Raw genomic sequence first — 460,337 nt, 5'->3', positions numbered from 1 at the left:
CGACGCGGCATAGCCTCAGCTGCGTGATGATCGCCGAGAAAGACGGCCAGATGCAGCGTGATTACTGGTATGACGTCAACCGCCAGGGCGAGCTGCTCATGGACGCGCGTCTGATCGGCCAGAAAGCCGCGGAACGTGCCGCCAGCCGTCTTGGCGCGCGTCCAGTGCCCACCTGTGAGGTGCCCGTGCTGTTTTCCGCCGAATTGGCAGGCGGGCTGTTCGGCAGCTTCCTGGGAGCGATTTCCGGGGGCAATCTGTACCGCAAATCCTCCTTCCTGGAAGGCGCCATCGGGCAGCGCCTGTTCCCTGAGTGGATGACCATCGACGAGCGTCCGCATCTGCTGCGAGCCATGGGCAGTGCGGCGTTCGACGGTGATGGCCTGGCGACCTACGCCAAGCCGTTCGTCGAGAATGGCGATCTTGTGTCCTATGTATTGAGTACCTACTCGGGTCGCAAACTCGGCCTGCCCAGCACGGCCAACGCAGGTGGCGTGCACAACCTGTTCGTGTCCCACGGCACGGAAGACCAGGCGGCGTTGATTCGCCGCATGGGTCGAGGCTTGTTGGTCACCGAACTGATGGGCAGCGGCCTGAACATGGTCACCGGTGATTATTCACGCGGCGCAGCGGGTTTCTGGGTCGAAAACGGCGAGATTCAGTTCCCGGTCCAAGAGGTGACGATCGCAGGCAACATGCGCGATATGTTCAAGCAGATCGTCGCCGTCGGCAGCGACCTTGAGCTGCGCAGTAACATCCGCACCGGCTCGGTGCTGATCGAACGGATGACCGTCGCAGGGAGCTGATCGCGCGTCCCGCGGCGTTGCCTCAAAAGGCCCGCACCGATTTCGGTGCGGGCCTTTTTCGTTTTTTTGCGTAGCAAGCGCCTTCTTTCCCGGCAGTGAGGGCCCTCTGCAATCGCACCGAGGCGTCCTTGCAAACGAGATTAAATCTCATCACGTCTTGTAATGAGATAAATACTCAATTAATAATAAAAATCATTTGCTAATTGGGCGTGCGCCATGACCGCTGTTCTGCACGAGTCGCCGTACCTTGAAAACTGGCGTGCGTTAAGCCTGCGGATTCGCTGCGGGCTGGACCCGGACGAGCCCCGACTCATCGAACATTATCTGGCGGAGGGCCGGTATCTGGCGCGCTTCACCGCCACGCCGCCGATGCTGATTGCGCAAAGCACCTTCAGCCTGTTGATCGACACCGCGCGTGATACCGCGTTGCCTTGGCACTGGCGGTGTTTGTGCCTAGATCAGACCTGGCGCCCGCTCCGTGATTTGCAGGCACTTGCGCATTCAGACAGGCAACGCCAACACGTCCACGCGCTTGCCCGCCAGTTGGCGACCTGTGTGCTGCAGCCTTCGATTTCTTTCGCTGAACTGATGCAAGGATCCTCCGATGAGTAATACCCGTATCGAACGCGACAGCATGGGCCAGTTGGAGGTCCCTGCCGAGGCCCTGTACGGCGCCCAGACCCAGCGTGCGGTCAACAACTTCCCGATCAGCTCACTGCGCATGCCTCGCCAGTTCGTGCGCGCCTTGTTGCTGGCCAAGGCCGCCGCCGCGCAAGCCAACCTCGAACTGAAGCAGCTCAGTGAAGGCCAGAGCAGGGCGATCGTCACCGCCTGCCAGGAGCTGCTGGCGGGTGATTACATGGCGCACTTCCCCGTGGACGTGTTCCAGACCGGCTCCGGCACCAGCACCAACATGAACGCCAACGAAGTCATTGCCACGCTCGCGACGCGACACTTGGGCGAAACGGTGAACGCCAACGACCACGTCAATTGCGGTCAAAGCAGCAACGACATCATTCCGACCACCATCCACGTCAGCGCAGCGTTGACCCTTCACGAGCAACTGCTGCCTGCATTGGCGCACCTGATTCAGGTCATCGAGAAGAAGGCCGAGCAGGTTCATCCTTTCGTGAAGACTGGCCGCACGCACCTCATGGATGCCATGCCGGTGCGGTTGAGCCAGGTGCTCAACGGCTGGGCGCAGCAGATCAAGGCCAATGTCGAGCACATCGAAAACCTGCTCCCAAGCTTGCAGGCGTTGGCTCAGGGTGGGACGGCGGTAGGCACCGGCATCAATGCCCACCCACACTTCGCATCGCGCTTCGCCGCCCGCCTGAGCCAGTTGAGCCACGTCGGCTTCGTGCCAGGCAAGGACCTGTTCGCGCTGATCGGTTCGCAGGACACGGCAGTCGCCGTTTCCGGGCAATTGAAAGCCACCGCCGTATCGCTGATGAAAATCGCCAACGACCTGCGCTGGATGAACTCAGGCCCCCTGGCGGGCCTGGGCGAGATCGAGCTGGAAGGCCTGCAGCCGGGTTCTTCGATCATGCCGGGCAAGGTCAACCCGGTGATTCCCGAGGCCACTGCGATGGTCGCAGCGCAAGTCATCGGCAACGACGCGGCCATTACCGTCGCCGGTCAGTCCGGTAACTTCGAGCTGAACGTGATGTTGCCGATCATTGCCCACAACTTGCTGGAAAGCATTGAGTTGCTGGCCAGCTCCAGTCGTCTGCTGGCGGACAAAGCCATCGCCACGTTCACGGTCAACGAAGCCAGGCTCAAGGAGGCCTTGTCACGCAATCCGATCCTGGTTACCGCGTTGAACCCCATCATTGGCTATTTGAAGGCCGCCGAAATCGCCAAGACCGCCTACAAAGAAGGGCGCCCGATCATCGATGTGGCGCTGGAGCACACCGATCTGGACCGCTCCCAGCTTGAGACCCTGTTGAACCCGGAAAAACTCACGGCCGGCGGCATCTGATCGCCTGCCTGTCATTACGTCGCTCGTCCAGGAGACGCGCCATGGAGCATTGGAAAAGCACCATTCTCAAAGGCAACAGCTGCTTCAACTGTGGCGATCTGGTGGACGCCCGCGAACTCTATCTGCAAGCCCTCGCCTTGGCGCAGGTGCTGCTGGAGCGCTGGAAAAACCCGGACGAAGCAGTGGCGGCCTTCGTGATTTCCCACCACAACCTGGCGGACCTGCACCTGAGCCTGAAACAGCCGGAAGAAAGCGCCGAGTACCTGTGCGCGGCGCATCAGCGGCTGTTGCGAGTGATTCAAGACCCACGCATCGCGCCGGGGCTGCGTCAGGCGGCCTTTCGCCACAGCCATAAAACCTACAGCGAACTGCTGACCTTCATCACCGATCACGGTGAATACCCACGGACCCGCCGTCTGCTCAATAGCAGCGGCGAGCACGCACGCACTGCGCTCGAGCGCAACGCCGCTGCCGCCGGAACCCTGTCATTTGGAGTGCATTGATATGCCCTACACCTTGCCTGCCTTGCCCTACGCCTACGACGCCCTAGAACCGCACATCGATGCGCAGACCATGGAAATCCACTACACCAAACATCACCAGACCTACATCAACAACCTCAACGCCGCGGTCGAGGGAACGGAGTACGCGAACTGGCCGATCGAAAAGCTGGTGGCCAGCGTCGCCCAACTGCCGGAAAAGCTGCGTCCGGCGGTGATCAATCAAGGCGGTGGTCACGCGAACCATTCGCTGTTCTGGGACGTCATGAGCCCGAACGGCGGTGGCCTGCCAAACGGCACGCTGGCCAAGGCCATCGAGAGCGATTTGGGCGGCATCGACGCGTTCAAGGAGGCGTTTACCAAAGCGGCGCTGACCCGCTTCGGCAGTGGCTGGGCCTGGTTGAGTGTCACGCCTGAAAAAACACTGGTGGTCGAAAGCAGTGGCAACCAGGACAGCCCGCTGATGAATGGCCATACGCCTATCCTCGGTCTGGACGTCTGGGAGCACGCCTACTACCTGCGCTATCAGAACCGCCGTCCTGAATACATCGCGGCGTTTTACAACGTAGTGAATTGGGACGAAGTGGCCCGGCGCTACTCGGCTGCCATTTCCTGATGCTCTGACGAGACAGACGACTTATGCCTTCCGATTTACTCACCCTAAGCAGCGCACGCCTGCTCCGGCTGGCCGTCGGTTCGATCCTGCTCTTGGCGGGGATCGGGCTGCTGATCAATCAAGGGCTCACCTGGTTGAGCCTTGAGCCCCGACTGCTGAGGGCGTTGGAAGGTGGCGCGCTGTGCGCGCTGGGAACTGCATTGGGGGCCGTGCCGGTGCTGGTGATCCGTGGCATGCCGGTGGCGGTGTCCGACGCTTTGCTGGGGTTTGGCGCCGGAATCATGCTCGCCGCCACCGCCTTTTCTCTGATCGTGCCAGGCCTTGGCGCGGCGCGGGACCTTGGGTTCTCGGCCTGGGGTGCGGGGGCGTTGGTCAGTGCGGGGATTCTGGCCGGGGCGGTGGGACTGTTTGTCGTCGACACCCTCGTGTCATCCGGGCCGCAGTTGTCGGAGCCTGCTACCACACCGAGCATCCCGTCGAATATCTGGCTGTTCGTCATCGCGATCATCGCCCACAACATCCCCGAAGGCATGGCGGTGGGCGTGTCTGCGGGGGGAGCCCTTGCTCATGCCGACAGTCTGGCGATGGGCATTGCGCTGCAGGATGTACCCGAAGGACTGGTCATTGCGCTCGTGCTCGCGGCGGCGGGCATGTCGCGTCTGAGTGCATTTCTCATCGGCGCGGCATCGGGGTTGGTCGAGCCGGTGTTCGCGGTGCTCTGCGCCTGGTTGGTGGAAATCGCTGCGGTGCTGTTGCCCGCAGGCCTGGCATTGGCAGCCGGTGCGATGCTGTTGGTGGTCACTCACGAAATTATTCCGGAATCCCGCCGAAACGGGCACGACAAGGTCGCCAGCTTCGGGTTGTTGATCGGGTTCTGTCTGATGATGGTGATGGACACGGCGTTGGCGTAGGCACGCCACAACCTCTGTAGGAGCGCGCTTGCCCGCGATGAACGATAACGCGGTATTGCAGACGCAGCGCGTATTGTTCATCGCGGGCAAGCGCGCTCCTACAGGGGTGTGTCTGGATCGGGAAAAACCCTTATAATCGCGCGCCTATTTTCCCTCAGATGCGAGATCCGCCGTGAGCTTACCGCCGTGCCCCCAATGCAATTCCGAATACACCTACGAAGACGGCACTCAGCTCGTATGCCCGGAATGCGCCCATGAGTGGTCCGCCGATGGCGCGACAGAGGCGGACGATGACGTGAAAATCATCAAGGATGCGGTGGGCAATACGCTGCAGGATGGCGACACCGTCACTGTGATCAAGGACCTCAAAGTCAAAGGTTCATCGCTGGTGGTCAAGGTCGGGACCAAGGTCAAGAACATCCGCTTGGTGGATGGCGATCACGACATCGACTGCAAGATCGACGGTATCGGCGCGATGAAGCTCAAGTCCGAGTTCGTCAAGAAAGGTTGAACACGATCATTGCCCGCGCTCTGCGTGGGCATGCCTGCTAGCAGACTCTGCGTCGTCTTCTCCCCGCCGGGCCACTCAACACGGCAAGTTCATCCCGAAGGTGTTCTCGCCGTCCTCGCTGCGGACGAACACCGTCCCGCCGTGCATCAACGCAATCGCCTTCACAATCGCCAGCCCCAGCCCATGGTTACCGCCGCTGTTGGTGCGCGACGCATCGACCCGGTAAAAACGTTCGAACAGTTTTGGCAGGTGCTCGGCAGCGATGGGCGCGCCGGGGTTGGTCACCCCGATGCTGACGTGATTGCCCGTATCCTGAATGTCCACCTGGATGACCTGCCCAGGCGAGGTGTGCTGCACCGCGTTGTGCAGCAGATTGATCATGGCCCGTCGCAGGTGAGCTTTTTCGATGGGCGCCCGCGCATCGCCGTTGACCTGAACGTGCACCTGGGCGTCCTCCAAGATGAAATCCAGATAGTCCAGTGTGGTCGCCACTTCTTCGGCCAGCGACGCTTCAGTGAGCTCGGTGGCCTTGCTGCCCTGATCGGCGCTGGCGAGAAACAGCATGTCGTTGATGATCGAACGCAACCGCTCAAGCTCCTCCAGGTTCGATTGCAGCACTTCGAAGTAGTGTTCTGCGGATCGACCGCGTGTCAATGCGACCTGGGTCTGCCCGATGAGGTTGGTCAATGGCGAGCGCAGCTCATGGGCGACGTCCGCGTTGAACGACTCCAGCCGCGAGTAAGCCTGCTCCACGCGCTCCAGCGTCGAGTTGAATGAGGTGACGAACTGGTCCAGCTCAGGCGGCAAGGAGGAGAGTTGCAGGCGCCCTGACAGGCGAGGCGGTGTGAGTTTGCGCGCTTCAAGGGACAAGTCCAGCAAAGGCTTCAGCCCGATGCGTGCCACCCAGTAGCCCAGTGCGGAGGCCAGCACGATGCCGGTCGCCGCGAGGCTGATCAGGGCAACCAGCAGCGAATGCTGAGTCTGCCAGAAGGTCTCGGTGTCGATGGCGGTGAGGAAGCGCAGGGGAGGGCGTTGGTCTTTGGCCGGAAATTCGCTGACCAGCACTTTGAACGGGTAGGCGTGTTCGGTGAGGTTCAGGTCACGCATGCCTAGCGGGCCGCGCGCGAAGGCACGCACCTGCGCGTCAGGATGGCCGAATTCGAAGCCCGGGTCATCGCTGACCACCCAGAACCGCAGGCGTTTGTCTTCTTCACTGAGCAAGCGGAGCTTGGCAGTGAGCTTGATCCAATGCTCAGGCGTGCCGTACCGCTGCACTTGCGACTCCAGTACGCTGTAACGCGCATCGACTTCCGCTTCCGGCAACAGGCCAAGGCTTCTGTCCACTTGCAGGTACAAGGCCCAGCCGATCAACAGGAACACCAGCAGGGCCACCAGCGCGAACATGCCGCTCAGGCGCCAGGCGATGGAGTTACTCGCCACGACGGCTCTCCAGGACGTAACCCATGCCACGGATGGTGTGCAGCAGCTTCTGTTCGAACGGACCATCGAGTTTGGCCCGCAGCCGTTTGATCGCCACTTCGACGACATTCGCATCGCTGTCGAAATTGATATCCCAGACCATCTCGGCAATCGAGGTTTTCGAGAGGATTTCCCCGTGGCGGCGAGCCAGCACGCTCAGCAGCGAGAATTCCTTGGCGGTCAGGTCCAGCCGGCTGCCGGCACGGGTAGCCTTGCGGCTGATCAGGTCGATCCACAAATCCGCGATGCTGATCTGCACCGGTTCATGGCCGCCGCTGCGGCGAGTCAGCGCTTGCAGGCGAGCCACCAATTCCAGAAACGAGAACGGCTTGCCGAGGTAATCGTCAGCGCCCTCGCGCAGACCGCGAATACGGTCATCGACGTTTTCCCGGGCGGTGAGCATGATCACCGGCGTCTGTTTGCGCGCGCGCAGCGCCCGTAGAACGCCGTAACCGTCCAGCCCCGGAAGCATGACGTCGAGAATGACCACCGCGTAGTCGCTCTCCAGCGACATGTGCAAGCCTTCGATGCCATCCCGGGCAACGTCCGTGGTGTAGCCCTGCTCGGTCAGCCCCCGGTGCAGATAGTCAGCGGTTTTCTCTTCGTCTTCGATAATCAGGACACGCATGGGTGCATTCTCAAGTCGTTGGTGCTCACGATTCTGCTGCTGACCTTCGAGCCACGGGCACGCTTGTCGTTTTCTGGGGCGCCGAGGGCGGGGTCGATGTCGGCATCGGCTGCCGACGGTGGAAGAGCCGTTCCAGTTGCAGGTAAATGACAGGGGTGGTGAACAGCGTCAGCGCCTGGCTGACCAACAGTCCGCCCACGACGGCGATTCCCAGTGGCTGACGCAATTCGGCCCCCACGCCATAGCCGAGCATCAGCGGCAAGGCGCCGAGCAGGGCGGCCAGGGTGGTCATGATGATAGGGCGAAAACGCGTTATGCACGCTTCGTAGATCGCCGCCTCGGGTGACAACCCCCGATGCCGCTGCCCCTCCAGCGCAAAGTCGACCAGCAGAATGCCGTTCTTCTTGACGATGCCAATCAGCAGCACGATGCCGATCAGGCCCATGATCGAGAAATCCTGGCCCATCAGCCACAGCAACAGCAGCGCGCCGATGCCCGCCGAGGGTAGCGTCGAGATGATCGTCAGGGGATGCACGAAGCTCTCATAAAGCACCCCCAGGATGATGTACACCGCAACCAGCGCCGCCAGAATCAGCCAAGGCTGGTTGGCCAGGGAGCTTTGGAACGCCTGGGCGGCGCCCTGAAAATTGCCGATGATCGACGCAGGCATGCCGATGTCGTTCTTGGCCTGATCCAGCAACTGCACCGCCTCCCCCAGCGCGACGCCTGCAGACAGGTTGAAGGACAGGTTGGCGGCCGGAAACATCCCGTCGTGGCTGATCGACAGTGGCCCCATCTTTGGCGCGCCGACCTTGGCCAGCGCGGACAGCGGGACCATTTCGTTGGTCAGCGGTGAGCGCAGGTAGAAATAATTCAGGCTTTCGGCTCTGCCGCGTTGGGAGGGGTTCAGTTCGAGTATCACTTTGTATTGGTTGATGTCGGTCTGGTATTCGTTGATCTGCCGTTGGCCAAAAGCGTCGTACAGGGCCTGATCCACGTCGGCGGTGGTCAGGCCAAAGCGCGCGGCGGCATTTCGGTCAATGTCCAGATGGGTCACGCTGCCGCCCAGTTGCAAATCGTTGGACAGGTCGCGAAAGGCCGGAATCGACCTGAGTTTTTCAGTGAGCTTCTGCGTCCATTCATTGAGCAGGGCGCCGTTGTTGCTTTTGAGCACGTATTGATACTGCGCGCGGCTGGGGCCTGAGCTGAGGTTGATGTCCTGCCCGGCCCGCAGGTACAGCACGATGCCCGGGATTTTCGCCAGCTTGGGGCGAATCCGGTCGATAAACTGGCTCGCGGAGACATCGCGCTCGCCACGGTCTTTCAACGCAATCCACACCCGGCCGTTGGCGATGGTCTGGTTGCTGCCGCTGACACCCACGGAGTGTGAAAACGCCTTGACGGCAGGGTCTTCGCCGATGATTTTCGCCAGTTGTTTGTGCTTGGCCACCATGTCCGGGTAGGAGATGTCAGCCGCGGCCTCACTGGTCCCCAACACCATGCCGGTGTCCTGTACAGGGAAGAAGCCTTTGGGAATCAGCACGTAGCCCACCACCGCCAGCACCAGCGTCAGGCCAAAGATGCCCATCATCAATCGTTGATGGGCCAAGGCATAGCGCACCCCCTTGGCGTATCGCGCCAGCAGCTTCTCGCCAAAGCCGGGATTGGCATGGGCATCATGATGAGGGGCGCGCATGAACAGCGCGGCCAGGGTCGGTGCAAGCGTCAGCGAAACCATCACGGAGATCAGAATGGTCGAGGTCGCCGTCAGCGCAAACTCTTTGAAGAGCCGCCCGACCACACCTCCCATGAACAGCAGTGGAATGAACGCCGCAATGAGCGAGAAGCTGATCGACACCACGGTGAAACCGATTTCGCCCGCGCCTTTGATGGCCGCATCGCGCTTGTTCTCGCCGGCCTCCAGGTGACGGTGGATGTTCTCGACGACCACAATGGCGTCGTCCACGACGAAGCCCACGGCGACCACGATGGCCACCAGTGTCAGGTTATTGAGGCTGAATCCGAGCACATACATCAGCGCGAAGCTGGCCACCAGCGACACGCCCAGTACGGCCGTAACGATCAGCGTCGCAGAGACCTGCCGCAGGAACAGGGCCATGACCGCGATCACCAGCGCAATGGCGATCAACAGGGTCATTTCCACTTCATGCAGCGAGGCGCGAATGGTCTTGGTCCGGTCGCTGAGCACCGTCACGTCCACGGAGGCGGGAAGCATTTCCTGTAGCCGTGGCAGCTCTCCGAGCACACGGTCCACGGTTTCGACGATGTTGGCGCCGGGCTGGCGGAAAATGACGATGTTCACGCCTTGTTGCTGCCCTGACCAAGCATTGACGTAGGCGTTTTCAGAGCCGTCGACGACCCTCGCTACATCTCGCAAGTGAATCGGCGCGCCATCCTTGTAGGCGACGATCAACTGATCGTAATCCTTTGCCTGGAACAGTTGATCGTTGGAGGCCAGGGTCGAGACGCTGTCCTTGCCGTATAACGCCCCTTTGGCCAGGTTCAGGCTGGTTTGCTGCAGCGCGCCACGCAGGTCAGCGAGGGTCAACCCGAGGGAGGCAAGCTTGTCCGGTGCGGCCTGAACGCGAATGGCCGGACGTCGCTGACCGGTGATCGCGACCTGACCGACGCCGTTGATCTGGCTCAACTGGCGGGCCAGCAAGGATTCGGTCACATCGCTCAATTCCGTGCTGGGCATCAGGTTGGAGCTGACGCTGAGGATCAACACCGGGCTGTCGGCCGGATTGACCTTGCGCCAAGTGGGCGCGGTGGGCAGATCCGCCGGCAGACGACCTGACGCGGTGTTGATCGCGGCCTGGACTTCCTGCGCAGCGGTGTCGATGCTTTTGTTCAGAACGAACTGCAGCGTCAGGTTGGTGGAGCCCAACGCACTGCTGGACGTCATTTGGGTCATGCCGGGAATGGCGCTGAACTGCACCTCCAACGGCGTGGCGACCGAGGAGGCCATGGTTTCCGGGCTGGCCCCGGGCAGCGTGGCTGAGACCTGGATAGTGGGGAATTCCGCTTCAGGCAGTGGCGCCACCGGCAGACGTGGAAATGCAATGCAGCCCAGAAGGACCAACGCAAAGGTCAGCAAAACAGTCGCGACAGGATGATTCACGCACCAGGCAGAAACCGAAGCATGGCCTTTCATTTCGCCGCTCCGCCCGCATCGGCTAGCGTGGCCGACGGTTCAGCCTTGACCACCTCAATGTGGGCGCCATCCTTGAGTCGCGATTGACCATCGCTGACCAGGACGTCATTGACGTTGACGCCGCTGATCAACACCAGATCGCTGTTCTGGTACAGCACCTTGACCGGCACCACCTCGACTTTATCGCCCGTGACCCTGAACACGTAATGTTGATCGATACCCCGTTGCACCACTTGGGGCGGAACCTTGAGGGCAGCGCGATCGATGGCCGTTTGAATGCGTACGCTGACCAACTGACCAGGCCACAGTTTTTCGGTCGTGTTGTCGAAAAGCGCCTTGGCGCGAATGGTGCCGGTGGTCGCGGCCACCTGATTGTCGATCAGGCTCAATGTGCCGCCGCCCAGCAGCGTGCCCGTGGTCCCGTCACCCATGTAGGCGTTGACCTTCGCCGGAGCAGGCGCTGCCAGCAGTTCATGCAGGGTGGGGAGCATGTCCTGCGGCAGGGAAAATTCGACGGAAATGGGGTCGATCTGGGTCACCGAGAACAGGCCGTTGGCGTCCGTAACCCGAAGAAAATTGCCTTCATCGACATTGCGAATGCCGACACGGCCTGTCACTGGCGAGCGAATCTGTGTATAGGACAATTGCACTTGCGCAGCGTTGATCGACGCCTGATTGCCTTGCACCGTCGCTTTGAGCTGGTTGACCAACGCCTGTTGTTGATCGAACTGCTGCTTGGAAATGCTGTTGTCCTGCGTCAGCAACTTGTAGCGCTTGAGGTCGATTTCCGCCACGTTCAACTGGGCCTGGCTCTGGCTCAACTGAGCGTTGGCCTGTCCGAGGGCGGCACGGATCGAGCGATCATCGATGGTGGCAAGCAGATCCCCGGCTTTGACCCGTTGACCTTCCTTGACCATCAGCCGGGTCAGAATGCCGTCCACCTGCGTACGAACGACCACATTTTGCAAGGACAGCACCGAACCAATCCCCGTGGCGTAACGCGGCACGTCTTCGCGCACGACATTGACGACTTGCACCGGGACCGCCGTGGGGGCGGTGATTCGCTTCGGCGCGGGGCGAGTGAAGGTCCATAGCCCCACCGCCAACCCGCCAACGAGGACGGCCACGGCCATCACAGTTTTTTTCTTTTTGTGCATACAGGGATAACGCCAGCGAAAAGATGGGGTGCGGATAATCGAGCCCTCCCTTTATACCCCTAGCACCCGGTCAGCAAAATGACTGCTGCCTGTCAATATTGTCAGGTGGAGATGGGCGGAGGATGGAGTGGCATAAAGAAAAGCGGCAAGGGAGCGATAGCCTGAACGAGAGCGCGAAAATTCCTACCTCGAATGTGCGCGTTTTCTGATCGGTCGTCCTCCTCGGCTCTACATCACTGATTAATGCGAGCCTTCACTTCGGAGTGTGGCGATGAACAGTCAAAAAGCCCTGTCGATGTTTTTCTCGCTGGCGGTTGCCGGTGCTTTTGCTCAGGCGGTATCAGCAGCACCGCCCTCGCAATATGCCTTGGCATTCCACGGTGGGCTCGTGAACGCAGGATGCGATGCGAGGTTACAAACGGCCGACAGCGGACAGGAGCAATCGAAGTCGATGCACGTCAACCTGCGCCTGAGCCTCGCGCTGGCTGCCCATGACGATGCCTGCGAAGGTCACTGGGTGCCGGTCTCCGCCGCTTATATGGAACAGGCCTCCTCTCGCACCGGACAGCGCAACGCAGTCGTGACGCTCACTTACCACTGACCTTTTACCGCACACCTATCAATCAACATAAGCCGCCTCGGGACCTCTGGTCCGGGCGGCTTTTCTGTGCGTTCGCCTGGTGATCGGCATTCATCCTTGCAACGCGTCGCAGAAGACCGCGCAGCACTTTCTTCGTTGGATCTTGATAAGGGCGCAATTTACACGGGCTGCAGCGATGCTCTGATAAATCCTACGGAAATATCCTTCGTTTTTCACTGTCGTTTCTGCCCGTTCGAGGTAGACAGCCTGACATCCTGACGCTAGCGCCGTCCTTATAGTTCTCGTCGTCCTTAAGGGCACACACGAACTGACACAAGGAATGTCGTTAACATGAAAAATATTTCTCTTTCTCTGGCTGTCATGGCTGCAATGGGGCTGGGTATGGCAGGGACTGCCACCGCGGCAAACAACGGCAAGCTGATCATGACCGGCACGCTGACCAACATCACCTGTGACGTGAGCGCGGGCGTCGGCGCAAGCCAGGGCTCGAATGCGGGTGAGATCAACGTCGACATGGGGAACGTGTCGTTCGCTGACATCGGCACCTACGCCCAGGCCAAGCTGGATACTGCTTCGCCCATTCAGTTGCTGGTCAACTGCTCCGGCGGAGCCTCGGCTTACAACTCTGTCGACATGCGTTTCATTGCCCGTCAAGGCAGCGGCCTGGACAACAACGATCAGAAACTGCTGCGTACCACCGGCGCGGCTGACGGTGTGGGCATCGGCCTGCTCAATGCTTCGAACCGCCTGATGGACCTGAGCGGCACCGAAACCATCGAAACCGACCTGGTCAAGAACGGCGACACGGCAACCGCTGAAATCAATCTTGGCGCGGTGTACGTGCTCAATGGCACAACCACCAACCCTGGCAACGCAGATGGGTTCTTGCCTTTCGTGATGGATTACAAGTGATGTCCCCGGCGAGATGAGCCCCGGCTCTTCTCGCCACCTACCTGTGCGGAATCCTTTCCATGTTTTCTACGATAATGCGTAAGTTGGGCCGCTGGTTGTGCTCCGGTCTGGCCATGACGCTGGCTGTCCAGGTTCAGGCGGGCATCGTACTGAACGCCACGCGTGTGATTTATGACGGCGCTCAAAAAGAGGTCAGCCTGCAAGTGCATAACACCGGTGCTTCGGAGGTGCTGGCGCAGTCATGGATCGATACCGGCGGCGAAGACACCGCATCGTCAGCGCCTCCGTTCGCCGTCACACCCGCCCTCGCTCGCTTGCCGGGCGATGCTCGGCAACTGATCAGAATCATGTATTCGGGCCAAGGGCTGCCGACCGATCGCGAGTCGGTGCTCTGGCTCAGCGTTCAGGAAATCCCCCAGGCGGGCCGTGAGAACGAGTTGCAGATTGCCATCCGCCAACGCATCAAATTGTTCTATCGGCCACAGGGTTTGACGGGGGATCCGCTGGACGCTGCACAGGCGCTTGAATGGCGAATTCGCGACGGCCAGTTGGAAGTGGTCAACCCCACTCGCTACCACGTATCGATGATCAAGCTTGAAGGGCGACGCAGCACAAAGGTCGTGCTGGAGGAGGACAGCAGGATGCTGGCCCCCGGTGAGCGTCGCCAGATGCCTTTGCAAAAGCCCGGAGGTGGGCCGCTTGAACTGGCCTTCATCAGCATCAACGACTTCGGCGCGCAGGAGCGGTATCACGCCACGGTAGCGTCAGACCGTCCCGCACAGGCTATCAAGACCGATCCTTCAACCTGACAAGGCTCAGGGCTTTTTCGTTGACCCACTTTTTCAAGCCGGACCTGTGTCCGGCTTCGCTTCGCACGCCTGCAAGAAGGGACTCGGCAGTGCATCGAACTCAGAACACGAGTGAACACAGCTAATGGAACGGCGACACAAGCGCAGCAAGGAAAGCCAGATAAAAGTCACCCGTGGCGTTGATCCACGCGGGACCAAGCGGCAGTCAAGGACATCTGGAATTCAGCCATGGTCATTCTGGATCGCAGTGAGCACGGCATGCATGACGTTGCCGGAAGCGATGGCGATGACAGACGGGACCGGCGTCAGTGCACCGCCAGTGAAGTTCAACACTGCCTTCATTCAGGGCACCGATCAACCGGCAGACCTCGACACGTTCCTACAAGCCAACAGCGTGCTTCCCGGTACGTATCGGGTGGATATTTTCGTCAATCGCGTGCTCAGTGGCCGACGCGACATCACGTTTGTCGCCAACCCTCGTAACGGGACCATCGAGGCCTGTCTGACGCTGGACATGCTGGGGCAATTCGGCATGAACGTCGCCGATATCAAGGGCGTGCCTGGGTCGTCCGACCGATGTTTCGATCTGGTGGCAAACGTCGAGTTCGCTCGCGTGGAGTACGAGCCCAACCGCTTGCGGCTCAATATCAGCATTCCCCAAACCATGATGCAGCGCAGTGTTCGGGGATACATCGCGCCGGAGTTGTGGGACGAGGGCGTGTCGGCAGGTTTCGTGAGTTACGCGTTCAGCGCAGCACGGCGTGAGCGGCAGCATCGGACACAGGATCAGTATTACCTGGGGCTGCGCAATGGGCTGAATCTCGGCGCCTGGCGGCTGCGCAATGAGTCGTCCGTCGTCTACGGCGACAATCAACCCTATCGGTTTCGGAGTAACCGGACCTTTCTCCAACGAGACATCACCTCCCTCAAGAGCCAACTGACGCTTGGGGAAACCTTCACCGATTCGCAAGTCTTCGACAGCGTTCGTTTCGTCGGGGCCATGCTCTCGACCGACGACAGCATGCTACCGGACAACGAACGGATCTATGCCCCGGTCATTCGCGGCATCGCAGAAACCAACGCAACCGTCGAGGTACGACAAAACGGCTTCATGCTGTTCAGTGGCAACGTTTCACCGGGGCCTTTCGAGATCTCGGACATCTACCCCAGCGGCTCGAATGGCGACCTGGAAGTCACTGTGGTCGAAGCCGACGGCCGCAGACGCGTGTTTACACAGGCCTATGCTTCCTTGCCGATCATGGTTCCCAAACATGCGCTGCGTTACAGCCTCGCCGCAGGCCAATACGACGGCTATGAGCAGGGTGAAGATTCGCCCGCACTGGCCAGCATGACCCTGATTTACGGGTTGACCGACCGGGTGACGGTGGCCGGTGGCGCGCAACTCACGCAGGGCTATCAGGCGGCTAACGTCGGTGCCGGCATCAACACCGGCGTGGGGGCTGTCTCGCTGGACTTGACCCAATCAAGCAGCCAACAGCAGGGGCAGACAGACAATGGCCAGAGCCTGCGACTGCGCTATGCCAACACGCTGGCGGCGACGCATACCACGCTGGCGGTTGCCGGCTACCGCTACTCCACCGACACCTACCGAACCCTCGACGAGCACCTCGAAGAACAGCAGCGGCTGACGTTTTCAGGTGCCGGACGCGCGAAAGACCGCTTGGAAATCAATCTGACCCAGACGCTGCCCGAGCAGTTTGCGTCGTTAAGCATTACCGGTTCCGAACAGCGTTACTGGGGTGACGCCGGCAAGACCCGACAACTTTACCTGTCGTGGAACGCGGCCTGGCGCCGCCTCAGCTACAGCCTGTCGCTGGAACGCAACCAGACGTTCGAGCGCGATGGTCAGCGTCAGAGCGACAACCGGATCGCACTGACCTTGAGCCTTCCACTCGGCGACGACGCGGGCAGCTCACGGGCTTTCTTCAACGCGGTTCGCGACCGGCGCGGCGATTACGATCTGCAGGCAGGCCTGAATGGACAAGTGCTCGGTGATCGCAACACGTTCTACTCGCTTCAGGCCGGGCGGGCCAGCGGTTCGAGTACGTCGATGTTCGGCAGGTTGAACACCGCGACGTCATACGGCCGGTTCGACGCCGGTTACGGTCAAGGGAGCGATTTCCGTGCGTTGAGCTTGGGCGCGTCGGGCTCGGTCGTTGTACACGGCGGCGGAGTGAATGTGGGTCAGCCCTTGGGCGAAACCTTCGCCCTGGTGCACGTGGAGAACGTCGACGGCGCCCGTTTGAGCAATCACAGCAATGTTGAAACCTCCTCCAACGGCTATGCCGTGGTTCCCTACGCTCAGCCCTACCGCGCCAACTGGATCAGCCTCGACACCCGCCAGCTTGGGGCTGACATCGAGCTGGAGAACGCCGTATTTCAGGTGGTTCCGCGTCGGGGAGCCATACCGGTGGCCAGTTTCAAAACCCAGATCGGGCGAAGGGTGCAGTTCGAATTGCTGCGCCCGGATGGCAGCCGTCTGCCGTTGGGAACATCGGTCGAGGATGAATCGGGTAACGTGCTGGCAGCCGTAGACCCGACGAGTCGCGCCTTGGTGTTGAGCGAGAAGGATGCGGGTGAGCTGGTGCTCAAAGGCGATGATTTCGCGTGCCGTGCTCGCTACCAGTTGCCTGAGCGCGATCCGCAGCGCGCTTACGATCGGCTGAAGGTCATTTGCCAATGAAACCACTCAAATCACTTGTCGTGATCGGTCTGGTCGTTGCGCTGCTCAGCCAACACGCCCGAGCAGTTGTTTCTTTGAGCGGAACGCGACTGGTATTCGATGGCCGCTTTCATGAGGCAACGCTCGACATCAGCAATCCCGGCGCTGCCGAGGTGCTCGTTCAAGCCTGGCTGGAAAACCCACAGGCCGCCACCGAGGAACGGGGAGGCGCAGTGGCGGATCTGCCGTTTGCGGTCACGCCACCCCTCACACGACTGGCAGCGCAGGGCAAGCAAACGTTGCGCGTTCTGTACGAGGGGGTGGGGCTTGCGCGGGATCGCGAAACCCTCTTGCACCTGTACGTTCTGGAAGTGCCGCGGCGCAGTGCCGCCAGGCAACAGTTGAACCTGGCCGTGCGGCAGCGGATCAACCTCTTCTATCGTCCCCAGGGGCTTGCCGGCGATCCGGCGCTGGCCACTCAAGCGCTTATCTGGCAGCGAATGCCGGATGATCCGTCGCTGCTGCGCATTTCCAACCCGACCCCCTTTTATGTCGCGTTGAACAAGATCGACATCGACGGCGCTCGGATGCACGACGACGTCATGCTCGATCCTTTTTCCAGTCACGCCCTGCGCGTCCCGCCCGCGTTCGCCCAGCGGGCGCTTCCCACGCTGACCTTCAAAGCGCTGACCGATTACGGCGGTCAGCGTGATTTCTGCGCGCAACCCCAGGACAGCGCGCCTTTCCACGCCCGGCCGCAGAGCTCGGGCCCTCGTTCTTCCATAGGGACATGCTGATCATGAAGACCTCCTCATCTGTCTATTGGCGTTCAACGTTGCTCGTCGCGATCCTGCTGCCCTCCGCCGGGATGGCCATGACGTGCAAGACCCAGGGCAGTGGCGAAACGCTCATTCGCGCGGACCTCAGCAGCAGCGTCGCCATCCCCGCGAGCCTGCCGGACGCCAGCGTGGTCTGGCGCTCGGAGCGCCTGAACCTGCAGGTCGAGTGCGCGCGGGACCGACCGGGTGCTGCCGAACCTGTCGCGATTTATCTGAACCCCGAGAACCGTCAGATCGGGCAGGGCATTCGAGCGGGACTGACCTTTGGCGGTGTCGACCATGTGCAAAGCGGGGGGCAGATTCCCACTCAGCAGATTCTGCCCGCATGCAATGAGTCAGGCGCCCGGCTCGCAATGTGCCCCAAAGTAACCTTTTCATTGCCCTTTTCGGTGTTCATCGAGAAGTACGGCCCCACTCCACCTTCAGGCGTGGCCAGTGATCTGCTCGATTACCGGTTCTTCCAGCTCGATAGCGCGACGGGCATGAATCCAGATCCTGACAACAACCTCAATTACGTCATCAACAACCTGAACGGATTGCGCTTCGTGGCTTGCAACGCCGAGCTGCGCGTGATGCCGGAAACGGTCGAGTTCGGCGACGTGCCCATCAAGAATGTAAGGGTGGGCGAGGTGGCGACCTTCCAACGGTTTGCGCTGGCCACCAGCCGCGTCTGCGATTCGCCGTTCAGCCTCAATGCGCGCTTTACCCCTGTCTCCGGAGTGCTGTCGGGGGACGTGCTGGTGCCTGTCAACAACCGCAGCGTTGGCATCCGGCTGACGAACGCGCGTAACAATCTCCCGGTGCGCTACCACGAGCCCTTTCATGTGACCGACCTGCAAGGCGAGAACTACTCCGCGACCGCCGATTTCAACGCCGAGTTGGTTTGGCAGACCGACGCGCCGATCCCCGGGCCATTTTCCGCAGAGGTCCTGGTGGACCTGTTCTACAAATAAGCGATGGGCCCACGGCTTATCCGTCCTTGCGGAAGCTGTCGCGATATTGCGTTGGCGTGACCCCCAATCGTTGGGTGAAAATCAGGCGCATTCGGGCTGCGCTGCCGAATCCGCAGTCATACGCCACGGCTTTTATGGCGCGCTCGCTGCCCTCCAGCAGGCGCCTTGCCGCATCGATTCGCGCTCGCTGAACGAACTCGGCGGGCGTCACTTTCGCGTCTCGCGCAAACACGCGAGCGAAGCTGCGCGGGCTCATCGAAACGACGTCGGCGAGCCGCTCCACCGAAAACGGCTCGCTGATGTGCTCCAGCACATAGCGCTGAATCTTCGCAACCGGGGAGTCGTCCTCTGCGGACGTGTTGAGGAACGGGCTGAACTGGGATTGGCCCCCCTGACGCTGGGCCACCACCAGTAGCCGTTTGGCGACGGCCAGCGCGATGGCCGGGCCATGGTCTTCGGCTACGAGAGAAAGGGCCATGTCGATGCCCGCGGTCACCCCGGCGGAAGTCATCAATGTTCCATCGCGCACGTAAATCCGGTCAGGCTCGACCCTTGCTTTCGGAAACATCTCCGCCAGTTCCAGAGCGTGGCTCCAGTGAGTGGTGGCCTTCTTGTCATCGAGCAGCCCAGCGTGGCCGAGAATGAAGGCGCCGGTGCAAATCGACCCGTAGCGCCCCGCCTGCGGCGTGACCTTATGCAGCCAGTCGGTGATGAGCGGCATTTCGGGGTTCTCGGGCAACATCGGGCCGCCCGGAACCAGCACGACATCGAACACCGGCGGGGCGCTCTCAAGCGTATGCTCGGCGCCGAGCGGCATGCCATTGGAAGCGCGAATGGGGTAGGGCGCGGCACCGACGGTGGTGATCGTGTAGCCTTCGCCCCCGCTGACGAAGCGGTTGGCTTCGGCAAATACATCCAGCGGGCCGGCAACATCCAGAGCCTGGACGTCAGGGAAGAGCACGATCGCCACGCTTTTCATCAGTGAGCCTCAGACACCCTGCAAAAGGATGAAGATATAGCTCATTTCTTCGGTGGTGTGGTGACGTTATCCCACTCGGTGATCAGCGCTTTCTGATGCTTGCGGTCGTACAGGCACAGCTCGGTGCCGGTCTTGTTCTTCATGAAAGCTTGCTTGTACTGGCCTTTGATCAACAGGGCGTTGTAGCCCACGCTGTCATCGAACATTGCGGCTGCGCCAGCGGGTCTGGCGTTTTTCAAGGTACTGGCGGCCACGCAACTGTCGACCAGCTTTTTGTCGAACGCATTCCACGCTTCGGTGCTCGACGCGCTAGCCGGACCTGCGACGGTGGCTAGGGCGATCAGGGCCAAGGCGGTCAATTTCATGTGAAGCTCCCTCGATTTCGGCGTCACGGAACGTGACAGCGTTTTAGAGTGCTCGGGCAGGATCGAGTTCTCCACGCTGCACATAGCGCATGCCCACGCGCTCATACAAACGACGGGCCCCGATGTTGCTCTCCATGACGTTGAGATCGACGTGACCTTCTCCGCGTGCGGCAAAGGCGCCGAAGGCCAGATTCAGCAGTCGTTCGGCGATGCCTTGGCGCTGGCCACGGGGATGCACCACCAAATGGCGGATGAAGGCGCTGTTCCAGCATTGGCAAACCGCAATCGCGCCTTGGGTGTCCGCGATGACGAAACATAATTGCGGATCGAATTCCGGATCGCTTTCGAACGCGCACAGCCACGTTTCGAAATCGGACACCCGGCCGCCCCCGACGGCAGTGCCCTCTGCCAGCAGACGGTGCGCAGCGAGTGCACTGTTTCGGTCAAAGGGCATGCGCCGCAACGGCGGTTGCCAGAGCGGCACCGACACCGGCTCGCTGAGCGAACGACGCATCAGCCAATAGTGCCGCGTGGAGGCGTCACATGGGCCGGGTCTCAGCTCCCTTGGGCTTCCACGGTACGGGCTGCTTCGATCAGGCATCGCGTCAGTTCGGGGGAAGAAAATTTGGTCAGGACCGCGTTGGCGCCTGCCAGCCTGGCCTTTTCGGCGTTCATCGCGCTGTCCAGCGAGGTGTGCAAGAGCACGTACAGTTGTTGGAAATCAGGTGTCTCCCGCAACGTTCGAGTGAAAGCATAGCCATCCATCTCCGACATTTCGATGTCGGACACCACGACGTTGATCTGTTGTGCCGTGCCCTGCAAATCCAGGAGCTGGTCAATGGCTTCCCGCGCACTGCGGGCCGTGTGGCACTCGATGCCCAGCGTGCGCAGAGTCAGTACGGACTGCTGGAGCGCGACTTGACTGTCATCCACGACGAGAATCCGGGCTTTGGCCAACACTTCGCTCTCTTCCGGCGTCAGCTCTTCGGGCGTCGCCTCGATTTGCGTCGGGGCAATGCCATGAATGACCTTTTCGATATCCAGCACCTGCACCAGGGTCCCGTCGACCTGGGTCACCCCGGTGATGAAGGATTTGGTGCCCGAGGCGTAGGGCGGGGGTCGAATGTCGGTGGTCAGGCAGTGGACGATCTTGCTCACGGCCTGAACGTGCAGCCCCTGCTTGGAGCGACTGACGTCGGTGACGATCAGGCAGCCACTGTCTGGGTCGAGCAGTGGGCGCTCGCCGATCGCGCGACTGAGGTCGATGACCGACAACGAATTGCCACGCAGTGTCGCCACGCCTTTGACGTGCGGGTGCGATTCGGGCAACCGTGTCAGGGGAGGGCAGGGGATGATTTCGCTGACCTTGAGCAGGTTGATCGCCATCAGCTTCCCGCTGCGCAGCGTGAACAGCAGAAGCGAAAGTGAATCTGCGCGGACGTTCTTGGACATGTGAGCCTTCTGTCTTGCGGTGGTTGCCTACACCCAGTGGCGCAAACAACTGTCGATGACGGTGTATCGACCCGGCGCGGACAGGCTTTAGCGGTTTTCGCTACGGATGGGGATTGCGTCAGGTCAAAATGACTCTTGTCTGGTCATAAAGACAACGTTCAAGATCGAGTCAAAAAGACTATGAGCTTAATAACATACTGATTTATATAGATTTATTTCCTGGCACGTTTTCTGTAAAGCCTAGGGCAGTTATTAACGCATTGAGCTTGAGGAGTTCATCATGTTGACTGCTTCCGATCGTGCCATCGTGAAATCCACCGTCCCGTTGCTGGAGAGTGGGGGCGAGGCCCTGACCACCCATTTCTACAAGAAATTGCTGGGCCGCTATCCCCAAGTCCGCCCTTTGTTCAACCAGGCGCATCAGGCCAGTGGTGACCAGCCGCGCGCACTGGCCAACGGGGTGCTCATGTACGCAAGACACATCGACCAACTCGAACAGTTGGGTGATCTTGTGGTGAAGATCATCAACAAGCACGTCGCGCTGCAAATCCTTCCCGAGCATTACCCACTGGTCGGCGAGTGCCTCCTGGAGGCTATCCGCGACGTGCTCGGTGCAGAGATTGCCACCGATGAAGTCGTGGCGGCATGGGGCAAGGCATACGGGCAATTGGCAGAGATCCTGATCGCTGCCGAGGAGCAGATGTATGAACAGAAAGCCCGGGCGCCCGGAGGTTGGCGCGGCGGGCGTGAATTCACGGTCGTGGCGAAGATACGCGAGAGTGAAGAAATCACCTCGTTTTACTTCGCCCCTGCCGATGGGCAGCCGATTCTGGACTTCACAGCGGGTCAGTACATCGGGCTGCAGTTGACCGTGGACGGCCAGGAGGTGCGCCGCAATTATTCACTGTCCGCGCGAGCGAGGAACAATCAGTACCGTATCAGCGTGAAACGCGAACCGGGGGGCCGGGCCTCCAATTATCTGCATGACCGGGTCCACATTGCTGACAGCGTTCAACTGTTCGCACCTTCAGGTGAATTCACCCTGCGCGACAGCGACAAACCTCTGGTGCTGATCAGTGGCGGCGTAGGCATCACGCCGACGCTTGCCATGTTGGAGGCCGCGTTGGCAACCTCGCGCGCCATTCACTTCATTCACTGTGCTCGCAGCGGTGCGGTCCACGCGTTCCGCCAATGGGTGGACGACCTGGCCGGGAAACACCCTCAACTCAAGCGGTTCTATCTGTACCAAGAAGACGACGGTGTAAGCCCGGCCGCGGATGGTCTCGGCGTCCTCGACCAGACGCGCCTCGAACAATGGTTGCCAGAAGACCGCGATCTGGACGCCTACTTTCTCGGACCCAAAGGCTTCATGGCGGCGGTCAAGCGTCAATTGAAGGCAGCGGGTGTGCCAGACGCACAAGCCCGGTATGAATTCTTCGGCCCGGCCTCGGATTTGTAACCGTACTGGCCCTCAACGGTGGTGACGACGCACGTGAACCACCTCGCGTGCAGTCGCCCGGGCTCGCGTCATGCCGCACATTCTTCTTTCTATAAGGAAGGGTGCGGCGAACGGTCCCTGCGTCATAGCGTCGCATGCTTCTATATATAAGGAAGAAAACATGCAGAGCGCAGCGGGATTGTTGCGCATTTTGCTTAATGTTCCGGTAATGCCGATCGCTTAACCATCTGGCCGGTGTGAGACCGCGACGGTGGTAGAATCGTCGGCTTTCCGGGACGCACCGGGCACGCAACACAGATCGGCCGATCTGAATGGACACCATCTTCAAAGGGTATGTGAATGACTGAAGCGATGATTTACCTGCGGCGTGAAAAGCAGTTCCTGGTTTTGTTGGGCATCATCTGCCTGGCGCTGATCGGTGGGGCGTTGTACATGCAGGTCGTCTTGGGCGAGGCCCCGTGCCCGCTGTGTATCCTGCAGCGTTATGCGTTGTTGTTCATCGCGATCTTCGCGTTCATCGGTGCGGCGATGCCCGGGCGCCTGAGCCTGACCATCTGCGAGGTGCTGGTTACGCTCAGCGCGGTGGGCGGGATTGTTGCAGCAGGACGTCATGTCTGGATTCAAACGCACCCGACCGAAAGCTGCGGTATCGACGTCTTGCAGCCGATCGTGGACGGCTTGCCGCTGGCGAACCTGTTTCCCCTCGGTTTTCAGGTGGCTGGCTTTTGCGAGACGCCATATCCGCCAGTTTTCGGACTATCGCTTGCGCAATGGGCTCTGATCGCTTTTGTTCTGACGGTAATTCTGGTACCAGCAGGCATCATCCGAAACAGGGCGAAACCACGCTGATTACAAAGTGTTGCGTGAAAATGTGCCCCAATGACCTTAGGAAAATTGGGGCCATAGAGGCTTTTTCGAGTGCGGCATATGCGCGCATTCTTACAAATCCGGAAATTAATTGTTGCGCAGAAACTCATAGTCAATAAAACTTTACGCACCTACAATCGCCCCCACTTAACGCCCCCCCTCACGCGAAGGGCGGCGTAAATCGAGGTCGGAAAGCGTTTTTACGCCTTTGTAGACACCGTTTGGATGGCCTCTTGCGTCAAATTCTGAATGGCTGCGCCAAGGGATTTGGACCGCATTGGCGGTTGCCACCATTCGAATAAGAAATCACAGCAAAACCGGATTTGTTACGAGGCCACAAGCTTCTTGACAGGCCCCTGTTCAATCCAAGCATTTGCCAGCACCTGGCAGGGTGAAGTGTTGGCGGTCGAAACCCAACTGCGATGCGAAAGCTGCTTTTAGAGGTCGTGAGATGAGTAAAAAAAGGTACCCCAGGTTTTTTGGCTTCTTGGCCCTTTTCAGCATGCTCCTGCTCAGCGGGTGCGATTACACCCTGCTGGATCCCAAGGGCCACATCGGCATGCAGGAACGTGACCTGATCGTCACCGCCACTCTGCTGATGCTGCTGGTCGTGGTGCCGGTCATTTTCATGACCATCATCTTCGCCTGGAAATACCGTGCCACAAACAAGAGCGCGACCTACACGCCCGACTGGGCGCATTCGACCAAGATTGAACTGGTGGTCTGGCTGGTACCGCTGGCCATCATCATCGTGCTGGGCTATGTGACCTACAAGTCCACCCACGCGCTGGACCCTTATCGTCCTCTGGAATCGGACGTGAAGCCCCTGACCATCGAAGTGGTCTCGCTTGACTGGAAATGGCTGTTCATCTACCCGGAACAGGGTATCGCCACCGTCAACAAGATCGTCTTCCCGGCTCACACCCCGATCAATTTCCGCATCACTTCCGATTCGGTCATGAACTCGTTCTTCATTCCTGCACTGGGCGGCCAGATCTACGCAATGGCCGGCATGCAGACCAAACTGCACCTGATCGCCAATGAGAACGGCGAGTTCGACGGTATCTCCGCCAACTACAGCGGCGCAGGCTTCACCGGCATGAAGTTCAAGGCAACCGCAACCGATCAGGCTGGTTTCGACGCCTGGGTTGCCGATGTCAAGAACTCGCCGAAAAAACTGGCAACGGAAGAGTATGCCGCCCTGGCCAAGCCCAGCGAGCGTAACCCCGTTGAACTCTACTCCTCGGTCACTCCGAACCTGTTCCAGATCATCATCGACAAGTATGAAGGTATGAAGCCGGGCAAGATTGTCCACGAGAAGAAAGAAGTGGCCGGTATGGAAGGGATGGACATGGGTAAGAATTCAGCTGCGCAGGCAGAGGAGTAAACGATGTTTGGTAAATTAAGTCTGGACGCGATTCCGTTCCACGAACCGATAGTCATGATCACGCTTGCCATGATCGCTATCGGCGGTGCGGCGGTACTCGGTCTGATCACGTACTTCAAAAAGTGGACCTACCTGTGGACCGAGTGGCTGACGTCGGTCGACCACAAGAAAATCGGCGTGATGTACATCATCATCGCGATGGTCATGCTGCTGCGTGGTTTTGCCGACGCCATCATGATGCGTTCCCAACTGGCCCTGGCCACCGAAGGCTCCCCTGGCTATCTGCCGCCTGAGCACTATGACCAGATCTTCACCGCCCACGGTGTGATCATGATCATCTTCATGGCGATGCCGTTCTTCACGGGCCTGATGAACATCGTTCTGCCTCTGCAGATCGGCGCTCGCGACGTTGCCTTCCCGTTCCTGAACTCCCTGTCCCTGTACCTGCTGATCTCTGGTGTGGTGCTGGTGAACGTTTCCCTGGGCGTCGGCGAATTCGCTCGCACTGGGTGGGTTGCCTATCCACCGCTGTCTGAACTGGGCTACAGCCCGGGCGTGGGTGTGGACTACTACATCTGGGCGCTTCAGTTGTCCGGTCTGGGTACGACACTGACGGGCGTTAACTTCCTGGTTACCGTCCTGAAGATGCGCACCCCAGGCATGAAGCTGATGGACATGCCGATCTTCACCTGGACCTGCACCTGGGCCAACGTCCTGATCGTGGCTTCGTTCCCGATCCTGACCGGCACCCTGGCGTTCCTGACCCTCGACCGTTACCTGGACTTCCACATCTTCACGAACGAATTGGGCGGTAACCCAATGATGTACGTGAACCTGTTCTGGGCATGGGGTCACCCCGAGGTTTACATCCTGATTCTGCCGGCGTTCGGTGTCTTCTCCGAAGTCATCTCGACCTTCACCGGCAAGCGTCTGTTCGGCCATCACTCGATGATCTACGCATCGGGCGCGATTTCCGTACTGGGCTTCATGGTTTGGCTGCACCACTTCTTCACCATGGGTTCGGGCGCCAGCGTCAACGCCTTCTTCGGTCTGGCAACGATGCTGATTTCCATCCCGACGGGTGTGAAACTGTTCAACTGGCTGTTCACGATCTACCAGGGCCGTCTGCGCTTCACCGCGCCAGTCTGCTGGACCCTGGGCTTCATGATCACCTTCTCCATCGGTGGTATGACCGGCGTTCTGCTGGCGATTCCGGGTGCTGACTTCGTTCTGCACAACAGCCTGTTCGTGATCGCACACTTCCACAACGTGATCATCGGTGGTGCGGTATTCGGTTACATCGCGGGCTTCGCGTTCTGGTTCCCTAAAGCATTCGGCTTCAAGCTGAACGAGAAGTGGGGCAAGGCAGCGTTCTGGTTCTGGATCTCGGGCTTCTACGTGGCGTTCATGCCGCTGTACGCCTTGGGCTTCATGGGCATGACCCGTCGTCTGAACACCACTGACAACCCGGACTGGACCCCTTACCTGCACGTCGCTTTCTGGGGTGCTGCGCTGATCATGATCGGTATCGCCTGTCAGCTGATCCAGATCTACGTGAGTATCCGCGATCGCAAGCAGAACCTGGACGTCACCGGCGACCCATGGAATGGCCACACACTGGAATGGTCCACTTCCTCGCCACCGCCGTTCTACAACTTCGCAGAACTGCCGAAGGCTGAAGAAATCGACGCATTCTATGCCGCTAAGCGTGATGGTGAAGCGTACAAGGTTCCGGCCAAGTACTCCGACATTCACATGCCGAACAACACCGCGACTGGCCTGGTAATGGGCGCTCTGCTCACCGTCTTCGGCTTCGCGATGATCTGGCACATCTTCTGGCTGGCTGCCGCCAGTCTGATCGGCACCGTCGTTTACTTCGTCATCCACGCTGCACGCGACGATCAGGGCTACATGGTTCCTGCTTCCGAAGTGGCACGTATCGAAGGCGAGCAACACAAGATCCTGGCCTCGGTGCGTAACGCCCAGGCGAATTCTCCTGTCAACAAGCTGGAGCAGGCATAAACAATGTCGAACTTAGTATTTGATGGGGCGAAAGGTCACGATCACGATCATGACCACGCCCATGATCACCACGATGCCGGCGAGATGAAGATCTACGGCTTCTGGATCTACCTGATGACCGACTGCATCCTGTTTGCGTCGATCTTCGCCATCTATGCAGTGCTGGTTAACAACGTCGCCGGTGGTCCTTCGGGCCACGACATCTTCGAGCTGCCCTACGTGCTGGGCGAAACCGCCTGCCTGTTGCTCAGCTCGATCACCTACGGCTTCGCGATGCTCGCGATGCACAAAGGCAACAAAGCTGGCGTGCTGGGTTGGTTGTTCATCACCTTCCTGTTCGGTCTGGGCTTCATCGGCATGGAAGTCAACGAATTCCATCTGCTGATCGAAGAAGGCTACGGCCCTAACCGCAGCGGCTTCCTGTCGGCGTTCTTCACGCTGGTCGGTACCCACGGTGTGCACGTCACCAGCGGTCTGATCTGGATGGCGATCCTGATGTATCAGGTCAGCAAGAACGGCCTGACTTCGACCAACCAGACTCGCCTGAGCATGCTCAGTCTGTTCTGGCACTTCCTGGACGTGGTCTGGATCTGTGTGTTCACCGTTGTCTACCTGATGGGGACCATTTAAATGGCTAATTCGCATCACTCTCACGACGATGCCAGCCACGGCAGCTTCAAGTCGTACATGATCGGTTTCGTCCTGTCGATCATCCTGACCGCGATTCCTTTCGGTCTGGTGATGTTTCCGACACTGTCGAAAACCGCAACCTTGTGGATCGTCCTGATCTTCGCAATCGTGCAGGTCCTGGTTCACCTCGTGTATTTCCTGCACTTGGACCGTTCGATCGCGCAACGTAACAATGTGATCACCTTCGCGTTCGCCACGTTGGTCATCGTCCTGCTGGTTGGCCTGTCTGTCTGGATCATGTTCAGCATTCACACCGTCATGATGGCGAAGTGAGGAAAACCTGATGTCGCTGAAGCACTTTATCCAAATCACCAAACCGGGGATCATTTTCGGTAACGTGCTTTCGGTGGCGGGTGGCTTTTTTCTGGCGTCCAAGGGGCATGTCGACTTTGGCCTGTTCCTGGTTGCGATGATCGGCACGTCGCTGGTCGTCGCTTCCGGTTGTGTCTTCAACAACTGCATCGACCGCGATATCGATCTGAAGATGGAGCGCACTCGTAATCGTGTGCTGGTGCAGGGCCTGGTTTCGTTGAAACTGGCCCTGGCCTATGCCACGGTTCTGGGAGTCGTCGGTGTTGCCATGCTGTACTACAAGGCCAACCCATTGGCGGCGCTGTTTGCCGTGATCGGTTTCGTGATCTATGTGGGGTTCTACAGCCTCTATCTGAAGCGCAAATCGGTTCATGGCACATTGGTCGGCAGTCTGTCGGGTGCCATGCCGCCGGTGATCGGTTATGTCGCGGTGAGCAACAGCTTCGACCTCGCAGCGCTGACCTTGCTGGTCATGTTCAGCCTGTGGCAGATGCCGCACTCCTACGCCATCGCCATTTTCCGTTTCAACGACTACCTGGCGGCTTCGATTCCGGTTCTTCCGGTCAAACGTGGCATCCGGGTCGCCAAGCTGCACATTCTGGTCTACATCCTGGCTTTCCTGGTCGCAACCCTGATGCTGACGTTCTGCGGTGCCGCAGGCCTCAACTATCTGGCTGTCGCTGCTGCCATGGGCATGTACTGGCTGTATATGGCCTGGACCGGATACAAAGCCAAGGACGACACCGTCTGGGCACGCAAACTGTTCGTGTTTTCCATCTTCACCATCACGGCGCTGAGCGTGGCGATGTCGCTGGACTTTCAGGTCACCAAGGAACTGCTCGTCACCTACGCCGCTCCCTGATTGCCTGACACGAAAGAGCCAACCCCGTCGTTCGCAAGATCGACGGGTTTTTTTTATAGTGCGCGCAACCGTCCAACGTTCGTGAAAACATCGACGCGTTCACCTCAGCCGCGTGATTGGCACTTGCGTTGCCAATCATCCCATGACAAAACTCATCGCTTTGCCGCATCATGTGCCGGGTATGTACACGGATCGTAACGCAGAGTCGGCGATCCAGTCGTAGAGCGGCGCCACATAGACTTATGACCGACCCAATCAAGCAAGAAATCTGTCCATCAAGCGACTCGATGCCCCTCGTATCGATCATTGCCCCCTGCTACAACGCCGAGAAATATCTGGACGTTGCGATGGCGAGCATTTTCGCGCAGGACTATCCGAACTTCGAAGTCATCATCGTGGATGACGGGTCGACCGATAACAGCGTGGCGATGCTTGAGGCGTTGAGGGGCACATACGATTTCCAACTGTATTCCCAAGCCAACCAAGGGGTCAGTGCCGCGCTGAACCATGGTCTGAAGTACGCCCGTGGCCAGTACGTCTGCACACCTGATCTGGACGACATCATGTTGCCGTCCTCGGTCCGTCTACGTGCCGATTATCTGGACCGTCACCCTGAGGTCGGCTGCGTCGGCGCGTTGATCATCTACATGGACTCCGATGGCAACGACACCAAGACGCAACAGCTTTCGGCGATCAAGAAGCTGACCTTCGATGAAATTCTGGCGGGCGCGCTGGTGGTGGGCGCTCCCGTTTCGCTGTATCGGATGGATGCGCTTCGGGCAGTCGATTTCTATGACCCCGACATCCGGGTTCAAGACTTTCAGATGACGCTGAAGATTGCGAGCAAGGGGTATGAAGTCCACGTCCTGCCTGTCAGTGTCACCCGCTACCGTCGGCATCCCAACAACCTGTCCCGGCGTTACAAGGTGCTGCTCGATGCCGACATGCGCACCATCGAGCCTTATCGCTCGCATCCGGCCTACAAGCGGGGTTTGACGGCCATCATCAACAAGGCCTTGAAATACGCCGTCGTCAACGACAAAAAGTACGCCTGGACCTTGCTGCGCTCCATACCGTTACGCCAATTCAACAAAACCACATTTCGTCGTTTCAAGCGGCTGTTGCTGCATCGCCAGAGCGGTTGATCGAACCGCGCCGCGCCCGTTTTTCCGCTTCGGACCCCCGCATGAAATTTCTAGAGCTGCTCAAAACCCGTAAAACCCGCAAGCGCCTGCGCAGCCTGGACAAACTCGAACGCGCGCCGGAGAAAATCCGCCTGCGTTATCCTCATTACGAGGTGGGGACTGGTACGTACGGCATCCCGGAAGTCTTCGAATTCGGTGATGACACCGTTCTGCGGATCGGTTCCTACAGTTCGATCGCCGCCGGGGTGAAGATCCTGCTCGGAGGCGAACACCGTACCGACTGGCTGACGACATACCCCTTTCCCGCCATGATGAACGGCCTGGAAGACATCAAGGATTACGCGCCCAGCAAGGGCGATGTGGTGATCGGCAGTGATTGCTGGATTTGTGCGGGAGCCACGATTCTCTCTGGCGTGACCATCGGGCACGGGGCCATCGTTGCCGCAGGGGCGGTGGTGACGCGGGACGTTGCGCCTTTCTCGGTGGTCGGTGGTAACCCCTGCAAGTTCATTCGCTGGCGGTTCGACGAATCGGTTCGGGAACAGCTCCTGGAGGCCGCCTGGTGGAACTGGCCGATGGAAGAGGTCAAGAATGTGGCCCGCATGCTGTCGGGGTCGGACCTCGAAACGTTCCTGGATTACGTGCGCAAACGCAACGCCGTCTGAAGCGGGAACCGCTTAGGGCATCTCGGCGGCTTTTTCCTTGGTGGGGCCCAGTACTATCGCCAAATGGCGCAGGTCATCGATCTCCACGCTGTAGCTCTTGCCCGAGGGGCTTGCGACCAGGGTGCCCAAGGCAAAGACCGTGAAGAAGCGGACCTCATCGGCATGGCTCAGCAATTCGCTGATGTAACGGCTGGACCGGTACGCTTGCATTTGAGCGGGCGATACATACAGCGTGACCAGCTTGCCCTGCAGCCTGTCGAAGAATTTGAATTTGAACCCAGTGCCATAACGCTCCACCAGTCCGCCACCATACAACACCCGTTGTTCTTCGCCGGGTTGAGCGTATTTGATGTGACGGAAGTACGACCGTAGCGACACCTCTCCCTGTCCGGGGATGCGCAACGTCAACAGTGCAAACTCATCTTTAGTGAGTTGGGCCTGCGCCTGGCGAAAGCAGTCGACCAGTCTTTCCAGGTTGTTCGTGCGTGTTTCAGTCCGTTTGCCCTTGGCGCTTTGGTCGCTGGGGGTTGCAGGCGCAGCTCGCTCCGGCACTGCTTCGTCAGGCTTTACCGCGACGGGCTCCCGCTTCGGCGGTTCTCGCAGGGCCGGGTCGAACACGTCGATGTAGTCATCCAGCTTGCGCTTGGCTTTACCCAACGCCGTTTCCGGCTCGGCAGCCGGCGTTTGGCCGGAGAGATCCGTTTCGTCGACCCACTCGCAATCAGGGTCATGTGCGTAATGAGGGTTGGCGCGAAAATGGGCAGCAACGAACGTGGGGTGCTCCTGAGGTTTCACGTCATATCGCACGCCGGTGATTTTCACACCCTGGGCGCGACAGGCCTCACTCGAGCAGAGGAAGTTGAACCGCGTGCGCGGCAATTCCTGGGAGAAGTATTCCCGTCGAGCTGCAACGATCGACAGCTCTTGCTGTAGCTCGACACAGAACGCGCGCGTGATATTCCTGCTGGTCTTCATGGGGCGGCCGGGTCCACGGGCAGAGAGTCAGGGTGACATGATGCGCAATCGCCAGCGCGCTATACAACCCTGACCCCCGAAAACGATTCACCGCGGGTGAGAAGTGCCCCGCGCCCGGTTCGCTTGCGTGGAAAGCATTACTCGCCCGGCACCGCGAGCCATTCGCCGACGACTTTCTGATAAGCCCCGGTCGCCTTGGACAAGTGCAGCCATTGGTCGACATAGGCTTTCCAGCTCACATCGTCGCGAGGCAAAAGGTAGGCCTTCTCACCGTATTGCATGGCACGCGATGGATTGACCGCGCACAGGCCTGGCAGGCGCTTCTGCTGATACAAGGCTTCCGAAGCGTCGGTGATCATGACGTCGGCCTTCTTGTCCAGCAATTGCTGGAAGATGGTCTTGTTGTCATGAAAATCCAGCTTCGCAGCAGGCAGATGCGCCCGGGCGAAGGCTTCATTCGTCCCACCCTGTGGTTCGATCAGGCGCACGTCTGCCTGGTTGATCTGTTCAATGGTCTGGTACTTGGATTCGTCTTCGCAGCGCACCAAAGGAATCTTGCCGTCGACATCTAGCGTGTTGCTGAAGAAGGCCTTCTTCTGCCGCTCCAGCGTCACCGATATCCCACCCATTGCGATGTCACATTTACCCGCTGTGAAATCGGTCATCAGCGTCTTCCACGTGGTCGGTACCCACTGCAGTTTCACCCCCAGGCTCTGCGCCAGCGACTGCGCCATCTCGATGTCGATGCCTTCGTACTGTCCGTCCGCTGTATGAAAGGTATAAGGCTTGTAATCGCCGGTGGTACACACCGCCAGCTCGCCCCGCTGAAGGACAGTGTCCAGATGTGACGCTGACTCCGACGCCTGCGCGTGTGCGACGCCAGCCACAGCCACCAGTAACATGGAGGTGAAACATGCCTTCATTTTGGAAATCCCTGCCAGTCGATAAGCCAGGCTGTGGTTATAGAGCGATGCGCGCCTTAAGGGAAGCGTTGCCGCCCGACGCAAGGGCTCGCCGGGCGGTAGCGCCTATGGCTTTGGCGTCCCGCCGATGCGAGCCTTTGCGCGGTGATGTCGGTACAGCGCGACGCCCGCCGCGATCACGACGACGCCGAGAATGATGGGGAGTCGATAAGGCTTGAGATTGCCCAGCAGATGCTCGAGTGCTTGACCTGCCCAGTAGCCGGCCATGACGAACAGGGTGGCCCAGACGCCTGCGCCCAGCAGGTTGATCACCGCAAATCGAAACGGGGACAGCCGGCTCGCGCCAATGACCAAAGGGCCCACCAGCCGCATGCCGTAAAGGAAACGGACGGAAAAGATGGAAGCGGTGGGGTAGCGTTTGATCAGGTCGGATACGCGGTCGATGGCGGCCTGCTTTCGATGCAGACGTGGCAACAGGCGGGGGCCAAAGGAGCGCCCGATCCAGAACAGGATCTGATCGCCGATCATTCCCCCCAGTGTGGCGACGACAATGACGTCCACCAACCGCAATGACGTCTGGTGCGCCGCCAGGCCGCCGAGGATCAGGATCGTCTCGCCTTCCAGCAGGCAGCCAATGAAAATCGCCCAATAACCGTAATGGGCCAGCAGGGAAGTGATGTCGAGGTGTTCGAACATGAGCAGCAGGGATCTCGGGGTAGGGAGGGGCCGCGAGGTAACGCAGCAGGCATGCCGTTCGACCTGAACCGCGAATGAACAGTTCTATTCATTCGGAGGCGGTTGAAAGACCTAGTCGCGGTAAGCTGCCTCGAGCGCGGCGAGATCTTTTTCGATTACCTTCATCAACATTTCCCACTCGCCCTGAGTCCGCTTCAACGCTTCACCTTCACGCGAATAAAGAAAATCGATGATGTTAGCGGTCTCCTTGGTTTTGTTGGTCGGGCGAAAGGCATCCATGCTTAAGACTCGGGCCAGCATATCCAGCTCAGTGGCGTGATTGACCCACTGCCAGTCGTTCTTGATGACGACTTTGTCGATGAGAATGCACTGTTTCTTGAAGCTGCGCAGGCTTGCACCGAAGGGGCTGGTAGCCAGTAACGAGGTGATCCGCGCCCCTTCGCTGTTGGCTTTTTCTACGGCGTTCGGCCCAAAAAACCACTCGTTGAAACTCAGCTCGATCTCACGAAACGCCACGTTGGCGTCCCAGATAATCCCCAGGGCCTTGTTGTGGATGATTTCATTCTTCCACGCGCGATAGGCTTTGAATGCCAGGCCAACCAAGCCCATCGCCGCGAGCGCTTGGATAAGTGAGGCGCACGAATTGATGACGTCATAGGCCCGCGCCGACCCTGAAACACCGACGATGGAATAGGACTCGTAAAAGACAGACCCGGTCATCGCGGCGAGCGCGAAAAGGGCGCAATAGAAACCGAACGCGTAGGGATCTTTCATTGTTGTTTCTGTCCGATCAGCGAGGTTGAGCATGGGGTCCATTCGCTTTGGATCAGTCAGTATCAGGTTAGTAGATAACCGCGCGGTCACGCCGGGAAAGGGACGAAATACAAATCCGCTATTCGCCGAAAGACACGCCGCTAACCGTGCCCAATCCCTCTGCTCCATGTCTGAGCAGCAGCTTGAGACGAGGAAGTTATTCGGTGTTTCACTGCGGGAACACCTGCGAGTCGCTGAGGCATGTCATCAAATGGTCGTAGACCAATCGCACTCGCGGTGGTACGGGGCCTGACTGTGTACGGTAGATCATCAGATCAATGGCAGGCGGGGCGATCTCGGGCAAAACTTCCACCAGCGCTCCGCTACTCAAAGCGGGTTCGGCCAGATACGTCGGCATTTGGCCGATCGCCAGGCCCGCCAACATGAACTCCAGTTCGGTCTCCGGATCGTCGCAGGAAAAAGCGGGTGAGGGCGGCAGATAAGTCTGGCCCTGCGCAAAGAACCAAGGCCATGGCCGACCGTTGTTTCGGTCGATAAGGACTGAAAGTGGGCGTTGCTTCAAAGCTTCCAGGTCGGAAGGAGCCCCTCCGGATGCCAGTAGCGCGGGCGCTGCCACGATTTTCAGACGCACCGGGCAGACTGAGCGAGCGATGTACCGGCGATCCCGCACCGTGCCAATCCGGACGCCGATATCGATGCGCGACGCCACGGCGTCGGTCAATTCGTCGTCTAGGCTCAATTCAATTCGCAACGCCGGATGCGCTTGCATCAACGGCGCAAGGAATCTGACCAGGTACAGCTTGCCGATCGCGTGGGGCGCGGTGATGCCCACCCGTCCGCTGATGCTCTCTCGTGGCTCTCGGGTATGCGAAATGAATAGCCGGTCCAGTTGGCCGAGTGCTTCTTGGGCCTGCTGCGCCATTTGCGCACCGAAGGCAGTGAGCTGTGCCTGCCTCGTGCTCCGATGGAACAGCGGCTCGGCGAAGGTACGCTCCAGCGCCTGCACGGCCCGTGTCACTTTTTGGGGGGAGGTGCCGAGCCGGTTCGCTGCCTCACGAAAACTGGGTGCCTGCGCCGCCACAACGAATATCCGCAGCATTTCCATGCGATTGAGCATCGGTTGACCTTCTTTCAAAAAGAGTTCCAGAAAGTGGAATTCTGAAAGCCTAACTCTTCCATTTTCTGTTTCGGGGTTCCAGCGCAAACTGCTCTCAACCCCCTAACCCAAGAGTCAGCAGGAGATTGATCATGAACAGTGGCATCCAAGGTAAAGTCGTCATCATCACCGGCGCCAGCAGCGGCCTGGGCGAATCCACCGCGCGGCATTTGGCAAGGCTTGGCGCCAAGGTCGTACTGGCTGCGCGTCGTCAGGAACGCATGGACGTCATCGTCAGCGAAATCAGGGCAGAAGGCGGTCAGGCATCGGCCTACACCGTCGACGTCACCCGCCGCGAAGACCTCGAAGCGCTTGTTGCACATGCTGTCGAAGACTTCGGTATGGTCGACGTGATGGTCAATAACGCCGGTTACATGGCCATCGCGCCCATTACCGAACGGCGGGTCGATGAATGGGATCGGATGATCGACATCAACATCAAGGGCGTGCTCTACGGCATTGCTGCTGCGCTCCCCAAATTCGAAGCTCAGGGCTTCGGCCACTTCATCAACATTTCATCGGTGGCTGGTATCAAAGTCTTCAGCCCGGGCGGTTCGGTCTACAGCGGCACCAAGTTTGCCGTCCGCGCCATCTCCGATGGTCTGCGTCACGAGGTCGGCAGCAAGATCCGTACGACCACCATCGAGCCGGGTGCCGTAGAGTCCGAACTCAAACTGGGCAGCGGGCACCAGCCAAGCGCCGAAGTCGTGAACGAGTTCTACAAGATGGCCATACCGGCTGAGTCGGTCGCCCGGGCGATTGCCTTCGCCATTGAGCAACCGGCAGACGTAGACATCAATGAGATTGTGCTGCGGCCGACTGCGCAGGATTTCTGAAGGGGGGTAAAAACGGGTTGCGGTGATTAACTTCCAGCGCAACCCTGATATTCAATTTGGCGTATCTTGCCCATAAGACTTGGCGTTTTTATTTAGCAAGCGAACCGCCCAATCGGCGTTTCTCGATGGTGTTCGAGTTTCTTCTAGATACAGATCCTGCAGCTTGGTTGTAGGAGATATCGCGTCATGAGGTAGGAAGTGGATGAAATATCGATCTGCATTACCTTTCCGCTTGTTATAACACAGAGTCCCATTAGCTTCCTGCGGCTTCGTACCAGGCACCCCTTGAGCATCTCTATCCGGAGTCGCTGAAGTCCATAAGGAAGTTTTATGTCTATTCAGGAAGAATTCCGTGTTCTTCTCAGTTATGCCCAGATGGCAGCCATTCTGGAACATGAGTCATTATCCGAAACGGAGATAAGGCACAATCGTATATTCGGCAGTCTGCGACTTGTCGGCGGCATTATTGAGTTGGCCGGAGCGGGGCTTCTCTGCGGTGTACCTGAGCCTACACTTGTGACCAAAGCGGTTATTCAAAGCTAAAATTCTTACGAAAAAATAATAGGCTTACATTAAAGATGAGTTTTATGGAGGAGGTGGGGTGGGGTATCACTCGCACGGCTGCCGATAAGCCTATTGGGATGAAAAACATCGTCGTCGTGGTGGAGTTCAAGGAATTCAACCATATGCCAGCTTATATTGTGACGGCATTCCCTGCGCTCTGAGGCTTCCATGCGTGGATATATGCAGCTTATTGATTTTATGCAAGATCTGAGTGACGGAGTTCAAGAGTATTTACCTGAAAGTCAGCGTACTGCCATTCTGACCCTCGACGAAATCGTTGACAGCTGGGTGGAAACAAAATCGTGCATAGCTATCCGCTCACTGCAGAAAGACATAGTCTCATTTGTCAAGAAAGATGCGGCTGGCGACGGTTCGGTTTATGAAATTCTTTCCTGGTACGACTTGCTTTTTATCCCCGAGCGCTTTGGTTGCGAAGAGCCTGAGCTATTGCTGATCGTGTTGGCAATGATCAAAAAGCGAGTGTCTGAGCAGAATCGTTCTGTGGCAGGGGACATTTGGCGATGGGTAAAGCGAGAAGCTCTGACTTCGTGGAAGCGAGCCCCTTAGGCGATCGGGCTGCGTAAAGGGCTAGTGATTCATAGCCTAGTGATAGTCGTACAGGCTTCGCTGTCAGGCGTGCTGCAATCTAGGTAGTAGGACACTTCTATCTGCGCATCTCGACTTCGTTGCCTAGGTATCAATGCTGTGGAGGGCTGCGCCGCTGTGCTGACCGTGGCGATCCTTGTGGATTTCCATCCAAAAAAAAACCGGCTCAAACATGGCCGGTTTTTTCTCGCTTCAAGGCGCTTAGCCCCTTGAAGGTACTGCTGTTTGGTGCCCCGAGGGAGACTCGAACTCCCACTCCTTTCGAAAACGGATTTTGAATCCGCCGCGTCTACCAATTCCGCCATCAGGGCTTGTGGCGGCGGAGTATAGAGACGTGCCTACCGTTGGTCAATCATGTTTCATGGTCAATTTTCACTTTCTCCGCTAAACTTCCCGGCCCTGCTAGACGAACCCCATCATGCGTGTTGCCGACTTTACCTTCGATCTCCCTGATGCCCTGATCGCTCGCCACCCTCTGGCGGAGCGTCGTGGCAGCCGTTTGCTGACCCTCGACGGGCCGAGCGGCGCGCTTGCTCATCGCCAATTCATTGATTTGCTGGAGCATTTGCGCCCTGGCGATCTCATGGTTTTCAACGATACCCGGGTGATCCCGGCGCGGCTGTTCGGGCAGAAAGCCTCCGGCGGCAAGCTGGAAATTCTGGTGGAACGGGTGCTGGATCAGCACTCGGTCCTGGCCCATGTACGGTCGAGCAAATCGCCCAAGGCGGGCTCCTCGATCCTGATCGATGGCGGGGGGGAGGCCGAAATGGTCGCGCGCCATGATGCGCTGTTCGAGCTGCGCTTCGCCGAGCCGGTGTTGTCACTGCTCGAACGCGTCGGGCACATGCCGTTGCCGCCTTATATCGATCGTCCGGATGAGGACGCCGACCGTGAGCGTTATCAGACCGTGTATGCCCAGCGCGCTGGTGCGGTTGCGGCACCGACCGCAGGGCTGCATTTCGATGAGCCGTTGATGCAGGCGATTGCCGACAAGGGCGTCGAGACGGCGTTCGTCACGCTGCATGTTGGAGCGGGGACGTTTCAGCCGGTGCGCGTCGAGCGCATCGAGGATCACCACATGCACAACGAGTGGCTCGAAGTCACTCAGGAGGTGGTCGATGCCGTCGCCGCTTGCCGTGCCCGGGGCGGACGCGTCATCGCGGTGGGCACCACCAGCGTCCGCTCGCTGGAGAGCGCCGCGCGTGACGGCGTGCTCAAGCCATTCAGTGGCGACACCGACATCTTCATTTACCCCGGTCGGCCGTTCCATGTGGTCGATGCACTGGTCACCAATTTCCATTTGCCTGAATCCACGCTGCTGATGCTGGTTTCGGCTTTCGCCGGCTATCCGGAAACCATGGCGGCCTATAAGGCTGCAGTGGACAACGGGTACCGCTTCTTCAGTTACGGGGATGCCATGTTCATCACCCGCAATCCGGCGCCGACTGCACCTCAGGGATCAGACGCGGCCCCCGAGGATCAAGCATGAGTCGCACCTGTCGTATGTCGTTCGAGCTGCTGGCCACCGATGGTAAGGCTCGTCGTGGTCGATTGACCTTTCCCCGTGGCACGGTGGAAACCCCGGCGTTCATGCCGGTGGGCACCTATGGCACCGTCAAGGGCATGCTGCCGAGGGACATCGAAGCCATCGGCGCCGAGATCATTTTGGGTAACACCTTCCACCTCTGGCTGCGCCCGGGCACCGAGGTGATCAAGGCCCACGGCGACCTGCACGACTTCATGCAGTGGAAAGGCCCTATCCTGACCGACTCAGGCGGTTTTCAGGTGTTCAGCCTGGGGGCCATGCGCAAGATCAAGGAAGAGGGGGTGACGTTCGCGTCCCCGGTCGATGGCGCCAAGGTGTTCATGGGGCCCGAGGAGTCGATGCAGGTCCAGCGCGACTTGGGCTCTGACATCGTCATGATCTTCGACGAATGCACGCCTTACCCGGCGAGCGAGGACGTCGCGCGCACCTCCATGGAGCTTTCTCTGCGCTGGGCCAAACGGTCGAAGATCGCGCACGGCGACAACACGGCGGCGCTGTTCGGCATCGTTCAGGGCGGCATGCACGAAAGCCTGCGGATGCGCTCGCTGGAGGGCCTCAACGAGCTGGACTTCGACGGTCTTGCCATTGGCGGTCTGTCGGTCGGCGAACCCAAGCACGAGATGATCAAGGTGCTGGACTACCTGCCGGGGCACATGCCCGCTGACAAACCTCGTTACCTTATGGGGGTAGGCAAGCCCGAAGACCTCGTTGAAGGTGTGCGCCGCGGAGTCGACATGTTCGACTGCGTCATGCCCACGCGCAATGCTCGCAACGGTCATCTGTTCATCGACACCGGTGTGCTGAAGATCCGTAACGCGTTTCATCGCCACGATGATTCGCCACTGGACCCGACCTGTGATTGCTACACCTGCAAGAACTTCTCTCGCGCCTATCTGCACCACTTGGACAAGTGCGGCGAAATGCTGGGGAGCATGCTCAATACGATCCACAATTTGCGGCATTACCAGCGCCTTATGGCTGGTTTGCGCGAGGCTATTCAACAAGGTACATTGGCCGCCTTTGTCGACACGTTCTATGCCAAACGCGGGCTTCCTGTGCCGCCGCTGGACTGAAAGACAGCCGGTCTTACCGCTTCCTATTATTAAAATTATGCAACTGGAGTGTTAAATGAGCTTTTTCATTTCCAACGCCATGGCCGACGCGGCCGCCCCTGCGGCTGCAGGTCCGGCGGGCTCGGGCTTTGAATGGATTTTCCTGGTCGGTTTCCTGGTCATCTTCTATCTGATGATCTGGCGCCCTCAGGCCAAACGTGCCAAGGAACAGAAGAACCTGCTGAACAATCTGCAGAAAGGTGACGAGGTCGTTACTTCCGGCGGTATCGCGGGCAAGATCAACAAAGTGACCGACGACTTCGTCGTGATCGAAGTGTCGGACACCGTCGAGCTCAAAATCCAGAAGGGCGCGATCGCTGCCACCCTGCCCAAAGGCACTTTGAAGGCCATCTGATTCCCGTTTTTTACCCATCGTCGGGGCGCGCAAGGCGCCCCGCGTTTTAAGCAGGCGGCGTGATGTTGAACAAATACCCTCTGTGGAAATACATCCTGATCCTGGCAGTGCTGGCGGTCGGTTTTATTTATTCCGCACCCAATCTCTATCCTGACGACCCGGCCATTCAGGTCAGCGGCACCAGTACGGCGCTGCAGGTCACTCAGGCGGACCTGGATCGCGTAAGCAAGGCGCTTACCGATGCTGGCATCGCGGTCAAGGGCGCGTCTCTTGCCGAGAATGGCAAGGGCGGTTTGTTGCGTCTGACCAAGCAGGAAGACCAGCTCCCGGCCAAGGATGTCACGCGTAAGACACTGGGCGACGATTACGTCGTTGCACTGAACCTGGCACAGACCACGCCGCAGTGGCTGCATAGCATCGGCGCTCGTCCGATGAAGCTGGGTCTGGACCTGTCGGGCGGCGTGCACTTCCTGTTGGAAGTCGACATGGAGAAAGCGCTCAGTGCGCGTCTCAACGTTTATGAAGGTGAAGTCAAGAGCCTGCTGCGCAAGGAAAAATTGCGGTATCGCAGCCTGCCGCAGGACAACGGCGCCATTCAGTTGGGCTTCAGCGACACCGATTCCCGCGAGCAGGCACGTGCCCTGATTCGCAAGGATTACAGCGATTTCGACATCACCACCAGTGACCGTGGTGAAATGCCGATCCTGCGCCTGGCGATGACGCCGGCCAAGATCACCGAAATCCGTGAATATTCCATCAAGCAGAACCTGACCACCGTTCGCAACCGCGTCAACGAGCTGGGCGTCGCCGAGCCGCTGGTGCAGCGTCAGGGCGCCAACCGCATCGTGGTCGAGCTGCCGGGCGTGCAGGACACTGCCGAAGCCAAGCGTATTCTCGGCAAGACCGCCAACCTGGAGTTCCGCCTAGGCGCTGGCCCTGACGACACCAAGGCGACTACCGAGACGTTCGAATTTCGTGAAGGCGGTCGTCCGGCGGCGGCCGTCGAGCGTGGTTTGATCATCACCGGTGATCAGGTCACCGATGCTCAGGCCAGCTACGACGAGCATGGCCGTCCGCAAGTGAACATCAAGCTCGATGGTCACGGTGGTGATCTGATGAGTCGCGCCACCCGTTCGAACGTGGGGCGCAGCATGGCGGTGATCTTCATCGAGCAACGCCCGGTGACCACTTACGTCAAGCAGACGGTGGACGGCGTCGAGAAGGAAGTGCCGGTCCAGACCTTCAAGGAAGACAAGAAGATCATCAGCCTGGCGACCATCCAGTCGCCGCTGGGCAGTCAGTTCCGCATCACCGGGCTGAACGGCCAGGGTGAATCGTCCGAACTTGCGCTGTTGTTGCGTGCCGGTGGCCTGGCTGCGCCGATGTACTTTGCCGAAGAACGTACCATTGGCCCGAGCCTGGGTGCGGATAACATCACCAAGGGTATCGATGCATCCCTGTGGGGCATGCTGTTCGTGTCGCTGTTCATCATCGCCATTTACCGTTTCTTCGGTCTGATCGCGACCGTGGCACTGGCCTTCAACATGGTCATGCTGTTGGCCCTGATGTCGATCCTCGGTGCTACGCTGACCCTGCCGGGTATTGCGGGTATCGTGCTGACGATGGGCATGGCGGTCGATGCCAACGTGCTGATTTTCTCGCGGATCCGCGAGGAACTGGCCAACGGGATGAGCGTTCAACGGGCGATCCACGAAGGTTTCGATCGTGCTTACACCGCGATTCTCGATGCCAACCTGACCTCGCTGCTGGTCGGCGGCATTCTCTACGCCATGGGCACCGGCCCGGTCAAAGGCTTCGCCGTGACCATGTCCCTCGGTATCTTTACCTCGATGTTCACAGCCATCATGGTGACCCGCGCAATGGTCAACCTGATTTACGGCGGCCGTGACTTCAAGAAGCTGTGGATTTAAGGGGCTGCCATGAAACGTACGATCAACTTCATGGGCGTGCGCAACATTGCGTTCGCCCTCACCATGCTCCTCACCGTCCTGGCGTTGTTCAGTTGGTTCCACAAAGGACTTAACTTTGGCTTGGACTTCACCGGCGGTACGCTGATCGAACTCACCTACGAGCGGCCTGCCGATCTGGGCAAGGTGCGTGAAGAACTGGCGGGTGCGGGTTATCACGAGGCCGTGGTGCAAAGCTTTGGCGCGACGACTGATTTGCTGGTGCGCATGCCGGGTGAAGACCCGCAGTTGGGTGCCCAGGTTGCCGAAGCGCTGCGTAAAACCGGTGGCGACAACCCGGCCACGGTGAAGCGCGTTGAATTCGTCGGGCCACAAGTCGGTGAAGAACTCCGTGACCAGGGCGGCATCGGTATGCTCCTGGCGCTGGGCGGTGTCCTGATTTACGTGGCTTTTCGCTTCCAATGGAAGTTTGCGGTGGGCGCGATCATTTCCCTGATCCACGACGTGGTCGTGACGATGGGTATTCTCTCGTTCTTCCAGATCACGTTCGATCTGACCGTACTGGCAGCCGTGCTGGCGATCATCGGTTACTCGCTCAACGACACCATCGTGGTATTCGACCGGGTTCGTGAGAACTTCCGTCTGCTGCGCAAGGCGTCGCTGATCGAAAACATCAACATTTCGACGACGCAAACCCTGCTGCGGACCCTGGCGACTTCGATCTCGACCCTGCTGGCGATCATCGCGCTGTGGATCTTCGGCGGCGACAGCCTGCATGGCTTTTCGGTAGCGCTGTTCATCGGCGTGCTCGCGGGTACGTATTCGTCGATCTACATCGCCAACGTGGTGCTGATCTGGCTCAATCTGCGTTCCGAAGACCTTCTGCCACCAGTGGCGGCGGAGAAAGTTGACGACCGTCCATAAACATCTCTCCGGACCGGTCATCACGTAAAAAGGCGCGAGCATGAACTCGCGCCTTTTTTTGTGCTCCAAGGCTGGGAGTGGTGCGAGCAATCGCGCTGAATATGGTCAGGAGGTTCAACGTGAACAAGTCGTTGCTAGTCGGTGCGGTATTGGGTGCTGTCGGTGTGACTGCCGGTGGTGCTTTGGCCACCTACAGCCTCGTAAAGAACAACGGTCCTGAGTACGCCGAAGTACTCGCCGTCGAGCCTGTCAAAGAACAGATCAAAAACCCACGCCAAGTGTGCAAGGACGTTGCCGTGACTCACCGCGCACCGGTGAAGGATCAGCATCAGATCGTCGGCACTGTCGTCGGTGCCCTGGCCGGTGGCCTGCTGGGTAACCAGGTAGGTGGTGGCAACGGCAAGAAGATTGCCACCGTCGCCGGGGCGGTGGGTGGTGGTTACGCCGGTAACAAGGTTCAGGAAGGCATGCAGAACCGCGATACGTACACCACCACAGAAACCCGCTGCAATACGGTCAACGACATCAGCGACAAGGTCGTGGGCTATAACGTGAAATACAAGCTCAATGACAAGGTCGGTCAGGTTCGCATGGACCGCGATCCGGGCAATCAGATTCCCGTCAACAAGGACGGTCAGTTGGAGCTGAGCCAGGCAGGTCAGTGAGATTTAACAAAAGCACCCCTCTTGTAGGGGTGCTTTTTTATGTGCGTGATTCGCCTTTCCACACTCAGATCGCACCTGCTCCTTCAATATGTAGAAAGTATTGACTCGGTACTAACTATATATTTTTTATTTGCATCCCCGCCGCGTAAGCTTTTTTCAGGTGGCCGAGAAGGGCTGATTCCCTGTTCGGGCCACCTGAATAATTCCAATAAAAAGCTACACCATGCGGGAATAACAATGCACAAGAGCCCTGTATCTCTAGGCCTCACGTCCGCTGCTCTGGGACTGAGCCTGACCTTCCCCGGCTTTGCCGAAGCCGAGTTCTTCGAAGACAGCAAAGCTGATCTCGAATTTCGCAATTTCTACTTCAACAGCGATTACCGTCAGCCGGGCGCAAGCCAGTCCAAACGCGACGAGTGGGCCCAAGGGCTGATTCTCAACTATGAGTCCGGTTTCACCGAAGGCACAGTCGGCTTCGGCGTAGACGCCATCGGTCTGTTCGGTCTGAAACTGGACTCGGGCCCGGACCGACGCAACTCCGGCTTGCTTCCGGTGGGGGATGACAAAGCCCCGGACGACTATGGTCGCGCGGGTGTGACGGCCAAGGCTCGGATTTCGAAAAGCGTTCTGCGGGTCGGCACGCTGCTGCCGAGGCTACCGACCGTCCTGCCCAACGATGGCCGGCTCCTGCCGCAAACATTTCGCGGCGCACAGGTGACCTCCAAAGACATCACCGACATGACCCTAAATGTCGGTCGGCTGACCAGCAATACCGAGCGCAACGACAGCGGGCACGAGGACATCGAGGCGGAAGGCAAAGGTATCAAGGGCGGTCGCCCGAGTGACAAGTTCGATTTCGCCAGCGCCAGTTACAACTGGACCAAGGGGCTGACGACCTCCTACAACTACGGCGGTCTGGAGAATAACTACAAACAGCACATCGTCACGTTGCTGCACAGTTTTCCACTGGGCGAATCGCAGTCCATCAAGAGCGATCTGCGCTACGCCCGCTCGCTCAAGGACGGGAATACCAACATCGACAACACCGCAGTGGGTGCGCGTTTCACCTACAACGTGCGCGGGCACGGATTCGGCGTCGCCTACCAGAGAATGAGCGGTGAAACCGGCTTTCCGCACTTGGCCGGAACAGACTCCTTCCTCGTCAACTACGTGATGATCTCCCCAGATTTCGCCAACCCAGAAGAGCGCTCGTGGCAAGCCCGCTATGACTATGACTTCGCCGCCGTCGGCCTGCCCGGCTTGACCTTCATGACGCGCTATCTGCAAGGCGACAACTTCGCCCGTGGCAATAAGGAAGGCACGGAGTGGGAGCGCAACACCGACATCGCCTACGTGTTTCAGAGCGGAATGCTGAAGAACCTCGAGTTGAAGTGGCGCAACGGCACCTATCGCAGCAATGGCGGCAACAACATCGACCAGAACCGCGTCATCGTCAGCTATACGCTGCCGCTGTTCTAAGTCGCGCTGGACACTATTTCCAACAACGCTCAACCCTCGGCCACGACCGAACCGGAGCCTGAAATGCCTACAAGAAAAACGTTGATCCACCTGGCAGTCGCTTTTGCTCTCTTCAACAGCTATGGCGCTTATGCAGCCAATACCGCCGACCTGCCGTGCGCGACCACCGAGCAGTGCGCGGCTCAAGCCGCGAAGATAGGCGCCACCGTCGATAAGTCGAAAACCAGTGGCAGCAAGACGGACAGCCAGTTTTCCTGGTTGAACCGGATCAACAAGGCATCCATCGTGATGCTCACCGAAGAAGGGATCGTCAAACCCGAGATGGGTCAGAAGATCGCCACCGGTGTGCGCTATGCCATCGATCAGGCAGACCAGCCCAATGGGAAGCGCCCGAGCGATGTGCTGCAGCTTGAGCAGATCATGACTGACAAGATCGGGCCGGAGGCTTCGCTCATTCACTCCGGGCGCAGCCGTCAGGACATGCTCGCCACCTACCGCCTCGCGAAGTTGCGGTCTGACGTGCTGGCGTACAGCGACGCGCTGAACGCGACCCGCAAGCGGCTGCTGGAGCTTGCGGACAAAAACGTCGATACGCTGATCCCCGCTTACACCAATGGTGTGCAAGCGATGCCGATCACTTACGCGCATTATCTGCTGGCGTTCGAAGCGGCGTTCGATCGCGACGGCCAGCGTGTTCGTGAACTGTACCAGCGGCTAAACCTCAGCCCGATGGGTACCGCGGTGTTGGCTAACTCGGCCTATCCGCTGAATCGTGAGCGCATGGCAGAGCTGTTGGGCTTCGATGGGGTACGCGAAAACTCACTGGATTCCAGTCAGGTCTCGACATACGACATTCCGATCGAAGCGGCGAATATCGCGTCTTCCTCGGCCATTCGCATCGGTGCGTTGATAGGCGACATCCATACCCAATATCACCAGATTCGTCCGTGGCTGCTGCTGGACGAGGAAAAGACATACACCAGCAGTGCCATGCCTCAGAAGCGCAATCCCGGCTTGTTGATGCGGGCGCGAGAGTCGGCATCCGATGTCGTCGGGCTGGCTCAAGCCGTGACCTTGCGTGCGCACAATGTCACAACAGGCATGACCGACTATAAGTTCGCCTTCGATTCGCTGGGTGTCTTCGATTCGACCAAGGACATGTTCGGTGCCATGGACGCTGTGCTCGATGCCTTGCAGGTCAATCCACAACGTGCTCGCGAGGAGCTGGAGAACGAATGGACGACGTCGATGGAGCTGGCCGACACTCTGGAGCGCACTCAGAAGGTGCCGTTCCGCATTGGTCACAGCTTTGCCTCGTTGATTGTCGAGCAGGCGCGTGATCAGGGCCTGACGCCCAAGACATTCCCTTACGCTGACGCGCAGAAGCTTTTCACCAAGGCCGCCGACAAGTATCAATGGAAGGCGAATACCCTGCCGCTGGATGAGGCTACTTTCCGTGCCGCGCTCTCACCGGAAAACATGGTGAAAACCCGTAAGGGCACTGGCGGCCCGCAGCCAGAAGAGGTCAAGCGAATGCTGGCCGAAGCCCACAAGACGCTGGACTCGGATCAGGCATGGCTGCGCGAACGTCGCGAGAGGCTGACGCAGGCTGAGGGTAAGCTGGACCAGGCCTTCGAGAAGCTGCTGTCCTCCAAATAGTAATTGCTGCCTAACGCTGCGCGCGGTGGGCTTGCTGACGAAGGTGAAGGTGGATTCGATAGCGTGTTCTCGCATCGGCTGACGCATCCGAGGGCAAGCTCGCTCCGCGTAGCTTATGTGTCCGTGGCGGGGTGGGGCGGCTACGAGGGTGCCCTTGCGAGTGCTCCCCGCTCCGATGCCCGCTGCCAGCGAGTGATCGCCAGGCATGCCACACAGTTACCCAGCACGTTGATCAGCACGCGACATTTCATCAAGCGCTCGACACCGAGCAACAACCCCACGCTGTCCACTGGCACGATGTGCAACAGATTGAGCGTCGCAATCAGGGTGAAGAACGCCGACCCGGCCATGCTCGTAGAGCCCAATGACGTGACCAGTGAAATCAGCAGCAATGTCAGCAACTGCGCGCCTGTCAGCTCGATGCCTGCCATCTGGGCTAGAAACAGCACCGCGATAATCAGGTAGATATTCGAACCACTGAGGTTGAAGGTGTACCCCGTGGTCAACACCAGGCGCGTGAGTTGGCGGTCGCAGCCGAGGGTCTGCATTTTTTCGATGAGGCCCGGAAGGGCCGCGACCGACGAGCCGGTGAACGTCACCAACAGTAGCTGCTCCTTGATGTGCTTTACGAGTGACCACAACGGCAGCCCGCAAACCTGCGCGATGGGCGCCAGCACCAGCACGATGAACGCTGCACTGGCCAGATACATCACGACGATAAATTTGATCAAGGGCAGTGCCGCGGCTGGGCCGAATTTGCCGATGGTGAAGGCGATGGCGCCGAAGGCCGCCACGGGCGCGAATTTCAGAACCCCTCTCAGGCCCTTGAACAGCCAATCGACGGCTCGCTCCAACGCTTTGTGCAAGGGGCGGGAATAGCGATGGTGGCGGGCCCGTCCCAGGAGAAGGCCGGTCAGCAGGCCGGCCAGCATGATCTGCAGGATGGGATTCTGGGTCAGTGCGTGGACGAGGACTTTGCCTGCGGATGCCCAGGAAAACCCGGCGTCAGCAACGGGCGCGATAATCAGTGTCGCTGCAGAGGGCGTCGTCAAGGTGTCGGCGCCAGGTTGGGTCAGTTGGGCGACGAGACCGGCCAGCGCCAGTGCGATCACCGCCATGACTTGGAAATACAGCACCATCCTGCCCGCTACGCCTCGTTGCCCGGTGGGCAGCCCAGCGACTCCGGAGGCGATCAGCAGGAACATCATGACTGGCATGAGCCAGCCAATGACGCGGATAAAGCCGTCGCTCAGTGGCTTCATGCTCATTGCCAATTGCGGATCGAGCACACCCAACGATGCTCCACACAGGAGGGCGAGGAGCAGTTGCAACGTAGTGCTGGTGAAAACCCTGAGGCGCATGGGCGTTCCGGAGCTGGCGTATTTATTGTTATGAGCGCGCCTTGCAAGGCCGCTGAGGATTGGGCACGCTTGCCGAGCGTTGTCGCATCGACCGGGCAGCCATCATAAAACCTCGTTGCGGGATAGACCACCATGGAGCTTCGTCATCTGCGCTATTTCGTCATGGTGGCCGAAGAGCGTCATTTAACTCGCGCGGCTGCACGCCTGAACATGCAGCAACCGCCCCTGAGTCAGCAGATTCGCGCACTGGAAGAGGAACTGGGCTTCGATTTGTTCAAGCGCCATCCCAAAGGCGTTGACCTGACGGCCGGCGGCCACGTGTTTCTCCAAGAAGCGCAGGACATTCTGACGCGGGTCAAGGAAGGGGCTGACAAGGCTGCCCGGGCCGCCCATGGCATTGAAGGACAATTGACTGTTGGCTTCACCAGTTCCGCGGCCACACACCCTTTGATCCCGCGCATCGTTCGGGCGTATCGCGAGCGCTTTCCAGGGGTGGCCGTTTCGTTGAAAGAGGGCAGTGCGCAGCAGTTGACCGATGCGACGATCGACGGCAGTGTCGATGTTGGCATTCTCAGAGCTCCTGTCAGCCGTCACCAGCGCATCCAGTTTCACCGTCTGCTCAATGAAGAGATGTTTCTGACATTGCCCGTCGGGCATCGGCTACTGATGGGGTACAGCGGCGTGGGAGAGGCGCCTGCGATTTCCCTCAAGGACTTGGCCGATGAACAATTCATTCTGGTGCGGCGGCCCGGTGCCCCCGGCATGTACGCCAATCTCATCACGGCCTGTCAGAACGCGGGCTTCAACCCAAGCATCGCTTTCGAGGTCGAGCGGATGCTCACCAACGTCAGCCTCGTTGCGGCGGGTGCGGGTGTTTCGATTGTCCCGGCGTCGATGCGGGACGTGCACAAGGAAAGCGTCGTCTATTGCCCGATTGCCAATGCCAAGCCGCGGCTGCATGCGCCCATTACCTTGGTCTGCCGCAGCTTCAACCAGCTCCCGCCCCTGCAGAACTTCATCGGCCTGTCTCGCGAGTTGAGCGGCCGTTCGCGAGGTGCCCGGTAGAGCCTGTTCATTGCTGGGGGGGGGGCGCGATGAAGCCATGCGCGAGGCACAAAAAAACCGGCACGAGGCCGGTTTTCTGATGGTGGTGCAGTTCAGCGCTTCAGTGATGCGGGCACGAACGGAGCGATCGAGGTCAGCACGGCTTTGAAGCACTTGGTATTGCCTGCGACGATGTGGCCCTTTTCCAGGAAGTCATGGCCGCCATTGAAGTCGCTTACCAAGCCACCCGCTTCCTGGATCAGCAGCGCGCCGGCGGCCATGTCCCACTCCGAGAGTCCCGACTCCCAAAATGCGTCGAAGCGCCCGGCAGCCACGTAGGCCAGATCCAGGCTGGCTGCGCCCGCACGACGGATGCCGGCAGTCTGGCCAACCAGCGAGCGGAACATGTTCAGGTAGTTTTCCAGATTGTCCATCTGGTTGTCGCGGAAGGGGAAGCCGGTGCCCAGCAGGGCGCCTTCCAGGCTCTTGCGAGGGCTGACGCGCAGGCGACGGCCGTTCAACTGTGCGCCACGGCCGCGGGTTGCGGTGAATTCTTCCTGACGAACCGGATCCAGCACGACAGCGTGCTCCAGGCGGCCGCGGTATTTGCAGGCGATGCTGACGGCGAAGTGAGGGACACCGCGCACGAAGTTGGTGGTGCCATCCAGTGGATCGATGATCCAGAGGTAGTCGGCGCCTTCGCCCGTGCCTTCTTTCAGGCCGCTTTCTTCGCCGAGGATGCCGTGGGTCGGGTAAGCCTTGAGCAACGCATCGATGATGGTCTTCTCGGCTGCACGGTCGACCTCGGTGACGTAGTCTTTGGCGTCTTTTTCATCGACCTTGATGCTATCCAGGCGCTCGATGGAGCGGAAAATCAGTTCGCTGGCACTGCGGGCGGCGCGCAGCGCGATATTCAGCATGGGCTGCATGGATAAATCACCTAGGTCGTTAAAGAGAGCCGGGCATTCTAGGGGTTCTCGCCGATGATTTCCAGAGCGAGTGCGGTGTTGTCACTGCGTCCGGTCGCCTCATCGAAGGTGGATACGTGCGGCTCAAAGGTGTATGAAAAGGCGCTGGAGCAGCGCTTCGTGGCGTTGGCCTCGGTGCTTCTGTAACATTTCTCCCCCCTTATCACCTGCAAGTGAGACTTCAGCCGTGCTGCAAAACATTCGTGTGGTTCTGGTCGGTACCAGTCATCCGGGCAATATCGGAGGCGCGGCACGTGCCATGAAAAACATGGGGCTTTCGCGGCTGGTGCTGGTCGAGCCGGCACACTTTCCCCACGCCGATGCGGATGCCCGCGCCGCCGGCGCCAGCGACGTGCTGGAAGGTGCGCAGGTTGTCTCGACGCTCGAAGAGGCGCTGGTGGGCTGCACCTTGGTGATGGGCACCAGTGCGCGCGATCGCAAGATTCCCTGGCCGATGCTCGATCCGCGCGAAGCGGGTGTCATGTCGGTGGAACACGCTGCGCAAGGCGAAGAGATCGCGCTGGTGTTCGGCCGTGAATACGCAGGGCTGACCAACGAAGAGCTGCAGCGGTGTCATTACCACGTTCACATTCCCTCGGACCCGACGTTCAGCTCGCTGAATCTCGCGGCCGCGGTGCAGGTGCTCAGCTACGAGGTGCGCATGGCGTGGCTGGCGACCAAGGGGCAGGCCAACGAGGTCGAGCAGGCCGAGCCCAGGATCGAGCGCGTGACGATGGATGACATGGAAAAATTCTATGAGCATCTTGAGGCCACTCTGGTGAACATTGGCTTCCTCGACCCGGACAAGCCTCGGCATCTGATGGCCAGATTGCGTCGTTTGTACGGTCGCTCGGAAATTGACCGATCTGAAATGAGCATATTGCGTGGCATCCTCACCGAAACCCAGAAAGCGGCCAACGGTGAGCCCTACAAGCGGAAGGATCAGTGATGTTCGAGCGTTTGCGAGAAGACATTCAAAGCGTGTTTCACCGTGACCCGGCAGCCCGCAATGCGTTTGAGGTGCTGACGTGCTATCCCGGTATGCACGCCATCTGGCTGCATCGATTGTCCGGCTGGTTGTGGGGCAAAGAGCTCAAATGGCCTGCAAGGATGGTTTCGAATTTCGGACGCTGGTTGACCGGCATCGAGATCCACCCCGGTGCCAAGGTCGGTCGCCGTTTCTTCATCGATCACGGCATGGGGATCGTCATCGGCGAGACAGCCGAAATCGGCGATGACGTGACGCTGTATCAGGGCGTGACGCTGGGTGGAACGAGTTGGAATAAAGGCAAGCGCCATCCGACCCTTGAGTCCGGCGTGGTCGTAGGCGCCGGGGCGAAGGTGCTGGGCCCGTTCACTGTCGGTGCCGGGGCGAAGGTCGGCTCCAATGCCGTGGTAACCAAGCCGGTTCCAGCGGGCGCAACCGTTGTGGGTATTCCGGGGCGGATCATCGTCAAGGCTGATGAAAGCGATGCGCAGGCCAAGCGCAAGGCCCTGGCCGAGAAGATCGGCTTCGATGCCTATGGCGTCGGTGAAGACATGCCTGACCCGGTCGCCCGTGCCATCGGCCAACTGCTTGACCATCTTCAAGCGGTGGATGTGCGCATGGAAGACATGGGCAAGGCGCTGAAGAGTCTGGGCGGCGAATACCGAGAAAAGGAGCTGCCCGAACTTCATCAGGAAGTATTCGATTGCATCAAGGAGCGCAACCAGACCAAGGTCGGTCAAGGTATTTGACGCAAACGGTGCTGAAGGCGTCGTGGAAACGTACTATTCGACGGGTGGTTTTGCTATTATGCCGCCCGCTCTTTGTCGGTAATTCCGACTGCTGCGCTAGGTCTTATAGTTGACTTAAATACTCGGAAATAGCATACTCGCTCCCATTCCGAACCTCCGCGGTACACGTCATGCGACTGACTACAAAAGGCCGTTACGCTGTCACTGCCATGCTGGATCTGGCTTTGCACGCGCAGCATGGGCCGGTGTCTCTGGCCGATATTTCCGAGCGGCAAGGGATTTCCCTTTCCTACCTCGAGCAGCTGTTTGCCAAGCTGCGCCGCAGCAATCTGGTCTCCAGTGTGCGTGGGCCGGGCGGTGGCTATCAGCTGTCCCGAAACATGCAGGGCATTCAGGTCGCCCAGGTGATCGATGCAGTCAACGAATCGGTCGATGCCACGCGCTGCCAAGGGCTCGGTGATTGTCATGCTGGCGATACCTGTCTGACCCACCATCTGTGGTGCGACCTCAGCCAGCAGATTCACGAATTTTTAAGCGGTATCAGCCTGGCCGACCTCGTCACTCGCCGTGAAGTGCAGGAAGTCGCCCAGCGTCAGGATCTGCGTCGTTGCGGTAACAAGACGCACTTTCTGGACAAGATCGAAACATCCGCCGTTGAGTGAACGCAGATGAACGCGCGGCGTGCCTGCCCGATAGGAGATATTCAATGAGATTGCCGATTTACCTCGATTATTCCGCGACGACTCCGGTCGATCCGCGTGTTGCGCAGAAAATGAGCGATTGCCTCCTGGTCGATGGCAACTTCGGCAACCCGGCTTCGCGTTCTCACGTCTTCGGCTGGAAAGCGGAAGAGGCTGTCGAGAATGCCCGCCGTCAGGTGGCCGATCTGGTGCATGCCGATCCGCGTGAAATCGTCTGGACCTCCGGCGCCACTGAATCCGACAACCTGGCGATCAAGGGTGCCGCGCATTTCTATGCCACGAAAGGCAAGCACCTGATTACCAGCAAGATCGAACACAAAGCCGTACTCGACACCATGCGCCAGCTTGAGCGCGAAGGTTTCGAAGTGACTTATCTGGAGCCGACCGAGGACGGTTTGATCACGCCGTCGATGGTTGAGGCGGCTCTGCGTGACGACACCATTCTCGTCTCGATCATGCACGTCAATAACGAGATCGGTACGGTCAACGACATCGCTGCGATTGGCGAACTGACCCGTTCGCGTGGCGTGTTGTTCCATGTCGATGCGGCTCAGTCCACGGGTAAGGTCGACATTGACCTGTCGAAGCTGAAAGTCGACATGATGTCCTTTTCCGCCCACAAAACCTATGGTCCAAAAGGCATCGGCGCGCTGTATGTGAGCCGCAAGCCGCGTGTGCGCATCGAGGCGACCATGCACGGCGGCGGTCATGAGCGTGGCATGCGTTCCGGTACCCTCGCGACCCACCAGATTGTCGGCATGGGCGAAGCGTTCCGTATCGCCAAGGAAGACATGGTCGCTGAAAACGCCCGCATCAAGGCGCTCAGCGATCGCTTCTACCAACAGGTCGAGCATCTCGAGGAGCTGTACGTCAATGGCAGCCTGACCGCTCGCGTGCCGCACAACCTGAACCTGAGCTTCAACTACGTCGAAGGTGAGTCGCTGATCATGGCGCTCAAGGACCTCGCCGTGTCGTCCGGTTCCGCCTGCACGTCGGCTTCGCTGGAGCCGTCGTATGTACTGCGTGCCCTGGGTCGTAACGATGAACTGGCGCACAGCTCGATCCGCTTCACCTTCGGCCGCTTCACCACCGAGGAAGAGATCGACTACGCCGCCCAGAAGGTCTGCGAAGCCGTGACCAAACTGCGCGCTCTGTCGCCGTTGTGGGACATGTTCAAAGACGGCGTCGACATCTCGAAGATCGAGTGGGCAGCACACTAATTTGAAGTCGCCACACGATGCGGCGCTTTGAAAACCGGGTTTTTGAAGTGCCGTGAGAGCGGCAGTGAAGTTCTGATGAGGATTTGAACCATGGCTTACAGTGAAAAGGTCATCGACCACTACGAGAATCCGCGCAACGTCGGCAAGATGAATGCGGAAGACCCTGATGTGGGCACCGGCATGGTCGGCGCTCCGGCGTGCGGCGACGTGATGCGCTTGCAGATCAAGGTGAACGAGCAGGGCATTATCGAAGATGCCAAGTTCAAGACATACGGCTGCGGTTCGGCCATCGCGTCCAGCTCCCTGGCCACCGAGTGGATGAAGGGCAAGACGCTGGATGAGGCTGAGACCATCAAGAACACCCAACTGGCCGAAGAACTGGCACTGCCGCCGGTGAAAATCCACTGCTCGGTACTCGCTGAAGACGCCATCAAGGCGGCGGTTCGCGATTACAAGCAGAAGAAAGGTCTGCTCTGAGCAGCCTGTACCTCTGGCAACAGTAAGGAGTCACGATGGCTATCAGCATGACTGAAGCTGCCGCCAACCACGTCCGTCGTTCGCTCGAAGGGCGCGGCAAGGGTGATGGCATTCGTCTGGGCGTACGTACGACGGGTTGTTCCGGGTTGGCGTATGTACTGGAGTTCGTAGATGAACCTGCGAGCGAAGATACGGTGTTCGAGCAGCATGGCGTCAAGGTGATCATCGATCCCAAGAGCCTGGTTTACCTCGACGGCACCGAGCTCGATTTCGTCAAGGAAGGGTTGAACGAAGGCTTCAAGTTCAACAACCCCAACTCGCGCGGTGAGTGTGGCTGCGGCGAAAGCTTCAACGTCTGAGGCTTATCGTGGGTACTCCTTGTCATTTCGCGTTGTTCGATCTTCAGCCCGCTTTCCTGCTGGATCTTGACGTGCTGGCCGCCCGCTATCGCGAGCTTGCCCGTAGCGTGCACCCCGACCGTTTCGCTGACGCCTCCGAGCGTGAGCAGCGGGTTGCGCTGGAGCGCTCGGCAAGCTTGAACGAGGCCTATCAAACGCTCAAGAGCGCGCCCAAGCGTGCGCGGTACTTGCTCGCGCTCAAGGGCGAAGTGCCGCTTGAAGTCACTGTGCATGATCCCGATTTCCTGATGCAGCAGATGCAGTGGCGCGAAGAACTCGAAGATTTGCAGGACGAAGCGGATCTGGACGGCGTTGCAGCATTCAAGCGTCGGCTCAAGAAGGCTCAGGAAGAACTCAACGAAAGCTTCGCGGCCTGTTGGGACGATGCTGCACAGCGCGAGCAGGCCGAACGGCTGATGCGTCGCATGCAGTTCCTCGACAAGCTCTCCTACGAAGTGCGCCAGCTCGAAGAGCGCCTCGACGATTAACCCCGCGTCGCCTCTGGGCGGCGCGCCAGTGATATCAGAACAGCAATGGCTCTACTGCAGATCGCCGAACCCGGCCAAAGTCCCCAACCCCATCAGCGCCGTCTGGCTGTCGGGATCGATCTTGGCACCACCAACTCGCTGGTCGCTGCGCTGCGCAGCGGTATCAGCGAGCCCCTGCCGGACGCCAACGGTCAGGTCATCCTGCCTTCGGCCGTGCGCTACCACGCCGACCGCGTCGAGGTCGGGCAGGCTGCCAAAGAAGCGGCGGCCGCCGACCCGCTGAACACCATCATCTCGGTCAAGCGCCTGATGGGTCGCGGTGTCTCGGATGTGAAGCATCTGGGTGGGCAGTTGCCTTACCGTTTCATCGGCGGCGAGTCGCACATGCCGTTCATTGAGACGGTCCAGGGCGCGAAGAGCCCGGTCGAGGTCTCGGCTGACATTCTCAAGGTGCTCCGTCAGCGCGCCGAAGCCACATTGGGTGGCGACTTGGTGGGGGCAGTGATCACGGTGCCTGCCTACTTCGACGACGCTCAGCGCCAAGCCACCAAAGATGCCGCCAAGCTGGCTGGCCTGACGGTGCTGAGGCTGCTCAACGAGCCGACCGCGGCTGCCGTGGCCTACGGATTGGATCAGAACGCCGAAGGCATCGTCGCGATTTATGACCTGGGTGGCGGCACGTTCGACATTTCTATCTTGCGCCTGACCGGTGGCGTGTTCGAGGTCATGGCGACCGGGGGCGACAGCGCTTTGGGTGGTGACGACTTCGACCATGCCGTCGCCAGTTGGATCATCACCGAGGCCGGTCTTTCCGATGATCTCGATCCTGCAGCTCAGCGCAGCCTGATGCAGACCGCGTGCGCCGCTAAAGAGGCGCTGACCGATGCAGAGTCGGTCAGCGTCGCCTATGGCCCATGGTCGGGGATGCTGACTCGCGCTGCCTTCAATGCCCTGATCGAGCCGATGGTTTCGCGCAGCCTCAAGGCGTGTCGACGCGCAGTGCGCGATTGCGGCATCGAGCTGGAGGAAGTGCAGGCGGTCGTCATGGTCGGTGGCTCCACCCGTGTGCCGCGTGTCCGCGAAGCGGTGGGCGAACTGTTCGGCCGTCAGCCGCTGACGTCAATCGATCCCGATCAAGTGGTTGCCATCGGTGCGGCGATCCAGGCCGATACCCTGGCGGGCAACAAGCGTGACGGCGGGGAGTTGCTGTTGCTTGACGTCATTCCGCTGTCCTTGGGCCTTGAGACCATGGGCGGGCTGATGGAAAAGGTCATACCGCGCAACACGACGATCCCGGTCGCTCGGGCGCAGGAATTCACCACTTATAAAGATGGCCAATCGGCCATGATGATTCACGTCTTGCAGGGCGAGCGGGAGCTGATCAGCGACTGCCGTTCACTGGCGCGTTTCGATCTGCGCGGTATTCCCGCCATGGTGGCAGGGGCTGCGAAAATTCGTGTCACCTTCCAGGTCGATGCTGACGGTCTGCTGAGCGTTTCTGCTCGCGAGTTGGCCTCGGGCGTGGAATCGAGCATTCAAGTCAAGCCGTCCTATGGTCTGACCGACGGCGAAATTGCCCGGATGCTCAAGGATTCGTTCCAGCATGCCGGCGACGACAAGGTCGCCCGCGTGCTTCGTGAGCAGCAGGTCGATGCGCAACGCCTGATCGAAGCGGTCGAAGGTGCCTTGGAGGCGGACGGTGAGCGTCTGCTCGACGCCGAAGAGCGCATGGTCATCGACATGCAGGTCGACGAACTTCGTGAACTGATCAAGGGCACCGACGGAGTGGCCATCGAGCAGCAGACCAAGCGTCTGTCGCAGGTGACCGACGCGTTCGCGGCCCGTCGTCTTGACTCGACGGTGAAAGCCGCTCTGGCAGGGCGCAACCTGAATGAGATTGAGGAATAACTGATGCCGCAGGTCATTTTTCTGCCCCACCACGAGTTTTGCCCGGAGGGCTTGGTGGTTGAGGCCCAGCCGGGTATCTCGATCCTCGAACTGGCGCACGAGCACCATATCGAGATGGAGAGCGCCTGTGGCGGCGTGTGCGCCTGCACCACGTGTCACTGCATCATCCGCGAAGGCTTCAATTCGCTGGAAGAGGCCGACGAGTTGGAAGAGGACTACCTGGATCGCGCCTGGGGGCTTGAAGCCACGTCTCGCCTGGCTTGCCAAGCCAAAGTCGGCACCGAAGACCTGACGGTCGAGATCCCGAAATATTCGCTAAACCATGCAGCTGAAGCGCCGCACTGACCGAGGGATTGTCATGAGCTACGGTTGGAATGACGTACAACGCATCGCCGAGGAATTGGCTGAGGCCCATCCGGGCCTCGATCCTTACTCGGTCGGGTTCGTCAGGTTGCAACAGATGATTCAGCAACTCCCGGACTTCGACGACACCTCGGGTCGAGTCGGCGAGAAGGTTTTGGAGGCGGTGCAGACCCTTTGGGCCGCTGAAATAGACTGATCATCTCTGCACGTTAGGCAATACACCAGAACCCGCGTATAATTCGCGGGTTTAATTTTTCGCAACAATCACCGTTTCTGGAGTTTCACATGGCTGTTCAACGTACTTTCTCGATCATCAAGCCTGACGCAGTTGCAAAAAACGTCATCGGTGAGATCACCACTCGCTTTGAAAAAGCCGGTCTGCGCGTCGTCGCTTCCAAGCTGAAGCAACTGTCCAAGGCCGAGGCGGAAGGTTTCTACGCTGAGCACAAAGAGCGTGGCTTCTTCGGTGATCTGGTTGCATTCATGACCTCCGGCCCGGTTGTGGTTCAGGTTCTGGAAGGCGAAAACGCCATTGCCCGCAACCGCGAGCTGATGGGCGCTACCGATCCGAAGAAAGCAGACGCTGGCACCATTCGCGCTGATTTCGCCGAGTCCATCGACGCCAACGCCGTTCACGGTTCGGATTCCGAAGCCGCTGCTGCTCGCGAAATCGCTTACTTCTTCGCTGCTACCGAGGTAACCACTCGCTAAGCCGCCGCTGCGAGTGAGGGTGAATCCATGACTGAGACCACTGGCAAAATCAACCTGTTGGGGCTTACCCAGCCGGAAATGGAAAAATTCTTCGAGTCCATCGGGGAGAAGCGCTTCCGTGCCGGTCAGGTCATGAAGTGGATTCACCACTATGGCGTCGATAATTTCGAGGCCATGACGAACGTCGGCAAGGCGCTGCGTGAAAAGCTCGAGCGCCGTGCCGAAATTCGGGGCCCTGAAGTCGTCAGCGAGGACATCTCGGCCGACGGCACCCGCAAATGGGTCGTGCGCGTCGCGTCCGGCAGTTGCGTCGAAACCGTCTACATCCCACAGGGCAAACGGGGCACGTTGTGTGTTTCCTCCCAGGCGGGTTGCGCACTGGACTGCAGTTTCTGCTCCACTGGCAAGCAAGGCTTCAACAGCAACCTCACTGCCGCCGAAGTCATCGGCCAGGTGTGGATTGCCAATAAATCCTTCGGCAGTGTCCCGGCCACCATCGACCGTGCCATCACCAATGTGGTGATGATGGGGATGGGCGAGCCATTGCTGAACTTCGACAATGTCATTTCCGCCATGCGTCTGATGATGGACGACTTGGGCTATGGCATTTCCAAACGCCGTGTGACGCTGTCCACCTCCGGCGTGGTACCGATGATCGACGTGCTCGCGCAGCACATCGACGTCTCGCTGGCACTTTCGCTGCACGCGCCGAATGACGCGCTGCGCAACCAGTTGGTGCCGATCAACAAGAAGTACCCGTTGCAGATGCTCCTCGAATCCTGCCGCAACTACATGTCGGCACTGGGCGAGAAGCGTGTTCTGACCATCGAATACACCTTGCTCAAAGACGTCAACGACCGGCCTGAACATGCGGCCGAGATGATCGAGTTGCTCAAGGACACGCCTTGCAAGATCAACCTGATTCCTTTCAACCCGTTCCCGCATTCGGGTTACGAGCGTCCGAGCAACAACGCTATCCGACGTTTCCAGGACATGTTGCACCACGCCGGGTATAACGTCACCGTGCGCACCACACGCGGTGAGGACATCGACGCTGCCTGTGGTCAGTTGGTCGGGCAGGTAATGGACCGCACTCGTCGCAGCGAACGCTACATCGCTGTGCGTGAACTCAGTGCCGACGCTGACGGGGCTCAGGTTGCCGCGGCTCGCAACTGATTGCGAATTTGACTGAGAGGATCTCTATGTCCCTGCGCACTGCGCTGCTACTGTGTTTTGCCACATTGCTGATGGGTTGCGTATCCACTGGCAACGTCAATCCGCTCAGTACCAGCAAGGGACGTGAAGAAGCTCGGCAGGCCTACGTGCAGTTGGGCCTGGGATACCTGCAGCAGGGGCAGACCGAGAGAGCCAAGGCCCCGCTGAAGAAAGCGCTGGAGCTTGACAGCGCCGATGCCGACGCCAACGCCGCGCTGGCGCTGGTCTTCCAGGCCGAAGCCGAACCCCGGCTCGCTGATGAGTATTACCGCAAAGCGTTGTCTTCCCGCCCCAAGGATGCGCGGATCCTCAATAACTACGGCAGCTTTCTTTACGAGCAGAAGCGCTATCAGGAAGCCTACGAGCGCTTCGAGCAGGCTGCCGATGATAACCTTTACGCCGAGCGTGCCCGGGTGTTCGAGAACCTGGGCATGACATCGCTGATGCTGGGCAATCGCGAAGTGGCCCGTGAGCACTTCGATAAAGCCCTGAGGCTGGACCGTCAGCAACCGCGTGCCCTGCTGGAAATGGCTGAGTTGTCTTACGAAGACAGGCATTATGTGCCAGCGCGTGATTATTACGACCGTTTCAGCCAGTTGAGCGAACAGAATGCGCGCAGCCTGTTGCTGGGTACGCGACTGGCGAAGATTTACGACGATCGCAACAAGGCAGCCAGCTATGGCCTGCAACTCAAAAGACTCTATCCCGGTACGCCGGAATATCAGCAATACCTGTCGGAGCAATGATGAAAGCGGCGCATCCCGAAGTTGTAGCAGCCACTCGCACGAACCCCGGTGAAACGTTGCGTCAGGCTCGCGAGAGCAAGAACTGGTCGCTGCCCGATGTGGCGTTGAGGCTGAACCTCACCGTGACGTCCCTGGGTTACGTTGAGTCGGGCGATTTCGACAAGCTTCCGGGCCATACCTTTGCCCGGGGTTACATTCGTGCATACGCCAAACTGATGGGCCTGGATCAGACCGCTCTGGTGAGCCAGTTCGACCAGTACACCGGCACCGACGGCAAGGGCAGCAGCGTGCACGCCCTGGGTCGCATCGAAGAGCCTGTAAGGCTTTCTCACAACATCCTGCGTATCGTCAGCCTGCTGCTGCTGGTCGCGCTGATTGGCGGAGGCTTCGTCTGGTGGCGGGACCAATCGACCTTGCGCGGGAAGGAGCCCACCAGTCTCGGGATGGAGCACGTCGAGGTTGAAAGCGCCGACGGGACCACGCAGATTCACCCGCTGGATGAGCCTGAGGATCAGGCCGTTGCCGAAGGGCAGGGCAATGAAGCGCCGCCCTCGACCCCCGTCGAGCCCGCCGCGCCTTCCGCAGCGACCTCCAGTGCACCGACCGGCCAGGCACCTGTGACCACGGCGCCAAGTGCACCGACCCATTCATCCGCGACACCGGCCGCGCCTGCCGCCGTGCCTGCGCCAGCGAGCAATCCAGCTCCAACGCCTGCCGCGTCTGAGGCAGCGCCTGTGCCTGCCGGGTTCGGCCAGGTGAAGATTCAATTCACTGCCGACTGTTGGTTCCAGGTGACCGATGGCAATGGCAAGGTGCTTACGAGTGGGCTGAAACACTCGGGCGACAGTATCGATGTCAGCGGCAAGCCGCCCCTGGCGGTGCGACTGGGCGTCGCCCGCGCCGCCCAGGTCAGTTATAACGGCCAGCCGGTCGATGTCACACCGTTCACCTCGGGCCAGACGGCTCGCATGAAGCTGGGTCAATAACATGCACGGCGAATCTCCGATCAAACGTCGCGAATCCCGCAAAATCTGGGTCGGCTCGGTGCCCGTCGGCGGTGATGCGCCGATCGCGGTACAGAGCATGACCAACAGCGACACCAACGATGTCGCTGCCACGGTCGCGCAAATCAACCGCCTGGAAGCGGCAGGCGTGGACATTGTCCGCGTATCGGTTCCGGATATGGATGCCGCCGAGGCTTTTGGCCGTATCAAGCAGTTGGTCAAGGTGCCCCTGGTCGCCGATATCCACTTCGATTACAAAATCGCCCTGCGCGTCGCGGAGCTCGGTGTCGACTGCCTGCGTATCAACCCGGGCAACATCGGCCGTGAAGACCGTGTCCGCGCGGTCGTGGATGCTGCGCGTGACCGGGGTATCCCGATCCGCATCGGGGTCAATGCCGGTTCGCTGGAAAAGGATCTGCAGAAGAAGTACGGCGAACCGACGCCGGCCGCGTTGGTGGAGTCCGCTCTGCGCCACGTGGAGCACCTCGACCGGCTGGATTTCCAGGACTTCAAGGTCAGCGTCAAGGCCTCGGACGTGTTCATGGCGGTCGAGGCGTACCGCCTGTTGGCCAAACAGATCGTCCAGCCGCTGCATTTGGGCATCACCGAAGCGGGTGGTTTGCGTTCAGGCACAGTGAAATCGGCCGTCGGCCTAGGTATGCTGCTGGCCGAGGGCATCGGCGACACCATTCGCATCTCGCTGGCCGCCGATCCGGTAGAAGAAGTGAAGGTCGGCTACGACATCCTCAAGTCGCTGCACCTGCGCTCCCGTGGCATCAACTTCATCGCCTGCCCGAGCTGTTCGCGGCAGAACTTCGATGTGGTCAAGACCATGAACGAGCTGGAGGGGCGGCTGGAAGATTTGCTTGTGCCAATGGATGTGGCGGTGATCGGCTGCGTGGTCAACGGTCCCGGCGAAGCCAAGGAGGCGCACATCGGCCTCACCGGAGGCACGCCGAACCTGATTTACATTGATGGCAAACCGTCGCAAAAGCTGACCAATGACAACCTGGTGGACGAGCTGGAACGCTTGATCCGCGACAAGGCGGCCGAAAAGGCCCAAGCCGACGCAGCATTGATCGTTCGCGGCTAACCCGTTTTCCAAGGAATTTTTGTGAGCAAGTCCCTGCAAGCCATTCGTGGCATGAACGACATCCTGCCGGACCAGACGCCCCTGTGGCGCTACTTCGAAGGCACCGTATCGCGCCTGCTGGATAACTACGGCTATCGCCAGATTCGCATGCCGATCGTCGAGTTCACCGATCTGTTCAAGCGCTCCATCGGCGAAGTCACTGACATCGTCGAGAAGGAGATGTACACCTTCGCCGACCGCAACGGGGATTCGCTGACCCTGCGTCCGGAGGGCACCGCAGCCTGTGTGCGCGCCGTACTCGAGCATGGGATCATCGGCGGTGGGCAGGTGCAGAAGCTTTGGTACATCGGGCCGATGTTCCGTCACGAGCGCCCGCAGAAAGGCCGTTACCGTCAGTTTCACCAGATCGGCGTCGAAGTGTTCAACCTCGACGGTCCGGACATCGATGCGGAACTGATTGTCCTGACCTGGCGCCTGTGGGGGCTTTTGGGTATTCGCAATGCCGTCAAGCTGGAACTCAACAGCCTGGGCACCAGCGAAGCCCGTGGCCGTTATCGTGAGGCGCTGGTCGAGTACCTCTCGGCGCGTCACGATCAACTGGACGAAGACAGCCAACGCCGTCTGAAGACCAATCCATTGCGCGTGCTCGACACCAAGCACCCTGAAACTCAGGCGGTGCTGGTCGATGCGCCGAAGCTGGCGGACTACCTGGATGAAGAGTCCCGGGTTCACTTCGACGGCTTGAAGGCACGTCTGGACGCCGCAGGGATTCCTTATGTCATCAACCCGAAGCTGGTGCGCGGGCTGGATTACTACAGCAAAACCGTTTTTGAATGGGTTACCGATCAATTGGGCGCTCAGGGCACGGTCTGCGCTGGCGGTCGTTACGACGGCCTCGTCGAGCAAATGGGGGGCAAACCGACCAGTGGCGTCGGTTTTGCGATGGGTATCGAGCGGCTGGTTTTGCTTCTGGAGACGCTCGAGCAGGTGCCTGAGGAAATCGCCCGGATTCTCGACGTGTACGTCTGTGCGTTTGGCGAGGCGGCCGAACTGGCGGCGCTCGCGCTGACAGAGCGCTTGCGTGACCAGGCGCCGAACCTGCGTTTGCAGGTCAACGCCGGGGCTGGCAGCTTCAAGAGCCAGTTCAAGAAAGCCGACAAGAGCGGCGCTCTGTACGCGCTGATCCTTGGTGATGAAGAACTGGCGCGCAAAGAAGTGGGCGTCAAGCCGCTGCGTGGTCAGGGTGAACAACAGACCGTTGCCTGGGATGCTCTGTCCGAGCACCTGGCCGCCTGCATTCCGCAGGCTTGAGGCTGAATAACAAGCGTTTAAGCGAAAGCGGATAGGAGTATTGGGGTGTCGAGTACTGACGAAGAACAACTGGCGGCGGTTAAAGATTGGTGGCAGCGTAACGGCAAGCCGCTGGTGACCGGCGGTCTGCTCGCAGTGATCGTGGTGTTGGGTTGGCAAGCCTGGCATCGCTATCAGAACAACCAGGCACAAGGTGCCTCGGCGCTGTATCAACAATTGCTGGAAACCGCGCTGACGCCGAGCGGGCAGGCCGATGCCGGCCAGGTCGCTGACATCGCCGGCAAGCTGAAAAGCGAATTCGGTGGCACGGCTTACGCTCAGTACGGCAGCCTGTTCGTGGCCAAGGTCGCGGTCGATACCGGCAAACTGGACGATGCAGCCAATGAGCTGAAAGCGGTTGCCGACAAACCCGTCAATCCGACGCTCGGTGAAATCGCTCGTCAACGTCTGGCCCGTGTGCTGGCAGCGCAGAACAAGGCTGAAGACGCCTTGAAACTGCTGGATGGCCAGGTCGACAAGTCATTCGAGGCCAGCCGCGAAGAGCTGCGTGGCGATCTGCTGGTTCAACTGGGTCGTACCGATGATGCGTACGCTGCATACAAGAAAGCCAAGGCTGCGTTGTCCGAGCAATCGGCGGTTGGCGGCCTGCAAATGAAGCTCGACGATCTGGCGAAAGGGGATGCGTGACGTGATTCGTTGGAAACATGCAGCATTGCTGGCTCTGGCCGTTCTGGCCGCGGGTTGCAGCAGCAACAGCAAGAAGGAGTTGCCGCCAGCGGAACTGGTCGACTTCAAACAGGAAGTCAGCCTGCAGAAATTGTGGAGCCGCTCGGTGGGTGACGGCCAGGGCGACATCTACAACATTCTGGTCCCGGCGATCGACGGCGAAAACATCTATGCTGCCGATGCCACCGGGCTGGTCATGGCGATCAACCGCAGCAACGGTGACGTGGTCTGGAAGAAGGAACTCGAGCAGCCCGTTTCCGGTGCTGTTGGCGTCGGTTCCGGCCTGGTGATGCTCGGCACCCTGAGGGGTGAGGTCATCGTGCTCGACGAGGCCACCGGCGAGCAGAAGTGGAAGGCCAAGGCCACCAGCGAGGTACTTTCGGCCCCCGCCACCAATGGTGATGTGGTCGTTGCCCAGACCCAGGATGACCGAGTCATCGGTTACGACGCCGCCACTGGCAATCAGCGCTGGATCTACGAAAGCAGTCCTGCCGTCCTGACCCTCCGGGGCACCGGCGCACCGCTGGTCACCAGCCAATTGGCCGTGGCGGGTCTGTCCACAGGCAAAGTGGTGGCACTGGACACTACCAACGGTGTGCCGGTCTGGGAACAGCGCGTGGCGATCCCGCAAGGTCGCTCGGAGCTGGACCGTGTGGTCGACATCGACGGCGGCCTGCTGCTGTCGGGCAGCACCCTGTATGTCGCCACCTACCAGGGCCGAGTGGCGGGCTTGGACCTGCAGAGCGGTCGTGTGTTGTGGCAGCGTGATGCATCGAGCTACTCGGGCGTGGCCCAAGGGTTCGGCAGCGTGTACGTCTCCCTGGCCAACGGCACCGTAGAGGGTGTCGATGAGCGATCGTCCACCGCCTTGTGGAGCAACGACTCGCTGGCTCGCCGTCAACTGGGTTCGCCTGAAGTGTTCTCCAGCTACGTCGCGGTAGGCGACATGGAAGGCTATCTGCATCTGCTGAGCCAGGTCGACGGCCATTTCGTCGCCCGTGAAAAAATCGACAGCGATGGCCTGCGGGCTCGTCCGCTGGTCTCGGGCAACACGATCTACGTCTTCGGCAACAGCGGCAAGCTGGAAGCGCTGACGATCAAGTAGTGGCTGTCTATGCTTGAGGAGGCCGGCCGACGGCGTCCTCTCGCGGCCCCGAATGATGGGGCCTGTGGCACTTTCCGGTGCCGCTCCGAACTCCGGCCGCTGCCTTGCAGCGGCTTTTGTATTTTCTGAAATAACGAAGTGGAGAGCCGCATGGTTCCCGTAATCGCCCTGGTGGGTCGACCGAACGTCGGCAAGTCCACCTTGTTCAACCGCCTGACCCGGAGTCGCGACGCCATCGTCGGCGACCTGTCCGGTCTGACCCGCGATCGCCAGTACGGTGAGGCCAAGTGGCAAGGGCGTTCCTATATCGTGATCGACACCGGAGGTATTTCCGGCGACGAATACGGCATGGATGAAAAGATGGCGGAGCAGTCGCTGCTGGCCATCGAAGAAGCCGACGTGGTGCTGTTCCTCGTCGACGCCAAGGCGGGTTTCACCGCCGCCGACCAGATGATTGGCGAGCACCTGCGCAAGCGCAACAAGACCTCTTACGTCGTCGCCAACAAGGTCGACAACATCGACCCGGACATGGCGCGCGCCGAGTTCAGCCCACTGGGCATGGGTGACGCGATCCCGATTGCTGGCGCCCATGGTCGGGGTATCTCCCAAATGCTGGAAACGGCCTTGGGTGGCTTTCCGAAAGACGCTGACGAAGTCGAGGAAGGCGAGGAAGAAGAGGTTGCAGAGGGGGAGGAAGCCAAGCGCATTCCTGGCCCGAGCGAGAAAGACGGTATCAAGATCGCCATCATCGGCCGCCCCAACGTCGGCAAGTCGACGCTGGTCAACCGCATGCTGGGCGAAGAGCGCGTCATCGTCTATGACCAGCCCGGCACGACCCGCGACAGTATCTACATCCCGTTCGAGCGTAACGAGGAGAAGTACACGCTGATCGACACGGCGGGTGTGCGCAAGCGCGGCAAGATCCACGAGGAAGTCGAAAAGTTTTCGGTGGTGAAGACCTTGCAGGCCATCAAGGACGCCAATGTGGTGATCTTCGTGATGGATGCCCGTGAAGGCGTCGTGGACCACGACCTGAACCTGCTGGGCTTCGCGTTGGAGTCCGGGCGTGCCATTGTCATCGCGCTGAACAAGTGGGATGGCATGCAGCCGAGCGAGCGTGACTACGTGAAGACCGAGCTGGAGCGTCGTCTGTTTTTCGTCGACTTCGCTGACATTCACTTCATTTCGGCGTTGCACGGCACGGGCGTCGGCAACCTGTATCAGTCGGTCCAGGCATCGTTCAAATCCGCCGTGACCCGCTGGCCGACCAGCCGCCTGACCCAGATTCTCGAAGATGCCATCAGCGAGCACCAGCCGCCGATGGTCAATGGCCGCCGGATCAAGTTGCGTTACGCTCACTTGGGCGGGGCCAACCCACCGTTGATCGTGATCCACGGCAACCAGGTCGAGAAGGTGCCCAAGTCTTACGTGCGCTATCTGGAAAACACGTATCGCCGTGTGCTCAAGCTGGTCGGTACGCCGATCCGCATCGAGTTCAAGGGCGGTGAGAATCCGTATGAAGGCAACAAGAACACGCTGACCGATCGACAGGTCAACAAGAAGCGCCGCTTGATGTCGCACCATAAGAAAGCCGAGAAGAAGCGCAAGGACAAGCGCTGATCCTCACGGACTTATCTTTGAAAAAAGGCGCCCCAGGCGCCTTTTTTTGTATCGGTTCATTGGGCTATTCTGCCCCTTCCCCTGCCGTTGTGGAGCCGGGTGGAGAGCAGGAAGAACCCATGATCACCAGCAAATTGCCGAACGTTGGCACCACCATTTTCACCGTGATGTCCCAGCTTGCAACCGAAACAGGGGCGATCAACCTGTCCCAGGGTTTTCCTGATTTCGATGGGCCGGATGCGCTGCGCGAAGCCCTCTGCCGTCGCACCATGGAGGGCTACAACCAATACGCTCCCATGGCCGGTCTGCCTGCGTTGCGCGAGCAGGTCGCCGCGAAGATTGCGCGGGCCTATGGTCGGCAGGTGAATGTCGACAGCGAAATCACCATCACGCCTGGCGCCACGCACGCGATTTTCTGCGCGATTCAGACGGTGGTCAGGGCGGGCGATGAAGTCATCGTTTTCGACCCCAGCTACGACAGTTACGAGCCCTCTGTCGAACTGGCGGGCGGTCGTTGCGTGCATGTGCAATTGAAGGATGGCGAGTTCTCCATCGACTGGGAACAGCTCAGTGCCGCGTTGAGCCCCAAGACCCGCATGATCATCATCAACACCCCGCACAATCCCAGCGGTGCGCTGATAACCCGTGCCGAACTGGACCAGTTGGCCGCGCTAATTCGCGGTCGTGACATCTACTTGGTCAGCGATGAGGTGTATGAGCACCTGGTGTTCGACGGCGTGAAGCATGCCAGCGTGCTGGCCCATGAAGAACTCTACGAACGCGCCTTCGTCGTCAGTTCGTTCGGCAAGACCTATCACGTCACTGGCTCGAAGACCGGCTACCTCGTCGCCCCGCCGGCGCTCACCGCCGAGATGCGCAAAATCCACCAGTTCGTTGGCTTTTGTGGTGTCACGCCGCTGCAATGGGCCTTGGCGGATTTCATGGCCATGTCCCCCGAGCACGTTGAGGAACTGCCTGCGTTCTACCAAGCCAAGCGCGACTTTTTCTGCGACCGGCTTGAGCGTTCGCGTTTTACCTTCAAGCGCGCAGCGGGGACCTATTTCCAGTTGGTCGACTACTCGCAGATTCGCCCGGATCTGAACGATGTCGAAATGTCCCTGTGGATGACCCGCGAGCACGGCGTGGCGAGCATTCCGCCTTCAGTGTTCTATCAGAGCCCGCCCGAAGGCCAGCGTCTCATTCGCCTGTGCTTTCCCAAGCGAGAGGAGACGTTGCGTCTGGCAGCGGAAAAATTATGCGCGATCTGAGCCATTTGCCTGACCTGAACATCGCCTTGGTGCAGACCACCCTAACTTGGCACGATTGCGCGGCCAACCACGCGCATTTCGAAGAACTGCTGGCCCAGGCCGCCGGCGCCGATCTGGTGGTATTGCCCGAGATGTTCACCACGGGCTTCTCCATGGAGTCGCAACGGCTGGCGGAGCCTGAAAACGGAATCACTTCCCAATGGATACTGGGTCAGGCCAAGCGTCTCAACGCGGTGGTGACTGGCAGCGTGATCGTGCGCGCTGGCGATGGCAGTCACCGAAACCGACTGTTGTGGGCGCGGCCTGACGGCGAATTGCTTCACTACGACAAGCGACATCTGTTCCGCATGGCAGGAGAGCATGAGCACTACAGCCCAGGGGAGCGCCAGGTCGTGCTCGAGCTCAAGGGGTGGCGTGTTCGTCCGTTGATCTGCTACGACCTGCGCTTTCCGGTTTGGAGCCGCGATGCTCGCGATACCGATCTGCTCCTGTACACCGCCAATTGGCCCGGGGCCCGCCGTCAGTATTGGAACCGTTTGTTGCCCGCGCGGGCCATCGAAAACCTGTGTTATGTCGCGGCGGTCAATCGGGTCGGCGTCGATGGTAAAGGTCTGTCCTACACAGGCGACAGCCAGGTGCTGGATTTCCAAGGGGAGAGCCTGCTGAATGTCGGCGAAGCCGACGGTGTTTTTCAGGTCAGCCTCTGCGCGGAAAGCCTGGCAGCTTATCGGCAGAAATTCCCTGCCTACCTGGACGCCGATGCCTACGAGATACGGTGAAGGCTAGCAGCGGGATCAACGAGCTTCAGTTCTGTGTGTCCGTGCCGATACAGGGTGCACAGAACAGGAGTTGATCATGACCGCCATCAATACGAATTCGCTGAGTGCCTACCCCGCGGCATTCGCCACCCCCGTGAAAACCGATGCCTCCAGCACGAGCGACGCGACCTCAGCCAGCGTGAACCTGCGCGGCAATGTTTATCAGGCGCCGAAGGCGTCTTCCGACGGCGTGACGCAGGAGCAACTGATCAAGCAAATCCAGGAGCAGATCAAACAAACCCAGAAGATGCTCGAACAGCAACAGCAGCAATTGGCCGCAGTGCAGGCGAGCAAGGCGTCGGATCAGGAAAAGGCCGCGCAGGTCATGGCCATTCAGCAACAAATTGCTGCGACCAGTGCGCAATTGATGGCTCAGCAATCGGCGTTGCTGCAATTGATGAAGGGGTCGGTCAACACCACAGCCTGATAGGCTCCCTGCAGCAGCACAGACGCGCCGCTGCAGGGCAGGGTGTTACGCAGCCTTTGCGGTTTCCGATTGAATCAAACCGCGGTTCAGTGCGCTGAACAGGGCCTTGAAGCTGGCCGTTGTGATGTTCTCGTCGATCCCGACGCCGTGCACTGCGCGCTCACCGTTCACGCGCAATTCGATATAAGCAGCCGCCTTTGCCGTGGTGCCCGCGCCGATGGCGTGTTCGTTGTAGTCCATGATTTCCACCGGAACCGGCAGGCCGGCAACCAACGCTTCCAGAGCGCCGTTACCTTTGCCCCGCCAGTGCAGGTTACTCTCACCGTCACCCTTGCCGGTGACTTCGACTTCCACCGCACTGTGGCCGTTTTCTTCTTGCAGGCGATGACTGACCAGCGCGTAAGGCTTGTTGGCCTGCAGGTACTCGTTCTTGAACAGCGCGTAAATCTGCTGTGCGGTCATTTCCAGGCCCAGACGATCGGTTTCGCCCTGAACCACCTGACTGAACTCGATCTGCATGCGGCGCGGCAGGGAAATGCCGTATTCCTGTTCCAGCAGATAGGTAATGCCACCTTTGCCGGACTGGCTGTTAACGCGGATCACGGCCTCGTAGCTACGGCCAATGTCGGCTGGGTCGATCGGCAGATAAGGCACTTCCCACAGCGCGTCTTCTTTCTGCTGGGCAAAGCCCTTGCGGATGGCGTCCTGGTGGGAGCCCGAGAACGCCGTATGCACCAGGTCCCCGACGTACGGGTGACGAGGGTGGACCGGGATCTGGTTGCATTCTTCAACGACCTTGCGCACACCGTCGATGTCGGAGAAGTCCAGTTGCGGATCCAGGCCTTGGGTGTACATGTTGAGGGCCACGGTAACCAGGTCGACGTTGCCGGTGCGCTCGCCGTTGCCGAACAGGCAGCCTTCGACGCGGTCGGCTCCGGCCATCAGGCCCAACTCGGTGGCGGCAACGCCGGTGCCCCGGTCGTTGTGGGTATGCAGGCTGATGATGACGCTATCGCGACGTTTGATGTTGCGGCAGAACCACTCGATCTGGTCGGCGTAGATGTTTGGAGTCGCGACCTCGACCGTCGCAGGGAGGTTGAGGATGACTTTGTTCTCAGGGGTGGCGTTCCACACTTCCACGACGGCGTCACAGACTTCCTTGGCGAAGTCCAGCTCGGTGGCGCTGAAGGTTTCGGGCGAATACTCGAACTGCCACTGGGTTTGCGGCTGCTGCGCGGCGTATTTGACGAACAGCTTCGCAGCGTTGACCGCGATGGCCTTGATGCCTTCCTTGTCCTGATTGAACACGATACGGCGGAAGGCCGGCGAGGTTGCGTTGTACAGGTGAACGATGGCCTTTTTGGCGCCGCGCAGGGATTCGAACGTCCGCTCGATCAGGTCTTCACGGCCTTGAGTCAGCACCTGGATGGTGGTGTCGTCCGGAATGTGACCCTCTTCGATGAGGGTACGCACGAAGTCGAAATCGGTTTGCGATGCAGCGGGAAACGACGCTTCGATTTCCTTCACGCCGACCTGAACCAGGGTTTTCCAGAAGCGCAGTTTCTTGACCGAATCCATGGGCTCGATCAGCGATTGGTTACCGTCGCGCAGGTCGGAGCTGCACCAGATCGGCACTTCGGTAATGGTCTTGGAAGGCCAGGTACGGTCAGGCAGATCGATGGTGGGGAACGCACGGTACTTCTTCGAGGGATCTTTGAGCATGGTCATGTGAATAATCCTTGTTGTACGCAGGGCCGAAAGAAGGCGGCCAACCGAGTTGTTTCGCAATGGAGCAGCGAGGTCGAGGCACCGCGATTCAGCCTGGCAGTCGCGCACTGACGAGACTGAGGCAGCGATGTTGACGTAGCAAAATGAGGGTGTGGGACGTGTTCATGTGTCCAACCGTAACCAATGGGGTTAAAGGTGGCAAGCAGTTGGGGAAAATTGGTAGAACTATTCCAAAAAGAGCCTCGGGCGGTATTTTGTAGCGAATAAGCCGCGAAGCGTGATTATTTATTGTTGGGGTATGCGAGGCCGCCATTGGCCTCGGACGGAGCAGCCCATCGATGGCTTATGGGGGCTGCCCAAACCTGATGGCGAATCCCGGCGCTACGGCTGAAAGGCATTGATGAAGATTGCGGGGTCAACCCGCGCGTCGTTCAGGCTGACGTTCCAGTGCATGTGCGGCCCCGTGGCGCGTCCGGTCGAACCGACGCGGCCCACGATCCCCCCACGCGGCACTGAGTCGCCGACGTTCACATCGATTTTTGACATGTGGCAGAACATGCTGATGAAGCCTTGTCCATGATCGACGAACACCGTGTTGCCATTGAAGAAGTAATTGCCGATCAGAATCACCTTGCCCGCTGCCGGGGATTTGATGGGCGTACCTGCCGGGACCGCGAAGTCCAGGCCCGCGTGCGGGTTGCGTTCCTCGCCGTTGAAGAAACGACGCACGCCGAACCTGCTCGACAGCGGGCCGTCCACGGGCTTGTCCAGTAACAGGTTGCTGGGCGTCACCGGGCTGAACGTGCGGTAAGCGCGCGTTTGCACATCCAGTTCCCGCTCGATGCGTTTCAGGTCATCGGGGTTGGGGTTCACCTGCCGCTGGTTTTTCAGCGTGATGTGCTGTTCGGGGTATTTTTTGCTCCCCACCGCGAACGTGAGGTTACGCCCGCCGCTGGACACCTGCTGGGAGCTCCCCGGCTTTACGGTCAGAGGAATGCCGACAATCGCCAGCCACCGTGCTTCCGCATCCTTCACCACCAACACCGGCTTGCCCTGAAACGTGGCTTTCGGCGGTTGTGCAGAAGCGCCGAGGTCGACAACCGCCACGCCGCCCGGCACGGGCTTGTTCAACAAGCGCGACAGATAGCTGTCGGCATGGGCGGGAAGGGCCAGGCACAGCGCCAGTGCAGCGCCGGTCAACGCGCGTAAAAGACAAGGCAGCATCGATCAGTCCAATAGAGAGAGGGTGACGGGCGTCAGGTGGTTGTCTTCGACGCGCACCTGCAGTTCGCCTTCGGCCAGCTTCGCCGTGAGGCGTTGACCGGTATGTGTTTGTTGCGCCGTGCGGACCGCTTTGCCTTTTTCATCCAGCAGGATGCTGTAGCCGCGACCCAATGTAGCCAGAGGGCTGACCACATTGAGCGTCTGCACCTGACTCTGCAATTGCAGACGTCGCGTCTTGAGGTTTTCCCGGATCGCCCGAGGCAGACGCTCGGCTAGTACTTCCAAGCGCTGGCGCAGGAAGGCCAGGGTGCGGCCAGGATGCTGGGCGGCGAGACGGCTTTCCAGGTGACCGATCCGCGTCGAGCGCTTGTGCATCTGCGATTCGAAAGCACGGCGCAGGCGCATGTCCAGATCATCCAGCCGCTGTGCGCGTTGACGCAGCCGTTCGCCCGGATGGCGCAGGCGACGGGAAATGCCCTCAAGCCGCAACTGGTCTCGCATCAGCCGGTCGCGCATCCGCGTGATCAATCGACGCTGAAGGTTTTCCACGCGGCGATGCAGGTCACTGGAATCAGGGGCCAGCAATTCGGCTGCAGCCGAGGGTGTGGGGGCGCGTACATCGGCCACGAAATCACTGATGGAGACGTCGGTCTCATGACCTACGGCGCTGACGATCGGCGTCACGCACGCATCGATGGCGCGCGCGACGGCTTCTTCGTTGAAGCACCACAGGTCCTCCAGCGAACCGCCACCCCGAGCCAGGATCAACGCGTCGAAACCTCTCGCGTCCGCCGTCTTCAAGGCCCGGACGATCTGATTGATCGCTTCGCGGCCTTGTACGGCGGTTGGAATCAGTGTCAGTTCGACCTGCGGCGCACGTCGCTTGAACACGCTGATGATGTCGCGAATCACAGCGCCCGTGGGTGACGTGACGATACCGATGCGTTGCGGGTGCAGAGGCAGGGCGACCTTGCGTTCAGCGCTGAACAGGCCTTCGGCGCTGAGTTTTTCCTTGAGCGCGTCGAAAGCCAGCCGCAGTGCACCATCGCCTGCGGGCTCGACGGTATCGAGGATCAACTGGTAATCACCACGACCCTCGAACAGCGAAACTTTGCCCCGAACCTTGACCGCCAGACCGTCCTTCAGCGCCTGCCGCACGCGTGCGGCATTACTGCGGAACAAAGCGCAACGGACCTGCGCGCCGCTGTCCTTAAGCGTGAAATACACGTGGCCCGAAGCTGGGCGAGACAGGTTGGAAATCTCGCCCTCGACCCAAATGCTGGAAAACACATCTTCCAGCAAGACCCGGGCACGGCCGTTGAGCTGGCTGACAGTGAGGACTTCCCGGTCGAGGCCGAGTCTTGCAAAGGGATCTTTGATCATGGCGGGCATGATAAAGGGAATTGCCGCGTGGCTCATCACATTAATCGGCGTCATCCGGATGCTGTGTGTCGATGGGCCTGCGACCGACAGTTTCTCGATGAGCCAATGGGTACCCACGGCAGAAGTCGGTGGATGAAGTATGCTGTGCGCCGCCGATCATCCATGGAGGGTTCCATGCTCACCCCGTTCGCCGAACTATCGGGCGTTGTCGATCAGTTGGGGCTTACCCCCGTTGACTGGCTGCTCATCGAAGGCGGTGTGATCGCCGCTTATCTGGTCTTCGCGATTGCCGGTTTCGGCACCGCGCTGGTCGCCGGGCCTCTCCTGATTCACTTCATGCCCCTGTCGCGCATCATCCCGCTGTTGGTCATGCTGGATTTCTTGGCTGCTTTCAGTCATTTGCTGCCCTCGCGGCAGTCCATCGTGCGCGCTGAGCTGTTGCGGCTGGTGCCGTGCATGGCGATCGGTTGCACCCTGGGCGTGGTTTTTCTGCTGAATCTGAAATCCGACCTACTGCTTCTATTAATGGGGCTATTCCTGATTGGCTACTCGATCTACAGCCTCGCGATAAAGGTGCGTCCTACACAGTTGTCGGCAGGGTGGTCGATACCGATGGGGACCGTCGGTGGGCTGTTCGGCGCGCTGTTTGGCAGCGGCGGCTTTCTCTATGCGATTTACCTCAACAGCCGTCTGACCGATAAATCCCAGGCGAGGGCCACTCAGAACGCACTCATCAGTTGCAGCACCATCGTGCGGCTGAGCTTGTTCGCGGTCACTGGTGTCTATGCGCAACTGCCGTTGTTGGTCATGGCAGTCTGCCTGCTGCCGGCCATGCTGGTTGGGTCGTGGATCGGGCGTCGCCTGATGAAGCGCCTGTCCCGGGAAACGTTCGTGCGCTTGGTGACTTGGCTGGTGCTGATCAGTGGCATCACCCTCGTCGGTCGCTACGTCACCGGTTGAGGCCCATACTTGACTCGGTTGGCGACGGCATTAAGCTGCCGCCCCCGATCACGCGTCCACAGGCCACGGTATGAACACCCAAAGCATCATCGTCCCGCAGATATCCAGCTTTCCCGCCCACGAGGCGAAGGCGCAGGCGATCCTGCGTTGGCTGGTGAAGCTGGAGGTGGTCGAGGAGTCGCTGAGCACCTGTGGGCGCAGCTTCAATCGTATGGCCTATGGGATCGGACCTGGGGCGCGCCGGTTCGTGGAAAACCCCGATGCATTGCCTTACGGCAAAGCGGTGAACGGTCTGGAGATCGTCCTGAAGCGCTGCATCTACACGCCACAGCAAGGGTTCAAGGAAGAGGCCGGCTGTCCGGAATGCCGTCGTGAAATTGGCGAGGCGCTGTTCGACAGCCTCGAGGAATGGATGCCGGGCCATACCGACAATTTCACCTGCCCGGAATGCGGGTTTGAAGATGATATCAACGGCTTTCTGTTCCTTGACGCCTGCGGGTTTTCAAACCTCGGTTTCATCTTCAACGACTGGCTGGATGCCGGCTTCAAGGCCAGCTTTCTCGAGGCCTTCGCCGAGCGCCTGGATCGGCCGGTTTCAGTCGTCAAAGTCCGCCTTTAGGCCGTGTGGCGGTTCATAGGGTGTGTGCATCGCATTGATTATGAAATTGCCCGATCTTTACGTTGAGCAAGGGTGGGTGTCTCGGTATAATGGCGCGCTTCCATTTTCCCGCTCGGGAGCCCAGCGATGCTGCGTATCAGCCAAGAAGCCCTTACATTCGACGACATCCTCCTTGTGCCCGGTTATTCCGAGGTGCTTCCCAACGAAGTCAGTCTGAAAACCCGATTGACCCGTGGCATCGAACTGAACATCCCCCTCGTCTCCGCCGCTATGGACACCGTCACTGAAGCCCGTCTGGCCATCGCCATGGCTCAGGAAGGCGGCATCGGCATCATCCACAAGAACATGACCATCGAACAACAGGCCGCGGAAGTGCGCAAGGTCAAGAAGTTCGAAGCCGGTGTGGTCAAGGACCCGATTACCATCGAGGCCGACGCTACCGTTCGCGATCTGTTCGAGCTGACCCGTCTGCACAACATTTCCGGTGTCCCTGTCCTGCATGATGGTGAGCTGGTCGGCATCGTCACCTCCCGCGATGTGCGTTTTGAAAATCGCCTGGACATCCCGGTCCGCGAAGTGATGACGCCGAAAGAGCGCCTGGTGACCGTGCGCGAAGGCGCTGACAAGAACGAAGTGCGTGAGCTGCTGCACAAGCACCGTTTGGAAAAGGTCCTGATCGTAGACGGCAACTTCGCCCTCAAGGGCATGATGACCGTCAAAGACATCGAAAAGGCCAAGGCCTACCCACTGGCCAGCAAGGACGACCAGGGTCGCCTGCGTGTCGGTGCAGCGGTCGGGACCGGTAAGGACACGGGCGAGCGTGTCACTGCGCTGGTGGCTGCTGGCGTCGATGTGATCGTCGTCGACACCGCGCACGGTCACTCCAAAGGCGTGATCGATCGCGTTCGCTGGGTCAAGCAGAACTTCCCTGACGTTCAGGTCATCGGCGGCAACATCGCCACCGGCGAAGCGGCGCGCGCATTGGTCGAAGCCGGTGCTGACGGCGTGAAAGTCGGTATCGGGCCGGGCTCCATCTGCACCACCCGCATCGTCGCGGGTGTCGGCGTGCCGCAGATCAGCGCTGTCGCCAACGTGGCCGCAGCACTGGAAGGCACCGACGTTCCACTGATCGCCGACGGCGGCATCCGTTTCTCCGGCGACCTGTCCAAGGCCATCGTCGCGGGTGCCTACAGCGTGATGATGGGCTCCATGTTCGCCGGCACCGAAGAAGCGCCAGGTGAAATCGAGCTCTTCCAGGGGCGCTCCTACAAGGCCTACCGTGGCATGGGCTCGTTGGGTGCGATGTCCCAGGCGCAAGGTTCTTCGGACCGCTACTTCCAGGATTCGTCCGCGGGGGCCGAAAAGCTGGTGCCGGAAGGCATCGAAGGCCGCGTCGCGTACAAGGGCTCGCTGGCTGCCATCATTCATCAGCTGATGGGTGGCCTGCGTTCTTCCATGGGGTACACCGGCAGCGCCAACATTCAAGAGATGCGCACCAAGCCCGAATTCGTTCGCATCACCGGCGCAGGCATGGCCGAATCCCACGTTCATGACGTGCAGATCACCAAAGAAGCGCCGAACTATCGCGTAGGGTGATTGGAAATGCGCCCGGTGATTCGGGCGCGTTTCAAGAATTCTGTAGCGGGGCTGTTCATTACAGCCCCGTCTTGTTTCTGATTTTCGACGAGAATGACTCATGACCCTCGACATTCACGCCCACCGTATCCTCATCCTGGACTTCGGTTCTCAATACACCCAACTGATCGCCCGTCGCGTACGTGAGATCGGCGTGTACTGCGAACTGCACCCGTTCGACATGGACGACGAAGCGATTCGCGAATTCGCTCCCAAAGGCGTCATCCTCGCCGGTGGTCCCGAGTCCGTGCACGAAGCCGACAGCCCGCGCTGTCCGCAAGCGGTATTTGACCTGGGCGTGCCGGTCTTTGGCATTTGCTACGGCATGCAGACCATGGCTGAGCAACTGGGCGGTAAGGTCGAAGGTTCCGATCTGCGCGAGTTTGGTTACGCCCGTGTCGACGTCGTTGGCAAGAGCCGCCTGCTCGACGGTATCGAAGACCATGTCGATGCTGATGGCGTGCTCGGCCTGGACGTCTGGATGAGCCACGGTGACAAAGTCACCAAGCTGCCGTCCGAGTTCCACATTCTGGCCAGCACACCAAGCTGCCCGATCGCGGGCATGGCTGACGACGCTCGTGGTTACTACGGCGTGCAGTTCCACCCGGAAGTGACTCACACCAAGCAGGGCGGTCGCATCCTGTCGCGCTTCATCCTCGACATCTGTGGTTGCGAAGCGCTGTGGACCCCGTCGAAGATCGCTGAAGACGCCATCGCTCAAGTCCGCGCTCAAGTTGGTACTGACAACGTGCTGCTGGGTCTGTCCGGCGGTGTTGACTCCTCAGTGGTTGCGGCCCTGCTGCACAAAGCCATCGGCGATCAACTGACCTGTGTGTTCGTCGACAACGGCCTGCTGCGCCTGCACGAAGGCGAGCAAGTGATGGCTATGTTCGCCGAGAACATGGGCGTCAAAGTGATTCGCGCGAACGCCGAAGATCAGTTCCTCAACAATCTGGCTGGCGAGGCCGACCCAGAGAAGAAGCGCAAGATCATTGGTCGCACGTTCATCGACGTGTTCGACGCCGAATCGGCCAAACTGCACAACATCAAGTTCCTGGCTCAGGGCACGATCTACCCTGATGTGATCGAGTCCGCTGGCGCTAAAAGCGGCAAGGCACACGTCATCAAGTCGCACCACAACGTGGGCGGCCTGCCGGAAGAAATGAACCTGAAACTGGTCGAGCCGCTGCGCGAACTGTTCAAGGATGAAGTTCGTCGTCTGGGCCTGGAACTGGGCCTGCCGTACGACATGGTCTATCGCCACCCGTTCCCAGGCCCGGGCCTGGGCGTACGTATCCTTGGTGAAGTGAAGAAGGAATACGCCGACCTGCTGCGTCGAGCGGACCACATCTTCATCGAAGAACTGCGCAAAGCCGACTGGTACCACAAAGTCAGCCAGGCGTTCGTGGTGTTCCAGCCGGTGAAATCGGTAGGCGTGGTCGGTGACGGCCGTCGTTACGCCTGGGTCGTCGCTCTGCGTGCTGTGGAAACCATCGACTTCATGACCGCACGCTGGGCGCATCTGCCTTACGAACTGTTGGAGACCGTCAGCGGCCGGATCATCAACGAGATCGACGGCATCTCTCGTGTCACCTACGACGTGTCGAGCAAGCCACCGGCGACGATTGAGTGGGAATGATCCCACGTCCGGCACTGCCCGGCACGATCTAGCAAAAAATGCCCTCAAGCCCGCGTAATTGCGGGCTTTTGGCTTTTTGGGTCTGGCAAGATCAGGCAGGGTTTTGCATCGCCAAGCATGGTTTTTTTATGGCATGGTACGGGGTACCAACTGCATCCGATGCCATGCATGACGCTTGATACCATGTCCCTTGTTTCAGGATGGGCATGGTATCGGGATAGCCGAGAGGCCCGGTTTTACTGGGGTTAAGCCCCATTCTTCCGCGCTTTTCAGAGCATGGTATTTCTTTTCATGGAATAAATGGAAGCCATGCTTACTGATACCAAGCTTCGAAACCTCAAGCCGCAAGACAAGCTCTACAAGGTGATTGACCGCGATGGCTTGTACGTAGCGGTCACACCGGCCGGCTCAATCTCCTTCCGCTACAACTACTCCATCAATGGCCGGCAGGAGACCATCACCTTCGGTCGTTATGGCTTGGGCGGGATCACCCTGGCAGAGGCACGTGAGCGGCTAGGGGAGGCGAAGAAAATGATCGCCGCAGGTAAGTCGCCTGCTAAGGAGAAGGCGCGTGCGAAGGCTCGCACGAAGGGCGCTGAGACCTTTGATGATTGGGCTGAAAAATGGCTGCGCGGCTATCAGATGGCGGACTCGACACGAGATATGCGCCGGTCAGTCTACGAGCGCGAATTGAAGCCGAAGTTTGGCAATCAGAAGCTGGCTGAAATCACTCATGAGGATCTGCGGGCACTGACCGACGCGATAGTGGAGCGGGGTGCGCCTGCAACCGCTGTCCATTCGCGTGAGATCGTGCTGCAGGTCTTTCGTTGGGCCATTGAGCGTGGTCAGAAGCTTGAAAACCCTGCGGATCTAGTAAGGTCTGCCAGCATCGCTAAATTCGAGCCACGCGACCGGGCGTTGACGCCTGATGAAATCGCGCTGATGTATCAGTACATGGACAGGATTGGTACCGCGACTTCGGTTCGTGCGGCAGCCAAGCTCCTTCTGCTGACGATGGTGCGCAAAAGCGAGCTGACCAATGCGACGTGGAGTGAAATTAATTTCAGCGAGGCGCTATGGACGATCCCCAAAGAGCGGATGAAGCGCCGAAACCCTCATTTGGTGTTTCTGTCCCGGCAGGCATTGGATTTCTTCATTGCATTGAAGACCTTGGCTGGAGGTTCTGAGTACGTTCTGCCGTCGCGCTATGACTCTGATTTACCAATGAGTGCGGCCACGATCAACCAGGTACTGACGCTCACCTATCGCCTTGCCCAAAAGGAGGGGGTGCCGCTAGGTAAATTCGGCCCCCACGACCTGCGCCGTACGGCTAGCACGCTGTTGCATGAGGCGGGCTACAACTCCGACTGGATCGAGAAGTGCCTCGCGCACGAACAGAAAGGTGTGCGAGCCGTTTACAACAAGGCGGAGTACCGCGATCAGCGCCGTGCAATGTTGCAGGATTGGGCAGATATGATTGACGAGTGGGCGCTCAAGAAACCTCGGAAAAAAAATGAATAGCTTTCGTGGTCACCCCTCATATAGGCGAATCGCTTGAGGGAAAGTCGTCATGCACTTGGTCGGCAGGTTTCATCGATACTGGACGAACCACATGCATGGTTGAGGGCGGACAGTAATTTACGACTGATCGCTAGCTAGCGGTCAAAAGAATACCATGGACAGACTTTTTGGGGCTTCGTAACGTGGTGAAAGGTATGCGTTTCCTCTTCTTGCCGTTTGATATTCGCAATAAGAGCTTCTACCCCATGAAATGATGTCTCGGTGAGTCAGTGCCAAGATTTGCAAGATGGATGAGCTCACCTGTCATTAGGTCCAACATTATGAAGTAACAGCATTCGGCCAGGAGGAAAAGTCATAATTTTTGAGAGTTTTTGATTGGCGGGCGATGATTAGTTGAGCGATGAGCGATGATTGCGCTTTAATAAATTCTAAGCCTGCTGTCTACTTCTTAAAAACATCAAGCCCAAAATAATCAGCGAGAAAAATAGGGAAAGCACTTAGTACTGATAATGGATCTCGAAGTGATCCATTGTTTAGTTGTGCCTCTGCAATAGATGACTGATTGTTAACGATGTTCAGGTTGTTGTTCCCGGAAATTAACAAGTTGGCTTTTCTAAGATTGGCCTCTATTAGGAATCGCCATCCTTGTATATCAATTTTTTTCGCGTCTTGGTAAATGTGGTTTCCGCGCTGAGCAGAAAGTTTTTTATAGACTGCGCCCCGGCAGTCAGACAGGTGTATAACTCTTTCTAAGTATTCATCAATATCATTAATATCTCGGATCGCCTCAATCATGGGGTAACTTATAAATAGTTTTCCATGCTCCGTTTCATTATTGAAGCGTCGCAGCATATCAAGTAGAATTCTGCCCGAAAAATTCTGGTCATTTGGCTCGAGGTCAAAGAAAAGATAAATTTGCCCAACTTGATCGCGCCTTAGGTTTTTTAGGTCTTCGTCTTTGCCGGCAATTGGGTTCAGCTCTTTAATTAGTTCAAAAACATCTAGATCTTCATCGGCCGAAATTTGCGAATAGAGTTCGTAGAGATCATTCTGAAAAGTCACCAATAGCCTGCCTTCTTCATCGGGGAAAAAGGCTCGCTCTAGACTTTTAAAATAATTCCTTTCGGCTTTTTCTCCCTCGAAGACAAATACTGTACGCTCCATCAACTGGAAAGTCCCTTATAAATTTTTTCTAGATTATGAGCCTTACGAAGTTCTTTGTCTGTCAACGCGGTGAGTGGTGAGATCTTTTTGTCCAACACAAAGTAGCAGTCAGGCCGCAAAAGATCGTTACTCATAACTCCAGTGTTATGAGTGGTCATTATGGTTTGAGCTTGCGACGTAGTGATCTTTTCAACAATTGTTGAAGCTAACGCGTGATGATAAAAAGCATCAAATTCATCGATATATGCAAATTTCACTTCTCCTTTATTTAGGCGGAGCCACCAAAAATAAAATATTCCAAGAGATAGTGTTCCTGTGGAGGCTGCCGTGCCAAATTCTAGTTTTATTTCGCCAAAGTTAAAGTATATAGACTTATTGCCGCTGGCATTTGGGTTGATATCTACGACTAAAGAGCACTCTATACCGGCATCGTTAAGAAATCTCTCGAAATCCTCAATAGAGTTGCTTTCAATGATGCTTTGCGATAACTGCTTTACACCAATGTCCTTGCCAACATACTCTCCTTTATTGGTTGCATTTAATGATCTAAAGAAAACCATTCCCTCAATAAATTCAAGCAGTGCTAAGAAGGTTTTATTTATGGTTGTGTCATCCAGTATGGCGTTACTTTTCACATATTTAAGTAGAGAAATCCAGGAGTCACCTACATCATTCTTTAGAGTTTCTGCTCCGTTTAGTGCGATACTTGCTAGCGTTGATTTTCGGCGATCAACATAAAGGACGTTAATTTCATTTATAGTCAAGTGTTCATAGACGAGCTTGTCCCAAGCTTTCTTTCCGTATTTATATACAATCTCAGCATCGCCAATACGGAACTCAAAAATAAATTCAGCAATTTGAGCGCTTGAGCGTCCATTGAGATAGTTATTGTTCAGTGAAGGGAAGTAACTAGGAGAGTCAACCAAGTGCAAAACCGGGTCCACCATTGCGAGGCCAAGATTTGACTTGCCTCCACCATTAGGACCATAAATCATTGCATGTCTTACGATGCCTTTGCTAACTGCAATTTCATTAAATTCGTATTGCTGGCTAGTAAGATCAAAACACAGCCAATCTGTAAAGTTTCGGAAGTTTTTCACTGAAAATTTGCGTAGCATCGGGGTAACCCCTTCAGATTAATATAGTGAGCTTACCAGCTTTGGACGCAGCCGTAAAAAAGCTACGGCTCGAGAGATGTATCGATAGATTATGGCCACTCAGGGTGGAGAGAGCCCCGGTTTCGTCGGCAGCCTCCGTCAGTTGACTACCCCCCGCTCCGGTAGACATCCCGGTTTATCAGAAGGCGCCCCAAAAAAAGCGGCAGATTTACGAGACTGGCCGTTTGCTGTCAGTCGTGGGAGCTGTTTCGCCCCTAGCTATGCGAAAGACTCGTCGAATCCAAGCGTTTGGTCATGTGCATAACGACGCACGCAGGCACCTTCATGCTGATGGGAGTCGAAAGGTCTCAGGAATTGAGCGGAGAGCTTTGGATATTGCCTGGCGCTCGATCTGCAGCCTGCGCGCAATTTCTGACTGGTTGAAACCGAGTTTCTGGAGCACAGCTATCTGCTTTTTTCGGTCAGAAAACCGTGTGTCGACCATGAGGCGAGCGATATTTCTGAGCTCTGCCTCATCCGCCACCTGAACCGTCAGGCTGAGCATGTACTGAAAGAAGTACGAATCGACAAGCTCGTCACCTGATTTGGCTTGAGGCTTCGCTCGTATCGCGCATTGTCTGCTCAATCTCGCCAGTTCAAGGTCAAACTGCGCTACGGCCCTTTTTGCTTGCCTATACGCAGGATTCCAGCTGCCATCATGCGTCTTTGGACGATGCGTTGTGCAGTAAAGGTTGCTCAGGCGTAGATGCTCGTCGGGGTCGCGCTGACCCTCTCCAGTCACGAAGGATGCTAGCTCGGCTTGACTGCCACAGAACCTACAAAAGCCTTTCAAGCGCTGGTTGTTTAAGCCGCCTACATCTTCAGATGACGGTTTCTTGCGCTTACATGCCGTCACCAATTCGATCAGCGTCTCGAGCGTCGCAATAAAGCAGCGATCTTTCTTCGACTGTTGGTCGTGGGTCAAAACAAACGCACGTAGCAGTTGCTGCTGCAAGCGGATCATGGCGGGAAACCCTACCAGTTTCATGATCGCACTGAACGCCACGCCTGTACCGGCTCCAGGTATATGCCCTTGGTAGCGCGCAGAAATCTTCTTGGCGTACGCCGCAACGGCTGGGTCGATTAGCTCCTCTACCAGCCTTGCGATTGGATAGCGTTTCGAGGCCGTGGAGTAGGCGCTCCAGCGGTCACCGAACTGTTCTATGGCCTCCGAAACGGTGACGTCACACCCTTCCCAAATGGCTATGGTTGATTGTTTTTTCATGTCAACCATTTTAGCCAATCATTCCGTCGAAGCAATAGGCACCCAAAGGCACGATCAGGCACTCATTCGCAGTGACTGGTAGGGCCTAGCAATGCATACATCGAATAGAAAACTCATCGACAAAAAGACGCTCCTGACGATGATTCCGCTGTGTGAGCGCACGATCTATAACTTTGAAATGAAGGGGAAGTTCCCGCGCCGAATTGCGTTGAGTAGCCGCAAGGTTGTCTGGGATTTAGCTGAGGTTGAACAGTGGATAGATACATGCAAGGAGGCAGGCCCCGCGCGTAGGCCGGGAAAGGCGGTCTAAGCGGTGCGGGGTGCTATCCCGCAGCTTGCGCTGTTCAGTCCCGGGGACGAGGCGCAGATGTATCACGATAGTACTAGGAGCGGTTTTTTCTCACTGCTCGTCGATTCTCGTGGTGGAAAGCGGCAGTCCTCTCACCGCTTGGCTGACATGCCAAAAGTGCTTGGTGTGTTGGACAAAAACGTTGACACTTGGATTTCGCAGGCTGAGTTCATCCGGCCCAATCGGCGCGTCGTCAATCTGTTGCGGCTGGGCCTTCTGTTCGCTGACCTCGATACCTACCGCGTGCCCACCTTGGCTAGTCGAAAGCCCGACGAGCTGGCCGCCTCCGTGCTGTTCCTTTGCGCCGACGCGGGGTTGCCCGTGCCCTCGATACTGATCTACAGCGGCCGAGGCATACAAGCAAAATGGCTGCTTGAGGGTACGTTACCTCGGCAAGCCTTACCCCGCTGGAACGCCTGCCAACGTTACCTTGTAGATCGCCTTGCACACGTCGGTGCCGACCCCATGGCCAAGGACGCGAGCCGCGTGCTGCGCACCGTGGAGACGGTCAACAGCAAGAGTGGGGAAGTCTGTCGTGTGGTTCACGTCCAAAGCGGCAATGACGGCCAGCCGGTCCGCTACAACTTCGAGTATCTGGCCGAGACACTGCTGCCGGAGGCCCGCTGGACTATCGAGCAGCAACGGCAAGAACAGGCCGAGAGCCGCACCAAGAAAAAGCCTTTCCTTTTGGTGCCGGGAGGCAAAGCCGACAACCTGCGAGGATTCTCAGGCCGACAGCTTGCTTGGGATCGCCTCGAAGACCTGCGCAAGCTGGCCGAGCTGCGCGGCGGCGTCGGAGAGGGCAGCCGGATGCAGCACCTGTTCTGGCGGCTTAACTTCCTGCTGCTGTCCGGGGCGACCAACAGCAAGCAGATGTACCACGAAGCGGCAGCGCTGGCCCGCGAACTCGATCCGCAGTGGAACAGCCGTTCCAAGGAGCTGATGACGCTGTTCAGCAAGGCTAAAGCCTACGAGGCCGGGGAGAAAGTTACCTTTGGCGGTAAGGAGTTCGCTCCCCTTTATACGCCCAAGAACGACACCCTTATCAACCTGTTCAGGATCACCGTCGACGAACAGCAGCACCTCAAGACCATCATTGGTACGGGGATGGCACGAGAGCGCGACAGGAAGCGCCATGAAGCTAGAAGGCGTGCCAACGGTGTGCTGGACCGTGATACGTATGAAGGCAATTCCCTAAGTCGTAAGCGGCCTTGGGAAGGTCTTGGGATGAGTCGCGCCACTTGGTATCGCGCTGGTAAGCCACCAGTCGATGGAAATGTGTGAGACAAGTCCGTCCGTATTACTAATGGCAAAGCCTGTGCGCTTTTTGATTGGAGTGCCGTAAGTATCTGCTCTGTCGGGGTACATAGGACTGTCCTGTATCTGTGGTGTTGAGGTCCGACGGCAGTTTAGGGGATTGCAGCGTGTGTGATAGGGCGCGCTGAGACAAGTCCGTGCGTATTACTAGTATGGTGGTGAATCGCATTTGCTCGGAGCACGTTCACGTCGGGATGTCTGAAAAATGAAACCCCGCACTCAAGCGGGGTTTTGTGTGATCAGTGATTGTCGGAATCCTTACCTCTTTGGGCTTCCTGAGCAATTCGAATAGCTGCCAAAGCTTGCTGGTTCAACACAGCGCTATTTCTGCTGCCCAGCAGTGGTAGACGATTCAGGGCTTGTGCTCCGCAAAACATTCGATAGGAAGCCGACATAGCAAGTGGGCTTAAACGAAGCTGCAAAGCAGTCCAGTGGCGATCCAGGGTATCGAGCTGAGGCCCATAGCCTTTTTTGCGTAGCCACTGACCAAGCGCCCACATGCCGATTGCGGAGACCGATGCGAACACTGCGAATGCTGCGAACTTCAAAATTGCGATCATGGTTGTTTCTCCGGTTGGTCGTTGCTTGAGGCCATTCCTGGCACATTTAGCGATGTCAGTTGGCCGGGGGTGGAATTGCTTTCAGAGGCCGGACGGATAAGGTTGGACTCTGCTTCTGCAGCATCTCCGTTTTGGGGCGGAACGGTCATATTGGCCTCATCAGAAGCTGGTGATGAAGAGCCGGCACCAAGAGAAAAAGAGTGCGCGTTTTCCATACCCGGCACAGCTATTGAGGCCATCACTCCGAGTGCCTTCGCTCCGCCATTGGCTGCTTGGGAAAGTGCGCTGCTGGAGCTGACAACGCTCCCTTGATGTGTCGCTGGTTGGTGTTTGTCATTGGTGCCTTGGGTGTTTGTTCCAGCCTGATCGGTGGCCTGCTTAGCGCTGCTCGCTATTTGCTGTGGGGCCGCGCTCCCACCTACTCGAGCACCGGATGCCGCTGCTCCTTTGGCTGCTGCTTGTCCACCCGTGCTTGTACCGATGCTAGGGGTTGCGCTGCCGCTGGAGGCGGTCGCCGCAGGCGCACCGGCAAAGCTGGAGTTGATCGAGGTGGCCAGACCGCCGCCAGCCCCACTGGCACCGGCGGCAACGCCAGTCCCGGAAGTACCGAGAGCACCAGCTGCAGGAGCGGCAGCCCCAGCCGTGGCGATAGTGGCTGCAGCAGCTGCCGCCCCGGCAGCACTAGCCACTGCCATTCCACCAATGGCCGAGCCGCCGCCCATTGATGTGCCGCTAATCATGCCGCCGATTAGGTCAGGAATCGTCTTCGTCAGGTAGCAGCACACCAAGGCTAAACCGACCATTGTCATCAATGAGGCTTCGTCGTTGGTGTAGGCAGCTAACCATTCTTTGGCCGACTGTACGATCAGCCCGACGATCAAAGTCAAGACAAACAACTTCGCGCCGATTGCCACGGTGAACCGCATGGGCGCAATTGCGAGATCACGTGTCCATTGCGAGCCGCCAAAACCGTAGAACAGCACTGACGCGTTGATGATTACGTAGGCCTCTACGAGCGTCACAAACATAAACGCTGCGATAAAGGCGAAGCACGCCAAGACCAGTATCGCGCATACTGCGATCAGAACTCCTTTGCCCGGAGAGAACACTGAAATGCCTTTCACCATAGTGCGGCCGAAGTCCAGGGCTACCGCGAGCATATCGCCGGGTTCTAACGCTCGGCCAAGACCGCTCGCCGATGCGGCCGCGTCGCGGAAGCTGTCAACAATGGCTGTCGACCATTCCACGGAGTAGGTCATTACCGCCAGGAAGAAACCGATCACCATGATGAAGCGCAGCAGCTCTCCGACTATCTCGCCCAAATCAGCTTGTTTCATGACAAGAGGCATAAACGTCCAGATGAACTGGATGGTGGCGAGCAGCCAAAATAATCTTATCGCGCAGTCGTACAGCTTTCCTGACCACTGGTGAGACTGCTGCAAAACAAGATCTAGAAGGCCTTGAACCCAGGTGTCGGCATGGGACAGGTCTGTTGCAGCCACCGCATTTCCGGCCAAGAGCATGCTAGCTAGGGCAATAAACAACAGCAGGCGACGTTCCATAATCAGTACCCCTTAACGCCGCCGCGAGAGTTAGGACGTTCCTCAAAAGAGGCATCTGCGTCATGCTGCTTCCTCTGCTGCTCAAACGTCACAGCGCAGTCGGTATCGCCGTGAATGACCACAGTGGTAACTGAGCCCACCATTGCGGCCCCGGCACAAATGAGGGTCATGAACCATTTCGAGATAACCATCCTCAATACCCCTTCACGCCGCCGCGTTTACTTTCACGCGCTTCAAACTGCTGCTCGGTTGCTTCGCTAGCGGCTTTTCGGTCGCCTTGCTGAGCCATGTAATTACCCTGCATATTGATTTGCGTGGCCACCAGATCGCGAAGCTTTTGGAGCTGTTGCACGTTCTGCGAGGCTATTTCGTTGCCCGCCTGAATAGCTTGCATCCGCCCTACGGCGGTTTGCGAGCGTGCCATCATGCGATTGAGCAAGGCGTCTTCCGACTGGAAAGTGCTGGTGTTGAGGTTCGCCGCTTCCATTGCCGTTTTGGCGTTGTCGCGGCCTTGCTCCGACCATTCTTTATAACGATTCCGTATCGGAGCTTCTGCCGAGTTTGCCGCTTGTTGAAGGTAGGATTCGAAGCCTGGAAACGCAGCATTGAACTGTGCATCCATGTTCTCAATTTGACGGCCCAGCGCCTGCGAACGTTGATAAATATTAACCACGCTTCAAGGTCGGCAGCGATGCTCCCAAACATCGAGTTGGGTAGCCCAGTGCCTTGTGTGACCATGTTTTGGTACTGCTGTATCTGAGTTTGAAGTTGCTCTGCCGTATTTAGTGCTGTGTTGACCTGTTCGGCATACTCAAACATCTGTTGATAAAACGTCGAGCAGTTTGCGCAATAGATGGCGTAAGCAGGGGAGGGCGCAGTGTATATACCCACTCCGACGAATGTACTCGCCAGCGCGATAGTAAGCCTTACGTTTCGACCTGACTTTCGGGAAGCATAAATCAAGGGTTTTCTTGGTTCCAGCTCCATATCGAATTCCTCATCTGTGACGCTCGAGTTTTGATTATTCACTGATATGGAGAGGTTATAAATATGCGGATAGTTTTCTATCCGCCTTCACTCGCTTGGAAAGTCCCGAAAGTGTACCGAAATCAACAGAGGGGAGGCGCCCTTGGTCTGCGTTCTTAATTGCGGATGACAGTGTTTAATTAAGGCAATTTAGTGCAATTTAGCGAAATTAAACGCAACTCAAGGCAACTCAGGTATAAAAGCTAGAGTTTGAGAAGGTTTTTGGGGGTGTAATGCTGTAAGGAATCGAAAGTTGTCTTAAATTTATTTGAACTGCGCTTATTCGGACGGCAAGATGTGTGTTGTACGGGTACGGGCAAGCCCGTTCCCATACAACACCGCCCCTTATTCGCCTTCGGCTCAACGGAATCTTGCTCTGCGAGGCCCCGCCCCAGCCGCTGCCGCGTCTAAAGCTGAAACAGCAAAAGGAGCACCAGCCATGACAGATGACACCAAAAGAAAGGCCACGCCCCGCCGACGCGGGAAACCGATAGAGGTGTGGGTGACGGACGAAGAAAAGGTCGCGATTACTGAGCGAGCCGAAGAGGCGGGAATGTCCCGCTCGGGCTATCTGCGGGCTTTGGGTTTGAACACGCCCATTCGCTTAGTCGTCGACCTGAGGGCGGTAGCTGATCTCGGCAAGATCAATGGCGATTTAGGACGAGTTGCGGGCTTGTTGAAACTTTGGCTGTCGGAAAAAAATGGCCAGGGAGCAAGATCGGTCGAGATCGAGCGAATGATGTTTGAATTTCGTGAGTTGCAGGCGGGTATTCGGGAAAAAATGAGCGCCGTCGTTTTTGCTCGAAAAGCGTGACTCTGACGCCTGCACCCTCTGGATTGTGCAATCCAGTTCAGGGATGGCAGGTACTAGATTTGTGTCTCGACTTACCATCGTCCTAGGACTTTTCTTGCAGTCTCTCGCGAGCAGCTACTATCAGGATTGCACTGCGGGGCAATGATGCTAGCTTGGGTGTCACGAAGTGCTTACTCACGGGGCCGCCGCAGGGAGAATGGCGATGTTCGAAGAAACAGTCCGCGCATTAAAAAAGCTTGGCGAAGAAAGCTCTACCGTTGCGATCGCCGCAGACGACGACAACTACTTTGATCGTGAGTGTCCCGCCCCAGAATGCTTATCCCAGTTTAAGGTTCTGATGGCAGATTGGGAGGGCAAGGTTAGGGACGAAGAAGTGTTTTGTCCGTTTTGCGGTCATACCGCTGATGCTCAAAGTTGGTGGACGCAGGAGCAGCTGAATCATGCTCGGGACGTTGCTCTAGCGAAGGTTCAAGCGGCGTTAGGTGGAGCACTTTGCCTTGATGCGCAGAGATTTAACCAGAGACAGGCAAAGGGTGGATTCATATCGATAAGCATGAAGGTGGACAGCAGACCTCAGCATGTCCCGATCCCTTATGCCGCGGCAGCGCCCATGCGTCTCAAGATATCCTGTGGCGATTGTGGGTGTCGGTATGCCGTTGTTGGGGCGGCGTATTTCTGTCCGTCTTGCGGGGCAAATGCTGCGGAGCTTGTCTTCGACCTCACGGCCGAGGGTATTCGCCAGTCGCTTGAAGCAGTGGGCGCCATAAGAGCCGCAATTCCAGACGCAGACACTGCTGAAAACACATGTCGTATAATCGTTGAAAGCGCTTTGCAGAACGCGGTGACGGCATTTCAAAGGATTGCAGAAGCTCTTCACGAGCGTATAGCTCCGACAGTGAAGGTCCGGCGCAACGCATTTCAGAACCTTGCCGAGGGTTCAGCTCTTTGGGCTGCCGCAGTAGGGCATGGTTACGATAAGCATCTTACCGCCGTTGAGCTAAAACAGCTGACAACGGCCTTCCAGCAGCGTCATCTGCTCGCACATACACAAGGTGTCGTCGACGATGATTACATCCGGAAAACCGGTGACACACGGTATAAATCTGGGCAGCGTTTGGTGATTAGGCGCGAGGCTGTGGCAGAAACCGTTAGTCTGGTCGAGCAACTGACTCACGGCATTCGCCAAGACGCCAAGGATAAAGCATAAGCTAAATTAACCGGTGGTTTGGCCAATAGTGAACCTCTTTGAAATATGGTAGAGGGCTAATAACAAAAAAAACGGTAAAAATATTCCCGTTCCGCTATTGCAGTGCGCCTAATTTTTTAATTGGGACTTACCAAAAGGGAAAAGTTACTGCAAGCTAAGGGGCTTAAATAATAACTTAGGGTGGAAATATGGAAGGCGACGTACAAGGATTATTAACGCATGATGAAATGGTCGATTTTGCGCGATTGGGTGGGACTCCGAGTGATGGCTATATGCGTGTTGTTGAGATGCTAGATAATGTGGTTAGAGAGTGCATGTACGTATCTAGGAGCTATGGTGGAATACCATCTCCTAGCACAAAACACTACTACGCATCAGTGTTATTTACTGCCCTTGTTACCAAAGGGGTAACTCTGGCCCAGCTGATGCCTTTCACGCCATGGGTTGAGAAAAAAATTGAACATTGGGACTACGCCTCTACAGCTGGTTTAGTACGGACAATGTTGGAGCTGCGGATTGCATTTTATTACTTATGCAGCGATGAATGTGACGAGGCTGAGTGGGAATGTCGATGGAATATATTAAATCTTCATGACTGTGTTGCTCGAATTCGCATGTTTACCGCGATTGAAAACGATGAGGAGATAGGGAAGCTTTCGCAGACGGCAGAGGAGATACGAGATAGGCTCAGAGCGAATATTTTTTTTGATGCATTGCCAGATAGAAAGAAAAAAACTGCGCTGCATGGGCAGTCAGCCTATCTTTATCCGTTGGAAGACATAGCTGAAAAAGCTGGTGTTGAGAAAACTCAATTTAGGTGGCTTTACGTTCTTCTATCTTCGCATGTGCATGCTTTGCCGATGTCTTTCTTTCGCATCGGCGAAGAACGTGGGAGAGGATTACCTACTCCAGTAGAGGAGGGCTACACATCGATATGTCTTTCTCTGGCATCCACATTTCTTGTAAAAACGCGCGACGAGGTCCATGATTTATTCCAGGCGTTCAAAGCACAAGCAGATGAGATAATTGAGCGTGAGAGTCGAGAGGCTGAAGAAGCATTAGCTGATCTGGATAATAACGTGAAAATAGCGCTCTCTGAGGGTATGTTAGTTGGTGAAAAAAAGGTGTTGTACACCAGTGGCGTGATAACTATCGAGGTTACTCTGGTTCAGCAGGGTAAGTTAGAAGTAAGATACCGGGATGTACGGACAGGGGCTGTAGTACTTCAAAGCACTGAGTCGGAGAGTGGGACGTATCTTGAGCTGTACGACCTTTATTTCTGGACAGTTATAGTCAATGGGGAACATGTGACTAATGATCAAATGGCATTCTTGGAGGGAGACAATTTTGCGTTTAAGGCAGATGTTCAGTCTAGAACGCTCTATTTTAAGCACGGATGAGCATTTAGTAACCGTCCACAGTTATGTAGTTAGTAAAAGGTAATAATGATTTACATCAAGAAGCTGCGTTTGGCCAGTGCTACATCTGTGTCTAAATTCAGTTTGGTCGCGCAGCGTTCATCAACAGGGCTGCGAAATCCAGCTATCCTCGATCATCTGCAGTGTAATTCGTCCGCAGTGAAGGACGATAGCTTATGGTCTAGTGCAGTAGTTGCATTGTCCCGAGCGCCAGTTTAACCAGCGGCAGTCGCTCGGGACATCGATTGGCAATAATGTTTTTTAAATTAGTCCTACCTTTGCCAAAACTTCTTGAATAAAATTCTGGGCTATGTCAGTAGGGGAGATATCTTCGTCCCATTCCAAATTTCGGCTCACTGGGTTGTATCTTTTACGAAAGAATCCACGATCCACCACCAAAAGCTCTCTGAGGGTTATACGATCTTCAGATTCAAAATCTTCCAGCTTCTTGTAGCCTCCCGCGCTGTCTTGCATTGACAGGAGTATGGTGATGGCATTTTGTCCGAAATCCCGAATATCCTGTGCTGACCGGTAATGTGAAGCAAACCAAAAAATAAATCGCTGATCAATCTCGCCATATTTAAAGTTAAGCCCAAATAACCAAGTTCTAGAGGCTCTTCCTTTAGACTTTAAGTCCAAGTACTTTTCAAAGTCTAGGCTTCCATAGTCTTTGAAATTTACTCTCATGTCGGTAAGCTGTGAATTTAATTCTGAGCAAATGCTTTCAAATTCATGCTTTAAGGAGTCATAAGTCTTTTGGGTTATCAGAAATTTTCGGTGCTCTGTTTGCTTGACTTTTTCTGAAGCTGCCTTGGCGATTTTTTCAATCCAGATGGACTTTGATTGCTCATCTCTGATTATTGATAGGTATCTCTCTGAAGTTCTAAGGACGTTCTTGGCTATTATCTCAAGAAAGTCCTCTCCATTGCCAAGGTCTGCGCTTTCGAGTGCTTCGTAGTAGTTGCGCTCTCTATCCTCTGGCTGTACTGAAGCAGGGACGTAGTTGTTTTTTAATAATACATAATCTTGAACCAATCGTGCTACGCGGCCATTCCCATCTACGAAGGGATGAATTCTGGCGAAAGCCCAGTGAATCCAGGCCGCAATTTGTATCGGGTGCGCCTCGGCAGAGTTCTCCAACCTCACAATTGATTCGATTAAACTAGGTACGTCTAAGTGAGAGGGAGGGGAGACTTTAGCTCCTGAAATCGCAACGTCAACACTTCTAAAACATCCAGCATTCTTAGGGTCTATGTTGGTAAGTATTTTTTGATGTATTTCTTTTATTAGTTGTACTGATAGTGGGGATTTATTGTCGAGGCACTCTTGTAAGTATATGCAGGCATCGGCCAGGTTGATGACCTCTTGCTGATCTTTTCGCGACCCCGCTTCAATTATTCCCGTGCTTAGAACAACAATTGTCTCTCTTCGTGAAAGCTTGTTTCCTTCAATTACTGCTGATGAATGTACTCGATCATAAAGTATTTCTGATTGAAGCTTTTCCGTGATATGAGGCTGTAACGGTCGTTGAGAGTCGATTTCTTTAATGCTTTCGTCCACTTCCGCTAGGTAGTCAGCTGTTATCCCTCGAGGAAAAAAAAGCTCTACATTTGTGACTTGATCTTGGATTTCCATAGTGGTTCCTCTCCCTGGCATAGTTTGCTGGCATTACGCTACCAATCTTCCTTCTTTCGTGCTAGTGGTAATGGTCTGGTCTGTGCGGCTGATTTGGATAGCCTAATCGCAGGTCTACAGCTACGAGAAAGTGCAGCCAGCTGAGAAGGGAGACTGCATTTGGCCGGTCTCTGCCAGCTCCGGCTGGCGTTATCGGCCAGTAGTTTCTATTGGCCTGAGCAGCTTCTTCTGGAGGCTGAGGACATTTGCGATCTAGGAGCAACTGATGAAAGACCGTAATCACGATGAGGCAATGGCAGAGCTTTTCCTGGCCGATCCGCCTTATGCTGCGGACCTACTGGCCGAAGTGGTTCGTGATGGTCATATAGATGAGTTGGCGATACTGGAGCGGCAGCTATCGGCTGCCCTTGCCGAAGGAGGCTCATCCGACTCATCAAGTGAGGGTTGATCAGTATGGTATTTTTCATGGTGTTCGGATTTTTACTTTTTCTGTATTGCTTGTTCTGTAAAGTTTTTACTGGTCTGTTGATAATAGAGTGGGAATGATTTGAACGATAAGGGCGCCGAGAGGCGCCCTTATCGTTTTAGGATTCATTGCTTGGAGATAACCAGTCAGAAATTGAGTTGCCAGCATGAAAAACTTCTTCAGCCGCCTTGTGGATTTTTACAAAAAATTCGTGAACGGACGTTGTGCTCTTGATCAAACAAGGTCGAAATATTAACTAGGAATACATGCCGACCTCTTTTGAAATAATCTTTGATTAAAGATGTTTCTTGCCCCGGGGGCTATACATTCGAATCCTTCCGTATTTATGTGGTCTTTAATATATTTTTGATTTGTCTCTTAGGGGCAATGCATCGGGCAGGTTGCGTTAATTAATGTGGGTCTTGAATGTTTGGTCCAAGCCTGAAGGCGCCGGCTTTCTCATCGTCTGGCTAAATAAACTGTCCTTGTTCATATTTAATTGTGCCTGTTGCGAAGAAAAGCGAGTCTCTAGGGCGCTCAGTTGGTCGACAAGAAAAAACTCACCTTAGCTCGCATCGCCTGTCGATGAATAGCGGCGGGGCAGGCTTGTTGCAAGTGAGTTTTAAATGCTGATCTAACTAAGGTGTTTATTTGTCAAAGGCTATGGTTGTAATTTCCCCATTTCTAATATCTACAGAGTAGCTTACGCCATTCCAGTTTTCAGCAATGAGTAATCCATCTGGATTCAATAAGATATTTGTGTAGGGTTTGTCCTGTTGCGTGCCATGGAGGCTTGCTTGTATCTGCCAAAGAATTTCTCCGTTTGCCGTTATGCCGTAAACATTCCTGTTGAATATTACTCCGGCAGGTGGGTCCACTCGGACTATAACTAAGTTGTCTTTTTCGAGTGCTTCGCTCACAGGGTGAGGAGTTGTGATGCGGTTCTCGTTAATGAAGATTTGGCCCGCGATTATTTTAAAGTTATTTTTTTTCATTGTCCAAGCCTTACGGTGTTTGTGAATGCTGAGGTCGGAAGTCGTTGAAGGAGTTCATACTGAGTCGCGTTGCCTAAGCCTCCAAATACCGGGTTAACCACCCCCGTCCTTATTCTTGTGCCTGCTGGTACCGATACTTCTGACATATAAGTTGGCAATTCTGGAAGTGCAAATTTTGATTTTATTTGGGTTGGTGTAAGACCGGTGGTTGCTTCTCGTTTCATCATCCATGAACGGGCCATATTTGTTTCTCCATGTACGCGTACATACACGTCATCAACGGTATTGGTGAATTCAGTTACTCTGGTGCCCGGCTTGTAAGGGGGAGACCAACCTTCAGGGAAGGTCCCATTCACTTCATCTGCGGAACGATAAGTGATATCGGTTCTTCTTGCATATTTTTTTGTGGCGGTTTCTTTAAACTTTTGAGTTTCGTCGATCAAAGCCTGGTCAGCTTTTGCTAGCGGTGCCGGATCCTTCACCTTCAACTCAGGCTGAGCCAGAAGCTTCTGCTCATTCTTCGCCAACCAATCCGCATACTGCCTGTTGGAAATCTCCACCTGAAGTTTGGCGCTGCGCGTAGCGATGCTTTCCATGCTGTTCATCACCCCGGCCTTCATCTGGCCGCGAGCGAGGTAGGTGACTATGGCCGTCAACAGCAGCAACACCAATTGCTCCTGCCCACGCGCCAGTTGTCGTGCTGCGCGTTCGGTTCGCTCCTGGATCTGCGCTGAGGAGCCGCCGGTAGGATCAAGCCCTTCTGGCTTGACGCCGCCGGTGGCGCCACCATGGCCACACTTCGGGGGCACCTTCAGCAAAGCGTCAGCCGAATGAATACTGAATGTGTATCGCAGCAGCCATCGCTTAAGTTTCTCAAAACGCAGGTGTATCGTATTCGCCTTTCATAAAGCCTCTCATCCAGTGCTTTGAATTCCCCCCTGCTTTTTGAACAGGTAGCGTTTGCAATGTCTTTCACCCGTCGACAAATTCTCGGAGGTCTGGCCGGTCTTGCCGTTGTCGGGCTGGGCGCCGGAGGTGCCGCGCGCTATTGGCTGGGCCGCGCGGGGCCGGGAGAAGGGCACGACTATGAACTGATCGCTGCGCCGCTGGATGTCGAACTGGTGCCGGGCTTCAAGACCCCGGCCTGGGCGTTCGGTGCCTCGGCGCCGGGCACGGAATTGCGGGTGAGGCAGGGCGAATGGTTGCGGGTGCGATTCATCAACCGTTTGCCGGTGGAAACAACTATTCATTGGCATGGCATCCGGTTGCCGCTGGAGATGGATGGCGTGCCCTACGTGTCTCAGCTTCCGGTCAAGCCAGGTGAGTACTTCGACTACAGGTTCCGCGTGCCTGACGCAGGCAGTTATTGGTATCACCCGCACGTCAGCAGCAGTGAGGAGTTGGGGCGGGGGCTGGTGGGGCCGTTGATTGTCGAAGAGCGCGAGCCCACCGGATTTGCCCATGAGCGTACCGTCAGCCTGAAAAGCTGGCATGTGGATGAGCAGGGCGCCTTTACCGATTTCAGCGTTACCCGTGAGGCCGCTCGCGAGGGCACGGCCGGGCGGCTATCGACCATCAACGGAGTGCCTCAAGGTGTGGTGGAGTTGCCAGCGGGGCAGATCACTCGCGTGCGCATCCTCAACCTCGACAACACCGTCACTTACCGGCTGAACCTGCCGGATGCTGACGCGATGATCTATGCGCTGGACGGCAACCCGGTGAAGCCCCGCCCGTTGGGGAAGGATTACTGGCTCGGCCCAGGCATGCGCATCTGTCTGGCGATCAAAGCCCCGGCAGCAGGCGAAGAGGTGTCGCTGCGCAACGGTCCGGTGCGGTTGGGCACGTTTCGCTCGGTCGCCACTCACGATGCGCCAGGTGATTGGCCGCCCGAGCTGCCGGCCAATCCGGTGGCCGAACCGGATCTGGCCAACGCCGAGAAGCTGAACTTCAATTTCGAATGGGCGGGGGCGGTGTCAGTCAATGTTGATAATGGCAAGCCTCCGAGCCTGTGGCAGATCAATGGCCAAGCCTGGGATATCACCGACAAGACGTGCGCCGACCGGCCCATCGCTCGGCTCGAGAAGGGCAAGAGCTACATCTTCGAATTGAAGAACATGACTCAGTACCAGCACCCGATTCATCTGCACGGCATGAGCTTCAAGGTGATCGCGTCCAATCGCAAAGAAATCATCCCCTATTTCACCGATACGTACCTGTTAGGACGAAACGAGCGCGCGCGGGTTGCGCTGGTGGCGGATAATCCCGGGGTGTGGATGTTCCACTGCCATGTGGTCGATCACATGGAAACCGGCCTCATGGCCGCTATCGAGGTGTCTTAATGCGGCAGCCGCCAATCATCGATCGCAGCCGCGATCAGCATTTCATGCGCGAAGCCCTGGCACTCGCCGCTCAGGGAGCGATGCTGGGGGAAGTTCCGGTGGGCGCGGTGGTGGTGCACGATGGGGTGATCATCGGCCGGGGTTACAACTGCCCGATCAGCGGCAACGACCCAAGCGCCCACGCGGAAATGGTCGCTATTCGCGCGGCAGCGCAAGCCGTCAGCAACTACCGTCTGCCAGGCTGCACACTGTACGTGACCTTGGAGCCATGCAGCATGTGCGCGGGGTTGATCGTGCACTCGCGCGTCGGTCGTGTGGTGTTCGGCGCGACCGAGCCTAAAGCTGGCGTGGTGCAGAGCCAGGGGCAGTTTTTCACCCAGCCGTTTCTCAACCATCGCGTGCTGTACGAAGGCGGCGTGCTGGCGGAGGAGTGCGGCGCGGTCTTGAGTGAGTTTTTCAGGATGAGAAGGGCGAAGGGCTGATCAGGAACACGGATTGCGACAGGGCGGGTCATCCGCGAGCGCGTGCCTCGCGAAACGAGATTGGGCACAAGCCGTTAAAGAGGGGCCTTGTCTTCTGGCGGCTTGGTCTTGTCCACGCCCGGTACGTGCATGTTGCCTTCCACGATCTGACTGCCTTCCAGTTGGGGTTGAGTGACCCACGTCAGGATGTCGTAGTAACGACGGATGTTGGCGACGAAACTGACAGGCTCTCCGCCTCGCGCGTAGCCGTAGCGGGTTTTGCTGTACCACTTCTTTTGCGAAAGCCGTGGCAGCATCTTTTTCACATCCAGCCATTTGTTCGGGTTCAGGCCTTCATTTTCCGCCAGTTTGCGCGCGTCATCCAGGTGGCCGGTGCCAATGTTGTAGGACGCCAGCGCAAGCCAGGTGCGATCCGGCTCCTGGATCGTGTCGTCAAGTTGGTCCTTGACGTACGCAAAATACTTGGCGCCGCCCTGGATGCTTTGCTTGGCGTCCAGCCGGTTCGAGACGCCCATGGCCTGCGCCGTGCTCTGGGTCAGCATCATCAGGCCCCGCACCCCGGTCTTGGAGGTGACGCCCGGTTGCCAGAGTGACTCCTGATAACCGATGGCGGCCAGCAGGCGCCAGTCGACCTGTTCGGCCTTGGCCGCCGCCTGGAAGTGTTTCTCGTATTTGGGCAGGCGTTCCTGCAAGTGCTGGGCGAAGGTGTAGGCACCGACATAGCCGAGTACGTCCACGTGCCCGTAGTAGCGGTCCTTGAGCCGCTGCAGCATGCCGTTCTTCTGCATCTTGTCGAGGAAGCCATTGATCTCGTTCAACAGGCTGTTGTCATCGCCCAATGCCACGGCCCATCGCTGATCCCGGCCATCCCCGAGATCAAAGGCCACTCGCACGTTGGGGAAATACACCTGGTTCATCGCCAATTCGTTGGAATCCACCAGCGTGAGGTCAATCTGCCCTTCGTCGACCATGCGCAGCAGATCGACCACCTCGACCTGATCGGATTCCTCGTACTCGATGCCCGGGTACTTGAGCTTCAGCGCAGCCAGTTGTTCGGCATGGCTGCTGCCTTTGAGAACCAGGATCTTCTTGCCGACCAGATCGGCCGGGTCGGTCGGCCGTGATTGGCCGTTTCGGTAGATGACCTGCGGTGTGACTTCCAGGTAGGAATGAGAGAACCGCACCTGTTTGGCACGCTTTTCGGTGCTGACCAACCCGGCGGCCGCCAATACGGGCCCTCCCGGCTTGTTCATCTGGTCGAACAGGTCATCGAGGTTGTCGGCGGTTTCGATCTTCAGCTCCACGCCCAGATCGTCGGCGAAACGCTTGACCAGTTCGTACTCGAAACCGGTTTCACCGTTACGATCCTGAAAGTAGGTTGCGGGGCTGTTGCGAGTGACCACGCGCAGGACGCCATCCTCCTTGACTCGTTCCAGCGTGTTGGGTTTTTCAACACAGGCGCCGAGCAGCAGGAAGATTCCGGTTGCGATGAGCCACCTGGCGCAGCGTGGACGGAAATCCGATGGGGAAAACATCGGTGCAGTATACGCAAAGCGCGCTGACCGCCATATCTCGACAGAGCAGGTCGCGTCTGATAAAGCACACAGTTTTTTCTCCGCGTAGGGGTGGTAAACGCTCGCGCACCGATATTCGGGCGCGTCGCCGCCTTCGTTTCGGGTGCCCAAAGGCCACGTTTAGGCTAGAATGCACGGCCTCAAAGCACACCCCCTTCCCCGAGGCTGTCCCGACGATGTTGATCCTGCGTGGTGCTCCCGCCCTTTCCGCCTTCCGCCACAAGAAATTACTTGAGCAGCTGACCGACAAGGTTCCGGCTGTCAGTGGCCTGTACGCTGAATTCGCTCACTTCGCTGAAGTAACCGGCGCGCTGGATGAGGCAGAGCAACAAGTCCTCGACCGCCTGCTCAAGTACGGCCCGAGCGTGCCGGTTCAGGAGCCTCGTGGTCGTCTGTTCCTGGTGTTGCCGCGTTTCGGCACCATCTCGCCATGGTCGAGCAAGGCCACCGACATTGCGCGTAATTGCAGCCTGAGCAAGATCCAGCGCATCGAGCGTGGCATCGCCTTTTATGTCGAGGGCTCGTTCAGCGACGCTGACGCCCAGGTGATTTCGGACGCCCTGCATGACCGCATGACCCAGGTTGTGCTCTCTGCGCTGCAAGACGCATCCGGCCTGTTCAGCCATGCGCAGCCCAAGCCGTTGACGGCCGTCGACGTATTGGGTGGTGGGCGCGCCGCGCTGGAAAAAGCCAACGTCGATCTGGGCCTGGCCCTGGCTGAAGATGAAATCGATTATCTGGTCAATGCCTTCGTGGGGCTCAAGCGCAACCCTCACGATATCGAACTGATGATGTTCGCCCAGGCGAACTCCGAGCACTGCCGTCACAAGATTTTCAACGCCAGTTGGGACATCGACGGCCAGAGCCAGGAGAAAAGCCTCTTTGGCATGATCAAGAACACCTATCAGATGCACAACGAGGGTGTGCTGTCCGCTTACAAGGACAACGCCTCGGTCATCGTCGGCCACACCGCCGGCCGTTTCTTCCCGAATCCTGAAACCCGCCAGTACGGCGCGGTGCAGGAGCCGGTGCACATTCTGATGAAGGTCGAGACTCACAACCACCCGACCGCCATCGCACCGTTCCCAGGCGCGTCCACCGGCTCGGGGGGGGAAATCCGCGACGAAGGCGCGACCGGGCGTGGCGCCAAGCCCAAGGCGGGCCTGACCGGCTTCACCGTTTCCAACCTGAACATTCCGGGTTTCGAGCAGCCTTGGGAGAAGCCGTATGGCAAGCCCGAGCGCATCGTCACTCCGCTGGACATCATGATCGAGGGGCCGCTGGGCGGCGCCGCGTTCAACAACGAATTCGGTCGTCCGGCCCTGACAGGCTATTTCCGCACGTTCGAGCAGTCGATCAACACCCCGCGCGGCGAAGAAGTCCGTGGCTACCACAAGCCGATCATGTTGGCCGGTGGCATGGGCAACATCCGCGAAGAGCACGTGCAGAAAGGCGAGATCACCGTGGGCGCCAAACTGATCGTGCTGGGCGGTCCGGCGATGCTGATCGGACTGGGCGGCGGTGCCGCTTCCTCCATGGCCACCGGCACCAGCTCCGCGGACCTGGATTTTGCCTCGGTTCAGCGTGAAAACCCCGAGATGGAACGCCGCTGCCAGGAAGTCATCGATCGCTGCTGGCAGTTGGGTGACAAAAACCCGATCGCTTTCATTCATGACGTCGGCGCCGGTGGTATCTCCAACGCTTTCCCGGAACTGGTCAACGACGGCGGCCGTGGCGGTCGCTTCGAGCTGCGCAATGTGCCGAACGACGAACCGGGCATGGCGCCGCACGAGATCTGGAGCAACGAATCCCAGGAACGCTATGTGTTGGCCGTCAGCGCCGTTGATTTCGAGCGTTTCCAGGCGATCTGCGAACGCGAACGTTGCCCGTTCGCCGTTGTGGGTGAGGCGACCGAAGAACCGCATCTGACCGTTACTGACAGCCATTTCAACAACACCCCGGTGGACATGCCGCTTGAAGTGCTGCTGGGCAAACCGCCACGCATGCACCGCAGCGCCACCCGCGAAGCCGAGCTGGGCGATGATTTCGATCCGAACACGCTCGATCTCGAAGAAAGTGTGCAGCGCGTTCTGCGGCACCCGGCCGTGGCCAGCAAGAGCTTCCTGATCACCATCGGCGACCGCACCATCACCGGCCTCGTCAACCGCGACCAGATGGTCGGCCCATGGCAAGTGCCAGTGGCTGACGTGGCTGTGACCGCCACCAGCTTCGACGTGTACACCGGCGAGTCCATGGCGATGGGTGAGCGTACGCCGCTGGCGCTGCTGGATGCTCCGGCGTCCGGGCGCATGGCCATTGGTGAAACCATCACCAACATCGCCGCGTCGCGCATTGAAAAGCTTTCCGACATCAAATTGTCGGCCAACTGGATGTCTGCAGCCGGTCACCCAGGCGAAGACGCACGTCTGTACGACACCGTCAAAGCGGTCGGCATGGAACTGTGCCCTGAGCTGGGTATCACGATTCCGGTGGGCAAGGACTCCATGTCCATGAAAACTCGCTGGAGCGATGAAGGCACCGAAAAAACCGTCACGTCGCCGCTGTCGCTGATCGTCACCGGTTTCGCGCCGGTGAGTGACGTGCGCAAGACCCTGACCCCGCAATTGCGGATGGACAAGGGCGAGACGGACCTGATCCTCATCGACCTGGGCCGTGGCAAGAACCGCATGGGCGCGTCGATTCTGGCGCAGACCCACGGTCTGTTGGGCAAGGCGGCGCCGGACGTGGACAACGCCGAAGACCTGAAAGCCTTCTTCGCCGTGATTCAGGGCCTGAATGCCGACGGCCACCTGCTGGCGTACCACGACCGATCCGATGGCGGTCTGATGACCACCGTGCTGGAAATGGCGTTCGCCGGTCACTGCGGTTTGAGCCTGAAGCTCGAAACCCTGACCAGCAAGCGTGAAAAGGTCGCGGCCATTCTTTTCAACGAAGAGCTGGGTGCGGTGATTCAAGTGCGTCAGGACGCCACCCCGGTGGTCCTCGCACAATTCAGCGCAGCCGGTCTGGGCGAAGATTGTGTGGCAGTGGTCGGCAAGCCGATCAATAACAGCGAAGTGACCATCAGCCTGAACGGCGAAGCGTTGTTCAAAGGCGACCGTCGCCTGCTGCAACGCCAATGGGCGGAAACCAGCTACCAGATTCAGCGCCTGCGTGACAACGCCGACTGCGCCGACCAGGAATTCGACGCCCTGCTGGAGGAAGACAACCCCGGCCTGAACGTCAAACTTGGCTATGACGTCAACGACGACATCGCCGCGCCTTACATCAAGAAGGGTGTGCGCCCGCAGGTCGCCATCCTGCGTGAGCAAGGGGTCAACGGCCAGGTGGAAATGGCAGCGGCCTTCGACCGCGCCGGTTTTGCCTCGGTGGACGTGCACATGAGCGACATCCTCGCGGGCCGTGTCGACCTCGATGCATTCAAAGGGCTGGTGGCGTGTGGCGGTTTCTCTTACGGCGACGTGCTGGGGGCCGGTGAAGGTTGGGCTAAGTCCGCGTTGTTCAATGCCCGCGCGCGTGACGCGTTCCAAGGCTTCTTCCAGCGCAACGACAGCTTCGCGCTGGGTGTGTGCAACGGTTGCCAGATGATGTCCAACCTCAGCGAATTGATTCCGGGCAGCGAATTCTGGCCACATTTCGTGCGCAACCGCTCCGAGCAGTTCGAAGGTCGCGTGGCGATGGTTGAGATCCAGAAGTCGGCGTCGATTTTCCTGCAAGGCATGGCGGGCTCACGCATGCCGATCGCCATCGCCCACGGCGAAGGCCATGCGGAATTCAAATCGACTGAGGCCCTGCTTGAAACCGACGTATCGGGCACCGTGGCCATGCGTTTCGTCGATAACCACGGCAAGGTCACCGAAAGCTACCCGGCCAACCCGAACGGCTCGCCGCGCGGGATCACGGGTCTGACCACTCGCGACGGTCGCGTCACCATCATGATGCCGCACCCTGAGCGTGTGTTCCGCGCGGTGAACAACTCGTGGCGTCCGGACGAGTGGAGCGAAGACGGCGCGTGGATGCGCATGTTCCGTAATGCGCGCGTCTGGGTGAACTGATCAGGGATGTACAAGCTCGCGTTCTTCGTGCCACCGAGCCATGTTGAGCAGGTCAAGAGCGCGTTGTTCGCCGCCGGTGCGGGGCGAATCGGCGCGTATGACTGCTGTTCATGGCAGGTGCTTGGTCAAGGCCAGTTCCGCCCATTGGACGGCAGTCGACCGTTCATTGGGCAGGCTGGGCAGATCGAGACAGTCGAAGAGTGGAAGGTCGAGCTGGTCGTCGCCGATGATTTGATCCAGCAGGCGGTGGCGGCCCTGAAAAGCAGCCACCCCTATGAAACACCAGCTTACGAAGTGTGGAAGCTCGCGGATTTCTAGCGTACACCGCAAACCTCCTGTAGGAGCGCGCTTGCCCGCGACCTGGCGCGAAGCGGCAGCAAATCAGGCGCATTCGTTGTGCCAGATATACCGGGTTAGCTGGTTTTGCTGCCGCGTTGCGCCAGGTCGCGGGCAAGCGCGCTCCTACGGCACCTGGCGTCAATGAGGCTTCATCATCCCCCGCAATGCCTCGCTCAAGCCCTGAGCACCATTTCCTACCAACACATGCCACACGCCATCACCCAGGTTTCTCACCCCTTGAGCGCCCAGTGCGTCCAGTTGATGGACCGCTAGCGTTTGTCCTTCCTTTAATTGCACGCGCAGGCGCGTCAGTGCGACGCATTCGACATCCATCACCGCCTTGCTGCCCAGTGCGTTGAACCATTGCTCTGCTTGGCTGCGGTCGGTTGCCTGGCCCGGTGCAGGACCAATGGGCGGATTGATAACTGAAGCTTTCGGCGCATGCGGCAGAGCCTGACGCAGTTCATCCGCCAGCCCATCCGCCATTGGCCCCACCACCACCTGCAGGCTCCCTGCATTGCCGGGCCTTACCACAGCCATCGCGCCGAGGTTTTTCAACTCACTGTCCTGGGCCTTGCTGCGATCCACCAACTGCAGGCGCAAACGCGTGGTACAGGCGTCGATGCTCAAAAGATTGTCCGCACCGCCCAAGGCGTGGATATACGCGTCTGCGCGGTCGCTTTGCGTTACGTGGGATGAGGCACCCGCTGTCTGCTCGCGACCGGGCGTTTTCAGATTGAAGCGCTTGATGCATTGATCGAACACCCCGTAATACACCAGCGCGTAGATCAGGCCCAGCGGGAAGATCAGCCACCCGTTGGTGGATTTGCCCCAGCCCAGTGCCATGTCGATGGCACCGCCGGAAAAGGTGAAACCCAGGTGAATGTTCAGCAGGTTTGCCAGGGCCATCGAAAGGCCGGTCAGCAATGCGTGCACCACGTAGAGCATCGGCGCGAGGAACATGAAGGCGAACTCGATGGGCTCGGTGACGCCCGTCAGAGCGGAGGTCAGCGCCATTGACAGCAAGACGCCGCCGATCAGTTTGCGTTGCTCCGGCAGCGCATTGCGGTACATCGCCAGGCACGCCGCGGGCAGGCCGAACACCATCATCGGAAACATACCCGTCATGAATTGGCCCGCGTGGGGATCGCCTGCGAAGTATCGCGCCAGATCACCGGTGACCACGCGCCCGGTTTCGGGGTCGGTGAAAGTCCCGAAAACGAACCACACCAGGTTGTTCAGAATGTGGTGCAGCCCGGTGATGATCAGGATGCGGTTCATCACCCCAAAGAAAAACGCTCCGATGCTTCCGCTCTCCAGCATCAATTGCCCCAGTTCATTGATGCCTTGCTGAACCGGCGGCCAGATCAGCCCGAACAAAAGCCCCAGCGCGACTGCCGACAGACCGGTGACAATCGGCACGAAGCGCCGGCCACCAAAAAACGCCAGGTAATCGGGCAGGGCAATCTCCTTGAAACGGTTGTACAGCGCGCCACCGACCAGCCCGGCGATGATGCCGGCGAGCATACCCATGTCGATGTGCGGGTCGAGGACCTTGAGCGTCGCGGTCATCACCAGATAGCCAATCGCCCCGGCCAGACCCGCCGTGCCGTTATTGTCGCGGGCGAAGCCGACCGCGATGCCGATGGAGAAGATCAGCGCCAGATTGCTGAAAATGGCATTGCCCGCTGAATGAATGATTGCGATGTTCAGCAGGTCGGTGTCGCCCAGCCGCAGCAGCAGCCCGGCAATGGGCAGGATGGCGATGGGCAGCATCAACGCGCGTCCCAGTCGCTGTAACCCTTCGATGAAGTGTTGGTACACGGCGTCTCTCCTTCGGGCGTTTGTTCTTGTTGTCAGGCAATGACTGCCCGCGGCTGGACCTGGGTCTGAAAGGTGCGGCAAGCCTCACGCACATCCTCGGCGCTGCCGAGCGTCATCAGGTGCTGCGCCAGTGCTTCACACTGTCGGGTGTCCAGTTCGCGGACCTGCGCCTTGATTTCGGCGACGTGCAGCGGGCTGACCGACAGTTCGCGCACACCCAGCCCGATCAATGCCGCTGTGGCGAGCGGGTCGGAAGCCAGGGCGCCGCAGACGCCAACCCACCGTCCTTTGCCTTCGGCCGCGGAGCAGGTCATCCCGATCAGGCGCAGCAAGGCCGGATGCAATGCGTCGACGCGCGCCGCGAGTCCCGCATGATCGCGATCCATGGCCAGGGTGTATTGCGAAAGGTCGTTGGTGCCCAGGGACAAAAAGTCGGCGTGGGCAGCGAGTTGGTCCGCGAGCAATGCCGCGGACGGCACCTCGATCATCACGCCCACCTCGGGACGTTCGGTCACCCCTGCCTCATCTGCCAGCGCTTCGATGCGTGAACGTACCGCCAGCAATTCGCTGACTTCGCAGATCATGGGCAACAGGATTCGGCAACGAGCCAATGGCGTGACCCGCAGCAGGGCGCGCAGTTGTTCATCGAGCAATTCCGGACGCGCCTGTCCCAGGCGGATCCCGCGCAGGCCCAGCACCGGATTGGCTTCGGCCGGAAGGGGCAGATACGGCAGTTGTTTGTCGCCACCGATGTCGATGGTGCGGATGATGACCGGTTTGTCGTGCAGTGCATCCACGACCGACTGGTACGCTGATCGCTGCTCGTCTTCAGTCGGCGCTGTCCTGCGCTCGACGAACAGGAACTCCGTGCGCAGCAGGCCCACGCCGTCAGCGCCGTTGTGCTGCGCGCTTTGGGCATCGGCGAGCGACGCCACGTTGGCCGCTACCTCGATGCTGACGCCGTCGAGCGTCAACGCCGGCTGGTGGGCATGTTGCTGCTGGCGCTGGCGTTGTTCCAAACGTTGCAGGCGCTGTGCCTGGACCTCGCGTAAGCGGGCTTCGCTCGGCTGGTGTTCGAGGCGACCGCCGTCGGCATCCAGTACGGCTTCCTGGCCGGCCCTGACCTCAAGCACGCTCGCGCCCATGGCTACCACGCAGGGCAGGCCCTTGCCTCGCGCAAGAATGACGACGTGGGACGTCGCACCGCCCTCGGCCATGCAGACCCCGCCGATCCCCCGTCGCACCAGCATCAGCAGGTCCGATGGCGTCAGCTCACGGGTCACGACGATGGCGCCAGGCGGAATGTCCATGTCGCGCGTATCGCCAAGCAACGCGTGCAGGACACGCTGTCGCAAGTCTCTCAGGTCATTGGCGCGTTCGGCGAGCAACGGGTTGTCGAGCCTCTCCAGCGCGGTGCACTGCGTCAGCACGGCTTGGCTCCAGGCGTGCGCAGCGCTTTGCCGCCCATCGATGGCGTCGTGGGCCGCGTCGAGCAGTGCAGGGTCCTCGAGCATGGCCAAGTGCGTGGTGAAGATTGCACGCTGCTCAGGCGGGTCGCGGTCCAAGGACCCACTGATGTCGATCCGGACCTGCGCGAGTGCATCGGCGAGCCGCTGGCGTTGCTCCTCTGGACGATGGTCGGCGGTGTCTACGCCCAGCTCGATCGTATCGAGCAAGAACAGCGTGCCATTGGCCAGGCCAGGGGACGCGCAGACGCCCGTGATGACGCCCGGCTCGGCGGGCAGCCGGATGGGCGGCGCCATCGCAGTAGCAGGCGCGTGGGACTCGTCCTCCAATGAGGTGGCCGACAGCGCTTGCATCAATGCCTGTAAAGCGAACTGGCAGTCATCGCCCCGGCACACGACTTCCACTTCATCCTGTTCGGCAATCCCTAGCCCCATCAGCCCGGTGACACTGTCGGTGGACGCCTTGGCTCCGGCGAAATGCAATTCGCTCTGGCTGTTGAAGCGTCGCGCGGTCTCGCGCACCCGCGCAGCGGGCCGAGCATGGAGCCCGCCACGGTGCGTTACTCGAACTCGCCCTTGGGCCGATTTGGCCTGATGACGAGATTCCTCAGCATTTGGCGCCTCATGGGCCAAGGTCATGATGTCCATCAACGTTTCGCCGACGTTGATCGAGGTACCGTTCTTGATTGGCGCGATCTCGAATCGGTCGCCGTTGAGCAGGATCATCGGGCTGATCAGGCTGCGGCTCGCGCGGGCGACGCGGTCCAAATCGAAGCGCAGCAACGCCTGACCTTGCCGGACGCGTTGGCCGTCTTCGACCAGCGCCTGAAAACCCTCGCCGTTGAGCCCGACGGTGTCGATGCCCACATGCAGCAGCCATTCACTGCCGTTGTCGGCGCGCAGGTTGACCGCATGGCGCGTGCGGGCGACGTTGATCACCACACCGTCGAAAGGCGCGTGTAGCACGTCATCCAGCGGGTCGATGGCCAAGCCGTCGCCCATGCTGCCTTCCGCAAACACCGGGTCGGGAATGTGCGCGAGACTCACTACTGCCCCGCTGAAAGGGGCGCTGAACGTCATCTGTTTATTCTTATGCATGACATCGTCCTTGCTGGCGTCGATCGAGACGGCGCGGAATCAACGGGTTTTGGTGACTTTGCTCAAATGCCTTGGCTGGTCGGGGTTCAGGCCTCGGGCTTCTGCGAGCCCCGCGGCCATGACGTAGAAACTCTGGATGGCGAGAATCGGGTCGAGGGCGGGGTGATCCGCGCAGCTCAGTGTCAGGTTGCGACCTTCGACGCCTTCGGGCGCGGCCAGGATGACCTTGGCGCCGCGCTCGCGCATATCGGCGGCGAGCGTCAGCAGGCTGGCTTGCTCGGCGCCGCGTGGGGCGAAAATCAGCAGCGGGTACTGTTCATCCACCAGCGCCATAGGGCCGTGCCGAACCTCGGCGCTGCTGAACGCTTCGGCTTGAATGCCCGAGGTCTCCTTGAATTTGAGCGCGGCCTCCTGAGCGATGGCGAAACCGGTTCCGCGGCCGATGACCATCAGCTGCTGACACCCTCGCAGCGCGTCGATTGCCGATGACCAGTCCTGGCCGGCGGCGTCGTGCAGGCGTTCGGGCAAGCTCTCGCCAGCGTGAAGTAACGTGCGGTCCTGGGTCCAGTGGGCGACGAGCCGAGCGCTGGCGGCGAGGGTGGCGATGAAGCTTTTGGTCGCGGCCACGCTCAATTCAGGCCCTGCACACAGAGGCAACACATACTCACAGGCCTGCTCCAGTGGCGAGCCTTCGGCATTGACCATTGCGATGCTCAAAGCCCGGCGGGCGCGCAGCGTGCGCAGGCTGTCCACCAGATCGGGACTTTGACCGGACTGCGAGAAGCCAATGGCCGGTTGGTTGTCGACGTGCATGGGCGCGTCATGCAGGGTCACCACCGACATGGGCAGCGATGCAACCGGCACGCCTGTGAGCTGCATGGCCAGGTACGCGAAATAACTGGCGGCATGATCGGAACTGCCCCTCGCTACCGACAGAACGACACGCGGACTGGCCTGGCGCAGGCGCTCCGCCAGCGCGATCACGCGCGGTTCGAGCACCTCCAGTTGACGTCGGACGACGTCCGCGGAGGCAAGTGCCTCCTCAAGCATTTTCGAGTTCAAGGGTCTCTCCTTCGACCATGACGGCAGTGACGTTGAGATCGCGGCTCAGGTAGACGGCGTCGGCCCACGCGCCGGCCTCCAGGCGGCCGCGGTCCTGGATGCCCAGGTAATCGGCCGGAAATTGCGACAACCGCCGAGAGGCCTCTGCCAGAGGCAGGCCGATGTTCACCAGATTGCGCAGCGCCTGATCCATGGTCAGGGTGCTCCCCGCCAGCGTTCCGTCCGGGAGGCGCACCCCGCCCAGACACTTGGTGACGGTGTGGCTGCCCAGTTTGTATTCGCCATCCGGCATGCCCGTGGCGGCAGTCGAGTCGGTGACGCAATACAGGCAGGGAATCGACCGCAGGGCCACGCGGATGGCGCCGGGATGCACATGCAGCAGGTCCGGAATCAACTCGGCATAACGCGCGTGAGCCAGCGCCGCGCCGACGATACCGGGCTCGCGATGATGCAGCGGACTCATGGCGTTATAGAGGTGGGTAAAACTGGTCGCCCCCGCGTCGAGGGCGTTGACGCCTTCCTCGTAACTGCCCAGCGTGTGGCCGATCTGCAGCCGGACGCCGCTGGACGAGAGCGTCTTGATCAGGTCGACATGGCCGGAAATCTCCGGGGCGATCGTGATGACTTTGATCGGTGCCAGGCGCAGGTAATCCTCGACCTCGTCCAACAACGCGGCATGTGCATGGTTGGGTTGAGCACCGAGCTTTCCAGGGTTGATGTAGGGGCCTTCCAGATGCACCCCCAGCACGCGGGCGGTGCCCGGCGCCCGCTGCTGGCAGTATCCGCCCAGTTGTTCGAGGATCTGGCTGATTTCGGCGGCAGGGGCCGTCATGGTGGTCGCCAGCATCGACGTCGTGCCGAAACGCAGGTGGGTGCGCGCGATGGTGGCGAAACCTTCGACGCCTTGCATGATGTCTCGGCCACCTCCGCCGTGAACATGCAGGTCAATGAAGCCGGGCAGCAGGTAGGGCAGGCTGTTGTCCAGAGGATCGCAAGACTCGCCTTGAATGCCGGTCACCCGCCCGCCGCGATGCTGCAACTGGCCGCAGATCCAGCCGTCGGGGGTCAGGATGTTGAAATCGGGCATGTGTGCTCCGCCTGGTTTACCGACGCAGCTCAGCGACGAAATCGTAGTAGTCGTCGCGGCAATACGTGTCGGTGAGTTCAATGGGGGTGTTGTCGGCGAGGTAACCGATCCGAGTCATCAGCAGCATCGCGGTGCCGGTTTCGATGCCCACCAGCGCGGCCATCTCCGCTGAAGCGTTGATGGCACGGATGTGCTGCAGCGCGCGCACAACGGGGCGACCGATGGCATCCAGGTGCGCGTACAGCGAATCGCCGATGGCGTTGGGGTCCGGCAGCAACGTGGCGGGCAACGTGCTCAGCTCTACCGCCATGACGATGCCGTCGGCTTTGCGCAGGCGTTTGAGCCGGGCGACATTCTGCGTCGGCGACAGGCTGAGTCGGATCAGTTCCTCATGGGTCGGCAGCACGATGCCGCGCTCCAGCCACTGAGAGCTGGGATTGAAGCCTTTCGAACGGAGCATTTCGCTGAAGCTGGAGAGGCGGGAAAGTGGTTGCTCGAGGCGCGGCGTGATGAAGGTGCCTGACCCCTGGCTGCGACGCACTAGGCCCTGGGCCAGCAGAATTTCCAATGCTTTACGGGCGGTGACTCGGGAAATGTTCAGCGTCTCGCTCAGGCTGCGTTCCGACGGCAGCGCCTGTTCGGCTTTCCACTGTCCCGCGTGAATGGCCGCCTCCAGATTACGCGCCAACTGCAGGTAGAGCGGCGTGGGCTGGCTGTCGTCGGGGCGCAGGGCAAGGATCGATTGCATGTAAAACGGGCCCCACTTCAGAGGGAAAGTTTTTATGGAGATGCCATCGAAAGTAATACCACTTGAATACCACGTCAACCGGTGGGTAGGGGCAAAGCAGATCTTTTGGTCACAAAGTGGTGACGTTCGGGGGCGCTGCGCAATTCACCATGGCGCAAGGGGGAAGTCGAGGGGAGAAACCGATACGGTCGGCTGGAAACGGCGGGCTTATTGACTGTCGTTAAACGGCGGGCCCCTTCGCGTCGGGCTCAGGGTAGGGCGCGGGTGGCCTCGGCGCTGCGACAAGGCCGATCCTCTGGCAGGTGGCTCAGGGCCGTATCTCGATCATCGTGCCGTCCTTGACCAAGTCCCACACCTCTCGGATGTCGCTGTTCTTCATGGCAATGCAGCCATTGGTCCAGTCCAGGGTGTGGAAATACCACTCCGGGTATTCTTCGTTGATCGGCGTGCCATGGATCATGATCATGCTGCCGGGGTTGACGCCTTCGCGGCGGGCGCGGGCGGCATCGGAGATGTTCGGGTAGGAGATGTGCATCGACAGGTTGAAGGCATCGCTGGTCTTGCGCCAGTCCAGCCAGTAGAAACCTTCCGGGGTGCGTTGGTCGCCTTCCTGCAGCTTGGGGCCTTTGGGGGATTTACCCAGGGAAATGCGGTAAGTTTTCAGCGCCTCGCCCTTGCTCATCAGTTGCAGTTGATGAGCGGATTTGAGGACCAGCACTTTGTCGATGGTACGGTGCGCAATGTCCTGCGTGTCCACCACCTTGCCATCGACGAATTTCTGCTCGCTGCCCTTGGGCACGATGGTCTGAGTGAACGCGGCCTGGGAAAGCGGAACGAACGACAGGCACAGAGCGGCAAGCAACAAACGCATTTCAACGGTATCCCTGAAGCTCGCGCATCGACGAACGCGCGTCATCATCTGGTCATAGTGTTTTGAGAGGAGGGGTGACAGACAGGCAATCGGTTCGCACCGGGAATTCTTGATGCCGCCGGTCGTTGAAGAAGCATTCTAGGGTACGCCTGACCGTCTGGAAAGCCAGCTCGGACCACGGAATCTCCCCCTCGTCGAACAACCTGACCTCAAGGCTTTCTACCCCGGCTGCGTAGTCGGCGCTGACCATGTTGGCGCGGTAGAAGATGTGCACCTGGCTGATGTGCGGCACATCGATCATGGCATACAAATGCAGGTCTTCGAGCACCGCACAGGCCTCTTCGACAGTCTCGCGGCGGGCCGCCTGTTCGACGCTTTCGCCGTTTTCCATGAACCCGGCTGGCAACGTCCAGTAGCCCATTCTTGGCTCGATGGCGCGTCGGCACAGCAACACCTTGTTTTCCCAGACCGGCAAGACGCCGGCGACGATATTCGGATTCTGGTAATGAATGGTGTGGCAGTGATCGCATACGTAACGCGGGCGGCTGTCGCCCTCGGGGATGCGCTGGGTGACCTGTTCACCGCACTGGCTGCAGAATTTCATGATCGGATCGCGTTCCTGAAGTCAGCGGCTATCTTGGCGCGCCGCGCGGGTCGGGGGCAAGGCCCGAGTTCCGGTAGACGGGGAGGGGTTGGGCGTATCGCAGCTTTGGTGCATCATGCCGGACAGGCATTAGATCGAGAACTCCCATGCTGGACGAGCTACTTCGCCGTATCAAGGGTCATACGCCGGGCACGCTGGATAATGACGGACGTTTCCCCGAAGCGGCGGTCCTGGTACCCATCACCCGTAGCGATGAGCCTGAACTGGTGTTGACGCTGCGTGCCAGCGGCCTGTCGACCCACGGTGGCGAAGTTGCCTTTCCCGGCGGGCGGCGCGATCCCGAAGATCCTGATCTGGTGTTCACCGCGCTGCGTGAGGCCCAAGAAGAAATCGGCCTGGCGCCCGGCCTCGTTGAAATCGTCGGTCCTCTCAGCCCCCTCATCTCCAAGCACGGCATCAAGGTCACCCCCTTTGTGGGCGTGATTCCCGATTTCGTCGAATACACGCCCAACGATGGCGAAATTGCCGCCGTTTTCAGCGTCCCGCTGGCTTTCTTCCGGGAGGACGCCCGGGAGCACACCCACCGCATCGATTATCAGGGCCGCAGTTGGTACGTGCCGAGTTATCGGTTCGACGAATACAAGATATGGGGCCTGACGGCCATCATGATCGTCGAGCTCGTGAACGTGCTCTACGACAGCAATATTGATCTGCATCGGCCACCGCAGCGCTCGGCCATCCTGACGCTGAAGTCCTGACCGGCCTTGCCGCTTTACGAATGTCTGCCTGACCCACGGCCAGAGAGCCGAGCCATGAGGAAAACAAGATGAAATACCGTCTGGGCGATGCCCGCGTCGAAGCCCACCCGCAAAGCTGGATCGCTCCCACGGCCACACTGATCGGCAAGGTTCGCCTGCAGGCCAATGCCAGCGTCTGGTTTGGCGCTGTGCTGCGGGGCGACAACGAACTGATCGATATCGGCGAGAACAGCAATGTGCAGGATGGCACCGTGATGCATACCGACATGGGCTCGCCGCTGACGATCGGCAAGAACGTGACCATCGGCCACAACGTGATGCTTCATGGGTGTACCGTCGATGACAACACGCTCATCGGGATCAATTCCGTGATCCTCAATGGGGCGAAGATCGGAAAATACTGCATCATCGGCGCCAATTCGCTGATCGGCGAAGGCAAAGTCATCCCCGACGGTTCATTGGTGATGGGTTCCCCTGGGAAGGTCGTGCGCGAGCTCACCGACGCCCAGAAGAACATGCTCGAAGCCAGCGCGGCCCATTACGTTCACAATGCCCAGCGTTATGCACGCGACCTGGCGCCTCAGGAAGATTGATGTCCACCGAATCCGCAATTCACGAAAAACCCGTACGTTCCCCTTGTGTGAGCATCTGTGCCCTGGATGAGGGCGATCTGTGCGTCGGTTGCCAGCGCACTGGCGCAGAGATCGCGGGCTGGGGCCGCATGAGCAACGACGAGCGGCGCGCCGTCCTGGTGCTGTGCGAGGCCCGCGCACGGGCGGGCGGGATGTTGTTCACGGTGCCGGGTCGCTAAACGGGGCCTCTTTTGCTGGCGGCACACGTTGCGCTCGAAGCAACTCGATGACTCTGTCGTTGAAGGCCCGAAGAGAAAATGGCTTGATGAGCACGTGCATTCCCGTTTCCAGCCCATCTTTGTCCAACGCGGCGTTCTCTGCGTAGCCGGTCACGAACAGCACATCCAGCGTGGGCCGCCAGACGCGTGCAGCGTCAGCCAATTGCCGACCATTCATACCGCCCGGGAGGCCCACGTCCGACACTAGCAGGTCCACGGTCTGGCCGGATTGCAGGATCTCGAGCGCCGATGCCCCGGTGTCGGCCTCAAGTACTCGATAGCCTTGATCGATCAGAACTTCGGTCATCAAGGCGCGCACGGAGGGTTCATCGTCCACCACCAGTACCGTTTTTCCGCTGGCCGGCGCGGCGGCCGAGCGGCTCAGGGCTGGCGTTTTGGCGGCAGGCTTCTCAGTACCGATGTAGGCGGGCAGGTAAATGCAGACACGTGAGCCACGTCCGAGCGTCGACTCGATGCGCACACCGCCGCCGGACTGTCGCGCGAACCCATAGATCATCGACAGCCCCAGCCCTGTACCCATCCCCATGGGTTTGGTGGTGAAAAACGGTTCGAAGGCGCGCTTGGCCACTTCTTGGCTCATGCCGGTGCCGTTGTCGCTGACAGACAGCGCCACGTAACGCTCTTCGGGCAGCTCCAACTCCTGCGCGTCCGCGGCATCAAGGGTTTCGTTGCAGGTCTCGATCAACAGCTGGCCGCCGTCCGGCATGGCATCGCGCGCGTTCAGGCAGAGGTTGAGTAGTGCGTTTTCGAGTTGGTGGGCATCGACGCGCGTGGTCCAGAGGCCTCGCGTGGCAAGAACGTCCATAGCGATGGCAGGACCGACCGTGCGCCGTATCAGCTCGGCCATGCCCTCGACCAAGTGATCGACGTCTGTCACCTCGGGGTCAAGGGTTTGCCGACGGGAATAGGCCAGCAGTCGATGGGTCAACGCTGCGGCCCTGCGCGACCCTTCCAGCGCGGAGTCGATGTAACGGTCCAGCTGTTCGGTGCGGCCTCTGGCGACGCGGTTCTTCAACAACTCCAGGTTGCCGCTGACCCCTAGCAACAGGTTGTTGAAGTCATGAGCGAGGCCTCCGGTCAGTTGCCCGACCGCTTCCATTTTCTGTGATTGCCTCAATGCGTCTTCGGCCAGACGCAGCGCGTCGGCCTGCCGTTTCTCATGGGTGATATCGCGCGCGCTGCAGTACATCTTGCCGCCTTCCGGAACGGCGACCCACGACAGCCATCGGTAGGTGCCGTCCTTGTGCAGGCAACGGTTCTCCAGGTTCAGGACCGGATGATTGCCTTTCAGCGCTTCGAACGCGTTCTGGGTGTGCACGGTGTCATGGGGGTGGATCAAGTTGCCCAATGTCTTGCTCGACAATTCGTCGTCTGACCAGCCCAGGGTCGAGCGCCAGGCCGGGTTGGTGGTCTCGAATTGCAGTTCGGCGGTCATGACTGAAAGCAGATCGGGGCTGACCTGCCAGGTCAGGCCGCGCTCGTGTGAACGCTCGATCACCTGGCGCTCCAGATCGGCAATCAAATCCAGACGTCGCTGCTCGCTGGCACGCAATGCGCGCTGGTCCAGCACTCGCTTGGTGGTCTCCTTGGTTACGCACAACAGACCTGCAATTCGGTTGTGTTCGTCGATGACCGGAGAGAAGGAGAACGACCACCACGTACGCTCGATCTCTCCGTAGCGAGCCATGACCAGCGGCAAGTCTTCGCACTGATAAGGAATACCGCGCAACGCATCCTCGATATTGGACTCAACCTGATCCCAAACGTCCGACCACAGCTCTTTCATCCGAGCGCCCATGGCGTTTTTCAGCCGAGGACCTAGCACGGGCGCGTAGGCATCGTTATGGAAAAACAATAAGTCCGGCCCCCAGAGGACGTACATCGACTCGGGAGAGTTGAAGATCAGATTCAAATGAATCTTCAGGCCCGCTGGCCACTGATCCATGGGGCCGAGCGCAGTGGTCGTCCAGTCGATTCCGGAAAGGGTACGAGCGGCCGCACTGTCACCTGCGGGAAAACCGGGATATCGAGTCAACAGCGAAAGCTCCATTCAAATGGCCCAATACGAAGCCAGACCAGAAAGATCGTCACCCGTGCTATCCATTTGAGGGTGGAGGATCGAGCGGCTCAATTCGCCATTATTCGAATGAATAGCGAAAAAGACCGTATCAACCCGAAGCAACGTCAAAACGGTTGACCATGGCGCTGCCGAGGGGTTGCGTGATGACAGAGAAATAAGATCAGGCGCGGGGTGATGGCGGCTCATGGAAAGTGCCATCGAATGGCGCAGGGTGGCCGGCATTATCCGCTGGGGTTGGCAGCGCACATCACGAACCGAATCCGGATGAGTCCCACTCCCATGGCCACCCGCACCATGGGAACGGATTCATTCTCGACCGCTCGGCACGTTTCAGTGCTTGACCATCACATGCCGCACCGAGGTGTAGTCTTCCAACCCGTACAGGGACATGTCTTTCCCGTACCCAGACAGTTTCTGACCGCCGTGCGGCATTTCACTGACCAGCATGAAGTGCGTGTTGACCCAGGTGCAGCCGTATTGCAGGCGCGCACTCAGGCGGTGGGCGCGGCCGATGTCCTGGGTCCAGACAGAGGAAGCCAGGCCGTAATCCGAATCGTTTGCCCAGCCGAGGACTTGGGCTTCATCCTCGAACTGTGTGACTGAAACCACCGGCCCGAAGACTTCACGGCGAACGATTTCGTCATCCTGCTGGGCGTCGGCAATGACCGTTGGCTGGAAGAAGAAACCCTTGCCTTCAATGGCTTTGCCCCCTGTGATCAGTCGGATGTGGGATTGCGCGATCGCGCGCTCGACGAAGCCCGTGACGCGGTCGCGATGCTGGGCGGTGATCAGCGGCCCGAGTTCGGTCGTCGGGTCATCCTGTGGCCCCACCTTGATGGAGCTCACCGCCTCGCCCAGCTTTTTCACGAAGGCATCGTAGATCCCTTTCTGCGCATAGATACGGCAGGCTGCCGTGCAATCCTGGCCAGCGTTGTAGAACCCGAAGGTACGAATGCCTTCGACGGCCGCATCGATATCCGCATCGTCGAAAATGATCACCGGCGCTTTGCCACCCAGTTCCATGTGCAGGCGTTTGACGCTGTCGGCGGTACTGGAAATGATATGCGAGCCGGTGGCGATGGAGCCGGTCAACGAGACCATGCGTACTTTCGGGTGAGTCACCAGCGGATTGCCCACCGTCTGACCGCGGCCAAACACCAGGTTGAGTACGCCCGCAGGAAAGATGTCCTTGGCCAATTCGACCAGGCGCAACGCGGTCAGCGGGGTCTGCTCGGAAGGCTTGAGCACCACCGTATTACCGGCGGCCAGGGCCGGGGCGATTTTCCAGGCGACCATCATCAAGGGGTAGTTCCAGGGGGCGATCGACGCGATCACGCCCACCGGGTCGCGACGGATCATCGACGTATGCCCGGGCAGGTATTCACCCGCGGCCGAACCGCCCATGCAGCGGCTGGCACCGGCGAAAAAGCGGAACACGTCGGCGATGGCAGGCAGTTCATCGTTCAGCGCGGCGTGATAGGGCTTGCCGCAGTTGTCCGACTCCAGCTTTGCCAGTTCCTCTGCATGGGCGTCGATCGCATCGGCCAGCTTCAATAGCAGCAGCGAACGATCCTTGGGCGCTGTCTGCGACCAGCTTTCAAAAGCTGCATCGGCGGCGCGCACCGCCGTGTCGACCTGACCCTCGCTGGCTTCGTTGATCTCCACCAACACGCGGCCCAAGGCTGGGTTGAACACAGGCTGCGCGGGACCTTCGCCGGCGACCAGGTGGCCATTGATGAGCAGTTTGGTTTGCATGGCATTGTCCTCTCGTTAACGCCTTCGAATGTTCGTTGCGCCGCCCGGGCTGGCGTGGGGTCGTCCTGAGGCGAGCGAGTTGGCCCTTCACGGGGATTACTTCCCACCGCTCCCGGCCACGCTCTCACCGCCTCGGGTCAGGTAATACGCGCCGAGAATCGGCAACATCGTGACCATCATCACCAGCATGGCGACCACGTTGGTGACAGGCACGTCGCGAGGTCGGCTCAGTTGGTTGAGCAGCCAGATCGGCAACGTGCGTTCATGGCCTGCGGTGAAGGTGGTCACGATGATTTCGTCGAACGACAGTGCGAACGCGAGCATTCCGCCCGCCAGTAATGCGGAGCCCAGGTTCGGCAGGATGATGTAGCGGAAGGTCTGCCAACCGTCGGCACCCAGGTCCATCGATGCCTCGATGAGGCTGTGGGACGTGCGGCGCAGGCGGGCGATGACGTTGTTGTAGACGATCACCACACAGAACGTGGCATGGCCGACGATGATGCTGAACATGCCCGGCTCGATGCCCAGCCACCTGAATGCCGACAGCAGCGCCAGGCCGGTGATGATGCCGGGCAGGGCGATGGGCAGGATCAGCATCAGCGAAATGCTGTCCTTGCCGAAGAAAGCGCGCCGATACAGGGCTGCCGACGCCAGCGTGCCAAGGACCAGCGCGATCAACGTCGCCACGCAGGCGATCTGCAGCGACAGCTTGATCGCCTCCAGCACATCCGGCCGGGAAAACGCCACGCTGAACCATTTCAGGGTCAACCGTTGAGGCGGGAAGCTGAATGCCGCGTCTTCGGTGTTGAAGGCGTAGACGAAGATGATCAGGATCGGGAAATGCAAAAACACCAACCCCGCCCACGCCGCGATTTTCAAACCCCAGGAGGCTTGTTCTTTTTCCACGGGCCTAGAGCGCATCGAAAGCTCCCAGTCGCTTGACGATAGACAGGTAGATGGCGATGAGCACGATGGGCACCAATGTGAATGCGGCGGCCATCGGCAGATTGCCGATGGCGCCTTGCTGGGCGTAGACCATGCTGCCGATGAAGTAGCCCGGCGGGCCAATGAGCTGCGGCACGATGAAGTCGCCCAAGGTCAGGGAGAAGGTGAAGATCGAACCGGCGGCAATGCCCGGCACCGACAGGGGCAGGATCACCTGCGCGAAGGTTTGTCGCGGTGTGGCGCCCAGGTCGGCGGACGCCTGTAGCAGCGAAGGGGGCAGACGTTCCAGCGAGGCCTGGATCGGCAGAATCATGAACGGCAGCCAGATGTAAACGAACACCATGAAACGCCCCAGGTGCGAGGTCGACAGGGTGCTTCCACCGACGCCGGGAATTCCCAGAACCCATAGCAATACCGGCTCCAGCCCCAAGTGCTGGATGAACCATTGCGCGACACCGCCCTTGGCCAGCAGCAGCGTCCAGGCGTAGGCCTTGACGATGTAGCTGGCCCACATCGGCATCATCACCGCGATGTAAAAGAACGCCTTGGTCGTGCCCGTGGTGTAGCGCGCCATGTAATACGCGATGGGAAAGGCGACGATGGCACTGGCGACGGAGACCGCGACAGCCATCACGAGCGTCCGTTGGATCACGTCGAAATTGGCCGGGTTGAACAGCGCTGCGAAGTTGGCCAGGGTCAGGTCGGGCGTGACCGTCATGCTGAAGTCGTCGAAGGTGTAGAAACCTTGCCACAAAAGCCCCAGCAGCGAGCCGAGGTAAATGGCGCCGAACCACAGCAACGGGGGGATCAGCAACAGTGAGAGGTAGAGGTTCGGCCTTCGGTACAGCAGGTCGGAGAGCGACCTCAGAGGCGAGGGCCTCGGCGTCGGCGCACTGTGGATAAGTGTCTGATTCATGTCAGCAAGCCTCGATCACAGGATCGTGCAGCGCGACCATGGCGTCGCGAGCCCAGCGTGCCGTGATGCGTTGCCCGGTCTGGTGGTGCGCGCTGGCTTCCACCCATTGGGTGTTGGGCTGGCTGACGCTCAGGGTCTGACCGTTGTCGAGCTTCAGTTCGTACCGGGTGGCGCTGCCCTGGTACTGGATGTCATGCAGCAAACCGCTCACTTCGATTTCATGAGGGGCAGCCGGGCCATCCGCGAACCGGATGTGCTCGGGGCGAATCGAAAAGGCTGCGCAGTGGCCGCACAGTCGTTGCGCCAGTTCGCCTCGCAATACGTTGGAGGTGCCGACGAACTCGGCAACGAAGGCAGTGGCCGGCTTCCTGTACAGATTGCGCGGCGTGTCGACCTGCTCGATCCGACCCTTGTTGAACACCGCGACGCGGTCCGACATGGACAGCGCTTCGGTCTGGTCGTGGGTCACGAAAATAAAGGTGATGCCCAACTGGCGCTGGAGCTTTTTCAATTCGCTCTGCATCTGTTCGCGCAGTTTGAGATCAAGGGCGCCCAGGGGTTCGTCGAGCAGCAAGACGCGGGGGCGGTTGACCAGCGCGCGGGCCAGGGCCACCCGCTGGCGTTGCCCGCCGGACAATTGCACGGGCTTGCGGTCGCCATAGCCCGCCAGCGCGACCATGTCCAGCGCTTCATCGGCGCGAGCCAGGCGTTCACGCCTGGCAATACCTTTGACTTTCAGACCGTAGGCGACGTTGTCACGCACGTTCATGTGGGGGAACAGGGCGTAGTCCTGAAACACCGTATTGACGTCGCGTTGATACGGCGGCAGGCCCGCAGCCTCTTCGCCATGAATCCGGATCGAACCTGCACTGGGCTGTTCGAAGCCGGCGATCAGGCGCAGGCAAGTGGTCTTGCCCGAGCCCGATGGGCCGAGCATGGAAAAGAACTCGCCGTCCTCGATGTCGATGGAGACCCGGTCTACGGCCTTCACATCGCCGAACGAACGGGAAACTTGAGTGAACTGGACTGCAAGGGTCATGGTGAAACCTCAAATGGAAGCGAAGGCCTATTCAGCGTTTCGCCGGATGAAGCGCACAGGGGGGATGGGCGGAGAATCACGGCGGAGGAGGCTGTGCTCCAGATCGTTTCCACCCTCGGCGCGTCATCGCTTGCCAGCGCTTCGATCAACGCCGCGGTAGCACGCGCCGAGGGGTACGTTTTCACGCAAGCGATGGCAAGCCGGTGCAAGCATGGAAACGATCGGACAGCACCGGACTAAGGCCCACCCATGATTGCGATGTAATCCTGTGTCCATCGGCTGTACGGCACGTATTTGCCCCCCTCGGCCTGCGGGGTCTTCCAGAAGGCGATCTTGTCGAACAAGTCGAACCCATTGGTGGCGCAGCCTTCGGCGCCCAGCAATTCATTGCCTTTGCACGCCGCCGGTACGACGGGCAGCGAACCGAACCAGGCGGCGACGTCACCCTGGACTTTCGGTTGCAACGACCAGTCCATCCATTTGTACGCGCAGTTCGGATGCTTGGCCTGCGCATGCAACATGGTGGTATCCGCCCAGCCGGTGGCGCCTTCCTGCGGGATGGTCGAGGCGACCGGCTGTTTGTCCGCAACCAGGCCGTTGACCATGTAACCCCACGAACTGGATGCCACGACGCCTTCGTTTTTCACGTCACTCATTTGCACGGTCGCGTCATGCCAGTAGCGATGCACCAAGGCGTGTTGCGCGCGCAGCAGGTCGAGCACGGCTTTATACTGGGCTTCGGTGAGTTGGTAGGGGTCTTCGATTTTCAGCTCGGGTTTGGCGGTCTTCAGGTACAGCGCCGCGTCAGCAATGTAGATCGGGCCGTCGTAGGCTTGAACCCGACCTTTGTTCGGCTTGCCGTCCGGCAAGTCCTGGGGTTCGAACACCACGCTCCAGCTGACCGGCGGCGTCTTGAACACTTGCGTGTTGTACATCAGGACGTTCGGGCCCCACTGATAGGGTGTGCCGTAGGTTTGCTTGTTGACGGTGTACCAGGGGCCGTCCTTAAGGCGGGGATCGAGGGTTTTCCAATTGGGGATCAGATCGGTGTTGATCGGTTGCACGCGCTGGCCCGCCACCAGGCGCAAGGAAGCGTCACCCGATGCGGTAACCAGGTCATAGCCACCCTTGGTCATCAGGCTGACCATCTCGTCGGAGGTGGCAGCGGTCTTGACGTTCACTTTGCAGCCGGTCTCCTTTTCGAAGCCGGTGACCCAGTCATAGGCCTTGTCGCTCTCGCCTCGTTCGATATAGCCCGGCCACGCCACGATATCCAGCTGACCTTCGCCGTCGCCGACACTGGTCAGCGCTTCAGCGGCCTGCACTGTGCCGGTGGTGAACATGGCGGTGACTACGGCTCCCAACAAGACGTTTGTTTGCACTGACATACGGGTTCCCTCTTTGACTTATGGTTGGCAGGAAATCAGTGGCGGGGAGCGCCGTTGGAAGTCCCCAACCGCAGGCGCTCCTCGGTTTTCTTGTTATTGCTTTGAACTCAATCTCGACTGCACGCTGGTCGGGTGCTTAAAGCGCGTAACTGCTCCTGGCCATGATGTGCCGGACAACGCTGTAGTCCTGTAGCGAATCACTGGATAAATCCTTGCCGTACCCTGAGCGTTTCAGGCCGCCGTGGGGCATTTCGCTGGTCAGCATGAAATGGCTGTTGATCCAGGTGCAGCCGTACTGCAGGCGTGCCGCGACCTGCATGGCCTTGTCCAGGTTCTGCGTCCAGATCGACGACGCCAGGCCATATTCGGAATCGTTGGCCCAGTCCAGGGCTTGCGACAGCCCATCGAAGCGGGTCACGGTGACCACCGGCCCGAACACCTCGCGCTGGACGATCTCATCCCCCTGTTTGCAGCCTGCCAGCAAGGTGGGTTGGTAGAAGAACCCAGGCCCCGAATGCACGGCGGCGCCGGTGATGCGTTCGATATGAGGCTGGCTCAGCGCCCGCTCGACGAAGCTGGCCACTCGGTCACGCTGGCGCGTGCTGATCAAGGGCCCGATCTCATTGTCCGCGTCGCGTCTGCTCGCGAAACGCAGGCTGGCGACTGCCGAGCCCAATTCGGCGACCAGCTTGTCGTGTATCCCGGCCTCGGCGTAAATGCGACAGGCCGCGGTGCAATCCTGGCCTGCGTTGTAATAACCGTAGGTGCGGACACCTTCGACCACCGCCGCAATGTCCGCGTCATCGCAGACGATCACCGGCGCTTTGCCCCCCAGTTCAAGGTGGGTGCGTTTCAGGGTCTTGGCCGCCGCCTGCAGGATTTTCTGGCCGGTCACGATATCGCCGGTCAGTGACACCAGCCTGACTTTCGGGTGGCTCACCAAATGGCTCCCAACGCCTTCGCCGCCACCACAGACGATATTGATCACGCCCCTGGGCAGCCGCTCGGCCAACAGCGGGACCAGCGCAAGAATCGACAGCGGCGTATGTTCCGACGGCTTGAACACCAGCGTATTGCCCGCCGCGAGGGCCGGAGCGATCTTCCAGGCGGCCATCATGATCGGGTAATTCCAGGGCGCGATGGAGGCGACGACGCCGATCGGATCGCGCCGCACCATGCTGGTGTAGCCCGCCACGTATTCGCCCGCCAGTTGCCCGGTCTGACAGCGTACGGCACCGGCAAAAAAGCGGAACACGTCGACGGTGGCCGTCAGGTCGTCCTGCCGGGCGAGGTGCAGGGGCTTGCCACAGTTGAGCGCTTCCAACTGGGCGAGGTGATCGGCATTTTTTTCGATGGCATCGGCGATGCTGAGCAGGACGTTCGCGCGGAATTGCGGTGTGGTGCGCGACCAAGCGTCAAATGCGCGGTTGGCCGCGAGAATCGCGCTCTCGACCTGGTCGGTACTGGCTTCGGCGATTGCGGTCAGCACTTCGCCCGTGGCCGGATTGAGAATCGGTTCGACGATCCCCTCGCCGGCGACTTGTTCACCGTCGATCAGCAGTGCAGTCAAAAACCGATCATTCGCGCCGCCTGCCATTGTTCGAGCTTCCCTGTGGCGAAGTTGAACGAGTCAATGTTTGAAGCGGCTCCCTTGAAAGATGCCGATACACTTTGACGCCCCAAGCTCAGAGCCTAGTGTCCGCATCGGCGCTCGACAAATGCTTAATTCTGAAACCCCCGTTCGATTAAATCGAAGGCCTGCGCCCTGGATGAGGTTGTTCTCGCGCGACACTCAGGAACGGGTCGACCAGTGACGGGCGCGCCGTACCCCGCCGCCACGCCAGCCCTACGTCAAGTGTATGGGTCAGGTCGGCGATAGGGCGGGCTTCGATGATGTCCCCCTCCAGCGACCACGGACGGTATGTCATGTCCGGTTGGATCGAAACCCCAAGGCCTGCCGCGACCAGGCTTCGGACCGCCTCGGTGGAGGCTGTGCGCAGGCTGACTTTCGGTTGCAGGCCTATGCGCGACCAGATGCGCTGGGCATTGCTGCCCATCTCGTCGACGTTGAGTTGAATGAGCGGCTCGCATGCGATGTCGGCTAGGTTGATGTTGTCATGTTCCAACAGAGGATGCTGGGCCGGGAGCCATAGCCGGTAAGGCGAGTGCGTGAGCACTTCGGTCTGCAAGGCATGGCGATCCTCAAGGTTGGAGAGGATCAACACGCCAATGTCGATCTCACCGCTGACCAGCAGATGCTCGATGTAGGGGCGCTCGTCTTCCATCACGCGGAGGTCGACGTTGGGGTAGGCGCGCTGAAACCGCGTCAGCAGATCGGCGAGGTAATAGCCTGCCACCAGGCTGGTCACGCCGATCACCAACTGCCCGGCCACCTGTTCGGCGCCTTGTTGCAAGCTGCGCTTGGCGTTTTCCACCGTGGCCAGAATCAGGTGGGCCTGCCGCAGAAATTGGTGCCCCTGATGGGTGAGGGTCATGCCTTTGGCGTGGCGGCTGAACAAGGTAACGCCGATCTCTTCCTCCAGCTGCTGGATGGCCAGCGTCAGGGTGGATTGGGAGATGAACACCGCCTGCGCCGCTGCGGAAATCGAACCGGTTTCGGCCACTGCGATGAAGTGGCGGATTTGGCGTAACGTCATCATGGGAGCCGTTCCCGTCTTTTCGGAATTCAACGAGTGTATATCGTTTTTTTCGAATGGCCCGGCTCGCCCCTGCAACATCTGGAAGCACAGTCGGAAACGGCAACTGAGGACTTCGCCTTAACCTGCGTGTCGGACCGTTTAAGTGTTTTCAGGAGGTGCCCATGAATACCCGAGGTTTACTTGATCAGTTGCTGAAATCCGGCCAGGACCTGTTGCAAAACAAGGCGGGTCAATCCGGTCGTTCTCCTTCTCAAAGCCAGGGCACCCAGGGCGGCCTCGCCGATCTGCTCGGCAAGGCCGGTGGCGCCAATCTGGGAGGGCTTTTGTCCGGCGCGGGCGGTGGCGCGCTGGCAGCGGGGGCGATGGGGTTGCTGCTGGGCAACAAAAGTGCGCGCAAGATCGGTGGCAAAGTGCTGACCTACGGCGGCCTCACGGCGCTGGGTGTGCTGGCCTACAAGGCCTACGGGAATTGGCAGGCCAATCAGGCGAGCGCAGGGTCGGCTCAGCCTCAGACCGTCGACCGTGTGCCGCCCGCCCAAGTGGAACAGCACAGCGAGGCGATCCTGCGGGCATTGGTGGCGGCGGCCAAGGCGGACGGCCATGTCGATGACAATGAACGGCAATTGATCGAGGGTGAGTTCACGCGGCTGACGGGCGATGAGGAATTGCAGCACTGGCTCCACGCCGAGCTGCACAAGCCGCTGGACCCTGCCGAGGTCGCGCGGTCGGCTCACACACCTGAAATTGCCGCCGAGATGTACCTCGCCAGTGTGATGATGGTCGATGAAGAGCACTTCATGGAGCGGGCATACCTGGACGAACTGGCCAAACAGCTCAAACTTGCCCCCGACTTGAAAGCCGAGTTGGAGAATCAGGTCCGCCAAGCGCAGCCATAACTCGCCACGGCAGATCGAAGCAGACTCGGGAAGGGCAAGCCCGGCGGTGGCTTGCCGTCTCCCTGGGGCCGGATCTCGACCGCTGCCCGAGCCCGCAACTTCCTTTCCCTTGCCTCAAGTCCCCGTACCTCTTCGCGGCACCGTTGGACGTTAATGGGCGCCATGAGCCACATCGGCAACTTCCCTATCAGGTAATGCTTTGGTCGGCCGATAACGTGTCAGAAGTTTCCTTTATATGTGTGCGTTATTGCGTATGTCGTGTCGGAAACAGCCCAGTTAATTAGTAAGGCACTAGGCTATACTCCGCTCGCGTTGGGCCGTCTGTCGGTCCGCTTCTTGAACCCGGTCTTGCCGGTGTTGAACTCTTGAGGGCTGACTGTGAAGAACTGGACGTTGCGTCAACGTATTTTGGCGAGCTTCGCTGTAATCATCGCCATCATGTTGCTGATGGTGATTGTGGCTTTCAACCGCTTGCTGGTCATTGAAAGCAGCGGCGATGAAGTACGGCTCGACGCGCTACCGGGGGTTTATTACAGCAGCACGGTGCGCGGCGCCTGGGTTGAAAGCTACATCCGCACCCAACAGTTGCTCGCCGAAGGCGCGGGGCGTCCTCTGACCAACGCTGAGGAAGATCAGTACAAAGAGTACGATGACCGCCTGCAGAGCCAGATTGCCGCGTATCAGAAAAGTATTTTTGAAGAGAGCGATCGCAGTGAGTTCGCGCAGTTTCTGCAACTGCGTGAACGGTTCGGGCTGGTGCTCAACGGCATCCTGTCGGCCTATCAAGGTGACAACTTCGCGATGGCCCAGCGCATCTTTACCGAACAGCTGACCCCGATGTGGTTCGAGGGTCGCAAGGTGCTCAATGCGCTGGGTACCAAGAACAAAATCAATGCCGATCGCGCATCGGACAACATTCAGGCCGCGGTCTACAGCGCCAAGATCACCTTGGGCATCTCGCTGATCATCGCAGTGCTGGTCGCCGGTATCTGTGGCCTGCTGCTGATGCGCGCCATCCTGGCGCCCATGAATCGGATCGTCAGAATCCTCGACGTGATGCGGACCGGCGACCTGAGCAGCCGTCTGAACCTGGAGCGCAAGGACGAATTCGACGCGGTGCAGACCGGGTTCAACGACATGGTCACCGAGCTCGCAGCGCTGGTGTCCCAGGCGCAGCGCTCCTCGGTTCAGGTCACCACATCGGTGACCGAAATCGCCGCCACCTCCAAGCAGCAGCAGGCCACGGCCACTGAAACCGCGGCCACTACCACCGAAATCGGCGCCACGTCCCGCGAGATCGCCGCGACGTCTCGGGATCTGGTGCGCACCATGACGGAAGTGACCTCGGCTGCCGATCAGGCTTCGATCCTCGCCGGATCCGGTCAGCAGGGCCTGGCACGGATGGAGGAAACCATGCACTCGGTGATGGGGGCCGCGGACCTGGTCAACTCGAAGCTGGCCATCCTCAATGAGAAGGCGGGCAACATCAATCAGGTGGTGGTCACCATCGTCAAGGTCGCCGATCAGACCAACCTGCTGTCGCTGAACGCCGCCATCGAGGCCGAAAAAGCCGGTGAATACGGCCGCGGATTCGCCGTGGTCGCGACGGAGGTTCGGCGCCTGGCGGACCAGACGGCAGTCGCCACCTATGACATCGAACAGATGGTGCGAGAGATTCAGTCGGCGGTCTCGGCGGGCGTGATGGGCATGGACAAGTTTTCCGAAGAGGTACGTCGAGGGATGTTCGAAGTCACCCAGGTGGGCGAACAGCTCTCGCAGATCATCCATCAGGTGCAGGCGCTGGCGCCGCGCGTGTTGATGGTCAATGAAGGCATGCAGGCCCAGGCCACGGGTGCCGAACAGATCAATCAGGCGCTGGTGCAACTGGGCGATGCCAGCAGCCAGACCGTGGAGTCGCTGCGCCAGGCCAGCTTTGCCATCGACGAGTTGAGCCAGGTGGCAGTGGGCCTGCGCAGCGGCGTCTCGCGATTCAAGGTCTGAGCCGGTCCATGACGGAGCATTCAGCCAAGCGCGGCGCGCGGTCGTTGCCGTCGAACAAGCTGTTCCTGATGTTTCGCATCGGGAAGGAGCGCTACGCCCTGGAGGCCGCCGAGGTGGCTGAAGTCCTGCCGCGTTTGGCGCTCAAGCCGATTGCGCGCGCGCCCCATTGGGTCGCGGGTGTCTTCGCTCATCGAGGCGCGGTGGTGCCGGTGGTCGATCTCAGTGCGCTGACCTTCGGCGAAACGGCGCCGCAGCGAACCAGCACGCGTCTGGTGCTGGTGCACTACCGACTGGGGGGCGATCGTCCGGCGCAGCGCCTGGGGCTGATCCTCGAACAGGCGACGGACACCCTGCGGTGCGCGGTGGACGAATTCAAGGCATATGGCCTGGACAACCGTGAGGCCCCTTATCTGGGACCGGTGCGGGAAGACGAAACGGGGCTGCTGCAGTGGATTCGCGTACAGGACCTGCTCACCGACGAGGTGCGCGACCTGCTGTTTCCTGCCCGTCCCATGGACTTCGACACCCTTGATTCCCTCGGGGCCGCACCATGACATCGGACGCGCGCTTTTTCGCCTTCCTCAAGAGCCGCATCGGGCTGGACGTCGCCTCCGTCGGCGAGGCGATCATCGAGCGAGCGGTTCGTCAGCGATGCGCGCTCAACAAGGCCGAGAGCGCCGATGCCTATTGGCAGTTGCTGCACAGCAGCGCCGAAGAACAACAGGCATTGATCGAGGCGGTGATCGTGCCTGAGACTTGGTTTTTCCGTTACCCGGAATCCTTCGGCACGCTGGGCAAGCTGGCGGCAGCGAGGGTGGCGCAGTTGAACGGTGCCCGACCGCTGCGCATCCTCAGTCTTCCGTGCTCCACCGGCGAAGAGCCTTACTCGATTGCCATGGCCTTGTTCGATGCAGGCTTGCAGGCCACCCAGTTCAAAGTCGAAGCGGTGGACATCAGCCCCCTGTCACTGCAAAGGGCACGTCGCGCCGTGTACGGCAAAAATTCCTTCCGCGGGGATCAACTGGGGTTCCGTGAGCGCCATTTCACTCAGGTCGAAGACGGTTACCTGGTCAGCGAGAAGGTCCGTGAGCAGGTCGGCTTCCAGACCGGCAACCTTCTCGACCCCGCGTTGACAGTCGCGCAGTCCGCCTATGATTTCGTGTTCTGTCGCAACCTGCTGATTTACTTCGACCTGGACACCCAGCGACAGGGGTTCGAAGCATTGAAGCGCATGACCCGTGAAGATGGATTGCTCTTCATCGGGCCCGCCGAAGGCAGTCTATTGGGGCGAATGGGCATGGTGTCCATCGGCATCCCTCAGTCATTCGCGTTCCGGCATCGAACCGAGCCTGTGGCTGATCCGTTCGCGGTACCGCCGACTGCTGCGACGTTGCCGATCAGGCCTGTCGCAGCGCCGCAAGTCAGTAACAGACCGCCGCCGGCGCCGCGTCCAAACCCAGCGCCCAAATCCTTCGGCCCGGCGCCCGTGCGCAGCCCTGCGCCGGGGGCGCCTCCGCCAGCCGGGGAAGCGGCAACCCTGCTCGCCAGCATCAAGCAATTGGCCAACGAGGGTAAAACCGCGGAAGCCAGGCGGGCTTGCGAGCAGTATCTGAAAAGCCATGAGCCCGTGGCGCCGGTGTTTTATTGGTTGGGGCTGCTCAGTGAAGTCAGTGGCGATGGCGTCGGTGCACAAGGCTTCTACCGCAAGGCGCTGTACCTGGAACCGCAACACCCTGAAGCGCTGGCGCAACTGGCCGCGCTGTTGGCTGCGCAAGGCGATAGCGCAGGTGCCAGACGCCTGCAGGAGCGTGCCGCCCGCGGCGTGAACAAAGAAGGACGGAGTCGATGACCAGCGTACACAGTGAATTGATCAGCGACGCCGCGCAGGCCATCGATGACTGCTGGAACCGGATCGGCATCCATGGCGATCGCTCCTGCCCGCTGCTGGTCGATCACATTCATTGTCGCAACTGCTCGGTGTACTCCGCCGCCGCTACGCGCTTGCTGGATCGTTACACGCTGGCGCAGGAACATCGCGTTGTGGTTCAGAGCGATGAGCTGGACAACGACGTCAAGACGCGCTCACTGGTGGTCTTTCGTCTCGGCGAAGAGTGGCTCGGCCTCCCAACCCGGTGCCTGGTGGAAGTCTCGCCCGTGCAAGCCATCCATTCGCTTCCCCATCAACGGTCCCGGGCATTGCTGGGCGTTGCCAATGTGCGTGGTGCGTTGGTGGCTTGCCTGTCGTTCGTCGAACTGCTCGGGCTCGATGTTTCGTTTGCCCCGGTCAACACCGGGCGAGTCATGCCGCGCATGCTGATCGTCGCCGCGCAGGGCGGGCCGGTGGTGGTGCCGGTCGATGAAGTCGACGGCATCCATGCCATCGAAGCCCGTCTACTGGACGGCGCATCCGGCTCCGCGCAAAACGCCAACGCCCGTTTCACCAAGGGGGTGGTCCAGTGGAAAAACCGCAGCCTGCGCCTGTTGGATGAAGAACAGCTGTTGTCGGCAGTGAACCGGAGCCTCACATGACGCCTGATCAGATGCGCGACGCTTCACTTTTCGAGCTGTTCACCCTCGAAGCCGAAGCCCAGACCCAGGTGTTGAGCGCAGGTCTGCTCGCCCTCGAGCGCAATCCGACTCAGGCCGACCAGTTGGAAGCGTGCATGCGCGCCGCTCACTCGCTCAAGGGCGCCGCCCGGATTGTGGGCGTCGACGCGGGCGTCAGCGTCTCCCACGTCATGGAGGATTGTCTGGTCGAAGCCCAGACCGGCCGCTTGCATTTGAAGCCCGAACACATTGATGCGCTGTTGATGGGCACCGACATGCTCATGCGCATCGCGACGCCAGGCGAGAGCAAGGTCACGCAAGCCGATGTGGACGGCTACGTCGCGCTGCTGAATGACCTGATCAATCCGGGGGCGCGTCACGCCGTGCCATTGCCGACCGCTGAGCCGTCGATGGAGGATTTACTCCTGGCCAATGCCCAGGCGCTGGTGGAATCGGTGCAGTCCGCTCATGCGCCTTTGGTCCCTGAGCCCTCGGGCGAACCCGAGCCCCCCGTGACCGCTTCGCCCCCCGTCAATGAGCCGACGCTGCCCCATGCCCCTGACGAGATCAACGGCGACGCCGAAGTGTCTGTCAAGGTCGAGCGGCGGCGCGAGCGGCGGGTGACGGAGGGCGGCGAGCGCGTGTTGCGGGTCACCGCAGAGCGGTTGAACAACCTGTTGGACCTCTCGAGCAAGTCACTGGTCGAGACTCAGCGTCTGAAGCCGTACCTGACGGCGATGCAACGGGTCAAGCGTTCCCAGACGGGAGCGAGTCGGGCGCTGGACAACCTCGACGCGCTACTCGGTGCCAATGTCGACCCCGATGCCCAGAAGGCGCTGGAGGAAGCACGCCGCTTGTTGGGAGAAGCGCAGCAACTGTTGCTCCAGCAGACCTCGGACCTGGACGAGTTTGGCTGGCAGGCCGCTCAGCGGGCCCAACTGTTGTACGACACAGCACTGGCGTGTCGCATGCGCCCGTTTGCCGATGTGTTGGCTGGTCAGGTGCGCATGGTGCGAGACCTGGGCCGCTCGTTGGGCAAACAGGTGCGGCTGGAAATCGAAGGTGAGAAAACCCAGGTCGATCGCGATGTTCTGGAAAAGCTCGAAGCGCCACTGACTCACCTGCTGCGCAATGCCGTGGATCACGGCATCGAATTGCCCGAGCAACGTTTGGCCTGCGGCAAGCCCGCCGAAGGGCTGATTCAGCTCAAAGCCTCGCACCAGGCGGGGCTGCTGGTGGTGGAGCTGATCGACGATGGCGCGGGCATCGATCTGGAACGTCTGCGTCGCAGCATCGTTGCGCGCAAATTGTCGCCGGAGGAAACCGCAGCGCAATTGAGCGAAGAAGAGTTGCTCAGCTTCCTGTTCCTCCCAGGGTTCAGCATGCGAGACAAGGTCACTGAAGTGTCGGGGCGTGGTGTCGGTCTCGATGCCGTGCTGCACATGGTCCGGCAACTGCGCGGCGGTGTCGATTTGCATCAGCAGGCGGGGCAGGGCAGCCGGTTCCACTTGGAAGTCCCGCTGACACTGTCGGTGGTGCGCAGCCTGGTGGTTGAAGTCGGCGGTGAGGCCTACGCCTTCCCGCTGGCGCACATCGAGCGCATGCGCGATGTCGCGGCGGATGAAATCGTACAACTGGAAGGGCGACAGCACTTCTGGCACGAAGAGCGACACGTGGGCTTGGTCGCTGCGAGCCAATTGCTCAATCGTCCCGCCAGCCAGGACCACGCCGACCTCCTCAAAGTCGTGATCATCCGAGAACGCGACGTCGTGTATGGCGTGGCCGTGGAGCGTTTCATCGGCGAACGCACGCTGGTCGTGTTACCGCTGGACCCGCGGCTGGGCAAGGTACAGGACATTTCCGCCGGGGCGTTGCTGGACGATGGATCGGCGGTGTTGATCATCGACGTCGAAGACATGTTGCGCTCGGTCGAAAAGTTGCTCAGCACCGGGCGACTGGAGCGCATCGACCGGCGCAATCGCCAGGCCGATGCTCAATCGCGCAAGCGGGTGCTGGTGGTCGACGACTCGCTGACCGTCCGCGAGCTGGAGCGCAAGCTGTTGCTCAGCCGCGGGTACGAGGTGGCCGTGGCCGTGGACGGCATGGATGGCTGGAATGCCCTGCGTGCCGAAGATTTCGATTTGCTGATCACCGACATCGACATGCCGCGCATGGACGGCATCGAACTGGTGACCCTGTTGCGGCGCGACAGCCGGTTGCAGTCGTTGCCGGTCATGGTGGTGTCATACAAGGATCGTGAAGAGGATCGCCGTCGGGGCCTGGACGCCGGCGCCGACTATTATCTGGCCAAGGCCAGTTTTCATGACGACGCGTTGCTCGATGCCGTCGTTGAGCTGATAGGAGATGCGCAGGGATGAAGATCGCCATCGTCAACGATATGCCCATGGCAGTCGAGGCACTGCGGCGCGCGTTGGCATTCGAACCGTCGCATGAGGTGGTGTGGGTGGCAGGCAATGGCGCGGAGGCGGTGCAGCGCTGCGCCGAGTCGACGCCTGATTTGATATTGATGGATTTGATCATGCCGGTCATGGACGGTGTCGAAGCCACGCGGCGCATCATGGCCGCCACCCCCTGCGCCATCGTGATTGTGACTGTAGATCGGGAACAGAACGTCCACCGAGTATTCGAAGCCATGGGCCATGGTGCGCTCGACGTCGTCGACACCCCGGCCATCGGAGCGGGCAACCCAAAAGAAGCCGCCGCACCTTTGTTGCGCAAGATACTTAATATAGGCTGGCTTATCGGTCAACGGGACAGCCGGGTTCGTCCGGCACCCCCGCCCGTGCGCGAAGCGCCGCAGCGTCAGGCGCTGGTCGCCATTGGTTCTTCTGCTGGGGGGCCTGCGGCGCTTGAAGTGTTGCTCAAGGGACTGCCGAAGGATTTTCCGGGGGCCATCGTGCTGGTTCAGCATGTGGATCAGGTGTTTGCAGCCGGGATGGCACAATGGTTGAGCAGTTCTTCCGGACTCCCTGTACGATTGGCTTGCGATGGCGAGCCGCCTCAGGCTGGTGCCGTGCTGCTGGCAGGCACCAACCACCACATCCGGTTATTGAAAAACGGCACGTTGGCCTACACCGCCGAGCCGGTGAACGAAATTTACAGACCCTCGATCGACGTGTTCTTCGAGAGCGTAGCGACGTATTGGAATGGTGATTCAGTGGGCGTTCTGTTGACAGGCATGGGCCGGGATGGTGCCCAGGGACTCAAGCTGATGCGTCAGCGTGGATTCCTCACCATCGCCCAGGACCAGCAAAGCTGTGCGGTGTACGGCATGCCCAAAGCGGCTGCCGCGATTGACGCCGCCATGGAGATTCGCCCGCTGGACAGCATCGCGTCTCGGTTGAACGAGGCATTGACCCAATGAATTTCCAGGTGATTTCACAGCCGGACTGTGACCAGGAGCCCCTGAATGCATGACTTGCAACTGGACGAGTTGCACACCACGGACGAAAACGCGGCCATGGTGTTGCTGGTCGACGATCAGGCGATGATCGGCGAAGCCGTCCGGCGCGGCCTGGCGAATGAAGAAAACATCGATTTTCATTTTTGCGCCGACCCGCACCAGGCGATCGCCCAGGCGATCCAGATCAAGCCGACCGTGATATTGCAGGACCTGGTCATGCCCGGCCTCGACGGCCTCACCTTGGTGCGCGAATACCGCAACAACCCGATGACCCGGGACATCCCGATCATCGTGCTGTCGACCAAGGAAGATCCGATGATCAAGAGCGCGGCCTTTGCCGCTGGCGCTAACGATTACTTGGTCAAACTGCCGGACAACATCGAACTGGTGGCTCGCATCCGCTACCACTCGCGGTCGTACATGACACTGTTGCAGCGGGATGAGGCCTACAGGGCCCTGCGCGTGAGCCAGCAACAGTTGCTGGACACCAACCTGGTCCTTCAACGCCTGATGAACTCCGACGGCCTGACGGGGCTGTCGAATCGTCGTCATTTCGACGAGTACCTCGAACTGGAATGGCGCCGAGCCATTCGCGAGCAGACCCAGTTGTCGTTGCTGATGATCGATGTCGATTATTTCAAGGCCTACAACGACAACTTCGGTCACCTGGAAGGCGACGAAGCCCTTCGCCAGGTCGCCAAGGCGATTCGCGCCAGTTGCAGTCGCCCCTCCGACTTGCCCGCGCGCTATGGCGGTGAGGAGTTCGCGCTGGTCCTGCCCAACACCTCGCCGGGTGGTGCGCGACTGCTGGCCGAAAAGCTGCGTCAGACCATCTCCGGCATGAGCATTGCGCACATCGCCCCCACCGAAGGTTCGAGCCTGACCGTCAGCATCGGCCTGGCGACCCTCGTGCCCGCGGTGGGCAGCCACAGTCGCCAACTGATCCAGATGGCCGACCAAGGGTTGTATTCGGCCAAGCACAATGGGCGCAATCAAGTGGTGGTGGGAGGCTGAATGCCCGTCCGCTTGTTCTCAGGGCTTTCGAATGAGCCCTCCTGAGGTTGGCGCAAGCAAGGTCGCGGCCAGCTTCAGGTGGGCTTTTCACATCCGTTGAATGGTTGAGGGTTGCACTGCCTGATCCGCGGCGCTGCCACAGAATGCGCTACTTCCCATCTGATAATGTCCAGTTTCAGGATCGGCAACCACAGGCCTCCGGTTTTCGAGACCCAGATGGAGTGCCGGAAATCGCATCAATGCGGTATACTCGCGGGCTTTGTGAAATTCGCCTGCGAGTCCTGACGACCATGGAAATCAACCCGATCCTGAACACCATCAAGGACCTGACCGAACGCTCCCAGTCTATTCGGGGGTATCTTTGACTACGATCACAAGAGTGACCGTCTGATCGAAGTCAACCGCGAGCTGGAAGACCCCAACGTCTGGAACAAGCCCGAGTACGCCCAGGCCCTGGGCCGCGAGCGCGCCATGCTGGCGCAGATCGTCGACACCCTGGACGAGATGGCCAGCGGCCTCGCCGATTCCCGCGAGTTGCTCGACATGGCCGTCGAAGAGAACGACGAAGGCGCCGTCAATGACGTCGTCGAGTTGCTCGAAGGCCTGGAGGCGTCGCTGGCCAAGCTCGAATTCCGCCGCATGTTCAGTGGCGAGATGGACATGAACAACGCTTACCTAGACATCCAGGCCGGTTCCGGCGGTACCGAAGCGCAGGACTGGGCGAACATCCTGCTGCGCATGTACCTGCGCTGGGCCGACAAGCGCGGTTTCGACGCCACCATCATGGAACTGTCCGAAGGCGAGGTCGCCGGAATCAAGGGTGCGACCGTGCACATCAAGGGTGAATACGCCTTCGGTTGGCTGCGCACCGAGATCGGCGTCCACCGCCTGGTGCGCAAGAGTCCGTTCGACTCCGGTGCACGTCGTCACACGTCGTTCTCGGCGGTGTTCGTTTCGCCGGAGATCGATGACAAGGTCGAGATCGACATCAACCCCTCTGACCTGCGGATCGACACCTATCGCTCGTCCGGTGCCGGTGGTCAGCACGTCAACACCACCGATTCGGCGGTGCGTATCACCCACGTTCCGACCAACACCGTGGTCAGCTGCCAGAACGAACGCTCCCAGCACGCCAACAAGGACACCGCGATGAAAATGTTGCGGGCCAAGCTGTACGAGCTGGAAATGCAGAAGCGCAATGCCGCGTCCCAAGCCCTTGAAGACAGCAAGTCGGACATCGGTTGGGGTCACCAGATCCGTTCCTATGTCCTCGATGATTCGCGTATCAAGGACCTGCGCACGGGTGTGGAGCGCAGCGACTGCAATAAAGTCCTGGACGGCGACCTCGACGGTTACCTGGAAGCCAGCCTCAAACAGGGGCTGTAATCGCGACACTCCCGTTGCGGGCCCGGCACACGCTCCACGGCGGCCGGCCCGCGATCCCTTGCCGTCGGCAAGACGCAACGAACCTGTGATGGAAAATCTGAAGACATGAGCGACCAACAACTCGATCCGCAAGCCCTGCAACAGGAAGAAAACACCCTGATCGCACTGCGCAAGGAAAAGCTTGCTGCCGAGCGCGCCAAGGGCAACGCCTTCCCCAACGACTTCCGCCGCGAAAACTACTGCAATGACCTGCAGAAACAGTACGTGGACAAGACCAAGGAAGAACTGGCTGAGGCGGCGATTCCGGTCAAGGTTGCAGGTCGCATCATGTTGAACCGTGGCTCGTTCATGGTCATTCAGGACATGACCGGTCGCATCCAGGTCTACGTCAACCGCAAGACGTTGTCGGAAGAAACGCTGGCGGCGGTAAAAACCTGGGACATCGGCGACATCATCGCCGCCGAAGGCACCCTGGCACGCTCTGGCAAAGGCGACCTGTACGTCGAAATGACGAGCGTGCGGCTGCTGACCAAATCCCTGCGTCCGTTGCCGGACAAGCATCACGGCCTGACCGACACCGAACAGCGCTACCGCCAGCGTTACGTCGACCTGATGGTCAACGACGAGGTCCGCGAAACCTTCCGCGTGCGGTCCCAGGTGATCGCCCATATCCGCAGCTTCCTGATGAAGCGTGATTTCCTTGAAGTCGAAACGCCCATGCTGCAGACCATCCCGGGCGGGGCGGCGGCCAAGCCGTTTGAAACCCACCACAATGCACTGGACATGGCCATGTTCCTGCGCATCGCCCCGGAGCTTTACCTCAAGCGGCTTGTGGTAGGTGGGTTCGAAAAAGTGTTCGAGATCAACCGCAATTTCCGTAACGAAGGGGTATCGACCCGTCACAACCCCGAATTCACCATGTTGGAGTTCTACCAGGCCTACGCCGACTACGAAGACAACATGGACTTGACCGAAGAGCTGTTCCGCGAGCTTGCGCAATTGGTGCTCGGCACGACAGATGTTCCCTACGGCGACAAGGTGTTCCATTTTGGTGAGCCGTTCGTGCGCCTCTCGGTGTTCGATTCGATTCTCAAATACAACCCGGACATTTCCGCCGATGACCTGAACGACATCGACAGGGCGCGGGCCATCGCCAAGAAAGCCGGTGCGAAGGTGCTGGGCTTCGAAGGCCTGGGCAAACTGCAAGTGATGATTTTCGAAGAACTGGTCGAGCACAAGCTGGAGCAGCCGCATTTCATCACCCGCTATCCGTTCGAAGTGTCGCCGCTGGCGCGTCGCAGTGATGACGATCCGAGCGTCACCGACCGTTTCGAGCTGTTCATCGGCGGGCGCGAAATCGCCAACGCGTATTCCGAGTTGAACGACGCGGAAGACCAGGCCGAGCGTTTCATGCAACAGGTGGCTGACAAAGACGCCGGTGACGACGAAGCGATGCATTACGACGCGGACTTCGTGCGTGCTCTCGAATACGGCATGCCCCCTACGGCAGGTGAGGGCATCGGCATCGATCGTCTGGTCATGCTGCTGACCAACTCGCCGTCGATTCGCGACGTGATCCTGTTCCCCCATATGCGGCCTCAGGCGTAATTGTCGAAAAAACGAGCCGCCCGGTGAGGGCGGCTTTTTTTTGCCCGGCAGGTGAGTGCCGCTTGCGCTCTAGGCGAACTCGAACCCGTAACTCCAAGCACTGACTGAAAAGGAAAAACCTGTCGTGAATCGCGTGATCGCTCAAAAGGGAGCCGCTGGCCTGGCCACAGCCGTCGCAGAGAGTGTTCAGTACCAGGGGCGCAAGGCCAGCCGACAGGGGAGTGAGCAACGCCGTCAGCAAATCCTCGACGCGGCCATGCGCATCGTTATCCGCGATGGCGTGCGTGCGGTACGCCACCGTGCGGTGGCCGCCGAAGCCCAGGTCCCGCTTTCGGCCACCACGTACTATTTCAAGGATATCGACGACCTGCTGACCGACGCTTTTGCTCAGTACGTTGAGCGCAGCGCCGCCTACATGGCCAAGCTGTGGACGAACACCGAAGCGCTGCTGCGTGAAATGGTGGGGCGCAACGACGGCAGCGCCGAGGCGCGCGCACGGTTGGCCGATGAGATCGCACGCATGACGATGGAGTACGTGCGCCACCAGTTGCAGACCCGCCGCGATCAACTGATCGCCGAGCATGCGTTTCGCCTCGAAGCGCTGATCAATCCACGACTGGCATCGCTGGTCGCTGCCCACCAGGAAATCCTGCTCCAGGGAAGTGCCCAGTTTCTCGAGGTTGTGGGCTCCAACCGGCCCCACATTGATGCTCAAGTGTTGACGGGCGTGATCGGCCGGATGGAATATCAGGGCCTGCTGGGGGGGCAAAGGCCCGACGCAGACCAGGAAATGCTCGCTATCCTTACACGCCAGATGCACCTGGTGCTGGGCGCCGAAGGGGCGGCGACGGATTGAGCATTTTTCATTAAGGGCGGGATCAGGAGAACGCGATGAAAGCCAGGAGCGTCTTGCTCGCCTTGTCGTTCGTGCTGTTGAGCGGGTGCCTGGTGACGTTCAACGATCCTATTCCGACTCGCGATACCGCACCTCCCAGATTGCTGGGCACCTGGACCAGCAAAAATGCCTGGGGCGAGCCGCTGGAGCTTGAGATCACCCGAGCGGGCGCCGATCAATACAAGGCCGTGAGCTACCGCAAGGGCGACCGCAAGAATCGGGACGAGTACGCCTTTACCGTGTCGCGTCATGGCAGCCGCTGGTATGTATCCGCCGCGCTTCCAGAAAAGTATGGCGGCCACTATGTGATCGCGGGCTTCGATTTGATCGACAACGACAATGCTGCCGATGAGTTGGTGATCTATGACCTGGATCTGGAACGGGTGCAGCAGTTGGTCGATCAGAAGGTCTTTGAAGGGCGCCCTACGGAAACCGAGAAAGGCGATGGTGTGCTGATCACGACCCCTCTGGACAATGTTTTCGCTTACCTGGATGACAGCGCCAATTCCGATATCTTTCTCTCGGCAGCCAAATACCAGCGCATGGCCAAATAGCACGTGAACCAGTCACAGGAGTACCGGGTGGACGAATACCAGCAGACCATACGCATGTTGTCCGATCGTATCGTGTTGGCTCAAACGCCGATTCGCGTGCTCGATGCCGTGAAATGGGACGACAGCATCCGCAAGAATTTCCTCGCCGCCAAAGGCAAGCAGCTCCCGGAAGTGGACCGTGCGTATTACGAGAATCGCCCGTTGGGCTTCGATTCCAGTGCGGTGAAGCTGGAGTTTCAGAACATCGAACGGGACATTACCCGGCAATTGGGGCAGTTCAACCCGGTCGGGCAGATCATGCGGCGTATGTGCAAAGAGTACCGGATGGTCATCCGTATGCTCGAAGCGCGGGGCACTGCAGATTTCGGCCTGATTTCGCAGGAGCTTTATGGCGCGGCATCCGACGCTTTCCATGCCGGCGACCCTACGCTGTCGGATCTGGGGTTGATGCTCTCCGATTACCTGAACAACATCGCCGGGCGCGGTGACCTCAAGGACGAGCCCAAGACGCTCAATGCAAAAGACGCCGTGGCGATGCTGCAAAGTCGTCTCAATCGTACGTTCGGTGAAGCGGAAGAGACCATCAGGGTATTCGAGTCCGATGGCATCGTGGCGGACGCAGCAGCGGGGGCGGACTACATCAAGATTCGCAGCGACGCGATGTTCAATGAGCGCGACGTGCGTGCGCTGGAAGTCCATGAGGGCCTGGTCCACGTGGGCACCACGCTCAACGGGCAGAACCAGCCCATCTGCACCTTCCTGGCCAAGGGGCCGCCTTCATCGACCATCACTCAGGAAGGGTTGGCGATTTTGATGGAAGTGATCGGTTTTGCGTCCTACCCAAGCCGCTTGCGCAAACTCACCAACCGCACTCGGGCGATTCACATGGCTGAGGAGGGCGCGGATTTCCTCCAGGTGTTCGAGTTCTACCGCGATCAGGGGTTTGGTATGGCGGAAAGCTACGGCAATGCCAGCCGCGTTTTCCGCGGGTCCGTGCCGAATGGCCTGCCATTCACCAAGGACTTGTCCTACCTCAAGGGCTTCATCATGGTTTACAACTACATCCAGTTGGCCGTGAGGAAGGGCAAGTTGGAGCAAGTGCCGCTGTTGTTTTGTGGCAAGACCACACTGGAAGACATGCGCACGTTGCGTCAATTAGTGGATGAGGGGCTGGTGGTGCCGCCCAAGTACTTGCCCGAGCAATTCCGTGACATGAACGCGCTGTCCGCCTGGATGTGCTTCTCCAACTTCCTCAATCACCTGAGCCTCGACCGGATCGAAGCGGATTATTCGAATATCCTCTGACCCGAGAATGCGCGGGCCCGCTCGCGCCTGCCGACCATGTTTCGACATCGAAGAGAAGGCCATCGTTTGAAGCTGCTCACCTCGCTCCTCTTGCTGCTGTGCCTGTGCGGCTGCAGCCAGCTCCTGTTCTACCCCGAACGTGAAGTGCCACTGACCCCGGACAAGGCTCGGCTCGCCTGGCGTGACGTGACCCTCACCGCTGCCGACGGGACGCGCCTGAACGCCTGGTACCTCCCGGCCAAGCCGGGGGTCCCCGTCAAAGGGACGGTGCTGCACCTGCACGGCAACGGCGGCAACATGGCCTGGCATCTGAGCGGCAGCGGCTGGCTGCCGGAGCAGGGCTATCAGGTATTGTTGCTGGATTACCGCGGCTATGGTCACTCCCAGGGCGACCCGGCGCTGCCCGCGGTTTATCAGGACATCGACGCCGCCTTCGACTGGTTGGACCATGCGCCGGACGTTCAGGGCAAACCTTTGGTGGTGCTCGGGCAAAGCATCGGCGGCGCGCTCGGCGTGCATTACCTGGCAGAGCACCCGCAACAGCGGTCTCGGATCAAGGCGCTCGTGCTGGACGGCGTACCCGCCAGCTACCGGGAAGTCGCCCGATATACCCTCAGCACCTCTTGGCTGACATGGGCCTTCAAACGGCCGCTGTCCTGGGTGATTCCGGACGGTGACAGCGCCATCAATGGCATCGCCCAGTTGAAAGGAACACCCATCCTGTTGTTTCAGAGCCTGGACGATACGCAGGTGCCGCTGCACAACGGCATCAGCCTGTATCAGTCGGCGCCGCTTCCCCGCGTGCTGCAATTGACCCGTGGTCCGCATGTGCAGACTTTTGGCGACCCGACCTGGCGTGAGGTCATGGTTCGTTACCTGGACGACCCTCAACACTTCAACGGCCTGCGACGTCTCGCCGAAGTGCCCAACTACCCAGACACTGATTCGGCGAGTAGATCGCCTGACGTGCGTTCTCAGGTCCCGACAGTCGAGCGCGCGCAATGACTGGGGAGCGTAATCTGATCCCGCAGATTCTCACCGGCATCGTCTGCATATTCGGCACGGTGGGGGTGCTTTGGTACTACGGCTATCTGCATTTCGCCAAGCCGGAAGATGCGTTGGAACTGAGCCAGTTCACCTTGCTCAAGACCGTGCCCGGTCAGGATTACAAAGCGGCGCTGGAGCCTGCACGGCAAGTCGCACAGTGCATCGAAGGGGTGTTGGTCATGTTCGATACGGAGCAGAAAGGCCTGACAGGCGTGTTGGTCAACGACCGCAGGCAAGCTGTACGGTGCATGCGGCAGCAGACACCGCAGAAGATCGATCAAGGGGGGTAAAGCTGTAGGCCCAACCAGATTCACGCCAATAGCTTCGGATGAGACAAGAAAAAGCCCCGCCAGGGCGCAATGCCAGGCGGGGCTTTTTCTTTAGCGGTTACCGATCATTGCATCGAGGAGCGCGGTGCAACCGGCTGGTTATCGTTGGAAATGGTCACTTCCACACGACGGTTCATGGCGCGGCCCGAGTTGCTGTTGTTGTCTGCAACGGGGTATTCCTTGCCATAACCTTGAGCAACTACACGGTCCATGCTCACGCCCATTTTGATCAGCGCCGTGCGCACCGAGTTAGCGCGACGCTCGGACAGCGATTGGTTGTAGCTGTCGGAACCGGTGCTGTCGGTGTAGCCCTCGACAATCACCTTGCGATCAGGGTTTTCCTGCAGGAATTGGGCGAGTTTATTGACGTTGACCAGACCGGCGGACTTGAGCTCGGATTTATTCAGGTCGAACAGCACGTCGCCAAAGGTCACCAGCGTGCCGCGTTCGGTCTGCTTGGCGTTCAGGCTGTTCTGCAGCGCCTTGATCTGTGCGTCGCGGGCATCCAGACGCGCTTGTGCACGCTGAGCCGCTGCGTTTTTCAGATCGTTTTCGGCGGTCTTCAGGTTGATGGTCTGTTTGGCCAGCTCGACGCGCTGGTTGGTCAGGTAGGCCAATTGATCGACTTTTTTCTCGTCGTCGTGGTTGCGGTACGCGGCGTCTGCCTTGTCCAACCACTCGCTGGCGTCTTTGGTTTCCAGCGCGGCCAGTTCAGTCGCTTTCGGGTTGCTTTGCAAGGCGGAGAAGTTGGTGCGAGCTTGTTCCAGGTTCACGTTGGGCTGCGAGGAGCAAGCTGCCAGACCGACGCTCAGGGCCAACAGGGCAGGAATGAGTACTTGTTTACGCATAATAGTTTCGTCCTTTAAATCCAATGGCAATGCACGAGGTGCGAAGGGTTACTGGCTGACTGGCTGAACCTGACGCAGGCCTTCTTCACGCAGTTCGTTGACGCCCTGACGTGCGTCCTGCACCGCTTTCTGCGCCTTGGCCGCCTGAGCCTTACGCTCGGCTACGCGGGCATCCCACTCCGCCTGTTCGGCGTACTTGCGCGCCTCGTCGTACTTCTTCTCTTGCATGGCCAGTTCGGATTGCTTGAACTTGTCCTGGGCGGCTTTCATTTCAACCGGCGCGAACTCGGTCGCTCCCGCAGTGACTGCGGCGTTGACGGCAGATTGGGTCACGGCGTACTGCTCGCTTGGCGGTTTTCCCGCGCAACCGGCGAGCAGTGCGGTGGTGCCCAGTACCAGGGCGGCCAGCTTGAGTCCGCGCAGGCCTTTGAACGAAGGGTTGGCAGTGCGGGTAGTCATGGTGGTCAACTCCATTTTTAACTCCTGAAAACGAGAGGATCCATTTCAGTGGTTGGCCTGGCGGGGGGCGATCATTCGATCTGAACCCCGCTGCCATTGGTCGGCTTTTTCTGTAATGGCTAACTGCTCGGACATGCCGATTTTTTGAATAGTTCAGATGTTTTTGTTCTCAAGACCTGACGTTTTGTTTCGTGTTGTAAATATGGCGCTAAAAAATTGACGCAGGAAAATACCGCGCCGCCCGCTGCTTGCGGGTGGCCCGGGTTCTGTTTTCGGCGTGAAAACGACGTCGCGATCAGTGCTGCCGGCTGTCTATCTGGTCGGTCAAATCCTGCAGATAACGCCGCGACAACGCGAGGAAGCGCGGCGTCGGGCCTACATCTTCATACAGCGGATCGCCTTCTTCGTCAGTGGCAACGACATGTTGACCCTGGATGTAAGGAAAGCTGGCCTCGAGCTCTTCTAACGCCGCGCCGAGCAGTTCGCCCATCAGTTCTTCCGGGGAGCGTTTGGGGTACATTTCGGCCAGCGCCGCCAGGCGAGCCGCGGCCTCGATGTCCAGGTGCACGGAATAGGCGGTTGGAGTGAGGCGACCTTTTGCCGAATCTTCCCACTGTTTTGCCAGCTCACGAATTTTCATAACGACCTCTTCACGTTCCCGCATGATGGCGGGCCAGGGGGGATTGTCGAATCTCAGGAGACCCGCCCATGAGCGTAGCCCGCTGGGTGCGGGCGTGACGCCAAGGGTTGCGTCGATGCATCGATTTGTCGCTCTATACACAGAGATAGAGGCAAAACGGATGAGGGCGTTCAGTTTCGGCTGGGCGCGCTGGCTCGGAACAGAACAACAAAAGCGCTAGAGGAGAACGCTGGATGGCTGATATCGATGCGCGCTTGCGCGAGGACGTTCATCTTTTGGGTGAGCTGTTGGGCAACACGATTCGGGATCAGCACGGGGCTGATTTTCTGGAAAAGATCGAGCGCATCCGCAAGAGTGCCAAGGCCGGACGTCATGGTTCGGCGCAGGGCACCGAGCAGTTGAGCTCCAACCTTGAGAGCCTGGGCGAAGACGAATTGCTGCCAGTGGCGCGGGCGTTCAACCAGTTCTTGAACCTGGCTAACATCGCCGAGCAGTATCAACTGATCCATCGCCGTGATGACAGCAAGCCTCAGCCGTTCGAGGCGCGGGTGCTTCCCGAACTGCTGGAGCGTTTGAAGCAATCCGGGCAGTCACCTGACGCATTGGCCCGGCAACTCGGCAAGCTGGAGATCGAACTGGTGTTGACCGCGCATCCCACTGAAGTAGCGCGGCGTACCCTCATTCAAAAGTACGACGCCATCGCGGCGCAATTGGCTGCGCTCGACCACCGCGATCTGAGTCGCCTGGAGCGACAGCAGATCACTGAGCGCCTCCAGCGCCTCATCGCCGAAGCCTGGCACACGGAGGAAATTCGTCGGGTTCGTCCCACCCCGGTGGATGAGGCCAAGTGGGGCTTCGCGGTGATCGAAAACTCACTCTGGCAAGCGATTCCCAATTACCTGCGCAAGGCCGATCACGCACTGCACGCGGCGACCGGCCTGCACCTGCCGTTGGAAGCGGCACCGATCCGCTTTGCCTCCTGGATGGGCGGCGACCGAGATGGCAATCCGAACGTCACGGCAGCGGTGACACGCGAAGTGCTGTTGTTGGCGCGTTGGATGGCTGCCGACCTGTACCTGCGCGATGTCGATCAACTGGCCGCCGAACTGTCGATGCAGCGAGCCAGCCCGGCACTTCTGGCGGTGGCGGGCGACAGCGCCGAACCCTATCGCAGTGTGCTCAAGCACTTGCGCGAACGCCTGCGTGCCACCCGCAATTGGGCACACGCTTCGCTCAAAGTGACGCAACCGGCACCGGAAGGCGTGTTGCACAGCAATCGCGACCTGCTCGAGCCGCTGCAGTTGTGTTTCCAGTCGCTCCACGAATGCGGCATGGGCGTGATCGCCGATGGTCCGTTGCTCGATTGCCTGCGTCGTGCGGTCACCTTCGGCCTGTTTCTGGTCAAGCTCGATGTCCGGCAGGACTCCACGCGGCACAGTTCGGCGATGACCGAAATCACCGATTACCTTGGCCTGGGACGTTACGAAGAGTGGGAGGAAGAGAAGCGGGTCGAATTTCTGCTGCGTGAGTTGAACAACAAACGCCCGCTGCTGCCCGCGCATTTCAAGCCGGCCGCCGACACGGCAGAGGTGCTGGCGACCTGTCGAGAGGTGGCCGCCGCCCCGGCAGCGTCGTTGGGTTCGTACGTCATCTCCATGGCCGGTGCGGCCTCCGACGTGCTCGCGGTGCAACTGCTGCTCAAAGAAGCCGGCTTGCAACGTCCGATGCGCGTAGTGCCGTTGTTCGAGACACTCGCCGATTTGGATAATGCCGGGCCTGTCATCGAACACCTGCTGAGCTTGCCGGGGTATCGCGCCCGCTTGAGCGGGCCCCAGGAAGTCATGATCGGCTATTCCGACTCGGCCAAGGACGCTGGCACCACGGCGGCGGCCTGGGCACAGTACCGAGCGCAGGAGAAACTCGTCGACATTTGCCGCGCTCACGAGGTGGAGCTGCTGTTGTTCCACGGCCGAGGCGGCACTGTGGGGCGAGGCGGGGGACCGGCCCACGCCGCCATTCTGTCGCAACCACCGGGCTCGGTGGCTGGGCGTTTCCGTACCACTGAACAAGGGGAAATGATCCGCTTCAAGTTCGGTTTGCCGGATATCGCCGAGCAGAATCTGAACCTGTACCTCGCCGCCGTGCTGGAGGCGACGTTGCAACCGCCGCCCATGCCCGAGCCGGCCTGGCGGCAGATGATGGATCAACTGGCGGCAGACGGGGTGAAGGCTTACCGGGCCGTGGTCCGGGAGCATCCGGAGTTCGTCGACTATTTCCGCCAAGCCACCCCCGAGCAGGAACTGGGGCGGCTGCCACTGGGCAGCCGCCCGGCCAAGCGTCGAGAGGGCGGTGTAGAGAGCCTGAGAGCGATTCCGTGGATCTTCGCCTGGACGCAAACGCGCTTGATGCTGCCCGCCTGGTTGGGCTGGGAGCAGGCCTTGGGCAATGCGCTGGCACGCGGACAGGGGGAGCTGCTCGGGCAAATGCGTGAACAGTGGCCGTTTTTCCGCACCCGGATCGACATGCTCGAGATGGTGCTGGCCAAGGCCGACAGCGACATTGCCCAACTCTACGACGAACGTCTGGTTGACCCTACACTGCTCCACCTTGGTATACATCTACGCGACCTATTGTCGCAGGCGTGCCGGGTGGTATTGGGGCTGACCGGCCAGTCGCAGTTGCTGGCCCACAGTCCGGAAACCCTGGAGTTCATCAGTTTGCGCAATACCTACCTGGACCCTCTGCATCTGCTTCAGGCCGAGCTTCTGGCACGCTCGCGTCGGCAGGAGGCCAGCCTGGACAGTCCTCTCGTGCAGGCGCTTCTGGTGTCTGTGGCGGGGATTGCAGCCGGTTTACGCAATACCGGTTGAAACCAGGGTCGCTAAAGGGATGCAGGCGCAAGCCTTCATCCTGCGCGTCGTGCTCGGCCGTGCATGGGGTGTGCAGGGGGAGCCGAGACGGGTCATTCGAAAGTATCGACCGTCGGCAGGCGACCGGATTACGCCGTGTTGGTGCGACTTTTAGCGTCTTGTGCGGCAGGAATCGGCTGTGTATCTTGATCAGCCTTTTGGCCGTTGGGTCAGTAAATCTTTGAAGTGATTGGCCCCAATCAGGCGAATCCGACGAAATCTCTATAAAAAATTGAGGAGCACAACAATGCGCGTGATTCTGCTGGGAGCTCCCGGGGCCGGTAAAGGTACTCAGGCAACGTTCATCACCAAGAAATTCGGCATTCCACAAATCTCCACAGGCGACATGCTGCGCGCTGCGGTCAAGGCAGGCACCGAACTGGGCCTGAAGGCCAAGAGCGTCATGGACGCGGGCGGGCTGGTGTCCGACGATCTGATCATCGGCCTGATCAAGGATCGCCTGTCGCAGCCTGATTGCGCCAACGGCTGCCTGTTCGACGGCTTCCCGCGTACCATTCCTCAAGCGGAAGCCTTGAAGAATGCAGGTCTGACGATCGATCACGTCGTTGAAATCAAGGTCGACGACGAAGAGATCGTCAAACGCATTTCCGGGCGCCGGGTGCACGAAGGGTCTGGCCGGGTTTACCACACCGTGTTCAACCCGCCGAAGGTCGAAGGCAAAGACGACGAAACCGGCGAGGACCTCATTCAACGCAAAGACGACGTCGAAGAAACCGTGCGCCATCGTCTGTCGGTCTATCACGCACAGACCGAGCCGCTGGTGGAGTTCTACAAGCAGCTGGAAGCCAAGGACGGGACGCCCAAGTTCAGCAGTATTCCGGGCGTTGGCTCGGTCGAAGACATCACCGCGAAGGTGAATGCAGCACTCGCCTGATTCCTCTTCGGCACAATGCACAACGGCCCGCTTGCGGGCTGTTGTTGTTTATAATGCGGCACTTTTCGCACACCCCCTCACGCACGGAACCCGACGATGACCACCTTGCTGGCCCTGGACACCGCTACTGAAGCCTGCTCAGTTGCTTTGCTGCACGATGGCAAGGTGCTGACTCACTACGAGGTGATCCCGCGTCTGCATGCCCAGAAGCTGTTGCCCATGATCAAGAATCTGTTGGCCGAGGCAGAGATTGCGCTGTCGGCGCTGGATGCCATCGCATTCGGCCGCGGGCCTGGCGCATTTACGGGCGTGCGCATTGCGATCGGCGTGGTGCAGGGGCTTGCCTTCGGTCTGGATCGCCCGGTGCTCCCGGTGTCTAACCTCGCCGCGCTGGCGCAACGTGCGTTTCGGGAGCAGGGCGCCACTCAGGTGGCAGCGGCGATCGATGCGCGTATGGACGAGGTGTATTGGGGGTGCTATCGCGAGGTCTCAGGGGAAATGCGCCTGGTCGGCAAGGAGGCAGTGATGCCGCCTGAACAGGCCTCTTTGCCCGATGACGCCGCGGGCAACTGGTTTGGCGCCGGCACGGGATGGGGGTACGGCGAGCGCATTGCTGTCATGCCGGGCGGGCGCGACGCCACGCTGTTGCCCCATGCCGAAGATCTGCTGACGCTGGGCGGTTTTGCCTGGCAACGCGGCGAAGCCATCGACGCGGATCAGGCGCAGCCTGTGTATCTGCGCGACAAGGTCGCTACGCCAAAAGCGCGTTGAGTGATCCCTTATACAGGGCGAAAGTGCGTTTGCGGTGCGACCTGGGTCACAACTTCGCGACCGTTCGGCGATAAGTCATGGTTAACGGCTCGATAGTTTTAAACGTTTTGTAATAACTGTGGTCTAGTTATCGTTCGCGAGTTTGCTTAAGTGCGTTCCGTGAGATTAAATCGCCACTACAAGACGCTGAGTAAGTTACCATGCGGATCAATGGTCCTTCACATCGCTCATACCCGATCAAGCGCAAGCCTCGTAAAGAGACTACGACGATCGATAATGCTTCGGAAGAAGAGATCGATGATATTGAAGCCGCTCCGCAGCCTGCTCGCCGCCAGGCTGGCCATACCGCGAACGTACCCGCTCGCCAGCAAGACATCATCTTCCCCCGTGCCATGAGTCGCCGTGTCGCCCATGCGCTCAGCAGCTACCTGACGACCTCTACCTTCGTCGATTGGGATCTCGAAGTTTCGGGACTCGACCTGCACGTTTGAATATCGCTGATCTGCCTTACTGCATTGGTTGCCCGTCATGGAGCGAAAGCGCCTGGCGTGATTCTTTATATCCCCCCGACGCGCAGAGCAATGAGTTCCTCGCACTGTATGCGCGTGTGTTCAACGCGGTGGAAGGTAATACGACCTTTTATGCTCGACCCAAGGACACCACCGTTCAACGTTGGGCGGATTTGTTACCGGAACACTTTCGTTTCACTGCCAAATTTCCGGGGGACATCAGCCACGCGGGAGACCTGCGCGAGCACCTGACAGCCGTCGAGGATTTCCTGCAACTGCTGGCCCCGCTGGGCAGGCGTGTCGAGCCGCTGTGGTTGCAACTGCCTGCCAGCTTCACACCCCAACGGCTCGGAGAGCTGGCGACTTTCATCGATGCGCTGGAAGGGCGACCTTTGGCGGTCGAGGTGCGCAATATGGCGTTTTTCAGCAAAGGTGAAGAGGAGCGCGCGCTCAATCGGCTGTTGCTGGAGCGAGGCGTCGAGCGGATCTGTCTCGATTCGCGACCTCTGTTCAGTTGCGTGTCCCGTGATCCGGCCGTGCTTCACGCTCAATCGAAAAAGCCGAAAGTGCCTGTACGTCCCGCCGCGTTGACGCAATTTCCGCAGGTCCGTTTCATCGGCGGGCCCGAGCTGGATGCCAACCAGGTTTATGTCGAGCAGTGGGCGTTGAAAGTGGCGGCGTGGATCGAAGAAGGGCGCACGCCGTATGTGTTTCTTCACACGCCGGATAACCTGCAAGCACCGGCGCTTGCGCGACGGTTCCATCGGCAGTTGATGGCGTTGCTGCCCGGCTTGCCGGATTTGCCTGACCTGGAGCGGGGACCACAGGTGGAGCAACTCGGGTTGCTTTGAGGTCGATAGAGCAGGCCCTCCCGTTCACTCTGCGGATACCTGCTCATGCGTGGCTCGACCCTGTTCCTTTTATTGGTGTTGTTGGGCGCAGGCTTTGCCATTTCTGTCTGGCGAGAATGGTTGACGGTTCCAGATCGCTGGAACCCTTGGGCACCGCTCGACGTACGCGACGCGCCGAACCTGCTGACATCCTTCAAGTTATGGCGCCTGCAGGACGATGCGGCCTTGTGTGATCAGGCGCTGCAAACGTCCAGCTTGCGCTACACCCATCAGGTGGACAGTCCTGCCCAGGCCAGATGCCCGCTGACCAACACCTTGCGCATTCAAGGCGGGGACGTAGCGATGAGCAGCAGTTTTCTGTCCAGTTGTCCGCTGGCGGTGTCCTTTGCCCTGTTCGACCTCCACGAGTTGCAGCCCGCCGCCCAAAGCGTATTCGGTCAACGGGTGACACGCATCGATCATCTGGGCAGCTTCGCCTGCCGCAATGTGTACAACCGCAGTGAGGGGCGTCTCAGCCAGCACGCGTCGGCGAACGCGCTGGATATCGCTGTGTTCCGTCTGGCTGATGGAAAACGGATCTCTGTGCTTCAGGATTGGGATGATTCCGGCGATAAAGGGAAATTCCTCAAGCGCGTCAGGGACGGCGCCTGCCGCTCGTTCAACGCCGTGCTGGGGCCGGACTACAACGCGGCGCATCGCAACCATTTTCACGTCGACATGGGGCTCTGGCGGGTTTGTCGGTAAGGTCCCGGCGAGGGCGGATCAGGCGGCGATGCGCAGATTCTGCAACACGATGGGCCGCGCCCACCCGTTATCGAAGTCCAGGTGGCGTTGCTGCTCGGTCATTTCATCGGCGCTGTAGGGTGTGGCAGGTTTGTCGGCCAGGTCCCACTCGAACTCGGCAATCGGCAGAAACAGAGGGCGAGGTTGAGGTCCGGGACCAGGATCGACACTGTCGTCGTAGGGGTTGAGCACGGCTGGGCGTACCCAATGCGTTTCAATCTCCAAGTGCCGCTGTTGTTCGATCATTTCGCTGGCACTGAATGGCACGGGCGGTTTTGCCAGGTCCCACTCGAATTCGGCGATGGGCAGGAACAACGGCTCTGGCGGATTGATTTCGTGATCTTCGACAGGGCAAGTGCGCTGCTCGACGATGGTGTGCAGTGTCCTGGCGCCGGCGATGGGCTCACCGGTCGTGCTGTCGGTTGCGGCAACGGGACTGGCCGCGACAACGACCCCCGCATTGTCGTCGACCTGTTGAGCCATTGCCCGGGCAAACGCATCCTGCCAGAGCTGCGTAACGCCGCTCAGGGTCTCGGTATTGCGGACGCTGTAGTCACCTGCGTACGTCAAATAGCCGATTGAGGATGGATTCTGAATGTCTGACATAAGCGCTCAGTACATGCCTTGGGTCTGGCAGAATGCCGGATACTTTCGTTATCGGCAGCTACTGCCAATCATTAAGAAAATTTGGACGCATTGAAAAGATGAGTGATGAGCAAGCGGGCAGCCGCATTCGGGTCGAAACCCTGATTTCCGACGGCGAGCGTCAGGCCGCGCGGTGGGCTGAGCGCCTGGAACTGCCGCTTGGCGATGCCCAGGCCGATTTCGCATTGCAAGTCGCTGAAGATGGGCTGCAGTTGCAACAATTGGGCGCTGATGCGCCGGGTCCGGTGCGGGTGGATTTTGTCGAAGGCAAGGCGGCGCACCGTCGGCTGTTCGGCGGTGGCAGCGGGCAAATGATCGCCAAGGCCGTGGGGATACAACCGGGTGTGCGCCCGCGTGTGCTGGATGCGACCGCGGGGTTGGGAAAGGACGCCTTCGTGCTAGCGAGCCTGGGCTGCGAAATGAGCTTGATCGAGCGCCAGCCGATCATCGCCGCGCTACTCGAAGACGGCTTGGCTCGGGCCTCACAGGATCCGGACGTCGGCGCAATTGTTGGGCAGATGCGGCTGTTGACCGGCAACGCCATCGAGCTGATGCGCCTATGGCAAGAGGAGGCGCCTCAGGTCATTTACCTCGATCCGATGTTTCCCCATCGGGAGAAAACCGCGCTGGTGAAAAAGGAGATGCGCCTGTTTCGGCCCTTGGTCGGGGATGACATGGACGCGCCTGCTTTGCTAGAGGCGGCCTTAGCGTTGGCGACACACCGTGTCGTGGTCAAGCGCCCCCGCAAGGCGCCCTGCATCGCGGGGGCCAAGCCGGGGTACGCGCTGGACGGCAAATCGAGCCGGTATGACGTCTACCCCAAGAAAGCGTTGAAGCCTTGAGGCCCATGCAGGATTCCCTCGCCTTGTGCGCAGCGCTGCATCAGGCGCGGTAGGCCTTCAGAAAAAGGGCGACGACCTCCCGCACATGACGATCCTCGGAAGATTGCTCAGGGGCAGTGCCGTGGCCGATCAACAGTCGGAAGTTTCCGACGCCTTTGATCAAGCTCAGGAAGTGGCCAGCCGCCCTCGCGGGTGAGTCGAAATGCAGCCCGTCCGTGTCGTTCAGCCGGGTCAGGACGCGTTCCATCTCCTGGAGGATGCGCTGCGGGCCGGCCTCGAAGAAGACTTGCGACAACTCGGTGCCTTGGGTTCCCAGGGCAATCATCAGACGGTGCAGCTCCACGGATTCGGGGCTGTTGATCAGCGTCTGAAAGCCTCGCGCAATACCCAGCAACACTTTTTCCGCCGAAGCCGTGGGCGCCATGTCGACGAAAAGTTCAGGGACCTGCTCTTCACAACGGGCCACGACGGCGGCGGAAAACAAGGTCTCCTTGTCGGTGAAATGGCTGTAGACCGTGAGTTTGGAGACCCCGGCCTCAGCCGCGACCGCATCCATGCTGGTGTTCGCGTACCCATTGCGAATGAACAGGTTTTTCGCCGCCTCGAGGATGGCTTGGCGCTTGGCCGGATCTTTCGGGCGGCCGGGGCCGGTGGGAGCGGTTACGTCGGTCATTCGGAAGCCACGCCTGTCGGATTCAATAGTGGACTGTTCAGTTTGCTAATTCTGAATATACTCGCCAGTACAATTATTCCAAAAGCCTCTTCTGCCAAGGTGCCTCACCATGTTTCGCGATGCCTTGTTCCTTGTGCTGCCGGTCAGTCTGGCGTCGTTGCTGGTCGGTTGTGGGCAGGACGTGTCGGTTCCCGCCACGGTTCGCCCGGCCATGGTAGTGCAACCACTGCCATCCTCCCAATCCATGGACAGCTACCCAGGCGAAGTCCGGGCCCGGTTCGAACCAGACTTGGCGTTTCGCATTCCGGGTAAGGTCAGCCGACGTCTCGTGGAGGAGGGCGAGCGCGTCAGGGCCGAGCAACCCTTGGCCGAACTAGACGCCCAGGACGTACGCCTGCAACTGGACGCCGCCCGCGCGCAGGTCGCGGCGGCCGAAGCCAATCTGCAATTGGTTCGCTCCGAGCGGGACCGTTACAAGACGCTGATGGACCGGCAAATGGTCAGCAAGTCGCAGTACGACAATGCCGAGAATCTTTATCGCGCCGGCGATGCGCGGCTCAAGCAGCTCAAGGCGGAATTCACCGTTGCCGACAACCAGACCCGCTACGCGGTACTGCGTGCCTCCCAGGACGGCGTGATCGCCAAACGCCTGGTGGAAGTCGGGCAAGTGGTCGCCGCCGGTCAAACCGTATTCACCCTGGCGGCCGATGGTGAGCGAGAAGTGGCGATCAGCCTGCCGGAACAGAATTTCGGGCGGTTCAAGATCGGCGATCCAGTCTCCGTCGAGCTATGGACGCAGCGGGAGCAGCGCTTGCCCGGACGCATTCGTGAGCTTTCCCCGGCTGCCGATCCCAAATCGCGGACGTTCGCCGCGCGCATTGCGTTCGCCGCAGGCAAGGTGCCCGCCGAACTGGGGCAGAGCGCGCGGGTGTTCATCGCCGCCGATCACGCGGTGTCCTTGTCGGTGCCGCTGTCCGCGGTGACCGCCGAGAAGGGTCAGACCTACGTCTGGCGCCTGCAGAGCGACGGCACCCTGAAACGCACCCCGGTTCAGGTAGGGCCTTATGGCCAGGAGTCCGTGCCGGTGCTGAGTGGCCTGGCCGCCAGCGACTGGGTGGTGGCCGCGGGTGTCCATGTGTTGCATGAGGGCGAGCGAGTGCGGCCTGTGGACCGCAGTAACCGGGCGATCAAACTGGCCGACAAGGAGTAGGCACGGATGCGTTTCAACCTTTCCGAATGGGCGCTGCGCAATCGGCAGATGGTCCTGTATCTGATGATCCTGCTGGCGGTAGTGGGTGCCTTGTCTTACACCAAGCTGGGGCAGAGCGAAGACCCGCCTTTTACTTTCAAAGCCATGGTCATCCGCACCCTTTGGCCGGGTGCCAGTGCCGAAGAAGTGGCGCGGCAGGTGACCGATCGTATTGAAAAGAAACTGATGGAAACCGGCGACTACGAGCGCATCGTGTCCTTTTCCCGGCCAGGCGAATCCCAGGTGACGTTCATGGCGCGGGATTCACTCGTCTCGGCGAAATTGCCCGAGCTCTGGTACCAGATCCGCAAGAAGGTCGGCGACATCCGTCAGACCCTGCCGACGGGCGTTCAGGGCCCGTTCTTCAACGACGAATTCGGCACGACCTTCGGCAATATCTATGCGCTAACAGGCGAGGGATTCGACTACGCCGTCATGAAAGATTACGCCGACCGCATCCAGATCCAGCTGCAGCGAGTCAAGGATGTGGGCAAGGTGGAGTTGATCGGCCTGCAGGATGAAAAAATCTGGATCGAGCTTTCCAACGTCAAGCTCGCCACCCTGGGCCTGCCGCTGTCGGCTGTCCAGCAAGCACTCGAAGCGCAGAATGCGGTGGTGGCGGCAAGTTTCTTCGAGACCCCCAATGAGCGGGTGCAATTGCGGGTGACCGGGCGTTTTCAAACGGTCGACGAACTTCGCGATTTCCCGATTCGCGTCGGCGACCGCACGTTCCGTATCAGTGATCTGGCCGATGTGCGCCGCGGTTTCAACGATCCGCCCGCACCGCGCATGCGTTTCATGGGCGAGGACGCCATCGGCCTGGCGGTTGCGATGAAGGACGGTGGTGACATCCTGGTCCTGGGCCGCGCGTTGGAACACGAATTCGCCCGCCTGCAGAGCAACCTGCCCGCCGGGATGCAGTTGCACAAGGTCTCCGACCAGCCTGCTGCGGTCAAAAGCAGCGTCGGCGAATTTGTACGCGTGCTCGCCGAGGCGCTGGGGATCGTACTGTTGGTGAGCTTCTTCTCGCTCGGTGTGCGCACCGGCATGGTGGTGGCGCTGGCGATCCCGGTCGTGCTGGCGATGACTTTCGCCACGATGTACTACCTCGGTATCGGGTTGCACAAGATTTCCCTTGGGGCGTTGGTGCTGGCGCTCGGATTGCTGGTGGACGATGCGATCATCGCCGTGGAAATGATGGCGATCAAAATGGAGCAAGGCTATGACCGGCTCAAGGCTGCGGCTTTCGCCTGGACCAGCACGGCGTTTCCGATGCTCACGGGCACGCTGATCACCGCGGCGGGCTTTTTGCCAATTGCCACCGCGCAGTCGAGTACAGGCGAATACACCCGGTCGATCTTTCAGGTGGTGACGATAGCGCTGTTGGCTTCGTGGATCGCCGCGGTGGTCTTCGTGCCGTACCTGGGGGAACGGCTGTTGCCCGATCTGGCCAGGCTTCATGCCGCCAGGCACGGCTCGGGCCCCGACGCTCCGGACCCCTATGGCACGCCGTTCTACCTTCGCGTCCGCGCGCTGGTCGGCTGGTGCGTGCGGCGACGCAAGACCGTGATCGTACTGACCATCGTGTTGTTCGCGCTGTCGATCATCAGCTTTCGCTTTGTCCCGCAGCAATTCTTCCCGGCGTCCGGCCGGCTGGAGTTGATGGTCGATCTCAAGCTCGCCGAGGGCGCATCGCTCAGTAACACGGCGGACCAGGTCAAGCGCCTGGAAGGCATGCTGAAAGACCATGCCGGCGTCGAGAATTATGTCGCCTACGTCGGGACCGGTTCGCCGCGTTTTTACCTGCCGTTGGACCAGCAACTCCCGGCGGCGAGCTTTGCCCAATTCGTGGTGCTGGCCAAAACCATCGAAGACCGAGAAGCGCTGCGCACCTGGCTGATACAGACGCTGGATGAGCAGTTCCCTGTGCTGCGCCCGCGCGTCACGCGCCTGGAGAATGGGCCACCCGTGGGGTACCCGGTGCAGTTCCGGGTGACCGGTGAGCACATCGATGAGGTGCGTGCGCTGGCCCGAGACGTCGCGGCCAAGGTGCGCGAAAACCCTCATGTGGTGAACGTACATCTGGATTGGGAGGAGCCGAGCAAGGTCGTGTACCTCAACGTCGACCAAGACCGGGCGCGAGCGCTTGGCGTGACCACTGCCGACCTGTCGCGCTTCCTGCAAAGCCAGTTGACCGGCTCCAGTGTCAGCCAGTACCGCGAAGACGATGAGCTGATTGAAATCCTGCTGCGTGGCACTGAACAGGAGCGCCATGCATTGGGCAGCCTGGCGAGCCTGTCAGTGCCGACCGCCAACGGGATGAGCGTGGCACTGTCCCAGGTGGCGACGCTCGAATACGGTTTTGAGGAAGGCATCATCTGGCATCGCAATCGCCTGCCGAACGTGACGATTCGAGCCGACATTTACGGCAAAGAGCAACCGGCGACGCTGGTCAAGCAGATCCTCCCGACCCTCGATGGGGTGCGTGCGCAGTTGCCGGACGGCTATCTGCTGGAAGTCGGCGGTACGGTCGAAGATTCCGCCCGTGGTCAGAATTCGGTGAACGCCGGGGTGCCATTGTTCATCGTCGTGGTCCTGACGTTGCTGATGATCCAGCTGCGCAGTTTCTCGCGCACGTTCATGGTTTTTCTCACAGCTCCGTTAGGCCTGATAGGGGTGACGCTGTTTCTGCTGATTTTCCGCCAGCCCTTCGGGTTTGTGGCCATGCTCGGCACCATCGCCCTGTCCGGAATGATCATGCGCAACTCGGTGATCCTGGTGGATCAGATCGAACAGGACATTGCCGCCGGCCTTGACCGTTGGCAGGCCATCATCGAGGCGACCGTGCGCCGCTTCCGGCCCATTGTGCTGACCGCGCTTGCGGCGGTGCTGGCGATGATCCCGCTGTCGCGCAGCGTGTTCTTCGGGCCGATGGCGGTGGCGATCATGGGAGGCTTGATCGTGGCGACCGCCCTGACGTTGCTGTTCCTGCCCGCACTGTACGCGGCCTGGTTTCGGGTGAAGAAAAGCGAAAGCACTTGAGCGCTTTGTTGCCGCGCACCGGCAGCAAGGCCGGTGCCTGCGGTCTGGTGGTGGAGTGCCTTTGAAGGGTGAGCGGTCAGTCTCTGCGGTAGGGTGGGCCAGGTCTGTCTGTACTGCGCCAGGCCAGATCTGGCCTGGTCTCTTATGTGCGGGTGAAGCCTTATTTCAGGTTCCCGCTGAGGAACTGCTGCAACCGCTCGCTTTTCGGGCTGCCCAGCACGTCATCGGGGTGGCCCATTTCTTCGATCTGGCCCTGGTGCAGGAACACCACCTGATTGGCCACCTTGCGAGCGAAGCCCATCTCATGCGTCACCAGGATCATGGTGCGGCCCTCTTCGGCCAAGCCTTGAATCACCTTCAGCACCTCGCCGACCAACTCCGGGTCGAGGGCCGAGGTCGGCTCGTCGAAAAGCATGATTTCCGGTTCCATCGCCAGTGCGCGAGCGATCGCCACGCGTTGTTGCTGACCGCCTGACAGGAAGGCCGGGTACTGATCGGCCACGCGGGCCGGCAGGCCGACCTTCTCCAGGTACCGGCGTGCGCGGTCCTCCGCCTCCACCTTGGAAACGCCCAGCACCCGACGCGGTGCCATGGTGATGTTTTCCAGCACCGTCATGTGGCTCCACAGGTTGAAGTGCTGGAACACCATGGCCAGGCGTGTGCGGATGCGTTGCAGCTCGGCCGGATCGGCCACGCGCATGCCAGAGGCGTCGCTGACCATCTTGATGGGTTGGCCGTCGAGGCTCATGGCCCCGTCGTTGGGTTGTTCTAGGAAGTTGATGCAGCGCAGAAAGGTGCTCTTGCCCGAGCCGCTGGCGCCGATCAGGCAAATCACGTCACCGACGTTGGCCTTGAGCGACACGCCCTTGAGAACTTCGTGGTCACCGTAGCTTTTATGCAGGCCATCGATGGTCAGTTTGTACATGACGGGCAATCCTTAAGGAGAAAGTAAGTAGCCGCTGCGAAACGGCTCGGTGCCGGCGACATGGGCGATGACCATGCCGGCGGTCGCCATGCGTCGCAAGGAGCGGGCGTACATCAGGCCGGCGTTCGCCGCGTGAACGGGCGTCACGGCGTCGCTGATCGGGTCGATGACTTCGGCGATCAGCTGCCCCGCCTCGACGTATTCGCCTGGCAAGGTGCAGAACACCAGCAGGCCCCCCACTGGGGTCGCGACGGGCTCCACCGCTGCGAGAGGGGTGGCCGGATAAATCAGTTCGGGTGCCGGCGCGGGCTCGCCGGCAATGGCGCCGTATTGCATCAGGTAATTGAGGATGGCCTGGCAGTCGCGACTTCCCAGCGCGTGGTTGACGTCGCCCTGACCCCGCAGTTCGAGGGTCACGGAGAAACTGCCCAGCTCGATGGGGAAGCGCTTTTCGAAGCGTTGCTGCAATTGCCACCAGACCAACGTAAAGCACTCGTCGAACGACTGGCCACCCGAGTCGGTCGCTAACAGGCTCGCCTGGGCGCCCAGATAGCGAGACAGCGGCTCGACCTGCGGCCAGGCTTCTGGCGTGGTGTACAGATGTTCCACCGATTCGAAGTCGCAGTGCAGATCCAACACCATGTCGGCGTCGCAGGCCAGCCGCTGCAGCGTCAGACGTTGCGAATCGAGTTGCGTGGCGGCCATTTGCGCGTTCAACCCGGCGAGCAGGCGATCGCGGATCAGCGCAGTGTTGCGCTTCGCGTCGGCGCCCAGCGAAGCTTCTACCTCATCGCCGACCTGCTGCGCGAGGTCGACGAAATGGCGGTTGAAGTTCTGGCCACTCTCCAACTCGTAGCGGCCTAATGGCGTGTCCATCAACACCTGCTCAAGCCCCGCAGGGTTGGCAACCGGCACGACCACGATTTCGCCGAGCAACTGCCCGGCTTTTTCCAGTTCGGCCAGGCGTTGCTTCAAATACCAGGCCACCAGCATGCCGGGAAGCTCGTCGGCGTGCAGCGAGGATTGGATGTAGATCTTGCAGGCCCCGTTTTCCGGGCCGTAGTGAAAGCTGTGGATCTGCCGTGCGGTGCCAGGCACCGGCGACAGCAGGTCATGGGTCAGGTGTCGCATGCAGAAGTCCTAGTGAGACGGGCCGAGAAAGGCCAGCCAGCGCCGTTCGGCCAATCTGAACAGGCCCACCAGAATGAAGGTGATCGTCAGGTAGATCAGCGCCGCAATGCCAAACGACTGAAACGTCATGAAGGTGGCCGAGTTCGCATCCCGCGCCACTTTGAGGATGTCAGGGACCGTGGCAGTGAACGCGACGGTGGTCGAGTGCAGCATCAGGATCACTTCGTTGCTGTAGTAAGGCAGCGAACGACGCAGTGCCGATGGCATGATCACATAGGCATACAGGCGCCAGCCAGTCAGGCCGTAGGCCTTGGCCGCTTCGACTTCTCCGTGGTTCATGCTGCGGATCGCCCCGGCGAAGATCTCGGTGGTGTACGCGCAGGTGTTCAACGCGAAAGCCAGGATCGTGCAGTTCATTGCATCGCGGAAGAAGGCGTTGAGCAATGGCTGCTCGCGCACGGCGGCAATGCTGTAAATGCCGGTGTAGCAGATCAGCAACTGGATATAGAGCGGCGTGCCGCGGAACAGGTAGGTGTAGAACTGCACCGGCCAGCGCACCAGTGGGTTCGGCGAAACCCGGGCGATGGACAGCGGAATCGAGACGATGAAGCCAATCGCGATGGAGGCGCTGAGCAACCACAGGGTCATGGCCAGCCCGGTGATGTTCTGGCCGTCGGTGTAGAGGAATGCACGCCAGTATTCTTGAAGCAGTTCGATCATCGTTGAGCCTCCCGGCTGCCTGCGGCATATCGCCGTTCGGCCCAGCGCAGGGCGAAGTTGGAGACGCTGGTGATGACCAGATAGATCAGCGCCGCCAGCACCAGAAAATAGAACAGTTGATAGGTGCTTTTGCCAGCGTCCTGGGACGCTTTGACCAGATCGGCCAGCCCGATGATCGACACCAGGGCCGTGGCCTTGAGCACCACCTGCCAGTTATTGCCGATGCCGGGAAGGGCAAAGCGCATCATTTGCGGGAACACGACGATACGAAAGCGCTGGGCGCGGGTGAGGCCGTAGGCGATGGCGGCTTCGACTTGCCCGCGCGGCACGGCCAGGATCGCGCCTCGGAAGGTTTCCGTAAAATAGGCGCCGTAGATGAAGCCCAACGTGATGACACCCGCAGCGAAGGGATCGATCTCGATGTAGTCCCATTCCATCGCTTCGGTGAAGGTGGTCAGCCAGGTTTGCAGGCTGTAGAAAATCAGCAGCATCAGCACCAGGTCAGGTACGCCTCGGATCAGCGTGGTGTAGACCTGTGCCGGAACCCGCAGGAGCGCGGTCTTGGAGAGTTTGGCGCTGGCGCCCAGCAGGCCGAGCACGATGGCCAGCAGCAGCGACATCACCGACAATTTGATGGTCATCCAGGTGCCCTGCATCAGCAAAGGGCCAAAACCCTTGAGGCTGAAGGCGGACAATCCCAGGTTTTGCAGAAGAGTTTCGAACATGTGCAACCTATACAGTCAATAAAAACGCCCGTTTGTCTCAGCGAGGGGATTCGGATGATCGCTGAAAGAAACGGGCGTTTGTTTTCTTACTTACCGCTGTACAGATTCAGATCGCCGAAGTGCTTCTTCTGGATCTCGGCGTACTTGCCGTCATCGTGTAACGCTTTGATACCTTTGTCCAAAAGCGCTTTCAGCTCTTTGTTACCTTTAGCGATGCCCACGGCGGTTTTGGATGGCAGCAGTGGGTCGTCGATCGGCTTGCTGACTTCGTAGTCGGCGCCTTGCGGAGATTTCAGGAAGCCCAGCTCGGCTTGCAGCATGTCTTGTACGGAGGCGTCGAGACGGCCGGACACCAGGTCAGCGTAGACCTGATCCTGGTTGGCGTAGGCTTGGGTTTTCACGCCTGCCTTGTCCAGGATGGCCTTGGCGTAGGCTTCCTGAATGGTGCCTTGCTCGTAACCGACGGTCTTGCCTTTGAGGGACGCCACGTCAGCGCTCAGGCCAGAACCTTTCTTGTAGACCAGCGAGGTCGGACCGGAGAACAGCTCGTTGGAGAAGTCGATGACTTTTTCGCGTGCAGGGGTCACGGTCATGGACGAGATCACGCCGTCGAACTTGTTGGCTTTGAGGCCAGGAATCATGCCGTCGAAATCGCTTTCGACCCATTTGCACTTGACCTTCAGCTCTGCACAGATCGCGTTGCCCAGATCGATGTCGAAGCCGATCAGGCTGCCGTCAGCGGCTTTCGATTCGAATGGAGCGTAGGAAGGATCGACGCCGAAACGCAGCTCCTTGTATTCCTTGGCCATAGCGTTGCCAGCGGCCAGGCAGACAGCGAGTGCGGAAAGGGTCAGCCATGCTTTTTTCATCGTTCAGTCCTTAAAACCAAATTGGGCGTTGGGAACACGCGTAGGCTTGCTACCGGCAGGAGCCAGACCGCAAAAAGATAGCAATTTCCGAACCAAAGAGACGAACGTGCGTTTTAAATGTACGGAGTTGTCGCAATGATGACTTTGAGCCATCTCTTGTCTTTTTTCAGGGCGCCTGAGGCAGGGGCAGAGTAGCGGAAACCGGCAAAAAGGGCGCGTAAAAAAACGCTCTACGCGTCGTGTGTTTCTCCTCGCGACCGACTGTGGAGGGTTTGGTAGCAGTCCGCCCTCGACGGTGTCGAGTGTGCGCATGCTTCTGTACGGGGGGGCAAGCGGCCCCTTCGCCCTGCACGAATTTGGGGCGTCCGTTCGGCGCACGGTTGATGCACAGGCACCAAAGAAGGGCTCAGGCAAGCAGGTCTTGCAAGGTCGCCAGACTGTCGGCTTCGGCCACCGGCTTGTCATGCCGCCATCGGAGCATGCGTGGGAATCTCACGGCGATCCCGCTTTTGTGGCGCTTGGACAACGCGATGCCCTCGAACCCCAGCTCGAACACGAGCGTTGGCGTGACACTCCGGACAGGGCCGAACTTTTCAACGGTGGTCTTGCGAATGATTGCATCGACTTTGCGCATCTCCTCGTCGGTCAATCCTGAATATGCTTTGGCAAACGGCACCAATGTGCGTTCGCTGCTGCCCTGTGGGCCATCCCATACCGCGAAGGTGTAGTCGCTGTACAGGCTGGCGCGGCGGCCGTGACCGCGCTGAGCATAGATCAGCACGGCGTCGACGCTGAGCGGGTCGATCTTCCACTTCCACCAGACGCCCATGTCCTTGGTTCGCCCCACGCCGTACAACGCATCCCGTGCCTTGAGCATCATGCCTTCGACGCCCAGGCTGCGCGACGCTTCGCGCTGGCGGGCCAGGTCAGTCCAGTCCGAGCCGGTCAGCACGGGGGAGGGCATCAATACCGGGCTGCTGGCACGGGCAATCACCTGCTCCAATTGGGCCCGCCGCTCATGCTGTGGACGATTGCGCCAGTCGTGCCCCGACCATTCCAGCAAATCGTAGGCAAGGACCACCACCGGTACGTCTTCCAGGATTTTCTTGCCCAGGGTTTTGCGGCCGATGCGCTGCTGGAGCAAGGCGAACGGCTGCACGGAAGGTGTCGACGCTTCAGCCGGCGCCAGTGCGAAGGCCTCGGATGCCTGCGGATCGGGCGCTGGCGCTTTCCACACGACGATCTCGCCATCGATCACCGTACCGTCGGGCAAACACTGGGCGAGGCTGTGCAGTTCCGGAAAACGGTCTGTCACCAGTTCCTCTCCCCGAGACCACACCCACAGACGTCCGTCGCGCTTGACCACCTGGGCGCGAATGCCATCCCACTTCCATTCCACCTGCCAGTTGTCGGTCGGTCCGAGCAGGTCGCCAAACGCTTCCACCGGCTGTTGGAGCGGGTGCGCGAGAAAGAAAGGATAGGGCTGGCCGCCACGCTGGGCGTGCTCATCTTCAGATTCTTCAGCGATCAGTTTGAGGTAGCCCTCGGCGGTGGGGCGGTGGGACAGGTCGGTGTAGCCCACCAAGCGCTGCGCCACGCGTTTGCTGTCGATGCCGGCCAGGGCGGCGAGTGCGCGGGTGACCAGCAGCTTCGAGACGCCGACTCGAAAGCTGCCGGTGATCAGCTTCAGGCACACCATCAGGCTCTGACGGTCAAGTTGCGCCCAGAACGTCGGCAAGCGCTCCAACAGTTCTTCGGGTGGCAGGCCGCGCAGCGGCAACAGATGATGTTCCATCCAACTGGCCAGTCCGTCTTCGGAGCTGTGTATCGCTTCAGGCAAGAGCAATGACAGCGTTTCCGCTAGGTCACCAACGGCCTGATAACTTTCTTCGAACAGCCATTCTGGCAAGCCCGACAATGTCATGGCCTGCTCACGCAACAAACGCGTCGGGACCAGTTGGCGGGGCCGCCCCCCCGACAAGAAGTACACGGCCCATGCCGCGTCCTCTGGTGCCGCAGCGGCGAAGTAGCGCTGCATCGCCGCCAGCTTGGCATTGCTCGACGTGGTGGCATCCAGTTGCGCGTAGAGTTCGGCGAAGGCTTTCATGGCGTCACCTGTTCCTGATCTTGAACCTCCTGAGGTTGCGCCGCGGCGTCATCCTCTTCGTCGCCGTACTCGGTGGTGAAGCCTTGTGCATCCAGACCCGATTCCCGCAGATAGCGCACCAAGACGGCGACCGAGCCATGGGTCACCATGACCCGCTCGGCGCCGGTGTTCTCGATGGCCCACAACAGGCCGGGCCAATCCGCATGGTCGGAAAGCACAAAGCCACGATCCACACCGCGGCGTCGGCGGGTGCCGCGCAGCATCATCCAGCCGCTGGCGAAGGCGTCGCTGAAATCGCCGAAGCGACGCATCCAGGTGCTGCCTCCTGCCGACGGCGGCGCGACGATCAATGCTTGGCGCAAGGCCGGGTCAGTCTTCTTGAAGTCTCCCGCATAGTGCGTCTCGGGAATGCGCACGCCGCCCTCGCGGTACACCCGGTTCAACGGCTCGACGGCCCCATGAACCAGAATCGGACCGATGTTCGGGTCGATGCCATGCAGGATGCGCTGGGCCTTGCCGAACGAGTACGCGAACAGCACGCTGGCTTTGCCGACCGCAGCGTTGGCCTGCCACCACTCATTGATCCCGCTGAAAATGTCGGCCTGAGGCTGCCAGCGATAGATGGGCAAGCCGAAGGTGGATTCGGTGATGAAGGTATGGCAGCGCACCGGCTCGAAGGGTTCGCAGGTGCCATCGGGCTCGACTTTGTAGTCGCCAGATGCAACCCAGACCTCGCCTTGATACTCCAGCCGCACCTGGGCGGAGCCGAGCACGTGCCCGGCCGGATGCAGGCTGAGTTTCACACCGTGGTGGGTAATCGATTCGCCGTATTCGAGGGTTTGCAAATTGATGTCCTGGCCCAGTCGGGAGCGCAGGATCCCTTCACCGGGCGCGGCGGCCAGATAATGCTGATTGCCGGTGCGGGCGTGGTCGCCGTGGCCGTGGGTAATGACGGAACGTGCGACCGGCCGCCAGGGATCGATGTAGAAATCCCCTGGCGGGCAGTACAGGCCTTCGGGGCGAGCGATGACAAGGTCCATGACATGACCACGGTGATGGGCTTGTCAGGTAGAGCGATGGGGGCGGGGAGAAGTTCGGCCTGATTGCGCTCGCCGTTGTGAACGCCGAAACCTGTGGCCAGCATGGATCATGCCCTCACAGGTTCGGCGTGCGAATGCCTTATTTACCCGGCGTCAGCGTCAGGCGGGCCTTGCCATACACGCGCTCGAAATTCTCTGGCTGCAGCGGCACCGACATGTACTGCCCCTTGAACCACGGGTCGATGCCATCTGCGAAGTGTGAGCTGGCGGGGTTGCCTGACTGCCCGCCGGCGCTCTGGGCCATCATCGGCTCCTGCTGTGCGAAATCGACGATCATGCGCATGGCCGGCACCACCGCCGCATCGAAATCCTGACCCCAATGGAAGCCCGAGGCGTTGAGCGTAGTGTGATCGCCCCCCGCTGCCATCGGCCCCTTGACCACGCCAGCCTTGCTGCCGCCCAGCGCCGCCGTGAGTTGAGCGCTTTGTGCGGTCCAGCGGTACTGATGCAGTTTGCCCCATTGCCAGGCTTTGTGATCACTGCCCAATTGGCTCTCGCCGGCGCTCATCGCGGCGGCCAGGCTGCGGGCCAGGATGGTGGGCTTGTCTTCTTTCTGCGGGGTTTTCAGATCGTCCCAATAGGGGCTGTCTTCCCTCCCGAGCAGATGGTCGGCTTGAGGTGAGTAGGAAAGGTCGGCGCTCTGTACCAACGCCTTCCAGGATGCGCTGGTTTCCGGGCCCAGTTCGTCAAGGAAGATCTGCCGGGCACTTTCTTGCAGGAACAACTCGTAGAGGGCGGCATCGGCGGACACCGGCGACAGGCGCCCGTCGAATGCCATGAGGCGACCAAGGGCCTCCCGCGCTTTGTCCCGATCGACCGGTGGCAAGGCGTCGATGGCCTGTTTCAGGGGCCTGGCCATGCCCGGCGCTTCGAACATCTTCTTCAGCTTGGCAGCGAAGGTCGTGGTCTGGTCGTACTGCATCGCAATCGTGCTGCGAGTGTCCTGCTTGCCGCTGTTAGCCAGTTGGGCGAGGCGCTCGGCCCGCTCCGGATAATCCCACGAGTTCGAGAGCTGCATGCCGTATCCCTTTGGCACGGTGCGCTGGTTGGCTGTTCCGATCCAGCCTTGTGGCGGGTCCTGATCGTAGGGATGAAGCATGGCGTCGGCGTAACCGTCCCAGTCGAAGCGGCTGTCCCAGCCCGGCGAAGGAACCAGCCCTAGGCCGTCGCGACGGTTCGGGTAGCGACCGGTGACCTGCCAGCCGGTGTTCGAGGCATCGGCGAACACCATGTTCAAGGTGCTCGCGCGGATTTCCCGGGTGGCGTCGAAAGCGCGCTCGACACTTTGCGCACGCGTCAGGTCGAACAGCGCGTCGAGGGATTTGTCGTCCTTGGCATTTGGGGTTTGCAAGGCGATCCCCAGGCCGCTGGCTACCTGCGTGGCGCTGCCGTTGAGCAGCGGGCCGTGACGGGTTTCGTAGGCCGCTTCACGAATCGGGCTACTGCCGCGGATAAAGTAGGTTTCCTCGTGAGCGGCAGCGGGTGCCCATTTGCCATCGGCCATGAACATGAGGCGATTGTTTTCGCGCTTGAGTTTCTCCAGGAACAGGTCCTGGTTGTCCCCCATCGCCGGGCCCATGCCCCAGGCCAGCTTGCCGTTGAACCCCGACAGCACCAGTGGCAGGCCCGCGACCGTTGCCCCCGCGGCCTGGTATTTCGGGGCGCGGATCTCCACGAAATTCCACAGCGACGGCAGGGTGGACGGCAACTGGCTGTCGGTGGCCAGCAGGCTCTTGCCCGCGCGAGCCCGTTGCGGGGCGATGACCCAGTTGTTCGAGGCCGAAACCCCTAGCAAATTCAGGTCCGAGAGCTGCAGCGCTGCTTTGTCCAGGTCGGTCAGGCCGGGCAGTTGACTGCCCAGATTCAGGCCTTTGAGCTTGTCGGCCTCGGCGAATGGCAGTTCTTCGTCAGGATAGGTCGGCAGCAGCCAGGCAAGCTTGTCGGCACTGACCTTCTGGGCCAGCACCAGCGAGGAAATTTCTTCCTGCAGGTTGACCGAGAGGCTGAAATTCAACAGGGCAAAAATCAGCGCCGAGTCCTGGGGTTGCCAGTACTCAGGCTTGTAGCCCGCATCGGCGAGGTCCGACGGCAGCTTGTCGCGATAGCGGAACAGGTAGGCGTTGACACCTCGCGCGTACACCTCGAAGAAGCGCTTCAAGCGGGGTGACGAAGCGTTGTAGAGGTCGCCGGCGGTCTGCTTGAGGTTGGCCGCGCGCATCATGCGGTCCAGGTCGAGCGCGCCAGCCCCCGCGATTTCCGACAGGCGGCCCTGAGCCAACAGCCGCATTTGCACCATTTGTGAGATGCGATCGCTGGCGTGAACGTATCCCAGGGTAAACAGGGCATCATGAAAGGTGCTGCTCTCGATCAGCGGCATGCCAAGGTTGTTACGACGCACCGAAACATTCTGCGCAAGGCCTTTGATCGCGTACACGCCACTGGTGGGCGGCAGGTTGTCACGGTCTTCGCCGCCCAGTTGGCAGCCGGCGAGACTCAGCAGCCCCAGCATGGCGGCGGCTGTACTGAGTCGCGTCTTCAGGGATGAGAGGGCTGGCGAGGCCATGATGAAGCTCCTGCGGGGGTAGGCGTTGGAAACGCGCTACGTTAGAGAGCCGTCAGGCGCCACGCAAGCTGGAAAAGCGAGTTATTGCAGGATTTTTAACGCGGCAAGCGCAGGACGTTGGGGAAGGGCGCTTGCCCATGGACCACCCGTCGAACGAGAGCCTGGGTTCGGTGGGGAGCCAGAGGCAGTTGCCTCATCCCCACCGCAGACTTCGCCGATCAACTTGACGCCGTCATGTCACTGACGGCAGGCAAGCCATCAGGCGCCGTGGCACTTCTTGAACTTCTTGTCGCTGCCGCATGGGCATGGGTCGTTACGTCCCACGTCCTTGAGTGCATTGCGCACCGGCTCCTGCGGTTCGTGGTTGCAGTGCGGGCCATGCACATGGCCGTGGTCATGATGGTGATGGTCGTGATCGTGATCGCAATCAGGGCCATGCACGTGGGGTTGGTTGCTCATGGGGCTACTCCGGAATCAAATCGCCGGGAATTATGTCGCCTTCGCGGCCAATACGCACGTTGTCTCCGAACAAAAAGCCCGTCTTGAGATAGCCCTCGAGCCGGTAATGGACCGGCTGGTTGGGTTTGCCGAGCATTCGCGTCACATCCTTCAAATGTTCCCAGAGGTTGGTGCGAATGGGGACGGAGAAATTCTTGCGGCCGTTGGCCTTGACGATGAACCAGTCGCTGTAATCGCCATCGGCGATCAGGATGTCATTGAGTACGACCTTGTAGCGCAAACCCCGTACCCAGAGGTTGGTGTCGTTGGGGTTGTCGATGCGCAGGCGCAGTTTCATGTCTTGCTTGAGCAGCCGGGCCTTGACCACATCGACCTTGAGTAACCGAACGTCGGGATCCTTGACGTCACTGCCCGTCAAAGACGAACAGCCGGATAAAACGAGAGTCAGCATTAAACCGACGATCTTGAATACGTTTGCCTGAAACACCATGGATTCGCTCCCTGTCGGTCCGGTTCTCGCAAGAGAGCCTTTGAGCCAACTCGCTGTTCGATAAAGCCTGCGCCATACTCATGCCATGTGTCGAAGGAGTATTGACCCGTGAAGCTGTACGAAATCATTTTTTCCGGCCAATTGATACCCGGCGCACAGATCGACCGGGTGCAGGCCAACCTGGCGAAATTGTTTCAGGCCGACGCGCAGCGTATCGCGTTGCTGTTTTCGGGCCGTCGTCTGGTGCTGAAAAACAATCTCGATCAGGCCGCTGCCGAGAAGTACCGCGCCACCCTCGAGCGGGCCGGTGCCCACGCGGAGATTGCAGAGATGGCCGGGCAACCGCAGATGGCGCCTGAGCCCGCACCTGTCGAAGTGGAGGAAGTCGAGTTGGCGCCGCCCCCTGACGAGCCCAGTTGGACTCGGCGTGCCCGGCAGGTACCGCCCCTCAGCGACAGTCCGCCCGATAAAGTTTCGAAATTCCAGCCGCGTGACGTCTACATGGCGGCGTTCGCTGACGTCGACGCCCCGGAGTTCACACTGTCCGAACTGGGCAAGGACGTTCAGGACCCCAAAGCCGCACCGGTTGCACCACGCCTGGATCTGTCCGGCCTGAGCCTGGCGCCGGCGGGGAGCGATTTGGGAGAGGTTCGCTCGACCGAGCGTGTCATCGTGCCGGACATCTCGCATCTGAAGCTCGCCTGACCCCGCCCGAACCCGCTAGGGCGGGGACATCAAGCCATATAGGCCGCGCAGCATTTCTTGAACTTCTGACCGCTGCCGCAGGGACATGGGTCATTTCGGCCGGCTTTAAGTTGCACGGTCGGGTCGATGAAATACCACCGTCCGCTGTGTTGCACGAATGCCGAACGCTCGCGATGGCTGTGCTCACCGCCCGCGTCGTGCCAGCGTGCGACGAAAGTGACGAAAGCATGCTCCGGCTTGCCCCCCAGCAATTCCGCGCCTTCTACCTCAAGGCCGAGCCAAGTGCTTTGCGCACTCCACTGACGGATCGACTCACGGTCCAGGCTGACCTGCTGGATGGGCAAGGTGGTGTCCAGCAGGTAATCCACCTGACCCAGTACATAGGCGCTGTAGCGCGAGCGCATCAAGGCTTCGGCGCAGGGGGCCGGCGTTCCAGCGTGATAGCGGCCACAACAGCCGTCGAGAAGGTTGCCACTGCCGCAGGGGCAAATTGCACTGCTCATGATGCGGATCTCACCACCAGTATTTGCCAAAGTTTTCCGGATTCGCCCAGAACTTCGCGTTCAGCCAGTCCGGCACCTGTTTGTAGGCGAGCAGGTCGTAGGTGAAAAGCGTCAGCACCTGTTCGTCCCGCGCGAAACGTTCGCTGACTTGCAGCGCCAGCGAATAGAAATCGGTTGGTTGCCAGCCGCAAGCGTCGAGGTCGGCAAGTACTGCAATGCGGCTGGCATTGAGGTTGCGAATGCCCCCCAGCAATTCAAGCCCGGCGCGCTTGGGCATGTGCTCCAGGCAATCGACCGCCAAGGCCAGATCGAAGCGTTGGCTGGCGAGCTCGGAAGGCAGGGCACCCGGCGCCGCGCGCGCCACCTCCGTTTCCGGGTGCGCCTCCCTGAAGGCTTGCAAGGCCGGGAAGCTGTCAGCGCCGATCAACAGCAGGCGTTTGGGCGCATAGCGGTCGAGCAGGGCGGCCAGCGCCTGTTGCGGTGTGCGGCTGGAAAAACTCTCGGTCATCGAAATTCCTCACGTAGGCCGGCAAGGGTAGCGCGCCTGCCCTGGATGGCCTAGGGCTGTTCGGCTTCTCGCTCATTCTCGGGGGTTGTGAAATGGGACACGGCAGCACTTGAACTTTTTTATCGGGCGCCATGACAAAGCGTACGGAGTGAAGGCAAAAGGCTATTTGTAAAAGAACAAGCCCCTATCTGCGCTGAAAATCCATCGCCCTGCGGCCGCCGGGTGGCAAATGGCCTCAGTGGCGTCTTTACTGCATTTCAGTCGGTTTGAGCCGATACCAAAGGAGAAGAACTGTATGAGCATGATTCGGACAGCGTTACCTCTGATTTTGGTTACCAGTGTATTGACGGGCTGTGCCGGCTTGCAAAAGACCGACTGGCCCCTTTGTGCCGCCGGTGGTGCGCTCGCGGGTGGGGCGGTGGGGGCGTTTCAATCGGCATCCGTAGCGGCGGGCTTCGGTGCTGCAGTCGGCGTGATGGCAGGCGCTTACTGCTGGGCACACGGCGATGGCGATGATGATGGTGACGGTGTACTGAACAGCGTCGACAAGTGTCCGAACACGCCGAAAGGCACGCCAGTGGATGCGACCGGTTGCCCGATCGTGACGCCAGCGCCGGAACCTGTCGCCGCGCCTGTGGTGCAGCCGAAAGAAGAAATCATCACTATCCGTGACGTGCATTTCGAGTTCAACAAGGCCACCCTGACCCCGGCTGACAAGCATCAACTGGACGCCGTGGTCACCAAGCTGAAAACCGAAGCGCCTAACGTTCAGCTGCATGTCAGCGGTCATACCGACAGTGTGGGCAGCGATGCCTACAACCAGAAGTTGTCGGAGAAACGCGCCCAATCGGTAACGGATTACCTGGTCAGCGCCGGCATTGCGCGTAGCGCGTTCGTCTCGGTGGAAGGCGATGGCGAGAGCCGTCCTGTAGCGGACAACAAAACCGCTGAAGGCCGCGCGCTGAACCGTCGTGTCGAGATCAAGATCAACCGTTGATCATCCCTGTGTGTCAATCGATACCCCGGCCTTCGTGCCGGGGTATCGTTTTTTTGGTGCTGCGCAAGCGGCGACAGAGGACGCATTTCGATCGAAGCTCTGGCATAGTCACGTCCGCAATGTGCTGCGCGGATAGCGTTCATCTATCGCACAACCATAACTACGGCAGGGGCGTGTCATGAGGGTGTTTTGGGGGTTGGGGAAACTATTGACGCTCGGGTTCTGGGCGGTCGTGCTGGCCGGCCAGGCAGTCGTTTTGCCGGTTCCTTTCGGTGGGCTCATCACACTGGCCGGTTGCCTGCTGCTACTGACCCATGTCGTGGAGCTGTTGCTCTTCAACGGCAGCTTGAGAGGGCGTTCGCACCCTTGGCGCGACCGTTTGCACGTTCTGATTTTCGGTATTTTTCACCTGCAATCATTCGGTCGCCCTACGGCAGAGGTCCAGCATGCGTAACGCGTTGACGATGACGGCAGGCGTGCTGTCGCTCCTGAGCAGTGCGCTGGTGATGGCCGAGACCATTTCGGTCGAGCCGCACTCACTGATGCGCTTGCCCAGCAACACCAGTACGCTGCAGTTGGATCGGCTGGAGGTAGCGGATTACGGCACGTTGTTGATTCCTGCCGGCCTGACGGAAGTTCAGGTCGGGCAACTGGTCATGGGGCATGAAGCGCGTATCGCCATCGTGCCCAGCGCCGAGCCTTTCAAGTTGCAGGTCCGACAGGGGGACCTGGGCATTGGTGCCCAGATCACCGCCCGCGGTGCGCCAGGCACGTTTGAAAAAGCACCGTTGCCCGGGCGTAATCTGAATGTGCGCATCGAGCAGTTGAACGCTGACACATTGTTCATCGACGCGCGTGGCGGCACGGGTTCTCCCGGATACGTCGGCCTGGATGGCGGGAATGGTCAGGATCCGGGATGCACGTGGGGCTCGGCGAGTCGCGGATTCGACGGCGACAATGGCGGCAACGGCCACGAGGGCGCGGCAGGCGCGTTGGTGCGGCTGGAATTGCCGCAGTCGTTCCCCGATGACCGCGTGAAGGTCAACGTCCAGGGCGGCGCCGGAGGTGCAGGCGGCGAAGGCGGTCGCGGCGGCAAGGGCGGCGTGTCGAAGGGGTGCCTGATCTACCGCGCCGACGGCGCCAAGGCCGGGAAAAATGGCGACAAGGGCCAGAGCGGCGCGGTCGGGCCTGCGGGTTCTGTGAGCGTTCGTAAGCTGTAAATGCGTTACCTGTAGGAGCGCGCTTGCCCGTGAACAATTTGTCCGTGACACCCAATCGCGGGCAAGCGTGCTCCTAGAGGTGACCCACTCAAAACGACGGCCGAGCCGCCGCGATGGCCACCACAGCAATACCAATCAACAAATTAATGCCCACCAATCGCCGAATCCCGCCCAGCGCAGCGGCGCCTTCGGCCCATTGCTCTGCTTCCACGGACTTGCGCAATTGCGGCAGATTCAACGTGGAAATCCGTAGGAACAGCGCAGTCATCACGATGTACAGGCCAATCATCACCTGTACGTAACGCGGTGCGGTCTGGAACCCGCTGAAGTTGATGTTGATCATGCCGATACCGGTGACCGGCAGCATGATGACCGCACACCACACCCAGACGAAGAACCGAGGAAAGACCTGAATCCACAGTTTCAGGCGCGCCGGGCCCTCCAGCGCGGCAATGACCGCCGGTCGCAGAATCATCCAGGCGAAAAACATGCCGCCGACCCACAGCACTGCGGAAAACACATGTAAAACGTAGACAAGGGCTACAGGCGACATCGACAACTCCAATCTGCGAAGAAAGCATTTGCGCGGTATGATAGCCGCCCGCTGCAACCACTGATAATTTATCCAGCGTTTTTCATCTGTAACCGTGTGACGCCGAGCCAACGACCCAGCCCATGATCAGCACCGAACTCAAGACCCAGATTCAGGGCGCCTATTCGCGTTTCCTTGAAGCCAAGAGCCTCAAACCTCGCTACGGCCAGCGTTTGATGATCGCGGAGGTGGCCAAGGTGCTGGGCGCGGTGGACACCGACGAAGAGGGCCGTCGCTCGGGCGACCCGGCGGTGGTCGCGGTCGAGGCAGGTACTGGTACGGGCAAGACCGTGGCGTATGCCATTGCGTCGATTCCGACGGCCAAGGCGGCAGGCAAGCGGCTGGTCATCGCCACGGCAACGGTCGCACTGCAGGAGCAGATCGTCCACAAGGATCTGCCTGACCTGATGCGCAACAGCGGCCTGAATTTCTCCTTTGCACTGGCCAAGGGGCGTGGTCGCTACATGTGCCTGTCGAAGCTCGACGTCCTGCTCCAGGAGGGCAATGCACAGAACGCTACCGCCCAACTGTTCGAAGAAGAAGGTTTCAAGATCGAAGTCGACGAGGCCAGCCAGAAGCTGTTCACCAGCATGATCGAAAAGCTGGCGGGCAATAAGTGGGACGGCGACCGCGACAGTTGGCCCCAGGAGCTGGCTGACCAGGACTGGGCGCGGCTGACCACCGATCACAGCCAGTGCACCAACCGGCATTGTCCGAACTTTCAGCAGTGTGCCTTTTACAAAGCGCGTGAGGGCATGGGCAAAGTCGATGTCATCGTCACCAACCACGACATGGTCCTGGCCGATCTGGCGCTGGGGGGCGGTGCTGTGCTGCCCGATCCGCGCGACACGCTGTACGTGTTCGACGAAGGCCATCACCTGCCTGACAAAGCCATCGGCCATTTCGCTCACTTCAGCCGCCTGCGCTCGACGACGGACTGGCTCGAGCAGACGGCGAAGAACCTCACCAAGCTGCTCGCTCAGCACCCACTCCCCGGGGACCTCGGCAAGCTCATCGAACAGGTGCCTGACCTGGCCCGAGAGATCAAGACCCACCAGCAGTTCATGTTCACCGCCTGCGAACAGATTGCCGATTTCAAGGCCGGTGAAGACATGGAAGGCCGTGAGCGTCCACGTCATCGTTTCGTAGGCGGGGTGATTCCCGAGCACATGCGGGACATGGGCATCGAGTTGAAAAAAGGCTTTGCCCGCCTCGACGACCTCTTCACCCGTCTGACCGAATTGCTCAAGGAGGGCATGGACGGCGAAGTGAATATCGGCATCGCCAGCCACCAGGCTGAAGAGTGGTACCCGCTGTTCGGCAGCCTGCTGGCCCGCGCCCACGGTAATTGGGAATTGTGGACGGCGTTCACCGCCGAAGACCCCGAAAACAGTCCGCCCATGGCGCGCTGGCTGACACTCGCCGAAAGCGGCTCGCTGTTCGACATCGAAGTCAACGCCAGTCCGATCCTCGCTGCCGAAATGTTGCGGCGCAACCTGTGGAACGTCGCCTACGGTGCCCTGGTCACCTCGGCCACGCTGACAGCGCTGGGCAAGTTCGACCGCTTCCGTATGCGCGCCGGCTTGCCGAAAGACGCAGTCACTGCCGTGGTCCCCAGTCCCTTCCATCACGCTGATGCAGGCGTGCTGCGGGTGCCGGATCTCAAGGCAGACCCTCGTAATGCCGCCGAGCACACCGCGGCGATCATTCGTGAATTGCCCGATCTGGTGGAAGGTTCCAAGGGAACGCTGGTGCTGTTCTCCTCACGCAAGCAGATGCAGGAAGTCTTCGACGGCCTGGAGCGTGACTGGCGCAAGCGGGTGTTCATCCAGGGCAACCTCTCCAAGCAGGAAACCCTTAACAAGCACAAGGCGCGGGTCGACGGCGGCGACGAGAGCGTTCTGTTCGGTCTTGCGAGTTTTGCCGAAGGGGTCGACCTGCCCGGCGATTATTGCGAGCACGTGGTGATCGCGAAAATTCCCTTTGCGGTGCCGGATGACCCGGTCGAAGCTGCGCTCGCTGAATGGATCGAAGCACGCGGCGGAAATCCATTCATGGAGATCGCGGTACCCGATGCCTCGTTGCGATTGATCCAGGCGTGTGGCCGACTGCTGCGAACGGAGCAGGATCGCGGCATCATCACGCTGCTCGATCGGCGGGTGGTGACTCAGCGTTACGGCAAGGCCATTCTCAATGCATTGCCGCCGTTCCGTCGCGAAATAGCCTGAGCCGTGGCGTCCGCGCTCGCACGTCGGGTGAGCGTGGTTTCCCATTCCAGGGTCATGCAATCGCCACCCAGTGCGAGCAACGGCCTACACGCTTTGCTGTGTGATGGAGCGCGCGCCCGTGTTCACAAACGCCCCAATCGCTGAAACAATGCACGCCCTTTTGCTTAGCGCCGTCCGGAGAGTCAACCCGTGCAGATTCAAGGTCATTTCGAACTCCAATTCGAAACCGTGCGTGAAGCCTTCGCGGCGCTGTTCGACGATCCTCAAGAACGCGGCGCTGCGCTGTGCGTGCAGATCGGCGGCGAAACCGTACTGGATCTCTGGGCGGGCACCGCTGACAAGGACGGGGCCGAGGCCTGGCACAGCGATACCATCGCTAATCTGTTCTCCTGCACCAAGACCTTCACCGCTGTCGCCGCTCTGCAGATGGTAGGAGAGGGCAAGCTGGACCTCGACCAGCCTGTTTCACGGTTGTGGCCCGAATTCGCGGCGGCAGGCAAGCAGGCCATCACCCTCCGTCAATTGCTGTGTCATCAGGCGGGCCTGCCGGCCATTCGCAACATGCTGCCCGCCGAAGCGCTGTACGACTGGGACGCGATGACCCGTGCGCTTGCCGCCGAGGCGCCTTGGTGGACGCCGGGTCGGGGCCATGGCTACGCTGCCATCACTTACGGATGGCTGGTGGGGGAGATGATCCGGCGGGCCGACGGTCGCGGCCCGGGCGAATCCATCGCTGCGCGGATTGCCCGGCCCTTGGGGCTGGACTTCCACGTTGGCCTGGGGGATGAGGAGTTCCATCGGGTCGCCCATATTGCACGCGGGAAAGGCAACACGGGCGATGACGCAGCCCAACGCCTTCTGCAAGCGACTCTGCGTGAGCCGACTTCAATGACGGCACGGGCGTTCACCAATCCGCCATCGATCATGACGAGCACCAACAAACCCGAATGGCGGCGCATGCAGCAACCCGCCGCCAACGGCCACGGCAATGCGCGCAGTCTTGCCGGGTTTTACAGCGGATTGCTTGATGGCAGCCTGCTGGACGCCGAGCTGGTCAATGAGTTGACCCGCGAGCACAGCGTCGGCCAGGACAAAACCCTGCTGACCCAAACCCGCTTTGGTCTGGGCTGCATGCTCGACCAGCCTTCTGTCCCGAACGCGACGTTCGGTCTGGGGGGAAAGGCGTTCGGCCATCCCGGAGCGGGCGGCTCGGTCGGGTTCGCCGACCCGGAGCGGGACGTGGCTTTCGGCTTCGTCACCAACACATTGGGGCCTTATGTGTTGATGGATCCGCGTGCACAGCGTCTCGTGCGCGCCCTTGGTGAGTGTTTGCAATAACTATCGCCGATAAGTGCTTGTTCTACCGACTGTCAGTTAAATCGCCCATATCGGAACCGCATAGCGGTTTCCTTTTCCAACTCGACGTTTAACCGTGTTATATGGGCGCTGCTTCGTTCATTTTCTGATCAATTATTTGTGTGAGTCATTCATGTCTGCCAACAAAAGCCTCGCATTTGCCCTGTGCCTTGCCGTCACCGGTTGCGCACAAACCCCGCAGGATCAATCGGCCAGTAGCGATCACTGGTGGTCGTTCGGTTCTGGCAAAGGCTCGGACGCCGCAGCGCCAGGCAAACCCGCTGCAAGCCCCGCAGCGGCCGAAGTCGCCAAGACGGAAGCGCAAAGCGGCACGCACTGGTACTGGCCGTTTGGTTCGGACCATGGCGCCACCGAGAAAAAGCCTGAGTTGGCGGCGACCCAGCCTGCCGCCAAGCCGGATGTGGCCAAGGCCGACGATGGCAGCAAATGGTGGTGGCCGTTCGGTAGCAGCGAGGCGAAAAAAGACGCTGCGCCCGCCGTGCCAAAGGTCGATCCGAAAGTGACGCAGGCTTGGCTCGATCAGTACGAGCCCAAAGTGCGGGAAGCGATCAAGGACAGCAAGTTCCAGTTCGAGCGTCGTGAAGATGTGCTGGTCGTGACGGCCCCGGTCGACAGCACCTTCAACCCCGATCGTCCGGAAATGCTTCTGCCCATCAACCTCGGCCCGATCACCCGTATGGCCAAGGTGGTGGAAGGTGATCAGAAGACCGCGATTCTGGTGTTGGGTCACAGCGACGTGGCGAGCGATGCCAACACTAAAATCAGCCAGCAACGCGCCCAGTCGGTGGCTGCGATCTTCCGTCTGAGCGGCCTGGAGCGTAATCGTCTGAACCTGCGCGGAATGGGCGCGGTGATGCCACGTGCCGCCGATGACAGCGCAGCCGGGCGCGCCTTGAACCGCCGTGTCGAAATCATCATGACCCCGCAGGACACCATGGTTGCCCTGATGGCCAAGTACAACCTGCCGCCTGCACCTACTCTGGTTGCGGTGCAGCAAGCCAAGCCTGCAGTGGCCCCGGCACCTGCCGCGTCGGCACCGAGCAAACCGGCTGCAGCGACGAAAAAGGCGGCGCCTGCCAAGACTGCGGCAGCGAAGAAAGCGCCAGTGAAGAAGGCCGCTCCAGCGAAGGCCAAAGCTGCACCGGCCAAAGCTGCCACCAAGAAACCCGCGACCAATGCGCAGGCCAGCACCAACTGAGGGTAATATCGTCGTCCCGTTGACGGATCTCGATGAAGGAAGACAGTGATGAGCCAGCGTCTGGCTGATATGCGTCGCAACTATGCCCGCGAAGGTTTGACTGAGTCTCAGGCACCCGAAGAGCCTTTCGCATTGTTTCAGCGTTGGTTCGACGAGGCGGCCAAGACCGAACAGGCGCCGGTCGAAGCCAATGCGATGACCCTTGCGACGGTCGACGCGGAGGGTCGCCCTCACTGTCGAGTACTGCTTCTCAAGGGGCTGGATGCCCAGGGTTTCACATTCTTCAGCAACTACGACAGCGCCAAAGGCCAGCAATTGGCGGCCCGGCCTTTTGCAGCGATGACCTTCTTCTGGCCGACGCTCGAGCGGCAGGTGCGCATCGAGGGGAGGGTCGCCAAGGTGACTGCCGAGGAATCGGACGCCTATTTCCAGGTTCGCCCTCTGGGCAGTCGCTTGGGCGCTTGGGCCTCTCCGCAGAGCCGCGTGATCCCAGACCGCGAAGCGTTAGAGCATCTGCTCAAGGCTACCGAGGCACGCTTCATGGACACCCAGCCGCATTGCCCTGAGCACTGGGGTGGCTATCGTCTGGTGCCGGACCGCATCGAGTTCTGGCAGGGGAGGCCCAGCCGTCTGCATGACCGCTTGAACTATCGTCTGGTCGACGGCCAATGGCGCCGTGAGCGGCTGGCGCCCTGACGTCCGTTGAAGCAGCGCGAACGCGAACGTGTTGAATCAATTTCAGGGCCCGTCGTCCATACTGGTAGACGCCGGTGGCATTCTGTATGGCCCCTGAATGAACGTAAATTATCGGTACAGGACCGTGACATCGATTGGCGTCGCGGAGTCTAATGGCTACCTGTTCCTGTGGAGGCAAATGTTATGCGTAAGTCTGTTCTGCTGGTTGCTTCGTTCACCGCCATGGCGTTGACGCTGGGCGGCTGTACCTCGAGCCTGACCGGCGACTCCTACTCGCGTGAAGAGGCTCGCCAAGTGCAGACCGTGCGCCTGGGCACCATTGAATCGCTGCGCCCTGTGAAGATCGAAGGCACCAAGACCCCGATTGGCGCAGGTGCCGGCGCGATTGTCGGCGGTGTCGGCGGCAGCGCCATTGGTGGTGGGCGTGGCAGCATCGTGACGGCGGTAATCGGCGCCGTGGCCGGTGGTCTGCTGGGGTCGATGACCGAGGAAGGCCTGACCCGTACCCAAGGCGTCGAGATCACCGTGCGCGAGGACGACGGCACCATGCGAGCCTATGTGCAGCAGGTTCAGGAAAACGAGATTTTCCGGATTGGCGACCGTGTCCGCATCATGACGGTCAACGGCACGAGCCGCGTCAGCCACTGATGCCCGCAAGCGGGTGCGATTGTCACACTCGCTTACAAAAAAACGCCCCGATCATTCGGGGCGTTTTGCTTTCCGTCTACAGGGAGAAAGTAGCAGTCAGGCACCGGGCGCTTTTCGACTCGCCATCGCCATCAATCCATACCCCGCCAGTGCGGCGATGATGGAGCCGCTCAGAATGCCCATGCGGTCCATGCCCGCAAAGGGGCTCTGTCCCGGTACGAATGCCAGGGAGCCCACGAACAGGCTCATGGTGAAACCGATGCCGCATAACACCGACACTCCCAGCACCTGACCCCAGTTTGCACCTGTGGGCAATGCCGCCCATCCCCCTTTGATGGCCAGCCAGGTCAGGCCGAATACTCCGACGGTCTTACCCACCAGCAGCCCCAGCGCGATGCCCATGGGGACAGGGTGGCTGAAGCTTTCAAGCGTCACCCCGCTGAGCGAGACACCGGCGTTGGCGAATGCGAACAGCGGAAGGATGCCGTACGCCACCCATGGATGGAGAGCATGCTCCAGCAGTTGCAGAGGGGAGGGCGCGTCCCGGACGGTTTTCAAAGGGATGCACAATGCGAGGACCACCCCCGCCAACGTGGCATGCACGCCGCTTTTCAGCACGCACACCCACAAGACCAGGCCCAGCAACAGATAAGGCGTCAGTTTGGCCACGCCGAGTCGGTTCATGACGATGAGTCCGGCCAGTGCCGCCAAGGCCAGTGTCAGCGACAGCATCGACATCTCGCTGGAATAGAACAGCGCGATAACGATTATTGCGCCCAGGTCGTCGATGATGGCCAGCGTCATGAGAAACAGCTTGAGCGAGACGGGGACACGTTTACCCAGTAGCGCCAGTACGCCGAGGGCGAAGGCGATGTCGGTCGCCATGGGAATGGCCCAGCCACTCATGGCTGCGGCGTCGTCATGGTTCAGCGCCCAGTAGAGCAGAGCCGGGACAACCATTCCGCCGATGGCTGCGGCCCCCGGCAGGACCACCTGCGACAGCCGAGACAAATGCCCCTGAATGATCTCGCGTTTCACTTCCAGCCCGATGAGCAAAAAGAACAGCGCCATCAGACCATCATTGATCCACAGCAGCAGGGGCTTGGCGATTTCCAGTGCACCCATCCGGACCGCGACGGGAAGGTCAAGGAAACTGTTATAGAGCCAGGAAAGCGGGGAATTGTTGATCAGCAAAGCGAGCGCGGCGGCCGCAATCAACAGGAGACCTCCCGCTGCCTCGAGCTTGAAAAAACGTTTGAAGGTATTGCGAACGGGCAAGGTCTCTCTCCTTGGGCATAAACGCAGGGAGCGACACCGTACCGTGAGTTTTTATTCCTGAATACAAAATTTATATTCGATTTTGTTATTAAAAATCGTTGGTAATTGTGTATACAGAGTTCGCATTTATTTCATTACAAAATCCTACAGGCCTTGTGTGTCGGGGCCTGTAGGAAGTGTCTTCTTATTATGGCTTCATGAAACAATCTGCCCACCGAATGGCCATGCTGTGTGAGCACTATTCGCCAACGGCCGGAGAGTGAGCACCGTTAAGCCCTCAGAGAGGCTTGCATGATGCGTTACGGCGCGGGCCGTTACTCGAACACCCCCAGCATGCTTCTGGCCACAGCCTCGGCAATCCGGATGCCATCGACGCCCGCTGACAAAATGCCGCCTGCGTAACCGGCCCCTTCACCCGCCGGGAACAGCCCTTTGACGTTGAGGCTCTGCATGTCGTGATCTCGTGTGATACGCAGAGGGGACGAGGTGCGCGTTTCAATGCCCGTCAGGACGGCGTCATGCAACGAAAAGCCTTTGATCTGCTTATCGAAGGCGGGGAGTGCCTCGCGGATCGCTTCAATGGCAAAAGCAGGCAACGCGTCCGCCAGATCGGTGAGTTTGACACCGGGCTTATAGGAAGGCTCGACTTCTCCCAGTTGGGTCGACGCTTTACCTGCGATGAAATCACCCACGAGCTGTGCGGGCGCCTCATAGTTTTCGCCACCCATGACGTACGCATGGGATTCCAGACGCTCTTGCAATTCAATGCCCGCCAATGGGCTGCCCGGGTAATCCTCTTCCGGGCTGATGCCGACCACGATTCCTGAGTTGGCATTGCGCTCGTTACGCGAATACTGGCTCATACCGTTGGTCACGACCCGATTGGGCTCCGAGGTAGCTGCTACCACCGTGCCACCTGGACACATGCAGAAGCTATACACCGAGCGACCGTTCTTCGCGTGGTGCACCAGTTTGTAGTCGGCGGCCCCGAGCTTCGGATGACCCGCGTATTTGCCCAGCCGCGCACGGTCGATCAGGCCTTGAGGGTGTTCGATGCGAAAGCCCACTGAGAAAGGCTTGGCTTCCATGTAAACGCCGCGACCGTGGAGCATGCGGAAAGTGTCTCGTGCACTGTGGCCCAGGGCGAGAATCACGTGTCTGGATGCGATGCGCTCACCGCCCTCGAGCATAACGCCTTGGATATGCTCGTCTTCGATGAGCACGTCGGTGACTTTCTGTTGGAAGCGCACTTCGCCGCCCAGAGCGATGATCTGCTGGCGCATGTTTTCCACGACGCCAGTCAGGCGAAACGTACCGATGTGTGGCTTGCTGACGTAGAGAATCTCTTCCGGCGCACCCGCCTTGACGAATTCGTGGAGCACCTTGCGTCCGTGGAATTTCGGATCCTTGATCTGGCTATAGAGCTTGCCGTCGGAGAACGTCCCGGCGCCGCCCTCGCCGAATTGCACATTGGACTCAGGGTTAAGCACGTTCTTGCGCCAGAGGCCCCATGTGTCTTTCGTGCGCTGGCGCACCTCCTTGCCACGTTCCAGGATGATCGGTCTGAAGCCCATCTGCGCCAGCAACAAGCCGGCGAAGATGCCGCATGGACCGAAGCCGACCACAAGCGGGCGCTCGCTCATATCCGCGGGGGCATGGCCGACCATTTTGTAACTGACGTCCGGAGCGGGACCGATGTGCTTGTCATGGCTGAGGCGCTTGAGCAGCGCGGATTCGTTGCGCACCTCGAAATCGAGGGTGTAGATGAATTGCAGTTCGCTGGATTTTTTGCGCGCATCGTAGCTGCGCTTGAACAGTGTAAAACCCAACAGATCGGCACTGTCGATGCCCAGACGCTGCAGGAGCGCAACGCGCAGCTCTTCGTCCGCGTGGTCCAGCGGCAGTTTGAGTTCGGTGATTCGTAGCATGAAAGGATCCGGTTTTCGGGCCGCAGGATCGGCCCGGCAGCACTTCGAGAACCGGCGATTATAAGCCACATCGGCAGGCAAACGGAGGCGAAAGCGCACCGGCCGACGCGATGGCTGCACTCGAATGTGCGCCGTCAAACGCGGTAAGCGAAAGAACGCGCCCGTATGCGTGCTTCTTGTGCGCTGCGCGCGCCCTGTCAGTTGAGGTCAGTAGCGGTCAGGGCAATTGAAAAGTTACCGATCTACCCATTTCGCCATCATGGGAGTGGGCTGAATTGGTGCGCTGTGCGCACTCATGCTCTTTCTTGGATCAATACCCAAGGTGCCACTACCACCGCCCACAATGCCGGGTCACGCTCTAGCAGGTCCAGAGCCGTTGATTCAGAGACCTTCCCGACCTCTCCGTTCTCCAGCCAGCCCGCCACCGTTGCCTCGGCGTTTTGCGCAAAAGCCTCCGCCACAGCCACAAGATCTTGAGAGGGTTCGACCCACAACAGGGCACCCTTGGCAAAGAACGGTTGCAATTCTTTCCAGGTAATGGAGGCGGTTTCGCCAAGCAGCTTGGCATAGAGGGTGCTAGGTTCTTGCGTCATGGGTTTCACCGTTTGGAAAATCGGCGCAAATGATACCGCTGCCTTCCCTGCGCTCAAACCCGGTTTCAAGTGCTTGATTGCAGAGAACTTCGCGCAGGCCGATCGCGATCATGACCCGGCGGGGTGATCGACCGGCTTGATTGTGTATCTTTCTTTCGATTAAGCGACATCAACAGGCTTTGCCCCCTGTCGCCAGCTTTTCAAGCGCGCGACCGGCACTCTAAACTGTTCCGGTACAGTTGCCGGGGGTGAGGCCTGGATACATCAATCCGGTCCTGCAGCGTTTGGCCGTCAGGATTATAAAAACTACAACGCAAGAGTGGAGCATCATGACTAAGGGCATTAATCAGATTTCCAAGTTGTTTGCCGCACTGGTTCTGGCGGGGGTTGCCAGCCATTCGTTCGCAGCCGACACCATCAAGATCGGCATCGCCGGCCCGAAAACCGGCGCGGTTGCCCAATACGGCGACATGCAGTTCAGCGGTGCCAAGATGGCCATCGAACAAATCAACGCCAAAGGTGGCGTGGACGGCAAGAAACTTGAGGCCGTTGAGTACGACGATGCCTGTGACCCTAAACAAGCGGTCGCGGTCGCCAACAAAGTGGTCAACGATGGCGTGAAATTCGTCGTCGGCCACCTGTGCTCCAGCTCCACTCAGCCTGCGTCCGACATCTATGAAGACGAAGGCGTGATCATGATCACCCCAGCCGCCACCAGCCCGGACATCACCGCGCGTGGCTACAAGCTGGTGTTCCGCACCATCGGCCTGGACAGCGCGCAAGGCCCGGCGGCCGGCGAATACATCGCCAAGCAGGTCAAGCCGAAGATCGTTGCGGTCATTCACGACAAGCAACAGTACGGTGAAGGCATCGCCACCGCCGTCAAGCAAACCCTGGAAAAAGATGGCGTGAAAGTCGCCCTCTTCGAAGGCATCAACGCCGGCGACAAGGACTTCTCATCGCTGATCGCCAAAATGAAGCAGGCCAACGTCGACTTCGTCTACTACGGCGGCTACCACCCAGAGTTGGGCCTGATCCTGCGTCAGGCACAGGAAAAAGGCCTGAAGGCCGGTTTCATGGGGCCGGAAGGCGTGGGTAACGCGTCCATCTCGCAGATCGCTCAGGATGCTTCCGAAGGCCTGCTGGTGACCCTGCCGAAGTCCTTCGATCAGGATCCAGCGAACAAAGCGCTGGTCGAGGCCTTCCAGGCGAAGAAGGAAGACCCGAGCGGTCCATTCGTATTCCCGGCTTACGCTGCGGTGGAAGTCATCGCTGACGGTATCAAGGCGGCCAAGTCCGAAGACACCGCGAAAGTTGCCGAGGCCATCCATAAAGGCACCTTCAAGACCCCGACCGGCGATCTGTCGTTCGATGCCAAAGGTGACCTGAAAGACTTCAAATTCGTCGTCTACACCTGGCACAAAGATGGCACCAAGACTGAAGCGCCTGTGAAGTAATCACGCCCTTCATGCTGACCCAGAGCCCACTGCAATCGCAGTGGGCTTTGTTTTACGAGGCCGACGGATTTCACAAGAATCCCGATGCCCTGAACATCTTGAAACCGCACCAGTGAATCACTGGGCTCGTGCCAAACGCGGACGTAGATCACGACGCGCGAGCGGGAAAAGACTTCACCAGTGAAACACCGAGAAGGTTTTTAGGAGCGCGGCAAATGCCCGAGATAGACATCTATCATTTCTTTCAACAGCTGGTTAATGGCATGACCATTGGCAGCACCTATGCCTTGATCGCCATTGGCTACACAATGGTTTACGGCATCATCGGCATGATCAACTTCGCCCACGGCGAGGTGTACATGATCGGCTCCTACATCGCGTTCATCGCGCTGGCGGGCCTGACCATGCTGGGCCTGGACAACCTGCCCCTGCTGATTACCGCAGCCTTCGTCGCCAGTATCGTGGTGACCAGCGCCTACGGTTACGCCATCGAACGGGTTGCCTACCGTCCGCTGCGCGGCAGCAACCGCCTGATCCCTCTGATTTCCGCGATCGGCATGTCGATCTTCCTGCAGAACACCGTGCTGTTGTCGCAGGACTCGAAAGATAAATCGATTCCCAACCTGATTCCCGGCAACTTCGTGTTCGGCCCAGGCTCCACCCATGAAGTGGTGATCTCGTATATGCAGATCCTGATCTTCATCGTGACCGTCGTGGCCATGCTCGGTCTTACCTGGTTCATCTCCCGCTCTCGCCTGGGTCGCGCCTGCCGCGCCTGTGCCGAAGACATCAAGATGGCCAACCTGCTCGGCATCAACACCAACAACATCATCGCCCTGACCTTCGTCATCGGTGCTGCACTGGCCGCAGTCGCTGCAGTGCTGCTGAGCATGCAATACGGCGTGATCAATCCCAACGCCGGTTTCCTCGTCGGCATCAAGGCCTTCACCGCTGCGGTACTGGGCGGTATCGGCAGTATCCCGGGCGCGATGCTCGGCGGTCTGGTGCTGGGTGTGGCTGAAGCGTTCGGCGCCGACATCTTCGGCGACCAGTACAAGGATGTGGTGGCGTTCGGTCTTCTCGTATTGGTGTTGTTGTTCCGGCCAACCGGCCTGCTCGGCCGTCCGGAGGTTGAAAAAGTATGACCAGGAATCTCAAATCGGCCCTCTTCAGCGCAGCGCTGGTGCTGGCCGTCGCTTACCCCATCCTTGGCCTGAAACTGGACATCGTCGGTGTCAACCTGGCGGTCGTCGGTGCCAGCACCACCACGGTACTGGTGATCTTCGCCGCCGCCGTCTTGATGTTCTTGCGTGTGCTGTTCAATGAGCAGATCAGTGCCCTGTGGCGCTCGCGTCCTCAGACCAAACTGGTGTCGGACAAGGCCAGCAATCTGCTGACCCAACAGTCCACTCAGCGCTGGTTCCTCGGCGCCATCGTTGTCGTCGCCCTGATCTGGCCGTTCTTCGGCTCCCGTGGCGCAGTCGACATCGCGACCCTGATCCTGATCTACGTGATGCTGGGCCTGGGTCTGAACATTGTGGTCGGCCTTGCAGGCCTGTTGGACCTGGGTTATGTCGGGTTCTATGCCGTCGGTGCCTACACCTATGCGCTGTTGCAACACTACTTCGGATTCGGTTTCTGGATTTGCCTGCCATTGGCCGGTCTGGCGTCGGCGACGTTCGGCTTTCTGCTGGGCTTTCCGGTATTGCGCCTGCGCGGCGACTACCTGGCGATCGTGACCCTGGGCTTCGGTGAAATCATTCGCCTGTTCCTGCGTAACCTGACCGACATCACGGGCGGCCCGAACGGAATCAGCAACATCGAAAAACCGACCCTGTTCGGCCTCACCTTCGAACGTAAAGCGGCCGAAGGCATGCAGACCTTTCACGAATTCTTCGGCCTGGAATACAACTCCATCAATAAGGTGATCTTCCTTTATCTGATCGCCTTGCTGCTGGCGCTGCTGGCACTGTTTGTGATCAACCGCCTGCTGCGCATGCCGATCGGCCGTGCCTGGGAAGCCCTGCGCGAAGACGAAATCGCCTGCCGCGCATTGGGTCTGAACCCGACGGTGATCAAGCTTTCCGCGTTCACCCTGGGTGCTGCGTTCGCCGGTTTCGCGGGTAGCTTCTTTGCTGCACGCCAAGGCCTGATTACCCCAGAGTCGTTCACGTTCCTCGAATCGGCGATCATCCTCGCCATCGTGGTACTGGGCGGCATGGGTTCTCAGTTGGGTGTGATTCTCGCGGCGGTCGTGATGATCCTGTTGCCGGAACTGCTTCGCGAATTCAGCGAATACCGCATGCTGGGCTTCGGCGCCTTGATGGTGCTGATGATGATCTGGCGTCCTCAGGGCTTCCTGCCGATGCAGCGTCCCGTCATGAAACTCAAAGGGGAACGCTGATGAGCCGTCCACTTCTGCAAGCCTCTGGCTTGAGCATGCGCTTTGGCGGCCTGTTGGCGGTCAATGGCGTCGGTTTGACCGTTCAGGAAAAGCAGGTCGTGTCGATGATCGGCCCGAACGGCGCGGGCAAGACCACCGTTTTCAACTGCCTGACCGGTTTCTACAAGCCTACAGCGGGCACCATCCTGCTGGACGGTGAGCCGATTCAGGGCCTGGCCGGTCACGAGATCGCCCGTAAAGGCGTGGTGCGGACCTTCCAGAACGTGCGTCTGTTCAAGGAAATGACCGCCGTGGAAAACCTGCTGGTCGCCCAGCACCGCCACCTGAACACCAACTTCCTGTCTGGCCTGTTCAAGACCCCGGCGTACCGCAAGAGCGAGCGCGAGGCGATGGAATACGCCGAGCATTGGCTGGAAGCCGTTGACCTGAAAGCCTTCGCCAACCGCCCGGCCGGCACGCTGGCCTATGGTCAGCAACGCCGCCTGGAAATCGCCCGCTGCATGATGACGCGTCCGCGCATCCTGATGCTCGACGAACCGGCGGCAGGCCTGAACCCCAAGGAAACCGAAGACCTTAAGGCGCTGATCGGTGTGTTGCGTAACGAACACAACGCCACGGTGTTGCTGATCGAGCATGACATGAAGCTGGTCATGAGCATTTCCGACCACATTGTGGTGATCAACCAGGGTACGCCGCTGGCCGATGGCACGCCCGAACAGATCCGCGACAATCCTGATGTGATCAAAGCCTACCTGGGGGAAGCGTAAATGCTGCAGTTCGACAACGTTTCCACCTTCTACGGCAAGATTCAGGCCTTGCACAGCGTCAGCATCGATGTGCAACAGGGGGAGATCGTAACGCTGATCGGCGCCAACGGCGCAGGTAAGTCTACCCTGTTGATGACCCTGTGCGGCTCGCCTCGCGCTCACAGTGGCAGCATCCGCTACATGGGCGAAGAGCTGGTCGGGCTGGAGTCCTCGGTGATCATGCGCAAGAGCATCGCGGTCGTGCCGGAAGGCCGCCGCGTGTTCGCCCGCCTGACCGTCGAGGAGAACCTGGCCATGGGCGGTTTCTTCACCGACAAGGGCGATTATCAGGAGCAGATGGACAAGGTCCTGGAGCTCTTCCCGCGTCTGAAAGAGCGCTTCAACCAGCGCGGCGGCACGATGTCCGGCGGCGAGCAGCAGATGCTCGCCATCGGCCGCGCCTTGATGAGCAAACCAAAAATGCTGCTGCTCGATGAGCCGTCGCTGGGCCTGGCGCCGATCATCATTCAGCAGATTTTCGAGATCGTCGAACAACTGCGCCGTGAAGGGGTGACAGTGTTCCTGGTCGAGCAAAACGCCAATCAGGCCCTGAAAATCGCCGACCGTGCCTATGTGCTGGAAAACGGTCGGGTGGTGATGCAGGGCACCGGCGCCGAGCTGCTGGTCGATCCGAAAGTGCGGGATGCTTACCTGGGCGGTTGAGGTCGCTGGCCACGCCCGCCACGGGATGGTCTCTGCGGTGGGGCAGTTCAGGCGCTCTCGCTGACGGGGCAGGCTGTTGCGCAGTCGTCTCCATGCTCTGAAAAGGGTCCTATCAAGGGGCCCTTTTTACCTTCAAAGCGTTTGCAGTCTGACGCTGCAACGTTCGAACCACTCCCTCAAGAAATCTGCCATCACCCGCACGCGCCTAGGCAGATGTCCGTCGCAGCCGTGCACCAGAAACAGCGATGAAACCGGGGTTTGGTAGTCACGCAGCAACCACTGCAGCCGACCTTCATTCAATTCGTTGTGCACCAGGCAGGACGGCAGTCGCACGATGCCAAGCCCTGCCAGCGCTGCCTGTTTCAATAGGCCATGATGATTGCTGGAAAACGTCCCCCGCACATTCACTCGGCTGACTTCCTGGTTCAGTTGGTAATTCCAAGTGTCCCGATGTGGCTGCGAGTGTCCCGCCAGACAGTTGTGCAGGCGAAGTGCTTCCGGCGTTTGGGGCCTGCCTTGTTGCGCCAGATAATCGGGGCTGGCGCACGTCAACTCCTGTGACGCAAAAAGGGGAGTGGCCGTCAGGCGCTGCGTAATGCCCATGCTGCCACGTATACCCAGATCGAAGCCGCCTCGCCCCACTTCGCGATACGCATCGTTCACATCCAGATCAACGTGCACATCCGGAAAACTGGGCGAAAATCCGGTTTGCAGCGCGCTGAACACAGACTCGCCCAGAGAAGCAGGGACCGTCAGGCGCACGCTTCCCACCAGCCGCTCGCTCAGGCAGGCCATGGCATCGCGCACCTTGTCTCGCTGCGCCAGCAACGCCCGTGCTTCGGGCAGCAGCACTGCGCCTGCGGCCGTCAACGACAGACTCCGGGTGGTGCGATGGAGCAATCGGGCGCCGAAACCGTTTTCCAGTTTGCTGATGCGTTTGGAGAGCTGGCTGGTGCTGATGTCGAGCCACTGGGCGGCAACGGTGAAACTGTTGGCTTCGATCAACATGGCAAACGCTGCCAGATCTTCCATTTCACTCATGACTGCTTCCTTTGCAACGGGCCGACCCACGAAAGCGCCGATAGTAGGGCTGACGTATCGATTCGCAAACTCTCCGAACGGATAGGCTCTTTCGAGCGACGGCCCTCAAACAGAGGATTTATCTCGTCAACGGGTAGAAGTTAATGGCCGACACGGTGCTGCATACACCCCTGCAATCAGCGCTTGTGGTGCCGGGCCAGCATGAGTAACGTGGCGGCACCCGTGTCTGGAGATCACCCATGCTTGCTGTTCGCTCTGTTGCCCTGTTCGCCCTATTGCCCCTGTTCGCCGGTTGCCAGTTCTTGCCAGTGCACTCCGATGGCGACAAGGTATCGACCGCCGGGATGGTCCGCATGCAGGGCACGTTGAGCGGTGAGGGCGGCAAGTTGTTCTTCGAGCCCTGCAACGAACAGCGTCGCTATGCAATAACGGACAAGGGCAACACGGGCATCCTCCAGGAGGCTGCGTCGGTGGTGGACAAGCGCGGCCAGGCGTTCGCAGACGTACGCGGCAACTTCGTCGCCAGCCGCGCTCAGGGCAGCGATGGTCAAGCCGATGTTTTTCAGCTGTACCGCATCGAGCGGCCAAACGGGGCCTGCGAAGATCCTAACTTCAAGCGCCTGACGATTCATGCCAGTGGCAACGGTCCTAAGTGGAACCTCAACGCGAGTGGCAAGGGCCTGGTGCTGGAGAGAGAGGGCCTGGAACCATTCGCGGTGCCCTACGTGGAAGAGCAGATGCCTGAAGGCCGTTTCAACCTGATCACGGACGCCAACGATCAGCACGTCGAGTTGTACGTGGCGCCACAACGCTGCGTCGATCCAGTCAACGGTTCGGTGCAGCACCTGACCGCCGAGCTGCGGGTCAATGGCCAAGTGCAGCGTGGCTGTGCTTACTTTGGCGGATTGCGCAACGATTGAGGTCGTTTCGGGCTGGGCGCGCAGGCTCCGAATCGGTCGGGTTTCATGGGGCTGACTTGCTGGCGGCGTTGCTGCTGCCAACCCCCTTCATCGGGAAGCCCGGTCATGGGGTGAGCGTTTAGCCCGCCAGTCGCTGCATTTTCTGTAAGACGGCGTTCAACCCATTGCTGCGCGATGGGGAAAGCTGGCGGGTCAGGCCCAATTGGGTGAACCATGCCTTCAGATCGACCTGTTGCAATTCGGCGGCGGTCAGGCCGTTGACCCGCGCCAGGAGCAGCGCCACCAGGCCGCGGATCAGACGCGCATCGCTGGCGGCGTGAAACTGCCATTTTCCTTCGATCACCCGGCCCACCAGCCAGACCTTGCTTTCGCAGCCGTGCACCAGGTGGTCATCTGTTTTCTCGTCTTCGGCCAGCGGCGGCAGGCGCTCGCCCCACTGCATCAGCAAACGCGCACGCTGCTCCCAAGCTAACGAGGCATCGAAGGTGGCCAGGGCAGTCCTGGCGTCATCTGGCAGAGTCATCGCAGCAGTTCCAGCGCTTGATCCAGCGCGTCGAAGAATCGCTCCAGATCCGCAGAGTCGTTGTACAGCCCCAACGAGACTCGGATCGCCCCCGACAGCCCGAGGCGGTCGATCAACGGAATTGCACAATGATGGCCAGCCCGCACGGCGATGCCTTGCTCGGTCAGCAAATGCGCGAGATCGGCGTTGTGCACGCCCTCTACGACAAAACTCGCCAGAGCCACCTGCGGTACGCCGACCAGGCGTATACCCTCGCGCAGGCGCAGGCCGGTGCACAACAGTTCATGAAGACGGGCTTCATGTTCAGTTGCGGTCGACTGATTTACGTCGTTCAGATAATCAAGGGTGGCGCCCAGGCCGATCACGCCCGACACCGGCGGCGTGCCAGCCTCGAACCCCAAGGGTGCCGGACGGAACGTCGCATGCTCATACCCGGCCTGAAGCACCATTTCGCCACCAAATTGCCAGGGTCGTAAGCGGGCCAGTGCCTCATGGCGCCCGAACAACACACCCACACCGTCCGGGCCGTACAGTTTATGGCTGGAAAACACGTAGAAATCGCAACCCAGGGCTTGCACATCATGGCGGCCATGTACCACACCCTGCGCGCCATCGACGACCGTCAGCGCGTGGTGTGCCTTGGCCATTTCCACCAAGGGTGAGACGGGTTGCCAGGTGCCGAGCACATTGGACAGTTGGCTGATCGCGAGCAGTCGGGTGCGGGCGTTGATCAGCGAGCTTGCAGCGTCCAGGTCAACGGTGCCGTCAGCGGTCAGTGGCAAAACCACCAGTTTCAGACCACGACGCTGTGCCAGTTGCTGCCAGGGCAACAGATTGGCGTGGTGTTCCAGGGCGCTGATGACGATTTCGTCTCCAGTCTGGAACAGCGGCTCCAGGCCGTAGGCCAGCAGGTTGAACGCCGAGGTGGCCCCATGGGTGAAAATGACGTGTCCGCAAGTCCCGAGATTCAGCCACTCCCCAACTTTGTGGCGAGTGTCTTCGAACGCCTGCGTGGCCATCGCACCAGGCAAATGTTGCGCGCGATGCACGTTGGCGGCGCCGTTGGCGTAATAGTGGGCAAGGGCGTCGATCAGGGCTTGGGGTTTTTGCGCGGTGGCTGCGCTGTCCAGGTAAACCTGGCCTTGCCGTTCCAAAGCATCGAGAGCGGGGAAGTCAGTGCGCCACGGAGAAATCAGGGACATGAGAAGTTGGCTCTCTCATCGGAGGGAGCGGGCTCATTATGCAACGAGTCCGCCCTCCGCGGTCGATCAGTTGTGAGCGTGCAGCGCTTCGTTCAACTCGATGGCCGACTTGTGGGATTTGCATTCCACGGCGCCGGTCTGCGAGTTGCGACGGAACAGCAGGTCGGGCTGGCCGGCCAGGTCGCGGGCCTTGATCACCTTGACCAGTTCGTTGTTCTCATCGAGCAGCGCAACCTTGGTGCCTGCGGTGATGTAGAGACCGGCTTCGACGGTGTTGCGATCACCCAGCGGGATGCCGATGCCGGCGTTGGCGCCGATCAGGCAGCCTTCGCCGACCTTGATCACGATATTGCCGCCGCCCGAGAGCGTACCCATGGTCGAGCAACCGCCGCCAAGGTCGGAGCCTTTGCCGACGAAGACGCCCGCCGACACACGGCCTTCGATCATGCCAGGGCCTTCGGTGCCACCGTTGAAGTTGACGAAGCCTTCGTGCATCACGGTCGTGCCTTCGCCGATGTAGGCGCCCAGGCGAACGCGCGCGGTGTCAGCGATACGCACACCGGCCGGTACGACGTAGTCGGTCATTTTCGGGAATTTGTCGACGGAGAAGACTTCCAGCAACTCGCCCTTCAAGCGCGCTTCCAGTTGACGCTCGGCCAATTCGCCCAGGTCGATGGCGCCCTGGTTGGTCCAGGCCACGTTAGGCAGCAGCGGGAAGACACCGGCCAGGCTCAAGCCATGCGGCTTGACCAGGCGATGGGACAGCAAGTGCAGCTTGAGGTAAGCCTCAGGCGTGGAAGTCAGCGCAGCATCTTCGGCCAGCACAGTCGCGACCAGTGGCTTGTGGCTCTCAGCCAGACGGGTCAGCAGCGCGGCTTGTGCGGCGTCGACCGGCTTCAGCGCTTCGGCCAGTTTCGAGGCCAGGTCGGTGGTGAACGTGATGGCCTGGTTACCGCCTTCGTAGCCCAGAACTGGCGAAACGGCGGCTACGATTTCAGCCGACGGGTTGAGCAAGGGCAGGGCGTAGAAGACTTCCAGCCAGGCGCCTTGGCGGTTTTGAGTGCCGACACCGAAGGCCAGGCTGAACAGGGAAGTGGACATGCAAAAATACCTCGTAAAGTAGCTATCTCAATCACAGGCGACATGAAACGGACGCGCTGGCAGCGAGGCGTTTTCGCGATGCCTTGCCAACTTTTGCTGCGCGTTCATCTCGCGTGTTCGGCGATAGCGGCTGCGTACAGTTCGGGTTTGAAGCCAATCAGGGTCTTGCTGCCGAGATCCAGCACCGGGCGCTTGATCATCGACGGCTGGGCGAGCATCAATTCGATCGCCTTGTCCTGGTCGAGGTCGGCTTTCTGCGCCTCATCCAGTTTGCGGAAAGTCGTGCCTGCACGATTCAACACGGTTTGCCAGCCATGCTCGTTGCACCACTGGGTCAGGTGTTCACGGTCGATGCCCAGCTTTTTATAATCGTGGAAATCGTAATCCACCGATTTTTCATCCAGCCATGCGCGTGCTTTCGTCATGGTGTCGCAGGCTTTGATCCCGAACAGGTGAAACGGTGTGTCCGCCATTAGCGTGCTCCTCCTCTGGGACGGCGAAAAAAACGGTCACGGATTATGCCACGTACGAACGGGCAAGGTACGCCTTGCCGAAGGTTTGTACCCAAGGCCGCGCATTTTTGCAGCGATTCAGACCTAGGTATGAATCCGGGCGCATCGCTTGACCGGCTAATATGCCGTTTCGACGTCGATCCCGAGCGGCCCTTGGGGATCGGTCAAATGCCGCTTGTTTGAGGAAAACGCAATGCAGACCGCCTATACCGTCCTGATCCTGTTGACGCTGGTCGGTGTTTCACGCTTGCTCGCACGGGTGATTCCGCTGCCCCTGCCACTGGTGCAGATCGCCGCGGGAGCGCTACTGGCCTGGCCGACATTGGGGCTGCATGTCGCGCTGGACCCTGAACTGTTTCTCTTCCTCTTCTTGCCGCCGCTGTTGTTTTCCGATGGCTGGCGCATGCCCAAGCGCGACTTCTGGCGTTATCGCGGCCCGATCCTGACACTTGCCGTGGGGTTAGTGATTTTCACGGTCATCGGTGCGGGGTACTTCATTCACTGGCTACTGCCTAGCGTTCCGCTACCGGTGGCATTTGCGCTGGCTGCCGTGTTGTCGCCGACAGATGCCGTTGCGGTCTCCGCGATTGCACAGGACCGATTGCCCGCGCCCATCATGCGCATGTTGCAGGGAGAGGCGCTGATGAACGATGCATCGGGCCTTGTGACCTTCAAGTTCGCCCTGGCGGCGGCGATCACGGGGGTGTTTTCCCTGACCGATGCCAGTCTGACATTCATTTTAGTGGCCGTCGGCGGACTGGCTGTCGGCGTGGTGCTGAGTTGGGTGGTGGGGCGCTTTCGCAGTTGGATGATCACGCGGGGCTGGGACGATCCGGCCACCCATGTGGTGTTTATGTTGCTGCTGCCCTTTGCCGCCTATGTGTTAGCGGAGCGACTTGAGGTCTCGGGCATTCTCTCTGCCGTCGCGGCGGGGATGATGCAGAGCTGGGTGGATCTGTTGCCGCGCCAGACCAGCACCCGTCTACTCAATCGCAGCGTGTGGACCCTTCTGGAATTCGCTTTCAACGGACTCATTTTTCTGCTGCTCGGTCTGCAGTTACCGGACATCGTCAGTGCCGTCACGCATCACGAAGAGACACTCTGGCCAGCGTTACTCTGGCGTTGTCTGGATGTCCTGGCGATCTTCATCGTGCTGGCCATTTTGCGTTATGTCTGGGTACGCAGTGTTTGGCGACTAATGGTTCAATTCAGGCGCTGGCGTGGGCAAAGTGACGGCGCTCTTGAACTGTCTGCCCGTTCTACGTTGTTGCTGACGGTAGGGGGCGTGCGCGGTGCCGTGACGCTGGCCGGTACCTTGTCGGTGCCCATGCTGATCGCCGCCGGGGTCGAGTTTCCCGAGCGGGATCTGCTGATCTTCATTGCCGCCGGGGTCATCTTGTTGTCGCTGGTGGTGGCAAGCGTCTGCCTGCCCCTGTTGTTGCGCGGTCTGGTCAGCGAGCCTGACCTTCGGCTCAAGCGCGAAGTGCGCGAGGCATGGAAGTTGACTGCTCAAGCGGCGATCAAGACGCTGGAAAGCGAAGACGTTCCAGGGGCGACCGGTTCGCCCGATGCGGCCCAGGCGGTGCTCGCGACAGAAGTGAAGTCGCGCATCATGTCCGAGTACCGCCATCGGCTCGAAATTTTCAACGACACCGCAGAAGCCCAGGCACTGGCATTCCAGATGGATCAACTGGAGAAGCGCATGCGCATTAATGCTCTGCGTGCCCAACGTCTGGAGCTGTACAGCATGCACCGTCACCGCAAGATTGGCGATGACGTGCTGCGTCTGATACTTGCAGAGCTTGATCTGAGCGAGGCCAATCTGGGTGTCGTCAAGTGACGACAAGCGCAATCAAAGGGCCGTAGACAGGTCTGGCGTGATGATTTTCGATTTTTTATACGAACGGATCAGTCTCGTGGATAGGCCAAGCGCATGAACGATTTGTCTTTCTCGCTCAATGTTGAATTCACGCCCACTTCCCAGTCACCAATGGTCAATGCATTGTCGATCGGGTAGTGCATGATCGAATGACGATCGTAAGGGAGCGTGAGGGCGGCTTCTGATGGCAAACGGCTCAGAACGCTTTCGTCTACGGCTTCGGCGTCATGCCCCTTTGACGCATAGAACGCATAGACCTTTGGCAAGTCCCAGGGAATCTCGGCTTCCGGGTGTTGATGCTCATGTTCGGCACCCAGTGCGTGACCGAACTCGTGCATGACGGTGCTGGCGAATTTGGGGTCGGAGGGCTTTATCCCTAAAACCATGGTGGGAGTCCAGGGATCGTTGGCTTTGGCGCCAGTACCGATCAAAGAATAATTCATGCTGGATTCGGTCGTGATACGAATGTCCCCTTTTCCGTACCCGGGCTGATCCTCTCGACCATCGATGAACTCGAAAGTCAGGTTGACATAGGGTTGCCATTGGTTGATGGCATCGATGATGTGCTGTTTGTGATCTTCGGAAAGCGCTTCGTCCACGAAGCCGATTTTCAATGTGCTGCCGTTCGGCCAGAAAGCTGATCGATAGCCTATTGAGCGCTTGCGTCGCCCGCTCGACGAAGCATTCAGGAACTGGCGTGCGGCAATTTGAGCTGTGTTGGTAATGGGTGGGGTATACATGATGACGTCCTTGTCCGACTGGATTACGAGGTGGCCAGATCCTTCTGAGCTCCGCGTGCAGTGTCCCTGAACCGCGGAGTGGCATGTATGTAGATAATTATTTTTTTGGCGATAAGCGCATACAAAAAGGGCTGACCGGTAGCGGACAGCCCTTTCGAGGGTTGATGGCGTTTCAGCGTCGAGCAGTCAGCGGGCTTTGACGAAGTTCCGAATGCGTTCTGCCGCTTCGACACACTCAGCCAATGGCGCAACCAACGCCATGCGCACGCGCCCTGCGCCGGGGTTGGCGCCGTCGACGTCGCGGGACAGGTAAGAACCTGGCACCACAGTGACGTGCTCGGCCTCGAACAGATCGCGGCAGAACGCCGCGTCATCGCCGCCAACATTGGGCCACAGGTAGAAACTGCCATCCGGGCGCTGCACGTCCATGACCGGGGACAGGATGTCCAATACCGCGTCGAATTTTTCACGGTAGAGGTCGCGGTTGGCACGCACGTGGTCCTCATCGTTCCAGGCGGCAATACTCGCCAGTTGGGTTTGAACCGGCATGGCGCAGCCGTGGTAGGTGCGGTACAGCAGAAATGCCTTGAGGATCTCGGCATCCCCGGCCACGAAGCCCGAGCGCAGGCCGGGCAGGTTGGAGCGTTTGGACAGGCTGTGGAACACCACACAACGTTTGAAGTCCGTGCGACCCAACTCGGCGCATGCGGTCAGCAGGCCTGCGGGGGGTGTGCCTTCATCGAAGTACAACTCGCTGTAGCACTCGTCCGCCGCGATGACGAAGTCATGCTCGTCCGCCAGGGCAATCAGCTTTTTCAGCGTCTGCACCGGGATCAACGCGCCGGTTGGGTTGCCGGGTGAGCAGAGGAACAGGATCTGGCATCGTTGCCAGATATCGGCGGGCACCGCCTCGAAGTCGGGGTTGAAGCCGTGCTCGACGAGGCAGGGCAGGTAATGGGGTTTGGCACCCGCAAGAAACGCCGCGCCTTCATAGATTTGATAGAAGGGGTTCGGGCTCACCACCAGGCCATCATCACTGCGGTTGACCACGGTCTGTGTGAACGCAAACAGCGCCTCGCGCGTGCCATTGACCGGCAACACATGTTTCTCCGCGTTGAGCCAGCCGTGAGGGACGCTAAAACGGCGTTCGCACCAGCCGACGATCGCTTCTCTTAAGGCTGGAATACCTGCGGTGGTCGGGTAGACCGCCATCTTGTCCAGATTGTCGGCTAAAGCTTGGGCCACGAACGCAGGTGAGGTGTGCTTGGGTTCGCCGATGGACAGCGCGATCGGACGCTTGGCCGGGTTCGGCGTGACACCGCCCAACAGGGCGCGCAGTTTTTCGAACGGATAAGGCTGAAGGTGTTGCAGGGCGTTGTTCATGAGCAAATCGTCTCGGAAAACGAGGCGCCTGAGCAGAAAGGCGTCAGGCGCGATGGAATCGGTTGTTCAGGGTGTTCAGATGCTGATCCGCAGTTCGCTGCCGGGCTCTTGAGTGACGCTGAGCTGCTGGACGATGGCATCCTGCAGCCGGCTGCACAATTGCGGGTCGGACAGGGGGTGACCGTGTTCGTCGGTGAGGAAGAACACGTCCTCCACGCGCTCGCCGAGGGTGGAAATCTTGGCGTTCTGCAGCGACAGGTCGAATTCCAGGAAGAGCTTTCCGATACGGGCCAGCAAGCCTGGACGATCCGGAGCGCTCAGTTCGAGCACCGTGACCGGTCGCTGTGCATCGTTGGAAATCGTCACCACCGGGGCGAAGGCGAAATGCTTGAGCTGGCGCGGGACGCGACGTTTGATGATGGTCGGATAGTCGTCGGGATTGCGCAGGGCCTCGGTCAGTCCTTCGCGGATGGTTTTGATCCGCTCCGGATTGTCACCGATCGGGCCGCCGTCACTGTCGAGCACGATGTAGGTGTCGAGGGTGAACTGGCTGGTCGAGGTGATGACGCGCGCGTCGTGAATGTTCAGGTTCAACTGGTCCATTGCCGCCACGGTCACCGCGAAGAAATCGTGTTGGTCAGGCGCATAAATGAAGATCTGGGTGCCGCCCTCGAACTCGCGCTGAGTGGTCTCCTTGATGAGTACCAGAGGCCCGCCGTCCGCGGGCTGCTGCAGAATCGCATCGCTGTGCCAGGCGACATCCCCCGCGGTATGACGCAGGAAATAGTCGTCGCCCAATTGTGTCCACAACTGCTCGACATCGTCTGGGTCGGTGCCGTTGCGCACCAGGATATCCAGAGCCGCGCTTTGTGTGCGGCGAATCTGTTCTTCCCGAGCCACCGGGTTTTCCAGCCCGCGTTTGAGTGCGCGCTTGGTCTCGGTGTAGAGCTGGCGCAGGAGGCTGGCGCGCCACGAGTTCCAGAGGGTCGGGTTAGTGGCATTGATATCAGCGATGGTCAGCACATAGAGGTAATCCAGGTGGACTTCATCGCCCACGAATTGCGCGAAGTCGTGAATCACTTGTGGGTCGGACAGATCCTTGCGCTGAGCCGTGGTCGACATCACCAGATGGTTCTGCACCAGCCAGACGATCAGTTGCGTGTCCCAGTTCGGCAGATGATGGCGAATGCCGAACGCTTCGGCATCGACGGCACCGAGTTCCGAGTGATCACCGCCGCGGCCCTTGCCGATGTCGTGATACAGCCCGGCGAGGTAAATCAGCTCGGGCTTGGGCAGCTTGCCCATCAGCTTGCTGGCCAGCGGGAATTTTTCCGACATCTGCGTGTATTGCAGCTTACGCAGGTGCTTGATCAGGTTCAGCGTGTGGGCATCCACGGTGTAGATGTGGAACAGGTCGTGCTGCATCTGGCCAACGATATGGCCGAACTCAGGCAGATACAGGCCCAGAATGCCATAGCGGTTCATCCTGCGCAGGTTGCGGTGGATGCCGATCTCGCACTTGAACAGCTCGATGAAGAGGCTGGTGTTGCGAATGTCGTTGCGGAAGTCGTCATTGATCAGATGCCGGTGTTCACGCAGCAGACGGATCGTGTCGGCGCGCACGCCTTTGATTTCCGGGCGCTGGGCCATCAGCACGAAGATCTCGAGCATGGCGAAGGGCGTGCGCTTGAAGACGTTCGGATGGGTCGCTTCGATGTAGCCATCATGCAGTTGGAAGCGAGAGTTGATCGACTCGGTGACAGAGCCCTGATCGTCCGCCAGGATTTCTTCTTCGAAGTGCTGGATGATCAGATCGCTCAACTGCGCAATGCTCATCACGACGCGATAGTACTTCTGCATGAAGCGTTCGATAGCCAGCTTCGCGTCACTGTCCTGGTACCCCAGCAGGCGCGCGATGCCTGTCTGATAGTCGAACAACAGCCGGTCTTCGGCGCGACCGGCCAACATGTGCAGTGCGTAGCGCACCTTCCAGAGAAATTCCTGGGACGAGGCGAGCAAGGCGTTTTCGCTTTCCAGCAGAAAGCCTTGGTCGGCGAGTGCGTGCAGGTTCAGGGTGCCGTATTGGCGCCGAGCGACCCAGAGAATCGTCTGAATGTCGCGTAAACCGCCAGGCGAGCCTTTGACGTTGGGCTCCAGGTTGTATTCGGTGTCGAAGTACTTGTGGTGGCGGGTCTTCTGCTCGGCACGCTTGGCGAGGAAAAATTCTTTGCTCGGCCACATCTTCGACGTGCTGGTGACGTCCAGCATGCGCTGGCGCAGCCGCTCAGGACCGGCAATGGTGCGGCTTTCCATCAGGTTGGTGATGACCGTCAGATCGGCTTGCGCTTCGGTGGCGCACTCGTCTACCGACCGTACGCTCTGGCCGACCTCCAGCCCGATGTCCCAAAGCAGGGTCAGAAAACGCTCGATGGAGTCGCGGAAGACTTCATGGTCGGCACTGTCCAGCAGGATGAGCAGGTCGATGTCCGAATAGGGGTGCAGCTCGCCGCGACCGTAGCCGCCGACGGCCAGCAGCGCGATATCGGCGTCCTCGCTCCAGTCGAATTGTTCCCAGGCCTGCTGCAGGATGTTGTCCACGAACCAGGCTCGATCTTCGATCAGGCGGCGGATCTCACGTCCAGCCCGAAAGCGCTCGTCCAGCACTTCCCGCGCCTGGCGAATGGCTTTCTTGAAGGCAGCGATGGGGCTGGCTTTGAGTGCCAGTTCGGCCTGGAACTGGCCGCGATCAAACAAATCTGGGTCCACCTGCGGCATCGAACTGCTTTCCTTCTATATAGGCCGAATCCAAAGGGATGATCAGGCGGAGGTGCGGGCGATCGTGTCGTCGCTGCGCAGGGTGAAGATTTCATAGCCTGTCGCTGTGACCAGGACGGTGTGCTCCCATTGCGCCGAGAGTTTGCGGTCCTTGGTGATGGCCGTCCAGCCGTCACCCAGCAGACGTGTGTCGGCCTTGCCCTGGTTGATCATCGGCTCGATGGTGAACGTCATGCCTTCCTTCAGCTCCATGCCGGTGCCCGCCTTGCCATAGTGCAGGACCTGCGGCTCTTCGTGGAACACCTTGCCAATGCCATGACCGCAGTACTCGCGGACCACGGAAAAACCGTTCTTCTCGGCGTGCTTCTGGATGACCTCGCCGATGTCACCCAGATGGGCTCCCGGCTTGACCAGTTCGATGCCTTTATACATGCATTCCTGAGTGATCCTCGACAGGCGTTCTGCCCATTCCGGGACTTTGCCGACATGGAACATCTTGCTGGTGTCGCCGTGGTAGCCGTCCTTGATGACGGTCACGTCGATGTTCAGCACGTCGCCTTCTTTCAATGGCTTCTCGTTGGGAATGCCATGGCAGACCACATGGTTGATCGAGGTGCAAATCGATTTCGGGAAGCCTTTATAGTTGAGCGGGGCCGGGATGGCTTTCTGCTCATTGACGATGTAATCGTGGCAAATGCGGTCCAACTCGTCGGTGGTGACGCCAGGCTTGACGTAGGCCCCGATCATTTCCAGGACTTCAGCGGCCAGGCGGCCGGCGACGCGCATCTTTTCGATGTCTTCAGGGGTTTTGATGGTCACGGTCATACAAGGCTCTCTCGGCGCGGCAGGGCCGCAGCTGAATACGGAAAAAGGCGATTCTATCAGACCACCGCCGGGCGGGTTATCATCGCGTCCTCACAGAGAAGCTGGCAGAGTGATCCGCCGGCGATTGCGCCGGGCCCAAAAGCGTCGAAAAAACAGAGCGTTATTCCGGGTTCCGTTATCCCGACTTTTGTGATATAAAATGCGCCGCTTTACGGGGTACGTCCCGAAAGCTTTAACCCACACACGTGTCGACACGATGACCTGGGTGCCTTCGGCTCGAGCCGCTGGTTGGTCATTGGGATACGTGGAGGCCTAACCCGACTTATCAAGGAACTATCATGTCCCAAGTCAACATGCGCGATATGCTGAAGGCCGGTGTGCACTTCGGCCACCAGACCCGTTACTGGAACCCGAAAATGGGCAAGTACATTTTCGGCGCGCGCAACAAGATTCACATCATCAACCTCGAAAAAACCCTGCCGATGTTCAACGACGCTCTGACGTTCGTAGAGCGCCTGGCTCAGGGCAAGAACAAGATTCTGTTCGTCGGCACCAAGCGTTCCGCTGGCAAGATCGTCGCTGAAGAAGCAGCACGTTGCGGTTCGCCGTACGTCGATCACCGCTGGTTGGGCGGCATGCTGACCAACTTCAAAACCATCCGTGCTTCGATCAAGCGTCTGCGCGAGCTGGAAGTTCAGTCCGAAGACGGCACCTTCGCCAAGCTGACCAAGAAAGAGGCGCTGATGCGTACTCGCGATCTGGAAAAACTGGATCGCAGCCTGGGCGGTATCAAGGACATGGGCGGTCTGCCAGACGCGCTGTTCGTGATCGACGTCGATCACGAGCGCATTGCGATCACCGAAGCCAACAAGCTGGGCATTCCGGTCATCGGCGTTGTCGATACCAACAGCAGCCCGGAAGGCGTTGACTACATCATCCCAGGCAACGATGACGCCATTCGCGCCATTCAGCTGTACATGGGTTCGATGGCTGACGCCGTTATCCGTGGCCGCAACAATGTTGCTGGCGGCACCGAAGTTTACGCTGAAGAAGCGGCTGTACCTGCTGCCGAGTAATCGACGCTTAGCGTTCACTCGGTACGCAAAAAGGGGGCTCAGCCCCCTTTTTGCCACCTCGAAAACCATATGGCGCTGCCATCGATCTGATTGTCATGCGCAGCCGTCATGATGGTGTTTCAAGAATTTGTACGCCCGCCCGGCGGGTGGAATGGTTGAAGACCTATCCAAAGAGGATTTTGAAATGGCAGAGATTACTGCAGCGTTGGTCAAAGAACTGCGCGAGCGTACCGGCGAAGGCATGATGGACTGCAAGAAGGCCTTGACCAAGGCTGGCGGCGACATCGAAAAAGCCATCGACGATATGCGTGCATCGGGCGCCATCAAGGCCGCCAAGAAAGCAGGCAACGTGGCTGCTGAAGGCTCCATCGGTGTGAAGAGCGACGGTAAGGCTGCCGTTCTGGTTGAAGTCAACTCCCAGACCGACTTCCTGGCTCTGCAGGACGACTTCAAGGCATTCGTCGCAGCCAGCGTCGAGAAGGCATTTGCCGACAAGCTGACCACCGTCGAGCCGTTGATCGAAGCTCAAGAAGCTGCTCGTCTGGCCCTGGTTGCTAAAACGGGTGAGAACGTGAACATTCGCCGTCTGGCGCGTGTCGAGGGTGACGTTCTGGGTGCTTACCTGCACGGCAACAAGATCGGTGTCGTCGTTGCACTGCAGGGTGGCGACAGCGAACTCGCCAAGAACATCGCGATGCACGTCGCTGCCAGCAACCCTGAGTTCCTGAAGCCGGAAGAAATCTCCGCCGAAGCGATCGAGCGCGAGAAAGGTGTCTTCCTGCAACTGAACGAAGAGAAGCTCAAGGGCAAGCCTGCCGATATCGCCGAGAAGATGGTTGCCGGCCGTATCGCCAAGTTCAAGGCTGAGGCTAGCCTGGTCGAGCAGGCGTTCGTCATGAACCCTGAAATCACCGTAGGTGCTCTGGCGAAGAAAGCCGGCGCAGAAATCGTTTCCTTCACCTACTTCAAAGTGGGCGAAGGCATCGAGAAGCCAGTCGACAACTTCGCTGAAGAAGTTGCTGCTCAAGTGGCTGCTGCCAGCAAGCAATAAGACGGTTTTCAAGCTGTCGACCCAAGAGGCTGCCCGCTCACGCGCGCAGCCTCTTTTTCAAAACGGCTGCACGAATTTGTTTTTTCAGGCTATGCAGCGCACAAACTGCATATCCTTGGGTGGTGGCCTAGAGTTAGCGCAGACTCGGGGTGCTTCCCGTACATTTTTTAAGATGCCGCAGGAGAGATTCGCAATGGCTCAGCAGGGCAGTGGTTATCAAGCTCGCTATAAACGCATTCTACTCAAGCTCAGCGGCGAGGCCCTCATGGGGTCGGAAGAGTTCGGCATCGATCCTAAAGTGCTGGACCGCATGGCGCTGGAAGTGGGGCAACTGGTCGGAATCGGTGTTCAGGTCGGGCTGGTGATCGGTGGCGGCAACCTGTTTCGCGGTGCTGCACTCAGTGCTGCCGGCATGGACCGCGTCACCGGCGACCACATGGGAATGCTGGCGACGGTAATGAATGCCCTGGCGATGCGAGACGCGCTGGAACGGGCCAATATCTCGGCCATCGTGATGTCGGCAATTTCGATGGTGGGCGTCACCGATCACTATGACCGTCGCAAGGCCATGCGCCACCTCAGCAGCAAAGAAGTGGTGATCTTCGCGGCAGGTACCGGTAACCCCTTCTTCACCACGGACTCGGCTGCCTGCCTGCGCGCCATCGAAATCGATGCGGATGTCGTATTGAAGGCAACCAAGGTCGATGGTGTGTACACTGCCGATCCATTCAAGGACCCGCATGCCGAGAAGTTCGATCATCTGACTTACGATGAAGTGCTGGATCGCAAGCTGGGCGTGATGGATCTCACGGCCATCTGCCTGTGCCGTGACCACAAGATGCCGCTGCGTGTCTTTAACATGAACAAGCCCGGCGCCCTGCTGAACATCGTGCATGGCGGCGCGGAAGGAACTTTGATCGAGGAAGGCGAGCAATGATCAACGACATCAAGAAAGACGCCAAAGAGCGCATGCAGAAATCCGTGGACTCCCTGCACCACGCATTCGGCCAGATCCGTACCGGCAAGGCGCACCCGAGTGTGCTGGGCACGGTCATGGTTCCTTACTACGGTGCTGACACCCCCCTCACGGGCGTGGCTAACGTCACCGTGAAAGACTCGCGCACTCTCCAGGTCGTGCCATTCGAGCGCAATATGCTGGGGGCAGTCGACAAGGCGATCGCCAGTGCCGGGCTCAACCTGAACCCGACCAACCTGGGCGAACTGCTGCTGGTCAACATGCCACCGCTGACCGAAGAAACCCGCAAGGGCTTCACCAAGCAGGCGCGCAGCGCCGCCGAGGATGCTCGTGTTGCGGTGCGTAACATCCGTCGCGACGCGATGGGTGAGCTGAAGAAACTGGTCAAGGACAAGGCCATCAGCGAAGACGAAGAGCGTCGTGCCAGTGCCGACATCGACAAGTTGATCAAGGATTTCGAGGCTCAGATCACCAAGGCCACGGATGAAAAAGAAGCGGACCTGATGGCTGTTTAAGGGCCGAGAAGCTTTCATGGAAAAGACAAAGCTGGCTGTGCCGTCGGTGGTGCCGCGCCACGTCGCGATCATCATGGATGGGAACAATCGCTGGGCGAAGAAGCGCCTGTTGCCTGGAGTAGCAGGGCACAAGGCGGGCGTGGACGCTGTGCGGGCGGTCATCGAAGTGTGTGCCGAGGCCAAGGTCGAGGTGCTGACCCTGTTCGCGTTCTCCAGCGAAAACTGGCAGCGCCCCGCCGATGAGGTCGGGGCGTTGATGGAGCTGTTCTTCACGGCGCTGCGTCGCGAGACTCGTCGTCTGAACGAGAACGGCATCAGCCTGCGGATCATTGGCGACCGTTCACGCTTCCATCCGGAGCTGCAGGCCGCGATCCGGGAAGCCGAGGCAGCCACTGCTGCCAACAGTCGCTTCGTCTTGCAGATTGCTGCCAACTATGGCGGCCAGTGGGACATCGCCCAAGCGGCGCAGCGCCTCGCGCGTGAGGTGCAGGCCGGGCATCTTCGTCCGGACGACATCACGCCCGAGCTGTTGCAAACCTGCCTGGCCACCGGCGACCTGCCTTTGCCCGACCTCTGTATTCGTACGGGGGGCGAGCATCGCATCAGTAATTTCCTGCTATGGCAGCTCGCCTATGCCGAGCTGTATTTCTCCGACCTGTACTGGCCGGACTTCAAACACGACGCCATGCGCCATGCGCTGGCCGATTTCGCTTCACGCCAGCGTCGCTTTGGTAAAACCAGCGAGCAGGTCGAAGCTGGAGCCCGTGCTTAATGCTCAAACAACGAATCATTACAGCGTTGATCCTCGCGCCTTTGGCGCTGTGCGGCTTTTTCCTGCTGGAAGGCGGTTACTTCGCGCTGTTCATCGGCGTGGTGGTTGCGCTGGGGGCTTGGGAGTGGGCGCGTCTTGCGGGTTTTGAAAGCGCTCCCATTCGGGTCGGGTATGCCGCCGTGGTTGCGGTCCTGCTCTTTCTGCTCTATCTGTTGCCTGGCCTGGCCCTGGCCCCCTGGCTCCTGGTCGCAGCCCTGCTCTGGTGGCTGACGGCGACCTGGCTGGTCCTGACCTATCCGGAATCCAGTGACCATTGGTCCAGCGTGCTGTGCAAGCTGGTCATCGGCCTGTTGATTCTGCTTCCTGCGTGGCAGGGTCTGATCCTGCTCAAGCTTGCTCCCTCGGGTAACGGCTTGATTCTGGCGGTCATGGTGCTGGTCTGGGGCGCCGATATCGGTGCTTACTTTTCCGGGAAGGCGTTCGGCAAGCGGAAACTGGCGCCGAAAGTCAGCCCGGGCAAGAGCTGGGAAGGCCTCTATGGCGGCTTGGCGGCTTGCCTGCTGATTACCGCGGCAGTTGGTATCGGTCGTGGCTGGTCGGTCCCGGAAATCATCTTTGCCCTGCTGTGTGCTGCTATCGTGGTGCTGGTGTCGGTCGTGGGCGATCTCACCGAGAGCATGTTCAAACGCAAGGCGGGCGTAAAAGACAGCAGCAACCTGCTGCCTGGGCACGGCGGTGTGCTGGACCGTATCGACAGTCTGACGGCTGCGATTCCGGTTTTTGCGCTGCTGCTGTGGGCAGCCAAAGACTGGGGCTTCATGTGAGCCGCGCGCAACGCATTACGGTCCTCGGTGCCACTGGCTCCATTGGCCTGAGCACCCTCGACGTCATCGGTCGTCATCCTGAGCGTTACGAAGTCTTTGCACTGACCGGGTATTCGCGGCTGAACGAGTTGTTCGCCCTGTGCATCCGTCACGCCCCCCAATACGCGGTCGTACCCACCGCGCTTGCCGCGCGCCAGTTGCAGGACGACTTGCGCGCCGCGGGTCTGGGCACGCGTGTTCTGGTGGGGGAGGGCGGTCTCTGTGAAGTCTCCGCCGATCCTGAGGTCGATACGGTGCTGGCGGCCATTGTCGGCGCCGCTGGCCTGAGGCCGACCCTGGCTGCGGTCGAGGCGGGCAAGAAGGTTTTGCTGGCCAATAAAGAAGCCCTCGTGATGTCGGGTGCGCTGTTCATGCAGGCGGTGCATCGCAGCGCAACGGTGCTTTTGCCGCTGGACAGCGAGCACAACGCGATTTTTCAGTGTCTGCCGCGTGACTGCGCCAGCGGGCTCGACGCCCTGGGCGTGCGCAGGATTCTGCTGACCGCTTCCGGCGGGCCGTTCCGCGAGACGCCGCTTTCCGAGCTGGCACACGTCTCTCCGGAACAAGCCTGTGCTCATCCGAACTGGTCCATGGGGCGCAAGATTTCCGTGGACTCGGCCAGCATGATGAACAAGGGATTGGAGCTGATCGAAGCCTGCTGGCTGTTCGATTGCGCGCCCGCCCGGATCGAAGTTGTGGTTCACCCTCAGAGCGTCATCCACTCGATGGTCGATTACGTGGACGGGTCGGTATTGGCCCAATTGGGCAACCCTGACATGCGCACCCCCATCGCCCACGCACTGGCCTGGCCTGAGCGCATCGAGTCGGGTGTCGCGCCACTGGATCTGTTCAGCATCGCGCGGCTGGATTTCCAGGCGCCGGACGAAGTGCGCTTCCCTTGCTTGCGTCTTGCGCGGCAAGCTGCGGACGCTGGTGGCAGTGCGCCGGCGGTGTTGAACGCGGTCAACGAAGTTGCCGTGGCCGCGTTTCTGGATCGGCGCATCCGTTTTCCGGAAATCGCGAGTATGATCGACGAAGTCTTGAACGCGGAGCCGACCATTGCAGTGGGCGAGCTTGAGACAGTGTTCGAAGTCGACGCCAGGGCGCGGGTTCTGGCTGAGCAGTGGCTCCAGGCGAAATGATCGATAAGCATGGCGTGTTACACGATACAGGTGTGTCGGCGAGGACGGCCAGTCGGATGACGGTTGCCTGCAACGCCGGAACGCTACCCGGAGAATTGCGATGAGCGCTCTATATATGGTTGTCGGCACCCTGATTGCACTGGGTGTCCTGGTTACCTTTCACGAATTCGGCCATTTTTGGGTGGCGCGGCGTTGCGGTGTCAAAGTGCTGCGTTTCTCGGTCGGTTTTGGCATGCCGCTGCTGCGCTGGCATGATCGCAAGGGCACCGAATATGTCGTGGCTGCGATCCCGTTGGGCGGCTACGTGAAGATGCTCGATGAGCGCGAAGGCGAGGTGCCCGCTCATCTGCTCGATCAGGCATTCAACCGCAAGACGGTTTATCAGCGTATCGCGATCGTCATCGCCGGGCCGGTGGCGAACTTTCTGCTGGCCATCGCATTTTTCTGGGTGCTCGCGATGCTGGGCAGTCAGCAGGTGCGGCCGGTGATCGGTGGTGTGGAAGCAGGCAGCATCGCACAGAAGGCTGGCTTGGTTGCGGGTCAGGAAATCGTTTCCATTGATGGCGAATCCACCACAGGATGGTCTTCGGTCAACCTGCAATTGGTCCGCCGTCTGGGCGAGACCGGCAGCATTGCCCTGAAGGTTCGTGATCCAGGTTCTGATGTCGACCTGCCACGTACCCTGGCCCTGGATAACTGGCTCAAAGGTGCCGACGAACCCGACCCGATCCGCTCACTGGGTATTCGCCCATGGCGTCCAGCCCTGGCACCTGTTCTGGCAGAGCTCGATCCGAAAGGCCCGGCGCAGGCAGCGGGCTTGAAGACCGGTGATCGTTTGCTGGCATTGAACGGGCAGGCGGTCAGCGAGTGGCAGGAGGTGGTCGATTGGGTTCGCCTGCGCCCTGACACCAAGGTCGATGTCAGCGTTGGGCGCGACGGTGCGACCCTCGACATTCCTGTCACACTGTCGGTCAGAGGCGAAGGCAAGGCGGCGACGGGGTATCTGGGCGCCGGCGTGAAAGCGGTCGACTGGCCGCCGGAAATGCTGCGTGAAGTCAGCTATGGGCCGGTCGCCGCGATCGCGGAGGGGGCTCGGCGGACCTGGACGATGAGTGTGCTGACCCTCGATTCACTCAAGAAAATGCTGTTCGGCGAGCTCTCGGTAAAAAACTTGAGTGGACCGATAACCATTGCTAAAGTGGCGGGCGCTTCGGCCCAGTCAGGTGTTGGTGACTTCTTGAATTTCCTTGCTTATCTGAGCATAAGCCTGGGGGTTCTCAATTTGCTGCCCATTCCAGTGTTGGACGGGGGGCACTTGCTGTTTTATCTGATCGAGTGGGCGCGTGGTCGTCCGCTGTCGGAAAAGGTTCAGGGGTGGGGTGTTCAGATCGGTGTGAGTCTGGTGGTCGGAGTCATGTTGCTCGCGCTGGTAAACGATCTGGGACGCCTGTAGAAGCTACGCCGAATTGTGAATCTGCCGCATTTTGCGGCAGTTTGTTTATTGCCAGTTGGAATAAGAAAGGACTTCATGAAACGTCTGCTGCTAACTGCGGTTCTTGCCGTACTGATGATCGCCGAAGTTCACGCCGAGTCCTTCACTATCTCCGATATCCGTGTCAACGGGCTGCAGCGGGTCTCCGCAGGCAGTGTCTTTGGTGCGCTGCCGTTGAACGTGGGCGAACAGGCCGATGACGCTCGTCTGGTCGAAGCCACGCGCGCCTTGTTCAAAACCGGTTTCTTCCAGGACATCCAGTTGGGCCGCGATGGCAACGTGCTGGTCATTACCGTCGTGGAGCGGCCGTCGGTCGCGAGCATCGAGATCGAAGGCAACAAGGCGATCACCACTGAAGACCTGATGAAGGGCCTCAAGCAGTCCGGTCTGGCCGAGGGCGAAATCTTCCAGCGCGCAACCCTCGAGGGCGTGCGCAACGAACTGCAACGTCAGTACGTCGCTCAGGGCCGCTATTCGGCAGAAGTTGCCACCGAAGTCGTTCCCCAGCCTCGCAACCGCGTTGGCCTGAAGATCAACATCAACGAAGGCGCCGTGGCCGCCATCCAGCACATCAACGTGGTCGGCAACTCGGTTTTCAAAGAAGAAGACCTGACCGACCTGTTCGAGCTGAAGACCACCAACTGGCTCTCTTTCTTCAAGAACGACGACAAATATGCCCGGGAGAAGCTGTCCGGCGACCTCGAGCGTCTGCGTTCCTACTACCTTGACCGCGGCTATATCAACATGGATATCGCCTCGACTCAGGTCTCGATTACCCCCGACAAGAAAAGCGTGTACATCACCGTCAACATTCATGAAGGCGAGAAGTACACCGTCAAGTCGGTCAAGCTGAGTGGCGACTTGAAGGTCCCTGAAGATCAGGTCAAATCGCTGTTGCTGGTCAAGCCTGGCCAGGTGTTCTCGCGCAAGGTCATGACCACCACCTCCGAGCTGATCACGCGCCGTCTGGGTAACGAAGGCTACACATTCGCCAACGTCAACGGCGTCCCCACGCCGAACGATGAAGACCATACCGTTGACATCCTGTTTGCGGTCGACCCAGGCAAACGTGCCTATGTGAACCGCATCAACTTCCGTGGCAATACCAAAACCGCGGACGAGGTGCTGCGCCGCGAGATGCGTCAGATGGAAGGCGGCTGGGCTTCGACTTACCTGATCGACCAATCCAAGACCCGCCTCGACCGTCTGGGCTTCTTCAAGGAAGTCAACGTCGAGACGCCGGCGGTGCCAGGCACTGACGATCAGGTGGACGTGAACTATGCGGTCGAAGAGCAGGCTTCCGGGTCGATCACCGCCAGCGTCGGTTTCGCCCAGAGTGCCGGTCTGATCCTGGGTGGTTCGATCAGCCAGAACAACTTCCTGGGTACCGGTAACAAGGTCAGCATCGGTCTGACCAAAAGTGAATACCAGACCCGTTACAACTTCAGCTACGTCAACCCTTACTTCACTCCGGACGGTGTGAGCCTGGGTTACAGCGCGTTCTATCGCAAGACCAACTATGACGACCTCGATGTCGACATCGCCAGCTACTCGGTGGACAGCATCGGTGGCGGCATCAACATGGGTTACCCGATCAGCGAGACCGCGCGCCTGAACTTCGGTCTGTCCGTGCAGAAGGACGAAATCAACACCGGTCGCTACACCGTTGACGAGATCTTCGACTTCCTCGAGAAGGAAGGCGACAGCTTCACGAACTTCAAGGCATCGGTTGGCTGGTCCGAGTCGACGTTGAACAAGGGGACTCTGCCGACCCGTGGCCATTCCCAGAGCCTGAGCCTGGAAACCACGATTCCTGGCAGCGACCTGTCGTTCTACAAGATCGACTACCGCGGTCAGTTGTTCCACCCGATCACCACCAACACCACACTGCGTCTGCACTCGGAGCTGGGGTACGGTGACGGCTTCGGCTCGACGTCGGGGCTGCCGTTCTACGAGAACTACTACGCAGGTGGTTTCAACTCGGTACGTGGCTTCAAGGACAGCACTCTGGGGCCGCGCAGTACCCCTAGCCGTGGTGCTGGCACGCCGGGTGGCAAGCCGGGCACTGACCGCGACCCGGATCAGGATCCGCTGCCGTTCGGCGGTAACGTGTTGATCACCGGCGGTGCCGAAATCCTGTTCCCATTGCCGTTCATCAAGGATCAGCGTTCGCTGCGTACCTCGTTGTTCTGGGACGTGGGTAATGTCTTCAGTACCAACTGCGGCGGCACCAAGACTACTGTCGACGGTGAAAAAGTCGAATGTAACGGTCCAGACCTCTCGGGCCTCGCTAGCTCCGTCGGTGTTGGCGTAACGTGGGTCACCGCGCTCGGTCCGCTGAGCTTCGCCTTGGCGATGCCGGTCAAGAAACCGGACGACAACACCGAAACCCAGGTCTTCCAATTCTCTCTCGGTCAGACCTTCTAAGGGTCTGATCACTGTCACGACAACGGATTCTGTAGGAGTTACAACGTGCGTAAGTTGACCCAATTGGCATTGCTGGCAACGGTCCTGGTGGCAGGCCCGGCATTCGCTGACATGAAAATCGCCGTTCTGAACTATCAGATGGCACTGCTGGAATCGGATGCCGCCAAGAAGTATGCCGTTGATGCAGAGAAAAAATTCGGCCCGCAACTGACCAAGCTCAAGGCATTGGAAAGCAGCGCGAAAGGCATTCAGGATCGTCTGGTCGCAGGTGGCGACAAGATGGCTCAGCCTGAGCGCGAGAAGCTGGAGTTGGACTTCAAACAGAAAGCTCGCGATTTCCAGTTCCAGTCCAAGGAACTCAACGAAGCCAAGGCCGTTGCTGACCGTGACATGCTCAAGCAATTGAAGCCCAAGCTGGATCAAGCCGTAGAGGAAGTCATCAAGAAGGGCGGCTATGACCTGGTGTTCGAGCGCGGTGCCGTGATTGACGTCAAGCCACAGTACGACGTCACTCGCCAGGTCATCGAGCGCATGAACCAGTTGAAGTGATTTCATGACCGCGACTACCACCCTCGGCGCGTTGGCCGAGTTCCTGGGGGCCACGTTGCGTGGCCCTGCAGACAAGCAAATCATCGGCCTTGCCACCTTGCAGGAGGCGGGCGCTGGGCAGGTCAGTTTCCTGGCCAACCCTCAATACCGTAAATTCCTCGCCACGACCCAGGCCGCTGCCGTGCTGCTCAAGCCCGCTGATGCCGAAGGCTATGACGGCGACGCGTTGCTGATCGACGATCCTTATCTGGCGTACGCGCGTATTTCCCATCTGTTCGATCCGAAGCCGAAGGCCCCAGCGGGTATCCACCCGACTGCGATCATGGCACCCGATGCGGTCGTCGATCCGAGCGCCAGTGTCGGCCCTTACGTGGTCATCGAAAGCGGTGCAAGGATTGGCGCAGGCGTGACGGTGGGTGCGCATAGCTACGTCGGTGCCCGCAGCGTCATCGGCGACGGCGGTTGGCTGGCGCCTCGCGTCACCCTTTACCATGATGTCCGTATCGGCCAGCGGGTCGTGATTCAGTCGGGTGCGGTTCTGGGTGGCGAGGGCTTCGGCTTCGCCAACGAGAAGGGCGTCTGGCAAAAGATCGCGCAGATTGGCGGCGTGACAATCGGCGATGACGTCGAAATTGGGGTGAACACGGCAATCGATCGCGGCGCCATGGACGACACGCGCATCGGTAATGGCGTGAAGCTGGATAATCAGATTCAAATCGCCCACAACGTGCAGGTGGGAGATCACACGGCGATGGCGGCCTGTGTCGGCATTTCCGGGAGTACTCGCATCGGCAAGCATTGCATGCTCGCAGGGGGCGTAGGGCTGGTAGGGCATATCGATATTTGCGACGGCGTTTTCATCACGGGCATGACCATGGTGACCCATTCCATCACCGAGCCAGGTGCCTATTCGTCCGGGACGGCCATGCAGCCCGCCGCAGAATGGCGTAAAAGTGCGGCGCGTATTCGCAAGCTCGACGGCATGTCGCGTCGGTTGCAGCAGCTGGAAAAGATTGTCGAGGCCGTGACCTCGGGCGGTAAAGCGTCATCTGATAGCTGATATTTTTTTCTTATCAAGCGTGTACAGCCGATAAACTGCCTCCTTGATTTGCTAGAGGAGTGCTGCGCGTTCGTTGCGCACTCCCATCCTTGACTACAGGCTTCCTCTCGAAATGATGGACATCAACGAAATCCGCGAATATCTGCCCCACCGTTACCCGTTCCTGCTCGTGGACCGTGTGGTGGCGCTGGATATTGAGAACAAGAGCATTCGTGCCTATAAGAATGTCAGCATCAACGAGCCGTTCTTCAATGGGCACTTCCCGGCCCATCCGATCATGCCCGGCGTGCTGATCATCGAAGCGATGGCCCAGGCTGCCGGTATCCTCGGCTTCAAGATGCTTGACGTGAAGCCTGCCGATGGCACTCTGTATTACTTCGTGGGCTCCGACAAGTTGCGCTTCCGTCAGCCGGTGCTGCCAGGTGACCAGTTGATCCTGGAAGCCAAGTTCATCAGTTGCAAGCGCCAGATCTGGAAGTTCGAATGTCAGGCATCAGTGGATGGCAAGCCGGTATGCTCCGCTGAAATCATCTGTGCGGAACGCAAGCTATGAGTTTGATTGACCCTCGCGCGATCATCGATCCGACAGCCATTCTGGCTGACGATGTCGAGGTCGGCCCGTGGTCGATCGTCGGACCTGGTGTGGAAATCGGCGAGGGTACGGTGATTGGTCCGCATGTGATCCTGCGTGGGCCGACCAGAATTGGCAAACACAACCACATATACCAGTTTTCTTCGGTAGGCGAAGACACGCCCGATTTGAAATACAAAGGTGAAGCGACGCGCCTGGTGATTGGCGATCACAACGTGATCCGCGAAGGCGTGACGATACACCGCGGAACCATTCAGGACCGTGCCGAGACCACCATTGGCGATCACAACCTGATCATGGCGTACGCCCACATCGGGCACGACAGCGTCATCGGCAATCACTGCATCCTGGTCAACAACACGGCGCTGGCCGGTCACGTTCATGTGGCTGACTGGGCGATCCTGTCCGGCTTCACCCTGGTCCATCAGTACTGCCATATCGGCGCTCACAGCTTTTCAGGCATGGGCACCGCCATCGGCAAAGACGTTCCGGCCTTCGTCACCGTCTTTGGCAACCCGGCCGAAGCGCGCAGCATGAACTTCGAGGGCATGCGCCGTCGCGGTTTTTCCGAGGACTCGATACACGCCCTGCGCCGCGCGTACAAAACGGTTTACCGTCAGGGTCTCACCGTCGAGCAGGCCATCGTCGAGTTGGCCGAACCGGCTGCCCAATTTCCGGAGGTCGCGCTGTTCCTGGACTCCATCCAAAACTCGACGCGCGGCATCACCCGTTAACCATGGCGGCTTTGCGTATTGCGCTGGTCGCCGGGGAAGCTTCCGGCGACATTCTGGGTTCAGGGCTGATGCGCGCGATCAAGGCTCGTCATCCTGATGCGCAATTTATTGGCATAGGCGGTCCGCTCATGGAAGCGGAGGGCATGCAGTCCTACTTTCCCATGGAGCGCCTGTCGGTCATGGGGTTGGTTGAGGTACTCGGCCGGCTGAAGGAGCTGTTGGCGCGCCGTAAATGGCTGATCCAGACGCTGATTGGCGAGAAGCCCGACGTTTTCATCGGCATCGATGCGCCCGACTTCACCCTTACCATCGAATTGAAGCTGCGCCAGGCCGGGATCAAGACCGTTCATTACGTAAGCCCCTCGGTGTGGGCATGGCGGCAAAAGCGGGTGCTCAAGATTCGCGAAGGCTGCGACCTGATGCTGACGCTGCTGCCGTTCGAGGCGCGTTTCTATGAAGAAAAAGGGGTGCCGGTGCGTTTCGTCGGGCACCCGCTGGCAGACACCATTCCCCTCGATGCCGATCGCCAGGCTGCGCGCGCCGAGCTGGGCCTGAGCGACGGCCCCGTGGTTGCATTGATGCCCGGCAGCCGCGGCGGCGAAGTGGGCCGTCTGGGGGCACTGTTCTTCGATGCGGCGCAGCGCCTGCTGGCCGAGCGCCCAAACTTGCGTTTCGTGTTGCCCTGCGCAAGCCCGCAACGTCGCGCCCAGATCGAACAGCTCCTCGTAGGGCGTGACTTGCCGCTCACGCTGCTCGACGGTCGTTCCCACCTGGCGTTGGCGGCCTGCGATGCCGTTCTCATCGCGTCAGGCACGGCCACCCTCGAGGCGCTGCTGTACAAGCGCCCGATGGTGGTGGCCTATCGTCTGGCGCCGCTGACGTACTGGATTCTCAAACGCATGGTAAAAAGCCCTTACGTGTCGCTGCCGAACCTGTTGGCGCAGCGTTTGCTGGTTCCAGAGCTTCTGCAGGACGCGGCGACGCCCGATGCGCTGGCGCAAACGCTGCTGCCGCTGCTCGACAACGGTGCTGCGCAGACGGCGGGCTTCGATGCCATTCACCGGACCTTGCGTCGCGACGCATCCAATCAGGCTGCTGAGGCGGTGCTGAGCCTGATTGGCGCAGGGCCTTCACGATGAGTGCCAAATCAATGCAAATGGGTCTGGATTTCAACCTGGTCGAGGATCTGGTCGCCGGTGTCGACGAAGTGGGCCGTGGCCCGCTCTGCGGCGCGGTGGTGACCGCTGCGGTCATCCTGGATCCGAAGCGTCCTATTCAAGGGCTGAACGACTCGAAAAAGCTCACCGAAGCCAAACGAGAAAAGCTGTTCGACGAAATCTGCGAAAAAGCCCTGTGCTGGCATATCGCACGGGCGGAAGTCGAGGAAATCGACGAACTCAATATCCTGCATGCGACGATGCTGGCCATGAAACGCGCAGTAGAAGGGCTGATCATCACGCCGAAGCTTGCGCTGATCGATGGCAACCGTTGTCCGCAGTTGTCGATCCCTTGCGCCCCGGTCATCCAGGGCGATGCTCAGGTGCCCGCCATCGCGGCGGCGTCGATTCTCGCGAAGGTCAGCCGGGACCGGGAAATGGCGGCCATGGAACTGACCTACCCTGGCTACGGGATTGGCGGGCACAAGGGGTATCCCACCCCCGTGCATCTCGAGGCCTTGGCGCGCCTGGGCCCGACGCCCATCCATCGTCGCTCGTTCGCGCCGGTGCGGGCGGCGCATGAAGCGCGGGACATGATGCTTGCTTCACTCAATAGCGTGGCAAATCCGTTGTGGGAGTAGACCTGCGCGTGCGGATGTCATGCCCCATGATCACGAACTGGCCGGCCCTCGCATGCCTCCATGAGCGACTTCGTGGCCACAGGCGCTTCGTCATCCGCGTCCATGAGAACTGCCCAACTTCGCTGCCAGGCCGGTACAATCCGGCCTTTGCTTTCAGTGCGTCATAGGATCACCCATGTCGGCTTCTTTCGTTCATCTGCGCATGCACACCGAATATTCGCTGGTCGATGGCCTGGTCAGGGTCAAGCCACTGGTAAAGGCGCTGACCGGCCTGAACATGCCTGCCGTGGCAGTGACCGATCAGAACAACCTGTGCTCATTGGTCAAGTTCTACAAGGCCGCAATGGGGGCGGGCATCAAGCCGATCTGTGGCGCCGATATCTGGCTGGCGGGGCGTACCAAGGACGCGCCGCTCAGTCGCATGAGCCTGTTGGTGATGAACCCCAAAGGCTACCTGAACCTGACAGAGCTCATTTCCCGGGGCTTCATGGAAGGTCAGCGCAATGGTTTGGTGGTCATCGAGCGCGAATGGGTGGTCGAGGCCAATGAAGGGCTGATCGCCCTGTCCGCCGCCAAAGAAGGTGAGATCGGCATGGCCCTGCTGGGCGCGAATCCGACGGAGGCCGACGAGTTGCTCAAGGAGTGGTTGTCGGTGTTCGGCGATCGCTTTTACATCGAGGTTCAGCGCACCCATCGCGTCAACGATGAAGAGCACCTGCACGCCGCCGTCGCCCTGGCTGATCGCCATGGGGTACCGTTGGTGGCTACCAACGACGTGCGGTTCATCAAGCAGGAAGATTTCGAAGCCCACGAAACGCGCGTCTGCATCGGTGAGGGGCGGGCGCTGGACGACCCGCGCCGCTCGAAAAATTACAGCGATCAGCAATACCTCAAAAGCGCCGAGGAAATGGTCGAGCTGTTCAGCGACCTGCCCGATGCCGTGCAGAACACGGTTGAAATCGCCAAGCGTTGCAACATCGATGTCCGGCTCGGCAAACACTTTCTGCCCAACTTCCCGATTCCCGATGGGCTTACCATCGACGAATATTTCCGCAAGGTGTCCTTCGAGGGCCTAGAAGAGCGTCTGGCGGTGCTGTGGCCGAAAGAGACCACGCCCGACTACGAGGCCAAGCGCCAGGTGTATGTCGACCGGCTGAATTTCGAGCTGGATATCATCATCCAGATGGGGTTCCCGGGTTACTTCCTGATCGTGATGGACTTCATTCAGTGGGCGAAGAACAACGGCGTACCCGTCGGGCCGGGTCGGGGGTCAGGCGCCGGGTCGCTGGTAGCCTACGTGCAGAAGATCACGGACCTGGACCCATTGGCCTATGACCTGCTCTTCGAACGTTTCCTCAACCCTGAACGGGTTTCCATGCCGGACTTCGACGTCGACTTCTGCATGGACGGCCGCGACCGTGTAATCGAGTATGTGGCGGACAAGTATGGCCGCAACGCGGTCAGCCAGATCATCACCTTCGGTTCGATGGCGGCCAAGGCCGTGGTCCGTGACGTGGCGCGGGCGCAGGGTAAGTCATTCGGTCTGGCTGATCGTCTGTCGAAGATGATCCCGTTCGAAGTCGGCATGACGCTGGAAAAAGCCTACGAGCAGGAAGAGATCCTTCGTGATTTCCTCAAGACCGATGAGGAAGGCGCTGAAATCTGGGAAATGGCGCGCAAGCTCGAGGGCGTCGTGCGTAACGTGGGCAAGCATGCCGGGGGCGTGGTGATCGCGCCGACGAAGCTGACCGACTTCGCCGCCATCTACTGCGACGAGGAAGGCAGTGGCCTGGTAACCCAGTACGACAAAGACGACGTCGAGGCTGCCGGCCTGGTGAAGTTCGACTTTCTCGGCCTGAGGACGTTGACGATCATCGACTGGGCGATGAAAACCATCAACCGCGACCGCGCCAAGGCGGGTGAAGAGCCGTTGGACATCGCGTTCATCCCGCTGGATGACGCGCCGACCTACGATTTGCTGCAAAAGGCCGAAACCACGGCCGTGTTCCAGCTCGAATCGCGAGGCATGAAAGAGCTGATCAAAAAGCTCAAGCCCGACTGCCTGGAAGACCTCATTGCGCTGGTGGCCCTGTTCCGTCCGGGCCCGCTGCAGTCCGGGATGGTGGACGACTTCATCAACCGCAAGCACGGGCGAGCCGAGCTGGCCTACCCGCACCCGGATTACCAGTACGAAGGCCTGCGGCCCGTGCTTGCGCCGACCTACGGCATCATTCTGTATCAGGAACAGGTGATGCAGATCGCCCAGGTCATGGCCGGGTACACCCTGGGCGGTGCGGACATGCTGCGGCGGGCAATGGGTAAGAAAAAGCCCGAGGAAATGGCCAAGCAACGCGGGGGCTTCATCGAGGGATGCGCCAATAACGGCATCGATCCCGATCTGGCGGGTAACATTTTCGACCTGGTAGAGAAATTCGCCGGTTACGGCTTCAACAAATCCCACTCCGCCGCCTACGGTCTGGTGTCGTACCAGACGGCATGGTTGAAAAAACATTACCCCGCGCCATTCATGGCGGCGGTGTTGTCTGCGGACATGCACAACACCGACAAGGTCGTGACCCTGATCGAAGAAGTGCGCACCATGAAACTGCGCCTCGATGCGCCAGACGTGAACACCTCCGAATTCAAGTTCACAGTGAACGAGGAGGGTCGCATCGTGTACGGTCTCGGCGCGATCAAGGGCGTCGGCGAAGGCCCAGTGGAAGCGATCACCGAAGCGCGTCAGGCAGGTCCCTTCAAGGATCTCTTCGATTTCTGTGAGCGCATCGACCTCAAGCGGGTCAACAAACGGACCCTGGGCGGGCTGATCAGCAGCGGTGCGCTCGACCGCCTGGGCCCGTTCTTCTCCGACGAGCCCAAGCAGTATCACGCCAACATCGACCGCAACCGTGGCGTCCTGCTCGCCGCTCTCGAAGAAGCGATCCAGGCTGCAGAACAAACCGCTCGCAGCCATGACAGCGGGCACGCCGACCTGTTTGGCGGCCTGTTCGATGCAGCCGACGCTGACGTTTATGCGAACCATCGCAACGCCCGAGAGGTCACTCTCAAGGAGCGCTTGCGCGGTGAGAAGGAGACGCTGGGCCTGTACCTGACCGGGCACCCGATCGACGAATACGAAGGCGAGATACGTCGGTTTGCCCGTCAGCGCATTGTGGACCTCAAGCCTGCCCGCGATACCCAGACCGTCGCCGGGCTGATCATTGCGTTGCGGGTCATGAAAAACAAGAAGGGCGACAAGATGGGCTTTATCACCCTGGACGATCGGTCCGGGCGCATTGAGGCCTCTCTGTTCGCCGAAGCGTTCCAGGCGGCCCAGTCGTTGTTGCAGACCGACGCGATGGTGGTCGTGGAAGGCGAGGTCAGTTCGGACGACTTCTCCGGCGGATTGCGCTTGCGCGCCAAGCGCGTCATGAGCCTGGAAGAGGCCCGGACCGGGCTGGCCGAAAGTTTACGCCTGACCGTGCGTAGCGAGGCGCTCAAGGGCGATCGTCTACGCTGGCTGGGTGACCTGTGCAGGAAGCACCGGGGCGCGTGCCCGATCACGCTCGATTACACCGGACAGGATGCCAGAGCGCTGCTGCAGTTTGGCGAAGCGTGGCGGATCGATCCCGCAGACAGCCTGATCCAGGCCCTGCGTGACCAGTTCGGACGAGAGAACGTCTTCCTGCAGTATCGTTGAAAGCCAACTGACGAATTTATTAAAACTCGACCGCAAGGCGCCCGCTCCTTTAAGGTAGGGCGCTTACGGATCAACCGGCCGGCCTCTTGGCCGTCGACCCAAGACGGATGCCTATGAACCCGAATTTTCTGGATTTCGAACAGCCGATCGCTGACCTGCAAGCCAAGATTGAAGAGCTGCGCCTGGTAGGCAATGACAACTCGCTGAACATCAGCGACGAAATCTCTCGACTGCAAGATAAGAGCAAAACGCTCACCGAAAGCATTTTCGGCAACCTGACCAGCTGGCAGATCGCGCGCATGGCGCGTCACCCGCGTCGTCCGTACACGCTGGATTACATCCAACATATTTTCACCGAGTTCGACGAGCTGCACGGTGATCGTCACTTCTCCGACGACGCCGCCATCGTTGGCGGGATCGCGCGGCTCGACGGCCAGCCGGTAATGGTGATTGGTCATCAGAAAGGCCGCGAAGTGCGCGAGAAGGTACGCCGTAACTTCGGCATGCCGCGCCCTGAAGGCTATCGCAAGGCCTGTCGCCTGATGGAGATGGCCGAACGGTTCAAGATGCCGATCGTCACCTTCATCGACACGCCGGGGGCCTACCCAGGCATCGACGCCGAAGAGCGTAACCAGAGCGAGGCGATTGCCTGGAACCTGCGCGTCATGGCTCGCCTGAAGACTCCAATCATCGCCACGGTCATTGGCGAAGGCGGTTCCGGCGGTGCACTGGCCATCGGCGTCTGCGACCAACTGAACATGCTGCAATATTCCACCTATGCGGTGATCTCACCGGAAGGTTGCGCATCGATCCTATGGAAAACTGCCGAGAAAGCTCCGGATGCTGCCGAAGCGATGGGCATCACGGCCGAACGGCTGAAGGGCCTGGGCATCGTCGACAAGGTGATCGACGAACCGTTGGGTGGCGCGCACCGCGATCCAGCCGCAGCGTCGGCATCGATTCGCGAAGCCTTGAGCAGTCAGTTGGCCTCGCTCAAAAAGCTCAATCACGATGAACTGCTGGCGCGTCGTTATGAGCGCCTGATGAGTTACGGCGTCTAACCGGAGCCAACTCCCGAAGTCCGGTGAGCCAGCGCGGGGTCTACCAGCATGAGCAAGCCGGACCGCTTCAAGACAGAACTCCACCAGCGACTGCTGTCGCGCCTTGCGCCATGGCGTGACGCAGCCGCTTGGCGCATCGCCTTCTCGGGGGGGCTGGACTCCACCGTTCTGCTTCATCTGCTGGCTGAGCTTTCCCGCCATCAGCGCCTTCCCCCGTTGACCGCCATTCATGTCCATCACGGTCTGCAGGCTGTGGCTGCGTCGTGGCCGGGGCACTGCCGTCAGGTGTGTCAGATTCTGGGTGTGCCGTTGCAAGTCGTCGACGTTCAGGTCGAGTCGGGCGCCAGTCTGGAACAGGCTGCGCGGGATGCCCGGTATGCAGCCTTCGACGCTACGTTGCAAAGGGGGGAGGTGCTGCTCACGGCCCAGCACCGAGACGATCAGGCTGAAACCTTGATGTTCCGTCTGCTGAGGGGCGCCGGGGTCCGTGGTCTGGCGGCCATGCCGGCGCAGCGCAGGTTGGGCCATGGCCATCTTTTCCGTCCGTTGCTGGACGAATCGCGAGCGTTGCTCGAACGCTATGCTCGCGAGGAAGGGCTGAGTTGGATCGAAGACCCTAGCAACAAGGACAGCCGTTTTTCTCGCAACTATTTACGCAACCATGCCATGCCCATGCTGACCGCGCGCTGGCCGCAGGCAATCGCCAGCATGGCGCGCAGCGCAGCGCATCTGGCAGAGGCGCAAGGGTTGCTGGACGAGCTGGCGGTTCAAGACCTGTCGCTGGCGCAGACTCCTTGCGCCTGGCCCTGGCTCGAATTGCCCTCGCTGGAATTGGCGCCGCTGGAAGTCTTGTCGCCCGCGCGCCAACGCAATGCGTTGCGCCACTGGCTTGCCCCCCTGACGCGCCTGCCGGACAGCGATCACTGGGCTGGCTGGGATGCACTGCGCGATGCGGGTCCTGACGGTCGTCCGATCTGGCGGCTGGGGAACGGGCAATTGCATCGTGCCGAAGGTCGCATCTGGTGGCTATCAGGTATCTGGCTGAAAGACGTTGCGGGCTCGCAGCACTGGTCAACGGCGTCTCAACCGCTGCACCTGCCGGGCAACGGAATGCTGCAGATTCTGGGCGAAGTCCCCCGAGGCGGGCTTCATGTTCACTACCGCCAGGGCGGCGAAGTGCTCGACGTGCCGGATCGGGGGCGGCGCGACCTCAAGCGTTTGCTCAATGAAAAGCGGGTGCCGGTGTTTCTGCGCGGCCGATTGCCGCTGCTCTATCGCGGTGAACAATTGCTGGCGGTGGCCAATCTTCCCGGACTCGACGCGGACCCCCGTGGCGACTGGCGATTGCATTGGCTGCCACCGACGAATGACCACAGTTTGAGATGAGAGGCCGTTTCCGGTAGACTACGCTCCCTTCTTGATACAGCTTATGTCGGCCCTTTCGGAACGACATGAGTTGCCGATTACCAGCCAGTCTTTACTGGGCGATTCTCAAATGTGGCGAGCAATGGACAGGTCCGGATCCGGCCAGTCGCTTTCAATGCAGCAGTTTCAGGAATGCACGGTGAAACACGCAGGTCATCGGGGGCTTCGGCCTTCCTTCGCTTTCCCCGGCGGCTCTGACCGCTTTAACGCAGACTTCTAGGGTTTTTCATGACGCGCTACATCTTCGTCACGGGCGGTGTTGTTTCTTCATTGGGGAAAGGCATTGCCTCGGCTTCATTGGCGGCCATCCTGGAGGCGAGGGGACTTAAGGTCACCATGCTCAAGCTGGACCCCTACATCAACGTCGACCCGGGCACCATGAGCCCGTTCCAGCACGGTGAAGTGTTCGTTACCCACGACGGCGCCGAGACCGACCTGGACTTGGGGCACTACGAGCGTTTCATCCGTACCACCATGACCCAGAACAACAACTTCACCACCGGCCGCGTGTACGAACACGTGCTGCGCAAAGAGCGCCGTGGTGATTATCTGGGCGCGACCATTCAGGTGATTCCGCACATCACCGACGAAATCAAGCGTCGCATCATCAAGGGCGCTGGCGATGCGGACGTCGCCCTGGTCGAGATCGGCGGGACCGTCGGCGACATCGAGTCGCAACCGTTCCTGGAGGCCATTCGCCAACTGCGCGTTGAGGTCGGTTCCAAGCGCGCCATGCTGATGCACCTGACACTGGTGCCTTACATCGCCACCGCGGGCGAGACCAAGACCAAGCCGACTCAGCACTCGGTCAAGGAACTGCGCTCCATCGGCCTGCAGCCTGATGTCCTCATCTGTCGTTCCGATCATCCGGTGGATGTGTCGTCTCGTCGCAAGATCGCGCTGTTCACCAACGTTGAAGAACGCGCCGTGATTTCGCTGGAAGACGTCGACACCATCTACAAGATCCCGGCCGTGCTGCACGCGCAGGGCCTGGACGATTTCGTCGTCGAGCGTTTTGGCCTGCAATGTGGCGGTGCCGACCTGTCCGAATGGGAAAAGGTAGTGGACGCCAAGCTCAACCCTGAGCACGAAGTCACGATTGCCATGGTCGGCAAGTACATGGAGCTGCTGGACGCCTACAAGTCGCTGATCGAAGCGATGAGCCACGCGGGCATCACCAACCGGACCAAGGTCAACCTGCGTTATATCGACTCCGAAGACATCGAGAATCAGGGCACCGGCTTGCTGGAAGGCGTCGATGCGATTCTGGTGCCGGGTGGCTTCGGTCTGCGCGGCGTCGAGGGCAAGATCACCGCCGTTCAATACGCCCGTGAAAACAAGGTCCCTTATCTGGGCATCTGCCTGGGCATGCAAGTGGCAGTCATCGAATTCGCTCGTAACGTCGTCGGCTGGAAAGACGCCAACTCCACCGAGTTCGAGCGCAACAGTGCGCACCCGGTGGTCGGTCTGATCACCGAGTGGGCGGACGCCACCGGCGCCGTCGAAACCCGTACCGAAAGTTCCGATCTGGGTGGCACCATGCGTCTCGGCGCACAGGAATGCCAGTTGGAGCCGGGCTCTCTGGTGCACGATTGCTACGGCAATGACACCATCGTCGAGCGTCATCGTCACCGTTACGAGGTGAACAACAACCTGCTGCCGCAACTGGTGGAGGCTGGCCTGAAAGTGTCCGGTCGCTCCGGTGATGGGGCGTTGGTCGAAGTGGTCGAGTCGCTGGACCATCCATGGTTCGTGGCGTGCCAGTTCCACCCGGAGTTCACTTCCACTCCTCGTGACGGTCACCCGCTGTTCAGTGGCTTCGTCAAGGCCGCGCTCGCCCAACACCAGAAGACTGCCTGATAGGGAACTCATTACATGGCACAGAAAATCATCCGCGTCGGCTCTGGCGACAAGGGCATCGAAATCGCCAACGACAAGCCGATGGTCCTGTTCGGGGGGATGAATGTCCTCGAGTCGCGGGACATGGCCATGCAGGTCTGCGAAGAATACGTGCGAGTGACCGAGAAACTGGGCATTCCCTACGTGTTCAAAGCCAGCTTCGATAAGGCCAATCGCTCCTCGGTGACGTCCTACCGTGGCCCGGGGCTGGAAGCCGGCATGCGCATCTTCGAAGAGATCAAAAGCACCTTCGGCGTACCGGTGATCACCGACGTGCACGAGCCTCATCAGGCTGCCGTTGTGGCAGAGGTCTGCGACATCATCCAGCTCCCAGCCTTCCTCTCGCGTCAGACTGACCTGGTGGTGGCGATGGCGAAGACCGGTGCGGTGATCAACATCAAGAAAGCCCAGTTCCTCGCCCCCCAGGAGATGAAGCACATCCTGGCCAAGTGCGAAGAAGCCGGGAATGACCAGTTGATCCTCTGCGAGCGGGGTTCGAGCTTTGGTTATAACAACCTGGTGGTCGACATGCTGGGCTTCGGCATCATGAAGGCCTTCGAATACCCCGTCTTCTTCGATGTGACCCACGCGCTGCAAATGCCCGGTGGTCGCGCGGATTCGGCCGGTGGCCGTCGTGCACAGGTGACCGATCTGGCCAAGGCCGGCATCAGCCAGGGCCTGGCGGGCTTGTTCCTCGAGGCGCATCCGGATCCGGACAACGCCAAGTGTGATGGCCCTTGCGCGTTGCGTTTGAACAAGCTGGAGCCGTTCCTGACCCAGCTCAAGGCGCTCGATGATCTGGTCAAGGCCTTCCCGGTGATTGAAACGGCTTAAAACCTGCTTTTACGGCAGTCTCGCCTCGGGTAGAGTGCCGCTCGCTTCATTCCCGACCAACGGGTCGGGAAATTCTGTCATCCCGGGCCTGCCCGTTGTCTAGTGCCCGGGGCGACAGGCGTTTTTTCCCAGCTGCGTCGTTTTCGTCAATCTTGGAGTGTTAACAACAATGGCAAAAATCGTCGACATCAAAGGTCGTGAAGTTCTCGACTCCCGTGGCAATCCCACCGTGGAAGCAGATGTGCTCCTCGACAACGGCATCATCGGCAGTGCCTGCGCGCCGTCCGGTGCTTCCACCGGCTCGCGTGAAGCGCTTGAGCTGCGTGATGGCGACAAGAGCCGTTACCTGGGCAAGGGCGTACTGAAAGCTGTGGGCAACATCAATGGCCCGATCCGCGACCTGCTGTTGGGCAAGGACCCCGTTGATCAGAAGGCGCTGGACCGCGCGATGATCGAGTTGGACGGTACCGACAACAAGGCCAAGCTGGGGGCGAATGCGATCCTCGCCGTGTCGCTGGCTGCCGCCAAGGCCGCTGCACAGGACCAGGACCTGCCGCTTTATGCGCACATCGCCAACCTCAATGGCACGCCGGGTGTCTACTCGATGCCGGTTCCGATGATGAACATCATCAACGGTGGCGAGCACGCCGACAACAACGTCGACATCCAGGAATTCATGGTTCAGCCGGTGGGCGCCAAAACGTTCGCTGATGGCCTGCGCATGGGCACCGAAATTTTCCATCACCTCAAAGCGGTGCTGAAGGCCAAGGGGCTGAACACGGCGGTGGGTGACGAAGGCGGTTTCGCTCCGAACCTGGCCTCCAATGCCGACGCGCTGGCAGCCATCGCAGAAGCGGTCGGGAAAGCCGGCTACACGTTGGGCACCGACGTGACCCTGGCACTGGATTGCGCGGCGAGCGAGTTCTACAAGGACGGCAAGTACGACCTGGCCGGCGAGGGCAAAGTCTTTGACGCCGCCGGTTTCGCAGACTACCTGGCTGACCTGACCAAGCAATACCCGATCATTTCCATCGAAGACGGTCTGGACGAGTCCGACTGGGCGGGCTGGAAAATCCTGACCGACAAGATCGGCGACAAGGTACAACTGGTCGGTGACGACCTGTTCGTGACTAACACCAAGATCCTGAAAGAGGGCATCGACAAGAAGATCGCCAACTCGATCCTGATCAAGTTCAACCAGATCGGCACCCTGACCGAGACGTTGGAAGCCATTCAGATGGCCAAGGCGGCGGGTTACACGGCGGTGATCTCGCACCGATCCGGCGAAACCGAAGATTCGACCATCGCCGATCTCGCCGTTGGCACCTCGGCCGGCCAGATCAAGACCGGTTCGCTGTGCCGTTCCGACCGCGTTTCCAAGTACAACCAACTGCTGCGGATCGAAGAGCAATTGGCAGGCAAAGCCAAATACAATGGTCGCGCCGAGTTTCGCGGCTGATTGCAAGATGGTAAAAAGGCAGCAGGCGCTGTAGGGCTCTTCTCTTAAGTGAGGGTTTCCTCGGCGTTCTGATCCATGAGCCCGGTGACCACCGGGCTCTTGGGTATTTGAAATGGTCGGTTTTGCTGTCGTTCTCCACCAGGTAACAGATATTCACCATGCGCAGTCCCAACTGGTTGTTCCTCGTTCTGCTCTTGCTGCTTGCGGGCCTGCAATATCGCCTGTGGGTGGGTAATGGCAGTCTTGCTCAGGTGGCCAGTCTGACCCAGCAAATCGCCGATCAGCACGCCGAGAACGAAGCGCTCCTGGAGCGTAATCGGGTGCTCGACGCGGAGGTCCTGGAATTGAAAAAGGGGCTGGAGACCGTGGAAGAGCGAGCTCGCCACGAACTGGGCATGGTCAAGGACGGCGAGACTCTCTATCAGTTGGCACAGTGACGTTCGCCTAAAATGACCCATTCTATTCCTGCCTTCTGGGCAGTGATTCCCGCGGCGGGCGTTGGCGCACGCATGGCGGCAGACCGTCCCAAGCAGTACCTGAAGCTGGGCGGCCTCACCATTCTGGAACACAGCCTGCTTTGCTTTCTCGACCACCCCGGGCTCAAGGGCCTGGTGATCAGCCTGGCTGTGGACGACCCCTATTGGCCCACGTTGCCTTGCGCGTTGGATTCGCGCATTCAGCGTGTCGACGGTGGCAAAGAGCGTGCGGATTCAGTACTCAATGCGCTGCTGCACCTGCATGCCAATGGCGCCGATGACAATGATTGGGTGCTGGTGCACGATGCTGCACGCCCTAATCTCGCACGTTCCGATCTGGATCACCTGCTCGGCGAATTGGCGCACGACCCGGTCGGCGGACTGCTTGCGGTTCCCGCCAAAGACACCCTCAAGCGCGCCGACGGCAATGGACGAGTAAGCGAGACGGTCGACCGCAGTCTCATCTGGCAGGCATACACGCCGCAGATGTTCAGGCTGGGCGCGTTGCATCGGGCGTTGGCCGATAGCCTGGTGTCGAACGTCTCTGTTACCGACGAAGCATCGGCAATAGAGTGGTCGGGGCAAGCGCCGCGCCTGATCGAGGGGCGGGCGGACAACATCAAGGTCACACGTCCGGAAGACCTCGAATGGCTGCGCCAACGGCGGGGCGAATTCAACCGTTGATCTGCTTCTGCCCGAAGGGCGTAGGAGCGGCGCTTGACCGCGATCTGCCGGGAGCCAGCAGCAAAACAGATACCTCCATTGTGTCAGGCGACGCGTTCGACGGAGTGACTGCCGCTGCGCGGCGAACCGAGGGCAAGCGCGCTCCTACAATGGCTGATGATATTCAGGGCGCGAGGCCAACCCCGTCTTCAGGTAATCCACCAGCTTTCTGACTTTGGGCGACAGATGCCGCTGCTGCGGGTACAGCGCCCAGACCGCCGTATTGGGAGGCTGGTGAGCATCCAGCAGAGAAATCAGCGCGCCAGTGTTCAGGTGTTCCAACACGTAATAATCCGGTAGCTGACACAGCCCCATGCCCTGCAACGCGGCATCCAGCACGGCCTGCCCGCTGTTGCATCGCCAATTCCCGTGCACCCGCTGGGAAAACTCCTTGCCGTTTTGTTGCAGCAACCAGCTGTCTGAACTGCCAATCAGGCAATTGTGCCGATTCAGTTCCGAAAGGCTATGAGGGCGACCATAGCGCGCTACATAAGAAGGTGAGGCGCACAGGTACATGCGTCGAGGCGCAAGCCGGGTCGCCACCAATCGCGACTCCTGGAGGCGGCCGAGACGAATGGCCAGGTCCATCCCTTCATGCAGCAGATCCAGCGTGTTATTCGTCAATTCGATGTCGACACGCAGTTGCGGATACTCCTCCATAAACCGCGTCACCAAAGGGGCAATGAAGCGTTCGCCGTACGCGACTGCGCAGGTCATGCGCAGCAGCCCCTTGGGCTCGCTGGTCAGATCGCCCACCGCGCGCAGCGCTTCCTCGCGGCCGTCCTGCAACCGCTGACAATGGTGCAGAAACGTCTGCCCGGCTTCTGTCAGCGCGACCTTGCGGGTGCTGCGATAGAGGAGTCGCGTTTGCAGTCTTTCTTCCAAACGGGCGATCTGCCGACTGATGTGCGAGGATGAAACGCCTAAACGTTCCGCCGCCGCGGTGAATTGTCCGCACTCAGCCACGGCAACGAATTCATCCAGGCCGTCCCAGCGATTGGTGTACATTGATTATCCCTGTACAGCATTAATGTTTTGCTTTTGTTCGGATTATTCACCATACAGCACTGCTTTACACTGTTCGCCAGCCCTTCCATTACCAAATCGTTGGAGAAAATGAATGATCAAGTCACGTGCCGCTGTTGCATTCGCACCTAACGAGCCGCTGCAAATTGTCGAGGTGGACGTCGAAGCGCCGAAAGCGGGCGAGGTGTTGATCCGTACCGTCGCGTCGGGCGTTTGCCACACCGACGCTTACACCCTGTCCGGTGCTGACTCTGAAGGCGTATTCCCTTGCATCCTCGGTCACGAAGGTGGCGGCATCGTTGAAGCGGTAGGTGAGGGCGTCACTTCCGTGGCGGTGGGCGACCACGTCATTCCGCTGTACACCGCCGAGTGCCGCGAGTGCAAATTCTGCAAATCCGGCAAGACAAACCTATGCCAGAAAGTCCGCGCGACCCAAGGCAAGGGCCTGATGCCTGACGGCACCACCCGTTTCAGCTACAACGGCCAGCCCATTTACCACTACATGGGCTGCTCGACCTTCTCTGAGTACTCCGTGGTGGCCGAAGTCTCTTTGGCGAAAGTCCCGAAAGCGGCGCCCCTGGAAAAGATCTGCTTGCTCGGTTGCGGAGTGACCACCGGTATCGGTGCGGTGCTGAATACCGCCAAAGTGGAAGAGGGCGCGACCGTTGCCATCTTCGGTCTGGGTGGCATCGGCCTGGCCGCGATCATCGGCGCGAAAATGGCCAAGGCCTCGCGCATCATCGCCATCGACATCAACCCATCGAAATTCGATGTGGCCCGTGAGCTGGGTGCCACTGATTTCGTCAACCCGAAAGACCACACCAAGCCAATTCAGGATGTCATCGTCGAGCTGACCGATGGCGGCGTGGACTACAGCTTCGAGTGCATCGGCAACGTGCAGTTGATGCGCGCAGCGCTTGAGTGCTGCCACAAAGGTTGGGGCGAGTCGGTCATCATCGGCGTCGCACCTGCCGGTCAGGAAATCTCGACTCGCCCATTCCAGTTGGTCACCGGTCGCGTCTGGCGCGGTTCGGCATTCGGTGGCGTCAAAGGCCGCACCGAGCTGCCAAGCTACGTGGAGAAAGCACAGAAAGGCGAGATCCCGCTGGACACCTTCATCACCCACACCATGGGCCTGGACAAGATCAACGAAGCTTTTGATCTGATGCACGAAGGCAAGAGCATTCGTTCTGTCATTCACTTCTAAAAAGCGGCGACAAGTCACGAGCTGCGAGCTGCAAGACCTCTTGCAGCTGGCGGCTTGAAGCTGATCGCTGGGAGGAACGACCATGAGTCTTGAAAATCTTTCGTGCCAGAAAAGCTTCGGCGGCTGGCATAAACGTTACAAACATCACTCCGATGTGCTGGGTTGCGACATGGTATTCGCGGTTTATCTACCGCCACAGGCCGAGCGGGGTGGAAAGTTGCCAGTGGTCTACTGGCTGTCGGGCCTGACCTGCACGGACGAGAACTTCATGCAGAAGGCCGGGGCTCAGCGCATCGCAGCAGAGCTCGGGCTGATCATCGTCGCACCGGACACCAGCCCGCGTGGGCCGGACGTGCCGGGCGACCCGGACAACGCCTATGACTTCGGCCTTGGCGCAGGTTTTTACCTCAATGCCACCCAACAGCCCTGGGCGCGGCACTATCGCATGTATGACTACGTGGTCAGCGAACTGCCCGCCTTGATCGAAGCCCATTTTCCGGCGTCGGACAAACGCAGTATCAGCGGTCACTCAATGGGTGGCCATGGCGCATTGGTCTGTGCCTTGCGCAATCCAGGGCGCTACTCGTCGGTTTCGGCGTTTTCGCCGATCAGTAACCCGATGGATTGCCCGTGGGGCCAGAAAGCCTTTTCCCGCTATCTGGGGGAAGATCGTTCCCGTTGGCGTGAGTGGGATGCCAGCGTGCTGATTGCGGAGGCGCCTGAGCGGCTGCCTCTGTTGGTGGATCAAGGTGATCGCGACGACTTCCTTGCCCAGCAGCTCAAACCCGAAGCGTTGGTGCAGGCGACCAAAGCCGTGGGCCATCCGCTGGAGCTGCGGATGCAGCCGGGTTACGACCACAGCTACTACTTCATTGCCAGCTTCATCGAAGACCACCTCCGCTATCATGCGGTGGCGCTGGCAGGCTGATGAATTGACCCACGCGCTCAATTGAGTGCCAGCAGGTCCTAATGGCCGACAAAGCAGGTAGAATCACGCCCTGACTTTTTCAGGGCGTTTTTTTATGCGTATTGGCCACGGCTATGATGTGCACCGTTTCGCTGAGGGCGATTTCATTACCTTGGGAGGTGTGCGCATTGCACACACGTTCGGTCTGCTCGCACATTCCGATGGCGATGTCCTGCTGCACGCGCTGAGCGATGCCTTGTTGGGCGCTGCGGCGCTGGGCGACATCGGCAAGCATTTCCCGGATACCGACCCGAAATTCAAGGGCGCAGACAGTCGGGCGCTGCTGCGCCATGTCCTTGAACAGGTCAGGATCAAAGGCTGGAAGGTCGGCAACGTCGATGCCACCATCGTGGCCCAGGCACCCAAGATGGCCCCCCACATCGAGGCCATGCGGGCATTGATCGCAGAAGATCTGCAAGTCGGGATCGATCAGGTCAACGTCAAGGCCACCACCACCGAAAAATTGGGTTTTACCGGACGTGAAGAAGGCATCGCGGTTCACGCCGTGGCGTTGTTGATCGCCGCATGACCGAACTCGAACTATTGGGCCCGCGCGCCTGGGGCGATGCGTTGGGCACGGCGGTCCTCAAGGCCACTGCCGAAGACTTCCAGGTCGACGAAGTGCTGGACATTCCTCTCTCGGGGGAAGGCGAGCATCTCTGGCTCTGGGTCGAAAAGCGCGGCCTCAACACCGAAGAGGCGGCACGGCGCCTGGCCAGAGCTGCCGGTGTCCCGTTGCGGACCATTGCCTACGCCGGATTGAAGGACCGCCAGGCCCTGACTCGGCAGTGGTTCAGCATTCAGTTGCCGGGCAAGGCCGATCCGGACCTGTCGGCCGCTGAAAACGACAGCCTGACCATTCTTGAACGCAAGCGTCACAAGCGCAAATTGCAGCGCGGTGCCCATTCGGCCAACGGCTTCACGCTGCGCCTGACACAACTGCAAGCCGACAAGCGCGCCATCGACGCGCGTCTTGAGGCGATCAGGCAGGAGGGTATCCCCAACTATTTCGGCGCCCAACGCTTTGGTTTCAATGGCGGCAACGTTGTCGAAGCGCGCCACTATGCCGAACGTCAAGCGCTGCCTGAACAGCGCAATGTGCGTTCCCGGCTGCTGTCCGCGGCTCGCAGTCATGTATTCAATCAAGTGCTCGCGGCTCGGGTGGCGGACGGAAGCTGGCAGCGCGCTCAGGTCGGTGATTTACTCGCCTTCACGGACAGCCGCAGCTTTTTTCCGGCAGGCGAGGCCGAGTGCAACGATCCGCGGTTGGCCATTCTGGACCTGCACCCTACGGGACCCCTATGGGGGCAGGGCGATTCTCCAGCCACAGGTGTGACGGCCGAGCTGGAAAACAGCATCGCTCAACGTGAAGCGCAGCTGTGTAACTGGTTGATTAGGGCGGGAATGGAACACGAACGTCGCATCCTGCGACTGCCCATCGGGCGGCTGTCGTGGCATTATCCCGAGCCTGACATTCTGCAACTGGAATTCGTCCTGCCCGCCGGCTGTTTCGCTACCGTCCTGGTGCGTGAACTGATCGATCTGGCGTCCGCAGGACAGACGGACAGCTCATGCGTATTCTGATTTCAAATGATGACGGGGTCTCGGCACCCGGCCTCGCTGCGCTCTACGGTGCGCTAGCGGACTATGCCGAGTGTGCGGTCATCGCACCCGATCAAGACAGGAGCGGTGCCAGCAGTTCGCTGACATTGGATCGGCCACTGCATCCTCGTTGGCTGGACAACGGGTTCATCAGTCTCAATGGCACTCCGACCGATTGCGTACACCTGGGCATTCATGGGCTTCTGGAGCAGGAACCTGAAATGGTGGTGTCCGGCATCAACATGGGTGCGAACCTGGGCGACGACGTGCTGTATTCGGGTACCGTTGCCGCGGCGCTGGAAGGGCGCTTCCTGCAGCGTCCGTCGTTTGCTTTTTCATTTTTGTCGCGCCAAGTCGATAACCTGGCCACGGCCGCGCATTTCGCGCGCACGCTGGTCGAAGCCCACGAGCAACTCGACCTGCCGCCACGCACGGTACTGAACGTGAATATTCCTAATCTGCCGCTCGAGCATGTGCGGGGCATTCAGCTGACGCGCCTGGGCCATCGCACCCGCGCAGCCGCACCGGTTCGCGTCGTCGACCCCCGGGGCCGCGCCGGATACTGGATTGCCGCTGCCGGCGACGCCGAGGATGGCGGCCCGGGAACGGACTTTCACGCCGTGCTGCAAGGGTATGTATCGGTGACACCGCTGCAACTGGATCGAACCTATCAGGACGGTTTCAAAAGCCTGAACGCATGGCTGGAGGGAATGGCCTGATGTCGCGTGAACAAGATGACCTGCTGCGACGGGGTGTGGGGTTCACCTCGCAGCGTACTCGCGAGCGCCTGATCCAGCGGTTGTACGAAGAGGGGATCAGTAACACACACGTGCTCGATGTCATTCGCAAGACGCCCCGGCACCTCTTTGTCGATGAAGCGCTGGCGCACCGAGCTTACGAAGACACCGCCCTGCCCATTGGCAACAACCAAACCATCTCCCAGCCCTACATGGTCGCCCGGATGAGCGAGTTGCTGCTGGCGGCCGGCCCGCTGGACAAGGTGCTGGAAATCGGCACCGGTTCCGGCTACCAGACGGCGGTCTTGGCGCAGTTGGTGGAGCGGGTGTTTTCAGTGGAGCGCATCAAGGTGCTTCAGGATCGCGCCAAGGAGCGGCTGACCGAACTCAACCTGCGCAACATGGTGTTCCGCTGGGGCGATGGCTGGGAGGGCTGGCCTGCGCTGGCTCCCTACAATGGCATCATCGTCACGGCCGTGGCCACGGATGTGCCCCAGGCGTTGCTGGATCAACTGGCACCTGGTGGGCGTCTGGTCATCCCGGTTGGGGCGGGGGAAGTTCAGCAATTGATGTTGATCATTCGCGAGGAACACGGGTTCTCACGTCATGTATTGGGCGCCGTACGATTCGTGCCACTGCTCAACGGCCCGTTGGCTTGAACGCTGATTTACGTTCGCAATGAATTCCGGCAGACGTCGCCGGTCTACAGGCTGGCGATTTGCGATGAGGATTTCGCCTCGCCAACGTTTAGCGTTGTGAACGGATTTGTAACCCGTTTTTTCGTAGCTGCCGGTCATGATCGAGACACAATAGGCAGCTTTAATTCAGTCACCGGTAAAGGGAGTGGCGGGTGAGTCTCACAGTCATTCGGCAGCGTACGTCTTCAACAAGTTTTCCACGTCTGGTGATTGGCATTGCCCTGAGTGTCCTTTTGGTTGGCTGCTCCAGCACGCCGTCAAGCGGTGTGCGCGTTGTTGATCGCAATGGCAAGCCTGCTGCGCCTGTCCGCCAGCCGGTCACGACCGGGCAATACGTGGTCAAGCGGGGTGACACACTGTTCTCCATCGCCTTCCGTTATGGGTGGGACTGGAAAGCCCTGGCAGCCCGCAACAATATTCCCGAGCCCTACACGATCCACGTCGGCCAGGCGATTCGCTTCGACGGTCGATCGAGTGCGGCCCCAGCGGCTGTAGCGGCCTCGCCAGTCGTGGCTGCGCCCGCATCTTCCGGCAGTTCGAGTTCATCTTCCTCAGGGTCGATCAAGACGACAGTGATCACCCGGCCGGTCGGGACGCCTTCAACTGGGTCGGCAGGGCCTGCGACTGCGCCTGTTACCACGCCCGTCAACACTCCAGTGGTCGCTGGGGCGCGCTCTCCAAGCGGTTGGGCATGGCCGACGAGTGGCATGTTGATCAGTAAATTTTCTTCAAACGGTAGTTTGAATAAAGGCATTGATATCGCCGGTGATTTGGGACAGCCTGTTTTGGCCGCGTCTGATGGTTCAGTGGTGTACGCCGGAAGTGGATTAAGGGGCTACGGCGAGTTAGTGATCATCAAACACAGCGATACCTACGTCAGTGCTTACGGTCATAACCGCAGGCTGTTGGTACGGGAGGGGCAACAGGTCAAGGCAGGGCAGGCAATTGCCGAGATGGGGTCCACGGGGACTGACCGGGTCAAGTTGCATTTTGAAATCCGCCGTCAGGGTAAACCGGTCGATCCACTGGAATTCTTGCCGCGTCGTTGATCGGTTACCAGCCTGTCCTGCCGTAGAGGGGACAGGCTCAAGTGATGCCAGGGAAAAGGGCGCCACTGGAGCTTGAGGTCGAACTCATGAAAGGACTACAACAATGGCTCTCAACAAAGAAGTGCCGGAGTTTGACATAGACGATGAAGTGCTTCTGATGGAGCATGGGATCGTCCTGGATTCTGCAACGGATGAGAAGCCAGCAACACCTTCCGTTCGTTCGAAGATCAAGAACTCCACAACACTCAAGCAGCATAAATACATCGACTACACGCGGGCGCTGGACGCCACGCAGCTGTACCTCAACGAAATCGGTTTTTCTCCCCTGCTGTCCCCGGAAGAAGAAGTGCATTTTGCGCGTTTGTCGCAGAAGGGCGATCCGGCCGGGCGCAAACGCATGATTGAGAGCAACTTGCGACTGGTGGTGAAAATCGCTCGGCGGTATGTCAACCGTGGCTTGTCGTTGCTGGACCTGATCGAAGAGGGCAACCTGGGCCTGATCCGGGCCGTCGAAAAATTCGATCCTGAACGTGGCTTCCGTTTCTCTACCTATGCGACGTGGTGGATCCGCCAGACCATCGAACGCGCCATCATGAATCAGACGCGGACCATCCGCTTGCCGATTCACGTCGTCAAGGAGTTGAACGTCTACCTGCGCGCCGCGCGAGAATTGACGCAAAAGCTCGATCATGAACCGTCCCCTGAAGAGATCGCCAATCTCCTTGAGAAGCCTGTGGGCGAGGTCAAGCGCATGCTCGGTCTCAACGAGCGGGTGTCCTCCGTGGACGTATCGCTCGGGCCGGATTCCGACAAGACGTTGCTCGACACATTGACCGATGATCGTCCAACCGATCCCTGTGAACTGCTGCAAGACGACGACCTTTCCCAGAGCATCGATCAATGGCTATCGGAACTGACCGACAAGCAGCGTGAAGTGGTCGTGCGACGCTTCGGTCTGCGAGGCCATGAAAGCAGTACGCTGGAAGACGTCGGGCTCGAGATCGGCCTGACGCGAGAGCGCGTTCGGCAAATTCAGGTCGAGGGGTTGAAACGACTGCGGGAAATCCTCGAGAAGAACGGTCTTTCGAGCGAGTCTCTGTTTCAGTAATTGCCGTTTGCGGCATCGCTAATCGTTCTATGACGTCAACCGTGGGCCCCGGTCAGTCGGGGCCTTTTCGTGTCCGTGATGTGAGTCAAATGTCGTTAACGCCGGGCTTGAAACCTGTTCTGTAGATGTCGGTTTTAATTCCTTGCTCAGCGGTCATTTTCACTAACTTCGGTTGTAGGACATTGCGTACAGATGATGTCGGAAATCCTGCTTATTACGAATGGTTAATGTGCGCTACGCACGGAGATTAAGTTTATCCTATTGAAATTCATGCGTTTTATTCTGGTAAAACTTAAAGCGCCTTAAACTTTTTGAAAATTCCGCGCTATTGCTCTGCTCCGGTAAATCACTAATATCAGAACTGTGCCGACGGATTGGCACAGGCGGTCAAGGAAGACTGCTTCAGGGACATCGCAGGACGCGATTCATCAGGATGATGACAAAGGACTAAAGGGATTAAGGAAAAAATGTGGGCGGGGCTATCCCGCCCCTTTTTTCATCCGCGTCACCCAAGCGGGCGTGGTACCAGAAACGCAAAAAGGCCTCGAGAGGCCTTTTTGCGTTTCCCAACCTGGAATCAACGCTCCAAGTCGGCGATCTTGCCTGGCTTGCCATCCCATTCTTCAGCATCTGGCAGTGCGTCTTTGCGCTCGGTGATGTTCGGCCAGATGTCTGCGAGTTCGGCGTTCAGCTCGATGAAGTTCTCCATGCCGGCAGGGATCTCGTCTTCCGAGAAGATCGCTTGCGCAGGGCATTCAGGCTCGCACAGTGCGCAGTCAATGCACTCATCCGGGTGAATCACCAGGAAGTTCGGGCCTTCGTAGAAGCAGTCCACCGGACAGACTTCTACGCAGTCGGTGTACTTGCACTTGATGCAGTTGTCGGTGACGACGAAGGTCATTTCTAATTTTCTCCTCAGGCGGCGGCAGCAGAGCCCCTCACGTCAGGGTTGCTCAGTCGGGAACGTCCCGGCCATTCTGAACACCGACTGCACAGTCCATGCCGAGAGGCAGAAAGATGTGGCATCGGTTCGCGGTGTTCGAGCGCGGCTCGGTTGTTTAGGCCAGGCTATTGGCCTCACCGTTCCCAAACCGCGCGGGATTCTATCAGCTTGTTACAGATACCGTTAGATCCGGTTTTGCAGTCCATATAACCATTCGATTGCTTGACGTGGGGTCATGTCATCGATCTTGAGCTTCGACAGTTCCTCCAGCACAGGGTGAGGCAGTGTGGCGAACAGGTCTGCCTGTTGCGGTACGGCTGCCTTGCCTGGCTTCGGTTTAGGCGTTTCATGGGGAAGGCTGGTGGTTTCCAGACGCTGCAAATGTTCCTTGGCCCGGCTGATCACCTTGCCTGGAACCCCTGCCAACTGGGCGACGGCGAGGCCATAGCTCTGGCTGGCCGGGCCTGGTAACACCCGGTGCAGAAACACGATACGTTCGTTGTGCTCGGTCGCGTTCAGGTGCACGTTGGCCACCAGCGGCTCGGTTTCCGGCAGTACGGTCAATTCGAAGTAGTGTGTGGCGAACAGGGTATAAGCGCGCAGCTGGGCGAGACATTCTGCCGCAGCCCAGGCCAGCGAAAGGCCGTCGAACGTACTGGTGCCGCGTCCGACCTCGTCCATCAGCACCAGGCTTTTGTCCGTGGCGTTGTGCAGGATATTGGCCGTCTCGCTCATCTCCACCATAAAAGTCGAGCGGCCACCGGCCAGATCATCGCTGGAACCGATCCGGGTGAAGATGCGGTCCACCAATGACAACTCGCAACGGGCGGCAGGCACGAAACTGCCGATATGAGCGAGCAATACGATCAGTGCGGTCTGACGCATGTAGGTGGATTTACCGCCCATGTTCGGACCGGTGATCACTAGCATGCGCGTGTTGTCGTTCAGGTCCAGATCGTTGGCCACAAAGGGCGAAGACAGCACTTGCTCGACCACCGGGTGGCGTCCTTGCTCGATGCGCATGCAAGGTTCGTCGGTAAACTGCGGACGATTGAGGTCCAGGTTCAGCGCCCGCTCGGCCAGGTTGCTCAGCACATCGAGCTCTGCCAGGGCGGCCGCGGTGTCCTGCAGGGGGGCCAGATGGTTGATGAGGTCTTCGAGCAACTGTTCGTACAGCATCTTCTCCCGCGCCAGCGCGCGGCTTTTCGCAGAAAGCGCCTTGTCCTCGAACTCTTTCAGCTCCGGGGTGATGAAGCGCTCGGCGCCCTTGAGGGTTTGGCGCCGGATGTAGTCGGCAGGCGCTTGCTCAGCCTGCTTGCTGGGCAACTCAATGAAATAGCCGTGGACGCGGTTGTAGCCGACCTTGAGGTTGGCGAGCCCCGTCCGGGCCTTCTCGCGGGCTTCGAGATCGATGAGAAATTGCCCAGCGTTTTCGCTCAGCGACAGCAACTCATCGAGTTCGGCGTCGTAACCGGTCTTCAATACGCCGCCATCGCGAATGACCGCAGGCGGGTTATCAATGATCGCCCGCTGCAGCAGATCAGCCAGTTCCGGGTAGGTGCTGGCAGTTTTGGCCAGTTGCTGAATGTGGGGCGCTTCGAGTTCGCTCAATGCCCGCTGCAGCTCCGGGAGCGCACCGAGGGCGTCACGCAAGCGTGCCAAGTCACGAGGGCGGGCATTACGCAACCCGATCCGCGCCAGAATCCGCTCGATGTCGCCGATTTCCTTGAGCTGCGGCTGGAGGCTCTCGAAACGATAGCGCTCCAGGAAGCAACTGATCGATTCCTGACGCGCCTGCAACACCTTCAAATCGCGCAACGGCCGGTTCAACCAACGGGTCAATAGCCGCGTGGCCATCGCGGTCTGACAGCGGTCCATGACCGATTGCAACGTGTTGTCCCGACCGCCCGACAAGTTGGTGTCCAGTTCCAGATTTCGGCGGCTGGCACCGTCGAGGATGACGGTGTCATCCATGCGTTCGTGGCGCAGGCTGCGCAAGTGAGGCAGGGCGGTGCGCTGGGTTTCCTTGGCATAGCCCAGCAGGCAGCCCGCGGCGCCGATGGCGAGAGTCAGAGTCTCGCAACCGAACCCCTTGAGGTCCTGGGTCGCGAACTGCTGGCAAAGGCTTTTGTGCGCCGAATCGCGCTCGAAATCCCACGGCGCGCGGCGGCGCGAGCCACGGCGCTTCTCGGCCGGGAGGCCTTGCGGCCAGTCGTCCGGAATCAATAGCTCTGCAGGGTTCAACCGGTCCAGCTCCGCCAGCAGGTTTTCCCAGCCTTTGATTTCCTGCACCGTGAAATTACCACTGGTGATGTCCAGAACTGCCAGGCCGAACAGGCGTTCGTCCCCCAGTACGGCGGCGATCAGGTTGTCACGACGCTCATCGAGCAGCGCTTCGTCGCTGACCGTCCCCGGCGTAATGATGCGCACCACCTGACGTTCCACAGGCCCTTTGCTGGTCGCCGGATCGCCGATCTGCTCACAGATGACCACTGACTCGCCCAGTTTCACCAGCTTGGCCAGATAGCCCTCCGCCGCATGGTACGGAATGCCACACATCGGGATGCTCTGCCCTGCCGACTGTCCGCGCGCAGTGAGGGTGATGTCCAGCAGTTTGGCGGCTTTTTTCGCGTCCTCGTAGAAAATCTCGTAGAAGTCGCCCATGCGGTAGAACATCAACTGGTCTGGATGCTGATTCTTCAGCTTCCAATATTGTTGCATCATGGGGGTGTGCGAAGAGAGATCGGAAATTGCTTTATTCATCAGTGGCTTAGGCAAATTCGTTAGAAGATTGGGGCAAATGGAGGACGCTGCGTGGAGCCCCCCCTACGTGAGCCGACGTCAGATCCGATTGCTTTTGCGATGGGCGCAAGGTTACCACGCGTGTTTGCCGGCCGCCGAGTGCGCAGATTCGTCACGGTTCGTTTCCAGATCGACACAAGACGCCAAGAGCTGTCTAGGCTGTGCAGCAGCTGCCCCATTCCGGGTACGCCTATCGATAAAAAGGACTTTTACATGCGACGCAAACGTGCAAGGGATTCGACCAACGGGCGCTTCATTACCCTCGACGAAGCACGGCAGCGGCCTCGAGAGACCGTCATCGAGACGGTCAAGAAGCCCTGCCCCGAAAAGAAACCATCCAGATAAACAGAAGCGCGGCTGTGGGCAAGCCGCGCTTCGCCTTGCGCATCGGTCACGCTCGTGTAGCGTGTGCTCATTGTCCGAATCAAGCGGAGTGCATTTTGTGGACGACCTAACTCAACTGGCTAAAACCCTGGGTGAGCGTCTTCTCGCCGTCCAGGCTCAGGTCAGCACCGCCGAGTCCTGTACCGGTGGAGGGATTGCCGAAGCCATCACTCGCATCCCGGGCAGTTCGGCCTGGTTCGAGGCCGGTTACGTGACGTATTCCAATCGTCAGAAGACCCGACAACTGGACGTCTCCCCGGCGCTCTTCGATCAGGTCGGTGCGGTCAGCCGGGAGGTGGTCGAGGCCATGGCCCGAGGTGCTCAGGCCAGGAGCGACGCGAAATTTTCGGTCGCCGTCAGCGGCGTAGCGGGTCCTGACGGTGGTTCGGCGCAGAAGCCAGTGGGCACCGTTTGGGTTTGCTGGGCCGCTGCCGAACATCGGTTCGCGCACCGTTACCAGTTCGACGGTGATCGCGATGCCGTACGCCGACAAACGGTGAAGGCCGCGCTAGAGGGGCTGATCCGGCTCACTCGTGGAGAAATACCGAATCAGGGGTAGGCGCGCGCTCAACCCTGTGGAATAATACTGTTCACTTATACAGTTAAATCGGCCGTGAGGCCTAACCGATCACGAGAGGACTTCAATGGACGACAACAAGAAGAAAGCCTTGGCTGCGGCCTTGGGTCAGATCGAACGTCAGTTCGGCAAAGGCGCTGTCATGCGCATGGGCGACCATGACCGCCAGGCTATTCCCGCTATTTCCACCGGCTCTCTGGGGCTCGATATCGCGCTGGGTATTGGCGGCCTGCCAAAAGGCCGGATCGTCGAGATCTACGGTCCTGAGTCTTCCGGTAAAACCACCATGACCCTATCGGTCATCGCTGAAGCTCAGAAGCAGGGCGCGACTTGTGCATTCGTCGACGCCGAGCACGCCCTTGATCCGGAGTACGCCGGCAAGCTGGGTGTCAACGTCGATGACTTGCTCGTCTCGCAGCCCGACACCGGTGAGCAGGCCCTGGAAATCACCGACATGCTGGTGCGCTCCAATGCCATCGACGTGATCGTCGTCGACTCCGTGGCTGCGCTGGTTCCGAAGGCCGAGATCGAGGGTGAAATGGGCGACATGCACGTCGGCCTCCAGGCCCGTCTGATGTCGCAGGCACTGCGTAAGATCACCGGTAACATCAAGAACGCCAACTGCCTGGTCATCTTCATCAACCAGATCCGCATGAAGATCGGCGTCATGTTCGGCAGCCCGGAAACCACTACCGGTGGTAACGCGCTGAAGTTCTATGCCTCGGTCCGCCTGGACATTCGCCGTACAGGTGCGGTCAAGGACGGTGACGAGGTGGTCGGCAGTGAAACCCGCGTCAAGGTCGTAAAAAACAAGGTATCACCTCCGTTCCGTCAGGCTGAATTCCAGATCCTTTACGGCAAGGGCATCTACCGCAACGGCGAGATCATCGATCTGGGCGTGCTGCATGGCTTGCTGGAAAAATCCGGTGCCTGGTACAGCTATCAGGGCAATAAGATCGGTCAAGGTAAGGCTAACTCGGCGAAGTTCCTTCAAGACAATCCGGAAATCGGTGCGACTCTGGAGAAGCAGATCCGAGAAAAACTGCTGGCCACCTCGCCAGGTGTCAAAGCTCAATCGTCTCGCGTTGCCGAAGATGATGTGGCCGAAGTCGAAGACGCCGACATCTGATCGAAGTCATGCCGCTAGAACTGGATACGCCCGTCGCTGTTCGGCGTACTGCAATGGACCTGCTCGCGCGTCGCGAGCATGGTCGAGTCGAGCTGACGCGCAAACTGCGTCAGCGCGGCGCTCCTCCTGAATTGATAGAGGCTGCTCTTGACCGCTTGACGGAAGAAGGGCTGCTTTCTGAATCTCGATACCTTGAAAGCTTTGTTTCGTATCGTGCCCGCTCAGGGTATGGGCCTTTGCGCATTCGCGAAGAGCTCGGGCAAAGAGGGCTGCAACGTTCGGACATCGAACAGGCGCTTCGCGAGTGTGGTATCGACTGGCGGGAAAAACTGGAAGAGTCCTGGCGGCGCAAGTTCTCTGGGCAATTTCCGAAAGATGCCCGTGAGCGAGGGCAGCAAATGCGCTTTTTGAGCTATCGAGGGTTTCCTCCTGAACTGATCGGCCGGTTGCTGAGTGGCAAAGGCGCTTACGACGACTGACGGTGGTTCGCACCTTCGGCAAGAAGGCCGACAGCAGCGGCGGATGGATCGCTCGCTGCCCCGGCATCTCTTGCTGTCATAAGCAAGCTTCAGTTGGTATTCAGTGTCTCCCGCTCACGAGCGGTTGGAGGCTGTAAAGGTTTCGCCCAGTTTTCGCTTTGGTTGAGGTAGTCGACCAAGGCACGCAGTCGACCGTGGTCGCGTCCGTTGAACTTGAACGCCAAGCGGGTGAGATGGCTGAACTGCTCATCATCGTATTCATCTTGATGGCTGTATTGCTTGAAGTCCTCGCTCAGGCACACATCGGCAAACCCCCGCTGCAGGTTCAGTAAGGCGGTCTCGCTAAGCGCGTGATGCATGCGAATCACGAACGTGTTTTTCAACCAGCGGCTCGAATGGAAGTTGCTGTAGAAGTGGTTGATCTCATCGACCGCTTCATCAGCGCTGTGCACCAGTTTCAGCAGGTTCAGGTCAGTAGGCAAAATGTAGCGGTTGCCTTCCAGCTCCTGCTTGATGAAATTCAGCGCACCCTCCCAGAAGGTCCCCTCCGGTGTATCCAGCAGGACGATGGGAACCAGGGGGCTTTTTCCTGTCTGGATCAAGGTCAGCACCTCCAGCGCTTCGTCCAGCGTACCGAAACCGCCAGGGCACAGTACTAGCGCATCCGCCTCCTTGACGAAGAACAATTTGCGCGTGAAGAAGAAATGGAAGGGCAGCAGGTTGCCGGTGCCGTCGACGGTGGCATTGGCGTGTTGTTCGAAGGGCAGGGTGATATTGAAGCCCAAGCTGTGATCCAACCCTGCGCCTTCGTGCGCGGCCGCCATGATCCCACCACCGGCACCGGTGATGACCATCAGGTCGGAGGCCGCGAGCTTCATTCCCAGCTCGCGGGCGAGCGCGTACAGGGGGTGCTCGATAGGTGTCCGTGCCGATCCGAAGACCGTGACCTTGCGACGGCCACGGAACTGTTCGAGCACCCGGAACGCGTTGTCCAGTTCGCGTAACGCTTGCAGAACGATTTTCGCATTCCAGCGATTTCGATCGTCCTGAGCCATGCGCAGCACGGTCAGCATCATGTCGCGGTAGAGCGGAAGGTTAGGGCTGTCAGGGGCGAGGAGCGCGAGCTGTGCTTCGACCTGGCGTGTGAGGTCCAGCCCATTGCTTTGAAAGTGACGCGACAGCGCGTCATTGGGTACGTAAGGCATTCAGACTTTCTCCTTGTGCAGAATCATCGACCCTGGCATTCATCACAGGATCACGACGCTTCATGCGTCGCTGCCGATCGCCTTTGCAGGCGCGCTACAGATACGGGGTGGCGATAAAAGATACGCCACGCTGATTCTGCTTATGTCCTTGGTTGGAAAGAAAAACATTGATCGTAAAGACAACGACAGGCAACCCCCCCTTTGCCTTGGATGCGTGACGAAACGTGACTGTTCGCTGAAAACTTCATGGCTTGATGATGTGCCCGATGCCTTTGGCTGGCAACGGCTCTTTGCACATCGCTATGAATGTTGCACGTTCAGGCGATTGCAATGTGGCCAGAGGGGTCGATTGACTGATGGCGGTGGCCAACGACGACAGATTGATCGGTAGGGGCGCTCAAGCAACAAGGGCTGCGCGCTGGAAATGACGCAGCCGCCGCTTGGGGGACTGGTTTACTTCTTCTTGGCAGGTTGCTGCGCAGCGCAGTCGGCAGCGGTCAGTTGCTGAGTGGTGATTGGGCGATTGGTCTTGTATTCCCTGAACTCGTAACGTAACACCGCGCCCTTGGCCAGCAATTGGCGGAAGCCAGGATTGCGGCAAACGCTGGTGCCCAATTGGCGCCCCATCAGCTCGGGGTTGTCCCGCATCTGTTGCGCTTGCCCGGCCTGCACGCTGAGGTGGTTGATCAGGATGCGACCGTTGACGGTGTAGCCTTCGTCAAGGATGTCTTCGCTGATGGCGTTCGGTTTGCCGACGTTGCTTTTCGCCGCGACTTGTTCCAGCTCTTTATTCAGTTCGTAGTCCTGCTTGGATGCCGCTTGGGCGCACAGCGGAGCGACGAGCAAAAGCGTGAGGGCGGGGGCGATGAGGCGCAGCATTGGATTCTCCTGGGGCAGTGAACGTCGTTGGACCGGTGGCCGGCACGGGCGTTCACCGATGACTGGGACTTTCAAGGCCGAGCAGTATAGGTGAGTCGCCTTGGCGGACACCAGTGAACCGGGCACCTCTGGTAGACTGCGCCGACTTTTCCACTGCCGGATGTTCGTCTTGCTGTTGCCTTATCGTCGCTCCGTTCCCGTGCCTGGGGGAATTGCCCCATGAGCCATGCCGTCTCGCGTCTGCGCGCCGAACGACTGGCTCGCAGCACGAAACCCTTTATCGCCCGAGGGTCACGTGCTCCGAGATGCTCAGGCTGTCGGGTCATCGAAAGCTACTGCCTTTGCCAATGGCGGCCAACGGTCGAGGCAAAGTCGGCTGTCTGTCTGCTGATGCATGACACCGAACCGCTCAAACCGACCAACACAGGCTGGCTGATCGCCGATGTCATTCGGGACACCGAGGCGTTCGGTTGGTCTCGGACCGAGGTGGACGAGAAGCTGCCAGCGCTGCTGGAAGACCCTCAATGGCAGCCTTACATCGTGTTTCCCGGTGAGTTCGTGGCAGATGAGCGGGTGGTCAGCGAAGTGCAACTGGCGCCCGGCAAACGACCGCTCTTCATTTTGCTCGACGCGACCTGGCCGGAAGCCCGCAAGATGTTTCGCAAGAGCCCGTATCTGGATCGGCTGCCGGTGCTCAGTCTGGCGCCCGAGCAGATGTCCCGCTATCGCTTGCGCCGTTCCAAGCGCGACGATCACTTCTGTACCGCGGAAGTCGCCGCGTTGTGCCTGGAGCTAGCGGGCGATCAGCAGGCGGCAGCCGTACTGGACGCCTACCTGGATGTCTTTAGCGCCCACTACCTGGGCGCCAAGTATCAGTTACCGATTGATCCGAATGATGCAGCGCACCGGTATTTGACGGCGTTTCTATAAATACTGCCGGGGGAAACGCCTGCGCATGCCGTACTTCGCGACACCCGAACCTTTCACCAGCCCTTTGCTTTGCGCGGCCACAGTTGCGCCAACAGCATCCCGGCCAGCATCAGCGTGCAGCCGATGTACCCGCGCAACTGCAGGGCTTCGCCGAGAATCCAAGCGCCGACGATGGCAGCGAACACAGCTTCCAGGGACAGGATGATCGCCGCATGGGAGGCAATCGCGTCTTTTTGTGCGACGACTTGCAAGGTGTATCCAATGCCCACAGCGACCACGCCGCCGTAGAGCAGGGCAGGGCCGGCGGCGATGATCGCCCGGAGGATGATCGGCTCGAAGATCAGTGCCAGAATCAGGCTCACCACCGAACATGTCACGAACTGCAGAAATGCCAGGCGGATCGGATCGTGCCGTCCAGCGAATAGGCTGACCAGGATCACATGCCCGCCCCAGACAAAGGCGCCTATCAGTTGCAGCCAGTCGCCGCGTGACACTTCGAAGTGGTCGCCCACGCTGAGCAAGAACATCCCCGACACCGCCAGCAGGCAGCCGAGCCAAGTGCCCATTCCAGTCTTGTGGCCGAGCAACAGGCCCAGAAGCGGAACTACAATCACGTACAGCCCGGTGATGAAGCCTGAGTGGGTGACGCTGGTGAACAGCAGGCCGACTTGCTGCAGATTAATGCCCAGCGCCAAGGCGACTCCCATCACCACACCGCCTCGCAACAGGCCCGGAGTGAATAGAGGTTCAGTGCGCGCTGCGTTGCCCGGCCGGCGCAGCATCAATGGCAACAGGCAGATCGACCCCAATGCGAAACGCAGCCCGGAATACAGGTAGGGACCGACATGGTCCATACCGGCGGTCTGCGCGACGAAGCCGCTGCCCCAGATAAAGGCGGTGAGCAGCATGAGCAGGTCTGCTCGCAGGGCGTGTTTTCGCATGATGGGCCTCGGCGTTATCGGGGCCGCGAACTTTGCCGCAAAGCGGCAGGCTTGACCACCCCGCCTTCGCTGGGCATTCTTGGCGCCGCGAGAATGCCTGAACGCCGCCATCTGTCTGCATCGGCACGAGGGTTTGCGTCAGATTGACGCATCGTGGAGGCCGGCATCCAAATGCCCTCGCGAGCGCCGAACGCCTCCGCGCTCATTCATCAACAGGATCATGACATGACCTACGAAATCCTGATCGCCGATGACCATCCCCTTTTTCGTGGCGCGTTGCGTCAGGCTTTGAGCCTGGGCCTGGGACCCGATGTCCGCCTGGCCGAGGCCGAGAGCATTGCCGATCTGGAAGACCGGCTGACGCAGAAGTCGGACTGGGATCTGGTCCTTCTGGATCTCAACATGCCGGGAGCCTACGGTTTTTCGGGATTGGTGTTGCTGCGCGGTCAATACCCTCAGGTCCCGGTCATGATGGTGTCGGCGCAGGAAGAGGCGTCGGTGGTGGTCAAATCTCGCGAGTTCGGCGCCAGTGGCTTCATCCCGAAGTCCAGCTCGCTGGAAACCATTCAGGAGGCGGTGCGCAAGGTCTTGAACGGGGATGTGTGGTGGCCGGCGCAGGTCAATGAGCGTATCAGCGTGTCGGCCGAGGCCAAGGCGGCCAGCGAAGGCCTGGCGAGCCTTACGCCTCAGCAGTTCCGCGTTCTGACCATGGTCTGTGAAGGCCTGCTCAACAAACAGATTGCATACGAACTGAATGTCTCGGAAGCCACGATCAAGGCCCATGTGACGGCGATCTTCCGTAAACTCAACGTGCGCACCCGAACGCAGGCTGCGCTGTTGCTGCAGCAGCTTGAGTCGATTTCGCCGACTGGCTGAGCCCGGCGCATTTTCCGGGCTTACATCGGCGGCTCTTCACACTTTTTTGACCGCTGTTGCACTAGCCTCCACCCCTTTCATTTTTCAGTAGTTTCTTTATGACGTCGCCTTTCAAGGGCCAGACCGGCCTCAAACGTATCCTTAACGCTTCCGGCTATTCACTCGACGGTTTGAAGGCGGCCTTCCAAGGCGAGGCGGCTTTTCGTCAATTGGTCCTCCTCAACGTCATCCTGATTCCCGTGTCGTTTCTGTTCCACGTCAGCCGCGCAGAGCGGGCGATCCTGGTCGCTGTTTGTCTGCTGGCGTTGATCGTGGAGTTGCTGAATTCGGCGATTGAAGCGGCGATCGACCGGATCTCCCTCGACCGGCACCCGCTGTCCAAGAATGCCAAGGACATGGGCAGCGCTGCCCAATTCGTGGCGCTGAGCATGATTGCAGTGGTCTGGGCACTGATTCTGTTGGGGTAAGGCTCGGTGCGGAATGCGCTGCCCTATGGCGGTTGAGTAGGCACGCTCGATGCGAACCCGGGTGCGCTTGACGTCAGGCAATGCTCGGCAGCACGATCTCGTCGCTGCGGCGCACACCTGCCGTCAATGACCGGCACAGTTCGAGAAATTCGCGAATGGCGTTGGTCTGGTACTTCTGCTTGTGCCAGATGAAGTAAAACTGCCGCGTCAGGTCCAGCTCCGGCGTTTCCACGGCCACCAGGCTCCCTCGGCGAAAGGCATCGCGCAACGCCAGCCGGGAAATGCAGCCAATCCCCAGACCCGACTCCACCGCGCGTTTGATCGCTTCGGTGTGCTCCAGCTCCAGGCGCACGTTCAGGCTGTTGAGATGGTGCCGCATCGCCTGGTCGAAGGTCAGTCGCGTGCCGGATCCCTGTTCCCTGAGAATCCACGCCTCGTGGGTCAGCTCCTGCAATGTGGCCTGGCCACGCTTGGCGAGCGGATGCTGGGGCGCGCAGAACACGACCAGCTCGTCCTCGACCCAAGTCTGCACTTCGATGTCGGGGTGGCCGCAGTCGCCCTCGATCAACCCCAGGTCGATCTCGTAGTGCGCCACCTGCTGAACGATGTTGGCCGTGTTTTGCACATGTAACTTCACATGGCTTTCGGGATGGCGCTGCATGAAGTTGCCAATCAGCAAGGTCGCCAGGTAGTTGCCGATGGTCAGCGTAGCGCCCACGGCCAGCGAGCCGAATCCTGACTTGCCATTGAGCAGGTCTTCGATTTCCTTGGCCTGATCGAGAAGGGCAACGGCCTGCGGCAACAGCTGGCGGCCGGTGGCGTTCAGGCTTAGCCGTTTACCCGCACGATCGAACAGTTGGCAGCTGGATTGCCGCTCGAGTTCGGTCAATGACGTGCTGGCCGCCGATTGCGACAAAGACAGCTGCACGGCTGCCCTGGAAACGCTTTCCTGCTGGGCGACGGCGACGAAAACCTGCAACTGGCGGAGAGTAAATCGCATATCTATATAACCGATAACCCATATCTTGATAATTCAGTTAACAGATATTGTGTCTGCCACTAGAATGTCGCGCAATGGCGCTTTCACTGGCGCATGCAAATTTTCAGGAGTTCCCACGTACCATGAGCAACATGAATCACGAGCGTGTCCTCAGCGTTCATCACTGGAACGACACACTCTTCAGTTTCAAGTGCACCCGTGATCCAGGCCTGCGTTTCGAGAACGGTCAGTTCGTCATGATCGGTCTGCAGCAGCCAAACGGGCGCCCGCTCATGCGTGCCTATTCCATCGCCAGCCCGAACTGGGAAGAGCACCTGGAGTTCTTCAGCATCAAGGTGCCGGATGGCCCGCTGACGTCCCAGCTGCAACACCTCAAGGAAGGCGACGAGATCATCATCAGCAAAAAGCCGACCGGCACCCTGGTGCTGGACGACCTCAAGCCTGGCAAGCACCTGTATCTGCTGAGCACTGGCACGGGCCTGGCCCCCTTCATGAGTGTCATCCAGGACCCGGAAACCTATGAGCGTTTCGAAAAGGTCATCCTGTGCCACGGCGTGCGGTACGTGAATGAGGTCGCGTATCGCGAATTCATCACCGAACACCTGCCGCAGAACGAATTCTTCGGCGAAGCCCTGCGGGACAAGCTGATCTACTACCCGACCGTCACTCGCGAGCCGTTCGAAAACGAAGGCCGTCTGACGGACCTGATGCGCAGCGGAAAGTTGTTCCGCGACATCGGGCTGCCGCCGATCAACCCTCAGGATGACCGCGCCATGCTCTGCGGCAGCCCGAGCATGCTCGACGAAACCAGCGAAGTGCTGAACAGCTTCGGTCTGACCGTTTCGCCCCGTATGCGCGAGCCGGGTGATTACCTGATCGAGCGCGCGTTCGTCGAGAAGTAATCCCCCCTGCCTGCCTGCCGGCAAGAGCAGGCTTCGAATCCGACCCCGTCGTGGACGACCGCCTCGCTCAGTGAATGCGCGGGCTGGTTGCCCGCGATCGAGTCAGTACAGGCACCGGTTTTCCGAGGTCTGAAAAAAACCGCCTGGAGGTCACGGACCAGGCGGTTTTTTTGTCGGCGGAGAAAGGGTCGCGCGCCTGGCTTCAGCGAACCGGCTGAGACCATTGGAGGAAGCCAAAGCTCTGTGCCGGTCTAGCTTTCGGAGAGAACCACCTCAAGCACCCTGATTTGCCCGGCTTGCGGATAATGCCAGCGCACATCCACATCCCAGAACCGTGCCCCATAGCGTCGATCGGGTGCGGGTTGCTGATAGGCGGGCCGGGGGTCCTGGGCAAGGCACTGTTCGATCAGTTCGACCAACGGCTCGTTCAAGCGCAACGCATGGTCCCGCGCCTGTTGCAGAGCGGCGTCGCCCCATGCGACCGGAATGAGTTCAGGCGCCGCCGCCGCCATGTCATTGCGTGCCTCGGGAATGATGTCGGCGTAGGGCACATAAGGTTTGACGTCCAGCACGGGGGTGCCGTCCAGTAAGTCGATCCCCGACAGCCACAGGCGATCGGCCTCGACCCTCTCCAGCTTGACCACGGATTGGCCGATCCCGTTGGGCCGGTGGGTGGCGCGGGTGGCGAACACCCCCATGGCCTGATTCCCGCCCAGGCGCGGAGGGCGCACCTTGAGGCGAGGGGTGGCCTCCAGCGCTTCGTGGAACAGGAACAGCAACCAGACATGGCTGACATGTTCCAGCCCTTGCACCGCCTCGCCTTGATCGAAAGGCGCCACCAGTTCAAGAACGCCGCGGGCCGCCGGTGCCAGGCTCGGTTGGCGGGGGATGGCGAACTTTTCCTTGAAGCAGGAGCGGACGAAACCAATGGGTGAGACGCTGTAGGTCTGGTTCATCTCAAGGCCGAAAGATTCAACCGCGAATGCGCAGGGTCAGGCCACGCAGGAAGTTGCGCAGCAATTGTTCGCCGCAAGGGCGGTAATTGTTGTGGCCCGGTTTGCGGAACAACGCGCTGAGCTCGGGTTTGGAGATGGGAAAATCGGACGCCTGAAGGATGGCGAGCAAGTCTTCTTCCTTGAGCTCGAACGCCACCCGCAGTTTCTTGAGGATGATGTTGTTGGTCATGGGCAGCTCGATCGACAGCGAGGGACGGGTTTCATCCTTGCCCCGCTTGAAGAACACCAGCCCGTCGAGGAAGTACGCCAGGACTTCGTCGCTGCACGGCTCGAAGCCGTCCTCTTCTTCCTTTTTCGTGTAGGCGATGACCTGTGCCTTGGTGGTTTCAAGGCCGCCGAGTCGGATGATGTCCGCCAACTTGCCATCGCTGATATCCAGCGTATAGCGAATGCTGCGCAGTACGTCGTTGTTCATCATGATGCATGTGTCCTGATCAATCGGTGCAAGCACGCGCAACCCAGTGCGCCGTGCCCAAAGCGGGGGGTTAAAACTTTTCCTTGTCGGTCATATAGCGCCATTGTCCCTCGGGCACTTTGCCGATGGACACGCCGCCGACCCGAATCCGCCGCATGGAGAGGATCTTGAGCCCCACCGCTTCGCAAAGCTGGGCGATGACGCCGGGCTGTGGATTCTTCATGGCGAAGCGCAGGCGCGTCTCGTTCTGCCAACTGGCTTTGACTTTAGGCAATTCCTTGCCCTTATGCATCAGGCCGTGGTTCAGGCGATTGAGACCATGAGGCGCCATCTGGCCGTCGACCTCCACGACATATTCCTGTTCGATCTTGCTGCGGTCGTCGGTGAGCTTGCGCAGAACTTTCCAGTCCTGGCTGAACACCATCAGCCCGCTGGCGTTGGCCTGGAGGGTCGAAATCGCTTCCTGCCTGAGGAAGTGGCCCTTGAGCGGGCGCGTGCCAACGCTGTGCTCCGCCGAAAGAGAGGCCGGGGAAACAAGCTGCAGGGCCGCTTCAGCGCTCATGCCGGCAGGCACGTTAAGTAGGAGGGTCACCGCCTCCGGTTTTTCGGCACGTGCGCCGGGCATCAGCGCAACGGCTTGTTTATCGACTTTGAACTGCGGCTCGTCGATCACAACGCCATCCACGGTGACCCAACCCCCCTCGATGAACAGCTCGGCCTCGCGGCGGGAGCAGCCGACGAGTTCGATGAGGCGTTTGGAAAGGCGAACGGGGTCAGTCATGAGAAAAGCCGTGGGGAAGGAAAAGGTGCCTATTGTACCCATGCATCCACCGTTAATCGCGGCAACATTGAAAATGACCGGCCGATGGGCCTCCATTCGAGGGATTTTCCAGGGGCGACTCATGTCTGCTCTTGATTCCTACCTTGTCTGGAGCATTCACATGACCAAATGGCTACCCGCATTGCTGATGAGCGTCAGCCTGCCTTTACTGGCGGCTCAGACGCCGTCCTACGGGCCGCAACTGGAAGGCTTTCAATACCCGTTCCCGGCGCAGAATTTCAGCTTCGAATCCCAGGGCAAGCCTGTGCAGATGGGCTACATGGACATCAAGCCCAGCGGCGCGCCGAACGGTCGCAGCGTGGTGATGCTGCATGGCAAGAATTTCTGCGGGGCCACATGGGAGGGCAGCATCAAGGCGCTGACGGCGGCGGGATACCGCGTCGTAGCGCCGGACCAGATCGGCTTCTGCCGCTCCAGCAAGCCTGCCGATTACTCGTACACCTTCGAACAACTGGCGCAAAATACCGAGGCGCTGCTGACCCATCTGGGTATTGATCATGTGACGGTGATCGGTCATTCCATGGGCGGCATGCTGGCCACTCGGTTTGCCCTGATGTACCCGGACAAGGTCGACCAGTTGCTGCTCGTCAACCCCATCGGCCTTGAAGACTGGAAGGCCAAGGGCGTTCCGGACCGCAGCTTCGAGGAGTGGTACGCACGCGAGTTGAAGACCAGTGCCCAGAGCATTCGCAAGTATCAGCAATCGACGTACTACGCCAACGAGTGGCGCCCGGAATTCGATCATTGGGTCGACATGCAGGCGGGCATGTTCAACGGCACGGGCAAGGAAGAAGTGGCCCGCGCATCGGCGCAGACCTACGGCATGATCTTCAATCAGCCTGTGTTCTATGACTTCGAGAAGCTGAAGATGCCGACCGTGCTGTTCATCGGTCAGAAAGACAACACTGCCATCGCCAAGGACGCGGCTCCTGAAACACTTCGCAAGACCTTGGGCAATTATCCGGAACTCGGAAAGGCCGTTGCCCGGCGCATACCTCAGGCGACCCTCATCGAATTTGCGGGGCTGGGCCATGCGCCGCAGATTCAGGACCCGCAGCAGTTCAATCGCGTCTTGCTCGAAAGCCTCGAACGCTAACGCGGTCAGGACAGCGCGGAGCCTCTTCCGCATCGAGCGGCTGACAGAATATGCGTCGAGTGGCGACATGCGGACGACTGAGTGTCGAGCGTTTTCATACGCACAGGGAGGGCAGGGCGCAGTTGTAAAAAAACTGTGCAGAACGTACAAAGTGCGCCCACGAAATCCTCTCTGGAGCGTCACTGTCGATGACCACTTCGATCCGACCGGCAAGCGGCCTGTCTCGCCGTCTGCTGCCGTTGAGCATGGCTTTCGCTTCGCCATGGCTCGCCGCTCAGGAAGCGGAACCGTTGACGCTGGATGCGGTGGAGGTCTCAGGCGATGCGTTGTCGGTTTATCAGGCGGACAGTGCCTCGGTCGGTGGCTTCAATGAGCAGCCGTTGCGTGACACGCCCGCTTCGATTTCCGTATTCGGCGAAGCTCGCCTGAAGGATCAGCAGGCAAAGCTGCTCAGCGAGGTCCTGCGCAACGACGCCTCGGTGGGGGATAGCTACGCCCCGGTGGGCTATTACGAAAACTTTGTCGTGCGGGGTTTTTCCCTCAACGCCGCCAACAGTTACCGGATCAATGGCCGCAGCATCACCGGCGAGCAGAACGTCGCGCTGGAGAACAAGGAACAGGTCGAACTCCTCAAGGGACTGTCCGGCTTGCAGAGTGGCGTTTCGGAACCCGCAGGGGTGGTCAATTACAAAACCAAGCGACCGCAAGACGTGCGCTCGGTGACGGTCTCCACCAACGAGCACGGAGAACGCTACATCGCCACCGATGTCGGCGGCTGGTTCGGCAGCGAAAAGCAGTTCGGCCTGCGCGCCAATGTCGCCCACGAGGATATCCGCTCCTACGTCGAGCACGCCGATGGTCAGCGAGACTTCGCCTCCCTGGCCTTCGACTGGAACATCGACGATCGGTCTACCTTGCAGTTGGATGTCGAGTACCAGGCCAAGGAACAGCGTTCGGTACCCGGCTATCAACTGATCGGCGGTACGGAGCTGCCTCACGACGCCTCACCGCGAAAGCTGCTGGGGTATCAACGTTGGTCGAATCCGGTGGGGATCGACTCGCTCAACCTGAGCGGTCGTTACGAATACCGGTTCAGCGATGACTGGAAGGCCAGCCTCAGCGCCTCGCGCAGCCGTGTGGTGATCGATGATTACAGTGCCTTCGCCTATGGGTGTTACTACCAGTCAGATTGCCCGGCCACACCGGTTACCGGGCATTTCAACACGGACGGCGGTTACGACATCTACGACTTCCGCAGCCCCGACGACACCCGTCGCAACGATGAAGTCGAAGCCACGATGACCGGCCTCTTCAAGACCGGTGGGCTTGAGCACGAGGTGACGTTCGGTACCAGTGCCTGGCGTAGAACCGTTGATACCCGGCCTTATTTCAGCGAGTACGTTGGATCGGGGAACATCGGGCAACCGCCGCCGACGTTTGCACCGTCGGAGCGTCCGGCAGGGCATACCGAAAGGCGTCTGGACAGCCGCCAATACGGGCTGTTCCTCACTGACAGCATTCGCTTCGACGAGCACTGGCAGACCGTGCTCGGCGGCCGGCAGGTGCGCCTTGATGAAAAAGCCTACAACGAAGATGGCAGTGGCAATCGCCACACCGAGCGTTCCATTTTTCTCCCCCAAGCGGCGCTGATCTACAAACCGGTGGACGACCTTTCGCTGTACACCCAATACAGCAAAGGGATTTCTCAAGGGGGCACGGCATCGGTATTCGATACCAACGCCACTGAAATTCTCGCGCCGACGCTTTCCCGCCAGTTGGAGGCAGGCGTCAAATACGACTGGCGCCGCATGAGCTTTACCGCTGCGCTGTTTAAAACCCGACAGGCTTATCAATATTCGAAGCCGGGTGATTACGGTTCCCTCACCTTCGTGCAGCAAGGTCAGCAAAAGAACACCGGGCTGGAGCTCAGCGCCAACGGTTGGCTCACCTCGCAGTTGCAGATCGCTGCCAGCGTCGCAGCGATCAAGGCGCGGGTGGAAAACAGTGGCACCGCAGCTTATGAAGACCATCAAGCGATCAATGTGCCCAAATACCGCGGCAGCCTGTCGGCGGACTACAGCCTGCCGATTCCAGGTTTGGCGTTACTGGGCGGCATGCAATACAGCGCCAGCAAATACGCCAACCGCGAAGGTTCGGTCAAAGTCGATGACTACACGGTGTTCAATGCAGGCAGTCGTTACACCACTCGCATCGACGGCTACGACACCGTATTTCGCCTGACCGTCGACAACCTGTTCGATAAACGCTACTGGCGCGACGTCGGCGAATACCTGGGCGACGATTACCTGTTCCTCGGCGCGCCACGCACCGCGCGGCTTTCGGCGACGGTGAGCTTTTGAGTGACGCGTTTCAGTGCTCGTGTGCAAGCTGTTGTGAGGCGAGCCTGCTCGCCCAGGCGCTTATTCGTTCTTGGGCATTTCACGAAAAGCAGGGCCACACACCTGCCGACTGCAGCATGCTTCGCACCTTCCGGCCACGCGTGGAAAGGCGCATTCTGTCGTGTCGGCGTTTATAGGTCGTGCACGAACAAAGGTGTTCGTGCGGATGCTTCTGGCGGAAACGCAACATGATCCAACTCAAACCAGGCTCTGTTTCTGACATCCCCAATCTGTGGTCGCTGCGCACGCGGGCAGTGCGACAGTTGTGTGCCGGTCACTATTCGCCCGAACAGATCGAGGCATGGAGCGAGTCGCCGCCCCCGCAATCCTATCTACGCTTGCTTGCTACCCACTGCGCCTTGATCGCCGAAGAAGACGGGCAACGTCTGGGCTACGGTATTCTGGATCGACAGACGGGCGAGGTGATCGCTCTGTTCGTCGAGCCTGTGCAAGCGGGCAAGGGCATAGGCAGGCGTTTGATGGAAGGCTTGGAGGGCATCGCCGCCGAGGAGCATTTCACCCGGCTCCACCTCTACGCTTCGTTGAATGCCGCCGACTTTTATCGCGCGATGGGATTCGTCGCGATACGGGACGAACATTATGAACACCCCAGTGGCATCTTTCTGCGTAGCCTGTACATGGAGCGCGAATTGTCGACGACGTCTCTGCACTGACAGCGGTTCGTGGCTGGCGACGCGTTTGCCGAACAGTGGCGTCAACAACGCTGGCATCGGCAACCGTTGGCTTGCTAACGTGGGCAGGCCACTCGACTGGGGAATCGGGCCATGCCAGCACAGTACCCGTTGCAACGCCGCCTTGAGGATGGAAGGCCCTTGCTCATCACAGGGCCTGCGCAGTCGGCTCTCGATGACCGGCTGCACCGTTACCGCGAAGGGCAGTTGTGGGCTGTTCGACAGGGTGTAATCACCGCTGAACTGGATACGGGCAGTTGGGTCGTCCCTGCTCGGCGCATCGGCTGGATTCCCCCGGGGGTGGCCCATGCAGCGCGCGTCCATAATGCTGCTACCGGTTGCATGATCTACCTGCGTCCCGATCTGTGCCCGTTGTTTCCGACAACCCCGACGGTGTTCGACATGACGCCTCTGTCCGGCGCGCTTCTGGAACGTATTGCGCAATGGTGCGAGCAGCCTGGCGAACTCTCTGCGCCCCAGAACCGGCAGCTGGATGTCCTGTTCGACGAATTGAAGATATCTCCCGCTCAGCCGCTGTTTTTACCCATGCCGAGCAGCCCCCATTTGGTGGGCATGACGCTGACCATCGTCGCGGACCCGGCCGACAAGACCAGCCTCGACGACTGGGCACGACGCGTGGGAATGTCGCGGCGCGGTCTGACCCGGCATTTTCGGGCAGAAACCGGTATGTCGTTGGTGCAATGGCGAATCGTCGCGCGGATGAAGCGAGCGTTGGAGTTGTTGGCCCACGGCGATAGCGTCAACCGCGTGGCGCAACGTCTGGGCTATGACAGCGTCAGCACCTTCATCACAGCCTTCAGCGCGCAGTTCGGGGCCACGCCCGGCACATATGCCCTGTGATATGACCTGACTCCGGTTGTCTGTCAGCCGCCCGCATGGCGCCAGCTTTGCTATCCTGCGCGCCTTTGCCGCACCTGGCGGCTTTTTTCATCTGCCAAATGGGGTCGTCCATGACAGCCATTCTTCGACCACGTCCACAACCGATCGGCCGCGGGGATTACAAGACCCTCGGCCTGGCGGCACTGGGCGGGGCGCTGGAAATCTACGATTTCATCATTTTCGTGTTTTTTGCGCTGACCCTGAGCCAACTGTTCTTTCCTCCGGACATGCCCGAGTGGCTGCGACTTTTACAAAGCTTCGGAATATTCGTCACCGGCTACTTGGCGCGTCCGCTGGGCGGCATCCTCATGGCGCATTTCGCCGACAGGCTGGGTCGCAAAAGGATGTTCAGCCTGAGCATCATGATGATGGCCTTGCCGTGCCTGCTGATCGGCCTGATGCCCACCTATGCTGAAATCGGGTATTGGGCACCGCTGGCGCTGCTGGGGCTGCGCGTGCTGCAAGGCGCAGCGGTCGGCGGCGAAGTGCCAAGCGCTTGGGTTTTCGTCGCCGAGCATGCGCCAAAGGGCCATCGTGGCTACGCATTGGGCGTGCTGCAGGCTGGTTTGACGTTCGGCTATCTGATCGGCGCCTTGACGGCGACCTGGTTGGCCAAGGTCTTCAGCCACGCGGAAATCCTCGATTACGCCTGGCGCATTCCGTTTCTCCTCGGCGGGGTCTTTGGCGTGGTCGGCGTATGGCTGCGTCGCTGGTTGAACGAGACGCCGGTGTTCATGGCCCTTCATGCCCAGCGGGAGGGGACGATCGAACTGCCGTTGCGCGCCGTGCTTCGCCGACACCGTCAATCGCTGCTGCCGGCCGCCTTGCTGACCTGCGTGCTGACATCAGCAGTAGTCACCTTGGTGGTCATTACCCCTACGGTGATGCAACAGCGATTTGGCATGAGCCCCAGTGACACCTTCGCCCTGAGCAGCGTCGGCATCGTATTCCTGAATATCGGGTGTGTAATGGCGGGACGGCTGGTGGACCGCATCGGGGCCTGGCGCGGCGTCGTACTGTATAGCGTGCTACTGCCGCTAGGTGTGGGCCTGTTGTACGCCAGCCTGGTGATCCAGTGGCTCCCGGTCGGGCTGGCGTACGCAGTGGCGGGGCTGGCCTGCGGCATTGTCGGCGTGGTGCCCTCGGTGATGGTCGGTTTGTTCCCTGCGAACATCCGCGTGTCCGGTATTTCGCTGACCTATAACGTCAGCTATGCCCTCTGGGCCAGCACCACGCCGCTGGCGCTGATCGCCTTGATGCCATGGAGCCCATGGGTTTGCGTGGGTTACTGCGCGATCATGGGCGCCGTGGGTCTACTGACCGCAATGTTCTTCGGCGTGCGTAAGCGGATGCAGGTCGACGACGGATTGCCTGCCGGGTGCGGGAACTGATCGCCAGGGCGTCCTTTAGTGACGCCCTGGGCGAGACTGCCCTGGTAACGCAAAAATATTCGGTCAGGCCACACCTTTATACGCCGTCAGCCATTTCCTTTTTTGTGCCGCGCGACTTGCGCTGTTTCAGGGGGGGTGGTCGCTTTTTGCCAGGGTTGGATGGGTTCAGTTCGCTTCGCTATTCATTACCAATCAATTGTAACGAGTGATTGTAATTAGCATTCACTGCGTTTATCGTCGTCGCCCCAAACACGAACCCATCACTTCACGCGCATGTGTTGCGTAAATCGTTATTCGCGGTATGGCGTATTCGTGTCTGCAATAAAAGGGGTGATTCCAGCGTAGAAGTTTTTCTGTTTACGTGTAGGAATAGTTACCTGCTGCAGCGTTCTGACGGGCTGAACATCAGAATGTGAGCGGCGAGTTTGAACGCTGAAAAGAAGTGCTCGTCAACACCCTTTCGGTCCGACGGGCACCTAACACCATGGAGGGTCATCAGGAGCGATGGAGGCTCGTCAATGCAAGAGCGAGAGCATACGCGCAAGCGTCCCGGGCGCACCACGCCGCGAGAGTTTGAAGTGTTGAAACTGGTGCTGCTGGGCTACAGCAACAAGGACATTGCCCAACAACTGGGTATCAGTGATTACACCGCTCGCGATCATGTATCGGCATTACTGAAGAAGAACCAAGTAAAGAACCGCGCGCAGCTGATCGCCTTGCACGTTTCTGGCTCACGTAAGAAAAAACTGGAACACCCCTACATTTGACGGATTGTCTCGCAAGTACTTTGCGCATAATGTGGGTATTTAAACCTTAAATATATTTTTAAAGGGGTATGTATAAGTCGACATGCCTGCCGGATGCTTTGCTGACATTTAAACGCGGTCTTAAAGTCCGTACGGGTGCTGTCGGGCAGCGGCACAGCTCACCGGTCAAAAAGAGGGTCGTCGAGTTATTCGCATGGCCGGACGGTAACCGGCTGTCATTGATCGAGGCGTGCCTCGGTCGCCTGATGCTGCGCCGTTATTCAGGATTCACCCAACTACAAGGAAAGACACGATGACAACCGGTAAACCGCTCCACGATCCCCGTCTGAGCGTCGAGCCCCATTGCCCTGTCGATGAAGACCCGGTCACGGGGGGCTTTCACAGTCTGGTGCACGAGCAGGCGTCGTATGGCATCGCCAATCTCATCGAGTTGCATCGACGGTGGATGGGGCCGCGAGGATTGTTCGCCACGTTTGATACTGAAATCGAACGGATGGGGCGCCAAGCACCGAGCCTTCAGGACATGCAATCTCTCGAATGTCCCGAGCGCGCGCAGGCCGCGGAAAGGGCGCTGGCTTTCGCTCTCGGCAAAAGCCAGCGCAGAGTCGATACCCCGAATCCCCTGGGTGGGTTTTCGAGAGAGGCATTGTGCTGCATCGCATTCGGCGCGGATTCGGGGTACACGTTGGTGGAGCGCTACACCGCCTATGAGGCCATTCGCGAGTATGATTCGGCGTTTTTCATCAAGCTGATTGCGACCACGCGCGGCGTATCGGAACGGCGTATCGTCTTCCGCGGCCTGCTTGAGCACTATGATCGTTTGACACCGTTGGAAAAGTGCATCTTTCCGGTGGGCTACCGTGCGGTCCAAGCGGCGCATCTGGAACGCGAGGAGGCTGTGAATGGCAAGTGGATGTTCGAGGACGACGTCGCCACATTGCTCGAAAAGCTGTCGCCTTTGGAATTGCTGAAACAGGTCATGGCGTCTGCGGCTCCTCGGCAGGAGTCACATAAAATGCCGTCTATGCCCTAGGCGTGCTGACCCCCTGCGCCCCATTGTCCGCCGGTTCAAGCGCCTTACCGTGAGGCTGAGCTGCCCATCTGTCGTGGTCGATTTACCTGCAATCTGTCTATGGACGGGCGGGCAGCGTTTGGCTGAAATGCATCTGTGTACCGGAATGCCACCGGGTAAGCCACTTCAGCCGATACCGAGTAGGACCGCCAATGCCCGAACTCTCTAACCTAGTCGCGTTTTCCCTGATTTCGCTGGGTATGGTCCTGACACCTGGGCCGAACATGATCTATGTGATCTCGCGCTCCATCTCGCAAGGCCGTAGGGCGGGTTTGATCTCCCTTTGCGGTGTGGGCATTGGCTTTCTCTTCTACATGCTGTGTGCCGCGTTCGGCATCACCGGCTTGGTGATGGCCGTCCCCTATGCTTACGACACACTGCGTGCAGCGGGGGCGCTGTATCTGCTGTACCTGGCCTGGCAAGCCGCCAGACCGGGTGGTCGTTCGCCCTTTCAGGTCAGAGACCTGCCGAAGGACAGCAACCGTCAGTTGTTCCTGATGGGCCTGCTGACCAATCTGTTCAACCCCAAGGTTGCCGTACTCTACCTCTCGTTACTGCCTCAGTTCATCACAGTCGGGAACGGTACCAGCGTGCTCAGCCAATCTCTGGTGTTGGGTAGCGCGCAGATTGGCGTCAGCTTGACTGTCAATGCGATGGTTGCGCTGGCTGCGGGGTCCATCGCTGCATTTCTCACCACCAAGCCGACCTGGGCCAATGTTCAACGTTGGATCATGGGGACCGTACTGTTCGGGTTTGCGGTGCGCATGGCGGCGGAAGGGCGCAGATAGCGCGCTGCGTCCACCGTTGAAAAGCAGCAGGCGTCACTTGCTTCCAGTTACCGCCTTGACCAACGCCCCGTGTGCCTTGGCGTCTTTTGCCAGCGAGATGACGTTGACCATTGCCGTCCGTGTGCCTGATGCAGCGGCGACGGTCGTGCTCAGGACCTTGCCGCCGTCGACGCTGCCTGAAATATCCAACTGACGCAGGCCGAGGCGTTTTCTGACAAGCTTCTTTTCCCCAAGTTTGGCGAAGTCCTTATAGCTAGACTGCTGTTGGATAAGGGTTTCAGCAATGATGGTGTCCAGTGTTTCCGTATCGTTCGACGACGCCGTCTTGCCATCGGGCAACGGCGTTTCGGTGATGATAACCACGCGCTTGGCGGGCCTGTTCATGTACAGCGAGCCGGTGACGCCCGCCGCCTTGGCTTTGTCGTCAATCTCCTCCATCGGCCCTTTGACATAGTCTTTGGGCAGGTATAACACGAACTTGCCGCCGAGCATCGAGACTTTCTGCCCGCTGGGTTTTGCGGGGGTGGTTTTTTTAGCGGTGTGAGTGCTTTTGGTCGATTTGACAGGGTGCTTGGTATCGGTAGCCGCCTGCGCCCCCAGGACGCCCAGTGCCAACGCCAGGGCGGTACAAGTCAAGGCCGATCTCAACGTGAACGAGGGCATGCCTACCTCTCAAATGCGACTTCCGAAATGGGTGAGCATTCTGCCTTAAGGGGGACGCTGGGGGTAGGTTGAAGCCAGGGTGGTCTTGCCAGAGATCCGGTGCAGGCGCATCCAACCCTTGGTGTCATTGCGCCGACGTGTATGCGAACCCTGTTAGGAGGCCAAAAAAAAGCCGCTAAGGAAGCGGCTGAAGTTGGGAGCTTGCAGGGTTGTATCAGGAGCAGAGACGCAACCCCACGATGAAACAACGACAGAAACAACAGAGGCTGGAGGCCTGATACAGGTCAAGTGTGGTTTGCATTCTCCGCTTGAGGGGGTGAGGTGGATGCTTGCTGGCTGTTGTCCCGGCCTTTGGCGAGTGCGGCCATAGCCTCCTCGCGTCGCTCGACGTTTGCATGAAGCGCGTCGTTGCGCGCTACGAAAGCGGGGGACTCTTCCGCGAGAACAATGGGCGACGCCATTAAAGAAGAAACAGCCAGTGCGCTGATAATGCCGAGGGTCTTGAACATTTGAATCAACCTTCTTGCGAGAGCAAGTTCGATTTGGTGAGGCCACTGTAAAAAGTCAATGGTCTCGAATCAAATGAAACCCCGTTAAATATTGATTAGCGAAAATGTTATGCAAATGAAAGGGAATTAAATGGTCTTTATAGGGGCGAAGATCGGGCGAATGCCTCGACACTTCGGAAACTCAGTGCAACCCCAGAAGTTTCCGCCAGCATTGGCACCGGTACGCGCGGTCTTTATCACCATCGTTTTGCGGCAAAACGGGCAGGCCGGTGCTTTCACAAGGGTGGGCGACTCAGTCGCGGGTGGTCGGATGACGGGTTCGCTCGCCTTTGGCGTTACATCAACAGGCTCCACACGCTCGGCGATTACCTCAACAGTGGGGCGCGGTTCGGGCTTTCTCGTCTGTACCATCCACTGCTTTAGCTCGGCACCATCCACTAACTGCACATTGCGCCCCGAGGCAAATTCCTGCGCTTGTTTGGTGAACTTCCCGCTCGTCACCACAAAACCGCCGACAGCACCTTCAGCCGCCATCGCACCGTATAACTCACGCACCACCGGCACGCCCACCTGAACGGAACGCCAATGCTTGCATTGCACCAAATAGGTCTCACCGTCCTTGCGAGCAACCAGATCAACGCCGCCGTCCGGGCCTTGTCCGCCGATCTCCTGCACCTTGAAACCCCGACGCCGCAACGCCTCGCCCACCAACAACTCAAACTCACGCCAAGAGAGGCTCAGCAACGCATTGCCGCTGGCAGCGGCTGTGGTGTCCAGCAGTTTTCGGCGTTTGTGTGCGTTCCAAAGCGAAGCTACAGCGCCACAAGCAAACACCAACGGCACGAAAAATTGCCCGAACGTTGCCATGCCGCGAAACGCAGACGTCGCGATGGCCACTTCGGCATGTCGGGGATCGAACGTCGCCGGCAGGGGCGCGCTGGCGATCGAATGCAGCCAGACCGCGAATAGCATCGAGAGGAGGGCGCTGATCCACCAAGGCAACTTGCTGACGAGAGAAATGAGCGCTTCTAAACCTGAATTTTTCCTGGCCATATCCGTGGTCCGCTCATCATCCTGTTGTAAAAATTGAAGTACGAGCACCTAGGCACCGCAAGAGGCGCGCTTGCTCGCGACAATGCTGCGTGATCGAGTTGTTTGGCGTATTACTGATCCCTGTCAGGCCAGAACGAAGCGTCTGTGAGACCGTTGCTTAATCGGTTCGAGAAAGGCGTCATAGTGTACGCTGAAAAGATACTTTGGTGGCTCAATGATGCCATAGTAGAAGCGTGTGGCAATATTCATCGACACACTACGGAGCAGCCATTTTCCTGACGTGCCTGACGCTCTGGGTGCCACTGACTCATTCCACCCTTATTCATGCTGTCCTTCGATAGAGCATCGTGCTTCATCTAGCCGTTCGACGTCGTGTCATGCTTCGCTTCGGGTTGCGGATCTGTGCCTTGCTCGTCGCATCTTGTCAGCGTCGTAGGCGTCTCTGCGTAGGACATGTCTGGATAGAAGGTAAGGGCTGTCTAATTCTGCCCTAACCACATGACTGGGCCCTAAGAATTGGCTCAGAATCCGGCGCCTCACCATGGCAGGGGCATGTCTGATGGAACAGGAAAGAAGCCAATACTACGGTCGCTTTAACCGGAGGTTTCAAACCACTCGGGTGGTGGTCTTGCGGGAAAACCGACACCAGCTGAGATCCCTCAATGTTTCCGATGTCGGCAAAATCAACCAGGCCATTCGCGACCCATTGGTTTCGCTCTACGACCGCATGCTTGCTCAGGATCGGCCGTGTGAAATGATCATCTCGGTCTCTGATCCGCTTACGCGAAAGCAGGCGGACTTATTCAACGACAGTAATGCATCTTTGACTCTTGCGGCTACTGCTCTAGGCCGTATGGCGTTTCCGGCGGGGTCAGGATTGAAGGATGCGGCGGGCTTTGCTTCTGGATTCAGCGTTGGCTCTGTATTGAGTAGACGTCACGCCGGAGACATCATTATCGCGCTGCAGCTCAAATAAATGGCGGTATCGGGCCCAATCCTCGGCAATGTCCCTCCTGATCGAGGCTCAGGGTGGAGTGACGATTGAATGACTGCCCCTATGCTTTTCGGGGTCTGTATGACGGTTCACTGGCTACTCGTATTCAAGCTCAAGCCTTGCATGGTGAGAAAGTGCGTGGGGTTGGTGTTTATATGCATTGGGGCGTTTGCGCTGTTCAAGCTCTCAGACTATAGCGAGGCCCAGTTCACGGTCCTTGTCGCGCTTACCTCATCGGGGCTCGCGCTGTTATTTGGTCGTGATCGCTCTAGAAAAGCAGAAGGTGAATCCTGATGCTTTTTCTTCTGATTACAATCCTATTCAGCGTCGCCTATTGCGTTCTCAACTGCAAACTCATACGCCGACGTCCGCGCAAATGGACGGGAGCTGCTCTCATAGCGGTGGGCTCCATATCGACCTATTCGCTCGACTCACATATGGAAGAAATGTTCATTTGGGGCTTTGTCGCAGCGTGGTGTATCGGGCTGGAGCTGTACTTCAACTGCGATAAATACAAAGGCTACTATTGGTAGCACCAGACTCAACTCGCCAAATCCAGCGGCAGATCGCTAATATACTCTGATCGTCCCCACGCTCCGCGTGGGAACGCAGCCTCTGACGCTCTGCGTCCACTAATACCACCGCTGCACCTCAATAAGCCCCGCCTGCTCCTGATAATCTCTAGCACTCGAATACCTCCAGTGCTCCCCGAGATCGACATACCCTCGCTTCACAGGGTTGTGGTGGATGTAATCGAGCTTTTGCCTCATTACGCTTTCGCTATACACCAACTCCGCGTGCGTCCCTTCCTGCCAGACCTGATACACACGGTCGACCTTGTGCGCGCGCTTGGCGAAGCGCAGTCGTTGGAGCGTGCTTTCGGCGTGTGCAGTTTCCAGATGGTCGAGGATGTGTCGGGCTGTGAAGGATTTGAAGCGGGCGACTGATTTCGCGAGGTCTGGGGATTGGGCGAGGTAGTGCAGGTGGTTTTCGAGGACTACGTAGCCGTAAAGCCTGAGGCCTTGGTTAGCCTGTTAATACCGCCACGTGTTCAGCACGATTTCAACGAGGGTGGGTCGGGTGAAGAGGGGCAGCCATTCGACGATGGTGCACGTGAGAAAGTGGGGTTTGTCGACTTCGGTGAGGGCATAGCGGCTTCGGGCCATGGCTCTTCCTTAATGTGAGGCTGGGCGCGGAGCGTTGAGGCTATTTGAGGTTTTGCAGGTTAGGGAGCGAATTAGCGTATCGAGGTGCTTCGGTGAGGCGACGCGGAGCGTCTATGGCTGCATTCCCACGCGGAACGTGGGAACGATCAGTGGACTGTCAGTAATGATCGTTACCACGCTCCGCGTGGGAATGCAGCTTCTGACGCTCTGCGTCCGCTCCTTCATCGCAAACGAAAAGGGCCACCCTCGCTGGCAGCCCCTTTCATTTCAAACCGTCGAAGCAAGATCAAATCAATCCCAGCTCAACGCCCCACCGGTCTGATACTCAATCACTCGCGTCTCAAAAAAGTTCTTCTCTTTCTTCAAGTCCATGATCTCGCTCATCCACGGGAACGGGTTGGTGGTCCCTGGGTACTCTTCCTTCAAGCCAATCTGCGACAGGCGACGGTTGGCGATGAATTTGAGGTAGTCCTCCATCATCGCCGCGTTCATGCCCAATACGCCGCGGGGCATGGTGTCGCGGGCGTATTCGATCTCCAACTGGGTGCCTTGCAGGATCATTTGCGAGGCTTCTTCCTTCAACTCAGCGTCCCACAGGTGCGGGTTTTCGATTTTGATCTGGTTGATCACGTCGATGCCGAAGTTCAGGTGCATGGATTCGTCGCGCAGGATGTATTGGAACTGTTCTGCGACACCGGTCATTTTGTTGCGGCGGCCCATGGAGAGGATCTGGGTGAAGCCGCAGTAGAAGAAGATGCCTTCCAGCACGCAGTAATAGGCGATCAGGTTGCGCAGCAGTTCTTTGTCGGTCTCGACGGTGCCGGTGTTGAATTCCGGGTCGGAGATGGCGCGGGTGTATTTGAGGCCCCAGGCGGCCTTTTTCGCGACCGACGGGATCTCGTGGTACATGTTGAAGATTTCGCCTTCGTCCATGCCCAGCGACTCGATGCAGTACTGGTAGGCGTGGGTGTGGATCGCTTCCTCGAAGGCCTGGCGCAGGATGTACTGGCGGCATTCTGGGTTGGTGATCAGGCGGTACACGGCCAGCGCGAGGTTGTTGGCGACCAGCGAGTCGGCGGTGGAGAAGAAGCCCAAGTTGCGCATGACGATGCGGCGTTCGTCGTCGGTCAGGCCTTCCGGGTTTTTCCAGAGGGCGATGTCGGCGGTCATGTTGACTTCTTGCGGCATCCAGTGGTTTGCGCAGCCGTCGAGGTATTTTTGCCAGGCCCAGTCGTACTTGAACGGTACGAGTTGGTTGAGGTCGGCGCGGCAGTTGATCATGCGCTTTTCGTCGACGGCAACGCGGGCGGCGGAGCCTTCGAGTTCGGCCAGACCTTCGGCGATGTCGAGTTTGTCCAGCGCGGCTTTGGCGCGGGCGACGGCGGCGGAGTCGTTGGCGCTGACGGCGCGTGCTTCCAGGGCTGCGGCACCACCGGCGCTGTCGAGTTTGTCCATGGCCGCTTCGGCGGCGTGGCCTGTGTTGGCACCTTTGACGGGTTCCGCGGCGTCTTCTTTGTCGAATTCGTCCCAGCTCAGCATGACGTTGAGTCTCCTGCGTGAGGGTCAGTGCTCATGACTGACCTGATGGATCTTGAGTGTTGGTTGCGTATCAGGCGTTGCACGCAAAGAACATGAAGTCTTGGGGATCTGTGCCCCTGATTTTGCTTTGTCTGACAGGCACTGCATGAAGAGCGCGAGTCTGAGCGATTGGCCGCTAGGCGCCGAGTTTTTTGGACCCAGAGCGTACGTCTGTACGTGAGGAGGCCAGAAAACTCGGCAATAACGCGGACGCCGCTCAGAATCGTGCGGCGTCCAGCGTGCTTATTGGCAAGCCTCGCAATCCGGCTCATCAATCGCACAGGCCTTAGGCACTGGCGCCGGTCCGGCCGGGGCCGCCTCGGTTGGACGTGGCGCCGCAAGTGCGGAGTCGTCCGGCCCGTGGCCGCCGCTGGAAACGGCGTTCAACTTGCCAGTGTTGATGGTCGATTTTTCGGTGCTGGTCGCGGCCAGGGCACGGAGGTAGTAGGTGGTTTTCAGACCACGGTACCAAGCCATGCGGTAGGTGACGTCCAGTTTCTTGCCCGATGCGCCAGCGATGTACAGGTTCAGGGATTGAGCCTGGTCGATCCACTTCTGACGACGGCTTGCCGCGTCGACGATCCAGCGGGCTTCGACTTCGAACGCGGTGGCGTAGAGGTCTTTGAGCTCTTGCGGAATGCGCTCGATCTGCTGAACCGAACCGTCATAGTACTTGAGGTCGTTGATCATGACCGAGTCCCACAGGTCGCGCGCCTTCAGGTCACGAACCAGGTACGGGTTGATCACGGTGAACTCGCCCGAGAGGTTCGATTTCACGTACAGGTTCTGGTAGGTCGGCTCGATCGACTGCGAAACGCCGGTGATGTTGGCGATGGTCGCGGTCGGCGCGATGGCCATGATGTTCGAGTTACGAATGCCTTTCTGAACGCGGGCGCGCACCGGTGCCCAGTCCAGGGTCTCATTCAGGTCGACATCAATGTACTTCTGGCCACGGGCTTCGATCAGGATCTGTTGCGAGTCCAGTGGCAGGATGCCCTTGGACCACAGCGAGCCCTGGAACGTCTCGTAGGCGCCACGCTCATCGGCCAGGTCGCAAGACGCCTGGATCGCGTAGTAGCTGACGGCTTCCATGGAGCGGTCGGCGAACTCGACAGCTGCATCGGAACCATAAGGGATGTGCTGCAGGTACAGCGCATCCTGGAAGCCCATGATGCCCAGGCCGACCGGACGATGACGGAAGTTGGAGTTCTTCGCCTGCGGCACGGAGTAGTAGTTGATGTCGATCACGTTGTCGAGCATGCGCACGGCCACGTCGACAGTGCGTTTGAGCTTGTCGGTGTCCAGCTTGCCGTCGACGATGTGGTTCGGGAGGTTGATCGACCCCAGGTTGCAGACCGCGATCTCATCCTTGTTGGTGTTCAGGGTGATCTCGGTGCATAGGTTCGAGCTGTGGACCACGCCGACGTGCTGCTGCGGCGAGCGCAGGTTGCACGGGTCTTTGAAGGTCAGCCATGGGTGACCGGTTTCGAACAGCATGGACAGCATCTTGCGCCACAGGTCTTTGGCCTGAATGGTCTTGAACAGCTTGATCTTGCCTGGGTACTCGGTCAGCGCTTCGTAGTACTCGTAACGCTCCTCGAACGCCTTGCCGGTCAGGTCATGCAGGTCCGGCACTTCGGAAGGCGAGAACAGGGTCCATTTGCCGTCGTCAAAGACACGCTTCATGAACAGGTCGGGAATCCAGTTGGCGGTGTTCATGTCGTGGGTACGACGACGATCGTCACCGGTGTTCTTGCGCAGCTCGATGAACTCTTCGATGTCCATGTGCCAGGTTTCCAGGTAGGCACAGACAGCGCCTTTGCGCTTGCCACCCTGGTTGACCGCAACGGCGGTGTCATTGACCACCTTCAGAAACGGGACGACGCCCTGGGATTTGCCGTTGGTTCCCTTTATGTACGAGCCCAGCGCACGAACTGGGGTCCAGTCGTTGCCCAGGCCGCCTGCGAATTTGGACAGCATGGCGTTGTCGTGGATGGCATGGTAGATGCCCGACAGGTCGTCCGGAACGGTGGTCAGGTAGCAGCTGGACAGCTGTGGTCGCAAGGTGCCGGCGTTGAACAGGGTCGGCGTCGAGGCCATGTAGTCGAAGGACGACAACAGGTTGTAGAACTCGATGGCGCGGTCTTCGCGGGCTTTTTCTTCGATGGCCAAGCCCATCGCCACGCGCATGAAGAAGATCTGCGGCAGTTCGAAACGCACGCCATCCTTGTGGATGAAGTAACGGTCGTACAGGGTCTGCAGGCCCAGGTAAGTGAATTGCTGGTCGCGCTCGTGGTTGATCGCCTTGCCCAGTTTTTCCAGGTCGAATTCGGCCAGAACCGGGTTCAGCAGTTCGAACTCGATGCCCTTGGCGACGTACGCAGGCAGCGCCTTGGCGTACAGGTCGACCATTTCGTGGTGGGTGGCGCTTTCAGCGACGTTCAGGAAGCCCAGGCCTTCGGCACGCAGGGTGTCCATCAGCAGGCGGGCGGTGACGAACGAATAGTTCGGCTCACGCTCGACGAGGGTACGCGCGGTCATCACCAATGCGGTATTGACGTCTTTCAGCGCCACGCCGTCGTACAGGTTTTTCAGGGTTTCGGTCTGGATCAGCTTGGCGTCGACTTCGGCCAGGCCTTCGCAGGCTTCGGTGATGATGGTGTTCAGACGGCCCATGTCCAACGGCGCAAGGCTGCCGTCGTTGGCCGTGATGCGGATCGAAGGGTGGGCCTGAACCGGCGCCTCGCCGCCACGACCGGCACGCTCTTTGGAGCGGTCGTTACGGTAGATCACGTAGTCGCGAGCCACTTTTTGCTCGCCGGCGCGCATCAGCGCCAGTTCGACCTGATCCTGAATCTCTTCGATGTGGATGGTGCCGCCCGAAGGCATGCGCCGTTTGAAGGTTGCAGTGACCTGTTCGGTCAGGCGGGCAACGGTGTCGTGGATACGCGACGACGCAGCGGCTGTGCCGCCTTCAACTGCGAGGAAGGCCTTGGTGATGGCGACGGTGATCTTGTCATCGGTATAGGGCACGACGGTGCCGTTACGCTTGATCACACGCAGCTGACCCGGGGCAGTCGCGGACAGGTCCTGCTGGGTCGCACCTGTCTGCGGCGCAATGGCCTGCGGATTCTCGCGAGTTGTGTCTGTTTGCATGGGTCTCTCCACGTTCTCTATGTTTATTTGGGCACTGTGACGTACCCACCGTTCCTTCCTGAAGCAAACGACCGACAAACGTCGGTCCGAGACTTCAAGGCGGTTGGGGAAGCTCTAGGCACCATCCCTGGCGTTGAAGTCCGAATGGGCGCAGGTTGCCCTGTCACCCCGATGAATTCGATGCAGAAAGCTCGTTCTGTCGTGCAACACTCGTACCGTTACGCGTAAAACCTGAAACCTTCGCGAGCCATCCGGAATGGCGGCGGTCAGGCGGTAAAACCGGTCGTGACTCAGCCCTGAGGGCGTTGGAAAAAAAGCTTGAAATGCCAAGGCCACTTGTGTTTGGCCTTTTTACTCAACCCCTAGATGTAGGGGCTGGGTCGGCGACGGGGTACAAGATAATGCGTTTTGGGGAAGGATTGCAACGTGTGTCCTGTGGATAAATCTGTGTGTAATGTGTGTGGGATTTGGGGAAATTGGGTGTAAGCCGCGTCGCTGCTGGGATACGCCGCTGATCACCGTTTTTACCTCGGGATTTAGACCGCACAGTTTTTTTGGAGCCCGCGAAAGCGCTCACAAAACTTCACACGGGTAAGCGGTTAGAATCGGGCGCAGGAAGGCTTGTCCTTGCATCCCCCAACGCACGGCTGGATGACGCGTCACCGTGCTCATAATAAGAAGTCAGGAGATCGGACTGTGCAGCAACCCCTCTGGCACGTGTTGATCGTCGAGGACGATCTGCGTTTGGCCGAACTGACCCGCGATTACCTGGAAAGTCATGGGCTGAACGTCAGCCTGGAAGGCGACGGCGCAAGTGCGGCAAGGCGGATACTGGAGGAGCGGCCAGACCTGGTGATGCTTGACCTGATGCTGCCGGGGGAAGATGGCCTGAGTATTTGCCGCAAGGTACGCGCACAATACGAAGGCCCTATCCTGATGCTCACTGCGCGCACCGATGACACTGACCAGATTCAGGGGCTGGACACGGGCGCTGACGATTATGTTTGTAAACCGGTGCATCCGCGTGTGCTGTTGGCGCGGATTCACGCGCTGTTGCGGCGCAGCGAAAGTGCTGGCGGCCCGACTCAGGACCCGCGCCGTCTGGCCTTCGGTCCGCTGGTGGTCGACAGTGCGCTGCGCGAAGCCTGGCTCAGCGAGCGCCCCATCGAATTGACCAGCGCCGAATTCGATCTGCTCTGGCTGCTGGTCTCCAACGCCGGGCGGATTTTGTCGCGCGAAGAGATCTTCACCGCGCTTCGCGGCGTCGGGTACGACGGGCAGGACCGTTCCATCGATGTGCGCATATCAAAGATCCGTCCCAGAATCGGTGACGATCCGCTCCATCCTCGCCTCATCAAGACGATACGCAACAAGGGCTACCTGTTCGTGCCTGAAGCGGCCATTGACCTGCACCCGTTGCAGACCAAGGTTGACGCATGAACGCCATATTCCTGCGGATTTATGGGGGCATGTTGGGTGTGCTGATTCTGGTCGCGCTGCTGGGCGTTCTGACATTGCATATCGCCAATCAGGTGCGCGGGGAGCGGTACCGGGAACAGCTCGCTCAGGGCACGTTCACCTTGATGGCGGACAACCTGAGGGCGATGGACAGTATCGAGCGCACTCGGGCGCTGGCGGTATGGGAGCGCTTGCTGGGCATACCGCTGGCCCTGCAGACCGTGGCGCAGGCTCATCTGGAAGGGGGCGCGCGTCACCGGCTGAGTCGCGGACAGGTCGTGGTCGAACAGACGGGCCCCCATGCGGCGCGGATTTTTCGTGAAGTCGAGCCCGGCACTCCGGGCAAAGCCGAGAGCGCGGTGTTGCTGAGCGGGGACGTGCAGCAAATCAGCGAACAACTGGCCCGCGCGACGATTTTTCTTTTGCTCGATGAACTGGTGCGCTTCCCGCTCGACGAGCAGCCGACTCGCCTGGAAGCGCTGCGTCAGAACAAAGACTTTGGTTTCGACATGCACCTGATCCAGCTGGAGCAGGCCGATGTGGATGACGATCAGCGTCGGCGGATCGATGAGGGCGATACGGTAATGGCTTTGGGTAAAGGCGGGGATTCAATCCGCGTCCTGTCCGGTGTTGGGAAAACCCCATGGGTGCTGGAGATCGGTCCCTTGTATCAGTTCAATCCTTACCCGCCCCAGTTACTGGTGTTGATCACCCTTCTCGGCTTGGGCCTGATCGGTGTGGTGGTGTACCTGCTGGTGCGCCGCCTGGAACATCGCTTACGCGGGCTGGAAGCGGCCGCGACTCAAATTGCCCAAGGCAGCCTGCACACCCGGGTTCCGGCCACCGGCGCCGATTCGGTGGGCCGCCTGGCCATGGCGTTCAATGGCATGGCCGAGCACTTGCAGCGCTCTCTGACCATCCAGCGTGAGTTGGTGCGGGCGGTTTCCCACGAGCTGCGCACGCCCGTGGCACGGCTGCGCTTTGGGCTGGAGATGGTCAACGATGCCAGTACCCCGCAAGCGCGCCACAAGTACTTGGTGGGGATGGACAACGATATCCAGGACCTGGATAAGCTGGTAGACGAGATGCTGACTTACGCGCGGCTGGAACAAGGTTCGCCGACGCTGGACTTCCGGCGCATCGATCTGGACGCATTGATCGACCAGGTCATTGCCGAGTTGGCCCCATTGCGTGCTGATGTGCGCGTTATCCGTGGGCAGCGCTCGGTCACTGACGAAGAGGCTTCGACGGCCGGGCAAGCGTGGGTCGAAGCCGCGCCCCGGTATCTGCATCGCGCGTTGCAAAATCTGCTGAGCAATGCGCTGCGACATGCCGAATCGGAGGTGCGAATCGGGTTTCACCTCGGGGAAGGTCGCTGCCGAATCGATATCGAGGACGATGGCCCCGGTGTACCGGAAGGCGCTTGGGAGCGGATCTTCACACCGTTCATGCGCCTGGATGACAGCCGCACTCGCGCCTCGGGCGGGCATGGCCTGGGTCTGTCGATCGTTCGTCGCATTGTTCATTGGCACAGGGGGCGGGCGTTGATCGGGCGAAGCGAGAGACTGGGCGGCGCCTGTTTCAGCCTCACCTGGCCACGCCAGCAGGGACGCCCATGAGCCGTCACCTGTTCGAAGGCCCATTGGCCGGATTCGCTAAAACCTGGGTGCCTGAAGATCCCAGGCCCGTCATTCCGGTCGCGACGCTGCTGTGCGATGAAACCCTGGACCGATTGCTGATGCAGACTTACGGCCCAGAACTGATGCCTGCTCAGCGGTCCGTTCTGGTTTCGCAGTGGTTCAAGTTTTACGCCATGCAGTTGATCCCGCCTGTGGTGGTCGCCAGTCTTGTGGGAGGTATGGGCTGGCCGCTGGGGTTGGAGCAGGTGGGTTTTGTCCTGAGCGAGAACGGGGTGCTGGATGGCGTGTGGTTCGACGCTCCGGCCTCCAGGGCATCGCATTCGCAGGACCCTTTTGAACGGCTCGCCCCGTTGCTCTCGAATCTTCAGCGAGTTATCGAACGGCTTTGCGTCTATGGCGAAGTGGCAACGGGTGTGCTGTGGAGCAGCGCGGGGGACTATCTGGAAACCTGCCTGCGGGAACTCTCGGCGAGCCATCCCCAGGCCAGCGAGGTCGGCTACGGGTTGCTACGCGACCGGCTGCGCCCAGATGGGCAACGCAACCCGCTCTTCAACGCCGTTTACTATAAGGAAAGCCCACGCGGGGCGTTGATCCGACAGCGCCGTAGCTGTTGCCTGAGCCATCGGGTCGAGTGGGTCGGGCGCTGCGAGCATTGCCCGTTGGGGCGCGGCAACTGACCCAACGTTCGGCTCGCAGAACCACTCCCGGCGGCGCGGGTCATGCCGCAATACTCACCAGGCTCAGCAATTGCCCGTCCCTCAGGCTGAACTGCGCGGGCAACTCCCTGCCGCTGTGCCACTCCTCCGACAGATCGATCTTCAGCCGCAACACCGCGCTACCGTCCTCAGACCAGTCCACTACTTCGGCATGTTCGAAATAGAAACGGGTGCGCACGAGGGGGTAGAGGGCCTTGAACAGCGCCTCCTTCAAGGAAAACGTCAGCGTGACATGCAGCGCCATCCTGTGCTCCGGCCCTGCCGCCATGCGCTGCAGTTCCTCCGCGGTGAGGATTTCGCCGGCCAGGCGCGAGGCCCTTTCACTGCTCATCAGTTGTTCGGCATCGATCCCTAACCCGCGCCAATGCAGGGTGTTGGCCACGATCGCGGCAGCCCAGCCCGCCGTGTGGGTGATCGAACCGCACAGATCGGCCGGCCAGACGGGGGCACGGTCTTCCCCGATGAGCGGCACGTGATGACGATCGTCAAGCAGGCGCATGGCTTCCCGCGCGCACAGGCGGCCGGCGAGGTACTCGGTCTGACGCTTGGCGACCGAGCGTTGAATGCTGGGCGGCGGCTCGATCAGGCATCGCTGGAAATCACCGTCCACCAACTTGTGCGGGTCGAACGCACTGCCGACCAGCACCACATTCGCCAGCGCCTGGGGCAGCGGCCAATGGGCGATCAGACTCGGACAGCAGCGGGGGAGTGTCATTGGATGGGTCATGGTCGGCATTGTACGTGAGTGAAGATGGCCGTCAGCGTGCCGATTTAAGCTTCATGCGCAGCATCGGGTAGGGGCGTCCCAGGCCATCCACTTTCGAACGTCCCACGATTTCGAAACCCTGCTTCTGATAGAACCCAAGGGCCTGGGGGTTTTGCTCGTTAACGTCCAGCTCTCGGATGCGATAGTGTTCGATCGCGTGGTCGAGTAATTTTTTGCCCAGGCCTTTGCCTCGGCAGTCCGGTGCGATGAAGAGCATTTCCAGCTTGCCGGGGCTGATGCCGCCGAAGCCTGTGATGCGCAGCTGCGAATCGCGCGTGCAAAAAAGGGTTACTGCATCCAGGTACTGGGTTTCGAGCAGGTTTCTGAGCAGGGTGATGTAGTTTTCCGGCAGGAAGTCGTGGGTTGCCCGTACCGAGGCTTCCCAGACGCGGGTCAGTTCGGCGTAGTCATGCTTTTTTGGCAGGTAGATGACCGAGGGGTGGGTCATGTCGCCTCTTCTCCTTTTTATCGAGGTCCTGATATGGAGACGATAGCCGGAAAAACAAACCCCGCCGTGGGACTGGCGGGGTTTGAGGGGAAGCGTCTTCAGACCGGCTCGGCCCACAGATCGTATTCGTCGGCATCGACCACACGGCACAGGATCTTGTCGCCTGGCTTGAGATCGCGATCACTTTCCACGAACACATTGCCGTCGATTTCTGGCGCGTCGAAGAACGAGCGACCTACGAAGCCTTGCTCATCCACTTCGTCGATCAGTACCTCGATTTCCTTGCCGATCTTCATTTGCAGCCGCGCGGCGCTGATGGCCTGTTGATGGGCCATGAAACGGTCCCAGCGGTCTTGCTTCACATCGTCTGGCACCACGGGGGCGTCCAGCAGGTTAGCGGGCGCACCTTCGACCGGCGAGTACTGGAAGCAGCCAACACGATCCAACTGTGCTTCGGTCAGCCAGTCCAGCAGGTACTGGAAATCCTCTTCGGTTTCGCCAGGGAAGCCGACGATGAAGGTCGAGCGGATGATCAGATCCGGGCACTGTTCGCGCCACTTCTTGATCCGCGCCAGCGTCTTGTCTTCGAAGGCCGGGCGCTTCATGAGCTTCAGGACTTTCGGGCTGGCATGCTGGAACGGGATGTCCAGGTACGGCAGGATCTTGCCTTCGGCCATCAACGGAATGATCTCGTCCACGTGCGGGTAAGGGTAGACGTAGTGCATGCGCACCCACACGCCCAGCGAACTCAGGGCCACGCAAAGTTCGGTCATGCGCGTCTTGACCGGCTGGCCGTTCCAGAAACCGGTACGGTACTTGACGTCGACGCCGTAGGCGCTGGTGTCCTGGGAGATGACCAGCAGTTCTTTCACCCCGGCCTTGACCAGGCGCTGGGCTTCATCGAGCACATCGCCCACTGGACGGCTGACCAGCTTGCCGCGCATCGACGGGATGATGCAGAAGCTGCAGCTGTGATTGCAGCCTTCGGAAATCTTCAGGTAGGCATAGTGGCGCGGTGTCAGCTTGACACCTTGCGGCGGTACCAGATCGATCAGCGGGTTGTGGTCGACCTTCGGCGGCGCGGCGTCATGGACCGCGTTGACCACCTGCTCATATTGCTGCGGCCCCGTCACCGCCAGCACGCTGGGGTGCACATTGCGGATGACGCTTTCATCCACGCCCATGCAGCCGGTGACGATGACCTTGCCGTTTTCAGCGATGGCTTCGCCGATGGTGTCCAGCGACTCGGCCTTGGCGCTGTCAATGAAACCGCAGGTGTTGACCACCACCACATCGGCATCTTCGTAGGTCGGCACGACCTGATAGCCTTCCATGCGCAACTGCGTGAGGATGCGCTCGGAATCGACCAAAGCCTTCGGGCATCCGAGGCTGACAAAGCCGACCTTGGGGGCGGCAGGCGTGGTGACGGTGGACATTGACTAACCTCGGTGTAGGTATGCCGGGGCCGTTGGCCTGGGCATCGACTGGGCGTTTGGGGCGCCTCTGATCAAAAAGTGCGCAATTCTAGCGATGAGCGTCGCGATTGACCAGCGTTATGCCGAGAATTACGACGAGTGCTGCGCTATGCTTCGCGGCGTTGAACCCGGCCCCCCTTGGTTGTCCGGGTACCTCGGAATTAACCGGCAGGCGGCAGGTCAATCGGACAGCCGCTTGTCGCGTGCTCGAGTCATGGTTTCAGGAGTGGTAAATGGGTCACGCAACGAGTCAGGCAGACGCCGGGCAGTCTTCAGTGAAACCTTTGAGTTTGCTGGTGGGAGCGGTCGGTGTTGCCTATGGCGACATCGGCACCAGCCCGCTGTACACGATCAAAGAGGTGTTTCTTGGCGGTTATGGTGTGCAGGCCGGACACGACGCGGTGCTGGGCATCCTGTCGCTGATTTTCTGGGCGCTGGTCTGGGTCGTGTCATTCAAATACATGGCGCTGGTGCTGCGTGCCGACAACGACGGGGAGGGCGGCATCATGGCCCTCATGGCGCTGGCACGGAGGGCCTCGGCAAAATTTCCGAAGCTGCAGGCGACGATGATCGTCTTCGGTCTGTTCGGTGCGGCGCTGTTCTACGGGGACAGCATGATCACCCCCGCTATTTCGGTGCTGTCAGCCATTGAAGGCATGGAGCTGGCCTTCGACGGACTGGATCACTGGGTGGTGCCGATCGCGTTGATCGTGCTGGTGGCACTGTTCCTGATCCAGCGGCACGGCACGGCGCGCATCGGTGTCATGTTCGGGCCGATCATGGTGCTGTGGTTCGTCACACTTGGCGTGTTGGGTATTCATGGCATCGTGCAACAGCCTGAGGTGCTGCACGCGGTCAATCCAGTCTGGGCGGTGCGATTCTTCATCGACCATCCAGGCATCGGTGTTGCGGTACTGGGGGCCGTGGTGCTGGCGTTGACCGGTGCCGAAGCGCTGTACGCCGACATGGGCCATTTCGGTCGCAAGCCGATTTCCCGCGCCTGGTTCGGCCTGGTCCTGCCTGCGCTGGTGCTCAACTACTTCGGCCAAGGGGCGCTGGTGATCGAAGACCCCGAAGCCGTTCGCAACCCCTTCTATCTGCTGGCCCCAGGCTGGGCGCTGCTGCCACTGATCGGTCTCTCTACGCTGGCGACCATTATCGCCTCGCAGGCCGTGATCTCCGGCGCATTCTCCATGACGCTCCAAGCCATCCAGTTGGGTTACATCCCGCGCATGTACATCCAGCACACCTCCAGCGACGCTCAAGGCCAGATTTACATCGGTGCGGTGAACTGGTCGCTGATGGTCGGGGTGATTCTGCTGGTATTGGGGTTCGAGTCGTCCGGCGCACTGGCGTCAGCCTATGGCGTTGCGGTAACCGGGACCATGCTGTGCACCACCATTCTGGTGGCAGCGGTGATGTTGCTCGGATGGAAGTGGCCACCCCTTGTCGCGGTGCCGATCCTGGTGGGGTGCCTCTTCGTCGATGGCCTGTTCTTCGCGGCCAACGTACCGAAAGTGATACAAGGCGGTGCGTTCCCGTTCCTGGCGGGCATCGCGCTGTTCATCCTGATGACGACCTGGAAGCGCGGCAAACAATTGCTGGTCGATCGTATCGACGAAGGCGGGCTGCCGCTGCCGATCTTCATTGGCAGCATTCGCGTGCAACCGCCTCACCGTGTACAGGGTACGGCGGTGTTCCTGACCGCGCGGCCGGATGCGGTGCCCCATGCACTGCTGCATAACCTACTGCACAACCAGGTGCTGCACGAACAGGTGGTGCTGTTGACCGTGGTCTATGAAGACACACCTCGCGTGCCCACCGCCCAGCGTTTCGAAGTCGAGGCATACGGCGAAGGGTTCTTCCGGGTGATTCTCCATTTCGGCTTCATCGATGAGCCGGACGTTCCGGCAGCCCTGAAACTCTGTCACCTGCCTGACCTGGATTTCAGCCCTATGCGCACGACCTATTTCCTGAGCCGTGAGACGGTGGTTTCCACGAAACTGGCCGGCATGGCCCGCTGGCGGGAAGGGCTGTTCGCCTTCATGTTGAAGAACGCCAACGGCAACCTGCGCTTCTTCAAGCTGCCGTATAACCGCGTGATCGAACTGGGAACGCAGGTGGAGATGTAACGAGGTTTCACCCCGTATAGGCTGGCCGCGGCCATGAGCGCGCGGCCTGATTGCTCCAAAAGAGGGTGAAAGCCGCACATAAAAAATCCCCGCCGTCTCACGATGGCGGGGATTTTTTATGGCCCGAGGTTTACTCGGCGCTGGCCGATTCTGGCGCTTCCTTGCCTTTCCACTTGTCGATGACCGCGATCAAGCGTTTGGCCAGCGATGGGTAGTTTTCGTCGAAGTGATGGCCACCTGGCAATTGCAGCTTCTGGCCGGGCGCCGTGGCTTCGGTGCAGCCGCTTTCGTCTTTTTCTTCCACGCCATACACGCAGAACACTTTGTCCGCCGGCAGTTTGGCCATTTCCGGACCGGTGGCCGCTTCCTTGCCGGACGCCCCGAGCCAGCCTTCTACGGCAATTTCAAAGCTGCCACTGCGCGCGAAGGCAAGAAGGATGATGCCGTCGACACGCGCCTTGTCTTCTTCTGGCAGGCGGTTGTAGACCGCAGGGAGCACGTCGGCACCGAACGAGTAGCCGGCGAGCACGAAATGCTTGGCGCCCCATTTCTGCCGGTAATGGGCCATCAACTCACTGAGGTCGCTGGCGGTCTGCTCGGGTGATTTGTGCTCCCAGTAATAGCGCAGGGTGTCGATGCCGACCACGGGGTAGCCGCCCGACTTCGCCATGTCGCCGGCAACGTCCTTGTCCAGGTCACGCCAACCGCCATCCCCGGAGAGGAACAGGGTCACGGTATCGGAAGGCTGGCTCGACGGGACTTCCACCACAGGGATATTCAGCCCGCCGTTGGCGTCGTCCGCGATCAGCAAATGACGCACTTCGGTGTTCAGGATCTGTGGGTACTTGATGTCGTAGTCGCTGATCTTGGTTTCGGCATTCGGGGTGTCACGCACGAATACGGCAGTCTCATCATCCGGTCCGTCGTTCCAGGCGACGGTCCATTTGCCATGAGCGGCGCTTTTTGGGGCCGGGACTTTGCAATCCGGTTGATTGAGCACGAAATTCACCGAAATGGCTTGGGCCTTGTCGTTGCCTTGCCCGGCCAGCCAGTCCCAGGCAACCGAGCCGCCTGCGCTGATCCCTGCGACGACGTCGGGTGTGCCGTCGAGCTTTTGCAGCGCGGCGTTGAACGCCTTTTGCTGCAGTTGGCAGTCGTCCTTGGGCAGAACGACCTGAATCACTTGGGCGGACGCATCGTAGCTCAGCGCCAGCACTTGCTTCTCGGTCAGGGAATCTTCGGTGGTCACGGCCAGCGCCACGCGTGTCTTGACCTTCGTCGAGGGCGTTGCGCGGATCAAGGCGGACCCATCATCCAAGGTCATGCGTTCAAGTGTCGGTTGTGCGGCGGGGCGGTTCCACAGCCAGAATCCCAATGCCACGACCAGAATGACCAGGGCTGCGAGTAAAAAGCGCCAGTAGCGTTGAATCATCAGCGTTTCACCAATCCAGTCAGGCCGCCCGCAATCAGGGCGGCGGTGTCTGCCAGCGCCACCAACGGATCCAGTCCGGCGGGCACGGCCATATAACGAGGTTCCCAGTCAGGCTGGAATTTGTCCTTGAAGCGACGCAGTCCCTGGAAGTTGTAAAGCTGCTCGCCGCGGGTGAAAACCATCGAACCCAGGCGTTGGGTCAGTGGGGCACCACGCCGGGGTTGCAAACCCGACAACGGCACCATGCCCAGGCTGAAGCGGCTGTAACCTTCCTTTTTGTAATGCAAAATCAAGCCGACCATCATGAATTCCATGGTCAACTTCGGCGCATCCGGGTGGGAACGCATCAGGTCGAGGCTGGCAATGTCGTTGCGCGAGGTTTCCAAAAGGTTGGAGAACGCCACCGGCTTGCCTTGGAAATGCACGATCGCGATGCGGAAGTGCTTGAGGTAGTCCAGGCTGAAGCGACCCAGAGAGAAACCTTTCTCGCGCACGTTTTTGCCGGTCAACCAGGCATCGGAGATCACCTTCAACTCGTCCATCGGTGCCTGACCGACCTCGTAGATCTCCAGTGACAGACCGTCGCGACCACCTCGGTTCCAGGTGTAGCGCAGGTCTTTCATTTCCTTGCCTTTGGCGTCGATGTCGAAGGTGTTCAGGTTCACCCGCGCCTCTTCGCCCAGTTTGATCGCCGTCAGGCCGATGTCCATGTAGAACGGCAGGTTCTCGGCACGGACCTGATAGAAGACAGGGCGCGCATGGTGCACGTCGCACAGGTCACGGAATTGCCAGATCAGCTCGGCGCGTTGCTGGGTGGGACCGATCGGGTCATACAAAGCCACCAGGCTGCGACCCCGATGGGCATACATCAGGAACGCGTTGCCGTCCGGGTGCATCAACACCGCCTTGTCGCCCGTCAGCACCAGCCCGCCGTCCGGTTGATTCGAAGCCTTGATGATTTCAGCAGCCTTGGCCAGTTGGGCCTCGTCTGGCAGGACGATCTGGGGACGCGCTGTGCGCAATAGCCAGGTCAACGACACGATCACCAGCAGCACTGCGCTGCCCAAGGCGGAGCGCAGGGCTCGTGGCGCGTCGGCGTCCAGCGTGAATTGCCACCACAACTGATGGCTGTAGGGCACGTCCTGATAGGCGAACAGCAGCAGCCAGAACGACGCTCCCAGAACGCAGACGCTGGCCACCAGGTAAAGCGGCGAGAAGGGCAGTTCCAGCAGACGACTCGGGCGATAGAACGAGCGACGGAAAATCGCCAGCAGGCAAGCGGTGAGCAGCAGCAGGCTGGCCTCTTCCCAATCGAACCCTTTGAGAATCGACAGAATGGAGCCAGCGAACAACAGGATCGTGGTCAGCATCCAGGCCGCGGAAAGACGTCGACGCAAGCCCTGCGCCAGCAGCAGGCAGAGCACGCCGATGAGGCTGGCACCAAAGTGCGACGCATCGATCAACCGGTGGGGAATCAAAAAGCCCAGGTTTTCAAGCCGCGTGTCGATTTCAGGGGTCGCCCCGGAAAACAGCAGAACCACGCCGGAGAGGAACACCAGCAGAGCCAGAATCGGCGCACCCAGGCCGGATGCCACACGAATGGCCTGCCGGGCGAACAGCAGGCGCTTCGCTTCGCTGAACAGCAGCACCAGGCAGGCAACCAGAAGCGGCAGCAACACGTAGATCAAGCGATACAACAGCAACGCAGCAGCCAGCGGAGCGGCGCCCAACTCATCGGCAAAGGCCGTCAACAGGATGGCTTCGAAAACCCCGACCCCGCCTGGGACGTGGCTGAGCACGCCGGCGGCCAACGCCAACAGATACACCAGCAGGAAAGCGCCGAATGGCGGTGCGGACGGCAGCAGTAGATAAAGCACTGCCGCAGCCGCAGCCACGTCCAGTGCGGTAATCACCAGTTGCATCAGTGTCAGGCGCAGGCCTGGCAAGCGTATCGTCCGACGCCCGGCGCGCACCAGCAGGTTGTGCTCAAGGGGCTGCTCAGGCAAGCGCCTACGGTAGACGGCTATGCCGAGGATCAGGCTGAGCGCCAGTACCGCCAGCGCAATGGTCGCCAGCACGGGCACTGGCATGTGCAGCGCGAGGGACGCCGAAGGCAGGTCGCTCAGGGTGGCCAGCGCCGCGAGCGGCGGCAACGCACAACCGAGCGAAAGGCTGGCGAACAGAGTCATATGGGCCACTTCGCCTGCCCCCAGGCCCAGTCGCGAGTACAGGCGGTAACGCACGGAGCCCCCGGACAGCATCGACAGCCCGACGGCATTGCCGATCGCGAAAGCGCAGAATCCGCCCATGACCAAGGACTTGGCGGGGAGTTCGACATTAGCGTATTTGCTGGCAGACCATTCGTAGCCCAGCAGGATGGTGAAGCCGATGACCGTCGCCAGCAATGCGCCACCCAATGAAGGAAGTGGAACACTCAGTAAGGAGTCCTGCAGGGCGTAGATGTCGAGCTCGGTCAGCATGTGCCGACAGGCAATCAGCGCAAGGGCGAACAGGATGATGGTCACCGCCACCCCGATCGGCTGACGGTATTTGCTCACCAGTTCGCGTGCGCGCGGTCGGGCAGGGGGGGCCGGAGGTATTTCCGGAAGTGCTTCTTGGATGTCGGGTGGGTTAGCGCGCATCAATCACTCCTTGGATCGTGCGCGACAGGATGGGGGTATACAGCCAAGTTACCAATCCCTACGCAAAAATAATTCAGGATGTTATCGCCTACGTCTGACAGGGGCATAGCCTGATGGGGCGAATCCGGCGACACGTTCGTGACCATAGAGTCTAGGTTCAGATGCTCGGCAAGTGTATCGACCACGGATCTAAAAACTATCGCGCCCGGCAACATACGGTAACAAGCCATGCAAGACCACTGGAGTCGGGCAAGAAACTGTGACAAGCGTTTCATCCAGCTGTTCGCTGCTTTCATCTGGGCAAAAAAAAGGCCACTCTTTCGAGTAGCCTTTTTTCAGACGTTTGGTTGCGGGAGCCGGATTTGAACCGACGACCTTCGGGTTATGAGCCCGACGAGCTACCAGGCTGCTCCATCCCGCGTCTGTGAGGCGGCATTCTACAGCCCAACGGCAGCGTGTCAACCTTTTAACGTCACGAACGCCAAAATGACCACACTCGCAGCGTTGGCGCTCGTAACCCAACGTCTGACAAGGCTTTTGTGTCAGGCCCACCTGCTAGGCAGGGCGCCATCATTAATGAAAGATATTTCATCCGTGTGACCGCAACAATTTTCACGCGCACAAAAAAGCCACTCATCTGAGTGGCTTTTTTGATGTTGGTTGCGGGAGCCGGATTTGAACCGACGACCTTCGGGTTATGAGCCCGACGAGCTACCAGGCTGCTCCATCCCGCGTCTGTGAGGCGGCATTCTACAGAGGAACGAGGAGGTGTCAAGCAAATCGTTGAAAAAACCCTTTTTTCTTCAAACGGTTAGGGTTGGAGAGGACGCAGCGGGCCATTAGCGGGCGCCGATGAGGCGTTCGGAGCCGCCCGCCTTATAGACGTAGCGGTCGCACGGAGAGTGTCAGACGTCGGCGTGAGTGAGATACTGCTCAACCGTTTTCCTACGATTGCTTGGTCATGCTGCAGCGCAAAATCATCCACATCGACTGTGACTGCTTCTATGCCGCCATCGAGATGCGCGACGACCCGAACCTGGCGGGAAAGCCCTTGGCCGTGGGCGGCTCGGCGGATCGGCGCGGGGTGATCGCGACCTGCAACTATGAGGCAAGGGCTTATGGCGTTCGCTCGGCGATGTCTTCGCGGCACGCCTTGTCACTCTGCCCGGACCTGACCATCGTCAAGCCGCGGATGGACGCTTATAAAGAAGCCTCGAAGGAAATCCACACCATTTTCCGGGACTACACGGATCTGATCGAGCCACTGTCGCTGGACGAGGCTTACCTGGACGTGTCCGAGTGCGGCCACTTTGCAGGCAGCGCAACGCGCATCGCCCAGGACATTCGTCGAAGGGTATCGAATCAGTTGCATATCACCGTCTCGGCGGGGGTCGCACCGAACAAGTTTCTGGCCAAGATCGCCAGCGATTGGCGCAAACCCAACGGCCTGTTCGTCATCACGCCCGATCAAGTAGAGGACTTCGTTGCCGAGCTGCCAGTTTCCAAGTTGCACGGGGTCGGCAAGGTCACGGCTGACAAGCTCGGTCGCCTGGGCGTCATCAGTTGCGCCGACCTCAGGCAATGGAGTCGGCTGTCGCTGGTCCGAGAGTTCGGCTCATTCGGCGAGCGTCTGTGGAATCTGGCCCATGGGGTGGACGAACGTCCTGTGCAAAACGACAGCCGTCGGCAGTCAGTCAGTGTAGAAAACACTTACGACAAGGACCTTCCCGATCTGGCGAGCTGCCTTGAGAAGCTTCCTGCATTGCTCGACAACCTGAATGGGCGCATTGCGCGGATGGATAACCATTACCGGCCGGGCAAGCCGTTCGTGAAGGTCAAATTCCACGATTTCACCCAGACCACCCTGGAGCAGGCGGGAGCGGGGAGGGATCTGGACAGCTACGAGCAGCTACTGACCCAGGCATTCGCCAGAGGGAGCAAGCCGGTGCGCCTGCTCGGTGTTGGGGTGCGCCTGCATGACCTGCGAGGCGCTCATGAACAGCTCCAGTTGTTTCCTTGAGAGTGCCTGTCAATCACTCCCCGCAGGCACTGCGACCAGCCGCCCCGCGTCCTTTGCCAACGCGCGCAGGAATTCATGCTGCAGTTGCGGATCATTGCGGGTCATCTCGATCAAGGACTGTTCCAGATCGCTGGCCTGTTCTTCCAGGCCTAGTTCCGACAGCCGTTTGACCCGATGCACCCACTGGCTCACGTCGTCGTCTTCCAGATCGTCGTAGATCAGGTCGTGCGCTTCGATCAACTTGCCTCGTAACGATTTACTCAGCGGCAGGCCGGTGCTGGCCTGTACGGTGCTCTGATCATCGGTCACCCGAATGTTCAACCGGGTGATGCGAGTCAGGTCCTGCTCGGCGAACGGGCTGTCCAGCAGGTTGACTCTCAGCACGCCGTTGCGATCTGTGTTCAGCTCGTTGGTTTCTTTTCCGGCTGTGACTTCGACCGGGCTTTCGCTCCATGGCAAGCTCGTGTGTTCGATGCGGTGATCGTGCTGGATCTCGTCGATGCCTGCCAGGTTTTGCTGTGCGCGCCCATTGGACGGCACGTTCATGAACGGGTTGATACCAGCGACGCCATAGTTCAGCCAGTCCTTGGTGACGCTGTCTGGCAAGCTGCCGAAGGTCAGCAGGTTGACCACGTTGGCACCCACTCCCGCCACGATGGCCACCGCCCCCAGCGGTATCTCATAGATTTCACGCCAGGGTTGGTAGGGGGTGTAACGATCGTAATGGCGGGTGACGTCGTATTCGGTGATGTCGAACGTCTTGAGCTCATGAATCCTGACACGACGCTGAGGCAGCTCGAGGGTTTTCGGTTCTCCGACATCGATCTGGAAGCTGTGATCGAGCAGTTTGCGGTCAACGCGCTCTTCATGCTCGCTGCGTTGAGACAGGTGATTGGCGCAACCACTGACGAGCAGGCTGCCGCACAACGCAGCGCTCGCGAGGCTAGAGGAACTTCGCTTGAACATGAGATCTCTTGTCGCAGGGGGCAGTGTACTGCCGGAGGCCGAGCGCGCCCGCATCATACGGGCGCGCGTCTGACTCAGGGCTTGATCCGGCCTTTGATGAACGAAACGGCGTCGGCCAGCGGCAAGGATTGTGTCTCCGACTCGGTCCGGCTCTTGTATTCCAGTGTGCCTTCCGCCAGGCCGCGATCGCTGATCACGATGCGATGAGGGATACCGATCAACTCCATGTCAGCGAACTTGATGCCGGGGCTGGTTTTTTTGTCGCGGTCATCCAGCAATACTTCGAAACCGGAGGCCGTCAGTTCCGCGTAAAGCTTATCGGTGGCTTCGCGGACGGCGTCCGTTTCGTAGCGCAGAGGCACCAAGGCAATCTGGAATGGCGCCAGCGCGTCGCTCCAAACGATGCCGTTGCCGTCGTTGTTCTGCTCGATGGCAGCGGCGACCACTCGCGACACACCAATGCCATAGCAACCCATGGTGAGGGTCACCGGCTTGCCGTTTTCGCCCAGCACCTGGCACTTCATTGCATCGCTGTATTTGGTGCCCAGTTGAAAGATGTGGCCCACTTCGATCCCGCGCTTGATAACCAGCGTGCCTTGGCCATCCGGGCTCGGATCACCTGCGACCACGTTGCGCAGATCGGCGACTTCAGGCACGGGCAGATCACGCTCCCAGTTCACGCCGAAATAGTGCTTGTCATCGATGTTGGCGCCAATGGCGAAATCGCTCATGCGCTCGACGGAGCGGTCGATGATGCAGGGCAGTGGCAGGTTCAGCGGACCGAGGGACCCGGCACCAGCACCGATGGCAGCGCGCAGTTCGGCTTCGCTGGCCATCACCAGCGGGCTGGCTACCAGAGGATGATTGGCCGCCTTGATTTCGTTGAGCTCATGGTCGCCACGAACGATCAGTGCGATCAGCTTGCCTTCCTCGGCAGCGTGCACAACCAGGGTCTTGACGGTTTTTTCAATGGCCAGACCGAACTGCTCCACCAGTGCGGCAATGGTCTTGGCATCCGGCGTGTCGACCAGACGCAAGTCTTCGGTGGCGGCCGCGCGGGACTGCTCCCTTGGAATCGCTTCGGCCTTCTCGATGTTGGCAGCGTAATCGGAGGTGTCGCTGAACACGATATCGTCTTCACCCGACTCGGCCAGCACGTGGAACTCGTGAGAACCCGCACCCCCGATCGAGCCGTTATCCGCGACAACGGGACGGAAATTCAGGCCCAGGCGAGTGAACACGTTGCAGTACGCCTGGTGCATGCGGTCGTAGGTTTCCTGCAGGGACTCCTGGGTGGCATGGAACGAGTAGGCGTCCTTCATGATGAATTCACGACCGCGCATCAGGCCGAAGCGGGGACGGATTTCGTCGCGGAATTTGGTCTGGATCTGGTACATGTTGATGGGCAGCTGTTTATAGCTGCTCAGCTCATTGCGAGCCAGATCGGTGATCACTTCTTCATGGGTCGGACCCGCGCAGAAGTCGCGGTCATGGCGGTCTTTCAGGCGCAGCAGCTCAGGGCCGTACTGCTCCCAGCGGCCGGATTCCTGCCACAGCTCGGCCGGTTGAATGCCCGGCATCAGTACTTCCAGCGCGCCGGCAGCGTCCATCTCTTCGCGCACGACGGCTTCGACTTTGCGCAGAACACGCAGGCCCATGGGCAGCCACGTGTAGAGGCCGGACGCGAGCTTGCGAATCATACCGGCACGAAGCATCAACTGATGGCTGATCACCACCGCATCGTTTGGCGTTTCTTTTAATGTGGCGAGCAAATATTGACTGGTACGCATGGTCGGCCGTTGTCGGTTGCTGGGACTGGGAAAATGACCTGGCATTGTACGGGGGTGATACGGTCGCGTACAGGCCGCTCAGGGCTTCAGGGCTGTCGGAATAGGCAAACCGTGTAAATGAAAAAGCCCGGCGCGAGGCCGGGCTTTTATACGACGAGCGTCAGATCGTTCGATTACAGAACCGAAATCGGGTAGTCGACAATCAAACGGAACTCGTTGATATCGCCTTCACCCTGATCGGTGTTGGCACGGTGCCAGGCTTGACGAATACGGAACGACAGGTCTTTTGCAGGACCGGTCTGAACGACGTATTTGGCTTCAAGGTTGGTCTCGTGGTGGCTACCGTCAGCACCGTACAGTCCGGTGTAGGTACTGTTGGAAGGCGTGTGGGTACCATCGATATCGGTACCGCTGATGTAACGGGTCATGAAGCTCAGGCCCGGTACGCCGTAGGGTGCCATGTTCAGATCGTAACGTGCCTGCCAGGATTTTTCGCCAGGGCCGTTGAAGTCGGAGTACTGGATGGAGTTAGCCAGGAAGATCGAGTCACCGCCGCGGTTGTTATCGCCGATACCGATGTAGTCGAATGGCGTGTCACCGTTGACCTTCTGGAACGCGACGGTCAGCGTGTGTGCAGCCAGGAACGAATAGGCAGCGGAAAGCGAGTAGGTGTTGTTGCTGATGTCACCTGCTTTCTTGCTACCAGTGTCTTGGGTGTTGTAGTAGTTGACGTCGAAGGCCAGCGACTGGTCATCGGTCAGCGGCAGTGCGTAGTTCACGTTGCCGTAGTATTGGTTCCACACATCTTCCAGTTTGTTGTAATAGAAACCAACGCCCAGGTTGTCAGTGATGGAGTATTTACCGCCGCCGTAAGTAGACGACTTGGAGGTCACGCCTGCGTAGGTAGCCCAGATATCACCATCGCGGTTGGTTTCATCCTGGCTAGTGCCCGAAGTGAAGCGACCTGCTTCCAGGTCCAGGCCTTTGATTTCGCTGCTCTGCAAGGTGACGCCGGTTGCCGTTTGTGGCAACAGACGGGAACCGCCGACAGCAAAAACAGGGTTTTGAGGTTGCATGTCACCGATTTTCAGCTCGGTTTTCGAAACCCGGAACTTGACCGCTCCACCGGCTTTCCCAAAGCTGTCATGGTTGTCGCCATTGCTGTCGGTCGACAAGTTGCCAGAACCGGAGTAGTGATTCTGACCGTCAAGTTTGAAGCCTGCATAACCGAAGGCGTCGATGCCTACACCGATCAGGCCTTGGGTGTAGCCAGAGCTGTAGTTGCCCCAGAAACCTTGAGTCCAGTCTTTGGAATCTACGCCACCGTTTTTGCGGTCACGGTTGAAATAGTAGTTACGAGCCTTAACGTCCAGCTTGCTACCTTCAACAAAACCAGTGGCTTCGGACTGGTCGCTTACGAATGCCGCGGCCGATGCCAATTGGGTGCTGGCCGCAGTAACTGCCAGTGCGATTGCGCTCCACTTCATCACTCTCATCGTGACTTTGCTCCTTTGGTTTTTAAGAAGAGTACTGCCGTCCACCTGTTTTTTTATCTGGGCGGCTCTTTCTTTTTGGTGTCGGCGAAACTTATAGCACGCAGACATTATTGGCGATAGTTACAACCCTATCCTTTCAATTTCTTTACGACGTTGTCGCAACGACGTTGTCGCAAAATTGCTCTGTCCATGTCGCTATTGAACAGCTCCTTAGTTCTAGACGTACAACTACCGCAGCACAGTCCGATCCGGGTGATACGTGTCCGCAGTGACCTGCATCCACCCGGGCGAATGCCCCCTGAAGCATGTTCGCCATTTTCTCTTGGCCGTTGAACGAGGGTGACCCCAGTTCGCTTTGCCTTGTGGGTGATAAAGCAACAAGCGTGCACAAAGTTCCCGGTCAGGTGAAAAAAATGTTGAAATGCGTGGTTCGCCTTCTGAAATATTTCGCAAACCTATGATTCTAAACGTAAAAAAATTTTTCAGAAAAACCCTCCGCTCGAAGTCATCCGTAAGGGTAGCGCCGCAAAATGTCACTGGCGTTACCGTTGGCTGAAGGAAAGTGGGTAGAAGGCGGATAAAACGACGTGTATCAGCCGTTGGAGTGAGTCGAATTGGTGCATTTTGGGGAGCGTTTGCTTGAAATCGGTACGCTCGTCCCGTAAAGGCAGGGGCGCCTGACTCTGCGGTCAGACCGCCTGGCCAGTAAGCCCGACCAACCCGTTGTTTATAAAGGGTTGTTCCGTGAAAGCCGTGGTGCCTGAGGAAGTGCGTGTCGGTGGTAGGCCTGCCTCATTGCGGTGCGTCTCTCTACTGCTGCGAGCAACAACAGGTTGCGCTTCGGTGCGTTGCGCCGATGCTGTATCTGCGGCAACACCGGTTCTGCATTTTGCTGCGTGATCGAGCGCCCGCGTGTGTCGTCCCGCAATCGGGCGTATTCTGTTTTGCACAGAGAAGCATTACGTCCGCCATCAGGCGACGAAACTCAACCCGGCTATCAGGAGTGACGGTGTGTTCGTATTGGATCAACGTTTGTTGCAGGACACTCTTCCCGTTGGCGACTTCCCACTGAGCCGTTTGCTGTTGTCGAACGATGCCCAGTATCCCTGGTTTATACTGGTGCCTCGCCGTGCCGGTATCAGCGAAGTGTTTGAGCTGTCCGAAGCGGATCAGCTCCAGCTGTGGAAAGAAACCACGTTATTGTCGAAAACGGTCCAGTCTTTGTTCAATGCCGACAAGATAAATGTCGCGGCGTTAGGCAATGTGGTAAGTCAACTGCACATGCACGTCATCGCTCGTCAAAAGGAAGACGCTGCGTGGCCGGCGCCGGTGTGGGGCAAGTACCCGTCGGTGCCCTATACCCAGGCACAAGCTAGCGACGTTTTGGGGCGAGTGAGGTCGATACTGACCCATGAACCGGGCTTTTCCGAGGTGATCGCATGAGCACCTTGGAGGAACGAGTGGTCGATCTGGAAAGTCGTCAGGCGTTTCAGGATGACACGATCCAAGCTCTCAACGACGTATTGGTCGCTCAGCAACGCCTGCTTGAGCGCATGCAGTTGCAGATGGCCGCACTGATCAAGCGTCAGGAAGAGATGGGTGGTCAATTCGAAGCCGTCGAGAGCGACGCGCCACCTCCTCATTATTGAAGGCATAAAAAAACCGCGCGTGATCGCGCGGTTTTCCAGTGCAATTTATCGGCGTGGAAGTGCAGCAATCACATCTTCGGCTTGCAGGCCTTTATCCCGGTTCATTACGGAGAATTCCACACGCTGGCCTTCGACCAGAACGCGGTGGCCTTCTCCACGAATCGCGCGGAAATGCACGAAGATGTCGTCCCCAGAATCCCGAGAGATGAAGCCGAAGCCTTTGGAGGTGTTGAACCACTTGACGGTGCCGGTATCGCGCTGACCTGGCTCGTGCTGCTGCGCGACGGGCGACGGCGAAGACTTGTAGAAACTCACGCCAAGATGGATGGCAACGGCAACCAGCAGAACCAACAGGCTGACCAAAACCGCTGGCTGCCCGGCAATGGTTTCGAAAGGCACGAGCAGTGTCAGGACTTGCATCACGACTGCCAAAACCAGAAGAGCGCTGACCAGATTTTGCAACTGATGCCGTGGACCTTTGTTCCAGTACGGAATGACGGGGGCGACGATGAGGTTGATCAGGCCGAACAGCGCCAGATAAAGCGCATCCGGTTGGGACAGGTAGGAAGACAAGGCTTCGCTACGCAGGGCGGGGATGAATGAAAGCAACAGGGCGGCTGCGCCCGTTAGCAGGTGGACTATTTTCAACATTTCGATGACTCACATTAAGATGGATCACTAGGAAATAGCTGGCGACGCGCGGTACGCTTCTAAAGAAGCAAGGCATTAAGAAACGCGCTTCGATTCAGCCTATGCGTGACGTGCTTTGATCTGCCCGTCACGACACGTCTGTATTTAACCGCAAAGCGCAGGGCTACTCAAATCAAGCGCTTAACGGTCCGGATGTCAGCAGATGGTCGCGTTTTGCCTGGAAATTCGCTTCGTTGGCGAACCTGCATTCCAGAGCGGCTCACGCCGTCCCCCGTTCGAACTCGCCTGGCAGCCGGTCGCGAAGGGCAGCGGGCAAGCAGCCGAGGCCGGTTGCGTGAAATCATCCAGCGTAGAGAAAGCTGCGACCCTCTTCGTGTCTTGATAGAGTGGGCCGCAGTGGTTTGAACATCATCCTATGAAGAGGGCGAAAAATGTCTATCGATATCGGTATCAGCGAAGAAGATCGCAAGTCCATTGTGGACGGGCTGTCGCGTCTGTTGGCGGACACTTATGTGCTGTACCTGAAAACCCACAATTTTCACTGGAACGTCACCGGTCCGATGTTTCGCACGCTGCACCTGATGTTCGAAGAGCAATACAACGAACTGGCGCTGGCCGTCGACCTGATCGCCGAGCGCATCCGCGCGCTGGGCTTCCCCGCACCCGGCACCTATGCGACCTACGCCCGTCTGTCTTCGATCAAAGAGGAGGAGGGCGTGCCCGCCGCCGAAGACATGATCCGTTCCCTGGTCAGCGGCCAGGAAGCCGTGACGCGGACCGCTCGTGGGATTTTCCCACTGCTGGACAAGGTCAGTGATGAGCCGACCGCCGACTTGCTCACCCAGCGCATGCAAGTGCATGAAAAGACGGCGTGGATGCTCCGCTCGATGCTGGAACGTCAGTAATCTCCACAGACGGGCGCCTTGAAAGCGCCCGTTTTTTTATTCCTGAAAAGATGACGCGTTATTGTGCCGAATGCTGAAACGTTAAAGTTAATGACCCTTCAGTCTGTATCGGCTCAATTTGTAAGGTAATTAACCCTCGACAAAAATACATATGTAACACCCACTCCGTGAATTACATGGTTCACATTCTTACTATCGAATTTCACCTCGGGCCTGTGGTGATCTCCTACATCTTGCGGGTGCTGCTTCTGCTGGAATGGCCCGTGTTAATAGGGCTTGATAGGCGTGTCATTTATTTGGTTTCAAATATTTCTAACGTCAGTTTTCAGCAAGTATTCAGGAGGTCTTCATGAGTCAAGATGCCGCACGGGAGGCGGGAGATGTCCAGCGATGTCCGAAGGTTCACAGCGAGTCGTTCGTCGAAACCTTCAATATGGATCTCGCGCAGCCTCAGTCGCGCTCGGTCAGGCTAAACGGGCTGGCGACCTGTCTGCGTCTGGAGGAGGTGTACTGGAACATTTTGTCCGAAATAGCGAGTAGCAACGATTGTTCGATCAATGCGGTTCTGTCCTACGTCGACAGAGAGGTGCATTTGCACTATGGCGGTGTGAAAAACTTCAGCGGTCTGGTCCGCGTCGTATGCGTCACCCATTTGTTGACTCCAGAAGGTTTTCAGCTTGCACCAGCCTGATCTCAAGGCACTCATTCCTGCGGTCTCGTCGCTAACGGGGCCGCTCACCGAGGTAGCCGTCTGCGGGTCTCGAACCTCACAGCGGATGGCTTCCTGCACTGAGCAGCCAGCGCGGCTGCACAGTGTTGATTAACCCTATATAATCCCCCGCCTACTCTGGAAGGCAGGGTTGACCCTCAGGTTGATCTCCATGCCAAGGCTCCTGCACCATTGCGCATTGGCGACGGGCGAGAGCTCCACCGAATTCCGAATGACGAGAAGTGAATACAGGATCATGATGCGCAGCCATTATTGCGGCCAATTGAACGAGAGCCTGGAAGGCCAGGAAATTACCCTTTGCGGCTGGGTTCACCGCCGCCGTGACCACGGGGGAGTGATTTTCCTCGACATCCGCGATCGTGAAGGGCTGGCTCAAGTGGTCTTCGATCCGGATCGCGCAGACACCTTCGCCATCGCTGACCGCGTCCGCAGCGAGTACGTCGTCAAATTGACCGGCAAGGTGCGCGCGCGTCCGGCTGGCGCCGTCAACCCGAACATGGCCTCCGGTGCTATCGAGGTGTTGGGTTATGAGCTGGAAGTGCTGAACGAGTCGGAAACTCCGCCATTCCCGTTGAACGAATATTCCGATGTGGGCGAGGAAACCCGTCTGCGTTATCGCTTCATCGACCTGCGTCGTCCGGAAATGGCCGAGAAGCTGCGCCTGCGCTCGCGGATCACGTCCAGCATTCGTGGCTTCCTGGATGGCAACGGCTTCCTGGATGTCGAAACGCCGATCCTGACTCGCGCCACCCCGGAAGGTGCACGTGATTATCTGGTGCCCAGCCGCACTCACGCGGGCAGCTTCTTCGCACTGCCGCAATCACCTCAGTTGTTCAAGCAACTGCTGATGGTGGCTGGGTTCGACCGCTACTACCAGATCGCCAAATGCTTTCGCGACGAAGACCTGCGCGCCGACCGTCAGCCTGAGTTCACTCAGATCGACATCGAAACCAGTTTCCTCGACGAAAAAGACATCATGGGCCTCACCGAGGACATGATTCGCAAGCTGTTCAAGGAAGTCCTGGACCTTGAGTTTGGTGACTTCCCGCACATGACGTTCGAAGAAGCCATGCGCCGCTACGGCTCCGACAAGCCAGACCTGCGCAACCCGCTGGAACTGGTGGACGTCGCCGATCAGCTCAAGGACGTCGAGTTCAAGGTGTTCAGCGGCCCGGCCAATGACCCGAAATGCCGTGTGACGGCGCTGCGCGTCCCCGGTGGTGCGAGCATGCCGCGCAGCAAGATCGACGACTACACCAAGTTCGTTGGTATCTACGGTGCCAAGGGCCTGGCCTACATCAAGGTCAATGAGCGCGCCAAAGGTACCGAGGGTCTGCAGTCGCCTATCGTCAAGAACATTCCGGAAGCCAACCTGAACGTGATCCTCGATCGCGTCGGGGCGGTGGACGGCGACATCGTGTTCTTCGGTGCCGACAAGTTCAAGATCGTCAGCGAAGCGTTGGGTGCGCTGCGTATCAAGCTGGGGCACGACTTCAATCTGCTCACCTGCGAGTGGGCGCCTATGTGGGTCGTGGATTTCCCGATGTTCGAAGAGAACGAGGACGGCAGCTTCACGGCGCTGCACCATCCGTTCACGGCGCCGAAGTGCACACCGGAAGAGCTGGAAGCCAACCCTGCCACCGCACTGTCCCGTGCTTATGACATGGTTCTGAACGGAACTGAATTGGGTGGCGGCTCGATCCGTATTCATCGCAAGGAAATGCAGCAGGCCGTGTTCCGGTTGCTGGGGATCGCCGAAGACGAACAGCAGGAGAAGTTCGGCTTCCTGCTGGATGCGCTCAAGTACGGTGCTCCACCGCACGGCGGTCTCGCATTCGGGCTGGATCGCCTGGTCATGTTGATGACCGGTGCGCAGTCGATCCGTGAAGTCATTGCCTTCCCGAAAACCCAGAGCGCTGCGGACGTGATGACCCAGGCACCGGGCGTGGTCGACGCCAAGGCACTGCGTGAGCTGCATATCCGTCTGCGCGAAACGCCCAAGGCCGAGTAAGCCGTCTGGAAATGGGGCGGATCCGAAGGGATTCGTCTCGTTTTCTCCGCCCGCCCAGGGCAAGAATTAGAGTGAAACGCTGCCGTTCGTCATCGAGCGGCGCGTGCGTGTTTCAAGGTTTGGAGCGTGTTATGGCTGGTCATTCCAAGTGGGCGAACATCAAGCATCGCAAAGAGCGTCAGGATGCCAAGAAGGGCAAGATTTTCACCAAATGGATTCGTGAGCTGACGGTCGCTGCTCGTCAGGGTGGAGGTGATCCGGCGTCCAACCCGCGTCTGAGGTTGGCCCAGGACAAAGCGCTGGGCGCCAACATGAGTCGCGACATCATCGATCGGGCCATTGCGCGTGGCGCGGGTGCGGCCGATGCCGACGATATGGTGGAGCTGGGTTACGAAGGTTACGGCCCCGGTGGGGTGGCAATCATGGTCGAAACCATGACCGACAATCGTAATCGCACCGCAGCGGCGGTTCGTCATGCCTTCAGCAAATGCGGTGGCAATCTGGGTACCGACGGCTCTGTATCCTACCTGTTCGAGCGCAAGGGCCAGATTTCCTTCGCGCCGGGTGTGGATGAGGATGGGTTGCTGGAAGCCGCCATGGAAGCCGATGCCGATGACGTCGTGACTCACGACGATGGCTCGATCGATGTCTTCACGTCTTTCGCGAATTTCTACGCCGTCCGCAATGCGCTGGAGGCTTCGGGCTACAAGGCAGCGGATGCCGAGATCGTCATGCAGCCCACTACCAGCGCCGTGCTGGATCTGGAAACAGCAGAGAAGGTCCTCAAGCTGATCGACATGCTGGAGGATCTGGACGACGTGCAGAACGTTTACTCGAACGCTGAGATCCCGGATGAAGTCATGGAGCAGCTTGGCTGATCGGCCGACGATTCCGGACCAGAGGCCGGAGGCTCGAAGCGCTGATACGATCAGCGCTATCGGCCTCCGGCTTCTGCCTTTATGCTGCCTTCAATGGTGCTTGGCCCTTTCGACCTGCAGGCGTTATGACTCTTATTTTAGGTATTGACCCCGGTTCCCGTGTCACCGGCTTCGGCGTGGTACGCGAAACGGGTCGAGGTTGCGAGTACGTGGCGTCGGGATGTATCCGCACTGGCAGCGGTCTGTTGCACGAGCGCTTGCAGATCGTGTATCGAGGCGTGCGAGAAGTGATTCAGACGTACGGGCCCGTCACCATGGGCATCGAGCGGGTATTCATGGCGCGCAACGCGGATTCTGCGCTCAAGCTCGGCCAGGCGAGGGGGGCGGCGATCGTGGCGGCAGCCGAGGAGTCCCTGGAAATTGCCGAATACACTGCCACACAGGTCAAGCAGGCCGTCGCAGGGACAGGGGGGGCGAACAAGGATCAGGTCATGATGATGGTCATGCACCTGCTCAAGCTCACCCAGAAGCCTCAGATTGACGCATCGGACGCGCTGGCGATTGCTTTGTGCCATGCTCACACCCGTTCCAGTCTGATTCCACATGGGTTGAACGCGGCGCGCAGTCGCGGTGGGCGGTTGCGGCTCTGATGGCATCATCCGCTTATACATTTTCACTTGCAGACCTCATGAGGCCTGCAAACATGGCGGCAGGTTTTGACCCTGCCTCCGAACAGCGATGAATGACTGGAAAGGATTGGACACGTGATTGGACGTTTGCGCGGTGCGCTGGCAGAGAAGCAGCCTCCGCATCTGGTGCTCGATGTCAACGGAGTCGGCTATGAGGTCGAAGTCCCGATGACGACCCTGTATCGTCTGCCCCACGTGGGCGAAACGGTGACGCTGCATACCCATCTGGTCGTTCGCGAAGACGCGCATCTGCTGTTCGGCTTCTACGAAAAGCGTGATCGCGAAATGTTTCGAGAGCTCATTCGTCTCAACGGGGTCGGACCCAAGCTGGCGCTGGCGCTGATGTCCACGCTTGAAGTCGACGAACTGGTGCGTTGCGTTCAGGCCCAAGACACTTCGGCGCTGACCCGCGTGCCAGGCGTAGGCAAAAAGACGGCAGAGCGCTTGCTAGTTGAGCTCAAGGATCGCTTCAAGGCCTGGGACGCGCTGCCGGGCACCTTTGCGTTGGTGTCAGAAGGGCCCGGCGCGCCGGTGCCAGTGGCTACTGCGGAATCCGATGCGGTCAGCGCGTTGATCTCTCTGGGTTACAAGCCCCAAGAGGCCAGCAAGGCCGTGACTGCCATCAAAGACAAAAATCTGAGCAGTGAAGACCTGATTCGTCGCGCGCTAAAGGGGATGTTGTAAGTGATCGAAGCCGACCGCTTGATCGCCGCCACCGGGCGCGATCGTGACGAACAACTGGACCGGGCGATCCGCCCGCTGAGTCTGGCCGACTACATCGGCCAGCCGACAGTGCGCGAGCAGATGGAGCTGTTCATCCAGGCGGCGCGCGGGCGCAGCGAAGCGCTGGACCACACTTTGATCTTCGGCCCGCCCGGCCTGGGCAAGACTACGCTGGCGAACATCATTGCGCAGGAGATGTCGGTCTCTATCAAAAGTACATCCGGTCCGGTGCTCGAGCGCCCCGGGGATCTGGCGGCCATTCTGACCAACCTCGAACCCCATGACGTGTTGTTCATCGACGAGATCCACCGCCTTTCTCCGATCGTCGAAGAGGTGCTGTATCCAGCGATGGAAGACTTCCAGCTCGACATCATGATCGGCGAAGGCCCAGCGGCGCGCTCCATCAAGCTGGACCTGCCGCCTTTTACGCTGGTGGGCGCCACCACGCGCGCTGGCATGCTCACCAATCCACTGCGCGACCGCTTCGGCATCGTTCAACGACTCGAGTTCTACAGCACGGCAGACTTGGCCACCATCGTGTCGCGTTCGGCGGGCATTCTTGGATTGCCAATCGAAGACGCGGGCGCCTTCGAGATCGCCCGTCGCGCCCGGGGCACGCCGCGCATTGCCAACCGCCTGTTGCGTCGCGTTCGTGATTTCGCGGAAGTACGGGGCAAGGGGCAGATCACCAAGGCCATTGCCGACATGGCATTGAACCTGCTGGACGTCGACGAGCGGGGTTTCGATCATCAGGACCGCCGCCTGCTGTTGACCATGATCGAGAAGTTCGATGGCGGCCCGGTGGGCGTGGATAACCTCGCAGCGGCCATCAGTGAGGAGCGGCATACCATTGAGGATGTTTTGGAGCCCTACTTGATCCAGCAGGGTTACATGATGCGCACCCCCCGTGGGCGCATGGTCACCCGGCATGCCTATCTGCATTTCGGTCTGAACATACCGTCTCGGATGGGCGAACGACCGCAGTCTGATGAGCAGACCGATGATTTCGATGAATAAGCAGGCGATTGACCGATCAATTCGTGCGTTTGATGGTCTGACGGGCAGTCGAGGCAGTGTCACATTGCCCAGCGTCATGAAAATCGATAAAAAACAGTTGCCTGGCCGGATTGGCAACCTGAGGAGTAAGCACTAGAGTATGCGCGCGCAAAACGGGGCCCAGCCGTTCGCACATCGCTGTCGCGTTTATTACGAAGACACCGATGCCGGCGGCGTCGTCTACTACGTCAATTACCTGAAATTCATGGAGCGGGCTCGAACCGAACGGTTGCGGGAGCTGGGCTTTGCCCAATCCGCGATGGCCGACGACGAGAACCTGTTGTTCGTCGTGCATTCCAGCGAGGCGCGTTACCACTCGCCCGCGCGGCTGGACGACGAACTGCTGATCAGCGCCGAAGTGATCGAATTGAACCGCGCCAGCCTGCGCTTTCAGCAATGTGTCAGGCGGGCTGTGGATAATGTACTGCTCTGCGAAGGGCGGTTTTTGGTGGCGTGTGTACGCGCCGACAGTTTCAAACCCCGGGCCATTCCCGAAACTCTGCGCGCGGCCTTTGCCGGTCAGAGCGGCGCGGGTACACATTCAGAGCAGGAGATACAGCGTGGAAGCTAACGTCGTCGACCATACCTCCATGTGGAGTTTGGTCAGCAATGCCAGCGTGGTGGTTCAGTTGGTGATGCTGATCCTGGTGGCCGCATCGGTCACATCGTGGATCATGATCTTTCAGCGCAGCGCGATGCTGCGTGCCGGGCGCCGCGCGCTGGACAGCTTCGAAGAGCGTTTCTGGTCGGGCATCGACCTGTCCAAGCTGTACCGTCAGGCCGGTAGCAACCCGGACCCGGATTCTGGCGTCGAGCAGATCTTCCGCGCCGGCTTCAAGGAATTTTCTCGTCTGCGCCAGCAACCGGGCGTTGATCCGGATGCGGTCATGGAAGGTGTGGCCCGTGCCATGCGCGTTGCCATTTCCCGCGAAGAAGAAAAGCTCGAGCAGAGTCTGCCGTTCCTCGCGACCGTCGGCTCCACCAGTCCCTATGTCGGTTTGTTCGGTACCGTCTGGGGGATCATGAACTCCTTCCGCGGCCTGGCAACGGCCCAGCAAGCCACGCTCGCCACTGTCGCTCCGGGTATTGCCGAAGCGCTGATCGCGACCGCCATCGGCCTGTTCGCTGCGATTCCGGCCGTAGTGGCCTACAACCGTTTCTCTGCCCGTGGCGAGATTCTGATTGGCCGCTACTACACCTTCGCCGACGAATTCCAGGCCATTTTGCACCGTAAAGTGCACACCAGCGAAGACTGAGCAGGTATTTCCCAATGGCTTTAATCGCTCGCGGCCGACGCAGCAAACGCAAGCCGGTCGCCGAAATGAACGTGGTGCCTTACATCGACGTGATGCTGGTGCTGCTGGTCATCTTTATGGTGACGGCGCCAATGATTAACCAGGGCGTGAAAGTCGACCTGCCCAAAGTCTCCAGTGAGGCGTTGCCGCAGGACAACAACAACCAGGTCCTGACCATTTCGATCAAGGCTGACAAGACCTATTACTGGAACCTTGGCAGCGAGGTCGATACCGACAAACAGATGGACAAGGCCATGACCTTGCCGCAACTGACCAGCGCCGTGACCAAGATCATCGCGGCGGGGCGTGACGCCGGCAAACAGACTCAGGTGTTCATTCGAGGCGACAAATCCGTGGACTACGGTGCCGTGATGGGCACGATGGGCGGGTTGCAGAAAGCCGGAGTCGGGAACGTTGGTCTGATTACCGAGGCGCCCTGATGCAGCCGATTCGAGAGCCGTCAGCCTCGGAAAGCTACTTCTGGCCCTCGGTATGGGCCGTGGCATTGCACGTCCTGATTTTTGGTCTGCTGTTCGTCAGCTTCGCGATGACGCCGGAGCTGCCGGAAGCCAGGCCGATCGTTCAGGCCACGCTTTATCAGTTGAAGTCGAAAAGCCAGGCAACGACCCAGACCAACCAGAAGCTTGCCGGCGAGGCGAAAAAGTCCGCTGCACGACAGACAGAGGTCGAGCAGATGGAGCAAAAGAAAGTCGAGCAAGAGGCCATCAAGGCGGCGGAACAAAAGAAAGCCGATGCCGCTCAAAAGGCCGAAGAACAGAAGGCTGAGGAGGCGAAGAAAGCCGAGGAGGCCAAAAAGGCCGATGAGGCGAAAAAAGCTGAAGCCAAGAAAGCGGAAGATGCAAAAAAGGCCGCCGAAGAGAAGCAACTCGCGGACATAGCCAAGAAAAAAGCGGAAGACGACGCCAAGAAAAAGGCCGAGGAAGACGCCAAGCGTGCGGCTGCCGAAGAGGCCAAGAAGCAGGCCGCGGAGGATGCCAAGAAGCAGGCTGCGGAAGACGCGAAGAAAAAGGCCGCCGAAGACGCGAAAAAGAAAGCGGCTGAAGACGCCAAGAAAAAAGCGGCTGACGATGCGAAGAAGAAAGCCCAGGACGCAGCCCGTAAGTCAGCGGAAGAGAAGAAAGCCCAGGCACTGGCCGATTTGCTCTCTGACAAGCCGGAACGCCAGCAGGCGCTGGCCGATGAGCGGGGTGACGAGACTGCGGGTAACTTCGACGACCTGATTCGCTCTCGCGCTGCGGAAGGCTGGGCTCGTCCACCTTCGGCACGCAAGGGTATGACGGTTGTGTTGCAGATCGCCATGTTGCCAGATGGCACCATCACTTCGGTGAGTGTGGCCAAAACCAGTGGGGACGGTCCGTTCGACAGCTCGGCTGTCGCGGCGGTCAAGAACATTGGTCGTTTGACAGAGATGCAGGGGCTGAAACCTTCGGATTTCGCACCTTACCGGTCATTCAAGATGACATTCACACCTGAGGATCTAGCCTTGTGATTAACCTTCTTCGAGGATTGCTTGTCGTTCTATGTTGTGCAGCGGGTTTCGCCGCTGCCGACGAAAAGAACATTCTGGTCACCAGTGGCAGCGACCGTGCCACGCCCATTGCTGTCGTGCCGTTCGGTTTGCAGGGCGGTAGCGTCTTGCCTGAGGACATGGCTCAGATCATCAGCAGCGACCTGCTGAATTCTGGGTACTACTCGCCGATTCCCAAGGAAAACATGATCAGCCAGCCGAGCCAGGCCAGTGAAGTCATTTTCCGTGACTGGAAGGCGCTGGGCGCCCAATACGTGATGGTCGGCAATATCGTGCCGTCAGGCGGACGTCTACAGGTTCAGTACGCGCTGTTCAACGTCGCGACCGAGCAGCAGGTGTTGACCGGAAACGTCTCGGGCACGACCGACCAGTTGCGTGACATGGCGCACTACATCTCTGACCAGTCATTCGAAAAGCTGACCGGTATCAAGGGGGCGTTCTCCACGCGCATGCTCTACGTCACCGCCGAACGCTTTGGCGGCAACAACACCCGCTATACCTTGCAACGTTCGGATTACGACGGTGCTCGTGCTGTCACGTTGTTGCAGTCCCGCGAGCCGATCCTGTCTCCGCGGTTTGCTCCGGACGGCAAACGTATCGCGTACGTATCGTTCGAGCAGAAGCGTCCGCGCATCTTCGTCCAGCACATCGACACAGGGCGTCGCGAGCAGATCACCAACTTCGAGGGCCTGAACGGCGCGCCTGCCTGGTCGCCCGACGGCAGCAAGCTGGCGATGGTTCTGTCCAAGGACGGCAACCCGGAAATCTACGTGATGAACCTGGCGTCCCGTCAGCTTTCGCGCGTGACCAATGATTCGTCTATCGATACCGAGCCATTCTTCGGTAAAGATGGTTCGACCATTTATTTCACTTCCGATCGTGGTGGCAAACCGCAGATCTATAAAACCAGCATTAATGGTGGTGGCGCCGAACGCGTGACTTTCATCGGCAACTACAACGCCAACCCGAAGTTGTCGGCTGATGAAAAGACGTTGGTCATGATCCATCGCCAAGACGGTTTCACCAACTTCAAGGTGGCCGCTCAGGATTTGCAGCGCGGCAGCGTAAAAATCCTTACGGACAGCAACCTTGATGAGTCGCCTACTGTTGCGCCCAACGGCACCATGGTAATCTACGCCACCCGCCAGCAGGGCCGGGGAGTCTTGATGCTCGTGTCCATCAATGGACGCGTAAGGCTCCCGCTTCCTACCGCTCAAGGCGAAGTCAGAGAACCTTCCTGGTCCCCTTACCTGAACTGACGCGGCGCTTTACGTTTTACTTAACACACTGGGGTTCATTAGGAGTTTCACGATGGAAATGCTGAAGTTTGGTAAATTTGCTGCGCTGGCTCTGGCCATGGCTGTAGCTGTAGGTTGCTCCTCCAAAGGCGGCGACAATGCCGGTCAAGGCGCTGCTGTCGATCCAAACGCTGGTTACGGCGCAAACACCGGTGCCGTTGACGGCTCCCTGAGCGAAGAAGCCGCTCTGCGCGCTATCACCACTTTCTACTTCGAATACGACAGTTCTGACCTGAAGCCAGAAGCCATGCGCGCTCTGGACGTTCACGCCAAGGACCTGAAAGCTAACGGCGCTCGCGTTGTTCTGGAAGGTAACACCGACGAACGTGGTACCCGCGAGTACAACCTGGCTCTGGGCGAGCGTCGTGCGAAAGCCGTTCAGCGCTACCTGGTTCTGCAAGGCGTATCGCCAGCTCAGTTGGAAGTCGTTTCCTACGGTGAAGAGCGTCCAGTTGCTACCGGCAACGACGAGCAATCCTGGGCTCAAAACCGTCGCGTCGAACTGCGTAAGTAATTTGACATGCGAACGTGCCGCCGTGCTTTAACCGTTTTGGCTCTCACCCTTCCTTTCACTGCGATGGGTGCGGTTCCTGTGGTCGATGACAACTCTGGCTCCGCTGGCAGCAGTTATCCGCCATCGGGTTACGGTACGGCGGGCGCCTACGCCGGAGGCGGGGCTTCGGCCCAGCCTTCGGCGCAAGGTCAGCTGTTCATGCAGTTGCAGCAAATGCAGGATGAAATTTCGCGTCTGCGCGGAATTGTCGAAGTCCAGCAGAACGATATCCAGCAAATGAAACAAGAGGCGCTGGATCGTTACAAGGATCTCGACTCCCGTATCGGAGCGGGTGTCGCACCCAGCGCACCAACTGCCAATAATTCCTCTTCCGACGGCGCTGTGAATGCCGGCGGAACCCCCGCAGCCCCCGCGGGCGCACAAGCGCCTCAGGCTAGCAGCGAGCCGGGTGATCCGGCGAAGGAAAAGCTCTACTACGATGCAGCATTCGACCTGATCAAGGCCAAGGATTTCGACAAGGCGAGCCAGGCGTTTTCGGCCTTCCTGCGCAAGTATCCTAACAGTCAGTATGCGGGCAACGCGCAGTATTGGCTGGGTGAAGTGAACCTGGCCAAAGGTGATCTGCAGGGTGCTGGTCAAGCGTTTGCCAAAGTCAGCCAGCTTTACCCCAAGCACGCCAAAGTGCCTGACTCGCTATACAAGCTTGCAGATGTCGAACGTCGCCTCGGCCACACCGACAAGGTCAAGGGCATTCTGCAGCAGGTTGTGGCACAGTACCCCGGTACTTCGGCTGCCCAACTGGCCCAGCGGGACCTCCAGCGTCTCTGACTTTCGGTCAAGCTGACCTTCGGTTCAAGAAAGCCGCGCGTTGCGCGGCTTTTTTCGTTAGAATCTCGCACCCGAAATTCCGGTATTGATTACGCTTCCGTGGATTCTGCGAGCGCAGGGTGCACAGAAGTGCCTGACGGAGGCGGATGGCCTGTTTAGCCGTTACGCCCGTGGCCCTTATGCAAGACACATTACGCATCACCGAAGTTTTCTACTCTTTGCAGGGTGAAACGCGCACGGCAGGCTTGCCTACCGTTTTTGTGCGCCTCACTGGTTGCCCTCTGCGATGTGGTTACTGCGACAGCGAATACGCTTTCAGCGGTGGCACCCTTCAATCACTCGACTCGCTCATGCAGCAAGTGGCCAGTTATCGCCCTCGTTACGTCTGCGTCACCGGCGGGGAGCCGCTGGCTCAGCCGAATGCGATCAAACTGCTTGAGCGCCTGTGCGATGCCGGTTATGAAGTCTCTCTCGAGACCAGTGGCGCGCTGGATATTTCAAAGGTCGATTCGCGCGTCAGTCGTGTCGTCGACCTCAAGACCCCAGGGTCGAAAGAGGTGGCACGCAACCGCTACGAAAACATCGAGCTGTTGACGCCCCACGATCAGGTCAAGTTCGTGATCTGCTCGCGTGAGGATTACGACTGGGCGGTTTCCAAGCTGATTCAGTATGGCCTCGAGCGGCGTGCCGGTGAGGTGCTCTTTTCACCCGTAGCGCATGACCTGCCGGCCAGAGATCTGGCGGACTGGATCGTGGCCGATAACCTGCCTGTCCGGATGCAGCTCCAGTTGCACAAGATTCTCTGGGACGACGAGCCGGGGCGCTGATATGAGTGGACAAACGATGACTGAGAAAAAAGCGGTAATTTTGCTGTCCGGGGGGCTGGATTCAGCAACGGTTGTGGCCATGGCCAAGGCTGATGGTTTTGCCTGCTACACCATGAGCTTCGATTACGGCCAGCGTCACCGCGCCGAACTTCAGGCGGCAGAGCGTGTGGCCAGGGATCTGGGCGTGGTCGAGCATAAAGTGATTGGCCTGAATTTGAACGGCATCGGCGGTTCGGCGTTGACTGACAGCTCCATCGATGTGCCTGAAGCCCCGAGCGAAGGCATTCCCGTAACCTACGTGCCTGCCCGTAACACCGTGTTTCTCTCGCTGGCGTTGGGCTGGGCCGAGGTGCTGGGTGCCCGTGACATCTTCATCGGCGTCAACGCCGTCGATTATTCCGGTTACCCCGACTGCCGCCCTGAATTCGTCGAGTCGTTCGAGCGGATGGCCAATCTCGCAACGAAGGCAGGCGTGGAAGGGCAGGGGTTCACCATTCAGGCGCCGCTGCAGATGCTCAGCAAAGCTGACATCGTCAAGGCTGGTACGCGTCTCGGCGTTGATTACGGCCTGACCGTTTCTTGCTATCAGGCGGACGATCAGGGCCGGGCATGCGGCAAATGTGACAGCTGCCGCCTGCGCGCCGAAGGCTTCGCAACCGCGGGCATTCCCGACCCAACTCATTATTTTTGATTTTTTTTCGATGGGGTGTTGAATTACTGAGAAAAATCAGTAATATACGCGCCACCACGAAGCGGGTCGTTAGCTCAGTTGGTAGAGCAGTTGGCTTTTAACCAATTGGTCGTAGGTTCGAATCCTACACGACCCACCATCTTCAAAACCTGAGAGGTCCACGCAAGTGTGAATTCTCGGGTTTTTTTTCGTCTGAAGCTAGGCGGGACGCGGGCTTGGACGAAAGTAGAGGCATTCTCGAATGCGCAAACCAGCAGCTGTCTGGGGTAAGCCATAGTTTCGCGCAGGTGATGTCGATATTGATCGGACGAATCGCGGTCGTGGTGTCAACGATTTCGCCACTTCCCGAGTAAGAAGTCGTAATGAATTGCTGTCGTTGGTGCGTGCGGTTGGAAACCGGCTTAGCGCGCAGCCTCAAGCAGGCGGTGGATACGGGGTTCAAGTCCTGGCATGATCGGAATCGAAAACTCTAGATGACGTTTCTCCGTGTCAGCTTGGGCAATGATCATTCTGTTTTCCAGTCCACATCGTGAATCCGGGGCTTGAGCAAGGCGTTCAGGCGGATATCGATGTAGAAGAGCTTTGTAGAACACTGCGAGCCAGAACCACTCAGGCTTTACAGGCGACCGCTTTTTTGTGAAGTGCTCTTGGGCTATCAGTGACTTCCCCCTTCCGGAAGGCCGCCAAGCCCTGACGGTGTGCCCGAAGCCATTCAGCAGCAGCGCGAGAACCAACGCAAACTCTGGATTCCCTTTGCTGGATTGAATCGCAATGGCGCCCCAAATCGTCAGAATGACGACACAAATCTAGTATGAGGCTGACCAGGTTGGGAGCGCCTCCTTTGTTGCGAGTCCACACTCTTAAATGGTAAGCGCAAAAAAATATGTACCTAGTCTTGAGGCTGTTGCCCTATTGAATCCACATCCGACGCAGAGGGTTGCAAACGGCCAAGTTACGTGATTGCTAAGAGACAGCCCTTTAAGAGTGTCTTCATGGGTTATACGAGCTCCGGGTCATGGCAAACGCTATTACCCACTCAGACAAGGCCTTTGGCGGCGAGAGAACAAGACTGAACCCTTTAAGGGAAAACTGAGGTTTTCATCGCCAAGATGACGGGGTGCGACCGCATTATTTCGATGTCTCTCGCCACAGGAGAGCGCCAATCTTCAGCCTGTAGTGCTAGCATTTACAGTTGGAGTTTGAACGGGTACCAGCCGTTGTTGCCTTTAATTTCTTTGAGGTAATACGCAATGTTCGCCGTACAAGCGTACCAAGCATAAATGCCGCAAGCGAGTCCACGATTAAAAGAGGCAGAGATCTCAATATCGAGAATGACTGAGCCGAATCCAATCGCCAAGTAGACCACTACAATGATGCCGACCATCGACAGATTGCGTCTCCACAAGCCCAATACGAAGAAATAGATTATCCCGAAGAAGAACGCGATGAAGTTGAAATTTATCCTTAGCGACTTTTAACCCCAGGGATTTTGCAGCATTTCGTTTTTCCTTTTTATCGAGGGGTTCGAGGCGCTCAAAGAATTCAAAACGCTCCTGCCACTTCGGGCTGTAGGTGTGAGTGTGTTGCAGTCGTTCAGTATTCATATATGTCCTTTAAGTCCTTGATGGTGTATTCGCTCCAGTTGATCCAGGGTGCGTTAGGTCACTATTCACTCCATTGGTTATTCAGTGTCCGGTTCACAGCGGTCTATGATGTTTTGCAAGTGCTCGGTTTTGCCGATGTGTTGTACACGCTGGCCGACTTCATCAATCCAAGCGCGTTCCTCTCCTGGGCTCGCCCAGCCATGGGTTAAGGCACCGAGACACGGCCTGTCATCGAACGCCTGAATCAGTACTCGGTTACTGGCAGCGACATCCAGATTAAGCCTGCGCGCTCTTGGGCGCGAAAGTGAAGCTAGCACCCGCTGTTGGATTTCGGGGCAATGACTGATGGTTTGGCTGCGACTGGCGGCTATCACCACAAAGCGGGGTGCGGCGTTTTCCATGATCGCGGCATGAAGCCGGTGATGGCCGTCGATCACGACAAACGCCGAAAGTCCGGCCACGTACCAGAGCAAGATTGGCGGCAGCGTGCCTTCGCGGGCTTTCTTTCTCCACCATTTCAAGCGGTCGGCGTACGGATCAACGTCGTGCAGCACGATCAGCGCTTCACGGTCATCTGAAAAGTCGATCCAGCGTAGGCTCCCAGCTTGCAAGCTTCTCAGCAGTGTGGAACCCGAAAGCTGCCAGTCTGGCAAGCGGTTGGTGTCGTCGCTGGCGGTTTTGAAGTGCCACTCAGCGGCACCCAACCGGCCTCTGGCGTGCAGGGTGTCTGCAACTGGCAAAAGTGCTTGAACCACCCATTGCCCAGGGATGAGAAACCCTAATTCAGGCGCGCTCAAGCGTTCGACGAAGTAACGGCACCAGCTCCGCATGCACTCAATGGGTGGCAGACCTGCGAACCGCCCGACGTCTGCGCTTCGGATGGCTGGGAAGGGAGGTGCCCATGGCTCGGCTGCCCCGACGTTTCGTACTAGCCAGGCCCCGTAGTGGCTGTGTTCCAGCGTGGCCCAAAACAAGGGGTGTTCCCTGAGCTTGAGGGTCATTCTGCCGTTGACGCCTGTGAGTAGGTGAAGTGCAGGGCGAGCTGTGGTCCCCTGCACTTCAACGTATAGACCTGACCATTCATCATGCAGGCCATTCAGGTCACGCCAGTACACCGCGCGTTTCATGATCACATCCTCTGCAGAGAGACAAGCACAACCCATCGACTTCGATGGCGACTCGATTTTATCGCGGGTGGAATGGCAAGGTAGTCAGTATTGCTAATCCGGCGGACCGTTGCGGTTGACCTGGACCGCCCCCATAAGCGCGGACATGTCCCCCATGTTCCATCGATATAAAGCTGCATGTACCCCTCAACGAGATTGTGGCCGGTCACCTTGGGATGGGCGCGTTCATCTGGCTTGCGCTAGTTGTCGCATGCTGTCAGGCCAAGCCACCGTGACGAAACTTGATGAGTCGTCATGGATTATTCCTTCATTTGAACAGACAGGTGACACTTCCCGTTTTGACGCATCATGGCAGGTCAGTAGCTTGACATGCACCTGACTGAAACAAAGTTTCCCTCTCGAGGCGAACGATCGACTTATCGCCGTAATTGCGAGGGAAGTGTCAGCCATGCGCGAGTCTCCGCCCTGAAAGTGGTCATTGCTGAAACAACTCGAAATGACCGGTCGCTGCCGACACAGAACCGGGTAATAATTACAATGGTTATGTAGGGATGGCGCAAAGTTTAAACATGATAAGTCACGAAATATAGGGGGTTCGGCGTCTTTTATGGGGAGTTTTGGGCAATTAACTAAAGTATCGATAGGCTACATCCATCACAGAATAATCCTACATTCTCCGTAGGCTTTCACGACATTCAAGTTTTGAGAGGTTTTGGCCATGCCAATTTAAAGCATGTCCTGCCCCAGAAGTGGTGCAGTTCACCACGGCTCTGGTCGCTAAGTTTCCCGTTAAGTTGATCACGGGCCGAGAGCTGGGCCTGCGGATTATCGCTGACCGCCTCGAAGCCTCCCATGCATATTCCGCGGTGGCACCGTTCGTCGTTCTGCTCCAGCGACGTCGCACCGACGAGCCAGGCGAGCGCCGGATCATCAGGAAACTACCCACGACTTCGGTACGTTGTTTGATTTCCACGTTCAGTCTCTCAAGCGGATTGGTGCTGTGCAGATGCTGGCGATGGTAGGCTCAGAAAAGCCAAACTGCATGCTCGGGTCCACGTCCGTAATTGGTGTACGATCTCTTCAAAACCCGAGAGGTCCACGTAAGTGTGAATTCTCGGGTTTTTTTTCGTCTGCGATAAAGCAGCGTCTCCTTCGGCATCAAAGTCCATCTGCTAAGCGAGCCACGTCCATCGACACTGAACCGGCGCGGAAAAATATCGTTGAATGTGAAAAATTTGTCGAAACAAATTAGTGTTATGAGTTAGATTCGCATTTACATTTTGAATCACTCTTGCTTGATTTGGATCCCCCGCCTTGAAACGTTATTTCTCGTTTGGCTGTTTTCTGGTTGGTGCATGCAGCGCCATGTCCACTGTCCACGCTGATGACCTGACCCTCCCGGCCACTGAAATTCAGAGCAATGCACAAGACGTGGATGGTGTTAGTGTTGGGTATGAAGGGAAGGCCTCTTCCACCACGACCAAGCTGGGGCTCACCGATAGGCAGACGCCCCAGGGGGTTACCACGATCACGCGTCAAGCGTTGGACGATTTCAAAATCAACGGCATCAAGGACGCCCTTCGTTCCGCGCCTTCGGTGACGGTCGAGCAGAGCGAGACCGATCGGACCGAGTTCACCTCGCGTGGATTTGATATCAACACGTTCGAATATGACGGCATGGGTATGCCCTTCGTGGGCACGGTGCTGGTGGGCGACCAGGATCTGGCCGAATACGAGCAGGTCGATGTGCTGCACGGCGCCAACGGTTTGATGAGTGGGGCGGGCAACCCTTCCGCGACGGTCAATTTCGTGCGCAAGCGCCCGACCGAAACGTTTCAGGCGCAGATCGATACCAGCGTCGGTTCTTGGGACAGCCGCCGCGTCGATGTCGATGTGGCTGGCCCGCTGACCGACACGGGCAACGTGCGAGGCCGCTTCATCTATTCCCATGACAAAGGCAATTCGTGGATGGACCGCTACAGCCATGAGCGAAATGTCGTGGCGGGATTGCTGGCGTTCGACATAACGGACGCTGATACGGTGACTGTGGGCGTCTCCCAGCACAACAGTGACTCCAACGGCAGCTCGTGGGGCAACTTGCCGCTGGTGGACAGTAACGGAGACCCCATCCATTACAGTGGTCGCAGCAACAGCATCGGCCAGCCCTGGACCTACTGGAACCTGCACACACAGCGCACGTTCGTCGAGCTCAAGCACGACTTCGGTAATAACTGGAATGCCACCCTGACCGCGACCGGCGTGCAAGAGAAGCAGAACACCAACATGCTGTATGTAGGGTCTGTCACGGGCGACGATGCACTGGCCTACGCCAACCACACCCGCAGCGAGGCGCATCAGTTACTGGGCGAGGCGAAAGTGCAGGGCCCCTTCAGCTTGTTCGGTCGTGAACATCAACTGACCTTTGGCGCCGCCTATGGGCGGACGCACCAGAAAGGTCATGAGTACGATGAGGATCTCGAGAACTTCAGCGCTTTCGATACCTCGTTTTCGGGCATTCTGGCGGGCGTTACCCCTATGCCTTCCTTTGTGGCCACCAGCGATGGCCTTTCGCAAAACTTCCAGGACACCCAGAAAAGCGTTTTCGCCGGCTCCCGCTTCAGCCTGACCGACGACCTTCACTGGATCGCCGGTGCCCGGATGCTCAGCGCCGACAGCAGAGGCGAAAGCTATGGGTCTGAGCGTTACACGCGGGCCCACGGCAAAGTCGCGCCCTACACCGGTCTGGTCTACGACCTCAGCAAGGCGTGGAGCGTGTATGGCAGTTGGACCAAGATTTACAACCCGCAGTACAACGTCGGTGTAGACGGCGGGTTACTCGCGCCGCTGGAAGGCAAGAGCATGGAGGTCGGTCTCAAAGGCAGCGTCATGGATGAACGCCTGCACCTGACGGCCGCGGTGTTCAAGACCGAGCAACGCAATGTGGCGGTGTATGCGGGGTACAACGGCGTTCAGAACGTCTACACGCCTAACGACTTCAAGAGCCATGGCGTAGAGCTCCAAGCCTCAGGCGAGGTGTTCGATGGCCTGGACCTGCTCGCTGGCTACACCTACGTGCGTATCGACAATGACGATGGCGAACGCGCTCGTAAATACGTACCGACCCACAGTTTCCGCGGTATGGCCACCTATCGCCTGCCCAGTGTGCCCCAGATGAAGGTCGGTGCCCGCGTCAGTTGGCAGAGCACTGTGGAAAATGACAACACCAGTGCGATCCGGCAGAACGCTTATGGGCTCGTCGACCTCATGACCAGCTACGACATCGACAGCAATTGGAGCACGGCGCTCAACCTGAACAATGTCACCGATCGTAAATACGTGCTGTCGCTTTACGACAACGTGACGACCGGCAGTTATGGCGCACCGCGAAATCTCACCGCCTCGGTGACCTGGAAATACTGATTCTGATCGGCGCCCTAGTGGGCAACGGACACCCCCCGCCCGCTAAGGGCTGCTCTGACGCCTATCTTGAGCCAGCCGCTCCAGATAGGCACAGAACATGTCCGCCATGGCGTCCGAATACGCCTCGACCTCGGTGGGAGTGCGCGGCGTCTGGGAAAACGCTTTGCCGACCGTGGTGAACGTACCGGTCAGCAGATCCGCTGCTCTGATTCGCACGGCGTCGTCCGTATCGGGCAGCGTTTCTCGGATAAATGAGCGGATCGCCGCTTCTCCCTGTTCTTTGATCGCCCGCGCTTCCGGCGCATGGCGATACAGGGGCGCCGCGTCGTCAAGGGCGGTGCGCATGTCGGCTTCCTCGCATTCCGAGCGAATAAACGCGTGCACGAATTGACGCAAGCGTTGGAGGGGAGGCACCGATGTGTCGCCGAGCAAGCTGTTGAGCATGTCGAACGTCTGTTGCCATTCGTCGCTCTGCAAGCGGAAGAGGATCGCGGCCTTGTTCGGGAAGTACTGGTAAAGCGATCCGATGCTGACGCCGGCCTTTTCTGCCACGCGCGCTGTCGTAAAACGGCGGGCGCCTTCTTTGGCCAAAACCTGAGTAGCTGCTTCGAGAATCACCCCGATCGACGCTTCGGAGCGTGCCTGTTTGGGTCTTTTTCGCAGGGAAATCGCGGGGTTGCGGGCGTCGTTCATAGCGGCTGCTGAATGCGATTATTAAATGTGAGGGATTCGTCGCATTCTAATCCGGCGTTGCGAATTGCGCACCGTTTAAACTCGGAGCCCTTTATGAATACCCTGACATCTACCCCGGTTGCTTCGCTCCTTGAGCGTCTATTCCAAGACGCGGCTGAACAGTCGCCGATGACCAGTCCTCAGCTGTCCGATTTCACCCAGGAGGATTTGGGGCGCCTCATGCGAAGCAAGACGGATTATCGGGACTTCTACGGTCGCCTGAAGGACTTTCCACTGGCCGTGTCCCGCGAAACCGGGGCGTTGTTGTACATGTTGGCGCGCAGTTGCAAAGCGCGCACCGTAGTTGAATTCGGCACCTCGTTCGGCATCTCGACCTTGCACTTGGCCGCTGCGCTGCGGGACAACGGCGGGGGTGTCCTGATTACCAGTGAATTCGAGTCGTCGAAGGTTGCGCAGGCGAGGGACAACCTGCTTGCCGGTGGCTTGCTTGATCTTGTGGAGATTCGCGAGGGGGATGCGCTCAAGACGTTGGGCCAGGACCTGCCAGCGTCCATCGACCTTGTTCTGCTCGATGGCGCCAAGGCGCTGTATCCGGAAATTCTCGCTCTGGTAGAGAGTCGCCTGCGGCCGGGCGCCTTGATCGTCGCCGACAATGCCGATTACGCGCCCGACTACCTGGCACGTGTTCGCTCCGTCGAGCACGGGTATCTATCGATTCCTTTCGGGGAGGAGGTCGAACTGTCGATGCGCCTGGGCTGAGGCGCTCAGGCCGTTAAGTGAACGCTCAACGGGTAACGTGATACATTCGCCGCCGCTTCGCGCTGCAGGCTGTTTCAGCGGGCAAGCGCGGCGAGATCGTATCGATGCATGCACAACGATGCGTGCACCCGGCAGGAAACTTCATGACCGTGAGGGTTTCCCGCTCACTCGTTGCCTGTTGTACAGGTGTAAACTCGACGCTCGCGCTCACGCGCATTCAGGTCCTGCGAACATGACACAGATTTCCGAACGCCTATTGGTACAGGCGCACCTTGACGCCAAGCAGCCCAAGGCGCTGACACCGGGAGAAGAAGCCGAGTACCGTCGCTTGATCGCTGCGGAGCTCAAGGCTCAGGACGCCGTGTTGGTTGCCCACTATTATTGCGATCCGGTCATTCAGGCCTTGGCCGAAGAGACCGGCGGTTGTGTGTCCGATTCGCTGGAAATGGCCCGTTTCGGCAAGAACCATCCTGCCAGCACGGTTCTGGTGGCCGGCGTTCGTTTCATGGGCGAAACGGCAAAGATCCTGACCCCCGAAAAGCGCGTTCTCATGCCGACCCTGGAAGCGACCTGTTCGTTGGATCTAGGCTGCGGTGTCGACGAGTTTTCTGCCTTCTGTGACAAGCATCCCGAGCGGACCGTGGTGGTCTACGCCAACACATCCGCGGCCGTCAAAGCTCGCGCCGACTGGGTGGTCACCTCAAGCTGCGCGCTGGAAATTGTCGAGAGCCTGATGGACAACGGCGAGAAAATCATTTGGGCGCCGGACAGGCATCTGGGCCGCTACATTCAGCGTGAGACAGGTGCCGACATGCTCTTGTGGGATGGCGCGTGCATCGTCCACGAGGAGTTCAAATCCCGGCAACTGGAGGACATGAAGGCGCTGTACCCGGACGCTGCGATTCTGGTCCACCCTGAATCGCCGGAATCGGTGATTGATTTGGCCGATGCAGTGGGCTCCACCAGTCAGTTGATCAAAGCGGCGCAGACGCTTCCGAATTCAACCTTCATCGTGGCGACCGACCGCGGCATTTTCTACAAGATGCAGCAACTTTGTCCTGACAAGGTTTTCATCGAGGCCCCAACCGCCGGTAACGGCGCGGCATGCCGCAGTTGCGCGCATTGTCCGTGGATGGCGATGAACACGTTGGCCCGCACACTGCAATGCCTGCGGGAAGGGACCAATGAAATCTTCGTCGACCCGGCGATCATTCCCCACGCGGTGCGGCCGTTGCAACGGATGCTGGATTTCACTCAGGCGGCGCGGTTGAAGCTTTCCGGCAACGCCTGAGAGCCACCTCAGGCATTTGACGACTCGCTGTGAGAGAGCGCCGCATCAAGACGCCTCTCGCCCAGCCTGCGGCTCGAGGACGCGTAGGCCTGAGCTAGTTCATCATGTCTTTGACTGCCCGTTCCTGGGCAATGATTTCCTGCTGTCGCGCATCGATCCGGGACGCCAGCTGGAAGTTGTTGTTCGCACGCCGCTTGGCGAATTCCAATTGCTGGATTGCCTGCTTGAAATCCCCCATCAGTGCAAAGTACTCGGCGCGAGCCTGATGTGAACCAATGGTGTTGCCGGAAAGGCCGCGGGCATCGGCGACCTGGTTCCAGACGTCCGGATCGTCGGAGCGGCTCTTGAGCAGGGTTTCCAATGCCTTGAGCGCTTCTGGCGCCTTGGACTGTTTGAGCAGGACATCGACCTTCGCCTGGTTCAGCGGGTAATTGTCCGGGTACAGATCCAGCATGCGGTCGACCCGCTGTTGCGCATCGGGAAAGCGGTTGTTGGTGATGTCCAGATTGATCATCGCCAGGTTGTACGTGATGTTGTCGGGCGCCTTGTCCAGCAGCGGTTTGAGCGAATCCCGTGCCTCGTTCAATTGCCCCGCTTTGGTCTGGGCCAATGCCAGGCCGTAGCGAGCGGCATCGTTTTTCGGGTTCTCGGCTAATTGAGCGCGGAACCGTTTGGCCGCAACGCCTGGGGTTTCTTCATAAATCAGGATCACCCGTGAGCGCATCAGTTGATAAGCCAGGCTGTCTTCCTTGCCCCCTGGTTTGGCCTGTTCGGCACGGTTACGGGTATCGGCGATACGCGACTCGGTGACCGGGTGACTCATCAGGAATTCCGGCGGCTTGGCGTCGTAACGGTACTGACGGGCCAGGCGTTCGAACATGGTGGGCATGTTGCGCGGGTCGTAACCGGCTTTTTCCAGGTTGAGAATGCCGATGCGGTCGGCTTCCGCTTCGTTTTGCCGCGAGAAACGCGCCTGTTCCTGAATGGCCGCCGCCTGTGTTCCGGCGATGGCGGCAATCCCGGCGTCGCCGGCGCCGGCCGCTGCCATCACGATACCGGCCAGCATCGCTGCCATCACCGGCACCTGCATCCGTTGCTGGGCCTGGACCCCGCGGGCAAAGTGGCGCTGCGACAAGTGGGCCAGTTCGTGAGCCAGTACCGCAGCGTATTCACCTTCGGTTTCCGCGTGCAGGAACAAGCCGCCGTTGACCCCGATGATTCCGCCGGGGGCTGCGAAGGCGTTGATTTCGGGCGTATTGATCAGAATGAATTCAAGACGGCGATCCTGGACCTGGCTGGTCTCCGCCAGGCGGTACACCGAGGTTTCGACAAAATCCTTGAGTTGCGGATCGGACAACTGCGCCACTTGCGATCGCAGCAGACCCAGCCACGCGCGGCCCAGGTCGTGCTCCTGTTGCGGCGAAACGATGGAGGAACTGGCGTCGCCCAGGGACGGCAGGTCATCCGCGAAGGTCGGCGTGGCCATCAGGCAGGCGAGCGTCAGCAGTGTGGGGCGCAAAAAATCCATGCACGAAACTCTAGGACAGAAAGTCCTTACTGTAGCCGCCTCAATGGCTTGCTGACCAGAGTGGGGTATTCTTGCTGGCGTATGAGCCTGTTCTTCATCATCGTATTTGCAGATTCTCTGCAGATGGATGTGTCTGCCCGGAGAGAAATGATGTCTGACGCTGTACAGTTGCCCGCCGTTTGCGATGCCGAAGTGGATGCCACGGGCTTGAACTGCCCGTTGCCCCTGCTTAAGGCGAAGATGGAACTCAATCGCCTGGCCAGTGGCGGGGTCCTCAAAGTGACGGCGACCGATGCCGGTTCCCAGCGGGACTTTCGCACTTTCGCCAAACTGTCCGGCCACGCGCTGTTGCACGAAGAAGTGGACAATGGCATTTACCGCTACTGGTTACGCAAAGCGTGACGGTGCTGATTCCTTAGCTTTTTATTTCCTCGCTCCAAGGACCCCTGATGTTCAAAGTGCTTCGCAACTGGATGCAGCGCTATTTCTCGGATGAAGAAGCGGTGGTGCTGGCGGTATTGTTGGTGCTGGCGTTCACGATCGTCCTGACATTGGGCGGCATGCTGGCGCCGGTGTTGGCAGGTTTGGTACTGGCTTTTCTGATGCAGGGGATGGTCGCGCAACTGGAACGCTTTCGTGTCCCCGAAGGGGCCGCGGTCGGGATAGTGTTTGCGCTGTTCATGGGGGCGCTGGCGTTGTTTCTCCTGGTCCTGGTGCCTTTGCTCTGGCATCAGATGATCACGCTGTTCAATGAGCTTCCCGGGATGTTGGCCAAGTGGCAGTCATTGCTGTTGCTGCTGCCGGAGCGCTACCCGCATCTGGTGTCCGATGAGCAAGTGCTGCAGGCGATCGAAGCAGCACGGGGCGAAATCGGAAAGTTCGGCCAATGGGCGCTGACCTTTTCCCTGTCCAGCCTTCCGCTGCTGGTCAACATGATGATCTATCTGGTGCTGGTGCCCATCCTCGTGTTCTTTTTCCTCAAGGATCGTCGGATGATTGGCCGTTGGGTGCGAGGCTACCTGCCGCGAGAGCGTACGCTGATCACCCGTGTGGCCGAGGAAATGAACCGGCAGATCGCCAATTATATTCGTGGAAAGGTCATCGAAATCTTCATTTGCGGCGCGGTCACCTACGTCGCGTTCGTGTTGATGGGGCTCAACTATTCGGCATTGTTGGCCATGTTGGTGGGGGTTTCCGTTGTGGTGCCTTATGTCGGCGCGGTCGTGGTCACGGTGCCTGTGGCTTTTATCGCACTCTTCCAATGGGGCTGGAGCGACCAGTTCATCTACCTGATGGCGGTCTATGGAATCATTCAGACGCTGGACGGCAATGTGTTGGTGCCACTGCTTTTTTCGCAGACGGTGAGCCTGCACCCTGTCGCAATCATCTGCGCGGTGCTGTTGTTCGGCGGGTTGTGGGGGTTCTGGGGGATCTTTTTCGCCATTCCACTGGCAACGCTCTGCAAGGCCGTGCTGGACGCCTGGCCGCGAAACGAACCGACCGTGGCGCCGTTGTTGTAAGCAGGCGCCTCGTTCTGCTTTTGTAGCAGCTTGCTCGCCCGCGATTGCGGTGTGTCGGTGACCTCCAAGGTATTTGACACACTGTGGTCGCAGGCAAGCGCGCTGCTACAGGTCGTATCGCATCAGGCCTTATTGAGTGCCTGAGCCGCTGCCAGCACCGCGTCCACATGACCCGGCACCTTCACCCCACGCCACGCTTGGCGCAGCACACCGTTACTGTCGATCAGGAAGGTGCTGCGATCGACGCCCAAGTATTCTTTCCCGTAGAGCTTCTTGAGCTTGATCACATCGAACAGCTGGCACAGGGATTCGTCTTTGTCCGAGATCAGCTCGAACGGAAAGGCCTGTTTGGCCTTGAAGTTCTCGTGAGACTTCATGCCATCGCGAGACACGCCGAACACAACGGTGTTGGCGGCTTTGAAGTCAGCGTAGTGATCGCGAAAACCCTGGCCCTCGGTGGTGCACCCGGGAGTGCTGTCCTTGGGGTAGAAATAAATGACCACTTGCTGGCCCTTCAACGCGGACAGGCTGACGGCCTGATCGCTGGTGGCCTGCACCTGAAAATCGGGAACGGGTGTATCCAGTTCGACTGCCATAGGTGGCTTCCTTACATAGGGGCTTGCGGGCGCCAGGGTTCGATCAGCGCATCGAGATTGAGCGCGTCGGCGAAGTCCAGGAACTGGTCACGCAGCCAACTGATCTGAGTCCCGGCGGGAAGCGTGACGGTAAAGGTGGCGTTGAGCATCGTGCCGCCGGTCTGTGGCGCCTGATAGGTATCGCAGATCAGGTTTTCGAGTTCGACGTGATGATCGATGAAGAACTGGCACAGCTCGTTGATGATGTCCGGGCGGTAGGCCGAGCTGACATAGGCAACGTAAGGCAATGCTTCAGGCCGATTTTCCAGCGACGAGCTACGCACCACGTTGACGGTGAAGGCGTGCTTCTTCGACAGATTCGGCAGGCTGGTTTCCAGGCGCGCCAGCGCGTCCCAACTGCCGGACACCTGAAGCACCAAGGCACTGCATTCGCCGTGGCGCGTCAGGCGCGAGCTGACGACCGAGCAACGGGATTCATGGCTGGCGCGGCACAGGACGTTGGTCAGCTCCATCGGGTTGGCGCCAAGGGCACTGATGACGAGGAATTGTTCGCGAACGGTGGGGATGGACGACATGCAGCTTTCCTAAACGATGAGCGGTCGATACGTTTCAGGGCGCAGCGCCGGGTTCTGTGAGCGCAGGTGTCGGGTGCCGCCCCGGGTTCGTCGTCGTTCGCCGCCTGGGCAGATCATTCACCTCAGGCGAAAACGGGGCTGGAACGGGGTTTGTGGCGACGGAAGCGATCAGTCGAACGAGCAGCGCAGATGAGCAGTACCGATCAAAGACCGAAGGGTAGCGAAAACCGTCGCTCAGGGGAATGCTCGCCTTGTGCAAGGACCATGGCGCCAGTACCATTACCGCTCTCTTTTTGCGGCAGGAGCGGTTTGCATGATTGCGGGCAGTATGGTGGCACTGGTCACACCGATGGATGCACAGGGGCGTCTTGACTGGGACAGCCTGAGCAAACTGGTGGACTTTCACCTGAAAGAGGGCACCAACGCCATTGTCGCCGTCGGCACGACCGGCGAGTCCGCCACCCTCGATGTCAGTGAGCACATCGAAGTGATCCGTCGCGTGGTCCAGCAGGTCGCTGGCCGTATCCCGGTGATCGCCGGCACGGGCGCCAACTCCACCCGCGAAGCCGTGGAATTGACCTCCAACGCCAAGAACGCCGGTGCCGATGCCTGCCTGCTGGTCACCCCGTATTACAACAAGCCGACCCAGGAAGGCTTGTACCAGCATTTCAAGCACATCGCCGAAGCCGTCGATATCCCGCAGATCCTTTACAACGTGCCAGGCCGCACCTCCTGCGACATGAAGGCCGACACCGTGATCCGTCTGTCGAAGATCAAGAACATCATCGCCATCAAGGAAGCCACCGGCGACCTGCAACGCGCCCAGGACATCCTGGCTGGCGTCGACAGCGACTTCCTGGTGTATTCCGGTGACGACGCGACGGCGGTCGAGCTGATGCTGCTTGGCGGCAAGGGCAACATTTCCGTGACCGCCAACGTCGCCCCGCGCGACATGGCCGAACTGTGCAAGGCCGCCATCGCTGGCGACGCGCAGACCGCCCGTGCCCTGCATGAAAAACTGATGCCGCTGAACAAGAACCTGTTCATCGAATCGAACCCAATCCCCGTGAAATGGGCCCTGCATGAAATGGGTTTGATGCCGGACGGTATCCGTCTGCCGCTCACCTGGCTCAGCGAGTCCTGCCACGAGCCGGTACGTCAGGCCCTGCGCCAGTCCGGCGTACTGGTTTAATGAGGAAGCACTACGCAATGAAGCGACTGGCCGGACTTTCCGCACTAGCCCTGATCATCTCCAGCACCAGCGGTTGCAGCTGGTTGTTTGGGCAAGACGGTTACTTCCGTGATCGCAGCAGCGATTACCTGGAAGCGACCCAGAAACCCCCGATGCAACTGCCTGAAGGCCTTCAGGAAACCAAGCGTCTGGATCCGCTGCTGCCTATCCCGCGTAACGTGGCGGATGACACCCAGAAAGGTGAATTCACCGTTCCGCGTCCGCAGCCACTGTCCACCGTTCAGGATTCCGGCGACTACACCCTGCAGAAAAGCGGCGACAACCGCTGGATTCTGGCTCAGCGCGCGCCGGCCGAAGTCTGGCCAGTGGCTCACCAGTATTTCGAAGACAACGGTTTCCGCATCGCCGAAGACCGTCCGCAGACCGGTGAATTCAGCACGACGTGGCAACGCGTGGATGAGCTGTCCGCCTCGGTTGCCAAGCGCATGAATGGCGCGGGCGACAGTGCTGCTACCGAGACTCGGGTGCGGGTCCGTATCGAGCCAGGCGTGCAGCGCAACACTAGCGAAATCTATATCGTCAGCGCCCAGCGTCCGGCTGGCAGCAGCGACGAGCCGGCGTTTTCGCCGCGCAGCGTCAACGTTGGCCTGGACTCGGTCCTCACCGACGACATGCTGGCCAGCCTGACCCGTACCGCCGAGAAGGGTGGTTCCGTGTCGTTGCTCGCTGCCCGTGACTACGACACCCCGAGCCGGGTATCCCTGAGCGAGGATGGCAGCGGCAACCCGGTGCTGAACCTGGGGGCGGACCTCGACCGCGCCTGGTCCAGCGTGGGTCGCGCCTTGAACCAGGGCGACTGGCGTGTTGAAGACATCAACCGCAGCCTGGGTCTGTACTACATCAACCTGGCAGAAAAAGCCGACCGGCCAGAGAACAAGCCTGGCTTCTTCGCCCGCATGTTTGGCAGCGAAGAGACCAAGGAGCAGAAGGAAGCTCGCGCCGAGCGGTATCAGGTACGCCTGAGCAAGGTGGGTGACAACGTCCAAGTGACCGTCGAGAAGAACATCAACACCGTAGCGCCGACCGACGTCGCCCGCCGCGTGTTGAGCGTCATTCAAGACAACCTCGGCTAAGTGCGTTTCGCGGTTCTGGGCAGCGGCAGCCGGGGCAACGGCACGCTGATCGCGAGCAACGACACGTACGTGCTGGTCGACTGCGGTTTCTCCCTGCGGGAAACCGAGCGTCGGCTGGACCGGCTGGGCCTCAGCGGCCGTCAACTGAGCGCCATCCTGGTAACCCACGAACATGCCGACCACGTGCATGGCGTGGGTTTGCTGTCTCGGCGATACGATGTTCCTGTATACCTCAGCGACGGCACGTTGCGCGGCATGCGCAAGCCGATCGAGGCGGGTGTCAGGCTGCAAGGCGGGCAGGGCGTGCAGATTGGCGGGCTGAACATCGACGTGGTGACCGTGGCTCATGATGCGCTGGAGCCGACGCAGTTCGTCTTCAATGACGGTCGCCGTCGCTTCGGGCTGCTGACCGACCTGGGCTCGTACTGCCCCGCGGTGCTCGATCGTTACCGTGGGCTGGACGCGTTGATGGTCGAGTCCAACCATTGCCGGGATCTGCTTGCGCGAGGCGCCTACCCGTATTTCCTGAAGCAACGGGTCGGTGGCGAGTTCGGGCATTTGAACAATCACCAGGCCGCCAGCCTGGTGAACGAGCTGGGGTGGCAGGGCTTGCAGCATCTGGTGCTGGCCCACCTGAGCAGCAAGAACAACCTGCCGCACCTGGCCCGGCAATGTTTCGTCGACACCCTCGGGTGTGACCCGGACTGGCTACAATTGGCCGACCAGGATTCGGGGCTCGATTGGCGCGAAATCGCCTAGCGGCCCAACTGTTTACAGGGCGTCAGTCTCGCCCAGGCTATTTTTACCGGGCATCTGGCCCAACCATTTTTGCAAGCGGAGCCCATCATGGAAAAACGTGAAGAACTCTACCGCGGCAAAGCCAAGTCGGTTTACAAGACCGACGACGCTGACCGCTTGATCCTGCTGTTTCGCAACGACACCTCGGCGTTCGACGGCAAGCGCATCGAACAGCTTGATCGCAAAGGCATGGTGAACAACAAGTTCAACGCCTTCATCATGCAAAAGCTGGAAGCCGCGGGCATTCCCACCCAGTTCGACAAACTGCTGGCCGACAACGAAGTGCTGGTCAAGAAGCTCGACATGATCCCGGTCGAGTGCGTCGTGCGCAACTACGCTGCTGGCAGCCTCGTCAAGCGCCTGGGCGTGGAAGAGGGTATGAAGCTCAACCCTTACACCTTCGAACTGTTCCTGAAGGACGACGCCAAAGGCGATCCGTTCATCAACGAATCCCACGTCGTTGCCTTCGGCTGGGGCACCGCCGAACAACTGGCGCGCATGAAAGAACTGTCGCTCAAGGTCAATGATGTGCTGACCAAGCTGTTCGACGACGCAGGCTTGCTGCTGGTCGATTTCAAACTGGAATTCGGCGTGTTCAGCGACGGCTCCATTGTCCTGGGCGACGAATTCAGCCCTGACGGCTGCCGCCTGTGGGACAAGGACACCAAGAAGAAAATGGACAAGGATCGCTTCCGTCAAGGCCTGGGTGATGTCATCGAAGCCTACGAAGAAGTCGCCCATCGCCTTGGCGTTCCGCTCTAACGCGCGAGCGCTGCAAGCATCTGAAAAAACGCGAGAAATTTGAAAAAAGGGTTCGCGTTTTTTTAACAAGCTGTTATGATGCGCGCCGTTGGAGAGATGCCGGAGTGGCCGAACGGGACGGATTCGAAATCCGTTGTACCTTCGCGGGTACCTAGGGTTCAAATCCCTATCTCTCCGCCATAATATAAGGCCCCGAGCGTTTGTAGCGCTCGGGGCCTTTTTCATTTGGGGGGAATTTGCGGTAAAAGTGCCACCCTCAACCAACGCTTATGATTGCCCCATGGCCTGCCGCGAGAAGCGCGGCAGCACCTGGCGTGCCCAGATCCGTCGCAAAGAATATCCGACCCTTTCAGCCACCTTCGAGACCACGGCGGAAGCCCAGCGCCGGGCTGCCGAGATCGAGGGTGATATGTCGCGCGCGCGATTCGTCGATATGCATGCACCAGAAAGCACCACGCTTGCTGAGGCCCTGGGCCGTTATCTTTTGAGGTGACATCCACGAAGAAGGGCGCCAAATATGAAGAGGTCAGGTTCAAGAGGTGGAAGGAACATCGGATCGCCTCCAAGGCCGTACCTGCGGCGGTGAGCGCTGCGCCGATGCGGAGTTTTTGGCGCTGCGTAGACCTACCGTTTAAATCTCGATAACGTAAGGTGTTGCAGACCTGAATACCTTGACCAATAAGAGGGATAAAAGACCATGGAAGTGCGTTGCACCTCAATCGATGAAGTTCGTAGAAATATCGATCGCATTGACCACGACGTGGTGGCGCTACTTGCCAAGCGCGCTGATTTCGTTACTCAGGCGGCTGCATTCAAAAAAAATTCCGATGATGTACGAGCTCCAGCGCGGGTGGAGCAGGTGATCAGCAAAGTGCGCTCGATTGCAGAGGATTGCGGCGCATCACCCGATATCGTAGAGAAGGTATATCGGACCATGATTGCGGCATTTATCGAAGAAGAACTAAAGACTCATTCAGACTTGAAAAACAAGCGTTGAGCTCGTCTTTTTAATCAACTTTGGCTCAGCAAGGCGGATAGATCAGCCTTGCTGAGCCGACCTAACCTACTTTTGGCTAAGCGCTGCTATTGAGACTCCAGAAGCGACAAATGTAAGTCCGGCCCCGACATTCAGACCATTCACGACGCGGGGGCTTTTGCGTAGCACGCGGGACAGTGCAGTCGCAAACACGCCCATCAATGCGAACCCAACTGCCGTAAGTGCGGCGAACCATAGGCCATACACCAGCATTTGAACAGTCACCGAGCCGCGTTGTGGATCGACGAATTGCGGGATGAATGCCAGTACGAACAGGCCAGGTTTTGGGTTGAGTGCAGCCGAAAGCAATCCCGTTAGAAAAATGCTCGGCAATGTCTGCCGAGTTGCCGGTTGAAAGCTGATCAGGCTCCGAGATCGTAGAACCTTTATGCCAAGCCAAAGCAGATAACCGGCGCCTATGATTTTGACAATCCAGAACGCGACCGCAGACGTCTGCATGAGCAATGTCAAGCCAAGCGAAGCAGTCGTGACATGAAACAGAATACCTGCTCCAGACGCCATGCCAGATACGATGGCGGCAATCTTGCCCTGACTCATTCCTCGAGCTACAGCCAAGAGATTGTCTGGCCCTGGCGAAAGTACCAAGAGCAAGCAGGCTGCGGTATATGCAAGCCATATATCGATCGGAAACACTTTAATCTCCTTATGTCTCGACGAAGCATTTATTCACGCGTAGCGGGGGACTGTGCCTGTGCTCAGTTGCAAAGTCAAAGCTGCTGCACCTCTCTTTTAAGCGATTTGCTCACAGTTGCTGGCCCAGAGTTTGACGGCTGATCGACGCAATTTTCGCACGCTGATCGCGATCGCCGCCGGGATCATCGGACACGAAAACGGCGGAGTACTTTACGCGGCTTTGGTGATTGCCGAGGGCGTGCAGCGGGCCTTGGGGTGAAGTGTCCCAGAGCTTTTCCTGTGGACTCTGCGCCTGCGGTTCACCGCTTCGCGCCTCGACGGCTCATGCCAGATGACGTGCTCATCATCTCGGCGATTGCGTGAGTTTCAGCTCGTTCGTGGTGAAGCGGGATGCGGACTGACATTCGCGCCCCCTCATCACAATGAGGTGCGCCCGGGCGGACGCACCTCGTCTTCAAGGCTCAGGCGTCCCAGGGGCGGTCGCCGTTCTCGTCCTTGATGCGGGTCGGCAGACCCATCACGTCCAACGCCTTGAGGAAGGCCTGTGCAGGCAGCTCCTCGACGTTGACCATGCGGTTCACGTCCCACTCGCCGCGGGCCACCAGCAATGCAGCAGCTACAGGCGGTACGCCGGCGGTGTAGGAGATGCCTTGACTGTCGGTTTCGGCAAAGGCTTCTTCGTGGTCGGCGACGTTGTAGATGAACACTTCGCGCGCCTTGCCATCCTTGGTGCCTTTGACCAGGTCGCCAATGCAGGTTTTTCCGGTGTAACCCGGTGCCAGTGAGGCCGGATCGGGCAGGACGGCCTTGACCACTTTCAGCGGAACGATTTCGACGCCTTCAGCGGTCTTGACGGGCTGCTCCGAAAGCAGGCCGAGGTTTTTCAGCACGGTGAACACGTTGATGTAGTGCGCACCGAAACTCATCCAGAATCGCACGTTGGGCACGTCGAGGTTTTTCGACAGCGAGTGCACTTCATCGTGGCCGGTGAGATAAAGGTCTTGCGCGCCTACGACGGGCAGGTCGTCAGTGCGCTTGACTTCGAACATGGTGTTGCTGGTCCACTGGCTGTTCTGCCAGCTCCACACCTGTCCGGTAAATTCGCGGAAGTTGATTTCCGGGTCGAAATTGGTCGCAAAGTACTTACCGTGCGAACCGGCATTGACGTCGAGGATGTCGATCGAATCGATGCGGTCGAAATATTCTTGCTGCGCCAGGGCTGCGTAGGCGTTGACCACGCCTGGGTCGAAGCCGATGCCGAGGATCGCCGTGATGCCCTTCTGTTGGCATTCTTCGAGGTGCTTCCACTCGTAGTTGCCATACCAGGGCGGCGTTTCGCAGACCTTGCCGGGTTCTTCGTGGATCGCCGTGTCCAGGTAAGCGACGCCGGTGTCGATGCAGGCACGCAGGACCGACATGTTGAGGAATGCAGAACCCACATTGATGACGATCTGCGATTCGGTTTCCAGAATGAGCGACTTGGTCGCTTCGATATCCAGCGCGTTCAAGGCGTAGGCCTTGATCTGTGCAGGCTGCTTCAGGCTGCCTTTGGCGTTCACGCTGTCGATGATGGCCTGGCACTTGGAGATGTTACGCGACGCGATGGCAATACGACCGAGCTCGTCGTTATGCTGCGCGCACTTGTGGGCCACCACCTTGGCGACACCTCCCGCACCAATGATAAGAACGTTCTTCTTCAATTTATTTCTCTCTCCTTTCTGCCAGCTTACGAAAGGCTGGACAGGTAATCGTCGAAACCAAACTCACGAACCACCTCGACTGTACCGTCGAGTTGTTTCACCGCGATGGACGGCATTTTCAGGCCGTTGAACCAGTTTTTCTTGACCATGGTGTAGCCCGCTGCGTCCACGAACGACAGACGATCGCCGATGGCCAGCGGACGATCAAATGAGTACTCACCGAAAATGTCCCCGGCCAAGCACGATTTGCCACATACCATGTAGGTGTGTTCGCCTTCGCTCGGGGCCAGCTTCGCGTTCAGGCGATAGATCAGCAGGTCCAGCATATGGGCCTCGATCGAACTGTCGACCACGGCCAGGTGCTTGCCGTTGTACAGCGTGTCGAGGACGGTCACTTCCAGTGAGGCGCTCTGGGTAATTGCCGCTTCGCCTGGCTCGAGGTACACCTGCACGCCGTATTTCTGCGAAAAAGCCTTCAGGCGCGCGCAGAACGCATCGAGCGGATAGCCTTCACCCGTGAAATGGATGCCGCCTCCGAGGCTGACCCACTCGACCTTGTGCAGCAGTTGGCCGAAGCGTTCCTCGATGGTCGACAACATCTGATCGAACAGAGTGAAGTCGCCGTTCTCGCAATTGTTATGGAACATGAAACCGCTGACTTGATCGATGACCTTCTCGATCTTTTCCGGATCCCACTCGCCCAGGCGGCTGAAAGGGCGCGCCGGATCGGCCAGCAGGTAATCGGAGCTGCTCACCTGGGGGTTCACGCGCAAGCCGCGAACCTTGTCGGCGCAGGCCGGGGCATGGCGTTCGAGCTGGCTGATGGAGTTGAAGATGATCTTGTCGCAGTTGGCGAGCATCTCTTCGATCTCGTCATCCGCCCATGCGACGCTGTAGGCGTGGGTTTCACCCGCGAACTTCTGACGGCCCAGCTTCAGCTCATAGAGAGAGGAAGAGGTGGTACCGTCCATGTATTGCTGCATCAGGTCGAACACTGACCAGGTCGCGAAACATTTCAGCGCCAGCAGGGCTTTTGCGCCGGAGTGTTCACGCAGATAAGCGATCTTCTCCATGTTGCGCAGCAGCTTCTGTTTATCGATGAGGTAGTACGGCGTGTTGATCATTTCGTGGCCTCCACCAATGCCTGCCGAAAAAGGACGGGGATTGTGCCTTCACTCGAAGTGGATCGAAAGGGTGAAGCACACTTTTTGCCGCGAATTGCGACGGTCGTGACTCATTTCTGCCTGTATCGAAACATTTTGTGTTCAGTCGCCGGGCAGTTGGTGTGGGCTTCCTGACGCCCGCGCCGCTGCTTCCCCTCCGTGTTCAGCCGTCATTCAGCAATCAGGACGGTGACAAAATGTCGCAATCGCTTCGAGGCGAGTAAGATAGGCGCCCTGATTTCATCCCCTCATCGTTGTACTGCGCCAGCGTCGAGTGTCGTATTGATCGATCTCCGAGGCGCCGTAGCAAGCCCGCATTGACAGAGCAAATAGAAAGAAGGCGATTACTGATGACCAAGACTTCGCGACCTTTATACATTTCCTACGCAGGCCCCTCATTGCTGGAGATGCCGCTGCTCAACAAAGGCAGCGCCTTCACGCCACAGGAGCGTGTGGATTTCAACCTGATCGGGCTGCTGCCGCAAAACGTAGAAACCATCGAAGAGCAAGTGACCCGCGTCTACAGCCAGTACCGACAGTGCGCAAGTGACCTGGACAAGCACATCTACCTGCGCTCGATCCAGGACAACAACGAAACATTGTTCTTCCGCCTGCTCGACTCTCATTTGGAAGAGATGCTGCCCATTATCTACACCCCGACCGTGGGCCAGGCGTGCCAGGAGTTTTCGAAGATCTACCGCACCCACCGCGGCTTGTTCGTGTCCTACCCGGACCGTGATCGCATCGACGACATCCTGCGCAGCGCCACCAAGGACCGCATCAAGATCATCGTCGTGACCGACAGTGAGCGCATCCTCGGGCTGGGCGACCAAGGTATTGGCGGCATGGGCATTCCGATCGGCAAGCTGTCGTTGTACACCGCGTGTGGCGGGATAAGCCCGGCTTACACCTTGCCGATTGTGCTGGATGTCGGCACCAACAATCAGGAATTGCTGGACGACCCGATGTACATGGGCTGGCGCCACAAACGCATCACCGGCAAAGAGTACGAAGATTTCGTCGCGCTGTTCATCGAAGCCGTGCAGCGCCGCTGGCCGGACGTGCTCCTGCAGTTCGAAGACTTCGCCCAGACCAACGCCATGCCGTTGCTGGAGAAATACCGCGATGAGCTGTGCTGCTTCAATGACGACATTCAGGGCACCGCGTCGGTGGCGGTGGGAACGTTGCTGGCTGCCTGCAAGGCGAAGAATGAATCGCTGAGTCAGCAGCGCGTGGTCTTCCTGGGTGCCGGCTCGGCCGGTTGCGGGATCGCCGAACACATCATTGCCGCGATGGTCATCGAAGGCTTGAGCGAAACCGAAGCGCGCAAGCGGGTGATGATGGTCGACCGGTTCGGCTTGCTGACCGACAGCATGGACAACCTGCTGGACTTCCAGAAAAACCTGGCGCAAAAAGCTGCCGATGTCGCTGGCTGGTCGAGTGCCGACGGTTACCCGGAGCTGCTGGACGTGGTCAGGAACGGCCAACCGACGGTGTTGATCGGCGTGTCCGGCCAGCGTGGCCTGTTCACCGAGCAGATCATTCGCGAAATGCACAAGCACTGTGCCAAGCCGCTGGTCATGCCGCTGTCCAACCCGACCTCCAAAGTCGAGGTGACGCCGCAAGAAGTGCTGACCTGGACCAACGGCGACGCGCTGGTGGCGACCGGCAGCCCGTTCGCGCCGGTCACGGTCGGCGAACGAACGTTCCACATCGCACAGTGCAACAACTCCTACATTTTCCCGGGCATCGGTTTGGGCGTGATCGCGGCGAAAGCCACGCGCATCACCGACAAAATGCTAATGGCTGCTTCCAATGCGTTGGCCGAGTGCTCGCCGATGGTGACGGGCAAGGGCGATGCCGTGCTGCCGCCGCTCAAGGAAATCCAGGCGGTGAGCAAGAAAATTGCCTTGGCCGTTGCCAAGCAGGCCCAGGCTGAAAATGTTGCGCTGGACACCTCCGACGAGATGCTGGTCGAGGCCATCGAGCGCAACTTCTGGATGCCGAACTACCGCAGCTACCGTCGAAGCGCGGTGTAACGAGCTCCCGCGAGCGGGCGCTTCAATCCGGCGGGCGCCCACTTGCTGACGGGGGAGTGACACCCTCGCTTGCGCCCGTCAGCGAGCGCCTACAGGGGGAGGTGCCACCAATGGTCCCGGGCGGCATTCCGACCTGCGCCGGGCACGTTGCACGATCTGCGTCATCAACTGTTTTGCGAACCATGGGCTGTTCGTGTGCTCACCATGAGCCGTAAGGGACGCCGAATTTTTCGATGTAGGCCTGGGATTCGGCGGAGATCGGGTCGTACACACCGTTTGAATTTCCGTCCCACGGTCCCACTGGGTCGACCTTCGCCTGCACCTTGGTCACTGTAATGGGAGATAGGCAAGGTCCCGTCACCCATACTTTTGCGATGCCACCGGGAGCCAGCCCGATCACGATTGCTTCGCGGTATTGCTCCTCATTTTTTCCAGTAAAACGACAAAAAACCTTTTCTTTCTTGCGCATGATGTTGCGCACCGACTCCGGAATGTCGATACGCGTGTGGTAAGTTTGGGGTTCGACCTTTGATTGCCATCGGACGTAGATCTGCCTTGGCAGGTCGGCGCCCATCACGTATTTGCCTTTACCCCAGCCCGCAACGTGATCAGCGGCTCCAGTTCGACTTCTTCCTCCTCTTCCTCGAGGTCGTCGCCAGCGTCGTCAGCGGCGCTGGCGGGTTTGCGTGGGCTGGTAGCCGCAACGGCCCCGCTCGGGCCCAGCGAGTGATGGGGGGCGGGGATGGAAGAATTGCCAGCGTAAGTGGCACTCACTACCGACGGAATCAGAATGGACCGGCATGGGCAACCGCTGACGCTGTGCAGGGTGCCCGCGACCGGTAGGTTATCGGCTGTGAAGTGAGGCAGTCCGCCTTCGATTTGGTAAAGCTTGCCGTCGACGCCGCAACTGACGACGTCGCCCATGCGCGCCATGTCCAGCCCCTCGAGGTCGATGTTAGACGTCGCCTGCTGAACCTTCCCGCCGCAGGTCGTGCGGTCGAAAGGCGAATGAAAAAGCCTTCCCTCATCAATGTTTCTCCTGTGAACGTTGCCGGCCAGTGCAAAAGCGGCCGACCGGCTGGGTGCGGCATCATGGCCAGATCGGAGAGGGGCAGCTGTGTCTGGGCGCGCCAGAGGTCGTGCGACGGGGATGAAGAATGGCTAGTCCGTTTCCTACAGACGATGACGGGGTCAACATGCAGAACTTTAGAGGCCATCCGACGCGTTGGAAGTCAGCGGAAACCCTCGCCGTCAGACCCCACCTTTTGTTCGCATCCTTTTCACAAAAAATTGATAGCGCGGCCCCTAAAGTTCGCCACATCGGGGAAGCGACCTGTTCTTCATCCGACGCCCCCTTTTTTCAGGCACGTACCTTTCCATGTTGAACGTAAAAGCAGTTCGCCCCGAACTCGTGACCCTGTTCGCCAGCATTTTCTTATTAGCGGGATTTAACGTCACGCTGTGGCGGCATTTATTTACCCTCACCGATTTAAACGGCCAGGGGCTCTTGTTGCGCGGTGCGTTTGCCCTCATGGTGCTAGGCGCCTTCAATATCGTTCTGACGCTGTTTGCCTTTAAGCACGTATTGAAACCGTTATTGATCGTGTTGTTCATGGTCAGTGCTGGCGTCGCCTATTTCATGAACGAATATGGCGTCTTGATCGATTCGGGGATGTTCCGCAACTTTGCCGAAACCAATGCCACGGAAGTTCAGGGCCTGTTGTCGCTCAAGTTGATTGCTTACTTGCTGTTACTGGGTGGTGTGCCGTCTCTGATACTTTGGAAAACATCCATCCTCTACCGTCGCTGGCCGCGCGAAGTCTTGAGCAAGGTCGTCGTCTGCGTTGTCTGCGCCAGCGTGACGGGCGGGGTGGCGCTGATGAATTACCAAGGTTTGTCCTCCTTGTTTCGCAATCATCACGAACTGCGGCTGATGGTGGTGCCGAGCAACTACATCGGAGCGTCGCTGAGCTACCTCAGCGAACAGGTGAAGTCTGCCCGGCAGCCATTCGTGAGCATCGGTGAAGACGCGAAACTGGCCAGCGAGTGGCAACAACACAAACGCAAATCCTTGACTGTTCTGGTAGTAGGGGAGAGTGCGCGGGCCGAAAACTTCGGCATTCTGGGTTATAACCGCGACACCACCCCGGAGCTGAAAAAAGAACGCGGCTTGCTGACGTTCACGGATGTGCATTCCTGCGGCACGGAAACCGCGGTGTCAGTGCCATGCATGTTTTCCAACATGGGACGCCGGGACTACAACGCCAGTGTGGCCAAAAACCAGGAGGGCATGCTCGATGTGCTCAAGCGCGCGGGGCTGGATGTGATCTGGCGCGACAATCAATCCGGCTGCAAGGGCACCTGCGATCGAGTGACTTTGCAGGACGTCAGCAACCTCCAGGATCCCCTGCTCTGCGCCGACCACGAGTGTCGCGACGAGATCCTTTTGCAGGGGCTGCAGCACTTCATCGATCAATTGGATAAAGACACCGTTCTGGTACTTCACCAGATGGGCAGCCACGGGCCTGAATACTTCAAGCGATATCCCAAGGCCTTCGAGAAGTTCACCCCGGTCTGTGAAAGCAATGCCCTGAATAATTGCTCGCGAGAAAGCATTATCAACGGCTATGACAACACGTTGTTGTACACCGATCATGTGCTGGCGACGTTGATCGATACCTTGCGGCGCAATCAGGACAAAGTGGACACCGCCATGGTTTACCTGTCGGATCACGGTGAGTCACTGGGCGAATACAACCTGTTCCTGCATGGCACGCCTTATATGCTCGCGCCCGATCAGCAGAAGCACGTGCCGATGATCGCCTGGTTCTCCGACAGCTATCAGCAAACGTTCGCCGTGGACACGCATTGCCTGCAGCAAGAGCGCAACGCGCCGTTGAGCCAGGACAACCTGTTCCATTCGATGCTCGGTCTGTTGCAAGTTCACACCCGCGTCTATAACCCCGCGCTGGATATGTTCGCCGGTTGTCGTGGGATCTACACCGACGGGGTGCTGGCCAATGAATGAGCCCACGACGGACCACTCCCCGCTGCAGGCCCATGTGCACCAGCATGAGCAGGGGCTGGCGCGACGCTTGAGCCTGTGGCGCGACGCTCAGCTAGCCCGCCTGGCCTTGCGCGACGCGGGCGATCCTGGCCTGGTACTGGATTTGCCGTCCGGTGCCGGTCGCTTCTGGCCCGTTCTCGCCGAACATGCAAACCGGGTGATACTTGCCGCCGATCCGTCCTGGGACATGCTCGACATTGCCCAGGCACAGTCGTCCACCGATGTACGCCAACGCATTCGGACGTTTCAAAGCTCCGCGCTGTGCATCGATCTGTCCGCCAACGCGGTGGATTGCATCTTTTGCATGCGGTTGTTTCATCACATCGCCGACAGTGACAAGCGCCGTGCGATTCTCGACGAGTTTTACCGAGTGACGCGGGACACGGCCATCGTTGCTCTGTGGGTCGACGGCAACCTGAAGGCATGGCGCCGCAAGCGCCTGGAACGACTGTCAGTGCGTGAGGGGGAGAAGTCGATGCCTCGCAACCGCTTCGTGGTGGGGCGCAGCCAGATCGAGTCGGAATTTCGCGATGCCGGCTTTCGGATCGTCGGCCACCATGATTTTCTTCCCGGCTATGCCATGTGGCGTGTTTACGTGTTGCGCAAAGTGGGTTCCTGAGCCTATGAGCGGTCGTCGGTGGCGCACAATTGCCGGACAGGCAGGATGAAGTTGGTCGAGACTTGCAGGACGGATGCCCGGTAAACGCTCTGAGCGATATATACTGCGCGCCATTCTACAAGGGAGAGCCGTGTGGCCATCGATATTCTCTGGATTCGCGACGACGAGAGCCTCGCCCACCATTGTGCGCAGTGGCAGAAATTGCCATTCGTCGCCCTCGACACCGAATTCATGCGGGTCGACACCTTTTATCCCATTGCCGGGCTGTTGCAGATCGGCGACGGTTCTCGCGCTTTCCTGATCGACCCCTTGCTGATCGACGACTGGGCGCCGCTGGCTGCGTTACTGGAAAACACCGCCGTCATCAAGGTGCTCCACGCCTGCAGCGAGGACCTGGAGGTGCTGTTGCGCCTGACGGGCAGCCTGCCCGCGCCGCTTTTTGACACTCAACTGGCCGCCGCCTACTTGAACCTCGGTTTTTCCATGGGCTATTCGCGATTGGTTCAGGAAGTCCTGAACATCGAATTGCCCAAAGGCGAAACCCGTTCGGACTGGTTGCAGCGTCCCTTGTCGGACACGCAAATCAGTTACGCCGCCGAAGATGCGGTACACCTTGCAGAAGTCTATGCGCTGCTGCGTCCTCGCCTGTCGGACGAGAAGTACGCCTGGGTGCTGGAAGATGGCGCCGAGCTGGTCGCCAATCTGCGCCGTGAAACCGATCCCTATGAGGTCTACCGCGAAGCCAAGCTGGCTTGGAAACTGTCTCGTGCGCAGTTGAACGTGCTGCGTGAGCTCTGCGCCTGGCGCGAGCAGCAGGCGCGCCTTCGCAACCAGCCTCGCAACCGGATATTGCGCGAGAATTCCCTTTGGCCGCTGGCAAAGGGGCAGCCGGACAATCTGGTTGCGCTGGCCCGAATCGAAGACATGCACCCCAAGACCGTACGTCAGGACGGCGAATTCTTGCTGGACCTGATCAAGACGGCAGGCAGCGTCTCCCCCGATCTATGGCCGCCGGCCTTGCCGGAGCCGCTGCCGATCGAAGCGTCGAGCGTGCTCAAGCGCCTACGGGCCATTGGGCAACACCAGGCCGAACGGCTGAACATGGCCCCGGAACTGATGCTGCGGAAAAAGACGCTCGAAGCCTTGCTCAAGACCGGGTTTCCTGACGGTCCCTACCAACTGCCCGATTCGCTGCGTGGCTGGCGCCGCGAGTTGATGGGCCAGATGCTGCTCGACAGCCTGGCCACTGCCGGAGAACAGCGTTGAAACAGATTTGCTCCATCTACCGCAGCCCGCGCAAAAACGAAATGTACCTGTATGTGCTCAAGAGCGAGGCGCTGGAACGAGTACCGGAAGGCTTGCTCAGCGTTTTCGGTAAACCGCAACACGCGTTCGACCTGGTATTGACCCCTGAACGCACGCTGGCACGCGAAGACATTCACACGGTGCTGGAAAACCTGGAAAAGCAGGGTTATCACTTGCAGATGCCGCCTGCCGAGGAGGAGTACATCGAGCACCTCCCCGAAGAGTTGCTGCGCCGCAACGACCCGGTCTGATCGCTCACACCCGCCGATCACCGCGGGTTTTTCCAAGGCTGTCCATGCGCCAGATCCGTTTCTGTCTTTGAGCGGGCAACCTGGGTGAGGGCGGTCGCACGTTCTGTTTTTTCGAGTTTTGATTTCATGCGCGTTCTGATCGCCGAACACGATTACGCTGTTTACACCGACCTGCTTCGCAAGGCCGCTCCCGATATCGAGGTCCTCAGCAGCGGCGACTCTGCCGAGCTGGCAAAAATGGCGGTGGATGCGCCGATCTGGCTGGGACAGCCTGATCTGCTCGCGACCCTGTTGCGTCAGGGTCACCGACCGCAATGGCTGCAGTCGACCTGGGCCGGTATCACGCCGCTGCTGGCCGACGGGCTCCAGCGCGATTACCGGTTGACACGGGCCGTGGGGATTTTTGGCCAGGTCATGGCTGAGTTCGTCCTGACCTACATGCTGGTGCACGAGCGCGAAGTGCTGGCGCGTCTGGTCAGCCAGGTCGAGCGCAAATGGGACACCCGGCCAGGCATGAGCCTTGCGGGGCGCAAGGCATTGATCGTCGGCACCGGTGACATCGGCCTGAGCGTCGCCCGCTTCCTGACGCCCTTTGGCGTGCAGGTGTATGGCGTGGCTTCGACGTCCCGTACGCTGGCGCCTTTCCTCGAAGTCGGCGCGCTGGACGACTTGCCCCGCCTGGTGGCGGACGCTGACTTCGTGATCAACCTGCTGCCCAATACCCCGCAGACCCACGACATTTACGACGCGAAGCTGTTCGCCCATTTCAAGCCATCGTCATTGTTCATCAATGTCGGACGGGGGGTGGCGGTGGTCGATGCGGATTTGGTCAATGCGTTGAAGGAAGGTCATCTGGCGGGCGCGGTCATCGATGTCTGTCGCCAGGAGCCGCTGCCGCAGCGCCATCCGTTCTGGACCGCGTGGGGCCTTTTGCTGACCGGCCACAGCTCGGCACCGACGTCGCCGCCCGCGATGACCCGCCTGTTCGTCGACAACCTGGCGGCCTACACGGCGGGTGAACCCCTGCGCGGGGAAGTGGACTTCGAGAAGGGGTACTGAGCCCCGCCAGACCGGGTCTCGCCAGACCGGGTCGCGTCAGACCGGGTCGCGCCAGACCGGATCCGTGCGGTCAGGGGGCTCAGGTTTACAAGCTGAAGTCCCCTTCGGCGACCAGTTCGGCGAGCGGGCGCCGTGGGCTCGGGGTTTCGCGGGCTTGCAGGTAGTCGGGCAGGCTCGATTTGTCGCCCAGCTTGCCGATGGCGACAGCGGCATGCAGCGCGTAACCGTCCGGGATCTTCAATTCCTTGCGGGTCAGTTCCTGGTCGAAGCCGGCCATGCCATGGGTATGCCACCCGCTCAAGCTGGCTTGCAATGCCAAATGGCCCCAGGCCGACCCGGTGTCGAAGGTGTGCCACAAGGCGGGCGTCTCTTCAGTGGCCCCGGGGGCCGTGAAGGTGGTCTTGGAGATCACGATGACCAGCGCCGCCGCATGCTGCGCCCAGCCCCGGTTGAACTCGTTCAGCAGGCCCAGAAAACGTTCCCAGTTCGGCGTGTCGCGACGTGCGTACAGAAAGCGCCACGGCTGCGAGTTGTAAGCCGACGGTGCCCAGCGTGCCGCTTCAAAAAAGCTCAGCAACGTTTCTTGGGGGATACCCTCGCCGGTGAATGCGCGAGGCGACCAGCGGTCGGTGAATTGCGGGTGAATGGGGTAGTCGGCAATGCGAGGGTTGGCGCTCATGAAGGGCTGATCCTGAACAGGTTGAAGTGACCGCGTGCCCGGAGGCGCAGCGCGCGGCATCCATCAGATGGGCCGTGGACGGCAGGCATCGTCGAAACGGTAAGGCGTGATGCGGGGGTGGCAGGTGCTCAGCGCGGCCGCGTGAGGGCATAAAGCTACTTGGCCGCCCCGTTCATGACAACCCTGCGCTACCGACAGTCGCCGCTGCTTTCCCCCTGCGCGATGTGCCTCTAGACTGGCGGCCTTTTCATCAGCCGATACCGATTGCCTCACGCCATGGCCGCCAAAGTCGAACCGTTCTGGATGCGCAAGTCCCTTTCTCAACTCGATTCCAAGGAGTGGGAATCATTGTGCGACGGCTGTGGCCTTTGCTGCCTGCAGAAGCTCGAAGACGAGGAGGATGGCAGCGTCTATTACACGCGCATTGCGTGCAAACTGCTGGACTTGAACACCTGCCAATGCAGCGATTATCCGAACCGTAAGGCGCGAGTGCCCGATTGCATTCAGCTCACGCCTGGCCAGGCCGATGAGTTCAAGTGGTTGCCCCCCACCTGCGGGTATCGACTGGTCAGCGAGGGGAAGGACCTGCCCATATGGCACCATCTGGTGTGCGGTGATCGGGACCAGGTCCACAAACAGCGCATCTCCCAGTCCGGCCGCATGCTCAGCGAAGCCAGCGTGGCCGAAGACGACTGGGAGGATTACCTGATTTTCCGCGCGGGTTAACGCACGTCGCGCGCCGGTTTAAACGCCTTTGGACCCGGTCACCGCGTCCACGCTCTTCACGACGGCTTCTTCCGCAGCCACTTCGGCTTTGGTTTTGAGCTTGCTCAGCTCGGCACCGGCTTCCTCGATGCGCGCGCGGGCGGCAGCCATGTCGCTACGGCTTTTTTCCAGCAGGGACTTGGCCGAGCAATGGCCGGTGATGCCGCGAGCCAGTACTGCGCCACCAATGGCCAGTTGCACCAGGCCGAAAAGGCCACCACGGCGCAGGCCCTTGCCCATCATCAAGACGCCCCCGGCCAGCGAGCCGATGCGCTCCCAGCCTTGTACATTCTGTTCGGGAAGGTCACGCAGCGGACGTTCTACGCGTGTCAGGATCGGGGTATCGCTCATGAGGGTTCTCCATGAAAAGTAGGGTCCCTGTAGCTGACTGCCGCGTGACGAAACTGTTCCATGCGTTTATCGGGACGGTGGTCAGGTCCGTTCGGTTTCGCGTCCGAACAGTGGGCCGGAGCGGGTGTTGTTGCCTTTGGCCATGCGGTCGTACAAAACCACATTGACGGTCGCGGCCAGGTTCATGCATCCGGTGGTGGGGATGTACACCACGTCTTCACACCAGTCACGAATCTCCTTGTCCAGCGAACCGTCCTCGGGGCCGAAAATGTAGATCGCTCGATCGGGGTGGGTGTAGTCAGGCAGCGCACGGGCGCCTTCGACCAGCTCGACGGCGACGGGGACGCACCCCAGCGGGATGATTTTCTTCAGGTCGTCGATGCCGATCAGGGGGATGTCCTGATGGATTTTCTTGGTGTCAGTGACAAAGTCTCGCGCCCGCTCATAGCGCTTGCCGGTGTAGAACACCGACGCCACCCCGTAACAGCCTGCCGCGCGCATGACCGAGCCGACGTTTTCCGGTGATTTAGGGTTGAACAAGCCGATACAGGCATAGCGTTTGTTGGCCACGAGGGGAGGGTGCTCTTCGGAAAACGGGGGCGCAGTTTCAAGCTTCGAGCCTCAAGCTGCAAGTCAAGGCAACGGCCGGAGGGCCCGGCCGCGCCTTCCCGGCAGGGGGCGATTCAGGATTTGCCGCTGTCTTTCATCAAACCGGCCAGTGCGGCAAACGGATTGTGGGTGGCCTTGGCGGTTTTCGGTGTGCCGAGCGAACCCTCGGAGAAATACTGTTGGTCGGTGTAGCGCGAGTGCTCATTGTCATGGCAGTACAGGCACAGGAGCTCCCAATTGGAGCCATCCTGAGGGTTGTTGTCATGATTGTGGTCGCGGTGGTGCACGGTCAGTTCGCTCAGGCGCTTGCCGGAGAACTCTCGGGCGCAGCGACCGCAGACATGCGGGTACATGCGCAAGGCCTTGTCGCGGTAACCCATTTCGCGGTCGCGTTGGGCATCGGCAAGGATGCGATCAAGTTTGGACGTATTGGTCGGCGTGCCCGAGCTCATGGTGTCACCTGTTTCGTGTGCGGTTGGCAATGGGACGAGTTTAGCGCGTTGCTCGGGGTTCCACAGCCATCACCGACAGTGGCAATTTTCTCGCGCAAGAGTAGCCTGAGCCGCAGGAAAGAAGATTGGCTGCGGAGGCCAACGATGATGCGGTTGATTTTAGCGATGTCTGCGCTGTCGATCATGGGCGTGTCGCCCGTCTTCGCCGAAACGTTGCAACCTGTCCTGAATACGCCCGAGCCGATCGCAGCGACCGCCGGTTCGCCCGGTACGGCGACCCCGACGCCTTATCCGCAGGTTTCCCCACCTGGGGTTCCACGCGTGGGTGGGCAGGGCAATCCGCCCTTGTTGCCGAAAATTCCGCAACCGGGGCCGCCCAAGGACGATGAGCCACTGCCGGCGCTGACCCCGCCCGCCAAGCCGGCGCCCTGAGAGGCACACGGCAGCACGCCTGCCAATGCCGGAAGCGGCTACTCGTGCTGCGCCAGCACTTGGCCGTCCATCATCCGCAGTCGCTTGGACATGGCCACCGCGATGGCCCGGATGATCTTGGCGGCGACTTTCGGCGCTTCGTTGAGCATCTTGTCCAGTGAGTCCTTGCCCAGGTTCAGCAGAGAGCAGGGCGACGCCGCGATGCAAGTGGCTGACCGTCGCTCCCCGTCCAGCACCGCCATCTCGCCAAACGCTCGACCGCTGCGCAGAAGGGCGGTTTCCACCTGCCTGCCTTCGCCGTTGAGTTTCTGAACCGACACCGTGCCCGAGTGGAGGATGCACATGAACGTGCCGGCGTCCCCCTCATTGAAAACTGCGTCGCCTTTATCGACGTGGCTGATGCTGAAATAGCCCGCAGCCGCGGAAAAGTCCGCTGGCGTGAGCGCGAGAAACAGCCCGCAGTCCATCAGCATTTCACGGATTTCATTGTTCAGAGAGGAATTCGTCGGCATAGGCGTATGTCTTTTCGGTGTCGAGAGAGCGGCCCCGGACCCCACAGGGTCGGGCGCCGTCAGATAGGACCCGTCGGGTGAAGAGAGTTCCTCAGGCCATTTGCAGGACCTTGAAGATAAAGCCGTATTCGAGCGCCACGTCACGTAAGCCCTGATAGCGACCGCTCATCCCGCCATGCCCTGCACCCAGTTCGGTCTTGAGCAACAGCAGGTTGTCATCGGTCTTGGTGTCGCGCAACTTGGCCACCCATTTGGCCGCTTCCCAATACTGCACGCGGCTGTCGTTGTATCCGGCGATCACCAGCATCGCGGGATACGCCTGCGCACTGACGTTTTCATAAGGCGCGTAGGCCTTGATCCGAGCGTAGACCTCCGGCTCCTGAGGGTTGCCCCATTCGTCGTATTCGGTGACGGTCAACGGCAGATCCGGATCGAGCATGGTGTTGAGGACGTCGACGAACGGCACTTCGGCGATCGCCGCCTTGAACAACTCAGGGCGTTGATTCACGACCGCGCCGATCAGCAAACCGCCAGCGCTGCCGCCGCTGATCACCAACTGTTCGGAAGTTGTCAGGTGTTCTGCGATCAGGTGTTCGGCACAGGCGATGAAGTCGTCGAACGTGTTCTGCTTGTGCTCTTGTTTGCCATTGCGGTACCAGGCCTCACCCAATTCCCCGCCGCCGCGCACGTGGGCGATGGCGAAGGCAACGCCGCGGTCAAGCAGGCTCAGCCGGGCATGGGAGAACCACGGGTCCAGGCTGGCGCCATAGGCACCGTAGCCATACAGGTAAAGCGGGACCGGCTGGCCGGCCAGTTCCCGTTTGACGACCAGGCTGATCGGCACTCGGGTGCCGTCGGCTGCAGTCGCCCACAGCCGCTGACTGACGTAGGCATCGGCGTCGAATTCACCCAGTACTGGCGTTTCCTTGAGAACGACCTGTTCGCCGGTGGCCAGCATCAGTTGGCGAACCTGCGGCGGACGATTGAGGGATTGGTAGCGCAGCCGGATCCTGTCGCTTTCGAATTCGAGGGTGTCCTGCACATAGAGGTTGTACGCCGCATCCGGCAGTTGCACGCGGTAGGCGGGCAGGCCCTGGGGATGGACTTCGACAATGGGCAGGCCGCCTTCGCGCAGGCTCAGGGTCAGGCCCCGGGCGTTCAGGCTGAACCCATCGAGCATGACCGTTTCGCTGTGCGGGACGAGGGTCTGCCATGCGCTGCGCTCCGGTACCCCGCTGGCCTGCTCGGGGGCATGGAACAGTGCGAAGTTGATGCCGGTCTGGTTGCTGCGAATCAGCCAGCTCCAGGTGCCGTCGATCAAGCCATGGTCCACCGAGTACTCGTGGCCTTCACTGCGTGCAGCGATACAGGTGAAGGCCTGCTCCGGTGTGCTGGCGTCCAGTACCCAGCTCTCGCCGGTGGTTTTGCTGTCCAGTGCCAACACCAGTTGGCGTTCGGAACTGGTGCGGTAGCAATGCAGGAAGAAGCGGCCATCGGGCTCGCTGAACACCAGATCGGCGTCATGGGTGCCCAGCCGGTGGCGATACAGCTTGTGAGGGCGATGGGTCTCGTCCAGTTCGCCAAAGAACAGGGTCTGGCTGTCGTTGGCCCAGGTCATGCTGCCATCGCAGTCCTCGAACGGCAGAGCGGTGATATCGCCAGTGTTCAGCTCCTTGACGAACAGACGATAAATCTCATCGCCGCTGGTATCGGTGCTGTAGGCCAGGCGCTGATGATCCGGGCTGATGCTGAACGTGCCCAAGGAAAAGAAGCCCCCGTTGGCCAGGGCATTGGGGTCCAGCAGCAGTTCTTCGGCGCTTTCGTCGACGGTGAGGGCGTCGTCCGCCGGGCGCGGGCAGCGGTAATGCCGGGCATACTCATCGCCTTCGGTGGTCCGGGTGTAATAGAGGTACGGGCCCCATGGCGACGGGAGCGACAGGTCGGTCTCCAGGATGCGGCTCTTGATTTCCTGAAACAGAGACTCGCGCAGTGCTTCCTGATCGGCCAGTTGCTCGTCTTGGTAGGTGTTTTCGGCCTTCAAATAGCCGATCACCTCATCGGTGTCGCGGTTCTGCAGCCAGGCATAAGGGTCAGGGCCGTCGCCTTTGCGGGCAATCGGGGCGCTGGAAGTACGGAGGGATGAAGGCATGCGAGGCTCTCTCTGATGGGAAGCCGGCCGCTGCGAAAAGCACCTGCAAGGGCGCAGCGGACCGATTACTGAAGCCGGGTAAGCCAGGCCGGTGAAAAGTCGTTATCATAAGCGCCTCTTTACCTCCCTTACCACGGACGTCATGACCGACAACGACTATCTGATTGCCTGGGGGCTCTACGCGTTTGCCGCGTTGGGCTGTCTGTTGGTGTGGTTCAAGCTCACCGGCTGGATGTGGCGCTACCTTCGCGAGCCGCTGCGCGTCATTGGCGCGGTGCTGCTGTTCTGCCCGACCGTGATCGATCCGGTCAAGGAAACCTACGCACCCGCGCTGGCGATCAGTGTGCTGGACCTGGGCCTGAAGGTGGGCAACAACGTCTGGCGTGCCGCCCTGGATCTGTCGACCTATGGCGCCATCGCCTTGGGGGTGTATGTCGTTTTCGCGCTGATCCGCCTGCCGTTTCTGCGCAAGAAAAAGGCCCGACAAGCCCACGCAGAGGCCGTCGCCGCGCAAGCGGCCGCCGAGGAGGAAGAAAACGACGAGCCGTTTGCCGCGCAGGTACCTTCCCGCTACAGCAGCGCGGCGACTCCGCCGAGCAAAGGTGGCAGCGGTGGCACTGCCGGCCGCTACCGGGTCGAACCCAAGCTTTGACCGGCCTGCCTGCCGACGAACCTTCGAGACCCGAGCATGTGTGAACTTCTGGGCATGAGCGCCAATGTACCCACCGACATCGTGTTCAGCTTCACCGGGCTGATGCAGCGCGGTGGCCGCACCGGTCCGCACCGCGACGGCTGGGGCATCGGATTCTACGAAGGGCGCGGCCTGCGGGTATTTCAGGACCCGGCGGCGAGCAGCGAATCCGAAGTCGCGCAACTGGTCCAGCGTTATCCGATCAAGAGCGAAGTGGTGATCGGCCACATCCGCCAGGCCAACGTGGGCAAGGTCTGCCTGTCGAACACGCACCCATTCGTGCGTGAACTGTGGGGGCGCAACTGGTGTTTTGCCCATAATGGGCAACTGGCGGACTTTCACCCCAGCGCCACGTTCTACCGCCCGGTGGGGGACACCGACAGCGAAGCGGCTTTTTGTGACCTGTTGAACCGGGTGCGTGAAGACTTTCCCGAGCCGGTCGAGGTGGAGCAATTGCTCCCGACCCTGGTGCAGGCGTGCGGCGAATACCGCAGCAAAGGCGTTTTCAATGCGTTGCTCAGTGACGGCGACTGGCTGTTCTGCTTTTGTTCGACCAAGCTGGTGCACATCACCCGCCGTGCGCCCTTCGGCCCAGCTCGGCTCAAAGACGTCGACGTGATCGTGGATTTTCAGGCGGAAACAACCCCAGACGACGTGGTCACAGTCATTGCCACCGAGCCGTTGACTGAAAACGAAACCTGGAATCGCTACGAGCCGGGCCACTGGAGCCTGTGGCGACGTGGCGAATGCGTGGCCGAAGGCCGAACCTGATCGAGAGGGACCTATGCTGCGAAGCTATGTGCGACTGGTGTTGTTCACCGCAGGCCTGTTGATCGGCGTGCAGATTCCGGGATTCATCAGCGACTACAGCAAGCGCGTCGAAGCCCATTTGATGGAAGCCCAGCAAACCTTGCGCGGGTACAACGAGACCGCCCAACGCTTCTTCAACGGTGATGTGCAGGCGCTGATCCAGCACTATCGCAATAGCGAAGACCCGGTCTTCCGCACGGACGCCAACAACATCAGCAACCTGCTGAGCCGCAATCAACTGCTCGACCGTGAATGGATGGCCCTGCAGGGCCCGTGGTATCTGCGTGCCTGGCACGTGCTGACGGCCGCCGACCCGGACATCCGCGCCGAGACCTGGAATGGCTACACCTGGCAAGTGCTGCTGTCGCCGGAAGTGATCGGCTGGGGCCTGGCCTGCGCGTTGCTGTTCTCGCTCGTGATCGAAAGCTTCGTGGTATTCATCGACTGGCTGTTCGTGGGCCGCGTCTACAAGCGTCGGGTCCGGCGGGAGTGGGAGTGAGGTTTTCCGCTCTCCTGTAGGAGCGTGGCTTGTCCCGCGATCTGCTGCGGAGCAGCAGTAAACGCTGCCTGTGCGGTTCGTCTGATACACCGCGCAAGCCGGTTTTACTGCCGCTGCGGTCGGACGCGACCCCGTGCGATCGCGGTACAAGCCACGCTCCTACACCGGAGCCATTAAACCAGCTCAGAGAGCGAGCAGCGCGTTCACTTTTTCTTATCCTCCCCTCCCGTTTTTATTCGTTGGACGTTCCAGCCTCTTTCACCCAAGAATGCGCCTGCACACGACAGGCGTGTTTCAGCGGCGCTGCCCGCGTAGACTCAAGCCTCGATCCCCTCTCATTCACACAGGAGTTCACCCCTTGGGCCGCCTGTTATTGAATTGCGACATCGGCGAAAGCTACGGCGCTTGGACCATGGGCCTGGACGCCGAGGTCATGCCGTACATCGACTGCGCCAACATTGCTTGCGGCTTCCACGCCGGAGATCCGAGCGTCATGCGCAAGACCGTGGCCTTGGCGCTCAAACACGATGTCACCATCGGGGCGCACCCGGCGTACCCGGATCTGGTGGGTTTCGGCCGACGTTCGATGGCGTGCTCGCCACAGGAAATTCAAGACTTGCTGCATTACCAGATCGGCGGACTCGATGGCGTGGCTCGCGCCCAGGGCGGGCGGGTTCGCTACGTCAAACCCCACGGCGCGATGTACAACGACATGATGGCCAACCCAACCCAACTGCGCGCCGTCATCGAAGGCATTGCCCGCTACAACCCGGAACTGCCGCTGATGGTGTTGTCGATGCGCGACAACAGCGCGGCCCAGGCAATGGCCGATGAGTTCGGGGTCACCCTGTGGTTCGAGGCCTTCGCCGATCGCGCCTATGACAGCGCAGGCCGTCTGGTGTCACGCAGCCTGCCGGGCGCGGTGCATCACGAGCCGGAGCTGATCATCCAGCAAGCGATGACCCTGTCTCGTGGCGAGGCGTTGATCGCCAGCGACGGCAGCGAACTCAAGCTCAAGGTCGACACCCTCTGTGTACATGGCGACAACGCCAGTTCCATTGCCGCCGTGCAGCGGATTCGTCAGGCGCTGGGAACGATGTCTGCATCATGAATGTGCGTATCGAGGTCGTGGCGATCGATTGCCTGATGGTGCGTCTCTTCGATGCCATCGACGAAGCCAACATGCCGTGGATGCTTGCCGCCAGTCAGCGCTTGCGCCATGGATTCGGTGCCCATTTGATCGATCTGGTGCCGTCGTATACCACGCTGATGGTGCATTACGACCTGATGGCGCTGGACCCGCAGCGAGCACGGGCCTTGATTGCCGAATCGTTGGAAAACCTTTCCCCCGATGCAGGCAGCGGCGGGCGCAGCCATGCGATACCGGTCTGGTACGACCTCAGGGGCGGTCCGGAACTGACGCTACTCGCCAAACGCAGCGGATTGTCGGTGGACGAGGTGATTCGTCGTCACAGTCAGCGTGAGTATCAGGTTTTCGCGCTGGGCTTCGCGCCGGGCTTCGCCTTCATGGGCTTGGTGGAGGAAGTGTTGGCTGCGCCGCGGATCAAAACCCCGCGCAAACGGGTGGCGGCAGGCAGCGTCGGAATCGCTGAGCGCCAGACCGCTGCTTACCCGCTCGAGTCTCCCGGCGGCTGGAACATCCTGGGTCGCACTCCCGCCAAATTGTTCGATCGTGACATCGACGGCTACAGCCTCATGCAGCCCGGGGACACCGTGCGCTTCGATCCCATCGATCACGCTGAATTCATCCGCCTGGGCGGCGACGATACGCCATTGGAGGCCTTGGCATGAGCCTGCTGACGGTGAAAAGCAGTACGCCGCTTTGTCTGTTGCAGGACGCCGGCCGTTTTGGCGTGCGTCATCTGGGCGTGACGCAAGGGGGCGCATTGGACGGGTTGTCCATGGCCTGGGCGAACAAACTCCTGAACAATCCGCTCGACGCGGCGGTGATTGAAGTGGCGCTGGGCGGGTTGGTGCTGATCGCCGAGTCGGACTGTTGCCTCGCTTTGGCGGGTGCGGATCTGGGCGTGATGCTGGACGATCGTCCGATCGCGCCTTGGCGCAGCTTTTTCGTTCGTAAGGGCCAGCAATTGCGCTTCGTTCAGCCGGTTTCGGGGGCGCGTGCCTACCTCGCCGCGCCTGGCGGCTTTGATGCGGTCGATGTGCTGGGCAGTTGCGCGACGGTAGGAAGAGAAGGGCTGGGCGGCCTTGATGGCAGTGGCAAAGCGCTGAAGCAGGGCGACCAACTGAGCTACTCAGGGACCTCGTTTGAATTGAGCAGCTTGCCCGATCACCTGATCCCGAACCTCGAAGACACCCGCCCGCTGGACGTCGTGCTCGGCGCCCAGATCGGCCAGTTCAGCGGCCAAAGCCTGTTCGACGCCTTCAACAGCGACTGGACCCTCGACAGCCGCGCGGACCGCATGGGCATGCGCCTTTTGGGGCCTGAGTTGGTGTATCAGGGCAAACCCATGATCTCCGAAGGCATCCCCCTTGGCGCCATCCAAATCCCCCCGGATGGCCAACCCATCGTCCTGCTCAACGACCGCCAGACCATCGGCGGCTACCCCCGCTTCGGCGCTCTGACCCCGCTATCACTGGCGCGGCTGGCGCAAAAGCTGCCGGGCAGCGTAGTGCGGATGAGGCCGGTGGTGCAGGAAGTGGCGTGGCGGGAGCAGGTGGGGTGTTTGCAGGGGTTCACGCGTCCGACGTGATTCTGGCGTCTAAGCAGATTTTTTTGTAGGAGCGCGCTTGCCCGCGAAATTGGAGTTTGAGTCAATATTTTCAGTCACAGGCCCACCCCTATCGCGGGCAAGCGCGCTCCTACAGTTTCAGCACTACTTCGCCAAATACCGCATCCCTTCCTCCAACCCGCGCAGCGTCAACGGATACATCTGGTCCTCGATCAAATCCCGCACGATGTTGGTCGAGGTGGTATAGCCCCATGCATCCTTGGGATAGGGGTTGATCCAGATGACCTTCTTGAATTTGGCCATGAAGCGTTGCATCCAGACGTAGCCCGCTTCTTCGTTCCAGTGTTCGACGCTGCCCCCCGGCTGAGTGATTTCATACGGGGCCATGGCGGCGTCGCCGATGAAGATCACTTTGTAGTCGGCGCCGTATTTGTGCAGCAAGTCTTGGGTGGATGTGCGTTCGGAGGTGCGGCGCAGGTTGTTCTTCCACACCGATTCATAAATGAAATTGTGGAAGTAGAAATACTCCATGTGTTTGAACTCGGTCTTGCACGCCGAGAACAGTTCTTCGCAGATCTTCACATGGGCGTCCATCGAGCCGCCGATGTCGAAGAGCAGCAGGAGCTTGACGGTGTTGCGGCGCTCAGGCCGCATCTGGATGTTGAGCAGGCCGGCGTCACGAGCGGTGTGGTCGATGGTGCCGTCGATGTCCAGCTCGTCCGCAGCGCCCTGACGGGCGAATTTGCGCAGGCGGCGCAAGGCGACCTTGATGTTGCGGGTGCCGAGTTCAACCTGATCGTCGAGGTTTTTGTATTCGCGCTGATCCCAGACCTTGACCGCCTTGCCCTGCCGCTTGCCCGCATCGCCGACGCGGATGCCTTCGGGGTTGTAGCCGCCAGAGCCGAATGGGCTGGTGCCCCCGGTGCCGATCCACTTGTTGCCGCCCGCGTGCCGCTCCTTCTGTTCTTCCAGGCGCTGCTTAAAGGCCTCGATGAGCTTGTCCAGGCCGCCCAACGACTGGATCTGCGCGCGCTCTTCATCCGTCAGCGAACGTTCGAACTCCTTGCGCAGCCAGTCTTCTGGAATCAGCGCCTGCAAGTGATCGTCAAGCTTTTCCAGCCCGTTGAAGTAGGCGCCGAAGGCCCGGTCGAACTTGTCGTAATGGCGTTCATCCTTGACCAGAATCGCGCGGGACACGTAATAAAACTCGTCCATGTCGGCGAATGTCAGCCGATGCTTCAGCGCGTCGATCAGGTCGAGCAGCTCGCGCACCGAGACCGGTACTTTGGCTGCGCGCATTTCGTTGAACAGGTTGAGCAGCATGGCAATGGCTCCGGCTTAACGATTGCCGCGTCGGCTCATGAACGCCAGACGCTCGAGCAACTGAACGTCTTGCTCATTCTTCACCAAGGCGCCGGCCAGCGGGGGGATGGCCTTGGTCGGATCGCGCTCGCGCAGAACCGCTTCGCCGATGTTGTCGGCCATCAGCAGCTTCAGCCAGTCCACCAGCTCTGAGGTGGAGGGCTTTTTCTTCAGGCCCGGCACCTTGCGCACATCGAAGAACACGTCCAGCGCTTCGCTGACCAGGTCTTTTTTGATGTCCGGGTAATGCACGTCGACGATCTGCTGCAACGTGTTGCGGTCGGGGAAAGCAATGTAATGGAAGAAGCAACGGCGCAGAAAGGCGTCCGGCAATTCCTTCTCGTTGTTTGAAGTAATAATGATGATCGGGCGTTTTTTTGCCCGGATCGTTTCGTCGATCTCGTAAACGTAGAACTCCATTTTGTCGAGTTCTTGCAGGAGGTCGTTGGGGAATTCGATGTCGGCTTTGTCGATTTCGTCGATCAGGAGGATGACGCGCTCCTCGGCTTCGAAGGCTTCCCACAGCTTGCCTTTTTTCAGGTAGTTGCGCACGTCGTGCACTTTGTCCACGCCCAGTTGCGAGTCGCGCAGGCGGCTGACAGCGTCATACTCGTACAGGCCCTGATGTGCCTTGGTGGTCGATTTGATGTGCCAGGTGATCAACTTGGCGCCGAAGGATTCAGCCAACTGCTCGGCAAGCATGGTCTTGCCGGTGCCAGGTTCACCTTTGACCAACAGCGGACGCTCCAGCGTGATTGCCGCGTTGACGGCCAGCTTCAGGTCGTCAGTGGCGACATAGGCGCGAGTGCCTTCGAACTTCATCGGAAAATCCTCGAACGTGGCGGACGGACGCAATGCCGTACGGCAAAAAAAGGTCAATGAGAATGCGCCGACTATAGCGCGGGGGTTGCTCGACTGTGAACGCAGACCCTTTATTCAGTTGCTGAATGGCGGGTCGGCTTTCGACGCCCGTCGATCATTTCGCCTCGCTCTTCCCGCTGTCATACCGGGTGTTGAACGCCTGGACGAAAGCGTTGCGCAGAATCTGCAGAAATGCCTGAAATGCGCTGACATTCTGGTTGTGCACACTGCCGTTGAGCTCGACCCGGGTGGCGAACTGATTTTTGCGCTGATTTTTCAGCACGGTTTCGCTGGCGCCGACCATGGCCTCCCAGACCGAGCGGAAGAAGCCCTTGTTCTGGTTCTCCACGTCCTGTTGCCAGTTGAAGATGTCGACGTCGCGCAGCAGGGGTTTGATGTAGCCGCTGAGCTGGCCCTTGTTTGCCTGCGCCTCGATGACGATGTCACCGCTACCCGCGTTGAAATCGAACTTGCCATAAGCCGAGGCGAAATCGTTCATGCTTTTGAGCTGCAGGTCCGTGGCGCGCAGCTTGAAGTCGAAATCCTCGAAGTTGCTGAAAGGATCGAAGGTGGCACTGGACTCAAGTGGCGATTGGCCCATCAGCAGGGCCTTGCCCTCGAAGCGCGCGTCGCGCTTACCCGCCTGATCGACGACATTGGTGATGTTGTAGATGCTCGCGTTGACCTTGTCGGCTTCGATTTTGACTTTGGGCGTGGAATTGAAGTTGCTGAAGGTGATTTTGCCGTTATCGACGCGCACCTCGTTGAGGGTGATGGGCAACAGCTTATCCAGTTGCGCGCGCCAGTCGGTCCCGGCACCGGTCTGCGACTGCTGTTTGTCGGTACCCCCGTCGACGAAATTGAGTTCCGGGTTCAGAAAGGCAACCTCGGCCACCACAGCATGGTCGTACCACAATGAGTGCCAACTCACCGACACGTCGATCAAGGGGGCCTTGAGCAGCGGAACGGGCACCTTGCCATCGGTCTTGACGATATCCAGGCCGTTGATCCGGTAGGCGCCGCGCCACAGCGCCAGGTCGACATCGGTCACATGGCCGCGGTAGTCGCCCATGTCGGCCAGTTTTTCATTGAGGTAGTTGCGCACCACGTAGGGCAGGGCAATGTGGATGGCGATCAGCAGCACGACGAGGCCCACGACTGTCCACAGCGGCCAGCTATAGCGACGTTTCATGACGACATTCTCCGGATGACTGAGGCTGTTGACTCCTGGCACCGGCATCGGTTCGCCTCGACTGGACGCCATACACGCTCAAGGCATAGGCTTTGGGCTTTTCCCCCACCTGCACAAGGACCCGGTCATGAGCCGTATTTTCGCAGACAACGCCCACTCCATCGGCAACACGCCGCTGGTCCAGATCAATCGCCTGGCGCCGCGTGGGGTCACGATTCTGGCCAAAATCGAGGGGCGCAACCCGGGGTATTCGGTCAAGTGCCGCATTGGCGCGAACATGATCTGGGACGCGGAAAGCAAGGGCAAACTCAAGCCGGGCATGACCATCGTCGAGCCGACCTCGGGCAACACCGGGATCGGCCTGGCTTTCGTGGCGGCCGCGCGCGGTTACAAGCTGATGTTGACCATGCCGGCGTCGATGAGCATCGAACGTCGCAAGGTGCTCAAGGCGCTGGGCGCCGAGCTGGTGTTGACCGAGCCCGCCAAGGGCATGAAAGGCGCGATTGCCAAGGCTGAAGAATTGGTGGCCAGCGAACCGGCCACGTATTTCATGCCGGGGCAGTTCGAGAACCCGGCCAACCCCGCCATCCACGAAAAGACCACAGGGCCCGAAATCTGGAACGACACCGATGGCGCCATCGACGTGCTGGTCGCGGGCGTGGGCACCGGCGGCACCATTACCGGCGTTTCCCGCTACATCAAGAAAACCATGAACAAACCGATTCTATCCGTTGCCGTTGAGCCGATGATTTCGCCGATCATCACTCAGGCGCTCGCCGGGGAAGAAATCACCCCCAGCCCGCACAAGATTCAGGGCATTGGCGCCGGTTTCATTCCGCAAAACCTCGACCTGTCGATCATCGACAAGGTGGAGCTGGTCAGCGACGACGAAGCCAAAGCCATGGCGTTGCGCTTGATGCAGGAAGAGGGGATTCTCTGCGGAATTTCCTGTGGCGCGGCGATGCAGGCCGCCGTACGCCTGGCCGAGAAACCGGAAATGCAGGGCAAGACGATCGTCGTGATCCTGCCGGACTCGGGGGAGCGTTACCTGTCGAGCATGCTGTTCAGTGACCTGTTTACCGAGCAGGAATTGACCCAGTAGTCGTCTCTGACCACGGCCTGGCTTTTTACCGGGCCGACGAAGGCTTATGATGGGCGCCATTCAGATCCCGCCGCAGGCCTGATGTAGGTCATGGGGCGGGTTTCGCAGTGATTTAGAATGCGTTCGATCAGCTTGCGATTCCTGTAGGAGCGTGGCTTGTCCCGCGATCTGCCGCAAAGCGGCAGTAAAACGGCGTAACCCGATGCATCTGACAGCACCGGGTTCTCTGCTTTACGACGACTGCGCCGCCGATCGCGGGACACGCCACGCTCCCACAATGGCTTCAGTGCAACGATGGTTTCACGCCTGTTCAAGGAGCGTTTCATGACCCTTTCTTTTGCTGCCAAAGCGGCGATCCTGCTGCTGTTTTTGGGTAGCACGCTGTACGTGCACTTGCGCGGCAAGGCGCGTCTGCCGGTATTGCGCCAATTCGTGAACCACTCTGCATTGTTCGCACCCTACAACGCCCTGATGTACCTGTTTTCCAGTGTGCCGTCCAAACCGTACCTGGACCGCAGCAAATTCCCGGAGCTGGACGTGCTCAAGGACAACTGGGAAGTCATCCGTGACGAGGCCATGCACCTGTTCGACGAAGGCTACATTCGCGCCGCCGCCAAGGATAACGACGCCGGCTTCGGATCGTTCTTCAAGAAAGGCTGGAAGCGTTTTTACCTTAAGTGGTACGACAAACCGCTGCCATCGGCCGAGGCGCTGTGCCCGAAGACGGTCGAACTGGTCAGCCGCATCCCCAACGTCAAGGGCGCCATGTTCGCGCTGCTGCCAGGCGGCAGCCATTTGAACCCGCATCGCGATCCGTTCGCCGGTTCCCTGCGCTACCACTTGGGCTTGTCCACGCCGAACTCCGATGACTGCCGGATTTTCGTCGACGGCAAGGTCTACGCCTGGCGCGACGGGGAAGACGTGATGTTCGACGAGACCTACGTGCATTGGGTCAAGAACGAAACCGAGATGACTCGGGTGATCCTGTTCTGTGACATCGAGCGGCCACTGAGCAACCGTTTCATGACTCGCGTCAACCGCAGCGTCAGCGCATTTCTCGGTCGCGCCACTGCGCCGCAGAACACCGATGACGAGCGGGTGGGCGGTATCAACCAGGCCTACGCGTTCAGCAAACGCTTCAGCAACGTGATCAGCGGCAAGGTCAAGCAGTTCAAGCGCGCCAACCCCAAGGCCTATCGCATCCTGCGTCCGGTGCTGGCGGTGGCGGTGCTGACGCTGCTGGGTTACTGGCTGTTCGGCTAGGTTTGTCGGAGGGCGCGCCAGAGCCTTCGGGTTAATAGCACGTCCATTCAATCCCGTACCGGCCCACGCATCGACCATGAGCGCACTGTTCGCTCCTGGAGAAGATGTGTATGCGCGCTCGATTTCTGATGATTTCCGCCACCGTTCTTGGCCTTGCCGGGCCTTTGGCGGTGGCGCCTGCCGTCTTCGCCCAGCCGGGGCCGGTCGCGGTCGCCGTGGCGCCGCAATATGACACCACCCACGTCTATGTCGCCCCTGCGGATGTCGACCGTTTCGTGAAGAGTTTCACGGCGACCTTCGGAGGGCAGAGCACGCCGCAGGTGGTCGTCAACGTGTTGCCCGTACCCAGCAGCACCACGTCGCAATTGATCCAGACGCCGGTGGGCACGGTGTCGCTGTTCGGTTTCACGACACCCATTCCTCACCCGTTCGGTCAGGAGCGCAATGGCTACCTGGTGAAGGACATGGACGTCGCGCTCAAGGAAGCGCGCAAGGCGGGGGCCGACGTGATCGTTTCCGACTTCCCTGATCCGATTGGCCGTGACGCCGTGGTCCAATGGCCGGGCGGCGTCAATATGCAGCTCTACTGGCACACCAAAACGCCGAACTACGCGCCGTTCCAGACGGTTCCGGAAAACCGCGTCTACGTCTCCAAAGACCGCGCACCGGCCTTCGTCAAATCCTTCCTGGCGTTCTCCCAGGGCAAAGTGGTGAGCGACACGAAGAAAGCACCGGGCGTGGAAATCGGGCGTGCCGATGTGACCTACGAACGCATCCGCATCGAATCGCCCTTCGGCAAGATGGTCGTGCTGGCCACTGACGGTCACCTGCCGTATCCGTTCGGCCATGACACCACCGGTTACGAAGTCAGCAATCTGAAAGAGACCTTGGGCAAAGCCGCGGCGGCGGGCGTGAAAACCCTTGTCGAGCCGTTCACCAGCGAAGGGCGGCAGGCCGCAGTGGTCGAGTTTCCCGGGGGCTATGTCGCTGAAATCCATCAACTCAACACCGCGGGCTGACGGGTGGCTTGTACAGGAATCCGGCGGAGCTTGAGCGGTGTCTGGCTGGCCTTCAGCCTGCCGCTCATCGGTGCTCAGGCCCACGCCGCCGACGGCGTATCGCGTCCGGTCATCAAGACCAACCGCTGGCAGGAAGACTGGTCGGTGCTGGCGGATCCGGCCCTGCGCACCGAGCCGCTGGACAGCCTGAAGTACATCCCGTTGTCCGGCGACGACCCGCACACGTACCTGTCCTTGGGCAGTACGTTGCGCGAACGTTTTGAAATGAACGACGCCAGTAGTTTCGGCACGCGAAACATCGCACGCGATGCCTACCTGCTGCAGCGTTTTCAGGTTCACGCTGATCTGCATTTCAATGAAAACTGGCGGCTGTTCACCCAGCTCGAGGACGTGCGCGCCTACGACAAGACCACCCTTGGCGGTGCGGACCAAAACCGTACGGACCTGCGTCTGGCTTTTCTCGAGTACATCAATACCTTTGGCGACAACACCTTCAAGGCGCGGGTCGGGCGGCAGGATTTCGCGTTCGACCTGCAGCGTTTCATTTCTTCCCGTGATGGCCCGAACGTGCGGCAGTCGTTCGATGCCCTGTGGGCGGATTGGGAAACCGGGCTGTGGCGATTCATCGGGATCGCCAGCCGACCGGTGCAGTATCAGGACGAGCGCCATTTCGACGACCGCTCTAATCATGACTTCCGCTTCCACCTCTTGCGCGTCGAGCGGCTCGTCGGTGGCAGTAACGAGCTGTCGGCCTACGTCGGCCTGTTCGAGCGCGACGAGGCCAGCTATCTGGACGCCGACGGGGCCGAGCATCGAAACATTTTCGACGCCCGCCTGGGCGGATCGGCGGCAGGTTATGACTGGGATCTCGAGGCCATGGGGCAGACCGGTTCGGTCGGTTCCAAAAGCATTCGGGCCTGGGCGGCTGGCAGCCGGGTGGGGTATACCTTCTCGGACACGACCTGGACGCCGCGCCTTGGCCTGCAACTGGACGCTGCGTCGGGCGACCGGCAGCGCGGCGACGGGACGCTGGGGACGTTCAACCCGCTGTTCCCCAATGGCTATTACTTTTCATTGGGTGGCTACACCGGTTACGCGAACATTCTTCATATCAAGCCATCGATCACCGTCAAACCCATTGCCAAGCTCAGTGTGCAGACCGCCATCGGCCTGCAGTGGCGCGAGACCACCGAGGATGCGGTCTACGTGCAGCCCAATATTGCCATCGCCGGGACGGCGGGGCAGGGCAGCCGCTGGACGGGTGCCTACGGTCAAGTGCGGACCGATTACGCCTTCACCCGTAACCTGAGCGGTGCGATCGAGGCGGTGCACTATGACGTCGGGCAGGCAGTGCGAGATGCCGGGGGGCATGACAGCAACTACCTGGGGGTCGAGTTGAAATTCAGTTGGTGACCCTCAGGGCCGGTGTCGCAATTGGCGGTTGCATGGGTGCCGGTCGGCTGGGTATAGTCGTCGCCGGTACTGCAACACGTTGCAATATCCTGGTACTCCTCTTTCTCAAAGGCGCAGACAATGCCTGCATTCGGCCCACACATCGCGTTCCACGCCGCAGCCGTCGCTGCTGCCGATCCGTGCGGGTGCATGCAAGTCGCCTTTATCACGCGTTACCCTCCACCTTCTCCTGTGAGCAGCCCGGTCGTGTGCGTCGTCGCACCGCCTGCCGTGGTTGTGCTGGGCTGATCGACGCTTCTCACGCTGTCGATCCTCGCCTGCAACACCCAACAAAACGTATGTGAATCCGGTTTCGCGCCGGGTCCGATTTTGTCTGAATCACAGGTGACACCATGTTCGCTAACAAAGCCCTGGCCTCGCTGGCCACGACGACCCTGTTCGTTCTGCTGTGGAGCAGCGGAGCGATCGTTTCCAAGTGGGGTCTGACCCACGCATCGCCCTTTGCCTTTCTGTTGTTCCGCTTCGTACTGGCGCTGATCGCGCTGGCCATTCTGATTCCCTCCCTGGGCTATAGGCTGCCCGCCACCGGCCAGCCGATGCGCTTCGCCCTGATGACGGGTGCCGTGCTGCTGGGCGCCTACCAAATCTGTTATCTGCTGGCACTGGACATGAAAGTGGCGCCGGGGGTCATGGCGACCATCATGGGCGTGCAGCCGATTCTCACCGCCGTCATGGTGGAGCGCAGCCGTTCAGTGTCGAGGATGTTCGGCTTGAGCCTGGGGCTGGCCGGTCTGGTGTTGGTGGTGTTCCAAGGGATTGGCGACGGTGGATCCCTGGCCGGCATGCTGTTCGGCGTGCTGGGCATGTTGGCTATGACCGGCGGCTCGATCATGCAGAAACGCATCACCGACAACCCGCTCGGCACCCTGCCGGTTCAGTATTTCGCTGGAACGCTGGTGTGCGCGGCCTTCGTGCCGTTTCAACCCTTCCACTTCGAGCACAGCGTCGGCTTCTACGTGCCTGTGCTGTATATGGGGCTGGTGGTTTCGGTCTTGGCGACCTTCCTGCTGTACCGACTGATCGCCCAGGGCAACCTGGTCAATGTCACCAGTCTTTTCTATCTGGTGCCCGCAGTGACCGCCATTATGGATTACCTGATCTTCGGCAATCGCCTGGCGTTGTTGAGCGTATTGGGCATGGTGTTGATCGTGGTGGGGCTGATGTTCGTGTTCCGCAAGTCGAGGTAGCGGCTCGCGGTGACCGTTGTTGCGGTCACCGTGGATCTCGCTGAACACTAGGGGGCGATGGCGTTTCGTCAGCCGCCGCCCCCTGTTTCTGCTAGCGCGGGGGGGCAATCAACTCAGGCTGACGTGGCGGCTCAGCAACGCACGCAGTGCGGCAGGCTTCACCGGTTTGGCCAAGTAGTCCAGCCCCGCGGCGTGCACCTGCGCCACCAGTTCCGGACGGCCATCGGCACTGATCAACACCCCGGGCACCGGCTCGCCCAACTGCGTGCGCAGCCAGGCCATCAGATCAGTGCCGGTTTCGCCGTGGTCCAGATGGTAATCCACCAGCGCCAGATGAGGGCGTACGCCCTCGTTGAGCAGGGCCTGGCATTCGTCGCGATTGCGCGCCGTCCACACTTGGCAACCCCAGCGGCTGAGCAGGCTGTTCATCCCGATGAGGATGCTGTCTTCATTATCGATGCACAGCACCTGCGTTCCGTTGAGAGCGGCTTTCTTCGGTTCTGTCCCCTCGGCTTGCGGCACGTCTTGCGTACGCGCCAGCGGCACCTCGACACTGAACACGCTGCCTTGGCCTGGCCAAGAGCGCACCTCCAGCGTGTGCCCCAACACGCGGCACAGGCCATCGGCGATCGCCAGCCCCAGCCCAAGACCCTTTTCAGCGCGGGTCTGATGGCTGTCCAGGCGTTTGAACTCCTCGAAGATCACCTGACGTTTGTCTTCGGGAATGCCCGGGCCTCGGTCCCACACCTCCAGGCTCACGTTCGCCCCCTTGCGTCGCACTCCCAGCAGGATCGGCCCTTTGGCGTAGCGGAAGGCGTTGGTCAGGAAGTTTTGCAGCACCCGGCGCAGCAGCTTGGCGTCGCTGGCCACGCGCAAGTGACTGCCGCGCACTCGAAAGCTCAAGCCTTGCTCGTGCGCCAGCGCCTTGAATTCGGCACCGAGGGTGTCGAACAGATTGTTGAGGGGAAAAGGTGTGATGGTCGGCGTGAACTTGCCGTTTTCCAGCCGGGAAATGTCGAGCAAATCGCTGATCAGGTCTTCGGCGGAGCGTAACGAACTGTCCAGGTGCTGGATCAGTTTCAAGGCCTCCTCCGGGATGCGTTCGTCGACGTGCAGCAGCGCTGCGGAAAACAGCCGTGCGGCGTTCATGGGTTGCATCAGGTCGTGGCTGACCGCCGCCAGGAAGCGCGTCTTGGACTGGTTGGCCGCTTCGGCGTGGGCCTTGGCTTCGGTCAGGGCCAGGTTCAATTGCGAGAGCTCGCGGGTACGTTCGGCCACGCGCTGTTCGAGGCTTTCGTTGGCGCCCTTGAGCGCCTGCTCGGCGTCGCGGAAGGCCGTGATGTCGGTGAAGCTCATGACGAACCCACCCCCTGGCATGGGGTTGCCGATCAGCTCGATCACACGGCCGTTGGGAAACAGGCGCTCGGAGGTGTGGGCACGACCCTGGCGCATCCAGTGCAGACGCCGGGCGACATGCACTTCCGCCTCACCCGGGCCCAGCAGGCCTCGCTCGGCGTTGTACCGGATGATGTCGGCAATCGGCCGGCCCACGCTGATCAGCCCGTCCGGGTAGTTGAACAGTTCGAGATAGCGGTCGTTCCAGGCCACCAACCTCAAGGACTGATCCACCACGCTGATCCCTTGGGTGATGTTCTCGATGGCCCCTTGCAACAGCGCGCGGTTGAATTGCAGCACTTCCGACGCCTCGTCGGCGATGCGCACCACATCTTCAAGCTGCATGTCGCGGCCTTCGATGGCGGCTTTGACCACCGCCCGTGTGGACGACGTCCCCAGTACGCCAGACAGCAGGCGCTCGGTGTGGGCGATCCACTCACCGTTGGCGTTCTGATTCGGATTGAAGCCCTTGCCTTGCCGGTAGGCGAAGCGAATGAAGCTCTGTTGCGCGCGTTCTTCGCCGACGAAACGGGCCGACAGTTTGAGCAAGTCTTCGATTTGCACGGCCAGCAGAGAGCGCTGGTGAGGGCGCGCGTTCAACTCCTGGCCAATGAACCGCCCGGCCTGCCAGTGCTCGGAGACGCGGGTTCGCGAGAGCAGGGACACCCACACGAACAAGGCGAAATTCCCCGCCATCGACAGCACCACGCCTTGCGTCAATGGGGAAATCGGCAGGTTGAATGGATTGCCGTGCAGCCAGGCCAGGAGTGGAAAACTGTTCAACGACCAGCCCATGCTGTGCGTGGCCAATGGCAGCACCAGGGTGTAGAACCAGATGAACACCCCCGCCGCCAGACCCGCGAACACACCGCGGCGGTTGGCAGGCTTCCAGTAGAGGGCGCCGATCATGGCCGGGGCCAATTGGGTGATCGCGGCGAAGGCGATCTGCCCGATGGTGGCCAGGCTGGCCGTCGAACCCAACAGGCGATAGCTGACGTACGCCAGCAGCAGAATCACGACGATGCTCACCCGACGGACCGAGAGCATCCAGTAGCGGAAGACTTCGAAGGGGCGTTCGGCCGTTTTGCGCCGTAACAGCCAAGGCAGCAGCATGTCGTTGGACACCATGGTCGACAGCGCGACGCTGGCGACGATCACCATGCCGGTGGCGGCCGACGCGCCGCCGATGAACGCCAGCATGGCCAGAGCCGGGTGAGCATGGGCCAATGGCACGCTGATCACGAAGGAGTCAGGCAATACCGAGGTGGGCAGCAGCATCTGCCCGGCGAGGGCGATGGGCACCACGAAGAGGCCGGCGAGCAGCAGGTAGGTCGGGAACACCCACTTGGCCAGGCGCAGGTCCTGCGGTTCGATGTTTTCCACGACGGTGACATGAAACTGCCGGGGCAGGCACACGATGGCCATCATCGCCACGCCGGTCTGCACCACCATCGACGGCCAGTTGATGGTTTCTTCCCAGTACGCCTCCAGCCGCGGTGCCAGCATGGCCTGATTGAACAGATCGTCGACCCCGTCATACAGGCCGAACGTCACGAACACGCCTACGGCCATGAACGCGAACAGCTTGACCAGTGATTCGAATGCGATGGCCAGCACCATGCCCCGGTGGTGCTCGGTGGCATCCAGATTGCGCGTGCCGAAGACGATGGTGAACAGTGCCAGCACCAGCGACACGATCAGCGCCGTGTCCTGTGCGCGCGTGCCGGTGGCGTCGGCTCCCGCGCCGATCAGAATGTTCACCCCCAGCACGATGCCTTTGAGTTGCAGCGCGATGTAAGGGAGCACGCCGATCAGGCAGATCAGTGCCACCACCACCGCCAGCGTCTGGGATTTGCCGTATCGGGCGGCGATGAAGTCGGCGATGGAGGTAATGTTTTCCTGTTTACTGATCAGCACCATCTTCTGCATCACCCAGGGCGCCAGCACCATCATGACGATAGGGCCCAGGTAGATCGGCAAAAACGACCACAGTTGTTCAGCAGCCTGGCCGACCGCGCCGAAGAAGGTCCAACTGGTGCAGTACACCGCCAACGACAGGCTGTACACCCACGCGCGCAGACGCGGCGGCAAGGCTGCGCTGCGTCTGTCGCCGTAGAAGGCGATGGCGAACATGATGGCCATATAGGCCAGGGCGACGGCAGCGATCAATCCGCTGGACAGTGACATGACAACTCCGGATTCGGGCAACGACAATCGGCGGTGATCCTTCACCGGTTGGACAGTCTCGCATGGCGAGTGGCGTTCGTCTTTCTCGACCAAGGTCGCAGCGGCGGGGTGTCGCAGGGGGCTGATTTCGCATATCTGTAAAATCTATGACTGATAGAGAAATTACCCGCTTAGTCGATAACAGTGGGCAATTTAATATGGTGACCACCTCACGAGAGGAGAGGAGCCGTCCATGAGTCATCCCTTGTTTCTGCTGCCCAAACCCTTCGGCCAATTGAGCCACCCCCTTGAAGTCATTCGCCAGTTCACCCCGAATTGGTTCGCTGCGACCATGGGCACTGGGGTTCTGTCAGCGGCCCTGACCCAGCTTCCTTTTCCGGTGCCCGGCTTGTGGTCACTGGCCGAGGCGTTGTGGTGCTTCGATGTCGTCCTGTTCCTGATCTTCGGTTTTCTATACGCCGCCCGCTGGGTGATGTTTTTCGATGAGGCGCGGCGGATCTTCGGGCATTCAACGGTTTCGATGTTTTTCGGTACTGTCCCGATGGGCTTGGCCACCCTCATCAATGGGCTGTTGATTTTCGGTCTGCCCCGTTGGGGCAGCGCGGTGTTGCCCCTGGCCGAGATGCTGTGGTGGGTCGATGTGGTGATGGCATTGGCCTGCGGCATATTGATTCCGTTCTTGATGTTCACTCGCCAAGAGCACAGCATCGATCAGATGACCGCCGTCTGGCTGTTACCGGTGGTGGCCGCGGAAGTCGCTGCGGCCAGCGGCGGTTTGCTGGCGCCGCATCTGACGGACGCGCACCGCCAGTTCAACGTCCTCGTCACCGGCTATGTGCTGTGGGGGCTGTCGGTGCCGGTGGCATTCAGCATTCTGACGATCCTGGTGCTGCGCATGGCGCTGCACAAGTTGCCCCACGCCAACATGGCCGCATCGAGTTGGCTGGCGCTCGGACCGATCAGCACCGGGGCGTTTGGCCTGTTGGTATTGGGCGCTGACTCACCAGCCATTTTTGCCGCCAATGGGTTGCCCGGCATCGGCGACGTTGCGGCAGGGCTGGGCTTGATCGCAGGCATCGTACTGTGGGGCGTCGGGGTGTGGTGGCTGCTGCTCGCCGTGCTGATCACCCTGCGTTACCTGCGCAACGGCATCCCGTTCAATCTGGGCTGGTGGGCGTTCACCTTCCCACTCGGTGTGTTTGCCCTGACCACCCTGAGGCTGGGCAGCGTGCTGCATCTGGAATTCTTCGCCGTGCTCGGCAGCGTATTGGTGATCGGGCTGGCAGCGTTGTGGCTGGTCATCATGAAGCGAACGCTGGTGGGGGCCTACAAAGGCGAGCTGTTCGTTTCGCCTTGCATCGCCAGATCGCGTGGCTGATTGCCCTCAGATCTGGCGCGGCGAAGCACATTTGCCCTGAAATGATCGACATCCCCTCGGCCAGCGTTTTCAATGTGGCTCGGGTCGGCGCTGTGGCGTCCTCCCGAAGCTGCATTCAAAAAGCCGAGCACGGCGCTATTCAGGACCACGGACGATGAGTCAGACGCAGTTCAGTTTGTTGGGCAAGCGGCGCTTTTTGCCGTTTTTCGTGACCCAGTCCCTTGGGGCGTTCAATGACAACATCTTCAAGCAATCGCTGATCCTTGCCATTCTCTACAAGCTGACCCTCGACGGTGACCGATCGATTTACGTCAACCTCTGCGCCTTGCTGTTCATCCTGCCCTTCTTCCTGTTTTCGGCACTGGCCGGGCAATTTGGCGAGAAATACCCCAAGGACAGGTTGATCCGCATGATCAAGGCGCTGGAGATCGGCATCATGCTGGTCGGGGCGCTCGGGTTTCTCTTCGACCACCTGTCACTGATGCTCGCGGCGTTGTTCGCCATGGGCACCCATTCGGCGCTCTTCGGCCCGGTCAAGTACTCGATCCTGCCCCAGCATTTGCATGAAAACGAACTGGTGGGTGGCAACGGTCTGGTGGAAATGGGCACTTTTCTGGCCATTCTGGCGGGCACCATCGCTGCCGGGATCATGATGTCGACGACGCACTACGCACCGGTGGTGTCCACCGCCATGGTCGCGGTGGCGTGTCTGGGGTACTTCGCCAGCCGAAGCATCCCCCCGGCAGCGGCCGCCACGCCCGACCTGCGCCTGAACTGGAACATTTTCAGCGAATCCTGGGCCACCCTCAAACTCGGCCTGGGGCAGACCAAAGCGGTGTCCCGCTCCATCGTCGGCAATTCCTGGTTCTGGTTCGTCGGCGCGATTTATCTGACCCAGATCCCGGCCTATGCCAAGGAATTTCTTTACGGCGACGAAACCGTCGTCACCCTGATCCTGACGGTCTTTTCTATCGGCATCGCTGCGGGTTCCTTGCTCTGCGAGCGGCTGTCGGGCCACAAAGTGGAAATCGGCCTGGTCCCATTCGGCTCCATGGGCCTGACGGTATTCGGGCTGTTGCTGTGGTGGCACTCGGGGGGATTCCCGCAAAACGTCCAGGACAACGACTGGCTGGCCGTGCTGAGTTACGACCAGGCGTGGTGGGTGTTGCTGGACGTCCTCGGTATCGGCATTTTCGGCGGCTTCTATATCGTGCCGCTGTACGCCCTGATCCAGTCCCGCACCCCGGAGAAAGAACGCTCGCGGGTGATCGCGTCCAACAACATCCTCAATGCCCTGTTCATGGTGGTCTCGGCGATCGTGTCGATCATCTTTCTCAGCGTGGTAAAGCTGTCGATCCCGCAGCTGTTCCTGGTCATCTCGCTGATGAACATCGCGGTCAACGCTTACATCTTCAAGATCGTCCCCGAATTCACCATGCGCTTCATGATCTGGCTGCTCAGCCATTCCATGTACCGCGTCGAGCATCGCGACCTTGAGCAGATCCCTGATGAGGGCGCGGCGCTGCTGGTTTGCAACCATGTGTCGTTCGTCGATGCGCTGCTGATCGCAGGTTCGGTGCGTCGGCCTATCCGTTTCGTCATGTACTACAAAATCTTCAACCTGCCGGTGCTCAACTTCATCTTCCGCACGGCGGGCGCGATTCCGATTGCCGGGCGGGGCGAGGACCTGCTCATCTACGACCAGGCGTTCAAACGTATCGCCGAATACCTTGAAGACGGCGAGCTGGTGTGCATTTTCCCCGAAGGGAAACTGACCACCACAGGTGAAATCGACGCGTTCAAAGGTGGCATGACCCGCGTGCTAGAGGAAACCCATGTGCCGGTGATCCCCATGGCGTTGCAAGGGCTGTGGGGCAGCTTCTTCAGCCGAGACCCCAATAAAGGTGTGTTTCGGCGGTTGTGGTCGCGGGTGACGCTGGTGGCGGGGCCTGCGATGGCGGGGGATGCCTCGCAACCTGCAGCGGTGCGCGAACGAGTGGCGGCGTTGAGAGGGGACGTGCGCTAGTCAAGGCACTCCGATGTGAATCGGAGTGCCTTTCCTCTGGGCATCAGGCGATATCGACGTAGGCTGGAGCGCCGTTATCGCCAGCACCCTTGCATCGCGAATGAATTCGCTCTCACGGTATCGAGCGGGGTATCGGATGATACGGATCAGCCCACCACCGGCCGGTCTTCCGTCACGGCATCATCCGGCGCCATTTTCCTGAAATACGTCGAAAGCAACGCCCCGGATATGTTGTGCCACACGCTGAACAGCGCGCTGGGCACTGCCGCCAGTGGCGAGAAGTGGGCGCTGGCCAGTGCGGCGCCCAGGCCGGAGTTCTGCATGCCGACTTCCAAGGCCAGCGACTTGCGTTGCGGCAGTGGCAGTTTGAACAGCTTGCCGGTGAAGTAGCCCAGCAGGAAACCGAAGCTGTTGTGCAGGACGACCACGGCCATGATCAGCAGACCGGATTCGGCGATCTTCGCCTGGCTGGCGGCCACCACGGCGCAGACGATCATCACGATACTGACCACCGAAATCAGCGGCAGCACATCGACGGCATAACTGACTTTTTCGCCGAGCACGCGCTGGGCGATCACACCGAGGATGATGGGCAGCATCACGAATTGCAGGATCGACCAGAACATATCCATGAAGGACACCGGTAACCAGGCGGAAGCCAGCAGCCAGATCAGCGCCGGGGTCAGCAGCGGGGCGAGGAGGGTGGTCACGGCAGCGATGGCGACCGAGAGCGCCAGGTCGCCCTTGGCCAGCCAGGTCATGACGTTGGATGACGTGCCGCTCGGACAGCAACCGACCAGAATCACCCCGACGGCGATTTCCGCCGGCAGATGGAACACCTGGCACAGCAGCCACGCCACCCCTGGCATGATCACGAAATGGGCGACGACGCCCAGCGCTACGCGCCAGGGATGGCGAACGACCTCAGCGAAGTCTTCCAGCTTCAGGGTCAAGCCCATGCCGAACATGACCAGCCCCAGCAGCGGAACGATCAGGGTCTTGAGGCTGATGAACCAGGTCGGAAACAGGAACGCCAGGACGGCGAACAGCAGCACCCAGTAGGCGAAGGTGTTGCCGACAAAACGACTCAATGCAGCCAGCGCACGCATGGCTTGCTCCTTTTATTGTTAATAGACACAGATTCCAACCTGTAGGAGCGCGCTTGCCCGCGATTGCGGTGTGTCATACAGCTTCTATGCGTCTGACACACTGCAATCGCGGGCAAGCGCGCTCCTACAGGGTTGCGGCGTTAGATTTTACGGGCTCAGATCCCCTGCGGAATTTCTTCGCCACCCAGTGCTTCGAACAGTTCTGGCAGGAATTCGCCGAAGGTCAGCATCATCAAAGTGAAGCTGGCATCGAGCTGGCCCAGCGCGTCGTCGCCGCCATCCTGCTCGGCCTGATCCTGGAGCAGGTCTTCGAATTTCAGGCGCTTGACGCTCAGTTTGTCGTCCAGCACGAACGATAATTTGTCTTGCCAGGCCAGGGACAGTTGGGTGACGACCTTGCCCGTGCTCAGGTGCAGCTGGATTTCGTCGCTGGTCAGGTCTTGACGCTTGCACTTCACGATGCCGCCGTCTTCGTGGGTGTCGCGCAGTTCGCATTCGTCCAGCACGAAGAAGTTGTTGGCGGTTTCGCCGGTCTTGACCCAGTCGGTCATGATCGCGGTCGGCGCGGTCTTGACGGTGACCGGGCGCACCGGCAGCGAGCCAACCACTTCACGCAGGGTCGACAGCAGGTCTTCGGCGCGTTTTGGGCTGGAGGCGTTGACCAGGATCAGGCCTTGCTTCGGCGCGATGGCGGCGAAGGTGGAGGATTTGCGAATGAAGGCACGCGGCAGGAACGCCTGGACGATTTCATCCTTGAGCTGATCGCGTTCCTTTTTATAGACCTTGCGCATTTGCTCGGTCTCGATTTCTTCGATTTTCTCTTTCAGCGCATCGTTGACCACGCTGCCGGGCAGGATGCGCTCTTCCTTGCGGGCCGAGACCAGCATGAAATCGCCGCTGACGTGCACCAGCGGAGCGTCCTCGCCCTTGCCGAACGGCGCGATGAAACCGTACGTGGTCAGCTCCTGGCTGGCACAAGCGCGTGCAGGCTTGGTCGCCAGTGCGGTTTCCAGCGCCTCGGCGTCAAATGGCAGATCCTGAGTCAGGCGATACACGAGCAGGTTTTTGAACCACATGGGTTACATCTCTCCTTATACAAAGGGGGGCATTATTCGCTGCTGCGACCCCGCGGCCAACCCTGATGTAAGCCTTTGGCAGGATTATAAAAATTATTTGAAAAAGTGCTTGCCAGAGGTAGGAACGCTCCGTAGAATGCGCGCCACACCGAGAGACAAGGGTGATTAGCTCAGCCGGGAGAGCATCTGCCTTACAAGCAGAGGGTCGGCGGTTCGATCCCGTCATCACCCACCACTCGATGAAGGTGTTACGCGCAGCGGTAGTTCAGTCGGTTAGAATACCGGCCTGTCACGCCGGGGGTCGCGGGTTCGAGTCCCGTCCGCTGCGCCATATTGAGTATCGAGGCCCTTGAACTCCTCGATACGACAGAGAAAGCGACCTTAGGGTCGCTTTTTTTGTGCCTGGAATTTGGTCGTTGCCCGATGCTGATTCGCTTTTGATTCTGCTTGACCGCCGGGCTGCCATAGAAGCAAACGGTGTCGGTCCGATTCGGCCCGAAGGACGTAGGCGCGTGGCGTGTCTCGCGATCTGGCGCGGAGCGGCAATAAACCCTGCGAGCTCGGTGTGACTGACACCCTCCAAGTGTCTGATCTTGCTGCCGCTTCGCGCCAGATCGCGGGGCAAGCACCGCTCCTACGTCCACCTGGGCAGCTCAAAGCCCTTGCACATCAATCTCCACCACGTCCCCATTCAAGCGTGCCGGCCAAGTGCGCAGCGTGAGCGTCGGGTCTTCCAGGCATGCGCCATCTTCCAGCCGGTAATGCTGCTTATACAGCGGCGAGGCGATCACCAGGCTGCCGGCGACGCTGCCGATCAACCCGCGTCCAATCACATTGACCCCCGACACGGGGTCGCGATTGTCCACCGCGAACAACTGGGGCGTGCCGCTGATGCAGGCGACGTAGAACAGCGCCACTTGCTGATTGCCTACCAGCGCAACAACACCGGAGTTGAGTACCAAATCCTCCCGGGCGCACACCGCGCGCCAGGCTTGGCTTCTGGAAGGGTCCATCATGACAGCACCGATCGGGCTCATTGTGAAATCTCCACAGCAATCAGGTTGAGTTCATCGGTGCGCGCCGGGCGGCGTTGGCTGCGCTCCTTGATGAACTGAATGTCCGGGTCTGGCCGTGCATCGTTGACGAAGGTGCGGAAGCGCTTGAGCTTTTCCGGACTCTTGAGGGCGTTGGCCCATTCACACTCGTAGCGGTCGACCACCCATTGCATCTGCCCCTCCAGTTCGGCGGCCAGCCCCAGGCTGTCGTCGATGACCACGGCCTTCAGGTAATCCAGCCCGCCCTCCAGCGATTCGCGCCACACCGAGGTGCGTTGCAGCTTGTCAGCGGTGCGGATGTAGAACATCAGCACCCGGTCGATGTAGCGAATCAGCGTCTCGTCATCCAAGTCGGTGGCGAAAAGCTCGGCATGGCGCGGACGCATACCGCCGTTGCCACACACATACAGGTTCCAGCCATTTTCGGTGGCGATCACGCCAATGTCCTTGCTCTGGGCTTCGGCGCATTCCCGGGTGCAGCCCGACACCGCGAATTTCAGTTTGTGCGGCGAGCGCAGCCCCTTGTAGCGGCCCTCGATACGCAATGCCATCTGCACGCTGTCCTGCACGCCGTAGCGACACCACGTGCTGCCCACGCAGGATTTCACCGTGCGGGTCGACTTGCCATAGGCGTGCCCCGTCTCGAACCCGGCGGCGATCAGCTCGGCCCAGATGTCCGGCAATTCGTGCAACTGGGCGCCGAACAGGTCGATGCGCTGGCCGCCGGTGATTTTGGTGTACAGGTCGTATTTCTTCGCCACCGCGCCAATCGCGATCAGGCCGTCCGGGGTGATCTCGCCAGCGGGAATGCGCGGCACCACCGAGTAGCTGCCGTTCTTCTGCATGTTGGCCATGAATGTGTCGTTCGTGTCCTGGAGGGGCACCAATGAAGGGTCCATGATCGGCTTGTTCCAGCAAGACGCAAGGATCGAGCCGACCGCTGGCTTGCAGATGTCGCAACCAAGATGGCCCTTGCCGTGACGGGTGAGCATGTCTTCGAATGTTTCGATTTTTTCGACCCGAGCGAAGGCGTATAGCTCCTGACGGGTATAGGGGAAGTGCTCGCACAGGCTTTTGTCCACGGCCACGCCGCGAGCGGTCAGTTCGTGTTCGAACACGCTTTTCAACAAGGCCGCACAACCGCCGCACCCGGTGGCTGCCTTGGTGCAGGCCTTGATCGCCGCCAGGTCCGTGCAGCCGCTGTCGATGGCCGAGCAGATCGAGCCCTTGCTGACGTTGTGGCAGGAACACACGGTGGCCGTGGCCGGAAGGGCATCGGCCCCCAGCGTTGGGGCGCCTTCACTCTGCGGCATGATCAGGCTGGCCGGGTCGGCGGGCAGCTTTATGCCGTTCTGTGCGTATTGCAGCAGTGTGTCGTAATAGCTGTTGTCGCCCACCAAAACCGCTCCGAGTACCCGCTTGCCATCGGCGGAGACGACCAGACGGCGATAACTGGCCGTGGCCTCATCGATGAAGCGGTAACTGCGTGCGCCGGCCAGTGCGCCGTGGGCATCGCCGATCGAGCCGACATCGACGCCCAGCAACTTCAGCTTGGTCGACATATCGGCGCCGAAGAACGGCTCGGCCGCTTGACCGCACAGTTGTGCGGCCACATTGCGTGCCATTTGATACCCCGGTGCGACCAGGCCGAATACGCTGCCGTTCCAGGCCGCGCACTCGCCTATGGCGAAAATGTCGGCGTCGCCGGTACGGCAATGTTCGTCGATGGCGATCCCGCCCCGAGGGCCCAGTTCCAGGCCGCATTGGCGGGCAAGCGCGTCCTGAGGCCGAATGCCTGCCGAAAATACGATCAGGTCGGTTTCAAGGTATTCATCTGAGGCGAAATTCATGCGGTAGCGGTACGTTTCTCCCGCCGTGATCGATTGCGTCGCTCGCGACAGGTGCACGCCCACGCCCAGCGCTTCGATACGGGCCTTCAATGCTGCGCCGCCGAAGTCATCGAGTTGCACCGGCATCAGGCGCGGGGCGAATTCCACCACATGGGCTTCCAGCCCCAGGGATTTGAGGGCATTGGCGGCTTCCAGGCCCAGCAGACCACCGCCGACCACCACGCCGCGTTTGGCCTGGCGGGCCGCGGCGCGAATGGTGTCAAGGTCGTTCAGGGTGCGATACACCAAGCGCGAATGGCCTTCGGCGCCTTCGATTGGCGGTACGAAAGGGTACGAGCCTGTCGCCAACACCAGCTTGTCATAGCCAAAGCAGCCATGGGCGGTGATCACTTCACGGCGGACGCGGTCGATTTCCAGCACGGGCACGCCCAGGTGCAGGGTCAGCCCAGGGCGTTCGTAAAGCATTGCCTCGCTCAAGGCCAGTGACTCGGCGTCCCGGCCTGTGAAGTATTCGGAGAGGTGAACGCGGTCGTAAGCGCGTTGGCCTTCTTCGCCAAACACGTGGATACGATAGCGGTCGAGCGCACCGGCAGCGATCAGTTGCTCCACGCAGTGATGGCCGACCATGCCATTACCGACGACGATCAGGGTCTGCACAGCTTCAAGAGGGGCGACATTAGCGTTCATTTCGAGTCCCGGCCTAGGCCAATCAGGTTTTCGAAAGCAAAAAAAAGGCGCCCGGAACCTATAGGTTCCAGGCGCCTTTGCCTGTTCTGTTCAAGGGGTGCCGCTCGACTGCGCTGTCAGCGGAACCTGTGTGGCCCCTTGGCGGATCCTCGTTGATCGACGGGGGCTGCCAGCCAACATGGGCTGGACATGGTTAGAGCAAAGCAACGGTTGTGCCAGTGGTTACCGATTCGTTGACCCTCGGCCCCTTTACCGCGCCCCGGGTGCCAGGAAACGCGGGCGATCACCACGAACAAACCGCCGCGACTTGCTTGCGATCAAGCGGGCAGAACCCAGAACACGCCGATCACATTTGGCACGGAAAAGGTGCATGTGCGTTCGTATTGCCCCAGCCTGAAGCCGTCGTGCAGGGGGTGTGCGTTCACTCTTTATAGAGCCAAGCCTCATCGTTTCGGCACCTGGCCATGACTGGCCTGGCGTTTGCAGATGCCCGGACACAGGCAATCAACGCCGATTGCCCACTTCACGACAAAGGCGCCGTGTACTCCCCGTCATCTGAGGGTGGAGAACAAGGCGTCTTTTTCGTTTCTGGAAGGTGGGATATGGCGAGCAACAGCGTACGAAGTGTGTGTCCTTATTGTGGTGTCGGTTGCGGCATCGTCATGGAGGTCGAGGACAATCGCGTGGTCAAGGTCCGCGGTGACAAGGCCCATCCCGCCAATCTCGGCCGTCTGTGTACCAAGGGCACCACGTGCGGTCAGGCGATTGCCGCGCCAGGGCGCATGGCGTCGGCCTACATACGCCGTCACCCGGATCAGGACCCAATACCTGCCGCCATCGACAGTGCAATCCGTGAGACGGCGCGTCGGCTGAGGTCGATCCTCGACCGGGACGGCCCCGACGCACTGGCCTTTTATGTCTCGGGACAACTGTCTCTTGAGGCCCAGTATCTGGCTAACAAGTTGGCCAAAGGCTTCGTACGGACGAATCACATCGAATCGAACTCGCGGCTGTGCATGGCCAGTGCGAGCAGCGGCTACAAGCTGTCGCTTGGCTCGGACGGGCCGCCCGGCGCCTACGATGATTTCGATAAAGCGACGCTGTTTTTCGTCATCGGCGCGAACATGGCGGACTGTCACCCGATCCTGTTTCTGCGCATGATGGATCGGGTCAAGGCCGGGGCCAGGCTGATCGTCGTCGACCCGCGGCGCACGGCCACGGCAGACAAGGCCGACCTGTTCCTGCAGATCAACCCCGGCACCGATCTGGCGCTGCTCAACGGTTTGCTGCATTTGCTGCTGCAAAACGGTGACATCGATACCGCTTTCATTGCCGCCTATACCGAAGGCTGGGAAGCCATGCCGGGATTTCTCGCCGACTACACGCCGTCCCGGGTCGCGCAACTGACCGGCCTGGAGGAAAGCGCCATTCGGCGAGCCGCGCAGATGATCGGCCAGGCGCCCGAATGGATGAGCTGCTGGACCATGGGCTTGAACCAAAGCACCCATGGCACCTGGAATACCAACGCGCTGTGCAACCTGCATTTGGCCACGGGGGCGATTTGTCGTCCTGGCAGCGGTCCGTTTTCCTTGACCGGCCAGCCCAATGCGATGGGCGGCCGCGAAATGGGCTATATGGGGCCGGGACTTCCCGGGCAGCGTTCGGTACTCGTCGAAGAAGATCGCCGGTTCGTGGAACAGCTGTGGGCGATTCCCCAGGGCAGTCTGGCTCAGAAGGTGGGAGGGGGCACCATTGATCTGTTCGAGCAAATGCGTGACGGCCGGATCAAGGCCTGCTGGATCATCTGCACCAACCCGGTGGCCAGCGTCGCCAACCGCGGGACCGTCATCGAGGCCCTGCAGGCGGCTGAGTTGGTCATCGTTCAAGATGCCTATCTCGACACCGAGACCAACCGCTACGCCGACATCTTGTTGCCCGGGGCGCTCTGGGCCGAAGCGGAAGGGGTGATGATCAATTCCGAGCGCAACCTCTGCCTGACGCAAAAGGCGGTTCAGGCACCTGGCGAGGCCATGGCCGACTGGCAGATCATCGCGCGGGTGGCCTGCGAAATGGGCTTTGCCGAGGCGTTCAGCTATGCCTCTGCTGAAGCGGTATTCGAGGAGATCAAACAGGCGTGGAACCCCAAGACCGGTTACGACATTCGCGGTGCCTCATATTCGCGTTTGCGTGATCAACCTTTGCAATGGCCGATTGCGCCCGACGGCGAGGGCTCGCGAAATCCAGTGCGCTACCTCAATACCGGCGTCAGCCAAACGCTGAAGCTTGACGATCAGGGCCGTCGTCCGGCCATCGTGTTCGCCACCCCGTCCGGCAAGGCGCAGTTCATGCCACGCCCGCACCTGTTGCCCGCCGAAATGCCCAGCGATGCGTTCCCGATGGTGCTCAATACCGGCCGCCTGCAGCATCAATGGCATACGCTGACCAAGACCGGCAAAGTTGCCACCCTGAACACGCTCAACCCAGGCCCCTTCATCGAAATTCATCCCGAGGACGCCGAAGTGTTGGGCATCGTCGACCAGGACGCCGTAGAAGTGCGGTCTGTCCGGGGCCATGCCGTGTTGCCTGCGCTGGTCACGGATCGCGTGCTTCCGGGCAATTGCTTCGCGCCGTTTCACTGGAACGATGTATATGGTGACAACCTGGCCATCAACGCCGTGACCAGCGACGCGGTCGATCCTCTCTCGCAGCAGCCGGAATTCAAGTGCTGTGCGGTGGCGTTGAAGAAAGTCGAACTGATCGGTCATCAATTTCTCGATCTGCCGCAGGCCAAGGGCGACGAGGAGCAGGCGATGGAAGGTGAGCCCCTGTTGACCGTGCTTTGGGCTTCGCAGACGGGCAACGCCGAGACGCTGGCCAAAGGCTTCGGCAGCCGTTTGCGCGCGGCGGGCGTGCCGGTGCGCGTGTCGTCGATGGACGGTTTCGCGGTCGATCGGCTGCATGCGGCCGGGCAGGTGGCGCTGATCAGCAGCACCTTCGGCGATGGCGAAGCGCCCGATAACGGTCGGCGTTTCTGGCAGGCGCTGAGCGCGCAGCAGGCGCGTTTCGAGTCGCTGCGCTACGCGGTACTGGCATTGGGTGATCCCAGTTATGAAAGCTTCTGCCAGCACGGCAGGCAATTGGATCAGCGTCTGTCGAGCCTCGGCGCATCGCCGTTGATGCCTCGTATGGAGTGTGATCCGGATTTCGAAGATCAGGCCCAGGCCTGGTTCAGGGCGCTCCAGCAGGCGCTGGCGCTGGACCTTCCCGAAATCGAGCCACAGGACGGCCCAGTGCCTGTGAGCCGGGCGCGACCTCATCCGGCGCGGCTGTCGATCAATCGCCGCCTGAACGGCGAGGGCGGGGCCAAGGACACTCGGCAATTCGCCTTGGCGCTGGGCGATTCACGCATGACTTACGAGGCGGGCGATGCGTTGGGCGTTTGGCCACGCAATTGTCCGGCGTTGGTGGAAGAGGTGCTGGCCTTGACGGGGCTGCCCGCCGAACAGGTGGTGAAGTTGCCGAAGGCGGGGGACGTTTCGCTGCGCACCGCGTTGTCGAGCCACTTGGAAATAGCCCGTCCGACCCCGGAAATGATGGGCTTCATTGCACAGCGCAGCGCCAGTCGGGAATTGCAGACGTTGCTCTCGGAACCCTTCAAGGGTGAGCTGAAAAGCTGGCTCTGGGGACGGCAACTGGCCGATGTGTTGCGCGAGTTCCCACTGCGCTGTGCTGCGCAGGAGCTGCTCAGCCATCTCACGTCGCTGCAGCCTCGTCTGTATTCGATTGCCTCCAGTGCTAAGGTTCATCCGGACGTTGTGCACCTGACGGTCGCGGCCGTGCGCTACGGCACGCGCAAGGGGGTCGCTTCGACGTTTCTGGCCGATCGCGCCGAGGATTGCGAGGTGCCGGTGTTTCTTCAACCGACCCGACATTTTCGCGTGCCCGTCGATGGCAACGTGCCGATGATCATGATCGGACCTGGCACAGGCGTGGCGCCGTTTCGCGCCTTCCTTCAGGAGCGTCAGGCCCGGGGCGACCGCGGGGCCAACTGGCTGTTCTTCGGCGAACAGCACGCGGCGACCGATTTCTACTACCGCCAGGAATGGGAGGCGATGCAAAAAAGCGGGTTACTGACCCGCCTCAGCCTTGCGTTTTCCCGGGATCAGGCTGAGAAAGTCTACGTCCAGCATCGGATTCGTCAGCAAGGCGCCGAGCTGTGGCGCTGGTTGCAGGAGGGGGCGCGGATTTATGTCTGTGGCGATGCCACACACATGGCCCGGGACGTCGATCGCGCGCTGCGGGATGTGATCGCGGAGCAAGGTGGGGTGAGTGCGGAGGGCGCGGATGAATACCTGCGCCTGCTGGCCGAGGGGCAACGCTACCTGCGGGATGTGTATTGAGATCAGGCATTGGGGCGCTCCGATACTGCGGGCCACGATGGCGGTCTCGTGGCTTTCCCGCGCCTCTTCTTGGTTCGACAACGGACGAGCAAAGTGTGCGCCGCCTTGGGCGGCTGAACCTCGACTGAACAGTTTTCTCGATCTGAGAAGAAAACCTTTGGCCACCTGAACTTATCTGCCTTTTCTCCCTCTCATGCCGGTAGCCATTGATCGCGGCAGCCTGATAAGCTCGCGGCTTTACTCGTTTGCCCTTTCGGCGCATGAACAAGGAAACAGGATGAAACAGCATCGGTTGGCAGCGGCGATTGCCCTGGTCGGTCTGGTACTCGCGGGCTGCGACAAGCAAGCCAGCACCGTTGAACTGAAAACCCCCGCACAGAAAGCCTCTTACGGTATCGGCCTGAACATGGGCAAAAGCCTGGCTCAGGAAGGGATGGACGATCTGGATTCCAAAGCCGTAGCGCTGGGTATCGAAGACGCCGTCGGCAAGAAAGAACAGAAGCTCAAAGACGAAGAGCTGGTAGCAGCCTTCGGCGAACTGCAGAAACGCGCAGAAGAGCGCATGGCCAAAATGGCCGAAGAGTCGGCTGCGGCTGGCAAGAAATTCCTCGAAGAGAACGGCAAGCGCAAGGAAGTCACCACTACCGCTTCCGGTCTGCAGTACGAAATCATCAAGAAGGCCGACGGTCCTGTACCGAAGCCGACCGATGTCGTGACCGTTCACTACGAAGGCAAACTGACTGACGGCAAGGTATTCGACAGTTCCGTCGAGCGTGGCAGCCCGATTGATTTGCCTGTCAGTGGCGTGATTCCAGGTTGGGTCGAAGGCCTGCAATTGATGCACGTCGGTGAGAAGATCAAGCTCTACATCCCTGCGGATCTGGCTTATGGCGCGCAAAGCCCTAGCCCGATGATTCCGGCGAACTCGGTGCTGGTTTTCGATCTGGAACTGCTGGGCATCAAGGATCCGGCTGCTGCGGGTAACGGCCCGGCCGCCGCCGGCGCCGATGAGGAAGAAGAAGCCGCTCCGGCTGCTGAACCCGCCAAGCCTGCTGCTAAAAAGTAAGCGACACGTCGTTTACTGCGATGATCGAATGCCCCGTCTTGACGGGGCATTTTTCGTTGAGGCGGAAAAAAGATCGAACCGGGCAGGGATACCGGCAGTCCCAATAACGGTGTGAAGCGGACCCAATGCCGGGATTTATTGACCGGTTCGGCAGGTTTGCGCCTCTGCCGAAGGCGTGACGCACGCTCGGCTCTGCGCTGGAGAACGCGGGTGGATGTGAGTAAAAAACACGCGATCTAGGCTAGGCCCCTTTAAAGCGGGCATTTCAGCGTGGAAAAACGAGGCTGTTCACAAGGTTATCCACAATTTGTGTGGATAACCTACGCGTGCCCGGCCCGTGACTGATGAACCACACGGGCTGGCTGGAATGGTAGACGGGCCTGCCGATTTTTATCGGCTTTTGGCCCTCTTGCTGGAGTCGATATGAGAGCACCCTGGAACTTTCTTCGTTATTTGCCCATGGCCAAACGGCTGATGGCGGCAGGGCGTTTACCTGCTCTGCTGTTCGCTGTGGCGGGTAAGGCGGCCAAAGACGGCAATCGCCTGGGGAAGCTCAAGGACGATCTCAAGCTGCTTCAGGCGCTTTGTCTGGCGTACTGGCGGGGTGAATACAGTGCCATCAGTGGCAAGGCCATCCTGGCGGTCGTGGCGGGGCTCATGTACTTCCTGAGTCCGCTGGATGCGATACCTGACTGGATTCCGGGGCTGGGCATGCTCGATGACATTGCCGTGTTGGCCTGGGTCATGAAACACCTCGACGCCGAACTCAGCGCCTTCCGCGTCTGGCGCGAGCGGCAGAATCCGCAAAAGCTTGCGGTCGTCGAGCGCCTGCCTGCGACGCCTCAATTGCTGGAGCAGGAAAAGAAGGATTGATCACGCATCGACTCGCCGACCTGGCAATGGGGCGGGTCAGGTCGGCTGCTCGCTTTCTATTCGCCTATTCCGCGCTCGGTGTAATCGCAAGCCCTTTCAAAACCTCGCTGTTGAGAAAACTCTGTCGATAGTTCGCACGTCCTCCCCCGTCATCCGCTGTTAAGATGCCGCATTACAAAGAAAAAGCTTACAAAAATCAGCTTTTCGTCCTACAGGGGGTGGTATGGATCTTCAGGTTATTTCTCGCGATGGAGAGCCAGAATATGCGGTACTGCCGTGGGCGCAGTATCAGGCCCTGTTGCAGGCCGCCGGTGTGAACCGTCCGCAATCCGCCGTCGGCGGGGCTGACGTCGAACCCCAGAGCCCACGTTCCGATCGGCCAGCGCTCGATCAACTGGGCGCGTTGCGTCGCGCCGGAGGGCTTGAGTTGGCTCAACTGGCGCGGTCTGTCGGCATCAGTCCGTCGTACCTGGAATTGATCGAAAATGGCAGCCGCCAACCCGATGCCGCCATCCTGCGGAGTCTTGCATGGGAGCTGGGTGTGCCGGGTTGGCGGGGTGAGGCATGAGCGTGCGAATCAGCCGTCAACACTGGGAAGCGCTGTTAGCCGAGCTCGAGGTAGCGCGCCGTCAACGCCACTTGGTGACCTACCGCGCGTTGCTCGAACGTGTGCAGTTGCCCGCTCCGGCCATGCAGACGCTGGCTGCCGCGCTCGAACACCTGGCGGCCATCGACACCCGCGCCGATCAGCCCTTACGCAGTGCCTTGGTCATCAGCCAGGGCGCCAGCCGCTTGCCGCGCACCGGTTTCTTCGAATGCGCTGAGCGGCTTGGACGGTTCACCGGGCCATCGGATGGGGTGGCCGCGGCGTCGTGGCATGCGGCAGAGGTGGTCCGGGTATTCGAATTCGATTACCCAGCAGAGGCGAAGCCGGAATAGGGGCTTCTTAGTGCCTTCTCGGAGAGGGGGTGTTCAGTTGGGAAGGCATGAGCGCGGTCGCCGCTCAACGATCGGCTCAGGATCATGAGGGCTGATCCATCACGCCAATCCAGGGAAGGAAAAGCATCGCGGCCGGGTGGAGCTCCACCCGACCGCGTTTCAACGATGTCACGACCTGGGTCGGTGACTCACTTCTTCGCGACAGAACCGCTCAGACTCAGATAATCCAGCAGGATTCGTCCGGTCTCGGCCAGGTACGCGTCGTCTTCCGGTTTGGTTTTGTCATCGTCCACCGGCAGCGCATCCTCGTCTTCTTTCTTGAGCTCCTTGAGCGGCTCCTCGCCTTTGGCTTTACGACGGGTGTTCTCCATCACCAGCTGTTTGTTCTCCACATCCGTATGTTCGGTGCGGCGCTCCGCTTCGTTAAGGCTGACGGTCTTCTCGCTCATCAGTTTCTTGGCCAGCGCCAGCTTCTGCTCGACGAATACGAATTCGGCGTCCTTGGCAGAGCGCACATCATGACGCGCCTGCAATTGCGCCAGGAACGGCTTGAACGGATCCGAGGCCGGTTTGATCGCCGGTTTGATGGTGTCGTAGGTCATCGCTTCGGGCAGGGCGCTTTCGCCGATTTCCTTGGTGTCGATGATCGACGGGTAAGCGATATCCGGCAGCACGCCCTGATGCTGAGTGCTCTGACCGGAAACCCGGTAGAACTTGGCCAAGGTCAGTTTCAGCTCGCCGTGGTTCAACGGCTGGATGGTCTGCACGGTGCCTTTGCCGAAGGTCTGGCTGCCGATGATCAGTGCACGGTGGTAGTCCTGCATGGCACCGGCGAAAATCTCGGACGCCGACGCAGACAGGCGGTTGACCAGCAAAGCCATCGGGCCTTTGTAGAACGCGCCGCTGTTTTCATCTTCCAGCACGTCAACCTTGCCGTCGGCGTTGCGCACCAGCACGGTCGGGCCCTTGTCGATGAACAGGCTGGTCAGTTCGGTGGCCTCTTGCAAGGAACCACCGCCGTTGTTACGCAGGTCGATGACCACGCCGTCGACTTTCTCGGATTGCAGCTCGGTCAGCAGTTTCTTCACGTCACGGGTGGTGCTCTTGTACTCCGGATCGCCGGCCCGATAGGCCTTGAAGTCCAGGTAGAAGGCGGGGATTTCGATCACGCCCAGCTTGTAATCCTTGCCGTCCTGGTTCAGGTGCAGGATCGATTTCTTCGCCGCTTGCTCTTCGAGCTTCACGGCTTCGCGGGTGATCGACACGATCTTGGTGGTCTGGTCGTTGGGCGCATTGCTCGCCGGGATGATCTCCAGGCGCACCACCGAGCCTTTCGGCCCGCGGATCAGCTTGACCACTTCGTCCAGACGCCAGCCGATCACGTCGACCATTTCCTTGTCGCCCTGGGCCACGCCAATGATTTTGTCGGACGTGGCGACCTGTTTGGTCTTGGCCGCCGGACCTGCCGGAACCAGGCGCACGATCTTGACGTTGTCGTTATCGCTTTGCAGCACCGCACCGATGCCTTCCAGCGACAGGCTCATGTTGATGTCGAAGTTTTCCGCGCTGTCAGGCGACAGGTAGTTGGTGTGCGGATCGTAGGACATCGCGAAGGTGTTCAGGTACGCCTGGAAGATGTCTTCGCTGCGGGTCTGGCCCAGACGCGCCAGTTGATTCTTGTAGCGCTTGGTGAGTGTTTCCTGAATCTTCGCCGGGTCTTTGCCTGCGATCTTCAGGCGCAGGACTTCATCCTTGACGCGTTTGCGCCACAGGTCGTCCAGCTCGGCTTCGTTCTTCGGCCACGGCGCATCTTTGCGGTCGACCAGCAAGGTCTCGTTGGTGTTCAGGTCGATCTTGTCGACACCCTTGTTCAACTGGGCGATGGCAAAATCCAGACGTGCCTTGATGCGATCCAGGTAGCGCTTGTAGATAGTGAAGCCCGGGTTCAGATCGCCGCTCTTGAGGAAGTCGTCGAACTGAAAGCGCCATTTGTCGAATTCGGCAATGTCGCTGGCCATGAAATAGCTGCGCGACGGGTCGAGCAATTTCAGGTAGCTCTGGTAGATGATTTCCGAGCGTTTGTCGTCCAACGGCGGCTTGCTGTAATGGTGGCGCTTGAGCAGCTCCACGACATTGAGGCTGGCGATGACCTCATCGCGGTCGGGTTGGAGATTGTCCCAGCTGTTGGCAGCGAACGAAGGAGCGGACACCGGCAATGCCGCCAGGCCGAGAAGTAATGCAAGGGTGGTGCTAGGCAACAGGTGCTTCATGCTGATTCGACGCGGGGACAATTGATAACGCATAGTAGGCCGTCTTTGAGGTCGCCGGTTCCCTTGAGATTCCATGAAAACTTCGTTGCTGGGCAATGTCGCGTTAAAAACAGTGGGGATGCTGGTGAGCGTTCCCGTCTGCTTTTGCCTTGTCTTGCCTTCGCTCGCTACGTTTTCACGCAATCTGAGTCGAAAACCGGTCGCATAATGCAAAAAAGCCCGAACGCCGCGAGGTGCGTCGAGCTCAGTCCGAGAGTCACTATGGAGGCAGCGTGAAAGCATTGCAAGGCGTTGAAGGGCATGTGGAATGGGTTGAACAGCCAGCACCGGCGCTCGATGTGGGGCAAGTGCGCATCAAGGTGGCAGCGGCGGGGCTCAATCGGGCCGATCTGTTGCAGCGCGCCGGTCTGTATCCACCGCCGCCCGGCGTCACCGAAATCCTTGGGATGGAGTGTTCCGGTGTGATCGCGCAGGTGGGGTCCGGCACGGCCTGGCAGCCTGGAGACCGCGTGTGTGCGCTGGTGGCGGGCGGCGCGATGGCTGAGGAAGTGGTGGTCGACGCACGGCATGTTTTACCGGTTCCGGAGGGGATGTCGTTGCATGAAGCGGCGGGCATCCCGGAAGTCTACGCGACGGCCTGGCTGAATCTGTTCCAGTTGGCGGGTCTCAAGCCCGGCGAAAAAGTGTTGCTCCACGCCGGAGCAAGTGGCGTTGGTTCAGCTGCCATTCAGCTGTGCAAGGCCTTTGGCAACCCTTGCTGGGTCAGCGTGGGCTCGGCGGACCGTCTGAAGTATTGCGAAGACCTTGGTGCCCAAGGCGGTGTGATTCGCAACGAAAGCCTCGATGGCTTGAGCGACTTTGGGCCCTTTAACGTCGTCCTCGACCCGGTGGGCGCCAATTACGCCGCGCTCAACCTCAAAGTGCTGAGTACCGATGGCCGCCTGGTGTTGATTGGCCTGATGGGCGGGCGCCAGGCTGAACTGGACCTGGCGCTGGTCCTCGGTAAGCGCATTCACATCCTCGGCTCGACTCTGCGCAGCCGCGACGACCAGTTCAAGGCCGATTTACTGGCCGATTTGGGTCAGCACGTCTGGCCACTGTTCACCGAAGGCCGCCTGAAGCCGCAATTGGCGCGCAGTTTTCCGATTGCCGAAGCTGAAGAGGCGTTTGCGGAGCTGGCGACTAATCAGGTGTCGGGGAAGGTGATTTTGGTGATTGACGCGAGTTTGGTCTGACACCCTTGAAGATTGCGTTCAGCATTGCCTGATCAGGCGGCCGATCCCGACCAGTGGTCGCAAAACCTGTCATTTATGACAGTAGGCAAACCCGCCTGAACGGTGCTCAATCAACACCTGTTGCGCTGGCCGCGTCGACTTCAATCGGGCGGCAGCACGTCTTCACAGGGGAGTGAGTGCCAGATGGTCAGGGACTGGATAGGGCAGATCTGGAGAAGGCTGATGGGGCGGTCGGTGCTTGCCAATCTGGTGGCACCGCAGATTCCCTCCATCATCGATCCCAATGACCCTGATGGCGTGGTTGCAACCGGAACGCATCTGAACGATCTTGAGGTTCGGGTTCCGCTCTGGCCAGTGCCGGCTGGGCCTGGAGACAGCGACCTGCTGGAGCTTTTCTGGAGCGGTGCAGGCCTCGGCCAGCCTGTCGATGCAATATCCTTTCCTGGGCCGGTAGACGCCAGTCTGTTTCCCGTTTTAATGCGCATCGACAAGGCCCTTCTTCAACCCGACGGTCGATACCAAATCGACTACCGAGTGACGAGCGACACCGGTTCAGTCGCGGCCTCCGATGTTCGGATCGTGACCATCGACACTCGCCCCCCCAGCTATAACCAGCAGTTACTCGCCCTGTTATTGCCCACTGATCTTGTGGGAAGCATTACTGACACTTACTTGGCCAGTCACAATGACCAAGTTGAGCTGCGCTTGCCGACTCCCGTGTACCTGGAAGCTGAAGACGGCGATGTGGTGGACCTCTACTGGTCACAGAACAATCCACCCACCTCCAGCGTGGTTGCCAGCAAGACAGTGACACAGGCAGATATCGATGCGGCCGATATCCGAATCGATCTGCCAGGCGACGTTATCCGAGCCCCGGGCAAGGACGGTCTCTATTACGCCACCTACAAAGTGCGCGATCGGGCGGGCAATGAGACCCAGACGTTTTCCAGGGAAACCGCCGTCGCGGTGATGCTCAAACCATTACCGGGCGGCGATCTGCCGGAGCCTGAGTTTCCGGATACCGGGCTCGACGGCTATATCAATTGCTCCCACGAGCCGTGGAAGGGGATTCGAGTCCGGATCCTGTTTGTCCGTAACCTGTTCGAATATCAGGATGAAATCACCCTGTTCTGGCAGGGGTATCGGACGTTGAACGGCAGGGATCCTATTGCTGGCACCGAGGGCACTTTCGTCCGCTCCATCAGTGCGCAGAACGTCGCCGACGGTTACCTGGACATTCTCGTCGAACCCTTCATTCCCCATATCGAGCCCATGATCGAGGGTTCGGCGCTGGCGGTGTATCGCTTGGTGAAGTTCAGCGGTCAGTCCGGTGGCTCTTACGAAGGGTTGGTGAAGATCAACCGCAAATGGCCCGACGGCGAAGTGTGTGGGCCAACACGTTTGATAGGGATAAGGGGAACGCCTTCTGGTCGCCGATGCGGCTTTTGTGGTCAATGTCGTCGTTTTCTCGCGGGCCTGTTTCGAGCGCAGGGACGTGGCGGTAGATAGCTGTAATACAGGGAAATGCATGACGCGCCGGGCTCGATGGCGCGTGTCACTTCAAGGAGAATTTACATGGGTAGCAAAGTAGCGGGTAAACCTGACTTCCTGGCGTGGGAGTTGGCGCGTCGGGTGAGTCAGGAGAAAAAGAACAGACGTGAGGCTGGTGTATTGACTCTGAATGCGCCCGTGTTGCCTGACTGGTGGGGCGGTGATCCCCAATTCGCCGGTCTGGTGCCTAGGCAAGATCAAGAGCAAGACATGCAGGTGTTGATCGCTCAGTGGCCAAACAGTGCAAACGCTGGCGAAACGGATGTGTTGACGTTTAAGTGGCGGCCGCAGGGAGCTACCAGTTGGGAGAATGCTCAGGCCCCCATTTCAGTGCCTGGGCCACTGGACCCAGGCGATTTTCCAATGGCATTGACCTTGAGCAAGAATGCTTTTCAGAAAGAAGGTGCGTTCGAACTTCAGTATGAAGTGGTGATCGATGTCGGGTCTTCGGACTCTTCATCGATTACAACGTTCATCATCGATAAAACCCCGCCCAACAATAACCAGTCACCGACAGCTTTGACCTTCAATGATCCGACGGTCATTTCAGACGGCATCACCAGTGACTATCTGGCGGCTAATGGCGGTGTTGCTGTCACGATTCCTCCGTACAACGACAAGAAGGTGGGCGACTCGCTGGAAATTTATGTGCACAACGAAAACACCGTCCCCACCGAGCCCGTGTACAGCGCCGATGTTGGTACGCCGCAGACGGTAAAAGTACCGACCACCGCTTTCGAGGGCTTGCGTGATGGCAAGATTTATCTGTACTACCGGCTGGTCGACAAAGTGGGTAACCGGGGGCCGATCTCTGATAACGCTGAGACGGGTCTGTTCATCCAGCCGCTCCCCGTTCCGCCTTTGGCTGCGCCCTTGGTACCCAGGATCGTGGACGACAAGGTCCTGAACCTGGACGATGTGCTGGAAGGAGAAGATCTGGTAAAGGTCGCGTTGTACGGAAACTGGCTGGAGCATGATCTGGTAGAGCTTACTTGGGGGACTGCCTCGGTGCATGCGGTCCATGAGGTGTTATCGGCTGAAAACCCCATGACGCTGATCGTTCCCTACCCAACGATACTCGCACCGGCCTACGGTGCGGCAAAGGGACCGCTGGCAACGGATATCAGCTATGTCGTCAGGCGCGGGAACAAGACGTTTCCATCGGCTAAGACGACCATCGATGTCGATTTCTTCGTGCCGGGTCCCGTCAATCCGGACAGGCCCCGCCCCGTGAACCCCAACCTGCCGAGGGTGACCGTCAGAGGAACAGGATCTACCCCGACAGATAACGTGCTCAATGACGATGATGCAGGCCTTCCGGTGGAGGTGACGGTCAATCTCTACAGTCCCATAGGCACGGGAGAGCGGATGATCCTGTACTGGTATTCACAGGAGAACCAAGTAGGTACATTTTCCCCTGTTGCGGGAACCCCAGGTAGCCCCTACACGTTCACGGTGCCGTGGGATGATATCAAGGATCTGCCCAGTGGTACCGAGGTCCCCGTACATTATACGGTGGGGTTGATCAGCGGGGCGGGGAACCTCGAGGCGTGCATCCCGACGTTGGTGGATGTCAGCGCGGCGCTGCCGATCAAGCTGGCAGAGCCGGAGTTCCCTGACGCGGGGCAAGCCTCTGATGGTTCACCTGCTCTGAATTGCGCTTCTTATATCGGGGCGGATCAGCATGTCGTCATCGACGTTCCGCCGAACCCACTTCTCAAGGGGGGAGAGGAGCTGACGTTTACCTGGCAGTGCTATACCGACAAAGTGGGCACCGTTCCGGCGGGAACGGCTCAAACATTTACTAAAGACGTCAGCGCAGCAGACGCCAGTAATGGCTTCAGCGTCCAGACGGGGAAATTCACGGACTATATTGTGCCCGTGGGCCGCAACGGGTCGGTCAGACTCACCTATGTATCGGATACCACGCCTGTGATGCAGGGATCGGCGTTCATACGTGCCGGCGCCCAAAATGCCGGAGGTGTGTGTCCACCCAACGCCCGGCGCAGGATCTGAGCGTCCGCCTGTCATTTTTTCCTAGTCCGTGTTCATGCAAACAAAGCCGCACCTGTGCGGCTTTGTTATTTGCGTCTATCGAAATGGATGCACTCATTAACGGGTACACGTTAGTTGATGAGGACGGGGATGAAAGGCACTAAAAAAGTTGACATAGGAAGCTACGCTCAAACAACTAGGAAATATCCTACATAGATAAGAAATCCGAGAATGTAGTCTGCGCGCCCTTGTCCTTCGGAGTCCTATGTAAGTTCCGCGGGATAGCGTTTATAACAAGGAGGTGGTCATGGCTAAGTCCCGTAGTAACTCTTGCTATTTCAAATACCCAGCCGTTTTTCCGTTGGTGTTCTGCGTCGTTTCAGGTGTTCAGGCCCGAACGCTGCTACCCGGTGAGTCGGTGGTCGTCGGTCCGACGGACCCCGTCGAAAGCTGGACCATGGCCCCGGACGCCACACTCACTGTCAGCGGCGGTCAGATCCTGAGTCTGACCGGCGGAGGCGTGGCCGGGACGGTAAACCTGCTTGCCAACAGCACGGCACAGACCATTGCGCTGGATGCCGGGTCGGTTGGCAACGTCAGTGATTCAAGCATCATTGCCAATAACGGCACCACTGCCCTGAGTGTCACTGATGCCTCGGCGACGCTGACCAATGCGACCGTTATCAATACCAACGGAATCGGTGTGGCCGGTAATCGAGGGGTCAATGGTTCGGGTTCCGCGTTCGTGTTCAATGGCGGATCGGTCAGTGGCACGACCGGGGGGCTTACCATGCTCACCGGCTCGCTGAACATGACCGGCACCACCGTCACCGGTACGGGGGCGACCAGTTATGGCATGCGCGGTATCGGTTCCGACATGAACCTGAGTGCCAGCCGCGTGACAGGGGGATTGAATGGCTTGTTGTACCGTGTCAACTCGTTGGACGCGAGGGTGGGTACGGTCAATCTCGACGGTACCCGCGTGGAGGGCATCAGCGGTGCCGCTATCCGGATTGATGGCCAACGAGCATCCAAGGCCGCCAGCTTCACCTTGACCAACGGCACGACCCTTATCGGGGGTAACGGCAATGCGTTAGAGGTGGATAACTCGGCGATTGCCAATGTCCTGCTGCAAAACAGCGATGTCACCGGCAACATCGGCATCACAAACAGCAGTGTCGCCAACCTGACGTTCGATCACGGCGGGTTGACTGGCGATGTCTCCGCAGACGCCACCAGCACCGGCGTGTTGGCGCTGAACAACGGCTCTGTGCTCACGGGCAACGTCTCGGGCATCGACACGGTCAGTCTCGATGCCAGCTCGCTGGTGGGCACCGTCACCGGCAGTGGCACAGGGGCGCTGACGCTGAACAACGGCTCTGTGCTCAGGGGCAATGTCTCGGGCATTGACACGGTCGGTCTCGATGCCAGCTCGCTGGTGGGCAACCTTACCGGCAGTGGCACAGGGGCGCTGACTTTGAGCAATGGCTCTTCGCTTGAGGGGGACGTCACGGGCACCGACACGGTGAGTCTCGATGCCAGTTCACTGACGGGCAACGTCACCGGCAGTGGGACAGGGGCGCTGACGGTGAACAACGGTTCTACGCTTGCGGGGGACGTCACGGGCATCGACACGATCAATCTCGATGCCAGTTCGCTGACGGGCAGCGTAACCGGCATCGACTCGGTCAATCTCAGTGCCAGTTCACTGAAGGGCAACGTCGCCGGCACTGGAACGGGGGCGCTGACCTTGAACAACGGCTCTACGCTTACGGGGGACGTCACGGGCATCGATTCGGTCAGTCTCAGTGCCAGTTCGATGACGGGCGATATCACCAGCGATGGCTCCGGCGTGGTGTCGCTGCAAAACGATTCGGTGTTCACCGGCAATCTCATTGGTGTCGATAAATTGACCGTCGGGGATCCTTCGGTCTGGAACATGACCGCCTCCACCGCACTCAACACTCTGGTGATGGACACCGGGGTCGTCAAATTCGGCGCGGAAAATGAATTCTTCCAGCTGGATGTGGGCAACCTGTCCGGCAGCGGCACCTTTGTCATGGATGTCGATTACGCCACTAACCAGCACGACACCCTCAATGTCACCGGTTCTGCAACGGGCAGCCATACCTTGTTGGTGGCCGGTTCGGGCGTCGATCCAGTCTCTCCCGAGGCGCTGACCATGGTCCGCACCGCCGGTGGCGATGCGACATTTGCGCTGGCCAATGGTCGTCCGGTTGACGTGGGCACCTATTCCTACGCTTTGAGTTCGGTGGCCAATGGCTCAGGCGGGACCGACTGGTTTCTGGACCCGAGCACGGCGACGGTCAGCCCTGGCACCGCTTCGGTACTCGCGCTGTTCAACACCGCGCCTACCGTGTGGTACGGCGAACTGACCTCGCTGCGCAGCCGCATGGGCGAGCTGCGTTTCAATGGCGGTAAGGCCGGCGGGTGGGTGCGGACCTACGGCAACAAATACAACGTCGATGAGGCGTCGGGGCTGGGTTACAAGCAGACTCAACAGGGGCTTTCGCTCGGCGCCGATGCGCCGCTTCCCTTCGGCGATGGTCAATGGTTGATCGGTGCACTTGCCGGTTACAGCGACTCCGACCTGAATCTGAGCCGCGGCACCTCAGGCACGGTCAAGAGCTACTACGTAGGCGCGTACACCACATGGCTCGATCAGGAAAGCGGCTACTACTTTGACGGTGTGCTCAAGTTCAACCGCTTTCGCAACGACTCGAAAGTCAGCATGAGCGATGGCACCCGCGCCAAGGGTGACTACGACAACGTCGGCATGGGCGGTTCGGTGGAGTTCGGGCGCCACATCAAATTGAACGATGGCTATTTCGTCGAGCCCTTTACCCAGTGGTCTGCGGTGGTCATTCAGGGCAAGGATTACGGCCTGGACAACGGCATGGAGGCCGAGGGTGATCGCACACGCTCGCTGCTGGGCAAGGTTGGCGTGACTGCCGGGCGGAATTTCGCGTTGCAGGACGGCAAGGTCTTGCAGCCTTATGTACGTGTTGCAGGCGTTCACGAGTTCGCGAAAAACAACGAGGTGCAGGTCAACAACAATGTCTTCAACAATGACCTATCCGGTTCTCGTGGCGAGCTGGGGGCCGGTATCGCCGTAGCGTTCAATGACCGGCTGCAGGTTCATGCCGATTTTGATTACGCCAGTGGCGAGCACATTGAACAGCCGTTCGGGGCGAATGTGGGGTTGCGGTTTAGCTGGTAAGCGAAACGCCGACTGAATGCATTTGCATTCTGTCGGCGCTCAATCAAATACCGATAATGTTGGCGTAACTCCATCCGATTCCCCATACAGATGTGGTTCTCAGGTCTGCCCAGCCACCGGCCACCATATCTTTGCAGCGCACGGTATTGAGGCCATTACCAGGCGTAGTGGACCAATACAGACCACCTCCCATTGGCCAGCGCCCTAGATATGCCGTGGCTATCTGGTTTTGCTCGTCATGGCTGGGAAGCCGTTTACCGCCACGGGCTACGGCATTATTTGCATTGGGATACGTATCGTTGCCAAATCCGGTCACCACGGTCACGCCACTGACGTTGACGGTGTAACTGCCCGACCGCCCCTGGCTGTCCCGGACGGTGATCATCGCGATGCCATTACCTCGTGAATAGACCGTGCCGTTTGAATCGACGCGAGCGACGTTTGTATTGCTCGATGTATAACCATAGGGTGCAACGCCACTCCTGGGCGTCCTCGTGGAGGTCGTACCGCTTGGCCAGGGCGATGGATCAAGGTTGGGGTGTCCGCCGAGAATGTACACCCTGCCGCTCAAGCTTACGGGCGATGTATCCAGCACGAAGTCAGGGATGGGCGAGACCACGGTGAAGGTTCGAACGTTCGATGACGGCTGGTCTGCGTATCTTGCGGTGGCCTTGAGGCTGTGGGCACCCAGGGCGAGCGTGGATACCGTGTGGGTCCAGTCTCCGGCAGCGCTGACAGACGCTGTTCCTTTGGACGCGGCCCCGTCGAACACCTCAACGTGCTCGCTCGGTGCTGCTTTGCCGGAGGCCGTTACTGTCGTGGCGGTGGTCGAGCCATTGTTGGAAACCTCTCCCTTGGAGTCCCGAACACTGGTAATCGTCGGTACTACCGCCGCCTTTACCTGAAACGTCCAGGCTGAGGAAACCGGTTTGCTGGCATACAACGCTTTCGCCGTCAGCGAGTGGTTGCCCGGAGCCAGACCGCTGACTGCACGGGTCCAGGCGCCTGTAGCACTCGCCGTCGCCGTGCCCTTCGATGTCGCGCCGTCAAACACTTCGACCACTTGACGAATCGACGCCTGGCCTGATGCGGTAACGCTTGAGGCGTAGGTGGATCCGCCGTTCGCGACAGGGGTGTTTTTCGGGTCGAGCACCGACGTGATCGTCGGATTGACCACCGCCACAACCGTGAAGCGGCGTACTGCCGATTCGGCACCATTGCCATAAAGCGCCTTGGCTTTCATGGCGTGGCTCGTCAGGGTCAGTCCGGTTATTGGCAAGGTCCACACGCCGGCGGCATTGGCGGTTGCTTTACCTCTGGTTGTGGTGCCGTCGAAAATCTCGACCTGCTGATTGGCGCTGGCCGCGCCGGTGAGGGTGACGCTTGTGTCGGTCGTGAAGCCGTCTGCCGGGATTTCCGTACCTGCGGTCCCCTTGATACTGCTGATCGTCGGCGTCACGGCGGCTGCAACGGTAAGGCGCCAGACCGTCGACTCGGGCCCTGTTCCGTACAGCGCCCGGGCTTTGAAGGGGTGCTCGCGCACGGCCAATCCCGTCACCGGCCGGGACCATGAACCTATCGAATCTGCCGTTGCCGTGCCTTGTGACGAGGTGCCGTCGAACAGTTCTATGCGTTGGTCCGGGCTGGCCTTGCCTGAAAGCGTGACGGTGGTGTCCACCGTCGTTCCTCCATTGCTGACGGGCCCTCTGCTGTCCACCACCTTCTCGATCGTCGGCGTGAGATTGGCAAACACTTCCCAGGTACGCGGTTGCGAGACCATGCCGCTGCCATCCAGGGCCCTGGCGGTCACGCTGTAGGTTTTCGGGCGCAGGGTCGTCAGCTTGACCGCCCAGCTCCCCGACAGCGTGGTGCGCGTGGTGGTCAGACGCCCGGTGCCGTCCAGTATTTCCAGTTCGGTGTCGATCGTCCCTGTGCCGCTGAGGTCGAGGGTGGTGTCGAACGTCGTCCCGCCGTTGGCCACTTCGCCTTTGGCATCCTTGACGCTGACGATGACTGGCGTGACCCAGTCGTGATGGCGTTTGAACACATACTCGGTGATGGGGAAGGGCAGTGCGGTGTCTTCGATGGCGGTTTCGCTGAAGGCGACTTTGCAGACCACGTCGAGCGGGGTGTCCTGCCCCAGTTGTTCCAGCGCTGTTCGTGGCACGGTTTCCGACAGCCCAGCACTGACCTGCCCACTGGTGATTTCCTTGCCATCGAGCAGCTTGATGGTTTGAGGTCCACCGCTTTCGGTTTCGCCCGCAAGATGCAGCCACACCCGCTGACCCAGGGCGATGAAGGGCCATTTGCCAAGGGTCGTCGTTGCATCCCCGCTGAATGTCGCAAGGTTCAGGACTTTGGTCGGCTTGTCGGCCTGAGTGATGTCCGGCGAAGGCAGCTGGCTATCAGCGATGGGCTTGATGGTCAGCAGCCGCAGCTCTGATTTTTTCTCGGTGAGGTAGCGCTTGACCCGATAGCTAATTTGCACCGAGTGACCGATGTTGGCGCCAATGACGGCGGCGGGTATCGCAAACTCGACTTCACGGCCAGCGTTGCCGGATTTGGATTGCTCGGGCGGCGAGCCCGTGCCGGGTGTGCCCAGCCACACCAGCGTGATCACGTCCTGCGGGTCCATGCTTTCGTAGCTCACCTGGACGGTGGCGCCACTTTGAGCCTGCATCGGATCGAGGGTGTCGTCGCCGGCGGCCTCCAGCACCGTCGGCGCGGGCAACAGGCCAATGAGCTTGCCGATGGTCAGTTCCAGCACCTTCGAGTACTGGTATCTACCGGTGCTGGAAAGTTTCAGGCTGTAGTACAGCTTCACGAGGTTGTTGATGTTCGGCTCGATCAGCGACCTGGGGATATTGAACGTCAAGGGTTTGCCAGCCACCAGGCTTGTGATGGGCACCCAGTCACTGGCGCTGCCGTCAGGTGATTCGCCTTGCCAGTACCAGGTCAGGACGTCACCCACGGCGGTGCCGGTGTACGGCACTCGCAAGGTGGCGTTTTGAGGGACGCTTTCAGGGTCGAGTACATCGTCTTCGGCCTCATCCACCGACGGTGCGGGCAGTTCGGCGAGGCGTTGGGCAACGACCAGCGAAGTGTGGCTGGAGACTCTCACATCCTGTGGGGCGAGGGCATCGTTGGACACGCGATAGCTGACGTCCAGCGTGCCATTGACGAGAGGGCCGATGAATTGGCCCACCACCGGGATGTAAATCACCGCCCCCACTTCGTTCGCCGTCACCGAGTGCTGCGCTTCGTAAAGCAGCGGCGTGCCGTTCTGTGTCACTCCGAGCCAGATCAGGTTGATCAGGTCGCCGTTGGCCATCTTCTCGTATACGGGAATGACCGCATGGGCCCGATCAAGGCCGGGGTCGAGCGTGTTCCCGACCGCTTCGAACACATCGGGGGCGGGCAGCGGAATCTTGCCCGTGATGCTGGCAAAGGCACGCTTGGAGGATTGCGGCGGACTCCCGTTGGCCTTGTTCAATACGTAACTGGCTTGCCCTCGTCCTTCGAGCAGGGCGCGGATTTCGGCGTTGGGCACCTTGACTTCGGTCACCGACGGTATGTTGCTGAGGGTGACGGTGGCCTCGTAGGTCCGTGGGGCGCCGGTTCTCGGAGTGCCGATCCAGGTCATGGTGACCCGATCATTCAACTCGAAAGGCGGGCCCCGGACTTCGATCTGTATCGTGACATCGTCGTCCCCCAATTGTCCGAGGTCGATTACCTCGTTGAAGGCTTCCTTGATGATGGGTGCATCGAGACGCTGTGCGCCTGCCTCGACGCCGATGAATGTGCGCAGCGACCAGTCGGAAGAAAAGTTCCAGACCTCGTCGAAGACTTGGTAATGCACCAGCAGATTGGGCGAGTCGCCGCCTGCCAGGATCGTGGCCTGGTCAACGGTCATGGTGATCGGTCCACTGCCGGCCGCTTCAGCGTCGGTGACTGTATGCCTCAGGAAGGCATCGCCCCATTGCAGCTCGAGGGTGTCCCGTGCGGCGCGCCCAGGGTAGGCGGCAATTTCAGCCGGAACACCTTTGGCAGCCCATTCGGCGTCGACCCCGTTGTCGATCACATCCTGTGGCAGGCGAGGGGCGGCCAGCTCCGAGTGGCCAGGAAGATGGGGGTCCTTGTCCACACCGCCGGGCGCATCGAGTTTGACCCTGATGCGCAGGGCGACGGAATCTTCGGATGTGGTCGAGCCCTGACGCGTCAGGCGGTAATACACCTTTTCTGCCCAGCCAGGCACGACCCGTTCAGAAGCAATGAAAAACAGCAGGCGCTGGTCGACCTCCTGATCCCCGACATCTTGCCCTCCCACCAGCGTGTCATCCCAATAAAGGTCGATATGATCACCGCTTGCCATGCGCAACCAGGGGTCCACTGCCACCAGCAACCCAAGCGGACTGTCCACGGTGACGATGTTCACGCCGCCGTCGCCTCCCTGGACCGGGGTCACCAGGCCGCTGATGAGCAGCGAGCGCAGCGCCAGTGTTGAATAGTCCCGTTGCAGGGGAGGAAACAGGGTGTGTGTGAACCGTGTCATCGTTGGAGTCCTTTCTGTTGTGCACGCGGTGGACGGGGCGCGCAGGCCCATCCAAGCGTTGCTGTTTCGCCGAGTCGTCCTGACATTGGGCGCTGGATCGACGGTTTCGCCTACTGTCAGAAATGACAGGTTTTGCGACCGCTGGTCGGCGTGTACTCAGGGGGGATGGCTGCTCAATCAGAGGTCGTGCTTGCAGCCTCGTCCGAATAAGGATCGAGCGAGCGCCTCCCCGGCGCGCCTTCAGCCAGTTGATCCTCTGGGAGGTAGCTAAATACCGTTCCATCCGCCGCGCCCAGTGTCATTCGCACGACCGGCAGAAAACGGGCGGTTTGAGTGAAGAAATCGTGCTGGATGAATTGCGCCTGCGGACGTGTGGCAGTGCTCGCATAGAAAAGCGCTTCGAGGGGGATCTGATCCGGAATGCCTTGAGGCCAGGCGGCGATTATGATCTCGTTCCAGGACGCGCGATCACTGGCGCTAAGCACGGTACGGACCTGGATACTAAGCTGGAATTGCGCGGAAGTGGCGGTGAAGGCGCAACTGTTACTTGGACTTGCTCCGTATTTCGATTGCCAGGCCGCGACGGTCGTTACTCCCTCTTGATCGCAACTGGCACGACAGCTGTCAGGAATTGAACTGGTGCCCGCATTCGCCGGATAGGCGCAACGAAGCGTAATGGGGTGGAGCGCCGGTGCTGAAGACTCTTTCATGGTGAAACCAGCTGCTCCCAAGGTTTTGGTCGTCCCCACATCGGCTCGCAGGTAGCTGAATGACACGCCGTTACGGCCAACCGAATTGGGACTAGGATCCCAGGCGTGGAAGCTACTAGTTGCCTGAGTTGCGCGAATCAATATACCGCCGCAAAAGTAAGCCGATAGCCCGTTTGCGCATTCGCTTCGAGTGTCGCTGTATCGTCGATTCATCGCGGATGCGATCTGATAGCCGGTGTACAGTTGATCCTGCAGGTTGAATCCGAACACGTTTCCGGAGCCGTCGTTGAGATCCATGCGAAGGATCGGGAGCCAATCACCGGTGGCGTTGAAGTAGTCGCGCTGATCGTGCTGTGCACTAATCAGCGTGCCTGTCTGGTTGATGTCGTAATACAACGCTTGAACGGGAACACTGGTCGGGCTGGCTGAATCCCAGTTGGCCACCTGCAAGCGATTGGCGGTGGCCGACCATTCGCTGTCCAGTCCTTCGTGGGCCTTGAGGCTGGCATTGAACTGGCGCGGGTCGTTGGCGCTCAATGAGCATTGCGCAGTCGGCTGGTTGCCCGTTTGTTGGAAATGTGTCAGCCAGGCGTCGCTGTCTGTCACCCCAATGGCGCTGCATGAGCTGGCATCGACCAAGTTCGGGTGAAACGTCGATGCAGGCGCACAGCCGTAGTTGCTGCGAGTGGCGTCGATTGGCTGAGTGAAGGGGTAGGCACAGAGAACGCTCAGCGTTTTGCCATCGCCTACTGCGCTGAACAGATCGCTGAAAATCACCCCGTGGTGCACAGGCAACTGCCGAATGCCCAAGTCACGACGCAGATAGCTCGCGCCTTCGGCTCCCAGGGCCGTGGCGTCGCTGTTGTGCGCCCAAAATGGCTGCCCCGCGGCGCGCGGGTTAGCCAATACCAGCACGCCATTGCATTGCCAGGCAGGTTTGCTTGCGGCACAGGTGGAGGCCGTGCTCTGGTAGCGATTGTTGATCAGTTGCGCGATTTCCGGCCCGGTAGGGCTGGCCGTTGCGTTCAGGCTGTAGAGCAGCCACAGCACCGCGAACAACCTGATGATTGAGCAGGTATTCATGGTCATGGTGACCTCATGTACGAAGATAGGAGTGACCGCCCGGCCTTGTCCGCCGGGCGGTGCTGGCTTCATGCGTCGGGACGGAGCCGCTGTCCCGCTGTTCGAGAGATACCTACCGCCTGCATCGCCAGGCTGCCGTCCGATGCGCTGGCATTCTGGTTAGGGTCTGTGCCGCTCAGGTCATAGGTCCAATACGTGCCAACCCCGGCGGGGTCTGCCGTCCAGAGCGGATAGTCGAGCCATCCCAGATAGGTGCTGACCGGCTGACTGTCGGCATAGCGTGTCCACAATGCCTTGAGATCGTTCAACGAAGCAGGGTCCAGGCCGGCCGTAGCGCAGACGCGTTGCATGCCCGCCCAATCGGTGCTGGCGGTCAAGAAGTGAACGACGATCATGCCCGCGATGGTCAAGGCGTAGTGTTGCGTTGCCCCCAGGCTGTCGCGGGCAGTGATGCTGCAGGTGCCATTGGCCAGGGCTGTGACGGTCCCGGTGTCGTCGACGCTGGCCACGCTTTCTTCGCTGCTGGCGTAGGTATAAGGCCCGGTGCCCCAATCGGCGGCACGACTGAACCGAGCGAATGCCGGCGGCTGCGCTGGGGCTTTCCCCTCCGCGACGAGGTAATTGTGCGCGGTGAGGTCCAGCGTGACGTCGTCTTCGAATCCGCCGCTGATCGTCAGCAACAGGTCGGCGGAAGGTTGCTCAGCGGTTTCGCCCGCGGGGATGACGCCGTACCAGACGCGCAGTTGGCCACCTGCTCCGACCATGAACTCACTGGCTGGGACCTCGAAATCGATTCCGGTGCCGGGTCCACTGCGATTCACGACTGTCCAGTCGAACAGTGTGTCTTCAAGGTACAAGCTGACGCGATCCTGATATTTCAGCGTGCCCGGGGGGATGTGGACCTTGATCATTTTTTCCGGATCGTCACCAGGATCCAACACATCGCCCAGCGCGTCGGGAACCTGCGGTTTGGCCCATTCAGCGAAACTGAACGAAACCGTGCGGCTCACGCGGGATTTTTTGGGGGTCACCGCTTGTGCCTTCAAGGCCTGTGTACTTACGGCAAGGCGGGTTTCGTAGGAAACGCGCCCTTTCAGGTAGGGCTGCGCCGCGCTGCTGTCGCCGCCTCCAGCGGCGTAACCCCACGTCACGATTTCACCGTCGGAGCGCAGCGCCACGAAACTCTGACTATTGGCGTAGACGGCTTTTACGTTGATCAGTTGTGCTACGACGCTGCTGGTGTTCCCCCCGACCGATGCGTCACCCCAGGCGACGACTGTGCCGTTACGACGCAGCGCGGCGAATGCTCTCGAGTTGCCCACCACCTGAACGATGTCGTTGAGGGTGGCGATGTCCGTTGGAACCGTCCCGCCACTGGCCGCCGTGCCCCAGGCGACGACATGACCATTGGCCCTGCGTGCGGCCATGGCGTGCCAGGTCGCGCTGACTTCGACGATGTCGGTCAGCGACTTGATGTCCGCAGGCACCGTTCCTCCCTGTTGGGCGTTGCCCCATGTCAGCACTTGCCCGGACGTGGTAATCAATGAAAATGCATTAGCAGAAGCGGCGCCCAGTTCGGCTACGGTCGCGGCGGCGACTTCCGTGGTCACCGTACCGCCGCCAGAGGCCGTCCCCCACGCCACCACTCGGCGGTTGGCACGCAGTGCAGCGAAGGCCACGAAGTTTCCTGAAACCTCTTTAATGTCAGTAAACGTCGCAACGTCTCCCGGCACGGTTCCTCCTGCCGCTGGAGCACCCCAGGCTACGACCTGCCCTGTGCCACGAACGGCCGCGAACGCAGTCCCGGCGCCGATCACCTGAGTGATGTCGCTGTGTGCCTTGATCGCATCGGGTACCGTTCCACCATAGGCCGCCACGCCCCAGGCGTAGACTTTCCCATCCGTTCGGATACCGGCGATCGCCACGCTGTTGCTGGTCAGTGCGACGTAACTGTCCAGCGGGTGGGTGCCTAGAGATCCGCCTTCCGTTGCTGCTCCCCAGGCAACGACGTAGCCATTTTTCCGCCGTGCTGTGTAGGCGCTGCGGCTGCAGCAGACTTCAACGATGTCGTCCATGGTGATGATGGTGGGCGGGATAGTCCCACCATATGCGGCATTTCCCCAACCGATCACGTCGCCACTGTCGCGATGCGCCACCTGCGCCGCGTCTCCCGACGTGGAGGTGTCATTACCATTGCCAATGATATTCACGGCACTGAGCAACACATGGTCTTCACTGGTGCGTATATGCAGAGGCGTCCACGGGCGGCTATCTCTCCAGCTCTTCGCTTGCGTCCAACCCGTATCGCCCTCGTATTGCCACTCGGCGTTCAGAGCCGCCCCCGTGGATTTGTCGAACGCACTGATCCTGCGAGGCGTTGCCGATGCCCGATACATGCAGCGATGGAACCTGGCACCCATCACGTTCAACAGGCCTGCGACGATGGCGCTCTTGATGTCGTAGGTTCTGGACGGCGAGGGGCCTTCGGCGCTCTGATCGGCACGCTTGACGGTGTAGCTCAGTATGACGCTGAAGCCATCGTTGGCTTTGACGGTGCTGTAGGCGATGGGTATCAGCAGCTCGCCCTCTGCCGTGACGGGTTGTGTCGGCTTCACGCTGCCGTCGCCCGGTTGGCCTTGCCACGTCAGGGTGACCGAATCCCCCGCCTTGAGCTGTGCTTCGGCCGGGATACGCACACGAGCGCCCGAGAGTGCGTTGTTCGGGTCGAGTAGGTTGCCGATTGCTTCTACGATCACCGGCTCGGGAAGCTGGACGGGCAAATCCTGTTCCACATCGAACATCAACGGCAGCGACTGCCGGTCTTCGCCGACCAGGGGGACGACGCGATAGCTGACACTTACCGTGGCGTCTACGTTTTCGGTTACGTCAGCCAATGGCACGGTGAATTGCACGTCTTTATCCTTGCCGGCCCCCGTGATGGATTTGTCGAGCCGGAAAGGCGGTGTCCCCTCGTCATCCTCCCACGTCATGTACACGTGATCGCCTACGTTCATGTCTGGCGTCCATGCCGGTATGACCACTCTCGCGCCATTGGGAATTTCAGCCAGGTCCAGCACACCGTCCTCGCTGCCCGCCACCTTGGCAACGGGCAGCAAAGGCACCGCACCTGCGCCGACCTGGAAGTTGAGAATCTCCGAGTCACTGCGCCGGCCACTCTTGCGAATTACCCAGTAAGACGCGGCGACCGTGCCTTCGTCGTTGTCCTTGATGAACGCCTCGTCGATGTCAAAGACAACCGCTTTGTCTTTGGTGAAAGAGTTGATTTTGATCCAGTCTTCCAACTCATCGGTCTTGCTGCCTTTCCAGAGGGAGTGCACCTCGTCGCCGATCTCCATATTCGGATAGACAGGCACTGTCAATGTGGTGCCAGGCAGATCGGGGTCCATCACGCCATCGTTTACCCCGGCGACAACGGGATTCGGAAGCTCGGCGCGGGGCTCCCCGACGTTTAGCAGCGTTGCTCGGGCGGACTCCCGTACGACGATGGTGCCGTTCAGGTCTTTGGCCAGTTCGAAGTACAGCTGCAAGGTTCCGCCATCCAACGTCTTGAGGTGGGTGCCATCAACGCTGATCGTAATCGGTAGCTTGTTGGTTTCTTCACGGCCAGTGATGGTATGAGGGGGCAGGGCGGGGTCGTAGACCGTAAAGTCGGCCCGGGTGCCGATCCAGCGCAGCGTAATTTGATCGCTTGCGGCCATGCTGTCGTCCCAGGGGATTTCGATGGCTGTCTTGGCCAAGTCCGGGTCGAGTGCGCCCTGGGCGGCGTCCTTGGCGATGGGCGCTGTCATGCCGACGGCGCTGCCCTTGACGTTGACGAATTGACCTCGGGACGGCGTGGACACTCCGGCTCTCAAGCGCCTGTAGGAGAAGGCGGCCTGCACTTTGGCCAGCCGGCGCAGGATGGCGTTCGGGATAGGAATTTCATAAACATGGTTGAGCGTCAGTACTTCAACCTCATCGGACTCGTACTGCACGGCATCCCCGTCGACGGTGGTGCCCGTGACTTTGCCGACCAGCTTGTCGCCCACCGCAAAATCGGGACGCCTGACCGTGACCTGCAGGGTCGCAGGTTCAGTACCCAGGACGTCGAGGTCTAACTCGCCGTTGTTCGCCTCGGCCACGAAAGGGGCATCAAGTCGCGAATTACCGGTGTCCACCACGATGCGCATTTCGGCGGCCCAGTCCGTGGAGCGATTCAGGACCAAGTCGTAGACTTCGAACGTCACGGCCAAACCGTCGAAATCGGAGTCGCCTGCCGCGAGAATCGTGGCTTCGTCGACCACTATTTCGATGTCCTTGCCCACTTCATTTTGGGTCACAGGCGCGTGATGCACAAAGTATCCACCCCAGGACAGCTTGATATCGTCCCCGGCAGCCATGTTCGGGTAGGGGTGAATGGTGGCCGGAATCCCTGCCTTGGCTGCCGCCGCATCGACCCCGTCGTTGATTATTTCGTCAGGCAAATCGAACTTCAGCGCAGAGTGACCGGGCACGCTGCCGTCCTCGTCGACTCCTCCCGGAAGTGTGAGCTTGATCAGAATGTCCAGCGCATCCGACGTCTCAGGGGCTTGTCCGATGCGCGTGATGCTGTACGACAACTTATGCGCGCCATCAGTCAGGCGGTTACTGGGCACAAAGGCGATTACCCGTGCCCCTACCTCCTCGGGTTTGAGGATGACACCCGACGCGACCTGCGTGGTCCCGTCGAGCAGAATCTTGTAGCTGTCGCCCACCGCCATGCTCGACCAGGGCTGGAGGTAGAGTTGCAGGCCCTGTAGCGGGAAGTTGGTTTGCGCCGCTGCCACGTTGATGCCCCATGACCCGTCATCCAGCGGGCCCGTGGCACCGGGGATTTCCAAGTCGATCAGCGCCAGGGTCGACAGGCCGAACGTGGACATGCCCTGCCGATCGGGATTGAGGATAATCTCAAAGCCTGCATCCAGCTCTTTGCGCGTCAGGGCTTTGCGCATGCAGAGCTGATCGTCCAGCCAGACTGACAATCGGGTGGCCGGCCGGAAGGACTTGAGTGGGTTGACGAGAAGGAACTGTTTGAGGTCGTCGGGGAGTGTTGTATCGGGCATGGCGTTTGACTCCTGTCGATTGATCCAGAAGTCAATTGAGCGCCATAACAGGGCGCTTGCCTACTGTCAGAAATGACAGGTTTTGCGACCGCTGGTCGGGCTGAACGCTGCGCGGCCCGCTTACCCGGTTTGCGTTCGTCAAGTGCGCGGGCAAACAACGGTGATGGGGCGTCCTTGCCCCATCCGCCATTCGCAGATGCCCGGCTCAACTGAACGCCACTATCCCCTCGACGGTCAGGGTCGTGTCGGTTGTCGTACCGCCGTTGCCAATGGCGTTTCCTTTCGAGTCCTTGACTAAGGTGATGGCGATTGCCGTCACGGCGGAAACCCTGAAGTTGCGTACGGCCGATGCGGGCTGATTGCCGTATTGCGCGACGGCCTTGATGGCGTGCGCTCCGGGCGCCAATCCGCTGAGGACCAGTGTCCAGACACCGCTGGCGTTTACAAGGATCTTCCCTTTGGAGGCAGCGCCATCGAAGATTTCCACCTGCCGATTGGCGGCGGCGTTGCCGGTCACGGTGACGCTGTTGTCGAAGGTGGAGCCGTCGGCGGGGATCTCGTTGTTGGAGGTATCCTTGATGCTGCTGATGGTGGGCGCTACGGAAGCTGCAACCGTGAAGTTGCGCACGGCCGATGCGGGCTGACTGCCGTATTGCGCGACGGCCTTGATGGCGTGCGCTCCGGGCGCCAATCCGCTGAGGACCAGTGTCCAGACACCGCTGGCGTTTACAAAGGTCTTCCCTTTGGAGGCAGCGCCATCGAAGATTTCCACCTGCCGATTGGCGGCGGCGTTGCCGGTCACGGTGACGCTGGTGTCGAAGGTGGAGCCGTCGGCGGGGATCTCGTTGTTGGAGGTATCCTTGATGCTGCTGATGGTGGGCGCTACGGAAGCTGCAACCGTGAAGTTGCGTACGGCCGATGCGGGCTGACTGCCGTATTGCGCGACGGCCTTGATGGCGTGCGCTCCGGTCGCCAATCCGCTGAGGACCAGTGTCCAGACACCGCTGGCGTTTACAAGGATCTTCCCTTTGGAGGCAGCGCCATCGAAGATTTCCACCCGCTCATTGGCGGCGGCGTTGCCGGTCACGGTGACGCTGGTGTCGACGGTGGAGCCGTCGGCGGGGATCTCGTTATTGGAGGCATCCTTGATGCTGATGATGCTCGGTGGGTCAAGCACGACCGGTTCGCCTACCTTGAATGTCGTCAGATCCGAAAAGCTTTCCCTGCCACCGCCTGTCCGGACCACCTTGTAGGAGGCTGTTACGGTTGCACCGTCGTTCGGTGCGATCACGCGGCCCGGGATAGTGAAATCGATGGGATCAGGTTTGTTAAATGAGTTGACGTTTATGGAGTCTGTGTAGTCGCCGCTCTGGCTGCCCGTCCAAGTGATAGTGATTGTGTCGCCTGTCTGCTTGCCGGAATAGTTCGGTACCGTCAGCGTCGCGCTGACGAGTCCGGGGTCCATCACGCCATCGACGACACCTGAAACGGTCGGGGCGGGTAGCTCCGCTCTGGGTTCACCCACTGTCAACTGCGCCGCGTGCAGGGATTCGCGTTTGACGATAGTGCCATTCACGTCCTTTTCTAGCAGAAAGTGCAGCTCCAGTGTGCCGCCCTCGATAGCTTTCAAATGAGCACCGGGTACGGTTATCGTGATGGGCAACTTGTTGGCTGCTTCGCCGAAGGAAATGAAATGGTAGGGCAGCAGTGGGTCATAGATGCTGAAGTCTGGCCGGGTGCCAATCCACTTCAGGGTGAGCCGGTCCCCGGCGCCCATACTGTCGTCCCAGGGAATTTCAATTCGGGTGTTGGCCAAGTCGGGGTCGAGGGCTCCCTGGGCGGCGTCTTTGGCAATCGGGGCGGCCATGCGAACGGCTTCGCCCTCGATGCGAATGAAAGCGCCTTTGGATTTGGCCTCAGAGCCGTCGGTTTTAATCAGCCGATAAGAAAAGATGCCCTGGGTTTTGGCTAATGGACGAATGGTACCAGCAGGAATGGGGATCTCGTACACGTGGGGCAGGTTGTCGACGATGACTTCGCCGGCCTCGTACTCTATTAGCTCGCCTTCTTCAGTACTGCCTGTCAACCGCACGATAATCTTGTCGCCTTTACTGAAGTCGGCTTTGAGCGCGACGACGCTTGCGAGGGTTTCGTTGCCCATCGATGCCGTCAGCAGGTCTCTCCGTTTTTTTCCCAGCGCGTTCTGAAGCTCCTCCAGCGTGTTTTTAGTCGACATGGCGATGATTTGAACGGTCGCAGGGCTAGCGCCCAGCTTTTCAAGGTCCAGGACATCATTGAACGCTTCTTTGACGAACGGTGTGGGCAGGCGAGAATTGCCCGTGTCTACGATGATACGAATCTCCTGCGACCAGTCTTCAGAGCGGTTTTGCACGACGTCGTAGACCTCGAACGTCACGGCCAGGCCGTTGGCCCCAGAGTCGCCCGCAGCAAGAATGGTGGCCTCCGGAACAGTGACGACGACGGGTTTGCCAATTTCAGCGTCGGTCACCTGATGAGTGACGAAATAGCCACCCCACGAGAGCTTGATGCAGTCTCCCTCGGCCATTTCCGGGTAGTTTTCGATGGTGACCGGTACTCCGTCTTTCGCCGCATCTGCATCCACGCCATTGTTAATGATGTCTTGCGGCAGACCGAATTTGAACTCGGAGTGGCCAGGGCCAGGTTGTGTGTCCTGCCCTCCCGGACGAGTGAGCTTGACGTAAACGCTGGTTTCAGCCGATGGGTCGGGTGTTTGGCCAAAGCGTTTGACGTTGTAGCGCAGCGAGTGCCGTCCGGGCGTCAGTCGTACGGTGGGTATGAACGACGTTACGCGCTGGTTGGCTTGACCGGCGGCGATTTTTTCGCTGGCGACCACCGTGGTTTTGTCCAGCAGTACGTCCACGCTGTCGCCTGTTGCCATTGCCGACCAGGGGGAGATGTAAACCTGCAGGCCATGCTGTGGGAAATTGTCCTGTGCCGCACCTGAATTGACACCCCACAACACTTCTCCCGGGTTGGCGGGCGGCTCAGGCAGAGGCCCGGTCCCACCGGGAATCTCCAGTTCAATCAGGGCGTTGGGGACGATAGAGTTAGTGCTCATCGTGATTGACTCCTGTCGAATGAATCCAGTAATCAATAAAGCACCGTTAAGGGACGCTTCGTCTACTGTAAGAAATGACAGGTTTTTAGACGGTTTCGAGATGACAGTTATTTCGAAAGGCTACAGGCGCTCTTGTCTCATTGAAGCTAACTATGTTTAACGTCGTGCACTTCCCGACGACGCCATATCTTGTGTGCCCTCGGACAAATCGATCAGTCGCCGTCATGGGCGGCCACGCCCCAGCTCCTACCTCATATAGTAATTTGGCTGATTTTCAGACGAGTTGAATGGCTCGGTACAGAACCTCGGCGGGGTACTCTCCATCGCTTTTCTGTCGCCGAACAACCAAAGCCGGTATCAGGAATGCGCTCGCGCGTGGAAGGAGCGGGGTGTTCCATTGGGCGGGCTGATCACCTCCAGCTATGAATCGGCCAGCCCGCCTTTTCCGCCGCTTCTTTCAACACCGGATCCGGATTGACCACATGGGGAAAATCCACCCTCTGCAACAGCGGTAAATCATTGCGTGAGTCGGAATAGAAACTCGCGCCTTCCAGGTTTTCGCCTTCCTGATCCAGCCACTCCAGCAAACGGGTGATCTTGCCTTCGCGGTAGGTCAGCACACCTTGGGTCTTGCCGTTGTACACGCCTTGCTCGATGGCAAGATCAATGGCCAGCACTTCATCGACGCCGATCCGCTCGGCGATGGCTTGCACCAGGTGCACGCCAGAGGCGGAGATGATCAGGATGCGGTCGCCGTTGGCACGGTGTGCAGCGATGGTTTTGGTGGCGTCGCTGAAGATGATCGGCTCGATGTAGTCCTCGACCCATGGGCCGACGAGGAAATCGACCTCTTCGGGTGTACGGCCGATCATCGGTTCGAGGGTGAAAGCCATGTAGTCTTCCATGGCCAGTTCGCCTCGGCTGTAGGCCTCCATCAGTTCACGGTCTTTTTTGATGAACGATTCGGGGTCGACCCAGCCCAGGCGGCCCATCTGCTCGCTCCAGAGGCTGGCGCAATCGCCGTGAATCAGGGTTTCGTCCAGGTCGAATATTGCTAAAGCCATTACCGCTGTCTCCCTATTGATACAAACGCAACCCTTGTAGGAGCGCGCTTGCCCGCGATTGCGGTGTATCAGGTTCATTTTTGTCTGCTGAAAAAACGCCTTCGCGGGCAAGCGCGCTCCTACAGGTTTACCGCGGCGATCACGCCACTTCGCAGAGCGCCGACGGTTCGATGTTCAGGGTGACGCGCCGACCGTTGGGGTGCAGGTCACTGGCAGAGCGATTGAGCACATCGACAACCAACTCGACACCCCGCGCTTCGACCCGATAACGGATCACATTGCCCAGCAGGCTGTGGCTGCGCACTTCGCCTTCCAGCGAGCCGGTGAGGCTCAATTGAATAGACTCGGGGCGAATCGCCACGCGGCTGTTGATCGGGCGTTGCATCAGGCGGCTGGCGTCGTCGGGTTCCAACAGGTTGTAGTTGCCGATGAAGCCTGCTGCGAACGCGTCAACCGGCGCGGTGTACAGGGTTTCGGCGTCGCCGCTCTGCACGATCCGGCCCTGGTTCATCAGGAAAATCCGGTCGGACATAGTCAACGCTTCTTCTTGATCGTGGGTGACGAAAATCGTCGTCAGGCCCAGCTCCTGCTGGATAGCGCGGATCTGTTCGCGCAGGTGTTTGCGGATGCGCGCATCCAGCGCCGACAGGGGTTCATCGAGCAACAGCAGCCGCGGACGGGTGACGAGCGAGCGCGCGAGGGCCACGCGCTGGCACTGGCCACCGGACATCTGATGCGGATAGCGCTTGGCGAAGTCGCTCAGCTCCACGAGCTTCAAGACGTCGGCCACGCGTTGTTTCGTTTCATCGGCGCTGACTTTTTGCATACGCAAGCCGAAGGCCACGTTCTGTTCCACATTCATGTTGGGGAACAGTGCGTAGCTCTGGAACACCATGCCGATGCCGCGCTTCTGGGGCGAGACCGGAACGATGTTCTGGCCGTCGAGAAAGATCTTGCCGCTGGTGACCGAGGTCAGGCCAGCGATGCAGCGCAGCAGGGTCGACTTGCCGCAACCGGACGGACCGAGCAAGGTGATGAATTCGCCTTTGTTGATCACGCAGTTGATGTCGCTGAACACAGCGGTGCTGGCGTAGTTCTTTTGCAGGTTTTCGACAGTGACGAAGCTCATGTCAGTCTTTGTCCTTGTTCAGTCGGTTGGCCGCCCAGGTCAGCAGCAATACGAAGAAGAAATAGGAAATCACCAAGGCGCTGTTGAAGTGGCCGCTGCTGTTGCGCATGTTGTTCAGGTAAACCTGCAGCGTCTCGTAACGCGTGCCCACCAGCAGGTTGGCGAACACGAACTCACCGAACAGAAAAGAGAACGACAGCAGCAGGGCGATCATCAGCCCTTTGCGCAGGTTGGGCAGCACCACCAGATAGGCCGCCTTGAAGGTGCTGGCACCGAGCAGTTGAGCAGCGTCCATCAGGTCCACCAGGTTGATCGCCTGCAGGTTGTTGGTGATGGCCCGGTACATGAACGGCAGCGCCACCGTGAAGTAGCAGCCGATCAGAATCCATGGCGTGCCGACCATCGCCAACGGCCCCGAGCCATAAAGCTGCAACAGCCCCACTGATGACACCACTGGCGGCACCGCGAACGGCAGCAGAATCAGAATATTCATCAGCGCGTCGAGTTTCGGGAAGTGGTAATGCACCACGAACAGCAGCGGCAGAATCAACACCACGGACAGCACCAGCGCGCCAACGCACACCAGCAATGATTGGCCGAAGGCGATCAGGAAGCGTGGGTCGCTCCACAGGGCCAGGTACCACTTGTAGGTGAACCCGGCGGGCAGAATGGTCGCCGACCAGCTCGACGCAATGGAGTAAATGAAGGTGCCCAGCAGAGGCGCCAGCAGGATCAGAAACAGGACGTACACCACCAGACGGTGATAGAGCCCGACCGGGCCGCGTTCAGCGCGAGACATGGTAGCTCCTCTTCAACAGCCACTGATGGACCAGCGTTACCAGGGTCATCATGCCCACCAGAATCATCGCCAGGGCGCTGGCCATGTTGGGGTCCAACGAGATGTCACCGGCAACCATCGCTGCGATGCGGATCGGCAACACGTTGAAGTTGCCGGTGGTCAACGCGTAGACCGTGGCGTAGGCGCCCAGCGCGTTGGCCAGCAGAATCACGAAGGTGCCGAGCAGGGCCGGGGTCAGCACCGGAATGCCGATGTGCCGCCAGAAGTCCCAGGTGCTGGCGCCGAGCAGCGAGGCCGATTCGCGCCAGTCGTCGCGCAGGGCGTCGAAGGCCGGGTACAGCAGCAACACGCCGAGGGGAATCTGGAAATAGGTGTAGAGGATGATCAGGCCGGTCTTCGAATACAGGTTGAAGTCGTCGATGATGCCGGCCTGCTTGAGAATCAGCGTCAGCGCGCCGTTGAAGCCCAGCAGGATGATGAAAGCGAAGGCCAGCGGCACGCCGGAAAAGTTGCTAGTCATGTTGGCGAAGGCGCTGACGAAGTCCCGCAGCCTGGAAGGCACTTTGCGCAACGAGTAGCTGCCCAGAATCGCGATCACGATGCCGATCAGGCTCGACCAGAAACTGATCTCCAGGCTGTACTGCATCGCCTGCCGGTAAAAGCGGGAATTGAAGGTCTTGATGAAGTTATCCAGGCCCCAGCCGGCTTCCGAGTGGAGGCTGTTGACCGCGACCCACACCAGCGGGGCAATCTGAAAGGCGATGAAAAACAGGGCGAAAGGCAGCAGGCATAACAGCCCCAGCCACTTGCCGCGACGCTGTGAACTCACTTGAGCACCTCTGCGCAGAAAGGTTTGTCATGGGGCACGCCGAGCAATTGGCAGACAGTGCCGCAAATATCGGTCTGTTTCGGCTGCGCATCGGGGGCGAGGCTGAAGGCGTCGCCAATGACGAACAGGGGCACTTCGCGTTCCTCTGGCAGAAGGCCGTTGTGCGAGCGATCGTTGTTCATCCCATGGTCGGCGGTCACCAGTACCTGATAGCCAGCGTCGAGCCAGCGTTGCAGGTACTCGGCGAGGATGATGTCGGCCGAGCGCGCGCTGTTGCGGTATTGCGGGGTGTCCAGGCCGTGCTTGTGCCCAGCGTCGTCGATGTTCATCGGGTGGATGAACAGTAAATTTGGCTGGTGCGCGGTTCGCAGATGCTCCGCATCGTCGAACAGATGGGAATCGGGGTAGTGATCGACGTAGTAGAAGTGACCGTGCTGAATCGGCAAATCGAGGTCGTCGGTGTGGCGATCGCGCGAGGCGATGAAGGGGCTGCGGTTGTACAACTCGCTGACCCAGTGATACGCCGCGGCGGCGGTCGTCAGGCCAGCGGCTGAGGCGTAGTGAAATATGCTGCGCTGATGGGACAGGCGTGACACCTGATTGTGCACGATGCCGCTGTCGATCGGGGGCACGCCCGTGAGAATGCACTCATACAACGGTCGGGACAGGGCGGGCAGTTCGCATTCCAGCTTGTACAGTGCCGCGCGACTGGCGTTGCGGTAAGCCAGCAAATGCCCCATCGCATGCTGCGCCACGCTGTAGCTCAGGCCGTCCAGCAAAATCAGGATGACGTTGTGTTTCATGGCCTCTCCGGGGGAAGGGGACGAGGCGCTTCCCGATGTAGGGGCGCGCTTGCCCGCGAAGGCGTCGTGTCAGGTTCATAACGGGTGACTGACCTACCGTTTTCGCGGGCAAGCGCGCTCCTACATTGAAAGCGCGTTCGTTCGGTGAAGCGTTTACTGCATCTCGACGATGACCTGTTCGTTCCACTGCTGCGGCAGGGCTTTCGAAGTCTTTTCCCACGCGTCGGCGTTCTTGATCGGCGTCACATTCTTGTACTGCTCGTTTGGCAGCAACTTGGCTTGGACCTCAGGCGGCAACTTCAGGTGCTCTGCACGAATCGGGCGCGCGTTGCCGCTGGCCAGGTTGATCTGACCGGCGTCGCTGAAGATGTATTCGCGGGCCAGTTTGGCTGCGTTCGGGTGCTTGGCGTATTTATTGATGATGGTGGTGTAGCCCGAAATCACCGAGCCGTCGGACGGGATCAACACCACGTAGTCATCCGGATTGGCCATCTTGGCCTTGTAGCTCAGGCCGTTGAAATCCCAGACGACGCCCACTTCCACCTCGCCTTTTTCCATGCTCTGGATGGTCGGGTTGTTGATGCCCAGGCGTTTCTGCTTCGCCAGTTCGGTGAACAATTGCAGGCCCGGCGCGATGTTGGTTTCGTCGCCTTTCATGGCGATTGCAGCGGCCAGTACGCCGTTGGCTGCTTGAGCGGCGGTGCTCACGTCGCCGATGGTGACTTTGTATTTGCCGGTTTTCAGGTCAGCCCAGGATTTCGGAACATCGGAGCCGTGCAGCAACTTTTTGTTCACGATGAAGGCGATGGTGCCGGTGTAGGCCAGGGCCCAGTGGCCGTCCTTGTCTTTCGCCCAGTCCGGTACTTGATCCCAGGTGGTCGGTTTGTAAGGCTGCGTGACGCCCTTGGCCACGGCAATCGGACCGAAGGCCGCGCCCACGTCGCCGATATCAGCACTGGCGTTGTCTTTCTCCGCGTCGAATTTGGCCACTTCCTGCGCCGAGCTCATGTCGGTGTCCATGTGCACCAGACCGTATTTGGCGGTCAGGTCGGTCCAGGTGCCTTTCCAGTTCGCCCAGTCATCGGGCATACCGACGCTGTTGATCGCGCCTTCGGCCTTGGCTGCGGCTTCCAGGGTTTTCAAGTCGGTGTCCGCGGCCATGGCCGATGTGCTCAGCGCGATGGCCGAGCCCAGGAGTGATGCCAGCAAAAGGTGTTTCATTCGAAGCTCCTTTGGTCTTTTCTCGACGGTGTAGTGCATCGGATCGGTAACGTGTTCGCTGCAATAGGATGTGTATTGCGTTGGTCTAGATCAGCAATACCTGCGCCAAGTTATGCCTGCCTCATGACATTTTCGTGTCTGGACCGAGTTTTGCTGGGAGGAACGCAGTGGCATCCAGGCGCCGGGCACGCTGTGAAACAAGCGTAGACCATCGCCAAGATCCTGATCCGCAAAGGCAAATGTGTTTTTCGAGCCTGATGGACGTGGGGGACGACGCTGGATTGTCACGTAACAGTCATCTAGCCTGCCTAGGCTTGAGAACGAACCGATGGGCCTTCCCGCTGATGAGCGGGTGCCTCTGATGCACTGGTCTAGTCCAGATAGGTAACGCAATGCGCCAACTTGTGCCACGAGCGGTGACGACCATTTGCAACGCCTTGCAGGAGCAGATCGAACACGGTCTGCTGACCCCCGGCAGCAAACTGCCCGCCGAACGCAAGCTCAGCGAAGTCTTCGACACCACCCGCATCACCTTGCGTGAGGCATTGGTGCAACTGGAGGCACAAGGGCTGATTTATCGCGAAGAGCGGCGAGGCTGGTTTATTTCTCCGCCGCGCCTGGCGTATGACTTGATGCGTCGCAGCCACTTCCACGCCATGGTGCAGGCGCAGGGTCGAGTGCCTGCCACCCAAGTGCTGTCGGCCCGATTGCAACCGGCCTCAGCCGCCATCTGCGAGCTGCTGCAACTGCCTCCTTTATCCAGCGTGATCCAGATCTGCCGCGTTCGGCGCATCGATGAACGGCTGGTGCTGTATGTCGAGCACTACCTCAACCCCGACTATTTTCCGCAGATGCTCGAGTTCGACCTGAACCAGTCGCTGACCGAACTGTACGCCCGCCATTACGACATTCGTTATGGTCAGGTGCGCTTCGAAATGGTGCCGACCGCACTGCCGGTTGAGGCCGCAGCCGCATTGAAAGTCTCGATCGGCAGCCCCGGCTTGCGCATCGCCCGGGTCAACCACGACCAGCGCGGGCGTCTGATCGACTGCGATCTGGAGTACTGGCGGCACGATGCTATTCATGTGAGCGCCATGGTCGGAGACCTGTGAGGCTTCGTAATTGTCAGACGTGGCAAGCGATCAAACCTCAAGCTGACGACAGAAGAGATAAAGTCCGCGTCATGCCAATGTGCAGCGATGTACATAAAAAGAGCAGGGGCGTACAGTCCCTGCACTCTCTTCGAACACAGGCGGCAGCGCATGTCGGTATCAGGCAAGGAACGGGGTAAATCCCAGGATTCGGGTTGGCGCGGGTCGGCGGAGGGCTGGCTGGAAGCGGCCTACGATGCGTTGAAGGAATCCGGGGTCGACGCCGTTCGAGTGATGCCGCTGGCCAAGCGCCTGAACCTGTCGCGTACCAGCTTCTACTGGTTCTTCCAAGACCGCGAGCAGCTCCTCGCCGCATTACTGGCTCGCTGGAAGGACAAAAACACCGGCGGCATGCTCAAGCAATCCGAACGCTACGCGGAGAACATCACGGAGGCGATCCTCAACGTATTCGAGTGCTGGTTGAACCCTGAGCTGTTCGACTCCCAGTTCGAATTCGCCGTGCGCAGTTGGGCGTTGCAGTCCGAAGAGGTGGCGGCCGAAATCGCCGCGGCGGATGACACCCGCATCAATGCTCTGTCGGCGATGTTCCGGCGTTTTGGCTACGACGCCGATGGCGCGGACACCCGCGCCCGGACGATCTACCTGACACAAATCGGTTACATCTCGATGAAGACCTTGGAAGACATTACCCAGCGTTTTCGTCGCATTCCTCATTACGTAGCGATCTTTACCGGCAAAACCCCGAAGAAGCGCGAGCTGGACCGTTTCTTTGGCGCGTTCGGGTATGCGGAAAAAGAGCCGGGCGAGTTCGTGCCCTTGGTGGAAACCTTCGAAGACGCCCTGAAAGAGAAGACAGAGGAGGTGTCCGGTGAACGCTGAGCGCATTGGCATCATTGGCGGCACCGGCTGGCTCGGTGGGGCGCTGGCACAGGCGCTGCTGGACAGCGGTTTTGTCGAGGCGGACCGCTTGTGGCTGTCCAACCGCTCAGGGACACACCCGCTGCAGGCGACCGGCGCGCACCTGGTCGCGGATAGTCAGGCGCTGGTCGAGGCCTGTGACGTGGTGGTTATTTCGGTGAGGCCCGAGCAATTCAAGGCGCTTCAGATCGATGCGTCAGGGAAACTGGTGATTTCCCTGATGGCGGGTGTGACGTCTCAGGCAATCAGCGAGGCGACGGGGGCTGAAGTGGTGGTGAGGGCGATGGCCAACGCCGCGGTTGAAATACGTCAGTCGTTCACGCCGTGGCATTGCCCGCAGCCGTTGAGTGCGTCTGATGTGGACTTCGTTCAACGGCTACTGGAATGCGTGGGCACAGCAAGCCGAGTGCCGACGGAGGAGGGGATTGATTACCTCAGCGCGTTGTCAGGCACTGGCCCTGCGTTTCCGGCATTGTTGATGACCGCGCTGACTCGGCAGGCAATGATCGCGGGTATTCCTGAAGACGTCGCCCGGCAAGCCGCCCATGGGGTGGTGGTGTCGGCCAGTCGATTGCTTGTGAATCATGAGCCCCAAGCGCTGATCGATTCGCTGGTGGCCTACAAAGGCGTGACGGCGGCGGCGTTGCAGCGTTTGATGGATGACGGGTTTGAGGCGCAGGTCGGCAAAGCGGTTGCGGCGGGGGCCGAAGTTGCCCGCAACGGCCTTTGATCACCCGGTAGGCGTGCGCGCCTACCGGGATTGTGTTTACCACGCGAGGTCTTTGTCCCGTTACAGGTCCTTCATCAACCGCAATGCATCGTAGATGGCAGCGTGGGTGTTGCGCGCGGCCACGGCGTCGCCGATCCGGAACAATTGGAAGCGTCCTTCAGGATTGGTTACCAGGTTCTGCGCCTTCCCGGCAATCAAATCATGCTGCTCGACGGCACCCCCGTTCTTCGAATGGGGCCGCAAGTCGAAATACAGGTCGTCCAGCGGTAATGTGCCGTGGTTGATGACCACCTGATCGACGATCCGCTCCTTGTTGACCTTGCCGTAATCGCTGCCGAAGACTGCAACCAGCTTGCCGTCCCGCTTCTGCACGGCTTCGACGCGGTAGGTGACCGTGAACACGACGTCCAGATCTTGCAGGCTGCGCATGTAGGGCACCAGGTTCATCGCCATGACCTCCGGTGAAAACGCCCGGTCTGGCGTGACGATCTCCAGCCGGGCGCCGCTTTGGGCGATCACCTCGGCAGCCTGCAGGGCCGCGTGGTCGCCGGCGTCATCGAAGATCAGCACGTTCTTGCCTGGCTTCACGTCGCCGGAAATGATGTCCCAGGCAGAAACCACCCACTCGTTGCCTTCCTTCAGCACTTCCGTGTCCGGCAGGCCGCCCGTGGCCACGATGACCACGTCCGGCTCCAAGTCGATCACGGTCTGCGCTTCGGCCCAGGTGTTGAAACGGAATTTCACCCCCAACCGTTCGCACTGGGCCATCCGCCAGTCGATGATGCTGATCATCTCGCGTCGGCGTTCGCTCAACGCCGTGAGGCGAATCTGCCCACCGGGCCGGTCGGCCGCCTCCAGCACCGTGACGTCATGTCCGCGCTCGCCCGCCACCCGCGCCGCCTCGAGGCCTCCAGGCCCGGCACCGATGACCACGACGTTGCGTTTCACGGCAGCCTTGGGAATGTCGTGGGGCAGGGTGGTTTCACGCCCGGTCGACGGATTGTGGATGCAGTAGGCTGCGCCACCCTGATAGATCCGATCCAGACAGTAATTGGCGCCTACGCAAGGGCGAATGTCCTCTTCGCGCTTTTCGATGATCTTGCGCACGATGTGCGGGTCGGTCATGTGCGCGCGGGTCATGCCGACCATGTCCACCTTGCCGGACGCCACCGCATGGCGGGCGGTGGCGACGTCCGGGATCTTCGCCGCGTGAAAGGTGGGGAAGCCTGTTGCGGCGCGAACTTCACCGGCGAAGTCCAGATGTGGGGAATTGCGCATGCCTTGAATGGGAATGACGTCGGTGAGCCCGGCGTCGGTGTCGATGTGGCCTTTGACCACGTTGAGGAAATCCACCAGGCCGCTGTTCTTGAGCATCTGCGAGATGGCGATGCCTTCCTCGGCGCCGAATCCTCCCGGCAGGTCCTCGTCGCCGGTGTAGCGCACGCCCAGCAGGAAATCCTCACCGCACCGCTGGCGGATGCCACGCAGAACATCGAAGGTGAAGCGCAGGCGGTTTTCCAACGGCCCGCCGTAGGGGCCTTCGAGGGTGTTGGTCAGCGGCGACCAGAACTGGTCCATCAAATGGCCATAGGCTTGCAGCTCAAGGCCGTCCATGCCGGCGGCCTTCATCCGTTCGGCGGCGTCGACGTAGTCCTGAATGATGCGCTGGATGTCCCAGTCTTCGAGTCGTTTAGGGAAAGAGCGGTGGGACGCTTCGCGTCGGTGGGAGGGCGACACCACCGGTAGCCAGTCCGCCTTGTCCCAGCGGGTCCGACGCCCCAGGTGGGTGAGCTGGATCATCACCGCCGCGCCGTGTTCGTGGCATTCATCGGTCAGGTCCTTGAGCCAACCGACCACTTCATCCTTGTACGCGAGCACGTTGTTGAACACGGGTGGGCTGTCCCGCGACACCGCTGCGGAGCCTGCGGTCATGGTCAAGGCGACACCGGCCTTGGCGCGCTCGACGTGGTAGGCGCGATACAGGTCTTTTGGCATGCCGTCCACCGGATACGCCGGTTCATGGGACGTGGTGATGATGCGGTTTCTCAGGGTCAGGTGCTTGATCGTGTAGGGCTGCAGCAGTGGATCGCTGGACATCGTGTTGCGCTCCTCGGGTCGACATCAGGCTCGGTTGCAGATGAAACTAGGAGGAATGTACACAAGTGTCAATATCAGTTGACGCCTATGTACATTTCGCTTGCGTCCCCAACAACTGTGTGGATAAGATCGGCCCAACCAGCCGGCTCAGACCGGCGCGATCCACCGCTTTCACTGCCACACCCAGAGACACCCATACACGAAAGGGGAGATGCACGATGGTTGCTCATTCACCGCATAAGAAAAAACGTATTGGCTGGTTTGCAGGGGTCGCGCTGGCGACGGCGAGTCTGTTCGCGCAGGCGGCGGACCAGCCGCCGGTGCGCATCGGCTGGGTCAACTGGTCGGACACCGAGATCGCCGTCAAACTGGCGAACGTGGTGCTCGAAGACCAGCTCAAGCAGCCGGTGAAACTGGTGCAGGCTGACATCGGCATTCAGTTTCAGGCCGTGGCCAACGGCAATATCGACTTGATCCCGATGGTCTGGTTGCCGGGCACGCACAAAGCGTTCTGGGACAAATACCGGGACAAGCTGGAGGACCTTGGCGTGCTGTATGAAGGGCGTATCGGCATGGCAGTGCCGGACATCGTTCCGCAGAGTGAAGTCAACAGCTTGGCCGACCTGAACAAACCTGGGATCGCCGCTAAATTCGACGGGAAAATCTTCACGTCGGAAGTCGGCAATGGCCAGTACAAACTCACCGAGAAGGTCCTCAACGACAAGAAAATCGTCGGCTACAAAATGGTCGCTTCGTCCGAGAGCGGGATGCTCAGCGAGCTGGACCGCAACCTCAAGCGCGGCAAGTGGTCATTGGTCAACGCTTGGAGCCCGCACTGGATGTTCTCCAAATACCCGCTGCGGTATCTGGATGATCCGGACCATTTGTTCGGTGGCGCTGAGCAGATCCACGCGGTGGCGCGTAAGGGCTTCAGCGAGCAGTACCCGCAAGTCGCGCAGTTCTTCGCGCACTACTCGATCCCGGCTACGGACCTGCAAACCCTGATGCTCAAAGCCCGGGAAAGCTCGGCGGACAAGGTTGTGGCCGAGTATTACGCGGCCAACAAAGCGCGTTTCGCGGCGATGGTCAATGGCAACGCGACGGCGTCGTCTGCGCCGTAATCTGCTTCTGCCCGGAGCCGTAGGAGCGCGCTTGTCTCTGGGCCGCATTCGGACGATCTGCTTCCGCCCAGAGACAAGCGCGCTCCTACATCAATCAACAGATTAATCTTCCTTCTTCCCTCGCACCGCGCTCACGCCAGCACCGCTGGTGCTGACCTGCACGTTGAGGCGCGGCGTGGCCAGGTCCATGCCGGCTTCGTCCAGGTAGCGTTTGAGCGCGAGGTTGAACGCTCGCGACACCTCCCACTGTTTGATCGGCGCCGTCTTGAAACGGGCACGCAGGATCGCGTTACCCGAATCGAAACTTTCGACGCCCTGAATTTCCAGCGGTGACCAGATGTTGCGCCGCTGAAGCGGGTCAGCGCGCATTTTCTGACCCACGTCGCGGACCATTTTCAGGGCGTCGTCGATGTTCATGTTCGAGGGGATGGCGATGCGGAAAATGGCATAGCCGAATTCCCGCGAGTAGTTCTGGATGCTCTTGATTTCGCTGAACGGAATAGTGTGAACGATGCCGTCGATGTCCCGTAGCCGCACGGTGCGGATCGTCAGACCCTCGACCGTGCCCAGGTGTCCACCCACGTCAACGTAGTCATCGATGGCCAGCGAGTCCTCGATGATGATGAACAGCCCGGTGATCAGGTCGGCCACCAGCGATTGCGCACCGAAGCCGATGGCCAGGCCGATCACACCGGCACCGGCCAGCAGCGGCGTGACATTCATGCCCATGTTCGCCAGCGCGACGATCACCGCGATAATGAAAATGGTCACGAACAAAATGTTGCGGATCAGCGGCATCATGGTTTGCGCACGCGCGTTCGCCAGGCCTTTGCGCGAACGGGTCAGCGCGTGGTGGATCGCCGTGTCGGCCAGAATCCAGACCAGCCAGGCGAACATCAGTGTGGTCGCCAGGCCGACGACCCGTACGCTGATGTCATGGCCATCGCCTTCGGAAAAGCGGATCAGCGACAAACCCCAGACCCGCAGGCCCAGTTCGATGAATACCAACCACACCAACAGGTGCACGACCGTGTAGAAAAAGCCCTTCAATCGTTCCGAATACAGCGCATGGCGCTTGTGGCCGTGAGCGGGTTTCTGCGCGCGTCGCCGCACCAGGCCGTTGATCACCATGCACAGCACCAGCAGCACCGTGCAGATCAACGATTGGCGCAAGGCGGTGCTGGTATCGCCCGCCGAGAAGAACGTGGCGAACAGCGAAACCCCAACCAGCACCAGCGCGGGTACGAACCAGAAGCTACCGACGATTTCGATGGTGTCGCTGAGCGCACGGCGCTTGAGGCGCCGGGCCAGTGGCTGGTTGCGAATCAAATGGGCGATCGGACGGCGGAAGCGAATGATGAAAAGGCCGGTGGACACTGCGGCCATGACATTGGCCATCGTGGCCGTGGTATGCGCCAGATGCACCCCAAGGCTGGCGATCAGCCGAGGATCGCTCAATGCTTCACCGAATGCCGCAAAGCTGCCGATCCACCATAGTGGGCGGAACGCCTGATGACGCAGAATGTGCAGCGCCTGGTGCCGATGGGGGCCGTCGAGCAGCGAAAATGCGATGACGCAAATGGCCGAGAACAGCGTCCCCACCACCAGCGCGTAAGCCAATACCATCGCCAGATCGCGCCCCAGTGAAGGCGGTAGCGAATAGCTCAGGTACACCGTGATGACCAGGGCAATCAACCAGGGGCCGAGCTTGCGCAAGGCAAACCGCAACATGTCGATGGGGCGCGGGTGTTGCGGAAGCTCCTCGGACAACCCGAAGCGCACGCGGACTCGGTGGCTGAGCCAGATCAAGGCCGCCGCCAGCAGGCTCCAGAGGGCGATCACCACGGCAAAGCCGAAGATGATCGGCCACCACTGGTTGGCGGGCAGCATCAGTGCCATCAGTTCCTGTTCCGCGAGCGTCACCTCCTCCCCCCAGCGACTGAGCGGGCTGTCTTCACCGGTGAACTGCTTCTCGAAGGTCGACAGGCTGCTGCCGATCAGGCCCAGCACCCCCTGCTCGGCAGCGGGCTGGGCTTTTTTCGTGGCATCACGCAGCTTCTTCAGGTCGGCCAGCAACTGCGCGCGCTGTTGATCGTTCTCCAGTGACGCGATGACTTCGTCCAGCGATTGGGCCAACGGTTCCTGTGCCTTAGGTTGAGCTTTGTCGCCGCCACCCAGCAGGCCGGGCAGACCGGCTGCCTGCAGCGGCCCCAGTGGGAGCAGCAACAGGCAGATCACTAACACACGCAAGACGGAGCGGGAAAAGGCAGTCACCGGGTCATCAACCTCGAAGCGGGCAGCGCCATTGGGGTGGGAGAAGGGCGTCCAGGCCACGCTATCCGCCTGCGCCGGCGCCGCTTATGGCAGTTCGGCGCTGGCGTAGAACGCGGTCAGTACTTTCACCAGGTGCGCCAGATCCTGACTGCCAGCCAGTTCACGGATCGAGTGCATGGCGAAGGTCGGCAGGCCGATGTCAACGGTGCGCACGCCCAAATGGCCAGCGGTGATCGGGCCGATGGTCGAGCCGCAAGCCATGTCGCTGCGCACCACGAAACTTTGCACCGGCACCTCTTCGGCCATGCACAGATGGCGGAAAAACCCGGCGGTTTCGCTGTTGGTGGCGTAACGCTGATTGCTATTGACCTTGATCACCGGGCCGGCGTTGAGCTTGGGTCCGTGATTGCCATCGTGTTTGTCCGCGTAGTTCGGGTGCACGCCGTGGGCGTTGTCTGCCGAGATCAGCAAGGACTTCTGGATCGCCCGCACGTAGTCGTCGCCGTCCGGCAACACGCGTTGCAGTATTTGTTCGAGCATCGGGCCGTCGGCACCGCAGGCGGAGGTCGAACCGACTTCTTCGTGGTCGGTACACACCAGCACGCAGGTTTCCTCACCGTCGGCATTGAGCAACGCTTGCAGGCCCGCGAAGCACGACAGCAGGTTGTCCAGCCGCGCGCCGGCGATGAAGTCGCCATTGAGGCCGATGACCGCTGCGCTCTGGGTGTCGTAGAAGCTCAGCTCGTAGTCGAGCACCACGTCGGCGTTCAGGCCATGCTCGCGTGCCAGTTGATCGGTCAGCAGGGCACGGAAGTCGGGCCGCTCATCGCCGGCGATCTGCGCCACGATGGGTGGAAGCTCGTTCTGCGGGTTGATCGGCCAGCCCTCGTTGGCGCTGCGATTGAGGTGAATGGCCAGGTTGGGAATGATCGCGATGGGCAGCTTGAAGTCGATCAGTTGGCTTTCGACCTTGCCGTCGCGGCGAAAGGTGACGCGGCCTGCCAGAGAGAGGTCCCGGTCGAACCATGGAGCGAGCAGGGCGCCGCCATAGACTTCGACGCCCAGTTGCCAGAAACCCTGCCGTTGCAATTCAGGCTGTGGCTTGACGCGCAGGCAGGGGCTGTCAGTGTGAGCGCCGACCAGGCGGATGCCGTCGATCAAAGGTGACAGCCGGCCCATTTTGAAGGCGACGATCGAGGAGTCGTTACGGGTGACGTAATAGCGGCCCCCGGCTTCGACATGCCAAGGCTCGCGCTCGTCCAGACGGTGGAACCCCGCGCCTTCCAGACGTTGCACCAAAGTGGCAGTGGCATGAAACGGGGTGGGAGAGGCCTTGAGAAAATCGATCAGGCCTTGGTTCAACTCTTCGCGCATAAGTTACTCCAGACAGCAATGGCAGGAGTTTACAGGCGTATGCGGGTGGGGGCGAGTGGGGAGGGCTTGGCTTGAGGCCGCTACATGGATGCCCTTCGGGCCTGTCGCGGGCAAGCGCGCTCCTACATTGGCTCAAACGTGCCATGGCCTGACAGAACGCGCGGGTAGCCAGGCTTTCAGGCAAACAACTCGGTCCATCAGAATGCGGCACGTTGCATCAAATGTAGGAGCGCGCTTGCCCGCGACAGCCCCGAAGGGCATCAACGTTGCGATCTCAAGCGAACCTCAAAACGGCGCCGGACACTCAAACCGCATCCGCTCTTTGGTCACCGGATGGGTGAAGGTCAGCATGCTGGCATGCAGGCACAGCCTCGGGTACGCGGCCAGCGCTTGCGGATGCGCATACAGCCCGTCGCCCAACAAGGGGTGACCGATAGAGAGCATGTGCACTCGCAATTGATGGGAGCGCCCGGTGATGGGCGTCAGCTCCACGCGGCAATGGGTGTCATGACGCTCCAGGACTTTCCAGAAAGTCAGCGCGTGCTTGCCGTGTTCGTGATCGACCACATGCCGAGGTTTGGTGGGCGGGTCGTAGCGTAGGGGCAGGTCGATGCTGCCGCTGTCCAGTGCCGGTTGTCCCCATGCCAGCGCGGTGTAGGCCTTTTCGGTTTCTCGATCATGAAATTGCCGAGACAGCTCGCGATGAGTGTCCGGGTCGCGGGCCAGCAGAATGATCCCGGACGTTTCCCAGTCCAGCCGGTGAACGATCAGCGCCTCAGGGTAGCCGTTTTCCTGCAGGCGGGTGATCAGGCAATCCTTGTTGTCGTCAGCGCGACCGGGGACGGAGAGCAGAAAGGTAGGTTTGTTCACCACCAGCACGGCGTCGTCCTGATGGAGGATGTGAACGTTGGACAGCGGCATTGAACCAGCCTCATGGCAAAAAACAGGCGTACAGCAAACGCCAACGGCGGCTCGGTCACTCCTCCCGGTCAAGGGATGCGAGCGCCCGAGCCGCCGTGGCGGCAGCCTTTTCGAATCAACGATCCGGCAGGGTGATATTGAGTTCCAGGATCGAGTAGCTGCCCTCGTTGTCGAGCGCAACCTGGACCTTGTCGTCGTCGATCTTGACGTATTTGCGAATCACCTCGACCAACTCCTTCTGCAGAGCGGGCAGGTAGTCCGGGGTACTGCGTTGGCCGCGTTCGTGCGCCACGATGATCTGTAGACGCTCTTTCGCAACCGACGCGGTACTGGGCTTTTTGTTGGCACGAAAGAAGTCAAAAATGTTCATTAGTTACCCCCGAACAGGCGTTCGAAAAATCCTTTTTTCTGTACGTCCAGGAAGCGGTGCTCGCGATCTTTGCCCAGCAGACGGTCTACGGTGTCGCTGTAGGCCTGGCCGGCATCGCTCTGCTCATCGAGGATGACAGGCACGCCCTGGTTGGAGGCCTTGAGAACGGCCTGGGATTCCGGAATGACGCCCAGCAGGGTCACGGCCAGAATTTCCTTGACGTCATCAACGCCGAGCATTTCGCCCTTGCTCACGCGCTCCGGATGGTAGCGGGTGATCAGCAGGTGTTCCTTGATCGGATCTTCGCCGTTTTCCGCACGACGGGATTTGCTGGCCAGCAGGCCCAGCATGCGGTCCGAGTCACGTACCGAAGACACTTCCGGGTTGGTCACGACGATGGCCTCGTCAGCGAAGTACATCGCCAAGTGCGCACCTTTTTCGATACCGGCGGGGGAATCGCAGACGATGTACTCGAACGATTCCTTGAGTTCCATCAGCACTTTTTCCACGCCTTCCTGGGTCAGCGCGTCCTTGTCACGGGTCTGGCTGGCGGCGAGGACATAAAGGCCTTCGATCTTCTTGTCTTTGATCAGGGCCTGCTGAAGATTGGCTTCGCCGTTGACCACGTTGACGAAGTCGTACACCACGCGACGCTCGCAACCCATGATCAGGTCCAGGTTACGCAGACCGACGTCGAAGTCGACGATAACTGTTTTGTGGCCGCGCAGCGCGAGACCGGTACCGATAGCGGCGCTGGTGGTGGTCTTGCCCACACCACCCTTGCCGGATGTAACCACGAGAATCTTGGCCAAGGTGTATCACCCCTAGAGGAAAAGGACGTTGAGTCCCTGAAGCGCCCCGCCGGATGCCGAGATAGACACGCTAAGATGGAAACGTTCAGCCGGTTAAGGCCTACATGTTGGAGAAAAGCCGCAGTTTCTCCGGATTTTCCACATCCTTTGCATCGATTTCACGACGAATCAGCGTTGCTTTGAAAATGGCGCAGTATCCGTTAAAGACGGGTGATGTTCAACACGTCGCCGGACAGACTGACCTGTACCCCGGCCCCCCACAGTGGATCCCTGCGCAGGTCTTCGGAAACCTTGTATTGCCCGGCGATGGAGATGAGTTCCGCCATCATCTGCTGGCAGAAAATGCGGGCTTTGGTATCCCCCTTGATGCCTGCCAGCGCCCGACCCCGCATGGGGCCGTAAACATGGATGTTGCCATCGGCGAGAAGTTCCGCACCGGGGCTGACCGAGGAAATCACCACCAGGTCTGAGCCTTGCGCGTAGATTTGCTGCCCACCACGCACCGGCGCGGTGATGATCTTGGTCGGCTTGATCACGGGCTCGGGAGGCTTTTGCACCACTTCGGGCTTTTTCCTGACCTCGCCTTCCGTCGGATCGAGCGGGCGCTCCCGAGCTCCGGAGGGCGGCAGGACGGGGAGGTCGATGGCGATGGCGGCGGCGATGTCCTCGATGCGATTGGCGCGGATGGCCAGGGTGCGCAGGCCGTGATGGCGGCAAACCCGCATCATGGCGGGCAGGTCGATCGCGCCTTCATTGGGCGGCAGCTTGTCGAGCGCCAGCACCAGCGGGGTGTTGCTGAAGAAGTTCGGTGCCTGGGCGACTTTGGCCGCCAACTGACGATCCAGCGCTTCGAGGTTGTTGCGCGCCAGTTCCAGCACGGTGATGGCCAGCATGCTGCCCTTCAGCTGAAACACGGGATCCTTGTCTTGCAAATCGATTTGGCTCATGTCGGCATACAGCGGCTTGTCGCTAAAAGTGCCGAGACTTATAACGAGATCGCCGGTCAGCCGCAAGGGAGTGGCACCGCGCTGGCCACCGACAGGGCGTCACGATTGTGCTCGAACCCATGTAGAATGCCCGCCTTTGCCCTGATGGAAGCTGTAATGGATCGCCCGCGTTTTCGAGCCCTTTTTCTTCATCCCCGCTTCTGGCCACTGTGGCTGGGCCTGGGCGTGCTCTGGCTGGTGGTGCAATTGCCGTTTCGCGCGCTCGTGGCCATCGGCCGCGCGCTCGGCTGGGTGATGTACTTCTTCGCAACCGACCGCCGCACCATCGCCGCTCGCAATCTGGAGCTGTGCTTCCCGCAGTATTCGAAAGCCGAACGCAAGCGCCTGCTCAAGGAAAACTTCGCGTCCACCGGCATCGCCTTTTTTGAAATGGCCATGAGTTGGTGGTGGAGCCCGCAGCGCTTGGCAAAACTGGCCCACATCGAAGGTCTGGAACACCTCAAGCGCCCGCACGAACAAGGGCAAGGGGTGATTCTGATGGCCTTGCACTTCACCACTCTGGAAATCGGTGCCGCGCTGCTCGGCCAGCAACACACCATCGACGGCATGTACCGGGAGCACAAGAACCCGGTGTTCGACTTCGTTCAGCGGCGTGGGCGCGAGCGGCACAACCTGGATTCGATCGCCGTCGAGCGCGAAGATGTGCGCGGCATGATCAAACAACTGCGCAAGGGGCGTGCGATCTGGTATGCACCGGATCAGGACTACGGCGTCAAGCAGAGTCTCTTCGTGCCACTGTTCGGCATTCAAGCGGCCACGGTGCCTGCCACCAGCAAGTTCGCGACCCTCGGGCGCGCCCTGGTGGTGCCGTTCACTCAGGAACGGCTGGCCGATGGCAGCGGCTACAAAGTGGTGATTCACCCACCGTTTGCCGACTTCCCGGGCGAAAGCGACGAAGCGGACTGCGTGCGGGTCAATCAGTGGGTCGAGCAAGCGGTCACCGCCTGTCCCGAGCAATACCTATGGGCGCATCGCCGGTTCAAGAGCCGACCGCCGGGCGAGCCCAAGCTCTACACCAAGCGTGGTTGATACCGAGAACCGGGTGTTATGACGACAAGCGCAACAGAACAACAAGCAGCCAACAGCGCTTCCACTGGTCTGTCCGGGGTCGAGTCGGTGACCGGCCTGATTCTGTCGGGGGGAGGCGCCCGGGCAGCCTATCAGGTGGGCGTGCTCGCCGGCATCGCCGATCTGCTGCCGGTCGGGGCCAAGAACCCGTTTCCTGTGATCGTCGGCACCTCGGCTGGCGCGATCAATGCCGTCAAACTGGCCAGCGGTGCAACCCACTTCCGCACGGCCATCCATGAGCTCACCGATTTCTGGCAAAGCTTTCGTAGCCACCAGGTGCTGCGCAGTGACTGGGCCGGGGTGATTCGTCAGGCCGCTCGATTCTTCATTCGAAGCCTGCTCGGCGTAGGCCGCGAGCAAGTGCCGGTGGCGTTGCTCAACAGCGCGCCCTTGAAAGAATTGCTCACCAAGCGGCTGAACCTCGAAGGCATTGAAGAAGCCATCGAGGCGCGGCATTTACGCGCCGTTGCGATCACCGCCTTCGGTTATGAGTCCGGGCAGGCAGTCACCTTCTACCAAGGCAAAGGCAGCATCGCCTCATGGCTGCGCCATCGCCGGATAGGTTTGCCCACGCGGCTGACGGTCGATCATCTGCTGGCCAGTTCGGCGATTCCGCTGCTGTTCGCACCGGTCAAGCTGGATGACGAGTATTTCGGCGATGGCGCTGTGCGGCAGTCGGCCCCCATCAGCCCGGCGCTGCACTTGGGGGCTAATCGTGTGCTGGTGGTGGGGGTGAGCGGCAACCCGCGCGGGCCCGGTGCTCATCTGGCGGCGAAGCGTCCGGTCAGCGGTACCCAGCCGAGCCTGGCACAGATCGGCGGGCACATGCTCAACAGCACCTTCATCGACAGCCTGGAAAGTGATATCGAGTTGCTGGAGCGGCTCAACCTGCTCAGCGCCATGATGCCGGTGGCCGCCCGGCCTTCTTCGCCGGTGTCGGAGTCGTCCACGATGCAGTCGCTGTCGCCGGTTGAGGTACTCGTGATTTCCCCGAGCCAGCCGCTGGACGAAATCGCCGCCCGCCACCGCCGCGAACTGCCTCCTGCGCTGCGCACCTTCCTGCGTGGCCCGGGCGCGACCAAGAGCAGCGGGGCAGGGGTGCTGAGTTACCTGTTGTTCGAGTCGGGTTATTGCAGCGAATTGATCGAACTGGGCCGTCGCGATGCGATGGCCCAGAAGGACGAATTGCTGCGGTTTTTGCGACTGGCTTGATGGCTTGATGCCTGACGCCTTGATGCCTGATGCCTGATGCCTGGTACCTGACGCCTGATGGGTAGGAGCGCGCTTGCCCGCGATGGCGGTGTGTCAGTCAGTACATTTTCACCAGATACACCGCCATCGCGGGCAAGCGCGCTCCTACAGGCGTCAATCCTGCTTTACGCAGTCAGCTTGTCATCGCGAAAATCCCGCAATGCCTGCTCGATCTCTTCGCGCGTGTTCATCACGAAAGGGCCGTATTGCACGATGGGCTCGCCAATCGGTTTGCCTGCAATCAACAGCACCTTCGCGCCGCTCGATGAGCTCAACTGCAGCTCGCCGTGCTCCGACAGCCGGGCCAAGCGGCTCTTGCCGAGGTTCTGCGATTGCCCGGCAATCTCGATTTCCCCTTCATACACGTACAGCAAAACTCGGTGGCCTTCAGGAACGATTGGACGAATCGCTTTGCCGGCCGGGAGGTGAAAGTCGAAATAGTGCGGTTCTGTATCCGGGCGTTGAACGGCGCCAGCCTGCTGCACCTCCCCGTCGTTGAACGTTCCGGCGATCACGACGACCTCTACGCCTTGCGCAGTGGTGATTCGTGGAATGCGCTCCGGTTGAATATCGTCGTAACCGGCCTTGCCCATCTTGGATTTGCCCGGCAGGTTCAGCCACAGCTGAAAGCCGCGCATCATGCCTTCTTCCTGCTCGGGCATTTCGCTGTGGATCACGCCACGGGCTGCGGTCATCCACTGCACACCTCCGCCCTGCAGCAGACCCACGTTACCCATGTGGTCTTCGTGGCGCATCCGCCCTTCGAGCATGTACGTCACGGTTTCGAAACCCCGGTGCGGATGGGGCGGAAAACCGGCGATGTAATCATCGGCTTTGTCGGAGCCGAATTCATCGAGCATCAGGAAGGGGTCGAACGCTTCGACGCCGGGGCCGCCAAATACACGAGTCAGCTTGACGCCTGCGCCGTCCGAAGCCGGCTGGCCGCTCTGCATGGACAGCACTTTGCGATATTGAGTCATGAGGCTCACTCCAGAATGGGGTAGGAATGGCGCTTATGGTATGCCGGTCGAGGCGATGAATGGTTGACGATTTTGCGGGGAATGTATCGAATAGCTGAATGAGTTCGCTTCAGCGACACGGCCTGTCGACCGCGTCGCTGACAGGAGGTCACTCGGAAATCTGCAGTTTCCGCGCTTCGGTGTACACGTACCGGACTTTCTCATACTCGAAGGGCGAATCCATCTGCCCATACCGGAAGCTGGTGGTGTAGCGCTTGTCGATGGCGCGTAGCAGATAGATCTCCGGGTGGTCTTCGCTGACCTGCGAAACGTTCAGGAAGTTGATCTGCGATTCGGCGGTAAAATCGAACACCAGTCCGCCGGTATCACGGAAGTTGGAGGGCCCAAGGATCGGCAGGACGAAGTACGGACCGGCCGGCACCCCGTAGAAGCCAAGCGTCTGGCCGAAATCCTCGTTCTGCTTGGGCAAGCCCATCTTGGTCGCCGGGTCCCAGAGCCCAGCGATACCCAACGTGGTGTTGATCAGCAATCGGCCGGTGGTTTCCATCGAACGTTTGCCTTTGAACTGAAGCAGGCTGTTCAGCAGGTTAGGGATGTCGCCCAGATTGCTGAAGAAATTGCTGACGCCGGTGCGGACGAAGCTGGGGGTGATGTACTTGTAGCCATTGACCACGGGCAGGAACACCCATTCGTCGAAGCGGTAGTTGAAGTGGTAGACCCTGCGGTTCCACGATTCCAGCGGGTCGTAGACGGTGAGGGCATTGAGCGTCGAACGCTCGAATTCCTGCTGGTCCAGCCCCGGGTTGAATTTCAGCGATTTGAGCGGCTCGGTGAAACCGTCGGGGGTTTCGACCCGCTTGACCGGCGCTGCCTGGGAAACGATCGGCGCGTCGGCCGCATGTACGGCGCCGGCACAGAGCAGGGCGGCGATGAGCAATAGACGTTTAGCCACGGAAAAACTCCAGCATGGCGTCGCTGTTGACGCGATAGTTCATGTTGCCGCAATGACCGCCGTAAGGATAAACGGTCAGGCGATCGCCGAAAGTCTTGCGCAGGAATCCGAGGTCGCCCGGGCCGAGGATCACGTCGTCGGCGTTGTGCATCACGGCGATTTTCTTGCTGGTGCTCAGGTAGTCCTTCAGCGCATAGAGGCTGACTTGATCGACCAGTTGCAGCAGGCTTCCCCCATCGGTGCGGGCGCGCCACATCGGGATGACCTGTTCGGTGACGTAGCAGTCGAAATCACATTGCAGCGCGCGCTTGAGGAACGGCGTCAGGCTGGTGCCTTCGCTGATGGGCGTCTTGGGCGGAGTGATCAGCCCTCGACGGTTGATCAGGTCGGAGGTGAACGCGATATCGGCGGCAGAGAAGCGGAACGAGGTGCCGATCAGCATTGCCATCTGCTCATTGGACAGGTGTTGCTTGGACTGTTGGAAGTCATAGAGCAACGCATCGTTGAGGTCGATGTAGCCTTTTTCGCGGAAGTAGCGCGTCAGCTTCTGTAGCACCAGCTCATAAAAGGTGGTGCTGTTGGTGACGCCCTTGACCTCGGTCTGCACCAGTTTGTCCAGATTGGTGATTGAGGTGTATAGGTTCACCGGCGGGTTGATCAGCAGCACTTTCTTGAAATTGAAACTGCGGCGGGTCTCGTCCAGTTTGCTGACGAACGCTGCATCGAGTGCGCCCAGGCTGTAACCACTCAAGTAATACTCGGTCACTTGCAGTTTGCTTTGCTGGGCGCGGACCGCCTGCATCACGCGGTAGAGGTCTTCAGCGTCCTCGCTGGTCACGCCGGGTGTAGCGAAGCGGGACGCAGCACTCATGAAGTCGTAGCTGGTCGGCGAGGAAAGCTGCACGACGTTGTACCCAGCTCCGTAATACAGGCGCTTCAGGTATTCATTGAGGGTGCTGTTGTACGGCGCGCCGGTGCCCGCGATCAGGAAGATCAGCGGCGCCGGATGGTCCTGCTTGGCCAGGCGGTAGCGCAATTTCTTCACGGCCCAGAAGTTGTCCGGCAAGGTGAATTCCCGGTCCGGGCGCAACGTCAGGCTGTAATCGTCCTGATCGATGTCCGCGTCTTCGGGCACCTTGGCGCGCAAATCAGGCGGGGTGGTGGCGATGGTCGCTTCGAAAGGGTTGGTCAGAGGGAAGCCATAGCTGGACGGATCGACGTCGACCGCCATCACGGACGCACTCAAGAGCAGGCCGCCAGAGAGGGCGGCGAGGCGTAGAAAACGAAGCATGACTAAGTCCCTTGGGAAAGAAGTGCTGTTGAAATACGCAGGCTATGACAGGAGGGCAATGATAAAAGTGCCGTAATGGCAATCTGCATTTACACCCGGCCGTTCCCCCTGCAAATCCTAGGCGACAATACACGTTCTGGCACGGTTGGCGTGTCAGGTTGTGCTTTAAATGTGCGCGACGTCGTGGGGCGAGTCTGGTATGGCGAGGGCGTGCTGGGGGAGAGGGCATCAGTGATCGGATGGTGTTCGATGGGATGCCGCGATTGCGCTTGCCTAGGCAGCGTGGCTCATCGAATGACGCACAGCATAAAGGGGAGCCGAAGCTCCCCTTTAAATCGTTGCACGTGCTCTTTTCTTATTGTTTTAGGGCGATCTGTTGTTGTTCTTGGCAACCGTCCCTTCACCGCGTGTTCAGTGATCCCCATCCGGGATTCAAGAGCGAACGTATTTTTTTGAGCGCTGATCTGCCTCGATCTCCCGCTTTACGCAAGTGATCCAACCCGTTCTGGCCGCTGCCTGGTGGCAGTTTTATCGTTCTCGGTCGGGTTGCGAGGCCAAAGCCTCTGTAAAGCCTATCTACTCCAAAAAAATCAGTTGGCTGCGTCTCTGTACCGTTGTTCTTGTTATGTCAGAGCCGTTTCATCTTATTTTTATTGGTTTTTCACATTTTGTTCTTGTTATGCGACAGAGATAGCAGGACCTGTGCCACTTTTTAAAAACCAATAAAAAACAACGGGTTGTAAATATCTGGGTCAACGGGCAGGTCAAACAGATGCCTATTCTGTTTCCGTGTTACCCGTATTCTGATTTGGAATGCCATCGTCGGTAACACAATGTGTTTCCGACCCGAGTGCCGACCGAGGCGCAACGGCGGGGCAATTTGAGGGGGGAGGTGATGGGCGTTGCAAAAGCGGGCTGGGGCGGCAATTGCGCGCCTCAAGAGAGTGGCTTTTGTCAGGCATGCAATTTTCGGACGGACTGCGGCCTCTTTTGCGACCTGTGTGTCGTTGATGGCTTAGTGATGTCGTTTCCCGCTGTCTGAGTGTCGCAGAGAGGAAAGGGGCGAGGTTGGTGGGGGTTGATGATCGCTTCGTCAACGCAGCCAACGCTGCTGCGCAGGCATGTGGTTGAGGCGTGAAAGTCGGGGGCTGCGCCAAATGTGAGCGCAACGCCCGGTCTTATAAGAACGTTAACGAAGCCCGACCGCCGTCGGGTTCTGGACTACCGGGGAAGTGACGATGAAGATGCGAAATATCCTGGGCGTAGGTGCCGCGCTGGCGCTTGCCATCAGTTCCACGCTGGCCCTTGCCGCCGACAAGCCCGAGCTGAGCATCGGTTATGTGGACGGCTGGTCTGACAGCGTAGCGACCACCAACGTGGCCGCCGAAGTGATCCAGCAAAAGCTGGGCTACCCTGTGAAACTCCAGGCCGTGGCGGCCGGGATCATGTGGCAAGGCGTGGCCACCGGTAAGCTGGACATGATGCTGTCTGCCTGGTTGCCTGTGACCCATGGCGAATACTGGGCCAAGAACAAGGACAAGGTCACCGACTACGGTCCGAACTTCAAGGACGCGAAAATCGGCCTGATCGTGCCGGACTACGTCAAAGCCAACTCCGTGGCCGATTTGAAGACCGATGATTCCTTCAAGAAGAAGATCGTCGGCATCGACGCCGGTTCAGGCGTGATGATCAAAACCGATCAGGCCATCAAGGATTACGGCCTGGACGGCTACAAACTTCAGGCGAGTTCCGGCGCCGGCATGATTGCCGAACTGACCCGCGCTGAAAACAAGAAAGAATCCATTGCCGTCACCGGTTGGGTGCCGCACTGGATGTTCGCCAAGTGGAAACTGAAGTTCCTGGAGGACCCGAAAGGCGTGTACGGCGCGGCTGAAACCGTCGACAGCGTTGGCAGCCTGGAGCTGGCAAAAAAAGCGCCGGACGTGGCTGAATTCCTGAAGAAATTCCAGTGGAAAGACAAGGATGAAATCGGCGAAGTCATGCTCGCCATCCAGGAGGGTGCGAAGCCTGAGCAAGCGGCCAAGGATTGGGTTGCCAAACACCCTGATCGTGTCAAGGAGTGGACCGGCAAGTAAGTTGCCACGCGACTCGTTTTCATAACCCGAACCGCCCGGTGAGTGATTGCCGGGCGGTTTTTTTATGTGAGGGCCTTGGCAGCAGGTGTTTGAAAAAGCAATTGAGTGCGCATGTTTTTAGATTTTTTCGACGTAACATTGATAGCGGTTCTTTCTAGCGGAATCGTAACTGTCTGTTTTCAATGGTTTTCAGGGGTAGGTGTTTTTTTACGCCTCATCAGGGTTTTTGCCGCTTGAATGTTTGTGTATTAGTGTTTAGTGCATCGATCAACAATCAAGAGGCTCGTCATCATGGACGATTTTCAAGTAAGCGCAGTCAATGCGCCGTCGAATCATTACGTGGATATTTATGATCAAGGCGTCAAGATAAACGATCAGCCCGTACCCGTTGTAGATGGGGTTTGGCGTTTTGCACACACTTACTCAGGTGGTCGTCATGTCTTGACAGCCAAAGCGGCGAATGCCGTATCTGCGGAATATGTGTTTGATGTAATGGACGAGGTGCATGAGGATTTTTCGGGCGTTTATCGTGAAGTTCTCATTGGTCAAGAATATATAATGCTGGAGGAGCTGAAGCATTTTTGGTTGAAGGATACACGTGAGACGGGTTACTTTGGTGTGATTTTTTCTCCAGCGTATTCGCATACAGGTCTTTCCATATATGGCCCGCAAGGCGGAGAAGTTAAATTCTGTAATGGCTGGAAGAGAGTCGAGATGCGATTCATCATGAGCTCGACTAGTCCTGTACTTCCAATCGATTCTGGGATAGTTACTTTTTATGATCTGGACAGGCGTATATTAGGGACCCGTCAGACGGGAATACTTGGCATTGGTGAGGAGGAGTCGTTGGAATATATGGCCCCAGAAGGCAGTGTTATTGGCTACGCCATTTTGGGTTGTGGAGGATCAGGTGAAAGTCAGGTGACTGTCAACGATATGAGGATGTCTAGATAGACTTTCGACAGGTGCAAAGCTGTTAATGATTGGGCGTTAGCGCGGCCTAAGTCGTTCGGCAAAAAAACTGGTGCGCCGCGTGAAACCTAGCCGAGGCTTCAGGGATCAACCGGCAGAGCGCTGCCACCAGTAAGTTGTACATGATGCTGTCCGCCTGGCTGCCCGTTACCCAAGGTGGAACCGGACCAAGAACAAGCACAAGGCCACCGATCACTGTCCGAACTTCAGGGACGCGAACACCGGCCTGATCGTGCCGGACGACGTCAAAGCGAGCTCCGTGGCCGATCTGAAGACCGATGCTTCCTTCAGTAAGAAAATCGTCGGCATCGACCCCGGTTCCGGCGTGATGATCAAGGCCGTTCAGGCCATCAAGGTTTACGGCCTGGACGGCTACAAACTCCAGGCGAGTTCCGGCGCCGGCATGATTGTGGGGGGCTGGCTGACTTTGCTGTAGGAGCGCGCTTGCCCGCGATTGCGGTCTGTCCCCATACATAGTCGCTGACTGACACCACGCCACCGCGGGCAAGCGCGCTCCAACGGGAATGTGTGCTCAGTGACGGTTACGCCAAACATGCCTCTACTTTTTTCTCACCCTTGAAACACCTCACCTCGATTGCATCAACTAATGTCGATCTAATACTAAGGTCGTCTGGAGTGCGTCCCAGAGCCGACTACAGTGATGACGTGACATCCATCTGTGCTGCGAGGACAAAAACAATGAACGACAGCATCTACGTCTCGATTCAGAACAGCCCCCGTTTCAAGGAGCTGGTCTCGAAGAGGGAACGATTCGCCTGGATTCTCTCGGCGATCATGCTTGGGCTCTATGCCGCTTTCATCCTATTGATTGCGTATGGACCGCAAATTCTTGGCTCCAAACTCAGTGCCACTTCATCCATTACCTGGGGAATGCCAATCGGGGTCGGTCTGATTCTTTCTGCGTTCGTGTTGACCGCCATCTACGTGCGCCGTGCAAACGGCGAATTCGATGAGCTGAACAATGCGATCCTGAAGGAGGCACAACAATGATCCGGCGCCTGTTTGCAGCTTTAGGCCTGGCGGCCTTTGCACCGACGCTCTGGGCCGCGGATGCCTTGACCGGGGCCGTGCAGAAACAACCGCTCAACGTTGCCGCGATCGTCATGTTCGTGATCTTCGTCGGTGCCACGCTCTGCGTCACTTACTGGGCGGCCAAGAAAAACAAATCGGCAGCGGACTACTACGCTGCAGGTGGCAAGATCACCGGTTTCCAGAACGGTCTGGCCATCGCCGGTGACTACATGTCGGCAGCGTCCTTCCTGGGTATCTCGGCCCTGGTATACGCCTCCGGCTACGACGGTCTGATCTATTCGATCGGCTTTCTGGTCGGTTGGCCGATCATCCTGTTTCTGATCGCTGAACGTCTGCGCAACCTGGGCAAGTACACCTTCGCTGACGTGGCCTCCTACCGCCTGAAGCAGAAGGAGATCCGCACCTTGTCGGCGTGCGGCTCGCTGGTGGTCGTGGCCTTCTACCTGATTGCGCAGATGGTGGGCGCGGGCAAGCTGATCCAGCTGTTGTTCGGTCTGGATTACAACGTTGCCGTGGTATTGGTCGGCATTCTGATGGCCCTGTATGTGCTGTTCGGCGGCATGCTGGCCACCACGTGGGTGCAGATCATCAAGGCCGTGCTGCTGCTGTCCGGTGCCTCGTTCATGGCGCTGATGGTCATGAAGCATGTCAACTTCGACTTCAACATGCTGTTCTCGGAAGCCGTGAAGGTTCACCCCAAAGGTGAGGCGATCATGAGCCCTGGCGGCCTGGTGAAGGACCCGATCTCCGCGTTCTCGCTGGGGCTGGCGCTGATGTTCGGTACCGCAGGTCTGCCCCACATCCTCATGCGCTTCTTCACCGTGAGCGACGCCAAGGAAGCCCGTAAGTCCGTGCTATATGCGACCGGCTTCATTGGCTACTTCTACATCCTGACGTTCATCATCGGTTTCGGCGCGATCCTGCTGGTCAGCACCAACCCGGCGTTCAAGGACGCAGCAGGCGCGTTGATCGGCGGCAACAACATGGCGGCGGTGCACCTGGCCGATGCTGTGGGTGGCTCGCTGTTCCTGGGCTTCATCTCAGCGGTGGCTTTCGCCACGATCCTGGCGGTGGTTGCCGGTCTGACCCTGGCCGGTGCCTCGGCCGTGTCTCACGACCTGTACGCCAGCGTGATCAAGGCGGGCAAGGCCAACGAGAAAGATGAGATCCGCGTGTCGAAGATCACCACTGTCGCCCTGGCGATTGTCGCCATCGTGCTGGGCATCGCCTTCGAGAGCCAAAACATCGCGTTCATGGTCGGGCTGGCATTCTCCATTGCGGCGAGCTGCAACTTCCCCGTGCTGTTGCTCTCGATGTACTGGAAAAACCTGACCACTCGTGGCGCCATGATCGGCGGCTGGATGGGGCTGCTCAGCGCGGTGATTCTGATGATTCTCGGGCCAACCATCTGGGTGCAGATCCTGCACCACGAGAAGGCGATCTTCCCGTACGAGTACCCGGCGTTCTTCTCGATCATCATCGCGTTCATCGGCATCTGGTTCTTCTCGGTGACCGATAAGTCCAAGGCTGCCGAGGGTGAGCGTCAACTGTTCTACCCGCAGTTCGTGCGTTCGCAGACGGGCCTGGGTGCCAGCGGCGCGGTTTCGCACTGATCGGCTGCAGCGCTTCGTAGTCACCTCAAACGCCTCGATTTCGGTCGGGGCGTTTTCGTTTTCTCCGCCCGATCAGGCGTGCGATCGCCTTGTTGTATGGCGTCATTCAATAACGGCAAACGCGACTTTTTATAACCGATCGTTCTAAAACTCTCACCCAGCCCACCGGTCAGTCTTTGGGTAGCCGGACTTCCCCGGCCACATCCCCAACGGAAAACCGGTAAGGACTTATGTGCGGATTAGCTGGAGAGTTACGTTTCGACAACCAACCTGCGGACCTCGCCGCAGTAGAACGCATCACCCACCATCTGGCCCCTCGCGGCCCGGATGCCTGGGGGTTTCACAGCCAGGGGCCGATTGCCCTTGGCCATCGCCGCCTGAAGATCATGGACCTGTCCGACGGCTCGGCGCAGCCGATGATCGACAGCCATCTGGGCCTGTCGCTGGCCTTCAACGGCGCTGTTTATAACTTCCCGGAATTGCGCGCCGAGCTGGAAAACCTCGGCTATCAATTCCACTCCGGCGGCGACACCGAGGTGTTGCTCAAGGGCTACCACGCCTGGGGCGCGGACCTGCTGCCCAAGCTCAACGGTATGTTCGCCTTCGCTATTTGGGAGCGCGACAAGCGCAGCCTGTTCATCGCTCGAGACCGCCTGGGCGTCAAGCCGCTTTACCTCTCCCGCACCGATAAACGCCTGCGGTTCGCCTCGGCTTTGCCTGCATTGCTCAAAGGCGGTGACATCAGCCCGATGCTCGATCCGGTGGCGCTGAACCATTACCTGAACTTTCACGCTGTGGTGCCCGCACCGCGCACCTTGCTGGCCGGGGTCGAAAAAATTCCTCCGGCAACCTGGATGCGCGTGAGCGCCGACGGCGAGGTCGAGCAGAAGGTCTGGTGGACGCTGCCTTATGGACCACACGCCGACGAGCAGCACCTGACCCTGGAAGACTGGCGCGACCGCGTGCTCGACAGCACCCGTGAAGCGGTTGCTATCCGCCAGCGGGCTGCGGTGGATGTGGGCGTATTGCTCTCGGGCGGTGTCGATTCGAGCATGTTGGTCGGTCTGCTGCGGGAGGTCGGGGTCAAGGACCTGTCCACCTTCTCCATTGGCTTTCAGGATGCCGGCGGCGAGCGCGGCGACGAATTCCAGTATTCCGACCTGATCGCCAAGCACTACGGCACCCGCCATCACCAGCTACGCATCAAGGAAAGCGAAATCATCGAGCAGTTGCCCGCTGCGTTTCGAGCCATGAGCGAGCCGATGGTCAGCCACGACTGCATCGCGTTTTATCTGCTGTCCCGCGAGGTGGCCAAGCACTGCAAGGTCGTGCAGAGCGGCCAGGGTGCCGACGAGCTGTTCGCGGGCTATCACTGGTATCCGCAGGTGGATGGCGCCAGCGATCCTTTCACGGCGTATCGCGACGCATTCTTCGATCGCAGCTATGACGAGTACGCGCAGACCGTGGCGCCCAAGTGGCTGACGGCCAATGACGCTGCAGGTGACTTTGTCCGCGAGCACTTCGCGATGCCGGGCGCCGAAGCCGGGGTCGACAAGGCGTTGCGTCTGGACAGCACGGTGATGCTGGTCGACGACCCGGTCAAACGCGTGGACAACATGACCATGGCCTGGGGCCTCGAAGCGCGCACGCCGTTTCTCGACTACCGCCTGGTCGAACTGTCGGCGCGGATCCCGGCGCGCTTCAAGCTCCCCGACGGCGGCAAGCAGGTGCTCAAGGAAGCGGCTCGTCTGGTGATTCCTTCTGAAGTCATCGACCGTAAGAAAGGCTATTTCCCTGTGCCGGGTCTCAAGCACCTGGAGGGTGACACCTTGCAATGGGTGCGCGAGCTGCTGGTGGACCCCAGCCAGGATCGCGGCCTGTTCAACCCGTCGATGCTCGACAAACTCCTGACCAACCCCGACGGTCAACTCACCCCACTGCGCGGCTCGAAGCTGTGGCAGCTCGCGGCCTTGAACCTGTGGCTCAGCGAACAAGGACTGTGACCGATGAAAGCCAATGCTTCGATTTACAACCAGCGCCTATTGCGTGGACAGGCGCCGTCCTATGAGCGGTTGCAGGCGCGTTTCGCCGAAGACGGCAGTACGCCGGACGACGCCCCATTGGCGCTTCACTGCGGCTGGGGACGCTTGCTGATCGGGCACACCTATCCGGATCCCGCCGCGCTGGCTGAAGAGCTGCTGAATGAAAAGCCCGGCGAGCGGGACATCGCACTGTACGTCGCGGCGCCTCAGCAAGTGCTGGCGCAGGCGCCGCAGCAGTTGTTTCTCGATCCATCGGACACGCTTCGCCTGTGGTTCAGCGACTATCGTCCGGCGCAGCGGGTATTTCGTGGGTTTCGCATCCGCCGCGCGCAAAACCAAAGCGATTGGGAGGCGATCAATAACCTCTATATCGCCCGGGGCATGCTGCCCATCGATCCGCAGCTGTTGACGCCGCGCCATCAGGGCGGCCCGGTGTACTGGATCGCCGAAGACGAAAGCAGCAATGCGGTGATCGGCAGCGTCATGGGCCTCAACCATCACAAAGCCTTCAATGACCCGGAAAACGGCAGCAGCCTGTGGTGCCTTGCAGTGGACCCGCAGTGCACACGCCCAGGGGTAGGGGAGGCGCTGGTGCGCCACCTTATCGAGCATTTCCAAAGCCGTGGCCTGGGTTATCTCGACCTCTCTGTGCTGCACGACAATCAGCAGGCGAAGAACCTCTACGCCAAGCTGGGCTTCCGCAACCTGCCCACGTTTGCCATCAAGCGCAAAAACGGCATCAACGAGAAACTGTTTCTGGGGCCGGGACCGCAGGCGGATTTCAATCCTTACGCGCGAATCATCGTCGAAGAAGCTCACCGTCGCGGCATTGAAGTCCAGGTCGACGACGCGGAAGCGGGGCTATTCACATTGATTCACGGCGGCCGTCGCATTCGCTGCCGCGAGTCTTTGAGCGACCTGACCTCCGCGGTCAGCATGACGCTGTGCCAGGACAAGCGGCTGACCCACAAGGCCTTGACCGCTGCAGGCTTGCGGCTGCCGGTGCAGCAGTTGGCCGGCAATGGCGACGACAACCTCGCGTTTCTCGATGAGCACGAACGCGTCGTGGTCAAACCCGTGGATGGCGAGCAGGGCCAGGGTGTGGCGGTCGACCTGCGCACCATCGAGGATGTGCAGGCGGCGGTCGAGCGGGCGCGCCAGTTCGATTCGCGGGTCCTTTTGGAGAGTTTCCACCCAGGGCTGGACCTGCGCATCGTGGTCATCGGCTTCGAAGTGGTGGCAGCGGCCATTCGCCGTCCGGCGGAAATCCGCGGCGATGGGCGCCACACCGTGGGCCAGTTGATCGAAGCCCAGAGCCGTCGGCGGGCCGCTGCCACCGATGGCGAAAGCAAGATTCCCATGGATGAAGAGACCCGCCGCACCGTTGAGGACGCGGGCTTCACCTTCGACAGCGTACTGCCCTCGGGGCAAAGCCTAGCCGTTCGCCGTACGGCCAATCTGCACACGGGGGGCTGCCTCGAAGACGTCACTGCTGTGTTGCACCCAGTGCTTAAGGACGCTGCGATCCGTGCCGCCCGTGCCCTCGATATTCCGGTGGTCGGCCTGGACCTGATGGTTCCGGCCGCCGACCAGCCGGAGTACGTGTTCATCGAAGCCAACGAGCGCTGCGGCCTGGCCAACCACGAGCCGCAACCGACGGCAGAGCGTTTCGTCGATCTGCTGTTTCCCCATAGCCTGCCCGTCCACGGGTAAACGCAGCTCCACCGTTCAAGCCTTGCGGGGCGAGTCCAGGCAAACCTGATTCGCGTTGGATTCGTTCCCGCGTCACGCTTGAGGCCTATAGCTGCTTTGACAGGAGCCTTCCATGACCACTGCAAACATCCCTGAACCGGATCTGAATTACCTGCAGAAAGTCCTGCTGGAGATGCTCGCGATTCCGAGCCCCACGGGCTTCACCGACACCATCGTGCGCTACGTTGCCGAGCGCCTGGAAGAATTGGGCATTCCCTTCGAGCTCACCCGGCGCGGCACGATTCGGGCCACGCTGAAGGGCAAACAGAACAGCCCCGACCGCGCGGTCTCGGCTCACCTGGACACCATCGGTGCCAGCGTGCGTGAAGTGAAAGACAATGGGCGTCTTGGCCTGACGGCAGTAGGCTGCTGGTCCAGCCGCTTCGCTGAGGGTAGCCGGGTCAGCGTGTTCACCGACAGCGGGGTGATTCGTGGCAGCGTGCTGCCCTTGATGGCCTCAGGGCACGCCTTCAATACGGCGGTGGATACCCTGCCCATCAGCTGGGATCACATTGAATTACGCCTCGACGCCTACTGCACCACGCGAGCGGACTGCGAGTCGCTGGGGGTCAACATCGGTGACTTCGTGGCTTTCGATCCCCTGCCGGAATTCACCGAGAGCGGGCACATCAGCGCCCGCCATCTGGACGACAAGGCGGGCGTTGCGGCGCTGCTGGCGGCCCTCAAGGCCATCGTCGACAGCGGCACCGAACCCCTGATCGATTGCCACCCGCTGTTCACCATTACCGAGGAAATCGGCAGCGGCGCCGCGGGCAGCCTGCCTTGGGACGTCAGCGAATTCGTCGGCATCGACATCGCGCCGGTCGCCCCAGGGCAACATTCCAGCGAACATGCCGTCAGCGTGGCGATGCAGGACTCCGGCGGCCCCTACGACTACCATCTGTCTCGGCATCTCCTGCGCCTTGGGCAGGAGCAGGATCTGCCCGTGCGCCGCGATCTGTTTCGCTACTACTACAGTGATGCCCATTCGGCGATCACTGCTGGCTACGATACTCGCACCGCGTTGCTGGCCTTTGGTTGCGACGCCACCCATGGCTACGAGCGTACGCACATCGACAGCTTGAAGGCGCTGAGCCGACTGCTCGCCAGCTACATGCTCAGTCCTCCGGTGTTTGCCAGCGACGCCAAACCGGCCAATGCCTCGCTGGACAACTTCAGCCACCAACTGGAACACGACGCGCAGATGGAGACAGATACGCGGGTCCCGGCGGTGGATACCTTGGTGGGGCAACGGTAGGTTGCTGGGCTTCAGCCCAGGCGACCCTGACTGGGAGGGCCGCCTGGGCGGGAATCGTTCAATGACCAAAGTGGGAAAAGTTGGCCTTGGATGTGGCTCCTCTCTTCACACCACGCTAGCATCCCACGTCTGCCCATAGGACGACCGCTCCCACCATGCTGATTCCCCACGACCAACTCGAAGCTGACACGCTGACTCGCCTGATCGAAGACTTCGTGACGCGCGATGGCACTGATAACGGCGACGAAACGCCATTGGAAACCCGTGTCTTGCGAGTCCGGCACGCGTTGAACAAGGGGCAAGCGGTGATTTTTTTCGATCTGGACAGCCAGCAGTGTCAGCTCATGCTCAAGCACGACGTGCCCAAAGAGTATTTCGACGACTGACCAGGGCCTGTTGGGCAAGAGGGCGCATCAAGTGCTCGTCGACTCTTGCGCCCGCTGGCGCAGATACGCCTTGATGCGCCGGTACACTTCGCTGCGATGGACCTTCACAGAGAGGGGCGCGGTGATCCCCAGGCGCACCTGGTTGCCGGTGATGCCCAGAATCCGCACGGTGATGTCATCGCCAATGGAAAACGACTCGCCTATTTCCCTTGTCAATACCAGCATCTTTCCTACTCCCTGGGTGGTAACCGAGAGCGAAGGGTGCCGGTCGGCGGCGCGCGCATCAATGCGCTGGCACAAATTCAGTCGTGTCCTTCATTCGCTGACGAACGTTGCTGACAGACGAATCCTACAACGCTATTCGAGGCACCGAGAATGGCTGGGGTCTCAGTGACCTGACCACTTTGGGCCCAGAAGGATGACGGTTGCGCCGATCACGCAGAGGGCCACGCCGAGCCAATCCGTGGTCAGGGGGCGAGCCCGTTCGATGACCCCGAGCCAGGCAATGGAGGCGACCACGTAGATGCCGCCATAAGCCGCATAGGCGCGTCCCGCATACGCCGCTTCGATGCGCGTCAGCAGCAGCGCGAACAGCGTCAGGCTGACAAGGGCCGGGGCCATCCAGAGCAGGCTTTTGCCTTGCCGCACCACCATCCAGAAGCCGTAGCAGCCGGCGATTTCGAACAGGGCCGCGAGGAAAAACCAGAGATAATTGAGCACGTACGTTCTCTTCAAGGGCAGGCAGACATTTGCGGGCCACCCTATCAGAAACTTCCCCGTCAGTGGCCGGATCGGGCCTTGGCGCGCATCTTTTCCGCCATGCTCGCCATTTCGTCATAGAGGGCTTGGGGGTTGTGCTGTTTGAGTTGCCACGCAAGGCGACCCTGCTCATGGGGCAGGATCATGAATTCACCGGCAGCGACGCGCTCGAAAATGTACCCCGCTATATCGCTGGCGGTAATCGGCGAGCTTTCCAGCAATTTGCCCACTTGGGCCTTCATCGTCGGCGTGGGGCCGCGGAAGGAATCCAGCAGGTTGGTCTGGAAAAACGACGGGCACACCACATGCACACCGATTTCCTGCTGGCGTAGTTCCACCAGCAGGCTTTCCGACAATGCGACCACGCCCGCCTTGGCGACGTTGTAGTTGCTCATGGCAGGGCCCTGCATCAACGCGGCCATGGAGGCGATGTTGATGATCTTGCCCTTGCTTTGCTCCAGCAGTGGCAAAAATGCCTTGCACCCTTTGACCACCCCCATCAGGTTGATCGCGATCTGCCAATCCCAGTCTTCCAGCGACAGTTCGCCAAAGAAGCCCCCTGACGCCACGCCTGCATTGTTGACGATGATGTCGATGCCACCGAGTTTGCTCTCACAAGCCTGTGCGAACGCTGTCAATTGGCTGTAGTCACGCACATCGCATCGCTGAATGAAGCCGTCTGCGCCGGCTTCGCGCACCAGGCGCAAGGTTTCCTGGAGGCCGCTGTCATTGACATCGGAAAGCGCCAGCCGCCAACCTTCGCGCGCCCAACGCAACGCGATTTCTCGCCCCAGACCGGAACCTGCGCCAGTGATCATGATGCGATTTTGCATAGCCGTTGCCTTGTCGATTGCGATGAAGTGCACTCAGTGTAATCAGGGCGGTCAGCCGACAAGGCCTTCATCAGCTCGCTGAATATGCGAGGCAAACCGCTGCATCAGGCGGAAGTTCCCGCGCGGCGAGAATTTAAAGTCCGAACCTTTTGATTCGCTCGACAGTCCGATTTTTCAAGCGGCACGGTACGTGAACCCAAGGGCAGGCGACCGCGCTTCTAGCCATAAAATCAATAGTCAAGAAGGAACTCGTCATGGGCATCGGCACAATTCTGATCATCATCCTGATCCTGCTGTTGATCGGCGGCTTGCCCGTCTTCCCGCACTCCCGTAGCTGGGGTTACGGGCCATCGGGCATCATCGGTACGATCCTGGTCATTCTGTTGATTCTGGTCTTGCTCGGCAGGATATGACCGTTCGCTGTCACCCGAAAAACCGCGCCTGGCGCGGTTTTTCTTTTTTCATCCCCAAACGCCTACGCCCTCTGCCTAATACCCCGTCATTTCCAGATACCCTTCGCCCTGCTGGCTACCACTGACTTTCACCGGGCCTTCCCAATAGGGAATTTGCAGGTTCATCCAGGCGTAGGGGTTCAAGGCCTCGACCGACACGTCCACGCCTTTGCGGGGAATTCTGACGGACCACTGGGTCGGCATGTCGCGGCCTTCCACTTGCGTCGTGTCTTGTGCAACCAGTTCGATATCGTGAGCGGCGAGCGGCTCGGTGCTGCCGTCGGCGTTGATCCAGGTGCCGGTCAGGTAGGGCTCCCCGTCCTTTTGCCGCATGCGGTAGAGCATCACGTCGGCGCCGCCTGCCAGGTGCAGCGAAAACCAGTCCCAGCCTGTCTGGTTTTCCGTTAACGGTTGGCTGCTCCACTCGCGGTCCAGCCAGGCTGGGCCTGAGACGCGGTATGTTTTGCCGTCGATCTCGAGGCTGCCTTCGGCTTGGAAGAACGGCTGGCTGTAGTAGTACGAGGCCTGCCCCTGGTCGGACTTCTGACTGAACCCGTTCTGGCCCTGCAACACCAAGGGCTTGCTGGACGTCAGGCGCAGGGTGTAACCGAATTGCGGCCCACGGGCTTGCAGTTGCATGTCCGTCAGCGGATTTTCCACGCTGGCGTGGCTGGCCAAAGCCCAGTCGTCGATCCACGCGGTGAGTGGGGCAAGGGTGACACCGGCCTGGCCAACGCCGCCCCGGGCGTACCGTTCGGCAGCGTAATGCTCATCGGCCGAGGTAACCGCCGCATGGCCCATCCACAGGTTGCGATTGTTCCAACCGTGATTGTCCTGTGAAGCGGCGCCGGAGCGGGGCAGAGCATTGCGGAACAGGGTCCACTGCACACCGAAGGACTGGCCGTCGGCGTCCTTGAGGTTGGCGGTGACGTACCACCACTCGATGCGAAAGTCGTTGTGCGCGCCATGATCCCGGGGAAACATCAAGGGGGTGCCCGGGGTGACCTGTGCGTAGCTCGACGCATCGTCTGCAAGGCCTGCGAAGCCTTTTTCCTCATCGGCTTTATCGTCGCAACCGCTCAGTAGCAGGGTGGCGAGCAGCAGGGCCAGCGCCTTAGCGTTCATTGGCGAAAGTCCTCAGCAGGTCGGCCGGGCGGGTGCGGTACAGGCGATACAGCGGCCAGGCCGACGCCAGCAAGGTGGCCAGCATCGCCAACAGCATCAGGCGCAGCAACTGCAGCGGGAAGACCTGCAAAGGCAGCCGCCAGCCAAACGCCTGCACATTGATCACGGCGTCCAGACACCAAGCCAACAGCAGGCCCAAGGGTATTGCCAGCACCAGGGTCAGCACGGCCAACAGCCAGGTCTGCGCCAGGTTCAACAGCATCAACTGCCGACGCGTAACGCCCAGTGCCCAGAGCGGGGCCAACTGCCCGAGACGGCTCTGGCTTTGCGTGAGCAGGCTGATGAACAGGGCGATGCCCGCGACCATCAAGGTCAGGCTGTTCAGGGCTGCCGTGGCGGCAAAGGTGCGTTCGAACACTTGCTGTGACCAGGCTTTGAGCTGGATCTGGTCGACGATACGGTTGTCGTCGATGACGAACTTGTTATGCAGCACCCGCAGCAATTGGGGAATCGCACGGGTGTCGATCCGCAGGTTGAAGCGGTTCGGCGTGAGGTCTGGCCAGTGTTCGAGCAGATGGTTCGCGTTGACCAGCAAATGCCCCTTGGGGTTGCCGTAGTCGGCGTAGATCCCCACCACCCGCAGCCGCCATTCGCCGTCCGGGGCGGGCAGGGTCACGTGATCGCCGACGCTGACGTCGAGGCGCCGCGCCAGTTGTTCGCTGAGCATCAGCGTGTCCTTTTGAGCCAGTTGCCCCCACGGGTCGTCGCTCGCGGAATCGAGCAGCGGCCAGTGCTGGCGATAATGGGGATGGTCGATGATTCCGTACAGCTCGGCGGGCCAGCCGTGCAGTTGCAGCGAGACCTGCCAGTTGGGCAGGACGGCTGAGGTCAGGGGTTGTTCGCTCAGCCACTTTTGCAGAGGGGCTGCCTGCGCGGCATTTTGCGGGTTGATGTACAGCTCGGCGCTCAGGCGTTGTTCCAGCCAATGGGTGAAGGTCTGTCGGAATCCGGAGGTCATGCTGCCCGCCCCGATGTTCGCCGCCATCGCCAGCAGCAGGGCCATCAGCGCTAGGCTCAGGGCCGGTAACTGTTGACGGCAATCGGCCAGGAACCATTGCCCCAGCACCGAGCGGCTGCGGCCCAGCAAACCATCGAGCAAGGCATTGAGGAGCACCGGCAGGCCCAGTGCTGCGCTGAGGAGCAGGCTGGCCATCAACACAAACCCCATCGCCAGGCTATTGCCGAACAGCGCCGCCAGCAGGGCAATCACTGCGCAAAGCCCGGCAATCCAGCCTTGGCGTGTCAGCCAACGCGCATGGGTATCTTGCCAGGCTTGCTCATTGGCCAACGCCAGCAGCGGCAACCGCGCAGCGCGTAACAGGCTGCTGGCACCCGCCAGGAACGCTCCCGCTAATGCCACCCCCAGGCCACTCAGCCACCAGCCGACACTCAGGTTGAGATGCCCGGCCACTTCCGCGCCATACAACCCGCGCAGGCTGGCAGCGACATCCGGCAATAACACGCTCGCCAGCCAGTAGCCGCTGCTTACGCCAGCGATCCCCCCCAGCAGCGCCAGGGCCGCAAGTTCGACGATCAGGCTGGCGATCAAGCCGCGCGCGCTGACGCCACACGCGCGCAGGTTGCGCAACAGGCCGCGTCGCTGTTCCAGCGCAAGGCCGATGGCGGCGTGGACGATGAACAGGCCGACGACGAAGGACAGAAACCCCAACGCATCCAGGTTCAGGTGAAAGCTTTCGGTGAGCCGCCCCAGATCGTTGTCTTCGCCGCTCTTGCGAATCACCAGCTCGCCTTTCAGGTCGTCGGGCAAGGGTGGTGCATCGTTGGCGAACGCCTTGGGCAGGATCATGCGCGAGATCTGATCCGGTTGATTCAGGATGCGCTGGGCAAAACCGATGTCCACCAGCAGCAAGCCAGGCGCCATGTCGGGCTGTGGGCGCAAGGGCGGCAAGGGCTGCCCAGTGTCCGTCGGTGGCTGGTCGCCTTCGTGCAAGCCGAGCGCTTGCAGCGTCTGCGGGGATATCCAGGTGCTACCGGGTGGCGAGAAAAACTGTACGAGCTGCGCTGTGTCCAGGGTTTGCCCGGCCAATGCCGTGTCGACCGGCAGGGTGACCGGCTCGATGCCCAGCAGAATCAAGCGTTGATCGGGGCGGTCCGCCAGGGTGACGCGGCCCCTCAGCGCTGGCGACACGGGCCAGCCTGCACGACGCAGGCTGACGAACAGTTCTTGCGAAAAGTTGGCACCGTTGGGGGCCACCAATATCTTCTGTGGTTCGCCACCGATCAACTGGCTGGCTTTGGCGTAGCTGTCCCTGGCCTGGCTGTTCAGGGCCTGCACGCCGGTCAGCAGGCTGGTGGCCAGCCACAGGCCGGTCAGCACGCTGAAGAGTTGCACCGGGTGGCGGCGCCAATGACTGAGCAGCGCTTTGAGTGTCCAGAAGAAAACCGGCATCAGCGCTCGCCTTCGGCCGCAAGTCGTCCCAGGTGCAGCACTGCCTGACGGCCCAGCCGCGCCGCAACGCGCGGGCTGTGAGTCACCATCAGCAGGCTGGTGGGGCTGTCTGCGAGCAGATCCAGCAGCAACTGCAACACCTCGTCGCTGGTGTTTTCATCCAGGTTGCCGGTGGGCTCGTCTGCCAACAACAACTTGGGGCGCGATGCCAGAGCCCGACCGATGGCCACCCGCTGTTGCTGGCCCCCCGAAAGCTGCTCGGGGTAACGCTTGAGCAAAGAACCCAAGCCAAGACGTTCGATCAGCTCGGCCTGCCATTGCGGCGCCAAGCGCCCGGCAAGGCGGGCCTGGAAGGCGAGGTTGTCTTCAACCTTGAGGCTGCCGATCAGGTTGAATTGCTGGAACACCAGGCCGATTTCCGTGCGGCGCCAGTGAGCCAGTTGCGCCTCGCTCAAGGTTTCCAGACGCCGCCCCTCGACTTCGATCGTGCCCGCGTCCGGTTGATCCAGCCCGGCTACCAGATGCAGCAACGTGCTCTTGCCACTCCCGGATTCGCCCATCAGCGCCAGGCTTTCTTTCTGCCCGAGCTGCAAATCCACGCCACGCAACACCGTCAGCGGACCTTGGGCGGTGGCGTAGCTCTTGAAGACGTCCTTGACCAGCAGCATCGCTGTGCACCTGAAAGGGAAATGGATTTGAGGATACCGGGTTGTCAGGTGGGATGTCAGGCGGCTGGTGATTCGGGGCGATCTCAATGGAGCCGCACAGCGTCTTCCTACTTGGACTGCACCCGCATTCGCGCTCTTTTCATCGGCCCCTTATCAACTCCCGCACCCGAAACCGGTTGGGATGACACGCCTCGGCCACGCTTCTGGGCAACGGCAGCGGTTCGTCATCCAGCCAAGCGGCGATCAACTCACCGGACAGCGGCGCGGTAATCAGCCCGCGTGAGCCGTGGCCGCTGTTGACGTACAGGCCCTCCAGCCACGGGCAGGAGAGATCCGGCACTTGCCGGGCATCCTTGCGCAACACGGCGTAGCGTTGAAGGAAGGCTTCCCGGTCTGCCAGCGGGCCGACGATGGGCAAGTAGTCGGGGCTGGTGCAGCGGAAGGCGGCGCGGCCCAAGAGTTCTGCAACGGGCAGGGTGTCAGTGTGCAACCGCTCGGTCAGGTCGTGGGAGATGCCCCGCAAAAGGTCCAGATTACCCACGTGTTCGGCGGCGGTCGGGGTCAGGTCGTCGTTGTTGAAATCGAAGCTGGCGCCCAGGGTGTGTTCCCCCAGGCGACCCGGCGCGACGTAGCCTTCTGCACAGACCACGGTGCTCAATGATTGGCTGGCCGGTGTCTGCGCCAGGCGGGTGATCTGCCCGCGAATGCGTTTGAGGGGCAAATCGGCGCTGGCCGTAAAGCGTTTGACCTCCGCGGCACCGGCCAAGATCACGACGGGGGCTGAATCGAGCAAACGCTCGCCATCCCACGCTTGCCAGACGTCGTTATGGCGGCGCAGTTCCACCACATCGTTGTGAGGCATCAGGCGGACGTTCGACGCGCTTGCTTGATGTCGGCACAACGCAGGCGGGTGCACCCAGCCGCCTTCGGGATAGAACAGGCCCCCGCTTTCCAACGCGACGCCTGCTCGGTGCTCAGCTTCAGACCGATCCACCACACGCAGTAACTCCGGGGAAAACGCCCCCGCCAGTTGCGCCTGCCGCTCGCGCTCTTTGTCATCGAAAGCCAGTTGCAGCACGCCGCAGTCGTCCCAGTCGACGCCTCGCTCGAGTCGTTCCAGCAAGCGGCGGGTGTGGCCGAAGCCGCTGAGGATCAACTGCGACAACGCTGTGCCGTGGGCCGACAGTTTCAGGTAAAGCACGCCTTGGGGGTTGCCCGATGCTTCTCGCGCCAGGTCGTCGTGGCGTTCCAGCAGGCTGACCTGCCAGCCTCGGTTTGCGAGGCTCGACGCCGTGGCACAACCGGCCAGGCCAGCCCCGATCACCAGCGCTTTGCGCGTACCTGGCGTGAACGTCGGCCGCGCGAACCAGGGTTTCTTCGCAAGCGGAGGCGGGACCTCTTCCGGCCAGCCGACGAACGTGCCTCGGAGCACCTCCCATTTGTGGCCGATTCCGGGGACGCGCTTCATTTTGAATCCCGCGGCATTCAACGCGCGCCGCACCCAGCCGGTGCTGGTGAAGGTGCCAATGGTCGCGTCTGGCGCCGATAGCCGTGCCAGTTCGGCGAACAGGGGAGGGCTCCACATTTCCGGATTTTTCGACGGGGCGAAACCGTCGAGAAACCACGCGTCGATCTGCCCATCCAACTGCGGCAGTTGCTCCAGCGCGTCGCCGATCATCAGCGTGAGGGTGACGCGCCCACTGTCGAACACCAGCCGCTGAAAACCTTCATGGATGGCCACGTATTGCGTCAACAGTTGATCCGCCAATGCCTTCAGTTCCGGCCACAGGTTCAGCGAACGCTGCAGGTCGGCGCGGCTAAGGGGGAATTTCTCGACGCTGACGAACTGCAACCGCGCACCGGGCGTGGCGCAGGCCTCGAACAGTTGCCAGGCGCAGAGGAAATTCAACCCGGTGCCGAAACCGGTCTCACCGATGATCAGCCGCCCGTCCGCAGGCAGGGCGGTGAAGCGGGCCTGCAAATCGTTCTGGGTCAGGAACACATGGCGCGTCTCGGCCAGCCCGGAGTCCTTCGAGAAGTAAACATCGGCGAACGCGCGGGAAATCGGATTGCCGTTTTCGTCCCAGTCGAGCCGGGCGTGTTCAATGGTGGTCATGATGGCTGCGATGGCGCTTTGACGGGGCAGGGCCGCTATCTTAACGCAGCGATCGTATCGCGTTGCAGTGCGCCGATTGACCCATGGCTGCGATTCGTTGTCACAAGCCACAGTGCCCGTCTCGCCTGACCAGGTTTTGTACGAAGCGCGCCCCAATCGGCTGTTTCCGCTTTGCCTGGTCTTCACTGGAATACCGTTCAGACAGCCCCTAGTCTTGAGTGATCTGCACAGGAGCCCCCCATGTTCGAATCCGCCGAAATCGGCCATGCCATCGACGATGAAACCTACGACGCCGCGGTCCCGGCCCTCAGAGAAGCGTTGCTTGAGGCCCAGTATGAGCTGCATCAGCAGGGCAAGCGCCAGATCATTGTGTTGATCAATGGCATCGAAGGGGCGGGCAAGGGCGAAACGGTCAAACTGCTGAATGAATGGATGGACCCGCGTTACATCGAGGTCCGCACCTTCGATCAGCAGACCGATGAAGAGCTGGACCATCCGCCCGTTTGGCGCTACTGGCGGCAACTGCCGCCCAAAGGCCGGATTGGCATCTTTTTCGGCAACTGGTACAGCCAGATGATTCAGGGGCGGGTGCACAAGCGCTTCAAGGATCCAGAGCTGGATCAGGCCATCAATGCTGCCGAGCGTCTGGAAAAGATGCTGGTCGATGAAGGTGCGGTGATCTTCAAGTTCTGGTTTCACCTGTCCAAGAAACAGATGAAGGAACGCCTCAAGACCCTGAAGGATGATCCACTGCACAGTTGGCGGATCAGCCCGCTGGACTGGCAGCAATCCAAGACCTACGACAAGTTCGTACGCTTCGGTGAGCGGGTCCTGCGGCGCACCAGCCGCGACTACGCACCGTGGCACGTGATCGAAGGGCTGGACCCCAACTACCGCAGCCTGACCGTGGGACGCCTGCTGTTGGAAGGCCTTCAGAATGCGCTGAAAACACCCGAAGGCAACACCAACCTGGTCAACATCGGCCCGCTGCCCGGCCACAGCGATGAGCCGAGTCTGCTGGACCATCTGGACATGACCTTGTCGCTGGACAAGGAGGACTATGAAGAGCAGTTGATTGCCGAACAGGCAAGGCTGTCCGGTTTGATGCGCGACAAGCGCATGCGGCGCCATGCGCTGGTGGCCGTGTTCGAGGGCAACGACGCTGCGGGCAAGGGGGGAGCGATCAAGCGCGTGGCCGGGGCGCTCGATCCGCGGCAATACCATATTGTGCCGATTGCCGCGCCCAGCCAGGACGAACTGGCGCAACCCTATCTGTGGCGGTTCTGGCGGCAGATTCCAGCGCGAGGCAAGTTCACCGTGTTCGACCGTTCGTGGTATGGGCGCGTGCTGGTGGAGCGGGTCGAAGGTTTCTGCTCTGAAGCCGACTGGCTCAGGGCGTACAGCGAGATCAACGACTTCGAGGAACAGCTCACTGACGCGGGCATCGTGGTGGTGAAGTTCTGGCTGGCCATCGACGAAAAGACCCAACTGGAGCGTTTCAAGGCGCGGGAGAAGATCCCTTTCAAACGCTACAAAATCACCGACGACGACTGGCGCAACCGCAGCAAATGGCCGCAATACCGTCAGGCGGTGGGCGATATGGTCGACCGCACCAGCACCGAGATCGCGCCGTGGACATTGGTGGAGGCCAACGACAAGCGCTGGGCGCGGGTCAAAGTGCTGCGCACGATCAACGATGCGCTGGAAGCGGCGTTCAAGAAAGCAGACAAGAAGGGCAAGTGACTCGGCCTGCTTCTGCCCGAAGGGCGTAGGAGCGCGCTTGCCCGCGATGATGGAGTGTCAGACATCGGTGATTTTGGGTGTGATGACGCTATCGCGGGCAAGCGCGCTCCTACAAGTGGTTTCAGGTGCGGGCGTCGGCTTACCGCTCCCGCAATGCCTCGGTCCGCGCTTTTAGCACCGGTTTGAGCAGGTAATCCATCACGCTCTTTTCACCGGTGATGATGTCCACCGTCGCCACCATGCCCGGAATGATCAGCAAGGGTTTGTCATCGCTGCCCAAATGGTTTTTGTCCGTCCGGACCTGGATCAGGTAGAAGGTGTTGCCCTTGTCGTCCGTGGTGGTGTCCGCCCCGATCAGCTCCAGCTTGGCGGGCAGGCCGCCGTAGATGGTGTAGTCGTAGGCGCTGAACTTGACCATGGCTTTCTGGCCAGGGTGCAGAAACGCCACGTCCTGTGGTCGCACCTTGGCCTCGATCAGCAGGTTGTCGTCCAGCGGCACGATTTCCACCATATCGCTGCCGGGCTGAACCACGCCGCCAATGGTGTTGACCTTGAGCGTCTTGACGATGCCTTTGACCGGTGACGTGACAGTGGTGCGGCTCACGCGGTCTTCGATGGCAATCCGGGTGGCGCCGGCCTTGGCCAGGTCGGCGCGTTTGTCGTTCAGGTCCTTGGCGGCATCCGAGCGGAAGCTGTCCAAGGATTCCTGGATCTTGCTCTTGATCTCGCTGATGGCCGCTTCGGCCCGAGGAATGGCCAGCGCGGTCGCGTCCATTTGGCCCCGTGCTTCGGACGCCTTACCTTTGAGCCGGATGATCTCCACGGGAGAGACAGCCCCACTGTTGACCAAGGGGGCCGACATGCTCAACTCCTGTTGAATGAAGCCCAACTGATTGCGGTACTGATCCTGTTTGGAGCGAAATTCGGCGACTTCCTGGGTTTTCTGCCGCAATTGCTCCTGCAGCGTCCGTTGCTCGCTGGCCAGCCGCCGTTGTCGCGAGTCATACAGCGCTTGCTCGTCCGCCGCCACTTGCGGCGCCTTGCTCAGCACTTCAGCGGAGGGCTTGAAGGGCCGTCCTTCGGATTCCGCCGAGAGCCGGTCCACTTGGGCCATCAAGGTGTACCTGTCCACCTCGCTCTCGCCCTTGTTCGAGAGAAAACGTGTGTCGTCGAGGCGCAGCAGCGTATCGCCTTTGTTCACGATCTGCCCCTCCCGGACGAAAATTTCGGTGACGATGCCCCCCTCCAGGTTCTGAATGACCTGAACCTTGCTCGAGGGAATTGCCTTGCCTTCGCCCGTGGTCACCTCTTGCAGGACCGCGAACTTGGCCCAGACCAGTGCGCTGACGATCAACGCAGCGGCTAGCCAGACCGTTATGCGCGAACCTCGCGATGAGTCCTGCGCGGCGACGCCGGCCACTTCAGGCATGAACTCGGTGTCGACCTGGCGTCCAGGGTGGAAGTAGCGCTGAGCGGAAGTCATGGGGAACGCTCCTTAAACCGTGGCCGGGCCGACGCGGCCCTTGCGCAGTGCTTCGACGACTCGTTCTTTAGGGCCGTCGGCGACCACCCTGCCGTTGTCCAGAACGATCAACCGATCGACCAGACTCAGCATCGACATACGGTGGGTGACCAGCAGCAAGGTCTTGCCCTGCATGCGCTCGACGAGCTTCATGCGCAAGAGGTCTTCGCTGCTGTTGTCCATGTGACTGGTCGGTTCGTCCAGCAGCATGATCGGCGGGTCGAGCAAGAGCGCCCGGGCCAGCAATACAGCCTGACGTTGGCCACCGGAAAGCAATTGACCGCGCTCGCCCACAGGGCGGTCGAAGCCCAGTGGGTGGTTGCGCGCCAGATCCGTCACGCCGGTCAACTCGGCCACTTCCAACATGCGCGCATCCGTGACGTACCGTGCTCCCAGCGTGAGGTTGTCGCGCAGGCTGCCTGCCAGCAGCGGCAAGTCGTGGGCCACGTAGCCCACCTGTTGACGGAGGTCCGCCACATCGACCTGACGCAGATCCAGACCGTCCAGCAGCAAATGGCCTTCGTCCGGGGAATAAAATCCCATGATCAACCGCGCCAGCGTGCTCTTGCCCGAACCGCTGCGGCCAATTATGCCAATGCGTTCGCCCGGCCTGACGTGGATATTGATGTCGTGCAGCGCTGCTGCGGTGCCCGGGCCTGCGTAGGCGAAGCTGGCCTTGATCACCTCGATTCCACCCTTGAGTTGGGTCTGCTGCAGCGGATGCCGAGCGGGGTCTCGCTCTTGAGGCAGCGCCATCAGTGCATCCGTGCTCTTCATGGTCAACTGCGCTTGCTGATAACGGGTGATCAACCCGGCAATCTGACCCAGTGGAGCGAGTACGCGGCTGCCGAGCATGTAGCAGGCGACCAGCGCGCCGACGCTCAGGTTGCCCGCGATGATGATGTAGACCCCGGCGACGATGGTCGCCATGCCTGAAAATTGCTGGATGAACAACGTGCCGTTACTGGCCAGCGCTGACAGGTCCCGGGCATGGCTGTCCAGGCGGGTCAGCGCACCGTGAGTCGACTCCCACTTGTGCTGGCGTTCGCTCTCGGCGCCGCACGCTTTCAGGGTTTCCAGCCCGCCGAGGGTTTCCACCAGCAGAGCCTGGCGTTCGGCGCCCAGCGCCAGACTGCGTTCCACGGTATCGCGCAGTCGCATCTGGATCAGCCACGCGAACAGGATGGTGAGCGGAAACGCGACCAGTGGAATCACCACCAGCCAGCCGCCGAGCAGCCCGATCACGGCCAGCATCAGCACGGCGAAGGGCAGGTCGATGATGCTGGTCAGCGTGACCGCCGTGAGGAATTCCCGCAGCCCCTGGAAGTCATGAATACTCTGGGCGAAGCCGCCGACCGTCGCCGGGCGAGCCTTCATCGCCATGCCGGTGATGCGCTCGAACAGCGTGGCGGAGAGAATCACATCGGTCTTTTTCCCGGCTTGATCGAGCAAATGCGCGCGCACCAGCCGCAGGGTCAGTTCGAAGCCTGTGCCGATCAGCAGACCGATTGCCAGCACCCACAGCGTCGATGTGGCCTGGTTGGGCACCACGCGATCGTAGGTCTGCATGACGAACAGCGGCACCATCAGCCCCAGCAGGTTGATCAGCAGGCTGGCGAGGATGGCATCGCTGTAGAGCCAACGCGACAGTTTCAGGGTATCGCGGAACCAGGCGTTGACGCGCGGCACCAGCGGCGCGCGCAGGTTTTCTAGCTCGTGGCGCGGGCGGGCGAACAGGGCTTGGCCGGTGTACAGCGCTTCCAGCGCTTCACGGCTGACGCGCTGTTCGCCGCCATCTGCTTCGCTGGGCAGGATCAGAGCACGACCGTCGGCCTCCCAACGCAACAGCACCGCACATCGATTGCCCTTGAGCAACAGCAGCACCGGCAGGTTCAGGCCGTCGATCGCACTTAACTGGCGACGCAGAATCCGTGCCTGCAAACCGGCCCGTGCGGCCGCTCGCGGCAGGAGCTCCACGCTCAGCGATTGTTGCGCCAACGGCAGGCCGGCGCTGAGGCTGGTGCGGCTGGCATGGCAGTCGTGCAGACGACAGAGGATGAGCAGGCCATCCAGCAGCGGGTCGTCGAAGGTCGAACGTGGGTCAAATGGCGGTAATTCCATGCTGGTCACAGACTTCTCCCAGCGCTCGCGCGCTTCGCTACTTCGTTACTTCAACTCGGGCAGACGGGCTTCGCTTTTGACTTCGGTCAGGGCGACCGCGGCGCTGGGCACCACGACCCGGGCCTTGCTCAGCAGCTCGCCTTCGGTCGCCAGCACGCGGTACATCGAAAACTCTTCGGTGTAGCGCAGCTCGGTGTATCGGCGGGCGGCGTTGTACAGCTCGTTTTCGCTGTCCAGCAGGTCGAGCAGGGTGCGCTGGCCCAGGCCGAACTGATCTTGATAAGCGGCGCGAACCTTGGTCGTGGTTTCGGCGTATTCGCGAGCGATCGGGGTCTGGGTACGGGCATTGTTCATGGCGTTCCAGGCCAGAGAGAGGTTCTCGTTGAGCATGCGCAACGCGTTGTTGCGAATGTCCATCGCCTGGCCAGTCTTGTACGCGTCGGAGTTGAGGCGGGCCTTGTCGCGATTGCCGTTGAACAGGTTGTAATTCATCACTACCGCGGCACGCCATTCGTTGTCGTGGCCTTCCTCCCCGGCGATGTTGTTGTTCGCCCCCACTGCCAGTTCGCCATCGAAACGTGGGTAGAACGGCGACTTGGCCACTTCGTACTGTTTCTCTGCGGCGTTGACGTCGGCTTGGGCCGATTTCAGATAAGGGTTGTTCGTCAGCATGCTTTGGCGCGCGTCGCTGAGGCTGACCGGCACCTCGCCTTTGATCGAGGCTGGCGCTTCGAGCTCGTCGGGCATCTTGCCCACGGCGCTGAAGAAATTTGCTTCGGCGTCTGCCAAGTCCACTTGCGCGGTATAAAAATTGTTCTCAGCCAACGCGCGGCGTGCCTTGGACTGGTCGCTGTCGGCGTTACTGCCGATGCCTCGACTGCTGCGCAAGCCGATCTGGTCGTTGATCCGCAGATGGGCTTGGAGATTGTTTTTTGCCAGATCCAGCAGCTCTCTGCGCTTGAGCACTTCGAGGTAAACCTCGATTGCCCGCAGGGCGAGGCTCTCCGAGGTCCCGCGCAGGTAATACGCCCTGGAGTTCACCACGGCCTGGGTCCGACCGACTTCGTTCTTGGTGTTGAACCCGTCGAACAGCATCTGCCGCAGGCGCAGTTCCGATTGGGTGTAGTTGAGGGTTTCCTTGTTGTGATCGCCGAAGGCTCGCGTCGTGGGGCTGTCAGTGTGCTCGCGCCCGTAGGCCGCCACCAGGTCGACCGTTGGAAGGTAGCCGCCCTTGGCGACCTTCACTTCTTCATCTGCGGACAATCGGTTGTTCACGTTGGCGTGAATCTCGGGGTGATTGTCGAGGGTGTTCTGAATCGCCTGATTCAGAGACATGGCTTGCGCCTGGGCGCAGGCGACCGCCAACACAACTGCACTGTAAAGCGGGGTCAAATCGCGCATGGAACTTCTCCCTGGGTCATTGTCGTGGCGCTTTCGCCAAAAAACCGGCGATACGGACGCTAAAAACCGTATCAGGTTTGTAACATCTGAGCTAAGAACAACTTTTGAAAAACCTCAGACGTTTTTTTCATAACCCTTATTCCAAAAAAAACTTATGTCATTTCCTCTTTTCAGGCGAATGTGACTTCAACGATTCGCCTGTATTCAATGAATTACAGACGCCTATACGCGGTGATGAGTGATTTAACGGAAAATTGACAATGGGCAAGTGAAGGGTTTTTCGAGCGAAAAACCCGAAACAATTCAGCGACATAAAATTGTCGTTTGATACTGGCTCTACGCCATTTCTGTTAAAAACAATCACATCAAATGTTACATAGGTAACTTTTTTCGATTCGAGATTCGCAGCAAGGGAGTGGTCATGGCCAGATTGATCGGTACGGTGAAGCAGGTGGTAGGCGATGTATTCGCAGTAGCGGGCGACGGCACCCGACGACTGGTCATCGAGGGCGACAGGCTCTACGCCGGTGAGCAACTGCAAACCGGTCCGACGGGTGCGGTCGCCGTCCGCCTGGCCCAGGGCGGGGAGTTGACCCTGGGGCGCGACAGCAGCATGCCGCTGACCCCCCAAATCCTGGCCAACCACGCCACCCATGTGGACACGCCGGACGCCGTTACCCCGAGCCAGCAACAACTGGCCGACGTGCAGCAGGTGCAACAAGCCATCGCTGCCGGGGCCGACCCCAGCCAGATCACCGATGCCCCCGCGGCGGGTACCGCCAATCCCGGTGGCTCGCCCACGGCATTGGGCGGAGGACACTCCTTCGTGCTGTTGACGGAAACCGCTGGGGTGGTGACGCCGGTGATCGGCTTCCCCACCGCCGGGATCAGCCCAAGCTTCATCATTCCCGAGCCAGAGGTGGGGCTGTTCGTGGAAGGTTCGCCTGACGCCTCGCTGCCTCCGGTCATCGTGCCTCCCGACCAGCCTCCTGTGGTCACGCCTCCCGACGGGCCGCCCGTCGTCACGCCACCCAATGAGCCACCGCCTGTTTCGGTCGATCACGGCGTCACGTTGAGCGCCAGCCAGGTGACGCTGAGTGAGGCAAACCTGGTCAACGGCAGCAATCCGGACGCGTCAGCCCTGACCCAGACCGGCACCGTCAGGATCAACGCCCCCGATGGCCTGCAAACCCTGACCATCGGCGGCATCAACGTGATCGAAAACGGCGTGGCGATCACGTCGCCGCAGTCGGTCACGTTGCCATCCGGCAGCACGTTCACGGTCATCAGCTTTAACCCGGCGACTGGCGAAGTGAGCTACAGCTACACCCTCAATGGCGCGGAAACCCACAATCAGGGCGACGGCACGGTCAACGATGAGCAGATTCCGGTGCATGCCGTCGATACGGACGGCGATGTGGCGGATGGCAACATCACCGTGCATGTCACCGATGACGTGCCGCAGGCCAATGCCGACATCGGCCACGTGAAAGAGGGGGGCGAGACCAGCGGCAACATTCTGGCCAACGATCAGGCCGGCGCGGATGGCCCTGATGCGGGTGGGCTGATCGTCGGCGTGCGCGCTGGCGGTGACACCTCGACGCCGGTGACCACAGGCGTGGGCACGGTGATCCAGGGCCTCTACGGTTCCCTGATCGTCGACGCCAACGGCAACGCGTCGTACGTCGCCAACCCCAATTCAGGCGGCACCGGCGATGCGCAGGACGTGTTCACCTACACCATCCGCGACGCCGATGGCGACACCAGCACCACCACGATCACCGTCAACGTGTATCACAACGATGGGGTGACCATTGGTGGGGGCGACTGCACCGTCAGTGAGGCGCACCTTCCATACGGCAGCGACCCGGACGCGTCTGCCCTGACCCAGACTGGCACCGTCAAGATCAACGCCCCCGACGGCCTGCAAACCCTGACCATCGGCGGCATCAACGTGATCGAAAACGGCGTGGCGATCACGTCGCCGCAGTCGGTCACCTTGCCATCCGGCAGCACGTTCACGGTCATCAGCTTTAACCCGGCGACCGGCGAAGTGAGCTACAGCTACACCCTCAATGGCGCGGAAACCCACAATCAGGGCGACGGCGCGGTCAACGATGAGCAGATTCCGGTGCATGCCGTCGATACGGACGGCGATGTGGCGGATGGCAACATCACCGTGCACGTCACCGATGACGTGCCGCAGGCCAACGCCGATATCGGCCACGTGAAAGAGGGGGGTGAGACCAGCGGCAACATTCTGGCCAACGATCAGGCCGGCGCGGATGGCCCGGGTGCGGGTGGGCTGATCGTCGGCGTGCGCGCTGGCGGTGACACCTCGACGCCGGTGACCACAGGCGTGGGCACGGTGATCCAGGGCCTCTATGGTTCCCTGATCGTCGACGCCAACGGCAACGCGTCGTACGTCGCCAACCCCAATTCAGGCGGCACCGGCGATGCGCAAGACGTGTTCACCTACACCATCCGCGACGCCGATGGCGACACCAGCACCACCACGGTCACCGTCAACGTGTATCACAACGATGGGGTGACCATTGGTGGGGGCGACTGCACCGTCAGTGAGGCGCACCTTCCATACGGCAGCGACCCGGACGCGTCAGCCCTGACCCAGACCGGCACCGTCAGGATCAACGCCCCCGATGGCCTGCAAACCCTGACCATCGGCGGCATCAACGTGATCGAAAACGGCGTGGCGATCACGTCGCCGCAGTCGGTCACGTTGCCATCCGGCAGCACGTTCACGGTCATCAGCTACAACCCGGCGACTGGCGAAGTGAGCTACAGCTACACCCTCAATGGCGCGGAAACCCACAATCAGGGCGACGGCACCGTCAACGATGAGCAGATTCCGGTGCATGCCGTCGATACGGACGGCGATGTGGCGGATGGCAACATCACCGTGCACGTCACCGATGACGTGCCGCACGCCAATGCCGACATCGGCCACGTGAAAGAGGGGGGCGAGACCAGCGGCAACATTCTGGCCAACGATCAGGCCGGCGCGGATGGCCCTGATGCGGGTGGGCTGATCGTCGGCGTGCGCGCTGGCGGTGACACCTCGACGCCGGTGACCACAGGCGTGGGCACGGTGATCCAGGGCCTCTACGGTTCCCTGATCGTCGACGCCAACGGCAACGCGTCGTACGTCGCCAACCCCAATTCAGGCGGCACCGGCGATGCGCAGGACGTGTTCACCTACACCATCCGCGACGCCGATGGCGACACCAGCACCACCACGATCACCGTCAACGTGTATCACAACGATGGGGTGACCATCGGCGGTGGCGACTGCACCGTCGATGAGGGCAACCTGCCGGGCGGCTCGCACCCGAACCCTGACGCGCTGACCCAGACGGGAACCCTGACGATCGGCGCGCCGGATGGATTGCAGACCCTGACGGTGGGTGGCATCAACGTGATCGAAAACGGCGTCCCGATCACGTCGCCTCAATCCACCACGCTCCCGTCAGGCAATACGCTGACGATCACCGGTTACAACCCTGCAACCGGCGAGGTCAGCTATACCTACACGCTCAACGGCGCACAGACGCACAACCAGGGTGACGGCACCTCGGTCAACGATCCGATTTCCGTGCATGCCGTGGACAGCGATGGCGACGTGGCGGATGGCACCGTGGTGGTCAAGATCCTCGATGACACACCGCACGCCCATTGCGACATCGGCAACGTCGCCGCGGGCGGAGAGGTGAGCGGCAACCTGCTGCTCAACGATTCTCCGGGGGCGGACGGTGCTGGCCCCAGTGGTTTGATCGTAGGGGTGCGCGCCGGGGGCGATACATCGACGCCGGTCACCAGCGGGCTGAATACTGTGATCACCGGCTTGTACGGCACGTTGATCGTCGACAGCCAGGGCAATGCGACGTATCACAGCAACCCGGCGCTGGTTGGCCCGAACGGGGAGCAGGACGTCTTCACCTACACCATCCGCGATGCCGATGGCGACACCAGCACCACCACGGTGACGGTCAACGTGGCGCCTCCTTGTCCACCCGTGGCATGCAATGACCACGATGTCACTGTCAAGGAGAGCGCCCTCGACACTCATCAGGACGGCAAGGATCTGGCGCCTGGTACCGTCACGGGCAGCCACCCGTCCTCCACCGCGGAAACCGGTAGCGGAACCCTCGCCGATTCGGCTCATGGCGGCTACGGCGCGCTGACTTTCAGCCTTGATGGCGGCAGCAATGGCACCGCGCAAGGCCAGTACGGCGTGCTGCACCTGAATGCCGACGGCAGCTACACCTACACCCTGACGTCGGCACCCAAAACCACGCCATCGGCCAACGACGGGCCGAACGTCACCCACGACACCTTCACCTACACGGTGACTGACTCGCTGGGACACGCGTCCACGGCGCAGATCGTGGTCAATATCGTCGACGACCAGCCGAAGGCTGCCTGCATCGAAAAAACCGTGACCAGTGAGGGCATCAACACCAACCTCATGCTCATCGTCGACAACTCGGCGAGCATGAACCAGCCCTCGGGGGTCAATGGCCTTTCCCGGCTGGCCCTGGAAAAGCAGGCCATCATCGGCCTGCTGAACCAATACGAAGCCTTGGGCGACGTGCGCGTGCAACTGGTGACATTCAACAGTCAGGCCCACATCGGCAGCAATGAGTGGGTCGATGTCGCCACCGCTAAAGCGATGGTCATCGCGCTGCAGGCCGGCAATGGGACGAACTACGACGCCGCTCTGGCCGCTGCGCAGCAAGCGTTCGTCGAGAAAGGCGCCATTGCAGGGGCGCAGAACCTCGCTTATTTCTTCTCGGACGGTAACCCGACGTTGTCCACCCAACATGCCGACCCGAGCCATGTGCCCAATCCGGCTCGCGGCGACGGTATCGATACCGGTGAAGAACAGGCCTGGACCACCTTCCTCGAAACCCACCACATCAACGCTTTCGCCATTGGCGTGGGCACCGAGGTCAGCAGCACGTACCTGAACCCGGTGGCGTACAACGGCGCCATCGGCACCGACAGCAACGCCCTGATCGTCACGGACCTGGGACAATTGCACGTCGTGCTCAGCGGGACAGTCCAGGGTGGAATTCAGGGCAGCCTGCTGCAAGGCGGGACGTTTGGTGCGGATCAAGGGTTCATCAAGTCCGTCAGCGTCGATGGCACCACCTACACTTATGACCCGAAGGCGAACCAGCACCAGGGCGCGGTAGTCAGCAGCGGGGGAGGCGCCACCGCCAGCTTCGACAGCCAGAGCCACACCCTGACGGTGATCGGCCAGCACGGCACCCTGGTGTTGAACATGAACACGGGCGACTACCGCTATACGCCTGCGGCCGGGTTGAATCATGAAGCCACTGAAAACATTCACTATGTACTCAGTGACAACGACGGCGACTTGGCAGCGGCCAACCTGAACGTGCAGATCGTGCCGCCGCCTGTCTATGAGGCGCCTGTCGCAGTGGCCGACCATGTCATCACCAATCAGAGCGGGTCGAGCATCGTGATCCCCGGCGCCGCACTGGCGGCCAACGACATGGCTGGCAATGGTGGCACACTCACCGCCTCGCCAAGCGTCTTCACTACCGGCTGGACCGCCAAAGGCGCGGATTTCACCGCCAGCGCGGTTAAAACCATCGGCTTTGCCGGGACGCAGGACAAGCACAGCAATCAGCTGAAAAACCTTGACCGCAGTGACTTCTTCAACAACACCGCCACCACGGCGATGCTGGTGATCAGCGGCTATCTGGGGGCAGTCAATGGCGCGCCCTCCAACGCGCAAGACCTCTACAGCGTGCACCTCAGAGCCGGCGAAACCGTGACCGTCGATCACAACCTGACCAATGACGTGGTGGGCATGGCGTGGACGTTCGATGACGGTGCCTACCATGGCATCGCCGACGGCGGCACCTTCACCGCGACCGAAGAGGGGGTGTACAGGCTGATCGTGGTCAACCAGGCCGATCCGGGGGTCAAGGAGCATTACACCCTGAACCTCACCATCGACTACGCCGCCGTCAATACCACTCCCGATGTCCATAGCACTTACACGGTCACCGATCCTCACGGCGGCAGCAGCACGGCGGCGCTGACCATCGCTCATCAGGATGGCCACACCGTGCTGGGGACGACCGGCGATGACGTGTTGGTCGGTGCGGCGGACAGTCACTTGCACGGTGGCGACGGCAACGATGTGCTGGTGGCCGGGCCCGGGACCAACGAGCTGTTCGGTGATAACGGTGACGACATGTTGTTCAGCGGGTCGGGCAACGATCTGCTCGACGGTGGAGCAGGCCACAACACCGCCAATTATTCCTTGGCGACGGCGGGTGTGACCGTGAGTACTGCCGAGGTCGGACCTCAGCACACGGGTGGAGCCGGCACCGATACGCTGGTCAATATTCAGAACCTGATCGGTTCGAACTACGACGATCACCTGACGGGCGACCAGGGCGCCAACCTCCTGAACGGTGGCATGGGCAACGACGTGCTGAACGGTGGGGCAGGGGACGACATCCTGATCGGCGGGCCAGGCAACAATGTGCTGACCGGTGGTCCCGGACACGACACCTTCCTTTATCAGGCCGGCAACACCGGGCACGACACCATCACCGACTTCCACTTCGGTATCGACAAGCTGGATTTGTCGCAGTTGTTGCAAGGGGAGCATGGCGACGCCAACTCGCTGGAAAACTTCCTGCACTTCAGCGTCAGCGGTAACGGTGCATCGTTGGTCTCGACCATTGATGTCAGCAGTGTTGCCGGCGGTGCGACAACGCAAACCATCGACCTGGCGGGGGTGAACCTGGCGCAACAGTACGGCGTATCGCCGGGTGCAGGCGGGATGGTCGCGGCTGGGCACGACACTGCGTCGATCATCAACGGCATGCTGGGGGACCATTCGTTGAAGGTGGACACGGTTTGATCACAAGGGCCGGCGGTGTGCCTTGAACACCGCACCCTTTCTCGTGATGTGAGCCCAGACGCCGCCGAAAGCAACTTGGGTGCAGGCTGATCAGCTTCGGGCGTGGACCTTGTCTGGTTGGCAGGTTCTGAGAGGGGGGATCGATGCCCATGGCAGGGTTAAGGGGCTGTCTGCACATTTCCCTGGGTGTTAATGCTTTACGCAATCATTTCACTCGATTGCGGGGAAACGACCTTTAAACCCGTTTTTAGAAGATGCCGAAGCCATCATTCATTTTGAAGATGTACAGACCGGCGAAACCGCGTACACCGTCCTCCAGCTTGCGCGCAAATCACATTCGGCCAAGTGGGAGAAGGCGTGAAAATCGCTAGCGCAAAGGTGAACTCAAGAACGCAACGTCTTCTGCCGCAGGATGAAAACCGTCACCCCGACCGCCGACGCCAGCATGAACACCCGCGCCCAGATCGACGGCACCAGCCAGCAAGACACGCCGATACTGACCCACATCAACCCAATGGCATAGACCTTGGCCTTGAGCGGCATCCCATTGCCGCTCAGATAACCCCGAATCCATGGCCCCAAACGAGGATGGTTGACCAACCACTGGTAAAAACGCGGAGAGCTGCGGGCAAAACAGGCGGCGGCGAGCAGCAGGAAAGGCGTGGTGGGCAGCACCGGGAGAAAAATACCGATCACCCCCAACGCAATGCTCAGCCAACCGATCCCCAGCAGAAGAAACCGTACGGGCCGGGACCGGCTCGTACGGGGAGTGGCGTCATGGGGACCGCTGTGCGCCATAGGCGCTGACTCAGTGGTGGCGGGGTTTGAGAATGGCCGGTTTTTCATCCGGCGCGTGCAGCAGCAAGAACAGCGCGGACAGCGCTTCGGGAATCTGCACGATCATGTCATCCATCAGGTTGGCGTCGGCGGCGATATCGGCGAACTCAGCCTGTTCGTCGAACAGCCCGGACCCGACCATAATCGGCAACAACATCTCGCTGACTTCTTCCTCGTCGTTCTCGAACCAGGCCGCTTCACGCAGGAACACACCTTCCATGAAACCGATGCACCAGCCACGCAGGTCGGAGTCGTCCGGCTCATCGCCGAGATCCAGGTCGCAAGGCAACTCGAATTCTTCATCCGATGCCAGTTGACGGGCGATGTGGGCCTTGAGCTGGATCAGTGTCGATTCGATTTCCTCACGCTGGGCCTGATCGGCGTAGTGCGGCGGTTCGGCGAACAGCGCGTCGATCCACTCGCGATCGGGCACGGTTTCCGCACAGATCGACAGCGCAGTCAGATAGCCGTGGGCGGCGACGTAGTCCAGCGCTTCGTCATGCAGCTCATCGGCGTCGAGGAAGGCTTGCAGGCGGTGTAATTGCTCAGCGAAGGACATTGAAAGACTACCTTGGAAAGAAACGATGCTGAATTCTAGGCGCTGGGGGCCGCAGATGCCAGCGCAGAGGCCGATGTCAGCTGGATTCCTGCAAATTTCGACCGCCGGTGTCACGGCTGTCCTATCTGCCCGGGCGCTCCGGTATACTGCCGCGCTTTGCAATGGCGCCGGCGATTGCACGCCCGCTTTAGTGGCACCATCCGGGGTATCTATGCTCGACCAGGCTCAACGCGTACTTAAAGACATCTTCGGCTATGACAGTTTTCGTGGTCGCCAGGGTGCCATTATCGAGCGCGTGGCCAGTGGCGGTGATGCATTGGTGCTGATGCCGACCGGGGGCGGTAAATCGCTCTGTTTTCAGGTGCCTGGCTTACTGCGCGACGGGCTCGCGGTCGTCGTTTCGCCACTGATCGCGCTGATGGATGACCAGGTCGCCACCCTCGACGAGCTGGGAGTGCCCGCGGCGGCGTTGAACTCCACGCTCAGCCCCGACCAGCAGCGGGAGCTGGCCCATCGGCTTCGTCGGGGCGAGCTGAAAATGCTCTACCTGGCGCCGGAGCGTCTGGTCCAGCCGCGCATGCTGGCGTTCTTGCAGAGTCTCAACATCGCTCTGTTCGCCATCGACGAGGCGCATTGCGTGTCGCAGTGGGGGCACGACTTTCGTCCGGAATACCTGCAACTGGGGCAACTCGCCGAGCTGTTCCCCAACGTGCCCCGCATTGCGCTGACCGCCACTGCCGACAAACGCACCCGGGAAGAAATCGTCACCCGGCTGCACCTGCAGAATGCCGAGCGTTTCCTGTCGAGCTTCGACCGGCCCAACATCTTTTACCGCATCGTGCCCAAGGAACAGCCGCGCAAACAGTTGCTGGCGTTTCTTTCCGAGCGGCGCAGCGATGCGGGGATTGTCTACTGCCTGTCGCGCAAGAAGGTCGAGGAGACTGCCGCTTTTCTCAGCGATAACGGCTATCCAGCCCTGCCGTATCACGCCGGCTTGCCCATCGATGTCCGCGCCGACAACCAGCGTCGTTTCCTCAATGAAGAGGGGCTGATCATGGTGGCGACCATCGCCTTTGGCATGGGCATCGATAAGCCCAATGTGCGGTTCGTCGCACACATGGATTTGCCCAAGTCCCTGGAAGCCTA

General features: G+C 59.8%; 398 protein-coding genes, 7 tRNA genes and 7 pseudogenes (1 of these 412 running past the window's edge). 250 read left to right on the top strand and 162 right to left on the bottom strand.

Annotated elements, in window-relative coordinates:
- The 7 genes from pmbA to DBP26_RS02040 form a co-directional block, all read left to right on the top strand.
- Positions 1-803 carry the 3' portion of a metalloprotease PmbA gene (gene pmbA / locus DBP26_RS02070; protein ID WP_108235942.1) on the top strand. 544 nt of this gene lie to the left of the window's left edge, so 803 of the gene's 1,347 nt are visible here — the last part of the coding sequence; its start codon lies off the left edge, out of view; its stop codon occupies positions 801-803.
- A gap of 216 nt (positions 804-1,019) precedes the next feature.
- Positions 1,020-1,415, top strand: coding sequence for a FagA protein (locus DBP26_RS02065; protein ID WP_108235941.1), 396 nt, complete (start codon positions 1,020-1,022; stop codon positions 1,413-1,415).
- Positions 1,408-2,784, top strand: a complete 1,377-nt coding sequence (locus DBP26_RS02060) for a class II fumarate hydratase (RefSeq protein ID WP_108235940.1) — start codon at positions 1,408-1,410, stop codon at positions 2,782-2,784. Before DBP26_RS02065 ends, DBP26_RS02060 begins: the two co-directional genes overlap by 8 nt.
- 41 nt (positions 2,785-2,825) lie before the next feature.
- Positions 2,826-3,287 carry a hypothetical protein gene (locus DBP26_RS02055; protein WP_108235939.1) on the top strand — a complete coding sequence of 154 codons (462 nt, stop codon included), beginning with the start codon at positions 2,826-2,828 and terminating at the stop codon, positions 3,285-3,287.
- Position 3,288: 1 nt separating this feature from the next.
- Entirely contained in the window at positions 3,289-3,900 is a 612-nt protein-coding gene (locus tag DBP26_RS02050; protein WP_108235938.1) for a superoxide dismutase, read from the top strand.
- 23 nt (positions 3,901-3,923) lie between these two features.
- Positions 3,924-4,811, top strand: a complete 888-nt coding sequence (locus tag DBP26_RS02045; protein ID WP_108235937.1) for a ZIP family metal transporter — start codon at positions 3,924-3,926, stop codon at positions 4,809-4,811.
- Between the two features lie 172 nt (positions 4,812-4,983).
- Entirely contained in the window at positions 4,984-5,322 is a 339-nt protein-coding gene (locus tag DBP26_RS02040; RefSeq protein WP_108235936.1) for a zinc ribbon domain-containing protein YjdM, read from the top strand.
- Between the two features lie 75 nt (positions 5,323-5,397).
- On the opposite strand, the gene DBP26_RS02035 is transcribed toward DBP26_RS02040, so the two are convergent.
- From DBP26_RS02035 to DBP26_RS02020, 4 genes are read right to left on the bottom strand one after another with little or no spacing between them, the layout of a single operon-like run.
- The gene (locus tag DBP26_RS02035) at positions 5,398-6,762 is read right to left on the bottom strand and encodes a heavy metal sensor histidine kinase (RefSeq protein ID WP_108235935.1); all 1,365 of its coding nucleotides are present in this window, start codon (positions 6,760-6,762) and stop codon (positions 5,398-5,400) included.
- Positions 6,752-7,429, bottom strand: coding sequence for a heavy metal response regulator transcription factor (locus DBP26_RS02030; protein WP_108235934.1), 678 nt, complete (start codon positions 7,427-7,429; stop codon positions 6,752-6,754). Before DBP26_RS02030 ends, DBP26_RS02035 begins: the two co-directional genes overlap by 11 nt.
- Before the next feature lie 25 nt (positions 7,430-7,454).
- Positions 7,455-10,604, bottom strand: coding sequence for a multidrug efflux RND transporter permease subunit (locus DBP26_RS02025; protein WP_108235933.1), 3,150 nt, complete (start codon positions 10,602-10,604; stop codon positions 7,455-7,457).
- Entirely contained in the window at positions 10,601-11,761 is a 1,161-nt protein-coding gene (locus DBP26_RS02020; protein ID WP_108235932.1) for an efflux RND transporter periplasmic adaptor subunit, read from the bottom strand. Before DBP26_RS02020 ends, DBP26_RS02025 begins: the two co-directional genes overlap by 4 nt.
- Positions 11,762-12,032: 271 nt before the next feature.
- Between DBP26_RS02020 and DBP26_RS02015 the strand changes: the two genes are divergently transcribed.
- From DBP26_RS02015 to DBP26_RS01990, 6 genes are all read left to right on the top strand, one after another.
- Complete coding sequence (locus tag DBP26_RS02015; RefSeq protein ID WP_108235931.1) at positions 12,033-12,362, top strand: hypothetical protein; 330 nt, start codon at positions 12,033-12,035, stop codon at positions 12,360-12,362.
- Between the two features lie 330 nt (positions 12,363-12,692).
- Entirely contained in the window at positions 12,693-13,274 is a 582-nt protein-coding gene (locus DBP26_RS02010) for a fimbrial protein (RefSeq protein ID WP_177410981.1), read from the top strand.
- Positions 13,275-13,333: 59 nt separating this feature from the next.
- A complete protein-coding gene (locus DBP26_RS02005) occupies positions 13,334-14,083 on the top strand; it encodes a molecular chaperone (protein ID WP_256600347.1) in 750 nt (249 codons plus the stop codon).
- Positions 14,084-14,345: 262 nt separating this feature from the next.
- Entirely contained in the window at positions 14,346-16,787 is a 2,442-nt protein-coding gene (locus DBP26_RS02000; RefSeq protein ID WP_108235929.1) for a fimbria/pilus outer membrane usher protein, read from the top strand.
- Positions 16,784-17,563: a molecular chaperone gene (locus DBP26_RS01995; protein ID WP_108235928.1), complete on the top strand. Its 780-nt coding sequence runs from the start codon at positions 16,784-16,786 to the stop codon at positions 17,561-17,563. The genes DBP26_RS02000 and DBP26_RS01995 overlap by 4 nt, the downstream gene beginning before the upstream one ends.
- 2 nt (positions 17,564-17,565) lie before the next feature.
- Positions 17,566-18,558 carry a fimbrial protein gene (locus DBP26_RS01990; RefSeq protein ID WP_108236040.1) on the top strand — a complete coding sequence of 331 codons (993 nt, stop codon included), beginning with the start codon at positions 17,566-17,568 and terminating at the stop codon, positions 18,556-18,558.
- Between the two features lie 16 nt (positions 18,559-18,574).
- Here DBP26_RS01990 and DBP26_RS01985 read toward each other — a convergent pair whose 3' ends face one another.
- From DBP26_RS01985 to DBP26_RS01970, 4 genes are read right to left on the bottom strand one after another with little or no spacing between them, the layout of a single operon-like run.
- Positions 18,575-19,537 carry a GlxA family transcriptional regulator gene (locus DBP26_RS01985; RefSeq protein ID WP_108235927.1) on the bottom strand — a complete coding sequence of 321 codons (963 nt, stop codon included), beginning with the start codon at positions 19,535-19,537 and terminating at the stop codon, positions 18,575-18,577.
- 41 nt (positions 19,538-19,578) lie between these two features.
- A complete protein-coding gene (locus DBP26_RS01980; RefSeq protein ID WP_108235926.1) occupies positions 19,579-19,902 on the bottom strand; it encodes a hypothetical protein in 324 nt (107 codons plus the stop codon).
- 43 nt (positions 19,903-19,945) lie between these two features.
- Positions 19,946-20,416 carry a GNAT family N-acetyltransferase gene (locus DBP26_RS01975; RefSeq protein WP_256600348.1) on the bottom strand — a complete coding sequence of 157 codons (471 nt, stop codon included), beginning with the start codon at positions 20,414-20,416 and terminating at the stop codon, positions 19,946-19,948.
- A gap of 41 nt (positions 20,417-20,457) precedes the next feature.
- Positions 20,458-21,354: a chemotaxis protein gene (locus DBP26_RS01970; protein WP_108235924.1), complete on the bottom strand. Its 897-nt coding sequence runs from the start codon at positions 21,352-21,354 to the stop codon at positions 20,458-20,460.
- A gap of 280 nt (positions 21,355-21,634) precedes the next feature.
- Here DBP26_RS01970 and hmpA point away from each other — a divergent pair, with 280 nt between their 5' ends.
- The 9 genes from hmpA to DBP26_RS01925 all read left to right on the top strand — a co-directional run bounded on the left by hmpA (position 21,635) and on the right by DBP26_RS01925 (position 30,763).
- Entirely contained in the window at positions 21,635-22,813 is a 1,179-nt protein-coding gene (gene hmpA, locus DBP26_RS01965; protein ID WP_108235923.1) for an NO-inducible flavohemoprotein, read from the top strand.
- Between the two features lie 339 nt (positions 22,814-23,152).
- Positions 23,153-23,662, top strand: a complete 510-nt coding sequence (locus DBP26_RS01960; RefSeq protein ID WP_108235922.1) for a disulfide bond formation protein B — start codon at positions 23,153-23,155, stop codon at positions 23,660-23,662.
- A 469-nt stretch (positions 23,663-24,131) separates the two neighbouring features.
- Positions 24,132-25,067, top strand: coding sequence for a ubiquinol oxidase subunit II (gene cyoA, locus DBP26_RS01955; RefSeq protein ID WP_108235921.1), 936 nt, complete (start codon positions 24,132-24,134; stop codon positions 25,065-25,067).
- Positions 25,068-25,070: 3 nt separating this feature from the next.
- Positions 25,071-27,089, top strand: coding sequence for a cytochrome o ubiquinol oxidase subunit I (gene cyoB / locus DBP26_RS01950; RefSeq protein WP_108235920.1), 2,019 nt, complete (start codon positions 25,071-25,073; stop codon positions 27,087-27,089).
- Between the two features lie 3 nt (positions 27,090-27,092).
- The gene (locus tag DBP26_RS01945) at positions 27,093-27,719 is read left to right on the top strand and encodes a cytochrome o ubiquinol oxidase subunit III (RefSeq protein WP_108235919.1); all 627 of its coding nucleotides are present in this window, start codon (positions 27,093-27,095) and stop codon (positions 27,717-27,719) included.
- The gene (gene cyoD, locus DBP26_RS01940; RefSeq protein WP_108235918.1) at positions 27,720-28,052 is read left to right on the top strand and encodes a cytochrome o ubiquinol oxidase subunit IV; all 333 of its coding nucleotides are present in this window, start codon (positions 27,720-27,722) and stop codon (positions 28,050-28,052) included.
- 10 nt (positions 28,053-28,062) lie between these two features.
- Positions 28,063-28,953 (top strand): heme o synthase, encoded by an 891-nt coding sequence (gene cyoE, locus DBP26_RS01935; RefSeq protein ID WP_108235917.1) that lies wholly within the window; start codon positions 28,063-28,065, stop codon positions 28,951-28,953.
- A 287-nt stretch (positions 28,954-29,240) separates the two neighbouring features.
- Positions 29,241-30,098 carry a glycosyltransferase family 2 protein gene (locus DBP26_RS01930; RefSeq protein ID WP_305888002.1) on the top strand — a complete coding sequence of 286 codons (858 nt, stop codon included), beginning with the start codon at positions 29,241-29,243 and terminating at the stop codon, positions 30,096-30,098.
- 41 nt (positions 30,099-30,139) lie between these two features.
- A complete protein-coding gene (locus DBP26_RS01925; protein WP_108235915.1) occupies positions 30,140-30,763 on the top strand; it encodes a CatB-related O-acetyltransferase in 624 nt (207 codons plus the stop codon).
- A 12-nt stretch (positions 30,764-30,775) separates the two neighbouring features.
- Here the strand turns inward: DBP26_RS01925 and DBP26_RS01920 are convergent, their stop codons facing one another.
- From DBP26_RS01920 to DBP26_RS01900, 5 genes are all read right to left on the bottom strand, one after another.
- The gene (locus DBP26_RS01920) at positions 30,776-31,738 is read right to left on the bottom strand and encodes an ATPase (protein WP_108235914.1); all 963 of its coding nucleotides are present in this window, start codon (positions 31,736-31,738) and stop codon (positions 30,776-30,778) included.
- 137 nt (positions 31,739-31,875) lie between these two features.
- Positions 31,876-32,661, bottom strand: coding sequence for a transporter substrate-binding domain-containing protein (locus DBP26_RS01915; RefSeq protein ID WP_108235913.1), 786 nt, complete (start codon positions 32,659-32,661; stop codon positions 31,876-31,878).
- Positions 32,662-32,766: 105 nt separating this feature from the next.
- Positions 32,767-33,357: a DedA family protein gene (locus DBP26_RS01910; protein ID WP_108235912.1), complete on the bottom strand. Its 591-nt coding sequence runs from the start codon at positions 33,355-33,357 to the stop codon at positions 32,767-32,769.
- Between the two features lie 111 nt (positions 33,358-33,468).
- Complete coding sequence (locus DBP26_RS01905) at positions 33,469-34,164, bottom strand: hypothetical protein (RefSeq protein WP_146749624.1); 696 nt, start codon at positions 34,162-34,164, stop codon at positions 33,469-33,471.
- Between the two features lie 175 nt (positions 34,165-34,339).
- Positions 34,340-35,266 carry a LysR family transcriptional regulator gene (locus tag DBP26_RS01900; RefSeq protein ID WP_256600350.1) on the bottom strand — a complete coding sequence of 309 codons (927 nt, stop codon included), beginning with the start codon at positions 35,264-35,266 and terminating at the stop codon, positions 34,340-34,342.
- Between the two features lie 113 nt (positions 35,267-35,379).
- Here DBP26_RS01900 and DBP26_RS01895 point away from each other — a divergent pair, with 113 nt between their 5' ends.
- The 4 genes from DBP26_RS01895 (at position 35,380) to DBP26_RS01885 (ending at position 37,254) form a co-directional block, all read left to right on the top strand.
- Complete coding sequence (locus tag DBP26_RS01895; protein ID WP_108235909.1) at positions 35,380-36,123, top strand: SDR family oxidoreductase; 744 nt, start codon at positions 35,380-35,382, stop codon at positions 36,121-36,123.
- Between the two features lie 330 nt (positions 36,124-36,453).
- Positions 36,454-36,666 carry a hypothetical protein gene (locus tag DBP26_RS27175; protein WP_256600351.1) on the top strand — a complete coding sequence of 71 codons (213 nt, stop codon included), beginning with the start codon at positions 36,454-36,456 and terminating at the stop codon, positions 36,664-36,666.
- Between the two features lie 35 nt (positions 36,667-36,701).
- Complete coding sequence (locus DBP26_RS27170; protein ID WP_349254547.1) at positions 36,702-36,848, top strand: RNase A-like domain-containing protein; 147 nt, start codon at positions 36,702-36,704, stop codon at positions 36,846-36,848.
- Between the two features lie 7 nt (positions 36,849-36,855).
- A complete protein-coding gene (locus DBP26_RS01885) occupies positions 36,856-37,254 on the top strand; it encodes a hypothetical protein (RefSeq protein ID WP_146749625.1) in 399 nt (132 codons plus the stop codon).
- 265 nt (positions 37,255-37,519) lie between these two features.
- Here DBP26_RS01885 and DBP26_RS01880 read toward each other — a convergent pair.
- A tRNA-Leu gene (locus DBP26_RS01880) sits at positions 37,520-37,604 on the bottom strand.
- 107 nt (positions 37,605-37,711) lie between these two features.
- Between DBP26_RS01880 and queA the strand changes: the two genes are divergently transcribed.
- The 8 genes from queA to DBP26_RS01840 all read left to right on the top strand — a co-directional run bounded on the left by queA (position 37,712) and on the right by DBP26_RS01840 (position 46,961).
- Entirely contained in the window at positions 37,712-38,782 is a 1,071-nt protein-coding gene (queA, locus tag DBP26_RS01875) for a tRNA preQ1(34) S-adenosylmethionine ribosyltransferase-isomerase QueA (RefSeq protein ID WP_108235907.1), read from the top strand.
- A 14-nt stretch (positions 38,783-38,796) separates the two neighbouring features.
- Entirely contained in the window at positions 38,797-39,912 is a 1,116-nt protein-coding gene (tgt, locus tag DBP26_RS01870) for a tRNA guanosine(34) transglycosylase Tgt (RefSeq protein WP_177410990.1), read from the top strand.
- 55 nt (positions 39,913-39,967) lie between these two features.
- Complete coding sequence (gene yajC, locus DBP26_RS01865) at positions 39,968-40,306, top strand: preprotein translocase subunit YajC (protein ID WP_108235905.1); 339 nt, start codon at positions 39,968-39,970, stop codon at positions 40,304-40,306.
- Positions 40,307-40,368: 62 nt separating this feature from the next.
- Positions 40,369-42,237, top strand: a complete 1,869-nt coding sequence (gene secD, locus DBP26_RS01860; RefSeq protein WP_108235904.1) for a protein translocase subunit SecD — start codon at positions 40,369-40,371, stop codon at positions 42,235-42,237.
- 9 nt (positions 42,238-42,246) lie between these two features.
- Positions 42,247-43,158, top strand: a complete 912-nt coding sequence (secF, locus tag DBP26_RS01855; protein ID WP_108235903.1) for a protein translocase subunit SecF — start codon at positions 42,247-42,249, stop codon at positions 43,156-43,158.
- Positions 43,159-43,277: 119 nt separating this feature from the next.
- Entirely contained in the window at positions 43,278-43,823 is a 546-nt protein-coding gene (locus DBP26_RS01850) for a glycine zipper 2TM domain-containing protein (protein ID WP_108235902.1), read from the top strand.
- A 237-nt stretch (positions 43,824-44,060) separates the two neighbouring features.
- On the top strand, positions 44,061-45,302 hold the full coding sequence (locus DBP26_RS01845; protein ID WP_108235901.1) for an OprD family porin: 1,242 nt from the start codon (positions 44,061-44,063) through the stop codon (positions 45,300-45,302).
- 63 nt (positions 45,303-45,365) lie between these two features.
- Complete coding sequence (locus DBP26_RS01840) at positions 45,366-46,961, top strand: argininosuccinate lyase (RefSeq protein ID WP_108235900.1); 1,596 nt, start codon at positions 45,366-45,368, stop codon at positions 46,959-46,961.
- Positions 46,962-47,101: 140 nt separating this feature from the next.
- Here the strand turns inward: DBP26_RS01840 and DBP26_RS01835 are convergent, their stop codons facing one another.
- Positions 47,102-48,322 (bottom strand): cation:dicarboxylase symporter family transporter, encoded by a 1,221-nt coding sequence (locus DBP26_RS01835; RefSeq protein ID WP_108235899.1) that lies wholly within the window; start codon positions 48,320-48,322, stop codon positions 47,102-47,104.
- A gap of 132 nt (positions 48,323-48,454) precedes the next feature.
- On the opposite strand from DBP26_RS01835, the gene DBP26_RS01830 reads away from it, so the two are divergent.
- Positions 48,455-49,387 (top strand): LysR substrate-binding domain-containing protein, encoded by a 933-nt coding sequence (locus tag DBP26_RS01830; RefSeq protein WP_108235898.1) that lies wholly within the window; start codon positions 48,455-48,457, stop codon positions 49,385-49,387.
- A 92-nt stretch (positions 49,388-49,479) separates the two neighbouring features.
- Here DBP26_RS01830 and suhB read toward each other — a convergent pair whose 3' ends face one another.
- Positions 49,480-50,295 carry an inositol-phosphate phosphatase gene (gene suhB / locus DBP26_RS01825; protein ID WP_108235897.1) on the bottom strand — a complete coding sequence of 272 codons (816 nt, stop codon included), beginning with the start codon at positions 50,293-50,295 and terminating at the stop codon, positions 49,480-49,482.
- Positions 50,296-50,349: 54 nt separating this feature from the next.
- Here suhB and DBP26_RS27165 point away from each other — a divergent pair, with 54 nt between their 5' ends.
- The 23 genes from DBP26_RS27165 to DBP26_RS01715 all read left to right on the top strand — a co-directional run bounded on the left by DBP26_RS27165 (position 50,350) and on the right by DBP26_RS01715 (position 69,670).
- Positions 50,350-50,481 carry a hypothetical protein gene (locus tag DBP26_RS27165; RefSeq protein WP_256600356.1) on the top strand — a complete coding sequence of 44 codons (132 nt, stop codon included), beginning with the start codon at positions 50,350-50,352 and terminating at the stop codon, positions 50,479-50,481.
- A gap of 40 nt (positions 50,482-50,521) precedes the next feature.
- A complete protein-coding gene (gene trmJ, locus DBP26_RS01820; RefSeq protein ID WP_108235896.1) occupies positions 50,522-51,283 on the top strand; it encodes a tRNA (cytosine(32)/uridine(32)-2'-O)-methyltransferase TrmJ in 762 nt (253 codons plus the stop codon).
- Positions 51,283-52,071 carry a serine O-acetyltransferase gene (gene cysE / locus DBP26_RS01815; RefSeq protein ID WP_108235895.1) on the top strand — a complete coding sequence of 263 codons (789 nt, stop codon included), beginning with the start codon at positions 51,283-51,285 and terminating at the stop codon, positions 52,069-52,071. Before trmJ ends, cysE begins: the two co-directional genes overlap by 1 nt.
- Before the next feature lie 170 nt (positions 52,072-52,241).
- Positions 52,242-52,733, top strand: a complete 492-nt coding sequence (iscR, locus tag DBP26_RS01810; RefSeq protein WP_108235894.1) for a Fe-S cluster assembly transcriptional regulator IscR — start codon at positions 52,242-52,244, stop codon at positions 52,731-52,733.
- Between the two features lie 44 nt (positions 52,734-52,777).
- Positions 52,778-53,992 carry an IscS subfamily cysteine desulfurase gene (locus tag DBP26_RS01805; RefSeq protein WP_108235893.1) on the top strand — a complete coding sequence of 405 codons (1,215 nt, stop codon included), beginning with the start codon at positions 52,778-52,780 and terminating at the stop codon, positions 53,990-53,992.
- A gap of 90 nt (positions 53,993-54,082) precedes the next feature.
- Positions 54,083-54,469, top strand: a complete 387-nt coding sequence (gene iscU, locus DBP26_RS01800) for a Fe-S cluster assembly scaffold IscU (RefSeq protein WP_062383507.1) — start codon at positions 54,083-54,085, stop codon at positions 54,467-54,469.
- A 35-nt stretch (positions 54,470-54,504) separates the two neighbouring features.
- The gene (gene iscA, locus DBP26_RS01795) at positions 54,505-54,828 is read left to right on the top strand and encodes an iron-sulfur cluster assembly protein IscA (protein WP_108235892.1); all 324 of its coding nucleotides are present in this window, start codon (positions 54,505-54,507) and stop codon (positions 54,826-54,828) included.
- A gap of 8 nt (positions 54,829-54,836) precedes the next feature.
- Positions 54,837-55,355: a co-chaperone HscB gene (hscB, locus tag DBP26_RS01790; protein ID WP_108235891.1), complete on the top strand. Its 519-nt coding sequence runs from the start codon at positions 54,837-54,839 to the stop codon at positions 55,353-55,355.
- 45 nt (positions 55,356-55,400) lie between these two features.
- Positions 55,401-57,263 (top strand): Fe-S protein assembly chaperone HscA, encoded by a 1,863-nt coding sequence (gene hscA, locus DBP26_RS01785; protein ID WP_108235890.1) that lies wholly within the window; start codon positions 55,401-55,403, stop codon positions 57,261-57,263.
- 3 nt (positions 57,264-57,266) lie between these two features.
- Positions 57,267-57,608: an ISC system 2Fe-2S type ferredoxin gene (fdx, locus tag DBP26_RS01780; RefSeq protein WP_108235889.1), complete on the top strand. Its 342-nt coding sequence runs from the start codon at positions 57,267-57,269 to the stop codon at positions 57,606-57,608.
- Between the two features lie 13 nt (positions 57,609-57,621).
- Complete coding sequence (gene iscX / locus DBP26_RS01775) at positions 57,622-57,822, top strand: Fe-S cluster assembly protein IscX (protein ID WP_108235888.1); 201 nt, start codon at positions 57,622-57,624, stop codon at positions 57,820-57,822.
- A gap of 89 nt (positions 57,823-57,911) precedes the next feature.
- Complete coding sequence (gene ndk / locus DBP26_RS01770; RefSeq protein WP_108235887.1) at positions 57,912-58,337, top strand: nucleoside-diphosphate kinase; 426 nt, start codon at positions 57,912-57,914, stop codon at positions 58,335-58,337.
- 27 nt (positions 58,338-58,364) lie between these two features.
- The gene (rlmN, locus tag DBP26_RS01765; protein ID WP_108235886.1) at positions 58,365-59,513 is read left to right on the top strand and encodes a 23S rRNA (adenine(2503)-C(2))-methyltransferase RlmN; all 1,149 of its coding nucleotides are present in this window, start codon (positions 58,365-58,367) and stop codon (positions 59,511-59,513) included.
- Between the two features lie 26 nt (positions 59,514-59,539).
- Positions 59,540-60,298, top strand: a complete 759-nt coding sequence (gene pilW, locus DBP26_RS01760) for a type IV pilus biogenesis/stability protein PilW (protein ID WP_108235885.1) — start codon at positions 59,540-59,542, stop codon at positions 60,296-60,298.
- On the top strand, positions 60,298-61,284 hold the full coding sequence (locus DBP26_RS01755; protein ID WP_108235884.1) for a RodZ family helix-turn-helix domain-containing protein: 987 nt from the start codon (positions 60,298-60,300) through the stop codon (positions 61,282-61,284). The genes pilW and DBP26_RS01755 overlap by 1 nt, the downstream gene beginning before the upstream one ends.
- Before the next feature lies 1 nt (position 61,285).
- Positions 61,286-62,395, top strand: coding sequence for a flavodoxin-dependent (E)-4-hydroxy-3-methylbut-2-enyl-diphosphate synthase (gene ispG, locus DBP26_RS01750; RefSeq protein WP_108235883.1), 1,110 nt, complete (start codon positions 61,286-61,288; stop codon positions 62,393-62,395).
- A 21-nt stretch (positions 62,396-62,416) separates the two neighbouring features.
- Positions 62,417-63,706, top strand: coding sequence for a histidine--tRNA ligase (hisS, locus tag DBP26_RS01745; protein WP_108235882.1), 1,290 nt, complete (start codon positions 62,417-62,419; stop codon positions 63,704-63,706).
- 45 nt (positions 63,707-63,751) lie between these two features.
- Positions 63,752-64,393 (top strand): tetratricopeptide repeat protein, encoded by a 642-nt coding sequence (locus tag DBP26_RS01740; protein ID WP_108235881.1) that lies wholly within the window; start codon positions 63,752-63,754, stop codon positions 64,391-64,393.
- Positions 64,386-65,537: an outer membrane protein assembly factor BamB gene (bamB, locus tag DBP26_RS01735; RefSeq protein WP_108235880.1), complete on the top strand. Its 1,152-nt coding sequence runs from the start codon at positions 64,386-64,388 to the stop codon at positions 65,535-65,537. Before DBP26_RS01740 ends, bamB begins: the two co-directional genes overlap by 8 nt.
- Positions 65,538-65,687: 150 nt before the next feature.
- Positions 65,688-67,157 (top strand): ribosome biogenesis GTPase Der, encoded by a 1,470-nt coding sequence (gene der / locus DBP26_RS01730; protein ID WP_108235879.1) that lies wholly within the window; start codon positions 65,688-65,690, stop codon positions 67,155-67,157.
- A gap of 119 nt (positions 67,158-67,276) precedes the next feature.
- Positions 67,277-68,425 carry a pyridoxal phosphate-dependent aminotransferase gene (locus tag DBP26_RS01725; protein WP_108235878.1) on the top strand — a complete coding sequence of 383 codons (1,149 nt, stop codon included), beginning with the start codon at positions 67,277-67,279 and terminating at the stop codon, positions 68,423-68,425.
- Positions 68,413-69,204: an amidohydrolase gene (locus tag DBP26_RS01720; protein WP_108235877.1), complete on the top strand. Its 792-nt coding sequence runs from the start codon at positions 68,413-68,415 to the stop codon at positions 69,202-69,204. The genes DBP26_RS01725 and DBP26_RS01720 overlap by 13 nt, the downstream gene beginning before the upstream one ends.
- 76 nt (positions 69,205-69,280) lie before the next feature.
- On the top strand, positions 69,281-69,670 hold the full coding sequence (locus DBP26_RS01715) for a hypothetical protein (protein WP_108235876.1): 390 nt from the start codon (positions 69,281-69,283) through the stop codon (positions 69,668-69,670).
- Positions 69,671-69,715: 45 nt separating this feature from the next.
- On the opposite strand, the gene leuA is transcribed toward DBP26_RS01715, so the two are convergent.
- From leuA to xseA, 3 genes are all read right to left on the bottom strand, one after another.
- Positions 69,716-71,398 carry a 2-isopropylmalate synthase gene (leuA, locus tag DBP26_RS01710; protein ID WP_108235875.1) on the bottom strand — a complete coding sequence of 561 codons (1,683 nt, stop codon included), beginning with the start codon at positions 71,396-71,398 and terminating at the stop codon, positions 69,716-69,718.
- Between the two features lie 381 nt (positions 71,399-71,779).
- Positions 71,780-72,622, bottom strand: a complete 843-nt coding sequence (locus DBP26_RS01705) for a peptidoglycan DD-metalloendopeptidase family protein (protein WP_108235874.1) — start codon at positions 72,620-72,622, stop codon at positions 71,780-71,782.
- Between the two features lie 3 nt (positions 72,623-72,625).
- Positions 72,626-74,005 (bottom strand): exodeoxyribonuclease VII large subunit, encoded by a 1,380-nt coding sequence (xseA, locus tag DBP26_RS01700; RefSeq protein ID WP_177410980.1) that lies wholly within the window; start codon positions 74,003-74,005, stop codon positions 72,626-72,628.
- A 174-nt stretch (positions 74,006-74,179) separates the two neighbouring features.
- Between xseA and DBP26_RS01695 the strand changes: the two genes are divergently transcribed.
- The 5 genes from DBP26_RS01695 to DBP26_RS01675 all read left to right on the top strand — a co-directional run bounded on the left by DBP26_RS01695 (position 74,180) and on the right by DBP26_RS01675 (position 80,379).
- On the top strand, positions 74,180-74,965 hold the full coding sequence (locus DBP26_RS01695; protein WP_108235873.1) for a sulfite exporter TauE/SafE family protein: 786 nt from the start codon (positions 74,180-74,182) through the stop codon (positions 74,963-74,965).
- 70 nt (positions 74,966-75,035) lie between these two features.
- On the top strand, positions 75,036-75,584 hold the full coding sequence (locus DBP26_RS01690; protein ID WP_108235872.1) for a sugar ABC transporter ATPase: 549 nt from the start codon (positions 75,036-75,038) through the stop codon (positions 75,582-75,584).
- A gap of 126 nt (positions 75,585-75,710) precedes the next feature.
- On the top strand, positions 75,711-77,180 hold the full coding sequence (gene guaB / locus DBP26_RS01685; protein ID WP_108235871.1) for an IMP dehydrogenase: 1,470 nt from the start codon (positions 75,711-75,713) through the stop codon (positions 77,178-77,180).
- Between the two features lie 100 nt (positions 77,181-77,280).
- Positions 77,281-78,858 (top strand): glutamine-hydrolyzing GMP synthase, encoded by a 1,578-nt coding sequence (gene guaA, locus DBP26_RS01680; RefSeq protein ID WP_108235870.1) that lies wholly within the window; start codon positions 77,281-77,283, stop codon positions 78,856-78,858.
- A 309-nt stretch (positions 78,859-79,167) separates the two neighbouring features.
- The gene (locus DBP26_RS01675) at positions 79,168-80,379 is read left to right on the top strand and encodes a site-specific integrase (protein ID WP_108236038.1); all 1,212 of its coding nucleotides are present in this window, start codon (positions 79,168-79,170) and stop codon (positions 80,377-80,379) included.
- A gap of 441 nt (positions 80,380-80,820) precedes the next feature.
- Here the strand turns inward: DBP26_RS01675 and DBP26_RS01670 are convergent, their stop codons facing one another.
- From DBP26_RS01670 to DBP26_RS01660, 3 genes are all read right to left on the bottom strand, one after another.
- A complete protein-coding gene (locus DBP26_RS01670; protein WP_108235869.1) occupies positions 80,821-81,543 on the bottom strand; it encodes a hypothetical protein in 723 nt (240 codons plus the stop codon).
- Positions 81,543-82,661: an AAA family ATPase gene (locus tag DBP26_RS01665; RefSeq protein ID WP_108235868.1), complete on the bottom strand. Its 1,119-nt coding sequence runs from the start codon at positions 82,659-82,661 to the stop codon at positions 81,543-81,545. Before DBP26_RS01665 ends, DBP26_RS01670 begins: the two co-directional genes overlap by 1 nt.
- Positions 82,662-82,983: 322 nt before the next feature.
- A complete protein-coding gene (locus tag DBP26_RS01660; protein ID WP_108235867.1) occupies positions 82,984-83,934 on the bottom strand; it encodes a LuxR family transcriptional regulator in 951 nt (316 codons plus the stop codon).
- Positions 83,935-84,016: 82 nt separating this feature from the next.
- Between DBP26_RS01660 and DBP26_RS01655 the strand changes: the two genes are divergently transcribed.
- Positions 84,017-84,235: an AlpA family phage regulatory protein gene (locus DBP26_RS01655; RefSeq protein WP_108235866.1), complete on the top strand. Its 219-nt coding sequence runs from the start codon at positions 84,017-84,019 to the stop codon at positions 84,233-84,235.
- A gap of 57 nt (positions 84,236-84,292) precedes the next feature.
- On the top strand, positions 84,293-85,558 hold the full coding sequence (locus DBP26_RS01650; protein ID WP_108236037.1) for a replication protein: 1,266 nt from the start codon (positions 84,293-84,295) through the stop codon (positions 85,556-85,558).
- A 272-nt stretch (positions 85,559-85,830) separates the two neighbouring features.
- Here DBP26_RS01650 and DBP26_RS01645 read toward each other — a convergent pair whose 3' ends face one another.
- From DBP26_RS01645 to trbJ, 3 genes and pseudogenes are all read right to left on the bottom strand, one after another.
- Positions 85,831-86,151 carry a hypothetical protein gene (locus tag DBP26_RS01645; RefSeq protein ID WP_108235865.1) on the bottom strand — a complete coding sequence of 107 codons (321 nt, stop codon included), beginning with the start codon at positions 86,149-86,151 and terminating at the stop codon, positions 85,831-85,833.
- Complete coding sequence (gene trbL, locus DBP26_RS01640; RefSeq protein WP_108235864.1) at positions 86,148-87,713, bottom strand: P-type conjugative transfer protein TrbL; 1,566 nt, start codon at positions 87,711-87,713, stop codon at positions 86,148-86,150. Before trbL ends, DBP26_RS01645 begins: the two co-directional genes overlap by 4 nt.
- A gap of 193 nt (positions 87,714-87,906) precedes the next feature.
- Positions 87,907-88,700, bottom strand: a pseudogene (trbJ, locus tag DBP26_RS01630) (P-type conjugative transfer protein TrbJ).
- Positions 88,701-89,178: 478 nt separating this feature from the next.
- On the opposite strand from trbJ, the gene DBP26_RS01625 reads away from it, so the two are divergent.
- The 3 genes from DBP26_RS01625 to DBP26_RS01615 all read left to right on the top strand — a co-directional run bounded on the left by DBP26_RS01625 (position 89,179) and on the right by DBP26_RS01615 (position 92,160).
- Positions 89,179-89,553, top strand: a complete 375-nt coding sequence (locus DBP26_RS01625) for a CopG family transcriptional regulator (RefSeq protein ID WP_108235862.1) — start codon at positions 89,179-89,181, stop codon at positions 89,551-89,553.
- 202 nt (positions 89,554-89,755) lie between these two features.
- Positions 89,756-90,760: a hypothetical protein gene (locus DBP26_RS01620; RefSeq protein ID WP_108235861.1), complete on the top strand. Its 1,005-nt coding sequence runs from the start codon at positions 89,756-89,758 to the stop codon at positions 90,758-90,760.
- A gap of 188 nt (positions 90,761-90,948) precedes the next feature.
- Positions 90,949-92,160, top strand: coding sequence for a DUF5677 domain-containing protein (locus DBP26_RS01615; protein ID WP_256600375.1), 1,212 nt, complete (start codon positions 90,949-90,951; stop codon positions 92,158-92,160).
- Between the two features lie 279 nt (positions 92,161-92,439).
- Here the strand turns inward: DBP26_RS01615 and DBP26_RS01610 are convergent, their stop codons facing one another.
- On the bottom strand, positions 92,440-93,813 hold the full coding sequence (locus tag DBP26_RS01610; protein ID WP_108235859.1) for a Fic family protein: 1,374 nt from the start codon (positions 93,811-93,813) through the stop codon (positions 92,440-92,442).
- A gap of 265 nt (positions 93,814-94,078) precedes the next feature.
- Here DBP26_RS01610 and DBP26_RS01605 point away from each other — a divergent pair, with 265 nt between their 5' ends.
- Entirely contained in the window at positions 94,079-94,261 is a 183-nt protein-coding gene (locus DBP26_RS01605) for a hypothetical protein (protein WP_108235858.1), read from the top strand.
- A gap of 665 nt (positions 94,262-94,926) precedes the next feature.
- Here DBP26_RS01605 and DBP26_RS01600 read toward each other — a convergent pair.
- Both DBP26_RS01600 and DBP26_RS01595 read right to left on the bottom strand, forming a co-directional pair.
- The gene (locus tag DBP26_RS01600) at positions 94,927-95,274 is read right to left on the bottom strand and encodes a hypothetical protein (RefSeq protein WP_108235857.1); all 348 of its coding nucleotides are present in this window, start codon (positions 95,272-95,274) and stop codon (positions 94,927-94,929) included.
- Between the two features lie 449 nt (positions 95,275-95,723).
- Positions 95,724-96,047 (bottom strand): annotated as a pseudogene (locus tag DBP26_RS01595) (DUF6861 domain-containing protein); the annotation flags it as partial.
- 192 nt (positions 96,048-96,239) lie between these two features.
- On the opposite strand from DBP26_RS01595, the gene DBP26_RS01590 reads away from it, so the two are divergent.
- Together DBP26_RS01590 and tadA are read left to right on the top strand one after the other, a co-directional pair.
- A complete protein-coding gene (locus tag DBP26_RS01590) occupies positions 96,240-97,613 on the top strand; it encodes a multicopper oxidase family protein (protein ID WP_108235856.1) in 1,374 nt (457 codons plus the stop codon).
- Positions 97,613-98,095: a tRNA adenosine(34) deaminase TadA gene (gene tadA / locus DBP26_RS01585; RefSeq protein ID WP_108235855.1), complete on the top strand. Its 483-nt coding sequence runs from the start codon at positions 97,613-97,615 to the stop codon at positions 98,093-98,095. Before DBP26_RS01590 ends, tadA begins: the two co-directional genes overlap by 1 nt.
- Before the next feature lie 74 nt (positions 98,096-98,169).
- Here tadA and mltF read toward each other — a convergent pair whose 3' ends face one another.
- The gene (gene mltF, locus DBP26_RS01580; protein WP_108235854.1) at positions 98,170-99,630 is read right to left on the bottom strand and encodes a membrane-bound lytic murein transglycosylase MltF; all 1,461 of its coding nucleotides are present in this window, start codon (positions 99,628-99,630) and stop codon (positions 98,170-98,172) included.
- Between the two features lie 215 nt (positions 99,631-99,845).
- Between mltF and purL the strand changes: the two genes are divergently transcribed.
- Positions 99,846-103,745 carry a phosphoribosylformylglycinamidine synthase gene (gene purL, locus DBP26_RS01575; protein ID WP_108235853.1) on the top strand — a complete coding sequence of 1,300 codons (3,900 nt, stop codon included), beginning with the start codon at positions 99,846-99,848 and terminating at the stop codon, positions 103,743-103,745.
- A 6-nt stretch (positions 103,746-103,751) separates the two neighbouring features.
- Positions 103,752-104,063, top strand: a complete 312-nt coding sequence (locus tag DBP26_RS01570; protein ID WP_108235852.1) for a YqfO family protein — start codon at positions 103,752-103,754, stop codon at positions 104,061-104,063.
- Positions 104,064-104,222: 159 nt separating this feature from the next.
- Here the strand turns inward: DBP26_RS01570 and nagE are convergent, their stop codons facing one another.
- The 7 genes from nagE to DBP26_RS01535 all read right to left on the bottom strand — a co-directional run bounded on the left by nagE (position 104,223) and on the right by DBP26_RS01535 (position 112,844).
- Positions 104,223-105,908, bottom strand: a complete 1,686-nt coding sequence (gene nagE / locus DBP26_RS01565) for an N-acetylglucosamine-specific PTS transporter subunit IIBC (RefSeq protein WP_108235851.1) — start codon at positions 105,906-105,908, stop codon at positions 104,223-104,225.
- Positions 105,909-105,940: 32 nt separating this feature from the next.
- Positions 105,941-108,472, bottom strand: a complete 2,532-nt coding sequence (ptsP, locus tag DBP26_RS01560; protein ID WP_108235850.1) for a phosphoenolpyruvate--protein phosphotransferase — start codon at positions 108,470-108,472, stop codon at positions 105,941-105,943.
- A gap of 39 nt (positions 108,473-108,511) precedes the next feature.
- The gene (locus tag DBP26_RS01555; protein WP_256600549.1) at positions 108,512-109,522 is read right to left on the bottom strand and encodes an SIS domain-containing protein; all 1,011 of its coding nucleotides are present in this window, start codon (positions 109,520-109,522) and stop codon (positions 108,512-108,514) included.
- The gene (nagA, locus tag DBP26_RS01550) at positions 109,515-110,621 is read right to left on the bottom strand and encodes an N-acetylglucosamine-6-phosphate deacetylase (RefSeq protein ID WP_108235848.1); all 1,107 of its coding nucleotides are present in this window, start codon (positions 110,619-110,621) and stop codon (positions 109,515-109,517) included. The genes DBP26_RS01555 and nagA overlap by 8 nt, the downstream gene beginning before the upstream one ends.
- Positions 110,622-110,637: 16 nt before the next feature.
- On the bottom strand, positions 110,638-111,369 hold the full coding sequence (locus DBP26_RS01545; RefSeq protein ID WP_108235847.1) for a GntR family transcriptional regulator: 732 nt from the start codon (positions 111,367-111,369) through the stop codon (positions 110,638-110,640).
- Positions 111,370-111,676: 307 nt separating this feature from the next.
- The gene (locus DBP26_RS01540) at positions 111,677-112,240 is read right to left on the bottom strand and encodes a L,D-transpeptidase family protein (RefSeq protein ID WP_108235846.1); all 564 of its coding nucleotides are present in this window, start codon (positions 112,238-112,240) and stop codon (positions 111,677-111,679) included.
- A 52-nt stretch (positions 112,241-112,292) separates the two neighbouring features.
- The gene (locus DBP26_RS01535; protein ID WP_108235845.1) at positions 112,293-112,844 is read right to left on the bottom strand and encodes an NUDIX hydrolase; all 552 of its coding nucleotides are present in this window, start codon (positions 112,842-112,844) and stop codon (positions 112,293-112,295) included.
- Between the two features lie 146 nt (positions 112,845-112,990).
- Here DBP26_RS01535 and DBP26_RS01530 point away from each other — a divergent pair, with 146 nt between their 5' ends.
- The 3 genes from DBP26_RS01530 (at position 112,991) to DBP26_RS01520 (ending at position 114,413) form a co-directional block, all read left to right on the top strand.
- Entirely contained in the window at positions 112,991-113,602 is a 612-nt protein-coding gene (locus DBP26_RS01530; RefSeq protein ID WP_108235844.1) for a CoA pyrophosphatase, read from the top strand.
- Between the two features lie 68 nt (positions 113,603-113,670).
- Positions 113,671-114,195, top strand: a complete 525-nt coding sequence (locus DBP26_RS01525; protein WP_108235843.1) for a gamma carbonic anhydrase family protein — start codon at positions 113,671-113,673, stop codon at positions 114,193-114,195.
- Entirely contained in the window at positions 114,195-114,413 is a 219-nt protein-coding gene (locus tag DBP26_RS01520) for a DUF1289 domain-containing protein (protein ID WP_108235842.1), read from the top strand. Before DBP26_RS01525 ends, DBP26_RS01520 begins: the two co-directional genes overlap by 1 nt.
- On the opposite strand, the gene DBP26_RS01515 is transcribed toward DBP26_RS01520, so the two are convergent.
- From DBP26_RS01515 to DBP26_RS01480, 8 genes are all read right to left on the bottom strand, one after another.
- Positions 114,394-116,523, bottom strand: coding sequence for a hybrid sensor histidine kinase/response regulator (locus tag DBP26_RS01515; protein WP_108235841.1), 2,130 nt, complete (start codon positions 116,521-116,523; stop codon positions 114,394-114,396). The genes DBP26_RS01520 and DBP26_RS01515 overlap by 20 nt on opposite strands.
- Before the next feature lie 360 nt (positions 116,524-116,883).
- Entirely contained in the window at positions 116,884-118,308 is a 1,425-nt protein-coding gene (locus DBP26_RS01510) for a gamma-aminobutyraldehyde dehydrogenase (RefSeq protein ID WP_108235840.1), read from the bottom strand.
- A 96-nt stretch (positions 118,309-118,404) separates the two neighbouring features.
- Complete coding sequence (locus DBP26_RS01505; RefSeq protein ID WP_108235839.1) at positions 118,405-119,214, bottom strand: ABC transporter permease; 810 nt, start codon at positions 119,212-119,214, stop codon at positions 118,405-118,407.
- Positions 119,215-119,218: 4 nt separating this feature from the next.
- Positions 119,219-120,169, bottom strand: a complete 951-nt coding sequence (locus DBP26_RS01500; RefSeq protein ID WP_108235838.1) for an ABC transporter permease — start codon at positions 120,167-120,169, stop codon at positions 119,219-119,221.
- A gap of 1 nt (position 120,170) precedes the next feature.
- The gene (locus DBP26_RS01495) at positions 120,171-121,208 is read right to left on the bottom strand and encodes an ABC transporter ATP-binding protein (protein ID WP_108235837.1); all 1,038 of its coding nucleotides are present in this window, start codon (positions 121,206-121,208) and stop codon (positions 120,171-120,173) included.
- Positions 121,209-121,444: 236 nt separating this feature from the next.
- Positions 121,445-122,596, bottom strand: a complete 1,152-nt coding sequence (gene ydcS, locus DBP26_RS01490; RefSeq protein ID WP_108235836.1) for a putative ABC transporter substrate-binding protein YdcS — start codon at positions 122,594-122,596, stop codon at positions 121,445-121,447.
- A gap of 136 nt (positions 122,597-122,732) precedes the next feature.
- Positions 122,733-124,193, bottom strand: coding sequence for a gamma-aminobutyraldehyde dehydrogenase (locus DBP26_RS01485; RefSeq protein WP_108235835.1), 1,461 nt, complete (start codon positions 124,191-124,193; stop codon positions 122,733-122,735).
- A gap of 148 nt (positions 124,194-124,341) precedes the next feature.
- On the bottom strand, positions 124,342-125,256 hold the full coding sequence (locus DBP26_RS01480; protein WP_108235834.1) for a LysR substrate-binding domain-containing protein: 915 nt from the start codon (positions 125,254-125,256) through the stop codon (positions 124,342-124,344).
- 161 nt (positions 125,257-125,417) lie between these two features.
- Between DBP26_RS01480 and DBP26_RS01475 the strand changes: the two genes are divergently transcribed.
- The 15 genes from DBP26_RS01475 to DBP26_RS01405 all read left to right on the top strand — a co-directional run bounded on the left by DBP26_RS01475 (position 125,418) and on the right by DBP26_RS01405 (position 142,223).
- Complete coding sequence (locus DBP26_RS01475) at positions 125,418-126,152, top strand: tellurite resistance TerB family protein (RefSeq protein WP_108235833.1); 735 nt, start codon at positions 125,418-125,420, stop codon at positions 126,150-126,152.
- 378 nt (positions 126,153-126,530) lie between these two features.
- Positions 126,531-128,153: a methyl-accepting chemotaxis protein gene (locus DBP26_RS01470; RefSeq protein WP_108235832.1), complete on the top strand. Its 1,623-nt coding sequence runs from the start codon at positions 126,531-126,533 to the stop codon at positions 128,151-128,153.
- Between the two features lie 8 nt (positions 128,154-128,161).
- Entirely contained in the window at positions 128,162-128,707 is a 546-nt protein-coding gene (locus tag DBP26_RS01465) for a chemotaxis protein CheW (protein ID WP_108235831.1), read from the top strand.
- Entirely contained in the window at positions 128,704-130,002 is a 1,299-nt protein-coding gene (locus DBP26_RS01460; protein ID WP_108235830.1) for a protein-glutamate O-methyltransferase CheR, read from the top strand. The genes DBP26_RS01465 and DBP26_RS01460 overlap by 4 nt, the downstream gene beginning before the upstream one ends.
- Complete coding sequence (locus DBP26_RS01455; protein ID WP_108235829.1) at positions 129,999-130,682, top strand: chemotaxis protein CheW; 684 nt, start codon at positions 129,999-130,001, stop codon at positions 130,680-130,682. The genes DBP26_RS01460 and DBP26_RS01455 overlap by 4 nt, the downstream gene beginning before the upstream one ends.
- Complete coding sequence (locus tag DBP26_RS01450; RefSeq protein ID WP_108235828.1) at positions 130,679-133,078, top strand: hybrid sensor histidine kinase/response regulator; 2,400 nt, start codon at positions 130,679-130,681, stop codon at positions 133,076-133,078. Before DBP26_RS01455 ends, DBP26_RS01450 begins: the two co-directional genes overlap by 4 nt.
- Positions 133,075-134,085, top strand: coding sequence for a chemotaxis response regulator protein-glutamate methylesterase (locus DBP26_RS01445; protein WP_108235827.1), 1,011 nt, complete (start codon positions 133,075-133,077; stop codon positions 134,083-134,085). The genes DBP26_RS01450 and DBP26_RS01445 overlap by 4 nt, the downstream gene beginning before the upstream one ends.
- 45 nt (positions 134,086-134,130) lie before the next feature.
- Positions 134,131-135,138 (top strand): PleD family two-component system response regulator, encoded by a 1,008-nt coding sequence (locus DBP26_RS01440; protein ID WP_108235826.1) that lies wholly within the window; start codon positions 134,131-134,133, stop codon positions 135,136-135,138.
- 290 nt (positions 135,139-135,428) lie between these two features.
- Positions 135,429-136,524, top strand: a protein-coding gene (gene prfB, locus DBP26_RS01435; RefSeq protein ID WP_108236036.1) for a peptide chain release factor 2 whose coding sequence is annotated in 2 segments (ribosomal slippage) — positions 135,429-135,500 and positions 135,502-136,524 — 1,095 coding nt in all. Because the reading frame shifts where the segments join, the coding sequence is not laid out codon by codon here.
- Positions 136,525-136,629: 105 nt separating this feature from the next.
- Positions 136,630-138,132 (top strand): lysine--tRNA ligase, encoded by a 1,503-nt coding sequence (gene lysS, locus DBP26_RS01430; RefSeq protein WP_108235825.1) that lies wholly within the window; start codon positions 136,630-136,632, stop codon positions 138,130-138,132.
- A 136-nt stretch (positions 138,133-138,268) separates the two neighbouring features.
- Complete coding sequence (locus DBP26_RS01425; RefSeq protein ID WP_177410989.1) at positions 138,269-138,988, top strand: TetR family transcriptional regulator; 720 nt, start codon at positions 138,269-138,271, stop codon at positions 138,986-138,988.
- 35 nt (positions 138,989-139,023) lie between these two features.
- Positions 139,024-139,581: a hypothetical protein gene (locus DBP26_RS01420; protein ID WP_108235823.1), complete on the top strand. Its 558-nt coding sequence runs from the start codon at positions 139,024-139,026 to the stop codon at positions 139,579-139,581.
- A 54-nt stretch (positions 139,582-139,635) separates the two neighbouring features.
- The gene (locus DBP26_RS01415; RefSeq protein WP_177410988.1) at positions 139,636-140,886 is read left to right on the top strand and encodes a flavohemoglobin expression-modulating QEGLA motif protein; all 1,251 of its coding nucleotides are present in this window, start codon (positions 139,636-139,638) and stop codon (positions 140,884-140,886) included.
- 66 nt (positions 140,887-140,952) lie between these two features.
- Positions 140,953-141,891, top strand: coding sequence for an alpha/beta hydrolase (locus DBP26_RS01410; protein ID WP_108235821.1), 939 nt, complete (start codon positions 140,953-140,955; stop codon positions 141,889-141,891).
- Positions 141,888-142,223: a hypothetical protein gene (locus tag DBP26_RS01405; RefSeq protein ID WP_108235820.1), complete on the top strand. Its 336-nt coding sequence runs from the start codon at positions 141,888-141,890 to the stop codon at positions 142,221-142,223. The genes DBP26_RS01410 and DBP26_RS01405 overlap by 4 nt, the downstream gene beginning before the upstream one ends.
- Positions 142,224-142,327: 104 nt before the next feature.
- Here DBP26_RS01405 and DBP26_RS01400 read toward each other — a convergent pair whose 3' ends face one another.
- The 3 genes from DBP26_RS01400 to DBP26_RS01390 form a co-directional block, all read right to left on the bottom strand.
- Positions 142,328-143,110 carry an OmpA family protein gene (locus DBP26_RS01400; protein ID WP_108235819.1) on the bottom strand — a complete coding sequence of 261 codons (783 nt, stop codon included), beginning with the start codon at positions 143,108-143,110 and terminating at the stop codon, positions 142,328-142,330.
- 48 nt (positions 143,111-143,158) lie between these two features.
- Positions 143,159-143,584, bottom strand: coding sequence for a DUF4398 domain-containing protein (locus tag DBP26_RS01395; RefSeq protein ID WP_108235818.1), 426 nt, complete (start codon positions 143,582-143,584; stop codon positions 143,159-143,161).
- A 280-nt stretch (positions 143,585-143,864) separates the two neighbouring features.
- Positions 143,865-144,209 (bottom strand): pilin assembly protein, encoded by a 345-nt coding sequence (locus DBP26_RS01390; protein ID WP_108235817.1) that lies wholly within the window; start codon positions 144,207-144,209, stop codon positions 143,865-143,867.
- Positions 144,210-144,442: 233 nt separating this feature from the next.
- Between DBP26_RS01390 and ppc the strand changes: the two genes are divergently transcribed.
- The 6 genes from ppc to DBP26_RS01360 all read left to right on the top strand — a co-directional run bounded on the left by ppc (position 144,443) and on the right by DBP26_RS01360 (position 150,888).
- Positions 144,443-147,079 carry a phosphoenolpyruvate carboxylase gene (ppc, locus tag DBP26_RS01385; RefSeq protein ID WP_108235816.1) on the top strand — a complete coding sequence of 879 codons (2,637 nt, stop codon included), beginning with the start codon at positions 144,443-144,445 and terminating at the stop codon, positions 147,077-147,079.
- 286 nt (positions 147,080-147,365) lie between these two features.
- Complete coding sequence (adk, locus tag DBP26_RS01380; protein ID WP_108235815.1) at positions 147,366-148,013, top strand: adenylate kinase; 648 nt, start codon at positions 147,366-147,368, stop codon at positions 148,011-148,013.
- 96 nt (positions 148,014-148,109) lie between these two features.
- On the top strand, positions 148,110-148,784 hold the full coding sequence (gene tsaB / locus DBP26_RS01375) for a tRNA (adenosine(37)-N6)-threonylcarbamoyltransferase complex dimerization subunit type 1 TsaB (RefSeq protein ID WP_108235814.1): 675 nt from the start codon (positions 148,110-148,112) through the stop codon (positions 148,782-148,784).
- 200 nt (positions 148,785-148,984) lie between these two features.
- On the top strand, positions 148,985-149,275 hold the full coding sequence (locus DBP26_RS01370; protein WP_108235813.1) for a hypothetical protein: 291 nt from the start codon (positions 148,985-148,987) through the stop codon (positions 149,273-149,275).
- Positions 149,276-149,277: 2 nt separating this feature from the next.
- Complete coding sequence (locus tag DBP26_RS01365; RefSeq protein WP_177410987.1) at positions 149,278-150,144, top strand: DUF72 domain-containing protein; 867 nt, start codon at positions 149,278-149,280, stop codon at positions 150,142-150,144.
- A 45-nt stretch (positions 150,145-150,189) separates the two neighbouring features.
- Positions 150,190-150,888: an extensin family protein gene (locus DBP26_RS01360; RefSeq protein WP_108235811.1), complete on the top strand. Its 699-nt coding sequence runs from the start codon at positions 150,190-150,192 to the stop codon at positions 150,886-150,888.
- An 18-nt stretch (positions 150,889-150,906) separates the two neighbouring features.
- Here the strand turns inward: DBP26_RS01360 and DBP26_RS01355 are convergent, their stop codons facing one another.
- Positions 150,907-151,533 carry an energy transducer TonB gene (locus tag DBP26_RS01355; RefSeq protein WP_108235810.1) on the bottom strand — a complete coding sequence of 209 codons (627 nt, stop codon included), beginning with the start codon at positions 151,531-151,533 and terminating at the stop codon, positions 150,907-150,909.
- Between the two features lie 98 nt (positions 151,534-151,631).
- Between DBP26_RS01355 and DBP26_RS01350 the strand changes: the two genes are divergently transcribed.
- Complete coding sequence (locus tag DBP26_RS01350; RefSeq protein ID WP_108235809.1) at positions 151,632-152,414, top strand: class I SAM-dependent methyltransferase; 783 nt, start codon at positions 151,632-151,634, stop codon at positions 152,412-152,414.
- Positions 152,415-152,454: 40 nt separating this feature from the next.
- On the opposite strand, the gene DBP26_RS01345 is transcribed toward DBP26_RS01350, so the two are convergent.
- Complete coding sequence (locus tag DBP26_RS01345; RefSeq protein WP_108235808.1) at positions 152,455-153,087, bottom strand: TetR/AcrR family transcriptional regulator; 633 nt, start codon at positions 153,085-153,087, stop codon at positions 152,455-152,457.
- A gap of 109 nt (positions 153,088-153,196) precedes the next feature.
- Here DBP26_RS01345 and DBP26_RS01340 point away from each other — a divergent pair, with 109 nt between their 5' ends.
- Both DBP26_RS01340 and DBP26_RS01335 read left to right on the top strand, forming a co-directional pair.
- Positions 153,197-154,297, top strand: a complete 1,101-nt coding sequence (locus DBP26_RS01340) for an efflux RND transporter periplasmic adaptor subunit (RefSeq protein WP_108235807.1) — start codon at positions 153,197-153,199, stop codon at positions 154,295-154,297.
- Between the two features lie 6 nt (positions 154,298-154,303).
- Entirely contained in the window at positions 154,304-157,378 is a 3,075-nt protein-coding gene (locus DBP26_RS01335) for an efflux RND transporter permease subunit (protein ID WP_108235806.1), read from the top strand.
- Positions 157,379-157,538: 160 nt separating this feature from the next.
- On the opposite strand, the gene DBP26_RS01330 is transcribed toward DBP26_RS01335, so the two are convergent.
- The 10 genes from DBP26_RS01330 to DBP26_RS01285 form a co-directional block, all read right to left on the bottom strand.
- Positions 157,539-158,303: an ATP-binding cassette domain-containing protein gene (locus DBP26_RS01330; RefSeq protein WP_108235805.1), complete on the bottom strand. Its 765-nt coding sequence runs from the start codon at positions 158,301-158,303 to the stop codon at positions 157,539-157,541.
- 12 nt (positions 158,304-158,315) lie between these two features.
- Complete coding sequence (locus DBP26_RS01325; protein WP_108235804.1) at positions 158,316-159,434, bottom strand: succinylglutamate desuccinylase/aspartoacylase family protein; 1,119 nt, start codon at positions 159,432-159,434, stop codon at positions 158,316-158,318.
- A 9-nt stretch (positions 159,435-159,443) separates the two neighbouring features.
- Complete coding sequence (locus tag DBP26_RS01320) at positions 159,444-160,154, bottom strand: ABC transporter permease (protein WP_108235803.1); 711 nt, start codon at positions 160,152-160,154, stop codon at positions 159,444-159,446.
- Positions 160,151-160,879: an ABC transporter permease gene (locus tag DBP26_RS01315; RefSeq protein ID WP_108235802.1), complete on the bottom strand. Its 729-nt coding sequence runs from the start codon at positions 160,877-160,879 to the stop codon at positions 160,151-160,153. The genes DBP26_RS01320 and DBP26_RS01315 overlap by 4 nt, the downstream gene beginning before the upstream one ends.
- An 86-nt stretch (positions 160,880-160,965) precedes the next feature.
- Positions 160,966-161,748 carry a transporter substrate-binding domain-containing protein gene (locus DBP26_RS01310; RefSeq protein ID WP_108235801.1) on the bottom strand — a complete coding sequence of 261 codons (783 nt, stop codon included), beginning with the start codon at positions 161,746-161,748 and terminating at the stop codon, positions 160,966-160,968.
- Positions 161,749-162,154: 406 nt separating this feature from the next.
- The gene (locus DBP26_RS01305) at positions 162,155-163,855 is read right to left on the bottom strand and encodes an ATP-dependent DNA ligase (RefSeq protein WP_108235800.1); all 1,701 of its coding nucleotides are present in this window, start codon (positions 163,853-163,855) and stop codon (positions 162,155-162,157) included.
- A complete protein-coding gene (locus DBP26_RS01300; RefSeq protein WP_108235799.1) occupies positions 163,852-164,895 on the bottom strand; it encodes a ligase-associated DNA damage response exonuclease in 1,044 nt (347 codons plus the stop codon). The genes DBP26_RS01305 and DBP26_RS01300 overlap by 4 nt, the downstream gene beginning before the upstream one ends.
- 139 nt (positions 164,896-165,034) lie before the next feature.
- Entirely contained in the window at positions 165,035-167,518 is a 2,484-nt protein-coding gene (locus tag DBP26_RS01295; RefSeq protein ID WP_108235798.1) for a penicillin acylase family protein, read from the bottom strand.
- Between the two features lie 258 nt (positions 167,519-167,776).
- Positions 167,777-167,977, bottom strand: coding sequence for an SEC-C metal-binding domain-containing protein (locus DBP26_RS01290; RefSeq protein WP_108235797.1), 201 nt, complete (start codon positions 167,975-167,977; stop codon positions 167,777-167,779).
- Between the two features lie 4 nt (positions 167,978-167,981).
- Positions 167,982-168,467 carry an LEA type 2 family protein gene (locus tag DBP26_RS01285; protein ID WP_108235796.1) on the bottom strand — a complete coding sequence of 162 codons (486 nt, stop codon included), beginning with the start codon at positions 168,465-168,467 and terminating at the stop codon, positions 167,982-167,984.
- A gap of 108 nt (positions 168,468-168,575) precedes the next feature.
- On the opposite strand from DBP26_RS01285, the gene DBP26_RS01280 reads away from it, so the two are divergent.
- Positions 168,576-169,172, top strand: a complete 597-nt coding sequence (locus tag DBP26_RS01280; protein WP_108235795.1) for a hypothetical protein — start codon at positions 168,576-168,578, stop codon at positions 169,170-169,172.
- 29 nt (positions 169,173-169,201) lie between these two features.
- On the opposite strand, the gene DBP26_RS01275 is transcribed toward DBP26_RS01280, so the two are convergent.
- Both DBP26_RS01275 and DBP26_RS01270 read right to left on the bottom strand, forming a co-directional pair.
- Positions 169,202-169,675 carry a YchJ family protein gene (locus DBP26_RS01275; RefSeq protein WP_108235794.1) on the bottom strand — a complete coding sequence of 158 codons (474 nt, stop codon included), beginning with the start codon at positions 169,673-169,675 and terminating at the stop codon, positions 169,202-169,204.
- Between the two features lie 10 nt (positions 169,676-169,685).
- Positions 169,686-170,183, bottom strand: a complete 498-nt coding sequence (locus DBP26_RS01270; protein WP_108235793.1) for a DUF6231 family protein — start codon at positions 170,181-170,183, stop codon at positions 169,686-169,688.
- 295 nt (positions 170,184-170,478) lie between these two features.
- Between DBP26_RS01270 and DBP26_RS01265 the strand changes: the two genes are divergently transcribed.
- The 3 genes from DBP26_RS01265 to DBP26_RS01255 all read left to right on the top strand — a co-directional run bounded on the left by DBP26_RS01265 (position 170,479) and on the right by DBP26_RS01255 (position 172,400).
- The gene (locus DBP26_RS01265; protein ID WP_108235792.1) at positions 170,479-171,180 is read left to right on the top strand and encodes an OmpA family protein; all 702 of its coding nucleotides are present in this window, start codon (positions 170,479-170,481) and stop codon (positions 171,178-171,180) included.
- Between the two features lie 178 nt (positions 171,181-171,358).
- The gene (locus DBP26_RS01260; RefSeq protein ID WP_108235791.1) at positions 171,359-171,634 is read left to right on the top strand and encodes a DUF1145 domain-containing protein; all 276 of its coding nucleotides are present in this window, start codon (positions 171,359-171,361) and stop codon (positions 171,632-171,634) included.
- Positions 171,627-172,400 carry a hypothetical protein gene (locus DBP26_RS01255; protein ID WP_108235790.1) on the top strand — a complete coding sequence of 258 codons (774 nt, stop codon included), beginning with the start codon at positions 171,627-171,629 and terminating at the stop codon, positions 172,398-172,400. Before DBP26_RS01260 ends, DBP26_RS01255 begins: the two co-directional genes overlap by 8 nt.
- Positions 172,401-172,488: 88 nt before the next feature.
- Here DBP26_RS01255 and DBP26_RS01250 read toward each other — a convergent pair whose 3' ends face one another.
- The gene (locus tag DBP26_RS01250) at positions 172,489-172,953 is read right to left on the bottom strand and encodes a CopD family protein (protein WP_108235789.1); all 465 of its coding nucleotides are present in this window, start codon (positions 172,951-172,953) and stop codon (positions 172,489-172,491) included.
- Positions 172,954-173,075: 122 nt separating this feature from the next.
- Here DBP26_RS01250 and dinG point away from each other — a divergent pair, with 122 nt between their 5' ends.
- The 5 genes from dinG (at position 173,076) to DBP26_RS01225 (ending at position 179,139) form a co-directional block, all read left to right on the top strand.
- The gene (dinG, locus tag DBP26_RS01245) at positions 173,076-175,220 is read left to right on the top strand and encodes an ATP-dependent DNA helicase DinG (protein ID WP_108235788.1); all 2,145 of its coding nucleotides are present in this window, start codon (positions 173,076-173,078) and stop codon (positions 175,218-175,220) included.
- Between the two features lie 189 nt (positions 175,221-175,409).
- Positions 175,410-176,558: a serine hydrolase domain-containing protein gene (locus DBP26_RS01240; protein ID WP_108235787.1), complete on the top strand. Its 1,149-nt coding sequence runs from the start codon at positions 175,410-175,412 to the stop codon at positions 176,556-176,558.
- Positions 176,559-176,709: 151 nt separating this feature from the next.
- On the top strand, positions 176,710-177,795 hold the full coding sequence (locus tag DBP26_RS01235; protein ID WP_108235786.1) for an OmpA family protein: 1,086 nt from the start codon (positions 176,710-176,712) through the stop codon (positions 177,793-177,795).
- Between the two features lie 48 nt (positions 177,796-177,843).
- On the top strand, positions 177,844-178,491 hold the full coding sequence (gene pdxH, locus DBP26_RS01230; RefSeq protein WP_108235785.1) for a pyridoxamine 5'-phosphate oxidase: 648 nt from the start codon (positions 177,844-177,846) through the stop codon (positions 178,489-178,491).
- 183 nt (positions 178,492-178,674) lie between these two features.
- On the top strand, positions 178,675-179,139 hold the full coding sequence (locus tag DBP26_RS01225; RefSeq protein ID WP_108235784.1) for a glycine zipper 2TM domain-containing protein: 465 nt from the start codon (positions 178,675-178,677) through the stop codon (positions 179,137-179,139).
- Between the two features lie 96 nt (positions 179,140-179,235).
- On the opposite strand, the gene nhaA is transcribed toward DBP26_RS01225, so the two are convergent.
- The 3 genes from nhaA to DBP26_RS01210 all read right to left on the bottom strand — a co-directional run bounded on the left by nhaA (position 179,236) and on the right by DBP26_RS01210 (position 182,938).
- On the bottom strand, positions 179,236-180,417 hold the full coding sequence (nhaA, locus tag DBP26_RS01220) for a Na+/H+ antiporter NhaA (protein ID WP_108235783.1): 1,182 nt from the start codon (positions 180,415-180,417) through the stop codon (positions 179,236-179,238).
- Positions 180,418-180,731: 314 nt separating this feature from the next.
- Positions 180,732-182,345, bottom strand: coding sequence for an NAD(P)/FAD-dependent oxidoreductase (locus DBP26_RS01215; protein ID WP_108235782.1), 1,614 nt, complete (start codon positions 182,343-182,345; stop codon positions 180,732-180,734).
- A 293-nt stretch (positions 182,346-182,638) separates the two neighbouring features.
- Complete coding sequence (locus DBP26_RS01210; RefSeq protein ID WP_177410979.1) at positions 182,639-182,938, bottom strand: DUF2288 domain-containing protein; 300 nt, start codon at positions 182,936-182,938, stop codon at positions 182,639-182,641.
- A 329-nt stretch (positions 182,939-183,267) separates the two neighbouring features.
- Here DBP26_RS01210 and DBP26_RS01205 point away from each other — a divergent pair, with 329 nt between their 5' ends.
- The 5 genes from DBP26_RS01205 (at position 183,268) to DBP26_RS01185 (ending at position 188,268) form a co-directional block, all read left to right on the top strand.
- Complete coding sequence (locus DBP26_RS01205) at positions 183,268-184,395, top strand: branched-chain amino acid ABC transporter substrate-binding protein (RefSeq protein WP_108235781.1); 1,128 nt, start codon at positions 183,268-183,270, stop codon at positions 184,393-184,395.
- A gap of 215 nt (positions 184,396-184,610) precedes the next feature.
- Positions 184,611-185,540: a high-affinity branched-chain amino acid ABC transporter permease LivH gene (livH, locus tag DBP26_RS01200; RefSeq protein ID WP_108235780.1), complete on the top strand. Its 930-nt coding sequence runs from the start codon at positions 184,611-184,613 to the stop codon at positions 185,538-185,540.
- The gene (locus tag DBP26_RS01195) at positions 185,537-186,799 is read left to right on the top strand and encodes a high-affinity branched-chain amino acid ABC transporter permease LivM (protein ID WP_108235779.1); all 1,263 of its coding nucleotides are present in this window, start codon (positions 185,537-185,539) and stop codon (positions 186,797-186,799) included. The genes livH and DBP26_RS01195 overlap by 4 nt, the downstream gene beginning before the upstream one ends.
- Positions 186,799-187,566: a high-affinity branched-chain amino acid ABC transporter ATP-binding protein LivG gene (livG, locus tag DBP26_RS01190; RefSeq protein WP_108235778.1), complete on the top strand. Its 768-nt coding sequence runs from the start codon at positions 186,799-186,801 to the stop codon at positions 187,564-187,566. Before DBP26_RS01195 ends, livG begins: the two co-directional genes overlap by 1 nt.
- Positions 187,567-188,268, top strand: a complete 702-nt coding sequence (locus DBP26_RS01185) for an ABC transporter ATP-binding protein (protein ID WP_108235777.1) — start codon at positions 187,567-187,569, stop codon at positions 188,266-188,268.
- 132 nt (positions 188,269-188,400) lie between these two features.
- Here the strand turns inward: DBP26_RS01185 and DBP26_RS01180 are convergent, their stop codons facing one another.
- Positions 188,401-189,309: a LysR family transcriptional regulator gene (locus tag DBP26_RS01180; RefSeq protein WP_108235776.1), complete on the bottom strand. Its 909-nt coding sequence runs from the start codon at positions 189,307-189,309 to the stop codon at positions 188,401-188,403.
- A gap of 239 nt (positions 189,310-189,548) precedes the next feature.
- Between DBP26_RS01180 and DBP26_RS01175 the strand changes: the two genes are divergently transcribed.
- On the top strand, positions 189,549-190,229 hold the full coding sequence (locus tag DBP26_RS01175) for a hypothetical protein (RefSeq protein WP_108235775.1): 681 nt from the start codon (positions 189,549-189,551) through the stop codon (positions 190,227-190,229).
- Between the two features lie 118 nt (positions 190,230-190,347).
- On the opposite strand, the gene DBP26_RS01170 is transcribed toward DBP26_RS01175, so the two are convergent.
- The 4 genes from DBP26_RS01170 to DBP26_RS01155 all read right to left on the bottom strand — a co-directional run bounded on the left by DBP26_RS01170 (position 190,348) and on the right by DBP26_RS01155 (position 193,528).
- Complete coding sequence (locus DBP26_RS01170; protein WP_108235774.1) at positions 190,348-190,752, bottom strand: SufE family protein; 405 nt, start codon at positions 190,750-190,752, stop codon at positions 190,348-190,350.
- Entirely contained in the window at positions 190,749-191,954 is a 1,206-nt protein-coding gene (locus DBP26_RS01165) for a cysteine desulfurase (protein WP_108235773.1), read from the bottom strand. Before DBP26_RS01165 ends, DBP26_RS01170 begins: the two co-directional genes overlap by 4 nt.
- Before the next feature lie 66 nt (positions 191,955-192,020).
- Positions 192,021-193,055 (bottom strand): 2,3,4,5-tetrahydropyridine-2,6-dicarboxylate N-succinyltransferase, encoded by a 1,035-nt coding sequence (dapD, locus tag DBP26_RS01160; RefSeq protein WP_108235772.1) that lies wholly within the window; start codon positions 193,053-193,055, stop codon positions 192,021-192,023.
- Between the two features lie 104 nt (positions 193,056-193,159).
- Positions 193,160-193,528 (bottom strand): ArsC family reductase, encoded by a 369-nt coding sequence (locus DBP26_RS01155; protein WP_108235771.1) that lies wholly within the window; start codon positions 193,526-193,528, stop codon positions 193,160-193,162.
- Between the two features lie 232 nt (positions 193,529-193,760).
- Here DBP26_RS01155 and DBP26_RS01150 point away from each other — a divergent pair, with 232 nt between their 5' ends.
- The gene (locus DBP26_RS01150; protein ID WP_108235770.1) at positions 193,761-195,407 is read left to right on the top strand and encodes a Na+/H+ antiporter; all 1,647 of its coding nucleotides are present in this window, start codon (positions 193,761-193,763) and stop codon (positions 195,405-195,407) included.
- A 68-nt stretch (positions 195,408-195,475) separates the two neighbouring features.
- Here the strand turns inward: DBP26_RS01150 and DBP26_RS01145 are convergent, their stop codons facing one another.
- The 4 genes from DBP26_RS01145 to map all read right to left on the bottom strand — a co-directional run bounded on the left by DBP26_RS01145 (position 195,476) and on the right by map (position 201,169).
- Positions 195,476-196,186, bottom strand: a complete 711-nt coding sequence (locus DBP26_RS01145) for a M12 family metallopeptidase (protein ID WP_108235769.1) — start codon at positions 196,184-196,186, stop codon at positions 195,476-195,478.
- 186 nt (positions 196,187-196,372) lie between these two features.
- The gene (dapC, locus tag DBP26_RS01140) at positions 196,373-197,569 is read right to left on the bottom strand and encodes a succinyldiaminopimelate transaminase (protein WP_108235768.1); all 1,197 of its coding nucleotides are present in this window, start codon (positions 197,567-197,569) and stop codon (positions 196,373-196,375) included.
- A gap of 75 nt (positions 197,570-197,644) precedes the next feature.
- A complete protein-coding gene (locus DBP26_RS01135) occupies positions 197,645-200,344 on the bottom strand; it encodes a [protein-PII] uridylyltransferase (protein WP_108235767.1) in 2,700 nt (899 codons plus the stop codon).
- 42 nt (positions 200,345-200,386) lie between these two features.
- Positions 200,387-201,169, bottom strand: a complete 783-nt coding sequence (gene map, locus DBP26_RS01130; protein WP_108235766.1) for a type I methionyl aminopeptidase — start codon at positions 201,167-201,169, stop codon at positions 200,387-200,389.
- A 338-nt stretch (positions 201,170-201,507) separates the two neighbouring features.
- Between map and rpsB the strand changes: the two genes are divergently transcribed.
- From rpsB to ispD, 23 genes are all read left to right on the top strand, one after another.
- Positions 201,508-202,245, top strand: a complete 738-nt coding sequence (gene rpsB / locus DBP26_RS01125; RefSeq protein ID WP_108235765.1) for a 30S ribosomal protein S2 — start codon at positions 201,508-201,510, stop codon at positions 202,243-202,245.
- Positions 202,246-202,429: 184 nt separating this feature from the next.
- Entirely contained in the window at positions 202,430-203,296 is an 867-nt protein-coding gene (tsf, locus tag DBP26_RS01120) for a translation elongation factor Ts (RefSeq protein ID WP_108235764.1), read from the top strand.
- A 193-nt stretch (positions 203,297-203,489) separates the two neighbouring features.
- Positions 203,490-204,233: a UMP kinase gene (pyrH, locus tag DBP26_RS01115; protein WP_108235763.1), complete on the top strand. Its 744-nt coding sequence runs from the start codon at positions 203,490-203,492 to the stop codon at positions 204,231-204,233.
- Positions 204,230-204,787, top strand: coding sequence for a ribosome recycling factor (gene frr / locus DBP26_RS01110; RefSeq protein ID WP_108235762.1), 558 nt, complete (start codon positions 204,230-204,232; stop codon positions 204,785-204,787). Before pyrH ends, frr begins: the two co-directional genes overlap by 4 nt.
- Positions 204,788-204,803: 16 nt before the next feature.
- Positions 204,804-205,559 carry a polyprenyl diphosphate synthase gene (gene uppS / locus DBP26_RS01105; RefSeq protein ID WP_108235761.1) on the top strand — a complete coding sequence of 252 codons (756 nt, stop codon included), beginning with the start codon at positions 204,804-204,806 and terminating at the stop codon, positions 205,557-205,559.
- Positions 205,559-206,383, top strand: a complete 825-nt coding sequence (locus DBP26_RS01100) for a phosphatidate cytidylyltransferase (protein WP_108235760.1) — start codon at positions 205,559-205,561, stop codon at positions 206,381-206,383. Before uppS ends, DBP26_RS01100 begins: the two co-directional genes overlap by 1 nt.
- Complete coding sequence (gene ispC, locus DBP26_RS01095) at positions 206,380-207,564, top strand: 1-deoxy-D-xylulose-5-phosphate reductoisomerase (RefSeq protein ID WP_108235759.1); 1,185 nt, start codon at positions 206,380-206,382, stop codon at positions 207,562-207,564. Before DBP26_RS01100 ends, ispC begins: the two co-directional genes overlap by 4 nt.
- 100 nt (positions 207,565-207,664) lie before the next feature.
- Positions 207,665-209,017, top strand: coding sequence for a sigma E protease regulator RseP (gene rseP / locus DBP26_RS01090; protein ID WP_108235758.1), 1,353 nt, complete (start codon positions 207,665-207,667; stop codon positions 209,015-209,017).
- Positions 209,018-209,092: 75 nt separating this feature from the next.
- Positions 209,093-211,483: an outer membrane protein assembly factor BamA gene (gene bamA, locus DBP26_RS01085; protein WP_108235757.1), complete on the top strand. Its 2,391-nt coding sequence runs from the start codon at positions 209,093-209,095 to the stop codon at positions 211,481-211,483.
- A gap of 45 nt (positions 211,484-211,528) precedes the next feature.
- Positions 211,529-212,032: an OmpH family outer membrane protein gene (locus DBP26_RS01080; RefSeq protein ID WP_108235756.1), complete on the top strand. Its 504-nt coding sequence runs from the start codon at positions 211,529-211,531 to the stop codon at positions 212,030-212,032.
- A gap of 4 nt (positions 212,033-212,036) precedes the next feature.
- Positions 212,037-213,092, top strand: coding sequence for a UDP-3-O-(3-hydroxymyristoyl)glucosamine N-acyltransferase (gene lpxD / locus DBP26_RS01075; RefSeq protein ID WP_108235755.1), 1,056 nt, complete (start codon positions 212,037-212,039; stop codon positions 213,090-213,092).
- Positions 213,093-213,204: 112 nt separating this feature from the next.
- Entirely contained in the window at positions 213,205-213,645 is a 441-nt protein-coding gene (gene fabZ / locus DBP26_RS01070) for a 3-hydroxyacyl-ACP dehydratase FabZ (RefSeq protein ID WP_108235754.1), read from the top strand.
- Positions 213,642-214,418: an acyl-ACP--UDP-N-acetylglucosamine O-acyltransferase gene (gene lpxA / locus DBP26_RS01065; protein ID WP_108235753.1), complete on the top strand. Its 777-nt coding sequence runs from the start codon at positions 213,642-213,644 to the stop codon at positions 214,416-214,418. The genes fabZ and lpxA overlap by 4 nt, the downstream gene beginning before the upstream one ends.
- Before the next feature lie 2 nt (positions 214,419-214,420).
- The gene (lpxB, locus tag DBP26_RS01060; RefSeq protein ID WP_108235752.1) at positions 214,421-215,557 is read left to right on the top strand and encodes a lipid-A-disaccharide synthase; all 1,137 of its coding nucleotides are present in this window, start codon (positions 214,421-214,423) and stop codon (positions 215,555-215,557) included.
- 11 nt (positions 215,558-215,568) lie between these two features.
- Positions 215,569-216,216 (top strand): ribonuclease HII, encoded by a 648-nt coding sequence (gene rnhB / locus DBP26_RS01055; RefSeq protein ID WP_108235751.1) that lies wholly within the window; start codon positions 215,569-215,571, stop codon positions 216,214-216,216.
- 175 nt (positions 216,217-216,391) lie between these two features.
- Positions 216,392-219,913 carry a DNA polymerase III subunit alpha gene (gene dnaE, locus DBP26_RS01050; RefSeq protein ID WP_108235750.1) on the top strand — a complete coding sequence of 1,174 codons (3,522 nt, stop codon included), beginning with the start codon at positions 216,392-216,394 and terminating at the stop codon, positions 219,911-219,913.
- Positions 219,914-220,026: 113 nt separating this feature from the next.
- Positions 220,027-220,974 (top strand): acetyl-CoA carboxylase carboxyltransferase subunit alpha, encoded by a 948-nt coding sequence (locus DBP26_RS01045; RefSeq protein ID WP_108235749.1) that lies wholly within the window; start codon positions 220,027-220,029, stop codon positions 220,972-220,974.
- Between the two features lie 48 nt (positions 220,975-221,022).
- Positions 221,023-222,360, top strand: a complete 1,338-nt coding sequence (tilS, locus tag DBP26_RS01040) for a tRNA lysidine(34) synthetase TilS (protein ID WP_108235748.1) — start codon at positions 221,023-221,025, stop codon at positions 222,358-222,360.
- A 267-nt stretch (positions 222,361-222,627) separates the two neighbouring features.
- The gene (locus tag DBP26_RS01035; protein WP_108235747.1) at positions 222,628-224,259 is read left to right on the top strand and encodes a CTP synthase; all 1,632 of its coding nucleotides are present in this window, start codon (positions 222,628-222,630) and stop codon (positions 224,257-224,259) included.
- A gap of 15 nt (positions 224,260-224,274) precedes the next feature.
- Positions 224,275-225,132: a 3-deoxy-8-phosphooctulonate synthase gene (gene kdsA / locus DBP26_RS01030; protein ID WP_108235746.1), complete on the top strand. Its 858-nt coding sequence runs from the start codon at positions 224,275-224,277 to the stop codon at positions 225,130-225,132.
- A 169-nt stretch (positions 225,133-225,301) separates the two neighbouring features.
- Positions 225,302-226,591, top strand: coding sequence for a phosphopyruvate hydratase (gene eno / locus DBP26_RS01025; protein WP_108235745.1), 1,290 nt, complete (start codon positions 225,302-225,304; stop codon positions 226,589-226,591).
- Positions 226,592-226,749: 158 nt separating this feature from the next.
- The gene (gene ftsB, locus DBP26_RS01020) at positions 226,750-227,028 is read left to right on the top strand and encodes a cell division protein FtsB (RefSeq protein ID WP_108235744.1); all 279 of its coding nucleotides are present in this window, start codon (positions 226,750-226,752) and stop codon (positions 227,026-227,028) included.
- A 12-nt stretch (positions 227,029-227,040) separates the two neighbouring features.
- Positions 227,041-227,751, top strand: coding sequence for a 2-C-methyl-D-erythritol 4-phosphate cytidylyltransferase (gene ispD / locus DBP26_RS01015; protein WP_108235743.1), 711 nt, complete (start codon positions 227,041-227,043; stop codon positions 227,749-227,751).
- 144 nt (positions 227,752-227,895) lie between these two features.
- On the opposite strand, the gene DBP26_RS01010 is transcribed toward ispD, so the two are convergent.
- Positions 227,896-228,798, bottom strand: a complete 903-nt coding sequence (locus DBP26_RS01010) for a LysR substrate-binding domain-containing protein (protein WP_108235742.1) — start codon at positions 228,796-228,798, stop codon at positions 227,896-227,898.
- A 112-nt stretch (positions 228,799-228,910) separates the two neighbouring features.
- On the opposite strand from DBP26_RS01010, the gene DBP26_RS01005 reads away from it, so the two are divergent.
- The 8 genes from DBP26_RS01005 to rpoS all read left to right on the top strand — a co-directional run bounded on the left by DBP26_RS01005 (position 228,911) and on the right by rpoS (position 236,184).
- Positions 228,911-230,023, top strand: a complete 1,113-nt coding sequence (locus tag DBP26_RS01005; RefSeq protein ID WP_108235741.1) for an S-(hydroxymethyl)glutathione dehydrogenase/class III alcohol dehydrogenase — start codon at positions 228,911-228,913, stop codon at positions 230,021-230,023.
- An 82-nt stretch (positions 230,024-230,105) separates the two neighbouring features.
- A complete protein-coding gene (gene fghA, locus DBP26_RS01000; RefSeq protein ID WP_108235740.1) occupies positions 230,106-230,951 on the top strand; it encodes an S-formylglutathione hydrolase in 846 nt (281 codons plus the stop codon).
- 94 nt (positions 230,952-231,045) lie between these two features.
- Positions 231,046-231,519, top strand: a complete 474-nt coding sequence (gene ispF / locus DBP26_RS00995; protein WP_108235739.1) for a 2-C-methyl-D-erythritol 2,4-cyclodiphosphate synthase — start codon at positions 231,046-231,048, stop codon at positions 231,517-231,519.
- Positions 231,516-232,574 carry a tRNA pseudouridine(13) synthase TruD gene (truD, locus tag DBP26_RS00990; RefSeq protein WP_108235738.1) on the top strand — a complete coding sequence of 353 codons (1,059 nt, stop codon included), beginning with the start codon at positions 231,516-231,518 and terminating at the stop codon, positions 232,572-232,574. The genes ispF and truD overlap by 4 nt, the downstream gene beginning before the upstream one ends.
- Positions 232,562-233,311, top strand: a complete 750-nt coding sequence (surE, locus tag DBP26_RS00985; RefSeq protein ID WP_108235737.1) for a 5'/3'-nucleotidase SurE — start codon at positions 232,562-232,564, stop codon at positions 233,309-233,311. The genes truD and surE overlap by 13 nt, the downstream gene beginning before the upstream one ends.
- Positions 233,311-233,988: a protein-L-isoaspartate(D-aspartate) O-methyltransferase gene (locus DBP26_RS00980; RefSeq protein WP_108235736.1), complete on the top strand. Its 678-nt coding sequence runs from the start codon at positions 233,311-233,313 to the stop codon at positions 233,986-233,988. The genes surE and DBP26_RS00980 overlap by 1 nt, the downstream gene beginning before the upstream one ends.
- 191 nt (positions 233,989-234,179) lie before the next feature.
- Positions 234,180-235,076: a peptidoglycan DD-metalloendopeptidase family protein gene (locus tag DBP26_RS00975; protein WP_108235735.1), complete on the top strand. Its 897-nt coding sequence runs from the start codon at positions 234,180-234,182 to the stop codon at positions 235,074-235,076.
- Positions 235,077-235,179: 103 nt separating this feature from the next.
- On the top strand, positions 235,180-236,184 hold the full coding sequence (gene rpoS, locus DBP26_RS00970; protein WP_108235734.1) for an RNA polymerase sigma factor RpoS: 1,005 nt from the start codon (positions 235,180-235,182) through the stop codon (positions 236,182-236,184).
- Positions 236,185-236,761: 577 nt separating this feature from the next.
- Here rpoS and fdxA read toward each other — a convergent pair.
- Together fdxA and mutS are read right to left on the bottom strand one after the other, a co-directional pair.
- Entirely contained in the window at positions 236,762-237,085 is a 324-nt protein-coding gene (fdxA, locus tag DBP26_RS00965) for a ferredoxin FdxA (protein WP_108235733.1), read from the bottom strand.
- Between the two features lie 225 nt (positions 237,086-237,310).
- The gene (gene mutS / locus DBP26_RS00960; RefSeq protein ID WP_177410985.1) at positions 237,311-239,878 is read right to left on the bottom strand and encodes a DNA mismatch repair protein MutS; all 2,568 of its coding nucleotides are present in this window, start codon (positions 239,876-239,878) and stop codon (positions 237,311-237,313) included.
- 493 nt (positions 239,879-240,371) lie between these two features.
- Between mutS and DBP26_RS00950 the strand changes: the two genes are divergently transcribed.
- The 3 genes from DBP26_RS00950 (at position 240,372) to recX (ending at position 242,498) form a co-directional block, all read left to right on the top strand.
- Positions 240,372-240,872 carry a CinA family protein gene (locus DBP26_RS00950; RefSeq protein WP_108235730.1) on the top strand — a complete coding sequence of 167 codons (501 nt, stop codon included), beginning with the start codon at positions 240,372-240,374 and terminating at the stop codon, positions 240,870-240,872.
- An 85-nt stretch (positions 240,873-240,957) separates the two neighbouring features.
- Complete coding sequence (gene recA / locus DBP26_RS00945) at positions 240,958-242,019, top strand: recombinase RecA (protein ID WP_108235729.1); 1,062 nt, start codon at positions 240,958-240,960, stop codon at positions 242,017-242,019.
- Positions 242,020-242,027: 8 nt separating this feature from the next.
- Entirely contained in the window at positions 242,028-242,498 is a 471-nt protein-coding gene (gene recX, locus DBP26_RS00940) for a recombination regulator RecX (RefSeq protein ID WP_108235728.1), read from the top strand.
- Positions 242,499-242,587: 89 nt separating this feature from the next.
- Here recX and DBP26_RS00935 read toward each other — a convergent pair whose 3' ends face one another.
- Entirely contained in the window at positions 242,588-243,703 is a 1,116-nt protein-coding gene (locus tag DBP26_RS00935) for an LOG family protein (RefSeq protein WP_108235727.1), read from the bottom strand.
- A gap of 453 nt (positions 243,704-244,156) precedes the next feature.
- A complete protein-coding gene (locus tag DBP26_RS00930) occupies positions 244,157-244,582 on the bottom strand; it encodes a PA3611 family quorum-sensing-regulated virulence factor (protein WP_108235726.1) in 426 nt (141 codons plus the stop codon).
- 219 nt (positions 244,583-244,801) lie between these two features.
- Between DBP26_RS00930 and DBP26_RS00925 the strand changes: the two genes are divergently transcribed.
- Positions 244,802-245,512, top strand: coding sequence for a tRNA-uridine aminocarboxypropyltransferase (locus tag DBP26_RS00925; protein WP_108235725.1), 711 nt, complete (start codon positions 244,802-244,804; stop codon positions 245,510-245,512).
- 53 nt (positions 245,513-245,565) lie between these two features.
- Here the strand turns inward: DBP26_RS00925 and DBP26_RS00920 are convergent, their stop codons facing one another.
- Entirely contained in the window at positions 245,566-246,453 is an 888-nt protein-coding gene (locus tag DBP26_RS00920) for a DMT family transporter (protein ID WP_108235724.1), read from the bottom strand.
- Positions 246,454-246,678: 225 nt separating this feature from the next.
- Here DBP26_RS00920 and erdR point away from each other — a divergent pair, with 225 nt between their 5' ends.
- Together erdR and DBP26_RS00910 are read left to right on the top strand one after the other, a co-directional pair.
- Entirely contained in the window at positions 246,679-247,329 is a 651-nt protein-coding gene (erdR, locus tag DBP26_RS00915; protein WP_108236034.1) for a response regulator transcription factor ErdR, read from the top strand.
- 98 nt (positions 247,330-247,427) lie between these two features.
- Complete coding sequence (locus DBP26_RS00910; RefSeq protein WP_108235723.1) at positions 247,428-247,796, top strand: diacylglycerol kinase; 369 nt, start codon at positions 247,428-247,430, stop codon at positions 247,794-247,796.
- Positions 247,797-247,869: 73 nt separating this feature from the next.
- On the opposite strand, the gene DBP26_RS00905 is transcribed toward DBP26_RS00910, so the two are convergent.
- Complete coding sequence (locus DBP26_RS00905) at positions 247,870-248,796, bottom strand: LysR family transcriptional regulator (RefSeq protein WP_108235722.1); 927 nt, start codon at positions 248,794-248,796, stop codon at positions 247,870-247,872.
- 122 nt (positions 248,797-248,918) lie between these two features.
- Here DBP26_RS00905 and fpr point away from each other — a divergent pair, with 122 nt between their 5' ends.
- Positions 248,919-249,698 (top strand): ferredoxin-NADP reductase, encoded by a 780-nt coding sequence (gene fpr / locus DBP26_RS00900; protein ID WP_003184787.1) that lies wholly within the window; start codon positions 248,919-248,921, stop codon positions 249,696-249,698.
- A gap of 251 nt (positions 249,699-249,949) precedes the next feature.
- On the opposite strand, the gene tsaA is transcribed toward fpr, so the two are convergent.
- The 3 genes from tsaA to DBP26_RS00885 form a co-directional block, all read right to left on the bottom strand.
- Positions 249,950-250,654 carry a tRNA (N6-threonylcarbamoyladenosine(37)-N6)-methyltransferase TrmO gene (tsaA, locus tag DBP26_RS00895; RefSeq protein WP_108235721.1) on the bottom strand — a complete coding sequence of 235 codons (705 nt, stop codon included), beginning with the start codon at positions 250,652-250,654 and terminating at the stop codon, positions 249,950-249,952.
- A 16-nt stretch (positions 250,655-250,670) separates the two neighbouring features.
- Complete coding sequence (locus DBP26_RS00890; RefSeq protein WP_108235720.1) at positions 250,671-251,132, bottom strand: DUF1456 family protein; 462 nt, start codon at positions 251,130-251,132, stop codon at positions 250,671-250,673.
- 67 nt (positions 251,133-251,199) lie between these two features.
- Positions 251,200-251,910, bottom strand: coding sequence for an rRNA pseudouridine synthase (locus DBP26_RS00885; RefSeq protein ID WP_108236033.1), 711 nt, complete (start codon positions 251,908-251,910; stop codon positions 251,200-251,202).
- 121 nt (positions 251,911-252,031) lie between these two features.
- On the opposite strand from DBP26_RS00885, the gene DBP26_RS00880 reads away from it, so the two are divergent.
- The 8 genes from DBP26_RS00880 to DBP26_RS00845 all read left to right on the top strand — a co-directional run bounded on the left by DBP26_RS00880 (position 252,032) and on the right by DBP26_RS00845 (position 261,075).
- A complete protein-coding gene (locus DBP26_RS00880; RefSeq protein WP_256600412.1) occupies positions 252,032-253,066 on the top strand; it encodes an alpha/beta hydrolase in 1,035 nt (344 codons plus the stop codon).
- Positions 253,067-253,254: 188 nt separating this feature from the next.
- A complete protein-coding gene (locus tag DBP26_RS00875; RefSeq protein ID WP_108235718.1) occupies positions 253,255-255,426 on the top strand; it encodes a TonB-dependent siderophore receptor in 2,172 nt (723 codons plus the stop codon).
- Positions 255,427-255,653: 227 nt separating this feature from the next.
- A complete protein-coding gene (locus DBP26_RS00870) occupies positions 255,654-256,139 on the top strand; it encodes a GNAT family N-acetyltransferase (RefSeq protein WP_108235717.1) in 486 nt (161 codons plus the stop codon).
- A gap of 111 nt (positions 256,140-256,250) precedes the next feature.
- A complete protein-coding gene (locus DBP26_RS00865) occupies positions 256,251-257,018 on the top strand; it encodes a helix-turn-helix transcriptional regulator (protein WP_108235716.1) in 768 nt (255 codons plus the stop codon).
- 110 nt (positions 257,019-257,128) lie between these two features.
- Entirely contained in the window at positions 257,129-258,448 is a 1,320-nt protein-coding gene (locus DBP26_RS00860; RefSeq protein ID WP_108235715.1) for an MFS transporter, read from the top strand.
- Between the two features lie 518 nt (positions 258,449-258,966).
- Positions 258,967-259,215 (top strand): LuxR C-terminal-related transcriptional regulator, encoded by a 249-nt coding sequence (locus DBP26_RS00855; protein WP_108235714.1) that lies wholly within the window; start codon positions 258,967-258,969, stop codon positions 259,213-259,215.
- 292 nt (positions 259,216-259,507) lie between these two features.
- Complete coding sequence (locus tag DBP26_RS00850; protein WP_108235713.1) at positions 259,508-260,248, top strand: hypothetical protein; 741 nt, start codon at positions 259,508-259,510, stop codon at positions 260,246-260,248.
- A 191-nt stretch (positions 260,249-260,439) separates the two neighbouring features.
- Positions 260,440-261,075: a LysE family translocator gene (locus tag DBP26_RS00845; protein WP_108235712.1), complete on the top strand. Its 636-nt coding sequence runs from the start codon at positions 260,440-260,442 to the stop codon at positions 261,073-261,075.
- A 33-nt stretch (positions 261,076-261,108) separates the two neighbouring features.
- On the opposite strand, the gene DBP26_RS00840 is transcribed toward DBP26_RS00845, so the two are convergent.
- The 3 genes from DBP26_RS00840 to DBP26_RS00830 form a co-directional block, all read right to left on the bottom strand.
- Positions 261,109-261,738 (bottom strand): polyribonucleotide nucleotidyltransferase, encoded by a 630-nt coding sequence (locus DBP26_RS00840; protein WP_108235711.1) that lies wholly within the window; start codon positions 261,736-261,738, stop codon positions 261,109-261,111.
- 284 nt (positions 261,739-262,022) lie between these two features.
- The gene (locus tag DBP26_RS26915) at positions 262,023-262,247 is read right to left on the bottom strand and encodes a hypothetical protein (protein ID WP_158541387.1); all 225 of its coding nucleotides are present in this window, start codon (positions 262,245-262,247) and stop codon (positions 262,023-262,025) included.
- A gap of 126 nt (positions 262,248-262,373) precedes the next feature.
- Entirely contained in the window at positions 262,374-263,348 is a 975-nt protein-coding gene (locus DBP26_RS00830; protein WP_256600414.1) for a restriction endonuclease, read from the bottom strand.
- A gap of 511 nt (positions 263,349-263,859) precedes the next feature.
- On the opposite strand from DBP26_RS00830, the gene DBP26_RS00825 reads away from it, so the two are divergent.
- Positions 263,860-264,276 carry a hypothetical protein gene (locus DBP26_RS00825; protein ID WP_108235708.1) on the top strand — a complete coding sequence of 139 codons (417 nt, stop codon included), beginning with the start codon at positions 263,860-263,862 and terminating at the stop codon, positions 264,274-264,276.
- A 650-nt stretch (positions 264,277-264,926) separates the two neighbouring features.
- On the opposite strand, the pseudogene DBP26_RS00810 reads toward DBP26_RS00825, so the two are convergent.
- The 3 genes and pseudogenes from DBP26_RS00810 to DBP26_RS00800 form a co-directional block, all read right to left on the bottom strand.
- Positions 264,927-265,460 (bottom strand): annotated as a pseudogene (locus tag DBP26_RS00810) (transposase).
- 291 nt (positions 265,461-265,751) lie between these two features.
- Complete coding sequence (locus tag DBP26_RS00805) at positions 265,752-266,999, bottom strand: ribonucleotide-diphosphate reductase subunit beta (RefSeq protein ID WP_108235705.1); 1,248 nt, start codon at positions 266,997-266,999, stop codon at positions 265,752-265,754.
- Positions 267,000-267,281: 282 nt separating this feature from the next.
- Positions 267,282-270,194: a ribonucleoside-diphosphate reductase subunit alpha gene (locus DBP26_RS00800; protein ID WP_108235704.1), complete on the bottom strand. Its 2,913-nt coding sequence runs from the start codon at positions 270,192-270,194 to the stop codon at positions 267,282-267,284.
- Between the two features lie 696 nt (positions 270,195-270,890).
- Between DBP26_RS00800 and DBP26_RS00795 the strand changes: the two genes are divergently transcribed.
- The 3 genes from DBP26_RS00795 to fhuF are packed head-to-tail and all read left to right on the top strand — an operon-like array spanning position 270,891 to position 273,969.
- Positions 270,891-271,634 carry a response regulator gene (locus tag DBP26_RS00795; protein WP_177410978.1) on the top strand — a complete coding sequence of 248 codons (744 nt, stop codon included), beginning with the start codon at positions 270,891-270,893 and terminating at the stop codon, positions 271,632-271,634.
- Positions 271,631-273,271: an ATP-binding protein gene (locus tag DBP26_RS00790; RefSeq protein ID WP_108235702.1), complete on the top strand. Its 1,641-nt coding sequence runs from the start codon at positions 271,631-271,633 to the stop codon at positions 273,269-273,271. The genes DBP26_RS00795 and DBP26_RS00790 overlap by 4 nt, the downstream gene beginning before the upstream one ends.
- Positions 273,229-273,969 (top strand): siderophore-iron reductase FhuF, encoded by a 741-nt coding sequence (gene fhuF, locus DBP26_RS00785; protein WP_108236032.1) that lies wholly within the window; start codon positions 273,229-273,231, stop codon positions 273,967-273,969. Before DBP26_RS00790 ends, fhuF begins: the two co-directional genes overlap by 43 nt.
- A 40-nt stretch (positions 273,970-274,009) precedes the next feature.
- Here fhuF and DBP26_RS00780 read toward each other — a convergent pair whose 3' ends face one another.
- The 3 genes from DBP26_RS00780 to rimO form a co-directional block, all read right to left on the bottom strand.
- Entirely contained in the window at positions 274,010-274,735 is a 726-nt protein-coding gene (locus tag DBP26_RS00780) for a 4'-phosphopantetheinyl transferase (protein ID WP_218565081.1), read from the bottom strand.
- Between the two features lie 31 nt (positions 274,736-274,766).
- Positions 274,767-275,222, bottom strand: a complete 456-nt coding sequence (locus DBP26_RS00775) for a GNAT family N-acetyltransferase (protein WP_108235700.1) — start codon at positions 275,220-275,222, stop codon at positions 274,767-274,769.
- Between the two features lie 98 nt (positions 275,223-275,320).
- Positions 275,321-276,658, bottom strand: coding sequence for a 30S ribosomal protein S12 methylthiotransferase RimO (gene rimO / locus DBP26_RS00770; RefSeq protein WP_108235699.1), 1,338 nt, complete (start codon positions 276,656-276,658; stop codon positions 275,321-275,323).
- 272 nt (positions 276,659-276,930) lie between these two features.
- Between rimO and DBP26_RS00765 the strand changes: the two genes are divergently transcribed.
- Positions 276,931-278,829, top strand: coding sequence for a potassium transporter Kup (locus tag DBP26_RS00765; RefSeq protein ID WP_108235698.1), 1,899 nt, complete (start codon positions 276,931-276,933; stop codon positions 278,827-278,829).
- A gap of 130 nt (positions 278,830-278,959) precedes the next feature.
- On the opposite strand, the gene DBP26_RS00760 is transcribed toward DBP26_RS00765, so the two are convergent.
- From DBP26_RS00760 to DBP26_RS00740, 4 genes are all read right to left on the bottom strand, one after another.
- Positions 278,960-280,261 (bottom strand): AcvB/VirJ family lysyl-phosphatidylglycerol hydrolase, encoded by a 1,302-nt coding sequence (locus DBP26_RS00760; protein WP_108235697.1) that lies wholly within the window; start codon positions 280,259-280,261, stop codon positions 278,960-278,962.
- Entirely contained in the window at positions 280,261-282,903 is a 2,643-nt protein-coding gene (gene mprF / locus DBP26_RS00755) for a bifunctional lysylphosphatidylglycerol flippase/synthetase MprF (protein ID WP_108235696.1), read from the bottom strand. The genes DBP26_RS00760 and mprF overlap by 1 nt, the downstream gene beginning before the upstream one ends.
- Positions 282,904-283,247: 344 nt before the next feature.
- Positions 283,248-283,324: transfer RNA gene (locus DBP26_RS00745), tRNA-Met, on the bottom strand.
- A 236-nt stretch (positions 283,325-283,560) separates the two neighbouring features.
- Positions 283,561-283,637, bottom strand: a tRNA-Met gene (locus tag DBP26_RS00740).
- Positions 283,638-283,864: 227 nt separating this feature from the next.
- Here DBP26_RS00740 and dinB point away from each other — a divergent pair.
- Positions 283,865-284,923 (top strand): DNA polymerase IV, encoded by a 1,059-nt coding sequence (gene dinB / locus DBP26_RS00735; protein WP_108235694.1) that lies wholly within the window; start codon positions 283,865-283,867, stop codon positions 284,921-284,923.
- Between the two features lie 9 nt (positions 284,924-284,932).
- Here dinB and DBP26_RS00730 read toward each other — a convergent pair whose 3' ends face one another.
- From DBP26_RS00730 to DBP26_RS00720, 3 genes are all read right to left on the bottom strand, one after another.
- Complete coding sequence (locus DBP26_RS00730; RefSeq protein ID WP_108235693.1) at positions 284,933-285,889, bottom strand: hypothetical protein; 957 nt, start codon at positions 285,887-285,889, stop codon at positions 284,933-284,935.
- A gap of 74 nt (positions 285,890-285,963) precedes the next feature.
- Positions 285,964-287,679: a proline--tRNA ligase gene (locus DBP26_RS00725; protein WP_108236031.1), complete on the bottom strand. Its 1,716-nt coding sequence runs from the start codon at positions 287,677-287,679 to the stop codon at positions 285,964-285,966.
- A 173-nt stretch (positions 287,680-287,852) separates the two neighbouring features.
- Positions 287,853-289,175 (bottom strand): OprD family porin, encoded by a 1,323-nt coding sequence (locus DBP26_RS00720; protein ID WP_108235692.1) that lies wholly within the window; start codon positions 289,173-289,175, stop codon positions 287,853-287,855.
- A gap of 1,011 nt (positions 289,176-290,186) precedes the next feature.
- Here DBP26_RS00720 and DBP26_RS00715 point away from each other — a divergent pair.
- Together DBP26_RS00715 and DBP26_RS00710 are read left to right on the top strand one after the other, a co-directional pair.
- A complete protein-coding gene (locus DBP26_RS00715; protein WP_108235691.1) occupies positions 290,187-290,618 on the top strand; it encodes an HIT domain-containing protein in 432 nt (143 codons plus the stop codon).
- Positions 290,615-290,824, top strand: a complete 210-nt coding sequence (locus DBP26_RS00710) for a SlyX family protein (RefSeq protein WP_108235690.1) — start codon at positions 290,615-290,617, stop codon at positions 290,822-290,824. Before DBP26_RS00715 ends, DBP26_RS00710 begins: the two co-directional genes overlap by 4 nt.
- Before the next feature lie 45 nt (positions 290,825-290,869).
- Here DBP26_RS00710 and DBP26_RS27160 read toward each other — a convergent pair.
- Positions 290,870-291,082: pseudogene (locus DBP26_RS27160) on the bottom strand (cold-shock protein); the annotation flags it as partial.
- Between the two features lie 117 nt (positions 291,083-291,199).
- Positions 291,200-291,475, bottom strand: a pseudogene (locus DBP26_RS27435) (cold shock domain-containing protein membrane protein); the annotation flags it as partial.
- 431 nt (positions 291,476-291,906) lie between these two features.
- Here DBP26_RS27435 and DBP26_RS00695 point away from each other — a divergent pair.
- The 17 genes from DBP26_RS00695 to DBP26_RS00615 all read left to right on the top strand — a co-directional run bounded on the left by DBP26_RS00695 (position 291,907) and on the right by DBP26_RS00615 (position 305,608).
- Entirely contained in the window at positions 291,907-292,380 is a 474-nt protein-coding gene (locus tag DBP26_RS00695; protein WP_108235687.1) for a Dps family protein, read from the top strand.
- Between the two features lie 349 nt (positions 292,381-292,729).
- Positions 292,730-293,071 carry a ribbon-helix-helix domain-containing protein gene (locus tag DBP26_RS00690; RefSeq protein ID WP_108235686.1) on the top strand — a complete coding sequence of 114 codons (342 nt, stop codon included), beginning with the start codon at positions 292,730-292,732 and terminating at the stop codon, positions 293,069-293,071.
- Positions 293,072-293,345: 274 nt separating this feature from the next.
- Complete coding sequence (gene aspS, locus DBP26_RS00685) at positions 293,346-295,121, top strand: aspartate--tRNA ligase (RefSeq protein WP_108235685.1); 1,776 nt, start codon at positions 293,346-293,348, stop codon at positions 295,119-295,121.
- 131 nt (positions 295,122-295,252) lie between these two features.
- Positions 295,253-295,999, top strand: coding sequence for a YebC/PmpR family DNA-binding transcriptional regulator (locus DBP26_RS00680; protein ID WP_108235684.1), 747 nt, complete (start codon positions 295,253-295,255; stop codon positions 295,997-295,999).
- A 125-nt stretch (positions 296,000-296,124) separates the two neighbouring features.
- Positions 296,125-296,649 carry a crossover junction endodeoxyribonuclease RuvC gene (ruvC, locus tag DBP26_RS00675; protein WP_108235683.1) on the top strand — a complete coding sequence of 175 codons (525 nt, stop codon included), beginning with the start codon at positions 296,125-296,127 and terminating at the stop codon, positions 296,647-296,649.
- A gap of 114 nt (positions 296,650-296,763) precedes the next feature.
- Entirely contained in the window at positions 296,764-297,372 is a 609-nt protein-coding gene (ruvA, locus tag DBP26_RS00670; protein WP_108235682.1) for a Holliday junction branch migration protein RuvA, read from the top strand.
- Positions 297,373-298,428: a Holliday junction branch migration DNA helicase RuvB gene (ruvB, locus tag DBP26_RS00665; RefSeq protein ID WP_108235681.1), complete on the top strand. Its 1,056-nt coding sequence runs from the start codon at positions 297,373-297,375 to the stop codon at positions 298,426-298,428.
- Positions 298,429-298,567: 139 nt separating this feature from the next.
- Positions 298,568-299,038, top strand: a complete 471-nt coding sequence (ybgC, locus tag DBP26_RS00660) for a tol-pal system-associated acyl-CoA thioesterase (RefSeq protein WP_108235680.1) — start codon at positions 298,568-298,570, stop codon at positions 299,036-299,038.
- A complete protein-coding gene (gene tolQ / locus DBP26_RS00655) occupies positions 299,028-299,723 on the top strand; it encodes a protein TolQ (RefSeq protein ID WP_108235679.1) in 696 nt (231 codons plus the stop codon). The genes ybgC and tolQ overlap by 11 nt, the downstream gene beginning before the upstream one ends.
- 23 nt (positions 299,724-299,746) lie before the next feature.
- Positions 299,747-300,202: a protein TolR gene (gene tolR, locus DBP26_RS00650; RefSeq protein ID WP_177410983.1), complete on the top strand. Its 456-nt coding sequence runs from the start codon at positions 299,747-299,749 to the stop codon at positions 300,200-300,202.
- The gene (gene tolA, locus DBP26_RS00645) at positions 300,202-301,272 is read left to right on the top strand and encodes a cell envelope integrity protein TolA (protein WP_108235677.1); all 1,071 of its coding nucleotides are present in this window, start codon (positions 300,202-300,204) and stop codon (positions 301,270-301,272) included. Before tolR ends, tolA begins: the two co-directional genes overlap by 1 nt.
- Positions 301,269-302,570, top strand: a complete 1,302-nt coding sequence (gene tolB / locus DBP26_RS00640) for a Tol-Pal system beta propeller repeat protein TolB (RefSeq protein ID WP_108235676.1) — start codon at positions 301,269-301,271, stop codon at positions 302,568-302,570. The genes tolA and tolB overlap by 4 nt, the downstream gene beginning before the upstream one ends.
- A 52-nt stretch (positions 302,571-302,622) precedes the next feature.
- Positions 302,623-303,123 carry a peptidoglycan-associated lipoprotein Pal gene (gene pal, locus DBP26_RS00635; RefSeq protein ID WP_108235675.1) on the top strand — a complete coding sequence of 167 codons (501 nt, stop codon included), beginning with the start codon at positions 302,623-302,625 and terminating at the stop codon, positions 303,121-303,123.
- Between the two features lie 6 nt (positions 303,124-303,129).
- Positions 303,130-303,951, top strand: a complete 822-nt coding sequence (gene ybgF / locus DBP26_RS00630; protein WP_108235674.1) for a tol-pal system protein YbgF — start codon at positions 303,130-303,132, stop codon at positions 303,949-303,951.
- Positions 303,952-304,130: 179 nt separating this feature from the next.
- Positions 304,131-304,778 (top strand): 7-carboxy-7-deazaguanine synthase QueE, encoded by a 648-nt coding sequence (gene queE / locus DBP26_RS00625; RefSeq protein WP_108235673.1) that lies wholly within the window; start codon positions 304,131-304,133, stop codon positions 304,776-304,778.
- A 16-nt stretch (positions 304,779-304,794) separates the two neighbouring features.
- Positions 304,795-305,469: a 7-cyano-7-deazaguanine synthase QueC gene (gene queC / locus DBP26_RS00620; protein WP_177410977.1), complete on the top strand. Its 675-nt coding sequence runs from the start codon at positions 304,795-304,797 to the stop codon at positions 305,467-305,469.
- Positions 305,470-305,532: 63 nt separating this feature from the next.
- Positions 305,533-305,608, top strand: a tRNA-Lys gene (locus tag DBP26_RS00615).
- Positions 305,609-306,788: 1,180 nt separating this feature from the next.
- Here DBP26_RS00615 and DBP26_RS27155 read toward each other — a convergent pair.
- From DBP26_RS27155 to DBP26_RS00600, 3 genes and pseudogenes are all read right to left on the bottom strand, one after another.
- Positions 306,789-307,073, bottom strand: coding sequence for a hypothetical protein (locus DBP26_RS27155; RefSeq protein WP_256600423.1), 285 nt, complete (start codon positions 307,071-307,073; stop codon positions 306,789-306,791).
- 77 nt (positions 307,074-307,150) lie between these two features.
- A complete protein-coding gene (locus DBP26_RS00605) occupies positions 307,151-308,074 on the bottom strand; it encodes a ParB/Srx family N-terminal domain-containing protein (protein WP_146749626.1) in 924 nt (307 codons plus the stop codon).
- A gap of 1,001 nt (positions 308,075-309,075) precedes the next feature.
- A pseudogene (locus tag DBP26_RS00600) lies at positions 309,076-309,218 on the bottom strand (transposase); the annotation flags it as partial.
- Between the two features lie 347 nt (positions 309,219-309,565).
- Between DBP26_RS00600 and DBP26_RS00595 the strand changes: the two are divergent.
- Positions 309,566-311,620 (top strand): TonB-dependent siderophore receptor, encoded by a 2,055-nt coding sequence (locus DBP26_RS00595; RefSeq protein ID WP_108236030.1) that lies wholly within the window; start codon positions 309,566-309,568, stop codon positions 311,618-311,620.
- 42 nt (positions 311,621-311,662) lie between these two features.
- On the opposite strand, the gene DBP26_RS00590 is transcribed toward DBP26_RS00595, so the two are convergent.
- Positions 311,663-312,313 (bottom strand): TetR family transcriptional regulator, encoded by a 651-nt coding sequence (locus DBP26_RS00590; RefSeq protein WP_108235669.1) that lies wholly within the window; start codon positions 312,311-312,313, stop codon positions 311,663-311,665.
- Positions 312,314-312,406: 93 nt separating this feature from the next.
- Here DBP26_RS00590 and DBP26_RS00585 point away from each other — a divergent pair, with 93 nt between their 5' ends.
- Both DBP26_RS00585 and nadA read left to right on the top strand, forming a co-directional pair.
- Complete coding sequence (locus DBP26_RS00585; RefSeq protein WP_108235668.1) at positions 312,407-313,072, top strand: class I SAM-dependent methyltransferase; 666 nt, start codon at positions 312,407-312,409, stop codon at positions 313,070-313,072.
- Positions 313,073-313,304: 232 nt separating this feature from the next.
- Positions 313,305-314,363: a quinolinate synthase NadA gene (gene nadA, locus DBP26_RS00580; protein WP_108235667.1), complete on the top strand. Its 1,059-nt coding sequence runs from the start codon at positions 313,305-313,307 to the stop codon at positions 314,361-314,363.
- A gap of 94 nt (positions 314,364-314,457) precedes the next feature.
- Here nadA and DBP26_RS00575 read toward each other — a convergent pair whose 3' ends face one another.
- A complete protein-coding gene (locus DBP26_RS00575; protein ID WP_108235666.1) occupies positions 314,458-315,891 on the bottom strand; it encodes a M48 family metalloprotease in 1,434 nt (477 codons plus the stop codon).
- 150 nt (positions 315,892-316,041) lie between these two features.
- Here DBP26_RS00575 and DBP26_RS00570 point away from each other — a divergent pair, with 150 nt between their 5' ends.
- Complete coding sequence (locus DBP26_RS00570) at positions 316,042-316,293, top strand: sulfurtransferase TusA family protein (protein WP_108236029.1); 252 nt, start codon at positions 316,042-316,044, stop codon at positions 316,291-316,293.
- Between the two features lie 47 nt (positions 316,294-316,340).
- Entirely contained in the window at positions 316,341-317,411 is a 1,071-nt protein-coding gene (locus DBP26_RS00565) for an AI-2E family transporter (RefSeq protein ID WP_108235665.1), read from the top strand.
- 122 nt (positions 317,412-317,533) lie between these two features.
- Here the strand turns inward: DBP26_RS00565 and DBP26_RS00560 are convergent, their stop codons facing one another.
- Together DBP26_RS00560 and DBP26_RS00555 are read right to left on the bottom strand one after the other, a co-directional pair.
- Entirely contained in the window at positions 317,534-318,007 is a 474-nt protein-coding gene (locus DBP26_RS00560) for a peroxiredoxin (protein WP_108235664.1), read from the bottom strand.
- 11 nt (positions 318,008-318,018) lie between these two features.
- Positions 318,019-318,582 carry a glycine cleavage system protein R gene (locus tag DBP26_RS00555; protein WP_108235663.1) on the bottom strand — a complete coding sequence of 188 codons (564 nt, stop codon included), beginning with the start codon at positions 318,580-318,582 and terminating at the stop codon, positions 318,019-318,021.
- A gap of 313 nt (positions 318,583-318,895) precedes the next feature.
- Between DBP26_RS00555 and dapA the strand changes: the two genes are divergently transcribed.
- The 7 genes from dapA (at position 318,896) to DBP26_RS00520 (ending at position 323,464) form a co-directional block, all read left to right on the top strand.
- Positions 318,896-319,774 carry a 4-hydroxy-tetrahydrodipicolinate synthase gene (gene dapA / locus DBP26_RS00550; RefSeq protein ID WP_108235662.1) on the top strand — a complete coding sequence of 293 codons (879 nt, stop codon included), beginning with the start codon at positions 318,896-318,898 and terminating at the stop codon, positions 319,772-319,774.
- Positions 319,775-319,791: 17 nt separating this feature from the next.
- Positions 319,792-320,907 (top strand): outer membrane protein assembly factor BamC, encoded by a 1,116-nt coding sequence (gene bamC / locus DBP26_RS00545; RefSeq protein WP_108235661.1) that lies wholly within the window; start codon positions 319,792-319,794, stop codon positions 320,905-320,907.
- A complete protein-coding gene (locus tag DBP26_RS00540; protein WP_108235660.1) occupies positions 320,908-321,666 on the top strand; it encodes an MBL fold metallo-hydrolase in 759 nt (252 codons plus the stop codon).
- 87 nt (positions 321,667-321,753) lie between these two features.
- On the top strand, positions 321,754-322,467 hold the full coding sequence (gene purC, locus DBP26_RS00535) for a phosphoribosylaminoimidazolesuccinocarboxamide synthase (RefSeq protein WP_062382684.1): 714 nt from the start codon (positions 321,754-321,756) through the stop codon (positions 322,465-322,467).
- 90 nt (positions 322,468-322,557) lie between these two features.
- A tRNA-Ser gene (locus DBP26_RS00530) sits at positions 322,558-322,647 on the top strand.
- Positions 322,648-322,747: 100 nt separating this feature from the next.
- On the top strand, positions 322,748-322,960 hold the full coding sequence (locus DBP26_RS27020) for a hypothetical protein (RefSeq protein ID WP_177410976.1): 213 nt from the start codon (positions 322,748-322,750) through the stop codon (positions 322,958-322,960).
- 204 nt (positions 322,961-323,164) lie between these two features.
- A complete protein-coding gene (locus DBP26_RS00520; protein WP_108235659.1) occupies positions 323,165-323,464 on the top strand; it encodes a chorismate mutase in 300 nt (99 codons plus the stop codon).
- Positions 323,465-323,530: 66 nt separating this feature from the next.
- On the opposite strand, the gene DBP26_RS00515 is transcribed toward DBP26_RS00520, so the two are convergent.
- The 3 genes from DBP26_RS00515 to DBP26_RS00505 all read right to left on the bottom strand — a co-directional run bounded on the left by DBP26_RS00515 (position 323,531) and on the right by DBP26_RS00505 (position 326,981).
- Entirely contained in the window at positions 323,531-324,157 is a 627-nt protein-coding gene (locus tag DBP26_RS00515) for a LysE family translocator (RefSeq protein ID WP_108235658.1), read from the bottom strand.
- 461 nt (positions 324,158-324,618) lie between these two features.
- Positions 324,619-325,857, bottom strand: a complete 1,239-nt coding sequence (locus DBP26_RS00510; RefSeq protein ID WP_108235657.1) for a saccharopine dehydrogenase family protein — start codon at positions 325,855-325,857, stop codon at positions 324,619-324,621.
- A 26-nt stretch (positions 325,858-325,883) separates the two neighbouring features.
- Entirely contained in the window at positions 325,884-326,981 is a 1,098-nt protein-coding gene (locus DBP26_RS00505) for a carboxynorspermidine decarboxylase (RefSeq protein WP_108235656.1), read from the bottom strand.
- A gap of 389 nt (positions 326,982-327,370) precedes the next feature.
- Here DBP26_RS00505 and DBP26_RS00500 point away from each other — a divergent pair, with 389 nt between their 5' ends.
- Entirely contained in the window at positions 327,371-329,059 is a 1,689-nt protein-coding gene (locus tag DBP26_RS00500) for an NAD-dependent malic enzyme (protein WP_108235655.1), read from the top strand.
- A 199-nt stretch (positions 329,060-329,258) separates the two neighbouring features.
- Here DBP26_RS00500 and DBP26_RS00495 read toward each other — a convergent pair whose 3' ends face one another.
- Both DBP26_RS00495 and DBP26_RS00490 read right to left on the bottom strand, forming a co-directional pair.
- Positions 329,259-329,636, bottom strand: coding sequence for a DUF2931 family protein (locus tag DBP26_RS00495; protein WP_349254545.1), 378 nt, complete (start codon positions 329,634-329,636; stop codon positions 329,259-329,261).
- Positions 329,633-330,091, bottom strand: a complete 459-nt coding sequence (locus DBP26_RS00490) for a PAAR domain-containing protein (RefSeq protein ID WP_108235653.1) — start codon at positions 330,089-330,091, stop codon at positions 329,633-329,635. Before DBP26_RS00490 ends, DBP26_RS00495 begins: the two co-directional genes overlap by 4 nt.
- 346 nt (positions 330,092-330,437) lie before the next feature.
- Here DBP26_RS00490 and DBP26_RS00485 point away from each other — a divergent pair, with 346 nt between their 5' ends.
- From DBP26_RS00485 to DBP26_RS00465, 5 genes are all read left to right on the top strand, one after another.
- A complete protein-coding gene (locus DBP26_RS00485) occupies positions 330,438-332,087 on the top strand; it encodes a phosphoethanolamine--lipid A transferase (protein WP_108235652.1) in 1,650 nt (549 codons plus the stop codon).
- On the top strand, positions 332,080-332,745 hold the full coding sequence (locus tag DBP26_RS00480) for a class I SAM-dependent methyltransferase (RefSeq protein ID WP_108235651.1): 666 nt from the start codon (positions 332,080-332,082) through the stop codon (positions 332,743-332,745). The genes DBP26_RS00485 and DBP26_RS00480 overlap by 8 nt, the downstream gene beginning before the upstream one ends.
- 132 nt (positions 332,746-332,877) lie before the next feature.
- Positions 332,878-334,011, top strand: a complete 1,134-nt coding sequence (rnd, locus tag DBP26_RS00475) for a ribonuclease D (RefSeq protein WP_108235650.1) — start codon at positions 332,878-332,880, stop codon at positions 334,009-334,011.
- Entirely contained in the window at positions 334,008-334,301 is a 294-nt protein-coding gene (locus tag DBP26_RS00470; protein WP_108235649.1) for a YcgL domain-containing protein, read from the top strand. The genes rnd and DBP26_RS00470 overlap by 4 nt, the downstream gene beginning before the upstream one ends.
- Before the next feature lie 126 nt (positions 334,302-334,427).
- Positions 334,428-335,360, top strand: coding sequence for a D-2-hydroxyacid dehydrogenase (locus tag DBP26_RS00465; protein WP_108235648.1), 933 nt, complete (start codon positions 334,428-334,430; stop codon positions 335,358-335,360).
- A gap of 85 nt (positions 335,361-335,445) precedes the next feature.
- Here the strand turns inward: DBP26_RS00465 and DBP26_RS00460 are convergent, their stop codons facing one another.
- Positions 335,446-336,039: a nitroreductase family protein gene (locus tag DBP26_RS00460; protein ID WP_108235647.1), complete on the bottom strand. Its 594-nt coding sequence runs from the start codon at positions 336,037-336,039 to the stop codon at positions 335,446-335,448.
- Between the two features lie 276 nt (positions 336,040-336,315).
- Here DBP26_RS00460 and DBP26_RS00455 point away from each other — a divergent pair, with 276 nt between their 5' ends.
- The gene (locus DBP26_RS00455; protein WP_108235646.1) at positions 336,316-336,765 is read left to right on the top strand and encodes a YcgN family cysteine cluster protein; all 450 of its coding nucleotides are present in this window, start codon (positions 336,316-336,318) and stop codon (positions 336,763-336,765) included.
- Positions 336,766-336,783: 18 nt separating this feature from the next.
- Here DBP26_RS00455 and DBP26_RS00450 read toward each other — a convergent pair whose 3' ends face one another.
- The 3 genes from DBP26_RS00450 to DBP26_RS00440 form a co-directional block, all read right to left on the bottom strand.
- Positions 336,784-337,155 (bottom strand): DUF2892 domain-containing protein, encoded by a 372-nt coding sequence (locus DBP26_RS00450; protein ID WP_108235645.1) that lies wholly within the window; start codon positions 337,153-337,155, stop codon positions 336,784-336,786.
- Between the two features lie 81 nt (positions 337,156-337,236).
- Positions 337,237-337,725 (bottom strand): RNA methyltransferase, encoded by a 489-nt coding sequence (locus tag DBP26_RS00445; protein WP_108235644.1) that lies wholly within the window; start codon positions 337,723-337,725, stop codon positions 337,237-337,239.
- 113 nt (positions 337,726-337,838) lie between these two features.
- Positions 337,839-338,216: a YajD family HNH nuclease gene (locus tag DBP26_RS00440; protein WP_108235643.1), complete on the bottom strand. Its 378-nt coding sequence runs from the start codon at positions 338,214-338,216 to the stop codon at positions 337,839-337,841.
- 144 nt (positions 338,217-338,360) lie between these two features.
- On the opposite strand from DBP26_RS00440, the gene DBP26_RS00435 reads away from it, so the two are divergent.
- Positions 338,361-338,648, top strand: coding sequence for a hypothetical protein (locus DBP26_RS00435; RefSeq protein ID WP_108235642.1), 288 nt, complete (start codon positions 338,361-338,363; stop codon positions 338,646-338,648).
- Positions 338,649-338,686: 38 nt separating this feature from the next.
- Here DBP26_RS00435 and DBP26_RS00430 read toward each other — a convergent pair whose 3' ends face one another.
- Positions 338,687-339,160, bottom strand: a complete 474-nt coding sequence (locus tag DBP26_RS00430) for a cyclic nucleotide-binding domain-containing protein (protein WP_108235641.1) — start codon at positions 339,158-339,160, stop codon at positions 338,687-338,689.
- 91 nt (positions 339,161-339,251) lie between these two features.
- The gene (locus DBP26_RS00425) at positions 339,252-341,309 is read right to left on the bottom strand and encodes a S9 family peptidase (protein ID WP_108235640.1); all 2,058 of its coding nucleotides are present in this window, start codon (positions 341,307-341,309) and stop codon (positions 339,252-339,254) included.
- A 142-nt stretch (positions 341,310-341,451) separates the two neighbouring features.
- Here DBP26_RS00425 and DBP26_RS00420 point away from each other — a divergent pair, with 142 nt between their 5' ends.
- The 6 genes from DBP26_RS00420 to DBP26_RS00395 all read left to right on the top strand — a co-directional run bounded on the left by DBP26_RS00420 (position 341,452) and on the right by DBP26_RS00395 (position 346,044).
- Complete coding sequence (locus tag DBP26_RS00420; RefSeq protein ID WP_256600431.1) at positions 341,452-341,961, top strand: MFS transporter; 510 nt, start codon at positions 341,452-341,454, stop codon at positions 341,959-341,961.
- Between the two features lie 36 nt (positions 341,962-341,997).
- Positions 341,998-342,771: a class II glutamine amidotransferase gene (locus DBP26_RS00415; protein ID WP_108235639.1), complete on the top strand. Its 774-nt coding sequence runs from the start codon at positions 341,998-342,000 to the stop codon at positions 342,769-342,771.
- 13 nt (positions 342,772-342,784) lie between these two features.
- A complete protein-coding gene (locus DBP26_RS00410) occupies positions 342,785-343,309 on the top strand; it encodes a DUF2937 family protein (protein WP_108235638.1) in 525 nt (174 codons plus the stop codon).
- Between the two features lie 358 nt (positions 343,310-343,667).
- On the top strand, positions 343,668-344,420 hold the full coding sequence (locus tag DBP26_RS00405; RefSeq protein WP_108235637.1) for a 5-oxoprolinase subunit PxpA: 753 nt from the start codon (positions 343,668-343,670) through the stop codon (positions 344,418-344,420).
- Entirely contained in the window at positions 344,417-345,121 is a 705-nt protein-coding gene (gene pxpB / locus DBP26_RS00400) for a 5-oxoprolinase subunit PxpB (protein ID WP_108235636.1), read from the top strand. The genes DBP26_RS00405 and pxpB overlap by 4 nt, the downstream gene beginning before the upstream one ends.
- Positions 345,118-346,044, top strand: coding sequence for a biotin-dependent carboxyltransferase family protein (locus DBP26_RS00395; protein WP_108235635.1), 927 nt, complete (start codon positions 345,118-345,120; stop codon positions 346,042-346,044). The genes pxpB and DBP26_RS00395 overlap by 4 nt, the downstream gene beginning before the upstream one ends.
- Before the next feature lie 123 nt (positions 346,045-346,167).
- Here the strand turns inward: DBP26_RS00395 and DBP26_RS00390 are convergent, their stop codons facing one another.
- From DBP26_RS00390 to DBP26_RS00380, 3 genes are all read right to left on the bottom strand, one after another.
- Positions 346,168-347,346, bottom strand: a complete 1,179-nt coding sequence (locus tag DBP26_RS00390; protein WP_108235634.1) for a VWA domain-containing protein — start codon at positions 347,344-347,346, stop codon at positions 346,168-346,170.
- Positions 347,347-347,361: 15 nt separating this feature from the next.
- The gene (locus DBP26_RS00385) at positions 347,362-348,207 is read right to left on the bottom strand and encodes a MoxR family ATPase (RefSeq protein ID WP_108235633.1); all 846 of its coding nucleotides are present in this window, start codon (positions 348,205-348,207) and stop codon (positions 347,362-347,364) included.
- A 154-nt stretch (positions 348,208-348,361) separates the two neighbouring features.
- Positions 348,362-349,438: a DUF748 domain-containing protein gene (locus DBP26_RS00380; protein ID WP_108236028.1), complete on the bottom strand. Its 1,077-nt coding sequence runs from the start codon at positions 349,436-349,438 to the stop codon at positions 348,362-348,364.
- A 127-nt stretch (positions 349,439-349,565) separates the two neighbouring features.
- Here DBP26_RS00380 and cysK point away from each other — a divergent pair, with 127 nt between their 5' ends.
- A complete protein-coding gene (gene cysK / locus DBP26_RS00375) occupies positions 349,566-350,540 on the top strand; it encodes a cysteine synthase A (RefSeq protein WP_108235632.1) in 975 nt (324 codons plus the stop codon).
- A gap of 44 nt (positions 350,541-350,584) precedes the next feature.
- On the opposite strand, the gene DBP26_RS26820 is transcribed toward cysK, so the two are convergent.
- A complete protein-coding gene (locus tag DBP26_RS26820) occupies positions 350,585-350,866 on the bottom strand; it encodes a hypothetical protein (RefSeq protein ID WP_146749627.1) in 282 nt (93 codons plus the stop codon).
- On the opposite strand from DBP26_RS26820, the gene DBP26_RS00370 reads away from it, so the two are divergent.
- The 4 genes from DBP26_RS00370 (at position 350,865) to DBP26_RS00355 (ending at position 355,482) form a co-directional block, all read left to right on the top strand.
- A complete protein-coding gene (locus tag DBP26_RS00370) occupies positions 350,865-351,803 on the top strand; it encodes an aspartyl/asparaginyl beta-hydroxylase domain-containing protein (RefSeq protein ID WP_108235631.1) in 939 nt (312 codons plus the stop codon). The genes DBP26_RS26820 and DBP26_RS00370 overlap by 2 nt on opposite strands.
- A 104-nt stretch (positions 351,804-351,907) precedes the next feature.
- Positions 351,908-352,822 (top strand): glyoxalase, encoded by a 915-nt coding sequence (locus DBP26_RS00365; protein ID WP_108235630.1) that lies wholly within the window; start codon positions 351,908-351,910, stop codon positions 352,820-352,822.
- Between the two features lie 30 nt (positions 352,823-352,852).
- The gene (locus tag DBP26_RS00360) at positions 352,853-354,235 is read left to right on the top strand and encodes an alginate export family protein (RefSeq protein WP_256600436.1); all 1,383 of its coding nucleotides are present in this window, start codon (positions 352,853-352,855) and stop codon (positions 354,233-354,235) included.
- Between the two features lie 392 nt (positions 354,236-354,627).
- Positions 354,628-355,482 carry a DMT family transporter gene (locus DBP26_RS00355; RefSeq protein ID WP_108235629.1) on the top strand — a complete coding sequence of 285 codons (855 nt, stop codon included), beginning with the start codon at positions 354,628-354,630 and terminating at the stop codon, positions 355,480-355,482.
- Between the two features lie 108 nt (positions 355,483-355,590).
- Here the strand turns inward: DBP26_RS00355 and DBP26_RS00350 are convergent, their stop codons facing one another.
- The gene (locus DBP26_RS00350; protein WP_108235628.1) at positions 355,591-359,064 is read right to left on the bottom strand and encodes a PAS domain-containing hybrid sensor histidine kinase/response regulator; all 3,474 of its coding nucleotides are present in this window, start codon (positions 359,062-359,064) and stop codon (positions 355,591-355,593) included.
- A 232-nt stretch (positions 359,065-359,296) separates the two neighbouring features.
- On the opposite strand from DBP26_RS00350, the gene DBP26_RS00345 reads away from it, so the two are divergent.
- Together DBP26_RS00345 and DBP26_RS00340 are read left to right on the top strand one after the other, a co-directional pair.
- Entirely contained in the window at positions 359,297-360,442 is a 1,146-nt protein-coding gene (locus DBP26_RS00345; RefSeq protein ID WP_108235627.1) for a TDT family transporter, read from the top strand.
- A gap of 154 nt (positions 360,443-360,596) precedes the next feature.
- Entirely contained in the window at positions 360,597-362,468 is a 1,872-nt protein-coding gene (locus DBP26_RS00340; RefSeq protein ID WP_108235626.1) for an MFS transporter, read from the top strand.
- 146 nt (positions 362,469-362,614) lie between these two features.
- Here the strand turns inward: DBP26_RS00340 and DBP26_RS00335 are convergent, their stop codons facing one another.
- Together DBP26_RS00335 and rdgC are read right to left on the bottom strand one after the other, a co-directional pair.
- Complete coding sequence (locus DBP26_RS00335) at positions 362,615-363,577, bottom strand: bile acid:sodium symporter family protein (protein WP_108235625.1); 963 nt, start codon at positions 363,575-363,577, stop codon at positions 362,615-362,617.
- Positions 363,578-363,732: 155 nt separating this feature from the next.
- The gene (rdgC, locus tag DBP26_RS00330; RefSeq protein ID WP_108235624.1) at positions 363,733-364,653 is read right to left on the bottom strand and encodes a recombination-associated protein RdgC; all 921 of its coding nucleotides are present in this window, start codon (positions 364,651-364,653) and stop codon (positions 363,733-363,735) included.
- Between the two features lie 159 nt (positions 364,654-364,812).
- Between rdgC and DBP26_RS00325 the strand changes: the two genes are divergently transcribed.
- Both DBP26_RS00325 and DBP26_RS00320 read left to right on the top strand, forming a co-directional pair.
- Positions 364,813-364,888 (top strand) — tRNA-Val (locus tag DBP26_RS00325).
- Between the two features lie 19 nt (positions 364,889-364,907).
- A tRNA-Asp gene (locus tag DBP26_RS00320) sits at positions 364,908-364,984 on the top strand.
- 322 nt (positions 364,985-365,306) lie between these two features.
- Here DBP26_RS00320 and nirD read toward each other — a convergent pair.
- Complete coding sequence (gene nirD / locus DBP26_RS00315; RefSeq protein ID WP_177410975.1) at positions 365,307-365,690, bottom strand: nitrite reductase small subunit NirD; 384 nt, start codon at positions 365,688-365,690, stop codon at positions 365,307-365,309.
- Positions 365,687-368,245: a nitrite reductase large subunit NirB gene (gene nirB, locus DBP26_RS00310; RefSeq protein WP_108235623.1), complete on the bottom strand. Its 2,559-nt coding sequence runs from the start codon at positions 368,243-368,245 to the stop codon at positions 365,687-365,689. The genes nirD and nirB overlap by 4 nt, the downstream gene beginning before the upstream one ends.
- Positions 368,246-368,847: 602 nt before the next feature.
- Here nirB and DBP26_RS00305 point away from each other — a divergent pair.
- The 5 genes from DBP26_RS00305 (at position 368,848) to DBP26_RS00285 (ending at position 375,523) form a co-directional block, all read left to right on the top strand.
- On the top strand, positions 368,848-372,645 hold the full coding sequence (locus DBP26_RS00305) for a bifunctional nitrate reductase/sulfite reductase flavoprotein subunit alpha (RefSeq protein ID WP_108235622.1): 3,798 nt from the start codon (positions 368,848-368,850) through the stop codon (positions 372,643-372,645).
- Between the two features lie 277 nt (positions 372,646-372,922).
- On the top strand, positions 372,923-373,711 hold the full coding sequence (locus DBP26_RS00300) for an FKBP-type peptidyl-prolyl cis-trans isomerase (protein WP_108235621.1): 789 nt from the start codon (positions 372,923-372,925) through the stop codon (positions 373,709-373,711).
- 423 nt (positions 373,712-374,134) lie between these two features.
- On the top strand, positions 374,135-374,584 hold the full coding sequence (locus DBP26_RS00295; protein WP_108235620.1) for a YkvA family protein: 450 nt from the start codon (positions 374,135-374,137) through the stop codon (positions 374,582-374,584).
- Between the two features lie 223 nt (positions 374,585-374,807).
- Positions 374,808-375,152 carry a helix-turn-helix transcriptional regulator gene (locus tag DBP26_RS00290; protein WP_108235619.1) on the top strand — a complete coding sequence of 115 codons (345 nt, stop codon included), beginning with the start codon at positions 374,808-374,810 and terminating at the stop codon, positions 375,150-375,152.
- Positions 375,149-375,523 carry a hypothetical protein gene (locus tag DBP26_RS00285; RefSeq protein ID WP_108235618.1) on the top strand — a complete coding sequence of 125 codons (375 nt, stop codon included), beginning with the start codon at positions 375,149-375,151 and terminating at the stop codon, positions 375,521-375,523. Before DBP26_RS00290 ends, DBP26_RS00285 begins: the two co-directional genes overlap by 4 nt.
- A 188-nt stretch (positions 375,524-375,711) precedes the next feature.
- On the opposite strand, the gene DBP26_RS00280 is transcribed toward DBP26_RS00285, so the two are convergent.
- A complete protein-coding gene (locus tag DBP26_RS00280; protein WP_177410974.1) occupies positions 375,712-377,793 on the bottom strand; it encodes a carboxy terminal-processing peptidase in 2,082 nt (693 codons plus the stop codon).
- A 272-nt stretch (positions 377,794-378,065) separates the two neighbouring features.
- Between DBP26_RS00280 and DBP26_RS00275 the strand changes: the two genes are divergently transcribed.
- The 4 genes from DBP26_RS00275 to DBP26_RS00260 all read left to right on the top strand — a co-directional run bounded on the left by DBP26_RS00275 (position 378,066) and on the right by DBP26_RS00260 (position 385,815).
- Positions 378,066-379,028, top strand: a complete 963-nt coding sequence (locus tag DBP26_RS00275) for an NAD(P)H-quinone oxidoreductase (protein ID WP_108235616.1) — start codon at positions 378,066-378,068, stop codon at positions 379,026-379,028.
- 234 nt (positions 379,029-379,262) lie between these two features.
- Complete coding sequence (locus tag DBP26_RS00270; protein ID WP_146749628.1) at positions 379,263-380,537, top strand: hypothetical protein; 1,275 nt, start codon at positions 379,263-379,265, stop codon at positions 380,535-380,537.
- A 66-nt stretch (positions 380,538-380,603) separates the two neighbouring features.
- The gene (locus DBP26_RS00265) at positions 380,604-382,595 is read left to right on the top strand and encodes a hypothetical protein (protein ID WP_108235614.1); all 1,992 of its coding nucleotides are present in this window, start codon (positions 380,604-380,606) and stop codon (positions 382,593-382,595) included.
- A gap of 286 nt (positions 382,596-382,881) precedes the next feature.
- The gene (locus tag DBP26_RS00260) at positions 382,882-385,815 is read left to right on the top strand and encodes an autotransporter outer membrane beta-barrel domain-containing protein (RefSeq protein WP_256600442.1); all 2,934 of its coding nucleotides are present in this window, start codon (positions 382,882-382,884) and stop codon (positions 385,813-385,815) included.
- Positions 385,816-385,858: 43 nt separating this feature from the next.
- Here the strand turns inward: DBP26_RS00260 and DBP26_RS00255 are convergent, their stop codons facing one another.
- The 10 genes from DBP26_RS00255 to DBP26_RS00210 form a co-directional block, all read right to left on the bottom strand.
- Entirely contained in the window at positions 385,859-390,367 is a 4,509-nt protein-coding gene (locus DBP26_RS00255; protein ID WP_108235613.1) for an Ig-like domain repeat protein, read from the bottom strand.
- A 173-nt stretch (positions 390,368-390,540) separates the two neighbouring features.
- On the bottom strand, positions 390,541-392,166 hold the full coding sequence (locus DBP26_RS00250; RefSeq protein ID WP_108235612.1) for a hypothetical protein: 1,626 nt from the start codon (positions 392,164-392,166) through the stop codon (positions 390,541-390,543).
- A gap of 62 nt (positions 392,167-392,228) precedes the next feature.
- Complete coding sequence (locus tag DBP26_RS00245; RefSeq protein WP_108235611.1) at positions 392,229-397,262, bottom strand: Ig-like domain-containing protein; 5,034 nt, start codon at positions 397,260-397,262, stop codon at positions 392,229-392,231.
- A gap of 205 nt (positions 397,263-397,467) precedes the next feature.
- Positions 397,468-400,137, bottom strand: coding sequence for an Ig-like domain repeat protein (locus DBP26_RS00240; RefSeq protein WP_146749629.1), 2,670 nt, complete (start codon positions 400,135-400,137; stop codon positions 397,468-397,470).
- 635 nt (positions 400,138-400,772) lie between these two features.
- Entirely contained in the window at positions 400,773-401,426 is a 654-nt protein-coding gene (locus DBP26_RS00235) for an HAD family hydrolase (RefSeq protein ID WP_108235609.1), read from the bottom strand.
- 139 nt (positions 401,427-401,565) lie between these two features.
- Positions 401,566-402,555 carry an ABC transporter ATP-binding protein gene (locus DBP26_RS00230; protein WP_108235608.1) on the bottom strand — a complete coding sequence of 330 codons (990 nt, stop codon included), beginning with the start codon at positions 402,553-402,555 and terminating at the stop codon, positions 401,566-401,568.
- Position 402,556: 1 nt separating this feature from the next.
- A complete protein-coding gene (locus DBP26_RS00225) occupies positions 402,557-403,354 on the bottom strand; it encodes an ABC transporter permease (protein ID WP_108235607.1) in 798 nt (265 codons plus the stop codon).
- A complete protein-coding gene (locus DBP26_RS00220) occupies positions 403,341-404,183 on the bottom strand; it encodes an ABC transporter permease subunit (protein WP_108235606.1) in 843 nt (280 codons plus the stop codon). Before DBP26_RS00220 ends, DBP26_RS00225 begins: the two co-directional genes overlap by 14 nt.
- A complete protein-coding gene (locus DBP26_RS00215) occupies positions 404,180-404,986 on the bottom strand; it encodes an alkaline phosphatase family protein (RefSeq protein ID WP_108235605.1) in 807 nt (268 codons plus the stop codon). The genes DBP26_RS00220 and DBP26_RS00215 overlap by 4 nt, the downstream gene beginning before the upstream one ends.
- 153 nt (positions 404,987-405,139) lie before the next feature.
- Complete coding sequence (locus DBP26_RS00210; RefSeq protein ID WP_108235604.1) at positions 405,140-406,207, bottom strand: ABC transporter substrate-binding protein; 1,068 nt, start codon at positions 406,205-406,207, stop codon at positions 405,140-405,142.
- 392 nt (positions 406,208-406,599) lie between these two features.
- Here DBP26_RS00210 and phnR point away from each other — a divergent pair, with 392 nt between their 5' ends.
- The 3 genes from phnR to DBP26_RS00195 all read left to right on the top strand — a co-directional run bounded on the left by phnR (position 406,600) and on the right by DBP26_RS00195 (position 408,967).
- Entirely contained in the window at positions 406,600-407,319 is a 720-nt protein-coding gene (gene phnR, locus DBP26_RS00205) for a phosphonate utilization transcriptional regulator PhnR (RefSeq protein WP_108235603.1), read from the top strand.
- Between the two features lie 150 nt (positions 407,320-407,469).
- Positions 407,470-408,198 carry a TetR/AcrR family transcriptional regulator gene (locus tag DBP26_RS00200; RefSeq protein WP_108235602.1) on the top strand — a complete coding sequence of 243 codons (729 nt, stop codon included), beginning with the start codon at positions 407,470-407,472 and terminating at the stop codon, positions 408,196-408,198.
- On the top strand, positions 408,188-408,967 hold the full coding sequence (locus DBP26_RS00195; protein WP_108235601.1) for a pyrroline-5-carboxylate reductase dimerization domain-containing protein: 780 nt from the start codon (positions 408,188-408,190) through the stop codon (positions 408,965-408,967). Before DBP26_RS00200 ends, DBP26_RS00195 begins: the two co-directional genes overlap by 11 nt.
- A gap of 60 nt (positions 408,968-409,027) precedes the next feature.
- On the opposite strand, the gene DBP26_RS00190 is transcribed toward DBP26_RS00195, so the two are convergent.
- The gene (locus tag DBP26_RS00190) at positions 409,028-411,064 is read right to left on the bottom strand and encodes an NADH:flavin oxidoreductase (protein ID WP_108235600.1); all 2,037 of its coding nucleotides are present in this window, start codon (positions 411,062-411,064) and stop codon (positions 409,028-409,030) included.
- A 218-nt stretch (positions 411,065-411,282) separates the two neighbouring features.
- Here DBP26_RS00190 and DBP26_RS00185 point away from each other — a divergent pair, with 218 nt between their 5' ends.
- Entirely contained in the window at positions 411,283-412,185 is a 903-nt protein-coding gene (locus tag DBP26_RS00185; protein ID WP_108235599.1) for a glycine betaine ABC transporter substrate-binding protein, read from the top strand.
- A gap of 102 nt (positions 412,186-412,287) precedes the next feature.
- On the opposite strand, the gene DBP26_RS00180 is transcribed toward DBP26_RS00185, so the two are convergent.
- The 6 genes from DBP26_RS00180 to minC all read right to left on the bottom strand — a co-directional run bounded on the left by DBP26_RS00180 (position 412,288) and on the right by minC (position 418,883).
- Positions 412,288-414,459, bottom strand: coding sequence for a mechanosensitive ion channel domain-containing protein (locus DBP26_RS00180; protein WP_108236024.1), 2,172 nt, complete (start codon positions 414,457-414,459; stop codon positions 412,288-412,290).
- An 84-nt stretch (positions 414,460-414,543) separates the two neighbouring features.
- Entirely contained in the window at positions 414,544-415,833 is a 1,290-nt protein-coding gene (locus tag DBP26_RS00175) for a M18 family aminopeptidase (protein ID WP_108235598.1), read from the bottom strand.
- 285 nt (positions 415,834-416,118) lie between these two features.
- A complete protein-coding gene (locus tag DBP26_RS00170; protein ID WP_108235597.1) occupies positions 416,119-416,754 on the bottom strand; it encodes a pseudouridine synthase in 636 nt (211 codons plus the stop codon).
- 115 nt (positions 416,755-416,869) lie between these two features.
- On the bottom strand, positions 416,870-417,124 hold the full coding sequence (minE, locus tag DBP26_RS00165; RefSeq protein WP_108235596.1) for a cell division topological specificity factor MinE: 255 nt from the start codon (positions 417,122-417,124) through the stop codon (positions 416,870-416,872).
- Positions 417,124-417,936 (bottom strand): septum site-determining protein MinD, encoded by an 813-nt coding sequence (minD, locus tag DBP26_RS00160; protein WP_108235595.1) that lies wholly within the window; start codon positions 417,934-417,936, stop codon positions 417,124-417,126. Before minD ends, minE begins: the two co-directional genes overlap by 1 nt.
- A gap of 200 nt (positions 417,937-418,136) precedes the next feature.
- Positions 418,137-418,883: a septum site-determining protein MinC gene (gene minC / locus DBP26_RS00155; protein ID WP_108235594.1), complete on the bottom strand. Its 747-nt coding sequence runs from the start codon at positions 418,881-418,883 to the stop codon at positions 418,137-418,139.
- Positions 418,884-419,039: 156 nt separating this feature from the next.
- Here minC and DBP26_RS00150 point away from each other — a divergent pair, with 156 nt between their 5' ends.
- Both DBP26_RS00150 and DBP26_RS00145 read left to right on the top strand, forming a co-directional pair.
- A complete protein-coding gene (locus DBP26_RS00150; RefSeq protein WP_108235593.1) occupies positions 419,040-419,972 on the top strand; it encodes a lipid A biosynthesis lauroyl acyltransferase in 933 nt (310 codons plus the stop codon).
- Between the two features lie 18 nt (positions 419,973-419,990).
- Positions 419,991-421,223, top strand: a complete 1,233-nt coding sequence (locus tag DBP26_RS00145) for a patatin-like phospholipase family protein (RefSeq protein ID WP_108235592.1) — start codon at positions 419,991-419,993, stop codon at positions 421,221-421,223.
- Positions 421,224-421,387: 164 nt separating this feature from the next.
- Here the strand turns inward: DBP26_RS00145 and DBP26_RS00140 are convergent, their stop codons facing one another.
- From DBP26_RS00140 to DBP26_RS00130, 3 genes are all read right to left on the bottom strand, one after another.
- Positions 421,388-422,242 (bottom strand): pirin family protein, encoded by an 855-nt coding sequence (locus DBP26_RS00140; RefSeq protein ID WP_108235591.1) that lies wholly within the window; start codon positions 422,240-422,242, stop codon positions 421,388-421,390.
- Between the two features lie 148 nt (positions 422,243-422,390).
- Positions 422,391-423,194, bottom strand: a complete 804-nt coding sequence (locus DBP26_RS00135) for a VacJ family lipoprotein (RefSeq protein ID WP_108235590.1) — start codon at positions 423,192-423,194, stop codon at positions 422,391-422,393.
- Positions 423,187-424,485, bottom strand: coding sequence for a serine/threonine protein kinase (locus DBP26_RS00130; protein WP_108235589.1), 1,299 nt, complete (start codon positions 424,483-424,485; stop codon positions 423,187-423,189). The genes DBP26_RS00135 and DBP26_RS00130 overlap by 8 nt, the downstream gene beginning before the upstream one ends.
- Before the next feature lie 1,238 nt (positions 424,486-425,723).
- On the opposite strand from DBP26_RS00130, the gene DBP26_RS00125 reads away from it, so the two are divergent.
- The 9 genes and pseudogenes from DBP26_RS00125 to DBP26_RS00085 all read left to right on the top strand — a co-directional run bounded on the left by DBP26_RS00125 (position 425,724) and on the right by DBP26_RS00085 (position 435,657).
- Positions 425,724-426,581, top strand: coding sequence for a glycine betaine ABC transporter substrate-binding protein (locus tag DBP26_RS00125; RefSeq protein ID WP_108235588.1), 858 nt, complete (start codon positions 425,724-425,726; stop codon positions 426,579-426,581).
- 291 nt (positions 426,582-426,872) lie between these two features.
- The gene (locus tag DBP26_RS00120; protein ID WP_108235587.1) at positions 426,873-427,535 is read left to right on the top strand and encodes a hypothetical protein; all 663 of its coding nucleotides are present in this window, start codon (positions 426,873-426,875) and stop codon (positions 427,533-427,535) included.
- 89 nt (positions 427,536-427,624) lie between these two features.
- Positions 427,625-427,962 (top strand): annotated as a pseudogene (locus DBP26_RS00115) (glycine betaine ABC transporter substrate-binding protein); the annotation flags it as partial.
- A 290-nt stretch (positions 427,963-428,252) separates the two neighbouring features.
- Positions 428,253-428,564, top strand: a complete 312-nt coding sequence (locus DBP26_RS00110; protein ID WP_108235586.1) for a DUF485 domain-containing protein — start codon at positions 428,253-428,255, stop codon at positions 428,562-428,564.
- Entirely contained in the window at positions 428,561-430,219 is a 1,659-nt protein-coding gene (locus tag DBP26_RS00105; protein ID WP_108235585.1) for a cation acetate symporter, read from the top strand. The genes DBP26_RS00110 and DBP26_RS00105 overlap by 4 nt, the downstream gene beginning before the upstream one ends.
- Before the next feature lie 230 nt (positions 430,220-430,449).
- Complete coding sequence (locus DBP26_RS00100) at positions 430,450-432,222, top strand: N-acetylglutaminylglutamine amidotransferase (RefSeq protein WP_108235584.1); 1,773 nt, start codon at positions 430,450-430,452, stop codon at positions 432,220-432,222.
- Positions 432,223-432,225: 3 nt separating this feature from the next.
- Positions 432,226-433,974, top strand: coding sequence for an N-acetylglutaminylglutamine synthetase (gene ngg, locus DBP26_RS00095; protein WP_108235583.1), 1,749 nt, complete (start codon positions 432,226-432,228; stop codon positions 433,972-433,974).
- A gap of 112 nt (positions 433,975-434,086) precedes the next feature.
- Positions 434,087-435,271 (top strand): osmoprotectant NAGGN system M42 family peptidase, encoded by a 1,185-nt coding sequence (locus DBP26_RS00090; RefSeq protein ID WP_108235582.1) that lies wholly within the window; start codon positions 434,087-434,089, stop codon positions 435,269-435,271.
- 155 nt (positions 435,272-435,426) lie between these two features.
- Positions 435,427-435,657, top strand: coding sequence for a YheU family protein (locus DBP26_RS00085; protein WP_108235581.1), 231 nt, complete (start codon positions 435,427-435,429; stop codon positions 435,655-435,657).
- A gap of 27 nt (positions 435,658-435,684) precedes the next feature.
- Here the strand turns inward: DBP26_RS00085 and csrA are convergent, their stop codons facing one another.
- From csrA to DBP26_RS00070, 3 genes are all read right to left on the bottom strand, one after another.
- Positions 435,685-435,882, bottom strand: coding sequence for a carbon storage regulator CsrA (csrA, locus tag DBP26_RS00080; protein ID WP_108235580.1), 198 nt, complete (start codon positions 435,880-435,882; stop codon positions 435,685-435,687).
- A 162-nt stretch (positions 435,883-436,044) separates the two neighbouring features.
- The gene (locus DBP26_RS00075) at positions 436,045-436,377 is read right to left on the bottom strand and encodes a YnfA family protein (RefSeq protein ID WP_108235579.1); all 333 of its coding nucleotides are present in this window, start codon (positions 436,375-436,377) and stop codon (positions 436,045-436,047) included.
- Positions 436,378-436,436: 59 nt separating this feature from the next.
- On the bottom strand, positions 436,437-437,249 hold the full coding sequence (locus tag DBP26_RS00070) for an SDR family oxidoreductase (RefSeq protein WP_108235578.1): 813 nt from the start codon (positions 437,247-437,249) through the stop codon (positions 436,437-436,439).
- Positions 437,250-437,503: 254 nt separating this feature from the next.
- Here DBP26_RS00070 and DBP26_RS00065 point away from each other — a divergent pair, with 254 nt between their 5' ends.
- The gene (locus DBP26_RS00065) at positions 437,504-437,662 is read left to right on the top strand and encodes a DUF3309 family protein (RefSeq protein ID WP_092410703.1); all 159 of its coding nucleotides are present in this window, start codon (positions 437,504-437,506) and stop codon (positions 437,660-437,662) included.
- Positions 437,663-437,737: 75 nt separating this feature from the next.
- Here the strand turns inward: DBP26_RS00065 and DBP26_RS00060 are convergent, their stop codons facing one another.
- From DBP26_RS00060 to mnmC, 4 genes are all read right to left on the bottom strand, one after another.
- Positions 437,738-438,826, bottom strand: coding sequence for a lipocalin-like domain-containing protein (locus DBP26_RS00060; RefSeq protein ID WP_108235577.1), 1,089 nt, complete (start codon positions 438,824-438,826; stop codon positions 437,738-437,740).
- Positions 438,816-441,296: an ABC transporter permease gene (locus tag DBP26_RS00055; protein ID WP_108235576.1), complete on the bottom strand. Its 2,481-nt coding sequence runs from the start codon at positions 441,294-441,296 to the stop codon at positions 438,816-438,818. Before DBP26_RS00055 ends, DBP26_RS00060 begins: the two co-directional genes overlap by 11 nt.
- Positions 441,296-441,964: an ABC transporter ATP-binding protein gene (locus DBP26_RS00050; RefSeq protein WP_108235575.1), complete on the bottom strand. Its 669-nt coding sequence runs from the start codon at positions 441,962-441,964 to the stop codon at positions 441,296-441,298. The genes DBP26_RS00055 and DBP26_RS00050 overlap by 1 nt, the downstream gene beginning before the upstream one ends.
- Before the next feature lie 139 nt (positions 441,965-442,103).
- Entirely contained in the window at positions 442,104-444,080 is a 1,977-nt protein-coding gene (gene mnmC / locus DBP26_RS00045) for a bifunctional tRNA (5-methylaminomethyl-2-thiouridine)(34)-methyltransferase MnmD/FAD-dependent 5-carboxymethylaminomethyl-2-thiouridine(34) oxidoreductase MnmC (protein WP_108236023.1), read from the bottom strand.
- A gap of 240 nt (positions 444,081-444,320) precedes the next feature.
- On the opposite strand from mnmC, the gene pap reads away from it, so the two are divergent.
- Positions 444,321-445,823 (top strand): polyphosphate:AMP phosphotransferase, encoded by a 1,503-nt coding sequence (pap, locus tag DBP26_RS00040; protein ID WP_108235574.1) that lies wholly within the window; start codon positions 444,321-444,323, stop codon positions 445,821-445,823.
- A gap of 139 nt (positions 445,824-445,962) precedes the next feature.
- On the opposite strand, the gene DBP26_RS00035 is transcribed toward pap, so the two are convergent.
- Genes DBP26_RS00035 through DBP26_RS00025 form a run of 3 tightly spaced genes read right to left on the bottom strand, consistent with a single transcriptional unit; the run spans position 445,963 to position 450,867 of the window.
- Complete coding sequence (locus tag DBP26_RS00035) at positions 445,963-447,306, bottom strand: HlyD family type I secretion periplasmic adaptor subunit (protein WP_108235573.1); 1,344 nt, start codon at positions 447,304-447,306, stop codon at positions 445,963-445,965.
- Positions 447,307-447,318: 12 nt separating this feature from the next.
- A complete protein-coding gene (locus DBP26_RS00030) occupies positions 447,319-449,466 on the bottom strand; it encodes a type I secretion system permease/ATPase (RefSeq protein WP_108236022.1) in 2,148 nt (715 codons plus the stop codon).
- 45 nt (positions 449,467-449,511) lie between these two features.
- Positions 449,512-450,867, bottom strand: coding sequence for a TolC family outer membrane protein (locus tag DBP26_RS00025; protein ID WP_108235572.1), 1,356 nt, complete (start codon positions 450,865-450,867; stop codon positions 449,512-449,514).
- Between the two features lie 421 nt (positions 450,868-451,288).
- Between DBP26_RS00025 and DBP26_RS00020 the strand changes: the two genes are divergently transcribed.
- Positions 451,289-457,795, top strand: coding sequence for a retention module-containing protein (locus DBP26_RS00020; RefSeq protein ID WP_112235846.1), 6,507 nt, complete (start codon positions 451,289-451,291; stop codon positions 457,793-457,795).
- Between the two features lie 384 nt (positions 457,796-458,179).
- Here the strand turns inward: DBP26_RS00020 and DBP26_RS00015 are convergent, their stop codons facing one another.
- Positions 458,180-458,593 carry a YbaN family protein gene (locus tag DBP26_RS00015; RefSeq protein WP_108576100.1) on the bottom strand — a complete coding sequence of 138 codons (414 nt, stop codon included), beginning with the start codon at positions 458,591-458,593 and terminating at the stop codon, positions 458,180-458,182.
- Between the two features lie 10 nt (positions 458,594-458,603).
- Positions 458,604-459,191, bottom strand: a complete 588-nt coding sequence (locus DBP26_RS00010; protein ID WP_108576101.1) for a YecA family protein — start codon at positions 459,189-459,191, stop codon at positions 458,604-458,606.
- A 211-nt stretch (positions 459,192-459,402) separates the two neighbouring features.
- Between DBP26_RS00010 and DBP26_RS00005 the strand changes: the two genes are divergently transcribed.
- The coding region (locus tag DBP26_RS00005) for a RecQ family ATP-dependent DNA helicase (RefSeq protein ID WP_146752949.1) at positions 459,403-460,337 on the top strand (935 nt) is incomplete at its 3' end.

The sequence above is a fragment of the Pseudomonas sp. RIT409 genome (assembly GCF_003052515.2).
Taxonomy (GTDB): domain Bacteria; phylum Pseudomonadota; class Gammaproteobacteria; order Pseudomonadales; family Pseudomonadaceae; genus Aquipseudomonas.
The sequence above is the reverse complement of the archived record's forward strand: the minus strand, read 5'-3'. Positions and strand labels throughout refer to the sequence as shown.

What these genes read in the sequence shown, in the direction of transcription:
- DBP26_RS01920 (WP_108235914.1), bottom strand. Translation starts at nt 31,738, where the DNA reads ATGAAGACCAGCAGGAATATCACGCGCGCGTTCTGTGTCGAGCTACAG.
- DBP26_RS00585 (WP_108235668.1), top strand. Translation starts at nt 312,407, where the DNA reads ATGAATACCCTGACATCTACCCCGGTTGCTTCGCTCCTTGAGCGTCTA.
- DBP26_RS00760 (WP_108235697.1), bottom strand. Translation starts at nt 280,261, where the DNA reads ATGATTCAACGCTACTGGCGCTTTTTACTCGCAGCCCTGGTCATTCTG.
- DBP26_RS00450 (WP_108235645.1), bottom strand. Translation starts at nt 337,155, where the DNA reads ATGAGCGATACCCCGATCCTGACACGCGTAGAACGTCCGCTGCGTGAC.
- DBP26_RS00935 (WP_108235727.1), bottom strand. Translation starts at nt 243,703, where the DNA reads ATGCCTTACGTACCCAATGACGCGCTGTCGCGTCACTTTCAAAGCAAT.
- mnmC (WP_108236023.1), bottom strand. Translation starts at nt 444,080, where the DNA reads ATGACCACCATTGAACACGCCCGGCTCGACTGGGACGAAAACGGCAAT.
- DBP26_RS01415 (WP_177410988.1), top strand. Translation starts at nt 139,636, where the DNA reads ATGTTGTCCGATCGTATCGTGTTGGCTCAAACGCCGATTCGCGTGCTC.
- DBP26_RS00385 (WP_108235633.1), bottom strand. Translation starts at nt 348,207, where the DNA reads ATGAAGTTCGAAGGCACTCGCGCCTATGTCGCCACTGACGACCTGAAG.
- DBP26_RS01310 (WP_108235801.1), bottom strand. Translation starts at nt 161,748, where the DNA reads ATGAAAAAAGCATGGCTGACCCTTTCCGCACTCGCTGTCTGCCTGGCC.
- DBP26_RS00680 (WP_108235684.1), top strand. Translation starts at nt 295,253, where the DNA reads ATGGCTGGTCATTCCAAGTGGGCGAACATCAAGCATCGCAAAGAGCGT.
- minE (WP_108235596.1), bottom strand. Translation starts at nt 417,124, where the DNA reads ATGAACATTTTTGACTTCTTTCGTGCCAACAAAAAGCCCAGTACCGCG.
- DBP26_RS00880 (WP_256600412.1), top strand. Translation starts at nt 252,032, where the DNA reads ATGTCTGCTCTTGATTCCTACCTTGTCTGGAGCATTCACATGACCAAA.
- fdxA (WP_108235733.1), bottom strand. Translation starts at nt 237,085, where the DNA reads ATGACCTTCGTCGTCACCGACAACTGCATCAAGTGCAAGTACACCGAC.
- DBP26_RS01840 (WP_108235900.1), top strand. Translation starts at nt 45,366, where the DNA reads ATGCCTACAAGAAAAACGTTGATCCACCTGGCAGTCGCTTTTGCTCTC.
- DBP26_RS00885 (WP_108236033.1), bottom strand. Translation starts at nt 251,910, where the DNA reads ATGACTGACCCCGTTCGCCTTTCCAAACGCCTCATCGAACTCGTCGGC.
- DBP26_RS01540 (WP_108235846.1), bottom strand. Translation starts at nt 112,240, where the DNA reads ATGCGTTTGTTGCTTGCCGCTCTGTGCCTGTCGTTCGTTCCGCTTTCC.
- DBP26_RS01755 (WP_108235884.1), top strand. Translation starts at nt 60,298, where the DNA reads ATGAAAGCGGCGCATCCCGAAGTTGTAGCAGCCACTCGCACGAACCCC.
- DBP26_RS00390 (WP_108235634.1), bottom strand. Translation starts at nt 347,346, where the DNA reads ATGCTGCTCAACCTGTTCAACGAAATGCGCGCAGCCAAAGTACCGGTC.
- DBP26_RS00430 (WP_108235641.1), bottom strand. Translation starts at nt 339,160, where the DNA reads ATGCCGACGAATTCCTCTCTGAACAATGAAATCCGTGAAATGCTGATG.
- DBP26_RS00800 (WP_108235704.1), bottom strand. Translation starts at nt 270,194, where the DNA reads ATGCAAACAGACACAACTCGCGAGAATCCGCAGGCCATTGCGCCGCAG.
- iscX (WP_108235888.1), top strand. Translation starts at nt 57,622, where the DNA reads ATGAGCTACGGTTGGAATGACGTACAACGCATCGCCGAGGAATTGGCT.
- DBP26_RS01500 (WP_108235838.1), bottom strand. Translation starts at nt 120,169, where the DNA reads ATGAATCAGACACTTATCCACAGTGCGCCGACGCCGAGGCCCTCGCCT.
- DBP26_RS01155 (WP_108235771.1), bottom strand. Translation starts at nt 193,528, where the DNA reads ATGGCGGACACACCGTTTCACCTGTTCGGGATCAAAGCCTGCGACACC.
- DBP26_RS00560 (WP_108235664.1), bottom strand. Translation starts at nt 318,007, where the DNA reads ATGGCAGTCGAACTGGATACACCCGTTCCCGATTTTCAGGTGCAGGCC.
- DBP26_RS00500 (WP_108235655.1), top strand. Translation starts at nt 327,371, where the DNA reads ATGACCAAGACTTCGCGACCTTTATACATTTCCTACGCAGGCCCCTCA.
- DBP26_RS27175 (WP_256600351.1), top strand. Translation starts at nt 36,454, where the DNA reads ATGTCTATTCAGGAAGAATTCCGTGTTCTTCTCAGTTATGCCCAGATG.
- mltF (WP_108235854.1), bottom strand. Translation starts at nt 99,630, where the DNA reads ATGTTTTCCCCATCGGATTTCCGTCCACGCTGCGCCAGGTGGCTCATC.
- DBP26_RS01345 (WP_108235808.1), bottom strand. Translation starts at nt 153,087, where the DNA reads ATGACCGACGTAACCGCTCCCACCGGCCCCGGCCGCCCGAAAGATCCG.
- recA (WP_108235729.1), top strand. Translation starts at nt 240,958, where the DNA reads ATGGACGACAACAAGAAGAAAGCCTTGGCTGCGGCCTTGGGTCAGATC.
- DBP26_RS01445 (WP_108235827.1), top strand. Translation starts at nt 133,075, where the DNA reads ATGAAGATCGCCATCGTCAACGATATGCCCATGGCAGTCGAGGCACTG.
- DBP26_RS01420 (WP_108235823.1), top strand. Translation starts at nt 139,024, where the DNA reads ATGAAAGCCAGGAGCGTCTTGCTCGCCTTGTCGTTCGTGCTGTTGAGC.
- aspS (WP_108235685.1), top strand. Translation starts at nt 293,346, where the DNA reads ATGATGCGCAGCCATTATTGCGGCCAATTGAACGAGAGCCTGGAAGGC.
- DBP26_RS01180 (WP_108235776.1), bottom strand. Translation starts at nt 189,309, where the DNA reads ATGAGTGAAATGGAAGATCTGGCAGCGTTTGCCATGTTGATCGAAGCC.
- DBP26_RS00920 (WP_108235724.1), bottom strand. Translation starts at nt 246,453, where the DNA reads ATGCGAAAACACGCCCTGCGAGCAGACCTGCTCATGCTGCTCACCGCC.
- DBP26_RS27165 (WP_256600356.1), top strand. Translation starts at nt 50,350, where the DNA reads ATGATTTCCAGAGCGAGTGCGGTGTTGTCACTGCGTCCGGTCGCCTCA.
- queA (WP_108235907.1), top strand. Translation starts at nt 37,712, where the DNA reads ATGCGTGTTGCCGACTTTACCTTCGATCTCCCTGATGCCCTGATCGCT.
- DBP26_RS01010 (WP_108235742.1), bottom strand. Translation starts at nt 228,798, where the DNA reads ATGTACACCAATCGCTGGGACGGCCTGGATGAATTCGTTGCCGTGGCT.
- DBP26_RS00855 (WP_108235714.1), top strand. Translation starts at nt 258,967, where the DNA reads ATGCAAGAGCGAGAGCATACGCGCAAGCGTCCCGGGCGCACCACGCCG.
- secF (WP_108235903.1), top strand. Translation starts at nt 42,247, where the DNA reads ATGAAACGTACGATCAACTTCATGGGCGTGCGCAACATTGCGTTCGCC.
- ngg (WP_108235583.1), top strand. Translation starts at nt 432,226, where the DNA reads ATGAAAGCCAATGCTTCGATTTACAACCAGCGCCTATTGCGTGGACAG.
- DBP26_RS00980 (WP_108235736.1), top strand. Translation starts at nt 233,311, where the DNA reads ATGTCGCGTGAACAAGATGACCTGCTGCGACGGGGTGTGGGGTTCACC.
- cyoB (WP_108235920.1), top strand. Translation starts at nt 25,071, where the DNA reads ATGTTTGGTAAATTAAGTCTGGACGCGATTCCGTTCCACGAACCGATA.
- hmpA (WP_108235923.1), top strand. Translation starts at nt 21,635, where the DNA reads ATGTTGACTGCTTCCGATCGTGCCATCGTGAAATCCACCGTCCCGTTG.
- DBP26_RS02030 (WP_108235934.1), bottom strand. Translation starts at nt 7,429, where the DNA reads ATGCGTGTCCTGATTATCGAAGACGAAGAGAAAACCGCTGACTATCTG.
- tgt (WP_177410990.1), top strand. Translation starts at nt 38,797, where the DNA reads ATGTCGTTCGAGCTGCTGGCCACCGATGGTAAGGCTCGTCGTGGTCGA.
- DBP26_RS00215 (WP_108235605.1), bottom strand. Translation starts at nt 404,986, where the DNA reads ATGAAACACAACGTCATCCTGATTTTGCTGGACGGCCTGAGCTACAGC.
- DBP26_RS00125 (WP_108235588.1), top strand. Translation starts at nt 425,724, where the DNA reads ATGAAGATGCGAAATATCCTGGGCGTAGGTGCCGCGCTGGCGCTTGCC.
- DBP26_RS02000 (WP_108235929.1), top strand. Translation starts at nt 14,346, where the DNA reads ATGACGTTGCCGGAAGCGATGGCGATGACAGACGGGACCGGCGTCAGT.
- DBP26_RS00410 (WP_108235638.1), top strand. Translation starts at nt 342,785, where the DNA reads ATGCTGCGAAGCTATGTGCGACTGGTGTTGTTCACCGCAGGCCTGTTG.
- DBP26_RS02045 (WP_108235937.1), top strand. Translation starts at nt 3,924, where the DNA reads ATGCCTTCCGATTTACTCACCCTAAGCAGCGCACGCCTGCTCCGGCTG.
- dinB (WP_108235694.1), top strand. Translation starts at nt 283,865, where the DNA reads ATGCTGCAGCGCAAAATCATCCACATCGACTGTGACTGCTTCTATGCC.
- DBP26_RS01970 (WP_108235924.1), bottom strand. Translation starts at nt 21,354, where the DNA reads ATGTCCAAGAACGTCCGCGCAGATTCACTTTCGCTTCTGCTGTTCACG.
- ptsP (WP_108235850.1), bottom strand. Translation starts at nt 108,472, where the DNA reads ATGCATAAGAATAAACAGATGACGTTCAGCGCCCCTTTCAGCGGGGCA.
- fdx (WP_108235889.1), top strand. Translation starts at nt 57,267, where the DNA reads ATGCCGCAGGTCATTTTTCTGCCCCACCACGAGTTTTGCCCGGAGGGC.
- DBP26_RS00695 (WP_108235687.1), top strand. Translation starts at nt 291,907, where the DNA reads ATGTCTATCGATATCGGTATCAGCGAAGAAGATCGCAAGTCCATTGTG.
- DBP26_RS00845 (WP_108235712.1), top strand. Translation starts at nt 260,440, where the DNA reads ATGCCCGAACTCTCTAACCTAGTCGCGTTTTCCCTGATTTCGCTGGGT.
- DBP26_RS00245 (WP_108235611.1), bottom strand. Translation starts at nt 397,262, where the DNA reads ATGCCCGATACAACACTCCCCGACGACCTCAAACAGTTCCTTCTCGTC.
- DBP26_RS01325 (WP_108235804.1), bottom strand. Translation starts at nt 159,434, where the DNA reads ATGCGACACCTGACCCATGACCTGCTGTCGCCGGTGCCTGGCACCGCA.
- DBP26_RS01690 (WP_108235872.1), top strand. Translation starts at nt 75,036, where the DNA reads ATGAACACCCAAAGCATCATCGTCCCGCAGATATCCAGCTTTCCCGCC.
- DBP26_RS00465 (WP_108235648.1), top strand. Translation starts at nt 334,428, where the DNA reads ATGCGCGTTCTGATCGCCGAACACGATTACGCTGTTTACACCGACCTG.
- pxpB (WP_108235636.1), top strand. Translation starts at nt 344,417, where the DNA reads ATGAATGTGCGTATCGAGGTCGTGGCGATCGATTGCCTGATGGTGCGT.
- DBP26_RS01305 (WP_108235800.1), bottom strand. Translation starts at nt 163,855, where the DNA reads ATGAAAGCCTTCGCCGAACTCTACGCGCAACTGGATGCCACCACGTCG.
- DBP26_RS01675 (WP_108236038.1), top strand. Translation starts at nt 79,168, where the DNA reads ATGCTTACTGATACCAAGCTTCGAAACCTCAAGCCGCAAGACAAGCTC.
- lysS (WP_108235825.1), top strand. Translation starts at nt 136,630, where the DNA reads ATGAGCGACCAACAACTCGATCCGCAAGCCCTGCAACAGGAAGAAAAC.
- DBP26_RS00060 (WP_108235577.1), bottom strand. Translation starts at nt 438,826, where the DNA reads ATGAACGCTAAGGCGCTGGCCCTGCTGCTCGCCACCCTGCTACTGAGC.
- DBP26_RS00355 (WP_108235629.1), top strand. Translation starts at nt 354,628, where the DNA reads ATGTTCGCTAACAAAGCCCTGGCCTCGCTGGCCACGACGACCCTGTTC.
- DBP26_RS00170 (WP_108235597.1), bottom strand. Translation starts at nt 416,754, where the DNA reads ATGCCGCTGTCCAACGTTCACATCCTCCATCAGGACGACGCCGTGCTG.
- ispG (WP_108235883.1), top strand. Translation starts at nt 61,286, where the DNA reads ATGCACGGCGAATCTCCGATCAAACGTCGCGAATCCCGCAAAATCTGG.
- yajC (WP_108235905.1), top strand. Translation starts at nt 39,968, where the DNA reads ATGAGCTTTTTCATTTCCAACGCCATGGCCGACGCGGCCGCCCCTGCG.
- guaB (WP_108235871.1), top strand. Translation starts at nt 75,711, where the DNA reads ATGCTGCGTATCAGCCAAGAAGCCCTTACATTCGACGACATCCTCCTT.
- DBP26_RS00285 (WP_108235618.1), top strand. Translation starts at nt 375,149, where the DNA reads ATGAGCGTGCGAATCAGCCGTCAACACTGGGAAGCGCTGTTAGCCGAG.
- erdR (WP_108236034.1), top strand. Translation starts at nt 246,679, where the DNA reads ATGACCTACGAAATCCTGATCGCCGATGACCATCCCCTTTTTCGTGGC.
- DBP26_RS00345 (WP_108235627.1), top strand. Translation starts at nt 359,297, where the DNA reads ATGAGTCATCCCTTGTTTCTGCTGCCCAAACCCTTCGGCCAATTGAGC.
- DBP26_RS01135 (WP_108235767.1), bottom strand. Translation starts at nt 200,344, where the DNA reads ATGCCGCAGGTGGACCCAGATTTGTTTGATCGCGGCCAGTTCCAGGCC.
- DBP26_RS01625 (WP_108235862.1), top strand. Translation starts at nt 89,179, where the DNA reads ATGACAGATGACACCAAAAGAAAGGCCACGCCCCGCCGACGCGGGAAA.
- DBP26_RS00780 (WP_218565081.1), bottom strand. Translation starts at nt 274,735, where the DNA reads ATGACCCATCCAATGACACTCCCCCGCTGCTGTCCGAGTCTGATCGCC.
- DBP26_RS01475 (WP_108235833.1), top strand. Translation starts at nt 125,418, where the DNA reads ATGAATACCCGAGGTTTACTTGATCAGTTGCTGAAATCCGGCCAGGAC.
- DBP26_RS27020 (WP_177410976.1), top strand. Translation starts at nt 322,748, where the DNA reads ATGGCCTGCCGCGAGAAGCGCGGCAGCACCTGGCGTGCCCAGATCCGT.
- dapD (WP_108235772.1), bottom strand. Translation starts at nt 193,055, where the DNA reads ATGTCCACTTCCCTGTTCAGCCTGGCCTTCGGTGTCGGCACTCAAAAC.
- DBP26_RS00590 (WP_108235669.1), bottom strand. Translation starts at nt 312,313, where the DNA reads ATGAACGACGCCCGCAACCCCGCGATTTCCCTGCGAAAAAGACCCAAA.
- rseP (WP_108235758.1), top strand. Translation starts at nt 207,665, where the DNA reads ATGAGCGCTCTATATATGGTTGTCGGCACCCTGATTGCACTGGGTGTC.
- DBP26_RS00575 (WP_108235666.1), bottom strand. Translation starts at nt 315,891, where the DNA reads ATGGATTTTTTGCGCCCCACACTGCTGACGCTCGCCTGCCTGATGGCC.
- DBP26_RS00260 (WP_256600442.1), top strand. Translation starts at nt 382,882, where the DNA reads ATGGCTAAGTCCCGTAGTAACTCTTGCTATTTCAAATACCCAGCCGTT.
- DBP26_RS00860 (WP_108235715.1), top strand. Translation starts at nt 257,129, where the DNA reads ATGACAGCCATTCTTCGACCACGTCCACAACCGATCGGCCGCGGGGAT.
- DBP26_RS01260 (WP_108235791.1), top strand. Translation starts at nt 171,359, where the DNA reads ATGAGGGTGTTTTGGGGGTTGGGGAAACTATTGACGCTCGGGTTCTGG.
- fabZ (WP_108235754.1), top strand. Translation starts at nt 213,205, where the DNA reads ATGATGGACATCAACGAAATCCGCGAATATCTGCCCCACCGTTACCCG.
- pap (WP_108235574.1), top strand. Translation starts at nt 444,321, where the DNA reads ATGTTCGAATCCGCCGAAATCGGCCATGCCATCGACGATGAAACCTAC.
- mprF (WP_108235696.1), bottom strand. Translation starts at nt 282,903, where the DNA reads ATGCGCGCTAACCCACCCGACATCCAAGAAGCACTTCCGGAAATACCT.
- truD (WP_108235738.1), top strand. Translation starts at nt 231,516, where the DNA reads ATGACCGAACTCGAACTATTGGGCCCGCGCGCCTGGGGCGATGCGTTG.
- DBP26_RS01485 (WP_108235835.1), bottom strand. Translation starts at nt 124,193, where the DNA reads ATGGCAGGCGGCGCGAATGATCGGTTTTTGACTGCACTGCTGATCGAC.
- DBP26_RS00415 (WP_108235639.1), top strand. Translation starts at nt 341,998, where the DNA reads ATGTGTGAACTTCTGGGCATGAGCGCCAATGTACCCACCGACATCGTG.
- DBP26_RS00690 (WP_108235686.1), top strand. Translation starts at nt 292,730, where the DNA reads ATGAGTCAAGATGCCGCACGGGAGGCGGGAGATGTCCAGCGATGTCCG.
- recX (WP_108235728.1), top strand. Translation starts at nt 242,028, where the DNA reads ATGCCGCTAGAACTGGATACGCCCGTCGCTGTTCGGCGTACTGCAATG.
- DBP26_RS01460 (WP_108235830.1), top strand. Translation starts at nt 128,704, where the DNA reads ATGACATCGGACGCGCGCTTTTTCGCCTTCCTCAAGAGCCGCATCGGG.
- DBP26_RS27155 (WP_256600423.1), bottom strand. Translation starts at nt 307,073, where the DNA reads ATGAATACTGAACGACTGCAACACACTCACACCTACAGCCCGAAGTGG.
- DBP26_RS00190 (WP_108235600.1), bottom strand. Translation starts at nt 411,064, where the DNA reads ATGTCCAGCGATCCACTGCTGCAGCCCTACACGATCAAGCACCTGACC.
- DBP26_RS01895 (WP_108235909.1), top strand. Translation starts at nt 35,380, where the DNA reads ATGAACAGTGGCATCCAAGGTAAAGTCGTCATCATCACCGGCGCCAGC.
- DBP26_RS01215 (WP_108235782.1), bottom strand. Translation starts at nt 182,345, where the DNA reads ATGCTACGAATCACCGAACTCAAACTGCCGCTGGACCACGCGGACGAA.
- DBP26_RS01195 (WP_108235779.1), top strand. Translation starts at nt 185,537, where the DNA reads ATGACCAGGAATCTCAAATCGGCCCTCTTCAGCGCAGCGCTGGTGCTG.
- iscR (WP_108235894.1), top strand. Translation starts at nt 52,242, where the DNA reads ATGCGACTGACTACAAAAGGCCGTTACGCTGTCACTGCCATGCTGGAT.
- ybgF (WP_108235674.1), top strand. Translation starts at nt 303,130, where the DNA reads ATGCGAACGTGCCGCCGTGCTTTAACCGTTTTGGCTCTCACCCTTCCT.
- DBP26_RS00485 (WP_108235652.1), top strand. Translation starts at nt 330,438, where the DNA reads ATGTTGAACGTAAAAGCAGTTCGCCCCGAACTCGTGACCCTGTTCGCC.
- DBP26_RS01290 (WP_108235797.1), bottom strand. Translation starts at nt 167,977, where the DNA reads ATGAGCAACCAACCCCACGTGCATGGCCCTGATTGCGATCACGATCAC.
- DBP26_RS01255 (WP_108235790.1), top strand. Translation starts at nt 171,627, where the DNA reads ATGCGTAACGCGTTGACGATGACGGCAGGCGTGCTGTCGCTCCTGAGC.
- leuA (WP_108235875.1), bottom strand. Translation starts at nt 71,398, where the DNA reads ATGACCATGCTCAAAGATCCCTCGAAGAAGTACCGTGCGTTCCCCACC.
- DBP26_RS00335 (WP_108235625.1), bottom strand. Translation starts at nt 363,577, where the DNA reads ATGCGTGCGCTGGCTGCATTGAGTCGTTTTGTCGGCAACACCTTCGCC.
- DBP26_RS01985 (WP_108235927.1), bottom strand. Translation starts at nt 19,537, where the DNA reads ATGAAAAGCGTGGCGATCGTGCTCTTCCCTGACGTCCAGGCTCTGGAT.
- trbL (WP_108235864.1), bottom strand. Translation starts at nt 87,713, where the DNA reads ATGGAACGTCGCCTGCTGTTGTTTATTGCCCTAGCTAGCATGCTCTTG.
- DBP26_RS00910 (WP_108235723.1), top strand. Translation starts at nt 247,428, where the DNA reads ATGACGTCGCCTTTCAAGGGCCAGACCGGCCTCAAACGTATCCTTAAC.
- iscU (WP_062383507.1), top strand. Translation starts at nt 54,083, where the DNA reads ATGGCTTACAGTGAAAAGGTCATCGACCACTACGAGAATCCGCGCAAC.
- DBP26_RS01600 (WP_108235857.1), bottom strand. Translation starts at nt 95,274, where the DNA reads ATGAAAAAAAATAACTTTAAAATAATCGCGGGCCAAATCTTCATTAAC.
- DBP26_RS01530 (WP_108235844.1), top strand. Translation starts at nt 112,991, where the DNA reads ATGCTGGACGAGCTACTTCGCCGTATCAAGGGTCATACGCCGGGCACG.
- DBP26_RS00105 (WP_108235585.1), top strand. Translation starts at nt 428,561, where the DNA reads ATGATCCGGCGCCTGTTTGCAGCTTTAGGCCTGGCGGCCTTTGCACCG.
- DBP26_RS00790 (WP_108235702.1), top strand. Translation starts at nt 271,631, where the DNA reads ATGAACGCCATATTCCTGCGGATTTATGGGGGCATGTTGGGTGTGCTG.
- DBP26_RS01555 (WP_256600549.1), bottom strand. Translation starts at nt 109,522, where the DNA reads ATGCTTGAGGAGGCACTTGCCTCCGCGGACGTCGTCCGACGTCAACTG.
- iscA (WP_108235892.1), top strand. Translation starts at nt 54,505, where the DNA reads ATGGCTATCAGCATGACTGAAGCTGCCGCCAACCACGTCCGTCGTTCG.
- dnaE (WP_108235750.1), top strand. Translation starts at nt 216,392, where the DNA reads ATGTCGGCTTCTTTCGTTCATCTGCGCATGCACACCGAATATTCGCTG.
- DBP26_RS02060 (WP_108235940.1), top strand. Translation starts at nt 1,408, where the DNA reads ATGAGTAATACCCGTATCGAACGCGACAGCATGGGCCAGTTGGAGGTC.
- lpxD (WP_108235755.1), top strand. Translation starts at nt 212,037, where the DNA reads ATGACCGCGACTACCACCCTCGGCGCGTTGGCCGAGTTCCTGGGGGCC.
- DBP26_RS01395 (WP_108235818.1), bottom strand. Translation starts at nt 143,584, where the DNA reads ATGGAGTTGACCACCATGACTACCCGCACTGCCAACCCTTCGTTCAAA.
- DBP26_RS01510 (WP_108235840.1), bottom strand. Translation starts at nt 118,308, where the DNA reads ATGCAAACCAAACTGCTCATCAATGGCCACCTGGTCGCCGGCGAAGGT.
- DBP26_RS00025 (WP_108235572.1), bottom strand. Translation starts at nt 450,867, where the DNA reads ATGCGCGATTTGACCCCGCTTTACAGTGCAGTTGTGTTGGCGGTCGCC.
- DBP26_RS01655 (WP_108235866.1), top strand. Translation starts at nt 84,017, where the DNA reads ATGCATACATCGAATAGAAAACTCATCGACAAAAAGACGCTCCTGACG.
- DBP26_RS00455 (WP_108235646.1), top strand. Translation starts at nt 336,316, where the DNA reads ATGGCCGCCAAAGTCGAACCGTTCTGGATGCGCAAGTCCCTTTCTCAA.
- DBP26_RS01275 (WP_108235794.1), bottom strand. Translation starts at nt 169,675, where the DNA reads ATGAGCAGTGCAATTTGCCCCTGCGGCAGTGGCAACCTTCTCGACGGC.
- DBP26_RS01265 (WP_108235792.1), top strand. Translation starts at nt 170,479, where the DNA reads ATGAGCATGATTCGGACAGCGTTACCTCTGATTTTGGTTACCAGTGTA.
- DBP26_RS00305 (WP_108235622.1), top strand. Translation starts at nt 368,848, where the DNA reads ATGGCGAGCAACAGCGTACGAAGTGTGTGTCCTTATTGTGGTGTCGGT.
- DBP26_RS01715 (WP_108235876.1), top strand. Translation starts at nt 69,281, where the DNA reads ATGACCGCCATCAATACGAATTCGCTGAGTGCCTACCCCGCGGCATTC.
- DBP26_RS01235 (WP_108235786.1), top strand. Translation starts at nt 176,710, where the DNA reads ATGTCTGCCAACAAAAGCCTCGCATTTGCCCTGTGCCTTGCCGTCACC.
- DBP26_RS00130 (WP_108235589.1), bottom strand. Translation starts at nt 424,485, where the DNA reads ATGCTTCGTTTTCTACGCCTCGCCGCCCTCTCTGGCGGCCTGCTCTTG.
- DBP26_RS01360 (WP_108235811.1), top strand. Translation starts at nt 150,190, where the DNA reads ATGCGTGGCTCGACCCTGTTCCTTTTATTGGTGTTGTTGGGCGCAGGC.
- bamA (WP_108235757.1), top strand. Translation starts at nt 209,093, where the DNA reads ATGAAACGTCTGCTGCTAACTGCGGTTCTTGCCGTACTGATGATCGCC.
- DBP26_RS01845 (WP_108235901.1), top strand. Translation starts at nt 44,061, where the DNA reads ATGCACAAGAGCCCTGTATCTCTAGGCCTCACGTCCGCTGCTCTGGGA.
- ispD (WP_108235743.1), top strand. Translation starts at nt 227,041, where the DNA reads ATGACCCATTCTATTCCTGCCTTCTGGGCAGTGATTCCCGCGGCGGGC.
- DBP26_RS02020 (WP_108235932.1), bottom strand. Translation starts at nt 11,761, where the DNA reads ATGCACAAAAAGAAAAAAACTGTGATGGCCGTGGCCGTCCTCGTTGGC.
- DBP26_RS00020 (WP_112235846.1), top strand. Translation starts at nt 451,289, where the DNA reads ATGGCCAGATTGATCGGTACGGTGAAGCAGGTGGTAGGCGATGTATTC.
- DBP26_RS00725 (WP_108236031.1), bottom strand. Translation starts at nt 287,679, where the DNA reads ATGCGTACCAGTCAATATTTGCTCGCCACATTAAAAGAAACGCCAAAC.
- fghA (WP_108235740.1), top strand. Translation starts at nt 230,106, where the DNA reads ATGAGTCTTGAAAATCTTTCGTGCCAGAAAAGCTTCGGCGGCTGGCAT.
- DBP26_RS00730 (WP_108235693.1), bottom strand. Translation starts at nt 285,889, where the DNA reads ATGTTCAAGCGAAGTTCCTCTAGCCTCGCGAGCGCTGCGTTGTGCGGC.
- DBP26_RS01320 (WP_108235803.1), bottom strand. Translation starts at nt 160,154, where the DNA reads ATGATCGAACTGCTTCAAGAATACTGGCGTGCATTCCTCTACACCGAC.
- DBP26_RS01405 (WP_108235820.1), top strand. Translation starts at nt 141,888, where the DNA reads ATGACTGGGGAGCGTAATCTGATCCCGCAGATTCTCACCGGCATCGTC.
- DBP26_RS00505 (WP_108235656.1), bottom strand. Translation starts at nt 326,981, where the DNA reads ATGATCAACACGCCGTACTACCTCATCGATAAACAGAAGCTGCTGCGC.
- DBP26_RS01295 (WP_108235798.1), bottom strand. Translation starts at nt 167,518, where the DNA reads ATGGCCTCGCCAGCCCTCTCATCCCTGAAGACGCGACTCAGTACAGCC.
- DBP26_RS00015 (WP_108576100.1), bottom strand. Translation starts at nt 458,593, where the DNA reads ATGGCGCACAGCGGTCCCCATGACGCCACTCCCCGTACGAGCCGGTCC.
- DBP26_RS01570 (WP_108235852.1), top strand. Translation starts at nt 103,752, where the DNA reads ATGTACAAGCTCGCGTTCTTCGTGCCACCGAGCCATGTTGAGCAGGTC.
- bamB (WP_108235880.1), top strand. Translation starts at nt 64,386, where the DNA reads ATGCGTGACGTGATTCGTTGGAAACATGCAGCATTGCTGGCTCTGGCC.
- DBP26_RS00050 (WP_108235575.1), bottom strand. Translation starts at nt 441,964, where the DNA reads ATGCTGCTGGTCAAGGACGTCTTCAAGAGCTACGCCACCGCCCAAGGT.
- DBP26_RS00370 (WP_108235631.1), top strand. Translation starts at nt 350,865, where the DNA reads ATGACCCTTTCTTTTGCTGCCAAAGCGGCGATCCTGCTGCTGTTTTTG.
- DBP26_RS01285 (WP_108235796.1), bottom strand. Translation starts at nt 168,467, where the DNA reads ATGGTGTTTCAGGCAAACGTATTCAAGATCGTCGGTTTAATGCTGACT.
- DBP26_RS00265 (WP_108235614.1), top strand. Translation starts at nt 380,604, where the DNA reads ATGGGTAGCAAAGTAGCGGGTAAACCTGACTTCCTGGCGTGGGAGTTG.
- fpr (WP_003184787.1), top strand. Translation starts at nt 248,919, where the DNA reads ATGAGCAACATGAATCACGAGCGTGTCCTCAGCGTTCATCACTGGAAC.
- DBP26_RS01035 (WP_108235747.1), top strand. Translation starts at nt 222,628, where the DNA reads ATGACGCGCTACATCTTCGTCACGGGCGGTGTTGTTTCTTCATTGGGG.
- DBP26_RS02055 (WP_108235939.1), top strand. Translation starts at nt 2,826, where the DNA reads ATGGAGCATTGGAAAAGCACCATTCTCAAAGGCAACAGCTGCTTCAAC.
- rimO (WP_108235699.1), bottom strand. Translation starts at nt 276,658, where the DNA reads ATGTCCACCGTCACCACGCCTGCCGCCCCCAAGGTCGGCTTTGTCAGC.
- livH (WP_108235780.1), top strand. Translation starts at nt 184,611, where the DNA reads ATGCCCGAGATAGACATCTATCATTTCTTTCAACAGCTGGTTAATGGC.
- dinG (WP_108235788.1), top strand. Translation starts at nt 173,076, where the DNA reads ATGATCAGCACCGAACTCAAGACCCAGATTCAGGGCGCCTATTCGCGT.
- DBP26_RS01915 (WP_108235913.1), bottom strand. Translation starts at nt 32,661, where the DNA reads ATGAAGGCATGTTTCACCTCCATGTTACTGGTGGCTGTGGCTGGCGTC.
- DBP26_RS00235 (WP_108235609.1), bottom strand. Translation starts at nt 401,426, where the DNA reads ATGGCTTTAGCAATATTCGACCTGGACGAAACCCTGATTCACGGCGAT.
- DBP26_RS01455 (WP_108235829.1), top strand. Translation starts at nt 129,999, where the DNA reads ATGACCAGCGTACACAGTGAATTGATCAGCGACGCCGCGCAGGCCATC.
- DBP26_RS02010 (WP_177410981.1), top strand. Translation starts at nt 12,693, where the DNA reads ATGAAAAATATTTCTCTTTCTCTGGCTGTCATGGCTGCAATGGGGCTG.
- DBP26_RS00065 (WP_092410703.1), top strand. Translation starts at nt 437,504, where the DNA reads ATGGGCATCGGCACAATTCTGATCATCATCCTGATCCTGCTGTTGATC.
- DBP26_RS01545 (WP_108235847.1), bottom strand. Translation starts at nt 111,369, where the DNA reads ATGCAATCGATCCTTGCCCTGCGCCCCGACGACAGCCAGCCCACGCCG.
- DBP26_RS00255 (WP_108235613.1), bottom strand. Translation starts at nt 390,367, where the DNA reads ATGACACGGTTCACACACACCCTGTTTCCTCCCCTGCAACGGGACTAT.
- DBP26_RS00145 (WP_108235592.1), top strand. Translation starts at nt 419,991, where the DNA reads ATGACGACAAGCGCAACAGAACAACAAGCAGCCAACAGCGCTTCCACT.
- DBP26_RS01300 (WP_108235799.1), bottom strand. Translation starts at nt 164,895, where the DNA reads ATGGACCTTGTCATCGCTCGCCCCGAAGGCCTGTACTGCCCGCCAGGG.
- DBP26_RS00120 (WP_108235587.1), top strand. Translation starts at nt 426,873, where the DNA reads ATGGACGATTTTCAAGTAAGCGCAGTCAATGCGCCGTCGAATCATTAC.
- tilS (WP_108235748.1), top strand. Translation starts at nt 221,023, where the DNA reads ATGAGCAAGCCGGACCGCTTCAAGACAGAACTCCACCAGCGACTGCTG.
- DBP26_RS01355 (WP_108235810.1), bottom strand. Translation starts at nt 151,533, where the DNA reads ATGTCAGACATTCAGAATCCATCCTCAATCGGCTATTTGACGTACGCA.
- DBP26_RS26820 (WP_146749627.1), bottom strand. Translation starts at nt 350,866, where the DNA reads ATGAAACGCTCCTTGAACAGGCGTGAAACCATCGTTGCACTGAAGCCA.
- guaA (WP_108235870.1), top strand. Translation starts at nt 77,281, where the DNA reads ATGACCCTCGACATTCACGCCCACCGTATCCTCATCCTGGACTTCGGT.
- lpxA (WP_108235753.1), top strand. Translation starts at nt 213,642, where the DNA reads ATGAGTTTGATTGACCCTCGCGCGATCATCGATCCGACAGCCATTCTG.
- DBP26_RS00380 (WP_108236028.1), bottom strand. Translation starts at nt 349,438, where the DNA reads ATGAAACGTCGCTATAGCTGGCCGCTGTGGACAGTCGTGGGCCTCGTC.
- DBP26_RS02015 (WP_108235931.1), top strand. Translation starts at nt 12,033, where the DNA reads ATGAACAGTCAAAAAGCCCTGTCGATGTTTTTCTCGCTGGCGGTTGCC.
- DBP26_RS01390 (WP_108235817.1), bottom strand. Translation starts at nt 144,209, where the DNA reads ATGAAAATTCGTGAGCTGGCAAAACAGTGGGAAGATTCGGCAAAAGGT.
- cysK (WP_108235632.1), top strand. Translation starts at nt 349,566, where the DNA reads ATGAGCCGTATTTTCGCAGACAACGCCCACTCCATCGGCAACACGCCG.
- DBP26_RS00340 (WP_108235626.1), top strand. Translation starts at nt 360,597, where the DNA reads ATGAGTCAGACGCAGTTCAGTTTGTTGGGCAAGCGGCGCTTTTTGCCG.
- DBP26_RS01590 (WP_108235856.1), top strand. Translation starts at nt 96,240, where the DNA reads ATGTCTTTCACCCGTCGACAAATTCTCGGAGGTCTGGCCGGTCTTGCC.
- DBP26_RS00925 (WP_108235725.1), top strand. Translation starts at nt 244,802, where the DNA reads ATGAGCCATGCCGTCTCGCGTCTGCGCGCCGAACGACTGGCTCGCAGC.
- DBP26_RS01170 (WP_108235774.1), bottom strand. Translation starts at nt 190,752, where the DNA reads ATGACTCTGCCAGATGACGCCAGGACTGCCCTGGCCACCTTCGATGCC.
- DBP26_RS00395 (WP_108235635.1), top strand. Translation starts at nt 345,118, where the DNA reads ATGAGCCTGCTGACGGTGAAAAGCAGTACGCCGCTTTGTCTGTTGCAG.
- DBP26_RS00865 (WP_108235716.1), top strand. Translation starts at nt 256,251, where the DNA reads ATGCCAGCACAGTACCCGTTGCAACGCCGCCTTGAGGATGGAAGGCCC.
- ydcS (WP_108235836.1), bottom strand. Translation starts at nt 122,596, where the DNA reads ATGTCAGTGCAAACAAACGTCTTGTTGGGAGCCGTAGTCACCGCCATG.
- hscA (WP_108235890.1), top strand. Translation starts at nt 55,401, where the DNA reads ATGGCTCTACTGCAGATCGCCGAACCCGGCCAAAGTCCCCAACCCCAT.
- DBP26_RS01945 (WP_108235919.1), top strand. Translation starts at nt 27,093, where the DNA reads ATGTCGAACTTAGTATTTGATGGGGCGAAAGGTCACGATCACGATCAT.
- DBP26_RS01670 (WP_108235869.1), bottom strand. Translation starts at nt 81,543, where the DNA reads ATGGAGCGTACAGTATTTGTCTTCGAGGGAGAAAAAGCCGAAAGGAAT.
- DBP26_RS00175 (WP_108235598.1), bottom strand. Translation starts at nt 415,833, where the DNA reads ATGCGCGAAGAGTTGAACCAAGGCCTGATCGATTTTCTCAAGGCCTCT.
- DBP26_RS01905 (WP_146749624.1), bottom strand. Translation starts at nt 34,164, where the DNA reads ATGCTCAACCTCGCTGATCGGACAGAAACAACAATGAAAGATCCCTAC.
- pal (WP_108235675.1), top strand. Translation starts at nt 302,623, where the DNA reads ATGGAAATGCTGAAGTTTGGTAAATTTGCTGCGCTGGCTCTGGCCATG.
- DBP26_RS01340 (WP_108235807.1), top strand. Translation starts at nt 153,197, where the DNA reads ATGTTTCGCGATGCCTTGTTCCTTGTGCTGCCGGTCAGTCTGGCGTCG.
- lpxB (WP_108235752.1), top strand. Translation starts at nt 214,421, where the DNA reads ATGGCGGCTTTGCGTATTGCGCTGGTCGCCGGGGAAGCTTCCGGCGAC.
- adk (WP_108235815.1), top strand. Translation starts at nt 147,366, where the DNA reads ATGCGCGTGATTCTGCTGGGAGCTCCCGGGGCCGGTAAAGGTACTCAG.
- DBP26_RS00295 (WP_108235620.1), top strand. Translation starts at nt 374,135, where the DNA reads ATGAGAGCACCCTGGAACTTTCTTCGTTATTTGCCCATGGCCAAACGG.
- DBP26_RS01005 (WP_108235741.1), top strand. Translation starts at nt 228,911, where the DNA reads ATGATCAAGTCACGTGCCGCTGTTGCATTCGCACCTAACGAGCCGCTG.
- DBP26_RS00480 (WP_108235651.1), top strand. Translation starts at nt 332,080, where the DNA reads ATGAATGAGCCCACGACGGACCACTCCCCGCTGCAGGCCCATGTGCAC.
- DBP26_RS02005 (WP_256600347.1), top strand. Translation starts at nt 13,334, where the DNA reads ATGTTTTCTACGATAATGCGTAAGTTGGGCCGCTGGTTGTGCTCCGGT.
- DBP26_RS00520 (WP_108235659.1), top strand. Translation starts at nt 323,165, where the DNA reads ATGGAAGTGCGTTGCACCTCAATCGATGAAGTTCGTAGAAATATCGAT.
- DBP26_RS01650 (WP_108236037.1), top strand. Translation starts at nt 84,293, where the DNA reads ATGTATCACGATAGTACTAGGAGCGGTTTTTTCTCACTGCTCGTCGAT.
- DBP26_RS01225 (WP_108235784.1), top strand. Translation starts at nt 178,675, where the DNA reads ATGCGTAAGTCTGTTCTGCTGGTTGCTTCGTTCACCGCCATGGCGTTG.
- DBP26_RS00085 (WP_108235581.1), top strand. Translation starts at nt 435,427, where the DNA reads ATGCTGATTCCCCACGACCAACTCGAAGCTGACACGCTGACTCGCCTG.
- DBP26_RS26915 (WP_158541387.1), bottom strand. Translation starts at nt 262,247, where the DNA reads ATGTTCAAGACCCTCGGCATTATCAGCGCACTGGCTGTTTCTTCTTTA.
- cysE (WP_108235895.1), top strand. Translation starts at nt 51,283, where the DNA reads ATGTTCGAGCGTTTGCGAGAAGACATTCAAAGCGTGTTTCACCGTGAC.
- DBP26_RS00840 (WP_108235711.1), bottom strand. Translation starts at nt 261,738, where the DNA reads ATGCCCTCGTTCACGTTGAGATCGGCCTTGACTTGTACCGCCCTGGCG.
- ruvC (WP_108235683.1), top strand. Translation starts at nt 296,125, where the DNA reads ATGACTCTTATTTTAGGTATTGACCCCGGTTCCCGTGTCACCGGCTTC.
- ftsB (WP_108235744.1), top strand. Translation starts at nt 226,750, where the DNA reads ATGCGCAGTCCCAACTGGTTGTTCCTCGTTCTGCTCTTGCTGCTTGCG.
- DBP26_RS01645 (WP_108235865.1), bottom strand. Translation starts at nt 86,151, where the DNA reads ATGATCGCAATTTTGAAGTTCGCAGCATTCGCAGTGTTCGCATCGGTC.
- DBP26_RS00565 (WP_108235665.1), top strand. Translation starts at nt 316,341, where the DNA reads ATGTTCAAAGTGCTTCGCAACTGGATGCAGCGCTATTTCTCGGATGAA.
- DBP26_RS00010 (WP_108576101.1), bottom strand. Translation starts at nt 459,191, where the DNA reads ATGTCCTTCGCTGAGCAATTACACCGCCTGCAAGCCTTCCTCGACGCC.
- DBP26_RS00435 (WP_108235642.1), top strand. Translation starts at nt 338,361, where the DNA reads ATGATGCGGTTGATTTTAGCGATGTCTGCGCTGTCGATCATGGGCGTG.
- DBP26_RS01315 (WP_108235802.1), bottom strand. Translation starts at nt 160,879, where the DNA reads ATGTTCGAAACTCTTCTGCAAAACCTGGGATTGTCCGCCTTCAGCCTC.
- DBP26_RS01175 (WP_108235775.1), top strand. Translation starts at nt 189,549, where the DNA reads ATGCTTGCTGTTCGCTCTGTTGCCCTGTTCGCCCTATTGCCCCTGTTC.
- map (WP_108235766.1), bottom strand. Translation starts at nt 201,169, where the DNA reads ATGACCGTGACCATCAAAACCCCTGAAGACATCGAAAAGATGCGCGTC.
- DBP26_RS00570 (WP_108236029.1), top strand. Translation starts at nt 316,042, where the DNA reads ATGTCTGACGCTGTACAGTTGCCCGCCGTTTGCGATGCCGAAGTGGAT.
- rdgC (WP_108235624.1), bottom strand. Translation starts at nt 364,653, where the DNA reads ATGTGGTTCAAAAACCTGCTCGTGTATCGCCTGACTCAGGATCTGCCA.
- rpsB (WP_108235765.1), top strand. Translation starts at nt 201,508, where the DNA reads ATGTCCCAAGTCAACATGCGCGATATGCTGAAGGCCGGTGTGCACTTC.
- DBP26_RS01400 (WP_108235819.1), bottom strand. Translation starts at nt 143,110, where the DNA reads ATGCGTAAACAAGTACTCATTCCTGCCCTGTTGGCCCTGAGCGTCGGT.
- kdsA (WP_108235746.1), top strand. Translation starts at nt 224,275, where the DNA reads ATGGCACAGAAAATCATCCGCGTCGGCTCTGGCGACAAGGGCATCGAA.
- DBP26_RS01615 (WP_256600375.1), top strand. Translation starts at nt 90,949, where the DNA reads ATGGAAGGCGACGTACAAGGATTATTAACGCATGATGAAATGGTCGAT.
- DBP26_RS00280 (WP_177410974.1), bottom strand. Translation starts at nt 377,793, where the DNA reads ATGAAGCACCTGTTGCCTAGCACCACCCTTGCATTACTTCTCGGCCTG.
- DBP26_RS01665 (WP_108235868.1), bottom strand. Translation starts at nt 82,661, where the DNA reads ATGCTACGCAAATTTTCAGTGAAAAACTTCCGAAACTTTACAGATTGG.
- ybgC (WP_108235680.1), top strand. Translation starts at nt 298,568, where the DNA reads ATGCGCGCGCAAAACGGGGCCCAGCCGTTCGCACATCGCTGTCGCGTT.
- bamC (WP_108235661.1), top strand. Translation starts at nt 319,792, where the DNA reads ATGAAGCGACTGGCCGGACTTTCCGCACTAGCCCTGATCATCTCCAGC.
- DBP26_RS00140 (WP_108235591.1), bottom strand. Translation starts at nt 422,242, where the DNA reads ATGACTCAATATCGCAAAGTGCTGTCCATGCAGAGCGGCCAGCCGGCT.
- DBP26_RS01165 (WP_108235773.1), bottom strand. Translation starts at nt 191,954, where the DNA reads ATGTCCCTGATTTCTCCGTGGCGCACTGACTTCCCCGCTCTCGATGCT.
- ppc (WP_108235816.1), top strand. Translation starts at nt 144,443, where the DNA reads ATGGCTGATATCGATGCGCGCTTGCGCGAGGACGTTCATCTTTTGGGT.
- DBP26_RS00055 (WP_108235576.1), bottom strand. Translation starts at nt 441,296, where the DNA reads ATGCCGGTTTTCTTCTGGACACTCAAAGCGCTGCTCAGTCATTGGCGC.
- DBP26_RS01990 (WP_108236040.1), top strand. Translation starts at nt 17,566, where the DNA reads ATGAAGACCTCCTCATCTGTCTATTGGCGTTCAACGTTGCTCGTCGCG.
- DBP26_RS00930 (WP_108235726.1), bottom strand. Translation starts at nt 244,582, where the DNA reads ATGCTGCGCCTCATCGCCCCCGCCCTCACGCTTTTGCTCGTCGCTCCG.
- DBP26_RS01100 (WP_108235760.1), top strand. Translation starts at nt 205,559, where the DNA reads ATGCTCAAACAACGAATCATTACAGCGTTGATCCTCGCGCCTTTGGCG.
- DBP26_RS01610 (WP_108235859.1), bottom strand. Translation starts at nt 93,813, where the DNA reads ATGGAAATCCAAGATCAAGTCACAAATGTAGAGCTTTTTTTTCCTCGA.
- DBP26_RS00290 (WP_108235619.1), top strand. Translation starts at nt 374,808, where the DNA reads ATGGATCTTCAGGTTATTTCTCGCGATGGAGAGCCAGAATATGCGGTA.
- pyrH (WP_108235763.1), top strand. Translation starts at nt 203,490, where the DNA reads ATGGCTCAGCAGGGCAGTGGTTATCAAGCTCGCTATAAACGCATTCTA.
- DBP26_RS00605 (WP_146749626.1), bottom strand. Translation starts at nt 308,074, where the DNA reads ATGACCCTCAAGCTCAGGGAACACCCCTTGTTTTGGGCCACGCTGGAA.
- DBP26_RS01930 (WP_305888002.1), top strand. Translation starts at nt 29,241, where the DNA reads ATGCCCCTCGTATCGATCATTGCCCCCTGCTACAACGCCGAGAAATAT.
- DBP26_RS00765 (WP_108235698.1), top strand. Translation starts at nt 276,931, where the DNA reads ATGGGTCACGCAACGAGTCAGGCAGACGCCGGGCAGTCTTCAGTGAAA.
- cyoD (WP_108235918.1), top strand. Translation starts at nt 27,720, where the DNA reads ATGGCTAATTCGCATCACTCTCACGACGATGCCAGCCACGGCAGCTTC.
- DBP26_RS00825 (WP_108235708.1), top strand. Translation starts at nt 263,860, where the DNA reads ATGGAACAGGAAAGAAGCCAATACTACGGTCGCTTTAACCGGAGGTTT.
- DBP26_RS00110 (WP_108235586.1), top strand. Translation starts at nt 428,253, where the DNA reads ATGAACGACAGCATCTACGTCTCGATTCAGAACAGCCCCCGTTTCAAG.
- der (WP_108235879.1), top strand. Translation starts at nt 65,688, where the DNA reads ATGGTTCCCGTAATCGCCCTGGTGGGTCGACCGAACGTCGGCAAGTCC.
- DBP26_RS01535 (WP_108235845.1), bottom strand. Translation starts at nt 112,844, where the DNA reads ATGAAATTCTGCAGCCAGTGCGGTGAACAGGTCACCCAGCGCATCCCC.
- DBP26_RS01465 (WP_108235831.1), top strand. Translation starts at nt 128,162, where the DNA reads ATGACGGAGCATTCAGCCAAGCGCGGCGCGCGGTCGTTGCCGTCGAAC.
- dapA (WP_108235662.1), top strand. Translation starts at nt 318,896, where the DNA reads ATGATTGCGGGCAGTATGGTGGCACTGGTCACACCGATGGATGCACAG.
- DBP26_RS01145 (WP_108235769.1), bottom strand. Translation starts at nt 196,186, where the DNA reads ATGTATACCCCACCCATTACCAACACAGCTCAAATTGCCGCACGCCAG.
- uppS (WP_108235761.1), top strand. Translation starts at nt 204,804, where the DNA reads ATGGAAAAGACAAAGCTGGCTGTGCCGTCGGTGGTGCCGCGCCACGTC.
- csrA (WP_108235580.1), bottom strand. Translation starts at nt 435,882, where the DNA reads ATGCTGGTATTGACAAGGGAAATAGGCGAGTCGTTTTCCATTGGCGAT.
- DBP26_RS01980 (WP_108235926.1), bottom strand. Translation starts at nt 19,902, where the DNA reads ATGAAATTGACCGCCTTGGCCCTGATCGCCCTAGCCACCGTCGCAGGT.
- xseA (WP_177410980.1), bottom strand. Translation starts at nt 74,005, where the DNA reads ATGATCAAAGATCCCTTTGCAAGACTCGGCCTCGACCGGGAAGTCCTC.
- DBP26_RS01720 (WP_108235877.1), top strand. Translation starts at nt 68,413, where the DNA reads ATGCGCGATCTGAGCCATTTGCCTGACCTGAACATCGCCTTGGTGCAG.
- DBP26_RS00250 (WP_108235612.1), bottom strand. Translation starts at nt 392,166, where the DNA reads ATGACCATGAATACCTGCTCAATCATCAGGTTGTTCGCGGTGCTGTGG.
- DBP26_RS00185 (WP_108235599.1), top strand. Translation starts at nt 411,283, where the DNA reads ATGGTTGCTCATTCACCGCATAAGAAAAAACGTATTGGCTGGTTTGCA.
- nirB (WP_108235623.1), bottom strand. Translation starts at nt 368,245, where the DNA reads ATGAACGCTAATGTCGCCCCTCTTGAAGCTGTGCAGACCCTGATCGTC.
- DBP26_RS00850 (WP_108235713.1), top strand. Translation starts at nt 259,508, where the DNA reads ATGACAACCGGTAAACCGCTCCACGATCCCCGTCTGAGCGTCGAGCCC.
- frr (WP_108235762.1), top strand. Translation starts at nt 204,230, where the DNA reads ATGATCAACGACATCAAGAAAGACGCCAAAGAGCGCATGCAGAAATCC.
- DBP26_RS01960 (WP_108235922.1), top strand. Translation starts at nt 23,153, where the DNA reads ATGACTGAAGCGATGATTTACCTGCGGCGTGAAAAGCAGTTCCTGGTT.
- DBP26_RS00365 (WP_108235630.1), top strand. Translation starts at nt 351,908, where the DNA reads ATGTGTATGCGCGCTCGATTTCTGATGATTTCCGCCACCGTTCTTGGC.
- DBP26_RS00210 (WP_108235604.1), bottom strand. Translation starts at nt 406,207, where the DNA reads ATGAAACACCTTTTGCTGGCATCACTCCTGGGCTCGGCCATCGCGCTG.
- DBP26_RS00425 (WP_108235640.1), bottom strand. Translation starts at nt 341,309, where the DNA reads ATGCCTTCATCCCTCCGTACTTCCAGCGCCCCGATTGCCCGCAAAGGC.
- DBP26_RS00875 (WP_108235718.1), top strand. Translation starts at nt 253,255, where the DNA reads ATGACCACTTCGATCCGACCGGCAAGCGGCCTGTCTCGCCGTCTGCTG.
- DBP26_RS00030 (WP_108236022.1), bottom strand. Translation starts at nt 449,466, where the DNA reads ATGGAATTACCGCCATTTGACCCACGTTCGACCTTCGACGACCCGCTG.
- surE (WP_108235737.1), top strand. Translation starts at nt 232,562, where the DNA reads ATGCGTATTCTGATTTCAAATGATGACGGGGTCTCGGCACCCGGCCTC.
- eno (WP_108235745.1), top strand. Translation starts at nt 225,302, where the DNA reads ATGGCAAAAATCGTCGACATCAAAGGTCGTGAAGTTCTCGACTCCCGT.
- DBP26_RS00775 (WP_108235700.1), bottom strand. Translation starts at nt 275,222, where the DNA reads ATGACCCACCCCTCGGTCATCTACCTGCCAAAAAAGCATGACTACGCC.
- DBP26_RS01995 (WP_108235928.1), top strand. Translation starts at nt 16,784, where the DNA reads ATGAAACCACTCAAATCACTTGTCGTGATCGGTCTGGTCGTTGCGCTG.
- DBP26_RS01515 (WP_108235841.1), bottom strand. Translation starts at nt 116,523, where the DNA reads ATGGAGCTTTCGCTGTTGACTCGATATCCCGGTTTTCCCGCAGGTGAC.
- minC (WP_108235594.1), bottom strand. Translation starts at nt 418,883, where the DNA reads ATGAGCCAAATCGATTTGCAAGACAAGGATCCCGTGTTTCAGCTGAAG.
- DBP26_RS00890 (WP_108235720.1), bottom strand. Translation starts at nt 251,132, where the DNA reads ATGATGAACAACGACGTACTGCGCAGCATTCGCTATACGCTGGATATC.
- cyoE (WP_108235917.1), top strand. Translation starts at nt 28,063, where the DNA reads ATGTCGCTGAAGCACTTTATCCAAATCACCAAACCGGGGATCATTTTC.
- DBP26_RS01705 (WP_108235874.1), bottom strand. Translation starts at nt 72,622, where the DNA reads ATGCTGCCTTGTCTTTTACGCGCGTTGACCGGCGCTGCACTGGCGCTG.
- rlmN (WP_108235886.1), top strand. Translation starts at nt 58,365, where the DNA reads ATGACTGAGACCACTGGCAAAATCAACCTGTTGGGGCTTACCCAGCCG.
- phnR (WP_108235603.1), top strand. Translation starts at nt 406,600, where the DNA reads ATGCGCCAACTTGTGCCACGAGCGGTGACGACCATTTGCAACGCCTTG.
- DBP26_RS00035 (WP_108235573.1), bottom strand. Translation starts at nt 447,306, where the DNA reads ATGACTTCCGCTCAGCGCTACTTCCACCCTGGACGCCAGGTCGACACC.
- DBP26_RS01885 (WP_146749625.1), top strand. Translation starts at nt 36,856, where the DNA reads ATGCGTGGATATATGCAGCTTATTGATTTTATGCAAGATCTGAGTGAC.
- DBP26_RS00870 (WP_108235717.1), top strand. Translation starts at nt 255,654, where the DNA reads ATGATCCAACTCAAACCAGGCTCTGTTTCTGACATCCCCAATCTGTGG.
- DBP26_RS01525 (WP_108235843.1), top strand. Translation starts at nt 113,671, where the DNA reads ATGAAATACCGTCTGGGCGATGCCCGCGTCGAAGCCCACCCGCAAAGC.
- DBP26_RS00090 (WP_108235582.1), top strand. Translation starts at nt 434,087, where the DNA reads ATGACCACTGCAAACATCCCTGAACCGGATCTGAATTACCTGCAGAAA.
- DBP26_RS00805 (WP_108235705.1), bottom strand. Translation starts at nt 266,999, where the DNA reads ATGCTGAGCTGGGACGAATTCGACAAAGAAGACGCCGCGGAACCCGTC.
- DBP26_RS01330 (WP_108235805.1), bottom strand. Translation starts at nt 158,303, where the DNA reads ATGTACAAACTGACCATCGATGGCCTGCATAAAAGCTACGGTGACCAC.
- purL (WP_108235853.1), top strand. Translation starts at nt 99,846, where the DNA reads ATGTTGATCCTGCGTGGTGCTCCCGCCCTTTCCGCCTTCCGCCACAAG.
- DBP26_RS00070 (WP_108235578.1), bottom strand. Translation starts at nt 437,249, where the DNA reads ATGCAAAATCGCATCATGATCACTGGCGCAGGTTCCGGTCTGGGGCGA.
- DBP26_RS01370 (WP_108235813.1), top strand. Translation starts at nt 148,985, where the DNA reads ATGCGGATCAATGGTCCTTCACATCGCTCATACCCGATCAAGCGCAAG.
- DBP26_RS01350 (WP_108235809.1), top strand. Translation starts at nt 151,632, where the DNA reads ATGAGTGATGAGCAAGCGGGCAGCCGCATTCGGGTCGAAACCCTGATT.
- tadA (WP_108235855.1), top strand. Translation starts at nt 97,613, where the DNA reads ATGCGGCAGCCGCCAATCATCGATCGCAGCCGCGATCAGCATTTCATG.
- nagA (WP_108235848.1), bottom strand. Translation starts at nt 110,621, where the DNA reads ATGCCCGATTTCAACATCCTGACCCCCGACGGCTGGATCTGCGGCCAG.
- DBP26_RS01910 (WP_108235912.1), bottom strand. Translation starts at nt 33,357, where the DNA reads ATGTTCGAACACCTCGACATCACTTCCCTGCTGGCCCATTACGGTTAT.
- DBP26_RS01925 (WP_108235915.1), top strand. Translation starts at nt 30,140, where the DNA reads ATGAAATTTCTAGAGCTGCTCAAAACCCGTAAAACCCGCAAGCGCCTG.
- tolA (WP_108235677.1), top strand. Translation starts at nt 300,202, where the DNA reads ATGCAGCCGATTCGAGAGCCGTCAGCCTCGGAAAGCTACTTCTGGCCC.
- rnhB (WP_108235751.1), top strand. Translation starts at nt 215,569, where the DNA reads ATGCAAATGGGTCTGGATTTCAACCTGGTCGAGGATCTGGTCGCCGGT.
- DBP26_RS01605 (WP_108235858.1), top strand. Translation starts at nt 94,079, where the DNA reads ATGAAAGACCGTAATCACGATGAGGCAATGGCAGAGCTTTTCCTGGCC.
- nirD (WP_177410975.1), bottom strand. Translation starts at nt 365,690, where the DNA reads ATGAGCCCGATCGGTGCTGTCATGATGGACCCTTCCAGAAGCCAAGCC.
- DBP26_RS02050 (WP_108235938.1), top strand. Translation starts at nt 3,289, where the DNA reads ATGCCCTACACCTTGCCTGCCTTGCCCTACGCCTACGACGCCCTAGAA.
- DBP26_RS00300 (WP_108235621.1), top strand. Translation starts at nt 372,923, where the DNA reads ATGAAACAGCATCGGTTGGCAGCGGCGATTGCCCTGGTCGGTCTGGTA.
- DBP26_RS27170 (WP_349254547.1), top strand. Translation starts at nt 36,702, where the DNA reads ATGAGTTTTATGGAGGAGGTGGGGTGGGGTATCACTCGCACGGCTGCC.
- pdxH (WP_108235785.1), top strand. Translation starts at nt 177,844, where the DNA reads ATGAGCCAGCGTCTGGCTGATATGCGTCGCAACTATGCCCGCGAAGGT.
- DBP26_RS00710 (WP_108235690.1), top strand. Translation starts at nt 290,615, where the DNA reads ATGAGCACCTTGGAGGAACGAGTGGTCGATCTGGAAAGTCGTCAGGCG.
- DBP26_RS00150 (WP_108235593.1), top strand. Translation starts at nt 419,040, where the DNA reads ATGGATCGCCCGCGTTTTCGAGCCCTTTTTCTTCATCCCCGCTTCTGG.
- DBP26_RS00350 (WP_108235628.1), bottom strand. Translation starts at nt 359,064, where the DNA reads ATGTCACTGTCCAGCGGATTGATCGCTGCCGTCGCCCTGGCCTATATG.
- DBP26_RS01480 (WP_108235834.1), bottom strand. Translation starts at nt 125,256, where the DNA reads ATGATGACGTTACGCCAAATCCGCCACTTCATCGCAGTGGCCGAAACC.
- tsaA (WP_108235721.1), bottom strand. Translation starts at nt 250,654, where the DNA reads ATGAACCAGACCTACAGCGTCTCACCCATTGGTTTCGTCCGCTCCTGC.
- secD (WP_108235904.1), top strand. Translation starts at nt 40,369, where the DNA reads ATGTTGAACAAATACCCTCTGTGGAAATACATCCTGATCCTGGCAGTG.
- DBP26_RS01045 (WP_108235749.1), top strand. Translation starts at nt 220,027, where the DNA reads ATGAACCCGAATTTTCTGGATTTCGAACAGCCGATCGCTGACCTGCAA.
- DBP26_RS00905 (WP_108235722.1), bottom strand. Translation starts at nt 248,796, where the DNA reads ATGCGATTTACTCTCCGCCAGTTGCAGGTTTTCGTCGCCGTCGCCCAG.
- cyoA (WP_108235921.1), top strand. Translation starts at nt 24,132, where the DNA reads ATGAGTAAAAAAAGGTACCCCAGGTTTTTTGGCTTCTTGGCCCTTTTC.
- DBP26_RS00420 (WP_256600431.1), top strand. Translation starts at nt 341,452, where the DNA reads ATGACCGACAACGACTATCTGATTGCCTGGGGGCTCTACGCGTTTGCC.
- rpoS (WP_108235734.1), top strand. Translation starts at nt 235,180, where the DNA reads ATGGCTCTCAACAAAGAAGTGCCGGAGTTTGACATAGACGATGAAGTG.
- DBP26_RS01185 (WP_108235777.1), top strand. Translation starts at nt 187,567, where the DNA reads ATGCTGCAGTTCGACAACGTTTCCACCTTCTACGGCAAGATTCAGGCC.
- dapC (WP_108235768.1), bottom strand. Translation starts at nt 197,569, where the DNA reads ATGAACAACGCCCTGCAACACCTTCAGCCTTATCCGTTCGAAAAACTG.
- DBP26_RS01210 (WP_177410979.1), bottom strand. Translation starts at nt 182,938, where the DNA reads ATGACGCAAGAACCTAGCACCCTCTATGCCAAGCTGCTTGGCGAAACC.
- DBP26_RS02065 (WP_108235941.1), top strand. Translation starts at nt 1,020, where the DNA reads ATGACCGCTGTTCTGCACGAGTCGCCGTACCTTGAAAACTGGCGTGCG.
- DBP26_RS00595 (WP_108236030.1), top strand. Translation starts at nt 309,566, where the DNA reads ATGTCCACTGTCCACGCTGATGACCTGACCCTCCCGGCCACTGAAATT.
- pilW (WP_108235885.1), top strand. Translation starts at nt 59,540, where the DNA reads ATGTCCCTGCGCACTGCGCTGCTACTGTGTTTTGCCACATTGCTGATG.
- DBP26_RS00100 (WP_108235584.1), top strand. Translation starts at nt 430,450, where the DNA reads ATGTGCGGATTAGCTGGAGAGTTACGTTTCGACAACCAACCTGCGGAC.
- DBP26_RS01975 (WP_256600348.1), bottom strand. Translation starts at nt 20,416, where the DNA reads ATGCGTCGTTCGCTCAGCGAGCCGGTGTCGGTGCCGCTCTGGCAACCG.
- DBP26_RS01805 (WP_108235893.1), top strand. Translation starts at nt 52,778, where the DNA reads ATGAGATTGCCGATTTACCTCGATTATTCCGCGACGACTCCGGTCGAT.
- DBP26_RS00460 (WP_108235647.1), bottom strand. Translation starts at nt 336,039, where the DNA reads ATGAGCGCCAACCCTCGCATTGCCGACTACCCCATTCACCCGCAATTC.
- DBP26_RS00225 (WP_108235607.1), bottom strand. Translation starts at nt 403,354, where the DNA reads ATGTCTCGCGCTGAACGCGGCCCGGTCGGGCTCTATCACCGTCTGGTG.
- queC (WP_177410977.1), top strand. Translation starts at nt 304,795, where the DNA reads ATGACTGAGAAAAAAGCGGTAATTTTGCTGTCCGGGGGGCTGGATTCA.
- DBP26_RS00230 (WP_108235608.1), bottom strand. Translation starts at nt 402,555, where the DNA reads ATGAGCTTCGTCACTGTCGAAAACCTGCAAAAGAACTACGCCAGCACC.
- DBP26_RS01830 (WP_108235898.1), top strand. Translation starts at nt 48,455, where the DNA reads ATGGAGCTTCGTCATCTGCGCTATTTCGTCATGGTGGCCGAAGAGCGT.
- DBP26_RS01495 (WP_108235837.1), bottom strand. Translation starts at nt 121,208, where the DNA reads ATGACCCTTGCAGTCCAGTTCACTCAAGTTTCCCGTTCGTTCGGCGAT.
- queE (WP_108235673.1), top strand. Translation starts at nt 304,131, where the DNA reads ATGCAAGACACATTACGCATCACCGAAGTTTTCTACTCTTTGCAGGGT.
- ndk (WP_108235887.1), top strand. Translation starts at nt 57,912, where the DNA reads ATGGCTGTTCAACGTACTTTCTCGATCATCAAGCCTGACGCAGTTGCA.
- tsaB (WP_108235814.1), top strand. Translation starts at nt 148,110, where the DNA reads ATGACCACCTTGCTGGCCCTGGACACCGCTACTGAAGCCTGCTCAGTT.
- DBP26_RS01205 (WP_108235781.1), top strand. Translation starts at nt 183,268, where the DNA reads ATGACTAAGGGCATTAATCAGATTTCCAAGTTGTTTGCCGCACTGGTT.
- nadA (WP_108235667.1), top strand. Translation starts at nt 313,305, where the DNA reads ATGACACAGATTTCCGAACGCCTATTGGTACAGGCGCACCTTGACGCC.
- DBP26_RS01695 (WP_108235873.1), top strand. Translation starts at nt 74,180, where the DNA reads ATGCTCACCCCGTTCGCCGAACTATCGGGCGTTGTCGATCAGTTGGGG.
- DBP26_RS01335 (WP_108235806.1), top strand. Translation starts at nt 154,304, where the DNA reads ATGCGTTTCAACCTTTCCGAATGGGCGCTGCGCAATCGGCAGATGGTC.
- tsf (WP_108235764.1), top strand. Translation starts at nt 202,430, where the DNA reads ATGGCAGAGATTACTGCAGCGTTGGTCAAAGAACTGCGCGAGCGTACC.
- suhB (WP_108235897.1), bottom strand. Translation starts at nt 50,295, where the DNA reads ATGCAGCCCATGCTGAATATCGCGCTGCGCGCCGCCCGCAGTGCCAGC.
- DBP26_RS00440 (WP_108235643.1), bottom strand. Translation starts at nt 338,216, where the DNA reads ATGAGCTCGGGCACGCCGACCAATACGTCCAAACTTGATCGCATCCTT.
- DBP26_RS01270 (WP_108235793.1), bottom strand. Translation starts at nt 170,183, where the DNA reads ATGACCGAGAGTTTTTCCAGCCGCACACCGCAACAGGCGCTGGCCGCC.
- ispF (WP_108235739.1), top strand. Translation starts at nt 231,046, where the DNA reads ATGCGTATTGGCCACGGCTATGATGTGCACCGTTTCGCTGAGGGCGAT.
- purC (WP_062382684.1), top strand. Translation starts at nt 321,754, where the DNA reads ATGGAAAAACGTGAAGAACTCTACCGCGGCAAAGCCAAGTCGGTTTAC.
- DBP26_RS01450 (WP_108235828.1), top strand. Translation starts at nt 130,679, where the DNA reads ATGACGCCTGATCAGATGCGCGACGCTTCACTTTTCGAGCTGTTCACC.
- DBP26_RS01250 (WP_108235789.1), bottom strand. Translation starts at nt 172,953, where the DNA reads ATGTCGCCTGTAGCCCTTGTCTACGTTTTACATGTGTTTTCCGCAGTG.
- DBP26_RS01620 (WP_108235861.1), top strand. Translation starts at nt 89,756, where the DNA reads ATGTTCGAAGAAACAGTCCGCGCATTAAAAAAGCTTGGCGAAGAAAGC.
- livG (WP_108235778.1), top strand. Translation starts at nt 186,799, where the DNA reads ATGAGCCGTCCACTTCTGCAAGCCTCTGGCTTGAGCATGCGCTTTGGC.
- DBP26_RS00555 (WP_108235663.1), bottom strand. Translation starts at nt 318,582, where the DNA reads ATGTCGTCCATCCCCACCGTTCGCGAACAATTCCTCGTCATCAGTGCC.
- DBP26_RS02025 (WP_108235933.1), bottom strand. Translation starts at nt 10,604, where the DNA reads ATGAAAGGCCATGCTTCGGTTTCTGCCTGGTGCGTGAATCATCCTGTC.
- DBP26_RS01520 (WP_108235842.1), top strand. Translation starts at nt 114,195, where the DNA reads ATGTCCACCGAATCCGCAATTCACGAAAAACCCGTACGTTCCCCTTGT.
- DBP26_RS01835 (WP_108235899.1), bottom strand. Translation starts at nt 48,322, where the DNA reads ATGCGCCTCAGGGTTTTCACCAGCACTACGTTGCAACTGCTCCTCGCC.
- DBP26_RS00720 (WP_108235692.1), bottom strand. Translation starts at nt 289,175, where the DNA reads ATGAGAGTGATGAAGTGGAGCGCAATCGCACTGGCAGTTACTGCGGCC.
- DBP26_RS01660 (WP_108235867.1), bottom strand. Translation starts at nt 83,934, where the DNA reads ATGGTTGACATGAAAAAACAATCAACCATAGCCATTTGGGAAGGGTGT.
- DBP26_RS01440 (WP_108235826.1), top strand. Translation starts at nt 134,131, where the DNA reads ATGCATGACTTGCAACTGGACGAGTTGCACACCACGGACGAAAACGCG.
- DBP26_RS01150 (WP_108235770.1), top strand. Translation starts at nt 193,761, where the DNA reads ATGCAGACCGCCTATACCGTCCTGATCCTGTTGACGCTGGTCGGTGTT.
- DBP26_RS01725 (WP_108235878.1), top strand. Translation starts at nt 67,277, where the DNA reads ATGATCACCAGCAAATTGCCGAACGTTGGCACCACCATTTTCACCGTG.
- DBP26_RS00200 (WP_108235602.1), top strand. Translation starts at nt 407,470, where the DNA reads ATGTCGGTATCAGGCAAGGAACGGGGTAAATCCCAGGATTCGGGTTGG.